The 360,718-nt window shown below is 40.9% G+C and carries 310 protein-coding genes, 9 tRNA genes, 1 pseudogene, 2 CRISPR repeat arrays and 3 other annotated features; of the genes and pseudogenes, 281 read left to right on the forward strand and 39 right to left on the reverse strand.

Annotated elements, in window-relative coordinates:
* The first annotated feature begins 149 nt into the window (after positions 1-149).
* From H8S37_RS12950 to H8S37_RS12990, 9 genes are all read left to right on the forward strand, one after another.
* Positions 150-223 (forward strand) — tRNA-Asp (locus H8S37_RS12950).
* 5 nt (positions 224-228) lie between these two features.
* Positions 229-301: transfer RNA gene (locus H8S37_RS12955), tRNA-Val, on the forward strand.
* A gap of 13 nt (positions 302-314) precedes the next feature.
* Positions 315-396, forward strand: a tRNA-Tyr gene (locus tag H8S37_RS12960).
* A 198-nt stretch (positions 397-594) separates the two neighbouring features.
* A tRNA-Thr gene (locus tag H8S37_RS12965) sits at positions 595-667 on the forward strand.
* Positions 668-697: 30 nt separating this feature from the next.
* Positions 698-771, forward strand: a tRNA-Met gene (locus H8S37_RS12970).
* Positions 772-815: 44 nt separating this feature from the next.
* Positions 816-888 (forward strand) — tRNA-Phe (locus tag H8S37_RS12975).
* Between the two features lie 30 nt (positions 889-918).
* A tRNA-Lys gene (locus H8S37_RS12980) sits at positions 919-991 on the forward strand.
* An 81-nt stretch (positions 992-1,072) separates the two neighbouring features.
* Positions 1,073-2,512 (forward strand): aminotransferase class I/II-fold pyridoxal phosphate-dependent enzyme, encoded by a 1,440-nt coding sequence (locus H8S37_RS12985; RefSeq protein ID WP_186876495.1) that lies wholly within the window; start codon positions 1,073-1,075, stop codon positions 2,510-2,512.
* Complete coding sequence (locus tag H8S37_RS12990) at positions 2,505-3,089, forward strand: nucleoside/nucleotide kinase family protein (protein ID WP_186876496.1); 585 nt, start codon at positions 2,505-2,507, stop codon at positions 3,087-3,089. Before H8S37_RS12985 ends, H8S37_RS12990 begins: the two co-directional genes overlap by 8 nt.
* 44 nt (positions 3,090-3,133) lie before the next feature.
* Here the strand turns inward: H8S37_RS12990 and H8S37_RS12995 are convergent, their stop codons facing one another.
* Together H8S37_RS12995 and H8S37_RS13000 are read right to left on the reverse strand one after the other, a co-directional pair.
* Positions 3,134-3,610, reverse strand: coding sequence for an ImmA/IrrE family metallo-endopeptidase (locus H8S37_RS12995; protein WP_186876497.1), 477 nt, complete (start codon positions 3,608-3,610; stop codon positions 3,134-3,136).
* A gap of 99 nt (positions 3,611-3,709) precedes the next feature.
* A complete protein-coding gene (locus tag H8S37_RS13000; RefSeq protein ID WP_186876498.1) occupies positions 3,710-4,024 on the reverse strand; it encodes a helix-turn-helix domain-containing protein in 315 nt (104 codons plus the stop codon).
* A gap of 239 nt (positions 4,025-4,263) precedes the next feature.
* On the opposite strand from H8S37_RS13000, the gene H8S37_RS13005 reads away from it, so the two are divergent.
* The 15 genes from H8S37_RS13005 (at position 4,264) to rsmI (ending at position 15,415) form a co-directional block, all read left to right on the forward strand.
* Positions 4,264-4,527: a hypothetical protein gene (locus H8S37_RS13005; protein WP_186876499.1), complete on the forward strand. Its 264-nt coding sequence runs from the start codon at positions 4,264-4,266 to the stop codon at positions 4,525-4,527.
* A gap of 40 nt (positions 4,528-4,567) precedes the next feature.
* Positions 4,568-4,993, forward strand: a complete 426-nt coding sequence (locus H8S37_RS13010) for a hypothetical protein (RefSeq protein WP_186876500.1) — start codon at positions 4,568-4,570, stop codon at positions 4,991-4,993.
* 17 nt (positions 4,994-5,010) lie between these two features.
* Complete coding sequence (locus H8S37_RS13015) at positions 5,011-5,514, forward strand: hypothetical protein (protein WP_186876501.1); 504 nt, start codon at positions 5,011-5,013, stop codon at positions 5,512-5,514.
* 20 nt (positions 5,515-5,534) lie between these two features.
* The gene (locus tag H8S37_RS13020; protein ID WP_186876502.1) at positions 5,535-5,930 is read left to right on the forward strand and encodes a DUF6673 family protein; all 396 of its coding nucleotides are present in this window, start codon (positions 5,535-5,537) and stop codon (positions 5,928-5,930) included.
* Positions 5,931-5,936: 6 nt separating this feature from the next.
* A complete protein-coding gene (locus H8S37_RS13025; protein ID WP_186876503.1) occupies positions 5,937-6,509 on the forward strand; it encodes a bacteriophage Gp15 family protein in 573 nt (190 codons plus the stop codon).
* Positions 6,506-6,673, forward strand: coding sequence for a hypothetical protein (locus tag H8S37_RS13030; RefSeq protein ID WP_186876504.1), 168 nt, complete (start codon positions 6,506-6,508; stop codon positions 6,671-6,673). Before H8S37_RS13025 ends, H8S37_RS13030 begins: the two co-directional genes overlap by 4 nt.
* Before the next feature lie 72 nt (positions 6,674-6,745).
* A complete protein-coding gene (locus H8S37_RS13035) occupies positions 6,746-8,176 on the forward strand; it encodes a phage tail protein (protein ID WP_186876505.1) in 1,431 nt (476 codons plus the stop codon).
* A complete protein-coding gene (locus H8S37_RS13040) occupies positions 8,176-8,985 on the forward strand; it encodes a hypothetical protein (protein WP_207723963.1) in 810 nt (269 codons plus the stop codon). The genes H8S37_RS13035 and H8S37_RS13040 overlap by 1 nt, the downstream gene beginning before the upstream one ends.
* Positions 8,976-9,965: a Gp37-like protein gene (locus H8S37_RS13045; RefSeq protein ID WP_186876506.1), complete on the forward strand. Its 990-nt coding sequence runs from the start codon at positions 8,976-8,978 to the stop codon at positions 9,963-9,965. The genes H8S37_RS13040 and H8S37_RS13045 overlap by 10 nt, the downstream gene beginning before the upstream one ends.
* Position 9,966: 1 nt before the next feature.
* Positions 9,967-10,827, forward strand: a complete 861-nt coding sequence (locus H8S37_RS13050; RefSeq protein WP_186876507.1) for a hypothetical protein — start codon at positions 9,967-9,969, stop codon at positions 10,825-10,827.
* 503 nt (positions 10,828-11,330) lie between these two features.
* Complete coding sequence (locus tag H8S37_RS13055) at positions 11,331-11,783, forward strand: phage holin family protein (protein WP_186876508.1); 453 nt, start codon at positions 11,331-11,333, stop codon at positions 11,781-11,783.
* Positions 11,784-11,965: 182 nt separating this feature from the next.
* Positions 11,966-12,961 (forward strand): DNA polymerase III subunit delta', encoded by a 996-nt coding sequence (gene holB, locus H8S37_RS13060; protein ID WP_186876509.1) that lies wholly within the window; start codon positions 11,966-11,968, stop codon positions 12,959-12,961.
* Between the two features lie 5 nt (positions 12,962-12,966).
* Complete coding sequence (locus H8S37_RS13065; protein WP_186876510.1) at positions 12,967-13,872, forward strand: PSP1 domain-containing protein; 906 nt, start codon at positions 12,967-12,969, stop codon at positions 13,870-13,872.
* Positions 13,862-14,554 carry a tRNA1(Val) (adenine(37)-N6)-methyltransferase gene (locus H8S37_RS13070; protein WP_186876511.1) on the forward strand — a complete coding sequence of 231 codons (693 nt, stop codon included), beginning with the start codon at positions 13,862-13,864 and terminating at the stop codon, positions 14,552-14,554. The genes H8S37_RS13065 and H8S37_RS13070 overlap by 11 nt, the downstream gene beginning before the upstream one ends.
* 24 nt (positions 14,555-14,578) lie before the next feature.
* Entirely contained in the window at positions 14,579-15,415 is an 837-nt protein-coding gene (gene rsmI / locus H8S37_RS13075) for a 16S rRNA (cytidine(1402)-2'-O)-methyltransferase (protein WP_186876512.1), read from the forward strand.
* Positions 15,416-15,484: 69 nt separating this feature from the next.
* Here rsmI and H8S37_RS13080 read toward each other — a convergent pair whose 3' ends face one another.
* Entirely contained in the window at positions 15,485-16,162 is a 678-nt protein-coding gene (locus H8S37_RS13080) for an ABC transporter ATP-binding protein (RefSeq protein ID WP_186876513.1), read from the reverse strand.
* Between the two features lie 84 nt (positions 16,163-16,246).
* Positions 16,247-16,774 carry a spore maturation protein gene (locus H8S37_RS13085; protein ID WP_186876514.1) on the reverse strand — a complete coding sequence of 176 codons (528 nt, stop codon included), beginning with the start codon at positions 16,772-16,774 and terminating at the stop codon, positions 16,247-16,249.
* A 130-nt stretch (positions 16,775-16,904) separates the two neighbouring features.
* Here H8S37_RS13085 and H8S37_RS13090 point away from each other — a divergent pair, with 130 nt between their 5' ends.
* The 12 genes from H8S37_RS13090 (at position 16,905) to H8S37_RS13145 (ending at position 30,687) form a co-directional block, all read left to right on the forward strand.
* Positions 16,905-18,692 carry a DUF885 domain-containing protein gene (locus tag H8S37_RS13090; protein WP_186876515.1) on the forward strand — a complete coding sequence of 596 codons (1,788 nt, stop codon included), beginning with the start codon at positions 16,905-16,907 and terminating at the stop codon, positions 18,690-18,692.
* A 3-nt stretch (positions 18,693-18,695) separates the two neighbouring features.
* The gene (locus tag H8S37_RS13095; protein ID WP_186876516.1) at positions 18,696-19,313 is read left to right on the forward strand and encodes a nucleoside recognition protein; all 618 of its coding nucleotides are present in this window, start codon (positions 18,696-18,698) and stop codon (positions 19,311-19,313) included.
* A gap of 72 nt (positions 19,314-19,385) precedes the next feature.
* A complete protein-coding gene (locus H8S37_RS13100; RefSeq protein WP_456299334.1) occupies positions 19,386-19,622 on the forward strand; it encodes a helix-turn-helix transcriptional regulator in 237 nt (78 codons plus the stop codon).
* Positions 19,619-20,239: a Uma2 family endonuclease gene (locus H8S37_RS13105; protein WP_186876517.1), complete on the forward strand. Its 621-nt coding sequence runs from the start codon at positions 19,619-19,621 to the stop codon at positions 20,237-20,239. The genes H8S37_RS13100 and H8S37_RS13105 overlap by 4 nt, the downstream gene beginning before the upstream one ends.
* 260 nt (positions 20,240-20,499) lie before the next feature.
* Positions 20,500-21,864, forward strand: a complete 1,365-nt coding sequence (locus tag H8S37_RS13110) for a Wadjet anti-phage system protein JetA family protein (protein ID WP_186876778.1) — start codon at positions 20,500-20,502, stop codon at positions 21,862-21,864.
* 10 nt (positions 21,865-21,874) lie between these two features.
* On the forward strand, positions 21,875-22,519 hold the full coding sequence (locus H8S37_RS13115; protein ID WP_186876518.1) for a DUF4194 domain-containing protein: 645 nt from the start codon (positions 21,875-21,877) through the stop codon (positions 22,517-22,519).
* A complete protein-coding gene (locus H8S37_RS13120) occupies positions 22,470-25,820 on the forward strand; it encodes an ATP-binding protein (protein WP_408631378.1) in 3,351 nt (1,116 codons plus the stop codon). Before H8S37_RS13115 ends, H8S37_RS13120 begins: the two co-directional genes overlap by 50 nt.
* A gap of 2 nt (positions 25,821-25,822) precedes the next feature.
* Positions 25,823-27,121: a Wadjet anti-phage system protein JetD domain-containing protein gene (locus H8S37_RS13125; RefSeq protein ID WP_186876520.1), complete on the forward strand. Its 1,299-nt coding sequence runs from the start codon at positions 25,823-25,825 to the stop codon at positions 27,119-27,121.
* Complete coding sequence (gene yfcE, locus H8S37_RS13130; protein WP_186876521.1) at positions 27,118-27,678, forward strand: phosphodiesterase; 561 nt, start codon at positions 27,118-27,120, stop codon at positions 27,676-27,678. Before H8S37_RS13125 ends, yfcE begins: the two co-directional genes overlap by 4 nt.
* Positions 27,654-28,625 (forward strand): NYN domain-containing protein, encoded by a 972-nt coding sequence (locus H8S37_RS13135; RefSeq protein WP_186876522.1) that lies wholly within the window; start codon positions 27,654-27,656, stop codon positions 28,623-28,625. The genes yfcE and H8S37_RS13135 overlap by 25 nt, the downstream gene beginning before the upstream one ends.
* Positions 28,626-28,771: 146 nt before the next feature.
* Positions 28,772-29,599: an HAD-IIB family hydrolase gene (locus H8S37_RS13140; RefSeq protein WP_186876523.1), complete on the forward strand. Its 828-nt coding sequence runs from the start codon at positions 28,772-28,774 to the stop codon at positions 29,597-29,599.
* Between the two features lie 179 nt (positions 29,600-29,778).
* A complete protein-coding gene (locus H8S37_RS13145; RefSeq protein ID WP_186876524.1) occupies positions 29,779-30,687 on the forward strand; it encodes an acetamidase/formamidase family protein in 909 nt (302 codons plus the stop codon).
* A 66-nt stretch (positions 30,688-30,753) separates the two neighbouring features.
* Here H8S37_RS13145 and H8S37_RS13150 read toward each other — a convergent pair whose 3' ends face one another.
* Both H8S37_RS13150 and H8S37_RS13155 read right to left on the reverse strand, forming a co-directional pair.
* Positions 30,754-31,434, reverse strand: a complete 681-nt coding sequence (locus H8S37_RS13150; protein WP_243207195.1) for a hypothetical protein — start codon at positions 31,432-31,434, stop codon at positions 30,754-30,756.
* A gap of 52 nt (positions 31,435-31,486) precedes the next feature.
* A complete protein-coding gene (locus H8S37_RS13155; protein WP_186876525.1) occupies positions 31,487-32,278 on the reverse strand; it encodes an HpcH/HpaI aldolase family protein in 792 nt (263 codons plus the stop codon).
* Positions 32,279-32,675: 397 nt separating this feature from the next.
* Here H8S37_RS13155 and H8S37_RS13160 point away from each other — a divergent pair, with 397 nt between their 5' ends.
* The 10 genes from H8S37_RS13160 to H8S37_RS13205 all read left to right on the forward strand — a co-directional run bounded on the left by H8S37_RS13160 (position 32,676) and on the right by H8S37_RS13205 (position 43,537).
* The gene (locus H8S37_RS13160) at positions 32,676-33,440 is read left to right on the forward strand and encodes an HD domain-containing protein (RefSeq protein ID WP_186876526.1); all 765 of its coding nucleotides are present in this window, start codon (positions 32,676-32,678) and stop codon (positions 33,438-33,440) included.
* Between the two features lie 30 nt (positions 33,441-33,470).
* Complete coding sequence (locus H8S37_RS13165; protein WP_186876527.1) at positions 33,471-34,454, forward strand: ABC transporter permease; 984 nt, start codon at positions 33,471-33,473, stop codon at positions 34,452-34,454.
* Positions 34,451-35,953: a sugar ABC transporter ATP-binding protein gene (locus H8S37_RS13170; RefSeq protein ID WP_186876528.1), complete on the forward strand. Its 1,503-nt coding sequence runs from the start codon at positions 34,451-34,453 to the stop codon at positions 35,951-35,953. Before H8S37_RS13165 ends, H8S37_RS13170 begins: the two co-directional genes overlap by 4 nt.
* Positions 35,954-35,964: 11 nt before the next feature.
* Positions 35,965-36,957: an ABC transporter permease gene (locus H8S37_RS13175; RefSeq protein ID WP_186876529.1), complete on the forward strand. Its 993-nt coding sequence runs from the start codon at positions 35,965-35,967 to the stop codon at positions 36,955-36,957.
* A 41-nt stretch (positions 36,958-36,998) separates the two neighbouring features.
* The gene (locus tag H8S37_RS13180) at positions 36,999-38,033 is read left to right on the forward strand and encodes a sugar ABC transporter substrate-binding protein (RefSeq protein WP_186876530.1); all 1,035 of its coding nucleotides are present in this window, start codon (positions 36,999-37,001) and stop codon (positions 38,031-38,033) included.
* Between the two features lie 200 nt (positions 38,034-38,233).
* Positions 38,234-39,199, forward strand: coding sequence for a D-2-hydroxyacid dehydrogenase (locus H8S37_RS13185; RefSeq protein WP_186876531.1), 966 nt, complete (start codon positions 38,234-38,236; stop codon positions 39,197-39,199).
* A gap of 10 nt (positions 39,200-39,209) precedes the next feature.
* Positions 39,210-40,727: a xylulokinase gene (locus tag H8S37_RS13190; RefSeq protein ID WP_186876532.1), complete on the forward strand. Its 1,518-nt coding sequence runs from the start codon at positions 39,210-39,212 to the stop codon at positions 40,725-40,727.
* Between the two features lie 33 nt (positions 40,728-40,760).
* On the forward strand, positions 40,761-41,096 hold the full coding sequence (locus H8S37_RS13195) for a cupin domain-containing protein (RefSeq protein ID WP_186876533.1): 336 nt from the start codon (positions 40,761-40,763) through the stop codon (positions 41,094-41,096).
* Between the two features lie 12 nt (positions 41,097-41,108).
* Positions 41,109-42,449, forward strand: a complete 1,341-nt coding sequence (locus H8S37_RS13200) for a hypothetical protein (protein WP_186876534.1) — start codon at positions 41,109-41,111, stop codon at positions 42,447-42,449.
* Between the two features lie 17 nt (positions 42,450-42,466).
* Entirely contained in the window at positions 42,467-43,537 is a 1,071-nt protein-coding gene (locus tag H8S37_RS13205) for an Ldh family oxidoreductase (protein ID WP_186876535.1), read from the forward strand.
* Between the two features lie 99 nt (positions 43,538-43,636).
* On the opposite strand, the gene H8S37_RS13210 is transcribed toward H8S37_RS13205, so the two are convergent.
* On the reverse strand, positions 43,637-44,503 hold the full coding sequence (locus H8S37_RS13210; RefSeq protein ID WP_186876536.1) for a helix-turn-helix domain-containing protein: 867 nt from the start codon (positions 44,501-44,503) through the stop codon (positions 43,637-43,639).
* Between the two features lie 168 nt (positions 44,504-44,671).
* Between H8S37_RS13210 and H8S37_RS13215 the strand changes: the two genes are divergently transcribed.
* Positions 44,672-45,280, forward strand: coding sequence for a sugar O-acetyltransferase (locus H8S37_RS13215; RefSeq protein ID WP_186876537.1), 609 nt, complete (start codon positions 44,672-44,674; stop codon positions 45,278-45,280).
* Positions 45,281-45,378: 98 nt separating this feature from the next.
* Here the strand turns inward: H8S37_RS13215 and H8S37_RS13220 are convergent, their stop codons facing one another.
* Positions 45,379-46,182, reverse strand: a complete 804-nt coding sequence (locus H8S37_RS13220; protein WP_186876538.1) for a DeoR/GlpR family DNA-binding transcription regulator — start codon at positions 46,180-46,182, stop codon at positions 45,379-45,381.
* A 317-nt stretch (positions 46,183-46,499) separates the two neighbouring features.
* Between H8S37_RS13220 and H8S37_RS13225 the strand changes: the two genes are divergently transcribed.
* From H8S37_RS13225 to H8S37_RS13265, 9 genes are all read left to right on the forward strand, one after another.
* Complete coding sequence (locus H8S37_RS13225; RefSeq protein WP_186876539.1) at positions 46,500-47,666, forward strand: trans-sulfuration enzyme family protein; 1,167 nt, start codon at positions 46,500-46,502, stop codon at positions 47,664-47,666.
* Between the two features lie 44 nt (positions 47,667-47,710).
* A complete protein-coding gene (nhaC, locus tag H8S37_RS13230; RefSeq protein ID WP_186876540.1) occupies positions 47,711-49,138 on the forward strand; it encodes a Na+/H+ antiporter NhaC in 1,428 nt (475 codons plus the stop codon).
* A gap of 29 nt (positions 49,139-49,167) precedes the next feature.
* The gene (locus tag H8S37_RS13235; RefSeq protein ID WP_186876541.1) at positions 49,168-50,157 is read left to right on the forward strand and encodes a D-isomer specific 2-hydroxyacid dehydrogenase family protein; all 990 of its coding nucleotides are present in this window, start codon (positions 49,168-49,170) and stop codon (positions 50,155-50,157) included.
* Between the two features lie 179 nt (positions 50,158-50,336).
* The gene (nadA, locus tag H8S37_RS13240) at positions 50,337-51,242 is read left to right on the forward strand and encodes a quinolinate synthase NadA (RefSeq protein WP_186876542.1); all 906 of its coding nucleotides are present in this window, start codon (positions 50,337-50,339) and stop codon (positions 51,240-51,242) included.
* A gap of 18 nt (positions 51,243-51,260) precedes the next feature.
* On the forward strand, positions 51,261-52,448 hold the full coding sequence (locus H8S37_RS13245; protein ID WP_186876543.1) for an L-aspartate oxidase: 1,188 nt from the start codon (positions 51,261-51,263) through the stop codon (positions 52,446-52,448).
* A 36-nt stretch (positions 52,449-52,484) separates the two neighbouring features.
* A complete protein-coding gene (gene nadC, locus H8S37_RS13250; RefSeq protein WP_186876544.1) occupies positions 52,485-53,336 on the forward strand; it encodes a carboxylating nicotinate-nucleotide diphosphorylase in 852 nt (283 codons plus the stop codon).
* Between the two features lie 38 nt (positions 53,337-53,374).
* Positions 53,375-53,899: a transcription repressor NadR gene (locus tag H8S37_RS13255; protein WP_186876545.1), complete on the forward strand. Its 525-nt coding sequence runs from the start codon at positions 53,375-53,377 to the stop codon at positions 53,897-53,899.
* 195 nt (positions 53,900-54,094) lie between these two features.
* Positions 54,095-55,264, forward strand: coding sequence for a class I SAM-dependent methyltransferase (locus tag H8S37_RS13260; protein WP_186876546.1), 1,170 nt, complete (start codon positions 54,095-54,097; stop codon positions 55,262-55,264).
* Positions 55,265-57,703: a C39 family peptidase gene (locus tag H8S37_RS13265; RefSeq protein ID WP_186876547.1), complete on the forward strand. Its 2,439-nt coding sequence runs from the start codon at positions 55,265-55,267 to the stop codon at positions 57,701-57,703.
* 143 nt (positions 57,704-57,846) lie between these two features.
* Here the strand turns inward: H8S37_RS13265 and H8S37_RS13270 are convergent, their stop codons facing one another.
* Positions 57,847-58,347, reverse strand: a complete 501-nt coding sequence (locus H8S37_RS13270) for a QueT transporter family protein (protein WP_186876548.1) — start codon at positions 58,345-58,347, stop codon at positions 57,847-57,849.
* A 225-nt stretch (positions 58,348-58,572) separates the two neighbouring features.
* On the opposite strand from H8S37_RS13270, the gene H8S37_RS13275 reads away from it, so the two are divergent.
* From H8S37_RS13275 to H8S37_RS13305, 7 genes are all read left to right on the forward strand, one after another.
* On the forward strand, positions 58,573-59,799 hold the full coding sequence (locus tag H8S37_RS13275) for a PucR family transcriptional regulator (RefSeq protein WP_186876549.1): 1,227 nt from the start codon (positions 58,573-58,575) through the stop codon (positions 59,797-59,799).
* 203 nt (positions 59,800-60,002) lie between these two features.
* The gene (locus tag H8S37_RS13280; RefSeq protein WP_243207196.1) at positions 60,003-61,685 is read left to right on the forward strand and encodes an OPT/YSL family transporter; all 1,683 of its coding nucleotides are present in this window, start codon (positions 60,003-60,005) and stop codon (positions 61,683-61,685) included.
* Positions 61,686-61,717: 32 nt separating this feature from the next.
* A complete protein-coding gene (locus H8S37_RS13285; RefSeq protein ID WP_186876550.1) occupies positions 61,718-62,797 on the forward strand; it encodes a DUF917 domain-containing protein in 1,080 nt (359 codons plus the stop codon).
* A gap of 47 nt (positions 62,798-62,844) precedes the next feature.
* Positions 62,845-63,783: a DUF1177 domain-containing protein gene (locus tag H8S37_RS13290; RefSeq protein ID WP_186876551.1), complete on the forward strand. Its 939-nt coding sequence runs from the start codon at positions 62,845-62,847 to the stop codon at positions 63,781-63,783.
* A 13-nt stretch (positions 63,784-63,796) separates the two neighbouring features.
* Positions 63,797-64,483: an AroM family protein gene (locus H8S37_RS13295; protein ID WP_186876552.1), complete on the forward strand. Its 687-nt coding sequence runs from the start codon at positions 63,797-63,799 to the stop codon at positions 64,481-64,483.
* 8 nt (positions 64,484-64,491) lie between these two features.
* Positions 64,492-65,436, forward strand: coding sequence for an aminopeptidase (locus tag H8S37_RS13300; RefSeq protein ID WP_186876553.1), 945 nt, complete (start codon positions 64,492-64,494; stop codon positions 65,434-65,436).
* 76 nt (positions 65,437-65,512) lie between these two features.
* Entirely contained in the window at positions 65,513-66,172 is a 660-nt protein-coding gene (locus H8S37_RS13305) for an aspartate/glutamate racemase family protein (protein WP_186876554.1), read from the forward strand.
* 50 nt (positions 66,173-66,222) lie between these two features.
* Here the strand turns inward: H8S37_RS13305 and H8S37_RS13310 are convergent, their stop codons facing one another.
* Positions 66,223-66,972, reverse strand: a complete 750-nt coding sequence (locus tag H8S37_RS13310) for a DUF554 domain-containing protein (RefSeq protein ID WP_186876555.1) — start codon at positions 66,970-66,972, stop codon at positions 66,223-66,225.
* 221 nt (positions 66,973-67,193) lie between these two features.
* Between H8S37_RS13310 and asnS the strand changes: the two genes are divergently transcribed.
* From asnS to H8S37_RS13445, 27 genes are all read left to right on the forward strand, one after another.
* Positions 67,194-68,585, forward strand: a complete 1,392-nt coding sequence (gene asnS, locus H8S37_RS13315) for an asparagine--tRNA ligase (protein WP_186876556.1) — start codon at positions 67,194-67,196, stop codon at positions 68,583-68,585.
* Positions 68,586-68,739: 154 nt separating this feature from the next.
* Positions 68,740-69,804: a metallophosphoesterase family protein gene (locus tag H8S37_RS13320; RefSeq protein ID WP_186876557.1), complete on the forward strand. Its 1,065-nt coding sequence runs from the start codon at positions 68,740-68,742 to the stop codon at positions 69,802-69,804.
* A 16-nt stretch (positions 69,805-69,820) separates the two neighbouring features.
* Positions 69,821-71,464, forward strand: a complete 1,644-nt coding sequence (locus H8S37_RS13325) for an ATP-binding protein (RefSeq protein ID WP_186876558.1) — start codon at positions 69,821-69,823, stop codon at positions 71,462-71,464.
* Entirely contained in the window at positions 71,465-72,799 is a 1,335-nt protein-coding gene (locus H8S37_RS13330; protein WP_186876559.1) for a CCA tRNA nucleotidyltransferase, read from the forward strand.
* Between the two features lie 65 nt (positions 72,800-72,864).
* Complete coding sequence (locus tag H8S37_RS13335; RefSeq protein ID WP_186876781.1) at positions 72,865-73,887, forward strand: CotS family spore coat protein; 1,023 nt, start codon at positions 72,865-72,867, stop codon at positions 73,885-73,887.
* Between the two features lie 36 nt (positions 73,888-73,923).
* Entirely contained in the window at positions 73,924-75,654 is a 1,731-nt protein-coding gene (locus H8S37_RS13340) for a phospho-sugar mutase (RefSeq protein ID WP_186876560.1), read from the forward strand.
* A gap of 192 nt (positions 75,655-75,846) precedes the next feature.
* A complete protein-coding gene (locus H8S37_RS13345; RefSeq protein WP_186876561.1) occupies positions 75,847-76,119 on the forward strand; it encodes an HU family DNA-binding protein in 273 nt (90 codons plus the stop codon).
* A 129-nt stretch (positions 76,120-76,248) separates the two neighbouring features.
* A complete protein-coding gene (locus tag H8S37_RS13350) occupies positions 76,249-76,488 on the forward strand; it encodes an RNA-binding S4 domain-containing protein (protein ID WP_186876562.1) in 240 nt (79 codons plus the stop codon).
* Between the two features lie 63 nt (positions 76,489-76,551).
* Positions 76,552-76,836 (forward strand): sporulation protein YabP, encoded by a 285-nt coding sequence (gene yabP, locus H8S37_RS13355; protein WP_186876563.1) that lies wholly within the window; start codon positions 76,552-76,554, stop codon positions 76,834-76,836.
* A 10-nt stretch (positions 76,837-76,846) separates the two neighbouring features.
* Positions 76,847-77,179 (forward strand): spore cortex biosynthesis protein YabQ, encoded by a 333-nt coding sequence (yabQ, locus tag H8S37_RS13360; RefSeq protein ID WP_186876564.1) that lies wholly within the window; start codon positions 76,847-76,849, stop codon positions 77,177-77,179.
* Between the two features lie 49 nt (positions 77,180-77,228).
* The gene (locus H8S37_RS13365) at positions 77,229-77,564 is read left to right on the forward strand and encodes an FtsB family cell division protein (protein WP_186876565.1); all 336 of its coding nucleotides are present in this window, start codon (positions 77,229-77,231) and stop codon (positions 77,562-77,564) included.
* Between the two features lie 133 nt (positions 77,565-77,697).
* Positions 77,698-79,095 (forward strand): SpoIIE family protein phosphatase, encoded by a 1,398-nt coding sequence (locus H8S37_RS13370; protein WP_186876566.1) that lies wholly within the window; start codon positions 77,698-77,700, stop codon positions 79,093-79,095.
* A gap of 46 nt (positions 79,096-79,141) precedes the next feature.
* Positions 79,142-80,584, forward strand: coding sequence for a tRNA lysidine(34) synthetase TilS (gene tilS / locus H8S37_RS13375; protein WP_186876567.1), 1,443 nt, complete (start codon positions 79,142-79,144; stop codon positions 80,582-80,584).
* Positions 80,553-81,080: a hypoxanthine phosphoribosyltransferase gene (gene hpt / locus H8S37_RS13380; protein ID WP_186876568.1), complete on the forward strand. Its 528-nt coding sequence runs from the start codon at positions 80,553-80,555 to the stop codon at positions 81,078-81,080. The genes tilS and hpt overlap by 32 nt, the downstream gene beginning before the upstream one ends.
* A gap of 63 nt (positions 81,081-81,143) precedes the next feature.
* On the forward strand, positions 81,144-82,964 hold the full coding sequence (gene ftsH / locus H8S37_RS13385) for an ATP-dependent zinc metalloprotease FtsH (RefSeq protein ID WP_456299335.1): 1,821 nt from the start codon (positions 81,144-81,146) through the stop codon (positions 82,962-82,964).
* 33 nt (positions 82,965-82,997) lie between these two features.
* The gene (locus H8S37_RS13390; protein ID WP_186876570.1) at positions 82,998-85,064 is read left to right on the forward strand and encodes a glycoside hydrolase family 13 protein; all 2,067 of its coding nucleotides are present in this window, start codon (positions 82,998-83,000) and stop codon (positions 85,062-85,064) included.
* A gap of 392 nt (positions 85,065-85,456) precedes the next feature.
* Entirely contained in the window at positions 85,457-85,864 is a 408-nt protein-coding gene (locus tag H8S37_RS13395) for a helix-turn-helix transcriptional regulator (protein WP_186876571.1), read from the forward strand.
* Positions 85,865-85,876: 12 nt separating this feature from the next.
* Positions 85,877-86,206, forward strand: coding sequence for a hypothetical protein (locus H8S37_RS13400; RefSeq protein ID WP_186876572.1), 330 nt, complete (start codon positions 85,877-85,879; stop codon positions 86,204-86,206).
* A 328-nt stretch (positions 86,207-86,534) separates the two neighbouring features.
* Positions 86,535-87,398, forward strand: a complete 864-nt coding sequence (locus tag H8S37_RS13405; RefSeq protein WP_186876573.1) for a pyridoxamine kinase — start codon at positions 86,535-86,537, stop codon at positions 87,396-87,398.
* Entirely contained in the window at positions 87,395-87,910 is a 516-nt protein-coding gene (locus H8S37_RS13410) for a TIGR04002 family protein (RefSeq protein WP_186876574.1), read from the forward strand. The genes H8S37_RS13405 and H8S37_RS13410 overlap by 4 nt, the downstream gene beginning before the upstream one ends.
* Positions 87,911-87,947: 37 nt before the next feature.
* On the forward strand, positions 87,948-88,544 hold the full coding sequence (locus H8S37_RS13415; RefSeq protein ID WP_186876575.1) for a TIGR04100 family radical SAM protein: 597 nt from the start codon (positions 87,948-87,950) through the stop codon (positions 88,542-88,544).
* Positions 88,545-88,780: 236 nt separating this feature from the next.
* Entirely contained in the window at positions 88,781-89,746 is a 966-nt protein-coding gene (locus H8S37_RS13420; protein WP_186876576.1) for a LacI family DNA-binding transcriptional regulator, read from the forward strand.
* 315 nt (positions 89,747-90,061) lie between these two features.
* Complete coding sequence (locus H8S37_RS13425; RefSeq protein ID WP_186876577.1) at positions 90,062-91,735, forward strand: GH32 C-terminal domain-containing protein; 1,674 nt, start codon at positions 90,062-90,064, stop codon at positions 91,733-91,735.
* A gap of 3 nt (positions 91,736-91,738) precedes the next feature.
* Complete coding sequence (locus H8S37_RS13430) at positions 91,739-93,022, forward strand: sugar ABC transporter substrate-binding protein (protein ID WP_186876578.1); 1,284 nt, start codon at positions 91,739-91,741, stop codon at positions 93,020-93,022.
* A gap of 11 nt (positions 93,023-93,033) precedes the next feature.
* Complete coding sequence (locus H8S37_RS13435; RefSeq protein WP_186876579.1) at positions 93,034-93,939, forward strand: carbohydrate ABC transporter permease; 906 nt, start codon at positions 93,034-93,036, stop codon at positions 93,937-93,939.
* Between the two features lie 12 nt (positions 93,940-93,951).
* Positions 93,952-94,794, forward strand: a complete 843-nt coding sequence (locus H8S37_RS13440) for a carbohydrate ABC transporter permease (protein WP_186876580.1) — start codon at positions 93,952-93,954, stop codon at positions 94,792-94,794.
* A 4-nt stretch (positions 94,795-94,798) separates the two neighbouring features.
* The gene (locus H8S37_RS13445; protein WP_186876581.1) at positions 94,799-95,404 is read left to right on the forward strand and encodes a YczE/YyaS/YitT family protein; all 606 of its coding nucleotides are present in this window, start codon (positions 94,799-94,801) and stop codon (positions 95,402-95,404) included.
* A gap of 235 nt (positions 95,405-95,639) precedes the next feature.
* Here the strand turns inward: H8S37_RS13445 and H8S37_RS13450 are convergent, their stop codons facing one another.
* On the reverse strand, positions 95,640-96,503 hold the full coding sequence (locus tag H8S37_RS13450) for a methionyl aminopeptidase (protein ID WP_186876582.1): 864 nt from the start codon (positions 96,501-96,503) through the stop codon (positions 95,640-95,642).
* 32 nt (positions 96,504-96,535) lie between these two features.
* A complete protein-coding gene (locus H8S37_RS13455) occupies positions 96,536-97,777 on the reverse strand; it encodes a DUF1015 domain-containing protein (RefSeq protein WP_186876583.1) in 1,242 nt (413 codons plus the stop codon).
* 502 nt (positions 97,778-98,279) lie between these two features.
* Between H8S37_RS13455 and H8S37_RS13460 the strand changes: the two genes are divergently transcribed.
* The 14 genes from H8S37_RS13460 to H8S37_RS13525 all read left to right on the forward strand — a co-directional run bounded on the left by H8S37_RS13460 (position 98,280) and on the right by H8S37_RS13525 (position 113,680).
* Positions 98,280-98,852, forward strand: a complete 573-nt coding sequence (locus H8S37_RS13460; protein WP_243207197.1) for an FHA domain-containing protein — start codon at positions 98,280-98,282, stop codon at positions 98,850-98,852.
* A 100-nt stretch (positions 98,853-98,952) separates the two neighbouring features.
* Positions 98,953-101,232: a hydratase gene (locus H8S37_RS13465; protein WP_186876584.1), complete on the forward strand. Its 2,280-nt coding sequence runs from the start codon at positions 98,953-98,955 to the stop codon at positions 101,230-101,232.
* A 176-nt stretch (positions 101,233-101,408) separates the two neighbouring features.
* Complete coding sequence (locus H8S37_RS13470; protein WP_186876585.1) at positions 101,409-101,957, forward strand: RNA polymerase sigma factor; 549 nt, start codon at positions 101,409-101,411, stop codon at positions 101,955-101,957.
* Between the two features lie 18 nt (positions 101,958-101,975).
* Positions 101,976-104,036 carry a beta-propeller domain-containing protein gene (locus H8S37_RS13475; RefSeq protein ID WP_330605007.1) on the forward strand — a complete coding sequence of 687 codons (2,061 nt, stop codon included), beginning with the start codon at positions 101,976-101,978 and terminating at the stop codon, positions 104,034-104,036.
* Between the two features lie 64 nt (positions 104,037-104,100).
* Entirely contained in the window at positions 104,101-104,862 is a 762-nt protein-coding gene (locus tag H8S37_RS13480) for a TatD family hydrolase (protein WP_186876586.1), read from the forward strand.
* Between the two features lie 25 nt (positions 104,863-104,887).
* A complete protein-coding gene (rsmA, locus tag H8S37_RS13485) occupies positions 104,888-105,754 on the forward strand; it encodes a 16S rRNA (adenine(1518)-N(6)/adenine(1519)-N(6))-dimethyltransferase RsmA (RefSeq protein ID WP_186876784.1) in 867 nt (288 codons plus the stop codon).
* A 144-nt stretch (positions 105,755-105,898) separates the two neighbouring features.
* The gene (locus H8S37_RS13490; RefSeq protein WP_186876587.1) at positions 105,899-107,269 is read left to right on the forward strand and encodes a citrate/2-methylcitrate synthase; all 1,371 of its coding nucleotides are present in this window, start codon (positions 105,899-105,901) and stop codon (positions 107,267-107,269) included.
* A 9-nt stretch (positions 107,270-107,278) separates the two neighbouring features.
* The gene (locus H8S37_RS13495) at positions 107,279-108,211 is read left to right on the forward strand and encodes an alpha/beta fold hydrolase (protein WP_186876588.1); all 933 of its coding nucleotides are present in this window, start codon (positions 107,279-107,281) and stop codon (positions 108,209-108,211) included.
* Positions 108,212-108,276: 65 nt separating this feature from the next.
* Positions 108,277-108,525 (forward strand): hypothetical protein, encoded by a 249-nt coding sequence (locus tag H8S37_RS13500; RefSeq protein ID WP_186876589.1) that lies wholly within the window; start codon positions 108,277-108,279, stop codon positions 108,523-108,525.
* A gap of 108 nt (positions 108,526-108,633) precedes the next feature.
* Positions 108,634-109,410, forward strand: coding sequence for a prolipoprotein diacylglyceryl transferase (locus H8S37_RS13505; RefSeq protein ID WP_186876590.1), 777 nt, complete (start codon positions 108,634-108,636; stop codon positions 109,408-109,410).
* A gap of 10 nt (positions 109,411-109,420) precedes the next feature.
* Entirely contained in the window at positions 109,421-110,146 is a 726-nt protein-coding gene (locus H8S37_RS13510; protein WP_186876591.1) for a DUF5058 family protein, read from the forward strand.
* Positions 110,147-110,150: 4 nt separating this feature from the next.
* Positions 110,151-110,816 (forward strand): hypothetical protein, encoded by a 666-nt coding sequence (locus tag H8S37_RS13515; protein ID WP_186876592.1) that lies wholly within the window; start codon positions 110,151-110,153, stop codon positions 110,814-110,816.
* 67 nt (positions 110,817-110,883) lie between these two features.
* On the forward strand, positions 110,884-112,320 hold the full coding sequence (locus tag H8S37_RS13520; RefSeq protein WP_186876593.1) for a M20 family peptidase: 1,437 nt from the start codon (positions 110,884-110,886) through the stop codon (positions 112,318-112,320).
* A 16-nt stretch (positions 112,321-112,336) separates the two neighbouring features.
* Positions 112,337-113,680 carry an MATE family efflux transporter gene (locus H8S37_RS13525; RefSeq protein ID WP_186876594.1) on the forward strand — a complete coding sequence of 448 codons (1,344 nt, stop codon included), beginning with the start codon at positions 112,337-112,339 and terminating at the stop codon, positions 113,678-113,680.
* Between the two features lie 48 nt (positions 113,681-113,728).
* Here the strand turns inward: H8S37_RS13525 and H8S37_RS13530 are convergent, their stop codons facing one another.
* Positions 113,729-114,751 carry a zinc-binding alcohol dehydrogenase family protein gene (locus H8S37_RS13530; RefSeq protein WP_186876595.1) on the reverse strand — a complete coding sequence of 341 codons (1,023 nt, stop codon included), beginning with the start codon at positions 114,749-114,751 and terminating at the stop codon, positions 113,729-113,731.
* Between the two features lie 215 nt (positions 114,752-114,966).
* Between H8S37_RS13530 and H8S37_RS13535 the strand changes: the two genes are divergently transcribed.
* The 12 genes from H8S37_RS13535 to H8S37_RS13590 all read left to right on the forward strand — a co-directional run bounded on the left by H8S37_RS13535 (position 114,967) and on the right by H8S37_RS13590 (position 128,629).
* A complete protein-coding gene (locus tag H8S37_RS13535) occupies positions 114,967-115,656 on the forward strand; it encodes a FadR/GntR family transcriptional regulator (protein ID WP_186876596.1) in 690 nt (229 codons plus the stop codon).
* 360 nt (positions 115,657-116,016) lie between these two features.
* A complete protein-coding gene (locus tag H8S37_RS13540; protein ID WP_186876597.1) occupies positions 116,017-117,030 on the forward strand; it encodes a sugar ABC transporter substrate-binding protein in 1,014 nt (337 codons plus the stop codon).
* A 65-nt stretch (positions 117,031-117,095) separates the two neighbouring features.
* On the forward strand, positions 117,096-118,109 hold the full coding sequence (locus tag H8S37_RS13545) for an ABC transporter permease (protein ID WP_186876598.1): 1,014 nt from the start codon (positions 117,096-117,098) through the stop codon (positions 118,107-118,109).
* Entirely contained in the window at positions 118,109-119,620 is a 1,512-nt protein-coding gene (locus H8S37_RS13550) for a sugar ABC transporter ATP-binding protein (RefSeq protein WP_186876599.1), read from the forward strand. The genes H8S37_RS13545 and H8S37_RS13550 overlap by 1 nt, the downstream gene beginning before the upstream one ends.
* Complete coding sequence (locus tag H8S37_RS13555) at positions 119,613-120,623, forward strand: ABC transporter permease (RefSeq protein ID WP_186876600.1); 1,011 nt, start codon at positions 119,613-119,615, stop codon at positions 120,621-120,623. Before H8S37_RS13550 ends, H8S37_RS13555 begins: the two co-directional genes overlap by 8 nt.
* A 16-nt stretch (positions 120,624-120,639) precedes the next feature.
* Complete coding sequence (locus tag H8S37_RS13560) at positions 120,640-121,554, forward strand: amidohydrolase family protein (protein WP_186876601.1); 915 nt, start codon at positions 120,640-120,642, stop codon at positions 121,552-121,554.
* Positions 121,551-122,705 (forward strand): MFS transporter, encoded by a 1,155-nt coding sequence (locus H8S37_RS13565; RefSeq protein WP_186876602.1) that lies wholly within the window; start codon positions 121,551-121,553, stop codon positions 122,703-122,705. Before H8S37_RS13560 ends, H8S37_RS13565 begins: the two co-directional genes overlap by 4 nt.
* On the forward strand, positions 122,706-123,500 hold the full coding sequence (locus tag H8S37_RS13570; RefSeq protein WP_186876603.1) for an MBL fold metallo-hydrolase: 795 nt from the start codon (positions 122,706-122,708) through the stop codon (positions 123,498-123,500).
* A gap of 75 nt (positions 123,501-123,575) precedes the next feature.
* On the forward strand, positions 123,576-124,244 hold the full coding sequence (locus H8S37_RS13575; RefSeq protein WP_186876604.1) for a GntR family transcriptional regulator: 669 nt from the start codon (positions 123,576-123,578) through the stop codon (positions 124,242-124,244).
* Positions 124,245-124,724: 480 nt separating this feature from the next.
* A complete protein-coding gene (locus H8S37_RS13580) occupies positions 124,725-126,008 on the forward strand; it encodes a nickel pincer cofactor-dependent isomerase, group 22 (RefSeq protein WP_186876605.1) in 1,284 nt (427 codons plus the stop codon).
* Positions 126,009-126,043: 35 nt separating this feature from the next.
* Positions 126,044-127,102, forward strand: coding sequence for a zinc-binding alcohol dehydrogenase family protein (locus H8S37_RS13585; RefSeq protein ID WP_186876606.1), 1,059 nt, complete (start codon positions 126,044-126,046; stop codon positions 127,100-127,102).
* A 39-nt stretch (positions 127,103-127,141) separates the two neighbouring features.
* A complete protein-coding gene (locus H8S37_RS13590; protein WP_186876607.1) occupies positions 127,142-128,629 on the forward strand; it encodes a tagaturonate reductase in 1,488 nt (495 codons plus the stop codon).
* Positions 128,630-128,910: 281 nt separating this feature from the next.
* Here the strand turns inward: H8S37_RS13590 and H8S37_RS13595 are convergent, their stop codons facing one another.
* From H8S37_RS13595 to H8S37_RS13605, 3 genes are all read right to left on the reverse strand, one after another.
* Positions 128,911-129,816, reverse strand: a complete 906-nt coding sequence (locus H8S37_RS13595) for a fumarylacetoacetate hydrolase family protein (RefSeq protein ID WP_186876608.1) — start codon at positions 129,814-129,816, stop codon at positions 128,911-128,913.
* Between the two features lie 417 nt (positions 129,817-130,233).
* Positions 130,234-131,373: a LysM peptidoglycan-binding domain-containing protein gene (locus H8S37_RS13600; protein WP_243207198.1), complete on the reverse strand. Its 1,140-nt coding sequence runs from the start codon at positions 131,371-131,373 to the stop codon at positions 130,234-130,236.
* 109 nt (positions 131,374-131,482) lie between these two features.
* Positions 131,483-131,641, reverse strand: a complete 159-nt coding sequence (locus tag H8S37_RS13605; protein ID WP_186876609.1) for a hypothetical protein — start codon at positions 131,639-131,641, stop codon at positions 131,483-131,485.
* A gap of 514 nt (positions 131,642-132,155) precedes the next feature.
* Between H8S37_RS13605 and H8S37_RS13610 the strand changes: the two genes are divergently transcribed.
* The 18 genes from H8S37_RS13610 (at position 132,156) to metG (ending at position 157,248) form a co-directional block, all read left to right on the forward strand.
* Positions 132,156-132,851, forward strand: a complete 696-nt coding sequence (locus tag H8S37_RS13610; RefSeq protein WP_186876610.1) for a response regulator transcription factor — start codon at positions 132,156-132,158, stop codon at positions 132,849-132,851.
* Between the two features lie 23 nt (positions 132,852-132,874).
* Positions 132,875-135,460 (forward strand): MFS domain-containing histidine kinase, encoded by a 2,586-nt coding sequence (locus H8S37_RS13615; RefSeq protein ID WP_186876611.1) that lies wholly within the window; start codon positions 132,875-132,877, stop codon positions 135,458-135,460.
* A gap of 188 nt (positions 135,461-135,648) precedes the next feature.
* On the forward strand, positions 135,649-136,470 hold the full coding sequence (locus H8S37_RS13620) for a transketolase (protein WP_186876612.1): 822 nt from the start codon (positions 135,649-135,651) through the stop codon (positions 136,468-136,470).
* On the forward strand, positions 136,470-137,411 hold the full coding sequence (locus H8S37_RS13625; RefSeq protein ID WP_186876613.1) for a transketolase family protein: 942 nt from the start codon (positions 136,470-136,472) through the stop codon (positions 137,409-137,411). The genes H8S37_RS13620 and H8S37_RS13625 overlap by 1 nt, the downstream gene beginning before the upstream one ends.
* Positions 137,412-137,453: 42 nt before the next feature.
* Entirely contained in the window at positions 137,454-138,317 is an 864-nt protein-coding gene (locus H8S37_RS13630; RefSeq protein WP_186876614.1) for a phosphogluconate dehydrogenase C-terminal domain-containing protein, read from the forward strand.
* Between the two features lie 27 nt (positions 138,318-138,344).
* Positions 138,345-139,313: a D-2-hydroxyacid dehydrogenase gene (locus H8S37_RS13635; RefSeq protein ID WP_186876615.1), complete on the forward strand. Its 969-nt coding sequence runs from the start codon at positions 138,345-138,347 to the stop codon at positions 139,311-139,313.
* Positions 139,310-141,967, forward strand: a complete 2,658-nt coding sequence (locus H8S37_RS13640; protein WP_186876616.1) for an alpha-L-rhamnosidase — start codon at positions 139,310-139,312, stop codon at positions 141,965-141,967. Before H8S37_RS13635 ends, H8S37_RS13640 begins: the two co-directional genes overlap by 4 nt.
* Positions 141,968-142,073: 106 nt before the next feature.
* Positions 142,074-143,378: an ABC transporter substrate-binding protein gene (locus tag H8S37_RS13645; RefSeq protein ID WP_186876617.1), complete on the forward strand. Its 1,305-nt coding sequence runs from the start codon at positions 142,074-142,076 to the stop codon at positions 143,376-143,378.
* A 27-nt stretch (positions 143,379-143,405) separates the two neighbouring features.
* The gene (locus H8S37_RS13650; RefSeq protein ID WP_186876618.1) at positions 143,406-144,263 is read left to right on the forward strand and encodes a carbohydrate ABC transporter permease; all 858 of its coding nucleotides are present in this window, start codon (positions 143,406-143,408) and stop codon (positions 144,261-144,263) included.
* Between the two features lie 2 nt (positions 144,264-144,265).
* On the forward strand, positions 144,266-145,096 hold the full coding sequence (locus tag H8S37_RS13655) for a carbohydrate ABC transporter permease (RefSeq protein ID WP_186876619.1): 831 nt from the start codon (positions 144,266-144,268) through the stop codon (positions 145,094-145,096).
* 125 nt (positions 145,097-145,221) lie between these two features.
* Positions 145,222-147,018 (forward strand): sensor histidine kinase, encoded by a 1,797-nt coding sequence (locus tag H8S37_RS13660; RefSeq protein WP_186876620.1) that lies wholly within the window; start codon positions 145,222-145,224, stop codon positions 147,016-147,018.
* Positions 146,993-148,480 carry a response regulator transcription factor gene (locus H8S37_RS13665; protein ID WP_186876621.1) on the forward strand — a complete coding sequence of 496 codons (1,488 nt, stop codon included), beginning with the start codon at positions 146,993-146,995 and terminating at the stop codon, positions 148,478-148,480. Before H8S37_RS13660 ends, H8S37_RS13665 begins: the two co-directional genes overlap by 26 nt.
* Before the next feature lie 511 nt (positions 148,481-148,991).
* Positions 148,992-150,443, forward strand: a complete 1,452-nt coding sequence (locus tag H8S37_RS13670) for an aminotransferase class I/II-fold pyridoxal phosphate-dependent enzyme (protein WP_186876622.1) — start codon at positions 148,992-148,994, stop codon at positions 150,441-150,443.
* 33 nt (positions 150,444-150,476) lie between these two features.
* The gene (gene speE, locus H8S37_RS13675) at positions 150,477-151,328 is read left to right on the forward strand and encodes a polyamine aminopropyltransferase (protein WP_186876623.1); all 852 of its coding nucleotides are present in this window, start codon (positions 150,477-150,479) and stop codon (positions 151,326-151,328) included.
* Positions 151,318-152,169 (forward strand): agmatinase, encoded by an 852-nt coding sequence (gene speB / locus H8S37_RS13680; protein ID WP_186876624.1) that lies wholly within the window; start codon positions 151,318-151,320, stop codon positions 152,167-152,169. Before speE ends, speB begins: the two co-directional genes overlap by 11 nt.
* Before the next feature lie 33 nt (positions 152,170-152,202).
* Positions 152,203-153,405, forward strand: a complete 1,203-nt coding sequence (locus tag H8S37_RS13685; RefSeq protein WP_186876625.1) for a saccharopine dehydrogenase family protein — start codon at positions 152,203-152,205, stop codon at positions 153,403-153,405.
* Positions 153,406-153,502: 97 nt separating this feature from the next.
* Positions 153,503-154,660, forward strand: coding sequence for a carboxynorspermidine decarboxylase (nspC, locus tag H8S37_RS13690; RefSeq protein WP_186876626.1), 1,158 nt, complete (start codon positions 153,503-153,505; stop codon positions 154,658-154,660).
* Positions 154,661-155,322: 662 nt separating this feature from the next.
* On the forward strand, positions 155,323-157,248 hold the full coding sequence (gene metG / locus H8S37_RS13695) for a methionine--tRNA ligase (protein WP_330605016.1): 1,926 nt from the start codon (positions 155,323-155,325) through the stop codon (positions 157,246-157,248).
* A 523-nt stretch (positions 157,249-157,771) separates the two neighbouring features.
* Here metG and treR read toward each other — a convergent pair.
* A complete protein-coding gene (gene treR / locus H8S37_RS13700) occupies positions 157,772-158,497 on the reverse strand; it encodes a trehalose operon repressor (RefSeq protein WP_186876628.1) in 726 nt (241 codons plus the stop codon).
* Between the two features lie 180 nt (positions 158,498-158,677).
* On the opposite strand from treR, the gene treP reads away from it, so the two are divergent.
* From treP to H8S37_RS13715, 3 genes are all read left to right on the forward strand, one after another.
* Positions 158,678-160,684: a PTS system trehalose-specific EIIBC component gene (gene treP, locus H8S37_RS13705; RefSeq protein ID WP_186876629.1), complete on the forward strand. Its 2,007-nt coding sequence runs from the start codon at positions 158,678-158,680 to the stop codon at positions 160,682-160,684.
* 48 nt (positions 160,685-160,732) lie between these two features.
* Positions 160,733-162,397 (forward strand): alpha,alpha-phosphotrehalase, encoded by a 1,665-nt coding sequence (gene treC, locus H8S37_RS13710; protein WP_186876630.1) that lies wholly within the window; start codon positions 160,733-160,735, stop codon positions 162,395-162,397.
* Between the two features lie 577 nt (positions 162,398-162,974).
* Positions 162,975-167,777 carry an SHIRT domain-containing protein gene (locus H8S37_RS13715; RefSeq protein WP_186876631.1) on the forward strand — a complete coding sequence of 1,601 codons (4,803 nt, stop codon included), beginning with the start codon at positions 162,975-162,977 and terminating at the stop codon, positions 167,775-167,777.
* A 218-nt stretch (positions 167,778-167,995) separates the two neighbouring features.
* Here the strand turns inward: H8S37_RS13715 and H8S37_RS13720 are convergent, their stop codons facing one another.
* From H8S37_RS13720 to H8S37_RS13730, 3 genes are read right to left on the reverse strand one after another with little or no spacing between them, the layout of a single operon-like run.
* Positions 167,996-168,916 (reverse strand): glycosyltransferase family 2 protein, encoded by a 921-nt coding sequence (locus H8S37_RS13720; RefSeq protein WP_186876632.1) that lies wholly within the window; start codon positions 168,914-168,916, stop codon positions 167,996-167,998.
* On the reverse strand, positions 168,909-169,301 hold the full coding sequence (locus H8S37_RS13725; protein ID WP_186876633.1) for a GtrA family protein: 393 nt from the start codon (positions 169,299-169,301) through the stop codon (positions 168,909-168,911). Before H8S37_RS13725 ends, H8S37_RS13720 begins: the two co-directional genes overlap by 8 nt.
* Positions 169,298-171,820: a YfhO family protein gene (locus H8S37_RS13730; protein WP_186876634.1), complete on the reverse strand. Its 2,523-nt coding sequence runs from the start codon at positions 171,818-171,820 to the stop codon at positions 169,298-169,300. The genes H8S37_RS13725 and H8S37_RS13730 overlap by 4 nt, the downstream gene beginning before the upstream one ends.
* 199 nt (positions 171,821-172,019) lie before the next feature.
* Between H8S37_RS13730 and H8S37_RS13735 the strand changes: the two genes are divergently transcribed.
* The 3 genes from H8S37_RS13735 to H8S37_RS13745 all read left to right on the forward strand — a co-directional run bounded on the left by H8S37_RS13735 (position 172,020) and on the right by H8S37_RS13745 (position 178,014).
* Positions 172,020-172,721: a response regulator transcription factor gene (locus H8S37_RS13735; RefSeq protein WP_186876785.1), complete on the forward strand. Its 702-nt coding sequence runs from the start codon at positions 172,020-172,022 to the stop codon at positions 172,719-172,721.
* The gene (locus H8S37_RS17320; protein WP_186876635.1) at positions 172,714-174,048 is read left to right on the forward strand and encodes a sensor histidine kinase; all 1,335 of its coding nucleotides are present in this window, start codon (positions 172,714-172,716) and stop codon (positions 174,046-174,048) included. The genes H8S37_RS13735 and H8S37_RS17320 overlap by 8 nt, the downstream gene beginning before the upstream one ends.
* 1,059 nt (positions 174,049-175,107) lie before the next feature.
* Entirely contained in the window at positions 175,108-178,014 is a 2,907-nt protein-coding gene (locus tag H8S37_RS13745; protein WP_207723970.1) for an AAA family ATPase, read from the forward strand.
* A 204-nt stretch (positions 178,015-178,218) separates the two neighbouring features.
* Here H8S37_RS13745 and H8S37_RS13750 read toward each other — a convergent pair whose 3' ends face one another.
* Entirely contained in the window at positions 178,219-178,854 is a 636-nt protein-coding gene (locus H8S37_RS13750; RefSeq protein ID WP_186876637.1) for a PepSY domain-containing protein, read from the reverse strand.
* Positions 178,855-179,176: 322 nt separating this feature from the next.
* Between H8S37_RS13750 and H8S37_RS13755 the strand changes: the two genes are divergently transcribed.
* The 8 genes from H8S37_RS13755 to dgoD all read left to right on the forward strand — a co-directional run bounded on the left by H8S37_RS13755 (position 179,177) and on the right by dgoD (position 189,843).
* Positions 179,177-180,697, forward strand: a complete 1,521-nt coding sequence (locus tag H8S37_RS13755; protein ID WP_186876638.1) for a flagellin N-terminal helical domain-containing protein — start codon at positions 179,177-179,179, stop codon at positions 180,695-180,697.
* A gap of 339 nt (positions 180,698-181,036) precedes the next feature.
* Positions 181,037-182,305 (forward strand): ABC transporter substrate-binding protein, encoded by a 1,269-nt coding sequence (locus H8S37_RS13760; RefSeq protein ID WP_186876639.1) that lies wholly within the window; start codon positions 181,037-181,039, stop codon positions 182,303-182,305.
* 87 nt (positions 182,306-182,392) lie between these two features.
* Complete coding sequence (locus H8S37_RS13765; protein WP_186876640.1) at positions 182,393-183,313, forward strand: carbohydrate ABC transporter permease; 921 nt, start codon at positions 182,393-182,395, stop codon at positions 183,311-183,313.
* Positions 183,303-184,172 (forward strand): carbohydrate ABC transporter permease, encoded by an 870-nt coding sequence (locus tag H8S37_RS13770; RefSeq protein ID WP_186876641.1) that lies wholly within the window; start codon positions 183,303-183,305, stop codon positions 184,170-184,172. The genes H8S37_RS13765 and H8S37_RS13770 overlap by 11 nt, the downstream gene beginning before the upstream one ends.
* A gap of 36 nt (positions 184,173-184,208) precedes the next feature.
* Positions 184,209-187,022, forward strand: a complete 2,814-nt coding sequence (locus tag H8S37_RS13775) for an alpha-L-rhamnosidase (RefSeq protein ID WP_186876642.1) — start codon at positions 184,209-184,211, stop codon at positions 187,020-187,022.
* Between the two features lie 37 nt (positions 187,023-187,059).
* A complete protein-coding gene (locus tag H8S37_RS13780) occupies positions 187,060-188,007 on the forward strand; it encodes a sugar kinase (RefSeq protein ID WP_186876643.1) in 948 nt (315 codons plus the stop codon).
* Between the two features lie 43 nt (positions 188,008-188,050).
* Positions 188,051-188,698 (forward strand): bifunctional 4-hydroxy-2-oxoglutarate aldolase/2-dehydro-3-deoxy-phosphogluconate aldolase, encoded by a 648-nt coding sequence (locus H8S37_RS13785; protein WP_186876644.1) that lies wholly within the window; start codon positions 188,051-188,053, stop codon positions 188,696-188,698.
* A complete protein-coding gene (dgoD, locus tag H8S37_RS13790) occupies positions 188,695-189,843 on the forward strand; it encodes a galactonate dehydratase (protein ID WP_186876645.1) in 1,149 nt (382 codons plus the stop codon). The genes H8S37_RS13785 and dgoD overlap by 4 nt, the downstream gene beginning before the upstream one ends.
* Positions 189,844-189,861: 18 nt before the next feature.
* Here dgoD and H8S37_RS13795 read toward each other — a convergent pair whose 3' ends face one another.
* Positions 189,862-191,430: a response regulator transcription factor gene (locus H8S37_RS13795; protein ID WP_186876646.1), complete on the reverse strand. Its 1,569-nt coding sequence runs from the start codon at positions 191,428-191,430 to the stop codon at positions 189,862-189,864.
* Positions 191,408-193,180 carry a sensor histidine kinase gene (locus H8S37_RS13800; RefSeq protein ID WP_186876647.1) on the reverse strand — a complete coding sequence of 591 codons (1,773 nt, stop codon included), beginning with the start codon at positions 193,178-193,180 and terminating at the stop codon, positions 191,408-191,410. Before H8S37_RS13800 ends, H8S37_RS13795 begins: the two co-directional genes overlap by 23 nt.
* 354 nt (positions 193,181-193,534) lie before the next feature.
* Between H8S37_RS13800 and glgB the strand changes: the two genes are divergently transcribed.
* Positions 193,535-195,460: a 1,4-alpha-glucan branching protein GlgB gene (gene glgB, locus H8S37_RS13805; RefSeq protein ID WP_186876648.1), complete on the forward strand. Its 1,926-nt coding sequence runs from the start codon at positions 193,535-193,537 to the stop codon at positions 195,458-195,460.
* Between the two features lie 300 nt (positions 195,461-195,760).
* Here the strand turns inward: glgB and rpoN are convergent, their stop codons facing one another.
* The gene (gene rpoN / locus H8S37_RS13810; RefSeq protein ID WP_186876649.1) at positions 195,761-197,086 is read right to left on the reverse strand and encodes an RNA polymerase factor sigma-54; all 1,326 of its coding nucleotides are present in this window, start codon (positions 197,084-197,086) and stop codon (positions 195,761-195,763) included.
* Positions 197,087-197,502: 416 nt separating this feature from the next.
* Between rpoN and H8S37_RS13815 the strand changes: the two genes are divergently transcribed.
* From H8S37_RS13815 to guaA, 9 genes are all read left to right on the forward strand, one after another.
* Entirely contained in the window at positions 197,503-199,602 is a 2,100-nt protein-coding gene (locus H8S37_RS13815; protein WP_186876650.1) for a sodium-translocating pyrophosphatase, read from the forward strand.
* A 245-nt stretch (positions 199,603-199,847) separates the two neighbouring features.
* On the forward strand, positions 199,848-200,396 hold the full coding sequence (locus H8S37_RS13820; protein ID WP_186876651.1) for an HdeD family acid-resistance protein: 549 nt from the start codon (positions 199,848-199,850) through the stop codon (positions 200,394-200,396).
* 30 nt (positions 200,397-200,426) lie between these two features.
* On the forward strand, positions 200,427-201,335 hold the full coding sequence (locus tag H8S37_RS13825) for a putative ABC transporter permease (RefSeq protein ID WP_186876652.1): 909 nt from the start codon (positions 200,427-200,429) through the stop codon (positions 201,333-201,335).
* Positions 201,336-201,497: 162 nt separating this feature from the next.
* Positions 201,498-201,761, forward strand: coding sequence for a sporulation transcriptional regulator SpoIIID (spoIIID, locus tag H8S37_RS13830; protein WP_186876653.1), 264 nt, complete (start codon positions 201,498-201,500; stop codon positions 201,759-201,761).
* Positions 201,762-202,010: 249 nt separating this feature from the next.
* Positions 202,011-203,711 (forward strand): sensor histidine kinase, encoded by a 1,701-nt coding sequence (locus H8S37_RS13835; RefSeq protein ID WP_186876654.1) that lies wholly within the window; start codon positions 202,011-202,013, stop codon positions 203,709-203,711.
* The gene (locus H8S37_RS13840) at positions 203,693-205,225 is read left to right on the forward strand and encodes a response regulator (protein ID WP_186876655.1); all 1,533 of its coding nucleotides are present in this window, start codon (positions 203,693-203,695) and stop codon (positions 205,223-205,225) included. The genes H8S37_RS13835 and H8S37_RS13840 overlap by 19 nt, the downstream gene beginning before the upstream one ends.
* Positions 205,226-205,352: 127 nt before the next feature.
* Positions 205,353-205,580: an HPr family phosphocarrier protein gene (locus H8S37_RS13845; RefSeq protein WP_186876656.1), complete on the forward strand. Its 228-nt coding sequence runs from the start codon at positions 205,353-205,355 to the stop codon at positions 205,578-205,580.
* 143 nt (positions 205,581-205,723) lie between these two features.
* On the forward strand, positions 205,724-207,082 hold the full coding sequence (locus H8S37_RS13850) for an MATE family efflux transporter (protein WP_186876657.1): 1,359 nt from the start codon (positions 205,724-205,726) through the stop codon (positions 207,080-207,082).
* A gap of 144 nt (positions 207,083-207,226) precedes the next feature.
* Entirely contained in the window at positions 207,227-208,774 is a 1,548-nt protein-coding gene (gene guaA, locus H8S37_RS13855; RefSeq protein WP_186876658.1) for a glutamine-hydrolyzing GMP synthase, read from the forward strand.
* A gap of 190 nt (positions 208,775-208,964) precedes the next feature.
* Here guaA and H8S37_RS13860 read toward each other — a convergent pair whose 3' ends face one another.
* Positions 208,965-209,492 carry a helix-turn-helix domain-containing protein gene (locus H8S37_RS13860; RefSeq protein WP_117578167.1) on the reverse strand — a complete coding sequence of 176 codons (528 nt, stop codon included), beginning with the start codon at positions 209,490-209,492 and terminating at the stop codon, positions 208,965-208,967.
* Between the two features lie 324 nt (positions 209,493-209,816).
* Here H8S37_RS13860 and H8S37_RS13865 point away from each other — a divergent pair, with 324 nt between their 5' ends.
* The 9 genes from H8S37_RS13865 to H8S37_RS13905 all read left to right on the forward strand — a co-directional run bounded on the left by H8S37_RS13865 (position 209,817) and on the right by H8S37_RS13905 (position 216,232).
* Positions 209,817-209,996 (forward strand): MerR family transcriptional regulator, encoded by a 180-nt coding sequence (locus tag H8S37_RS13865; RefSeq protein WP_117509452.1) that lies wholly within the window; start codon positions 209,817-209,819, stop codon positions 209,994-209,996.
* A gap of 20 nt (positions 209,997-210,016) precedes the next feature.
* A complete protein-coding gene (locus tag H8S37_RS13870; RefSeq protein WP_186876659.1) occupies positions 210,017-211,117 on the forward strand; it encodes a site-specific integrase in 1,101 nt (366 codons plus the stop codon).
* Positions 211,101-211,424 carry a plasmid mobilization protein gene (locus H8S37_RS13875; RefSeq protein WP_117509450.1) on the forward strand — a complete coding sequence of 108 codons (324 nt, stop codon included), beginning with the start codon at positions 211,101-211,103 and terminating at the stop codon, positions 211,422-211,424. The genes H8S37_RS13870 and H8S37_RS13875 overlap by 17 nt, the downstream gene beginning before the upstream one ends.
* Positions 211,421-212,551, forward strand: coding sequence for an AAA family ATPase (locus H8S37_RS13880; RefSeq protein ID WP_186876660.1), 1,131 nt, complete (start codon positions 211,421-211,423; stop codon positions 212,549-212,551). Before H8S37_RS13875 ends, H8S37_RS13880 begins: the two co-directional genes overlap by 4 nt.
* A gap of 100 nt (positions 212,552-212,651) precedes the next feature.
* The gene (locus H8S37_RS13885; protein ID WP_186876661.1) at positions 212,652-212,885 is read left to right on the forward strand and encodes a complexin-2; all 234 of its coding nucleotides are present in this window, start codon (positions 212,652-212,654) and stop codon (positions 212,883-212,885) included.
* A 73-nt stretch (positions 212,886-212,958) separates the two neighbouring features.
* Positions 212,959-213,195, forward strand: a complete 237-nt coding sequence (locus tag H8S37_RS13890) for a hypothetical protein (protein WP_186876662.1) — start codon at positions 212,959-212,961, stop codon at positions 213,193-213,195.
* A gap of 170 nt (positions 213,196-213,365) precedes the next feature.
* Positions 213,366-214,652: a plasmid recombination protein gene (locus H8S37_RS13895; protein WP_186876786.1), complete on the forward strand. Its 1,287-nt coding sequence runs from the start codon at positions 213,366-213,368 to the stop codon at positions 214,650-214,652.
* A 203-nt stretch (positions 214,653-214,855) separates the two neighbouring features.
* Complete coding sequence (locus tag H8S37_RS13900; protein WP_408631379.1) at positions 214,856-215,368, forward strand: DUF6323 family protein; 513 nt, start codon at positions 214,856-214,858, stop codon at positions 215,366-215,368.
* A gap of 9 nt (positions 215,369-215,377) precedes the next feature.
* Entirely contained in the window at positions 215,378-216,232 is an 855-nt protein-coding gene (locus tag H8S37_RS13905) for a DUF6179 domain-containing protein (protein WP_186876663.1), read from the forward strand.
* A gap of 304 nt (positions 216,233-216,536) precedes the next feature.
* Here H8S37_RS13905 and H8S37_RS13910 read toward each other — a convergent pair whose 3' ends face one another.
* Positions 216,537-216,986: a helix-turn-helix domain-containing protein gene (locus H8S37_RS13910; RefSeq protein WP_186876664.1), complete on the reverse strand. Its 450-nt coding sequence runs from the start codon at positions 216,984-216,986 to the stop codon at positions 216,537-216,539.
* A 167-nt stretch (positions 216,987-217,153) separates the two neighbouring features.
* Between H8S37_RS13910 and H8S37_RS13915 the strand changes: the two genes are divergently transcribed.
* The 6 genes from H8S37_RS13915 to H8S37_RS13940 all read left to right on the forward strand — a co-directional run bounded on the left by H8S37_RS13915 (position 217,154) and on the right by H8S37_RS13940 (position 222,022).
* Positions 217,154-217,336, forward strand: coding sequence for a DNA-binding protein (locus H8S37_RS13915; RefSeq protein ID WP_130433530.1), 183 nt, complete (start codon positions 217,154-217,156; stop codon positions 217,334-217,336).
* A gap of 11 nt (positions 217,337-217,347) precedes the next feature.
* Complete coding sequence (locus H8S37_RS13920; protein WP_186876665.1) at positions 217,348-218,448, forward strand: site-specific integrase; 1,101 nt, start codon at positions 217,348-217,350, stop codon at positions 218,446-218,448.
* Positions 218,426-218,776, forward strand: coding sequence for a plasmid mobilization protein (locus H8S37_RS13925; protein WP_186876666.1), 351 nt, complete (start codon positions 218,426-218,428; stop codon positions 218,774-218,776). Before H8S37_RS13920 ends, H8S37_RS13925 begins: the two co-directional genes overlap by 23 nt.
* A gap of 124 nt (positions 218,777-218,900) precedes the next feature.
* Positions 218,901-219,845 carry a DUF6017 domain-containing protein gene (locus tag H8S37_RS13930; protein WP_243207199.1) on the forward strand — a complete coding sequence of 315 codons (945 nt, stop codon included), beginning with the start codon at positions 218,901-218,903 and terminating at the stop codon, positions 219,843-219,845.
* Between the two features lie 286 nt (positions 219,846-220,131).
* On the forward strand, positions 220,132-221,634 hold the full coding sequence (locus tag H8S37_RS13935) for a MobA/MobL family protein (protein ID WP_207723965.1): 1,503 nt from the start codon (positions 220,132-220,134) through the stop codon (positions 221,632-221,634).
* A gap of 10 nt (positions 221,635-221,644) precedes the next feature.
* Positions 221,645-222,022: a TnpV protein gene (locus H8S37_RS13940; RefSeq protein ID WP_186876667.1), complete on the forward strand. Its 378-nt coding sequence runs from the start codon at positions 221,645-221,647 to the stop codon at positions 222,020-222,022.
* An 82-nt stretch (positions 222,023-222,104) separates the two neighbouring features.
* Here the strand turns inward: H8S37_RS13940 and H8S37_RS13945 are convergent, their stop codons facing one another.
* Entirely contained in the window at positions 222,105-222,359 is a 255-nt protein-coding gene (locus H8S37_RS13945) for a helix-turn-helix transcriptional regulator (protein ID WP_186876668.1), read from the reverse strand.
* A gap of 111 nt (positions 222,360-222,470) precedes the next feature.
* Between H8S37_RS13945 and H8S37_RS13950 the strand changes: the two genes are divergently transcribed.
* The 9 genes from H8S37_RS13950 (at position 222,471) to H8S37_RS13990 (ending at position 230,188) form a co-directional block, all read left to right on the forward strand.
* Positions 222,471-222,695, forward strand: coding sequence for a sporulation initiation factor Spo0A (locus tag H8S37_RS13950; protein WP_186876669.1), 225 nt, complete (start codon positions 222,471-222,473; stop codon positions 222,693-222,695).
* Between the two features lie 145 nt (positions 222,696-222,840).
* Positions 222,841-223,164 (forward strand): helix-turn-helix domain-containing protein, encoded by a 324-nt coding sequence (locus tag H8S37_RS13955; RefSeq protein ID WP_026255266.1) that lies wholly within the window; start codon positions 222,841-222,843, stop codon positions 223,162-223,164.
* A 46-nt stretch (positions 223,165-223,210) separates the two neighbouring features.
* Positions 223,211-223,588 (forward strand): hypothetical protein, encoded by a 378-nt coding sequence (locus H8S37_RS13960; RefSeq protein ID WP_243207200.1) that lies wholly within the window; start codon positions 223,211-223,213, stop codon positions 223,586-223,588.
* Between the two features lie 191 nt (positions 223,589-223,779).
* Positions 223,780-224,919 carry an SIR2 family protein gene (locus H8S37_RS13965; protein WP_186876670.1) on the forward strand — a complete coding sequence of 380 codons (1,140 nt, stop codon included), beginning with the start codon at positions 223,780-223,782 and terminating at the stop codon, positions 224,917-224,919.
* Complete coding sequence (locus tag H8S37_RS13970; protein ID WP_186876671.1) at positions 224,909-226,762, forward strand: ATP-binding protein; 1,854 nt, start codon at positions 224,909-224,911, stop codon at positions 226,760-226,762. Before H8S37_RS13965 ends, H8S37_RS13970 begins: the two co-directional genes overlap by 11 nt.
* Before the next feature lie 108 nt (positions 226,763-226,870).
* Complete coding sequence (locus H8S37_RS13975; RefSeq protein ID WP_186876672.1) at positions 226,871-227,452, forward strand: hypothetical protein; 582 nt, start codon at positions 226,871-226,873, stop codon at positions 227,450-227,452.
* A gap of 457 nt (positions 227,453-227,909) precedes the next feature.
* Positions 227,910-228,431, forward strand: a complete 522-nt coding sequence (locus H8S37_RS13980; RefSeq protein WP_186876673.1) for a GNAT family N-acetyltransferase — start codon at positions 227,910-227,912, stop codon at positions 228,429-228,431.
* 94 nt (positions 228,432-228,525) lie between these two features.
* A complete protein-coding gene (locus H8S37_RS13985) occupies positions 228,526-229,359 on the forward strand; it encodes a DNA adenine methylase (protein ID WP_186876674.1) in 834 nt (277 codons plus the stop codon).
* Positions 229,360-229,375: 16 nt separating this feature from the next.
* Positions 229,376-230,188 (forward strand): DNA-methyltransferase, encoded by an 813-nt coding sequence (locus H8S37_RS13990; protein ID WP_186876675.1) that lies wholly within the window; start codon positions 229,376-229,378, stop codon positions 230,186-230,188.
* An 82-nt stretch (positions 230,189-230,270) separates the two neighbouring features.
* On the opposite strand, the gene H8S37_RS13995 is transcribed toward H8S37_RS13990, so the two are convergent.
* Positions 230,271-231,122, reverse strand: coding sequence for a MerR family transcriptional regulator (locus H8S37_RS13995; RefSeq protein ID WP_186876676.1), 852 nt, complete (start codon positions 231,120-231,122; stop codon positions 230,271-230,273).
* Between the two features lie 202 nt (positions 231,123-231,324).
* Here H8S37_RS13995 and H8S37_RS14000 point away from each other — a divergent pair, with 202 nt between their 5' ends.
* From H8S37_RS14000 to asnB, 4 genes are all read left to right on the forward strand, one after another.
* Positions 231,325-232,431: a DUF5677 domain-containing protein gene (locus H8S37_RS14000; RefSeq protein WP_186876677.1), complete on the forward strand. Its 1,107-nt coding sequence runs from the start codon at positions 231,325-231,327 to the stop codon at positions 232,429-232,431.
* Between the two features lie 47 nt (positions 232,432-232,478).
* A complete protein-coding gene (locus H8S37_RS14005; protein WP_186876678.1) occupies positions 232,479-235,769 on the forward strand; it encodes an nSTAND3 domain-containing NTPase in 3,291 nt (1,096 codons plus the stop codon).
* Between the two features lie 2 nt (positions 235,770-235,771).
* Positions 235,772-236,296, forward strand: a complete 525-nt coding sequence (locus H8S37_RS14010) for a PD-(D/E)XK nuclease superfamily protein (RefSeq protein ID WP_186876679.1) — start codon at positions 235,772-235,774, stop codon at positions 236,294-236,296.
* 95 nt (positions 236,297-236,391) lie between these two features.
* Positions 236,392-237,930 (forward strand): asparagine synthase (glutamine-hydrolyzing), encoded by a 1,539-nt coding sequence (gene asnB / locus H8S37_RS14015; protein ID WP_186876680.1) that lies wholly within the window; start codon positions 236,392-236,394, stop codon positions 237,928-237,930.
* A gap of 170 nt (positions 237,931-238,100) precedes the next feature.
* Here the strand turns inward: asnB and H8S37_RS14020 are convergent, their stop codons facing one another.
* On the reverse strand, positions 238,101-239,189 hold the full coding sequence (locus H8S37_RS14020) for a pyridoxal phosphate-dependent aminotransferase (RefSeq protein ID WP_186876681.1): 1,089 nt from the start codon (positions 239,187-239,189) through the stop codon (positions 238,101-238,103).
* Positions 239,190-239,373: 184 nt separating this feature from the next.
* Here H8S37_RS14020 and H8S37_RS14025 point away from each other — a divergent pair, with 184 nt between their 5' ends.
* From H8S37_RS14025 to H8S37_RS14165, 29 genes and pseudogenes are all read left to right on the forward strand, one after another.
* Complete coding sequence (locus H8S37_RS14025; RefSeq protein ID WP_186876682.1) at positions 239,374-240,075, forward strand: metallophosphoesterase; 702 nt, start codon at positions 239,374-239,376, stop codon at positions 240,073-240,075.
* A 51-nt stretch (positions 240,076-240,126) separates the two neighbouring features.
* The gene (locus H8S37_RS14030; RefSeq protein ID WP_186876683.1) at positions 240,127-241,032 is read left to right on the forward strand and encodes a helix-turn-helix transcriptional regulator; all 906 of its coding nucleotides are present in this window, start codon (positions 240,127-240,129) and stop codon (positions 241,030-241,032) included.
* Between the two features lie 209 nt (positions 241,033-241,241).
* Entirely contained in the window at positions 241,242-241,598 is a 357-nt protein-coding gene (locus H8S37_RS14035; RefSeq protein WP_186876684.1) for a TfoX/Sxy family protein, read from the forward strand.
* Between the two features lie 57 nt (positions 241,599-241,655).
* The gene (locus H8S37_RS14040) at positions 241,656-242,297 is read left to right on the forward strand and encodes a GyrI-like domain-containing protein (protein WP_186876685.1); all 642 of its coding nucleotides are present in this window, start codon (positions 241,656-241,658) and stop codon (positions 242,295-242,297) included.
* Positions 242,298-242,453: 156 nt separating this feature from the next.
* The gene (locus H8S37_RS14045) at positions 242,454-243,302 is read left to right on the forward strand and encodes an AraC family transcriptional regulator (RefSeq protein ID WP_186876686.1); all 849 of its coding nucleotides are present in this window, start codon (positions 242,454-242,456) and stop codon (positions 243,300-243,302) included.
* Positions 243,303-243,533: 231 nt separating this feature from the next.
* The gene (locus H8S37_RS14050) at positions 243,534-244,862 is read left to right on the forward strand and encodes an ABC transporter substrate-binding protein (protein ID WP_186876687.1); all 1,329 of its coding nucleotides are present in this window, start codon (positions 243,534-243,536) and stop codon (positions 244,860-244,862) included.
* 64 nt (positions 244,863-244,926) lie between these two features.
* Positions 244,927-245,796 (forward strand): carbohydrate ABC transporter permease, encoded by an 870-nt coding sequence (locus H8S37_RS14055; RefSeq protein WP_186876688.1) that lies wholly within the window; start codon positions 244,927-244,929, stop codon positions 245,794-245,796.
* A gap of 4 nt (positions 245,797-245,800) precedes the next feature.
* Positions 245,801-246,625, forward strand: a complete 825-nt coding sequence (locus H8S37_RS14060; protein WP_186876689.1) for a carbohydrate ABC transporter permease — start codon at positions 245,801-245,803, stop codon at positions 246,623-246,625.
* A 20-nt stretch (positions 246,626-246,645) separates the two neighbouring features.
* A complete protein-coding gene (locus tag H8S37_RS14065; RefSeq protein ID WP_186876690.1) occupies positions 246,646-247,794 on the forward strand; it encodes an ROK family transcriptional regulator in 1,149 nt (382 codons plus the stop codon).
* A gap of 16 nt (positions 247,795-247,810) precedes the next feature.
* Positions 247,811-249,022: an AGE family epimerase/isomerase gene (locus tag H8S37_RS14070; protein ID WP_243207201.1), complete on the forward strand. Its 1,212-nt coding sequence runs from the start codon at positions 247,811-247,813 to the stop codon at positions 249,020-249,022.
* Positions 249,022-249,966 carry an N-acetylglucosamine kinase gene (locus H8S37_RS14075; protein ID WP_186876691.1) on the forward strand — a complete coding sequence of 315 codons (945 nt, stop codon included), beginning with the start codon at positions 249,022-249,024 and terminating at the stop codon, positions 249,964-249,966. Before H8S37_RS14070 ends, H8S37_RS14075 begins: the two co-directional genes overlap by 1 nt.
* A gap of 199 nt (positions 249,967-250,165) precedes the next feature.
* Positions 250,166-250,750 carry a TetR/AcrR family transcriptional regulator gene (locus tag H8S37_RS14080; protein WP_186876692.1) on the forward strand — a complete coding sequence of 195 codons (585 nt, stop codon included), beginning with the start codon at positions 250,166-250,168 and terminating at the stop codon, positions 250,748-250,750.
* A 116-nt stretch (positions 250,751-250,866) separates the two neighbouring features.
* Entirely contained in the window at positions 250,867-252,174 is a 1,308-nt protein-coding gene (locus H8S37_RS14085) for an MATE family efflux transporter (RefSeq protein WP_186876693.1), read from the forward strand.
* Between the two features lie 86 nt (positions 252,175-252,260).
* Positions 252,261-252,620, forward strand: coding sequence for an HIRAN domain-containing protein (locus H8S37_RS14090; RefSeq protein WP_186876694.1), 360 nt, complete (start codon positions 252,261-252,263; stop codon positions 252,618-252,620).
* Positions 252,621-252,678: 58 nt separating this feature from the next.
* Positions 252,679-253,677 (forward strand): helix-turn-helix transcriptional regulator, encoded by a 999-nt coding sequence (locus H8S37_RS14095; protein ID WP_186876695.1) that lies wholly within the window; start codon positions 252,679-252,681, stop codon positions 253,675-253,677.
* Positions 253,678-254,155: 478 nt separating this feature from the next.
* Complete coding sequence (gene cas6 / locus H8S37_RS14100) at positions 254,156-254,878, forward strand: CRISPR-associated endoribonuclease Cas6 (protein WP_186876696.1); 723 nt, start codon at positions 254,156-254,158, stop codon at positions 254,876-254,878.
* Positions 254,879-254,894: 16 nt separating this feature from the next.
* A complete protein-coding gene (locus tag H8S37_RS14105; protein WP_243207202.1) occupies positions 254,895-256,577 on the forward strand; it encodes a Cas8a1 family CRISPR/Cas system-associated protein in 1,683 nt (560 codons plus the stop codon).
* A complete protein-coding gene (cas7i, locus tag H8S37_RS14110; protein WP_330605013.1) occupies positions 256,577-257,458 on the forward strand; it encodes a type I-B CRISPR-associated protein Cas7/Cst2/DevR in 882 nt (293 codons plus the stop codon). Before H8S37_RS14105 ends, cas7i begins: the two co-directional genes overlap by 1 nt.
* Positions 257,442-258,167 (forward strand): CRISPR-associated protein Cas5, encoded by a 726-nt coding sequence (gene cas5, locus H8S37_RS14115; protein WP_186876697.1) that lies wholly within the window; start codon positions 257,442-257,444, stop codon positions 258,165-258,167. The genes cas7i and cas5 overlap by 17 nt, the downstream gene beginning before the upstream one ends.
* A gap of 212 nt (positions 258,168-258,379) precedes the next feature.
* Positions 258,380-259,264: direct repeats of the CRISPR family, unit length 30 nt; unit sequence GTAGAAATAGCGACAAAGTGGAATGTAAAG.
* 41 nt (positions 259,265-259,305) lie between these two features.
* Positions 259,306-261,705: a CRISPR-associated helicase Cas3' gene (cas3, locus tag H8S37_RS14120; RefSeq protein WP_186876698.1), complete on the forward strand. Its 2,400-nt coding sequence runs from the start codon at positions 259,306-259,308 to the stop codon at positions 261,703-261,705.
* 9 nt (positions 261,706-261,714) lie between these two features.
* Complete coding sequence (cas4, locus tag H8S37_RS14125) at positions 261,715-262,209, forward strand: CRISPR-associated protein Cas4 (RefSeq protein WP_186876699.1); 495 nt, start codon at positions 261,715-261,717, stop codon at positions 262,207-262,209.
* Between the two features lie 9 nt (positions 262,210-262,218).
* Positions 262,219-263,211 (forward strand): type I-B CRISPR-associated endonuclease Cas1b, encoded by a 993-nt coding sequence (cas1b, locus tag H8S37_RS14130; RefSeq protein ID WP_186876700.1) that lies wholly within the window; start codon positions 262,219-262,221, stop codon positions 263,209-263,211.
* 3 nt (positions 263,212-263,214) lie between these two features.
* Positions 263,215-263,493: a CRISPR-associated endonuclease Cas2 gene (gene cas2, locus H8S37_RS14135; RefSeq protein WP_186876701.1), complete on the forward strand. Its 279-nt coding sequence runs from the start codon at positions 263,215-263,217 to the stop codon at positions 263,491-263,493.
* Between the two features lie 192 nt (positions 263,494-263,685).
* A CRISPR array of direct repeats spans positions 263,686-264,175; the repeat unit is 30 nt; unit sequence GTTTAAGAGTCGCAAAAGTGGAATGTAAAT.
* Between the two features lie 415 nt (positions 264,176-264,590).
* Positions 264,591-265,052 (forward strand): YaiI/YqxD family protein, encoded by a 462-nt coding sequence (locus H8S37_RS14140; RefSeq protein WP_186876702.1) that lies wholly within the window; start codon positions 264,591-264,593, stop codon positions 265,050-265,052.
* Positions 265,049-265,981 carry a ketopantoate reductase family protein gene (locus H8S37_RS14145; protein ID WP_186876703.1) on the forward strand — a complete coding sequence of 311 codons (933 nt, stop codon included), beginning with the start codon at positions 265,049-265,051 and terminating at the stop codon, positions 265,979-265,981. The genes H8S37_RS14140 and H8S37_RS14145 overlap by 4 nt, the downstream gene beginning before the upstream one ends.
* Positions 265,966-266,454, forward strand: a pseudogene (locus tag H8S37_RS17660) (O-acetyl-ADP-ribose deacetylase); the annotation flags it as partial. The gene H8S37_RS14145 and the pseudogene H8S37_RS17660, both read left to right, overlap by 16 nt.
* A gap of 662 nt (positions 266,455-267,116) precedes the next feature.
* Complete coding sequence (locus H8S37_RS14155) at positions 267,117-267,752, forward strand: endonuclease III domain-containing protein (RefSeq protein ID WP_186876705.1); 636 nt, start codon at positions 267,117-267,119, stop codon at positions 267,750-267,752.
* Positions 267,753-267,832: 80 nt separating this feature from the next.
* Entirely contained in the window at positions 267,833-268,330 is a 498-nt protein-coding gene (locus tag H8S37_RS14160) for a TspO/MBR family protein (protein WP_186876706.1), read from the forward strand.
* A 140-nt stretch (positions 268,331-268,470) separates the two neighbouring features.
* Positions 268,471-268,902 (forward strand): DUF2383 domain-containing protein, encoded by a 432-nt coding sequence (locus tag H8S37_RS14165; RefSeq protein WP_186876707.1) that lies wholly within the window; start codon positions 268,471-268,473, stop codon positions 268,900-268,902.
* A 341-nt stretch (positions 268,903-269,243) separates the two neighbouring features.
* Here H8S37_RS14165 and H8S37_RS14170 read toward each other — a convergent pair whose 3' ends face one another.
* The gene (locus tag H8S37_RS14170; RefSeq protein WP_186876708.1) at positions 269,244-270,341 is read right to left on the reverse strand and encodes a glycerol dehydrogenase; all 1,098 of its coding nucleotides are present in this window, start codon (positions 270,339-270,341) and stop codon (positions 269,244-269,246) included.
* A 439-nt stretch (positions 270,342-270,780) separates the two neighbouring features.
* Between H8S37_RS14170 and H8S37_RS14175 the strand changes: the two genes are divergently transcribed.
* From H8S37_RS14175 to H8S37_RS14220, 10 genes are all read left to right on the forward strand, one after another.
* A complete protein-coding gene (locus tag H8S37_RS14175) occupies positions 270,781-273,963 on the forward strand; it encodes a UvrD-helicase domain-containing protein (protein WP_186876709.1) in 3,183 nt (1,060 codons plus the stop codon).
* 68 nt (positions 273,964-274,031) lie between these two features.
* Positions 274,032-274,724 (forward strand): YkgJ family cysteine cluster protein, encoded by a 693-nt coding sequence (locus H8S37_RS14180; RefSeq protein ID WP_186876710.1) that lies wholly within the window; start codon positions 274,032-274,034, stop codon positions 274,722-274,724.
* Between the two features lie 12 nt (positions 274,725-274,736).
* Positions 274,737-276,716, forward strand: coding sequence for a DNA helicase RecQ (gene recQ, locus H8S37_RS14185; protein ID WP_243207203.1), 1,980 nt, complete (start codon positions 274,737-274,739; stop codon positions 276,714-276,716).
* Positions 276,713-277,564, forward strand: a complete 852-nt coding sequence (locus H8S37_RS14190; RefSeq protein WP_186876711.1) for a YARHG domain-containing protein — start codon at positions 276,713-276,715, stop codon at positions 277,562-277,564. The genes recQ and H8S37_RS14190 overlap by 4 nt, the downstream gene beginning before the upstream one ends.
* Before the next feature lie 45 nt (positions 277,565-277,609).
* Positions 277,610-278,482, forward strand: coding sequence for an N-acetylmuramoyl-L-alanine amidase (locus H8S37_RS14195; protein WP_186876712.1), 873 nt, complete (start codon positions 277,610-277,612; stop codon positions 278,480-278,482).
* 66 nt (positions 278,483-278,548) lie between these two features.
* Positions 278,549-278,824 (forward strand): hypothetical protein, encoded by a 276-nt coding sequence (locus H8S37_RS14200; RefSeq protein ID WP_186876713.1) that lies wholly within the window; start codon positions 278,549-278,551, stop codon positions 278,822-278,824.
* A gap of 162 nt (positions 278,825-278,986) precedes the next feature.
* Positions 278,987-279,646 carry a hypothetical protein gene (locus H8S37_RS14205; RefSeq protein WP_186876714.1) on the forward strand — a complete coding sequence of 220 codons (660 nt, stop codon included), beginning with the start codon at positions 278,987-278,989 and terminating at the stop codon, positions 279,644-279,646.
* Between the two features lie 10 nt (positions 279,647-279,656).
* Entirely contained in the window at positions 279,657-280,724 is a 1,068-nt protein-coding gene (locus tag H8S37_RS14210; protein ID WP_186876715.1) for a bZIP transcription factor, read from the forward strand.
* A 274-nt stretch (positions 280,725-280,998) separates the two neighbouring features.
* Complete coding sequence (locus tag H8S37_RS14215) at positions 280,999-283,536, forward strand: FAD-dependent oxidoreductase (RefSeq protein ID WP_186876716.1); 2,538 nt, start codon at positions 280,999-281,001, stop codon at positions 283,534-283,536.
* A gap of 58 nt (positions 283,537-283,594) precedes the next feature.
* Positions 283,595-284,743, forward strand: coding sequence for an AI-2E family transporter (locus tag H8S37_RS14220; RefSeq protein ID WP_186876717.1), 1,149 nt, complete (start codon positions 283,595-283,597; stop codon positions 284,741-284,743).
* Between the two features lie 98 nt (positions 284,744-284,841).
* Here the strand turns inward: H8S37_RS14220 and H8S37_RS14225 are convergent, their stop codons facing one another.
* Entirely contained in the window at positions 284,842-285,453 is a 612-nt protein-coding gene (locus H8S37_RS14225; protein WP_186876718.1) for a TetR/AcrR family transcriptional regulator, read from the reverse strand.
* 421 nt (positions 285,454-285,874) lie between these two features.
* Here H8S37_RS14225 and H8S37_RS14230 point away from each other — a divergent pair, with 421 nt between their 5' ends.
* The 8 genes from H8S37_RS14230 (at position 285,875) to rplA (ending at position 295,922) form a co-directional block, all read left to right on the forward strand.
* The gene (locus tag H8S37_RS14230; RefSeq protein ID WP_243207212.1) at positions 285,875-288,022 is read left to right on the forward strand and encodes an efflux RND transporter permease subunit; all 2,148 of its coding nucleotides are present in this window, start codon (positions 285,875-285,877) and stop codon (positions 288,020-288,022) included.
* Entirely contained in the window at positions 288,012-290,234 is a 2,223-nt protein-coding gene (locus H8S37_RS14235; protein WP_186876719.1) for an autotransporter outer membrane beta-barrel domain-containing protein, read from the forward strand. Before H8S37_RS14230 ends, H8S37_RS14235 begins: the two co-directional genes overlap by 11 nt.
* 524 nt (positions 290,235-290,758) lie before the next feature.
* Positions 290,759-293,551, forward strand: coding sequence for a leucine-rich repeat protein (locus H8S37_RS14240; RefSeq protein ID WP_186876720.1), 2,793 nt, complete (start codon positions 290,759-290,761; stop codon positions 293,549-293,551).
* 182 nt (positions 293,552-293,733) lie between these two features.
* Positions 293,734-293,883: a 50S ribosomal protein L33 gene (rpmG, locus tag H8S37_RS14245; protein WP_186876721.1), complete on the forward strand. Its 150-nt coding sequence runs from the start codon at positions 293,734-293,736 to the stop codon at positions 293,881-293,883.
* A gap of 21 nt (positions 293,884-293,904) precedes the next feature.
* Entirely contained in the window at positions 293,905-294,102 is a 198-nt protein-coding gene (gene secE, locus H8S37_RS14250) for a preprotein translocase subunit SecE (protein WP_186876722.1), read from the forward strand.
* A gap of 27 nt (positions 294,103-294,129) precedes the next feature.
* Positions 294,130-294,648: a transcription termination/antitermination protein NusG gene (gene nusG / locus H8S37_RS14255; protein WP_186876723.1), complete on the forward strand. Its 519-nt coding sequence runs from the start codon at positions 294,130-294,132 to the stop codon at positions 294,646-294,648.
* 55 nt (positions 294,649-294,703) lie between these two features.
* Positions 294,704-295,129, forward strand: coding sequence for a 50S ribosomal protein L11 (gene rplK / locus H8S37_RS14260; protein ID WP_186876724.1), 426 nt, complete (start codon positions 294,704-294,706; stop codon positions 295,127-295,129).
* A 100-nt stretch (positions 295,130-295,229) separates the two neighbouring features.
* On the forward strand, positions 295,230-295,922 hold the full coding sequence (rplA, locus tag H8S37_RS14265) for a 50S ribosomal protein L1 (RefSeq protein ID WP_186876725.1): 693 nt from the start codon (positions 295,230-295,232) through the stop codon (positions 295,920-295,922).
* A 93-nt stretch (positions 295,923-296,015) separates the two neighbouring features.
* Positions 296,016-296,154 (forward strand) — a sequence feature (ribosomal protein L10 leader region).
* Positions 296,155-296,175: 21 nt separating this feature from the next.
* On the opposite strand, the gene rbsK is transcribed toward rplA, so the two are convergent.
* The 4 genes from rbsK to H8S37_RS14285 all read right to left on the reverse strand — a co-directional run bounded on the left by rbsK (position 296,176) and on the right by H8S37_RS14285 (position 300,975).
* Positions 296,176-297,063: a ribokinase gene (rbsK, locus tag H8S37_RS14270; RefSeq protein WP_186876726.1), complete on the reverse strand. Its 888-nt coding sequence runs from the start codon at positions 297,061-297,063 to the stop codon at positions 296,176-296,178.
* Positions 297,064-297,086: 23 nt separating this feature from the next.
* Positions 297,087-298,433 carry an APC family permease gene (locus H8S37_RS14275; protein WP_186876727.1) on the reverse strand — a complete coding sequence of 449 codons (1,347 nt, stop codon included), beginning with the start codon at positions 298,431-298,433 and terminating at the stop codon, positions 297,087-297,089.
* A 29-nt stretch (positions 298,434-298,462) separates the two neighbouring features.
* Positions 298,463-299,902, reverse strand: coding sequence for an ADP-ribosylglycohydrolase family protein (locus tag H8S37_RS14280; RefSeq protein ID WP_186876728.1), 1,440 nt, complete (start codon positions 299,900-299,902; stop codon positions 298,463-298,465).
* 77 nt (positions 299,903-299,979) lie between these two features.
* Complete coding sequence (locus H8S37_RS14285; RefSeq protein ID WP_186876729.1) at positions 299,980-300,975, reverse strand: LacI family DNA-binding transcriptional regulator; 996 nt, start codon at positions 300,973-300,975, stop codon at positions 299,980-299,982.
* A 357-nt stretch (positions 300,976-301,332) separates the two neighbouring features.
* Between H8S37_RS14285 and H8S37_RS14290 the strand changes: the two genes are divergently transcribed.
* From H8S37_RS14290 to H8S37_RS14370, 17 genes are all read left to right on the forward strand, one after another.
* On the forward strand, positions 301,333-302,010 hold the full coding sequence (locus H8S37_RS14290) for a FadR/GntR family transcriptional regulator (protein ID WP_186876730.1): 678 nt from the start codon (positions 301,333-301,335) through the stop codon (positions 302,008-302,010).
* 198 nt (positions 302,011-302,208) lie between these two features.
* A complete protein-coding gene (gene proC / locus H8S37_RS14295; RefSeq protein WP_186876731.1) occupies positions 302,209-303,012 on the forward strand; it encodes a pyrroline-5-carboxylate reductase in 804 nt (267 codons plus the stop codon).
* 30 nt (positions 303,013-303,042) lie between these two features.
* Positions 303,043-304,464, forward strand: a complete 1,422-nt coding sequence (nhaC, locus tag H8S37_RS14300) for a Na+/H+ antiporter NhaC (RefSeq protein WP_186876732.1) — start codon at positions 303,043-303,045, stop codon at positions 304,462-304,464.
* 11 nt (positions 304,465-304,475) lie between these two features.
* On the forward strand, positions 304,476-305,900 hold the full coding sequence (gene nhaC, locus H8S37_RS14305; RefSeq protein ID WP_186876733.1) for a Na+/H+ antiporter NhaC: 1,425 nt from the start codon (positions 304,476-304,478) through the stop codon (positions 305,898-305,900).
* On the forward strand, positions 305,869-307,149 hold the full coding sequence (locus H8S37_RS14310; protein ID WP_186876734.1) for a hypothetical protein: 1,281 nt from the start codon (positions 305,869-305,871) through the stop codon (positions 307,147-307,149). Before nhaC (H8S37_RS14305) ends, H8S37_RS14310 begins: the two co-directional genes overlap by 32 nt.
* Positions 307,150-307,181: 32 nt before the next feature.
* A complete protein-coding gene (locus tag H8S37_RS14315; RefSeq protein ID WP_186876735.1) occupies positions 307,182-307,928 on the forward strand; it encodes an SDR family NAD(P)-dependent oxidoreductase in 747 nt (248 codons plus the stop codon).
* 14 nt (positions 307,929-307,942) lie between these two features.
* Positions 307,943-308,848, forward strand: coding sequence for a glycyl-radical enzyme activating protein (locus H8S37_RS14320; RefSeq protein ID WP_186876736.1), 906 nt, complete (start codon positions 307,943-307,945; stop codon positions 308,846-308,848).
* 29 nt (positions 308,849-308,877) lie between these two features.
* Positions 308,878-311,232 carry a glycyl radical protein gene (locus tag H8S37_RS14325; RefSeq protein WP_186876737.1) on the forward strand — a complete coding sequence of 785 codons (2,355 nt, stop codon included), beginning with the start codon at positions 308,878-308,880 and terminating at the stop codon, positions 311,230-311,232.
* An 84-nt stretch (positions 311,233-311,316) separates the two neighbouring features.
* Positions 311,317-311,454 (forward strand) — a sequence feature (ribosomal protein L10 leader region).
* A 78-nt stretch (positions 311,455-311,532) separates the two neighbouring features.
* Positions 311,533-312,120: a 50S ribosomal protein L10 gene (gene rplJ, locus H8S37_RS14330; RefSeq protein WP_186876738.1), complete on the forward strand. Its 588-nt coding sequence runs from the start codon at positions 311,533-311,535 to the stop codon at positions 312,118-312,120.
* Positions 312,121-312,189: 69 nt separating this feature from the next.
* Entirely contained in the window at positions 312,190-312,564 is a 375-nt protein-coding gene (rplL, locus tag H8S37_RS14335) for a 50S ribosomal protein L7/L12 (protein ID WP_243207215.1), read from the forward strand.
* Between the two features lie 584 nt (positions 312,565-313,148).
* Positions 313,149-317,009, forward strand: coding sequence for a DNA-directed RNA polymerase subunit beta (rpoB, locus tag H8S37_RS14340; protein WP_186876739.1), 3,861 nt, complete (start codon positions 313,149-313,151; stop codon positions 317,007-317,009).
* Between the two features lie 14 nt (positions 317,010-317,023).
* Positions 317,024-320,653, forward strand: coding sequence for a DNA-directed RNA polymerase subunit beta' (gene rpoC / locus H8S37_RS14345; RefSeq protein ID WP_186876740.1), 3,630 nt, complete (start codon positions 317,024-317,026; stop codon positions 320,651-320,653).
* 340 nt (positions 320,654-320,993) lie between these two features.
* Positions 320,994-321,641: a GntR family transcriptional regulator gene (locus tag H8S37_RS14350; RefSeq protein ID WP_243207204.1), complete on the forward strand. Its 648-nt coding sequence runs from the start codon at positions 320,994-320,996 to the stop codon at positions 321,639-321,641.
* Positions 321,642-321,686: 45 nt separating this feature from the next.
* Positions 321,687-322,679 (forward strand): asparaginase, encoded by a 993-nt coding sequence (locus H8S37_RS14355; RefSeq protein ID WP_186876741.1) that lies wholly within the window; start codon positions 321,687-321,689, stop codon positions 322,677-322,679.
* 46 nt (positions 322,680-322,725) lie between these two features.
* Positions 322,726-324,144: a purine-cytosine permease family protein gene (locus H8S37_RS14360; protein WP_186876742.1), complete on the forward strand. Its 1,419-nt coding sequence runs from the start codon at positions 322,726-322,728 to the stop codon at positions 324,142-324,144.
* 61 nt (positions 324,145-324,205) lie between these two features.
* On the forward strand, positions 324,206-324,976 hold the full coding sequence (locus H8S37_RS14365; protein ID WP_186876743.1) for a creatininase family protein: 771 nt from the start codon (positions 324,206-324,208) through the stop codon (positions 324,974-324,976).
* A 328-nt stretch (positions 324,977-325,304) separates the two neighbouring features.
* Positions 325,305-325,982, forward strand: a complete 678-nt coding sequence (locus tag H8S37_RS14370; RefSeq protein ID WP_186876744.1) for an AroM family protein — start codon at positions 325,305-325,307, stop codon at positions 325,980-325,982.
* A gap of 101 nt (positions 325,983-326,083) precedes the next feature.
* Here the strand turns inward: H8S37_RS14370 and H8S37_RS14375 are convergent, their stop codons facing one another.
* The 3 genes from H8S37_RS14375 to H8S37_RS14385 all read right to left on the reverse strand — a co-directional run bounded on the left by H8S37_RS14375 (position 326,084) and on the right by H8S37_RS14385 (position 328,111).
* A complete protein-coding gene (locus H8S37_RS14375; protein ID WP_186876745.1) occupies positions 326,084-326,227 on the reverse strand; it encodes a hypothetical protein in 144 nt (47 codons plus the stop codon).
* Positions 326,228-326,337: 110 nt separating this feature from the next.
* Complete coding sequence (locus H8S37_RS14380) at positions 326,338-327,048, reverse strand: response regulator (protein WP_186876746.1); 711 nt, start codon at positions 327,046-327,048, stop codon at positions 326,338-326,340.
* Positions 327,038-328,111, reverse strand: a complete 1,074-nt coding sequence (locus H8S37_RS14385; protein ID WP_186876747.1) for a sensor histidine kinase — start codon at positions 328,109-328,111, stop codon at positions 327,038-327,040. Before H8S37_RS14385 ends, H8S37_RS14380 begins: the two co-directional genes overlap by 11 nt.
* 185 nt (positions 328,112-328,296) lie before the next feature.
* Here H8S37_RS14385 and H8S37_RS14390 point away from each other — a divergent pair, with 185 nt between their 5' ends.
* From H8S37_RS14390 to H8S37_RS14515, 26 genes are all read left to right on the forward strand, one after another.
* Positions 328,297-328,905, forward strand: coding sequence for a class I SAM-dependent methyltransferase (locus H8S37_RS14390; protein WP_186876748.1), 609 nt, complete (start codon positions 328,297-328,299; stop codon positions 328,903-328,905).
* A gap of 652 nt (positions 328,906-329,557) precedes the next feature.
* Positions 329,558-330,595 carry an ABC transporter substrate-binding protein gene (locus H8S37_RS14395; RefSeq protein ID WP_186876749.1) on the forward strand — a complete coding sequence of 346 codons (1,038 nt, stop codon included), beginning with the start codon at positions 329,558-329,560 and terminating at the stop codon, positions 330,593-330,595.
* A 77-nt stretch (positions 330,596-330,672) separates the two neighbouring features.
* Positions 330,673-331,617 (forward strand): L-lactate dehydrogenase, encoded by a 945-nt coding sequence (locus H8S37_RS14400; protein WP_186876750.1) that lies wholly within the window; start codon positions 330,673-330,675, stop codon positions 331,615-331,617.
* Between the two features lie 4 nt (positions 331,618-331,621).
* A complete protein-coding gene (locus tag H8S37_RS14405; protein ID WP_186876751.1) occupies positions 331,622-332,530 on the forward strand; it encodes an ABC transporter permease in 909 nt (302 codons plus the stop codon).
* Positions 332,524-333,318: an ABC transporter ATP-binding protein gene (locus H8S37_RS14410; RefSeq protein WP_186876752.1), complete on the forward strand. Its 795-nt coding sequence runs from the start codon at positions 332,524-332,526 to the stop codon at positions 333,316-333,318. The genes H8S37_RS14405 and H8S37_RS14410 overlap by 7 nt, the downstream gene beginning before the upstream one ends.
* A gap of 75 nt (positions 333,319-333,393) precedes the next feature.
* Positions 333,394-333,640, forward strand: a binding site (T-box leader).
* Between the two features lie 164 nt (positions 333,641-333,804).
* Positions 333,805-335,502, forward strand: coding sequence for a carbon starvation CstA family protein (locus H8S37_RS14415; RefSeq protein WP_186876753.1), 1,698 nt, complete (start codon positions 333,805-333,807; stop codon positions 335,500-335,502).
* A gap of 223 nt (positions 335,503-335,725) precedes the next feature.
* Positions 335,726-336,214, forward strand: a complete 489-nt coding sequence (locus H8S37_RS14420) for a CarD family transcriptional regulator (protein ID WP_186876754.1) — start codon at positions 335,726-335,728, stop codon at positions 336,212-336,214.
* Positions 336,215-336,287: 73 nt separating this feature from the next.
* Complete coding sequence (locus H8S37_RS14425) at positions 336,288-337,613, forward strand: hemolysin family protein (RefSeq protein WP_186876755.1); 1,326 nt, start codon at positions 336,288-336,290, stop codon at positions 337,611-337,613.
* A 78-nt stretch (positions 337,614-337,691) separates the two neighbouring features.
* Positions 337,692-338,417 carry an IMP cyclohydrolase gene (locus H8S37_RS14430; RefSeq protein ID WP_186876756.1) on the forward strand — a complete coding sequence of 242 codons (726 nt, stop codon included), beginning with the start codon at positions 337,692-337,694 and terminating at the stop codon, positions 338,415-338,417.
* 15 nt (positions 338,418-338,432) lie between these two features.
* Complete coding sequence (locus tag H8S37_RS14435) at positions 338,433-339,611, forward strand: phosphoribosylaminoimidazolecarboxamide formyltransferase (RefSeq protein WP_186876757.1); 1,179 nt, start codon at positions 338,433-338,435, stop codon at positions 339,609-339,611.
* A gap of 132 nt (positions 339,612-339,743) precedes the next feature.
* The gene (tsaE, locus tag H8S37_RS14440) at positions 339,744-340,172 is read left to right on the forward strand and encodes a tRNA (adenosine(37)-N6)-threonylcarbamoyltransferase complex ATPase subunit type 1 TsaE (protein WP_186876758.1); all 429 of its coding nucleotides are present in this window, start codon (positions 339,744-339,746) and stop codon (positions 340,170-340,172) included.
* Between the two features lie 72 nt (positions 340,173-340,244).
* Complete coding sequence (tsaB, locus tag H8S37_RS14445) at positions 340,245-341,432, forward strand: tRNA (adenosine(37)-N6)-threonylcarbamoyltransferase complex dimerization subunit type 1 TsaB (protein ID WP_186876759.1); 1,188 nt, start codon at positions 340,245-340,247, stop codon at positions 341,430-341,432.
* Between the two features lie 119 nt (positions 341,433-341,551).
* Complete coding sequence (locus H8S37_RS14450) at positions 341,552-341,785, forward strand: hypothetical protein (RefSeq protein WP_186876760.1); 234 nt, start codon at positions 341,552-341,554, stop codon at positions 341,783-341,785.
* Position 341,786: 1 nt separating this feature from the next.
* Positions 341,787-342,692: a ribonuclease Z gene (locus H8S37_RS14455; RefSeq protein WP_186876761.1), complete on the forward strand. Its 906-nt coding sequence runs from the start codon at positions 341,787-341,789 to the stop codon at positions 342,690-342,692.
* A 68-nt stretch (positions 342,693-342,760) separates the two neighbouring features.
* Positions 342,761-343,789 carry a tRNA (adenosine(37)-N6)-threonylcarbamoyltransferase complex transferase subunit TsaD gene (gene tsaD / locus H8S37_RS14460; RefSeq protein ID WP_186876762.1) on the forward strand — a complete coding sequence of 343 codons (1,029 nt, stop codon included), beginning with the start codon at positions 342,761-342,763 and terminating at the stop codon, positions 343,787-343,789.
* A 35-nt stretch (positions 343,790-343,824) separates the two neighbouring features.
* Positions 343,825-344,529: a 2-C-methyl-D-erythritol 4-phosphate cytidylyltransferase gene (gene ispD, locus H8S37_RS14465; protein ID WP_186876763.1), complete on the forward strand. Its 705-nt coding sequence runs from the start codon at positions 343,825-343,827 to the stop codon at positions 344,527-344,529.
* 50 nt (positions 344,530-344,579) lie between these two features.
* Positions 344,580-344,665, forward strand: a tRNA-Ser gene (locus tag H8S37_RS14470).
* Positions 344,666-345,030: 365 nt separating this feature from the next.
* Positions 345,031-345,705: an ABC transporter ATP-binding protein gene (locus H8S37_RS14475; RefSeq protein WP_186876764.1), complete on the forward strand. Its 675-nt coding sequence runs from the start codon at positions 345,031-345,033 to the stop codon at positions 345,703-345,705.
* A complete protein-coding gene (locus H8S37_RS14480) occupies positions 345,705-348,218 on the forward strand; it encodes an ABC transporter permease (protein WP_186876765.1) in 2,514 nt (837 codons plus the stop codon). The genes H8S37_RS14475 and H8S37_RS14480 overlap by 1 nt, the downstream gene beginning before the upstream one ends.
* 57 nt (positions 348,219-348,275) lie before the next feature.
* Positions 348,276-348,983, forward strand: a complete 708-nt coding sequence (locus H8S37_RS14485) for a response regulator transcription factor (protein ID WP_243207205.1) — start codon at positions 348,276-348,278, stop codon at positions 348,981-348,983.
* Entirely contained in the window at positions 348,967-349,995 is a 1,029-nt protein-coding gene (locus tag H8S37_RS14490; protein WP_186876766.1) for a sensor histidine kinase, read from the forward strand. Before H8S37_RS14485 ends, H8S37_RS14490 begins: the two co-directional genes overlap by 17 nt.
* Before the next feature lie 99 nt (positions 349,996-350,094).
* Complete coding sequence (locus H8S37_RS14495) at positions 350,095-351,741, forward strand: ABC transporter substrate-binding protein (protein ID WP_186876767.1); 1,647 nt, start codon at positions 350,095-350,097, stop codon at positions 351,739-351,741.
* 12 nt (positions 351,742-351,753) lie between these two features.
* Positions 351,754-352,743, forward strand: a complete 990-nt coding sequence (locus H8S37_RS14500) for an ABC transporter permease (protein WP_186876768.1) — start codon at positions 351,754-351,756, stop codon at positions 352,741-352,743.
* Positions 352,740-353,561 carry an ABC transporter permease gene (locus tag H8S37_RS14505; RefSeq protein WP_186876769.1) on the forward strand — a complete coding sequence of 274 codons (822 nt, stop codon included), beginning with the start codon at positions 352,740-352,742 and terminating at the stop codon, positions 353,559-353,561. The genes H8S37_RS14500 and H8S37_RS14505 overlap by 4 nt, the downstream gene beginning before the upstream one ends.
* Before the next feature lie 16 nt (positions 353,562-353,577).
* Complete coding sequence (locus tag H8S37_RS14510; RefSeq protein WP_243207206.1) at positions 353,578-354,504, forward strand: ABC transporter ATP-binding protein; 927 nt, start codon at positions 353,578-353,580, stop codon at positions 354,502-354,504.
* Positions 354,494-355,132, forward strand: coding sequence for an ABC transporter ATP-binding protein (locus H8S37_RS14515; RefSeq protein WP_186876771.1), 639 nt, complete (start codon positions 354,494-354,496; stop codon positions 355,130-355,132). The genes H8S37_RS14510 and H8S37_RS14515 overlap by 11 nt, the downstream gene beginning before the upstream one ends.
* A 14-nt stretch (positions 355,133-355,146) precedes the next feature.
* Here H8S37_RS14515 and galT read toward each other — a convergent pair whose 3' ends face one another.
* Positions 355,147-356,640, reverse strand: a complete 1,494-nt coding sequence (galT, locus tag H8S37_RS14520) for a UDP-glucose--hexose-1-phosphate uridylyltransferase (protein ID WP_186876772.1) — start codon at positions 356,638-356,640, stop codon at positions 355,147-355,149.
* A 264-nt stretch (positions 356,641-356,904) separates the two neighbouring features.
* Between galT and H8S37_RS14525 the strand changes: the two genes are divergently transcribed.
* The 5 genes from H8S37_RS14525 (at position 356,905) to H8S37_RS14545 (ending at position 360,024) form a co-directional block, all read left to right on the forward strand.
* Positions 356,905-357,774, forward strand: coding sequence for an AraC family transcriptional regulator (locus H8S37_RS14525; RefSeq protein ID WP_186876797.1), 870 nt, complete (start codon positions 356,905-356,907; stop codon positions 357,772-357,774).
* Between the two features lie 55 nt (positions 357,775-357,829).
* Positions 357,830-358,735 carry an AraC family transcriptional regulator gene (locus H8S37_RS14530; RefSeq protein WP_186876773.1) on the forward strand — a complete coding sequence of 302 codons (906 nt, stop codon included), beginning with the start codon at positions 357,830-357,832 and terminating at the stop codon, positions 358,733-358,735.
* 271 nt (positions 358,736-359,006) lie between these two features.
* A complete protein-coding gene (locus tag H8S37_RS14535) occupies positions 359,007-359,288 on the forward strand; it encodes a hypothetical protein (protein ID WP_186876774.1) in 282 nt (93 codons plus the stop codon).
* Between the two features lie 65 nt (positions 359,289-359,353).
* Positions 359,354-359,551, forward strand: a complete 198-nt coding sequence (locus H8S37_RS14540; RefSeq protein WP_186876775.1) for a hypothetical protein — start codon at positions 359,354-359,356, stop codon at positions 359,549-359,551.
* A gap of 383 nt (positions 359,552-359,934) precedes the next feature.
* Positions 359,935-360,024 (forward strand) — tRNA-Ser (locus tag H8S37_RS14545).
* Positions 360,025-360,718: the final 694 nt, after the last annotated feature.

A 360,718-nucleotide genomic window follows, 5' to 3' on the forward strand; every position in this document is an offset into this window, starting at 1 on the left:
GAGGTAGATAGGGCAGAGGTGGAAGTGTGGCAACACATGGAGCTGACTGTTACTAATAGGTCGAGGGCATAACCAAGCAGGTGATAGGTTGGATGATGATTTCTTTTATATGTAGTTTTCAGGGTATAACCTGATAAGTAAAATAGTGTGGCCCAGTGGCTCAGTTGGTTAGAGCGCCGCCCTGTCACGGCGGAGGTCGAGAGTTCGAGTCTCTTCTGGGTCGTATGTGGGGTCTTAGCTCAGCTGGGAGAGCATCTGCCTTACAAGCAGAGGGTCATAGGTTCGAGCCCTATAGGCCCCACTCAAAAAGAAATGGATGGATTCCCGAGTGGCCAAAGGGGGCAGACTGTAAATCTGTTGGCAACGCCTTCGAAGGTTCGAATCCTTCTCCATCCATTGATGTTGAATGGTTAGGATCTTTCTTCATCTGTTAGCCGATAAAGTTCTGGGAATCGGACAATGTCAACTATTAGTTTATGTTGTATGAAAGAAAATTAGAAATTGCCAATGTGGCGCAATTTAATGAGATTGATGGAAGTCAATCACAGGCAGAGCGCTGATTACAAATCAGTTGCTCGAAAGGAAACATGAATTGCCGATGTGGCTCAATTGGCAGAGCAGCTGATTTGTAATCAGCAGGTTATCGGTTCGAGTCCGATCATCGGCTTTATCTCGATAGAGATAGAAAATTTAATAACGCGGGGTGGAGCAGTCTGGAAGCTCGTCGGGCTCATAACCCGAAGGTCGCAGGTTCAAATCCTGCCCCCGCAACTCACACGAAGTTCTTGAAGTTGTATACGGACTTTAGTGTATATGCCCAGATAGCTCAGTTGGTAGAGCAGAGGACTGAAAATCCTCGTGTCGCTGGTTCGATTCCGGCTCTGGGCATTTTCTCTGTAAAGAGAATAAATTGAATATGGGAGTGTAGCTCAGGTGGTAGAGCACTTGACTTTTAATCAAGTTGTCCGGGGTTCGAATCCCCGCACTCTCATAAGAAGAAACAGCGTAATCCATTTGTGGCTTGCGCTTTTTTGCTATATTAATGAACTTTAAAGTATTTTGGAGAAAGAATATGAAATCGCTATATAAAAAATTAAAAGAGTACAGCGAGTCGGATTATTATGGCTTTCATATGCCGGGACATAAAAGGAATTTATGTTTTTCTCAGGTTGGATTGCCATATGAGATTGATATTACGGAAATAGAGGGATTTGACGATCTGCATCATCCGCAGGGTATATTAAAAGAATTACAAAAGCGTGCTTCTAGGATTTATCATGCACAGGAAACAGCAGTTCTGATCAACGGGAGTACAGCGGGCATACTTAGTGCCATTTTAGGAGTTACGGAAGAAGGAGATAAGATACTGATAGCGCGGAATTGCCATAAGTCAGTGTATCATGCAGTCGTTTTAAATAAATTGATTCCTATATATATATATCCGGAATTTTATCCAGATAAAGACTTAAATGGAGAGATAGATCCAGAGGCAGTTCAAAAAATGTTGCAGGAAATTCCCAATATAAGAGCAGTAGTTATTACATCCCCGACTTATGACGGAGTACTTTCAGATGTAGCTAAAATCAGCGCTGTTGTCCATCAATATAAGATTCCTTTGGTTGTGGACGAAGCACATGGGGCGCATTTTGGATTTCATCCATATTTTCCTGAAAATGCAAATCAAAAGGGGGCTGATATTGTTATACATAGCCTTCATAAAACATTGCCTTCTTTGACACAGACAGCGCTTCTGCATAAAAACGGCAGTATTGTTGATTGGCAGAGAGTATGTTATTATCTGGATATGTTACAGACAAGCAGTCCTTCCTATGTTCTGATGGCGTCTATTGATGTGTGCATTTCTAAAATAGAAGAAAAGGGAGCAGAATATTTTGAAGATTATGTAGAGTTACTAAAAGAAACAAGAAAGGAATTGCAAAAATTAAAAAAATTAAGTCTACAGCAGACAAGAGAGTATGATCTTTCTAAAATTGTTATTTCTGCAAGGGATACGGAATATACGGGAAAGGATATATATAATATTTTATTGAAGAAATATCATTTACAAATGGAAATGGCAGCAGGAAGTTATGTATTAGGAATGACCTCTGTAGCGGATACTCCAGAAGGGATGCAGCGGCTTCATAGTGCGCTTTTAGAGATAGACCCAAATATAGTGTTGAAGGAAAGCAAAAATAGCAGAAAGAAGATGACACAAAGTTATCTTCCTAAGCTTGACAGAAAATATACGAGTGCGGAATTAAGAAAAAAAATAGATATGTCAAAAAGAGATAGGAATACAGGAAATTTAAAAAGTATAGCATGGGAAATAAGTGAAGGATATGTTTCTGCGGAATATGCCTATATTTATCCTCCAGGTATCCCTTTGATTGTACCGGGTGAACAAATTTCAAAAGAAGTACAGCTTAGTTTATATAAATTTCGAGAATTAGGATTTCAGATACAAGGGCTTAAGAAAAATGGCAAAATAGAGGTGTGGATAGATGCATAAAATTTTTTATATTATGGGGAAAAGTTCTTCGGGAAAAGATTCTATATTTAAAGAGCTGCGGAAGAAATGCCCGCAATTAAAGACAATTATACTTTATACAACTCGTCCGATTCGTTCTGGAGAAAAGGATGGAGAGGATTATTATTTTGTTAATGAGGCTGTACTTGCCAGTATGAAGCAAAGAAATAAGATTATTGAACTAAGGTCATATCATACACAGTGCGGCATATGGAAGTACTTTACTGCGGATGACGGACAAATTGATTTAGGAGAAAGCAGTTATCTGGTCATTGGAACATTAGAATCTTTTAGAGACATGTGTGACTATTTTGGGGAGGAGAATTTGGTTCCGATTTATATCGAAGTAAGAGATGATCTGCGTCTTGAACGGGCATTAAAACGAGAGCGTCTGCAGAAATCTCCTAAATATGCAGAAATGTGCAGGAGATTTCTGGCAGATGAAAAAGACTTTTCTGATGAAAAGCTGAAAGAAATAGGAGTTGAGAATAGATTTCAAAATATAGAGTTTGAAAAATGCCTAAGTGAAATTGAAGCATTTATAATAAAAAGATTGTAGAGGCTTTTAAAAGACATTTTTAGGGTAAGACTGTCTTTCTCCATTTAATCTTTCTTTACTAATTTTCCAACTGCCAAGTTGGGAATAAATAAAATATAATAATTATTATGTATTACGGAAGCGCCAAACTTATTTCGGTAATAATCTATTGCTTCCTGTAGGAATATTTCTGTCACCTCCAGAAATTCTGCAGTTTCATAAGACGTATTACATCCATATTCAAAAGCATCGATTAAGCCTTGAAGCCCTATTTGTTTATCAAATGCCCATCCACGTGCTTGATGTTCTTGTTTTGCATTTTGAATATTAGACAAGTTTAGGATATTTCCGTAGGATGTATAATGATGTCCTAATTCCTCAGCGAGAATACAGGATTTCTCTGCCGTGGTATCTAATTGATCTGATAGGGCTATACTGCCGTTTATATAGAGCCCTTTTAGTTTTCCTCTAAAGGTATAATTTTCGTCTACAGAAATGCCTTCTGAAACGGCTTCATTCAAAAGTTTCTCATATTTATTCAATGTTATATCATCTCCTGTGTTTAGTATATAAAAGAACCTGTACTATAAACAGGACGGAAGAATATATTTAAAGATGAAGTTTTTATGGATTATTATATATTATAATTTTTCACGTTTGTTCCTGATAAATTCAATATAGGAAGCTACATCATCAAGTTCATCTTGCGTTAAATCGGAAGTATCAAGATGTGCAGCGATAGTTACAGGTTCTTCATCTTCCCATCCTAATAGATAAGCAGGGGAACACTGCAAGACGCGAGCAAGGGCTTCTATTTTATCAATTCCCATGTTTTGAATGTTGTTCGATTCATATCGTGAAACTGTAGATTCAGCAGTTCCTAAAGCAGCGGCAACATCCTTTAAAGTTAATCCTAGTTCCGTTCTTCTCTTTTTTATGAGTTTATTTACTTCCATAGAAACACCTCCTAAATATTATAATAACACAATATTGCGTAAAAGCAAATAAAATTGCGTAAACGAAAAAAATGTGTTGACAAGTTGGGAAATTATGGTATTATAAGATTAAGAATTGCGTAAACGCAAAAAAAGAAAGTATTTAATATTTTTTTATATAAAAACTTGCGTAAACGCAAAGTGTCGGCAGATAAGACGTAAAATAGTCGTATGATGTAAAATTTTTGAAAGGAGACGGTATGAAAAGAAAGGATTTAATGAATCTTGGTTTGGATAAAAAGACAGTTGGCCAGATTATGGCATGGAATGGCATGGATATAGAAAGAGAAAAAAGAAAACGACTAGAGTTAGAAAAGAAATTTCAGGAAACACAGAAATATGTCCAAGATATTGAAAAAGAAAATAAGACTATAAAAGAAGAAGCCATGTATAAAAAAATTCTCGAAGAAATTATCCATGCAGAGACAGGAGAAAAAAGAAAAATGTTGATAGCATTTATCTGACGATAGATTTTTATATCCGTACCCTATGAAAGGAGCTTAGATGTCAAACAAAACAATGCAAAAACCAGTGATTTCTAGTATATGTGAATATATAATGTCTTGTCCTTTTATGGAGAATGGAAAAGTAGATATTCCTTCTTTAGAAGAAGGAATGCCTTATTCCATTGATTTAGCAGATGAAGGAAAAATATATAAAAAGTATACTGATGGAACGTGTATTCGGCAGATAATTTTTAAGCTGTCATCCATTGCCTTGTATGATGCACAGCTTCGCCAAAAAATTGTAAAAGATGGATTTCCCCAGTATTTTGAGGAATGGCTGGAAGAACAGAGGGCTGAAGAGAAATATCCGACATTATCGGGATATACACCGATAGACATCCAGATTATAGAAGATGGATGGGCTTTTTCTGAAAAGGAGGAAACAGCTAGATTTCAACTAATAGGAAGATTTATTTATAAATAGGAAAGGAAGTATGAATTATGACAGAGACACAGAAATTAGTAGGAAGACATAAAAGACTAGCATTTTTAGGAATGGAAGACGATAAATATTCAAAAATGACAGCATTTACTGCTATGAGTGAAGCAAAAGAAGCAAAAGAATATAGTCGGCAGTATGTAGATGAGGCTACAGAACGGACAGATGTTGTTGGCTATGCCACGGGAATCGAGTATTCTTTTGACCGCTATTCTGACAATCCGGTACATACGAAAATTGCAGAAATTACAGATGACGAAGTTGTAGGGACAGGTGCTCTGGTAGAAATTGTTACAGCAGACATTTTTGAAGAGGATAGCCAAGGAAGATGCCCAGCGAGAAAAAGAACATACAGTGTAGTTCCTGATACAACAGGAGATGGAACAGATGCATTGATTTACAGTGGTACTTTTAAAGCTTCTTCTGAAATTGTAAAAGGATACTGTACAACGACAGATAAGTGGAATACCTGTACATTTACAGAAGGAGAAATTCCAAAAGAATAAGAGAAAGTGAGGGTGAGCCTATGAGCCTATGGAAATTTGAGGGTTTTGAGACAGAGATTGATTTTACGGATGCAGATTTTTTGGAAAAATTAGAAGCTGCACAAGGACAGCTAGATCAGGAAAGTAAGAATGTTCCTAAAGTGGGAAAAAGCAGTGATATAGTCCGTGGACAAATAGCATGTTTTGAACGTTTTTATGATAGGCTATTTGGGGAAGGAGCTGGCAGAAAGATATTAGAAGGAAAGAACAGTCTTGAACATGCCCTTCATTCTATTGAATCTCTTACTACATTTTATGAAGAAGAAGGGAAAAGAGTAGATGACCGTTTTAATAAGTATTATGTGAAAATAAAGGGAAATAAAAATTATGGTGGATACCAGAAAGGAAAGAAAGGAAGTCCCCAATATAGCAGGTGATAAAGAGTGAATGTTCTTTATGAAAGGTTTCCGCATCATGTTACAGTATGTGGCCGAAAATATCGAATTGTAACAGACTTCCGAGAATGGATAAAATTTATAGAGCTTATGGAAGATGATACAGTTATGAACCATGAAAAAATGCTGCTTCTTATGCAGTGGTATATAGATATTCCAGCAGAATATGAAGAAGCAGTACAGGCATTGGGGAAATTTCTCAGTGGAAATAGAAGTGACACATTTTTACAGAGTGACAGCAGAATAGGAAATGCAGGACAAGGACTGCAGGCATTTTCTTATACGGAAGATGCAGAATGTATCTATTGTGCATTTTTACAATGTTATGGAATTGAACTTGATACTGTAACTTATATGCATTGGTGGAAATTTAAGATATTGTTTGAAGGCCTACCGGAAAATACAGAAATAAAACAGAGAATACTGTATCGTACGATCAATCTCAATGAAGTAAAAGATAAAGAAGAAAGAAAAAGAATCCGGAAAATTAAAAAGCAGATTGCCCTGCACTCTACCGGCAGGATACCGGGAGATTATGAGATAGGAGATATGTTTTCATGAATAGGATAGTAAAAAAAAGCAGGCTTCCCGTTGAAAGAAAATGGTTTTGCTGTCCATATCCGGATTGTAGACAGAATTTAATGATTTATGATAATACCGCAAGATGCAGCGGAGTTTATATCCGCTGCAAAAAATGCGGACGAGAAGTAAAAGTAGAGATATAAGATAAAAGAATTTATAACTGTATATAAGCATATGTGAGCCATTGAGCCGTGCATATAAGAAAGGATGGTAATATGGCAAATGAAGATTTTACAGCAATTGGAATAGACACGGAAGCTTTTGAAACGGGCTTATCAATGATAGAAAATATGTTAAGCAGTACGGATATATCTTTGATGGAATTTGTAGGAACTATAAATGAGGTATCGGGAGTTTTATCGGGTGCTGCATCAGGATGGGTTGGTATGATATCAACGGTACATTCGGGATTTTCAGGTATGGTGTCCGGAGTAGATAGTTTGTTTTCCGGAATGGGGGCAAGCGCAGAGTCCGTTGTTTCGACAATGACTTCTACGGTAGGAAGTCTTTTTTCCTCCCTTGATAGTATAACAGATGGAGAAGTTGGGAAATTGACAGCAAAAATAGGAGAAGCAACAGGAGTAACGAGTGAAAAGTTTTCAGCAGTGCTGGATATAGTATCAATATTTGGACAAAATTTTCTAGGCGTATGTTCAACGATTGTTCAGGGATTTATAATGGCGCTGAATATGGGGGCAGTTTTAGGCATTGTAACAGCAGGTCTGGGATTATTATATCAGACATACGGAGAGCAGATAGACCAGATTTTACTCATGATGGTGGAGAAAGGCCCGGGAATTATAACAAATCTTTGCAATGGAATTACGGCAGCTCTTCCGTCATTGATTGAACAAGGTGCTTATTTGTTAAATCAGCTAATGGAAGTTATCACAGTAAATTTACCGTATATTATTAACGGAGGAATGCAGATTTTATATGGATTAGTAACGGGAATTGCAGCTCAGCTTCCAACATTAATACCAACCGCTTTACAGATGATTATGACGTTGGTTAGTTCGCTGGCGGGTAACCTTCCTACGATTATATCAGCAGGCATACAATTAATAGGAGGCCTAGTTATAGGGCTTATTAATGCAATTCCGAATATTTTGTCTGCAATTCCTCAAATTATTTCATCTATAAAGGATGGATTTACTTCAGTTGATTGGGGAGAAATAGGAAGTAATATTATACAAGGTATTAAGGACGGGCTTTCAAAGGCAGCTAAGTTTTTGATGGACGCAGTAAAAGATCTGGCAAGTAGTGCGGTTAACTGGGTAAAAGATAAATTAGGGATTGGTTCTCCATCAAAAGTTTTCCGAGATGAAGTAGGTAAAATGATGGCAGTCGGCCTTGGAATTGGTTTTGAGAGAAATGTACCTAGGAAACAATTAAAAAAAGGAATTGATAATATAATGGGGAATGTACAGCAGGATGTTATACAGGCATTATCTTATAACGGAAAAAATTTAGTTTCTGGAAATGGATATTCCAATGTATACTCTGCAGGAAAGCAGGTGTTTGATTTTGATGAATATGAACGTAGGCAGAGGAAATTAAACAGGGAACGGGATACCAGACCTGTATTTTTGAATGGCAGACAGGTAAACCGTGCTTTGAAGGAAGGAGGACTGGTGACATTATAATGAAAGTATATTATAAAAATCATTTTGGAGAAACCATAGATTTAAAACAGTATCCATATCATTTGTTGTCCGGCGATTTATTAGATTATGAGTGGGAAACAATTTCCTCAGGAGGACGTATCAGTGGCTTTGGGAAAGAAATCGTTGAAATAGCATTGAAATTTGAGATATTTGCTAAAAAAGAAGAGTATCATAGGGCGTTGGATCGGGTGACAGAAATATTTGAGAAGGATATTCTGACTGTGACACCGGGGAAATTATATATCAATGATCAATACATTCAATGTTATATTACAAGCTCTAAAAAGACAGAATGGGAATCAGATATTTTAGCTGTGACAGAGTTGACAGTTGTGACAGATTACCCTTATTGGATAAGAGAAGAGACTGTACATTTTGAACCAATTAGTGAAGAGGCGGACAATAATAAAGAATATCCATATAGATATCCTTATCGTTATACCAATGGGTTTTCAAATCGTACATTATACAATGACCATTATGTAGCTTCTGATTTTCGTATGATTATATTTGGGCCAGTATCTGCACCGGCAGTATTTATTAGTGAGCATTTATACCAGGTCAATATATTACTCGAGGCAGGAGAATATTTAACGATTGACAGTGCCAAAGGTACAATAACAGTTACTGAAAATGCAGGAAAGCAGAAAAACGTATTTAATAATCGTAATAAAATACAGGACATTTTTTGTAAAATACCGCAAGGGATGAATAAGGTAAAATGGAATGGAAAATTTGGTTTTGATATTATTTTACTAAAAGAAAGGAGTCAGCCTAAATGCGGATAACAGACATGATTATATCGGACGAAAGTGGGCGCGAAAAAGGCTTTTTGGATGCATCGGCCGAATTAGATTTGGAAATAGGAAATGAGAATGACTTTGAGTTGACACTTTCTTTAACGGACTATGAAAAGTTGGGATATAAGTTTTATGACAGAATTTATATACCTGAGACAGAATATGGCGGAATTATATTATATAGAAAAACGTCTACTTTAGAAGACACGGTATTTTTACAAGGTGATACATGGAGGGGATTACTTGCGGTAAAATATATTATACCGCCGGATACCAAAGACGCTTTAACTGTATCTGGAGAGGCAAATACCATAATAGCACAGATAATTAGTGGGAAATTTGGTGACTGTTTTATTGCATCTATTTCTGACAGTGGTATTAATATAAAGGAATATACATTTGAACCGTGTGTTTCTGTCTTGGATGGACTGACACGTATGCTGGAAACATATGGTGCAAAATTGGAGATTACTTATAAAAGCTATGATATATCTGGTAATGTTATATTAAGAGCTGTAAAGATTGTAGATTATTCGGAGGAGATTGAATATAGCAATGATAATAAAGTACATTTTACAACACAAGAAGATCACAAAGGGTATAATCATCTAATTGTTCTTGGAGATGAGGAAGCGGCAATAAGACCGATGGTTCATCTATATGCAGATGAAAATGGAAATATTGGACAGGTACAGAAGATGACAGGTATGAAAGAACGTACGTCAGTTTATGAAATGACAAATGAAACAGATAAAAATAAAATGATGGAGGAAGGAAAATCAAAATTAGAAGAAATGTTAGACAGTACAACATTAGAAATAACTGTACAAGATATAGAAGTAGGGGTTGGAGATATTGTAGGAGGTCGTGAGAGAATAACCGGTCTTTACATGAAACAGCCGATAAGTGAGAAAATTTTGAAACTAAGTAATAATGAATATTCAATAGAGTATAAGGTTGGTGAATAATATGAGTTTAAAAGGAATTACAATCGAGACTGCGCCAGAAAAAGAGGCGCATATTAATGCATCAGATGATAGAGCTATTTGGGAAGCTGTTATAGGGATGGATGGTGTGATTGATGTAGGGGAGAAGTTAAGAGGTGAATTGATTACGAACAATCAATTTAGAATTTATGATGGTGCTTTAGCAGTGGGAGGAGCGATAGGCCGTATTCCATTTGGTGAATATGAAGATGTCGTCATAGAGAATGGTACACAGAATCAATATAGAAATGATTTCGTAGTTGCACAAATAGAGGCGAATACGTCGGTAGAAGAAATGAAAATTGTATATATTAAGGGAGTGCCAGGAGAGACAGCAGAAGATCCAGAATATATCTCTGGAAATATATATAAGAATGAGACATGTAGACAGTATCCATTATATCGTATAAAACTGAATGGATTAAATGTAGAGAGTGTTGAGCCGTTATTTAATGTGATTGTAGGAATTAAAAAAATAAAAGAAGAGTTAGAGCAGTTAAATGCTAATTACATTGTCGAAGAAGGCGAAAATGACAACGGTCATTATCGAAAGTGGAATAACGGTACGCTGGAAATGTGGGGAGCTTATCTTGGTACATTTTCAATTCCGTCAGGAAACGTGGTAAATGGTATTTATTACTCTGCTGACAAAGCAATACCATTCCCTGTTGAATCAAAAACAACTGCACGTGTTGTAGCTACTGTTTTTTCAAATGGACTTCAATGGCTAAAAACCTCGACAGGCAGCACGAATAAAACAGGTTTTGCAGTGGTCGTAATTCAGCCTACAGGTGCAAATCCTACATTACGAATACACTGGTGCGCGACTGGAACATGGAAATAATTATTTCCATCTACCAATACATAACACATTACTGGCACTCCTGCTGGCGGGACTTTTCCATCTAAGTCCCTTGTATAGATGTGCATTTTCTACCACGGTCATAAACTTGCACGGAATGTGTAAAACCTGCTGTATAGCCGCTATTAAGAATATAGGCTGCGGTAACTTGCGTTCGTATATCCATTTTGCTTATATCAAAGCCGACAGGAAAGGAAATTTCTCTTGTAACTCCTGTGCTATCGGTTGTAGATGTGCTCTATACTTCTATGTATCCATTATTCCATTTGCAATAGTACCAATTGTTGTTTTTATCCCATTCATCAATCAAATTAGCATTTAATTGATGATATAACAGTAATTATACATTTATAAATACTAATAGGAATTGTTTTCACTTGCAAAAAATTCGTATATTTTCAGTAATATTTTATTGGCATATAACTCTGAAGCAAAATAGAGATTTTTTTGTGGAGCGACATAGATAAGCTAGAAAGGAGGAGTGTATGAAAGAAATAAAAATAATATTTATTTCTTTTTGGGGGATGTTATCGAGTGCACTAGGTATACTATTTGTTCCTACGGTACTACTTATATTTTGTAATATTCTTGATTATATTACAGGACTGATGGCAACGCCAAAAAGGAATGAAAAAATAAACTCTTATAAAAGCATAAAAGGGATTATTAGAAAAGTTACTATGTGGCTGTTAATTGCAGTTGGAGTTATAATAGACCAGGTAATTATATATTCAGCTTCAACATTAGGAATTTCATTTACTTTTCTAATTTCTTCCTTAGTGGCAGTATGGCTAGTCTGCAATGAATTAATCAGCATTTTAGAGAATATTGTAGATATTGGTATTCCACTTCCTGGATTCCTTGAAAAAGTGATATATTATATAAAAGGTCAGGTGGAAAATAAGCCACAGATAGATTCTCAGAAAAAGAAAGAGTAAAAGATAATAATTTGGGATTTAAAATACCTGCTGTCAGAGTTTAGGACTATATCTTCATATGAAAATATGGTATACTTATCAAGAAGTTTACATTTTTGTAAGAAAATTGTTGTAAAATAGAGTGTATAAAAGAAAAGCTATATACGAAATGATTTTATATGAAAGAAACAGCAGGTGATAAAATGAGTGGTTTTAAAGACGTAGTAGGTCACAAAAATATTATTAAATATATTGGAAATGCAGTAAAGGCAGATGCTGTTTCCCATGCATATATTTTAAATGGGGAAAGAGGAGCAGGTAAAAAAATGCTGGCAAACTTATTTGCTATGAGCTTACAGTGCCAGGAGCGTGATGAAGATGGAGATGCATGTGGGAAATGCCAGTCATGCAGACAAGCGCTTAGTGGAAATCAGCCGGATATTATTCGGGTAACGCATGAAAAGCCTAATACGATAAGTGTGGACGACATTCGGGAGCAGGTAAACAATGACATTGTGATTAAGCCATATAGCAGTAAATACAAAATTTATATTATTCCAGATGCGGACTTAATGAGTGTACAGGCACAGAATGCTCTTTTAAAGACAATTGAGGAACCGCCCCAGTATGCAGTAATTATGCTTCTTACAGAAAATGCAGAAATATTACTGCCGACAATCCGGTCCAGGTGTGTAATGATGAAGCTAAGAAACATCAAAGATCAGCTTGTCAAAAAGTACCTGATGGAACAGATGGAAATACCAGACTATAAAGCAGACGTATGTGTAGCATTTGCCCAGGGAAATATGGGAAAGGCGATCATGCTTGCTACATCAGAGTACTTTAATGAAATCAAAGAAGAAGCAGTGCATTTGCTGCGTGGTATAAATGAGATGAATGTCAGTGAACTGATGGAAGCTGTGAAGAAATGCATGACGTATAAATTAGAAATAAATGATTATCTGGATGTGATTGCAATCTGGTACAGAGATGTACTTATCTATAAGGCAACGAAGAATGTGGACAGGGTTGTGTTTTCAGATCAGCTTAAGTTCATCAAAGAACGTGCAAGCAAAAGTTCCTATGAGGGAATCGAAAACATTTTGGATGCATTGGAAAAAGCAAAAGCAAGAATGAAGGCGAATGTGAATTTTGAATTGACGATGGAGCTACTTTTATTGACGATAAAGGAGAACTAGGAAGAATGACAAAAGTAATTGGCGTAAGATTCAGGCCCGCTGGCAAAATTTATTTTTTTGCACCGGGGAAACTGACGATCCAACAGGGAGATCACGTGATTGTGGAGACAGCGCGAGGCGTAGAGTACGGCAGAGTGGTCAGCGGACCTAAGGAAGTAAAGGATGAAGAAGTAGTTCAGCCGCTGAAGCCTGTTATTCGGATTGCAACGGAACAGGATGAAAAGACAGTAAGCAAGAACAAAGAAAAAGAAAAAGAAGCATTCCAAATTTGCCTGGAAAAGATACGGAAGCATGGCCTCGAAATGAAGCTGATAGATGCAGAATATACGTTTGATAACAATAAAGTTTTGTTTTACTTTACGGCAGACGGGAGAATTGACTTTCGGGAACTGGTAAAGGATTTGGCGGCAGTTTTCAGAACGAGAATCGAATTGCGGCAGATTGGCGTGAGGGATGAAACGAAGATCCGTGGAGGGATTGGCATATGCGGACGTCCTCTGTGTTGCAGCACCTATTTGTCAGAGTTTGCCGCAGTCTCTATTAAAATGGCGAAAGAACAGAATCTGTCCTTGAATCCAACTAAAATATCTGGAGTGTGTGGCAGGCTGATGTGCTGTCTGACAAATGAAGAAGAAACTTATGAGGAACTCAACAGCCAGCTGCCATCTGTTGGAGACAATGTAACTACAATGGACGGACTGACAGGTACAGTACATTCTTTAAGTGTTTTACGCAAACAAGTTAAAGTAATTGTCAATTTAGAAAACGATGAGAAGGAAATTCGGGAATATAAGGCAGAGGAATTAAAATTTAAACCTAGAAGAAAAAAATCCAAGATTTCGAAAGAAGAGATGAAAAAACTCGCGGAATTGGAAAAGAATGAAGGAGCGTCTAAATTAGATGACAAATAATTTGCTGCCGGGAGAGAGGCTGGACGACTTGCAGTTAAACGGACTGGAGTTGATACAGAATCCGGAGAGGTTTTGTTTTGGGGTAGATGCAGTGCTTCTTTCAGACTTTGTAAAAGTAAAAGAGGATGAAACTGTATTAGATATGGGAACAGGAACGGGAATTATTCCGATTTTGCTGTCGGCAAAGACGAAGGGAAAGTGCTTTACCGGATTGGAAATACAAGAGGAGAGTGCACAGATGGCACGCCGCAGTGTGGAGCATAACCATCTGGAAAATAAAATTAAAATTGTGACAGGAGATATCAAAGAGGCAGCACAAATTTTTAAGCCTGCCTTTTTTGATGTGATTACAGTAAATCCACCTTATATGGTTTATCAGCATGGTTTACAAAATCCGAAGGATGCTATAGCAATTGCGCGGCATGAAGTATTGTGCACATTGGACGATATTTTGCGGGAGAGCATGAAGCTGATGCAGGATAAAGGCAGATTTTATATGATACACCGGCCGTTCAGACTGACAGAAATTATGGTGAAAATGAATCAGTACAAAATAGAGCCGAAAAGAATTCAATTTGTACATCCATATATTCATAAAGAACCTACAATGGTTTTGATAGAGGGAGTCAGAGGAGCAAAATCAAGAGTCAGGATAGAGCCCCCAATTGTGATGTATCAATAGGAAAAAACATACAGGAGTAGTTCTATGTCAGGGACATTATTTTTATGTGCAACGCCCATTGGAAATCTGGAGGACATTACATTTCGTGTAATCCGAACTTTGAAAGAAGCAGATTTGATTGCGGCGGAAGATACGCGAAACAGTATAAAATTATTAAATCATTTTGAAATACAGACACCAATGACCAGCTACCATGAGTATAATAAATATGAAAAGGGGCGGAAACTGGTTGAGAAGCTTCAAGAGGGAAAAAATATCGCACTGATTACAGATGCGGGCACTCCGGGTATCTCTGATCCGGGAGAAGAATTGGTACGTATGTGCTATGAAGCAGGAATTACAGTAACCTCACTGCCCGGTGCCGCGGCCTGTATTACAGCACTGACGGTTTCAGGACTTTCTACGCGCAGATTTGCGTTTGAGGCGTTTCTGCCGCCGGATAAGAAAGAGAGGGAACGCATACTGGAAGAGCTCTCAGAGGAAACAAGAACGATTATTTTGTACGAAGCGCCGCACAGACTGTGCAAGACATTGGCATTATTAAAGGAAACATTGGGAAACAGAAAAATTACTATATGTCGGGAGCTGACAAAAAAGTATGAAGCTGTATTGCGATCTACTTTAGAGGAGGCAGTTATATTTTATACAGAGCATGAACCAAAGGGAGAATGTGTTCTGGTGATAGAGGGAAAAAGTGCAGAGGAATTAAAGCAGGAAGCTCGCGAAAAATGGGAAGAGATGGGAATAGAGGAACATATGCAGATCTATTTGTCAATGGGGAAAGACAAAAAAGAGGCAATGAAATGTGTGGCAAAAGACAGAGGAGTATCAAAAAGAGAAATATATAAAGCTTTGCTATAAAAATAAAAACGTTCTTATTAGAAAAGACAGTGCTGTTTTCGCGCTGTCTTTTTTGTTAATACTGCTTATTTAAGAAGTCAAATTTTTACCTTTAGGCTGTATTTCTGTGATACAGCCATCCTTCATAAAAACGATTTTTTCTTTTAAGTCAACTGCTTCCTGGAAATCATTCGTTACATACAGGACTGTAATACCGAGCATTTCATTAATTTTTTTAATATCGGCAATCATTTCTGCACGCCGTCTTTCATTCTGACGTGCGAAATCTTCGTCAACAAGAAGAACTTTAGGGTGGCAGACAATTGCTCTGCTGAGCGCTACTTTCTGCTTGTCTGATTCAGAGACTGCCTTTAGTTTCTTATTCAGTATATGAGAAATGCCAAAAAAAGAAGCTGCGGTTTTTACACGGGAATCTACAACGCTGCGGGGAAAGTTCCGCAGTCTCAACCCTAAGGCTATATTATCGTATACGTTTAGATGGCGGTAAAGTACATAATTTTGAAATGCCATAGCCAATTTTCTGTCTCGGGGCAGAATATCGTTGAGAAAGTCTTTACCCAGATAAATTTCTCCTGAGGTAATATCTTCTAAACCACCAATCATCCGCAGAATAGTTGATTTTCCACATCCGCTGGGGCCATGAAATATAACAAATTCCCCATCGTCAATATGGAGAGATACATCTTTTACAGAGACAAATCCGTTGGGATATATTTTTTTTAAGTGTGCAAATGTTACACTAGCCATGAGTACACCCCCTTTATAGTATAAGCATTTCTTTACATAATTTTAGCACAACCTTTTTAACAATACAATCCTGAGGCGGGAGGGTCAGAGCATCTTGTCGGCCAGTATTACACTTGCGACTAAACCGGCAAATGTAGCAATCATGGCGCCTGTAAGAGTATAGCGGGACTTTTTTATGTGCGCGGTCATAAAGTAGACACTCATTGTATAAAAGATGGTTTCTGTACAGCACATAGAAATGGAAGCAATCAATCCTAATCTAGAATCAGTACCATATTCCTTGAAGCTGTCCAGGAGAAGTCCGGTAGCGGCGGAGGAAGAAAACATTTTAACAATTGTCAAAGGAACAAGCTCGCCGGGAAATCCGATATAAGAGGTAAATTGTCCCAATAAATGACCGAGAAAATCAAGAAATCCAGAGGCACGTAAGATTCCTACGGCCGCCATAAGTCCAATTAATGTCGGCATAAGACGGATAACTGTTAAAAATCCGCTTTTGGCTCCTTTTATAAAACAGTCGTAGACATGGACTTTAGAGAGCAGTCCATAGATAACGACTGCGAGAACGATAAATGGAACAATAAAGTCCGCGATATAAAGAAAAAGCTGCATACAAAATTCTCCTAATAGTTTGTGCGCTTTTTTCATTTATATGTCTTTTAGAAAGCTGCAATTCCAGTTATTTAAGAATATCAGTAAGAAAAATTTCATAAGATATTACAAATATATCAGGGGAGTTTCTATGGCACTTCTATTTTCCCGAAATATAAAATCCGAAAAAAAAAGAGTAATTTTTGACAAAAAAAGATTTGGGGGAGCGCTGGCCGCCTGTATTTTGGTATTTTCACTTACAATATCTGGCTGTCAGCACAATCAGTCCCAAGATGCAGACAGTGCGTTTCTTACATACACAAAAATGATATTTGCACAGGAAGTGGCATCAAATACAGTGAGTCTTCATTATACATTAAAAAATCCAGAGGATTATGGGATTGAAAATGTGCCGGTTACATTTGGAACATTTGTTGCGGACGAAGAAGCTGTTCATGTGTCCATAGAAAATATGCGAAAATCTCTCTCCGCATTTTCTTATGACGATCTTTCTGTACAAAATCAGTTGACATATGATGTTATAGAATATTATTTAGAAATGCTGGAGACAGATATTGAATATCTTTTATATGAGGAACCATTAGGGCTGGTAAGCGGGATTCAGACACAGCTTCCAGTATTATTGTCAGAATACCAGTTCTACAATGAAAATGATGTAAAAATCTATTTAGACCTAATGCAGACAACTCCGGAGTATTTTGATAGTCTGATTGCATTTGAGAAGAAAAAATCAGAAGAAGGATTATTCATGGCGGACTACGCGGTGGATACAGTAATAGAGCAGTGTAATGCTTTTTTAGACATGGGAGACAGCAATTATTTGATTTCTACATTTGTAGATAGAATAAATGGATTAGACGAGTTGACTGAGAAAGAAAAAAGTGACTATATACAAAAAAATGCATTCGCATTACAGAACTATATATACCCTTCATACAGCAAGCTTGTATCTGAAATTCAAAAATTAAAAGAAACAGGAAAGAATGAAAAGGGACTTTGTTATCTTCCGGAAGGCAAAAAGTATTATGAGCAGGTTGTAAAGGAGTCCACGGGTTCTGATAAAAGTATTCCTGAGTTGGAAGATATGACCAGAAGGCAGATTATAACCGACTTAGAAGCAATGGAATCTGTACTCGGAATTACTGCACAGGAGGCACAGGAAACATTTTCTATGACAGAGACGGAGCCGGAAGCAATTTTAAATAATTTGAAAATGGAAATCACTGATACATTTCCGGCGGAACCAGAAACAGAGCTGCAGGTCAAATACGTACCAGAAGCGCTGGAAGAGCACTTAAGTCCGGCATTCTATATGATTCCGGCAATAGACAATACAGAAGAGAATGTTATCTATGTCAACCAGGCACATATGAGCAACAGCCTGACACTGTTTACCACGCTGGCACATGAAGGATATCCGGGCCATTTATATCAGACTGTATATTACGCAGGAACAGATCCGGATCCGTTAAGGAATATTTTCAGCTTCGGCGGATATGTAGAAGGCTGGGCGACATATGCAGAGATGTGCAGCTATTATCTGGCTCCGATGACAAAAGAACAGGCTACACTGCTGCAGAAAAACAGCTCGATCATTCTGGGACTGTATGCACTTGCAGATATGGGAATCCATTATGAAGGATGGGATCGAATGGATACAGTGGCATTTTTTACGAATTATGGTATTAAAGATACAGAAACAATAGAAACAATTTATGAATTGATCATAGGTTCACCCGGCAACTACCTGAAATATTATATAGGATATGTTGAATTCTTAAATCTGAAAAAAGAGTGGGTAAAGGAAAAAGGAGAAGAATTTTCAAATAAGGAGTTTCACGAGGCAGTTCTTTCGGTAGGACCGGCGCCGTTTGAAGTTGTGGAAGAATATATGTGGAAGGATCTGAAGGGGGAATAAAGGATGCTCAACTACCTGTGGGCGGGAATGATTCTTGCCGGAATTATCTTTGGAGCTTTTAACGGTAAGATGCCAGATATTACAAATGCCGCGCTGGATTCTTCAAAAGAAGCTGTGACACTTTGCATTACTATGATAGGGGTGATGTCTTTCTGGACAGGAATTATGGAAATCGCATCAGAAGCAGGAATTATCACTCTGGCATCTAAAAAAATGCGTCCTCTGATCCATTTTCTATTTCCGAATATTCCACAGGAGCACAGGGCAAATGAACATATTACTACAAACTTTATCGCTAATTTTCTTGGGCTTGGCTGGGCGGCAACGCCTGCCGGACTAAGGGCAATGGAAGAACTGGAAAAGCTGGAGGAGGAAAGACGAAAAGGGAGGGCTCCGGGACAGATAAGAAAAAAAGGCGTCGCCAGCAATGAGATGTGTACGTTTTTGATTTTGAATATCTCTTCCCTACAGTTGATCTCTGTCAATGTAATCGCTTATCGCAGCCAGTACGGAAGTGTGAATCCGGCAGCAGTGGTGGGAGCTGGAATTATAGCGACGGCAGTCAGTACTGTGGCGGCGGCCGTGTTTTGTAAATGGATGGACAGGAAGAATAAGTATTGACTTAGAATAGGTAAGGTGATATATTTATCACATATAGAAATTAGAAAAGTAAAGCAGAAATGAGGAGAAAAAGTGTCTGCGTTTTATACACGAATGAAAGCGTACAGAGAAAAGCTGCATTTAAGCCAGCATGATTTGGCGGATAAAGTAGGAGTAAGGCGGGAAACGATTGTACGTCTGGAAAAGGGACAATATAATCCATCTTTAAAACTGGCGGTAGATATTGCCAGAGTATTTGATACGCCGGTGGAGGACGTTTTTGTGTTCCAGAAGGACAGTGGTGAAGAGCTGAAAGGAGAGCATTTATGACAACAAAAGAAAAAAATAGAGATATGATAAGAGAGGAAGCCTATGCGTATCATGCAGAGTCAGAAGAAAAAAAGCAGGGTATGTATACGGTGGAGGACTATTATGCATTGCCCGAGGATACAAGAGCAGAACTGATAGACGGGTGTTTTTATGATATGGCGTCCCCTACCTCTTTCCATCAGTTGATTGCAGGAGAAATATACCGGCAGATTGCCAACTACATTTTTGAACAAGGGGGTCCATGCACGCCGTTTATAGCACCAGCAGATGTACAGCTTGACAATGACGACAGGACTATGCTGGTGCCGGATGTGTTTATTGTCTGCAATCCAGAACAGATTGTAAGACGAAACATCAAAGGTGCTCCGGACTTTATACTGGAAGTAATATCTCCGGGAACGAGTAAAAGAGACTATATAATAAAGCTTCAGAAATATGAGAATGCAGGGGTCAGGGAATACTGGATTGTAGATCCTTATCAAAAGCGAGTACTGGTGTATTTCTTTGAGAATGAAATGAGCCCTGCTATTTACCCGATTGATGCTGACATTCCAGTAAATATTATAGAGGGCAAGCTGACCATAAAGATGGCATATGCCGCGAAGTGGCTGGATTAGGAAAGGAAAAGAGGAAAATAACAGAAGAGACAGAGAAAAGAAAACAGAGGAGTGTCTGACGAAGGACGCTCCTCTGTTTTCTTTTCTTTCTCATTGTATGGCAGATATGGTATAATATGAGCACCTAGCGAGGTTTTTTACAAGCTTAGTGCGAGTCATACCTGTTCCACTTGGCGAGGTATTCCACGAGCCTAGTGGACATGGTATAATAATAACGGCAGTGTGCAGACGCTATGTTTAGAGAAGTAGGAGCAGACAATATGCAGATACGGTTTGAAATACCAGCTTCATTTTGGGGCTTATTTCGTTCAGTAAATAGAGAAATTTACATAGAATCATTATTATATATTAATGAAGAGTATCAGTACAGTAATTATTTTCTTACGAAAGAAATTTGTGTACAGATATTGAGCGATATGAACGCAAAAAAACAGATTCAGCTTATGCGGGAAGAGGATGAGACAGAGACAGACTTGCTGGAGACAACTGCGTCCAGAATTTTAAAATGGCTGTTGAAAAGCGGATGGCTTAAGAAAATTGATGATTACAATACAATGACTACAAACATCGTTATACCAGATTATGCTGCGATATTTATTGAAGCATTTGAAAGACTTTCATCAGAAGAAATGGAAGAGACAGAGGTTTATATTCAAAATGTCTATGCAACATTGTTTTCTTTTCAAAATAATCCAAGGGTAAATCTGAATATGCTTCGTACGGCTCTTATAAATACGAGAAAATTAAATAAAGCCTTACAGGACATGCTTCATAATATGGACAAGTTTTTTGAAAGGCTTCTGAACAAAGAAACCTATGGTGAACTACTGCAGGAGCATCTGAACGGATATGTGGAGGAAATAGTAAAAAAGAAATATCATATACTAAAAACTTCAGATAATTTCTATATATACAAAATGGATATTAAAAAATGTCTGCGGGACATGAGAGAAGATGAACAGTGGATTGAGAGTATTCGAAAGAAAGCGCAGAATACAGGAGATACAAAGGAGGATGTACTGGAGCTTTTGGATTTGATAGAAAGGGGCTTTGATGATATAGAACATCGTATTTCAAATATGGATAAGGAACATTCCAAATATGTGAGAGCTACCGTTACAAGATTGAACTATCTTTTAAGCGGAGAGACTGACACGAAAGGACTAGTGGTGAAATTGTTAAATCAAATTGCGCAGAAGAAAGACAAAGAGGAGATTCTAAAGAGGGTATCTCAAAAGATGAATTTGTCATTTTTTGAGATTTTGTCAGGCAAGTCATTGTATAAGCGCAGGAAAAGCAGAGCAGATTTTATCAGTCAGATGGAAGTGGAGGAGGAAACTGCGGACTTGGCAAAGGAAGATGTATTGAAATTAAACCGGATACAGACCAGATATAGTGTGGCAGAAATTGAAAATTTTATCGAGGCGCATATGGAAGATGGGATAATGGATATACAGAATGTGGAGAATATGGACGAAGAGACATTCGAAAAGTTAATTCTTGCATACGATTACAGTACAAAGAAAAACAGCAAATATCGGGTTTTAGAAGAAGAGGAACTTGAAATGATAGAAAATGGAAGGTACCGTTATCCAGATTTGAAGTTTATACCGAGAAAAAGCTGAGGAGGTATTTATGATTGCGTATTATGAAGAACTGGATGATGAAGAACGGGATCGTCTGCGAAACGTAATACAGGTGTTATACCGGCAGACGTTTCTTCTGGAAAGAAAGTTCGATAAAAGAACTGGCAGAATGGCAGTGTCAGGAGAATACAGAACAGGCAGCAGGCACTTTGAATTTCTAAAGGAATATTTTGCAGTTGCAGGAATCACTCTGCAAGAAAATATGCATATGGGACTGATCTATATACAAGGCGAAACTTTATGGGGAGAAAAGCTGCCGCGTTTAGCAACGATATACCTGCTTGTGCTAAAGCTTCTTTATGACGAACAGATGGCGGCAGTTTCGTCCAGCAGCCATGTTGTAGTCACAATGGGAATGGTAAATGGAAAAGCAGGAGAGTTTCATGTTCTTTCTTCACTTCCGTCGCCGACAGAGATGAGAAAGACAATCGCATTGTTGAAAAAGTATCAGATCATTGAACCGATGGACGTATTAGAAGAGCTGGACGAAAATACAAGATTTATTATTTATCCAAGTATTCATGCAGTACTTTTGGGAGACGACATCAGGGAACTGCTGGGAACATTCAGTGAGGAGGAATATGGTGGAGAAGAAGCAATCATTCAAAGCACTCTCGAAGATATGCCTGAATAATTGGCATTATATAGATCGGAAAATACTTTCGTTTCATAAAGAAATTAATTTTTTTACAGGCCATTCAGGAAGTGGAAAGTCTACTGTGATCGATGCCTTGCAGATTGTGCTGTATGCGAATACAGATGGAAGAGGATTTTTTAATAAAGCGGCGGCAGATGATTCAGATCGCTCTTTGATTGAATATCTGCGAGGTATGGTGAATATTGGGGAGAATAATGAATCACAGTATCTTAGAAATAAAAATTTTTCCAGCACGATTGTCCTGGAATTTACGGAAACGGGGTCAGGGGAAAAACAGTGTGTCGGCGTTGTGTTTGATGTAGAAACAGCGACAAATGAAGTGGGAAGGTTGTTTTTCTGGCACGCGGGAGGGCTTTTGGAAAATCAGTACCGCGCGGATAAAAGATGCCTGACGACGGTGGAAATTCGGGAGTATTTACAGAGAAACTTTGCGCAGGAAGAGTTTTACTGCGGCCCCAGCAATGAGAGATTTAGAAGGCAGCTTTACAATATTTATCTGGGCGGTCTTGACATGGAGAAGTTCCCGCGGTTATTCCGGCGTGCGATTCCGTTTAAAATGAACATCAAGCTGGAAGACTTTGTGAAAGAATATATCTGCATGGAACAGGACATTCATATTGAAGATTTGCAGGAAAGTGTCATGCAGTATGGAAGAATGAGGGGTAAAATCGAAGAGACTATGGAGGAAGTCCGCTGGCTTAGAGAGATTGCGCAGGAATATGAGGCGTATGCCAAGGCCAGTGAAGAGGAAGCCTTTTGTTCGTACCAGATAGACAGACTGGAGATTTTGCAGATGAAGGCAAAATTACAGGAATTTGCGGATCGAAGTACAGAGATTGAAAAGGAACTGAAAGCACAGGAAGAGGAAGGTAAAAAGCTAGAAGAAGAACAAATAGAGCTGCAAAGAGAATATGAAAAAGTGATTTTTCATATTGCAGAGAGTGGGTATACTGCACTTGAGACAGAACTAAAAAATGTAAATGAGACATTGGAACGTCTGGAAAACAGCAGGGTAAAATGGCAGAGGACGACAGCAGGACTAAAAGCCTGGCGAGAAGTGGATGCGGTTCCAAATCAGACATTATGGGATATAGAGCGTTTTGCGAATCAGAGAATTACAGAAGGAGAATTAAAAAGACTGAAAGAAAGCCTTGCTAAAATACGGGAGGAGATGGAAGAGGAACGCCGAGATACGGATACTCGGTTAAGAGCAGTGAAAAAAGAGGAGAAGGCGGCACGGGAGGAATTAAAGGAACTAAAACAGGGAAAGAAAGCATATCCAAATGAAGTGGAAGAAGCCAGATATGAATTGCGAATCCGCCTGAGTAAGAAATATGGAAAAACAGTGCCGGTGCAGATTCTCGCGGATCTTTTGGATATACGAGATGAAAAATGGCACAATGCTGTAGAGGGGTACTTGGGAAATAATAAACTGCTGTTAGTTGTGGCTCCGGAGTATGCGAAAGCAGCGCTTGAGATTTACAGGGGAATGGATAAGAAAAGATTTTGCCGGGCGGCAGTTTTGGACACCGAGAAGCTGACAGAAGGGCAGTATACGGCAAAAGAAGGTTCACTTGCGCAGGAGGTTCTTGCCAAAGAGGACTATGTGCGCGCGTATATTCACTTTTTCTTGGGAAATGTTATGAAATGTGAGAATATGGATCAGCTTAGAGAATGTCGGATTGGAATTACGTCAGACTGTATGCTGTATCACAGTTTCCGTCTACAGCATATAAATCCTGAAAATTATACAAGGCGCGCCTATATCGGAGAGACAAGCATGCGTATGCGTATCAGACAGCTGGAAGAAAAATGTCAGGCATTGCAGGAAGAAAGAATCCCCTTACAGGAGACAATAGAAGGGATTAAGAGAGCGCTTGAGTTAGAGGCATTGGAGCGTTCTGTTGAGGAGTATATGGAATGGAAGTCTGATGCCGCGGCGATTGCAGAAAAGGAGAGAAGGAAAGAGGAACTCAAGACAAGAATCGCCATGCTCCAGGAGGAATCCATTGCGCTTTGGGAAGAACAAAAACAGAATTTAATGAAAGCCCAGGAGGAGAAGAAGGAGCAGATAAAAGAGCTGCAAAAAGCGGTATGGAGAAACCAGGCAACAGGAGAACAACTGAAGAAAAATTATTTTGAGACAAATGAAAAATTGACATGGAAAGAAAAAGATTTCTTAAGCAATGAACAATACGAAGAAAGATTTCTTGCATTTTTGAATAGACGCCGTTCCGGGAATTATGAATATCTGAAGAATGAACAATTAAAAGTGAAAGCTGAAATAGAACAAAAGAAAGAAAAAAATTATCAAGACTTAATCGAAATGAGAGGTCGTTATATTCAAAAATATCCGAACCGTTCTCTGTCTACTACCATTGAAAACAACCTCCCTTACGAAGAACTGCTTCAGTCTCTTTCTTGTGAAGATTTAGAGAAGTATAAAGAGGCGGCAAAAGAACAGGCAGCATTTGCAGTGGAACATTTTAAAGAGGATTTTATTTATAAGATACGCAGTGCAATACGGGAGGCATACCAGCAGAAGGATGAATTAAACCGGATCATCAGCAGGCTGGATTTCGGAAAAGATAAATACCAGTTTGTGATTTCGAAAAATAAAGGGCCGGACGGAAAGTACTACAGAATGTTTATGGATGAAGCACTTGATATTAAGCCATCTCAGTTAAGCGACCATTTTGAAAATCAGATGGATTTATTCACAATGGAGCATGAGGAAGAATATGGAGATATGATGAATGAGCTGATCCAAATATTTATTCCGCCAGATAACGCTACGAGGGAGGAATTAGAAGAGGCGAAAAGAAACATGGACAAATATGCGGATTACCGTACCTACCTGTCTTTTGACATGCAGCAGATCGTTCGTGGTGAAAAAGAGATGCGTATTGGATTGAGCCGCATGATAAAAAAGAATTCAGGAGGAGAGGGGCAGAATCCCTTATATATTGCCCTGCTTGCAAGCTTTGCGCAGATATATAAGATCAATCTGCCGGCAAAAATGAAGAGACCGTCTACTCTTCGTCTGGTTGTTCTTGATGAAGCGTTTTCCAAAATGGACGCAGAGAAAGTGGCAAGCTGTATTTCTCTGATTCGCGGGCTGGGCTTTCAGGCTATTATTAGTGCAACTAATGATAAAATACAGAACTACATAGAAAATGTGGATAAGACTTTTGTGTATGCGAATCCCAATAAACGGCATATTTCCATACAGGAGTTTGAAAGACAAGAGTTCGGGCAGCTTGCAGGAGAAGAATAGGTATGGCGGAGGATGAAAAAAGAAACTGTCTCCCTGACTGGAGTGGGGACAGAGAAGTACAGTATCTCATTGAGAAAATAATTGCACAGGCAGAAAACAGTAAAAACCAATGGAGAAAAGGAAGTACAGGCAGAAAGAGTCTGGATAATAAAAAGGGGCAGCTTTTTAGCAGGGAGCATCTACAGTCGGAGGTATCAAGGGCCGCTGAAATACTCGAGGAAGCAGGAATAATACAAATTAACTGGAGCAGAGGATACAGAGGGCTGGAATTTGATTCTCTCTCTTACCGGCTGGAGGATATGCCGTATTTTTATGAATTGTACCAAAAGACTGTCGATTCGGATTTTCAGCCGCGGTGGTACTGGACACAGAAGTATAGAGCTTTAGTGGAGGAGGAATTGGCACAGATAGAGAGGCCATGGATTCGTGCTTATTATGAAAATCTTCTTAGCCAGGCAGAGAGCCGTAATATACGGGAAAGATATGAAAAGACGGCAGCATACAAGGAGTGTTTCCGAGGATTGGATAAGCAAGAAGAGCCTATTTATAAGCGGTTGTTCAGTAAGAAATTTCTTAGGGATGCAAAGTGGTTTGAAAAGGAATGCCAGGGCTATGTGGTAAAGCAGGCACGAAAGTATTGTGGAAGAATAGACGCAGACCTGGAAGAAGCAGAGATGAGCGATACGGAGATTTTATCCCAGATTTTTATAGAGGAGTATGCACAGGAGCTTTCCGTAAAGGGCCCCTTGTGTCTGGAAATGAAGGTTCCTGATGGAACAGGTTGGAAATACATCCAGACAGGTGACTGGTTCTACGGGGCTACGCTCAACAGCGAGATGCTTAAAAATGCCCGTATATCCAAAGACCAGCCGGGACTAAAGAGAATCATTACTATAGAAAATAAGGCAAACTTTGTATCAGCGCCCTATCAGGAGGATACGCTCTATGTGTTCAGTCACGGGTATTTTACTCCGAAAGAAAAAGAATTTTTGCAAAAGCTGTATTGTGTGCTGAAAGGACAGAATATCTGTTATCTGCACAGTGGAGATTTAGACTATGGAGGGGTAAAGATTTTTCATTATATAAAAACAAAAATCTTTCCAGAACTTATGCCTCTATATATGGATGTAGAGACGTTTGAGGCTTACGCAGCATATGCGGAACCAATTGAAGAACAAAAGCTGGAGAAATTGAAAAAGCTCGAAGAGCTACTCTTACAGCCGGTAATTGACAAGATGACAGAGACGGGATTGGGAATTGAGCAGGAGAGCTTTTTGTTGAAAGGAGAAGGAAATTTATGAAACTTATGATTGCATCAGACATACACGGCTCTGCACAATACTGTGGTGAAATGCTGGAGGCATATAAAAGGGAGAAAGCGGATAGATTGCTGCTGCTGGGAGATATTCTTTATCATGGCCCGCGCAATGATCTTCCGGAGGGATATGCCCCCAAGGAAGTAATCGCAATGCTAAATCCTATGTGCCGAGAGATACTGTGTGTACGGGGAAACTGCGATACAGAGGTAGACCAGATGGTGTTGGGATTTCCGATTATGGCGGAGTATGCATTTTTAGAACTGGATGGTATCTGTCTGTTTGCTACGCATGGACATGTATTTAATCCAGAGAAGCTGCCTATGTTAAAGACTGGCGATATTTTACTAAATGGGCATACGCATGTTCCGGCATGTAAAGAGATAGACGGGACAGGGAACTGGTATATGAACCCGGGGTCGGTTTCGATTCCAAAGGCGGATTCTGCGCATAGCTACATGGTATATGAGAATGGAATATTTAGTTGGAAAAATTTAGAGGGAGAGGAATATAAAATATGGAAGATCGATACGCACTGTTGATTGACTCGGATAACGTGTCAGCAAAGTATATCAAACCAATATTGGATGAATTATCAAAATACGGCAATGTAACATACAAAAGAATCTATGGCGACTGGACAAAGACAAACAATGCTGGATGGAAGGGGGAGCTTTTGCAGAATTCTATCACGCCGATTCAGCAGTTTAGTTACACCTATGGGAAGAATGCGACGGATTCTGCTATGATTATTGATGCGATGGACATGCTGTACACGAGTGAATTGGAGGGCTTCTGTCTTGTGTCAAGCGACAGTGATTTTACAAAATTAGCAAGCCGGCTTAGAGAAAGCGGCAAAACAGTAATTGGAATGGGAGAAGTAAAAACACCCCAGCCTTTCCGAAAGGCATGTGATATTTTTACGGAGCTGGAGCTGCTTTTGGAGGACAATACATTAGAGAAGGAAGAACGTACCAGTGTTCACACAGTTTCAGGAAAAGATGTGGAGAAAGCAAGCGAGGAAACAGCAGTTTCTAAAAATCAAATTGAAGAAGCTGTTGTTAAAATCATTACAGAGAACCAGAATGACAATAAGGAGACGGGGCTGGGCGAAGTAGGAAGCAGATTGGTAAAGCTGTACCCAGACTTTGATGTAAGACGTTATGGGTACAGCCTGTTGTCTAAATTTTTAGAGACATTTCCGAAGCTAAAGCTCATACAGGACGGAACAAAGGTGTCTGTAACACTGTATGAGGATAAAAGCAAAAAAGAAATGCTGGAGGAGTATATTCTGCAACTGATTCAAGATGCCGGCAGGCAGGGGGTGCCATTGGGAACACTGGGGAATAAGATCCGGAACCGGTTCGGAGATTTTAAAGTGCGGGACTATGGATTCTCACAGTTTAAACAGTACATTGAAAGTTTCTCAGATGTGAGGGTAGAAGAAGACGGAGAGAAGAATACAGCGGTATATTGTGGAAAAAGATAGCAGAGGTTCTTCATTACGGTTGTAAATTTATATTCTGAGAAGGAGTAAGACAAGATAAGAAATATAGAGTGCAAGATTGTGTATCGACATGATTTCGATACCTGACTTATGATGGAAGTATCAGTGAGAATCCAGGAGGAAAAAGCATGAGCACATTATATATTTCAGATTTAGACGGCACATTATTTAATAAAGAGAAAAAGATTTCAGAGAAATCCACACAACTTTTGAATCAGTGTATTGCGTCGGGAATGAAATTTTCAGTTGCTACTGCAAGGATGCCCTATGGATGTGACTACCGATTAGAAGGGATTAAGCTGGAAATATCAGGAATTTTGACAAACGGAGTATTTCTGTACGATTTTCAAAACAAAAAATATATATCTGTAGAATCTATAAATCAAGAGAGCGCCGAAAAGGTCATTAGGTTAATGGAGGAAAAAGGACTGTCTTGCTTTGTGTATATGTATTGCAAGGATGGTATTCATATTTATTATGGCAGGCGGGAACTGGAAAAGCAGACACAGTATTATAGTGAACGGGCTTTGAAAGAATGTGCAGAGGTATCTTTTCAGAAGGATATGGAGGATGTATCGTATAGAGGAGAAGTATTTTATATTACGTATTCAGGACAAAAAGAAGTACTAGAGCCAATCTGTGATATGCTGGAAGGAATTGCTGGAATTAACTATTCCTTTTACTTAAATATTTATAATGGACTGTACTGCCTGGAAATTTACAGTAACAAGGCGAGCAAGCAGGCAGCACTGTTAAAGCTGAAAAAGTATGTAGAATGTGATGAAATAGTTGTATTTGGGGATAACTGGAATGATGTGCCGATGATTGAGATTGCGGACAGAAGTTACGCTCCGGAAAACGCACTGGAAGAAATTAAAGACATGGTAACAGGGGTGATACCTTCTTGTAATGAAGATGGAGTCGCCAGGTTTTTGAGTGAAGAATATAAAAGATAAAAATAGAAATAAGAAAGTGTAAGCTGTGGTTTTTAACTACAGTTTGCACTTTTTTTCGCGCAAAATAAGCAATATACAGTACAGAAAAAGAAATGGATTTTTCATAATGGTGATTTATACTTATATTTATTAATATATGTTTGATTAAATACAAATATATTGTAGTAGGAGGTAAGAAAATGGTAAGAGAGATGGATATAAAGTATAGAATCTATATTTATGACAAGAATAGGAAACCGGCGATGTATGCAGATTCGGGTGATATAATTATTTTTCATGCACAAGATTTTGTAGAAAACAGACTGACAGACGAAGGCATACTGAAAAGTAGTATTATTAAAGCCGGGTTTATATGCCAGCCGTGCAACGGAGATGTATATATTAATAATGCAGAACCTGGTGATACATTGAAGGTTACAATAGAAAAAATAGAAATTACAGCAGAAAAAGGAACGATTGCTCTTTTTCCGCCGGATTTTGAGGTATATGGAAAATATCTGGATAGGGAAGAAACAATAAAGGTTCCGATAAAAGATGGAAAAGCGATATTTTTTGGAGGCAGGCTAGAACTTCCGGTACAACCAATGATAGGGGCAATTGCAGTCTGTCCGGCAGATGAAATAGAAGATACAGTAACCCCGGGCACATACGGTGGAAATATGGACTGTAAATATATTACAGAGGGAACTTCTCTGTATCTTCCTGTTGCAGTTCCTGGTGCCTTGTTGAATATGGGAGATGCGCATGCAATGCAGGGAGACGGAGAAATATTTTCAGCTTTAGAGGTGCCCTCTTGTATTACAGCAAAAGTAGAATTGATAAAAAATAGGCAGGAAAAGTGGCCGATACTAGAAACGGAGGACAAATGGTATGTGATTGCCTCGGCAGAAAGCATGGATGAAGCGACCAAAGAAGCTATGGAAACTGCATATCATTTTCTTGTTAAACGGGGTGGAGGATATGGAAAAAAGGAATGGATTATATTGCTTGGCATGGTAGGCGACATAGAAGTGTGCAATGTAGTAGATCCGCGTGTTTCGATAAGATTGGGAATTCCAAAGAAGATTGCAGAAAAGATTATATTTTGAAAATGATGACTGAAAAGGAGAAGTCCCCGGAAAACGTTTGCTTTACGGGGACTTTTTCGGGTAGTATTATAATGTTTCTAGAAATTTAACTACATGGATTAGATTATCGCGGAAAGAACCGTTTTTAACAAAGTTTTTGGTAAAGAGTGCGCTACCCATTGTAAATGCCCAGGGATTCATTTCTTTTACCAGTTTGATCCTGTCTTCAGAACCAATACTGCCGGCAAGAATAACAGGATTTTTAGCATTTTTTATGTATTCAGCAGATAAGACATTAGGATCACCAGCCACATAACGATAACCGAGCAAGTCTGTCCCAAATACACCTTTCTCAGCAAACAGGGCTTCCTGTGCAAGCATTTCTTCCAGGGTCCCCTCCAGAATACTAGGACTTTGAGAAACTTTTCCTGCAAACGGGCAGTATTTTAAATTATGCTGTTGAATATATTTTGCTACTTTGTCGTAGTAGAGTGTTCCAAGAAGGTAATCAAATCCACATTCTACAGCAATTTCAGCTCCTCTCATACATTCTTCTTCTGTGTAGGATACAACTTCGAGGAAAGAAGTCTTTCCAGACGCTCTCATTTTCTCACATAGAGCTTTCATTTTGTTGCGTTCCATCCCCACATCTTTAAATCCCCAAAATTGGATAGGGAGATCTTTATTTTCTTCAAAAAATTCAATTGCATTTGGAACGGTCTTATCGTTATGTGTCAGCATAATAATTATTTTATCTAACATGCTCATTTTATTTACCTACCTTTTCTAAATTTATTGTTTATGTATAGGAATACAGTGGTCAAATCGCATCTGCCATTTTCTTTATATCCTTGCACGGACCATTCCAAGCGGCCATCAGAATATCCATCTGATCTAAGATACAGAAATGTCTGACTCCCATTGCTTTGTAATACTCGGCCTCTTCTAAGGAAGCAATTTCTACACGCGGCTGTACTCCGTAAGCAAGCGCTGTCTTAATCATTTTCTCGTGTGCGTCTTTTATATCTTCCTTGTGTTCTGCACAATTCCAGCCTCTGCTCATACAGTAGTCAGAAGGCCCGAACTGAACCATGTCTACACCCGGGATAGAGCAGATTGCCTCTATATTATCTACAGCTTCTTTTTTCTCGATCATGAATGCTTTAACAAGGCTTCTGTTCATAGCAGCATAGTCCATCTGTTTTAACTCTGGATGGTATTTAATCCACCGCGCATTTGGATAGCCAAATTTCCCCCCATCTTCTGGCGTTTTTGGCGACACCATCTGAATGGTTTCTTTTACCTGTTCCGGTGTTTCGTGGTCAGTAAATAAGATGGCTTGAAAACCAACTGCTGCTGCTTTTTGAGCAATATACCCTCTATTTTGAAAATCAACTTTAATCATAGAGCCTGTATTATATAATTCACAGGTTCTTACAAAATTTTCAAGGTCATGCAGGGAAAAAGGCGCATACTCTGCAAGGAATTCAAAATAATCAAAACTTCCCGTCGATGCGGCAGCTTCTACAATAGTAGGCCATGTGCTCCAGATTCGAGTGTTAACAGTGGTGCCATTGTTGTTTAAGATTTCTCTTATTTTGTTTAGCTTCATTTCATTGTCTCCTTTACATTTGATTTATCAGAAATATTTCTTGCTTTCATATTATTTATTTTTAAATATTTCGTCGATTATCAATCTTGCAATTACTATTTCTTATCTTGCTCTTTCAAGTTTTGATATAAAAATAGCTTTAGAACTGAGAGAAAATTATGGAAATATTATCAAATATTACCTGCAAAATTATATTGTTGTGTATAGAATGTAAGTGTAAAAATTAAAGAAGAGATAAAAAGAAAGAGGAGGATGAGAAATTTGACTATATAAATATGGCAAAATAGGAAATGTGTTGTGCAAGATATATAATCGGAATTGAAAAAAAGATGATATATTATAAAAACACAAAAAATTAGTCCGGATAAAAGTTTAAAAAGAAAAAGGAGGAGATAAAATGGCGAAATATGTAGTACAGCCATACACCAAGGCAAGTTATGATTTGAAGTATTTTAAGGAGTTTTCAACAGAGAGGATGAAAGCCATTGCGCTCATGGCAGAGGTAGGACTGCCGCTATATAAAATTCATCACTCCATTGTTATTGGGGATGTTGCGCTATTGATTGCGGATGGTGTGGAAAAAGAGCTGGGAATCAAAGTAGATAGATACGTGTGCGAAATGGGAGCTCTGCTACATGATGTAGGAATCAGCCAGATTCAGAAAGATGATATGCCGGAACATGCTTTTATTGGCTCACAAATAGCAAGAGATGCGGGGTATAGCGAGGAAGTTGCAAGATGTATAGAATTACATGATTTTGCAGGACTTACAAAAGAATATGTAGAAGGAGCGAATCTTCCGTGTGTGATAGACAAAGAAGATAAACTGCCAGAGACATGGGAAGAAAAAATAGTGGCGTATGCGGATATGATTGTTTCTCTTGAAGGCGAATGGTTTATGGATGTGTGGAATGATGATACTTGTGCATGTAGAGCATATTACGATCTGCTTTCTGTTGTATTTAAGACAAGAACAGGAAGAGTTTTAACGAAAGATCATCCGCAGTTTAAGCATGAAATAGAATTCAACAAAGAAATGCGTAAATTTATACCGCGGGAAGTTTATGAGACAATCAGACCGAGAATCAATAGAATGAGAGATACTATCAGGCTGAGTGGAGAGACACTGCCATTCCCGTCTTTGGATTCGTGGGAAGAATAAGATTAGATGACTAAATAGGAGGCAGGAACAATGAGTCTGAAAGAGAGTGTTCAAAAAAAAGAAATGAAGGTGGATAAAATATCCGCCGTAATTACAGCACTGCCGTTTGTAATATTGATTATAAGTATTATATATATTACTTCACAAAATCCATATTTTCTTACATTAAGTAATATATCCAGTATTTTGCTTCAGACCTCCTCACTTGCGATTATGTCTATTGGAATGACATTTGTTTTAATTGGAGGAGGAATTGACCTATCCATTCCCCCGGTAATGGCGACAGCAGCAATACTAGGAGTTATGTATATGGGGCAAGGTGGAAATTCTTTTGTAGCCCTCCTACTTATGATAGGGATAGGACTTTTTTGTGGATTAATCAATGGATTTGCAATTGCATATCTGAATATGATTCCTTTTGTAGTAACTTTTTCCATGCAAATGATGACATTTGGCTTTTGTATGTGGATTACAAATTCGTCTGGCGTTACAGGGATGCATGCATCTTTTCAACGAACCGTGTTGTTTGATATCGGAGGATTTCCACTTCCCATTTTCCTTATGATTCTTTTGATGATTATTGCCCAGATGTTCCTGAAAAAGTCTTATATGGGACGCTGGCTATATCTGTCAGGTACAAATATTAAAATGGCAGAGGTTTCAGGAATTCCGGCAAAAAGAACAATTTTTGCTACATATTTAATTTCTGGAACGATGGCAGGGCTTGCAGGGGTAATATTGAGTGCGAGAATGAATTCAGCATCAGCAACGTTCGGTGAGGACACTATTGTAATGGATATTGTAGGCGCAGCAGTTGTAGGAGGAGCTAGCACAAACGGCGGTGTAGGAACTGCTTATGGTGCTGTGTTCGGGGCAGTTTTTATTACAATTATTAGTAACTTTACTAATATGCTCCATCTTTCGTACAATACAAATTTAGTAATTAAAGGAGTTTTAATTATTATATTTGTAGCACTTGATATGGTAAAACAAGGCAGGAGGGAAGCAAAATGAATGAAGCAATTTTACAAATGCGTCAAATTACAAAAAGTTTCTCTGCAAATAAAGTACTAAGAGGAATCGACTTGGAGGCATACAAAGGAGAAGTACTCGCTTTAATAGGTGCAAATGGTGCCGGAAAAAGCACTATGATGAATATTTTATGTGGTATATACCAGGAAGATGGTGGAGAGATATTGATAGACGGCAAGCCTGTCAAATTTAAACATCCGACAGAAGCAATTGAACGGGGAATTGCTTTTGTACAACAGGAGATGGCACTAATGCCAACAATGTCTATCGTAGATAATCTGTATCTGAATAATTTTCAAACAAAAGGCGGCCTGATAGACTATAAAAAGAGTAAAAGGAAATGCGTAGAAGTGTTGAAAAAGCTGGGGTGCAACTATTCACCTGATACATTGGTAGGAAGCCTTGGTGCTGGAGATCGACAGTTGGTACAGATTTCGCGCGCTTTGCTGAGCAATCCTCAGATTATTATTTTTGATGAAGCAACCTCCTCTCTTACCTTGCCTGAGAAGGAAAGACTGTTTAAGGTGATTGAACAACTGCGCAGAGAAAACGTAGCGATCATTTATATTACACATATGATGGATGAAATTTTTACAATCTGCCAAAGGGTAATGGTACTGCGCGGTGGTATAACAGCAGGAAAAGATTTAGTGTCAAATGTTACGCATGCTGATTTGGTACAGATGATGATTGGAGATAAAGTTAAAGAACTTACAGAAAAGAACAGTAAGTCTGCTGCGGTTTCAAAAGAAGCGCCAGTTGTGATGAAGGTTGAGCATTTAACAAGAAAGGGGGTTGTCGATGACATTAGTTTTGAAATACATGAAGGTGAGGTAGTTGGGCTATGGGGACTGATGGGCGCTGGAAGAACAGAAACTGTAAGGTGCATTACTGGATTAGATCCGATAGATGAGGGGACGATATATATACCTGACAGGGATGCACAATTAAAACAAGTCTCACCTAAAAAAATGATTGGCAATGTGGCGATTGTTACGGAGGATAGACGCGTAGATGGACTAGCCTTAGAGATGTCTGTGAAAGATAACATGACATCTGCAAATTTAAAAAATCTTACTGGAAGAATTCCGGGATTTATAGACAAGAAAAAGGAATTGGATGTCTGTGAAACATATATTAGGCGTCTGGAGACAAAGGTAGCGAATCTGAATCAGCCGATTAGCACCCTAAGTGGAGGAAACCAGCAGAAAGTGATTTTAGGAAGATGGCTTCAGAAGAAACTGAAAATTTTTATTCTAGATGAGCCTACGCGGGGACTGGATATTGGAGCGAAGGCAGATGTAATGAAAGTAATTCGAGAACTTTCAGAGAAGGGAACGGCAGTTCTGGTTATTATGTCTGATATTGATGAATTAATGAGTGTAAGCCAGAGGTATCTGGTGATGCATAATGGAAGACTTGTTCAGGAACTTCCGGGAGGGGCGACACAAACAGAATTGATGGCAGCAGCACTGCAGTGAGGAGGGGAAATATGAAAAAAGAGAAGAGAAAATTCCACTTAAAAGAATTTTTGATGAAGTATAGTTTTGTAATTATTATCATTCTCGTATTTGTATATTTTTCTCTTGTGACAGATAATTTTTGTACAGCGGGAAATATCATTTCTATGTTACATACGGCAGCGCCTAACTTTATTTTTGCAGCGGGAGCAGCGATGATTATAGTGACAGGAAAAGTAGATCTGTCAATCGGTTCTGTTATGTACTTAGCGACAGCAGTTTTTACTGTACTGATCGAAAATATGAAAATAAATATAGTATCTGCATTGTTAGGAGCTTTAGTAGCAGGCTTAGCGGTCGGGATCGTAAATGGATTGTTGGTAGTCCTATTGAAAGTGACTCCAATGATAGCGACAATGGGAACAATGATAGCAGTAAGAGGTATTGCTCGGACTGTATCAGGAGGAATGCCCCTTTCACTGCCAGAAAATATCCGCGGATTGGGAACTTATAAAATCGGACCTATTTTTTTAGATATTATCATTGCTTTCATTGTTCTAATACTGATGTATATTCTTCACAGTCGTACAAAATTTGGTAGATTAATAACAGCAATTGGAAATGATGAGAAAATAGCTGTAAAATTAGGAATCAACGTACCCAAAATAATTGTGTTAGATTTTATGTTGTCTGCACTGTTGGCAACAATCAGTGGACTGTTACTTTCTTTTCAGGTAGGAGGCGTGACGTTGGCATTTGGACAGGGGAAGGAATTCACGGCGATTGCTATCTGTGTGATTGGTGGGTTTAGTATGTTTGGAGGTACTGGACATGTGCTTAAAGGTCTGCCGATAGGCGTAATGACGCTGACAATTATCGAAGCCGGATTGAATTTTATGGGGGTATCACCTTATGCCTATCAGCTGGTGCAAGGAGGGATTATCTTTATAGCGATGTATGCTCAGTCTTATCAATCGCTCGTACAGATAAAGAAAAAGAAGAATGAAGAGATAGCTGAAACATAGGAATAACAAGAATAGATTTAAGAAAAAGGAGGAGAAGAAGTATGAAAAAAAGATTAAAAAGTATTGTAGGTATTATGATGTGTATGCTGTTGTTATTAACGGTAACGGCATGTGGAAATAAGGAAAAAGAAAAGGAAGGCAGTAATGGAATCCCCATAGTAAGAGTTGGTGTATCATGGCATGAAAAACAGAGTACTAATGTGACTGTATGGAGTGATTATATGAAACAATTTGGCGAAGAAAAAGGTCCTGAATACGGGGTAGAGTTTGAATGGATCGAAGTAGTGGGGGATGGAACACCTGTACAAGAGACGTCCAATATTCAAGATTTGATTAATCAGCAGGTAGATGTCATGGTAATTTGGTGCAATAATGCGGAAACGATAGGAGAATCTATTAAAAAAGCACAAGATGCAGGTATTAAAGTGGTTACACTAGATCACCAGGATTCAGGGAAATTGGCAGATGCACATGTAGGACAGGAGACTCTTGAACAGTCTGTAATAGCAGCAGAAGCTTTGGCGGATATATTGGAGGAGGATGGCGTGAAAGATGCAAAAGCAATTGAATTATTTGGAAGTACCGGGGATCCCAACTCTGTAAACCGTTCAGGAGGATGGGCGCAAGTTGAGGAAGAACGAGGGATGTGGGAAACTGTGACGACAGTTCCGACAGAGTGGAAAACAGAGAATTTTAAAAGTGGATTGAGCAATGCACTGGCGGCAAATCCAGATGCAGAGGTACTTTTTCTCGCAAGTGATTTTGCATTCTCAGCAGTACAAGCTGCCTTGGAAGAAGCAGGGCGTTGGGAAAAACGTGGAGAAGCAGGGCATATGTATATCTGCACACAAGATATTAACCCAGAAGCATATCCGGCATTTGTGGATGGATATATTGATGCAGGGGTACCATTTGACAATATAGCACATGCTGAAAAGGTGGTTGAAGTAGTGGCAGATCTATATCTTGGAAATACAGTGGAGAAGGAAAACTGGATTGTTACTCCGGCAGTTACATCAGACAATATTGAGACAGAACCGTCTGTCTGGGCAAGAGATTATCTAAAAGCAGAGTAAACGCATAGAACATATAAGAAAACCAGAGGCGTCTTTTAAACCGGAAAACGGCTTAGGAGACGCTTTTTGTCTGAGACAGGGAGAAATGACAAGATAAGAAAAGGAGAGTGCAAGATTGATAATCGACGAAAACTATAGAAATTCATTATGATATAGCTAGGAAATATTTCCGAGAAAATTAGTATAAGGAGACAAGCGAGATGAAGATAGTTGTATTAGATGGATATACACTGAACCCGGGTGACCTAAGCTGGGATGCCCTTGAACGGTTTGGAGAGCTAATAGTATATGATCGAACTTCTCTGACAGATGTGGATGAGATCATCAGTAGAATTGGTAATGCGGAAATAGTATTTACCAACAAAACCCCAATGCCAGCAGAAGTATTCGAAAAATGTTTAGGGTTAAAATATGTCGGAGTGCTTGCTACCGGATATAATGTGGTTGATATACAGGCGGCAAAAGAAAAGGGGATAACAGTAACAAATATTCCTACTTATGGAACTGATGCAGTAGGTCAGTTTGCTATAGCATTGCTTTTAGAAATCTGCCATCATATCGGGCATCACGATAGGGCGGTACATACTGGACGCTGGGAAAAAAATCTGGACTGGTGCTTTTGGGATTATCCGTTGATTGAACTGGCAGGCAAGACAATAGGGATTATTGGATTTGGAAGGATAGGGCAGGCAACAGGCAGAATCGCGAAGGCATTGGGAATGACTGTAATTGTTAATGATGAACATCCTAATGACAGCGGAAAAAAAATTGGAGAATATGTAACACGAGAAGAAGTATTTCAGAGAGCAGATGTAATTTCCTTACATTGTCCTTTATTCCCTTCGACGGAAGGAATTATCTGTAAAGAAAATATTGAAAAGATGAAGGATGGGGTCATTATTATCAATAATTCAAGAGGACAACTTGTAGTGGAACAGGATTTAGCTGATGCTTTAAACACTGGAAAAGTATATGCGGCGGGCTTGGATGTAGTTTCAACAGAGCCTATTCGTGGCGATAACCCTCTGTTAAAAGCAAAAAACTGTTTTTTGACACCACATATTTCCTGGGCGCCGAAGGAATCTAGAAAGCGGCTTATGAATATAGCAGTAAATAATTTAGATGCATTTTTACATGATAATGCAGTAAATGTGGTCAATGAATAGGGGGATTACAATGAAAGTTTTAATGGGACTGGATTTAGGAACAACAGCGATGAAAGTCGCACTCTTTGATGAGAAGGGGAAGATTCTGGCGATTTCAACTCAGGAATATGACTTGTTGACTCCTGAGACAAACTATGTAGAGGAAGAGGCAGAAGTGTATTGGAATGCATTTAAGTCAGGTTTAAAGGAATTAAAGAAGCAGTATGAGCTGACAGCAGATACGCAGATTGCAATGGCTATGTCTGCTCAGGGAGAAACACTTTTTGTACTGGACAAAGAGGGGAATCCCTTAAGAAATGCAATTGTGTGGATGGATAATCGGGCAGTGGAGGAGGCAAGGGAGCTTCAGGAGGTCTTCGGAAATGAAACCTGCTATAAAAAGACTGGACAGATTAGTTTTGAGGCTTGTTGGCCTGCTTCAAAGATTCTTTGGATTAAAAAGCATGAGCCAGAAGTATTTAAGAAAGCAGATAAATTTCTTCTGATAGAAGATTATTTTATATATAAGCTGACAGGGAAATATGCAACAGAACCCTCATTAGTATGCTCTTCCACTTACTGGGATATTATTAACAGGACATATTGGGAAGAGATGCTTCACTATCTCGGAATCCGTGAAGAGCAGTTATCACCGGTCGTCGAATCGGGAACAGTGATTGGGGAAATTTTACCGGAAGTTGCAGAAGAACTAGGAGTAGGAACGGAGGTAATGGTTTGTACGGGTGCTTTGGATCAGGCATCAGGAGCGATTGGAGCAGGAAATATAAAGGAGGGAATGTTTTCGGAGACAATTGGAGCAGCACTGGCAGTATGTGTACCTGTAAATGCGCCAATATTCGATCCAGTAGGAAAGATGCCGTTGTTTTGTTTTCCACTCAAAGGGATGTATATGATACATACATTTACAAATGGAGGAATGACTCTTCGATGGTTCCGCGATAAGTTCTGTGACTTGGAAATGCTGATGGAAAAAAAGGGATGTGGGGACGCGTATGACATGATCAGTAAGCAGGTTGAAAAAATACCAGCAGGTAGTGATGGATTAATTATGCTTCCGCATCTGGCGGGTTCTCTTGCTCCAGACGTTAATGCAAAAGCAAAGGGAGTATGGTTTGGATTTACGCTTCAGCATACAAGAGCACATTTTATGAGAGCGATTATGGAATCTCTAGGGTATATATTGAAGAGAAATATAGATTCTCTGCGGGATATGGGGATAGAGGTAAGAGAAGTTAGAGCTTTGGGAGGTGGTTCAAAAAGCAGGATATGGTCTCAGATTAAAGCAGACATCAATCAGGTGACATTAGAGACAGTAAAATCAAAAGAAGCGGCATCGCTTGGGGCGGCAATTCTTGCGGGGGCGGCGACGGGAAGCTTTGAGAGTGTGGAAAGTGCTGTGGAAAATATGGTGGAAATAAAAGAAAGAATTATACCTTCAAAAGAAAATGTAAAAGAATATGAAGAAGGATATAAAATGTACAAAAAGTTGTTTGCAGAGTTGGCAAATTGTTTTGACAAAACAAAATAATATAATAAAAACCAGTGGAAAGTAGGTGGATTTATGAAAGTAATCAAAAAGAATGAAGCGATTATTTCTTTGGACGGACCGGAGGTATGCAGGGAATATTTAGCGACGGGAAAGGTTACATTTGGCTCTTCGACTCTTCTTCCAGGACAAACAGGGGGAATTGATCCGGGACATCCCCAGTCACATGAAGTTTTCTATGTAAGCAGAGGACATGTTATTATGCACAACACGGAAACTTCAAAGTTTTATGAACTGACAGAGGGAGATATTATTCTGGTAGAAGAAGGGGAACCGCATGAATTGACGAATATCGGAATGGAACCGGCGGTAATTACATGGAGTTGTGCTCCAAGTGATATTAAGGAATAGGAGGAAAAGGAGATGAATCAGCCTAAAATTGGATTAGTAGGTGTAACATGTGAATACGAAAGTGGAGGGCAGCGCGCAGAAGAATTGCTGAAAGACATCGGCAATGCACTTTGCAGAAAAAATGTGGAAGTTGTGCATGCAGATAAAGTTGCGTGGAATTCAGCAGATGCAGTGGAAATCTGTAGTCAGTTTAAAAAGGAAAATCTGGATGCACTAGTAATTGTAGAAGTGACATGGATTATGGATTCCATGCAGTATATATTTATCAATGAATTAAATCTTCCCACTGTTTTCTGGGCAGTACCGTATACAGAAACATTTTCTATCGGCTGTGTGCAGCATTTTGGCGCTATTTTAAAAGCGCAGGGAATAGAATATGAATATGTGTATGGGCTTCCAGATAACGTGGAAGCAGTTGAAAAGGTAAAAGTAGTTGCGGAGGCAGGGCAGATTATCAAAGCAGTAAAAGGTATGAGGCTGGCATTAGTGGGGCCAAGACAGACATGGAGAGTTGCGGGTCCACAGGATATGAGCAATGAGGAATGGGAATTTTCCAGGAAACTAGGGGTTACCTTAATTCATATAGAGATGACAGAAGTGCTGTCTCTAGCTGAAAAATTCAGTGATAAAGAGGCAGAGGCTGCATTGAAATGCCTATCAAAGCGAACTGGAATTATAAAGGCAGACGATACAGCTATGAAATATATGGCGAAGGTTTATATGGCAACAAAAGAGATTGCTGGAAAGTATTCGTTGGACGCTATGGCGGCAGAGTGCTATCCTATGTTCAGTGGAGTAATGAATCTTACATCTTCATGGCTTGCTGATGAGGGCTTTATTGTTGATACAGAAGGGGATATCGGGCATACGGTGGTTATGTACATGTTAAACAGGGCGGCAAAAGGCGGAGCTTGCGCTCTTGGAGAAGTGGGAAGTATAGATGATGAAAAGAACATCCTAGCATTGGCACATGAAGGAAGTACAGCACATTCTTTGGCAGAAAGTATCGATAAGGTGCAGATTTCCCAGAGTGGTGAAAAGGGAACATTCGTAGGAGTACCTGTAAAGCCTATGGATATAGTGACTATCTCCAGTATTGTAGGTTCTAAAGGATACTATAAGCTCTTAGTAGAAAATGCAGATGTTGTACAGGCAACTCGTGAGGAATGGGTAAAAGGCGGTGAAAAGTTGCTTATAAAACTGCATGTGGCGGATAAGGCAAGTACAGCTGTTGAAAAACTGATGGAAAAGGGGATGGATCATCATCTGATAGTAAAAGAGGGCGATTATGTACAGCTAATGATGACAATCTGTAAATTTTTAGGGATGGAAATTGTAAGGGTATTTTCATAAACAATGGAGGTGCGAAGATGAAAAATTATAAGGTAATGGAGAAACAGTTAAAGATATTTACACAGAAGGTTTTTTCGAAAGCAGGGCTTACAGAAAAACAGGCACAGTCCGTTGCAGAGCTTCTTGTACATGCGGATGTGAGAGGGGTAAGTAGTCATGGAGTACTGCGTACCAAATCGTATATTGACAAGATTAGAGGCGGCGGAGCATCGGTTAAAAGTGAATATCCGATTGTATCAGAGACAGCTAATACAGCGGTTATCGATGCGCAGGGTGGTTTAGGCGCTGTTGCTGGAGAAAAAGCAGTAAAGATTGCTCGTGAAAAAGCAAAGACAAATCTCATTTCCATTGTGTCTGTAAAAAACAGTAATCATTTTGGTATGGCAGGACACTGGGCAATGAAACTTGCTGGCGAAGAATACATCGGTTTTGCGTGTTCCAATACGGATCCTTCTATGGCGCCTCCGGGAGTGACTGTTCCATTTATAGGTAACAATCCGTTTTCTTTCGCATTTGCGGCAGGCGGGAAATATCCAGAAGTTTGTGTGGATATGGCTACAAGTGCAGCAGCATTTGGGAAAGCAAAAGCATACGCAATGGCAGGAAAGCAGATTCCGGAGGGCTGGCTTCTGGATAAAGAGGGAAAACCAACGACAGATCTTGAGAAATACGGTATGCTTGTTCCGATGGCAGAACATAAAGGTTTTGGTATTGCGTTTATTGTTGAGCTGTTTGCAACATTACTTTCCGGTGGTGTATTATCACCAGATGTAAATGACCAAGACTTGCCAGATACGCCAGAATTGTCCAGTCAGAGTTTTGGATGTGTCAATATCAGCGCTTTTCGTGATTTACAGAAATTCCATACAGATGCGGAAAAATATATTGACGCGCTCAAGGCACTTCCGGTAGGGGAAGAAATAGACAGCGCAAAATATCCTGGAGAAATTGAATATACAAATAAACAAAAGAATTTAAAAGAAGGAATCCTTCTACCAGAGACATTGACAGCACAGTTAAAAGAAACAGGAAAAGAACTTGGTTTGGCGGCAGAGGATATGGAATTTTTAGAATTGATAGAGGCTTAAGGAGAAGAAGATAAGGACAGAAGACAGGGCTTTTGTCCTTATTTCAGCATAATTTATATGTGGGTGTCACAGTTTGAATATTTTTGGAAATGGACAGAATTATTCAGAGACAGATTCATTGGAAGTTTGATAACGCTTTCGATATTCAAGAGGACTGATTCCCATATATTTAGAGAATGTTTTATAGAAGTAGCTGTAATTATTAAAGCCTACATTTTCAGCAATTTTATTGATAGAAAGGGTGCCCTTTAAGTAATGGGTTGCCTTTTCAATCCTTTTTTCTACAATATAATTGGTCAAAGTGTATTTGGTTACCTTTTTAAAAATACGGCAGATATAGTATGCACTGTAATTGACCTCATAAGCAAGTCTGTCCAGAGACAGATTTTCACTTAAATGGGTATTGATAAAATCTACCAGTTCCGCTATCATTGCGACGTGGCGGGAATCGGTATTATCAAAATGTATACCATCGTAACAATCGCTGAAAAGATAGGAAGCAAGCTGGTGAAGCAGAGCCTTTTCATAGATATCTTGACCATGCGCTGGTTTTTTTTGATCGAATTGTTGAAGAAGCGTAAGATACTTGTCAAAACATTTGCCGTTCACATGAAAGATGGGATAATGACTGTTTTCTTTAGTGAAAATATCAAGCAAGTTGGAATAAGGTGTATTAAAGGACAATAGCAGACTTGGGTCAATACTCATGCTAAAACGTTCGTAGTAGGCATTTTTGTTGTAGACAAGGGTATGTGGGTCAAACATATTGATAAGCGCAATATCTCCACGGCGAATGAGGTATTCTCTGTCATTGATTCTAAAAATACCTGCATTACCTAAGTACAAAACAATTTCATAGAAATCGTGATAATGAAGATGATAAGGAAGTTCATTTTGTGGGGTGCGTAGCAAACATTCATAGTCTCCTTTGTAGAGAAACGAGTGAGAAAGAAATTTAGCATCCATATACCATACGCCTCCTTTTGTTTATATGAGGTATTTTAATTTAGTTTATCTGCCCAAAGACACTCTGTCAATAAAATAGCAAGATAAGAAATATATATGGCAAGATAAGAAAAGAGAAGGTAAGAAGTAGAGATTAAGAGAACATAGGGAAAGGGGAGAGATATAATTATGAATCTACAAGAACAAAAGGAAAGAATTTTATCCGGAGAGATGTATAACGATCTTACGCCGGAACTGATCAATGCAAGAAAAGAAACCGTATTTTTGACGAATCAGTACAATCAGTCTTATGGGGAGGCGCCGGAGGTCAGGGAGGCGATTTTAAAAAAGCTGCTAGGCTCTGTAGGGAAAAATCCGTTTTTTGAGCCGAACTTCAGATGTGAATTTGGTTTTCATATTTATCTGGGGGATAATTTTTATGCAAATTTTGATTGTGTTATGCTAGATGGAGGAGGCATTTATATCGGAGATGATGTTTTGTTTGGACCACGGGTAGGAATTTATACTTGCCGACATGCCTACTGGCACGAAGAACGGGCAAAGGGGGCTTGTTTTGGGAAACCGGTTAAAATTGGAAACAGAGTATGGATTGGCGCAGGAGTACATATCGACCAGGGCGTAACGATCGGGGACAATACGATTATTGGAGCGGGAAGCGTGATTACAAGAGATATTCCAGCTAATGTGGTGGCGGCAGGAGTGCCATGTAAGGTCATACGTACTATAACAGAAGCGGAAAAAACAGACTACATGCAGATTTTAGAGAAAGAGTATTAAAAGAAATATAAAAAAATGATAGCCTTTCCCAAAAGAGAACCAGGGAAAGGCTGTTAAACAATATATAAAAGAACAATACTTTGCGCAATTTGCATATATTAAGAATCTGCAATCACAACTTCCACCCCTGCCTCTTTTATTTTCTCCAATTCTGTCATGTCACTGTCCGCATCTGTTATCAGACAGGAAACATCGGATAAATTCCCAAAAAAGAAGCTATGCTGGATTCCCACTTTTCTATGATCGGCTACAATAATGACAGGGCCGTCACAGTGTTGAATCATGGCCTGGTTTATGGCGGGGTCCTGGACTGCCATCGAAGTAAGCCCGCCTTTTGCGCTGATACCACTTACACCGAGAATACATTTTGTAGAAGAGATTTTTTGAATTGCCTCAACAGCAAGGTTGCCTGTTGTGTACATTTTCGCATTTCCCATTTTTGTATTTCCGATTACCTCACCTCCTATAAGTACAAGTTCAGTACTGGAATCTCTGTCTGTGAATAAACTTCTTCCATTATTGGTAATAATTGTAACAGCTTTATTTTTGATGTACGGGATAATTCTAAGTACAGTGGAACTGCTGTTGAAAAAGACGGTATCGCCGTCCTCAATCAGAGATGCAGCATACTGGGCAATTATGTCTTTTTCCTCGGAGCAGGCAGAGGCGCCTGTTTCGTTGTCAAATTTAGGATGGCTTCTGTTTATATCCAATATACAAACATTGTTTTTACAGCGGATGGCTTCTCCATAATTGGCAAGAAGATGAATATCCCTGCGGATTGTCGTATCAGAAACATGGAAAATCCCTGCGAGTTCTGATACTTTTATGTAGTTATTTTTGCGTAAATAATGAATGATTTTACTATGACGTGAAATGATTTCCTCTTTACTGGTTTTCATATTTTACCCCTTTTATATGCAAAAAGTATATTTGTTTATGAATATGCTAATATAAAACAGGTATTTTGTAAATAAAATATGCGTGATAAAAGTGGAGAAAATGAAAAAGTATCAGAATAAACAAATATAAAAATAAAAAATGTACAAAATAAACAAATTTTTCATAAAATGATATTTATATAAAATTATTTGGCGTTTATAACAAATTAAATGAAAAAATTATATTAAAAATGCGAATATTATTTTCATAAAAACAAATATATAATAACTTTAAATCAAAAAACCGCTGGTGAGTCTGGCAGAAACAGGAGGGTAATATGGGAACGAGTGAAGAATTAATGCCCAAGATTGATCGAACTGATATTTTTGAAAGGAACAAAGAATATGAAAAGATGAGCTTTTCAACCCGCGCGATAGATGTGGGAAACTATACGGACCGTTCGGCGGTACCTATCTATGCGTCGGTGACATCCGGTACAACGTATCAGAGAAATGGTGATCCCAGCAGAGATGCACTTTGTGCAAATATTGCCTCTTTGGAAGGGGCGGCATATACGCTGGCAACAGCAAGCGGTGTATCTTCAGTGACGTTGTCACTCCTGGCGTTGTTAAACCACGGAGCGCGTATTATCTGTCATAAAGATCTATATCTTTGGACGTATTTTTTTGTAAAGGAAGATTTGCCGCGGCTATTAAATGCGGACGTTGTCATGATAGACATGACAGATACGGACGCGTTGGAGAGAGAATTAAAGAAAGGTGATACAACGCTGATTCTGACAGAGACAATTACGAATCCGATGCTGGAGGTAATTGACCTGAAACGCTGCAGCGAGCTGGCTCATAAGTATGGAGCGAAACATATCAACGACAATACATTTGCTTCACCGTATCTTTGCAGGCCCTTGGAATTAGGATGCGACGTAGTCTGTGAGAGCGTTACGAAATACATAAACGGACATGGGGACGCTCTGGGAGGTGCGATCAGTACAAACGAACATGAGATTTATTATAAGGTGCAGAGAATGATGGGAGAGCTTGGCCCTTGTCTGAGTCCGTTTGGTTCCTTCCTGATTATGCGCGGAATACAGACCCTGTCAATGAGAATGGAGAGACACTGCGACAATGCAGAGAAGCTGGCGGCGTATCTTGGAACGAAGCCGTTTGTAAAAAATCTGATTTATCCGGGACTTAAGGAACATCCACAGCATGAGCTTGCCAAAAAGCAGTTGAAGCGCTTTGGGGGAATGCTTTGCTTCCAGTTAGATGTAGACCATGACACACTATACAACGAATTTCTTCCGGAGCTGAAACTGTTTAAGCACTGGGTGAGCTTAGGAGAGGCACATTCTTTGATCAGCCCAAAGGATGCAGATGCCGAGAAGGGAATTCCGGCAGATTTGATTCGTGTTTCGGTCGGACTGGAGGATGTAAATGACTTGATTGCCGATCTGGAAAAAGGATTTGAGAAAGCGATTCGGTAAAAGAGATACAAAAGAATATAGGAATGAATAGGAGTGAGGTAATTATGGAAAAAGAAAAAAACAGAAAAACCCCGTCATGGCAGTATTCAATTATAGTATTTGCGGTGATCGTACTGTTTATAGCTCTGGGCTATGCTCTGTTTAAGATTGATTTTGCAATCCTGCTGTTTGTGTCATGGCTGCTTGCAGGAGTTTTTGCAATGCCTTTAGGGTTTAAATTCAGAGAGATTGAAGACTTTGCATATGAATCCGCGAAAAAATGTATTCCTTCTTCAGCGATTATTTTAGCTGTAGGTATTATGATTGCCGCATTTATGGCAGCAGGAACGATTCCGTCCATTCTGGTGGGAGGAATGGAAATTATTACACCGAAGTTTTTCTTACCGTTTACCTTTTTATTCTGCTGTGTCATCTCTGTGGCTACCGGTACATCCTGGGGGACAGCAGGAACAGTAGGTGTGGCAATGATTGGTATAGGGACTGCGCTTGGCATTAATCCGGCTTTTACATCTGGCGCAATTATATCAGGCGCTTATTTTGGGGATAAAATGTCTCCGCTTTCCGACACAACAATTCTGGCTTCCACATTGACAGAGACAGACATTTTCGTACATATTAAAGCGATGCTTTGGACAACTATTCCGGCGGCGGTTCTCTGTGTGATTGTCTATGGCGTAATGGGGATTGTGACGGCGAATGACAATTATGACCGGGCGGCAGCGGATGCGTTTGTAGAATCTTTGCAGGGGTTGTATCATATTAATTTCCTGCCGGTGATTCCTCTGATTGTTGTTATCGTGATGATCCTGATGCGGAAATCAACGGTTGTGTCCCTGCTGGTAGGCGCTTTGCTCGCGGCTGCGATTGCTGTTGTATATCAGGGAGTGTCGATTTCTGAACTTGGAACTTTTCTAACTAGTGGTTATGTGGCAAACACAGAAGACACAATGGTTACTTCTATTTTAAACCGCGGTGGTCTGACAAGTATGTTAAAGCTCCTTTCTATCTTCATCAGTGCGTTAGGTTTAGGCGGTATTCTAACAGGTACAGGGATCTTGCAGCCTATTTTTGATATGCTTGTGAGAAGAATTAAAACAGGAAAAGGCGTTCTTCTTTCTGCATATGTTACAACCTGGCTTGGTATTACCTTAGTGCCGACCTATAATTTCCCGTTTGTAATGGATGCGACATTATTTAATCCTTTGCTGAAACGTTATAATTTGAAATCGGAAAATCTTTCGAGAATCATGGAGGATGTTGGTACCTTAGGCGGAACACTGATGCCGTGGAGCACAGGACCAGTATTTGTGGCAGGCGTTTTGGGAGTATCGGCCGGACCTATGTGTCAATACAATTTCCTTGCGATGTTTGTGCCGGTCATTTCTCTGATTTATATTCTGACCGGATTTGGACTGAAGAAGATCGATCCTTCGAGAGATTTCTCCGCAATCGAATGTAAGGCAGAAGAATAAAAGACAGAATATTGCAAAAGGAGCCAAACATGAAGATTTTTATATATGCAATGCGTGAGTTTGATGAACTGGATGTGGCAGAGAAGCTGAAAAAAGAGTATGGGATTGATTTTGAATGGAGCGCCCAATATCCGACTTTGGAAAATGCACATTTGGCGCAGGGGTGTGATGCGGTGAGCACCACGCCTTGTGAAATGGGCGCCGAGATTCTAGAAAGGTTTCATAGCCTGGGAGTAAAATACATCACGACCCGATCGATTGGATATGACCATATTGATCTGAAGAGGGCGGGGGAACTCGGAATACGTGTAAGCAATACGAAATATGACCCGGACGGAGTTTCCAATTATACAGTCATGCTGATTTTGATGTGCCTGCGGAACATGTTGTATATTTTAAAATGTGCGGAGGTACAGGATTATACCCTTAGAAAAAAAATAGGAAAAGATCTGGCTTCATGTACGGTGGGAGTGATAGGGACTGGGCAGATTGGTGCGAATGTAGTGCGGAATCTTTCGGGATTTGGATGTAAAATATTAGCATATGATATATATGAAAAAGAGTATTTGCCCTGTGAATACGTTCCTCTGGAGGAACTGTACGAAAAGTCTGACATTATTACTATACATACACCGGCAACACCGGAGAGCCATCATATGATAAACGCACAGACGATAGCCCATATGAAAAAAGGAGCTATGCTGGTGAATTGTGCGAGGGGAAGTATGATTGATACAGATGCTCTGATTGAAGGTCTGGAATCTGGTCAGATCGGAGGAGCAGCGCTGGACGTTTTGGAAAAAGAAGATGGTCTGTATTATTATAATCGCATGGGAGATGTGATTGAAAACCGGACAATGGCAATCCTTCGTTCCTTTCCTAATGTGATACTTTCTCCTCATACGGCATTTTATACGGATAAAGATGTAGAAAATATGATGCGGTACAATTTTGACAGCCTTTACCGTTTTGAAAATGGGCTGGAGAATCCTCTGGAAGTAAAGCTTCCTGCAAAATGACATATCTGAGAATTTGTCGTAAAACAAATGATAAAAATGGAAAGAATAAGACCTCCTCGGACATAAAACTTCGGGGAGGTTTTTATTGGGCTGAAGCTATATTGTAAAGTTATATGTCTTGTCACTTGTAAAAACATATGTTATAATGATGTGAATTCACGGGAAGGAAAAGGGACATTATGACAATTATAGATGAAATAAACCGGTTGAAGAAAGAAAAGGACGCAGTAATCCTTGCGCATTATTATGTAAACAGTGAAGTGCAGGAAATTGCGGATTATATCGGAGATTCTTTTTATTTAAGCAAAGTGGCCGTAACTTTAACGGAAAAGACAATTGTTTTTTGTGGGGTCTCTTTTATGGGAGAGAGCGCAAAGATTTTAAATCCTGAGAAAACAGTACTGATGCCGGATAGAGAAGCAGATTGCGCAATGGCACATATGGCAGACGAGAAAATGATCCAAAAAATCAGGGCAGAATATACAGATCTGGCGGTAGTCTGTTACATTAATTCTACGGCGGAGCTGAAGCAATACGCGGATGTCTGTGTGACTTCGGCAAATGCGGTAAAAATAGTAAAAGGACTTCCAAATAAACATATATTTTTTATACCAGATAGAAATCTGGCACACTATGTTGCTTCGCAGGTTCCAGATAAACATTTTATATATAATGACGGTTTCTGTCCGATCCATGAAAAAATGAGAAAAAAAGAGATTGAGAACTTAAAAGTACTTCATCCACAGGCTGAAATTCTTACTCATCCGGAGTGCCCGCAGGAGATTTTAGAATTGTCAGATTATATAGGAAGCACGTCTGGTATCATTGTCCATGCAGGGCGGAGCAGCTGTAAAGAGTTTATTGTCTGCACAGAGGAAGGAGTGCGGTATATGTTGGAAAAAGAAAACCCTGGAAAGACATTTTATTTTACAGAGACTGTGCCGGTTTGCCAGGACATGAAAGAAATTACCCTGGAGAAAATCAGGCGGGTACTTGAAACGGGAGAAAATGAAATACATATGTCAAAGGAGGCTGTAGCAGCATGTAAAAAGCCTCTCAAACGTATGCTGGAGCTGGCAAAATAGATAATGGGAGATAAGAAGATGAAATTAAACGCAGATGTGGTGATTGTGGGTACAGGGGTGGCAGGGCTGTTTGGTGCCTTGAATCTGCCTTCGGATAAACAGGTTATCATGCTGACAAAATCAGATATAGAAAGCAGCGATTCCTTCCTTGCCCAGGGCGGAATCTGTGTACTGCGTGATGAAAATGACTATGCCGCATATTTTGAGGATACAATGAAAGCAGGGCATTATGAAAACAGGAAAGAATCTGTCGATATTATGATAAGAAGTTCCAGGGAAATTATTGAAGATCTGGTTGCCAGCGGTGTTGAATTTGAAAAGAGGAATGGAAAATTCGTATACACAAGAGAGGGTGCACACTCCAGGCCGCGCATACTTTTCCATGAGGATATTACAGGAAAAGAGATTACGGGAAAGCTGCTTAAGAGAGTAAAAGAACTTGAAAATGTACAGATTTTCGAGTACACTACTATGACAGATATTATTGAAAAAAACAGAAGATGTGAGGGCGTATATGCTGTCAATGAGAAATGGGGAGAAATAGAGATCTATGCAGACTACACTATTCTGGCGAGTGGCGGGATTGGCGGTCTGTATAAACATTCTACGAATTTTCCACATCTGACGGGAGACGCGGTAGAGATTTCTAAAAAGCATGGAATACGTCTGGAAAATTTGGATTATGTACAGATTCATCCAACGACTTTATATTCGAAGAAACCAGGCAGAAGATTTTTGATTTCTGAGTCTGTCAGAGGAGAGGGAGCAGTACTGTATAATAAAGATAAGAAACGATTTGTAGATGAATTGCTTCCGCGGGATATAGTAACAAAGGCGATTCGTGAGCAGATGAAAAAAGACGGTACAGAGCATGTATGGCTCTCTATGGAAAAGATTGACAAAGAGACGATCTTGAAGCATTTCCCGAATATATATGAACACTGTCTGGAAGAAGGCTATGATGTGACAAAGGAATGTATACCGGTTGTTCCGGCACAGCATTATTTTATGGGCGGAATCTGGGTGGATGTAAATAGCCGGACATCGATGGAACAGCTGTTTGCCGTTGGAGAGACGAGCTGCAACGGCGTACACGGAGCAAATCGGTTAGCAAGCAATTCCCTGCTGGAGAGCCTCGTATTTGCGAAGCGCGCGGCACAAAAAATCACAGAGTGTTACAGACAGGAAGCAAAAGAGAGCGCGTAAGTTTCTTTAAGTATATAGAAGGAAAGGAAAGAAAAAATGAATAAGATTACAATGACGCTTCAGGCAGACCACTTGATATTAGAAGCATTAAAAGAAGATATTTCCAGTGAGGATGTAAGTACAAATGCAGTGATGAAGGAGGCTGTAACAGGAGAAGTAGAATTAATCTGCAAACAGGATGGTATTGCAGCGGGGCTGGATGTATTCAAAAGGGTATTCGAGCTTTTGGATGCAGAAACGAAAGTAGAATTTTATTGTAAAGACGGAGAGGAAGTGCGAAATGGGCAGCGAATGGGAAAGGTAGTCGGTGATATACGGGTACTTTTATCCGGAGAAAGAGTCGCATTGAATTTTCTTCAGAGAATGTGTGGGATTGCTACCTATACACACGCAGTAGCGGCTTTATTGAAAGGAAGCAGAACAAAGCTTCTGGATACGAGAAAGACGACCCCGAATATGCGGATTTTTGAAAAGTATGCAGTACGTGTGGGAGGCGGATACAATCATCGCTATAATTTGTCAGATGGAGTACTGCTAAAAGATAATCATATCGGGGCAGCAGGGAGTGTAACAAAAGCAGTAAAGATGGCAAGAGAATACGCACCGTTTGTAAGAAAAATAGAGGTAGAGGCAGAAAATCTGGATATGGTACGCGAGGCGGTTGAGGCAGGAGCAGACATCATTATGTTGGATAATATGTCGGCAGAGGATATGGCAGAGGCGATCAAAATTATAGACGGCAGAGCACAGACAGAGTGTTCTGGAAATGTGACAAAGGAGAACATCAGCAGAATTGTAAATCTGGGAGTGGACTTTATTTCCAGCGGGGCATTGACCCATTCAGCGCCTATTCTGGATGTTTCTTTGAAAAACCTGCATGCAGTATAGAAAAAAGTATTATATAAGTAAGGAAAGGAAAAGAACAGATGACTGGACAGGAAAGACGAAATGCAATTGTGGATCAAATTAAACAAAGTGGCGTTCCTGTGTCCGGAAAAAGACTGGCATCTGATTATCATGTGAGTCGTCAGGTAATTGTGCAGGACATCGCTCTGATACGTGCGGCAGGACATGATATTATTTCTACGAACAGGGGATACATTTTGAATGAGCCTTATCGTGTGAGCCGGACGTTTAAGGTTCAGCATACAGATGAGCATCTGGAAGAGGAACTGTTTTCAATTGTAGATCTCGGAGGCAGGATTCTAAATGTCATGGTAAATCATAAAGTTTATGGGCATTTAGAGGCAGAACTTAATATCACATCCCGCCGGACGGCGCTTCGGTTTTTAGATGATATTAAGAGTGGAAAATCCAGTCCTCTGAAGAATATTACCTCCAATTACCATTATCATACCGTTGAAGCAGACAGCGAGGAAACATTGGACGTGATAGAAGAAATGCTGGCACAAAAAGGGTTCCTGATTGAACAGGACTTAGTGGAAGTATAGCTCCTGTGGCGATTATAAGAAATAAAGAGCTCCGATTGAGGAACTCTTTTTTTTACTCATTAAAAAATAGGAGTAGTAAAATGCAGTAAAATATGACATGCCGGCAAATAAAAGGCGTCTGTTTTAAATGTTGCGGGATTTGACAGATTGCTTTACAATGTATAATTGTAGCAAAAGGTTTTAAGAGGTGTCATAATGGAATATTTGGGTAAGATATTAGAAGAAGCTTTAGATAGATATTTTATACGTGCTGTGATAAGTAATCCAAGAGAAAAAGAGGGAATACGAAAGGTAAAGGTACGTCCGGTTGAAAAGAAAGACACATTTTATTTCCAGTTTGAGGCATATACAAAGACACAAGTATTTCACGAAAATTTAAGCGCTGAAAAGGCGGTGGAAAAGATACTCTTTTATATGAAGGAATTTAAACAGATGCAGATGATAAGCAAAATGACGGAGTATACAGTACTTGTGAGCAAAAAAGGGAAAGTAACTGTACAGAAAAGAAAGGCAGCAGATAATTTGCAGCAGATGGATTTTTCTCATAATAGAAGTAAAAAATATATACTGGAGGAAGGAAAGGCAGTCCCGTTTCTGATAGATTTGGGAGTGATGACGAAGGAAGGGAAGATTGTACATGCAAAATTTGACAAATTCCGCCAGATTAACCGGTTTCTAGAATTTATCGCGGATATTCTTCCCCAGCTTGATAAGGATAGGGAAATAACGATTCTAGATTTTGGGTGCGGCAAGTCTTATCTGACGTTTGCAATTTATTATTATCTGCATGAATTAAAAGGATATGACATAAAAATTATAGGACTGGATCTGAAAACAGAAGTGATTGAACATTGCAGCTCTTTAGCACAGAAATATGGCTATAAGAAGCTGTCATTTTTGAAGGGGGATATTGCGGATTATGAGGGTGTGACTGCTATAGATATGGTTGTGACGCTTCATGCCTGTGATACGGCTACAGACTATGCCCTGGCAAAGGCGGTCGGATGGAATGCGAAGGTGATTCTTTCTGTACCATGCTGCCAGCATGAATTAAACAGACAGATAGACAATAAAGCACTTAGTCCGATTCTGGATTATGGACTTTTAAAAGAGCGTATGGCGGCGTTAGTCACAGATGGACTTAGGGCAAAATATCTGCAACGAGAAGGATATGAGACTCAGATATTGGAGTTTATTGACATGGAACATACACCGAAGAACATCTTGATACGTGCAGTGCAAAGGAAGCAAAGAAATGGAAACAGCAAAGAGATAAAAGCCGGAAATGAAATTAGAAGCTGCGAGGAATTGCTCTGTGTACATCCAGTTCTAGGCAAGTTGCTTAACAGTAAGAAGGAGAAATAAATGAAGAAAAGACTGATAAAGGCAGGAGTGCTGTCTGTTGTTTTTCTGTCGGCGCTTGTGATTAGCAGCCTGATTATAAATAGAGGTACAGACGATGCTACTGTGGATTTAGGGGATCCTACACTTCCGCGGATATATTTTACAGTAGAAGGATATACAGTCAATACACTGTCTGGCTATGTAGAAGAGATGGATATTACCGCAATGCGGGATACGATTACTCCTCTGGATGTAAATCAGTCCCTTACTATGGGGATTCAAACCGGAGAAATACCCGTAAAGCAGGTAAAGTATGAGGTTTATTCACTGGACGGAGAAGATGTGTATAAAACAGGCGAAGCAGAAGATATTCAAGAAAATGAGATGACGCTGGACTTAAGCGGCGCATTGGATGAAAATGTGCAGGAAGCAGTTTTGCGTATCATTTTAGTGACAGAAGAGGGGGAAAGCTATTATTATACACGGATAGAAAGGCAGGATGAGCTTTCAGTAAAGGAGTGCATACAATTTGCCCAGGATTTCCACAATAAGACGTTTGATGAAGCAAATGCAGGAGAGTTGAGCAGTTACCTTGAACCAGATGAGACGAGCGACAATACAACATACCAGACGGTAAATATCCACTCTGACATTACGCATATTTTATGGGGTGATTTAGCGCCGCGGATTTCCGGAGAGACGGAATGGAGTATCAAGGAAAGTAATACAGTATACACGTCGGTTCTCGCGAAATATCAGGTAACTTGTATCGGAGATACAGGCGCGGCAGAAACGTATAATATAAAAGAATTTTTCCGGGTACGGCTAAGCGAAGAAGAAATGTATCTGCTGGATTATAACCGCAGTATGAATCAAGTGTTTGACGGAACGCAGAATGTGTTGGATGAGAATGGGATTTTATTAGGAATCGCTTCAGGCGACATTCCTTATGAGACAAACAGTAATGGTACAATACTTGCATTTGTACAGGAGAGAGATTTGTGGATTTATAACAGAGAAAAAGACGAACTTTCTCAGGTGTTTAGTTTTGCGAATAAGGAAGGGTATGATGTGCGCAGCAGGAATGACCAGCATGCAGTGCGTATTATAAGTATGGAAGAAAATGGAAGTACGGTATTTGCGGTATATGGATATATGAACCGGGGCATGCACGAGGGAGAAGTCGGCGTCGCAGTGTATTATTATAATAGCGGGAAAAACGCGGTAGAAGAAAAGGCGTTTATCCCAAGTACGAAATCATTTGCAATAGCGGAAGATGAGTTTGGCAAAATGGTATACTACAACAATGAACAGGAATTGCTGTTTGTACTGGCAGGAGGAACTCTGTACCAGATAAATCTGGAAGACGACAAACAGACAATACTGGCAGAGGAATTGGAAGAAGGTCAATATACTGTATCGGAGGACGGGCATCTGCTTGCATACCAGACCAGCGGCTCTTTGAACAGTGCAGCAGAAATAAAAGTTCAAAATTTATCAACCGGAGACGAGTATACGATCGAAGCACCGGAAGGAGATGCGATTCGTCCACTGGGATTTGTCGCGAATGATTTTATATATGGTAAGCTTCATCCAGAGGACTCTGGAAAATCAGTGTCCGGAGAAGAGATAGCTCCAATGTATGAATTGGAAATTCGAGATGTTGAAAACAAAGCAGTAAAAAATTATTCCGCTGAAGGGACGTTTATTTCAGATATCCTTGTGGAAGAAAATCTGGTGACGATTAATCGGGTTGTAAAAAGTGGAGAGGTTTATCATGCATCAAGTCCGGATTATATTACAAATAATGAAGAAAGAAAGGACAGAAAGGTTACTCTTGAAACGGTCATAACGGATTTAAAAGAGACGCAGATAAGGTTTACATTTAATGAAGAGTTAAAAAGTGAGTCTCCGAAAATTCTTCGTGCAAACCAGATCTTGAAGGAGCGTCCAATTACAATTAGTCTAAGTGACAAGAGTAAGTCGGAGAAGTTCTATGTATACGGTGTAGGCGAATTAGCAGCCATATATGATAAAGCAGGATATGCGATTCAAAAGGCGGAGCAGGTCTCTGGAGTCGTAATCTCGTCCAATCAGACATATATATGGGAAAAAGGGAACAGAGATCTTGTCTACTATACAGAGGCAGGCGCATTTGAAAAAGGAGAAGGAGAGACTTCTTTAGAAGCTTGTGAAAGATATATGGGGGAGTATGCTCCGGAGGCGAAAAAGATAGATTTGACGGGCTGTACCTTGAATCAGGTATTATATGTGATCAATAAGGGATGCCCGGTTATCGCGCTGACAGATTCCAGCCATGCCATTCTCCTGACAGGGTATACTACAACAGACGTGACTTATGTGGATCCAGATACAGGAGAAGAAAATACAGTGAGCGTCAATGATATGGAAGCTATGGCAAATGGCAGCGGAAATACATTTATTGGTTATGTACATTGACAGCAGAGTAGGAATTTATTCCTGATATTTTTTCTAAAAGAAAGAGATATAAGCAAAGCTTTCGTTACAGAAAACAAAGGTTTTATAAAAAAGAGAAACCTTTGTTCCGTATACGAAAGCTTTATTTTTGTCTGGATTTATTTTTAAAACTTGCTTCTGAATAAAATATGTCTATATTTATTCAATGCTGTATAAAGTACGATTCCGAGAATACCGCAGGAAACAATTTCTCCGATTCCAACTGTCAGCATCATAAACGGAATGGGAAAAGGAAGCTGGTATCCATATTTCAGTACGAAGGGTACGATCAAAATATTGGAGACAATCGGAGGAAGAGGGGCGAGAAATTTGTTCAGACTGCGGATTTTCCATGTAAAAAACGCACCGATCAGAGTTGCCAGACTACCGAAAATAACATCTGGTATGATGCATCCGCCAAGAATATTACTGAGCAGACAGCCGATAAACAGTCCTGGAATTGCCGCAGGGGTAAATACTGGAAGAATGGTCAGTGCCTCTGAGATACGGACTTGGACTTCTCCATAGGAAAAAGATGCGCCAAGCAGTGTGAGTACGGTGTAGATAGCGGCAATCATAGCCGCCTGTGCCATAAAAAGCACTTTGGTTTGCTGTAGATTCTTCATTTTTGTTCTCCTTTAGTTTTGTTTTACGTGTGGAAGGTCTCGAACACACGATTCCTTTTCGCAGAAAGCCAAAAAACTTATTTTTAGGGCTTTACTACGGTTGGTAGTATAGCATGGGAGATGTAATAAATCAAGACAGCGTAGTTAAAAATTTCCTCTCAGCCATTGAAAATCAGGGGACAAAATGGTATCGTATAGAAATTAAGACAAGAAGGAAGTGATAGCGTGAAGCTGACGGTACATGATATAAAAAAATTATGGGAGCATGGACAGGCAGAGCTGGTGGCAGGAAAGGAGGGGCTTGATCATGCCGTTGCGTCCTATGATATGATGGAGCAGCCGGACATAAAACCGTGGATTCGGGGGGATACACTGCTGATTACTACCGGTTATGCCATCCGAAACAACAAGGAAAAGCTCCTATGCCTTATCCGGGATCTGCATGAGGCGGACGCCGCAGCGCTGGCTATCAAAACACGTTTCTTTGATCATTTCCCGGAGGAAGCATTAAAACTGGCGGATGAGCTGCATTTTCCCCTCTTTTTTCTGAACAATGCCTTGGGTTTTATTGAGACTGTGTATCCGGTTATGGTTGCCATTGTGGAGGCAAAGAACGGAGTGGAGATGCAGACACGCTACCAGATAGGACAGGTGGAAAAAAAAGAACTGGACCGGAAGTTTTATTTTGACCTTGTGCAAGGGAGATTTGAACGGGAGGAAGAAGCGCAGATCAGAGCGAATTCTCTCTATTGGCCAATGACACCAGTAAGGATGCTGGAGATTTGTCCGCGGCACCTGGGGAGAGAATGGTTTGGAGAGAAAAAAGAAAAAGCAGAACAGGTGACGGAAGCATTTTTTAGAAAACAAAATTATACCTATATAATGATTTCTTTCCCAGAGAAAACGGTGATACTGTTTTGTGAGCCAGAACGGATTCTGCCATTTAGGGAGGCTTTAAGAAATCATATAGAAAACCTGGAAAAAATAATCGAAACCGCTCTCTATATACCTGTCTCAGACAGAATAGATGGATATCTGGGGATGTCAGAAGCTGCCAGACAGATATCCAGGCTTTTACAGATAGCCGGAAAACTTTCTGTGAAGCAGAAGGTTCTGTGGCGGGAAGAACTGAAGTATGAAGAGCTGCTGCTGGAAATTTCCAGACTTCCGCAGGTAAGGAGTTATGTGGAAGAACGATTGTATGTCTTAGAAGAATATGACGGGCAGCACGGCACCAATCTTTTAGAGACGCTAGAAGTGTTGCTGCGAAATGGCGGTTCCAAAAAACAAACGGCGGAAACGTTGTATCTTCATAGAAACACGATGATGTATAGAGTGAAAAAAATGGAAGAGATACTAAAATGCGATATGGGAGATTTCCAAACTATACAGGAATTGGCATTTATCTGTCTGATGCGAGAGTATTTAACAGAAAATAAGGAGGAGAGGTAAAAATTATAATGGAAAATGTGCATTGAGCACAAAGCATTAGACGAAAAATTGGTTTTGGAGAATAAAGACTTTGTTTAGATAAAGTGTTAAAATAAAAAAGTGTTAAGCCAATGTGGGTGACCTCACATTGGCTTTCTTTGTACCTATATGTCTTTTTAACCTGAAAGGAGTAAAAAGCCGAGTGAGAGAAAAGGAGGAGGAAAATGGACGAAAAAAATGAAAAAATGTATGAACAGCTGCATATTACAGCGGCAGAACACCCTAAGGCATTAGCCCCACACATTCTTATATTGAATATCATTATGAGTGTACTTGGTGCTATCATAGGTCTGGAACTGATTGTACGTACAGGAGTGGCTCCTAATACGTCAATAGTTGGAGCACTGTTTGCGATTATACTTTCTAGAATACCTCTGGTATTTTTGCGGAAATACAGGAGTATTCACAGCCAGAATATGATCCAGACATCTATATCAGGAGCTACATTTTCAGCAGCCAATAGCTTGCTCCTTCCCATAGGTATTCCGGTTATCATGGGGAGGGAAGATTTGATGTTTCCGATGCTGATTGGCGTATTTATTGCGACGCTCATTGATGCAACGATTCTTTATAAGACGTTTGATTCGGAGATGTTTCCGGCAGAAGGGGCATGGCCTCCGGGAGTAGCTTCTGCGCAATCTATCTTAGCAGTTGTAGAAAAAGGGAAAAAAGCTATGCTGCTTTTGGCAGGAATGGTAATTGGTGTCGGTGGTAAGGTGATTGGCATTCCAACGGATCTTCTCGGTGTGTCCTGGTTTGGCGACTTTGTGGCTATGGCAGCTCTCGGGGCAGGAAGTGTTGTTATTGGTGTTCTCAATACAAATGGCTTCATTATTGATATTTTCGGTAAGAGCTTTCCGATTTTGACGAATATTTTTGGAGAAAATGCAGATCTCATGTCACAGACAATGTTTAAGTATATGCCGCATGGTATCATGATCGGCGCCGGTCTGATTGCCCTTCTCCAGGTTTGCAGAATGTTGTTTTCCAGAAAGGGAGAAGATGCAAGTGCAGCGGGAAAATTCAGCCGTAGTATGGGAAATATGAAGAGCGCACTTGGCTGGGGATATGTAGCATACTTTGTTGTAGCGATTGCTCTGGCAGTGATTACGGGTATCTGGTCGGATATGACCCCATTTAAACTGGTGATCTGGATTATTTACGCGGCATTTGCGGCGATTGCTTCCGAGCTGATCGTAGGTATTTCTGCAATGTATTCGGGATGGTTCCCAGGGTTTGCGACGGCACTTATTTTTCTTCTGGTCGGCATGCTGATTGGCTTCCCCAGCATGCCTCTGGCTGTACTTGTAGCCTATACAGCGGCGACAGGGCCGGCATTCTCTGATATGGCGTATGACTTAAAGTGTGGCTATATCCTCAGAGGCAATGGACAAGATCCCGAGTTAGAAAAAGTAGGAAGAAAACAGCAATTTATTTCAGAAATTGTTGGATTTACGGTTGCGTTTGTTATGGTAGCGCTTCTCGCACGTACATACTTTTCACAAGGGCTGTATGCACCGGTAGATGCTACTTTTGCGGCAACGATTGAAGCAGGCGCAGGAGGAGCAGTCGCAAAATGGCTTCTTATATGGGCGATTCCAGGGGCAATTATTCAACTGCTCGGCGGCTCTCGGCAGGTAGGAATTCTTTTTGCAACAGGTCTTCTCGTAGGAAGCACCATCAATGGTCTTACGATAATCGTTGCATTGATTATCCGCGCGGTTCTTGTTAAGAAAAATAAAGAAAACGAACATACACTCAATATTCTGGGTGCGGGCGCACTGGCAGGAGCAGCTCTATACAGCTTCTTTACGGCAACGCTTGCTCTTGGAAGCAAAAAAAAATAAATTATAATTAGGAGAAAGAAGGGGATTTTCAAATGGAGAGGAAAGAAGGACTAAAACTTACAGCGGAAGTACTAGATGATATTCTCACAGGCGGAACCATCCTCGGCGGAGGGGGAGGAGGAGATCCGGTCAAGGGAAGAAAATATGCGAAGATTGCAGTAGAATATACGGATCTTCGTCTCGTTCCGATTGACGCGATCGATGAAGACGCGGTACTCCTGACAGCGTCCCTGGTGGGGGCGCCGAATGCGAAAGACCAGTTTATGACAGCAAAGGATCTTGCGTATACTATCGAAATGATCCAAAAGAATACGGATTTGAAGCTGGGCGGCATCATTACGAATGAACAAGGAGGAGAGGCGTCGGTAAACGGCTGGATTCAAGCAGCTATTTCCGGTCTTCCTCTCGTAGACGCCCCGTGTAATGGACGCGCCCATCCTACCGGTGTTATGGGAAGTATGAACCTGCATAAGCAGAAAGAATATAAGACAGTACAGGCATGTGTGGGAGGCAATCCGGAGACCGGAAGCCATGTAGAGTGTTTCTTTGAGGGAAATATTGAGCATACATCAAAGCTTGTGCGGATGGCTTCCATTGAGGCAGGCGGATTGGTTGCGGTGGCAAGAAATCCGGTGACGGCTGCGTATGCAAAGGAAAACTGTGCCATTGGCGGCGTAAGCTTTGCCATTGAGACAGGAAAAGCTTTTCGCAGCGGCCTAAAGATTTCTGTAGAGGAAGCAGTTAAGAGCGTATGTGAATTTTTAAATGGTTCTGTTCTTGCAAGAGGAGAAGTATCAAAGTTTTCCATCGAGACAACAGGGGGATTTGACGTAGGATATGCAGAAGTAGACGGCTGTCAACTGACCTTCTGGAACGAATATGCTACAGCAGAAAGAGACGGAAAACGACTTGCCACTTTCCCGGATCTTATTATGACGATCAACGCAAAGACTGGTGAACCTGTGACGACAGCCATGATGGAGGAAGGACTAGACGTATATGTGATCGGGACAGATAAGAAAAATTTAAAGCTGTCCGCTACTATGTTCGACCCGGAACTTTTGAAGCAGACGGAAGAGGTAGTAGGAAAAGAAATGGTAAGGTATCTGTAAAAGGCAGATCAACATAATAAAAGAAAAGCGAAAAGGAGAACAAGACAATGTTGATGAGACAAATCATGGAAGCATATGACATTTTAGATGATGGAAATGTGACCGGAAAAAAAGTGGAAGAATATTTAAGAGGTATAAAACCGGATGCAGATATTGAGGTATATGAACTGCAGGGGCCAAAAGGCTCTACAGACATGCTCAAGGTGCGTATCCCTGGTTCTAAAGGAAAGACAAACGGGGGGAATGCGCCGACGATAGGACTTCTTGGAAGATTGGGAGGAATCGGAGCACGTCCGGAAAGAATCGGATTTGTATCAGACGGTGACGGAGCGCTGGCTGCCGTTGCCCTTGCTGCGAAACTTCTGGATATGCAGAATAAAGGAGATATTCTGGAGGGAGACGTACTGATTTCTACACACATCTGTCCGGACGCACCGACACAGCCGCATGATCCGGTTCCGTTTATGGGCTCTCCGGTAGAGATGGCACAGGTGAATAGAGAAGAAGTGTCAGACGATCTGGATGCAATTCTTTCTGTGGACACAACCAAGGGAAATCGTGTGATCAATACAAGAGGCTTTGCGATTTCTCCGACAGTAAAGGAAGGGTATATTTTGAGAACATCAGAAGACCTGTTAGATTTGATGCAGATTACTACAGGGAAGCTTCCCTATGTATTTCCACTGGCAACGCAGGACATTACTCCTTACGGAAATGATATACATCACATCAACAGCGTGCTTCAGCCATGTACGGCAACGAAAGCTCCGGTCGTAGGAGTTGCCATTACAACAGAGGTTATGGTGCCTGGATGTGCAACAGGGGCAACCCATGCAGCAGATGTAGAAGAGGCAGCAAGGTTTATGCTGGAAGTAGCCAAGGCGTTCGGAAGTGGAAAGTGTAAATTCTATGATGAAGAAGAATATGCACGTATTATTAAACTGTATGGAACTATGAACCATTTACAGACACTGGGGAAAGAATAAGAGGTGAATACAGATGAAGATTGGTGCAATTACAATTGGGCAGGCGCCAAGAACAGATGTAACGGCAGATATTATGGATATTTTTGAAGGACAGGCTGAGCTTGTGCAGGCAGGCGGCCTGGATGGACTGACGCGGGAAGAGATCGCGGCATTTCAGCCGGAAGAGGGGGATTATGTACTGGTTTCCCGTCTGACGGACGGTACTTCTGTAACCTTTGCAGAACGCTATATTCTGCCGCGTCTCAAAGAGGCGGTTGATGAGATGGAAGAGAAGGGCTGCAAGCTGATTATGTTCTTCTGCACAGGGAAATTTCCAGATACATTGACTTCCAAGAGAATTCCACTTATTTATCCCTGTGATATTTTAGAACGCCTTGTTCCCCTAATGACCAAGAAATCCCATATTATCTGCATGACCCCGTCTCCTTTACAGCTTGCACAGACAGAAGATAAATGGAGACAGTATGTGGACAAGGTGACTTCTATTGCGGCTTCTCCCTATGGCGCGTGGGAAGACCTGGAAAAGGCAGCAGAACAGGCGAAAGATACAGAGGCGGATCTGATCGTTTTGGACTGCATTGGATACACCCAGGAAATGAAGCGTATGTTTGAAGAAAAAACCGGAAAAATGGTTGTTCTTCCAAGGACGCTCCTTGCGAGAGTTGTAGCAGAACTGACAGATTTAAAGAAGAGAGGGTAAAAAGGACAATGGAAAATTTAGTAAAGATTGCAGAACAAGTCCTTGTTTCTTGCCTGGGAGTAAAGAAAAATGAAGCTGTTCTTGTAATCACAGATGACACAAGAAAAGAAATCGGAGAGGCAATCTATGAGGCATCCTGCCATCTGGGCTGTGAAGGTATGCTGTTTGTTATGAAAGAAAGAGAAGTCAGTGGGCAGGAGCCGCCAAAGGCAGTGGCGGAGGCTATGAAAGCGGCAGATGTTGTGATTGCACCGACTGCAAAATCCCTCACCCATACCAGAGCAAGAATCCAGGCGGCAGAGGCAGGAACCAGGGTTGCGACAATGCCGGGGATCACCAGGGAGATGTTCAGTAAAGGCGCTATGACAGCAGATTATGGAGCAGTAGAAAAGCTGACGGCAAAGATTACAGACATGCTGACAAAGGCAGACAGTGCAAGAATTGAAAAAGATACAGCAGTCTTACATATCAACCTAAAAGGCAGAAAGGGGGTTCCAAGCCCAGGCGTATATAAAGAATCTGGAAAATGTGGGAACCTGCCTTCTGGTGAGGCATATATAGCTCCATTAGAGGATGGCTCTGACGGTGAAATGATAATAGATGGTTCTATGGTAGGCATCGGAAAGCTGGAAAGCCCCCTGCATATGAAGATCAGCGGAGGGAAGCTTCGTCAGGTAACGGGTGAAGAAAGTGAGAAGCTGGATATTTTGCTGAAAAATGAAGTGAACGGGACTCTGTGCGAGCTGGGAATCGGGACGAATGAAGCCGCAGTGTTAAACGGGATTATCCTGGAGGATGAAAAAGTATATGGAACGGTACATATTGCATTTGGAACCAATATATCTTTTGGCGGAGTGAACAAAGCAGAGTGCCACATGGACGGTATTATCCTGAAGCCTACACTTTATCTTGATGATATACTTGTCATCAAGGAAGGCGTTTTTCAGGTATAGAAAACAGGCTCCGCAGTAAAAAACTGCGGGGTTTTTCATTGTATAGGAAACTTTGTCCTATAGAGGAGGAAAAGAAATGAGTAAACAAGGAAAAAAATTTAAAGTTGGTCTTATTCGTGTTCTGACCTGTGAGGATACAGAAGTGTTGTATTCCCATCAAAGACAGATTATGGAGAAATTCCCCACTCTTGATGTGGAGACAAGGTGTATTCCGGATCAGCCGGAAGGAATACACAGTCCGAAGCTTTGTGAGATGGCAATTCCTAAGATCGTAGATACGGCAAAAGCTTTTCGAGATGTGGATATGATTATTGTAAGCTGTGCGGATGACCCGGGTGTGCGGCAGATACGAGAGGCGCTGCCTGGTATTCCGGTAACTGGCGGTGGAGAGACAACCGTAGCCCTGGCTCTGCGGTATGGGTCAAAGATTGGTGTTTTAGGGATTACAGATTATGCGCCAGATGCTTACAAAAGACTTCTGGAGGGAAAAATGATTCTGGAAAAGCCGGAAGGGGTAGACAGTACATTGGATTTGATGATACCAGAGGGAAGAAAACAAGTGATTGCTTCCGGAAAAAAGCTGAAGGAAAAGGGCGCGGAAGTAATTGCCCTTGCATGTACAGGAATGGCGACTATAGGCGTGGCAAAAGAACTGGAAGAAGCTACAGGACTTCCTGTTATAGACCCCGTATTGGCAGAGGGACTTTTTGCTTATTATGAGAGTATCCGGCGGTAGAAGCAGAAGCAATCTGACGTATTCGGGAGGGTATTCTTTCTTTTTGGGATTTAAGAGAAGAAATTAGCTGCGGCAGGGAAAAAATGTCCCAGGAGAAAGGTAAAAATCGGGAAGAAAAGGGCGGGCAGCATATTCCCTACTTTAAAAATTTTACCAAAAGCTGTGTTAATACCGATACAGAAGATGAGCGCAGCTCCTACAAAGGAAAGCTGTGTAATGAGCGTGTCGCTTACGAAAGATCCTGCTGCGGCTGCAAGTACCGTAATACTTCCCTGATAGAAAAATATGGGAATAGCAGAACAGAGGACGCCTTTTCCATAGATGGATGCATTTACCAAAACAATGACAAAATCTAGGATTGCCTTTGCCGTGAGCGTTGAAATATCGTGGTGAACACCGTCCTCAATGGCTCCTACAATCGCCATAGCGCCGATGCAGATTATAAGAGAGGTATTTACGAAACCATCTATAAAGGAGGAGTCGCCGCGGGCACGAAAAAAATCTCGGAGCCACAGACCGAATCGTTCTATTTTTTCTTCAATATTAAGCAGTTCTCCGGTGAGAGAGCCAAATGTCATAGAAAAAATAAGAAGCATGGTCCCGCGTGTGCCGATAGTTCCGTTTTCAATGATCAACATATAGGAAAGTACACCGGAAATACCAATAAAAAGAATAGCGATACCGCTTGCTTTCATAAGAATATCCTGTACACTTTCCCGCAGTCCTTTTTTGAAGAAAAGACCGAAAATGCTTCCGATAATAACAGAGAGTGTATTGATAATAGTTCCAAGTCCAAACATGACAGTCCTCCTTTATATGACACGCAGTTTTCCGGTGGCTTCAGACGGCGGAAAAATACGCGGACTTTTACATTTTTTGACAAAGAATATTTTAACGAATCTGTTGATAAAAGTAAACTCAAATTCGTTTATTGTTGTATTTCATATAGTTTCAGTGTTATAATAATACCGTTACCCAAAACAGCCGTTGGGCAGCTTAAAAAGTAGAAGGAGTATTTGTTATGGAACTGGTAACGATTCGGGAGTTATTTAAAAACAGAGACGAGTATCTGGACCGGAAGGTGACTGTCGGAGGGTGGATACGCAGTATCCGCGACTCGAAAACCTTTGGTTTTATTGTAGTAAATGACGGTTCTTATTTTGAGCCTCTTCAGATTGTATACCATGATAAGATGGAGAATTTCAGCGAGATTTCAAAACAGAATGTAGGCGCCGCAATCATTGTGACAGGCACGCTTGTTGCGACGCCGCAGGCAAAGCAGCCTTTTGAAATCCAGGCAGACGAAGTGACAGTAGAGGGAGCTTCTGCGCCGGATTATCCGCTGCAAAAGAAACGTCATAGTTTTGAATATCTTAGAACAATTTCTCATCTTCGCCCGCGGACGAATACATTCCAGGCGGTATTCCGTGTAAGATCACTGGCAGCATATGCCATCCATAAGTTCTTCCAGGACAGAGGTTTTGTCTATGTGCATACCCCGCTGATTACAGGGAGCGACTGTGAGGGGGCGGGCGAGATGTTCCGCGTGACAACACTGGATATGGAAAATGTACCGAAGAATGAGGACGGTACGGTTGACTATACGAAAGACTTCTTTGGAAAAGAGACGAGCCTTACTGTAAGCGGACAGTTGAATGGAGAGACATATGCGCAGGCGTTCCGCAGTATTTATACATTTGGGCCGACTTTCCGCGCGGAGAATTCGAATACGACAAGACATGCGGCAGAATTTTGGATGATCGAACCGGAAATTGCATTTGCAGATTTAAAGGATAACATGGATCTGGCGGAGGCAATGCTGAAATACGTAATCTCCTATGTATTGGAGCAGGCGCCTGAAGAGATGAATTTCTTTAATTCTTTCGTAGATAAAGGACTTCTGGAGCGTCTGCACAATGTAGTAAATTCTGATTTTGCCAGAGTGACGTATACAGAGGCTGTTAAGATTCTGGAAAAGAACAATGATAAATTTGAATATAAGGTATCCTGGGGATGTGATTTGCAGACAGAGCATGAGCGCTACCTGACAGAACAGGTATATAAACGCCCGGTATTTGTGACGGATTATCCAAAAGAAATTAAGGCGTTTTATATGAAACTAAATGATGATGGAAAGACGGTTGCAGCAGTGGACTGCCTTGTTCCGGGAATTGGAGAAATTATCGGCGGCAGTCAGAGAGAGGACGACTATGAGAAATTAAGAGGCCGAATGAAAGAACTGCACTTAAAGGAAGAAGACTATAAATTTTATTTAGACCTCAGAAAATATGGCTCTACCAGACATGCCGGATATGGACTTGGGTTTGAACGGTGTGTGATGTATCTTACAGGTATGACGAATATACGTGACGTTCTTTCGTTCCCGAGAACGGTCAACAACTGCGAGCTGTAAAGCCTGTATATTTTAAAGGATACATGGCGGTGGAAGATATGGGAGGCGCGGCGGAATGCCGCGCTTTTGTGTTACGTTGACAAAAACAGTGGGAGACTGACAGTGCTTCCGAAACGGTTCAGGACAAGAGAAACGAAAAGAAAGAGGAGCAGACATGAAATTTATTCATATAGCGGATGTTCATCTGGGGGCAGCTCCGGATTCGGGAAAGGCGTACAGCGAAATACGTCCGAAAGAATTGTGGGATACATTGGAACAAGTGATAGATGTATGCGAGAGAGAAAAAACAGATTTATTGCTGATTGCAGGAGATTTATTTCACCGTCAGCCTCTGCTTCGGGAGCTAAAGGAAGTAAACTATATGTTTTCCAGGCTGACACATACAAAAGTCGTGCTAATTGCAGGAAATCACGATTATATCCGAAGAGATTCCTATTACCGTACCTTTCAGTGGAATCAAAATGTATATCCGTTGTTCGGAGAGGAGATGGAATATATTGAATTTCCGGAGCTTCAGACGGCTGTCTATGGCTTTAGCTATTATACAAAGGAAATAAGTAAGGCAAGGTATGACGAAGTATATGCCTGCCATATGCAGCCTTTTGAAATACTTTTGGCGCATGGGGGAGACGAAAAGCACATTCCCATCCACAGAGAGAAATTGGAGAGTACCGGCTTTGACTATATAGCGTTGGGGCATATCCATAAAACGGAAGAAATACCAGAAACAGTGAAAAAACAGCAGATTCTCTATGCAGGGGCGTTGGAGCCTGTGGATAAAAATGATACGGGAATACATGGTTATATTGAAGGGGAAATAAATGTGCAGGGAGTGAGAACCCGCAAAGTTGCATGTGCAAAGAGGGAATATGTTCCTCTCACTGTAACAGTAGATGAAATGCAGACATCAGGAAGTCTCAAGGCGGTTTTAAAAAAGATGGTGGAAGAGAAGGGAGTGGAGAATCTTTATAAAATTGTTCTGACGGGATACCGCGATGCAGATATAACGTTTGATACCTCGCACATGGACTCCTATGGGAATATGATAGAGATTTTGGATAAAACACGTCCACTCTATGATTTTGCACATCTTGCAGAAGAAAACGGACAGAATTTGCTTGGTGAATATATCCGCATGTTCCAAGGGTGTCCTGAAAACAGTACAGAATATAAAGCGCTTTGTGCAGGAGTAGAAGCCATTCTTACGAATATGCATTGAGAAAAGGGAAACAGGAATGATTATCAAAGAAGTATATATAAAGAATTTTGGAAAATTTTCAGAGCAACATTTTCAGTTTGATACAGGAGTCCATATTATTTACGGTGAAAATGAGTTTGGAAAAAGCACACTTGTCGCCTTTATACGTGCAATGCTGTTTGGAATGGAAAGAGGCAGGGGAAAAGCGGCTGCAAAAGATGACTTCAGCAGGTATGAACCATGGGACAACCCGAATTATTATGCGGGAAGCATGCGGTTTTCATGCGGAGGGAGAACGTTTCTTTTGGAGAGGAGCTTTGACAGATATACAAAACATGCTTCACTGGTCTGCGAGGACGACGGAGAAGAATTATCCGTCAAACAGGGAGATCTGGAGATGCTGTTAGGAGGAATAACCCCTCTTATGTTTGACAATACGGTTTTAGTCAGACAGATGTCAGCAAAACCAGGACAAGAGCTCTCGGACAGCCTGAAGAATTATGCGGCCAATTATTACGAAACAGGCGGCGGGGAAGTGGACTTGCAAGGGGCAATGAAATATCTGAAAGAGAAACAAAAAGACACAGAGAGACAACTTCGCCTCCTGGATGAAAAGCAAGAAAATAAAAGAGGAAAAATTCGGCAGGAATGCAGCTATATTACGCAGGATATGGAAAGATTGCGGCAGGAGTTTGAAGAGAACCAGCAGCAGTACAGTGAATCTGTCAGAGAAGAAGCGCGTTTGCGGGCGCAGTATGAAAAAGAAGAAAAAAGACAGGAAAAACCTAAGGACACAGAAGAAACGCCTGGTTTGTATGAGAAAAAATCCAGAACATTTTTATCAGCAGGCATTGTCGGAGTTCTGATCGGAATTGCCGGTATATTCTGGGGCAAGATTCTTGCCCGTCAGGACTGGTTCTCGGGAAGTGTGCCTTTGCAGCTGATTGGATACCTGATATTGGCAGCAGGGCTTATACTTTTGTGTGTCGGGATAGTAAAGAGGACGGCAGAGAGAAGAGCTTTTAGAACCTGGAAGAAGCAGACTGTGCGGAATATGAAGTATGAAAGTACAGATAATGAGGCCGAATGTCGGAGGCTGGCACAGGAAATACGGCAGGCAGAAGAAAACAAGAAGAAGCAGGTGTGGCAGAGAGAAAAGCTGCAGTCTGAGTGGAAAGAAAAGGAAGTCCGCCTGGAAAATCTGCATGAGGAAGAAAGGGAATCAGAGATTTCAGAGGAAAGACTGCTGATAGAGGAAGATTTAAAAGCTTTGAAAATGGCGGCGGAAACGATGGAAGCAGCTGCAAAAAGACTGGGACGCAGAACAGATGAACGTATAAATGACAAGGCGTCTGAGATATTGGGTGCGGTCACAGGAGGACGGTATTGCCGTTTACAAATGTCGGACAATATGGATATTTCTGTATGGGACGGACAGCGTAGAATTTCCCTGCACTGCTTAAGCAGAGGGACAATAGAGCAGATCTATTTTGCTATTCGTATGGCGTCGGCAGAGCTTTTAGGAGAAGAGGAGCTGCCGGTTATTTTGGATGACATGTTTGTATTCTATGATGAAAAAAGATTAAAATCTGCCTTAAAATGGTTGAGTGATACGAAAAAGCAGGCTATAATATTTACTTGCCAAAGGAGAGAAGCGGAAATAATGGAAGGAAGAATTTAAATGAAGATAGAACTGCCAAAAAAGGTACAAATGATTATTCAGAATCTTCAGCTTCATGGATATGAGGCATATGCGGTCGGCGGCTGCGTAAGAGATTCCATCCTGGCAAGAAGACCTGAAGACTGGGACATTACAACGTCCGCAAAGCCAGAAGAAATCAAAAAGCTGTTTCGCAGGACAGTAGATACGGGGATCGAACATGGTACAGTCACCGTCTTGATAGGCAAAGATAGCTTTGAAGTCACAACATACCGGATTGACGGGGTATATGAGGACAGCCGTCATCCGAAGGAAGTTATTTTTACCAATCAATTAGAGGAAGATTTAAGAAGGCGTGATTTTACGATCAACGCTATGGCATATAATGACGAAGTGCGGTTAGTTGATGTATTTGGGGGAATGAAAGACTTAAACCATCACTTGATACGTTGTGTGGGGAATGCGGAAGAACGTTTTTCGGAGGATGCGCTTCGGATTTTAAGAGCAGTCCGTTTTTCTGCACAATTGAATTTCCCTATAGAAGAACAGACGGCGGAGGCGGTAAAAAAATTGGCGCCGTCTCTTAAAAATATCAGCGCAGAAAGGATTCAAGTGGAGTTAGTCAAGCTTCTGACTTCGAATCATCCCGAAAAAATCCAAGATGCGTATAATCTGGGAATTACAAAGGTTATCCTGCCGGAATGGGATGCGATGGTTGGGGTAGAGCAGAAAACGCCGCACCATAAATATGATGTTGCGGAGCATACACTGCATGCGTTGAAAAATGTAAAAAAAGATAAAATATTAAGGCTGACGATGCTGTTTCATGATATGGGAAAGCCGTCTATGAAGACAACCGACGAAAAAGGAGTGGATCATTTTAAGGGACACGCCCTCGTGAGTGAGGAGATAGCAAGAAAAATACTGCGTCGTTTGAAATTCGACAATGATACAGTGAAAAAAGTGACCCGTCTTGTCTGCTACCACGATTATCGGATTGAGGCAACTCCCAAAAATGTACGTCGTGCCATGAACCGAATCGGGGTAGAGCTCTTCCCTTATTATCTGGCAGTACGCATGGCAGATGTAAAGGCACAGAGCCCCTACAGAAGAAGAGAGAAAATAGAAAATATTGTCGCCATGAGAGAGGTATACCAGGAGACGCTGTTAAATGGAGACTGTGTTACATTAAGGGATCTGGCAGTAGGAGGCCGAGATTTGATGGCGCTTGGCATGCAGCCGGGCAGGGAGCTTGGCAGTATGTTGTCGGAACTTTTAGAGTGGGTGATTGATGAGCCGGAATGTAATAAAAAAGAAATTTTGTGTGAATATGTAAAAGAAAAGCTTGGTTTATAGCATACTTAGGCTGTCCCTTTCATACATTAGAAAGAACTATGAATCGCATAATGCAGGGGGCAGCCATGAAGGAGTACGAATTAGAAGTATTAGAACAATATGACATGGAAGTGAAAAGCACCCGCAGAATCAGGGGTGCGTTTTTTTGCGATACGAATGAGGGGACGATGTTACTGAAGGAGACGAAGATTTCTGCGCGCCGTGCTCCCCTTCTGTATAAGTTATTAAGTCGTCTAGAAACGGAAGCGGGCTTCCAGGTTGATACACCCGTATTTACAAAGAATGGAGAATTTTTATGTGCGGGGAGGGACGGCACAAAATATATGCTGAAAAAATGGTATGCAGGCAGAGAATGTGAAGTGAAGCGGGAAGCTGATATTATAGAGGCTGTCCGTCAGCTTGCGCGTATCCACCGGAATTTAAGTTGGCAAAGAAATTTTGATGATATAGAAGAAAGTTTTTCGTTTGTTGGGCGGCTTCCAGAGGAAGAAGTAAAACGGCACAACAGAGAATTGAGAAAAGTGCGTGCTTTTATAAGAAACCGGGTTTCCAAAAGTGATTTTGAATATTTATTCCTTGAAAATTTTGAAAAAATGTATGCTCTGGCAGAAAAAGTGACAGCAAGATTAGAGGGTGAAGAATGTCGGAAACTGTTTTGGGAGTCTATTGAGAAAAGATTGTTAGTCCACGGAGACTATAATTATCATAATGTTCTGATGATGGCGGCAGGTATGCCGGCAGTGACAAATTTTGAACATTTCCGAATGGATATTCAGGCGCAGGATTTATATTATTTTTTAAGAAAAGTAATGGAAAAGCATCAGTGGGACGTTTGTCTTGGAAGGAAAATGTTAGAAGCATATCAGGCCGTACGCCCTCTTACTGTAAGTGAAAAAGAATATATTGCGTTAAATCTTGCTTATCCGGAGAAGTTCTGGAAGACGGCGAGCAGCTATTATCATTCCAATAAGGCATGGATACCAGAGAAAAGTGTGGAAAAACTTCGACTATCTGTTTTGCAGGCAGAAGAAAAACTGGACTTTTTAGAGAAGATATTTACTTTAAATTTACAGGTACCTGTTGTATAATAAGGTCAGATTTATTATATGTCAGGAGGTACCAGTATGGATTACAAGGAAAGGTATGAACAATGGCTTTCAGATTCTTATTTCGACGATGCGGTGAAAGCAGAATTAGAAGCGATCAAAGCAGACGATAAGGAGATTAAAGAACGATTTTATACGGAGCTGGAGTTTGGAACTGCTGGTCTGCGCGGAGTAATTGGCGCGGGAACGAACCGTATGAATATTTATACAGTGAGAAAGGCAACACAGGGGCTGTCAAATTACATTTTGAAAAATAAAGGAGAAAAAAAAGGAGTGGCTATTGCTTTTGATTCGCGCCGTATGTCACCGGAATTTGCACAGGAAGCAGCGCTTTGCCTTGCAGCGAACAATATCAAGGCGTATGTGTTCGAATCTCTGCGCCCTACACCAGAATTGTCTTACGCGGTAAGAAAGCTGGGCTGTATAGCCGGAATCAATATTACTGCAAGCCACAATCCTCCGGAATATAATGGATACAAAGTATACTGGGAGGACGGCGCTCAGATTACGCCGCCCCATGACAAAGGAATCATGGATGAAGTAAAGGCAGTGGAAAATTATACGGAAGTGAAAACGATGTCTCTTCAGGATGCGAAAGCCACAGGGCTCTATGAGACAATTGGGGCAGAAATAGACGACGCTTATATTGAGGAGTTGAAAAAGCAGGTGCTTCATCAGGACGCAATTGACGAGGTTGGCAAAGATATAAAAATTGTCTATACGCCGCTTCATGGAACAGGAAATATTCCGGCACGCCGGATTTTAAAAGAGCTGGGATTTGAAAATGTCTATGTAGTAAAAGAGCAGGAGCTGCCGGACGGAGAGTTTCCAACTGTATCCTATCCAAATCCGGAAGCAGAAGAAGCATTTGACCTGGGACTAAAGCTGGCGAAGGAGATAGATGCAGATATCGTGCTTGCCACAGATCCGGACGCGGATCGTCTGGGAGTGCGGGTAAAGGACAAAAATGGAGAATACCATACATTGACAGGGAATATGTCGGGCTGCCTGCTTGCCGATTATGAAATCGGGCAGAGACAAGCGTTGAAAGGGCTGCCGGAAGATGGTTTTTTGATAAAAACAATTGTGACAACCAATATGGCAGATGCCATTGCGGATTACTATCATGTGGGGCTGATTGAATGTCTGACAGGCTTTAAATATATTGGACAGCAGATTCTTGGATTTGAGACAAGCGGAAAAGGCGAATATGTATTTGGCTTTGAGGAGAGCTATGGCTGTCTGATCGGAACGCATGCGCGGGACAAAGATGCGATTGTAGCTACGATGGCACTGTGCGAGGCAGCAGCTTATTACAAGACAAAAGATATGACACTTTGGGATGCGATGATTTCTTTATATGAGCGTTACGGCTACTACAAAGATGATATCAAGTCCATTACTTTGAAAGGAATTGAGGGACTCGCAAAAATACAGGATATCCTTGAGAAACTGCGTAAGAATCCACCGGCAGAGATTGCCGGTCTGAAGGTTCTGAAAGCGCGCGACTATAAAGCAGATACAATCAAAGATATGCAGACAGGGGAAGTGACTAAGACAGGGCTTCCAAATTCCAATGTTCTTTACTACGATCTGGCAGACGGGGCATGGGTATGCGTGAGGCCTTCGGGTACAGAGCCGAAAGTAAAATTTTACTATGGAATCAAAGGAATTTCTCTGACGGATGCAGATGAGAAATCTGAGAAGATGGGAAATGAAATTCTGGCTATGATAGACGCAATTATGTAAAATTTCCATAAAATGGATATAATTGTGAAAAACAGCTTAAAAAGGCGGAAAAACAGTAAAACTTCTTGACAAAGGAGAGGGAAACCGTTATAACATACATAAGGGTGCTTCGTGTGGACGATCATACATGAAACCTTTATAAAAACGGTAGAATATTCGTATTCTAGTACAATTAGGAGGAGGACATTATCCATGAACAAAACAGAATTAGTAGCAGCAATTGCTGAGACAGCAGAAATTTCTAAAAAGGACTCTGAAAAAGCGTTAAAGGCTTTTATCGATGTAGTAACAGAACAGCTGAAAAAAGGCGATAAAGTACAGTTAGTAGGTTTCGGGACATTTGAAGTAAGCGAAAGAGCAGCAAGAGAGGGAAGAAATCCTCAGACAGGAAAAACAATGAAGATTGCTGCATGTAAAGCTCCAAAATTCAAAGCAGGAAAAGCTTTAAAAGACGCTTTGAACTAATAGAATGTATTACAGTATACCCTAAAAGGTGAAAAGAGCACTTATGATGTACCTGCATTATAAGTGCTCTTTATTGTACATCCTAAGGTACTGCTTAGAATTCACCACTTTATGAATGGAGGAAAAAAGATGCGTCTTGATAAATTTTTAAAAGTGTCTCGTCTGATTAAAAGAAGAACAGTTGCAAATGAGGCATGTGATGCAGGCAGGGTGCTGGTAAATGGGAAAACGGCAAAGGCATCTGTAAAGGTAAAGCCAGGCGATATTATAGAAATCCAGTTTGGAACAAAAACTGTGAAGGCAGAAGTACTTGCACTGCAGGATACAACAAAGAAAGAAGAAGCAAAAGAACTATTCCGGTATCTGTAATTCCAGACATAATTTTATACAACCCTTCATATATATAGAAAAGCACAGGAAGGGGGCAGATGTATGGAAGAACAGCGGATAATAAAAACACATAAACTAATTATAAATAATCGAAAAACCAGCATGGTAACGGGAGTGCTGGATGTTCTTTCATTTGATTTAAACGAGATATTACTGGAGACAGAGATGGGAATGCTGATGGTAAAGGGGACAGATTTGCATGTGAATCGTTTAAGCGTGGAAAAGGGTGAGGTCGATTTATCCGGAAACATAGACAGCATTGCGTATTCGAATGTAAATCAGGTGAACCGGCAGAACGAAAACTTCTTTACAAAGCTGTTTAAGTAGGTACGTGCATATGATGCTGGGAATAGGGACAGAGGCGCTGATTTTTCTTTACGCCGGCCTGTCAGGTATTACAGTGATGGCAGTGTATTATGCCCTTGTACTGTTTCGGAAATTGATTCGGCATAAGAACTGGGCAGTCAGTTTGGAAGATTTCTTTTTCTGGCTTCTTGTCAGTATTTATCTGTTTCATCAGATGTACAGGACGACATATGGCAGTATACGGTGGTTTTTTATATTAGGCGTGGTATGCGGAAGTATATTGCCGTATCTTTTTCGTATACTTCTAAAAAAAATATGGACAAAACATAAGAAAAATCTTGAAAAGTATAAAAAAAACAGATAGAATATTTTTTATAGTAAGGGAAAAAAATATACAAATAGGGTGAGTATAAATGACGAGAAAGAAACAGAGTGGAATGGACAGGCAGCGGTCTAAAAAGACGCCGCGGCTTAGACATCATAAGAGAAGTATAATAGGAATCAGTTTTATTTTGTTGCTTTTAACCGGAGTGTTGACGGTAAATTCGGTGATGCTTCAGGCAAAAAATAAGGAATACAAAGAACAAGAAGCTGAGTTGGAAGCACAGATTCAGGAAGAAAAGAATCGTTCTGAAGAAATTGAAGATTATGAGGAATATGTTAAGACAGATGAATATATAAAAGAGACTGCGGAAGAAAAATTAGGGCTTGTTGACCCTGATGAAGTAATTTTTAAACCGGCAGAATAAGCACAAGTACGAAAGAAAACTCCAGGAGAAATTCTCCTGGAGTTTTTGCGTACTGTCTGTACCTTCAAGGCAGAGGGACAAAGAGAAAGAAAATGGGTTTCTCCATTTTGTTTGAGGAAGGAGTATAAATACGATGAATGAAGGACAAGTATTACATAACAGCCCTTATGTTGCCCAGATAGAAAAATTTGCAGATTCACTGAAACAGCTTTCACGTACATTTTTGGAGCTAGAAGAGAAAAAGCAGGCATTTTCCAACGAAGAGATTGAGGACATGTTTCAAAGGGTGAGAGAGAAAGTATGCGGAAATTGCGAAAAATGCAGTTGGTGTTGGGGAGAAAATTTTGTACATACCTATCAGATGGGATATGAAATTTTATCAGCCGTAGACCGTTATGGAAACGAGATGAACATGGAAACAAAGAGAAAACTGCAGCAGAAATGTATTATGGCGCCCAGATTCTTACGTGAAATGCTGGAGGCATTTCACGATGCCAGACAGAATATGATCTGGATAAATCGGATGGCAAGGAGCAGAGAAGGGTGCGCGATCCAGATGGATACCTTTGCCGATATGATACGCAGTACGGCAAAAGAATTAGAAGATAGTATGTTTACAGATGAACGATTGGAGAAAAAAATCAGTGTCAGTTTAAAGAAGAAAGGTATTCGGGTATTGTACACGAATTTTTTTATGAACAGGGAAGGAAAATACGAAATTCACGTTACTGCAAGAGCTGTACAGAACCGCTGCGTTACACAGAGAGAATTAGTAAAGGGAGTTTCAGAAGTTCTGGGAAGGAGATTTATTCTGGAAGAAAACAGTGGACAGATACTGGGAAAGGAATATACAACTGTTATCTGTATAGAAGGCCCTGCATATTATACAATGCATGGTGTTGCGCGGATTGGAAAAGGCTGCTGTCAAGTGTCAGGGGATAATTTTATGATGATAGAACTGCCTGGAGGCAGACAGGCAGTGGCACTTTCTGATGGAATGGGTTCAGGTGAAAAGGCATGCAGAGAGAGCACTTTGGTGGTAGAACTGCTGGAAGAGCTTTTAGAAGCCGGATTTCCGGAAAAAACAGCAATCCAGATGATTAATACGACGTTAGTTATGGGAAGAGAAGAGATACACTATTCTACGATTGACATGAGCGTGTTTGATTTATATACAGGAGAATGTGAACTGATTAAAGCAGGGGCTTCCTCTACCTTTATAAAAAAAGGAGACGTTGTGGAGCACTTAAGCTCTACAAGTCTGCCGATAGGTGTCCTACATTCTATTGAGATTGATTCAGTAAAGAGAAAACTCAAATCAGGAGATTTTGTGATTATGGTGACGGATGGCGTTTTAGATGCTCTTCCAGTTGGAGAGCAGGATATTCTTCTGGAAACGATCATACAGGGGAGCGCGATTGCGAATCCAAAAGAAATGGCGCATCATGTGCTAGAGCAGGTTTTAAACTGGACCGGAAAGGAGCCGGCAGATGATATGACGGTGCTGGCAGTCGGGTTATGGGAATGTTAGGGCAGAGATTCTTGCAATTTTGTCATAGATTGAGTATAGTTTACATATGATGAAGAAAATTGAAGCTTTTATAAAAAAATATCATATGATACAGGAGAATGATATAGTAGTGACAGGCGTATCGGGCGGAGCCGATTCGATATGCCTGCTTTTTGCGCTTTTAGAGTTGAAAAAGGCATTGGATTTCCATATTGTCGTGTGTCATATAAATCATGGTATACGCGAAGTGAGCGCTGACAGGGACGAACAGTTTGTACGCAAAATCTGTGAGGAAAAAGGACTTACGTTTCGAGTTTTTCATAAAAACGTAGAATTAATTGCCATAAAAAGGAAACAATCTCTTGAGGAAGCAGGGCGCATGGTGCGCAGGGAAGCTTTTGAAAAAGTGCTTAAAGAAGTAAATGGGACAAAAATTGCGACAGCACATCATCAGAATGATAATGCGGAGACACTGCTTATGAATCTGGCAAGAGGCAGTGGACTGAGAGGTATGTGTGGGATCACTCCGGTAAACGGAATCTGGATCCGGCCTCTTTTGTGTGTGAAGCGCAGTCAGATTGAAGAGTGGATGGAAAGATATAAAATTCCATTTTGCCAGGATGAGACGAATGAAGAGGATCTGTATACGCGAAATCGTGTGCGTCACCGGATTATTCCAGAACTGGAAACACAAGTAAATCCCCAGACGGTGAAGCATCTGTATGAGGCATCTGTGCAGGTACAGGAAGTATGGGAATATATCGCGGCACAGACGAAGAAGGCATATGCGGACTGTGTACAGGAACAAAAACAGGAAGGGCTTCTTATTTACAAAGAAAAATTTGACGCTCTGCCAGATGTGTTAAAGAAATTTCTCATTAAAAGTACTTTGGAAAATATAGCCAAAGCGAGTAAAGATGTGACATCGGCTCATATTAGTGCGGTACTGGATTTATTAGAGGGACAGGTGGGAAGGCGGATAAATCTGCCCTATCATATAACGGCAAAGAGAGTATACGCCGGTGTGCTGGTGGAGAGTAAAAAAGGGAAAAAACAGCTAAATTTAGAAGAAAAATTAAGCCCCAGAGAGCTTCTGATATCGGGGGAGATCGTGATACCGGAACGGAATTTAAAAGTGTCTTGTAAGGTTTTTAAGAAAAAGGCGGATTTTTCTTTCTCGTTGATACCACAAAAAACCTACACGAAATGGTTTGATTATGATATAATAAAAAATAGCCTGCTTATCAGAACGCGGCAGCAGGGAGACAGGATTGTAATTGATAAAAAGGGCAGCACACAGAAGCTGAAAAACTATTTGATAAATGAGAAGGTTCCTGAAGAAAAGCGGGGGAGTCTCCTTCTGATAGCAGACGGACAGCAGATTATATGGATACCGGGGATGCGGCAGAGTCATGCTTACCAGGTAAAAGAAGAGACAAAGCGAATATTGGAAATTAGAATAACGGAGGAGAAAACAGATGTCAGAGACGATCCGGGTGTTAATATCTGAGGAAGAAATAGAAGAAAGAGTACAGGCATTAGGAAAGCAGATAAGTGAAGACTATGCAGGAAAACAAGTACATTTAATCTGCATTTTAAAAGGCGGTGCTTTCTTTATGTGCGAGCTGGCAAAGAGAATTACAGTGCCTGTTTCGATGGATTTTATGAGTGTCGGAAGCTATGGGGACGGAACAGCCTCCAGCGGTGTTGTACGTATTGCAAAAGACTTAGATGAGGCGATAGAGGGAAAGGATGTGCTCATTGTGGAGGACATCATTGACTCAGGACGTACCTTGTATTATCTGATTGATGTTCTGAAACACAGAAAACCGAACAGCGTGCGTCTGTGTACATTGCTGGATAAACCAGACCGCAGAGTAAAGGATGTAAAAGTAGACTATGTCGGATTCGCAATTCCAGACGAATTCGTGGTCGGGTATGGACTGGATTATGCCCAGAAATATAGAAATCTGCCATATATAGGAGTGGTAGAGGGCGTAGAATAAACAGGAAGGAGACATAACAGGTTGAACAATAAGAAATACAGAGGTGTAAGCGGAGTTACCGTTATGACGTTTGTTCTCATTGTGGTGCTTGCGTTCTGGTTGATGAACCGTATGCAGATGCACCAGCAGGAGATGACGTACACCCAGTTTGAACAGGAATTAAAAGATGAAAATGTGACAGATGCCGTAATCAGCCAGAATAAAGCTGTGCCTACGGGTTCTGTGACCGTAACATTAGAGGGGGAGGAAAGCGCCCGAACCGTTTATGTTTCGGATGTAAAGGAAGCGGAGAAACTTCTGGAAAAATATGGTATAGATTATAAAATGTCAAATGTGCAGCAGGATTCTGTTATGACGACAGTGATGCTTCCACTTTTGATTACATTTGCGGGAATAGCTCTTATATTCTTTTTGATGAACAGGCAGAGTGGAGGGGCGAATGCCAAAGCGATGAATTTCGGGAAGAGCCGTGCAAAGATGAGCAGCCAGAATGAAATCAAAGTAACGTTCGCAAATGTAGCAGGCTTAAAAGAGGAAAAAGAAGAGCTGGAGGAGATTGTAGATTTCTTAAAGGCTCCGAAGAAATATATTCAGGTAGGAGCGAGAATCCCCAAGGGCGTTCTTTTAGAGGGACCTCCGGGAACAGGAAAAACACTGCTTGCAAAAGCCGTTGCAGGTGAAGCTGGGGTGCCGTTTTTTAGTATTTCAGGTTCGGATTTCGTAGAGATGTTCGTAGGCGTAGGAGCGTCCCGCGTTCGTGATTTGTTCCAGGACGCGAAGAAAAATGCCCCTTGTATTATCTTCATTGACGAGATTGACGCTGTTGCGAGACGACGCGGAAGCGGTCTGGGCGGCGGACATGACGAGAGAGAACAGACATTGAACCAGCTTCTCGTAGAGATGGATGGCTTCGGGGTGAATGAAGGAATTATTGTCATGGCGGCAACCAACCGCAAAGATATATTAGATCCGGCGATTTTAAGACCGGGACGGTTCGACAGAAATGTTATCGTAGGGCGTCCGGACGTGGGAGGCAGAGAAGAAATACTGAAAGTTCACGCGAAAAATAAACCGCTGGGAGATGATGTAGATCTAAAACAAATTGCGCAGACGACAGCAGGTTTTACAGGTGCTGACCTGGAAAATCTTTTGAATGAGGCGGCGATTCTGGCAGCGAAAGAAAACAGGGTATATTTGCAGCAGTCAGATATTCGCCATGCCTTTGTGAAGGTTGGAATCGGCCCTGAGAAGAAAAGCCGGATTGTCTCTGAAAAAGAACGCCGGATTACAGCATACCACGAGGCAGGGCATGCGATTTTATTTCATGTGCTGCCAGATGTAGGGCCGGTATACAGTGTATCGATTGTGCCCACAGGAGGCGCGGGAGGCTATACAATGCCGCTTCCGGAAAGAGATGATATGTTCAATACAAAAGGACATATGCTTCAGGAAATTACAGTATCTTTGGGCGGACGTGTAGCAGAGGAAGAGATTTTTGATGATATTACAACAGGGGCTTCCCAGGATATTAAGCAGGCGACAGCCATTGCGAAATCTATGATTACAAAGTTCGGAATGTCAGAGAGGCTTGGGCTGATTAACTATGACAATGACAGCGACGAAGTATTTATCGGAAGAGATTTTGGCCATACGTCGCGAGGCTATGGCGAGAAGATTGCAGGTACGATTGACGAAGAAGTAAAACGAATTATTGACGAATGTTATATAAAAGCAAAAGCACTTTTACAAGAATATCATTCTGTATTGGAAGCATGTGCCCAGCTTCTGCTCGAAAAGGAAAAGATAACAAGGAGCGAATTTGAAGCACTCTTTGAAGAAAAAGAGACAGGAAACGAACCACAGCTTTCCGGCCAGGACTCATAGAGGAGGTTCCTGTGACGGGTAAGGAGGTTTTTTATGAATAAAGACGCACTGTTTAGTGACGGCACATCAGATTATGTCTCTCCTGCGCAGCCAGACTGGAATGAGAAGATTACACTGCGTTTCAGGACAGCCCAAAATGATGTGGATGAAGTGCGTATCCTGTTGGAAACCGGGAAATATGCTATGCGGAAAGTGTGCACAAAAGGCAGCTTTGACTATTATGCAATTGAATGTCAGCTGTCAGAAGAACCTTTCCGCTATTCTTTTGAGATTTTAAAAGACAGCGAAGTCTGTTATTATAACCGCTGCGGTGTGTCAAAGGACATAAAGCGCTTTTATGATTTTGTCATTGTTCCAGGCTTTTCGACGCCGGAATGGGCAAAAGGGGCAGTGATGTACCAGATTTTTGTAGACCGGTTTTACAATGGTGATACGTCAAATGATGTAGAGGAGCGAGAATATATTTATATTGGAGAACCATGCAGAAAGGTTACGGACTGGAACCAGCCTCCTGAGGCGGTAGATATCCGGCGCTTTTACGGAGGCGATCTGGCAGGAGTGCGGGAGAAGCTGGATTATCTTCAGGAATTGGGAGTGGAAGTGATTTATTTCAATCCGCTGTTTGTCTCCCCTTCCAATCACAAATATGATATACAAGATTATGATTATATTGACCCGCACTACGGGAAAATCGTAGAGGACGGAGGAGAAGTGCTTCCGTGGGGCAGCCGGGATAACACACAGGCGACAAAGTACCAGGTTCGGACAGGGAAAAGAGAGAATCTGGAGGCGAGCAATGCATTGTTTGCCACGCTTGTGAAAGAGATGCATCAGCGGGGGATGCGCGTGATTTTGGATGGAGTATTTAATCACTGCGGGTCGTTCAATAAATGGATGGACAGAGAGAGAATCTATGAACAACAGCCGGGATACCCCAAGGGCGCATATGTAGATGCAAACAGTCCATACCGTAGATTTTTCCGTTTTTTTGACGAGAGAGACAGCGCATGGCCGTATAATAAAAATTATGACGGCTGGTGGGGACATGATACATTGCCTAAACTGAATTATGAAGATTCGCCGGAGCTGGAGCAATATATTATCGATATAGGAAAAAAATGGATTTCACCGCCGTACAATATAGACGGCTGGCGTCTGGACGTGGCGGCTGATTTAGGATACAGCAATGAGTATAATCATATGTTTTGGAAACGGTTTCGAAAGGAAATAAAAAGTGTAAATCCGGATGTCTTGATTCTGGCAGAGCACTATGGAGATCCTGCGGAGTGGCTGCAGGGAGACGAGTGGGACAGCGTGATGAATTATGATGCTTTTATGGAACCGCTTACGTGGTTTCTGACAGGCATGGAGAAGCATAGTGATGAGAGAAGAATGGATTTGTGGGGAAATGCGGATAATTTTGTCAATACAATGAAACATTTTATGGCATGTATGATGACACCGTCTCTCCAGGTGGCAATGAACCAGCTTTCCAACCACGATCACTCCCGTTTTTTAACGCGGACAAATCATATTGTCGGCAGAGTAGAGCATTTAGGAACGAAAGCGGCAGAAGAAGGAGTAAATTATGCAGTGATGCGTGAGGCGGTTACAGTACAGATGACATGGCCGGGAGCACCTGCTGTTTACTATGGTGACGAAGCCGGTTTATGCGGCTTTACAGACCCGGATAACCGGCGTACCTATCCGTGGGGAAGAGAAAATAAGGAACTGATTGCCTTTCATAAAGAAATGATCCGGATACACAAAGAAGAAAAGCCGCTGCGCAAGGGCTCTTTGAAAATGCTGTATTGGGAGAGCAATATTCTTGCTTACGGGCGTTTTCAGGAGGAAGACCAAATTATTGTAGTGCTGAATAACAGTAAGGAGCTAAAAGAAGTAACGGTGCCGGTATGGCAGGCAGAAGTGCCGGAAAAAGGAAGAATGATGCGTCTGATGTATTCCTATGAGGATGGATATACAACCGAAAGGGATGAATATATTGTGGAGGACGGAGAAATAGTACTGAATATGGGACGACATTCTGCGATAGTGCTGAAACCCTTAAAGACGGAGAAAACATCTGACACGCTGTTGTAAGGATACAGCAGAGATAAAAAGCGCGGGGTATAATGAAAGAAAGCCTTTTTTGGACATGGAAACGATATACGCGATGCGTAAGTAATGTCTGAAAGGGGCTTTTTAGTATAATTAGGAAATTTTGATAAATTTCCTATTATACTAAAAGCCCTCCGGGCGGGATGCACACGCCGCAATAAGGAAATTTTACCGCTTTGCGGTATTGCGGCGGCGCGCAAAGTGGACAAGCCCCTCAGAGTGAGGGGCAGGGGAGTTGAAGCGGGCTTGCCCACTTTGTTCTGTCTACATAGTGTTGTAAAAGAATTTTTACACAGAAAAATAGGCTTGAAAAAGATATTTGATAGACTTTTAGGTTTCATTATAGGATGATGTTCGCGAAAGGAGGAAATAAAATGGAAATAGGGAAGCAGCTGAAGGATGCAAGAATACATTATGGGATGACGCAGGAGTTCGTAGCAGAAAAGCTGCATGTGTCCAGACAGACAATTTCTAATTGGGAAAATGAAAAGTCATATCCTGATATTATAAGTGTCATTGAATTAAGTAATCTCTATTCCGTAAGCTTGGATGATTTATTGAAAGGAGACAAAAAAATGATCGAACATCTAGAAGAAAGTACAAATCTGGTAAAAAGTAATCAAAAATTAATTGGGGCAATCATAGCGAATATCATATTCATCATTCTGTTGGTAATTTTAAGTGCATTTATCCCTGGAAATAAATACTTTCTCGTTGGAGTGTTCTGTCTGATGGTTGTGAGCTCATCAGCGTTATTCTATCAGATTATCAAAAAATTTTAAGGAGGTATTTTCATGGAGTGGAAAGAAAGCATTTATATGATATTTGGAGCTATATCATTGGTAGGAGCTGCTGCTACGGCGTATCAGATTTATAGACTGACATTGATGGACGCGAAGGCAAGGGGATTGAAGCATCCAAAATTCTGGGGGATATTTGCTATGAGTGGGAATAATTCGGGCGGTCTTTTGATGTATCTGATTGGCAGAAACAAATATCCAGTTATAAATTTGCCGGACAGTGAAAAACAAAAAATGGAGAAAAGAAAAAAATGTGCGGGTGTTGGATTGATTTTTTTTGTGGTGGGGACAATTGGATTAATAATTGGAAATGTATATCCTTAAAGGCATATCGTAATTTAGTCCCTATGGGACGGTGAGCATTGCCCGACAAAGTATACCCTAAAGGGTATACCGTAATTCATTCCTTGTAGGATGGCGGGCTTCGCCCGACAAGGTATATTTGCATTATAAAACTGGACTGTATAAAAATGATAGAACTGGTTATTTTGACATAACCAGTTCTATGCTATTATAGCAGAAAATGTATTCATTCGGATGCAATGTAATACGTATTATACCGGAGAATGGACTTTACTCAATAAGAGTTAAAGCGCTGATATAGAATGGATAAGGCTAATTGTATCAGTAATTTTGAAAGTGGGAGATGAATATGACAAAAAAGATAGCAGTGATCAATGATTTATCGGGATTCGGAAAATGCTCTCTTACAGCGGCAATCTCTGTGATTGCCGCAATGGGAGTGCAGCCATGTCCTTTGCCCACAGCTATTTTGAGTGCGCAGACAGGATATGCCAGTTATTTTCTGGATGATTATACAGACAAAATGGAATATTTCCGGAAAGAGTGGGAGAAAATGGGCGCCTCATTTGACGGGATATATACTGGCTTTATGGCAGGGGACAGACAGATTAAGCAGGTATTTGCCTTTCTGGATACATTTCATAAAAAAAATACGTTCTTACTGGTGGATCCGGTTATGGGAGATAATGGAAAAGAGTATGCGATATTTACGCCGGCACTGCTAAGTCTTATGAAAGAGTTAGTGCTGCGTGCGGATATTATTACTCCGAATTTGACAGAGCTTTGTCTTCTGACAGATACGGACTACCGGATGATTGAACATTTGACAGATGAAAAATATTTATTAACAGTCATCGCGCAGATGGGAAGAAATCTTATTCAAAAGGGACCTAAGACGGTAGTAGTAACAGGGATTCAATTTGTGGATGCGGCAGACGGTATTTCGAAAATGGGAAATTTGTCAGTTACAAAGAAAGAAGAGCATCTGTGTGCTTTTCCTTATATAGGAGGCAGTTACTCCGGTACAGGAGATATATTTGCCTCTGCTGTTGCGGCGGGGATGGCCAAAGAAGAAAAAATTGTATCTGTAATGAAAAGAGCAGGCACTATGATTGAATATGCGATGCGAGATGCCGTGAAAGACCAGATTCCAAGAAATGACGGTGTAGAATATGAAAAATATCTGTGGATGTTAAAAGGAGAGGAGCAATGAGACAAAATACTTTAAAAATAGTAACTGCCGGACTGTTTGCGGCAATGATTACAATAATGACAGCATATATCTGTCATATTCCATATGGGGCAAACGGCGGATATATCCATTTTGGTGATACACTCATTTATCTGGCGGCCGTACTTCTGCCAAGGCCATATGCCCTTGCTGCTGCTGCGATTGGAGGAGGAATGGCGGATATGCTGACAGCACCAATGTGGGCTCCGGCGACAATTGTGATTAAGATGTTGATAACACTGCCTTTTACAAGCAGACAAGAGAAGATACTGACAGTAAAAAATATGGCAGCTCCTTTTATTGCACTTCCAATCTCTGCGGCAGGATATTATCTGGCAGAAGGTATATTATTCGGTTCCTTTATTGCTCCAATGGCTTCATTGGCAGGCAGTCTGATTCAGTCAGTCGGAAGTGCAGTCTTTTTCTTTGTGCTTGCATCGGCGCTGGATAAAGCACATATCAAAGGAAAAACCAGACAGATACTGCATTTGTAGAATTAAAGATAGTGTATATTAAGTAAGGAGGCAGAGTATGGCAGATATATTATATACGTATAAGGAGAATGTTTATGTAAATTTAACGAACAAGTGTGACTGTAGCTGTAAGTTCTGTATCCGCAGTCACCAGAACAAGGTGGGAGATGCAGATACGCTGTGGCATAAAGCGGATCCGTCATTGGAAGATGTAATTACCGCGATAGATGCATTTCATTTTGACGGATATAAAGGACTGGTATACTGTGGGTATGGTGAGCCAACCTGTGCACTAGAAAATCTTTTGAAATCGGCACAGTATGCAAAGAAAAAATATGGGCTGAAAATACGGGTAAATACAAATGGACTTGCCAATCTTTATTACGGCAGGAATATAGTACCTGAGCTCGCAAAGACAGTGGACTGTGTATCTATCAGCCTGAATGCACCGGACAAAGAAAAATATATGGAAGTCACAAGACCAAAGTTTGAGAATGCATTCGAAGGTATGCTGGAATTTGCAGAAGAATGTAAAAAATATGTGCCAGAAGTCAAATTCACAGTGGTAGATGTGCTTTCTGAAGAAGAAATCCAAAAAAGCAAAGAATTAGCAGAGAACATAGGAATCGACCTGCGTATTAGAAGATTTGTTTAAGCAGAAGTTAAGGGGGATATGTAAAGGTATATGTGAATAGGAGTAAAAAATTAGAGATAAAAGCAAAATACTTTTAAATTATGATAAAAAAGTTGAAAAATTAATGTGAATATGTAACCATAATTAGGATAGAAGTATTCATTCAATGTGAACAATAGAGTGGAGATTCCAATATTTAACAAATACTCAGTGCACTGTGGATAGTATAAAATATTTGTCTAAACGGAGGAAAGAAAATGGCAACGATTGCAGATATTGCCAAAAAAGCAAAAGTAGCAAAAAGTACAGTTTCTTTAGTGATTAATAATACAGGATATGTATCAGAGGAAACGAGGAAAAAGGTAAATGAGGCGATAGCTGAATTGAATTATGTTCCGAATATCCTTGCCAGAAATTTGTCTCTCAGAAAAAGCAATTTGGTAGGTATTATGGTTCCAGATATAGCAAATCCATTTTTTTCTGAATTTATAAAAGCTGCTGAAAATGAACTATATTTAAAAGGTTATAAGACTTTGATATGTAATACCTTACGAAGTGTGGAAAGAGAGAAAGACTATCTAGATATGCTCCAGAGAAAGTTTATGGATGGATTAATCATCGGACAATATGAACTTCCTGCCACATGTTATACTCAGGTACAGTGCCCGATGGTAAGCTTGGATAGAAAGGTTGGGGGAGAAATTCCGATTATCAGAAGTAACCATGAAATGAGTAGTGAGATAATTGTAAAAGAGATTTTAAGGAATAAATGTCGCAGGGTTGTTATTTTTGCAGGAAATGCCACAGAGAATAATCCATCCATAAAACGTCACAATTTGATTGAAAAATATCTTGAAAAATATGGTGTAGAAGTGCATACAGTTGTAACAGATACACCATATCATTTGGAGAAAATAATTAAAGACCTATTTGACATGCAAACATTTGACGGAGTTATAGGGGCAGACTTATACGTAATGGAGTGCCTGCAGGAAGCGTATAGAAGAAATATAAAAATACCTACACAGTTTTGTGCGATAGCATATGATGGAACTTATATTACAGAGGTAAATATGCTTCCAATTACGACGATTATTCAGCCAGTAAATGAAATGGCAAAAGAAGCTGTAAATATTTTAATCAAGTTAATGAGGGAAGAAAAAGTAGAAAAAGAAGAGTATATTATAGATGTAAAACTAGATATTAGAGAGACGACACGATAGCAAGATGCTTAAAATTAGCAATGGTTCAGCCCGCGCCATTCGTAAAACCGCACTGCGTGCTTATCGTGGCTGCCGCCACCGTTTTACTCATTGATGGGCTCTTAAGCTCATACAGATGTACGCTCGCAAAAACATGCAGGCATGTTTTATGCTTCCCGCACACTGTATGGCTGAACTGTTACTAAAATTATTGGTAAATTAGATAATAAACTTGACATATTTTGAATAATATTATAGTATATATACATCGAACCGGTTTTATAAAGCCGGTTAAAAAACGGCTGAAATCGAACCGGTTTTATAAAGGAGCAGTAAATGGAATTATTTACAGGAAAATATAAAAAATTTGAATTTTGCGCAAAAAAAATAGAAAGCAAAACAGTGTGCAAAGGAAAGATTATTTTGATAAAGGATAAAGAAAATAGTATAGAAATAATCTTAACAAAAGAAATATATCATTTTTATTCTGTTCCTTTAGAACAGAATAAGAGTTATTCTGTCATATGTGAAAATACTCTTTTGGAATACACTTATTTATGTGGAAATGAGGATATAGTTGAAAATGGAGTAGGCTTTCTGAAACCTAATATAGAAGAGGAAAAATATGAATTAGTAGATATAAATACATGGCATAATTCTCCGATAAAAGAGCAATTCCACTTTATTCCTTTTCAAAACTGGCTCAATGATCCAAATGGACTTTGTTATTATAGGAATAATTATCATATGTTTTATCAAGCTAATCCTACGGAGCAAAAGGCTGATTTTTGTTATTGGGGACATGCTGTAAGCAAAGACTTGGTGCACTGGAAATATATGCCTTTAGCAGTGTTTCCACAGGAAGAATTATTGGAAAACAGTATAAATAGGGGTGGGGCATTTTCAGGTTCTGCGATTGTTATAAATGACGAGTTAAATATTTTTTTTACTAGGCACGTGGGAAGAAAAGACAATTTAAAGGATTTTTGTGAATACCAGGTAAAGGCTGTCAGTAAAGATGGGATTACATTTCAAGGGGAAGAAATTCTTATTGCTAATAGGCCGGAAGACGGGATGGGATACGATTTTAGAGATCCTAAAGTGACTAACATTGGTGGGAAACCAATGTTAGTATTAGCAGGAGAACATAATAAACAGGCTGCAATTTTTGTATATATTTCTGATGATTATGAAAATTGGAAATATAATGCGATACTATTAAAAGAAAAAAAAGCAGTATGTTTCGAGTGTCCTGATTTATTTGAATTAGATGGAAAAATTGTTGCTGTAGGTGCTCTTATGGATTATACAGATGAGAATGGCAGATTCAGACCAACAAAGTATTATATTGGTTCTTTAGAATATGCGAATAAATTTCAGATAGAAAATGAAGGAATTCTCGATTTTGGACTAAATTTCTATGCTGCACAGAGTTTTTACGCGCATAACCGCAGAATCATGATAGGATGGGTGGCAGACTTTAATGAAGAACATATTTTTCAAGAAGATGGATGTTATGGAAGTATGTCTATACCGCGGGAATTATCTATACAGGAACAGAAATTATTTATGAGACCGGTTCAGGAAATTTATAAATTATTAGGAGAGGAGGTACATATAGTAAAGAAAAACAATATACTATCAGCGGAAATACCGGGGAATTCATACTATCTGCACTTAGAAATAGACGGAAATGCAGTTTCAGTACAGATTGCAGAAAATCAACAGGAAAAATTAGAATTTGAATGGAGAAACGGAGTGGCAGAAATTTTTTCATCAAAAGACCGGCAAGAAGGCAAACGGTATTCTGTAAAGATAGACCGGCTATTTAAGATAGAAGTGTTTTTCGACAGAAGAATGGTGGAAGTATTCCTGAACAATGGTGAATATGTTGGCACAAGGTTATTTTATACGTTGGAGAAAATAGGGAAATGCAGGATAGAGACAGGAGAACTGAATAATATTAAAAGATTAGAGTTGCGTAAAATGAAATCAATATGGAGGAAATAAGATATGAAAATGAGATGGATATCAGTACTGATGGTTGGATGTTTAACGACAATGGCAGTAATGGGCTGCGGAGCGTCCAAGGAAAATACAAAGACAGGAGGAGAAAAGACGCTTACCTTTTGGAAGGCTTCTGACGCGACAGATGATTGGTACAAACAGAAAATAGAAGAATATAATAAGGAAAACAGCGGGAAGTATAAAGTAGAAATGGAAATTGTGGCGAGTTCAGGAACTTTTTCCTATGATGATAAAGTGAGCGCGGCAGTTACCTCTAATTCACTTCCAGATATTATGATGGTAGACGGACCCTATGTGTCAACCTATGCAGAGAATGGTTTGATAATTCCCTTGGACGATTATATTTCACAGGAAGATAAGGAAGATTTGATTCCGGGTTCTGCACAGCAAAATATGTACGATGGAAAATTATATGCATATTCTATTACCGAGTCATCTGTTGCGCTGTATTACAACAAGGATATGATGGATGCCGCAGGGGTCGAAATGCGGATGCCGGAAAGCCCGGAAGATGCGTTGACATGGGCAGAATACGAAGATATGGCAAAAGCATTGACGCATGATGGAGTAGTTGGGACAAACATTATTATGGATAAAGGAGAAGGAATGATCTATGGGTTGCTTCCTTTCTATGTATCAGCTGGAACGGGCCTTATCAGTGAAGATGGAACAGAAGCACAGGGCTATTATAACAATGACGCAGCGTATGATGCGGCAGAATTTTTGAATGAATTGATTCAGAATGGATATGCCAATGTAGATCCAATCGACAATGAATTTGCAAATCAGAAGGCAGCAACAATGCTCAGTGGTTCTTACCAACTGGCAAATGCAAAAGATTGGGAATTCAACTGGGGAGTAACTTATTATCCTATCAAAGAGAAAGGGGCGAAAGCAGCTTCTCCGAATGGGGATTGGGTATTTACTGTTACATCTAATAGTAAAGAACCGGAAGCGGCCGCCGATTTTATTAACTATGTGTGCAGCAAGGAAAATAGTGCGGAAAATGCAAAAGTGAATGCGAAGATACCTGCCAGGGTATCTGTTATGGAAGCAGCAGAGGAATGGTCATCTTATCCGAATTCTATTTTTAAGGAGCAGTTGTTGGAAACAAGCTATGCACGTCCGAGGACACCTGTTTATGCTACGCTAACATCTGAATTTTCTGATGGATTGTTTGATATTTTCAGCGGAGCTGATATCCAAGAAACACTGGACACGGGAGCAGATGCGATTGATAAAGAATTTAAAGAGGTATATGGAAATTAGGTGGAATAACGATGAAGGGATGGAAAGAAAAAGGAACGATAGGGAGAGTAAAAAGACGCGAGGGAATGACAGCATATTTATTTTCAACTCCGGCTATTATCCTTCTCATTATGTTTATTGCTGTACCAGTAGTTATAGCCATATGTTACTCGCTCATGGATTATAATACTTTAAGACCAGAAGCACAGTCTTTTATAGGAATTTCAAATTATATAAATCTTATGAATGACAGTGAATTTTGGAATGCCTTTAAAAATACCGTATATTTTACCGTGATTGTAGTTCCTCTACAATGCGGACTGGCGCTGGCGCTTGCATTGCTGGTATCAAAAAAGACACGAGGTGTTTCTATATTCAGAATTGCATTTTTTGCACCGACAGTAACTTCTATGGTGGTTATAGCTATACTATGGCAAATCATACTGAATTCCAGTTCTGCACAGGGATGGTTTAATGCGATATTGACGAACCTGGGGTTTGAGGCTATCCCGTTTTTAACCAGTAAAGCTACGGCTATGAATTCTATTATTATGATGTCTGCATGGCAGGGAGCGGGGTATCAGATGATGATTTTTCTTGCAGGAATACAAGGGATTTCTAATGATTTATATGAAGCTGCGGATATGGATGGAGCGAATGTTATACAAAAGTTTCGATATATTACTATGCCAGGATTAAAAAATGTTTCTAAATATGTTGTGCTGATTACTTCTATCCAGGCAATGCGGCTTTTTACACAGCCATATATCATGACTCAGGGCGGACCACAGGATTCTACGAAAACGTTAGTTTACTATATTTATAATGAGGCATTTAGAAGCAGGAAATTTGGTTATGCATGTGCGGCGGCGGTTATATATTTTGTTATTATTGTGATTTTATCCCTAGCATTAAAAAAATTGTTAAAATCAGATTAGAGGTGGAATGAAATGTCAAAAAAAATGAAACGCAGAGTAAAAAACGTAGTTTATTATATTGTTGGAACATTGGTAGCGTTAATTTTTGTTGCACCTATGATTTGGATGTTAGTATCTTCTTTAAAGAATGAGCCGGATATTTTCAAGAATCTAAGTTCTTTGTCGACGTTTATTCCTAAAAGTATTACATTGGAAAATTTTCAATCTGTATTTGAAAGAACACCGATGTTAAGATTTATTTTCAACAGTTTATTTTACTGTTTGGCAATTGTTATATTAGATTTGTTGGTTAATTCTATGTTTGGATATGCACTTGCAAAATTTCAGTTTAAAGGCAGAGAAATTTTAACGAATTGTGTAGTGGCGCTCATGGTATTTCCCTTTGAGGCGATTATATTGGCGTTATATGTAGAGATCAATAGTTTTGGATGGCTAAATTCATGGTTAGCGTTGATCGTACCGTTTATAGGGAAATGTTTTACAATTTATCTTTTCAGACAGTTTTTCGTAGATTTTCCAGATGAATTGTTAGAGGCGGCACGAATTGATGGTTGTGGTCCATTCCGTATCTTTATAAAGATTGTAATACCTAATTCCGGTCCGGTCTTTGCTACAGCATTTATCCTCGATTTTTCAGCGCACTGGAATGATTATTTATGGCCACTATTAGTATCAACAAACGAAGAAATGCGAACAATACAATTAGGTATTGCCACCTTTTTCAATACAGAGCCTATAGAGTATGGTCCAATTATGGCGGCTCTTGTAATTTGTACGATCCCAATGCTTATTTTATTTTTGATTTTACAAAAATACTATGTACAGGGTATTACTTCATCTGGAATCAAGGGTTGAAAAAATGAAATACAAAAGGATGAGTGCTTCTTTAGTAGGAATTATACTGTGCGGGGTCAGCATTGCTATGGCTCGAATAGCAGATTTGGGTACAGATCCCTTTACAATACTGTGCACAGGTATAGGAAAGTGGACGGGACTACCTTTTGGTGTTAGTTTTCTTTGTATGTCATCGCTAGGATTACTTTTTGCATTGTTTCTAAAAAGAGGATTATTAGGAATTGCGACAATCGTAAATTTATGTGGGACAGGATTTGTAGCAGATTTTGCAGGAAATATCATAGAGCGGATTAAAGCGATGCCAAATATGTTAGGAGAGAAAATGCTACTGGCAGGATGTGCTTTTCTGCTATTATGTTTTGCGGCAGCAGTGTATATGAGTGCAGACATGGGAGTATCAGGATATGACGCAATAGCGATGAGCATAGCGGTAAGAACAGGAAAAACGTTTAGAGTATGCCGTATTTTTTCAGATGTTTTATGTGTTTTGGCAGGATATACGCTTGGAGGGAAAATAGGGATATATACAGTTTTAACGGCAGGATTTATGGGACCCTTTATACAGTTTTTTAGAGAGAGAATAGTAGATATATGGATGTGGGGAGAATAGTAAAAAATTTCTACACAAGAAAATGTATTATTTTTGAAGACACAGCTATCAAGGCTCTACTATATTAAATATAATTGGGGATTTATCACAGTACAGTCTTAATTTTACTATCGGCGGTCGCTGAATGAAAAGAAACAGGAAGCCTCTGTGTCATGCTTACATGTAAGCATGACACAGAGGCTTCCCATTCTTTTCGCACTGCTTGTTGCTTCGTTAATTTTATATTTTGTCACATTTACTTTGTCAGTACTTCTACTCCATTTTCTTTAATCAGCACCATGTATTCTATCTGTGCAGACAGCCCGTCGTCAATGGTATATACGGTCCAATCGTTTTCTTCATCTACATAGAAGTCGGGGCTTCCTTCATTGATCATGGGTTCAATCGTAAACATCATACCAGGCACAAGCAGCATTTCACTGCCTTTTGGGGTTACATAGCTTACGAAAGGATCTTCGTGAAATTGTAAACCAACGCCATGCCCGCCGATTTCCTCTACGACAGAGTAGCCGTTTGCCTGTGCGTGACTGTTGATAGCATATGCAATATCTCCTAAATGTCCCCAAGGCTTTGCTGCTTCTAATCCGAGCTTTACACATTCCTCTGTAACCTTAATAAGGCGTTCGGCACGCTCGGAAACATGTCCCATCTTAAACATACGGGAAGCATCGGAGAAATATCCGTTTAGTATAGTAGAGACATCCACATTGATAATATCGCCTTCTTTAAGAATAATATTTTTATCTGGTATTCCGTGACAGATTTCATTGTTGATGGAGGTGCACACACTTTTGGGAAATCCCTGGTAATTAAGAGGGGCGGGAATACCACCGTGTTCCTTTGTAAAAGTATATACAATATCATCAATCTCTGCCGTATTCATTCCGATATGGATATATTTGGCAACCTCATCTAAGACAGCAGTATTAAGCGCTGCGCTTTCCTTAATTTTTTCGATCTGAAACGGTGTCTTTAGCATTTTACGAGTAGGAACAATCTCCCCTTTTTCTGCATGCAGCATCATTTTCTCTTCAATCGGCATATGGCATTTTTTATATTTTTTACCGCTGCCGCACCAACACAGGTCATTTCTTTCCATGAATATTTCTCTCCTTTTTGTTTCATTGATTCTTAACGCTCTATCTGATGAATGAACAGTCCGCTTCGCAGTTTAGGTTCAAACCAGGTGGATTTCGGGGGCATCAGTAATCCCGCGTCAGCGACCGCAAGTAGTTCATCCATAGAAGTGGGATACATGGAGAATGCGACGCCGCCGGTTTTGTCTGCCTCTTGTCTTAGTGCTTCAAGACCTCGAATACCTCCGATAAATCGGATACGGGAATCCGTTTTTGGATTTTGGATATTTAACAGGGGACAGAGTATAAAATTTTGAAGCACAGAGACATCTAATGTCTCTACCGGATTGTCTGAATATAGACAAGGCTTTGCTTCCAGACGATACCAAGTACCGCTTCCATATAAACCAAATTCTCCTTTTTTCTGTGGATGGTAAGCTTCGTTTCCGATTTCAGTGACATCAAATCTGTCCTTTATCATATCAAGAAGTTGCTCAAATGTATAGCCGTTTAAATCTGTAACAACTCGATTATAATCAAAAATCCGCAGTTCATCTGACGGGAATAAGACAGAGAGAAAGTAGTTAAATTCTTCTGTACCGGTATAGTCGGAATGTGCATTTCTGCGCATTAGACCGACCTTTACGGCAGATGCAGCGCGGTGATGCCCATCAGCGATATAAACCTGTTTAATGGAGGAGAAAATTTGAGAAATTTTCTCAAGGAGTGTTTTTTCTTCAATCCTCCAGATTTGATGGCGGATAGAATCATCACTGACAAAATCGTAGAGAGCAGGAAGAATACATACTTCTTTTAATATAGATTTTATATTTAGATTGGGACGATAAGTAAGAAAAATTGGGCCTGTCTGGGCACTTAAGGTGTCCACATGGCGGATGCGGTCCTGCTCTTTGTCTGCACGCGTATTTTCATGCTTTCGGATCACATTGTTTACATAATCGTCGATAGAAGCACAACCGACAATACCAGTCTGCGTATGCTGCTGCATAGTAAGTGCATAGATATAATAGCAAGGGACTTCATCTTGTATAAATAAGCCGTCACTTATCATAGAGTCCAAAATCTGAGCAGCTTTATCATATACAGGCTGGGAATACATATCAATATCTACTGGAAACTGTGTTTCAGGACGATCAATTTTTAGAAATGAATCAGGATTCTTCTTTGTGATTTCACGTGCCTCTTCGCGGCTGTACACATCATAAGGAAGCGCTGCGATGGAAGCAGCACGTTCTTTAGACGGGCGGATTCCTTTAAATGGGCGGATGTCGGTCATTATGGTTTCTCCTTTTCCTATAGGCTGATGTCAGTATACGCAGGCAGTATGCTTGAATTGGTTGTGTATACCGACGCTGAACACATTTTAACACAAAAAAAGAAAACATACCATACCTTGTCGGACGAAGCCCGTCCTCCAGGAGAGAATGAGATGCGGGGTACCCTTTGGGGTATACCTTGCCGTGGGGAGAAACCCGCCAGCCTGAACAGGAATAATTATTAAATTAAAGTATAAGAAGATTGTAACAGTTCATACGCGCCATTCGTAAAACCGCACTGCGTGCTTATCGTGGCTGCCACTGTTTTATTCATTGGTGGGCGCTTAAGCTCATACAGATGTACGCTCGCAAAAACATGCAGGCATGTTTTATGCTTCCCGCACACTGTATGGCTGAACTGTTACAGAAGATTCGACAGAAGGTTGCAAAAATATACATGAATTGCTTGCCGAGAGTAAAAAAGTATAGTAGTATAAAAACTTGAAGGAGTGATTTGATACTATGTCAGATTTGATATACTGGATTGCGATGGTTCTGATAGTTGGTGCGAGTATTGCATTATTGACGGGAACTTTCTTAAGTATAAGGAAAAATAAAAGAGAGAAGAACAAGAAAACAGGACGTGTAGCTGCTTACGCTGACGATTATGAGGAGGACGAGGAAGATGAAAGGGAGCTTCCGAGGCGCAGGGGAACAGCACAGGGAGGCAGGCGTCCGCAGAGCCAGCCGGAACGGAAGAACGAGAAGAAGCAGTGGAAAATTATTTTGGAGAATTTGGATACTTGGGAAAAACACAGCTTTATTTTCTACGATACAATTGCGATTGGACGAGGGAGTGATGTTCGTACATATGAAAAATATCTTTCCGTTTCTGAAGATCCTCGGGTATCTAAGCTGCACTGTGCGATTGTGAAAAGAGGAGAGAAGCTCTATCTGAAGGATCTAGAGTCCAGAAATGGCACATATTTGAATGGGAAAAGAATTGAACGTCCTATTATACTGCAAAGAGATGATGTGATAGGAATTGGAGAATCCAGGTTTGAGGTCCTGAAAGTATTGAGAGAACGAGATTAAGAGATAAAATGCAGAGACAGGGTGCTTGCCAGGTTTGACATGCTTTGTTTCAAGATGTTAAAATGAGGGACAGAAGCGAAACGAGAAGGAGGAGGTTATTATGATAAAGTTGTATGACAATGGTGTCTATTTAATACATGGTACCGAGATAGTAGAAGATGTAGAAAATGCTGGAATTTTTGTGTCAAAGGAAGAAGCAGCTAAAAATACAATTGCTTATGGAATTTTGAAGGAGCACAATACAGCCCCTGACATGAAGAGTCTGCGGATTAAATTTGATAAATTGACATCCCACGATATTACATTTGTGGGAATTATTCAGACAGCAAGAGCATCAGGATTGGAGAAATTCCCGGTGCCGTATGTTCTGACAAACTGTCATAACAGTCTTTGTGCAGTGGGTGGAACAATCAATGAAGATGACCACATGTTTGGGCTGACCTGTGCAAAGAAATATGGCGGCGTATATGTACCTCCTCACCAGGCAGTTATCCACCAGTTTGCACGTGAAGTACTCGCCGGAGGCGGAAAGATGATTCTGGGCTCTGACAGCCATACACGTTATGGGGCTCTTGGTACTATGGCAATGGGAGAAGGAGGACCCGAACTTGTAAAACAGCTTTTAAACAAAACCTATGATATCAATATGCCCGGAGTTGTCGGAATCTATCTGGACGGAGAACCGGCGAAAGGAGTAGGGCCGCAGGATGTGGCGCTTGCAATTATTGGAGCGACCTTTAAAAATGGCTATGTGAATAATAAAGTAATGGAATTTGTAGGCCCGGGTGTCGGAAAGCTAAGTGCAGATTTCCGAATTGGAATCGATGTTATGACAACGGAGACAACCTGTCTGTCCTCTATCTGGCGTACCGATGAAAAGATTGAAGAATTTTATGAGATTCATGGCAGAAGGGAAGATTACAAGGAATTAAATCCAGGAGAGACAGCTTATTATGACGGAATGGTTTATGTAGATTTAAGTGAAATTAAACCGATGATTGCGATGCCGTTCCATCCGAGCAATGTCTATACAATTGATGAATTGAATGAAAACCTTTCAGATATTCTGCATGATGTGGAGAAGAAGGCGCTGATTAGTCTGGATGGAGCTGTGGAATATTCTCTTCAGGATAAAATTGTAGATGGAAAGTTCTATGTAGAGCAGGGAATTATTGCAGGATGTGCCGGAGGCGGATTTGAAAATATCTGTGCAGCAGCAGACATTATCAAAGGAAAAAATATTGGCGCGGATGCATTTACATTTAGTGTGTATCCGGCGAGCACGCCGATTTATATGGAACTAGTTAAAAATGGTGTAGTTGCCGACTTATTAGAGGCTGGAACAGTTGTGAAAACAGCATTTTGCGGGCCTTGCTTTGGCGCGGGCGATACTCCGGCGAACAATGCGTTCTCTATCCGGCATACAACGAGGAATTTCCCGAACCGGGAGGGCTCTAAGCTGCAAAGCGGACAGATTTCATCTGTGGCCTTGATGGACGCACGCTCTATTGCGGCGACTGCGGCAAATAAAGGGTTCTTAACTCCGGCGACATCAATGGATGTAGAATATAAAGGGCAGAAATATTATTTCGATAAAAATATTTATAAAAACCGCGTTTTTGACAGCAAAGGGGTAGCAGATCCAAGTGTGGAAATTCAGTTCGGTCCGAATATCAAAGATTGGCCGGCAATGTCTGCCTTGCCGGAAAATCTTGTGCTCAAGGTAGTTTCTGAGATTCACGATCCGGTTACAACAACAGACGAGCTCATTCCGTCCGGCGAGACATCTTCTTATCGGTCTAATCCTTTGGGACTGGCAGAATTTGCGCTGTCCAGAAAAGATCCCGCATATGTAGGAAGGGCTAAGGAGGTACAGGCTGCGCAAAAAGCTATTGAAGCAGGAAAATGTCCGCTTGAGGTACTGGAAGAATTAAAGCCGGTAGTAGCAAAAGTAAAAGAGACCTATCCAAATGTAGGAGAGGGAAATATCGGTGTGGGAAGTACGATTTTTGCAGTTAAGCCGGGAGACGGCTCTGCGCGCGAGCAGGCAGCATCCTGCCAGAAGGTTCTGGGAGGATGGGCAAATATAGCAAATGAATATGCGACAAAAAGGTACCGTTCTAATTTGATTAACTGGGGGATGCTTCCCTTCCTGACGGATGCGGACGACAAGGAGCTGCCATTTAAGAACGGAGATTATATCTTTGTACCGGATGTCCGCAGGGCAGTAGAAGAAAAAGCAGACGTCGTCAAGGCTTATGTTGTAAAAGACAGCCTGGAGGAAATGGATTTGCGTTTAGGCGAGCTGACAGATGCGGAAAGAGAAATTATCCTGCAGGGATGTCTGATTAACTATTACAGAGCGACAGCAGGTAAATAAGAGCAGTATTTTTGTTTCATAAAGTATAAAAGGGTATTGGACTGGTCAGAAAGACATGCCGATACCCTTAAGATTAAAGGGCGGGGGAGCTGAAGTGGGCTCGCCCGTTTTGTTATGCAACAAAACCATCTGTTTTTTACTCTAATATATAAATGAAGAAGAGAGGGGGGCGGCACATGGACCAGTTAGAAAACCGATTGGACAGTCAGACTGGGGGCAGAGGCAAACATAAAGAAGAACTAAGATTGGTCCGAAAGGCAAAAGCAGGTGATACAAAATCGTTTTCAGCATTGTATGCACAGATTTATATAGAACTGTATAAGTTTGCGCTGTATACACTGCGGCATCCGCAGGATGCAGAAGATGCAGTGAGTGAAGCGGTTACAGCGGCATATGAAAATATAACGAAGTTAAAGTCTGAAACATCGTTTCGCAATTGGATGTTTACGATACTTGCAAATCAATGTAGAAAAAGGTTTATAAAAAGAGAAAAAGATGAGGAGCTTACGGAAGATATTGCTCAACCGGAGATAGATTACGGACAGAAAGCGGACGTAAGGGCTGCATTGGAGACACTCAGTGAAGAGGAACGGCTGATCGTGTCGTTTTCTGTTTTCGGTGGATATAAGAGTGCGGAAATTGGCGGTATGTTAGGGATTGAGGCGGCAACCGTGCGTTCAAAAAAGAACCGCGCACTTGGAAAAATGAGAAAAATATTAGAGTAGAAAGGGGTATGGCATAGAGTGGATAGAGAAGTAGATGAGAGAAAGGATAAGCAAACAGAGCAGCAAGAAGGGAGCGTAATTGAGAGGATAGCTGAAAATGCAGAGAACATAGAGGTTCCAGAGTCTTTGCGGCCGGAGGCAGTTGAGAGAAGACTTGAAAAGAGCAGAAGAGAAAGACTGCATAGAAGGCGAAAAAAATGGAGGACTGTATGCTCCGCCGCTGCAGCATGTGTCTGTGTGCTTATAGGAATTGCCTCTGCTCAAAATGGATGGTTTACAGGGAAGAACAGAGGAAAATTATCTATAGGTATTGATACAGAGTATGCTGCTGCACAAAGCAGCCCGGGTAAAATCGTTTCAGCAAAAGATTATGACGAGGTGTATGCCTATATTAAGGAAGAAAGAAAGGCACAGGAAGAACAATTAAATGAAAGAGCTGAAAGTGTGTCAAAAAGTACCAATGAAAGTGCTGTGGAAAGTGCGTCTGATTTGGCAGGGCAGCCTTATGCCGGTCAAGGAGAGCAACCCGCAGCAAACAGCGGGTATTCAGATACGAATGTACGGGAAGCAGCAGTAGGAGAGGGGGATATTGTAAAGACAGACGGAAAGAACCTCTATATATTGGAAGGGCAAAATGTGCAGATTGTAAGCATTGAGGGAGAAAAAATGGTGCAGACCGCCTCTATTCGAATGGACAAGGAGAAGACGGCATACGAACTGTATGTAGAGGGAAATTCTCTATTGATTGCATATTCCGTATCAGGATATGCAGACGGCGCGGTTTTATCTGATGAAGCGTATGTAAACAGTGATACTTACAATACGGAATACCGGGAGTATACAGCAATTGATATTTATGATGTCAGTATACCGTCGGCGCCAAAGCTTTTGGACACTTTTTCACAGAGTGGCAGCTTCTATACAATGCGGGTATCAGACGGCTATGTATATTTATTGAGCAATTTTTACGCAGATATAGCGGCAGGAAGGGAAGAAATAGAGGCTTATATTCCTAAAATCCGGGGAGAGAACATTGAGAGCAGTAAAATTTTGCTTCCACAGTATAAAAGAGGAACACAGTATACGGTACTTTCTGCCTTCGCTATTGCAGAACCATCAGGAAAAACAGATAGCATAGCAGTGTTTGGAAGTGTGGGAACCTGTTATGTGAGCAGGGAAAATATATACATTTGCGAAGGATATTACAATGCACAGGAAGAAACTGTGACACAGACCTGTATCCGCAAGATTGGGTATCAAGATGGCGTACTTGAAGCAAAAGGACAGACGAAAATAGACGGGACACTAAATGATTCTTTTAGTATTGATGAATATGAGGGGAATTTAAGGCTGGTGACAACAGTAAGTCCGGTCGGAAATAGTGTGGCGCCATTGGCAAGAAGCGGGGAAACGGCAGCGGCAGAAAGCGGTTTTAAAGAATCAAATTCTCTATATGTACTGGACGAGAATCTTGAAATAATAGGAGAGATTCATGATCTTGCCCGGGAGGAGCAGATCTATTCTGCGAGATTTATAGGGAAAACAGGGTATTTTGTGACATACCGTCAGACGGATCCACTTTTTTCAGTAGATTTGTCTGATCCATCGAAGCCCCAAATTATCGGAGAACTGAAAATTCCTGGTTTTTCAGAATACCTGCATCCATTTGGAGAGGGAAAACTACTCGGTATAGGTATGGATGTGGACGAGACAGGGACGGTAACAAATGGGGTAAAGCTTTCTATGTTTGATATTTCAGATGCCGCAGATGTAAAAGAAGTACAGAAATACGTTCTGGAAGATATGTACTCTACAGATGTTGCTTATAACTATAAGGCGGCGCTTATAAGTGAAGAACTAAATCTCATTGGGTTTACTGCATACGGACAGCGGCAGACGTTTTATATGTTTTCTTATGATAACGAGAAGGGATTTACAATGCGCTTTTCAAGAGAACTGTTAGGATACGGAGAAGCAAGAGGAATTTATTCGGATTCCCGTTTTTATCTGGTAGCGGGAAATACAGTGGAAGTGTATACGCTGGATACATTTGATAAGATAGATGATATTGTGTTATAATCGTGACAACGATTCGGGGCAGGTTCTCTGGATGAGAGCCTGCTGTTTTAGTGGAGGAACAGTAATGATATTTGATACACATGCTCATTATGATGACGCACAGTTCGACGACGACAGAGAGCAGCTTTTACAGGCTATGAGGGAGAATGGAATTGGGAGAATTGTCAATGTAAGCTCTGATACGGACTCCTGGGAAAAAGTAGTTGCTCTGGCAGATACATATTCTTTTATTTATGGAGCAATTGGCGTGCATCCGGACGAGGTGGGACAGTTAAATGAAGAAAAGTTCTGCCAGATGGAAGCGCTTTTAAAACGGGACAAAATGATTGCTGTGGGAGAAATAGGACTGGATTATTATTGGGACAAGGAAAACCGTGATTTACAAAAAACCTGGTTTATCCGTCAGCTTGAGCTTGCCGGAAAGCTTAAAAAGCCGGTGATTATACACAGCAGAGAAGCGGCGGCGGATACAATGGAGATAATGAAAGTCTATGCTTCTAAGCTCTGTGCGGTTATACACTGCTATTCTTATTCAGCGGAAATGGCGAAAGAATATGTAAAGATGGGATATTATATTGGTGTGGGAGGCGTTGTGACTTTTAAAAACGCAAAAAAATTAAAACAGACAGTACAGGAAATTCCCCTTTCCTCTATTGTACTTGAGACAGATTGTCCTTATCTGGCTCCGGCGCCGTACCGCGGAAAACGAAATTCTTCTTTATATCTCCCTTATATTGCGGAAGAAATTGCGCGGCAAAAAGGAATAACAGTGCAAGAAGTGATTTGGCAGACAGAAAAAAATGCAGAAAGACTGTACCAGCTTTAAGATACAGATAGAAAGGAACGTAGAAATGAAAGAGCCGACATTAGGAAATCCGCAGAATACAATTGCTGTTCTTAAGAAATATGGATTTGTATTTCAGAAGAAATACGGGCAGAATTTTTTGATAGATCCCCATGTGCTGGATAAAATCATTCGCGCCGCAAAGATTACAAAGGATGATTTTGTACTGGAAATTGGTCCGGGAATCGGGACGATGACACAGTACCTTGCCTGTGCGGCGAGGAAGGTAGCGGCGATTGAAATTGACAAAGCATTGATACCAATTTTAAAGGATACATTAAATGGTTATGACAATATAAAAATTATAAACGGCGATGTACTGAAAACAGATATTGCAGAGCTTGCCAAAAAAGAGAATGCAGGAGAACCAATCAAGGTGGTTGCCAATCTTCCATATTATATTACCACACCGATCATTATGGGATTATTTGAAAACCATGTACCGTTAAAGAGTCTTACAGTTATGGTACAAAAGGAGGTGGCGCAGAGGATGCAGGCAGGACCTGGAACGAAGGATTACGGAGCATTATCTCTGGCAGTACAGTATTATGCAAAACCGTATCTGGCAGCGAATGTCCCGCCGAATTGCTTTATGCCGCGTCCGAAGGTTGGCTCGGCAGTGATACGTTTGGAACGGTATACAGAACCTCCTGTAAAGGTTAAAAATGAAAAACTACTGTTTCAGATTATACGCGCGTCTTTTAACCAGAGAAGAAAAACTTTAGTCAACGGTTTGAAAAACTGTACAGAATTGACCATTTTACGTGAGGAAGCAGAGCAGGCGCTTTTGGAGCTGGGGATAGACAGCAATGTGCGGGGAGAAGCTTTGACACTGGAGCAATTTGCGGCGCTTGCGGACAGATTGGGGGAATAGTTCATGTAACTTTATGCTTCTCGCACACTGTATGGCTGTTACGAGTTCATAAATATTTAATAGTCATGTGATTGTATAAAACTTCAATTTTTAGTATAATAAAAAGAACATATTAAAATAAGAATGAGTAAGGAGGCAGGGCATATGGCAAAAGACATTGACAGTATTTTTTTCGATATTACCCCGAAGATTGAAGAACTCGCCCTCAAATGTGAGCAGAACAACGCGATTGATAAGGAACTGTACACAAAGTATGAAGTAAAACGCGGGCTGCGCGACCTGAATGGAAAAGGTGTGCTTGCAGGTCTGACAAACATTTCTGATGTGTGCGCGTTTAAGATGGTGGACGGGAAACAGGTGCCCTGCAAAGGAAATCTATATTATAGAGGTTACAATATAAAAGACTTGGTGAAGGGCTTTCTTGCCGCGCATCACCCTGGATTTGAGGAAACAGCGTATCTTCTTCTGTTTGGGGAACTGCCGGATAAAGTGCAGTTAAAAGAATTCCAGGAAATGATCGCAGAGCGCAGAATGTTGCCGCCAAATTTTGTAAGAGATGTTATTATGAAAGCGCCGAGTCGCGACATGATGAACAGCATTACAAGGAGTATCTTACAGTTATATTCTTATGACGATAAGGCTGACGATACAAGTATTCCCAATGTTTTAAGACAGTGTCTGAATCTCATCAGCCAATTCCCTATGCTTATGGTTTACGGCTATCATGCCTATAATTATAAGCGTGGCGAGGATTTGTATATTTATGCACCGCAGCCAGAGCTGTCCACAGCGGAGAATATTCTGATGATGCTAAGAGAGAACAGAAAATATACAAAGCTGGAGGCTAAAATTCTGGATATGGCGCTTGTTCTGCACATGGATCACGGCGGCGGTAACAACTCAACATTTACAACGCACGTTGTGACTTCATCGGGAACAGACACGTATTCTACAATCGCCGCGGCAATGGCGTCTTTAAAAGGGCCAAAGCATGGAGGGGCGAATGTAAAAGTCACACAGATGTTCGAAGACATGAAGGCAGCTTTAACAGACTGGTCAGACAAAGATCAGATACGGCAGTATCTCATAGATCTTTTAGATAAAAAGGTATTTGACCGCAAAGGGCTTATTTATGGAATGGGACATGCCGTTTATTCTATATCGGATCCAAGAGCGGATATATTTAAGCGCTTTGTGAAGCAGTTGGCGAAGGAAAAAGGACATGAAGCAGAGTATGCGCTGTATGAGACAGTAGAGCACATGGCGCCGGAAGTTATCGGTGAAAAGCGAAAGATGTACAAAGGAGTCAATGCGAATGTAGACTTCTACAGCGGATTGGTATACAGTATGCTGGATTTGCCGCCGGCTCTCTATACACCGATATTTGCAACAGCTCGTATTGTTGGCTGGAGTGCGCATAGACTGGAAGAACTGAAAAACGTAGACAAGATTATCCGTCCGGCTTACAAGCCGCTTGCACCGTATCGTGATTACATAAATTTAGATGACAGGTAGTGAGTGAACATGAAAGATGAGTTTTACTTCCCATCAAAGGATGGAAATACAGAGATTCACACAATAGAATGGAAACCAGAAGGCAGGGTAAAAGCAGTTTTGCAGCTAAGCCACGGAATGGTGGAATATATCAACAGATATGATGAATTCGCACAGTTTTTATGTGAACAGGGATTTTATGTAGTGGGAAATGACCATCTTGGACATGGAAAATCTATACAGAGCAAGTCAGAATATGGCTTTTTCAATGAGAAATATGGAAATGCATGTGTCTTAGGAGATATGCATACACTCCGTCAGCGTACCAGCAGAAAGTATCCAGATGTGCCGTACTTTATGCTGGGGCACAGCATGGGTTCCAGCCTTCTCAGGCAGTATATTCAGATGTATGGCAACGGGTTAAGCGGCGCTGTACTGATGGGAGTTGTAGCAGACAAAAACAGGAGGCTCCTTAAGCTTGGCAAACGGCTTTGTCGTGTATTAGCGGTATGCAGAGGCTGGCACTACAGGAGCTGCCTGATAAATCGAATGGCGCTTGGGGCTTATAACAAACGGTTTAAGCCTGCAAAAACCAGAGCAGACTGGATTACAAGCGATGAGGGAAAGCTGGAAGCATATATTTCAGATCCTCTGTGTTCGTTTGTATTTACAGTGAACGCGTATTACCATATGTTCAGCGGAATGCTTAGTATGCAGAAAAGAGAGAGCGTCTTTATGATTCCTAAATCACTTCCAATTATCCTTCTGGCAGGAACGGAAGATCCAGTCGGAAATTATGGAAAAGGAGTGCGGAAAATATATGAGAAATATAAGGCGGCAGGCATACAGGACATCACGCTCCGGCTATATGCCGGAGACCGCCATGAGCTTCTCAACGAGACAGACCGCAGACAAGTGTATGAAGATATATGGAAATGGCTGGAGAAAGAATGTATGGATTGACAATGGATAATAAAACATATATAATATTTTTGTGAAAAAAATATAAATTTTTACGGAGGATAAAAATGGCAGTAGCATCATTAGTTTTAGGTATTATCTCTATCGTAATCGGTGTTTTCTTTGGCAACTTTGGATTGATCGGCGGTGTAATTGGTATCGTTGGAATTATCTTGGGCGTACAGGGAAAGAAAGATCCTGCAAAAAAAGGAATGGCGACAGCTGGTTTTGTTTGCTCTATCATCGGTACGGTACTTTGCCTTATTATGTATGTGGCTTGCATCGCATGCGTTGGCGGAATTGCAGCATTAGCGTAATATTAACGTAAAGGGAATGAGTGAGAAGAGGAGTGCATATGCATTCCTCTTTTTCATGCTGGATATTAGGAAAAGAATAGGAAAGCGGGAGGAGTTTGCAGCGAAAATATGGGATTTCAAGTAGGTAGTTTTACAATACCGTATTATGGATTTTTTATCATGCTTGGTGTGGCGGCAGCGGCTGTTGTTGGATGGATACTAATACATTTCTTTCACAAAGAATATGACGACTTTATTACACTCGCAGGCTGTGTTGCTTTGGGAGGACTTATAGGAGCAAAAATACTTTATCTGGCTGTCTCATGGAAGAAGATTGATTTTTCCAGAATAACAGATACAGAGTATCTTTCAGCGTGGCTGTCAGGAGGCTTTGTCTTTTATGGAGGACTGATTGGAGGGCTGGCAGGAGTATTCCTCTGTTGGAAAATATTTCACATTCAGGTGATGGAATATGCATCTGTAGGTATTCCTTGTATTCCGATTGTGCATGCGTTTGGAAGAATGGGATGCAGTGCGGCCGGCTGCTGTTATGGAATTCCCTATACGGGAGCAGGAGCTATTACTTATACGGAGTCCTTGATTGCTCCAAACGGCACGCCTTTGTTTCCTGTTCAGATGACAGAGGCAGTCTGCAATCTGATAATAGCGGCAGTCTTGATTATCTATATATACAGAAACCGGAACAAGGTGAGAAACAGTCTGTTGCTTTATTTAATGCTGTACGCACCAGTGCGTTTTGTACTGGAGCATTTTCGGTATGATGACAAGGAAAGAGGAATTATTTTAGAGCTTTCGACTTCACAGTGGATCAGTATTCTTGTCTTTGCAGGGGCATTTCTGTATTATATAATTAGAAAAAGGAAAAAAATTACAAAGAGTTTATAAGGAGGGTTTTATGTTTAATCCGAGCAGTACATTTCTATTTGTGCTGGCAGGGCTGGTTATCGTCTTTGTCATAGCACAGTCTGTATTCTTCCTTGTGCGGGCGTACCGCAGAGGAAAGGCACTCAATATGGATATGAAGCAGATACGTAAAATGATAATTTCTACGGCGGTGTTCACTTTTGCTCCGGCAGTGTCGATTCTTCTGGGCGTGATCACGTTGTCAAAATTTTTGGGACTGCCGCTTCCATGGCTTCGTTTAAGTGTAATCGGGGCGATTACATACGAGCTTCCTGCGGCTACAACGACGGCAAATGCATTGGGTATCGGTTCTCTTTCGACAACGATTACAGATCCGGAGGTGTATACGGCAATAGCATGGGTAATGACACTGGGGATTTTCCCGGGGCTTATCTGGGTACCGCTGTTTATTAAGAAAATCCAGGGCGGTTTAGTAAAGTTAAAAAACAAGGACAGCAAATGGGGAGACATCGTAATGACTGCGCTGTTCCTGGGGATGATTTCTGCGTTTCTGGGAATGGTATTTGCGGACATACGGGATGGTTTAAAAGGCTGGATTCCGATTTTTGTTCTTCTGTTCTCCGCATTTTTGATGGGAATCTGCGGAATTCTTGTAAAGAAGTGCAATATGAAGTGGCTGGAAAATTACGCGCTGCCGATCAGTATGTTAGGAGCGATGGTTTTTGCTGTGTTTATCACACCGCTGATAGGAGGCTGATAGTATGGGAAAGAATGGAAGAACATATGAGGATATGACACATATTTACGGGAGGATTTGGATTCTGCTTGCTCTGGGAATGATTTTTGCATATCCTACAGTGACATGTATTTACTATGATGCATGGCCGGGTATTATGCCGGTATTAAAAGGATTGTTGGGAGTTGCACCCATTTTCTGGACAGTAGGACTGATTGAAGTGCTTACGTTTGTGCCTATGTTAGGAACAGCAGGCTCTTACCTTGCATTTGTGACAGGGAATCTTACGAACCTGAAGGTGCCGGCAGCCTTGACTGCAATGGAAAACGCGAAGGTAAAGCCGGGCACAGAAGAAGGGGAAGTGATTTCCACAATTGCGGTGGCGACTTCTTCCATAGTGACAACAGTGATTATTGCGGCAGGAGTAGCCTTACTTGTACCTTTGACACCGATTTTAAATTCACCGGCGTTAAAACCGGCGTTTGACAATATTCTTCCGGCATTGTTTGGAGGTCTTGCTGTAGTTTATGTAAGCAAGAACTGGAAAATTTCCATTGCGCCGCTTGTATTTATGGTAGTTCTCTTCCTCCTGGTGCCGTCACTTTCCAGTTCAGTAGGGGTATTGGTTCCGGTTGGAGCATTGATTGCAATCGGTGCGGCAAGAATCTTATATAAGAAAGGGAAGCTGTAAAGGATTACATAAAAAGAGCAGGGTTCCAATGCTCCTGCTCTGCTTTGGTGAAAGGAGTGGTTGGTAAATGATACTATTGTGGATTTTGCTGGCGGCAGTTATTTTGTTTCTTGCTGTATTGCTGGTGCGCGCGGCGATGTTTGTGCCGAAAGAAGAAATAAAGGCGTCCGGCAGTCCGGTTGAACTGGATGAAAAGAAAATTGTAAATGATATGGTAGAAATGATCCGCTGTAAGACAATTTCTTATAATGATGAAAGTCTGATAGATAAAAAAGAGTTCCAAAAGTTTCAGGAGCTGCTTCCTAAGCTGTATCCAAAGGTACATGCTGCCTGCTCCAGAGAATTCGTAGGAGTAAATGGCATGCTGTATCATTGGAAGGGAAAAACAGAAAAAGAACCGGTTGTTTTGATGTCTCACTATGATGTAGTGCCGGTGGAGGAGTCGCAGTGGGAAGAACCAGCTTTTGAAGGGGTTGTGAAGGACGGCGTTATATGGGGGCGAGGAACTCTGGACACGAAAGGTACTTTCTGCGGTATTATGGAAGCGGCAGAAAAGCTGATTGCAGAAGGATTTGTTCCAGAGCATGACATATATTTTGCCTTTTCGGGACAGGAGGAGATCAATGGCCCGTCCTGTCCGGCTATTGTGGACTTGCTGCAAGAAAGAGGGATTAAACCGGCGTTGGTTGTGGATGAAGGCGGCGCAGTTGTAGAGAATGTATTTCCAGGCGTGAACAGGGAATGTGCACTGATTGGAATTGCGGAAAAGGGTCTTACGAATATTGAATTTAAGGCAAAAAGCAGCGGCGGACATGCTTCTATGCCGCCCGTACATACAATCGTCGGGGAACTTGCCCAGGCAGTAGTAGATGTGGAGAAGCATCCGTTTCCGAGACAGCTTACAAAACCAGTGCGAGAGATGCTGGATACACTGGGAAGACACTCTAGCTTCGGGTATAAGATTTTGTTCGCGAATCTGTGGTGCCTGGAAGGATTATTTGACAAGGTGTGTAGGGCTTCCGGCGGAGAGCTGAACGCAATGATGAGAACGACATGTGCAATGACAAAAATGCAGGGAGGAAAAGCATTTAACGTAATTCCTCCGGCCGCTTCTGTTGGGATGAACTTACGTCTTTTGGGAAAAGATACGGTAGAATCCGCAAGAGAATATCTGGAAAAAACGATTCAGAATCCGCATATAGAGGTATCTGTGTATGAAGGAAGGAATCCGTCTGCGGAGTCAGATACGGCCTGTGCGGAATATAAGCGGCTCTGTCAGGCGGTTGCGGATACGTGGACAGAGGCGATTGTTGCGCCATATTTGATGATGGCATGCAGTGATTCCTGGCATTACTGCCGAATTACAGACCGGGTGTACAAATTTTCGGCTATGAAACTGTCAAAGGAAGAACGGGGAATGATTCACGGGAATAACGAGCGGGTTCCAGTTAAGACGCTGGTCAAGACAGTAGAGTTTTTCGTAAGGTTAATGAAGATGTGTTAAGAAAGTATGGGTGTACATGACAGTAAATTTAACAGAAGGTTCTGTTGCAAAAAAGATGATGCTGTTTTCCCTGCCTTTAATGGCAGGAAATCTTTTGCAGCAGTGTTATAATATAGCGGACACTTTGATTGTAGGGCGCTTTATCGGTGCCAATGCGCTGGCTGCGGTAGGTTCTGCTTATACATTGATGACATTTCTCACCTCGATTATATTAGGGCTTTGTATGGGAAGCGGCGCGCTTTTTTCTATCCGGTATGGAGAGCAAGATACGGAGACGCTGAAAAAGAGTATGGCGGCTTCTTTTCTGCTGATAGGAAGTATTACGGTTGTACTGAATATTTTCGTTTTTCTTGGAATTGACGGGATTCTCTTTTTTTTAAGGGTGCCGGAAGCAGTATACGGAATGATGAGAGAGTATCTGCTTATTATTTTTGCAGGAATCAGCGCGACATTTCTTTATAACTATTTTGCATCCTTTTTGCGGGCAATAGGGGAATCTTTGGTTCCGCTTCTCTTTCTTGCGGTCTGTGCTGTATTGAATGTGATTTTGGATTTCTGGTTTGTACTGGGATTTCATGCGGGAGTAGGCGGAGCTGCCCTGGCGACAGTTCTTTCGCAGTTTATATCGGGAATCGGAATTGCTTTGTATACCTGGTTTCGGAGAAAGGAATTCCGTATACAAAAACGGCATTTACAAATAAAGAAAAAAATAATAATAGAAATATTTCAGTTTTCTTTTTTGACATCTGTGCAGCAATCGGTTATGAATTTAGGGATTTTGATGGTACAGGGATTAGTAAACAGCTTTGGTGCGGGAGTGATGGCGGCGTTTGCGGCGGCGGTGAAGATTGATTCATTTGCCTATATGCCGGTCCAGGATTTTGGAAATGCATTTTCTACGTTCGTAGCGCAGAATTATGGGGCAGGTAAACCAAAACGGATTCAGGAAGGGTGCAGGAAAGCGGCATATCTTGTCTTCGGATTCTGTATAGTAATTTCTGCGGCAGTCTGGCTGTTAGCGAAGCCATTGTTATCGTTGTTTATAGAAGCACAGGAGACAGAAATTCTCTCTGTAGGAGTACAGTATCTTCATATTGAAGGAACGTTTTATATTGGAATTGGAATTTTGTTTTTATTCTATGGATACTACAGGGCAGTAAGAAAGCCTGGAATGTCCGTTGTTCTGACAGTTATATCACTGGGTACCAGAGTGGTGCTTGCCTACCTTTTGTCTGCGACAGCGCTTGGCGTAACCGGAATATGGTGGTCAGTGCCGATTGGCTGGGCTCTGGCAGATATTGCGGGCTGGCTGTACTATGTAAAAATAAAAATAGTAAAAGAAAATGCCCAGAAGTCATAAAGAGGACTTCGGGCATTTTACTTTGGAAATAAAATTGTAAGAAGAAATCTAATCTTCAAACTTAAGCACGATTTTTAATACATCTTGTGGATGTTCCTTGATCATATCTAAAGCGTCCATAATCTCTTTATAATTATAAGCTTTTGTCATCAGCTCTTCTGGATGCAGGCTTCCGTCCTCAAATCCTTCAATTACTTCATCAAAACAGTGGTTGTTCAGGCGGGAACCTACAATGGTAAGTTCTTTCTTTGTAATTTCGGCCATGCAGATGCTGGACGGCTTATCTTTCAGACCGAGGCATACGACACGTCCTGCCGGACACGCAAGGTTGACTGCCTGTTCAAAAGAGGAGGGAACACATACAGTATCTACGACAACAGGAATCCCTTCTCCGTCAGTAAATCGATCCAGACGTTCTTCTAAGTTTTCTTCAGAGACAAGAACTGTTTCATCCGCGCCCATTGATTTTGCTTTCTCTAAGCGTTCCTTTACAAGATCCGTCATAATGACCTGTGCACCGTTGCGTTTTGCAACCTGCATTGCACAGATGCCGATAGGGCCGGATCCCATAACCAATACTTTATCGCCTTTTCCGATTTGTGCGCGGTTATTAATTTCCACACCGATTGTAAAGGGTTCTACTAATCCAAGTAAAGATTCATCAAATTTTTTGTGGAATAGGTGTATATTTTCAGCAGGCGCTTTTACATATTCTGCAAATCCCCCGTCCCGGTGTACTCCCATTACTTCCAAGTCACGGCATACATTATGTCTGCCAATCCGGCATGCATAGCATTGCCCGCAGCTGATAACAGGATCTACGGCTACCTGATCTCCTGGTCTTATACCTTTTACGGCAGAACCTACAGATTCTACAATTCCTCCAAATTCGTGTCCAATCAATCTGGGATAGGTAGCAAGGGAATTCGTCCCATTCCATATACCAATATCAGATCCGCAGATTCCGCCAGAAGTGACACGGACAATAACATCATTTGGTTTTTCGATCTTCGGTTTTGGTACGTCTACAATCTCTACTTTGAATGGTTCAATGACTTTAATGGCTTTCATATTGGTTCCTCCTGATTTATGTATGAAACAGATTTTATATTCCCTGCTCTTTGATATATACGGGCAAGATGTTTCTGACCTCAATATAACATATGACGTCATACGTGTCAATTGTCAAATGTAGAATTCTATGATAGAATAACGTCATCAACGTATAGATGATGTACGGGTGGGAAAGTAATGAACAGAAAGTGAAATGCATCAGGAGGAACAGGATGGGGCTGGAAACAATACAGAGCAATGATAAATCACTGCCGGAGCTGGTAGCTGGACAGATTACCGGTCTGATAGCGGACAATGAATATAAAAAAGGGGAGAAACTACCGAATGAGTTTCAACTTGCTCAGTCTTTAAATGTAGGCAGAGGAACAATACGAGAAGCGATTAAAATTCTAGTGTCAAAAAATATAGTAGAAATCCGCCGCGGGCTTGGCACATTTGTGGCAGAGAAACCAGGTCTTGTGGATGATCCGTTAGGGCTGGGATTTATAAAGAACAAACGAAAGCTTACAAAAGATTTGCTGGAAGTTCGCAGCATGATAGAGCCAGAGATTGCAGCACTTGCGGCAGAGAGAGCAACGGACAGTGATATTGAGAAAATTCTGGAGGCATGCCAGGCGGTGGAGGACAAGATTCATAAAGGAGAGACTTTTGAGGAAGATGATGTTGCTTTCCATAAGCTGATTGCAAAGAGCAGTAAAAACCAGGTTGTATTAAATGTGCTGCCTGTCATTCACTCTGCGATAAAGGAACTGGTAGAGGTGACAAATGCAGGGCTGACAGAGCAGACTATGCGCACGCACAGAGCAGTGGCAGATGCGATAGCTGCGAGAGAACCTGAAAAAGCAAAAGAAGCAATGCTGGCGCATATGCTCTATAATAAAGAATATCTGGGAAAACATTGAAGCAGTGTGAGTCAGGAAAAGGAAGACAAAGTAAAATATAAAAACCCGCAGGATTTTCGTAGGTTATAAAAAGGGAAATCCTGCGGGTTTTTATTTAAGAAAAATTATAGAGAGATTAGAATTCGTTTATAAAAGATGGAAAATTGTGAATAAAATATCATATATAGTGCGAATTGAATAGAATTTTATGGGAAAAATTATATTGTGAAAAAAGAGGTTGGGAAAAGTTATAAAAAAGCAAAAAAACAATTGATGATTATTGACAAAATATACAAAGAGTGCTATTGTATACAATAAGTAATACATAAACGCATGCAAAGATGTATTATACAATGTCAGTAATAAGAAAAGGAGAACGTTATGAAAAAGAAAATAGTATCTTTATTTTTAGTTGGAGCTATGGTTGCAGCAACAGCTGTAGGATGTGGCAATGTAAAGACAGATAATGAAGCTGGCGGTTCAGATTCAGGTGAAAAAGCTGCTGGAAAAGATGCTTATACAGAGGATGTCAAAATTGCATTTCTGCCAAATGTAATTGGAGATTCTTGTGCTGCTGCATGGGCAGAAGGAATGCAATCGTATCTTAATAATTTCTCAAACGTTACATTTGATGTATATGATGGAGAAGCATCTGTAGATACAGAAGTACAAATTATGGATGAATTGATTAACCAGAAATATGACGCAATTATTCTTCAGGCAACGGATGCAGCAGGGCTCGCATCTTCTGTTGACAAGGCAGAAGCGGCTGGTATTCCAGTTATTACATGTAACCTGGATGCTGACACGACACATGCAGGCCTGGTAGCGGCTGTTGATGTAGAGGCTGGAGAAAAGATTGCTGAAGCTATAGGAGAGAGCTTGGGAGGACAGGGAAAAGTTGTAATTATTTCTGCTACACCAGGGGCAACTAAAGGAGAAAACATTGACAAAGGCTTTAAGGCGGTAATGGAAGAGACATATCCGGATATTGAAATTCTGGATGAACAGTCAGGAGAATGGCTGACAGAAAATGCAAACACAGTTATGACAGACTTCCTTACAAAATATTCTGAGATCGATGCAGTTCTCTGCCATAATGATGCAATGGCTGAAGGTGCGGCTGAAGCAGTGAAAGCAGCAGGTAGAGAGATGCAGATTTGGGGTGTTGACGGTGAGTCAAAGATGTTAGACTATATCGAGCAGGGACTGTGTACAGGAACTGTTTATACAGATGCTAAGAGCCAGGGAGTTGCATGTGCTCAGTTTGCTATGTATGCTATTGAATCAGGAATTACTGCAAGCAGTTTAAGTGAGACACCGATTGTTAAGATGGCACCAATTATTGTAACAGCAGATACTTTGTCTGAAATTACAGAGGATATGCGCTGGTAATTGAGAAGATAGCAGCAGTATAACAGCAGATTAGCAGTCGGCTGTAAGGTAGGAGGAATATTCTTATGAGACAGGAAAATATGCGGCGATTGATATCAGTCGCATCGCTGGTAATAATAATGCTAGTATTTGGACTGACCAGCAATTCGTTTTTTACTGCAGGTAATATATTGAGCATTTTAAGAGAATGTGCGGTTACCGGTATCATTGCTATCGGCGTTACATTTGTCATCATTACGGCGGGAATTGATTTATCAACCGGTGCAGCCGTTGGATTTGCAGGTATGCTTTGTGCTAATCTGCTGTATAACTATCAGTTATCTGCAGGATTGATTATGATAATATCCATATTAACAGGACTTGCATGCGGAACATTGAATGGATTTATCGTAACAAAATTAAGAGTGCCGGAGTTTATCGCGACACTGTCTACACAGTACTTATTTCGTTCTATGGTATTTGTGTTTGCGATCCGCGAGGCTGGAGTTATCAGCAACAAGAAAATTGAGAATCAGGGTGTTCTGATTATGGGCGGAAGCATCAATGGAATTTATCTGGTTACGATTGCGTTTGTGCTTCTGGCAGTAATCGGACAGATTGTTTTAAAGAAAACAAAATTTGGTACATATGTTTATGCAACAGGTGCGAACAGAAAATCCGCAGAATTATCTGGTATAAATACAGATAAGATCCGCTGGCTTGTATTTATCATTACAGGTCTTCTGTGCGGTATAGCAGCAATCTTTCAGATTGGACGTGTAGGAAGTGTTACAACAGACCTTGGAACAGGGATGGAATTTGACATTATCGCAGCGGTTGTAATTGGAGGATGTGCGTTTGCAGGAGGGCGTGGAGATGTGTTTGGTTCTGCCGTAGGTGCTATTTTTATGGCGGTATTGCAGAACGGTATATTGAAATATAATCTTCCTACAGCAGCACAGCTGGTTGTAAAAGGAATTGTAATTGTTGTTATGATTATTTTTGACGCAGTTTACAATGACATCATGCAGAAACGTATCCAGAGGAAGGCCAGGGAAGATGATACAGAATCGGTGGAAACGGCAGGAGGTGAAGCATAATGTCTACGTTATTGGAAATGAAAGATATTGAGAAAAGCTTCAATGGTTCTCCTGTATTGAAAAAGGTTAATTTTTCTGTGGAACCAGGAGAAGTCCACGCGTTGATGGGAGAAAACGGAGCGGGCAAATCTACGCTTATAAAAATCCTGACTGGAATTTATCCAAAGGATGGGGGCCAGATTTACTGGAACGGGCAGCCTGTGGAAATCAATAACAGAAATGACGCCGCAAAATTAGGCATTGGCGTTATTTATCAGGAATTGAGTTTAATTCCTACCCTGACAGTTATGCAGAACGTTATGCTTGGAAAAGAGGAGAGCAGAGCAGGTTTTGTAAGTACAAGAAAAATGCGAAAGAGAGTGTCCGAGTTAATTAACAAGTACGGGTTTGGTATTAAGCCGGATGCGATTGTGGAGACACTTACAATTGCCCAGAGACAGACGATTGAAATTTTAAAAGCACTGAGTGAAGAATCAAAACTGATTATTATGGATGAGCCTACAGCATCTTTGAGCACAAAGGAATCAGACGCGCTGTTTGGGATCATTGAACAACTTAGAAAGGACGGAGTAAGTGTTATCTATATTTCACATCGTCTAGAAGAAGTATATCGCCTCTCCGATAGACTTACTGTTCTGCGAGACGGTGCGAGAGTGGCAACACTTACAAAAGAGCAGATTATTCCTGCGGAAGTAGTACGCCTTATGATAGGAAAGGAATTAAGTGAAGCAACTGCTTCAAATAATTTAGCTACTTCAGATAAACCAGTAAGGTTAAGGGTAAAGGATCTTAACAAAAAAGGAATTTTTAAAAATATCAGTTTTGAAATACATGAAGGTGAGATTGTTGGGTTTGCTGGGTTGGTCGGTGCAGGGAGAACAGAGGTTATGCGTTGTATTTACGGAGCAGACCCCTGTGACAGCGGTACCGTGGAATTCGAAGGACAGCCTTTGACGAAAAAGATTACCGACAGCATTAAAAAAGGATTTGGCTTTGTTCCAGAAGACCGAAGAAACCAGGGATTTACACCGCTTCTGTCCATTGAACGCAATGTTGCGTTGACAAATTATGATACACTTGCAGGAGGCGGCTTTGTAAATAAAGGGAAAGAAAAGAAACTGGGAAAAGAGATGGTGGAAAGGCTAAATATTAAGCCGAATAATCCGCAGATTCCAGTAGGAAATCTTTCTGGAGGAAATCAGCAGAAAGCAGTACTTGCAAAATGGTTAAGCCGAGATCTGAAACTATTGATTATTGATGAACCAACGGCCGGAATCGATATTGGCGCAAAGGACGAGATCTATAAAATCCTGGAAGAGCTGGCAGCAAATGGAACGTCAGTTATTATGGTTTCATCAGATTTGCAAGAATTGCTCCGCGTATCGCAGAGAATCATTGTTATGAGAAAGGGCGAGATTTTTACAGAATTTTCAAGCGGCAAGATTACGCAGGAGGATATTCTGATGGCAGAGTCAGGAATTCTTACGAAGGAGGCAGAAGAACATGAGTAAAGACAGAGTGAAGAAGATTTTTGGAAAATCCCAGAAGCTGTGGATTCTCGTGGCTGTCATGCTGGTTCTGACAATCCTTCAGCCGGGAGTTTTCCTGACAGGCGCAAACATGAAAAGTATTCTGCTTTCCATTTCTATCTATGGAATTATGGTCTGTGGAACAATTTTTCCAATCCTTCTAGGAGGGATTGACTTGTCCGTAGGAGCAGTTGCGGCAGCGGCAGGAGCATTGGCAGTCACACAGATCGTAGATCACAATTATTCTACAACAGGTGTTATAATCGGTGTTGCCGGGGGCTTGCTGCTGGGATGTGCTGTGGGCCTAGTGCATGGACTGATTGTTACCCAGTTTGGAGTGCCGGCATTTTTGATAACGCTTGCCTCCCAGAATATTGTATATGGAATTGCACAACTTCTGACGGGGAATAATGTAATTCCCTGTATGAAGCCAGCCTCTTTCGCTTTCCTCGGGGGCGGAAGGCTGTTGGGAGTACCGTTTTCCATCTATATTATGGCAATTATGGCGGTTCTTTCTTATATTATATTGAATAAAACTGTATTTGGAAGAAATGTATATGCAGTAGGTGGTAATCCGGAGGCATGTCGTTTGTCGGGTGTTAGAAGTCGTCTGGTAACAATTGTTGCTTATGTAGCATCTGGATTTACAGCAGCGCTTGCCGGAATTGTATTGGCAAGTATGAATCGGCAGGCAATTGCAAAAGCGGCACAGGGATATGACAATTTCGTGTTGACAGCGCTGGTTGTAGGTGGGGCTTCTCTGATGGGAGGAGAAGGTTCTGTTCTTGCGGCAATCTGGGGTGCATTCCTTGTAGGAGTTGTGCAGAATGGCCTGCGTTTGATGGGAGTTGCTTCTGATTATCATGGTATCTTTAAATGTATCGTTATCGTTGCGGCGGTTGCGTTGGATGCACATGTAAGATATAAGAAGAGTGGTCTGCAAAAAGGCGGTCTCTTTAAGAAGAAAGCAAAAGCAGCAGAATAAGAAGCGAGGTAGGCATATGAAGATCATAGACGCACATGTACATGTATTTCAGAATTTACAAGGCTTCCGGGGAGAAGGAGAGCTTTACCCGATTGGAAATGGAAAAGGAAGATGGGCAAACGGAGATATTATAGAAATGATTCCCGAAGGACTTGGGGATAAAGGTTTTACCTATGAGACCTGCCATAGAGTCCTTAAGGAAAATGGCGTGGAAAAGGCAGTACTTTTGCAGGGAAGCTTCTATGGATTTGCAAATGAATATGTGGCGGAGGCGGTACGTGCGTATCCGGAAATGTTTGTCGGAGCCGGAACATTTGACCCAATGGCGAGATATGCGGATATGATTTATGACAGACTGACAAGAGAATTAGGTTTTCGGATTATGAAGTTTGAAACGAGTTCAGGGGGAGGGTTTATGTCCTACCATCATCCCTTTGATCTTGCGGAAGTATTTATTCCGATTGCAGAGAAATGTGAGAAGAATTCGCAGGTACTTGTGTTGGATATTGGCAGTCCGGGTATGAGTAGTTTTCAGCCTGAAGCGGTGAGAAAAATTGCCTTGAAATGCCCTGGACTAAAGATAGTAGTCTGCCATCTTCTGGCACCTACACTGGCGGATAAAGATACAGAGTATTTCAAAGAAAGCATGGAAAAACTAGCACTTCCAAATGTATATTTTGATTTGGCAGCGGTTCCGTTCAATGTACAGCCGGAGACATACCCATTCCCGACCGGGTGTGAATTTATAAAATCTGCAAAAGATATTGTAGGAGTAGATAAGCTGATGTGGGGGACGGATATTCCGTCAGTGCTGATACAAAATTCTTATAAGAAATTGACAGAGTATCTTTCAGAAGGAAATATCTTTACAAAAGAGGAATTAGAAAAAGTATACTATAAAAATGCATTAGAGGTGTATCCCTTTCTATGAAAGATAAGAAAAAACAGATGCGACTGCTTCTGATACTTGTATGTATATTCTGGTTTGGACAATATGTATATATTCCTTATCAGACAACGTATCTGACAGAGATTGGAGTTCCTGCTGATATTGTCGGTATCATTATCGGAGCATATGGTCTTGTACAAATATTTTTCCGCATACCTGTCGGAATACTTGCTGATACAGGAGGCGGACATAAAAAAATTATTACATTGGGAATATGTTGTGTAGGAATAGCATCCTTAATAAGGGTGCTATTTCCAAATGCGGCAGGCTTTTTTGCAGCAAATTTATTCTCTGGACTTGGTGCGTCTACATGGATCTCTTATATGGTTTTCTATATGGGATTCTATGGCGAGGGGAACTTACAGGCGGCGACTGGAAAGGTGATTGCGGCAAATAATACAGGTGTACTTATCGGATTTGTTGCCAGTTCTATATTGTATGTACATCTGGGTATGAGATGGATTTGTGCATTTAGCATGATAGCAGGGATAGCCGGTACACTTATGTGCGCAGGAATTCATAGGAGAAAGGTAGAGGGGGATAGGGCAGAAAAGAAAGAACTGGTGAAGCTCTTTCTACATAAGAGACTTCTGTTTTTTTCTATGCTGGCTCTGCTACAGCAGGGAGTGCAGATGGCAACGTGTATGTCGTTTACGATACAGACAGCAAAAAATCTGGGAGCCAGACAGTGGCAAGTGGGAGCGACTTCTATCATATATATTGTATTTGCCGTTTTATTTTCTTATTTGTCAAGTAGAAGCTTTTTTACGAGGATTGGACATACCAAAATTGTGCCGGCAGGATTATTTGTTCAGGTATTATACTGCATGCTCGTTCCAAACATGAACAGTATTTATGGAATTTATGTTTGTCAGATTTTAGCAGCGTTTGCTATGGGCTTTTTGTTTACCTCTTTGACCAGCGAAAGTATGCGGGGGATTCCCAGGAAATACTATTCCACAGCGATGGGAATTTTCCAGGCCGTCTATGCAGTGGGGATGACAGCATTTCCAGTGATTGTCGGCAGTATAGAAAGTAATTTGACAGAACAGGCTGCATTTTATTTTATGGCTGCCTGCCTGGTGACAGGGCTTGTTGCGGCAGTTATTTTTTATAGAAGGGAGAGAAACTGAATGTATTTTGCAGAGAAGGTAAGAACGTGTAATCCGAAAGAGGGGGAAGTGGGGATTTTCTGGCTGGGACAGGCAGGATTTTTGCTAAAAAACAGTAAAAATGAAATACTTGCTGTGGACCCATATTTATCAGACGCTGTAGAGCGAATCTGTGGTTTGAAACGATTGATGATGCCGGTACTGGAACCAGAAGAATTAAATCCAAATGTGCTTGTAATCAGTCACCATGACGAGGATCATCTGGATATGGACATTATACCTGAAATGATGAAAAGAAATCCAAAAACAAAGCTGCTGGCTCCAAAAACAGCATATAATATGTGCCTGGATGCGAAAATAGATAAAAAGCAGTTGTTACAATTTGATGAAGGGGCTAAAATTACATGTGGAGGATACGAAATAGAAGCGGTGTTCGCAGATCATGGAGATCACGCTCCGGATGCAGTCGGTATACTGATTCGTACAGATGGGCGGGTATTTTATTTTTCTGGAGATACTTCTTATCAGTGCGAACGGATGAAATATGCTGCATCTCAGGATGTAGATGTATTAATTGTCCCAATCAACGGAGAGTATGGCAATATGAACGCATTGGAGGCAGTAGAACTTGTAAATCTCGTAAAACCGAAATTAACAATTCCAAGCCATTTCTGGACTTTTATCAGGCATGGAAGCGAACCTTATATGTTTGACAGAGAGATGCGATTGGAGGCAAATGACTGTCCATTTTATTTTATGTGCCAGGGAGAAGGGATCGTCTGGGATGGAACAGTGTTAAGAATGGTGAATTCTTGAAAAAGTGGGACTGTATCGCCGGACAATAGTATGATATAATAAACGTTGAAATAACGGGTATAGGTGGTTTGAGAAATGAAAAAAGAGTCCTTGAAACAACAGGCATATAATATTATTAAAAATAAAATTATTACTTGTGAATATCCTCCTAATTTTCTTCTGAATGAAGAAAAATTAAAGGAAGAGATCGGTGCAAGCAGGACACCTATCAGAGATGCGCTTAGCAGACTGGAGCAGGAAAATCTTGTACATATCCTGCCTAAAAAGGGAATTATGGTGGCGTCTCTATCGATACGTGAAATCAATTCTATATACGAAGCGCGTATGCTGGTAGAGCCATATGTGATTGAACATTATGCAGGGAATATTGATAGAAAACGGTTTCTGTATTATGAAAAAGTATTTAAGAAAAAAGAAAAAGACATCCACGAGGGAGTGGATATTTATGATGATGTGTACGATATTGATGATAAATTGCATATAGAATTTATTAATGCAACAGAAAATGAGTATTTTAAAGCATTGTATGAGAGGATTTATTATCAGAACCGGCGTTTGAGAATACTGTCTGGAGTAAAAAGCAAGGATAGAATTGCAGCGACCCAGAGGGAGCACCTCAAGATTATAGAGGCATGTCTGGAAGAAAAATGGTCAGATGCGGCGGAGGCAATGAAAGAACATCTAGTTTGTTCAAAAAGGGCATCCTTTGAGGCTATGATTGAAGGCGGAGACATGTTATTATAAATTAAGAACTGATGGAACGGTAAGAAACCGGCTTTGTGCTGTTATGATATTCCAATTGGAAGAAGAGACAGGCTTTTGATTGGAATGTTAAAGGAGCGTGAGGCCGGTTTATTTTGAGTAAATTTATCCAATTTAATAGAGGATGTCTTTATATAGCAGGACTATATTTATGTGAAATTGATAAAAAATATATATGTTAATTAGAAAAAATCGTAACAGTTCAGCCCGTGCCATTCGTAAAACCGCACTGCGTGCTTATTGTGGCTGCCGCCACCGTTTTACTCATTGACGGGCGCTTAAGTTCATACAGATGTACGCACGCAAAAACATGCAAGCATGTTTTATGCTTTTCGCACAACTGTATGGCTGAACTACTACAAAAAATTAAATATTTTCTATAAAGTAATTGCAAAATTTATTGTAAGGTACTATAATGTATACAACACATAGTACAATAAAGAGTACAATAGGAGAAGAAAGATGAGAGAACGACAATTTGTAGCGGACCTGGTCAGTGACCAGAAGCTGCCGAGAATGTTCAGAGCGAAGCAGAAATTTCTGCGAAATAGCATTGAAGTCGAAAAGATCCCGAATATCATTGAACATCTTCTTTCCGATGAAAAATTTTCGTCCCAGATAAAGCCAGGAATGAGGATTGCGATTACTGCAGGAAGCAGAGGAATTGCCAATGTAGCTCTTACTACAAAATGTATTGCTGATTTTGTGAAAAAGAAAGGCGCCAAGCCGTTTATTGTTCCTGCAATGGGAAGTCATGGAGGAGCTACGGCAGAAGGACAGAGAGAAATTTTGGAAGGATACGGCATTACAGAAGCGTATACCGGATGTCCGATTGTTTCTTCTATGGAAGTCAAGAAAATAGGATTGACAGAGGACGGCAGAGAAGTATTTATCGATAAACATGCCGCGGAAGCAGACGGAATTATATTGGGATGCCGTATCAAGCCCCACACTGCATTTCGCGGACCGTATGAAAGCGGTATGATGAAAATGATGGCGATTGGGCTTGGAAAACAGCATGGAGCAGAGGTGTGCCATGAGGCAGGATTTAAGAATATGGCAAAAAATGTTCCTATGTTTGGAAAGGCAATTATAGAAAATGCGCCAATCTTGTTTGCGGTTCCGACAATTGAAAATGCATATGATGAAACATGGAAAATCACAGCCGTAAACGCGGATGAGATTGAAGAAAAGGAACCGGAGCTGTTAAAGGAGGCAGCGGCAAATATGCCTCGTATTTTGGTGGATAGCTGTGATGTACTTGTAGTAGATCAGATAGGTAAGAATTTCAGTGGAGACGGGATGGATCCCAATATTACAGGGACGTTTTGTACGCCTTATGCAACAGGAGGTATACAGTCGCAGAAGGTATGTGTTTTAGATTTAAGTCCTGAAACACATGGAAATGGGATTGGTCTTGGGTATTCTAGTGCGACGACAAAAAGAGTCTTTGACAAGCTGGATTTAGCGTCTATGTACCCGAATGCAATTACCTGTACTGTTTTAGGAGGAGTCCGGATTCCGATTATTATGGAAAGCGATAAAGAAGCGATTCAGGTATGCGTAAAAACGTGTAACGAGATTGATAAATCAAACGCGCGTATTGTTCGGATTCCGAACAGCTTGCATATCGAACATATTATGCTGTCAGAAGCTTACTATGACGAGGTAAGAAAGAATCCAGATATGGAGATAGAGTCAGAGCCAGAAGACTGGGGATTTGATGAAAATGGAAATTTGTGGTAATACAAGTGCTTAAAAAGGATAGGAGGAAGATGAAAATGAAAGCAATTCGAATTAATGCACCAGGAGAAGTTGAAATCTGTGAAGTGGAAAAACCGGTTAGAAAACAGGGAGAAGCTCTTTTGAAGCTGTTATATGGAGGAATCTGTGGAAGCGATTTGGGCTCTTATAGAGGCACATTTGCGTATTTTGATTATCCGCGTATTCCGGGACATGAGTTCAGCGCTGAAATCATAGAAATAGATGAGAATGACAAAGGGCTGAAACCAGGAATGATCGTTACATGCAATCCCTATTTTAATTGTACAAAATGCTATAGCTGTGAACATGGTATTGTCAATGCATGCATGAACAATGAGACAATGGGCTGCCAGAGGGACGGAGCATTCTGTGAATATATTACAATGCCGATAGAGAGAATTTATGATGGGAAAGGGCTTCCGCCGAAAGTGCTTGCTGCTATTGAACCTTTCTGTATCAGCTATCATGGTGTACAGCGCGCAGGAATTAATAAAGGAGACAAAGTGCTGGTTGTCGGTTCTGGAACTATAGGTGTATTGGCGGCGGTAGCTGCAAAAGCGCTGGGCGGAGAGGTATATATCAGTGATGTGCAGGCCCCGAAGCTGGAGTATGTACAGAAGCAGTTTGGGTTTGCAGGAACAATTTTGAACGATTCGCCGGAACACTTTACAGAGGCTGTCTCTGAAATCACAGGTACATATGAAGTAAACGGAACGGTTCAGCCAAACGGGTTTGATGTGTGTATTGAAGCGGTGGGACTTCCGTCTACTTTCCAGAATACGATCGATGCGGCGGCATTCGGCGGGAAAGTTGTTTTGATTGGTGTTGGAAAGAAAAACCTGGACTTTAATTTTACACTGCTCCAGAAGAAAGAGCTGAATGTGTTCGGCAGCAGAAACGCTCTGAAGAAAGATTTTATCGAATTGATCGATTTGGTGAAAGATGGAAAAGCAGATCTGGAAAAGGTTATTACAAATGTATATCCGTTTGAGGAGGCTGCAAAAGCATTTGCAGATTTTGACAAGAGTAGCGGAGATATGCTGAAAGTAGTGATTGATTTTACAAATATAAAATAAGAAAATATATTTATATTTTAAATAGAGAGGATATTTGAAATGGAAAAATTAAATTATCAGGTATTGGAAAAATCAGGGTATCAGGGATATATTAAGAAAAGCGCGCCGGAGAAGGTATTACAGTTTGGAGAGGGGAATTTCCTGCGGGCATTCGTAGATTATTTCTTTGACTGTGCGAACGAAAAGACAGACTGGGAAGGAAAAGGGGTACTTGTTCAACCGATCCCTCAGGGGCTGACGGAATTAATTAACGGTCAGGAAGGACTGTATACCTTATATCTGCGTGGAAGTGAGAAAGGGCAGAAGGTAGATCAGAAAAGAGTGATTTCTTTTGTAAGCAGGTGTATCAATCCATATAAAGATTTTGACGCTGTTGTTAAGGCTGCATGCAGCGAGGAGCTAGAATATATTGTATCAAACACGACAGAGGCAGGAATTGTCTACGATCCAGAGAGTAAATTTGAACAGTGCCCTCCGAACAGTTTTCCGGCAAAGCTGACGAAAATTCTGTATGAAAGATTTAAGGCAGGCAGAAAAGGCGTTGTCATTTTAAGCTGTGAGCTGATTGACAATAACGGAAAAGAGCTGGAGAAATGTGTGCTTCAGCATATAGATGACTGGAAACTAGGCGAAGATTTCAAGGAATGGATTACAGCGGAAAATATCTTTTGCTCCACATTGGTAGACCGGATTGTGCCGGGAAGAATTAAGGATGCGGAGGAAGTAGAGAAGCTGGAAGCAGACAATGGATATAAAGATGATTTAATGGACGTCGGAGAGTGCTTTGGAGTATGGATCATCGAAGGCCCAGCAGAATTGGAGGAGCGTCTTCCGTTTAAAAAAGCCGGATTAAATGTACAGGTTGTACCAGATGTAACTCCATATAAAAAGAGAAAGGTGCGCATCTTAAACGGGGCACATACAGGATTTGTCCTGGGCGCTTATCTGTCAGGACAAAATATTGTAAGAGACTGTATGCATAATGAGACGATCAAAGGCTTTATGAATAAGATGCTTTATAATGAGATCATTCCAACACTTCCATTGGACAAAGAGGATTTAATGGATTTCGCTTCGGCAGTGGAGGATCGTTTTAACAATCCATTTGTAGACCATGAATTGATGAGTATTTCTTTAAATTCTACCTCCAAGTGGCGGGCAAGAAATCTTCCGTCATTTGAAGAATATGTGAAAGAAAAGAAGGAGCTTCCAGTATGCCTTACAATGAGCCTCGCCGCATATATTGCATTTTATAGCAGCGATATACAGGAAAGGACAGAGGATGGACTGATTTGCAGGCGTCCGAAGGGGAATACCTACAAAGTCCAGGATGACGCATGGGTATTGGATTTCTACTATGAGCATAGAGAGGACAGCGCAGAGGAGCTGGTACATGCAGTACTTACAAACGAAAAAATGTGGGGCGAAGATTTGAGTCAGATCGAAGGTCTGGAGAAAAAGGTTACAGAAAACCTGCTTAATATTCGTGAAAACGGGGCAGAGAAAGCATATGCTTCCTGTCTGTAAGAGAAAGTGGAATAAATTTGCGTTTCGGAAATCAGAATAATCAGCGAAAACCCGTTAACCATCTGGCTAACGGGTTTTCGTTGGTTTTATAGTTATCTAAAGGAATGAGAGTAAAGTGCGGCACCTTATATGGTGCCTTTACTTTATGAGGGGGGGGGAAGATAGTTGTTTATCAACTATCTGAGTCTTAGTATAAGGCAAAATTATGTCAAAAGTATGAGTAAAATATAAAAGAAAACGAAAAAATCTTAAATCGCTCTTAAGAATCAATGAATAAATTTTTATTCTACCAGATTACGTAGTTTTCCAATCCCCTCTATTTCACAGATCACTTCATCCCCGCTTTTTAAAAATTTGGGAGGGGTATATCCCATACCGGCACCTGCGGGAGTACCTGTCGCAATAATCGTTCCAGCAGTCAGAGTAATTCCAGAGGAAAGCTCAGAGATAATTTCGTCAATCGGGTGAATTAAGTAATTTGTACAACTTTGCTGACGTAGTTCACCATTGATTCGAGAAGAGATAGGAAGCACCGGAGGAAAAGTAATCTCGTCTGCTGTTACAATACATGGTCCCATAGGGGCAAATCCGTCTAATGACTTGCCGAAGTACCATTGCTTGTGTTCAACCTGTAAATCCCTGGCAGAGACATCATTAAGGATTGTATAGCCATATATATACTGTCTGGCAGTATCCGGAGTGATATCCTCTCGTTTAATGTTTTGGCAGTCCTTTCCGAGGATGACCGCAAGCTCTGCTTCATAGTCCAGACTGCTGGTTAAATTTTCGTGAAGCGGAATTGTCTCATCAGGGCCGCTTGCCTTATGAACGCGTTTACTGAAATAGACAGCTTTTTCTTGATTTACAAGAAAGGAGTCCTTGTGAAAACGGGCGGACTCAACCGCGTGTTCGGCATAATTTATTCCGAGGCAGAGAATATCCTGCCTGGGATAAGGGATAGGCGCCATAAGATGAAGTGTATCAATCGGCAATGCATTTTTGGGGTTTACCTTATGGCAGTCGGCTTTAAGAATCAATTTTTCTAATGGGACATGGCGGATAAGGTCATTCATATCGGTATAGGATAGATGAAAAACTTCCAAAGGCCAGAGCAGACCAGGATGCTCTTTGAATCCAATACCTATCTGGGGAGTCTGGTTGTTTACTTGATATGTATAAAGTCTCATTAAAAATTCCTCCTATGTAATAAGTAAGATAAAGCAGAATATATATACTTTGTCAGGCAAAGACTGCCATCCCGAAGGGATTGCAATTGTATTTAGGATATATCTGCTAATAATATATTATAACATATATGAGATTTTTTAAATACATAAACAGCGAAACCCCGTCAACCTTCCGGCTGACGGGGTTCGTTGTTTTTATAGTTATCTAAAGGAATGAGAGTAAAGTGCGACACCTTGGGGAATCTCCCAAGATGTCTTTACTTTATGAGGGGGGGAGATAGTTGTTTATCAACTATCTGTCTCTTAGTATATAGTGAAATTGTGTCCAAAGTATGTTGAAACAATAAAAGAAATAGAAATTTTATAATAGAATTCTAAAATTAAACTGATACATTCTAAAAAACGCAAAGCAGGGCTTTATGGTATTTGGAGTGTCTGTCCGGCATAGATTAAATCCGGATCAGAAATTCCGTTTAGAGAAGCGATTGCACTGACAGTTGTTCCAAAACGTTGTGCAATGCCGCTTAAGGTATCGCCGTATTGGACTGTATAAGTCTGTGGAGAGGAAGAAGCGCTGCCTGGTATTTGAAGGATTTGTCCGGTATAGATTAAATCTGGATCAGAAATTCCGTTCAGGGAAGCGATTGCATTGACAGTTGTTCCAAAACGTTGTGCGATACCGCTTAAGGTGTCACCGTATTGAACGGTGTAGGTCTGAGAGGAGGTATTGTTTTCGGGAATTTTAATTGTTTGTCCAGCGTAGATTAAATTTGGATTAGAGAGTCCGTTTAAAGAGGCGATTGCCTGGTAAGTGGTACCAAATCTTTGTGCAATGCCGCTTAAAGTGTCACCGGATTGAATGACATACGTGACATAATCGGGAGATGGTGAAGGAGAGGGGGAGGGATCTGGAGAAGGCGCATTGCCGTCAAGATGATTGAGTCCTGCCTCCTTTATTACGGACGCATAGTCGATAAAGCCGTCGTCTAAATCTACATTGCCGCTGATACCCGGAATGTTACCCTGGTTAGTATACTGCCAGATTCCGCAATCCGTACCGTCAAATTGGCTGGTGTAATAGGCGTACCATAAGGCATATTTCTGCGAGAGATCCGCAGGAAGATAAGTGCTCAGAAAATTTTTGTTGCTGTAATACATAGCATAATAGCCATTTGTTTCTATACGGTTACAAAAAGTTTTTACAATTTCCGTTGCGAGAGAAGGGGTAATACTTACACCTTGACCTGCGGCATAGTCAACAGAAGCCTGTTCAATATCGTAGCAGATGGGATAATCGAGACGATGAGAAGAAATTGTATTTAAGAATCCGTCCGCTTCTGAAGCGGCGGTTTCTGGGCTGACTGCATAACAGAACCAGTAGGCGCCGATTGGTAAGCCGATGCGATTACACTCAGATGCGTTTCGATGAAATTGCGCGTCGACTGTATTAAAGCCATATCCTGCACGCAGCATGGCAAATTGATAGCCAGCAGCTTTTACCTGTTCCCAGTCAATAATTCCTTGAAATTCACTTACGTCAAGTCCTTTTATGCTCATAAAAAACTCCTTTATAAATAATAAAACCTGTTATATCAGTATATGGAAAAGACGGCTGAAATGTGAAAAGGAGTTATGGAAAGTAAAAAGGAGTAGAGAAGTTTCTTCTCTACTCACCGCCAGGGCCGTCATGTCTTGGAACTTCATCCGGTATAATATCTTCCGCATCTGTTGGATTTAAGGCGTCTTCATCTTCATAGGATTCTTCCCATTCATTTTTTGAAGAATAAGGGTTAAACTTTGGATAATTGTTTTTTAAATCTTTCAAACTACTGCCTCCTTATAGTTCTTTTAGAAAATAGTATGTATATGTAAATGAAAAATTATACCTTATCAGGCGAAGCCCGACATCCCGGAGGAATTGTTTTACAATGTGCCCTTCAGGGTATATCTTTCAGGCATCCTATAATTCCTACTAAGAGGGCCGGAAGACTTATCCCAATAAAATACATAGATAATTTCAAATAAAAGGAGGGGGCCGGAGAATTTCCTCCGGTACTAAAAAAGTATACCCTAAAGAGTATACCGCAGTACAATCCCTTCGGGATGGCGGGCTTGGCACGATAAGGTATGAAAAAGAATTTATGTAAAAAGGCTATTTCCTTTTAAAAGTTTCTATTATAACAAGAAAAATGAGATGGAGTTTTGATTAAGTATTTAAGAAAGTATGTAGGAACATTGAAAATCTTATTAATAAGAATATTAAGAAATTTATAATATTTTTGAACGGCAGACCTTAAAAAATATTTCATATCATGTATACTGTAAGGGAGGTGATGAAAATGTATAATATTTTAGTATGTGATGATGATAAAGAAATCGTAGAAGCGATTGAGATATATTTAACCCAGGAAGGGTATCACATCTTGAAAGCGTATGATGGAATAGAAGCACTTGCTATATTGGAGAAAGAAGAGGTAAACCTTCTTATTCTGGATGTGATGATGCCAAGACTTGACGGAATCAGGGCGACTTTGAAGATAAGGGAGAACAACAGTATTCCGATTATCATTCTATCTGCTAAATCGGAAGATGCAGATAAAATACTGGGGCTGAATATCGGGGCGGATGATTATGTGACGAAGCCGTTTAATCCTTTAGAACTGATGGCAAGAGTGAAGTCTCAGCTTCGCCGTTATAATCAGCTCGGAGGAAACAGTAAAAAGGATGACGATAAAGTTTATGAAGCAGGCGGTTTAAAGATCAATGACGATCTAAAGGAAGTCACTGTAGACGGAGAAGCGGTGAAGCTGACTCCGATAGAATACAATATTTTACTGTTATTAATGAAAAATCAGGGCAGAGTTTTTTCTATTAATCAGATTTACGAATCTATCTGGAATGAGGATGCGATTGGAGCAGATAATACAGTTGCTGTGCATATACGGCATATAAGAGAAAAAATTGAAATCAATCCAAAAGAACCTAGATATCTGAAGGTGGTCTGGGGAGTTGGTTATAAGATAGAAAAGCTGTAAGTAAGCCCCTGGAAAGGAGTATTATGAATAAATGGTATAGAAAACCAGTTACAAAAGCGATATTGGTTGTACTGGCAATTTTGTCGGCTGCTTCTACGGTGATGAATGTACTTGTAATAAGTGCATTTTCAGGGAATATATTTCAACACAATTTTTGGGAGTCCACGAAGCTGCCTTACGAAGAGTCTGCTGATTTTCATGCAGCGGTAGAAAATGCAATGTATACGGTGCTTGAACAGCAGCATTGGAGGAAAACTCTGGAAACAGACGGAAAATATGATGAAAATAAGCTGGTAGATATTATAGAGTACGGGGAAAAAGGCACTGTTTCAGGAGAAAATACCTCCGGACTTGTGTATCGGCTTGGCGATCTAGACCATTGGGGAGAAATCTTTGATTCGGGCGAAGATTTATATACAAATACAGGAGTTATCGTATGTGAAAACCTGGATGGAACCTACCATTATTACTATCAGGAAGCATTTTTTAACATGCTTGAGGAAGGAACTCTTTCAATAGAGATAGATGAAAAAAATAGGAATGATTTCCTGGACGCACTGAAAAATGGATATTATACATCTTCTGGTTACAATAACTATGGCGTGAAGGTGGAAAATAAAGAAGGGGAAACAGTATACACAGACTGTTGGAATTTCGGCGCTTCTTTAAAAGAGGAATATGCGCCGGAAGGAGCAGAAAATCTTCTTGAGGTAGTGAATAGCGTTCCAGAGTTGAACGGGAAATTGTTTGATATTTATCAATATTTGGATATGGCAATCTATAGTCTGCACAATGCTGCACTCCTATATCAGGACGGCGCAGAGACTTATGGAGAGGGGAATACAAATTTTACTTATATTTATACAGACCTGGATTCAAAACAGATATATACAAATAAAGCAGAATACCAGGATTTTGACAAAGCAGAAGAAAATATCAATCAGATGATTGCAGATAAAAATGACAAATATATCATTGTATTTCCAAAACTTGCAGATTTTAAAACAAATATGGATATTGCTGCGGGTACCTACAAGGATATGGTAAACAATTATATAGGCGGGGCGAGTGAAAATATTGTCTTTGCAGCTTGTGTAGATACAGATTTTCCTGTTCAGGATATATTTTATACGTCAAAAGAAACCTACGATACAAATCTTCCTTATCTGCGAAACAGCGCACTTGCGGGAATAGCATCCACATTTTTGTGTTTCATTTTGATTATCTGGCTGACTTTGGTTACTGGGAGAAGGGCGGAAGATGAGGAGATTCATCTGAATGGATTTGACAGATGGAAAACAGAGATTGCGGCAGCTCTTATTATTGGAATCTGGCTTGGATTTACTGCATTTTTAAGCATGAATTGGACAGGTGTTACTACGGGATATAATGCAACATACCTTTATGATGCAATGCAGTATGTATATTTTGGCGGGCTTTCTACAACGTATATAAGCGTAATGGATATGATTGTTCTGTGTATTTACGGTCTTTTTACGGGTGTTTGTTTTTTTGCAGGATACTTAAGCCTAGTCAAGAGAATAAAGGCGGGAACCCTTTGGAAAAACAGCCTGCTCTGTGCAGTCGGAAGTTTTGCCGGGGTGACCTGGAGAAACCGGACTGTTGTATTTCAAGGAATTGTCGCGTTAATCGGGCTCTTTGTTATTCATTGGATGTGTCTGGTAACAGGATGGCATATAATATGTGTGATACCGGCAATTCTTGCGGACATAGGAGTTGTTTATGCCGTGATAAGCAATGCGATTGCTAAAAATAGAATAAAAAAAGGGATTGAACAGATTGCTTCCGGGGATTTGAATTATCAGATAGAATTGAAGGGATTAAAAGGGACAAATCTGGAAATTGCAGAAAAGGTGAATAATATTGGAAATGGATTAAATCGCGCAGTAGAAGAAAACATGAAGAGTGAACGACTAAAGACGGATTTAATTACAAATGTTTCCCATGATATTAAAACCCCGCTTACTTCTATTATCAATTATGTGGATCTTTTAAAGAGAGAAAATCTGCAGGATGAAAAAATCCAGGGATACCTTGCAATACTTGAAGCAAAGGCGCAGCGATTAAAGACACTGACAGAGGACGTTGTGGAGGCATCAAAGGTCAGCAGCGGGAATATTAAGCTGGAATTGATGAATGTAAATCTCGTGGAGATGATTCAGCAGACAGAAGGTGAGTTTGAGGAGAAATTTTCTGCCCGGGATTTATCGGTTATTACCAGCCTGCCTAAGCAGGCGGCAATCATATATGTTGACGGCAGAAGACTGTGGAGAGTATTAGAGAATATATATGGAAATGCAGCGAAATATGCAATGCCGGGGACAAGAGTGTATGCAGACTTGAAGGTAGAAGATGAAACAGTGCGTTTTTCGTTGAAAAATATTTCTGAACAGCAGTTGAATATATCGGCGGATGAACTGACGGAACGGTTCATACGGGGAGATATATCGCGAAGTACAGAAGGCAGTGGATTGGGACTGTCGATTGCCCAAAGCCTGATGAAGATGCAAGGAGGAGAGATGAAGCTATACCTGGATGGAGATTTGTTCAAGGTAGAGCTAGAATTCCCAAGAGTGAAAGAGAAGTAGAAAAAATGGTAAGTGAAACAGAATCCCGCCGGTGCTTGGAGATAAGTACCGGCGGGATTCTGTTTTGTTGGATAATCCATAAGATTGACTTGATCGTCTATCCATCTCAAAAAATAAATATGGTATCGTAAAATCAACAATAGATATAAAAAACGTGTGATAAATACAAAATCCAAAGGAGGGGTATTGTGAATACAGAAGAATTAAAAAAAGTGGCAGAAAAACTAAGACTGGCTGCGGTAGAGATGGTCTACAAAGGAGGCGACGGACACCCGGGACCAGCCTTATCTATTGCGGATATTGTTACGGTATTGTATTTTGATGAGATGAATATCCGACCGGAAGAACCGGATTGGGAGGATAGAGATCGGTTTATTCTTTCAAAAGGACATGCGTGTCCTATTTATTATGCGGCGCTTTCAGAGAGAGGGTATTTTGGAGAACAAATCGAAGACTTCCATTTGCGTGCGTTGGGAAGTAAATTCCAGGGGCACCCGGTTATGAATAAAACAAAAGGTGTAGACATGACCTCTGGTTCTCTGGGAAATGGAATCGCGATCGGAGTTGGTATGGCGATTGCAGGAAAGCATGAAGGAAAAAACTACAATGTATTTGTTATTACCGGAGATGGAGAACTGCAGGAAGGGATCTGCTGGGAGGGGATCAATGCGGCGGCAGCACACCATTTAGACAACCTGATTGTTTTTGCCGATCGCAATGGCTGGCAGAGCGGCGGCAGTATAGAAGACACAATCGGTTCCAACAATATCAAGGAACGATTTGAAAGCTTTGGATGGTATGCACAAGAAATTGACGGACATGATATAGATGCAATCAAAGGTGCTATATCTGCGGCGAAGGAAGAAAAAGGACGTCCAAGTGTGATTGTATGTGACTGTGTTAAAGGAAAGGGCGTACCCTATATGGAAAATGATAATACATGGCATAAAGGGGTTCCGACAAAAGAACAGATGGAAATAGCGGAAAAGGTATTAGGGGGTGCAAAATAATGGCAGAGTTTAAAGGAACAAGAGAAGCGTTTGCGCAGGCAATAATGGATCTTGCAAAGAAAGATAAGAAAGTCATGTTTGTTTCACCGGATTCTTTGAAAGCGATGCGTGCAACGAAATTTGCAGAAGTATATCCAGAGAATTATGTAGAAGTAGGAATTGCTGAACAAGCGGCAGTAGATACCGCGGCAGGATTGGCAGCGGCAGGCATGGTTCCTTTTGTAGCGACATATGCGGGATTTTTGACAATGAGGGCGTGTGAACAGATGCGTACATTTGTAGCATACCCGAACTTAAATGTAAAATTTGTCGGAATCAATGCAGGATTATTAGGAGGAGAACGGGAAGGTGTTACACATCAGTTTTATGAGGATGTAGGGATCTTGTCAACCATTCCCAATTATACGATTTTCACTCCGGCGGACGGAAACCAGGCATACCATGCGGTAAAAGCTGCTTATGAGACGGAAGGGCCGGTTTATGTCAGGGCAGGAAGCGGAAGAGAGGCAGATGTATATGAGAAGGACACACCATTTTCTAAAGAGGGAATCACAATTTGGAGAGACTATGGAAATGATGTCCTTCTGCTTTCCAGTGGTTTTGTTCTGGAGCGTGTTTTAAAAGCGGCAGATATATTAAAAACAGCAGGTATCTGTGCGACAGCAGCAGACATTAATATTTTATATGGAAAGAATAATGCAAAAATTATAGAGGCGGTTCAAAAAGCAAAGACGATTGTAACAGTAGAGGATCACAATATCAACGGCGGGCTGGGTTCCTATATTAATGGTCTTGTTACGGAATATGCGCCTAAATATGTAAATAGGATTGGTCTAACTACATTTGGCGAATCAGGACCCGCGAAAGAACTCGCAGATTACTATGGACTGAGTCCGGAAAAAATTGCAGATAGAGCGAGAGAGGCTGTAAATAGAAAATAGATCTGGAAAAATCAGATAATTGTAAAAAGGAGAGAAAATAATATGAGTAAAATTGTAGTAAGCGTCATAGGCGCAGGCGGCAAAATGGGGACAAGGACAAGTAATAATCTGGCAAAGAAGCCGGAAGACTTTGAACTTTTATTGGTGGAAGCATCGGAAGCCGGAATCAAAAGCATTAAAGACAGAGGATTTGAACCGGCACCGGTAGAAGAAGCGCTGGCAAAATCAGACGTAGTTGTATTTGCGGTGCCGGACACTTTGATAGGAAAACTTTCGGCTGTATATGTGCCGCAGTTAAAACCAGGCACAGGATTTATTATTCTGGATCCGGCAGCGGCAGTGGCGAAAGAACTGACGCTTAGGGATGACTGTACATTCGCCGTAGCACATCCATGCCATCCATCGTATTTCCTGGATCAGGATACTTACGAGGCTCGTCAGGACAGATTCGGCGGATGCGGCGGAAAACAAGATATTGTTATGTCTAAAATCCAGGGAGAAGATGCTCGATTTACACAATGCGTGGAAGTGGCAAAGCAGATGTACGCGCCAGTAGAGCATGCATATGTAATGTCCTCTGAACAAATTGCATTTCTGGAACCAACTCTTGTGGAATTGCTGGGGGCTACTTGCCTGTATGCGATGGCGGAGACGGTGGATGAGGCAGAGAGACGAGGAATTGAAAGAGAGGCGGCGGTATCTTTCTTGACAGGGCATATTTACAACTTGTCTGCAAATTTCTTGGGATATATTCCAGGAAAACCTCCGGTATCGGATGCATGTAAGGTGGCGATCAATTTAGGAAATCGCCTTGTGATGCGAGAGGACTGGAAGAAAATATGGGATGATGAGGTGTTAAATAAAGTGATTGCAACAATGCTTCATCCGGATAAGCCACAGATTTAATTTGTATAACAGGAGGCAGACAGGAAAATGAAAATCGTAGTTTTAGATGGTTATACTTTAAATCCGGGAGATATTACCTGGGAAAGAATAAAACAGTTGGGGGAGTGTACGGTGTATGACCGTACATCCCTTACAGATCTGCAGGAAGTAATAGACAGAATCGGGGAAGCGGAAATCGTATTTACAAACAAAACACCGCTGCCGGCGAAGGTACTGGAACGATGTCCGCAGATAAAATATATTGGAGTTTTGGCGACAGGCTATAATGTAGTTGATGTAAAAAGAGCAAACGAGCAGGGAATTGTGGTTACCAATATTCCATCCTATGGAACTGCTGCGGTTGGGCAATTTGCCATAGCACTGCTTTTAGAAATCTGCCATCATATTGGATACCATGACAAAGCAGTGCATGCCGGAAAATGGGAAGAAAATCCGGATTGGTGTTTTTGGGATTATCCGTTAATCGAACTTGCCGGAAAGACAATGGGAATTATAGGATATGGGCGAATTGGACAGGCGACAGGACGTATTGCGCAGGCATTGGGAATGACAGTACTTGCTTATGACGCATACCCCAATAAAGAGTTAGAGAGTGAGATGTGCAGGTATGCTGATTTGGATGTGGTATTGTCTAAGTCAGATGTGGTAGCATTGCATTGCCCGCTGTTTCCTGAAACAGATGGGATGATTAACAAGGAAACGATTCAGAAAATGAAAGACGGCGTGATTATCCTAAATAATTCCAGAGGGCCGCTTATTAAAGAGCAGGATCTGGCGGATGCGTTAAATAGTGGAAAGGTAGCGGCAGCAGGGCTGGATGTAGTTTCTACAGAACCCATAAAAGGAGACAATCCACTTTTGAAGGCTAAAAATTGTATTATTACACCGCATATTTCTTGGGCTCCAAAAGAGTCCAGACAGAGATTGATGGATATTGCAGCAGAAAATTTGGAAGCGTTTTTAGGCGGAAAACCGATAAATGAGGTGAAGGGATGATCGAAGTAAAAGAATTACGGGTCAATAACCAGGTAAATCCTGTTGGGATAGGAAAAATAGAAGTGGTTGGATGGAAGCTTGTTTCCAGTGCTAGAAATGTCAGACAAAAGATGTATGAAATTCAGATAGCGGAGGATAGAAAATTCTCCTGTGTTATATATGATAGCGGAGAAGTAGAAAGCAGACAATCTGTACATATTCAGATTGAGGAAAGCGGGCTTTTCCTGCGGTCGGCAGAAATGTACTTTATACGAGTGCGCGTATCAACAGAGCAAGGAGAAAAAAGTAAGTGGAAGGAAGGCTGTTTTACAACAGCCTTTTTACATAACCAGGAATGGAAAGCTGTATTTATATCTCCGGAAAATGAAAGAGACTGGAACAAAAGTAAGGGATATTATTTAAGAAAAGAAATACAGATGGGTAAGAAAGTAAAACGCGCTTTTGCTTTTACCACGGCTTTAGGTCTGTATCATTTTTATATAAATGGGCACAGAATTGGAGAAGATGAATTTACTCCGGGGTGGACCTCTTATCATCACCATCTTCTATACCAAAGCTATGATGTCACCAGATATATAAAAGAGGGGGCGAATATGCTTGGCGCGCATATAGGTGCCGGATGGTACAAAGGCGATATGGGATCGGCAAGGACAAGAAACCATTATGGAAAACAAAGCGCCTTTTTGTGCCAGATAGAAGTTTTGTATGAAGATGGAGAGAGGGTTTCCTTTTGTACAGATACTTCGTGGGAGAGTACAGAAAGCCCGATTTTATATTCGGAGATCTATGACGGAGAGATTTATGACGCGCGTAAGGAGATAGATGGATGGAATGAAGCAGGAAACAAAAATGGAGAATGGGAACCAGTAGAAAAAGTAGTGTTTCCAATAGAAGCGTTGAGAGCGCAAAGTGGATGCAAGGTAAAAAAAATGAAAAAGGTACCGGCAAAGCGAATCTTTCAGACTCCACAGGGAGACTGGGTGGTAGATTTTGGGCAGAACCTGGCAGGCTGGATCGAATTTCAGGCAGAAGGAAGCTGTGGAGATAAGGTAGAATTAAATTGCTTTGAGGTATTAGATAAAGATGGAAATGTGTATCTGGACAATCTGCGTACGGCTAAAGCGACAGTGACCTATATTTGCAAAGGAGGCAAAACTGTCTTCCAACCAAATTTTTCTTTCCAGGGATTTCAGTATGCGAAAATAGCTTCTTATCCAGGTATCCCGCAGATTAGTAATTTTACAGCATATGTACTGTATTCAGATATGCAGAGGACAGGAGAATTTTGTTGTTCAAATAAAGATTTGAACCAGCTTCACCATAATATTCTATGGGGAATGAGGAGTAATTTTCTGGATGTTCCAACAGATTGCCCACAGAGAGACGAACGTCTGGGATGGACGGGAGACGCGCAGATATTTTGCAGGGCGGCTTCTTATCTCATGGATACAGATACATTTTTCAGAAAATGGCTTATAGATGTGGCAGCGGAACAGACGCAAGAGGGAGGAATACCACATGTAGTACCGGATGTATGGTCCGGGAAAAATGTAAAGGGGAAAATTTTTGAGCGAGGGACACATTCCGCTGCGGCCTGGGCAGATGCAGTGGTAATTATACCGTGGACATTGTATTTGATGTATGGAGACAAGAGAGTCATTGAACAACAGTACAGCAGTATGAAATCGTGGATTGACTTTATGGGCGCGCATGCAAAGGACTGTATGTGGGAATACCGGATGCAGTTTGGCGACTGGGTCGCTCTGGATGCAAAGGAAGGCAGCTATTACGGGGCAACACCTCTAGAGCTTACCAATATGGCATATTATGCGTATTCTACAGAATTATTTTCCAGGATGGCACATGTGACAGGAAATGAAGAAGATGCGCAGGAATACGGAGAACTGCATAAGAAAATCAAGGATGCCTATAGGAGACATTTTTTTACATCTGAAGGGAGACTTAACGTTCAGACACAGACGGCACAGATAGTTTCACTGTTTTTTCATCTTGTGCCAGAAGAATTCAAACAGAATGTAGTGGATGATTTGCTCCATTTACTGAAGGAGAGAGATGGCCATCTGGTTACAGGGTTTGTGGGTACACCTTATTTTTGCCAGGTCTTAAGTGACAATGGACATGCAAAAGAGGCATATGAACTTCTCTTAAAGGAAGATTTCCCAAGCTGGCTGTATCAGGTAAAGCAGGGGGCAACGACGGTATGGGAACATTGGGATGGTAAAAAGCCTGACGGCAGTATGTGGAGTCCTGCCATGAATTCTTTCAACCACTATGCATACGGCGCGGTCGGAGAATGGCTGTATAGAGGGATTTTAGGGATTGAATGTTCAGAACAAGAACCAGGATTCCAACGTATTTTGCTAAAACCGCATATTGGAGGCGGATTAGAATATGCAGAAGGGTCCTATGAAAGTATATATGGAAGGATTGTATCCCGATGGGAGCGAAAGAAAGAAAGGGTAAAATTCTACATGGAAATTCCAGATAATACAACGGCAGAAATATGGCTATATAATGCTGTTTCGATAGAATATACCGGAGGGATAAACTTTGAAAAGATAAAGGTCGGCATTGAAAAAGGATATAGGGCGGAAACAGGTTCTGGAAGCTATGAGATACAGTTTTCTCTTTGATTGGATATTCAATATGAAATGTCGGATTGTCCATGTGCATGAAAAGATAGGAATGGTAACATGAATATAACAAATAAATCTGAAACGGATGATAAGGAGGAGTAGTATGAAAAAAAGAGTGATGGCTGCATTTTTAAGTGTCCTTATGATAACTGGACTCATAGCCGGCTGCGGTAGCAAAGAAAACGGAAAAACTGAAGGAAAGGGGGAAGAAAGTAAAGAATTGTCCCTTTTGGTAGATACTACCAATGCCGCAAATGAAGGCTTTATGGCAATCGTGGATTTGGCAGAAAAAGAATTGGGAATGAAAATTAATGTGGAAACCAGACCAACAAGTACGGAAGGAGATAATGTTGTAAAGACAAGATTAGCATCAGGAGATATGGCGGATTTATGTGTCTATAATTCAGGAGCACTTTTAAATTCATTAAATCCATCAGAATATTTTATTGATCTTTCTGAACAAGGGTTTATGGAAAGGGTAGATGATTCTTACAAACAGGCTGTATCTGTAGACAACGCGGTATATGGAATTCCATTTGCGACATCTAGGGGAGAGGCAGTTCTGTATAATAAAGAAATGTACGAAAAATATAATCTTGAAATTCCCAAAACATGGGAAGAATTTCTTTCTAACTGTGAGGTTTTAAAAGAAGCAGGAGAAACAGCGGTTCTTGGCAGTTTTGCAGATTCTTGGACAGCGCAGATTGTATTTTTGGGAGATGCCTATAATTTAATGACTGCAGTATCGGATTTTCCAGAAAAATTTGATGCAGGAGAAATGAAATGGGCTACAACGCCAGAAGGACTCAGGAGTTTTGAAAAACTAGAAGATACAACTCCATATTATAATGAGGATTATCTTTCAATGACATATGATGAAGGCTGCGATGTGATGGTGAATGGCGGAGCAGGACACTGGTTTATTATGTCTAATGCGCTTTCGGCCATGTATAGTCTTTATGAAGATATGGATATGGTAAATAATCTTGGAATGTTCGCTATTCCGGGGGATGATGCATCAGTAAATGGAATTACGATGTGGTACCCGGTTGCGATTTATGGAAACAAAAACAGTGAAAACCAAGATGCAATATTAGAATTTATGGAATTTTATATTTCTGAAGCAGCATTGGACGCATATTGTGAGGCAACATTGCCAGATGGACCGTTTTGTGTAAAAGACTATGAGATTCCTGTGGAATCTTATGCGGCAGTTGCAGATATTCAGTCTTATATAGATGCAGGAAACTATGAACCGGCTTTAGAATATATCAGCCAGGTAAAAGGAGCTGACTGCCCGGCAATCTGCCAGGAACTTGCTTCAGGACAGACAACAGCAGCAGAAGCAGCACAAAAATATGATGAAGATTGTGCAAAAGCGGCGACACAGTTAGGATTAGAGTGGTAATACACAAAAGGAATGGAGGCAGCAGGTATGAATCGCAGGAGGATATACTCAAATTGGTTTATGGTGCCGGCTATGGCGATTTTTACAGTATTTTTTCTGATACCGACGGTAATTTCTCTGTTTTTCAGTTTAACGGTATGGAATTTTGACAGCTTTACTTTTTGCGGACTAGACAATTTTAAGACATTCTTTTCAGATGAATCTTTGTATAGTTCTATAATAAATACAATGATTTATGCGATTCTTACCTGCGTACTGAAATTAGTGCTTGCATTTTTCCTTGCTGTTTTCCTGACGAGCAAGATCAAGACAAAAAATTTTTTAAGATCCGTTGTATTTTTTCCGAATTTAATTAGTACTGTAGCGGTTGGTATCACATTTTCGGCTTTAATGCATCCAACAAAAGGACTTATCAACCAAGTCATTACAACCTTTGGCGGAACATCTGTAGACTGGCTGGGAAATACAGATATAGCACTATACTCCGTAATTCTGACGGATGTCTGGAAAGGAGTTGGTGTTGCTACGGTTATCTTTATTGCAGGAATGCAGTCTATTGACAAAACTTTTTATGAGGCGGCAGCTATAGACGGGGCTTCGGCATGGCAGAGGTTAAAAGCCATTACCGTACCGCTTAGCAGGCCTGCAATGAATTCGGTTATCATACTTTCCTTTATAGGAGGACTACGTACCTTTGACTTAATCTGGGCAATGACCGGAGGCGGTCCGGGATATGCGACAGAAGTTATGGCTTCGACAGTCTATAAGCAATATGCAGCAGGATATTATGGATTGTCAACAGCGGGCAATGTCATTATGTTCGCATTAATTGCTCTTATGGCATTTCCACTTCAAAAATTTCTGCTCAGTAAGGAGGTGGATTAGCCATGAAAAAGAGACGGTTTTGGTATTTATTCGGAGATATTATTGGACTGTTTATAGCGTTTATTATTTTTATTGTTCCGTTTATATTCATGCTTGTAAATTCATTGAAGGAACGAAAAGACGCAAATCTTCTAAGTATAAGCTGGCCTGACGCATTGCGGTGGGAAAACTTTATAGAGGTATTTCAGGCAAATGACTATCAGATAGTGACAGCATTTAAAAACAGCTTTATATTGGTAATTGGCTCTGTAATTCTTCTTATTATTACTGGCTCTATGTGTGGGTATATTATACAGAGAAGAAGCGATAAGGTAACAGGAGTTGTCAATGCTTTAATAATGACAGGGCTGATGGTTCCGGCAGCAATACTTCCGACGATTTGGGTTTTACAGAGAATTTATCTGTATAAGACGATAACAGGAATGATTCTGATTGAAGTTGCATTGAACCTTCCATTTACAATTATGCTATATAGAGGATTTATGAATTCTATTCCGTTAGAATTAGAAGAAGCGGGGTACATAGATGGGTGTTCCAGATGGAAATTATATTCTAAAATTATTTTTCCTCTGCTGAAACCTGTAACTTCCACCGTGATTGTAATAAAAGCAGTAACGGTATTTAATGATTTTACAAATCCACTGTATTTTCTGCCGGGCTCTGAAAATGCGACCGTACAGTTGACCCTATATAACTTTATGGGACAATTCGAAAGTTCTTATAATTTATTATTTGCTGATGTAATTTTGATTACGATACCTATGTTAATCCTATTTATTTTCTTTAACAAGAGAATTGTAGACGGTATGGTAGCAGGGGCAGTGAAAGGATAGAGAAAAAAATAAGGATGCTTCAAATTTATCTGGTATAATTTGGAGCATCCGTTTTATGCATTATTATTCAGGATTATGATATAATACGTAAATTAGATTAGTGTGTGGTGAGGTACTTAGAAATTATGAAATTCCAAAAGAAAATAATTATAGTCTATATGATATTTTCTATTATAGTTACAGGAATTTTTGGAATTATTTATTATATTATGAATGTAAAGCAGTACAGGGCAAGAGAATATGACAGTATTCGTACGGTTTCTAATGTAAAGATGGAAAAGATGGAGGATACATTGGAGGGAATGTCTTCTGTCATTACATATTTCCTATCTGATGTAACTATATTGGATGCTTTACAGGAGTTTGCTACCTTAGATACAGAAAGTTATGAGGAGTTATACTATAACGAGGCAGTGAGTACAATCAGGATAAAACTTTCTACTTATTATTTGATAGATGAATATTATCGGGTCGTTGTATTTAATAAAAAAGGCAACGTAATATCCAACACAAATTATGCCGGTACAGCATTGGACGAAACGGTGTCATATAGTGATTATCCATGGAAAAATAAAGTGAATTATCGCGGAGGAAACAATGTAATTCTGGGACTTCACGAAGATGACTGGGGACAAAAGGAAGGAATTGAGGTTCTGTCAGTAGTGAAAGAAATTCAGGGGATGGATATGGGATATGTAGAAGTCCAGCAGGATAAAGAAACATTGGATAAGATGTTTGAGGATGAGGAAGAAAATATAAAATATTTATTTATGACACAAAACGGAGAGCTTTTATATACAAACGATGATTCTTTGGATGCAAAGTATTTTTATACACAGATGCGAAATGTAGAAGGAGATATTAAAGAGATAGAAAGCGAACAGGGAGAAAATATGTTGTGTCTGAGAAAGGAATCTGATACACAGGATATGCTCCTTTTAACACTTACAGATACAAACGTAAATAGCAGGGCTATGAAAGAAGCCCTCCCTGTCAGCCTGGTCATCCTGATAGGAGCCCTTACTATTTCATTGGGGTATGTCTATCTGACTTCCCGTCAGCTTACCCGTCCTATCCGTCAGCTTCAGCATTTTATGGAGACAACGCGTCTGGACAATATGAATGCAGAGATACCGGAGAAGATTTCTAACGATGAAATTGAAGCTTTGTATGTTTCTTACCGAGACGTGCTGGAACGTCTGAACCAGTCTATGCTTAATGAAAAGAGAATGTCCCTTTTACAGCTCCAGGCACAGTTTGACTTACTCCAGGCACAGGTGAACCCGCATTTTATTTACAATGTATTAAATGTTATATCTAATCGCGGCATGCTTTCAGACGATGAGGTTATCTGTGACATTTGCGGCGAGCTGGCAGGTATGCTGCGGTATGCTACGAACACGAAAGAAAAATATGCGTCTGTCAGAGAAGAAATCCAGTATATGGAGCAGTATTTGCATTTATTAAAATACCGGTATGACTATAAACTTCAGTATTCTATTCATATTGCCCAAGATCTCTATGAGGAGATGCTGCCCAAAATCGTATTGCAGCAAATCGTCGAAAATGCAGTTGTACATGGTTACGAAAAAATGCAGGATCGAATGGAGATCGAGGTGACAGGCGGTAGAAATGATACAGGATGGTATTTGAAGATACATGATTCCGGATGTGGAATTACTTCTGATAAGAAAAAAGAATTGGATGCAGCTATCGCTTCTGTACGGAAAAAACTTACAAAGGACAGAAGCAATGTAGAACTGGAAATTGGAGGTATGGGACTGATAAATATATATGCGCGGCTGTATCTTTTGTATAATGAAAATCTGATATTTTCTATTTCATCACAGGGTGAGGGAACCGATGTTATGATCGGTATGAAGAAGGAGGAAAAAGATGTTCAAGATACTGGTAGCAGATGATGAACCGACGGGCTTAAACCATGTATGTACGATATTAGAAAAGAAGTGTCCTCAGTATGAAATTATGGCTGTGGCGGAAAATGGCAAACAGGCTCTTGAAATGATCAGAAAGGAACGACCGGATATACTGATCACTGACATTAAAATGCCGGTGATGGATGGGATTGAGCTGATTTCCCGCGTAAAGAAAGAATTTCCGGAGGTACTTTCTGTAATTGTGAGTGGTTATTCAGAGTTTGAATATGCAAAAGAAGCAATACAGTCAGGTGTATGCGATTATCTTTTGAAACCATTGGTTCCATCAGACATGCAAAAGCTGATGGAACAACTGGAAATCAGGATAAAGACATTTTATTATACACAAAGAAATAAGATTTTACGGGCCCTCTGTAATGGAAAGCACTTGGAAGAAAAACAAAAGGTCAGCAGATATTTTCCGGCAGGGCAGTATTATGCGGCGGTATTTAGACAAAATGGGCTGCCCAGGAGATTTTCGAAAAAGAACGGAGTAGAGATTTTTTCAATGGAGGAAGAAAAAATATACATTTATGGAAGAGATGAAATGGAGTCTCTTTATTTAATTCCTCAAAAATTATTGTTTCAGGAGACATTTTTGCAGATTACAGAACGGATATTTGAAAAGGAGCAGAGACTAAAGAAAGGAGCCTATGTAACAGGAATAGCGTATGGAAAGGAATTTACGTTAGAGAACCTTCCGGAAGTGGCCGAAAGGTTATATAGAAAATTGGACGAATCTATTGTGATCGGAAAAAACAGACTGATTTGGGATACAGAGAAAAAACAGGAATCCAAGGAAGATGAACAGGAGAAGAAAGAGATAGAATATATTGAGTATTTAATCCGATATAAAGAAAGTGCAAAATTGTTAAATGAAATAAAAAAATTATTTTATTTATGGGATAAGTGTGAGTGCAGTCAGTTACATGTAGAGTCGAATATCAAATATTTGTTTCGCATGTTTCAAAATGTCTATTCTACAGAGCAGAGCTTTTCAGAAATAGAATTTTGGATTGACGACGTGTTTTATTATGCGTCTGATATGACAGAGCTGGAGGAAAATGTAACAGATTTGTTAAAACAATGTATTCCCGATTCAGGCAAAGAGAATATGGACAATAAAGAAGCACTTTTTTCCTCTATCCTTTCTTACTTAAATGCACATATCAGGGAATCTCTTTCTTTAGGCGACATTTGTAGGGAATTTGGCGTATCACAGACTTCATTAAGCCGAATGTTCAGAACGTATCAGGAGACTTCTTTTAGCAATTATCTGACAGAGATAAGGATTAATAAGGCAAAAGAGATAATGGAAAAAGCGCCGGAAAGCTATGTGAAAGATATTGCAGAGCGTTGTGGATATAGCGACCAGTTCTATTTCAGCCGGATTTTCCGTTCTGTGACTGGAATGTGCCCGAAAGAATATATGGAACAACAATTGTAAAAACTCCTTGAATTCCTTGATTTTATGTGCTACTATACAGAATGTATGGAAAGCAGGTTATTGGAAAGTTCTCCATGCAAATATTTTACGCGGCGAAAGCTGCATTATTGATTGGGTTAGGAGCCCAGATTTTATAAGTTGGTTACTTTATAACCGGTATCGCCGGTGCTGCCGGCGCTATATTCGTGGCATACGAAACTTGTGAAACGGTCAATAAGAGTAGTAAAAGTAAAAATATTTGCTATATAGACTCTACGTCCAATATCTGTTAAATCCGGCGAAATTTTAAAACGAAGAAGAGACAGGATATAAACACAGGTGAGCAGCGCGAAGCTTATTGCCTGTGTTTTTTATTGTATAGGAAACGCCGTTTCCTATACAATAAAACCCTCCGGGGGATGCACACTGCGCGCAAGTGGAAAACGGATGCTGACACAGCCACGCTTCGGCGCGGGAATGTGCAAAGCCCATTCTTTTTTAATTTTTATAGAAGATCTTGGGAGGAAAGAAGATGGCAAATTTACCTCAGACAAGTGCTCCGATTTACGAGGCATTGGAAAGATTCAGAAGGAACAGGGTCGTACCCTTTGATGTTCCGGGACATAAACATGGAAGAGGAAATCCGGAGCTAGTTGAGCTGCTTGGAGACAGATGCGTCAGTATTGACGTAAATTCTATGAAACCGTTAGATAACCTGTGTCACCCTGTTTCTGTTATAAAAGAAGCAGAGGAACTGGCAGCGGAAGCTTTTGGCGCAGAGCATGCTTTTTTGATGGTAGGAGGAACTACATCCTCCGTACAATCCATGATTTTGTCTTGCTGTAAGAAAGATGATAAAATCATTCTTCCGCGGAATGTACACAGAAGTGTAATCAATGCGATTGTTCTGTGCGGTGCAAAACCGGTGTATGTCAATCCGGAGGTAGATCAGAAGCTGGGGATTTCTCTGGGAATGAAGCTGGAGGCGGTAGAACGGGCGATTCGAGAAAACCCAGACGCGGTAGCTGTATTTGTCAACAATCCGACATATTACGGAATTTGTTCTAATTTAAAGGAAATTGTGAAAAAGGCGCATGAAAAGGAAATGAAAGTTTTGGTAGATGAGGCGCATGGAACCCACTTCTATTTTGGAAAGGCGCTGCCGGTATCGGCGATGGAAGCAGGAGCAGACATGACGTCTGTCAGCATGCATAAATCAGGCGGCAGTCTGACACAGAGCTCATTTCTCTTGACAGGAAAAGGGATGAATGCGGGATATGTCCGTCAGATTATCAACTTAACGCAGACAACAAGCGGCTCCTACTTACTTTTGTCCAGTCTGGATATATCCAGAAGAAATCTGGCTTTGCGGGGAGAAGAGGCTTTTGAGAGAGTGATCAATCTGGCCGAATATGCCAGAACAGAGATCAATCAGATTGATAATTATTATGCATTTGGAAGGGAGCTGGTAAACGGTGACAGTATTTACGACTTTGATCCTACAAAGCTTTCGATTCACACATTAGATATTGGACTTGCGGGTATAGAAGTGTATGATATTTTAAGAGATGAATATGACATTCAGATTGAGTTTGGAGATTTAGGAAATGTTCTTGCCTATCTGTCTATCGGAGACAGGAAACAGGAGGTGGAACGTCTGGTAAGTGCATTGGCAGATTTGAAACGCAGGTATCAGAAGGATAAAACAGGTATGCTTTCTCAAGAATATATTTCACCAAAGGTAGTGATGACGCCGCAGGAGTCTTTCTATGCGGAGAAGGAGTCTTTGCCGATTCGGGAGACAAAGGGACGTATATGTAATGAGTTTGTCATGTGTTATCCTCCGGGAATACCGATTCTTGCTCCGGGAGAGGAAGTGACAGACGCGATTATCGACTACATTCTCTATGCAAAAGAAAAGGGCTGTTCACTTACAGGGCCAGAAGATGAGCATATTGAACGGTTAAATGTATTGAAACGATAGAATATTGGAAATGTATAAAAGAGGATTAGAAAGATGGAAATGTGGTTTTCAGACAGGCATACGGATGGAGTAAAGCTTTCTATCCGTATCGAGGAACAGTTGTTTAGTGCACAGAGCGAATTTCAGAGGATTGATGTGCTGGACTCTAAAGAATATGGGAAAATTTTGGTAGTTGACGGGGATTTAACGCTTACGGAAAAAGATGAGTTTATTTACCACGAGATGATCACGCATGTTCCCTTTGCCGTAAATCCAGAAATAAAGGATGTGCTGGTTATGGGAGGAGGAGACGGCGGTGTTGTCAGGGAGTTGATTAAATATGAATCTGTCAGAACGATTGATGTAGTGGAAGTAGATCCATTGCTTGTAGAGGTCTGCCGAAAATATATGCCGGAGATTGCCAATAGTCTGACTGACGAGCGTGTAACGATATTCCATGAGGACGGGGTGAAATATATTCGCTCTAAAGCAGATACATATGATTTGATTATTATTGATTCACCGAACCCGTTCGGTGCAGGGGAAGGGCTTTTTACAAAGGAATTCTATGGGAATTGCTATAATGCGCTGCATGAGGACGGCATTATGATTAATCAGAATGAAAGCCCGTTTTATGAGGAAGAAGCATACCAGTGCCAGCGTATGCATAAACGAATTTTAAGTACCTTTCCGATATGTAAAGTATACCAGGCACATCTGCCATCCTATCCGTCAGGGCACTGGCTGTTTGGGTTTGCCTCAAAGGTATATCATCCTTTGAACGATTTGAAAAAGGTAGAGTGGAAGCTGCTTGGAGTGAAAACAAAATACTACGAGCCAAGACTCCATGCAGGTGTTTTTGCGCTTCCGGTTTATGTGGAGGAGTTATTAAGAGATGTGGAATAAGAATGTTGTGGATTTTATGGGATGTGACGCGGCATATGAAGAGGCAGACATTGTATTATTTGGAGCGCCGTTTGATTCGACAACTTCGTTTCGGCCCGGAACTCGGTTTGCCGGTCAGGCTATTCGGAATGATTCTTATGGACTGGAGACATACAGCCCTTATCAGGATAGGGACCTAACGGAGAAAAGAATATTTGACTGCGGAGATCTGGAGCTTTCTATTGGAAATGCACAGATGGTTCTGGAACAGATTGAGGCATGTGCAAAACAGATTTTAACAGACGGAAAACTTCCCTTTATGATAGGCGGGGAACATCTGGTTACATTGGGAAGCGTAAGAGCTGTGTCGAGAAAATATCCGGATATGCATATCATACATTTTGACGCTCATACAGACTTGCGTCAAGATTATCTCGGAGTAGAATTGTCACATGCCTGTGTGTTGAGAAGATGCTGGGAAATTCTGGGAGACGGCAGGATCCATCAGTTTGGAATCCGTTCCGGCGAAAAGGAAGAGTTCGAGTGGGCAAAGCAGGGACATACGGACTTACACCCATTTAATTTGGAAGGACTGGAACAGACAATCGAAAAGCTAAAAGGGAAACCAGTTTATTTTACAGTAGACCTGGATGTCTTGGATCCGTCTTTCTTCCCTGGAACAGGAACACCCGAGCCGGGCGGTATTGCGTTTATGAGCCTTATGCATGCAGTGACAAAGGTTTGCGGTCAGACAAATCTGGTAGGGTGTGATGTGAATGAACTTTGTCCGGGATATGATCAGAGTGGAGGTTCTACTGCTGTAGCGTGTAAAATCATACGGGAGATGTTGATTGCTTTATAGAAAATATAGAAAAAATGGAGAGGAGAAAAGAAAATGGGAAAAGTTATGGTAATTGGCTGTGGCGGTGTGGCAAGTGTTGCGATACATAAAATCTGCCAGAACAGCGAGGTATTTACAGAGCTCTGTATTGCAAGCAGAACGGTATCGAAATGTGATGCGTTGAAAGAGAAACTACAGAAAACGACAAAGACGAATATAACAACGGCACAGGTGGACGCAGATAATGTGCAGGAGCTGACAGAACTAATAAAGAAAGAAAAGCCGGAAGTTGTTTTAAATCTTGCTTTGCCATATCAGGACTTGACGATTATGGACGCATGTCTGGAGGCAGGAGTGCACTATATCGATACGGCGAATTATGAGCCGGAGGACACGGCAAAGTTTGAATATAAATGGCAGTGGGCCTATCGGGAGCGGTTTGAGCAGGCGGGGCTTACAGCATTGCTTGGAAGTGGCTTTGATCCCGGAGTGACAAGCGTTTTTTCAGCATATGCGCTGAAACATTATTTTGACGAAATTAACTATATTGATATTTTAGACTGTAATGCCGGAGATCATGGCTATCCTTTTGCGACAAATTTTAATCCAGAAATCAATATCCGTGAAGTATCTGCAAACGGTTCCTATTGGGAGAACGGCGGATGGGTAGAGACAAAACCAATGGAAATAAAAAGAGTATATAATTTTCCGGAAATAGGTGAGAAGGACATGTATCTGCTCCACCATGAGGAAATAGAATCGTTGGCATTAAATATTCCGGGAATTAAAAGAATCCGTTTCTTTATGACATTTGGCGAAAGCTACTTAAACCATCTGCGTTGTCTGGAAGATGTCGGAATGACTTCGATTGAACCGATTATGTACAATGGACAGGAGATCGTGCCGCTTCAGTTCCTGAAGGCAGTACTTCCAGATCCTTCTTCTTTAGGGCCGCGCACAAAAGGAAAGACGAACATAGGCTGCATTTTTATCGGAAAAAAAGATGGGAAAGAAAAAACGTTATATATTTATAATACATGTGACCATCAGGAGTGTTATAAAGAGGTAGGGTCCCAGGCAGTGGCATACACAACAGGAGTTCCGGCAATGATCGGCGCTATGATGGTGATGACAGGGCAGTGGAAGAAGCCGGGTGTCTACAATATGGAAGAATTTGATCCGGATCCGTTCATGGACGCGCTGAACAAATGGGGACTTCCATGGAAAATTAGTGAAAATCCAGAATTAGTAGAGTAAGATTGGAATTTAAATGGGGGGGTTATATATTAAGATAGTATCCATGTATTTCAGTTAAGAATATACATGGCTGCACAAGATACTGGAGAAAAGACATATGAAAAAGGAAGAATTAAAAAAGGAACAGCTTCGTACTCCCTGCTATATTATCCAAGAGAAAAAAATCAAAGATAATTTAGAGCAGTTAAGAGAGATACGAGAGGAGACAGGCTGTAAGATCTTATTGGCGCAGAAGGCATTTTCCATGTATTCGCTGTACCCTCTTATCGGAAGATATATCGACGGAACGACGGCAAGTGGATTATATGAGGCAAAATTAGGCTTTGAAGAGATGGGGAAGGAAAACCATATCTTTTCACCTGCATACAGGGAAGATGAGATGAAAGAGATCTTAGGATACTGCGACCATCTTGTGTTTAATTCGCCGGGACAGCTTAAAAAATTTAAACAACAAGCGATCGATGCAGGAAAAAGTATAGGCTTAAGGATCAATCCGCAGCGTTCCACGCAGGAGGGACATGCGATTTATGACCCTTGCGCGCCAGGCTCTCGGCTTGGAACTTTAATAGAACAGATAACGCCGGAAATTTTAGAGGGTGTGGAGGGGCTGCATTTCCATACATTGTGTGAACAGAATTCAGATGCTCTGAAAACAACTTTGGATGCGGTGGAAGAAAAATTTGCACCCTATTTGCAGCAAATGAAATGGATCAACTTTGGTGGCGGGCATCATATCACAAGGGAAGACTATGACAAAGAACTGCTGAAAGACTGCATCCGGCACGTACAGAACAAATATCAGGTGAAAGTATATCTGGAGCCAGGAGAGGCAATAGCGCTCAATGCAGGGATTCTGCTGACAGAAGTGTTGGAGATTGTAGAAAACAAAATATCTATAGCTATTTTAGATACATCGGCGGCATGTCATATGCCAGACGTACTGGAAATGCCCTACCGTCCTCCGCTAAAAGGTTCTGGAGATCCCAAGATAGACAAAGAGAGAAAAAGCAAACCTTATATATACCGGCTGGCAGGGCCTACCTGTCTTGCTGGTGATATCATAGGAGAGTATTGTTTTGTACAGCCTTTAAAATGTAAAGACAGGCTGGAATTTCAGGATATGGCGATTTATACGATGGTGAAAAATAATACATTTAATGGAATGAAATTGCCAGATATTATTCTAGAGAGAGAAGATGGCAGATTCGAGATGATACGCTCCTTTGGATATACGGATTTTAAAGAAAGGTTATAAATAGCAACAGCGGGGTCTTCCGGCTAACTGCCGCTATAATTGTAACAGTTCAGCCCGCGCCATTCGTAAAACCGCACTGCGTGCTTATCGTGGCTGCCGCCACCGTTTTACTCATTGATTGGCGCTTAAGCTCATACGGATGTACGCTCGCAAAAACATGCAGGCATGTTTTATGCTTCCCGCACACTGTATGGCTGAACTGTTACCTATAATTTATATAATCCAAGTGGCAGGGCTTGACAAAGGAAAGTCCAGTGTGTTAAATTTTTGTTAATATAAAAGAAAAGGCAATGATAAAGAGAGTACATTTTTTGGAATTTTACAGAGAGTCCTGGCTGGTGAGAAGGGATGAAGGAAGAAAGATGGAAGATGGCTTTTGAGCAGCGCATATGAGCCAGGGATAGGGAAAGCGTAAGAGCGCGAAAAGGAAAACAGTGTCCTGTGTGAGTGTGCGATGGGCCCGCCCATTACAGCGGCAAGTGTTCTGCACTTATAGAGGTTTTCTGCTGCGAGGCAGGAGCAAACGAGAAGTGGTACTACGGCAGCAGCCCGTCTTCTTTTTAAGAGAAGGCGGTTTTTTATATCATAGGAAAGTCCTTCGGGGGACGCACGTGCAAAGGAGAGCAATCTCTATGAGCTTATGCAGTACTTTGTAGGCACAGATTTATGAAAAGAGAAAAGGAGAGAGAAAAATGTGTGAAAAACCGAAATATTATATTACTACGGCAATTGCGTATACATCCGGAAAACCCCATATTGGGAACACGTATGAGATCGTACTTGCAGATGCGATTGCGCGTTATAAGAGAAGCCAGGGGTATGACGTGTTCTTCCAGACGGGAACAGATGAGCATGGACAGAAGATTGAAATGAAAGCGGAAGAGGCGAATGTCACACCGAAGGAATTTGTCGATGACGTTTCAGCAGAAATTAAGAGAATATGGGATCTGATGGATACCTCTTATGATAAATTTATACGTACAACCGATAAAGACCACGAGAAACAGGTGCAGAAAATATTCAGAAAGCTGTACGAGCAAGGAGATATTTATAAAGGACATTATGAGGGAATGTACTGTACTCCCTGTGAATCTTTTTTTACTGAGTCTCAGCTGGCAGACGGAAAATGTCCGGACTGCGGAAGAGAAGTGCAGCCTGCAAAAGAAGAGGCATACTTCTTTAAGATGAGTAAATATGCAGACAAGCTGATTGAGCATATCCATACACATCCAGAGTTTATACAGCCTGTATCCAGGAAAAATGAAATGATGAATAACTTTCTTCTGCCGGGACTCCAAGATCTATGTGTGTCCAGGACTTCCTTTAAATGGGGGATTCCGGTTGATTTTGATGCGAAGCATGTAGTGTATGTCTGGCTGGATGCTCTGACAAACTATATCACAGGGATTGGATATGAATGTGATGGGGAAAGTACAGAGCAGTTCCAGAAATTGTGGCCGGCTGATTTACATCTGATCGGAAAAGACATTATTCGTTTCCATACGATTTATTGGCCGATTTTTTTGATGGCACTGGGTCTGCCGCTTCCTAAACAGGTATTTGGACATCCGTGGCTTTTGCAGGGAGACGGAAAGATGAGTAAATCCAAGGGAAATGTACTGTATGCAGATGAACTGGTAGATTTCTTCGGCGTGGATGCAGTGCGTTATTTTGTGCTCCATGAGATGCCGTTTGAAAATGACGGGATTATTTCCTGGGAACTGATGGTGGAACGCATGAACTCGGATTTGGCGAATACACTGGGGAACCTGGTAAACCGTACCGTATCTATGACAAATAAATATTTCAATGGCACCGTACAGGATAAAGGGGTTTCGGAAGAAGTAGACGTGGATTTAAAACACGTGGCAGAAGATGCGCCAAAGCTGGTGGCAGCAAAAATGGATGAATTGAGAGTCGCAGATGCGATTACAGAAATATTTAATCTGTTTAAACGCTGCAATAAATATATAGATGAGACGATGCCCTGGGTTTTGGCAAAGGACGAGGCAAAAAAAGAACGTTTGGAAACAGTGCTGTGGAATCTGATTCAAAGTATTTCAGAAGGCGCAAAGCTTCTTGAACCATATATGCCGTCTACTAGCAAGAAGATTTTAGAACAGCTTGGAAATGGGAAGGTAACACAGAAACCAGAAATTCTTTTCCAGAGACTGGACATAGAGGAGGTTCTGAAAAAAGTAGAAGAATTACATCCTCCTGTAGAAGAGAAAGAAGAAAAAGCTATTGATATAGAGGCGAAACCAGAAATTACATTTGAACAGTTTGGAGCAATGCAATTCCAGGTGGGAGAGATTATCGCCTGTGAAGCAGTAAAGAAATCCAAAAAGCTGCTCTGCTCCCAGGTGAAGATCGGCAGCCAGGTAAAACAAATTGTTTCAGGAATCAAAGCATACTATACTCCAGAAGAGATGGTTGGAAAGAAAGTGATGGTTCTTGTAAACTTAAAGCCTGCAAAACTGGCGGGAGTACTGTCAGAGGGAATGCTTTTGTGCGCAGAGGATGAAAACGGCAACCTTGCCCTAATGACACCAGAAAAAGAAATGCCCGCAGGAGCAGAAATTAGCTAAATATAAATTTAACGAAGCAACAAGCAGTGCGAAAAGAACAGAAGGGCCCTGTGTCATGCTTGCATGTAAGCAGGGGGCTTTCTGCTTCTTTTCATTCGGCGACTGCCGATAGCGAAATGAAGCGAACGCCAAATTGAGCTGGCACTGCGGAAGCTGGTAAAGAATGGTACGCAAAAGGAGAAGGCAGTGCAACGCAGGTCAAGGCTTTGCTGTGGTAAATCCGATTGAATGTTTGTAACAGTGTAGAAACATATCGTCCATTGGAACTCCATGCTTCTCACTTAACAAACAGAACAATCTGTATCTACCACGCTTCGCTTAAAATTTCCTGCTTATGCACTGCCTTCTCTTTCTGCTTACGTTCTTCCCCAATTAAATTCACAATTTCAGACAGAACAGAACCGGCTTCACGTTGTTATAGACCTCCAGTTAGAAGTATCTATACTACTTCTGATTGGAAATGCAAAGCATCTCTTTCACACGTCCCTTTTGTCGCTTAAATTTTATATTTCGTCAATTAACTTTATAATTTTTTCCTTGTTGCTATATCCTGAAAACGGAAGTAATCGGGGCGATGGCGGGATTGAGTATATTCAAACTGGATTCCGTTATCGTCGAATGTCTGATTTGATATAACCGCCATGCAATTATAATCTTTTAACTTTAAATAAGTCTCATCAATCTGTGTTACTTTCTCAACTGTCAGAGTTCTCTTACTTGTGGAGATAGTAAGATTCTTAGTGTTTTCCAGGAAATCATAAATAGAACATGTTGCGATTTCTTCCGTCAGCCCATCTGTCATTTCTTTTAGAAAATAATTATGATCCAGAATAAGCGGCTCGCCGTTTAAATATCGTAGACGCTGGATATAATATAAAACAGCTCCCTGTGGAAATCCGGTTTTTTTTGCAATTTTATAGTCTGCTGTCACCTCTGAAAACTGTAAGACCTTTGTGGAAGGCATCTGGCCGTTACGCTCTGCTGATTCCTGAAATGACTCAATTCCTCCGACTGTAAAAGCAGTCTGTTCAACTGGTCGGAAAATATTGCGAACTCCTTTCCCATGCATTGGCTGCACATATCCATCTGAGGTTAATTCCAAAAGGGCTCTCCTCACAGTATTTCTTGAACAATCGTACGCTTTTACTAAAGTGTTTTCTGAAGGGAGGAGTTCTTGATAAAGATATACTTCTGTTTCAATTTTTTCCTTTAAATCTTTGTAAATATAATCATATTTTGCTTTGGGCATATTCATTACCTCATCTTGTTTAAACATCTTAAAAATATTATATAAACTTCCATCTCAATTTGCAAGTAAAATACATAACATTGTGTTGACATGTTTAAACAAGTGTGATATATTAAAGTTGTTCAAACAAGTTAAAGTGAAAGGATATTATGAGGAGAAGGAGAAAGGAAGGCAAATACGATGGGAAAGTATGAGAACGATGTAAGACATTTATTAACACTTGTCGGAGGTAAAGAGAATATCCAGGCAGTTTCCCACTGCATGACAAGAATGCGTTTTGTTTTGGCAGATCCCCAAAAAGCGGATGAAAAAGCGATTGAAGAACTACCCAGCGTAAAAGGAACATTTACACAGGCAGGACAATATCAGGTAATTATCGGGAATGATGTATCTACATTTTATAATGAATTTACCGCTTACGCCGGCATAGAAGGGGTTAGTAAAGAAGCAGCAAAGCAAGCGGCAAAAGGAAATCAGAATGTGATCCAGAAAATGATGAGTAACCTGGGTGAAATATTTGCACCGATTATTCCTGCATTAATTTGTGGTGGTCTTGTTCTTGGATTTAGAAATATTATTGATGGAATTTATTTCTTTGATAACGGAACGAAGACATTGATCGATATTTCTCAGTTTTGGGCAGGCGTGGATTCCTTTCTCTGGCTTATTGGTGAAGCTGTATTCTGGCTGCTTCCTGTAGGAATTGTATGGTCGATTACAAAGAAAATGGGGACAACACAGATTCTTGGTATTATACTTGGACTGACGCTGATATCGTCTCAGCTTTTAAATGGATTCGATGTGGCATCTACTCCTGCAAAAGACATTCCTGTTTGGGATTTCGGGTTTGCTAAGGTACAGATGATTGGGTATCAGGGACAGGTCATCGCTGCTATGCTTGCGGGATTTGTACTTGTTTATCTGGAGAAATTCTTCCGAAAAATCTGCCCTGCGGTTATCAGTATGATTGTTGTTCCATTCTGCTCACTGGTTCCTGCGGTATTTATTGCACATATGGTAGTCGGGCCAATTGGCTGGACAATTGGAAACGCAATCGGAGACGTTGTGTATGCAGGTCTGACATCTGACTTCCGTTTTGTATTTGCTGGAATTTTTGGATTACTATATGCACCGGTTGTTATGACAGGACTTCATCATATGACAAATGCCATTGATTCCCAGCTTCTTGCTTCTCCGGCTAAAAGTACCATTTTGTGGCCTATGATTGCCCTCTCCAATATTGCACAGGGATCCAGTGTATTAGCGATGAGCTTTATACAGAAAAAAAATGAGCGTGCACAGCAGGTCAACGTTCCAGCGTGTATTTCCTGCTATCTGGGTGTAACAGAGCCGGCATTGTTTGGTGTCAACTTAAAATACGGATTTCCGCTTGTATGCGGTATGATTGGTTCAGCAGCTGCGGCAATGATTTCAGTGGGATTCGGAGTAGAGGCGTTGAGTATTGGTGTAGGAGGCCTGCCGGGAATTCTTTCTATCAAGCCGGAATATTATCTAATCTTCCTTCTGGCAATGGCAGTGGCGATTGTAATTCCTTTTATTTTGACATTCATTGTGGGAAAAATTAAACTGTCAGATGCAGATAAATATGGAAATGCAGCAGCTTCCAATAATGTAGAAAAAATAGTGGAAGAGACAGAAACAAAAGAAATCTCTCCGGCAGATCGTATACACGATAGCAGTGCAGCAGAAAATGAGGGAAATATGACCTCCAATGGAGAATTAAAAGCGATATTAAGCGGTAAAGTAATACCGATTGAAGAAGTGCCGGATGATGTTTTCTCACAGAAAATTATGGGCGACGGAATCGCATTTGAACCAGAGAATACGGTCGTAACGGCTCCAGCAGATGCAGAAGTCAGTGTAGTTATGGCGGAAACAGGACATGCGTGCGGACTGACACTGACCAATGGAATGGAACTGCTGATACATGTAGGTGTAGATACAGTGGATATGAATGGAGAAGGCTTTAAACTTCTTGTAAAAGAGGGCGACCATGTAAAAGAGGGTGACGCTCTTATAGAATTTGAACCAGAAAAGATCAAGGAAGCAGGGCATCCCTGCACGACGATGTTAATTGTAACTGCCCAGGGAAAGACTTCAGAGGTAAATATGCATACCGGTATAGAAGCGACAGCAGGGAAAACAACAGTAATTTCTTATAAATAGGAAAAGGATGTTCTGTAATCCATAGAGAGAAAGGAAATGACAATATCTATGAAAACAGATTTTAGAAAAAGTACGGTTTATCAGATTTACCCAAAATCTTTTTGCGATAGTAACCAGGATGGATTAGGGGACTTAAGAGGTGTTATATCAAAATTGGAGTATATAAAGGAATTAGGCGTGGACTATATATGGATGACTCCGTTTTTTGTATCGCCTCAAAATGATAATGGATATGATGTGGAAGATTATTATCAGATTGATCCTAGATATGGAACGATGCAAGATGTGGAGGAGCTGATAAAAGAGGCAGACAAACACGGTATCAAGCTTATGTTTGACATGGTTTTTAACCATGTGTCAACCAGACATGAATGGTTTCAGAAGGCGCTGGAAGGAGATCCATACTATAAAGATTTCTTCTTTTTTCGGAAAGGAAAGGAAAACGGAGAGCCGCCCACGAACTGGGAAAGTAAATTTGGCGGCAGTGCATGGAAATATGTGGAAAAATTTGATGAATATTATTTACACCTGTATGACGTAACACAGGCAGATTTAAATTGGGACAACGAAAATGTACGCAGAGAATTACAAAACATTGTAAAATTCTGGATGGATAAAGGGGTAAAAGGCTTTCGTTTTGACGTAGTTAATCTAATTAGCAAGGGGACATTTGAAGATGATACAGAAGGGGATGGGAGAAAATATTATACAGACGGCCCGAATATTCATAAATATCTCAAAGAGCTGCATGATATGACCTTTGGCACAGACACAGAGATTGTGACCGTCGGCGAGATGTCCAGTACTTCTATTGAAAACTGTTATGACTATGCGGGAGAAAAGACTGGCGAATTATCTATGGTATTTAGTTTTCATCATTTGAAGGTAGATTTCATGGGAAACGAAAAATGGGTACTGGTACCGGCAGATTTTAGAAAACTAAAGAATATTCTTTTTGAATGGCAGACAAAAATGGAGGCATACCATGCTTGGAATGCGCTATTTTGGTGTAATCATGATCAGCCCAGGGTCGTTTCACGTTTTGGAGATGAAGGGAAATACTGGAAGGAATCTGCAAAAATGCTTGCAACAATGATACATCTTATGCGTGGTACGCCGTATATTTATCAAGGGGAAGAAATAGGAATGACAAATGCGGGGTTTACAGATATTTCCCAGTATCGGGATGTGGAAAGTCTGAATCATTTTCGTATTTTACAGGAGAAAGGATTGACAGAATCAGATGCTTACCGCATATTGCAGATACATTCCCGTGACAACAGCCGCACGCCTATGCAATGGGATACATCTGCACATGCAGGTTTTACCGGAAGTGAGAAAACACAGCCATGGATATCTGTAAATCCGAATTATACACATATCAACGCCGCACAGCAGATGGAAGAGGAAGATTCTGTTTTCTGTTACTACAAAAGGTTAGTTGCTCTAAGAAAAGAATTAGATATTATTGCTTATGGCTCTATAGAACCATTGGACATCAACCATCCTTGTATATTTGCATATAAGAGGACTTATGAAGGGCAGGAGATGCTCATTGTGGCTAACTTTTACGGAAGAGACTGCGAGTGGAAATATAAGACAGAATTAAAAGACTTTCAGTGTATTTTAAGTAACTATAAAAACATAAGAAAACCAGAAAATAACATATGGAAATTACAGCCATATGAAACACAAGTATGGTATAAAATATAAAGTTAACGAAGCAATAAGCACTGCGGAAGCTGACAAAAATGCCTTTCTTGTCTGGAAGAAAAGCTTTGACAGAAGGTACGCAAAAAACACTATATCAGAACACAGGGCAGGACCCGCTTTACCTCATCCGTTCGAGTGGTTCTAAGCACAAAATATCTCTTTCACACGCCTCTTTTGTCGGTTTCCGCAGTGCTTGTTGCTATATAGATATTTATGACTATGAAAAAGGGGAAAACTATTAGAAGTAAGTAAAAATAAACATTTACTTTATTCTTTTAATCCTATATAATACTCATGGAATCTTAATGAATGGAAATATGAAAAAAGGGGTTGACAGTCATGTATAGAAGCTGGCACGCTGGTGACAGACAGACAGACAGACAGACAGACAGACAGACAGACAGACAGACAGACAGACAGACAGACAGACAGTAAGGTAACGTCTGCCCTTTTTTGCGTACAATTAAAGAAAACTACGAAAAAGAAGCATAGTTATTTCATGTATACACACATGAAATAACTATGCTTTTTTGTGTCTTAAGATTTCATTTATAACCATAAGGGAAAGGAGTAAAAAATGAGTAAGATCAAGAGGAGCCTGGCGATGCTGCTGGCATTTTTCATGGTTGCGGTAAGTATTGCCGGTGTAACTCCTGTTTATGCACAGGAGACAGAAACGAGTGGGTATCAGATAAAGAGCACTTATGATGAAGAACAGAATAAAGTATTCATTAGCGGCGACGCGACAAATGTAAGTGAAGATATTACGATCAAAAGGATTCAGACATCTGATGGTACAGAGATAGATCTCGATGCACCAGAATTTATAGCGGACAGTAATGGAAACTATGAATTTACGATAGAATATCAGAAGTTCGTACCGACGGAAAATGGAGAGATTCTGACGGAAGACTATGTGGAAACGCAGACTATAGAGGTTACAGAAATTCAGAACTGCACAGAGGAACAGATTTCAGACAAAAGTGTCGCGGACGAAAATACTCTGTTCAGTGCGGAACCAAACGCCATAGCCGACAACAGCGGCGAACATGTTGTGAAAAGTTCCGCGGAACTTAGTAAGGTTTTGAAAGAGATTGCCGCAAGTGAAAATACAGAAGCAACCATTATTTTTTCTGACGAGGTAACGTCGTATATTGTCATTTCTGGAGTTGAAGGCAAACATATTACCTATAAATCCGAGGAAGGACATACGGCAAAAGTAAAAATATCAGATTTCAGTGAGCTGAAAGGCGATATTACACTTGATAACGTACAGATGTGTGGGGATAGACCTACATTATTTTGCGGCGGACATCTTTTCGAAACAACGGAGCGTACAACCTCACAGGCACAGTGGCCATCTACGGGATGGATCATCTATGGCGGCGCTGAAAATAAAGCTGTAGAAGGCGATACTAATCTCATTCTCCGGAGCGGAATATTCAAAAGTGTCTATGGCGGCGGTAAGAATGGAGATGTAACCGGAAACGTAAATATTACTGTTGGAAGTAAAGAGCAGGCACAAAAGGATATTGTACAATTGCAGAATCTATATGGCGGCGGCCATTACGGAGATATAAATGGAGATGTAAACGTTACTGTCTATTCCGGCACGATATCCGGGGGCTATGTTTACGGCGGAGGATATGGAAAATCAAATACAGAGCCTGCTGAAGTCGCAGGAACTGTCAATATTCAGATTGGCTATGAAAATATGGGAACAGATCTGATTTCATGCCCCACTGTCTATGGCGCTGGTTATCAGGCCAAAGCCGGTAATGTAACTATATCTGCTTATGATAACGGATCTTCCACTATTTACGGCGGAGGAGATTCGTGTAATATCGCAGAAAATATTTTATTAAACATATACGGCGAAGGCGACAGGGGACATAACATTTATGCCGCAGGATACGGGAAGATAACGGTCGGAGGAAAAATAAGTATAAACTATCAGTTTAAAAATACCTCTGATTCAGAGAACAATTTTCCAGATGTAATAACTGCAAATGGGAATACCCATATAGGAGGAGATGTAGAGATTACAATTCCGTCTTCCGATGATACATATCAATTTGGCAAGCTGGGACTGGCAAACAATTCGGGAGATCTTGAAATAGAAGGAACAAGTGTCTTAAATATCGGTTCGGATGTAAACGCGGCTTTTATCACAGGGAACAGGACAGAAACCGATTCGCAGAAAGTAAACGCAAAGAATACGATAAATATCAACGGAATTAATATCAAGACAGGCGTTTTTCAAGACTGTGGTAATATTGTTATAAAGGAAGGCTCTTATGTAAAAGTAGACAGTATTTATTTTAAAACTTCCTTCCCGGGCAGCAGTGAGACAAAGGGCAATAACCCATTTGATAATTCCTATAATCTTTCCGCAGAAGATAATGTAATTCTGGATACAAGGAATGTTTCTTCGACAATAAAGGGCAATGTACAGCTTGGAAAGGCACAATGGCACAAAAGAGGAGCTGTGGTAATTGAGGGAGATTATAACGGTGACAGCGCTGAGTTATATGTACCTGTCGTTTTAGAAGGCGCGAACTACGGTACAGACAATAATAAAATAACTATGAGGATAAACGGAAATACCACGGGAACGACAACGGTTTATATCATGGACAAACAATGGAAAGAAACAGCTTCTGTTGTAGGAGATAATTATATAGTAGCCAAAAAGGGTACGGATGAAAAACCAGAAGAAAGTGTATTTGTATTACATAATTCAGACAGCACCAGTAATAAATATCTCAAACGAACAGACGATGTAAAAGCTTCTGACAAGAATTATATGTGGCAGATAGCCGAAAAGGGAGCTTACAGCGTTTTGTATGAATTTAAATGTGGAACAAAAGGCGCCAGTCTGCCGAAGGTGGTAACCGCCCAGCTTCCGCTTGACGAAAGCATGTATGCCATGGGAGATACGGTATCAGCCATTATGCCGGAAGATACGGAAATTATAGGACCAAAAAGCGACGCGCCTGACGCGGCTATGGGTGTATGGGAATTCGTCGGGTATGACGAGGATTCAAAGATTGTAAGCGAGGACACGTTAGAAGAAGGAAAAGATGATTCGAAGAAATATATTATCTTTACAGGGAAATGGAAATTTACTGTAAATAAATATGATGTGATCTATGAGTTCGTAGCATCGGACAGCAGCAAACAGCTGCCAGAAGGCGTAACCAAACAGAAACCGGATACACAAACAGATGAGGTGACGCATGGAAAGACCGCAAAGCCTTCTGTGAGCAGCTTTACAGAAGTAGAAGACGGTGACGGAAAATGGGTATTTAAAGGCTGGGAGCCGCAGGAAGTTAAGAAGGTAACCTCGGATGTTACATTTACGGGGACATGGGAATATATAGCAAATACACATAAAGTAATCTATGTATTCGATACAGAAGAAAACAGAGACCTTCCAGATTCTGTTACAAGCCTGCTCCCTCCGGAAGAAACTCATGTCAAAGGCGATATAGTTACAGTGCCGGTGTTAGAACAAGAGGAGATTTCCGAGGTAGACGGTGTATGGACTTTTGACGGATGGGATTATGACGAAATAGAAGTTGGGACAGAGGATATTACTGTCACAGGTACATGGAGCTTTGAGCCTTACCAATATATCGTTAGCTATGAATTCAAATCAGCTTCAGATAAAGGATTGCCTAAGGAAATCACAGCTCTGCTGCCAGAGGCCGAACGAAAAAATCATGGAGAAAAGGTAACTCCGCCAGAGCCGGAGAAGACCCGGATTGAGACAGAGGATCAGACAGGAATCTGGCTCTTTAAAGGCTGGTCGCCAGAAGAGGTTGACAGTATCACAGCCGAACAAAAGTTTATCGGTACGTGGAAGTTTTATGAATATCAGGAGGTTATCGCGAAAGATCTGACGGCTTATGAAGGGGGACTGGGAAGCAACAACAGCACAACAACAGGAGACGCCCTTCCGGAACCTGCGTGGACAACACAGATGAGCGGACATACAGTAACCGTTGATGGAAACGAATGGGACGTTAGTAAAAAGGGACTTCCATTTGCATGGAACTATGTGGATAAAGACGGGAAAAAAGTAGAAAATTCAGCGACCGTTGGTGTATATACACTGCATGTCTATCCATTAGCGGAGCTGAAAGGAAAAGATGTTATTATAGATGATAAATATGTGCTTTGGCTTTCCGAAGATGGTGTACAGGCAGGAACTGTCAATGTAAGAGACGTTACAGATAACGAAAATGCAGACACGCTTTCTACAGATACATTTAAGAATGTATATAACCATGAATCTCCTCAGGATATACAAGCTTCTTCTTTCCGCAGTATGACGGGGCAGGCTGCTTTGTCCGAAGGAAGCGCTCTTGACGGTGTATTTGACGCTGTGACCGGCACACATACAGATGCATGCGATCCCGAAGAACCGCATGCCCATGTAAAAGAGGGAACAACTTTCTTAAAAAATGGAGATCCGGATATGCCGGTGGGAGAAAATGCGAAGATTGGTCTGCTGTGGGATAACCTTCTGGAAAATGTATTGGGCCAGCCGGCGCGTGTAGAAAAGCTGCATGAAAAGAGCCTGGACGCCATTGATAAAGATACATTTGACTTAGGCGGTACGCTCCACAAGGATTTTAAGTATATTGACCTTGTGGATATGACAGACGGAAATATATGGGTAGGAACCAGACAAAATGATGTAACGGTCTACTATCCATATCCAGAGGGAGTTGATAAAGAGGCTACAATTACTGTCACATGGTATGAAGGGTTGACGCGGGATTACACGATCGATATGACAGACAGTGATCTGGATGATGAAATTGATAAGACGAAAGCGCATACTGTCAATAATTTAAGAAAGACAGAGACAGGTATCCTGTTTGACGTACCTTCTAAACAGTTTGGTCCTATTGAAGTAATGTGGCAGAAGTCCTATGCACCTGCTTATGAATTCATCAGTGGAACAGAGGGAAAAGAACTGCCGCAGAGTATTAAGGATTCGGCGCCGAAAGCCGACCAAGAATATACAGAAGGTGTTGCGATTACAGCGCCGGAGGTTACTTCAAAAGAAGTGAAAACGGAAGATGGTGTATGGACATTCCAGAAATGGGACGCGGACAGCAAAGTTTCAGCGGAAGGCGTAAAATTTACAGGAATATGGACATATGAAAAAAATACAAGTATTACGGATGACATTCCGAATAAAGGAGATACTAACCCATCTCAACCGTCTGCGCCTGGTAAAGCTCAAGGAACAGACGGCCCAACAACAGGAGACAATGCGAATCTTACGTTGTGGAGTTCAATTCTCGTGGTGTCGGTATTGATTTTGGCTGTACTACTTGAAATAAGAAGGAAAAAGAAAGAGTAAGATTTCCTAAAGTAGTTGACAGAATAAGAAAAATTTACATTATAAATAAATGAGAGGATAATTTACAGCGGTCTGATTTTCAGGCCGCTGTTCATTTGTTAGAGTATTAGTTCCTAAGGGCCTCCCGTTCCGTGATGGCATACAGCAATGTGGACTCAGCGGATTTGCCCCATCTATTAAAGATAAATAAAAGAACCACAAATTTGTCTAAAGTATGCCTAAAACCCTTCCGTCTTTTTTATTATGTATATAGGTCTTTTTTTACTTTCCATATAATCTTTGGAGATATACTGTCCCAGTATGGACAGGAACAACAGTTGGACTGCATTTAGAAACAGGATAAGACAGACAATTAATCCTGTACCGTTTAATCCATGTCCGGTAAGGAGAAGAAGCAGGGCAGTCAAAAAAGTAAAAAGGAGCAGTAAGCCGCCTGCGGTTCCGGCAAGAGTGGCTGGAGCAGAAGAAAAGGAAAGAATCCCGTTTACGGCATATTGAAAAAGGCTGCCAAAATTCCATTTTGTCTCACCTGCTGCGCGCTCCACGTTACGGAATGGAATCCATTTTGTATCAAATCCTACAAAGGAGAAGATGCCTTTCATATATCGGTTGTATTCCTTGAACTCCAGTATAGAGTCGGCGACCATACGGTTCATCATGCGGTAATCTCCGGCTCCGTCTGCCATATTCAAGTCACAGAGTTTATTTATGATTTTATAAAAGCAGCGGGACAAAGCATTGCGCAGACGGCCTTCTCCTGCCCGATCTTCTCTAAAGCCTGCACAGCAGTCATACCCTTCTGTTTTTAACACGCGGTACATTTCTGCTAAAAGCGCAGGGGGATGCTGAAGATCTGCATCCATAAAGACGCAGTAGTTTCCAGACGCATTTTTTAATCCGGCGTACATAGCGGCTTCTTTTCCGAAATTACGTGAGAAAGAGATAAATTTACATCGGTTGTCCTTATAGACGAGAGTTTGGAGAATCTCCTGTGTATGATCGCTGCTGCCGTCATTTACGAAGATAAACTCAAAGGCGGCGCCGGAAATAGGTTCTATTGCTTTGGCGGTTTCCCGATAAAAAGCGGGAAGTACTTTTTCTTCATTAAAACAAGGAACAATTACACTTATTTTATCCATGACAAATTTCCTCCTTTTTAAAAATGCCATATTTGCATAAAAAATAATTTGCCAGTACAGTGATTACACTGACACAGATCTTTGCCGGCAAAGGCGGCAGAAAAATATGCTGGACAGAAAACCACAGAAGTGCATTTTCTACAAGCAATGTAAGAAAGCGCAGAGCGACAAAGGACAAAAACTGGCGTCTCGGGTTATTTCTGGAATGAAAGACCCATTTCCGGTTTAGCAAATATGCGGTAAGGACAGCGCCAATCCACGAGAGGCTGTTTGCTATAAGATAAGCAGGTGTGAATACCAGTAGGAGGAGGTACAAAGTATAATTGACCGCGGTTGTCAAACTTCCGCTTAACAGATAGGTGATAAATTCTTTTCTATGCTTCATAATGTTTTCCTTTCTTGCATGTTCCATCTTATAAATAAAAACAGATAAAAAATAAGGGCGGTGATACTGAGCAGGCAGCCGGCCGTCCTGCCAGGCGGATAAAACAGAACCTGAACGGTATGGGCTCCTTTCGAAAGCTCTGTGCCTGCAAAGGCTTCATTGACGGTTAGAAGAGGTACGCTCTGCCCGTCTACAAGTATCTTAAGACCGTTTTGCAGAGGAATAGAGGTAGCAAAGTACCCGTCTGTATCTGTCTCAATCGTTCCGGATAGGAGTGTATCAGCTTCAAACAGACGATTGGTATCTGTCTGGAGCTCTTTGCCGTATAGTTTAAGAGGAATAAACGTTTTCTGCGAAAAAATTGTCTTGGGAAGCGTACTCCACTGTATACTTTTTAAAAGATAAGTACCTTTCGAAAAGGTGATTTCTAATGTATCTGCTTTATTCGGTGAAAGCTGATAATGAAACATATCGTTGCCGTTGGGATACGGCGCTGAGGCTTTCGAAAGTTTATTCCGTATCTGATTGATGTCAATGACAACGGCATGGCTTCCCTTATTTACCACTTGAAATTCAAGTAAAAGAATTTGGTCGGGCGCCGGATTGAGAAGAGAAAGCGATAGAGTACTTTCAGAAGAAGCCCGTACAAGGATATCATTTTCCGTTTTTTTCAACCGCAGAGAATCAGGCAGGGTAAGGCTGTCCCATAAAGGAGTAAAAGCTCTTCGCTGGAAGGTGACGTCCTGTTTCTGGATAGTTTCTTTTTCGGGAGGAGTGTCTATTACAGTAAATTTTGTTATGGCTTCTAATTGTTCTGCTTCACTGAAAGCTTGAAATTGTTCCTGGCTGATGAAGTTATCTGTAAAATAACCAATCGGAAGGACTTCTTCATTTTCTGCGATTACATGTTCTCCAGATGTTCGTAGTATTTTATAGCCTGCCGGTACAGTGTCTTTCGCAGCTTCTATATAACGTATGCCGAGCAGATGCAGAAGAAAAGGATTGTCTGTGCTTAAAAGGGCAGTTTTATTATTAATCTGAACAGGAGTCTGCAAAACATCATAGTACACATGCAGATATTTCTGATTTGTAACAGAAGAATACATTGTACTCTTAGGCTGGCGGACATTGGGAAGCTGGTTACAATTTGTAAGCGGCTCAGTAAGCGTGTCAAACCGGTATAAGGGAGAAAACTTAAGTTCATTTGTCTTTTGGACAGAAAAGGCTTCGTCTGTTTGTCCCTTTTTAACAAAATTATCCGTACGCGCGGTCTGTATGAATAAGAGGCAGGGCACTACAAGAAGAAGCAGCAGGCTGTATTTTGCCAGCTTTTGGCGGGCAAAGACCACTGTAAAAAGAAAAACAAACAAAAAACCTATATCCAAAAGAACGAAAGAAAAGCGTTCCTTTTGCCAGGAAAAACAGGCAATTATAATGAGAAGCGGAAAAGGAAACAAAAATGTAAGCCGCGAAGCGTCTATTTTCTTTTGTTCTGTTATAAGATGTTGTAAAATTTGTACTGTGTGCAAAAGAATCAGAGGGACAAAAGGAATGAGTATTTTCGTTCGCGGGTATAGTGTCAGATTTAGTAAATAGGGGATAAAATACCAACAGGAAACAGCCAGATAGAGAACACTGTTTTTAAAAAATATCTTTTTAGTAAGCCCTATCAAAAGCGCATAAAGGGAAAGTATCGTCAGTCCCATTCCATAAGGACTGTATAAAAGTCCACTCATAGTAAAATCCGGAGCAAGGACGTCCAGAAGCGGCGCAGTGCTAAGAGAACGTCTGTGTTCCAGAAGAACGAGCGCAGTAGGAAGCAGAAGGGCAGCAGCCATAGCGCTGGCTAATATGATAGAGCCTGATAAGGACTTAAAAAATAAGGAACGGAAAAATCTGTTTTTTCGGATTTCATATATTTCTTTCTGATACCAGTACCATGCGATAACAACCATACAGGAAACAGAAAAATAAAAGCTGTGCAGATAAATCATAAACAGGCAGAGAGGGAGAAAACGAATTTTTTTCTTTTGTATGCACAAAAGAGCAAGCAGAAGGAAAGGCAGGTAGTTTATGAACATAATCTGTCTGTGAGCATGGAAAAAACAGGCGGCAGTCAGGAAAAGCACAGAGGCACACCATGATAAGAAACGGTCTTTCATTTCTCCTTGTATCCACCAGAAAAACAGCAGCACTGCGAAAAGGCAGGAAAATAAAATATAACCGATAAGAAGAAAACGCATGGGAATATCCTGAAACAGGCAGCCAATTAGTATATCAGGTCTTAGAAAGCCATAATAAGAGAAAAGATAAGCATTACTTCCTCCGCCCAGATTTAGTGATACTGGGAGTAATGTTTTTTGTTCCACACAGGCATTGCGGATTGTCTCGGCCAGAGAGACATGCTGGCTTAACCAGTCAGTATTGGAACCAAATATACAGCCGCCAGGCAGGCATAAAAATGTGACGGCGGCAAAAATAAAACATAAGGATGTAAGATAAATCAGATTCTTTTTCAAAATGAAATCTCCTTTTCAGTATTTACAGGCAATATCTTAAAGGCAGCTTCTTAAAATATGCCGAAAGTAAATCTAAAGAATTCTTAAGATAAAATACAGTTCTCTTAAAAAAGTGTATAATTGAGAAGATGATTTCGATACAGGACGTAAAAGGCATATGTCCGAATCTATATAAAAGAGGAGTAATATAGATATGCAGATGAGAGATACGAAAATTCTGATTGTAGATGACAATCCTGAAATACGGGAAATTATTCAGATACTGCTGGGAGGAGAAGGATATGCAGTAGAGGGGGCGAAGGATGGACATACAGCGCTTGAGCTTCTTTCGGAGGAAAATTACGATTTAATTATTTTGGATATTATGATGCCGGAAATGAATGGATATAAGACGTGTGTAGAAATAAGAAAAATAAGTAACACTCCTATTTTATTTTTAAGTGCCAAAACGCAGGAGGGAGATAAAACACTGGGATTTTCAAGCGGAGGGGACGATTATCTGGCGAAGCCCTTTTCTTACAACGAGCTGATAAGCAGAGCGAAGGCTTTGATACGGCGCTATCAGGTATACAGAGGAAAAGAGGAGGGGGAAAAAGAAACAGAAGCTATCCGTTACTACGACATAGAAATTCATACCGAATCCCGTAGCGTGTACAAAAACGGCGTTAGAATAGAACTGACAGATACAGAATATGAAATGCTGGTTTTGCTGGTAAAAAGACAAGGTATAGTTTTTTCGGCGCAAAGCCTGTACGAAAGTGTCTGGAATGAACCGTATTATTATGGGGCAAATAATACCGTTATGGTCCATATCAGAAATTTGCGCAGAAAACTAGAAGAGGATCCTAAAAATCCACAGCTTATCCGCACAATATGGGGAAGGGGGTACCGGTGTGGTTAAAATAAAAATCCGGCTGAAGCTAATCGGTATTGTTTTATTAATGGCTGCATTTAGCTTACTCTTATATCTATACCTGTGGAAAAATCAGGACAGAGTGTGCGAATTTATGGAACAATACGGAATCATACAGAAATGGGATGAAAAGGCATTTCTGGACAAAGTGGCACAGGAGGCGTTAAAGTATACTGTACCGGAAACGGAAGTAGATATAACAGAAGAGGCGTATAAAGAAATGCAGCCATTTTTTGATTCGGTATGTGATACATATACTTCTGTGTCCATTTATGGAGAGGACGACGGATTGTTTCGGATTGGCAGGGCGGCTCCTGTGTTGAATAAACTGCTCTATCGTTCGATTTTAGCAAATGGAACAGATATACTGGGAGAAATCCATGCGTATACTCCGGTGGAATTTCAAAATGGTACCTATGAGGTGGCATATGCATGTTATTACAGGACACAGTATGTCTATCCTTATGTTGTTGTAAGTATTTGCCTATGTGTACTTATATTTACCACAGGCATATTTATTTTTGCAAACCGGTTAATAAAACGTATCCTTACAATAAAAAGAGAGGTTTTGCTTATGGCGTCGGGAGATTTGTCTCACCCCGTGCCTAAATGCGGTAATGATGAAATTGGTGTCTTGGCGGAGGAGTTAAATGGCCTTCGTACAGCATTGGACGACAATATACAAAAAGAGGCGGCGAGCAGAAAGGCAAATCAAGATTTGATTACGGCGATGTCCCATGACTTGAGAACACCACTTACAATCCTTCAAGGCTATCTGGAAGTATTGAAGTTAAAAAGATATGGTCCGGATATGGCAGAAGAATATATAAACCGGTGCCTGCAAAAGACAAAGGATATAAAGGAAATGACCGATCGGATGTTTGAATATGCCTTGGTATTTGAAGAGACAGAGAGCCCGGAGCTGAAATCTATTCCATATAATGTGATTTACAATGTATTGAACGAAAATTGTGATTTTATAACACTGGCAGGTTTCAAGGTAGAAAGAAAAATCATAAGAACAGAAGGCGCTTTATTGGGAGACGAAATGATGCTGAAACGTATTTTCAGCAATCTGTTTTCTAATATACTGAAATATGGAGAAAAGAAAAATCCTGTTATTGTCCGATGTCAGATAAAAAGCGGAAAAATGGAAGTGTTTTTAATCAATACAGTGAAAGCAGAGCATGCGGAAATAGAAAGCAACAGAATCGGGCTGAAAAGCACAGAGAAGATGGTACAGCTTCACAGGGGGCAGCTATACCAGTCTGAAGAAAATAATATATATACAGTACAGATTCAATTAGAAGTATAAATATATTTTTTCAGAATTGTCAGAATGAATTTTAGGAAGCACCTAAATATAGCTGATAAAAAGGAAGATAAATACAATAAATTGATTAAATAATCTGAAAATTTTATATAAATAATACAATTATAAATTTATTTTAACAAAAAATAAAAAATGAATTGACAAATAAAAGACCCTGTGCTATTATGTAATCAATCCAAAAGAGATACAAGATTATTTAAGGAAACATCTCAAAAGGATATTTATCTAAAAGAACAAAGGATGTTCGATTAGGTTAAAAATACAGAGCAAGGAGGCAAGGGTCCAATGGACAGTATATCGTCATTTACAAATCAATATATCAGTGGTATGGCAAATGAAGGTTCCTGTGAAGAAAGAGACCTTTACCATAATAAATAAAACATCCAGAAAAATAGAATGAAAAAATGAATCGGAGAAGTAAGAATCTGGATAAAGTTTAGATTTTACATTTGCAGATATATTGGAAAATAATACCACATATAACAGAATTTCTGAAGATGTGTAAAGAAACATCAGACAGAATATTATTTCATAAATAAGAATGAATAGTTATAGAAGTAATAATTTAATAGCCGGCTGGAATATTTAGATAGTGGTACTGCAGCAGGTGAACAATTATAGGAAGAATAACTTAACGGACTCTTTAAAATATGTGATAGTACCAATGCTGACGAGACAGGAAAGCAAAGGATTTTAGTTATAAAAAGATAGTATTGAAGGAGGGTAGGTTTAGTAAGCTGGTCTTAATAAATCGACCAATTAATCAATAACAAATGGTAAAGGTCTTACAGGAACAATGAAAATTACGATGGTTCCTCCGATATATTATAGAAAGATAATGAAAAAATTAAATAAATATTAAAATGCATCTTCAATGTCAATTGAGGATGCATTTTTTTGACATTACGGAAGTCGTATGTTAAACTAGTGAGAGAATTATCGCTTAGTGGAATTAGACAGATACGGCAGAGAGAAAGAATATAAATATTTAATGAGGTGAGCGCAGTGGACAAGTATGAATATAAGTTAAAGACAGAACAAATGCTTGAACTTATGGAAGACGGTGCATATAATAAAGCGGCTGAAATCGCGGATACGATTGACTGGAAGAGAGTGCGGAATGTGACTATGCTGACAAATGTCAGTGACATATATGAGAAAAACAGAGAGTATCAAAAAAGTTATGATGTACTGAATATTGCCTATCACCGTGCTGAGGGGAGCAGAAAGGTGATTTACCGTCTGTGTACGCTTGCGTTGAAAACGGGAAATGTAGATGAGGCAATCGACTACTATGATGATTTTATGCAGGTAGCACCGAAAGATCCAAATCAGCATATTCTCAGATACCAGATTCTGCGCGCACAGAGAGCGCCTATTGAACAGCAGATCGAATCTTTGGAAGAGTTTAAGAAAGCAGAGTATATAGAAGAGTGGGCATATGAGCTGGCAAAGCTGTACCAGGAAGCCGGAATGACAGCAGAATGTCTGGAAGAGTGTGACGATTTAATTTTGTGGTTCAGCGAAGGTCAGTATGTGTATAAAGCAATGGAACTGAAAATGCAATATAAGCCGCTGACCCCATCACAGCAGGAAAAGTATGATCACAGATATGAAAAGCTGTCCTCGGAGACGGAGGAAATGCCTGATATTATCGAATACAGTGAGAAGAAAAAACAAAAAGAAGAACTGGATACAGAGCAGGCAGAAGAGGACAAAGCGGCAGAAGAGAGCGAAGAAGATAATACTGTCTCTAAAGCGGCGGAGGAAACCAAAGCAGAGGAAGCAGTCAAAAAAAATAAGATAGGAAGTACGATGCGCCTGGACGAGGCGCTGCAAAAGCTGCTTCATCCGTCAGAGGCGGAAAAGGATAAAGCGCAGGAAGAGGAAAATGAGATGGCAGGATTGGAAGATGCCATTGATGAGATAGAATCTGTAGTAGATTTGAATATTGTAAATGAGATTGCAGAAGAAAAAGAGGCAGTACAGGAGAAAAAGGAAAAGGTAAGATCTGTCTCTGTTTCAGGTGCAGTTACAGAGCTTACCGTTGATGATTCAGAACAATTGGAAGACGACGAGCTAATAGAGGACGAGGCAGAAGAGCGTATGGATGACAATGTAGTAATTGCTGATGCGGGAAATAAGAAAGAGGAAACTGTGGAAGAACAGGCAGAAGAGGTTGATGAGCAGGTAGAGGGGCAGATGAGCTTTGAAGATATTTTTGCGGACTGGGAAAGTCAGACCAAAGGTGCGTCTGTACAGGAAAAGCCGGCTAAAACGGAAAAAGAAGCTGACTTAGCCGCAGAGAAGTCAAAGAAGCCGGCAGAGCCGATTCTTCCGCCGGATATTCAACGTATGATTGATGAGATAGAGGGGGTTATTCCGCCAGAGGAACCAAAGCCGGCACCTGTCATACAGGAAGAAGAGGATCTTCCGCATGAGAATATGGGCAGATTGGCAGAGGAACTTCGGGTTGATGATGAGACAGAAGAATTTGAAGACTTCGATGATGTACTCGATGAGGAAGAGTATGAAGAAGAGGAGTCTGTTGAAGAGAATATGCCAAAGATTTCAGAGGAAGCAGAATTGATAAAAAATGATTCCGAAGAATGGCTGGAAGAGGATGACTCAGAAGAATTTCTGGATGAAGAGGAAGAAGAGATACTTTATGATGATTTAGAAGAAGACATTGAAGAAGAATTTTTGGACGATGCTGAGGAAGAAGATGCAGATACTGAATTTGCGGGCAACAGTGCAGATGATATTCTGGACGAAGATGATGAGATTATAGAAGACGCCGAAGACTTTCTTGAAGATGAGGGAGAGGAAGTCTGGGAAGAGGATGCGGAAGAACTATCAGAAGACGAGGCTTTGGAGGAAGATGGATTCGAAGAAGTAACAGAGGAAAGAGAGAAAATCGATTTGGAAGAAGAATTCCGCCCGAATCCGAAACACAGTATGGAGCCGGACGACAGGGAAATTCCAGATGATGACGATGATGGAATGGATATTCTGTCTGCGACAACGCCGTTGAGCAGAAAAGAAACGGCAAAGATGATTGCGACAGGAAAGACAGCTCCGCTTCCACTGGATGAAATATCGGATGCTTTGTCAATGTCAGATACAGGGTTTGTCGTACATGGACGTTATGATTTGAAAACACAGAGTGGAATTGGTACACGTGCAGGTTTGACAGAAGAACAGAAGAAGCTATTCTCTTATTTCGTGCCGGTACGCGGTATGAGTGAACAGCTTGTGGATGTTCTTGAACAGGACAGAAACTGTACAAACCGAGAAGGAACTTCCAGAACAGGTAATCTGTTAATTATCGGAAACAAAGGAAATGGAAAGACTGTTCTGGCAGTAGATGTCGTGAAAGCAATTCAAAAGCAGAGAAATATCCGTCAAGGAAAGGTTGCGATTGTAACAGGCGATTCTCTGAATAAAAAGAAGATTAGTGATATTTTTAATAAACTGTATGGCGGAGCGCTTATTATCGAAAAAGCTGGCAAAATGAATGAGAAAACAGTTGCAAGATTGAACAAGGCTATGGAACGTGACACAGGAGAACTGCTTATTGTATTGGAAGAACAGCGCAAACCACTAGACAGACTACTCTCTTCTAACAGAGAATTCAGACGGAAATTTACCAGCCGTCTGGAAGTACCGATTTTTATCAATGATGAGCTCGTTACATTTGGCCAGACATATGCACAGGAGAATGGCTACCGGATTGATGAGATGGGAATTTTAGCGCTTTACAGCAGAATTGATTCTTTACAGAGAGAGGATCATGCTGTTACAGTTGCGGAAGTGAAGGAAGTTATGGATGAGGCGATCCAACATTCCCAGAAAGCTTCTGCCAAGAAACTTGTAAAAAGAGTATTTGGAAGAAATACGGATGATGCGGACAGGATTCTGCTGTCAGAGAAGGACTTTAATATTTAGAGGCACAGCTTTGCAAGTTGGCGGCAAACAATGTAAGTCACAAAAATGAAAAGAGCCTGTTCAGGTGTTTTATAGTGAACATCCTGAACAGGCTCTTTTTTGCTTTCAGTATAATAGTATTTCCGGCTCTCAAGAGTATTGGAATATTTGCCGGTAAACTAAGTGCTCTGTCCGGTATGAGCAATCAGAGAAGACGGAGTATTTCTAATATTGAAGTGTTTCTTGTTCCCACCCATAAATTGTTCCTGTTTCTGCGTCCATGTCAAAATCATATGCCATACCGTTATAGATAATTTCTCCTTCATAACTGTATCTGCCATCATCAAAATCCAGCTTCATACGAAGATTTTTTTCTGTAGCGCCAGATACTTTTTGCAGGACGGTGTTTTGCGCCTGTTCAGGTGTAATACTTGTTTGGGACTGGATATTAGCCACTTTATCTGTGTATTTCATGTCCTGCTTTAAGATAGTGCCGTCTGCCGTATTGATCTCATAATCATAATCTATATCCGGTGTGTAAATATCTACATCATAGAGGGAAAAACCATCGTCGAAATCTTGAAGGACTGTTACGGCAAGAGCATCGGTTTCAGATACTCCGGCCTGATTCAGCGCGATTGTTTTAGCTTCATCTGCAGAAATACCATTTTGTGTACGAGCGGAAGAACGATTGACGGAATTGCTATTTTGCGGCGACTGGCTGTTGCCGGCGGAAGAGTTGGAGGCAGTGGTGCTTTTGTCTTGTGCCGGCGCTTCGGCTAAATCAGCATTTTGGCATCCTGCCAGAGCAGATACAGTAAGTGCGGTTCCCAATAATAAAGTAACGATTTTTTTATTCATAGTATTTTCTCCTTTTGTTTATGAATTTACTTTTTATGTGTTTATTATGAAAGACAAAAATTAAAATAAGATTAAAAAATATCATTAAATACTTAAGTTTTTTAGGGGGGGGGGCGATATATAAAATAGGCGGCGTGATGAAGCGGCGCTAAAAAGGAGAGGTAGACGTGCCCCTTCTGGGACAGGAATAACATATGAGACAGAAAAGGAAAGCTTTTTCCTCAGACGGCGGTTTCACCGCGCGGTGTATCGGCCGACACCGCGTAATGAGATAAATGCAGGGGTAAAGGATAACCCCGTTTCATAACAAGGAGGTAAACTTATGAGAATCCAACACAACATAGCGGCATTAAATTCCTACCGCAATTTGACAAACAACAACAGCGCGGTATCTAAAAACTTAGAGAAGCTTTCATCCGGTTACAAGATCAACCGTGCAGGAGACGACGCGGCAGGGCTGGCGATCTCCGAAAAGATGAGAGCACAGATCACAGGTCTTGAGACAGCGCAGAAAAACGCGAACGACGGTATCTCCCTCGTACAGACAGCAGAGGGCGCTCTGACAGAGGTACACTCTATGTTAAACCGTATGGTAGAGCTGGCAGACCAGTCCGCAAACGGAACCTATCAGGATGAGGTAGACCGTGAAAACCTGCAAAAAGAGATGCAGTCCTTAAAAGACGAGATCAACCGTATCTCTGAATCCACAAACTTCAACGGAATCAATCTGCTGGATGGCTCCCTGGCTGCGAAAGACGGAGCGGCGACAGTAAACACAACATTTGGAAACACAGCGGCAACTGTAACTGCATCAGGTGGAGCTACATTCTCACAGGAGCTCACATTACAGGCAGCAGCTAAGGCTAATAATGAGCAAACGCTCAACTTTAAATATCTGGATAAGGACGGAAACGTACAGAGTGCGACAGTTACATTTACAGGTTCTACGACAGCGGCAGATAATGCTACTGCAGCAGCTAAGGCGTTGCAGGAAGTATTCGGCGACGGCTATAATGTGACCGCAAGCAATGGGAAGATTACAATAGCGGCAAAAGAAAAGGGAGCAGACCAGACACAAATTATATCCGTTGAACAGCTAGACGCCGGGAAAGCAACAACAACGGCTCCTACGATAGGCACGTTGACAGCAGGAAAAGCAGACGTTTTTGAAGTAGACTTGACAAATACTGCCATTACTGCTACAGATGGAAAGTATCAGGATAATGTGATTGAGATAGATGGACAGAAATTCCAGATTGTGGTGAGAGGAAGCAATCCGGATCTGGAGACAGGCGTGAAGGCGATCTATGTAGACCAGTCTTCGAACAACTTTGATGCGGATTCTGTAAAGAACATTGCAGAACAGTTGAAGGAATACGGCATTGACGCGTCAGCAGACGGAACGAAGCTGAAGATCAGCAAGTCTACAGACGGTTCAGCAAAAGGCGGGCTGACATTGCAGATTGGCGACACATCAGATGATTTCAACCAGCTTACAGTATCCGTCGGAGCGATGGACACGAATTCTCTCGGAATCGCGAACCTGGACATCAGCACACAGGCGGGAGCAAAGGCTGCCGTAGATGTCATTAAAAACGCGATCAACATGGTATCCTCTACACGCGGTGATTTGGGCGCGATCCAGAACCGTCTGGAACACACCATCAATAACTTAAGTGTGACAACAGAGAACATGACAGCAGCAGAAAGCCGTATCCGTGATGTAGACATGGCCGAGGAGATGATGGCTTACACGAAGAATAACATTCTGGTACAGTCCTCCCAGGCAATGCTTGCGCAGGCAAACCAGATTCCGCAGGGCGTTCTCCAGTTATTACAGTAATGCAGTATAAAAACGGGCAGACGTAGTTGTGCAGAGAGAAATATCAGATAAAAGGGGGCGTTTTCGCCCCCTTTGATAAGAAAAATCAGGAGAAATCCATAAATAAGAAGGATTTCTCCTGATTTTTTATGTGCTTTTACTCATAAAAGGAGCTTATATTTATGCAGAGTATGCAATTGGCTTTTTATAACAATCCTTTTTACTCTTTTACTTAAATGAAAAATATAGAAAAGTTATATATTATTATAGAATATTGTATTAAAAAACAATAAAAATGTCTAATATAATATATTCATAATCAAGAGCGCTCTGAAGAAGATATAAAAATGAGGAGGAAATATGATGAAAAAGAGACTATTTGCCGCATTGTTGGCAGGTATGATGGTTGTTTCTATGGCAGGATGCGGATCATCAGACAAGGAAAGTAAAAAGGATTCAAATGGGAAACAGGATTTGGTTATTATGATTACAAATCCAGGTGAAGTAAATGAAGCTGTAGAAAAAAAGCTGATTGATCAATTGGGCGATAAGTATAATATTGTTACGAAAACATGGAATTCAGCAAATGTGGAACAGACAGTAAAAACAGCTGCTGCGGCGAATGAACAGATTGACTTGGTTCAATATTGGCCGAATCAGATGAACAGCTTTACCTCCGTAGACCTGGCGACAGATCTGACGGAATATATGGATGACGAGTGGGCAGCTACATTTAACGAAGGAATGTTGGACATAGGAACATATGACGGAAAACTATATAATGTACCATATAAGACAGTGTATCCGGCAATGATCGTAGACTATGAAGTGACGCGTGCGGCAGGAATTGACGACAGTGAGATTAAAGAGCAGATGACATGGGACGAGTTCCTTGACTTATGCAGAAGGATTGAGGAAAATACCGATGCTTCCGGAGCAGGAGTGCAGGCTGAATATGCATGCTGGCTCGTAAGAAATGCGGAAATGCAAATTTGGGATACGGATGAGGAACTGGATGCATGGAATGCAGGAGAGGTTTCTTTCAAAGATCCAAAGATTATCGAAGCGATGGACATGGTAAAAGCGGTGTTTGACGAAGGACTTTTCTATCCGGGAGAAGGCGCTCTTGCTGTTACGCCAGACCAACTATATGGAGCAATGTCTTCCCATAAAGTAGGATTTTCTTTCTTCCCGACAACATCTATTAAAGTAGCGCTGGACAATTCCGGTATTACAGACTATACAATTTGTGATTATCCGGCAATGGGAGACAATCCGACCAATCCGCTGCTTGGCGGCTGCGACGGATACTTTATTCCGACTTGCGCGAAGAATGTAGACGGTGCTGTAGAAGCAATGAAATTCCTTACCAGTGAGGAGATCAATACATTTCGTGCAGAGGGAGGACAGGTCCCGACAGCTAAGATAGCAGAGGGAGCAGAGATTGATGAAGAACTGATGACTGCGATCTCTAGATGCACAGACCAGATTTATCCGACTGAGATCATTAATGTCAGTGCAGAATTGTCCGATTACTTACAAAATCAGATGCCGGCAAATTATATTTATAATGGAGAAGCTGCTTTGGATGAACTAGAAGCACTCAGAGAGGCGGCAGTAAGTAATTAATAGTAAACAGGAACTTGATTTGTTACTGCCTCGAAACACATGTTTTGAGGCAGTAACTATGTTAAGCGATAAAAAGGAGGAGTTAAATTGACAGGCAGAAAAGTGGAAGCAGGACGGGCGGGAATATCGACTACACGAAAACTACAGCTTATTGGCGGGCTGTTTAGTCTGCCCGCTCTGGCAATGGTTATGTTTGCTACAATTATTCCGGTGGTGTGGAATATTGTATTGAGTTTTAATGAATGGAACGGCGTGACAGACATGCAGTTTACCGGGTTTTCCAATTATAAGGCACTGTTTGCGGACGACGCCAGTATGAAAGCGATAGGGTATTCCTTGGTAATTGCTTTAATAGCGACGGTTGTTTCTATGGCATTTGGAATTATTACCTCCCTTCTGATTTATAAAGTAACTAGAGTGGAAGGGGCGATCTATCGTTTCGTATTTTATAGTCCGGTTATGCTTCCTCTTTCAGTTGTAGGGTTGTTGTTTACTCTTGTACTTGCAACAGACGAAGGATTACTGAACAATATGCTGGCGGCGATCGGACTAGGAAATCTGCAGCAGGCATGGCTGGCACAGAAGGGCCTGGTGTTGGTTGTGATTGGTATTGTCCAGGGCTGGAGAAGCAGCGGTACTGTTATGATGCTGGTATACACAGGGTTGATTGGACTGCCTACAGACCTGTTTGAATCTTCTAAGCTGGATGGCGCTACATATAAGCAGGAAATACGTTATATTATCCTGCCCCTGCTTAGACCGACTATTCAGCTTGCACTGTCTATGTGTGTGATGAGCGCATTTAAGACGTATGATATTGTATTCGCGATGACAGGAGGAGGACCTGGGGATATTTCCAAGACGGCGCCTTTAAAGATTATCGAGCAGGCGTTTATGTTTAATAAATATGGACTTGCATCGGCTAACAGTGTATTTTATGCGTTGATCGTTGTTATAATCCTATTTATTTTAAGAAAAGGAATAGGAGGCGAAAAATATGAATACTAAGACCGCAGTTATGAAGCAGACGCATCAGAAGAAGATTTCTGTATTTGCAATTGTATGCAGGGTTGTCTTGATTGCCATGGTCGTAGTCTGGATATTCCCTATCTTGTTCTCACTGATGACATCTTTTAAAACACTGGACGAATTTTTCGCGAATATATGGGCACTGCCTAAACAGATAGGAATTGATAATTTTGTAAAAGCATTTTCACAGGGGCATATTGGAGAATATTTTATGAATAGTATTATCATTGCGGCGTGTTCTTTGATTTCGATTGAAATCATTTCCACGATGGCCGCGTATTCTCTTGCACGGTTACGTATTCCCTGCTCGGGAGCAATCATTATGGCATGCTTTGCAATCCAGCTTCTTCCGACAGAGACAATTATTATACCACTGTACAAAATGATGTCCAGTATGGGTATACTGGGAGTAAAATATTTACCGATTATTCTGGCGTATGTAGGATGGTCTATTCCGGGAACAACAGTTATCTTAAAGAATTTTTTTGATACGATTCCGAAGGAATTATTGGAAGCGGCGCGTATTGACGGTTCCGGTGAAATAAGAAACCTGTTTAAGATTGTACTGCCGTTGATGAAGGGAGCCCTGGCTACCTGTATTGTCATGAATTTTACGTTCGTGTGGGGAGAACTGATGTGGGCAAACACAGCGACGCTTACCACGACAGAAGGGCTGCCTCTGACTGTAGGACTTATGAATTTCAAGGGTGAATTTGGAACAGACTGGCCTCTGCTGTGCGCGGCGATCTGTATGATTATTATTCCTCTATATGTTGTGTTCCTTTTCTTACAGAAATATTTTGTCTCTTCACTTACTGCGGGGAGCGTAAAGGGCTAATATATAAAACAGACAGAAAAAAGGAGGGATACATCTATGAAAATTTATAATTTGCGAATCAATCATATTATAAATCCTCTGGGATACTGGTATAAGACGCTGACTGCCTCTTATTTAACAGAGAATGAGGAAGGACAGTGCCAGGACAGCGCCCGGATTCAAGTGTCAAAAGATCCGGAATTTACGAATATTGTTTTTGATACCGGAAGAAGCAGGGAGGTATCTGGTACAGGGACCCGCCTGGACGTAAAGTTAAGTCCCTGTACGCGGTATTACTGGAAAGTGCAGGTGTGGGATGAGAAGGGAAATACAGAAGAAAGTGATGCGGCATGGTTTGAAACCGGGCTGATGGATGTTCCTTTCCGGGGAATCAGTATCTCTCCTTGTTTTGACGAGGGCGTGCAGCCGGTTTATCAGAAAAGCTTCTATTTAGAGAAACGCCCCGAGATTTCCAGACTGTATATCGCCTGTCTGGGAGTATATGAGATTTTTTTGAACGGAGAGCGCGTAGGGGATGAAATGCTTGCGCCGGGTTTCACTGTGTATGAGAAGTATGTACAATATCAGACCTATGATATTTCCTCATATTTAAAAGCCGGTGAAAACAGTATAGAAATCAGCGCGGGAGACGGTTGGTATAAAGGAATGTACGGATACCGCCAGAATGATACATACAGATTTGGAAAACAGTTTGAACTGGTAACAGACTTATATGCGGACGGAGTATGCATTTTATCTTCTGATACGACATGGACAGTAAAAAAGAGTCAGATACTGGAGACAGATATGTATGACGGGGAAGTCTATGACGCTACATTTGAAAATACACAGGAGTATCCGGTGAAAAAAGGGCTGCTGGACAAAGCGGTATTAAAGGAGCGTCTCGGTGTTCCTGTAAAGGTTATGGAAATAGTAAAACCAAAAGCGATTCTGCATACGCCGGCAGGCGAGACTGTGATCGATATGGGACAGAATATGACCGGATATGTCAGTTTCGTGTGCAGGGAGCCGCGGGGAACAAAGGTGTTGCTTGAACATGGGGAAGTATTGCAGAACCAGTGCTTTTACAACCAGAATTACCGTACCGCAAAGGCACGTTATGTATATATTTCAGATGGTACACAAAGGCGTGTTCATGCAAGGTTATGCTTCTTCGGCTTTCAGTATATCAGAGTGAGCGGAATAAAAGACGTGTGTCTGGAAGATTTTGAAGGGCATGTACTTTACAGTGATTTGTCAATGACAGGAAGTTTAGAAACGGGACACAAACTTTTGAACCAGTTGATGAAAAATATTTTATGGAGTCAAAAGGGAAATTTCCTGGATATTCCGACTGACTGTCCGCAAAGAGACGAGAAAATGGGCTGGACAGGGGATGCGCAGATTTTTGCGGAAACAGCGTGCCTGAATATGGAATGTTATCCGTTCTTCAGAAAATATCTGCATGATATTGCGCTGGAACAGGAGGAGACAAAAGGACTGGTCCCGCAGATTGTTCCCTCTGTCGGAAGGAATGAGAGAACATCCGCAGCGTGGGGAGATGCGGCAGTCATTATTCCCTGGAAGCTGTATGAAATATATGGCGATACGTCTATTCTGGAAGAACAGTATGAAAGTATGAAAGAATGGATTAGCTATATTGACAGTGAAAACAGAAGAAACGGCACAAATCCTAATCTCTGGGAAAATGGTTTCCATTATGGGGACTGGCTTGCTATGGACGGCGGCTGTTATCATATGCCTACCGGAGGAACGGATGTATTTTATGTGTCTTCTGCTTATTTTTATTATTCTACAAGCTTACTGGCAAAGGCGGCAGAGGTACTGGGAAAATCAGAAGATGCGCGGTATTATCAGGATAAAGCAGAGGGAATACGGCAGGAAATTTTAAAGGAATATTTTACGGGAAACGGACGCCTTGCGATTGATACACAGACGGCGTATATCGTAGCGCTTGTATTTGAAATTGTAAAGGAGAAAGCGCAGAAGGAACTGATAAAGGGACAGTTCATACGCAGGATGAAAAAGGATGGAGGCAGTCTCAAAACAGGCTTTGTGGGAACCCCTTTCTTGCTGGAGGCTCTTTCTCTGTGTGACAGAAATGATATGGCATATCAGATTCTTCTGGACGAAGGGTTCCCGAGCTGGTTGTATCCGGTAAAAATGGGCGCTACGACGATGTGGGAAAGATGGGACGCTTTAAATCCGGACGGAAGTATGAGCAGTTCAGGAATGAACTCTCTGAATCACTATGCAAACGGCTCAGTAGAGGCATGGATCTATCACCATATAGCAGGGCTGCGTCCGGCCAAAGATGGAGCAGGATATAAGAGAGTCAAGATAGCGCCGATACCTGCGGCAAAGATAGGACATATAAAATATCAGTTTGAAAGTGCAAGCGGTACGTATCTGATTCAATGGAAGATAGAAAAACAGGACGATAGAGACAAATTCCAGCTTGAAATAAAAATCCCATTTGGAGCAGAGGCAGAAATTATACTTCCATTTGTAGGAGGAGAAGTAAAAGAAAATGGCAGTGTTATACAGTATGAAGGAACCATTATAAGAAAAGCGGGAAATTATTGTTATTCATATGTCTTGCAGAAAACGTTTAAAGCACACTATTCACTGGAAGACAGTGTAAAAGAGATGATAAAAAATCCGGCACTCAAAGAGTATCTTTATCAAAAAGTGCCTATGCTGGAAAAGGTGGATGGTGCGGAGATTCAGAAGATGACGTTAAAAGAAATGAGCAAGCTGCCGTTTTTCCTTGGAATTGGAACAAGGCTGGGACTTGGTGACGAGGTATTAAAGGAAATCGAGGAATATATTTCCGGAATTGAGAAATAAACATGCACGATGGGAAATGAAGGAGGAATTAAGAAGTATGCCTGAGATACTGACAGCAGGGGAAACAATGGCTGTTCTGGTGCCGGAGGGGACAGGTCCGCTGCATTATCACGACAGATACCAGTTAAAAGCAGCCGGAGCAGAAAGTAATGTGGCGATCGGAGTATGTAAGCTGGGGCACACTGCTTCTTTCCTTTCCCGTATCGGAGAGGATGAAATGGGGATTTTCATTTTACATACGCTTCGTGCGGAAGGAGTAGAGGTAAACAGAGTAAAAACAGATTCCGGCTATCATACGGGACTAATGTTAAAGGAGATAGACGAGAGAGGAACGAAGGTTTTTTATTACCGGGAAAATTCGGCTGCCAGTCATATGCAGACAGAGGACGTACAGGAAGAATTTCTGCAGGGAGTAAAGATTGTACATCTTACGGGAGTGACGCCTGTATTAAGTAAAAGCTGCAAGGAAGCTGTGGACAAATTATTTGCACTTGCACATCAGAAAAATATTCAGGTGTCTTTTGACCCAAACATACGCAAAAAGCTATGGGGAGATAAAGACTATAGCGAACTGATTAGAAATTATACGATGCAGGCGCAGATTGTATTGATAGGGTTAGATGAGGCCGAAATTTTACTGGAAACACGTGATAAAGACAAGATTTTTCATAGGTTATTTGTCAAAGGAAACGCAAGAATCGCAGCTATAAAGGATGGCGCAAACGGCGCTTTTGTATCAGATGGAAAGAGTATCGAAGAAATCCCGCCTTATCCCTGCCATCCGAAGGAAACAATAGGAGCAGGGGATGGATTTAATGCTGGATTCTTATGTGGAGTTTTAGAGGAAAAGCCTCTTGACATATGCGGAAAAATGGGCGCAGTGTGCGGAGCGCTAGCCACAGAGGTTACGGGAGACTTTGAGGGGTACCCGACACAAATACAGATGAAGCAGATTTTAAATGGAGAGCAGGAAATATTTAGATAAAAGCAGCCGCATTTAAAGGCAATTGGGAAATAGAGGAAACAATATGTTAGAAAGAGCAGATTTTAGAGAAATTTTAAAAGTAAATCCACTTCTTGCTATCTTGCGCAATGTAGAAGATGGAAAGCTGGAGCAGTATGTACAGACGGTAATGGACGGCGGCGTTTCTTTTTTTGAGGTCGCTTTAAATTCAAAAAACGCATTGGGGCAGATACGGAAACTAAAAGAAAGGTTTCAGAATGATATTTTGGTGGGTGCCGGAACGGTCATTACAGAAGAACTGGCGAAAAATGCGATGGAAGCCGGAGCGGACTTTTTGCTGTCACCCTCTACAGACATACAGGTATTGAAGTACTGCGATGAAAACCAGATTGCATTCTTGCCTGGGGCAATGACTCCTTCAGAGGTTACTACGTGTATGAGCTATGGCTATAGGGACATTAAATTATTTCCGGCGGGAGAGATGCCGATGTCTTATGTGAAAAGTCTGAAAGGTCCTTTGGACGGTACAGAATATGTGGCGATCGGAGGAGTAAATGAAGAGAATATCCAGGAATTTTTTAAGAACGGATATATCGGAGTTGGATTGGGAAGCAATATGATGCCGAAGGATATTGTGGAAAGAGAAGAATGGAATGTCGGCACAGAATATGTAAGGGAACTGGTGAGAAAAATAGGAGGTGTCAGATCATGAAGATAACAGAAGTAAATACATATTTCGTCCGCCCCAGGTGGGGATTTGTTGAGATTCTGACAGACGATGGATATACAGGCTGGGGAGAAGCGGTGTTGGAAGGACATACTGCAACAGTGCTTCAATGTGTACAGGAAATGAAAGAATACCTGCTGGGGCAGCAGGCAGGAGACATTGAGAGAATCTGGACGACTCTTTACCGCGCTGGCTTCTACCGCGGCGGCGGCGTACTGATGAGCGCTATCGCAGGAATCGATCAGGCGCTGTGGGATATTAAGGGCAAATATTTTTCAGCTCCGGTCTATGAATTGCTGGGAGGGGCGCAGAGAGACAAGATGCGGGTGTATTCTTGGATCGGAGGAGATCGCCCGTCTGATGTGGGACAGGCTGCGCTGGAAAAGAAGAACGCAGGGTTTACGGCGGTGAAAATGAACGCCACAGAGGAGCTGCAATATATTGACACCTATGAGAAGATAGACGCTGTGCTGAACCGTGTGGGAGCTATCCGGGATACATGCGGAAAATATTTTGGCATAGCGGTGGACTTTCACGGACGTGTACATAAGCCAATGGCAAAAATTCTCGCCAAGAAGTTAGAAGAGTTTGATCTGATGTTTATAGAAGAGCCGGTACTTTGTGAAAATATGGAAGATTTCAAAGAAATCGCGGCTTCCTGCGACATCCCTATCGCGACAGGAGAGAGATTGTACACAAGATGGGATTTTAAACGCCTGTTTTGCGCAGGAGGGGTAGATATTATTCAGCCGGATCTTTCCCATGCAGGAGGAATTACAGAAGTTAAAAAAATAGGCGCAATGGCAGAAGCCTATGATGTAGCGCTGGCGCCTCACTGTCCGTTAGGGCCGATTGCGCTTGCTTCCTGCTTAAATGTAGACGCGGTCTGCCATAATGCGGTGATACAGGAACAGAGTATGGGGATTCACTACAATGTAGGCAAGAGCGTGCTTGATTATGTGAAAAATAAAGAAGACTTCCAGTTTAAGGATGGCTTTGTGGAACTGCCCAAGCTTCCGGGATTGGGGGTAGAGGTTGATAAGGCTCTCGTGCTGGAGGAAAATAAGAATCCCCATAGCTGGAAAAATCCGGTCTGGCATCATGCGGATGGTTCGATTGCGGAATGGTAAATGAAAACCCATTATGTATCATGTGTGTGGGGGGGGGGCAGAGGGCTTTCGGAAAGAACCGGCATTTTTGCCGGTGTATTTCCGGAATGTTTTTGAAAAATAGGTATAGCTGTTAAAGCCTACTTCACTGGCAATCTCGCTGATAGATTTATTTGTGTATGTAAGCAAGGCGGTAGCTTTTTGTATTCTCAATTCAACTAAGTAGTCGGTGAAACTTTTTCCGACTTCTTTTTTAAATTTTGCCGAAATATAATTAGGCGTCCGGTTAAATTTTTCTGCAACGGACTCTACCGTCAGAGGCTCCTTGAAATGATCGCCTAAATAGACGCAGATGTTTTGTATGATATTCGAATAGGAATCTGCTGATAGTAAAGCATTATTTTGTAAAGACCGCAGGACAAATTTAACGAATGTATGAAAGAGAGTATCAAAATGTGTATGAGAGGCCAGGAGGCTTTGCTCGAACTCGAGGCTGGCTTCTAATTTCGTATGCCGGATGACATAAAAATACAGACGCTTAAAAAAGGCGGCAATATCAGACGGTTTATATTGTTTCTGACGACATTCTTTTTCAAAGGCTTCAAAGACATGGGATAATTCTTCCTGGTTTACGGAGAGTATACAGGAAGTGATCTGTTCTATATAGTCTTTTTGAACTGTTTCCTGAAATTCTGGCATAGTGACAGTCTGATAGTCCTGATAAAACAGCACAGAGCCGGGGAGTTCATAATATGCCATATCAAGGGCTGAGACCGCCTGCGAATAGGCGCAGTGGATTTCTGAAATACTGACAGTATCTGAAATGCCTGCGGTAATCTTAATATTTTTATCTGTGAAGCTTGTGTTTAGCTGTTTTATTTTATTTCTTAATTCCGTAAAGATGGTATGAGCAACCAGCTTTGAATAATCCCCTTTTCCAAGCAGCAAAAAAGAGTGTCCATCCAAAGGAAGGGGGAGCAGGCATTTTGTCTGATCCAAAAGTCCGGCTAAAGCGGAGTGGGGGAGTTCTGGAACAGGTACTTTTATATCAGAAGAATCTGCCCGTTCTACTTTTAAAACAGCGGCAAAGAGGAGATTGCTTTCTAATATAAGGTTGTATTTATATTCTAAAAATTTTTTAAAGCGGTTTGTACTGTCGATTCTTTTCCCGGCAAGAAGAGTGTTTATAAAAATTTTTTCGTATACATTGTAGTAATCGCGGCTTTCCTGTCTTACATCCAGCAGAACCCGGACATTTTTCATAACGAGTTCAATCAGCTTCCGGGGTTTGACAGGCTTTAGAATATAGTCGTCAGCTCCCAGGCGAATGGCTTTCTGCGCATATTCAAATTCGGAATAGGCACTTAGAAGTATATAGCGGCAAGATTTGTCCAGAGTTCGCACTTTTTCCAGAAGTTCGATTCCGTCCATATTGGGCATGCATATATCCGCTATGATAATATCCGGAGAGAAACCATTTATTTTCTGCCAGGCTTCTAATCCGTCTGCACATGCGCAGACATCATCTATTCCATATTCCTGCCAGTTAATTCCGTACGCGATGCCTTCACGGACTTGCAGGTTGTCATCCACAATCATTAGCTTCATTGCTTTCCTCCTCAATTTTTATCTTTATTTTTACCATGCATCCCCAGTTTTTCTTGCTATATATTGTGAGCCCATAACCATCGCCGTAAGTAAGGCGTATCCGTTCACTGATATTTCGAAGGGCGAATGCAGTATGTCCTGTACTGTTTTGGATGAGTTCCATAAGCTTTTTAGAATCACAGCCAATACCATTATCCAAAATTACAATTTCTAAATCTTTTGCTTTCCGGCGCATCCGGATTTTTACCTTTCCTCCCTGGCGGACATCTTTTAGTCCATGATTTACAGAATTTTCAATGGGAGGTTGAAGCAGAAGCTTTGGAATTCTACAGGTATAGAGTGATTCAGGTATATCTAAGACAAAATCAATCCGGTCTCCCATCTGACACTCCAGAAGAAAGAGATAATTTTCAATAAATGCCACCTCCTGCCTGACAGAGATAATATTTTTGTCAAACTGGAGAATATGACGGTATATATCGGCAAGGGCTTCCAGCTGTTCGCTGACTTCGTAATCCTTATTCTGATAAGCAAGCCAATGGATAGAATCAAGGGCATTGTATAGAAAATGAGGATTCATTTTGGCGAGCAGCATTTCACGTTCTGCGTCCTTAGTTTTTATTGTCTGTAAATATACCTGATTGATCAAATCATTGATATGGGAGACCATATCTTCAAATCCACGTTCGACATTTCCAATTTCATCATAGGCTGTTTCGTAAGATTCTTTTTCGAGCACACCGCTTTTTACAATATTAATCCGGTGAGAAAGCCGCTGCAAAGGATTTAAAATTGTCTTATTCTGTATCATTCCATAAACAACGCCAAATACAATACAAAAGAACAAGACACCCAAAATATAAAGGAGCTGTGTATCATAGATATTCAGTTTGTCCATTGTCTGGACGAGATACCATCCTCCAGTTTCGCATCTTGCGTACAAAACCATTTGCCTGCTTGTCGCTGAGACAGAAAAATAGCCTGAACTATAGAGTCTGTCCTGGCTTTCCAAAAGATGAATAAATTGTTCCCCGTCTCTTGATTCTGTTTCTTTTTCAAAAAGTATCTTGCCATCTGGTGTACAGACAAGAACATTTTGAATGGCAGTTTCTCCTTCTGATCCGGTTGGGGCTATGGCTTCCAGGATTTGTGAAACATCCAGATATATGCGGACTGTACCTTGCTTGTTGTAGGTCATATCCTGCAAAATTGTAGTTTCATATATGATTTCATCTAATAGAAATGAATGAATACCTCTCTCAAAAAAGACATTTGATGAACTTTCCCATTTGGAGAGAGGCTGCGTTTGCTCTTGACCAGATGATGAAACTTCAGAAAGATATTGTTCGCCGCGTTGAAACAATATTTTTCCATCGCGGATAACAGCAATACAACTGCAATAGTCAATTTTATCACTGGCTGCCGTCATACGTTCTGAAGCAGTACGGTAATCCATGACAGAGGCACTCCCCTCTGCGATTGCCTGCACAGAGCTGTCATAGGCAAGAGACTGTGCCTCCTGCTCTGCCATGGTGCATAAATTTTCTAATTCTTTGGCAGATTTAGTAAGCTGACTGATTTGTGCCTCATACTGATTTTGCGCACTTAAATCAATAACACGAAGGGCAGTGTATAAACCGAGCAAAACCATGGGAATGATAATGCATGTGATCAGAGCAATTAACATTTTTTGACGTATGGACAGGCGGCTGATAACATTTTTAAAATAGTGTCTTATTTTATATAACATGACATATCCTCTTTTTAATAAGCTGTATTTTAATAAAAACAGTATGTAAGTACTGTTTATATTTTATCATAAACAATCTTTCGTATCAAAGAAAAGTGTAACAGTTCAGCCCACGCCATTCGTAAAACTGCACTGCGTGCTTATCGTGGCTGCCGCCACCGTTTTACTCATTGATGGGCGTTTAAGCTCATACAGATGTACACTCGCAAAAACATGCAGGCATGTTTTATGCTTCCCGCACACTGTAAGGCTGAAATGTTACAGAAAAGTAAAGAAAGGCGCTGCTTTTCCTTTTATTTTTTGGGTATATAAAGTATAATGAGACTATATAAAAACGAGCTGTGAGGTGGGCTTATGGGAAAGAAGAAAAGCAAACAAAAGAAAGTTCTTCCTTATGAAATCGGAGAACTTGACCAGTATCTTTTTGGTCAGGGGACACATTATGAGATCTACCAGAAGATGGGCGCCCATAAGGCGGTCAGAAATGGAAAAAGTGGCGTGTATTTTGCTGTGTGGGCGCCTCATGCAAGAAGGGTTGCGGTCGTGGGTGAGTTTAATGACTGGGATTTTGAGGCAGATTATATGGAGAGACAGGAGCCGGTAGGAATATATACCTGCTTTGTTCCTGAGGCGAAAGAAGGAGATTTGTATAAATATTGTATTGAGACAAAACAGGGAAAACGGATTTTTAAAGCAGATCCGTTTGCTAATTATGCAGAACTCCGTCCCGGAACAGCTTCAAGAATTACAGACATCCATAATTTAAAATGGACAGATCAGCTATGGATGGAAGGACGTAAAACGTGGGACAATAAGAAAAGTCCCATGTCTATTTATGAGGTGCACCCAGGTTCCTGGATGAGACATCCGGGAAGAGAGGATGAGGGCTTCTACACATATCGGGAATTTGCTAAGGCAATTACGAAATATGTAAAGGAAATGGGATATACACATGTAGAGCTGATGGGAATAGCAGAGCATCCATTTGACGGCTCGTGGGGATACCAGGTAACAGGATATTATGCGCCTACATCACGGTATGGAACACCGGAAGATTTTGCATATATGATTAATTACCTGCACCGAAATAAAATCGGCGTGATTTTGGATTGGGTTCCGGCACATTTCCCAAGGGATGTACATGGGCTGGCCGATTTTGACGGCACTCCGACGTTTGAATATGCAGATCCTAAAAAAGGAGAACATCCGGACTGGGGAACGAAGATTTTCGATTATGGGAAGCCGGAAGTGCAGAATTTCTTAATTGCAAATGCATTGTTCTGGATTGAACATTACCATGTGGACGGTCTGCGGGTAGATGCGGTGGCTTCCATGCTGTATCTGGATTATGGCAAGCAGGACGGACAATGGACAGCAAACAAATACGGCGGAAACGAAAATTTGGAAGCAATTGCGTTCTTTAAGCATTTAAACTCGGTAGTACTCGGCAGAAATCATGGCTGTGTTATGATTGCAGAGGAGTCTACGGCATGGCCGAAAGTGACGGGGACTCCGGAGGAAGATGGACTGGGATTTAGCCTGAAATGGAATATGGGATGGATGCATGATTTTACAGAATATATGAAGCTAGACCCGCTGTTCCGTAAAAATGCACATCATATGATGACATTTGCCATGTCTTATGCATACAGTGAGAATTATATTCTGGTACTTTCACATGATGAAGTAGTGCATTTAAAATGCTCCATGATCAACAAAATGCCAGGAGAAGGTTTTGATAAATTTGCGAATCTGAAAGCGGGATATGCTTTTATGATGGGGCATCCGGGGAAGAAGCTTTTGTTTATGGGACAAGAATTTGGTCAGCTGCGTGAATGGAGCGAGGAAAGAGAACTGGATTGGTTCCTTCTGTCAGAACTGCCGCATCAGCAGTTACAGGCATGGTATCGTGATTTGCTGCATCTTTATAAGAAAAACAGGGCAATGTATGAGCTGGATACAGATCCTGAAGGGTTTGAATGGATCAACGCAAATGATGGTTTCCGCAGTATTTTTAGTTTTGTGAGACACTCTAAGGACGGAAAGAAAAACCTTCTGTTTGTCTGTAACTTCACGCCGGTAGAAAGACCGGACTATTGCGTGGGTGTTCCGCGCAGAAAACAATATAAATTAATTCTAAACAGTGATGATATAAAATATGGCGGTAAGGGAGAAGTAAGACCGGAAATTTATAAAGCTGTAAAAAAAGAATGTGACGGCAGAAAATACTCCTTCGCATATCCACTGCCGGCATATGGAGTAGCGGTATTTGAATTTTGAATATAAAGTTAACTGACAAAAATGATCCGCGCAAGAGGGAGTGTATTGCAACGTTCGTCAGGGCTTCGCCGAAATTCCTCGCTTTTGCAACATACTCCCTCCCTCGCTTACACTTTCGCCAGCTTAAGTTTATATTTCCAAACGGAAGAAATCGGCTTCACACTGCTATGTATTTCCGAGCGGAAGTAAACAAATTTTTCTGGTTGGGAACTCGTGGCAGTGTGAAGTCGCTCTCTTATTTATAAAATTTAACTAGCAAAGTTGCCTTCCAAACGAGGAAGGTATTTTTGCCAGTTAACTTTATATTACTCTTCTGTCGAAGCTTCCTTTTATTCCTAGTTCTTCCCGGTATTTGGCGATAGATCTTCTTGAGACATGGACATTTTGCTCTGCGAGTAATTTTACAAGAGTCTGATCACTGTAGGGCTTCTTTTTATTTTCTGATTCGATAAATTCTTTAATAAACTGTTTTACCACCATAGGTGTAATGTCTGCGTTATCGTGAGAGGAGACAGATGAAGCGAACAGGTTCTTTAAAAAGAGACTTCCACCTGTATACTGCAGATATTTACCTTTTACTGCGCGGCTTACAGTGGAGGTATGGATACCCGCGCGGTTGGCGACGTCAGACATGGTCATAGGAATGAGAGCCGCGTTGTTCTCAAAGAAATCGCGTTGTATATCCAGAATGATTTCTGCAATAGAAAGGATGGTTTGTCGTCGTTGCTCGATACTGTTCAAAATAAATTGAACGCGGCGCAGCTTTTCTTTGAAATAGGAAATGAGTTCTGTATCAGAAGAGGAACTCATCATTTTGAGGTAATAATCGTTTAATGAGTAATTTCCGACCCAGGAATCATTGAGACGTATCGTCCAGTTATCAGCTTCTTTTTCAAAGATGATGTCGGGTATAATATAGCTGTTTGTGCCAGAACTAAACCCAGAGAGGGGGCGGGGATTCAAACGTGTAATAATTTCTATGTTTTTCCGCACCTCTGTTGTGGGAATATGCAAGGAACGGGAAATATTACTGATTTTACCTTCTGCCATATCATTTAAGTGATAGAGTATCATCTGTGTTAAGACTTCACTGTTTATATCTAGCGCATCTAGCTGATGAAGCAGACTTTCCTGGAGCCCGGGTGAAAAAATGCCATAAGGCTCCAGCTGCTGTAGTGTATAAAGACACTGTTTTACAAAATCAACAGAGACGCTATTTTTTTCGGCGACCTCTTTAACCGGCATAGTAAAAAAACCACTGTCATCCAGGCAGCCAATCAGATAAATAAAAAGCTTCCATTCCTGGTGAGAATATAGTTTCATGTCAAGCTGAGATAACAGATACTCCTCAAGAGTATTTTCTTTTGGGGCTGAAAAATCTCGGCTGCGCCGATCCTCCTCATCTGTAGAGATGTAAGCGCTGCCAGATGGCTCATAATAAGAGGTTAAAGGTTCAGAATAGCTGTTTTCAGAAGTGTCTCCATTATGTTCCATCATTGGATTCTCAAGATATTCATTTTTTAGGAGCTGATTCAGTTCAATGCTGTCCATTGCGAGGATTTCCAGAGACTGTATTTGTGACTGGGACAGCTGCTGACGCTGCTGTAAGGTTAAATCTAGGCTCATAGTAAAACACCACTTTCGTATTTTTATTGTTTTTCTGTGTTGAAATACTTTCATTTAAATTGCTATACCCTAACGGGTATAAATTATCATATCATTTTTGGAATATTTTTAAAAGGTTCAGATTTTGGAATCTGTATGGAATTAGTAACAGCCCACGCCATTCATAAAACCGCACTTCGTGCCTATTGTGGTTACCGCCACTGTTTTATTCATTGACGGGCGCTTGGTACATCTATATATCAGTCGTCGGATTTTTATGCAAGCGTAAATTCGTCTCCTGCCAGCAGATGGCTGAACTGAAATTAAAATTGTGCTAAGAATAAAAAAATATTTTAAAAATCTACACATTATTGTGCTAAAGTGATACAATAGACGACAAAGGTTTTTAATAAAGAGAGGAATGGAGGAGAAATTAAATGGACAATCAATTAGCACTACTGACACTATGCGGTTCCATCATTGCGCTCCTGTTCGCAGGAACCAGAGCACAAAAGGTTCTGCGTTTTCCTGAGGGAAATGATGTAATGAAGAAAATTTCAGCGTCTATTCATAAAGGGGCGATGGCATATCTGAAACGACAGTATCGTATTTTGATAGCGTTCTTTGCAGGAATGTTCGTAATTCTTACAGTGATGGCAGCTCTTGGGCTTTTGACATGGTTTGTTCCGTTTGCGTTTATTACAGGGGGATTCTTTTCCGGACTATCTGGCTTCGTTGGAATGCAGATTGCAACAAGGGCAAACGCAAGGACAGCTGCGGCGTGTCAGAAAGGTTTGAACAAAGGATTAAGAGTGGCTTTTTCAGCAGGTTCAGTTATGGGATTTACAGTGGTAGGACTGGGACTTCTGGATATATCCATCTGGTATCTTCTGCTCCGCCTTGTATTTGATCTTCCAATCGAAGATATTACAAGTACGATGCTGACATTTGGAATGGGCGCTTCCTCAATGGCACTGTTCGCCCGTGTAGGAGGGGGGATTTACACGAAGGCGGCAGATGTTGGAGCTGACCTGGTAGGGAAAGTAGAAGCTGGAATCCCAGAGGACGATCCGAGAAATCCGGCAGTTATTGCCGACAATGTAGGCGATAATGTAGGGGATGTTGCAGGAATGGGCGCAGATTTGTATGAATCTTATGTAGGCTCTATTTTGTCTGCATGTGCTCTGGGAGTAATTGCATTTAATAAAATAGAATCTGTAGACCGGGTTAATGCAGTAGTTATTCCAATGATTCTGGCAGCAGTCGGAGTGCTTGCGTCTATTTTAGGCTCTATGCTGGTTAAAACAGGAGAGAGCACAGATCAGAGTACACTTTTGAAGGCGCTTAGAAGAGGAACGAATACGAGTGCTGTTATTATAGCAGTTGTGGCGTTCCCGCTTGTATGGTTTATTTTGGGCAAAGATTTTATTGGATTTTACTTTGCAATTCTTGGGGGACTTCTGGCAGGAGTTCTGATTGGATTTTTTACAGAGTATTTTACATCAGACACATATAAACCAACAAAGAACCTGGCGTCTAAATCAGAGACAGGCTCCGCGACAATTATCATAGGCGGGTTAAGTCTCGGAATGTTGTCCACAGCGATTCCGATTTTGATTATTGCAATCTGTGTTATGGCGGCATATACGCTTTCGGGCGGTTTCATAGAGTCTACAAGAGGGCTTTATGGAATCGCACTTGCGGCGGTTGGTATGCTGTCTACATTAGGAATTACACTTGCCACAGACGCTTATGGACCGATTGCAGACAATGCAGGCGGTATCGCGGAGATGGCAGGGTTAGATCCAGAAGTAAGAAAACGTACAGATGCATTGGATTCTCTTGGAAATACAACAGCAGCAACAGGAAAGGGATTTGCAATCGGATCGGCAGCATTGACAGCACTGGCACTGATTGCATCATATGTCGAGAAAGTGCAGGAAGTAGGCGGTGCAGGTGTAGAGCTGGATATGAGTGTAATGAATCCTGCTGTTTTGGTTGGTATCTTTATCGGTGCATGCCTTCCATTTGTATTTGCGGCTCTTACGATGTCTTCTGTGGGACGTGCGGCACAGAGTATTGTTGTAGAGGTAAGACGTCAGTTCCATGAAATTACAGGACTGATGGAAGGAAAGGCAGATGCAGATTATGAGACTTGCGTTGACATTTGTACAAAATCCAGTTTAAAAGAAATGATTCTTCCGACAATTCTGGCGATTGTCACCCCTGTAGTAACAGGTTTGATTCTTGGATATAATGGTGTGATCGGAATGTTGGCAGGTTCTACATCTACTGGATTTTTAATGGCAGTGTTTATGTCAAATGCCGGCGGCGCCTGGGACAATGCAAAAAAATACATTGAAGGCGGAGCGCATGGCGGCAAAGGCAGTGAGTGTCATAAAGCGGCTGTTGTGGGAGATACGGTTGGAGATCCGTTCAAGGATACGTCAGGACCATCTATCAATATCCTGATTAAGCTGTTGTCAATGGTTTCCATTGTATTTGCAGCATTGGTGGTCAACTATCATATCTTTTAGTATTAAAATGTGAAAAAGCTTCGTTTTGAAACAGAAATAATAAAAGAGAAAGAGTGGTATTTTGTAAAGATCACTCTTTCTTTTTGCATATTTTAGGTTTTTATATACCTTGTCAAATGAAGCTCATTATCCTGGAGGGAATGTATTGCAGTGTACCATTTAGGGGATAGTATTTTCAGTAATTAATAAAATTATAGGGAATCTCGGAAATATCTGTTATAATTAAAAGAACGGAGGCAGGTTAAATGAGACAGTATCTTAAAATAAGGAGATCTGCGTTGTGGACGTCTATTGCTTTTATTATACTTGGAATGATACTGGCAATATATCCAGAGATGAGTGGAATGTTATTTACCAGGGGACTGGCAGTAGTTTCCCTGGTTTATGCAGCAGTACGGTTTTACAGATGGAGAAAGAAAAGATTGGAAGGGTATCTGGCGATAGGAGACTTTGCCGTAGGTGTTGTGTTTGCTGTGATTGGGTTGATAGGAATATTCAGCCCTGCGGTAATTCTATCTTTTCTGCCGTTTGTTACAGGTGCAGCTTTGATTCTAGATGGAATTGTAAAAGCACCTGCTGCGATTGAAATGGTGAAAGTGGGAAATGCTTACCACATTCCAGTTGTAGCAGCAGCTGTTCTGCCGCTTCTGTTCGGTGTATTTTTGACAGCTTTTCCATTTCAGGCCGCTACGGCGCTGATTATGGTATTTGGAATTTTTTTGGTGATTGATGGAGTCTGTGATATTATCAGCGTTGCCTATTTCCGGAAATATGAAAAAGAAAATGAAGAGTAAGAGTGCGGGAAAATAGAGGAGAATTTAGAAATGTATACTTTGTGGCAATGGCTTTTGTTTTTTTATATATACAGCTTTATAGGTTGGATTTGGGAGTCTTGTTATGTTTCTGTGCAAAAGCGCAGATGGGTAAACAGAGGCTTCTTAAACGGGCCTTTTCTTCCTATTTATGGATGTGGCGCTCTTGCTGTGCTGATTAGTACAATAACAGTCAGAGAGAATGTGTTTCTCATTTTTCTGTTCGGGATGACAGGCGCGACTATTTTGGAGTATTTTACTGGTTGGGGGATGGAAAAGCTTTTTAAAGTAAAGTATTGGGATTACAGCAGGCAGCCGTTTAATTTGAACGGCCATATTTGTCTTTTGGCATCTCTTGGTTGGGGGCTGTTTGCTGTGATAATGGTGAGAGGAATCCATATTCCAGTTGAATGGGCTGTGCAGGCACTTCCCGGGACAATTGGCGAGAGCGTGGCATTTGGATTTACGATATACATGAGTGTTGACTTTACGCTTTCTTTCAGAGAAGCTATGGATATGAGAGAAATGCTGGAGAAATTACAGGAGAGCAAGGATTATATACGTAGAATGCAGAAACGTCTCGAGGTGATTTCAGCAGTTGCGTCAGATGAATATCAACAATATCTATTAAGCAGAGAGCAAAAGAAAGCAAACAGGAGAGAACGGTTTGCAGACAATCTTTCGGCTATGAGAACAGCGAGAAAGAAACTTTTAGAGGAGTTGTGGAATAAAGCAGAAGCTTTGAAAAGCGGAAATGAAAATGTTATAGAACTAAAAGACGGAATCCGTAGGGAGCTTCTCAAAATGAGTGAAAGAAGGACAAAAGAGTACAAGAAGATCGTGGGACATTTGAGAAGAAATCCAAAGGTGATTTCTAAGAAATACCAGGAAGTATTGGATGATATTAAAAAATTGCTGTGAGAAGCATAAAGAACAAATCCGAAAGTGGACTATGCCGTATGTATAAGAAAAAGAGCCGCCGGACGTATGAAAGGTAAAAATAAAGCTGTATAAAAATAGGAGGAAAGCATAATCAAAAATTTCCCAGCATAGATTGTAAAAAACGAGTATGGGAGATTATCCTTGAAAGAATACATAGAAGAACGGGCAATAGAAATAGCGAATTATATTATTGAAGAAAAGGCGACTGTGAGGCAGACTGCTAAGAAATTTGGAATCTCTAAATCTACGGTTCACAAGGATGTCACGGAGAGGCTTCTTTTGATTAATCCGTCACTGGCGCGCGAGGCGCGAAAGGTTCTGGATATGAACAAATCAGAACGTCATATCCGCGGAGGGCTTGCAACAAAAGAAAAGTATCTTCACCAACATGAAATTATGATATAATGAATTTGGCAGGGATAATGCATAGCAGAAAAAACATAAGCTGGCTCCGGGCATGGCAAAAGCGATGCCGGGGCTGGTTTTGCTATACCTTATCGGGCGAAGCCCGCCATCCCGAAGGGAATGAATTACGGTGTGCCCTTTAGGGTATACCTTATCGGGCGAAGCCCGCCATCCCGGAGGGAATGGATTACGGTGTGCCCTTTAGGGTATCATATAAAAGTACGAGGAAAAAGTGATAAGGGACAGTTTATGAAGAAAGAAAAGACTTTAAGGCAACGACTGATACGTGGATTTATTCTGGCAACTTTGATCCCAGTATTGATTTTTGCACTCTTTTCCCAGATAAATTTCTGGAGGGGAATGAAAGAAAATATGGAGAGGCAGATACAGAGTAATCTGCGGAGTTCAGAACAGTGTCTGAATATGATATTGGACAAGTATGATACCCTTCTCCATGATTTGTGTACAGAGAGTGAGACGGTTCGTACAATGGAGCAGATGAATGAAGTAGTTGGAGAGACGGATACAGAAAGAGAACTCATACAGGAAAAGCTTTGTCATATCTGTACCAGCAATACGGGATTGGCAGGAATCGTTATTCAGACAGAGTATGGAGAACGTGTTTTTTATGATCGGTTAAATGATTCTTACGACAACAATACATGGATAAAGAAAATAGAGATACCTGAGTTGAAAAGGGGAGAGACCTTTTATGGGACAGGTCTTTCTATTGGTGTGGAAAAGGAAGCGGTATATTTATTCTGGACTGCTGAAAATATTATGTCCAGTGATGGAAAAGTATTGGGGACAGCCATTTTTTGTATCTATGAAGAAGTAGTGCGTAATGCGTTGACGGCAGGAATCGATACGGAGAGTTATCTTTTGGACGGAGAAAAAATTGTAAGCGCTTCAGATACTTCTATGATAGGAAAAAGACTGGAGGATATTAAGTCAAAGACATTCCGGTATACAAAAACGAAGAATGAAATGAGTGGTTTTACAATTTGTAATGTGCAGCCTCTTTCTGTTTATCATCATATGGGGGAAAAACAGGTATTGCTTTTGATATTTGTTGCTGTAATAGGGATTGCGGTTATGATTCTTTTGATTTACCGCATGACGCGCCCGTACTTGAAAGCGGTTGACGAGTGGCTTCTGGTGATGAACCGCGTAGAAAAAGGGGATTTCTCGGTAAAAATCCAAAACGATAAGAAAATGCCGAAAGAAATCCGCAAAATCGAAAATGGATTCAATGAAATGCTTTCTCATGTAGAAAGCTTAATGGAACAGGTAAAGCAGGCGGTGGTAGAGCAGAAGAACGCGGAGCTGTATGCTCTGGAAGCGCAGATAGATCCTCATTTTCTTTATAATACACTGGATACAATTAACTGGAAAGCGATAGAAAATGAGCAATACGAGATTAGTGAAATGGTAGGAGCGCTCGCAGATATATTAAGGTATACTGTTTATAATATGGGAGAGACAACAACAATCCGGCAGGAATTAGGATGGTTGAATGAATACATATTGCTCCAGGATGCTAAAAATGGAAAGAAGATAGATGTCAAAATCCAAGTACCTGAAAAATATATGGGATACAAGATTCATAAACTAATTTTGCAGCCATTAGTGGAAAATGCAATCCGACATGGATTTACAGGTGGGGAGGAAAAGGATATTCTGCTGATTCAAATCAGAGAATCAGAAGAACAGCTTCACATTATGATAGGTAATAATGGCAAACGAATCCCTCCTGATATATTGGAAAATCTAAATAATGAAAATATAGAGCTGGACGGACATATGGGAATCGGAAATGTAAGAAAAAGGCTGAAATTATACTATGGAGAAAAAGCGGTGCTCTATTTTGAAAGCGAGGAATACAGCTATACAAAAGTACATTTGTTTATACCCGGAAAGGAGGAAAAGAGATGCGAATCGCAGTCGTAGAAGATGAAGCATTGATTCGTGAAGGCATGGCAAAGATTTTGGCGCGGATAAATCCGGAGTATGAATTAATAGGAACGGCCAAGGACGGGCAGGAGGGATATGAGCTAATTTTGGAAAAAATGCCAGATTTGGTTATTCTGGATATACAGATGCCGAAAATGAACGGTCTGGAGATGTTGAAAAAAATAAGAGAAAAAAATATAGAATGTAGATTTCTGGTTCTTACAGCTTATTCGGATTTTAATTATGCAAAGCAGGCGATTGAGCTTGGAATTGAAAATTACCTTCTAAAACCTATTAAAATTGCAGAATTAAAAAAGGCGCTTTATCAGATTGAGGAGAAACTGTCGCGGGAGCAGAGCAAGGAATCCGCCTTTTCTTTAGATAATATATTTATGGGGTGTATGAACGGTCAACTGCATCCAGATGATGGCTTCCATGAGATGACAAAGGAGAAATATGGGTTTACTGTGAAAGACAAGGCGGTATTGTTTATCGTCTGGCTGGGGGAACAGTATAGGAATCTCAAAGAAGAGGCGAGGACACAATTAGAATGGGTGGGAGAACATGCACTTGATTTTTCTTCGCATATTATTGAGGCGGATGCATGGGAATCATTGATTATGATTCTGTACAGGATGACTGGCGTGGAGTCAAAATATGAATATTTTCAGAAATCTGTTGTCCCAATGCTGTGCACCTCTTTAAAGGGGCCTGTAATCTGTATATGGAGAGAAATGGAACATATGACGGACATAGCAGAGGAATTGAAGAAAATGCAGGAGGAAAAGGAATGGAATCTTCTCTTTGACCGCGGTGCATTGATACGAAGGGAGGATATCAAGAACATGCATCCGGTACCGATGAAATATCCGGTTGACCTGGAGGAGCAAGGAAAGCAGGCCGTTTTGAACGGAGATCCGGAAAAGGTGAAAAGCTGTTATTATAAATTATATGACTATTTCCGAAAGGAAATATATGAACCAAAAGAAATGAAAGAAGTACTTATTCGGTATAATTTGTTCATTGTGAATACATATAAAGCCATAGGAGAACTGGAATCAGAAATGCAGATACAGGAGATTATGCAGAGCATAGCGGCAGCAATCAGTTGGGGACAGATACGCAGCGCTATGGAGAAATTTTTTGGCCTGATTCTGTTTGAGACGCCGAAAGATTCAGAGGAGGGGCAGATCAGTACACTTGTAAAAAAGGCGAAAAAGATAATGAAGCGGTATTACGATCAGGGTATTACGCTGGAGGAAGTGGCAGACCGCCTATTTGTATCTGAGGAATATTTAAGCAGACAGTTTAAAAAAGAAACGGGTGTAAGCTTTAGTGAGACCATGAGGAAATACCGTATTGAAAAGGTGAAGGAATTATTATTGAATACACATTTGAAGCTGAACCAGATTGCAGAGCTTGCCGGATATTCAGATCCAAAGTATATGAGCAAGGTTTTTAAAGAAGAAGTAGGCGTACTTCCCAACGAATTTCGGAAGTCAGTTCATTAAATTATTCCCCCTTTTTTAGAAATTTCTCCCTTTTTATTTCCAGAATTTATGATATGATACGAATAACTTCCAGAGAAAGGCTTGAATATATACTATAAGGAGAAGTTAAAAAGAGGAGAGATCAATCATGAGTGAAATGAAAATTACATTTAAAAATCCGGAGGAAATTCTTGATTTTGTAAACACAGTTTCCAAATATGATTTCGATATGGACTTGAAAAAAGGCAGAATTGTAGTAGATGCGAAATCCCTGTTAGGCATCATGCATCTTGGAATCAACAATATAATCGAGCTGCAGGTATACGGAGACGACTGTGAAGAATTAAAGCAGGAAATTTCCAAGTATGCTGCATAGTATAACTTGTTATAGAAAACTTCCCGGCGTATAATACGCATTGGGAAGTTTTTCATTCTGTCGGGAAATAGTTTTACCTATGCGGAGAAACGTGTGAGGGAAGAAAAAACAGTAAATGAAATAAAAAGGAAAGAGACGGGAAAATGGGAAAATATAAAATAGAGAAGGAGCGGCTTTTATTTGATAACAAGGCACTGGCGACTTTGATTATTCCGCTGATTATAGAGCAGCTTCTGGCAGTTTTTGTGGGAATGGCGGATTCGATTATGGTTGCAAGTGTAGGGGAAGCGGCTGTATCAGGAGTTTCTCTGGTAGATAATATTATGATTTTGTTTATCAATGCATTTGCGGCGCTTGCTACAGGAGGAGCAGTCATTGCAGGACAGTATTTGGGACAGAAAAATGAGAAAGAGTCCTGTAAAGCGGCAACACAGATGATATGGTTTATAACAATCTTGTCACTTGTAATTATGGCGGGTATTTATCTGGCAAAGTGGTTCATTTTGCATGTGGTATTCGGACAGATCGACGCAGATGTAATGGCACATGCCAATACTTATCTTCTGATTGTGACGGCGTCCATTCCCTTTATAGCGTTGTATAACGGTGGTGCAGCGATATTCAGAGTTATGGGAAATTCCAAAGTTTCCATGCAGGTATCCATTATTATGAACGCAATTAATGTCAGTGGAAATGCTCTCTTAATTTTTGGATTCCACAGAGGAACAGAGGGCGTCGCGATTCCCACATTGATTTCCAGAATTACAGCAGCAGTTCTGATTATTATATTGCTGGCACAACAAAAAAGAATCATTCATATACAAAAATCACTTCATTACAGACCGGACTGGAGAATGATAAAAAGAGTCTTGGGAATCGGGATTCCCAACGGCCTAGAAAACAGTATGTTCCAGTTGGGAAAAATTATCGTATTAAGTCTGGTTTCTACGTTTGGTACCTATGCAATCGCAGCAAATGCGGTCAGCAATGCAGTCGCTAATTTTCAGATTCTGCCAGGTATGGCAATCAATCTTGCTATTACCGCTGTAATTGCGCGTTGTGTAGGCGCAGGAGATTATGTACAGGCGCAGTATTATACAAAGAAGCTGATTAAATTGGCGTATGTATGTATATGGGCAGTTAACCTTTTGATTTTCTTACTGCTTCCGGTAATTTTATGGGCATATAATCTATCAGATGTTACGGCAGAAATGACCCGAAAAATTTTATATTTCCACAGTATTAGCTGTATGATTATATGGCCGATATCTTTTTCCCTGCCCTCTACACTGCGGGCAGCGGGAGATGCAGCGGTTACGATGGTTATAGCACTGGTATCTATGTGGATTTTTAGAATTGTATTTAGCTATGTGCTGGGCGGATATTTGAAAATGGGTGTATTCGGTGTATGGGTGGCTATGGTGATTGACTGGTGTTTCAGGTCAATTTGTATGAGCTTGCGGTATAAGAGTGGAAAATGGAAACTGATTCGGAGTATTTGACATTTTAAATGCTTGTAAAAGCGGAATGTCTCACTTATAATAAGAAAGAAGTTACCACTGTCGGCAGAAGAAGAGAATATGTTTACACACAAAAAAGTGCCGGCGGAAAACGAAAGAGAATAGAAGAATAACAGGAGGAAGACCTTGAAGAATGAATTAGTGATTGTCCTTGATTTCGGCGGGCAGTATAATCAGTTGGTTGCAAGACGTGTCAGGGAATGTAATGTGTATTGTGAAATATACTCTTACAAGACAGATATTCAGAAAATCAAAGAAATGAATCCGAAAGGAATTATCCTGACAGGAGGGCCGAATAGCTGTTATGAGGCGGATTCGCCGACATATTCAGAGGAACTGTTTAAATTGGGAATACCTGTGCTTGGACTGTGCTACGGCGCCCAGCTTATGATGCATGTGTTAGGCGGGGAAGTAAAGAAAGCAGATGTCCGAGAATATGGAAAAACAGAGGTAGTGGTTGATAAGACTTTATCCAAAGTATTTCAGGGCGTGTCAGAGAAGACGATTTGCTGGATGAGCCATTTCGATTATATTGCACAGACTGCTCCAGGGTTTGAGATTACAGCACATACGGCAGACTGTCCGGTGGCGGCGTCAGAAAATGAAGTGGAGAAGCTATATGCGATTCAGTTTCATCCAGAAGTGCTTCATACGGTAGAAGGCACAAAGATGATTAACAATTTCGTAAAAAGAGTCTGCAAATGCTCCGGAGATTGGAAGATGGATGCTTTCGTTGAAAATTCGATTAAAGAAATCCGGCAGAAAGTCGGCAGCGGCAAGGTACTGTGTGCTCTGTCCGGCGGTGTAGACTCATCTGTGGCAGCAGTTATGCTGTCAAAAGCGATTGGAAATCAGCTTACTTGTGTATTTGTAGATCACGGTCTGTTGAGAAAGAACGAAGGCGATGAAGTAGAAGCAGTATTTGGGCCGGATGGGCCGTATGATTTAAATTTTATCCGCGTAAATGCGCAGGAGCGCTTCTATGATAAGTTAAAAGGCGTAGAAGAACCGGAGAGAAAACGGAAAATTATAGGAGAAGAATTTATTCGAGTATTTGAAGAAGAGGCGAAAAAGATTGGAGCCGTAGATTTCCTTGTCCAGGGTACCATTTATCCTGACGTGGTGGAGAGTGGCTTGGGCGGCGAGTCAGCAGTGATTAAGTCTCATCACAATGTCGGGGGGCTGCCGGACTATGTGGATTTTAAAGAGATTATTGAGCCTTTGCGTGATTTATTTAAAGATGAGGTGAGGAAAGCAGGGCTGGAGATGGGAATTCCTGAACATCTGGTATTTCGTCAGCCATTCCCGGGCCCAGGACTTGGCATCCGCATTATTGGAGAAGTAACTGCTGAGAAAGTGAGAATGGTGCAGGATGCGGATGCAATTTATCGTGAGGAGATTGCAAATGCAGGATTGGACAGAAGTATAGGACAGTACTTTGCCGGACTTACGAATATGAGAAGTGTCGGTGTTATGGGAGATGAGAGAACCTACGACTATGCGGTGGCATTAAGAGCTGTGAATACGGTAGATTTTATGACTGCCGAAGCGGCAGAGATACCGTTTGAAGTGCTTAATAAAGTAATGAGCAGGATAATAAACGAAGTGCGGGGAGTTAACCGGGTTATGTATGATCTGACCAGTAAACCACCGGGGACGATAGAGTTTGAGTGATGAAATGGACTTGGAAAAACCTTTATTTATGAGGGTTGCAAGCAAAATTGTTTAAGTGCTGGCAACGATTTGGCAACATTTAGAGTATCACTCACTGAATAATAGAATACTTCAATAACAGAAAACCTTACTGATTTTCAGAAATAAAGCTGAAAGTCGGTAAGGTTTTTGTGCGTTTCGAGGTTGAAAATTAGTCGGATTCGGGTTTCAAGTCCTGTAAGATAAGGTCGCTGAGTTCTTGTGAGGGAATGACCTTTCTCCATTGTTTTGAGGTGTCTAATTCGGGATATTTGTACCGCCACTGGTCGTATTCTTCTTCGGTTATCTCGCCTTGTTCCAGACGGGCAGCCTGTTCCTGCCATGCATGGAACATATCAAACATAGTGGTGTAGGTTGTTCCGGCAGATTTATCTAACCGCAGACACACTTCTCCGTCAATCTCGCCGATTTTTAAGCCATACATATCTTCCAACGCAAAAAGCGTGTGCATAAGTCCGATATAACTGTCTATTTCCGGCACAGTGATTGCACGAGGACTTACATCGAGGAGATGTGCCATTTCTTTTACAAGGTCTTGTTTCGGTGTTCTGGATTCTGATTCGTATTGTGCCATACGGACATCAGAGGTCTTTCCCAGAAAACCGAGGAGTTCGCCTAACTGTTTCTGTGTCATGCCTTTCCGGTTGCGGAAAAAGCGGATTCTTTTGCCGATTGCCATAATAAAACCTCCGATACTAAACATTTCTGTTGAAGTTAGTATAACATGATGAAATAGGAATAGCAAGCGGAACTTAAATAAAAAAAGTTAATATTTTTCTGCAAACCACTTGACTTAACGGAATTTATTTAGTATCATAAAAACATGACTTAAACAAAAAGAGTTAAAAATTAAATGACCGTCCAAACCGAACAAACGCCATGACCTTAAAAAAAAGAAGCGAGCGTCCCTTATGTAGAGGGACTGGCACAGCGCCGAAAAGGGTTGCCTGTCAGAACGGGAAGGAGAGAACGGCAGGAATTTTAGGGAAAGGAGAGGATATAGATGGCAGAAAAATCATTTATGACGGTGGAAGAAGTGGCAACAGAATTAAGGGTATCAAAGTCCAAAGCTTATCAGGTTGTAAGGGAATTGAACACAGAATTGCAGAAACAAGGGTATATGACAGTAGCGGGGCGTGTAAATACTACTTTCTTTCATAAGAAGGTCTGTTACAGCGATTAAGTTGGAAGGAGATGATGGAAATGGCTGTATATAAAGACAATGCTACGGGAACATGGAGGGTAATTTATCGTTTCACGAATTGGAAAGGGGAACGGAAACAGACACAGAAACGTGGGTTTGCAACAAAAAGAGAAGCGCAAGCCTGGGAACATGAGGTTATGCTGAAACAGAACTCCAAACTGGATATGACATTTGCCAGCTTTTTTGAACTTTATGAAGCAGATAAAAAGCAGCGTGTCAAGGAAAGTACATGGGAATCTAAAAGCCATGTAATACGTACAAAGATTTTGCCTTATTTTGGGAATCGGAAGATTGCAGAGATTGAAGCAAAAGACATTATTGCATGGCAGAATGAACTCATGGCGTATCGGGATGAGAAAAGTAAGCCCTATTCAGCAGATTATCTGAAGACAATACACGCACAGCTTACAGCAATTTTTAACCATGCTGTAAATTTTTATAATCTGCCTTACAATCCGGCAAGGCGGGCTGGCACAATGGGAAATGAAATTCCAAAGGAGATGGACTTCTGGACAAAAGAGGAATATCTGAAATTTTCAGAAGCCATGATGGATAAGCCACGTTCCTTTTATGCTTTTGAAATGCTTTACTGGTGCGGTATCCGTTCCGGTGAGCTGTTGGCTCTTACTGCTGCTGATTTTGATTTCCAGAAGCAGACGGTCACGATCAGCAAGACGTACCACCGTTCCAAAGGGCGTGATATTATTACAAGCCCTAAAACAGCGAAAAGCAACCGTACCGTAAAAATGCCCCCGTTTCTCTGCGAAGAAATGCAGGAGTATATCAAAATGTTCTATGACATCAAGCCAGATGAACGGCTGTTTACGGTTACAAAATCTTATCTCAGCCATGAGATGGAGCGAGGTGCAAAACAGGCGGGAGTGAAAAAGATTCGGGTGCATGATATTCGGCATAGCCATGTATCGCTGCTGATAAATATGGGATTTTCAGTGCTTGCGATTGGGGAACGGGTAGGACACGAAGCAGAAAAAATCACTTACAGGTATGCACATTTATTTCCAACTGTTCAGACAGAAATGGCAGAAAAGCTGGAAATGGAGAGAATGGAAAAGGAGAACAGCAATGGAAAGAAGTCTTGATTATAAAGGGCGTTGGAGAAATCATACCGTAGCATTTCGGGTATCGGATGAAGAAGCGAAGCTGCTTAATGATTTGGTAGCATTGTCTGGTTTGACAAAGCAGGAATATATCATAAGACGACTGACGTGCAGGGATGTGGTTGTACAGGGAAATCCGAGAGTCTATAAGGCATTAAAAAATCAGATGGCAGCTATTCATGAGGAGTTAAAGCGGCTGGAAACAGTAAGTCCGGATAATGATGAACTGCTCTATACGTTGCAGGTAATTGCAATTACGTTAGAGGGATTGAAAGGAGAAGATGAATGATGGAAAAAATGAAAACGACTGCTCCCGTATCATCTGTTGGCGCAGATGGGGTGCAGCCGAATGTAAAAAATCACAATGAAATTATAGCAAATTCACAGGAACAAATCAATCAGCAAGCCACCAAAAAACCAGAGAAATCAGGGAATGGCGGACTGCATACCATGTCCATGCCGGAATTGTATGATACTGTTTTTGTGCCGAGAGTACCGATTGTAGACGGTTTTCTCTATGGCGGCACATATCTCTTTGTAGGTGCGCCAAAGGTAGGAAAATCATTTTTCATGGCACAACTTGCCTATCATGTGGCAATGGGGATTCCGTTGTGGGATTATCCGGTGCGGAAAGGAACGGTGCTGTATCTGGCATTGGAAGATGATTATGCAAGACTTCAACGCCGACTGTCTGGTATGTTTGGTGTAGAGTGTGCCGATAATCTGTATTTTGCAACACAGGCAAAGACCTTGAATGAGGGATTAGACAGGCAATTAGAAGGATTTTTGAAAGAGCATAAGGACGCAAGGCTGATTATTATTGATACGCTCCAGAAAGTGCGTGAAGTCGGCGGGGATAGATACAGCTATTCCAGCGATTATGAGATTGTGACAAAGCTGAAATCATTCAGCGATAAATATGGTATCTGCCTGCTGGTGGTTCATCATACACGCAAGCTGGAATCGGAGGACAGCTTCGATATGATTTCCGGCACAAACGGACTGTTGGGTGCGGCAGATGGGGCGTTTATCATGCACAAAAAGAAACGGACAGATAATGAAGCGGTGATGGACATTGTGGGGCGTGACCAGCCGGATCAGGAACTGACTATAGAATTTGACAGGGAGCGTTGTGTATGGAAATTCAAGAAAGCAGAAACAGAGTTGTGGAAACAACCACCGAATCCGCTTTTAGAGGCAATCAATGCGTTTCTGACAGAGGACAGACAGGAGTGGGAGGGAACAGCGACAGAACTTGTAAAGCAACTGCCGGATATACAGCTACAGGCGAATGTGCTTTCACGAAGATTGAATACCGTCAACAGCCAGTTACTTAATGACTATGGGATTTTCTATGATAATAAGCGGGGGCATGAAAGAAAAATCATTCTGAAACGTCTTGAAGCAAAGGAATAAAAGCGACGATATGCGTCGGTTGCGACGGTATTTTTGATAGCAGGTAGGTATAGAAAATATCGACGCTATCGACGCAAACCGACGCAGAAAGGGAGAGAAGATGAAAAATGTACAGATTCCTTATGAATTGTTTATGATGCTGCTCCGTTATCATCTGGTGGAAGATGATACCTGTTTGGAGGAAATTCGGCAGGGATTGGAGAAGAAACTGGATTCTTTGGTGCAGCATGAACTATATGGGAAATTTAAGACTGCTCCAACGCAGGAGGAACGGGAAAAAGCCAGACAGGAATATCTGGACAGACGTGGAGTGTCGGACAGTTTCCGCTGGTAGTTTTCCTTGATGAGAATAGACAGGGGCGTGCCACGCTCCTGTGGATAACAGACAAAGAGAAAGGTGTGATTGGATGATAATTCAGCCGGAGTGGGGAACTCGGAATGTAAATAAATATTTTTACGAAAGTGAAGCCCGGAGGGTTGCTGACCTCAATGAAATCTTCGGAGAGGTAGAACTGACAGTTGATGAAGAAAGGACATTGATATGGCTTGCCGGATGGGATGAATATACGATAGAAAATGTGCTATCGGCTATCCGAAAAGCTATGGCGGCAGAAGCAAAGCGGCTGGAAGCCGTCCGTCCGTAGGACGGAAAAGCTCCCAGCAGGGCGCAATGGCAGCTTTTGATGGACGGAACGGCTGTCAAAAGTGCTTTTGCGTTACTTTCGACGAAAGTAACAAAGCTATGTGCCGTATCCGGCACTGATTACCCCTAAACAGGGAGAAGGGATAAAGATTGAAGCGAACAATTAGTTTTATGACAGGAAAAGGTTCTGTTAATCATAACAGCAGAAAGTTCCATGCAAAAAATATAGATTCGGAAAGAAGTTATCTGAATGTAGAATACTGTAACGAAGATGTCAAAGACGTGTATCACGAATTGTTTGATGAAGCTCTTGTTCGATATAATGAGAAGCAGACCAGAAGTGACCGTAAGATTGATGATTATTATGATAAAATTTGTTTCGGCAAACAGGAGAAACCGTTTCATGAAATCATTCTGCAAATCGGAGATAAAGACAATATGGGAGCGACAACAGAAAACGGACAGCTTGCTGCAAAGGTGCTTGATGAATATATGCGTGATTTTCAAAGACGGAATCCTACGCTACGGGTATTTTCTGCGTACTTGCACATGGATGAAGCGACACCGCATCTGCATATTGATTTTGTACCATATACGACAGGAAGCAAAAGAGGACTTGATACAAGAGTTTCTTTGAAACAGGCGTTATCGGCTCTTGGGTTTAAAGGAGGCACCAGAAGCGAAACAGAATTAAATCAATGGGTACAGCATGAGAAAAAACAGCTTGCGGAAATTATGTTGGAACGTGGGATTGAATGGGAACAGAAAGGCACACATGAAAAGCATTTATCAGTTTTGGACTTTAAGAAAAAGGAACGGGCAAAGGAAGTTGCGGAGTTGGAAGCGAAAAAAGAAAGTCTGGAAGAACATAATGCTGCCATACTGGAAACCAGTGAAAAGTGGTTGGGAGAATTGGAAAATCTTGAACAGGAGATTCACTCCGCACAGGAAATTCGTGAGGAAGCAGATAAAAAAGCAGAAGTGGCTAAGAAAGAAGCAGCACGATATGAGAAAAAACTGGCGGAGATTGCTCCTATGGTAAAGGATATGGAACGATTTGCAGTTAAGTATTCGTATGATCCAGAGGAAGTGCTGCCGGAAGCTGGAACATTGGAAAGCGGAAAGTCTTATAGAGAGAAAAAGGCAAAGCCACTGATTGAAAAAATCATAACGGTTCTGCGGTCTGTGTATCGGGCGTACTTGGATATTTCCAGAAATTATAACGATTTGCAAAGGTCATGTGAACGAGCATGGAACAAGGTTAATGCGCTTTCTCAATATGTAGAAAAACTTAGGGACGAAAATATTGAAATGAAAGAAAAACTAAAGGATGTTCAATATTTATATCGAGTTATGGGAAAAGAAAAGGTAAATAAAATTATTCAGCAAGGGAAAGAAGCGGAAACAATAGAGAAGATGAAAAGGCAGGCACAAAGAAGAACTCAATGGGAAAGATAAAAGCCTTTACGGAATCGTAGAATGTGTTTATAATTAAGAAAAGATTTTGTATAAGCAGAGAGAGGATACTGTCCTCTCTTTACTTATATTATACCATAAAAATCAAGAATTTTAAAGACTGGAAATGCCATTTAGCTGGTGCTATACTGCTATCACTAATAAAGCGATAGGGGGGATTAACATTGGAAAAAGAGTGGATTCTTATGGTACAGCAGCAGAATCAATTAGGGAACTTGTTGAAAACTAATCAGAAAACAGAAAAATTCGGACTTTCTATAAGCGAACAAGATGCGGAAATGATTTTGCAGGAGAGAAAGAATGCTCTGCAAGAACAGAAAAGAATTGAATTCGGGGAGGGAATTGTTCAAAAAATTATCTATGAGTTCTGTGATTCAGACTACATTGACCAAAACAACTATGTCAATACGATTATCCGCCTTCAAGAAATTTTTTATCTTTATAAAAATGAAATGAATGATGAAATTACTGACGATGAGCTATTGCATTTTATGAAAGAGCAATTTGATAATGTGTGCTTTGGTGATTTGGAATATTTGGAAGGAACATGTCTTTCCATATTTGCACAGGCAATTCGAGCTGGTTATAGAGGATTTCAAAAAACAGAGGGACGACAAGAGTATGAGCAATTTGATGAGGTGCAGCGTTGGGATTACGAGTTGTATCTTGAAGCTCTGAAAAATTTGTGTTGGGAGTAAAGGTTGACTATGGATTACGGGATGAGTGAATTAGTAGCGATTGTGGGAAAGCTGGCGGAAAAATATACAGGACATGAGCATACTTCAATAAGCTACGAGAAGGCAGAACAGTTAATGGAGGCGGTTTTATACTGTATTTGTGAGACAGAAAAGGAAAATACGGAATTCGCTGTTCGAGGAGAAAAATTGGATGCTGAAAGAGTATATTTACTCGGAAAACATCTTGTAGAGGAAAAAGTTAAAAAAAGTCTGGAGTTATACAATCACATTTCTGCGGAGTTTTGTGATTATGGTAATTTCTGTTTGCAAAATATTTTTTTAAAAGATTTACCGTATTTTTTTGAACATTATAATTATCAGTTCGCTCCTCAAGATACAATGATTATTATAAATTATTCAACATGGAACGATGTTTCCAGTGATAAGGGGGTTGATAAAATCTGGAACTTTTTGCAATCTGTTTTGTTGGAACAAAAGTTTTTACAGGCTTTCCCGAAACAAGAGATATATCGTGTTTTGATAAAGTACGATATTGCAAATGAAGGGGAAGCAGAGAATTTGTGCGAGATTATTCTACGAACTATAATGATGAATATTTTCTTGGGAAAATATCCTTTAGATTCTGAGTTCACAAAAGAGGATTGTATTAGGCTGCAGGAATTGTTCAAAGGCATGAGAGAAGATGAGATAGAAAAACAATTTCAAAAAATAGTACAGAAACTGGTAGAGAATTATTATGGTGGCGATGAGAAACTGCAAGATTATTTGTGTATTGGTTTGAGAGATATGGCAGTTAGGACAAAGAATGCTGTTCAAAACGAAACGCTTATAGGCTATTTAAAAATAGATTGCACACTCTTGTAAAATGTTCAAAAAGAGCATTGTTAATTCTGAAAACTTTGGTATAATAAAAGCGTGGCAACATTTTGGCAACAGAAAATCAGTAAGCCAGAATAAATGATGTAATTGAAGTAAAAAACGGTGTGTATTTGCATAAAACTTAAATAAATATAGTTAATAACAATAAAGGACACGCCGAGTTTGAATAGAGGGTTAAAACCCCGCAAGCCAGTAATTACAAGGCTTGCGGGGTTTTCTTCTACCTAAAAAGTAAGATTTTAGTAAGACTTTCTGTAATGTCCATATGCGCAATGTATTTTATGATAGCTTATTTCCGTCTGTTTATTGCTATGCTTTCCGGGAAAGTATTTTTCCAGTGGGCATATTCTTCTTTGGTCATTTCTCCAGCTTGATACTTCTTATTTACTTCTCCCCATTCAATAACAAGATCTGATATACTGGCTTGTCCTCTCTTTTTGGGAGCAGCCTGTAAGTAATAGATTCCGTTTTCTTCCACCACTTTCAGATTGTAGTTTTCTTCGATTTCAAACAAAGCGTGCATAACACCGAGTTCACTGTTTAAATTCGGTTCAGAAATAGCGAAAACACTCACCCCAAGAGCAGAAGCAATAACCTCAAGGTGTTTCGGGCTGGGGGTGCGGTTGCCTAATTCATAGTTTCTTATGGCGGATTCGCTCATGCGGCACTTTTGTGCCAAATCCTTTTGTAGTAGATTCTGTTCCGTTCTGAATTTTCTGATTTTTTCACCAACAGTCATCGCTATCATCCTTTCAAGATATGTATATTTCCTAAGTATAACCAGTATACCACAGACATTTCAAAATTGAAATGAAAACTATTGACATTTCAGAAATGAAATATTATAATGCAGATATACATTTCAATAATGAAATGTTAGCAAATAAAATGAAAGGTGGATAATGTATGGAGAAAAACTTATTTATTAATGCAAGCGAAGTGGTAGATATGTTGGATGTGTCAAAACCCTATGCTTATAAGCTAATACAGCAATTTAACAAAGAACTTGCCGAAAAAGGCTATCAGATTATTCCCGGCAGAGTCAGCAGGAAATATTTCAAGGAAAGGATGTACGGATTGAATGAGTAGGGGGTGTGGAAATGTCGGTTCATAAAAATAAAGTGACGGGTAAGTGGGATGCATATAGCTATTACTACGATTACACCGGGAAACGAAAACAGAAGCACAAAAGCGGTTTTGAGAAGAAGAGAGATGCACAGGAATGGGAACGGCAGTTTGCTCTAAAGAAAGACCGTAATTTGGATATGAGTTTTGGCGTGTTCGTAGAAATGTATATGGCAAATGAAGAAAAAAGAGTGAAGAAAAGTACGTTTCTGACAAAGCAGCATATTGTCGAGAAAAAGATTCTCCCTTACTTCAAAGATAGAAAACTGAAAGAGATTACAGCGGCAGACGTCATAGAATGGCAGAATGAAATGATTTCTTTCAAGAATGGAAAGGGAAAAGGTCATTCACAGGATTATCTTCGCACCATTCATGCACAGTTAAGCGCAATCTTTAATCATGCGGTAAACCTTTATGGGCTTTCCGCTAATCCAGCCAGACAGGCGGGGACGATGGGAAAACAGTTTGACAAAGAGATGAAATTCTGGACAAAGGAAGAGTTTCAGCGATTTATTGAAGCTGTAGCAAATAAACCGAGGTCATACTATGCGTTTGAAATGCTTTACTGGTGCGGAATGAGAGAGGGGGAACTGCTGGCTCTTACAAGAGAAGACTTCGATTTCGCAAAACAGACAGTTCGCATTAACAAGACGTTCCAAAAGTTAGAGGGAAAAGACCACATAGGAACACCCAAAACGCAGAAAAGTAACCGAACAATTATCATGCCGGATTTTCTGGCAGAAGAAATGGAGATGTATATTGACAGTTTATATGGGTATCGCCCCACAGACAGGATATTCCAGATTAGCAAGAGTTTTCTCCACCATGAGATGGACAGGGGAGCAAAAGCGGCAGGAGTGCCGGAAATCCGCATACACGACTTGCGGCATTCCCATGTTTCGCTGCTGATTAATATGGGATATTCCGCATTGGCAATCGGAGAGAGGTTAGGGCATGAGAGCATAAAAGTCACATACCGTTATGCACACCTTTTCCTAACGGTTCAGACAGATATGGCAAAAAAATTAGGAGCAGAAAGAGAGGAAATATTAGATGTCCCAAAAGAAGAAAGATGATAAAAACAGGTGGCGCAATCTTACCGTTGCGTTCCGGGTTTCGCCCGAAGAAAACGAAGAATTAAATATGAGAGTGAAGCTATCCGGCGCAGAGACTAAACGGGAATATATTATTCAAAGCGTTCTCCATCAACAGGTAATTGCAAAAGGGAATCCACTGATGCTTGTGACGTTCCGAAGAGAACTGCAGCATATTGAAAAAGAACTGGAACGGCTGACATCTATTGACGAGATGGATTCTGAACTTTTGACACCGATCAGGAGTATGTTAGAAATATTAGAGGGTTTTCATAAAAATAGTACAGGGGAAAAGAACAATGAGCGTTAAAAAGCCCTTGCATCCGTAAATACAAGAGCCTTAGAAATGCACAATGCATCTCTGGACAAGAGTATTGTAGCACGAAGAAAAGGCAGATACAATCGAAAATTCAAAACAGAAAGGGGGCGGTGACTTGGCAATCTGTTCATCTCAGAATACTATCGTAGATCAAATGGCTGGCATTGTAATTACAGGAAATGTGATTCCTCAGAATTGGTACAGGGCAATCGTCAAGCCAACTGGGAAACCATATGTAGAAGCGATTATGATATTAGCAGATATTGTATACTGGTATCGCCCCACAGAGGTCAGAGATGAAATGACCGGGCAGACAACAAGGTTACAGAAGAAGTTTCATGGAGATTTACTGCAAAGAAGCTATCAGCAAATATCAGACCAGTTTGGAATCTCAAAGAGACAAGCAGCAAGAGCAATCGTTGCATTGGAAGAATTGGGAGTTATACGAAGAGAATTTCGTGATCTAAAAATCAACGGTCGAAGTGTGAATAATGTAATGTATCTGGAATTGATACCGGGGAGATTGCAGGAGTTAACAAATCCACTGCAAGATGATAATAAATCCATATCACCAATTTTGGAGACAACTTATACCAAAAATTTGGATAGAACCATAGAGAAAATGGAGATAGGTTATGCCGGGGAATGTGATACAAATACAAAGATTTCTCCAGAGATTAACAACAAAGAGTATTCCATCCTATCGTATCAGGAAGAACTGGAACAATTTAAAAACCAGATTGATTACGATGCGATACGATTGGATATGCCATATCAGGCAGAGCAGTTAGATGAAATTGTCTCTCTGGCAGTAGAGATTTTGACAACAACAAAGGAAACCATACGGGTAAACAAAGAGGAACGGCAGACTTATCTGGTTCAAACACAGTTTCGGAAACTGAATATGGGGCGTATACGCTATGTATTGGATTGTCTGGCTCATAATACAACCGAGGTAAGGAATATTAAAGCAATGCTGATAACAAGCCTATATAACGCTGTATCGACTATGGGCAGCTATTATATGGCAAGGGTACAGCATGATTTGTATGGTGATTAAATTCTGCCCGGTTACGGGCATATAAAGCGGCGGACACGCCGAAAAAGAAATAAGTCGTGGCATCTCTCAGCAATAAGAAACTACTTTCTTTAAGCCCTCGGCGTTTGAGAGCGAAATACACCCTACGCACAAAACTTCGTTTTGTACTCCGGGTATTTCGCCCTGCTGGGAGCATAAGCATAAGCCCGGTAACGGGCATTGAAGTTCGTAAACGGACACCTGAAAGTGTCCACTCACAAAATAAAGGGAGGAGGGAACGCTTATTGCAAGACACTCATTTATCCAGATGTCGAAACTGACAAATCTGAAAGGAAGAATCAATTATATATCCAGCCATGCCAGACAGGAAAATTTGTATGCAGTATATGACACCACAGAACGAAAGTTTTGGAGTGAGTTGGCGAAGTGTAACCAAGAAGAATTTGAGAAAAGTGGAACAGGCGGTAAATGTATTGAAGCAAGAGAACTGATTATTGCACTGCCAGAGAGTTTTGTGGACTATGAGCCGGATATGCTGCTGAAATTATTTGTGGAGCATTTTAAGCGGAATTATGAGGTAGAGTGTGTTGGGGCATTGCATCACAATAAGCGAAAGACAAATTATCATATCCATCTTATTTTTTCGGAGCGCAGATTGTTGAAAGAACCCATTGAAAAAGTTGCACCCAGAAATATGTTCTACGATGAGAATGGAAAGCGTTTACGCACTAAGAAAGAGATCATGGATGAAGCAGGACAAGTAAGAAAAGGATGTAAGATTGTTCCTAAAGGTGCTGTATATGAACGGAGAATCTTCACTACAAAGGATTCAAAGTTTAAGAATGAAACATTTCTGAATGAGGTGAAATGCTCTTTTACAGAACTGATGAATATCTATGTGAAAGATAAAAAAGAAAAACTGCAGGTGTTTGATAAGAGCAGTCCGTATTTGGCGATGAAAAAAATCGGCAAAAATAATCCGAAAGCAGAACAGATAGAATCAGATAATGAGGTGCGGAAAAGATGGAATCAGACAGTGGATAGGGCACTGGTAGGCGGGATTGCGGAAGAAAAAATTCAGGGTATTAAGCAAACGGAAATTGTGGATAAGGCAAAAAGTTCTATTCATAAGCAGGGCAGACAGCCACAGCTTTTTATGGCAATCGTCCAGTTAGCGATTGTTGCTCTACAGATTTTGATTTCGCAAATATTAAAGCAGATTTATCAGGAGCGTGATGATACAAAGAGAACATTGCCACCTATTATTTCAAGTGGGAAAACCGGAGATATTCAGATGGTAGACGATAAAAAAGTCAGGGAAATGGAACAGCCGTTGCCAGTCCCGCCAGTAAAGCCAACATTAGCTGAACAATATCCGAACTTAAGTGCTATTTACCGCAAACTGGATAATCAAAATCATGCAATCTATCTAAAAGAACAAAAACTTGCTGAGGTAAAAAAGGAGTTGGAGAATACAAAAGGTTTATTCAAGGGAAAGCGGCGTAAGGAATTGCAGCATGACATTAATGAATTAGTTCCTTTGGTTGACACTATGAAACAGCAGTTATCAGGAATTGTACAGGATTATGGGTATAAGAATGTAAAAGAGTTTCTGGAAAAATATGTGGCGGCTCAGGCAGCATATGGGGAGTATCAGAGTGCAGTTAAGGCATGGAAAAACAGTATTGAGCGTAGGAAAAACCCTGTCAGTGTATTAGCTAAATTGGAAAGGAACAAACAAAAAATCAAAGAGCGTGATAAAAAATCAAAACGCACACATTCCCGTTCCAGAGATCGGGATGCGAGATAAGGAGAAACGCATGAAAAAACATATCTATGATAAGGAAAATGGATTATCTTATACTTTAACAGGAGATTATTATTTGCCAGATTTACTTCCATCACAAGGAGAGACACCAAACTATGGGAAATATGGTTCTCTAAGGCTTAGATATTTGAAAGAGTACAAAAAGGGGATGTATCTTTCCCTACTGACACAAGGGAAATTGGTGAAGCATTTGAATACTGTGGACAAGGAATCAAGCGAGAGAATGGAGTATTTGATTCAGTCTATGAAACAGCAGTATGGGATTACCGAACAGCTAAAGGCGGAGGATCAAATGAAATGGGTGGGCTTAATGAATAATATCAAGAGTGCCGCTGAGGAAATCGTATTAAAAGAATTAGTGTATATATAAACGGACGGTACGATACTGATTTGGCATAATCCAAAGATGCATACAAAAATGACCCTAGACTGCAGAAATCCTGTAATCAGGGTCATTTTTTATAGGTCAGACCGTCAAATATCGTGTTGTAGTCTGTGTGGAAAATTTCAGCCAATGCAATTAATTCACTTATGCGAATGTTGTATGTACCGGATTCTATTTGAGAGTAGGCACTTCTGGAAATAGAGAAGTTGCGAAGCTGTAATTGTGCAATAACCTGTTCTTGCGTTAAGTTTGCACCGTTTCTTAGTTTTCTAAGATTATTTCCCAGAGAAATATCCTGTGTTTGTTTTAGTTTTTGCGGCATAATTGACTACCAGCCTTTCGCTCGACATATCTTATGTTTATATTGATTCTAGTATAAAATGTCTGTATAATTGCAATTAATAGATTGCAAAAGGAGGCGAAATATAAAGCTATGAGAAAAAGAAAATTTAATAAGGTAATGAATACAATCGGAAAAGGGGAGGGGATCAGTTCAAAAGAAGTAGAAAAGGAAATACAAATTGCAATAGATTCGGGATTTGACAATCCTGATCCAGCGGTTAGAGCAGAGTGGGAAAAAGTACCTTTTAAGGGGGAACGCCCGACACCGCAGGAAGTGATTGAGTATCTTTGTAAGGAAATGAAGAAGAAACAATAAAATAGTATTAGGCAATACGCTTATTTTTTTTAACTTCATACTACTCAATTATAAAGTAATATACTTCTTATATTAAAAGCTAATAATAGTAGATAATAGCGGGTAAAATGAAAGCAGCATATATCGGAAGTGAGGTGTAGGTTGCTTGTTAGATGAGAAGTATATTGCGAATCGAATAAAAGAACTCTGTGATAAAAGGAAGATAAGCATGTATGCGCTATCTAAAAAGACGGGCATTAGCCAGTCCTCTTTATCGAACCTAAAGAAAAGGGGAAGCACACCTACTTTTTATACATTGGACAGGATTTGTGACGGATTGGGCATTACACTGCCACAATTTTTCTCTGATGATATAGGAAAGCTGGAATTATCTTCAGAACAAAAGAAAGTACTTGAAGTATGGGAATCCTTGACGGATAAAGAGAAAGAAGCGGTTGAAATCTATGTGAGGGGTATGAAATTGAAGTAAAGCAGTCTGGTTTGGGCTGCTTTTTGCGTATTTGCCGGAAAGGCAAATGATGAGGAAGATAATATTTTTAGTTATGGTGTTGATGCTTACAGGATGTGCCCCAACAGAAGAAAAGGAAGAGGGACATTCATCTATGATTGTTACATCGGATGGTGAGGTTGTATCAGCGTATCGTGATGGAGAAGATGTGACGGATGAGAGGAAAGCGTTGGAAGAGCAGACAGAAGAAGCGATTAGCCGGTTTTTGAATCGAGACAGGAATGTGCTGGAGTTTAATATGTTCTGTATGCTGGAAGAGGATGGTATGACGGTAGAGGTTATGGTGGATGAGGTGTCGTATACGTTTACTTGCAGTATGCAGGGGGATATAATTGGTGTGGGGAGAACGGATGGGAATCGGTTTGATTTGAGGGGAGATAACTGATAGATAAATGATTTAAATACTGGATGGTGCCTAAGTGGGATTGGTATGAGATGAAGCTACTACTTTTGGAGGCAATATGATATAATTTATTAAGTATATGGTAAAAGATGGATATATTATAAATATAATAATTTTGTTTAGTTAATTGTCACACACGACATTATTACTACAATGAAAAGAGGTTAAAAGTTATGGAGGATAAGAATATATCTTTTTATAAAGGTAAAAGAGAGACTAAAGTTGATGAGCAGTTTTTGAAAAATGAAATGGCGCAGTATCTCCAAATGGATAATCTTAATTTTCTGATTGGGGCAGGTTGCTCTAGCCATATGCCGGATGGTACCGAGTTAGGGATACCCGGAATGGTAAGTTTATATAAAGACTTTTTTACAAAATATCCAGATTTTGAGGTTATGGGAGAGGCTGTTAAAGATAAATTTGATAATAATTTAGAGAAAATGTTGGAATGTATGGGGGCAATTGCAGTATCAAATACCATTAAAACAATGGATACAGATATTGAAGATAAAATAAAAAAAGTTCAGCAATTTATAAGAAATAAAATAATTGAAGGTATCTCAGGAAAAGAAGTGCAAGATATATATCATGAGTTTTATATGAAAACTGTTAGTAAGGGCAGAAAAATGCCGATTAGTATTTTTACAACCAACTATGATTTATATAACGAACAGGCATTAGATATGTTGGCTTTTCCTTATAATAATGGATTTGTAGGCACCTATAGTAGAATATTTAATCCGGCAAGTTATAAATACGCATATGTGGAAGATATGCAATTGTCAAAAGATATATGGGAACGAGTACCTAATTTCTATAATTTATATAAATTACACGGCTCAATTACTTGGGTAAAGGAACAGGAACAGATATATGAAGTGGATTATAATCATATTAACCAAGATGATACAGTAATGATTTACCCAACACCACTAAAAGATAGGACTACTTTAATGACACCCTATTCAGATTTATTTAGGGCAATGGAAACAGCATTACTTAAGAGAAATAGTATTTTGATTACAATGGGTTATAGTTTTTCCGATGATCATATCAATAGACTAATATTAAATTCTCTTGCAATACCAACATTTAGACTTGTTATTTTTGGAAAAAGTGCAGCTATAGACAAATTGATTAATATGAATGACAGTAGAATAATAGTAATAAATTCTGAAGATAAGATTCATTACTTTAATAATATTGTTCAAAGGGCAATGCCGGATATACAAGAAGATATAAAAGAGGAAATAGATATTCCTACAGTTGCAAAAATCATAAAAGCATTTGAGGGTGAAAAAGTTGAACAGTAGAACAATAGGAAAAATTATATCTATAGGCATACGGGGCGTTATCGGTGAGGTATATGATAGCTTAGGCAATTATGTTAATACAAAAGATGGGGTGCGTTTTGTTGGAGAAGTGGGGTCTTATGTTACAATTTATGAAATCGGTAGAATTATTGTAGCCGAGGTTATTGGAGTAGATGAGAAAACGTCCTTAACGAGCAATAATATGGCTAAACCTAATAGTAGTAGACAAATTTATCTAAATTTACTAGGAGAAATTGTAGACGATAAATTTTGTTTTGGTGTATCCAAAATGCCACTGATTTTTTCGGAAATACATGTTATTTCCGAAAAGGATTTAATGACTATGTTAGAAGTAGGAGATGAGGAGCAATTTATCACAGACGGCTCTAAGAATACAAGGGCAATATTGTTACCAATTGGACAGTCCGTAATTTTCCCTGATTATGCGGTCAAGGTAAATATAGACAAATTTTTTGGCTTTCATTTTGCAGTATTTGGAAATACAGGTTCAGGAAAATCTAATACAATAGCAAAGACGTTACAAAATATTTTCAAAAAGAAAAATTATTCAGCTAAAGGAGCAAAGTTCGTTATAATTGATTCTAATGGAGAATATAATAAGGCGTTTTCGGGAATAAACGTGGTAAATAATGAAATTAAACAATCACTATTTATTGCAGATGAGGAGATAAGTACAAATAAATTAGAAATACCAGTTTGGGCTATGTCAGCAGATGACTGGGCTATATTATTACATGCATCTGAAAAAACACAGATTCCAGTACTAAAACGTGCAATAGACATTGCAAAGTTATTTTATGATCCGAGCAATCCCAATAATGATGTAAAAAATCATATTCTTGCAAGCACGCTATTAGGAATCATTAATAGTTCAGATTCGTCACCCTCAAAAAGTGATAAGTTAAAGGCGATAATTACCAATTTTGGCACATCTGAAATAAACGCTCAGGTTAAATGTGAAAATAATATTACGTTACGAGAAGCAATACAGATAAACTTTGGTGAAATGAAAAATCAGGATATAGCTATGAAATATTTAAGCGGTTTTGTAAATGCGGAATTAATTGGAGATTCTTTTTCTAGCAAGTCTGTTCCATATGATTTATCACAGTTTGTGGAAGCTGTAGATTTTGCAACATTATATGAAGGAAGTATTAGTTCCCAAAGAATACAGGAGTATACGGCAACATTGTCGACCCGGTTACAAACGATTAAAGATGGTGTTCAAGGAAAAATATTATCCAAAACCAATTTTAAGACTGTTGATGAATATATAGAAAATTTATTGGGCACAAATCAAATAGTAGATATTGATATTAGTTCATTAGACGATGCCTCAGCAGAGGTAGTCACGAAAGTATTAGCAAAACTAATTTTAGATTATTTAAAACAAAGGAAGAATAAAGCAGATATGCCAATTAATTTTATTATTGAAGAAGCACATCGCTTTGTAAAGAATGAAAAAAATTACGGTGCTGTTGGATATAACATTTTTGAAAGAATCGCAAAAGAGGGTAGAAAGTTTGGCTTGTTACTTGGTATTTCTTCCCAAAGACCAAGTGAACTTTCAAAAACGGTAGTTTCACAATGCAGTAATTTTATTATTCATAGGGTACAAAATCCTGATGATTTACAGTATATTTCCAAAATGGTTCCATATGTAAACCAAAATATTATTGAACGACTTACATATCTTCAAATGGGAAACGCATTGGTTTTTGGAACAGCAATTAACCTACCTACTTTAACTAAATTTGAACAAGCCAACCCTAAGACAGATAGCGATAATGCGAAGATATCTGAAAAATGGTATGTGAACTAATTGCTTATATTATTTTGGGATTATCAAAGAAAAGATGAAGTGGTAGACGCTTTTGAATGGAATTAATCATAGGAGATTTATATTTTAATTTAACAAAGGAAAAACCATATGCACAGAAGAGACTTACATAAGTATAGTAAAATTGGCATGGTTGCCATATTAATCATATTGATTTTAGATGCCTTTAATATTTCTAGTATATTATCTATACCATTTAACAATCTTAATTTGGATTTGTGGAATATTTTGGTGGTTATAATTTTATATGTTTTAACATACGAGATAATACAGAAAAGAGATAATTGTAGAAAAAAGAATCAAGAGGAATTTGCAAGGATTCTATTGGAGAATACATATCGGGAATGTTACTCATATAAAAATATAATAGCTGATGAGGCTTTCAAGAAAATATGCCCTAAGCGGTTTCCGGGAGATCAAACAATGGAGAATAATGCAGCATATCATAATATGAGAAGTGCACCTTTCGACCATGATTCAGTTATTTTTTCTTTAGGGGAAGCAGGTGTTATTTCGGCATCTAATATATCAAATTATTTAATGGTAAAAAACAAGTACAGTATATATTTTTCAAATGTTACAATTTTTCCTGATATGGATGAAATAACAAATCCTTTGAAAAGGGACTTGGAACATGTTTTAGATAAAGCAATTGGTGAACTGAAGAAATAGAAAAATATATTAATAGACAAAACCAGAGGTAGCAAATGTTGATGTAGCCATTAAGTAAGGTAAGATTTTAGTAATACAAAGTTTCAGAAATATATATACTACATATAAAACCGTTCGATATTGAAATGAAATCACACGGAAAATCAATAAAAATACTAAACAACAAGTTGAAAATTAGGAGTTTGAATAGTAAACAACAAGCCGGAAATCGCAGTAATCTGCGGCGTTTCCGGCTTTTAATATACCATTTCAAATATTGACGAATCAGTATTTCAGAGGCATACTGTATATTAAATAGTTTCTCTTTCTGGTGTACAGCACATGCAGTATTCAAATTATTATGAATACGATACGTTTAGTGAGACGATAAGGAAGGGTAAGAATTTACAATAGAAGCTTATAGAGTATCAATATAGAAATAACCATACAAAAATACAGATAGATAAGGAGCAGCAATATGTGTAAGAAAAAACTATACGGACAGTTTGAATTCAGAAATATCCTTCCGGAAGAGGCAGAGCAGGCAGCAGAAATTGAAAAAATATGTTTTCCTCCGAATGAAGCGTGCTCTAAACCTATTATGAAAGAGAGAATTATACAGGCTCCAGAATTTTTTTTGGTCGCAGCAGACAAAGAAACGGGAAAGCTTGCAGGCTTTTTAAATGGTCTTGCTACAGACGAAGAGGTTTTCAGGGATGCATTTTTTGAGGATGTTGGATTACATAATCCAACAGGCAGGAACGTTATGCTGCTTGGATTGGATGTACTTCCGAAATACCGTGGAAAGGGACTGGCGAGAGAGCTGGTGTCTCAATATTTTTTCAGAGAAAGGAATCGAGGAAGAAAAAGAATTATTTTGACATGCTTAGAGCCCAAAGTTAAAATGTATGAGAAAATGGGTTTTTGCAATTACGGGATAGCCGCGTCTTCCTGGGGTGACGAGCAGTGGTACGAAATGGGATGTGTACTAAATACATAGAGAAAACGTTGCGGTTGTTATTTTTACATTTCCAAACTATAATAATAGTTATGTAAAAAGGGTAAAATTATATTGCAGAAGAGAGGACTTGTAAATGAGTGATGCAAGCTTGTCTCCCTTTGTAAAATGGGCAGGGGGAAAACGTCAGCTTTTAAATGAAATCAAGGAAAGAATGCCTGAAGGTTTTTATCGATATTATGAGCCATTTGTCGGAGGCGGTGCGGTAGTATTTGATATACTTCCAGAAAACGCGGTAATAAATGACATTAATAGAGCATTGATTAATGCATACAGGCAAATATGTAAAGAGCCAAAGGCTTTTTTAAATATTATCAATAGCTTAGATAGTAAAATGTGGGAGGACGGAAAGGCTTACTATTATTCATTACGGGAGCGATATAATGATAAGCTGATGAAGAAGGAATATGATACGGAGCTGGCGGCATTGTTTGTATTTATCAATAAACACTGCTTTAATGGACTATATAGAGTCAATGGGAGAGGACTATTCAATGTACCTTACAACAACAGCAGAAGGAAGTCGGTGGACAAAGAGTCTATATATGCGGTTTCGGAGTACCTGGAGAATGTAACTATTTTAGAAGGAGATTTTCAAAATGCGTGCGTCACTGCCAGGAAGGGTGATTTTATCTTTATTGACAGTCCGTATGCACCGCTGAATCCTACTTCCTTTGAGTCTTACACAAAAGAAGGGTTTGACATAGAAAGCCATAGAAGGCTGGCGGAATTATTTGATGAACTGACACAGAGGGGATGTAAGTGTATGCTGACAAACCACAACACCGATTTGATACAGGAATTATATGGAAATAAGGGATACAGAATGGATGTTGTACGTGTGAAGCGTATGATAAATTCAGACGCCTCGAATCGTGTCGGCGAGGAGATTATTATATGCAATTATTAAAGGTGGATTTCATTATATGGAAAGAGTGATTGCAGGGACTGTACAGAAATACTTTGAAGCAGAAGACGTGCAGCTTATTTGTGGGGATGCGTTTCAGATATTAAGGAAAATAAAGCCAGAATGTGTAGATATGATATTTGCGGATCCTCCATATTTTTTAAGCAATGACGGAATAACCTGCCAGGGAGGAAAAATGGTTTCTGTCAATAAAGGTGACTGGGATAAGCTGGGGAAAGAGAAAATAGCAGATGTCGGGGAAAAGCATAAATTTAACAGGAAATGGATTCGTTTATGTAAAAGAGTATTGAAGGCGGATGGGAGCATCTGGATTTCTGGTACACTGCATAATATATATTCCATTGGAATGGCGCTGGAGCAGGAAGGGTTTAAAATTATAAATAATATTACATGGCAGAAGACAAATCCACCGCCCAATCTGGCATGCAGATGTTTTACCCATTCAACAGAAACAATTTTGTGGGCGCAGAAAAATGAAAAGAGAGCAAAGCATTTTTTTGCGTATGAATTGATGAAAGAGATAAATAACGGAAAACAGATGAAGGATGTATGGACGGGAAGCCTGACAAAGCCATCTGAAAAAAAAGAGGGGAAGCATCCAACGCAAAAGCCGGAATATCTTTTAGAAAGAATTGTTCTGGCTTCTACCAAAGCTGGTCAGACGGTTTTAGATCCCTTTTGTGGTTCTGGTACTACGGGAGTAGCAGCGAGAAGATTTGAAAGACAGTTTATCGGAATTGATAATTGTGAAGAGTATTTAGAGATTACAAAAAGAAGGCTGGAAAAAGTCCTTGAAGAAAGAAGAAATTAAAACGACTTGCCCAGAAAGCGCCTGTATCTTGGGCTTTCTGGGCAGATGTATGATGAAAAGGAAGGAGACAGACAAGAGAGAGTTAGGCTTTTTGGTAAAAGGCTTCTATTGCTCTTCCCAAAAATTCTGTTGTGCCTGATCCATAGACAGAATCCTGTATTTTTTGGATTTCCTCATTTGTCTGATATAATTTTGCCGTTTCTAAGAGGAGAGAGGAAACGTCGTTCATCTGATATAGCTGTTTGAAGACGAAATCATATTCTCCAATGAGTTCTTTTACTTCGAAGGAATGGACATCACAGTTTTTCTTTACGGCAAGTTTATTAAGGATAGCTTCTAGACGGCGCTGATAAGCAGGAAGAAGCTGTGAAGTGTCGGGAGGCGCTGCTGCTTTCAATGCATGTTCTTTGTCTCCGTACCATTCTGTTATTTTCTGAAAGTTTTTCTGTGTAGCTTCACTGGAAGCAGTTTCTATAAAATGTTTATGAAAAGCCTCCATACTTCCATATTTTTCAATAAAGATTTCTTTTTGGGCCTGATTCATATTTACAATCATAGAATGATACATATCTTCTAATTCTGTTTTATTAAATATTGCGAAATTCATAGCATTTTCTCCTTTCAAAATTGCATCTATATTTGTAAGTAATTGTTCTATATGTGCTTTTTTTGACAACAGCATTTCTCGTTGCATATGTAGAATCTGATTTTTATCTAGAACAGGGTCGTTTATGACGGCTTTGATTTTTTTAAGAGGAATGTCAAATTCCCGAAAAAATAGTATTTGCTGCAGGGTTTCGAGGGCTTTGTCATCGTAAAGCCGATACCCGGTCGGACTTTTGGACGTGGGCTTAAGAAGCCCTATCTCATCATAATAGTGAAGCGTGCGCACGCTGATGCCGGTCAGCTTTGATATTTCTTTTACTGTCATCATTTGGATATCCTCCCTGTTCTTGATAGGATTACTTTACTCTATTACGCACCGTGAGAGTCAACCCTTTTTCACAAAATTATAGAAATATTTTTTCAATATCGAATCTTAATAATTTGTAAAATACATAGTGAAATGGAAAATTGCGTGATAAGATAAAAGCAGAGATAAAGTTCAGACAAATGAGAAAAAGAGGAGAGACCTTATGAAAGAAAAGAGAGAAAAAGCAGTTGCTATTTACCATCGGATTATGAGACGGGAGAATTTTGAGACTGCGGCGAAAGACATATTTCATCTGCTTGTTGAGACACAGAAAGAGGAACCTGGCAGGCCGCGGAGCTTATATTTGGATATCGATGGGCACCGAAATGAAGCAGGCGGCTTTGATAAGGATATGCTGGAATTACAGAAAGAATTTCTTCTGGGCTTTTTAGCGCCTTATTTTACAGAATTGCATCTTCCTCTTGGAACAGTCATCAATAAAAAAGGACAGAATAATGATATAATGGATGAATTGGAAATTTTCAGTGCAGAGGATAAAAAAGAGGACAGCTTGCATGAATTATATATGGAAAACTATGAGAATACGGAATTTATGTCAGAAAAGGATGTTTATGCCTTTCTGAAAAAGGCCTCAAAAGTTTTAAAGAAATTTGGCGACATGGATATACAGGCGGAGGACGGCTATGATCCACACGGCTGGATGTCAGGCTGGGGGAAATATATACAGAATTTGATAACGGAATTGTTTAATTCGTTTATTCATGGAAATCTACTGTCTGTCTCGGCAATGACAAGAGCATTGATTGAAAGTTATGTATATCTGCGTATTTTAAAGGAAGAAAGAAGTGAAGAGCTTCTACATGACTGGTGCATATGCAGTCTGATGTCGGGCATGAAAAGGATGGATGAGAAAGGAAAAAAACAAATATCCGATATAATAGAGAATTACTGTAGAAAAGCAGGGGCAGAGGGGGAAGACTATTTTCTGCGATTTGGCAAAGGAAATCAAAATAGCTGGTTGACGAATGTAATACAGAAAAAGCAGGTTACTTTTAGGGATGCCTGCGAATATCTGAAAGAGCCTGAAATATACCAGGATTTTCAATCCGCCAGTGCATTTGTACATGGACAGGACATTATATCAAAAATTGTTCCGTTTACGTTTTATCATTCTATATATCAGAAGCTCTATCTTATGATGCTGTATAGTTTTAAGACAATGCGTTTGTATGCAGAATCTGAGAGGTTAGAGGGAGAGATGATAGAATTGGAAAAGGAATTGAATGGATTAGCAGAAAACTATGCGTAAAGCAATAGGCTCTATATAAATTGGTTTTAAAGACAAAGGAGAAGTGTATGCCAAATTACAATTTTAGTAACGCTTTTTCGATGGCACCTTTGAAATTTCAGCAATTTGCCTGTGCTATGGTCAGTGCGCGGGAAGGTGTTCGGTTTCAGCGCTTTGGGGAAGGACAAGACGGGGGAATAGACGGGCTGTATATCACTGAAAAGAGGAGGACGATTCTTCAGGCGAAGAAAATGGAAGTAAAGGGGAAAGCTCTGCTGCGTATTTTGACACAGGAGAGAAAAAAAATTCCTCTGGGAGCATGCGACAGATATATATTGGTTCTATCTGTAGACTCAATCAGAGAAACGTTAAAGGAAGAAATCAGAGGGATTTTCCCAGAGATTATTGACAGTAATGATATTATTACTGGTGTCGATTTGAATGGCTGGCTGGAAGAACCGCAGTATGCACATATAGAAAGAAACTATCCGGAACTATGGTTTCACAGTGGAAATTACTTGGAAGAGCTTCTTGCAAGGTCTATGTCTGCGGCGGTTTTAAACCGTTCTCGCGTAAAACTGAAATTGATAGAAAAGGAAACGCAGACCTTTATAGAGACGCAGGTATTTGCGGAGGCACAGAATATTCTAGAGAAGCATCATGGAGTGATTATTTCCGGTGAATCGGGAGCAGGAAAGACAACACATGCACTCTGCCTGGCTGACTTGTATATACGACAAAAAGGATATGAGAAGTTATATTTTGCAGAATCTTTGAGAGAAATCGAACAGATTCTGGGAGATGAACCAGGCAGGTGTATGATTATTTTTGATGACTTTTGGGGGCACAGCTCGTTTTCGGAGAGCCGCCTGGAATTAAACGAAGAGAGAAAACTGGCAGATTTGTTCCGCATCCTTCCGTGTTATCCGGAAGTCCGCCTGGTATTTACTACAAGAGAATTTGTACTTCAGCAGGGATTCTGTCATTTTCCGGAGTTAGAAAAAATCTGTGAATTAAAAAAGGTGACATTACAGTTAAGCGCGTATTCACTGGCACAAAAAGCAGAAATTTTGTTTCGGCATTTGTATGTTTCCAATCTTGGGTATCTCCATACAAGAGCAATTTTTGAAAAACAAGAGGACATTATTTACCGCGAAGCGTATAGTCCGCGTTCAGTTGCATATTATCTGGAGAATGTTTCCGCGCATGGCAAGGAACCAGAGGAATACGCAGAAGAACTGCTTCGATATGTAGAGGCGCCAGAGCAATATTTTGAAAGCATATTTTCAAAGCTTTCTTACGGAGCGCGCCTGATCTGTATGCTGCTCCTTGTTTCCGAAGAGGAAATCCGTATTGTGCCGGAATTAAGAAGAGAATTTATGGTTTTGGCAGATGTCTGCAAAGAGAAAGTTGAAAAAGATCAGTTTGAGAAGTATCTGCGGGAACTGGAGGGATGTTTTACAGAAGTGAAGGAATCGATGGAGGAAGAAGTGATTGTATTAGATTTTCTGAATCATTCCATTCGTGATTTTCTGAAGAAATATTTAGATAAACATATCGAAACATTCGAGATGATATTGGCGGAAAACTGTATCTATTTTAACCAATTAATTTATCTTTCTTCTGAGACGGAAATTTCTCAAAAGTGCAGGACTATTTTATTTCAGCGTCTGGTAAATGAAATACAAGATATGAAATATTCGTTTGTCTTTAATATGGACATAAACTGGTACTATTCCGCGGATGCATTTCCGTGGGAATATGAAGAGTATAAGATATTGCAATTATGTGTGCAGTACCAAAAGTATGGAGATGGTACTTTGTATCAATTTCTTAAGGGATATTGTGACAAACTGCTGAAAGATCTGGAGGAAGGCAGAGTGGATCGGGAACAGATGGAAAGTATTGCCGACATCCTGCCGCGGATGATGAAAAGTGGCTATCCAATGGAAGGCAGACAATTATTAGATATGTATTATAAGAATATACAATGGACATCTGAACTTAAGTTTATAGAAGCATTGCGTCCATGCTGTCCAGAGTATTTTGATGAATTTATGGAGAAGCATTTTGGAGAAATCCGCAGACGGCTTCCAGGACTTATTTTACAGAATATTGAATCGCTGCTGGACGAGAGAGCTGGCGAGGAAAAAATTGACGATTTGATGATAGAAGCACCGGAGTTGTTTCAAAAATATAATATTGCATATACAGAAGAATTTGTACAGAGTATGTATACTACAGCAGAACGGCCTTTCCCTAAAAAACAGAGGAAAAGTAAAAATAGAACTGCAGATAGAGAAGAAGCTGTCTCTAGGTATAAAGTAGAACAGCTGGATTATAAAAAGATAGTGCAGCGCGCAGAGAAATGGATTCTGCCCAAGGTGCGGTATCTCACAGCGAAAGAAATTAAAAAGATGGAACGGGATGCAGGTAAGGACTATCGCAGAGGGTATTTGACACAGGGAGTATTTACCAGAGAGGTGTTTATTCTGGTACTGGAGTATTTAGAGCAGATTCCTAAAATTCCTCGCCAGGAAGATGTGTTCTATGAGGGATTGGCCGATTTCCTGCTGGAAGACTGGACAAATGAAGAAAAGGAGACATTGTATATACTGGCAAGAAAAACAGTAGAATATGGGTGTGAGTATTTGGCGGAAAGTGACTTAAAAGAGTACTGTGGTGGCAGTACAAAGACAGTGGAAAGATTTGTAGAAAGTGGAATCATCCTTCAAAATGGAAAGTGGTATCACTTTTGGAATTTTGCATTTCGGATAAGCTTGGCATTGAGAAGCATAGAAAGCATGCCTTCAGAAGAAAAGCGTGAGTACTATCAAAAGAAGCTGTGGAGCTATTGGGACAATGAGGATGGAGATATATGGGTTTCGAAGTTTTGCTGTACCAGGTGGGAAGAATTTAAGGAGCTATTTGTAATTCCTGTGTATTCTGAATTTTTGCAGACCGCAAGAAAAGAGGGAAAAGGGCAGCCGGCGAAATGGTTGATGGAGCAGATGTGCTGGGAAGGGAAAATTTTAAAAGAGGGAACGGATATAAAAGTGATAACAACCGTTTCTCCTCCTGACGCAATCCGAGTATTCGACCTGACGGACAGTGAAATACTGGATGAGGCCTATCAGAGCTTTGAAGATATGTTCTATAAGCAGGCAGAAAATTTGGAAGAATTTAAAGAGGATATAAAATTGGATGGCTCAACTAAAGTTTATGCCGCTGCGTTGCTTCGTACAGAAAGGGGAAGAAGGCTTTTAGAGGAGAATAGATGTCTTGAATCAATGAGAAAAATACTTGAGAGGATGGAAAGCTATCTTAAAAATAGCAAGGTAAATATAAGAAGGAGGTAAGCATGACAAGACAACCAAATAGATTTGGCGGCGGGGCTAAGACGAATGCAAATGGACTGCATTTTGAACAGATGACACGTTTAGCGGATGCTTTGACAGATGCAGGATATGGCGTTCTAGGGCATAAGGTATTTAAAGATGGACAGGAAATCGGGATGTGCCTGCCGCAGAAAAGCTTATATACATATTTTTTAGTACCACATGGGATAGATTACAAGGAATTTAATTCAAAAGAGTGGCATCCAGATGAAGTGTTTGTGAATTATGAGAGAAAGACAGCGTATATCATTGAAAAGAAATTTCAGAATTGTGCCGGCTCTGTAGATGAGAAGCTGCCGGGCTGTCATTTCAAAAAGTGGGAATATGAGAAATTATTTGCCCCTTTAGGGTACCAGGTTGAATTTATTTATATTTTTAATGACTGGTTTAAAAATCCAAAATATGAGGACATTCTTCAATATATTTCGGATATGGGATGTTATTATTTTTATAATGAAATACCCTTGTTTGCCCTTGGGCTGTCTTAGTCAGCGGTTCTTGTGGTTTTATCTATATCATGGTAAACTATATGGATAAAAAGTAGTTTTAGTAAGAAATTTATAAGCAGAGAAAGGATATACCAATGATAAAAGTGAAAGAATACAGCGGACATATCCGCAACTGGAAAGTATTGTGTGAAGAATTGAAAATTGCTCCAAACTTGTCCAGAGAGGTACGCGAAGAGTTAATTCTGCTAAAAGCATATGAAACCTGGGGTTGTGATATGGGGAATCATTTGTATGGAATGTTTGCGTTTGCTCTATGGGATGAAGAAGAAAAGAAGTTATTCTGTATGCGGGATCACTTTGGCACAAAACCATTCTATTATTATGAGACAGCAGACGGGCAGTTGCTGTGCAGCACGAGTATTCGAAAAATTATGGAACAGCCTGGATTTGTAAAAGAATTGAATGAGGAAATGCTGCAGATTTATATGAGTCTGACTTATGTCGCAGGAGAAAATACGTTTTTCCGCGGATTAAAGAAACTGCTGCCGGGACGGTATTTGGTCTGGCAGAACCGGAAATTGAAAATAGAGCGTTACTGGACGCCGCAGTTTTGTCCGGACGAGAGCAAGACTTTGGAGGAATGGGCAGATGAAATTCACACTACAATCGGACGGATTATGCCGGAGGTAAAGGATGAGAACGAAACGGCGGAATCCTTCCTTTCCGGAGGAGTAGATTCTTCTTATGTGCTTGCTATGTCGGATGTAGAACTGACAGACTCCTGCGGGTATGAAGAAGAACGATTTGATGAATCAGGACTTGCAAAGCAGACAGCGGATATATTGGGAAGGAAAAATGCAAGGTGTCTGATTACACCGGAAGCATATTTTGGAATTGTGCCTTATGTGATGTACAACATGGAACAGCCACTGGGAGATGCTTCTGCGATTGCCTTTGCGCTTGCGTGCCGGGCGACAACGGAACACACAAAATTGTGTTATTCAGGGGAAGGCGCAGATGAATTTTTCGGTGGATATAATATGTACCGGAATGCAGAGCGTTATGGAGAGAATTTAAAAACATTTTATGTCGGCAATACAAATATTATGAAGGAAGATGAGAAGCGTAAGATTCTTAAAAAATACGATCCAGATGTGCTACCGATTGAACTGGTACAGGGAATCTATGAGGAGACAGAAGGCTTAGATCCGCTTACTAAGATGTCAGATGTGGACATTCAAATCTGGCTGGAAGGGGATATTTATCTGAATGTAGATAAGATGAGTACAGCGGCAGGCTTGGAAATCCGTATGCCTCTCACCGACAGAAGAATTTTCGATATTGCCTCCCGTATGCCGTCCAGATATAAGGTGGACAGCGAGCAGAATAAAGTGGCATTGCGTACTGCCGCGGCAAAGGTGTTGCCAGAAGAGATAGCATTTCGCAAAAAGCTGGGCTTTATCGTACCGATTCGGATTTGGATGGCGGACGAGCGTTATAACCAGGATGTGCGGAAAAAGTTTAACAGTGATATGGCAGAGAAATTTTTCCACGTAGATGAAATCAATGCGATATTCGATGATTATGTAGGCGGAAACTCAGATAATTGGAGAAAGGTGTGGACGATCTATACATTCTTGGTATGGTATGAGGAATACTTTGTAAAGAGATAGAGGTTTTATTCTGTGGAGCGTATGAGGAGGTATCTGGCAGATGTTCTCCTGTTTACGCTCCATATGAGTATATACGGCGATATAAATAGCTTTGGCAAGCAAATACCCTCTCTTTATCGACCATATGTATCCTTGTAAAGAGAGGGTAAGTATTAAATAGACGTTAAGAATCAGATTGTCTTCAAAACATGCAGAAGACGTGTATTAGCCTCCGGATCCATGATACAAAAGCGTACAAATTCTCCCTCTAAGCACTGGAAGGAGGAACAGTCGCGTATCATCAGTTCATTTTTTATGCAAGTCTCAAACACATCAAAGGACGTGACGTGTTCTTTTTGGATTTTAAGAAGCAAAAAATTTGCAAAAGGCAGATAGGTTTTAAAAGCGGGGAGTTTTTTAATTTCCAGATACAGTCTGTCGCGTTCGGATAAAATAAGCTCTCTTGTGCGGAGAATATATTCTGTATCCTGAAGCATCTTCTCACCGGCAAATGCGCCTATACTGTTCAAAGACCAGGGAATCTGTTTTTCTTTCATTTTCTTTAAAAAGTCTATATTTCCTGTGATACCATAACCAAGCCTAAGTCCTGGGGCAGCAAAAAATTTAGAAACACCGCGCAGTACCATGAGATTTGAAAATTCCCGCGTCAGTGGGATGGCGGTTATGGAATTTATGTCTGGGGCAAATTCAACGTAGGTTTCGTCAATCATAACGAAAATATTTCTGGCTATACAGAAGGTAAGAATTTTCTTGAGCTCCTCTTGCGAAATAGCGGAGGAGGTTGGGTTGTTAGGATTACAGAGGATCAGAAAATCATAGCCTTCTTCGAGGGTATGGCATAAATCATCCACATCCAATTTAAAATCCTTCTCTTCCTGTAAATGATAGTATTCTTGCGTACTGCCGGAGAAAGAAAGCTCACGGGAGTATTCGGAGTAAGTAGGACCTAAAATCAAAGTTTTAGATGGATGTTTCTGTTCAATCAGAAGAGAAATCAGTTCACTAGAACCATTTCCAGGCAGGATAAAGTCAACAGGAATATGACAGTATTCAGAGATGGTCTGTCTAAGAGAAGTATAGTCTCTGTCAGGATATGTGGAGAGTATATCCAGATGGCTGGACACTGCTTCTTTAACGCGGGAGGAAAGTCCAAGTGGATTGACATTTGCTCCGAAATTAACAATATTTTCTCTTTTTAAACCATAATGAGAACAAATTTTTTCTATATCACTTCCATGAAAAACCATTTTTGTATTCATTTAGCTTCTATGCTCCTTTTATCATTCCCTAAAGGTATATTTTTTCATTCTGTGCTCAATTATAGCATAATTTCAGGGATGTGGTAAACGATTATAAAACAGGAGTATGGGAATCACTTTTTGCTGCTGTAAACAAAAAATGATACAATCATAGAAGGATAAAGAGGAAAGGCAGGCGTAACGAATGGCATTGTTTGCGATGGGGGATCTCCATCTTTCCTTTACGGTTCATAAACCAATGGATGTATTTGGACAGGAATGGAGAAATCATGTAAAGAAGGTTGAGAAATATTGGAAAAGAAAAGTTCGAAGAGAAGATACGGTAGTTCTCACAGGGGATTATTCCTGGGGACGTAATCTGGAGGAGTGCAGAGCAGATTTAGAGTTTATTGCTTCGCTTCCTGGAAGAAAAATTCTGCTTAGAGGCAACCACGACATGTTCTGGGATGCAAAGAAAACAGAAAAACTCAATGAGCTATACGGTGATCGTCTTTTCTTCCTACAGAATAATTTTTATACATATAAGGATTACGCACTGGTAGGAACAAAAGGATACTGTTATGAAGGAAAGGACAGCTTCTCGCATTTTGAAAAAATAAGAGAAAGAGAAATGGCGAGACTGCGTGTATCTTTTGAGGCTGCAAGGGCAGCCGGATATATGAAATATATTATGTTTCTGCATTATCCGCCTACCAGCATAGGAGAAATGAAAAGCTGCTTTACAGAGACAGCTGAAAAATATGGCGCTGAAAAGGTCATTTATTCACACTGCCACGGAAGGGCGCGATACCATGACAGCTTTTTAGGAGAAGTAAATGGGATAGAATATCGCCTGGTATCTTCAGATTATTTGCGTTTTAAACCGGACATGATTTTGAAGGAATAAGAGTAGATGTAAGTGATACGTGCAGAAAGGAACAAATGAGGGGGAAAAGATATGAAAATGGAACGACTGATTGGTATATTGGTTACTCTGTTATCGCAGGAGAAAGTCACAGCGCCGCAGCTGGCAGAAAAGTTTGAAGTCTCCAGAAGAACTATCAGCAGAGATATTGAACATCTCTGCCAGGCGGGGATTCCGGTGATGACTGTACAGGGGAAAAATGGGGGCATTTCCATTATAGATGGGTATAAAATAGATAAAACACTGCTGACCTCTGCGGATATGCAGGCGATCCTTACAGGCTTGCAGGGTCTGGAGAGCGTATGCAGGAATAAAAAGTACCAGCAGATAATGGAGAAGCTTTCAGTGGGAAATCCTAATATTCTAACATCTAACCAGCATATTTTGATCGACCTGTCCTCCTGGTATAAGGCATCTTTGGCACCGAAGATCGAGTTGATTCAGACAGCAATTACGAGTCGGAGAAAAATACAATTTTACTATTATTCGCCGCATGGAGAAGGGATGCGCATAATAGAGCCGCACAAACTTATTTTTAAGTGGTCCTCTTGGTATGTGTGGGGATACTGTGTAAGGAAAAAAGATTTCCGCCTGTTCAAACTCAACAGACTGGCAGAACTTAAAATGACGGGGCAGGAATATGAAATACGAGAGCTTCCTGCTTTAGACATGAGCAGTGAAAAACTGTTTGCTGGTAGTTTTACTGTAGAGGTGCGTTTCGAGGCGAGCGCAAAATGGCGTGTTATCGAGGAATTTGGAGCAGACAGCTTCAGAGAACAAAAAGACGGCACGCTTTTATTTTCCTTTGCGTTTACAGATGAAGAGAATCTATTTGAATGGCTGTTGAGCTATGGAAATCGGGCAGAACTTTTGAAACCAGAAGAAATGAGAAAGAGGTTGAAAGAAAGAATAAAAGAGATGGAACAGAGGTATGAATGAAAAAGATTAAAAACATGACATACAGATGACATGTTTTATATGTTATGCTAGCGTCGATGTACAAGGAGAAATACGGTCGATGAAGGACAAATTTAAGCCGCTTTGCCGTTACTTTCGCTTCGCGTACGTCTCTGTACGCGTCGTTCAAGCGCCTAAAAGAGGCTTAAATTTGTCTTTCATTTTGTGCTCTGAGGAAAGGAGGAAAGAGAATGGCGTGCAGTCCTGAGTTTATTCAATATATAACGGAACAGCTGAAAAATGCAGGCAGGATTACCTGCCGTAAAATGTTTGGGGAATATGGGATGTTTTTAGATGGAAAGATAGTGGCAATTATCTGTGAAGATCAGCTTTTTTTGAAAGTGACAGAAGCAGGGCTGAAAATGTATCCAGAATTAAAAGACAATCCTTACTACGAAGGGGCATCTGCTTCCTATCGTTTGGTAGAGGAGATAGACGACTCAAAATGGTTGTCTGAATTGGTACAGCGTACATGGGAAGAACTTCCCTTTCCACGTCAGAAAAAGGCAGGGCAAAACCATAGAAGAAAGTCTGCGAAGAAAAGGTAAAAGGGAACGCAGAACTGGAAAAGAAGCAGAAGGTGACAGAAATAAGGAGGAAAAGAGATGGAAAAAATAGATTATAAAAAAGTATATAAAGAGCTGTACCAGCCAAAAAAAATTCCGTCGTTAATTAAAGTGCCGGAAATGGTATTTATACAGGTGGAGGGCAGCGGCGATCCAAATAGCAGTGTGGAATATAAGAAATCAATTGAGATTCTTTACGGGCTTTCATACGGGATAAAGATGAGCAAAATGGGCGGTACCTGCCTGAAAGGATATTTTGACTATGTTGTGCCTCCTTTGGAGGGATTGTGGTGGTGCCAACAGGAGGCATTTAATGGGAAGAATATCAAAGACAAGGAGAAGCTGAACTGGATTTCTATGATACGTCAGCCAGAATTCGTGGATGAACAGATTTTCGAGTGGGCAAAAGGAGAATTAAAGAAAAAGAAACCGGAGATAGATTTTTCAAAGACGAAACTTGTGACCTGGGCAGAAGGACTCTGCTGCCAGATAATGCATGTCGGCCCATATGACGCAGAGGCGGCAAGTATTGGAAGGATGGAGGCATATATGCAGGAACAAGGATATGAAACAGATATAAATACAGATAGAAAACACCATGAGATATACCTGGGGGATCCGCGCAAAACAAGACCGGACAGACTGCGGACAATATTGCGTCATCCCGTTCGCAAAAAATAAGAAGAAATTATACCTTGTCAGGCGAAGCCTGCCGTCCCGAAGGGAATGTATTACGGTATGCCCTTCAGGGCATAGTTTATCTCGCAGTTTTGGGCAGAAAAAGAGAGGAAAATAGGAAGTCTTGGAAGTATGCTTTGTATAGGAAGGGAGAGGAAAATGGACTGGATTGAAAGCTGGAATCAGGCGGTACAGTATATAGAAGAGCATCTGACAGAGGAGATAGATTATCGTGAGGCAGCGCATATTTGCTGCTGTTCTGTGTATCATTTTCAGAGGATGTTTGCTTATATGGCAGGGATATCACTGTCAGAGTATATACGCCGACGAAAAATGTCGCTCGCGGCAATTGATTTACAGGATAAAAGCACAAAGATTATAGATGTGGCATTTAAATACGGATATAGCTCCCCGACGGCATTTAACAGGGCATTTCAAAGTGTACACAGTATTGCTCCGTCCGCTATGAGGAAAGAGGGGGTATCGATCCGGTTTTATTCCCCTATTACCTTCAAAATTACAATAAAAGGAGTAGAAGAAATGAATTACAGAATGGAAAAGAAAGAAGCATTTTGCATTACAGGAGTCGTAAAACCTCTGCGCCGAAAACTGGAAGAGAATATGAAAATAGTTCCTCAAATGTGGGATAGTGTAGTAAAGGATGGTACGATTGCGAAACTCTGTTCTAACATGGAGCCTGAAAAGAAAGGAATACTGGGAGTAAGTATCTGCAATGACCAGGAGGAATGGAGGTATATGATTGCGATTGCTGGGGAGAAGACATTGTCTGGGATGGAAGCCTATGAAGTACCGGCGCATACCTGGGCTGTGTTCACAGGAAAAGGAGTATGCCCGCAGGCAATCCAGGAGCTGGAGAAGCAAATATATACAGAATGGCTGCCTTCCAGTGGATATGAGTATGATTTTGGTCCGGATGTAGAGTGGTATTTAAACCCAGATCCGAAAAAGGCAGAATTTGAGGTTTGGGTGCCAGTGAAAAAGAAGTAGGAAAATATAGAGTTTGTAATAGACTCCTAGTATCTATCGATTGTTTTTGTGAAAGAAAACAAGATAGATGCTGGGAGCTTTTGTTGTAAAAATATCTATTTGTTGGATAAAAATTTAAAAATAATTTATGTATAGTGGGAATAGTTTGATAATTTGATTGACATAGATATAATTTATGATATTATTTAATTATATTAATAAATATAGTTAAATAAAAGAGAGGAGAAAATTATGAAAAAGATTTCTGTGATGTTGGCAATGATTTTACTTGTGTCTCTGATTGCAGGCTGTGGTAAAAGCGGCGATTCAGAAAAATCAGACGAAACGACTTTGAGTATCTGGTATTGGGGTGAACAGGAAGTGCCGGGCTACAAAGCGTATATGGAGGAAATGGTAAAACGTTATGAAGAAAAAAATCCAGATATCAAAGTGGAAGCAGTGCTTCAGGAGAGTGACAATCTTTATACAGCATTCAGAACTGCTGAAGCCGCATCAGAGGGACCTGATATTCAGTATATGTGGGGCGGAACACAGGCAATGGAAGATGTATGGAAAGGAAATGTTGCACCTTTGAGTGATTATATATCTGAAGAGGAATTATCTGTTATTCCTCAGTCATCTCTTGCACAGACAAATTGGGACGGGAAGCAGTGGGGAATTCCTGCATATGGATTTACATATGGAATTGCGTATGATAAAGATGCAATGCGGACTGCAGGAGTAGACCCTGAAAATCCGTTTACTACATGGGAAGAATTTATGGATTGTTGTGAAAAGCTGAAAAATGCAGGTATCACGCCACTTGGAATGGGGCTAAAGGATGGATATTTACCGGCATGGATTGGGATATTTCTTGGACAACAAAACTTAGACAGTGTAAATGATATGATTTCTCTTATGAGTGGGAAAGAGAGCTTTACGGATGAGAAATATGCAGAATGGTTGGAAAAGATAGTAGAGTTAAAAACGGCTGGTTATATAAATGATGATATTTTATCATTAGATTTGTATCAAGGACAGCAACTGATTGAGAATGGCAAGGCGGCCATGACTCTTCATACGCAAGCTTATGCAGTTTCGTTAGAGAAATCTATGGGAGCTGACAAAATAGGTTTTGCTAAGGCGCCTGTATTTGGAACAGGAAAACTGGCAGATTCTGTAGCTACACCGAGCCAGGTATATGTAATTCCTAACAGTGCGAAACATAAAGAAGAAGCTGCAGATTTCTTATTGTTTTTACAAGAGGAAGAGAATATTAAATGTCTATATGAAATGGCAAATGCGATCATGCCTAATAACAATTTTAAAGAAGAATGGGTTACCAGTGAAATTGATAAGAAAGTTCTAAGTTGGCAGAAAGAATACAATAATTTTTGTTACCAGTTGTATTTTGCGCCAATGTTTGAATCAGATGGTTTGATTCCAGTTGTTCAGAAAATGTTTTCGGAAGATTTACCAGCGGATGAAGCGGGGAAAGAATTGGATGCAGCTTTAACTAAATGCATTGAACAGAATCCGGAAGTACATGAAGCATTTTTAGAGTGGAGCATAGAAGAGTAATTGAAGAAGGGGGTCGCACGAATAATTTAGTGCGACAGCCCCTTTCAAAAAGAAAGGGACAGATATGAAATCGAAAAATAAAATGAAAAAATTTACCCCGTATTTCTATATACTGCCTACATTTATTATTCTAATTATAGTCATTGTCATTCCGATTATTTATGTGATCATACAGAGTTTTTATTCTACCTTTGCAAATGAAAATATTTTTGTTGGTTTTAGAAACTATCAAATAGCCTTTGAAGATGAATTACTGTTTATTGCTTTGAAAAATAATATAAAGTTGTTTTTATGTGTCCCTATACTGACAGTATTATCCTTGGCGATAGCCTCTGTTTTATATAATAAAATAAAGGGCTGGAGATTTTACCGAAGTGTTATTTTTATTCCTTATATACTTGCTATTCCTGTAGTAGGTATTGTGTTTTCCTATCTGTTGCAGTATAACGGAGTGATAAATTCAATTTTACGCGGAATCGGGTTTAGCGATTTGGCAATGGACTGGCTTGGAAGTCCGGATTTGGCATTTCCAAGTGTAGCCGTAGTGATCATGTGGAAACAAATAGGCTTTGGTGTTGTCCTGTTTTTAGCGAGGATGATGTCTATCGATCGTTCTTTATATGAATCGGCAGACGTAGACGGAGCAACATGGTTTCAAAAATTTTTGCATATTACTATACCGCAAACAAAATCTATTATTGAATTTTATATCATTATTACTTTAATAGAGATGTTAAGCTGGGTTTTCAATTTTATATATGTTATGACAGCAGGAGGGCCTGGAAATAAAACCCTTGTGTTGGAATATCTGATATATAAAAAAGCGTTTGGCGGCGGAGACTTTAATATAGCGATGGCAATCAGTGTGATACTGCTGCTCATAGCCAGTGTTCTGATTATCATACATCAGATTGTTATGAGAAAAGAGGAGTGATAGAATGAAGCGAAAAAGAAGAGGCATGATTCCACAGCTTCTAATGATCCTACTAGTAATTGTCATTATATTTCCATTATACTTCATGACAATAAATTCGTTTAAAACACATGAAGAATATGTGAGTAATATGATCGGAATCCCACATACTTTTACAGTACAAAATTATATAGAGGCATTTCAAGGGAAACCGTTTGGACAATGGTTTATGAACAGTATGATTCTTACAGTAGCAGCGGTACTTATTACTGGAATAATAGCGCTGCTTGCAGGATATGCCTTTGCGAAAATGAAGTTCAGGGGAAGCAGGGCGCTGTTCAATATGATAGTGCCCCTGATGTCTGTTCCTCCTGTAGTTATGATCATACCACAGTTCCGGATAATCAAAATATTTGGTCTGGTAAATACACGTGTATCTGTTATATTAATATATGTAGGGATCATGTTGCCAATGACGATATATTTGATGAGAAATTTTATGAAAACAGTTCCGGATTCTTTGTTGGATGCTGCCAAAATAGATGGCTGTAGTAAAAGAAAAGCATTGACTTCAATTATGGTTCCATTAACCGTTCCGGCGTTGATAACCTCATCACTTGTAAATGTTGTATGGGTATGGAATGAACTATTAATTTCACTTGTATTTTTACAAAATGAAGATTTGAGAACCCTTATGGTAGGAATCACTTTATTTAAAGGACGATTTACATTAAATATACCTGTCATCATGGCAGGGCTGGTGATTGCGACAGTGCCTATTATAATCATATACATATTTGCACAGAAATATCTTGTGGAAGGTATGCTTGCAGGCTCTGTAAAAGAATAGCGTGCAAAGGAGGATATGCTTTGAAAATCTATAATCCAACAGATATAGGGGACAGAAACAAACTTTCTATTTTACGGCTGATAAAAAATCACGATGGAATCTCCAGACAAGAGATTTCCAAGAGATTACACTTAAGTGCTCCGGCTGTAAGCAACAATGTATCGGCTTTGATTGAAAATGGGATTGTATATGAAAATGGACGTGATGATACAACCCTGGGAAGAAAGCCGCGGCAGCTTAGCTACAGAGGGGATCTGTACTATGTAATTTCTGTAGAGTTGATGCCGAAAAAAGTTCGTGCGGGTATAGCGGATTTATATGGAAATATTAAGTTCTGGGAAGAAAGAGAAGTTTCAATAGAAAATGGCGTGAATGAGGTGTTGGCACAATTAGATACGGTGATAGATGCATTGATTGAGAAAAAGAAAAACGATATAGAAATAATAGCTATTGCTATAGGTGTACCAGCGCTGACGGGTCAAAATGACTTAAATGATTTATTTTCTACATATTTGTCCGACTGGAAAAATGTAGATTTGAAAGAACATATTTTCCAAAAATACAGAATAGAAGCAATTATTGTAAATGATGTAGAACTAGCTTTGATTGGAGAAAGAGAAAAAGGAGTAGGGAAAAAGCAGACGAATATTATCTATATTAAATATGGGGAAGGATTTGCTGCCAGAGCTGTCGTTGATGGATATTTGTTAAAAGGAAATAATATGGCAGCCGGAGAACTAGGATATTATTTAGAATCTCTGGAACAACTTACAGAAGGCTTTGTGTGTCCAGGAAGATTTGAACAGGAAATATGTAAGGATATTTTTTCAAAATATGGGGAGACGGACAGTCCCGCGGGACTTTTGGCGCATATCCAGCGTAAAGACAAAAATGCAGAGGAAATTGTTAAAAAAATTATACAGAAAATTGCGGTTGTCATTGCCAATACTGTATTGATGCTGAATTCAGAAATGGTAATATTAGGCGGGGTATCTCAGATCTTTACAGAGAAAAATCTGGCAGAAATTAAAGAGATACTAGAAAAGATCTGCCCTTTTGTTCCAGAGGTCGTTCCTTCTAAGCTAGGGATAGACGCTCCAATTATCGGAGGTGTAAAAGTGGCGCTAGATTATGCAGAGGAACAGATTGTTATGCTTTGGAAATCATAGAGAGATGGAGGCTTATATGAATCAGGTGCAAAAAGAGGAGTTGACGGCTTATTATAGAAAGCATGTTTTAGAAGATATAATGCCGTTTTGGGACGAGAGATGTATCGATAAAGTATATGGAGGTTATCTTACTTGTTTTGACAGGAAAGGAACATTGACAGATGACAGGAAATATATATGGTTCCAGGGACGGCAGCTATACATATATTCTTTATTATATAATAAAATGGCAAAAAATCCGCAGTGGCTTCAGAATGCAAAACAGGGGTTTGAATTTTTGGTAAGATATGGATATGCAGGTAATGGAAGGTGGAACTATATTTTAGACAGAAAAGGAAATGTGCTGGAAGGAACGATTTCTATCTTTTCAGACTTTCATGTTCTTCAGGGAATTGCAGAGTATCTGAAGATAGAGGAGACGCGTTCTTCTTTAAATCTGGATTTATTAGAAAAGTGCTATGATGTAATGGAGCAGAATATGTTTGATCCAGACTTCAAGGAGATCTATGAAAATACGTGGAGTCCTGTTTTTATCTGGCATGACATGTATCTTACGTGTCTGGCGACGACAGAGACCTGTTCAGAAGTGCTTGGCATAGAAAAGACAGAACGCCTGCTCCGAGAATGTGTGAACAAAATCGAAAATTGGTTTGCACGTGATAAGTATCAGGTGGTATTGGAGGCTGTAACAAAAAAGAATAAAGTATGCCTGAGCACTGGAAAAGGGAGATTTGTCAATCCGGGACACATGCATGAATCAGCGTGGTTCTGTATGAAGGCAGGCGACATATTACAGGACAGCACGATTATCAGACGAGGAGTGGAGTTGGCTAAGTGGGCGAATCGTATTGGGAAGGACAAAAAGTACGGTGGGATCATATCTTATGCAGATGCGCTGGGGGAAACACCAGAGCCAATAGACTGGTTTAAAGAGACCAATTCTCTTTGGAATGAGAAAGTCTGGTGGCCTAATGCAGAAGCTCTTGCGGCGTATGCGCTTGCTTATTATTATTCAAAAGAAACATATTACCTGAAAGAATTTTTAGAACAACATATCTATTGTAAAGAGAGGTTTTATGATAAAGAATATAAAGAGTGGTACGAGCGTCTGGAATATAATGGAAAGGTGAAAAACAGTGATAAAGGGACTCCTTGGAAATGTGCATTTCATCTTGTGCGCGCACTGATAGTTGTGTGGGACACATTCTCAGGAATGGAGGCGGTATAGTGCATTTTTTAGGAATTGACGGAGGCGGGACAAAAACAGATTTTCTCTTGCTCAACGAAGAAGGGAATACTGTACGGCAAAGACGTATCGGTACAATCTCATATAAGCAAATAGGGATGGATAATACGGTCTGGGTCTTAAGGGAGAATATAAAAGAAATTTTAGGAGGAATACAGGAGAAAGTATATATTTGCATTGCTTTTCCGAATTGGGGAGAGTCTGCCGGGAATGACATTCTGTTTTCTCAACGTTTACATGAAATCACTTCTTTTCCTGTGAAGGTGGTAAATGACAGTATGGCAGGCTGGGCGGGGTCTCTGGGATTACAGGAAGGGATTAATCTAGTTGCAGGCACTGGATCTATAGCATACGGAAGGAATAAAAACGGCGAAGAAGCGAGAGCCGGAGGTTGGTGCGAATTATTTTCAGATGAAGGCTCTTGTTATTGGCTGGGTATAAAAGCTTTAGAATTATTTACGAAAGAAAGTGATGGAAGAGCTGAGAAGGGAACGCTTTTGGAAATTTTTCGTGCGTATTTCTGCTTAAAAGAGGATTTCGATATAATAGATATATTTGAAAAAGAATATAAAAATGATCGTACGAAAATAGCAAGTATTCAGAAACAACTGTATCAGGCTGCCGTAAGTGGTGACGTAGAAGCGCAGAAGCTATATATAAGTGCAGCTCAGGAATTAGCCGTACTAATAAAAACTGTTTACCGGAAATTAAAATTTCAAATGGAGATAGCTGTATCTTATTCAGGCGGGCTTTTTCATGCCAGGGAATTGATACTGAATCCTTTGCAGGAACAGCTGGCGGCATCCGGTTTATATTTATGTATGCCTAAGTATATGCCAGTGCAGGGAGCAGCGCTCTTAGCAGCCTGGGAATACAGAAAAGAAGAAGCATTTATAGAAAGGCTTTTAAAAGGATTAAAAGCATAGTCAATTATGAGATGAAATGTGATATAACAAATATGAATGAATATTATTCATTGACAAAAAAAGAGAAGATGATATAATAAAAACGAGCTCATATTAAACAGTATAGAAATACAGTTATCAAGGTAGGCTAGCTGATATACACTTGGAGGGCGGCGTGTAGACTTTCAGGTGTGTTTTAAAAACAGGGGGGATGAAAGACATGCCGCGGATTACGAAAGAACCGGAGGAACGCCGGCAAGAAATTCTGGATACGTCTATGAGGTTATTTTATGAGAAGGGGTATGAAAAGACTTCCATTACAGATATTGCAAAGGCAATGCATGTTGCACAAGGGCTGTGTTATCGTTATTTTGCCTCAAAAGAAGAGATATTTGATACGGCTTTGGAGCAATATGCGGAAAGTCTTGCTGCACAGATGACAAAGGGAATGAAGGATAAGGAGGTACCTCTGGCACAGCTGATCCGCGAAATGCCAACATTTCTGGAGACGGAAAGGGATGATAATTTCTATTATAAAGTTTGCCATGGACAAGAAAACTGGAAAATACATCAGCAGATGTCCATGAAAGTCTGCGAGAAAATGTTGCCCGCGGTAAAAGAGGTTTTGGACAGGGCAGTGAAGAAGGGAGAAATTGTATGTAAGGATACGCAGACAGCCGCTTCGTTCTGTGTATATGGACAATTGGGAATACTGTTAGATCGCAATACAGAACCTGAACAGCGTGTACAGAAAATAAAAACATTTTTGATAGAAATGCTGGGAGTGTCAGATAATAAAAAATAGACGGCAAATTATGTATATGTATCATAGATATAGAGGGCAGGAATGCCTTCTATATATTTTGAGTTTAAATGAATAATATTCATTCATTAATATGATAAGAAAAAGGAGATTTCAAAATGGAAAAGAAAATAGATTTTGTAGGGGGAAATACGGGAAAGTGTTTCTGGATTATGTTTTTGCCTGTCATGGCAGCCATGTTTTTGAATATGGCATATAACGTGGTAGACAGTCTTTGGATTGGTAATCTGCTGGGGGAAAGGGCGTATGCAGCATTAACGAGCGCTACGCCGATAATTTTGATTTTAAATTCTATGGCAATGGGAGCGACAAATGGAGTTGCGATTTTAGTTTCACAGGCATTGGGGGCAAAGGATGAAAAACGAACAAACAGTGTTATTGCAACGTCCTTTTTACTTGCTGTTTTTTTTACTGTTACAGTGACTATATTTTTGGAATTATGTCTGCCCCATATACTGCATATATTAAATACACCCGAAGAGACATGGCAGATGGCTGAAGAATATCTTTCTATTTATATTCTTGGCTATATTACAGTATATCTTTACTGCTATTTGACAGCTGTTTTGCGAAGCTTTGGAAATGCAGTGTTCCAGATGGCTGCAATGCTTGTATGTACAGTGCTCAATGCAGGACTGGATCCATTGTTTATCAGTAAAATGGGGCTGAAAGGGGCGGCTGTGGCAACGGTTTTATCTCAGGTAATCTGTCTGCTTTTTATGGCAGTGTACCTGAAAGGGAAACATATCTTTTCCCTTCGCCTGGGAAGCTTTGATATAAGAATAGCTGGAGAGACGGTGAAAAAGGCAATTCCGTCTGTATTTCAGCAAAGCATTCCGGCAGTCAGTACGGGGGCTCTGACTTCTCTTGTCAGCCAGGTAAGTGTTACTGCGATAGCTGCCTATGGAGTCATAGGAAAAATGGAAATACTTTTATTTTATCCGGCTATGGCACTGAATATGGTTCTGACGAATATTATCGGACAATGTCACGGAGCGAAAAGGCGTGACAGAGGGATGACATATCTGAAATATGCTTTGAAAGCAGGAGCTGTAATGTTATTTGCCTTGTCCCTTTTTGTTGTAGGATTTGCAAAGCAGATATCCGGTCTGTTTCTGAAAGACGGAGCAGTTGGAAAAATTGTCGCCGGATATTTTCTGATTGTGAGTATCGGGTATGTATTAAATACAGTGACGAATTGCTTCTTGGGAATGTTGAATGGAATTGGTCAGCCTGCAAAGAGTATGGTTCTTATGATATTCTATTATCTTATTGTCAGGATACCACTGGCATGGCTGTTTTATCAGTTAGGACTGAGGATGAATGGAATATGGACGGCAGTGCTCATCAGCCATATCACAGCAAGTGTGGCGGCTGTCTGGACAGGGACTAAAGAAAGAAAATGATTCGTCCCGTATTTTCGGACTCATCCTGTGTTATCTATAGATTCAAGATAACACAGGATGAGTTTTGGAAAGAGGATGAAAGAATTATGAAGGAAATTGCTGTAACAATAACGGGAATGAATTATTATTACGGAAAAAGAATCTTTTGTATTAACGATATTTTAAGATGTAAAAAGGAACCAGATAATGCATATGATGCGGAGGCGATACAAGTGTCACTGCCTTTATATGGCTGCATTGGCTATATTGCTAATAGTACTTATACAGTGGCAAGAGGGACGATAAGTGCAGGAAGACTGTATGATCAGGTAAAGAAAAAATTTTACATTCGAGTAAAGTATATATGCAGCAATCAGATAATTTGTACAATAGAAGAAGGCAGTAAGGAAAAATTAGAAGAACTGATCCAAAAACAAATGAAAAGTAAGATGAATGACGGGTTTTAACAAGGCAGTTATGATATAGTAGAGACAGAGAATTTATATACGTTTAGGGGGAAAATCGATGTCCGGTACATATAGTCAGAAAACAAGAATTTTATATGTTATGAAAATTTTATTGAAATATTCGGACGAACAGCACCCGTTATCCAGGGAGGAAATTTCCAGACATTTACAGGAATATGGAATAGAGGCAGAACGAAAGAGTATTTATGACGATATAAAAATATTAAAGGAATTCGGAATTGACATAGAAAATAAAAGAACGAGGCCGGCAGGATTTTATATCGCGAACAGAGAGTTTGAATTGCCGGAGCTGAAGCTGCTGGTAGATGCAGTACAGTCCTCTAAATTTATTACGAGAAAAAAATCGAATGAATTGATCCGAAAAATCGAGACTCTCACCAGCGTCCATGAAGCAAAATATTTACAGAGACAAGTATTTGTCAGCAATCGTATTAAGACAATGAATGAAAGTATATATTATAACGTAGATAAAATTCACATGGCAATTTCGCAGAATTATAGAATTGAATTTTATTATTATGAGTGGACGCCGATAAAAACCATGCAGCCACGAAAAAATGGAATGTTGTATAAAATAAGCCCGTGGGCGCTCTCCTGGGATAATGAGAATTATTATATGATCGGGTATGATAAAAAAGCAGGGATGATCAAGCATTATAGGGTGGATAAAATGATGGATATTACCCTGACTAACTTGGAAAGGGAAGGAAAAAATGAGTTTGCCAAGTTTGATATGGCATGTTATGCAAAGAAAGTATTCGGCATGTTTGGCGGTGAGGAACAGAAGGTTACCATTTTGTGTGAAAATATTCTGGCAGGAGCAATGATAGATCGGTTTGGAAAAGAGGTAATTATGCACCCGGTGGACGAAGCTCATTTTACAGTAAGCGCCGATGTGAGTGTCAGCCAGCAGTTTTATGGATGGATTATGGCATTAGGAGCTGGTGCAGTCATTGTGTCACCGCAGACGGTGGCAGATGGTTTTAAGCAACATGTCGAGAATGTGATGAAAAAGTATGAAGAAAATAAAAAATAAAAGACAATCCAAAATGGGGCTATTAAAATAAATTATTACTATTAATTCTACCTTTACATTCCAAAATGAGACTATAATCCATATTATAAATATATAGAGAAGATATGTAAACAAAAATTATATTTTTATGTATATAGTAAATGTAACCATACGAAAATTTTTATCCAGTAGAATTAATTGTAATTATTATATTGACATACGTGTTATCCTATGATATTTTATGAATAAAGGATCCGATAGTTTAATTGCAGCTTTCTAAACCAAATTTTCACACATATAGGAGAAGGAAAATGAATGATAAAAATATTTTTGATTTTAAGGATGTCATAAATTTTACTGGATTAATTTTAACTTTGTTAAATACCGTTCTGATAATGATAGAAATGAGTAGTTAGTCTTTAAAAAAGAAAATAAAAGGAGGGACGAAAATAAATACATTTAAAAAAGGCGGCTATTTACGATATAAGGAGGAAACAAAATGGTTCAGGTCAGGTTAGATTTTAAAACTGAAAAGCCGGAACTGCCTAGGGACTTAGACAAGCTGATTGTAAGTTTTTTAAAAGCATCTTTGCAGAATTTTTCTACAGAATTGTATGAACAATTATATGGAGAAAGAAAAGCTGTACTTAAGACGTTTACTTATAGCTTGTACCTTCCAGGCGCGAAATTTTTGGCTGACAAAATTGTGTTAAAAGGGAATAATTTTTCACTCTATTTTTCTGACAGTGATATCGGGCAGTTGATACAGTTTATCAATGCGTTTAAGTTGATGAGGTTTAAAAAGTATTCGATGAATCGAAATTCTATGGAATTACAGAAGGTTTATGCGGAGAAAAAAGAAGAAATTACAGACTCGGAGATTATTGTGAAGATACAGAGTTCTCTGGTGGTGAGAAAACATGAGGCGCAGGACAATTCGGACGTGTATTACATCTATAATCATCCGGATTTCTGTAAAACGCTGAAGAAAAATGTAGAGATATTTCTTGAAAAATTAGAGATTCCTCTGTCAACAGAAGGATTTTCCATAGTTCCCATAAAAGGAAAAAAGATCGTTACGGATATTTTCGGGAGAAAGACGGATGCAAATATCGGTATATATAAACTTACGGGGAGCCCGCAGCTTTTGAATCTGCTTTATCAGTCAGGTATGGGATCCAGACGGTCGGAAGGGCATGGGAAATTTGAGGTAATCTGGTAGAAAGGAGGGAAGGTATTTGGGGAAAATTGAGATAACGACCGGAGATTTTTTAAAAAATGCAGGGATTGTCGGCATGAAGTATATGTTAGATCTATCTGAAGCAGAAGAAAATAAAGATTATGGAATATCAGAGGATGAACAGAATCTGTGGCTGGATAGACAGTTCGCGGAACATGCAGACTGGACGGATCTGGCTTTCCGGGCATTCGTAAAAAATTTTGGGTCATCCTCGACATTTCAGAGAGTATTAGATACGATAGATAGTATTTTAGAAAAAATCGAAACGGGGAATTGGAAAACCGGAAAAGAAGAAAAAGAAGCTTTGAAATATATAAATGACAAATTACTTTCAAACAGCTATCAGGCGGGCTTTTCCAATATAGAAATGGACGTGGAAACTCCGGAGGTATACAGGGATTTAAAGAAAAAGAAACTCAGTGATAAAGAAACGAAAGAGCAGTTAAAAGAACGTCTGGAAGCCTTGAAGTACTTTCTGGAACAGCCGTTGTGCAGAGAAACGTTTATTATGAAAAGCGCCATATATACATATATAAACCGGTTTTGGGACGGGAAATGTTTCTTGCTGCGTTCAAATGCAAAAAAGGATATGAGAGAATTGTTTGAAAAAGAATTTTCCAATCCTTTAAGAAACTATATTATGTCGGAACATTTGAAGGCGAAAGAACTATGCATTGACTGCGGCATGCTGATGGACGCGAAAGAAAAAGTTTCGATTGCGTTTATGAAAGACATGGCAGACGATTTGACAAGGAAACGCTCTGCATTCTGGAATTGTAAAGTAGACGCATGGCTGTGTCCGCTTTGTGCATTCGTATATGCCTTATCTCCGCTTGGTTTTCAGTTATTTGCCAATAAATTTGTTTTTATCAATATAAATGATAGTGTTTCGTCTTTAATAAAAGCTAACAGTAAAAAGAGAAAAGCAAATATACAGGCGGAAAAAGAGGAAGGAGAAAGATATACCGTCTGGTTTGCGAGGATATTAAATACAGTGTTGTTTGAAAAGACAGGAGAACTGTTTAACATACAGATCATTCTGCGTGGAGTAAGGGCAGAAGATAAATATATGTTCAGCATTATACAGATGGAAACGCTGAAGATATTAAAAAATAATACGGTACAGAAAGGTTTGGCATGTCTGGGAAAATATCCCTATATAAAAATAGGAAATGATTTTTTAAATGTACATGAAACAGTTGTTTTAAATATTCTTCAGTATAGAAATCAATATGCACTGCTGAATAAATTGATGCGGGCACTATTAGATACGGAGAATGGATTGGCAACGGCTTACTGTGTTTATATGATTCAGATATGGACAAACAGGGTGAAGCAGGGCAAAGAAACGGAGGAGATTACTTATATGGGAAACAGTATCAGTATGAGAAATAATGGCTATAATTTGCGCACAGATATTATGAGCGCAAAGGGGACGGATAAGGACAACTGCCTGCGGGGAACGATATATCAGTTATTAAATGCGCTTTCCGTAAGAGATGAAAAAAGGTTTATAGATATCGTGATAAGAATGTATAATTCCAGCCATAGGCTGATGCCGGATGGTTTTGTATATATGCTGGGGACGCGGGAACAGGATAAAGAAAAATTTTTGGAATATGGCTATGCATTTGTATTGGGATTACAGGGAAGCCACCCGGATAATAAGGAGGAAAAATAATGATGGAAAGAAACGGAATGACAGTGACAATGGTGTTTTTAGCAGAGAGCGCAAATTATGGGGAAGGTGTCGGAAATATTTCAACATTGAAGAAAATGACAAGAGGGAATTATGAGCAATATTCTTATATTTCCAGACAGGCATTACGTTACAATATGATACAGCAGTTAAACTGGGATAAGACCCCTGTGGACGGAAAAAGCGGGGTAGTACAATTTGCGCCTTCAGCGACGATTGAGGAATATCCAGAAATAGACTTATTTGGCTATATGAAGACAACGGCGAAAGATAATGATAATAAAGGCGGAGCAGCTACAAGGAGCGCAGTTGCCCGGCTGAGCAATGCAATCGCTTTAGAGCCTTATAAAAGTGATTTGGAGTTTTTGACCAACATGGGGCTTGCAAAAAGACAGGATTTAGAGAATGGAATCGCACAAAGCGAAATTCATCGTTCCTATTATACTTATACAATTTCTATTGATTTAGAAAGAGTGGGGATTGACAACACGATAGAAATTTCAAGAGAAGAAAAAGCAGAAAGAGTAAAACAGTTGCTGGAGGTTCTTCATTATTTATATAGAGACATTAGAGGTAGACGTGAAAATTTAAGTCCATTGTTTATTATTGGGGGACGATATAACAGAAAAAATCCATTTTTTGAAAATAGAATTAAAATAGATAAAAATGCGATTAATGTAGATATACTAGCAGAGTTAATAAACGAAAATAAAGAAATTGGAGACTATACTTATACAGGTGTTACTACCGGTATTTTTGAGAATGATACGGAAATAAAAAATAAGCTAAACGCGGAGACAGTAGGAGCAGTATTTAATCATTTAAAAGAGGAAGTGGATACATATTATGGAGAAGGCAATTAGAATACAGTGTTTTCAAAATCTTGCGAATTACCGGAAGCCAAGTAGTTTCATTATTAAAGAAACCTTTCCCCTTCCTCCATATTCAACAGTATTAGGGATGATACATGCGGCATGTGGATATACGACATTTCATCCCATGAAATTAAGTATCCAGGGGATAAATAAAGGAACGATTTCTGAACTCTATACCAGATATTCTTTTTCTGCGGGTGTAAAGTATGAAGAAGGGCGACACCAGATATGCATAGAAGATGAAGAAAAATACGGGATTTTTAAAGGAATCGCAAATGTAGAATTAGTTTGCGAAAATCAGATGATTATTCATGTTGTCCCAGAGGAGGCAGACTTTGAGACAGTAGCTCAATCTCTGAAATATCCTAAGAAATATCTTTCGCTAGGCAGATATGAAGATATTTTGGACATTGAAAAAGTGGATATTGTCAATGTCCATATGGAAGAGGGAACAATAGCCAGAAGAAACATGTATATTCCTGTGGACATGAAAACTTCCTGGGGTGAAAATTTGATCGGAGAAAGACATACTACGGTTTATAATTTGACAAAGGAATTTGAGATTACAAAAGAAGGCTTGAGAAGATGGAAAAAAGAAAATGGGAGAGTACGTGCTTATTATTATCCTATGGGAAACGTATTGAATGAATCTTATGTAGATGATATAGAAGAAGATGCCGCAATAATATTTGCATAGAGGAAAATATGTAAAGTGATGTTATTGTACACCGAAGAAAATGTTCTGTCGATGTGTAGTAATGTAAAAAGGTGGGGAGGTCGACAATACTGCAAAGACAAAGGAGATAAGCAAAATTAAAAGAAATTAGGAATAGGAACTTTGTAGTAAGTAAAGAGGTTGACAAAAAGAGGTATAAAAAAGGCAGAAGAAAGAGGCGGATTTGGGGACGGGTAGAAATAGCGACAAAGTGGAATGTAAAGTTTTTCTTTCGCCTAACCTGTTTAAAACACCAAAAGTAGAAATAGCGACAAAGTGGAATGTAAAGGAAAAATACTTCCTATCGAGGGAGCAGATGGAGAAAGTAGAAATAGCGACAAAGTGGAATGTAAAGACGAAAACACCGGCCTCACCCCGTCGGAGCTCATGGGTAGAAATAGCGACAAAGTGGAATGTAAAGGCTTTCAACGCGGAAGCTGGCTACCTGCAAAAGAAAGTAGAAATAGCGACAAAGTGGAATGTAAAGAAACGTTAATTTTTCAGAATCTGCCGGACTTTTTGAGTAGAAATAGCGACAAAGTGGAATGTAAAGAGAGCTTCTGCCATTTTATAGAAACTATCATATCTCGTAGAAATAGCGACAAAGTGGAATGTAAAGTTCTGTAACGGATTGAGGAAGATGATAATCTTCACATGTAGAAATAGCGACAAAGTGGAATGTAAAGTAACTTGATACATCTTTTAACGAGTTCTTCTGCAAGTAGAAATAGCGACAAAGTGGAATGTAAAGTAGGATTATGCTCGGCGTTACTTTCAGGGAGGACAGTAGAAATAGCGACAAAGTGGAATGTAAAGGACGAACGGAAGCCTCCGGAATCTACTCCGGCTATCGTAGAAATAGCGACAAAGTGGAATGTAAAGTCGTACCGTTCGCAGAGAGAGTTCTTTGAAAATGAGGTAGAAATAGCGACAAAGTGGAATGTAAAGTAGACAAACAGTAACATAAAAGTTGATATAAATCAAGTAGAAATAGCGACAAAGTGGAATGTAAATTTGCATACATAGTAGGCAACTATGCTAGCCATGACGTAGAAATAGCGACAAAGTGGACTGAACTAAACGTATTAAAAGAAAATTTATCTGATTAAGGAGAAGAGGTATGGAAGTTTATGCGAAATCTAAAAATAAGATGTTGATAGGTAAAGAGAAGAAACAGTTAGAACAAGATATATCTAACATTTTAGAAGAATTGGATATGAACTTGGACACTAAGGAAAAAGAGGCAATAGAGAAAGAGATGACTGAAATTTTGGAAGGAAAACCAGAGTATCAAAAAACACTAGTTGAACATGAGAATGATATAGTTAAATGTGCAGAAACGTTTTTTAAACAATTTGATATATATTTTACGGAGAAAGAAAAAAGATTAGTAATTGAAGCCTGCAGAATACATGATAGAGGGAAAGTTAATTTATTATTTCAAGCACTAGTAAATCCAGAAATAATAGAGAAAGGGATGATAGAGAAAGGCAGAAAAAGCAGGCAGATCCCACATGGATTTTTAAGCGCAGTTTCTATTTCAAAGGGGGAGTTTTTGAGCCTTTCGGAGTTGTTTGAATTAAACGATTTTGGAGCGTTTATTACGGCAATAAATTACCATCATGACAGAATGGATGAATATGATGATTTGACAATCTATAATTATTGTAAGGAGTTCTATACAGAACAAGCAAAAGAGTATCTTGGAGTAGACAACTGGAAAATACATTGTGAAAATAGGAATCAATTATTATTTAGAAACAATGTGTACACATTTAATAGAGTAAAAGATTTAGAAAAATGGAATCAGTACCTATTAATTAAAGGACTATTAAATAAATTCGATTATACAGTCAGCGCAGGATATGAAGATGCAGAGCTTTATCCAGATTTAGAAGAAAAACAGTTAAAGAAGAATATTGAAATAAAATTAGAAAATAAAGGACTGCGTCCTGCCCAAAAGTATATGAAAGAACATAAGCAGAATAATCTTGTAATTATTGCGCCGACAGGGTCAGGAAAAACAGAGGCAGCATTATTATGGTTAGATGGTGAAAAAGGATTTTATACGCTTCCGCTTAAAGTATCCTCAAATGCAATTTACAGCAGGATTAAAGAGACATATTCATATGAACCAGTATCATTACTTCATTCAGACAGTATGATGAAATATATACAAGAATATACACACACAGAAGCCGGACCATATGAAAGATACGAAAGAGCGAAATTGTTATCGGCGCCTCTTACAATTTGTACAGTAGATCAGTTATTCAAATTTGTGTACAAAGCGCTTGGGACGGAAATATTTCCAGCAACATTGAAATATTCCAAAATTGTACTTGATGAAATACAGTCATATGAGCCAAGAGTAATTGCGACAATTATTTATGGATTAAAAACAATTTGCGAACTTGGAGGGCACTTTGCTATTATAACAGCGACATTTCCACCTGTTTTACAATATTTTATGGAACGTTATGGGTTACATAATGAGATTGAATATAAATATCAGAATTTTGCCCAGGAGTCTCAAGACATTCGACATAAAGTACAAATCAGAGAATCGGATATAGATATTGATGAACTAATAAAATACGGGGAAAAACAGAAGGTTTTGGTGATTTGTAATACTGTAATAAAAGCCCAGGAAATTTATAATGAAATATCTGAAAAAGTAGAGAATGTTCATTTACTTCATTCTAGATATATTCGTTGTCATCGTGACAAATTGGAAAAGATGATAATGGAATTCTCACAAGATGAGCATAAGACTGGCATTTGGATTACGACGCAGATAGTAGAAGCGAGTTTAGACATTGATTTTGATATATTATATACAGAAATGAGCACTGCGGACAGTCTTCTTCAGAGAATGGGGCGGTGTAATAGAAAAGGAAGATACTATCCGAAAAATCCTAATATTATCGTATTGGCAAATAAAAATGGAGTAGGAGATAAATCAGTTTATAATTCATTCATATATGATCGTTCTTTGCAAATATTGAAAAAATATGAAAATATAGATTTTTCAGAAATATTAAAAATAGAGTATATTAATAAAGTTTATTGTACGGAAGAAATTAAAGACAGCAAGTATTATCAAGAAATTGAAAGATACTTAGAACATTTTGATGAAATTCCACCTGTGGAGTATAGTAAAAGAGAAGTTGATAAAGCGTTCAGAAATATACGCAGTATTACGATTGTGCCAGATTCTATTTATTATAAAAATCAAGATATATTTGAAAAAGGGTTAGAATTGTTACAAAAACCACATGTTGGAAAAACAATAAAAGCTGTATTTACTTCTAAGTTAAATTCTTTAACATTAAATTTAAATTATTATAGCAATAACAGGCTTCCAGAAGGTGTAGATATTGTTACACTAGGTCAAAATGGGAGGAAAAAAGGAAGTGACATTCACCGGGCGAGAATGATTTATGAATTCAATGAGGAAAACAATATAGGGCGTGGATTATTATTAAATCAACTGGAAAATGATGATTTCATAGTATAAGGAGTAAGGATGGGAATAAGAGTTACAGGCGTAATGATTTATTATTATTTTGTATGTAAAAGAAAGCTTTGGTATTTTTGCCATGATATAAATATGGAATCAGACAATGAAAATGTTTTGCTCGGAAAGATATTAGATGAAGGGAGTTATGCACGTGAAGACAAGCATATTAATATTGATAATGTTATAAATATTGATTTTATAAAAGAACAGAGAGAACTGCACGAGGTTAAAAAAAGCAGAGCGATAGAAGAAGCGTCAGTATGGCAGGTGAAATATTATTTATATTATTTAAAACAGAGAGGTGTGGGAGAAATAAAAGGTAAAATTGATTATCCTTTATTAAAAAAATCAATTTTCGTGGAATTATCAGATGAGGACGTAGAAAAAATAGAAGGAATTATTGATGAAATTACACAGATAATCCAGAAAGAGGAAGTACCGGTATTTTCTGAATTAAAAATTTGTAACAATTGTGCATATCATGATTTGTGTTTTATTTAGGAGTTGATTATGAAACAAAGTTTTTATATTTATAATAATGGGGATTTAAAGCGAAAAGATAATACACTGCGATTTATTTCCTATGATGGTGAAAAGAGAGATATACCTATTGAAAGAATATCTGATATATATGTAATGTCAGAAATGTCTTTTAACACTACTTTTTTATCATATATTTCTCAATATCAAATTCCTATCCATTTTTTTAACTATTATAATTTTTATACGGGAAGTTTTTATCCAAGGGAATGTTTTCAGGCAGGTCAATTATTGATTAGACAAGTAGAATATTATACAGAATATAAAAAAAGAATAGAAATCGCGAAGAAATTTATTGAAGCTGCTACAGATAATATTTACAGAAATCTACGATATTACAATGGTAGAGGTAAAGAGGTGAAAGAATATTTACAGGAAATTGAAACATTAAAAAAAGACATTCTAAAAGCAGAAAGTATAGAGTCTTTAATGGGCATTGAAGGAAATATTCGAAAGAAGTATTATGCAGCATGGAACATAATTGTAGATCAAGAAATACATTTTGAGAAACGTGTTATGCATCCACCGGATAATATGATTAATTCTTTAATATCTTTTGTAAATTCATTGATTTATGCAAAGGTTTTGAGCGAAATTTATCATACACAGCTGAATCCAACTATTAGCTATTTACATGAGCCAGGCTATAGAAGATATTCATTGAGCCTAGATATTTCCGAAGTTTTTAAACCGTTAATAGGAGATAGGCTGATTTTCTCATTGTTGAATAGAAAACAGATAACAGAAAATAGTTTTACAAAAGAATTAAATTTTTTACATCTAAAAAAAGAGGCGTCAAAATTAATTGTTTCAGAATTTGAAAATCGTTTAAAGAAAACAATTATGCATAAAGAGCTTGGACGGCAAGTTTCTTATCAATATTTAATAAGGCTGGAATGTTATAAGTTAATCAAACATTTGCTTGGAGAAAAGAGTTATGATGGATTCAAAATATGGTGGTAGAATATGTATGTAGTATTAGTATATGATATAAGTCAAGAAGAAAAAGGACAGAAGCGTTGGTCACGTGTATTTAAGATTTGTAAAAAATATTTGTCTCATATACAAAATTCAGTGTTTGAGGGAGAAATTTCAAAAGCACAGTTAGTAAAACTTCAGCAGGAACTAAGACAATTCATAGATAAAAATCTTGATTCAGTTATTATATTTAAAAGTCGAAATGAAAAATGGCTGGATAAAGAATTTTGGGGAAAAGTTGAGGACAAAACGGGGTTCTTTTTATAAGAGCTTTGTAATTACTAAAATTAGAATTGTCGATGTCTGATAGTGTCAAATTTGCAGTAGGTCGACAATGCGATAAAATAAAGCAAAATACTAAAAAAGGTTAGCTTGGGAAAATCAAAAAGTAGTTATTGAGTAGAGGTCGACAAAAAGGATATAATAAACGTGAATAAAATGTAGATATTTTTTGTACGGGTTTAAGAGTCGCAAAAGTGGAATGTAAATTTCTAAGCATTAAATCTAACATACCCTTTAACTGCGTTTAAGAGTCGCAAAAGTGGAATGTAAATGTTGTTCAGCGATCCAAGTCTTTTTAATTCCTTTGGTTTAAGAGTCGCAAAAGTGGAATGTAAATGCGGTAACAAGTCTTTTATTCAAATTTTCATATCAGTTTAAGAGTCGCAAAAGTGGAATGTAAATACTTTCAAACGTTTAGAGAAATTTTGTTGACTCATCCGTTTAAGAGTCGCAAAAGTGGAATGTAAATCTTATTCCTTCAAAGTCCCTTTCATATCCGATTACAGTTTAAGAGTCGCAAAAGTGGAATGTAAAGGAAACTTATAGCGAAGAACGGGTATCAAAGGATATAGTTTAAGAGTCGCAAAAGTGGAATGTAAAGATTTTCTTCTAAATAGCTGACCGACATTGTATTAAAATTTAAGAGCCCCAAAAGTGGTTTGTAAAGTACAAATTTCAGTAAGGTTCTCCGTTTTTATTTTTTATATTAATAGTCCTAATAGTGCACAAGGTGAATTTTTAAGGCACAACAACATCACAGAAATATGGTATTTCTGCATTTATGTAATTTAAACTCCACTTTTACAGTGAATAGTTCGGAAAAATGTTCTTATTGATGAAGGCATTTTTCTAATTTCTTTCTGTTATAAATTGTATCCCCAGGTTATTTATGCTACAGTAATAAGCAGACTATTATCGTACAGTTTATTTTAGCAGAAATTATACCTTGTCAGGCGAAGCCTGCCCTCCCAAAGAGAATGTATTACGGTATGCCCTTTAGGGTATGCCTTGTCAGATAGAGTCTGCCATTCTGAAGGGGATAAATAAGGTGGCTTTTAGAGTATAAAATTTAGGAGAGGACAATGGAGATTTTTGTAGATGCGGATGCATGTCCGGTAATCAAAATTGTAGAAAAGGTAGCGAAGGAATACAATCTTCCAGTCACGCTGCTGTGTGATACGAACCATATTTTACGTTCTGAATACAGTACCGTAAAATGTATTGGCGCCGGTACAGATGCAGTTGATTTTGCGTTGATTAACCTGTGCAAAAGGGGAGATATTGTAGTAACGCAGGACTACGGTGTGGCAGCAATGGCACTGGGGAAAGGTGCATATGCAATCCATCAGTCCGGTAGATGGTATACAGAAGAAAATATAGACCATCTGCTACTAGAACGGCATTTGTCAAAAAAAGCGAGACGCTCCAGCAGTAAATATCATTTAAAGGGGCAGTCCAGGCGGACAGAAGAGGACGATAAAAGATTTGAAAGAGCTTTTCGGGAACTAATCGAAAAGTGCTTGCGGGAAAGGAAAGAGATATGATACAGAAGACGGCAATTATAGGCATGGGCGCTCTTGGTATGCTTTATGCAAGTCAGATTATAGAGGGCCTGGGCAGAGAAGCGGTTGAGTTTGTGATGGACAAAGCGCGTGTAGAGAAATATAAAAATGAGACATTTACAGTAAATGGAATAGAACAGGACTATACGCTGATACCTGTGGAAGAGGCGAAGCCAGTAGATTTGGTCATTCTTGCTGTGAAATATCCGGCGCTTAAAGCGGCATTGGACTGTATGAAGAATTCTGTAGGAGAACATACGACCATTTTATCTGTTATGAACGGAGTTACAAGCGAGAAAATCATTGCCAAGCGATATGGCGATGAAAGGGTGCTGTATACAGTTGCACAAGGGATGGATGCGATGAAATTCGGCAGTAAACTTCGGTATACACAGAAAGGGGAGCTTGTACTTGGCATTAAGAATCAAGAGGATGAGCAGAAAAAGCGGCTTAAGAGGGTGGAAGAATATTTCAGCAGGGCGGGCGTTCCTTACGCGGAAGATGAACATATTCTGAAACGGATGTGGGGAAAGTTCATGCTGAATGTAGGTGTGAATCAGGTCTGCATGGTATATCAGGCAAGCTACGCGCAGGCATTAGAACCTGGCGAGGCAAACAGGATGATGATTGCGGCTATGCGCGAGGTAAGGGCAGTTGCAGAGTTAGAAGGCGTGGAAGTGACGGAGGAAGATCTGAATTTTTATGTAAATTTGTTAAAGACACTGGATCCGGACGGCATGCCGTCTATGGCGCAGGATCGCATTAATAAGAAGTTAAGTGAGGTAGATATGTTCGCAGGAAACGTGATAGAGCTGGCGGATAGGCATAAGATTCAAGTGCCGGCGAACAGATATTTGTACGAGAGAGTAAAGGAAATTGAAAAGGAGTATTCGACATGCCATTTCGAGTAGTGATGGGGGACATTACGAAAATAAAAACAACTGCGATCGTCAATGCAGCGAACTGTTCACTTTTGGGAGGCGGAGGTGTGGACGGTGCTATTCATCGGGCAGCAGGGCCGCAGCTATTAGAAGAATGTCAGAAATTACATGGATGTCGTACTGGAGAAGCGAAGCTGACAAAGGGATACCGGCTCCCGGCTAAGTATATCATTCACACACCAGGACCTATATGGAGAGGCGGAAATGACGGAGAAGCAGCACTGCTTCGCTCCTGTTATGAGAATTGTCTCAAGACAGCGATGAAGAACGGGATAAGAGATATAGCTTTTCCATCTATCAGTACAGGAATTTATGCGTATCCGCTTGAAGAGGCGGCAAAAATAGCAGTAAATACAATTTATAAATTTCCAGAATTGGAAGTGCAGATGGTTTGTTTTGATGAACGGACAAAGGCGGTATATGAGGGGGCGGACGCGGTTTACCGGAAAAAATATGACTGCAAGGAGAAGAATGAAATTGTTTATATAGAGTATCAGGATCTTCCTATGAAAAGAGCGTTTGAGAATGAAGAACTGCGGCTGGGTATGATGCGGATTGCAAAGGAAACAGAACAGGAGCACGAACGCATTTTGCATCTTTTACAGGCAGAGACAACCTTCCGCCAGTACGTACATTTAAAAGGCAGAGAAGGGCTGTCTGACAGAATTTGTGAAAAGATTTATGCAGAGATGGAAAAGGAGAATGAAAGAAATCCAGTTCCAATGGCGGAGGCATATCCATTTGTAAAGAATGACTGCTGGAGCCTGAAGGCAAAAGACATCAGCTATATGAAGGTGACAGCCTGTGCGGGAGAAGACGGACAGTTTGATATAAAAGAAATACGAAAGAAAATGGTGGGAAACAGAAGGGAGCTTCTATTTTATATTGAAGGAGCTTTGCCGAATGAGGAAGGGCACACAAAGAAAGGAAATGGACAGGAAAGGACTGGAAGGAAGGGGTATAGAATAATTCCCAGTCATGTAGTAATGGAGCAGAAAATTTTGAAGTGCCTGCTTTTGGACGGAAATGTAGACTTGAAACGGTTTGATATAAAAGGCAGCTTTGTCGCAGATGTATAGAACAAAAGAAGAAAGGCGGAATACAAATGACAAAGAAAAAATTAGCGTTGGAAGTAATCGAACGTCTGAAGAAAGAATATCCGGATGCCGGATGTACGCTGGATTATAATGATGCATGGAAACTTCTTGTGAGCGTACGTCTGGCGGCACAGTGTACGGATGCAAGGGTCAATGTTGTTGTGCAGGATTTATACGCAAAGTACCCGACGGTAGAAGCACTTGCAGCAGCGGAGGCAGAAGACATAGAGCGGATTGTACGTCCCTGCGGGCTTGGAAAGAGTAAGGCGCGGGACATCAGTGCATGTATGAAAATACTAAAGGAAAAATATGACGGAAAGGTTCCGCGGGATTTTGATGCCCTTTTAAAATTGCCGGGTGTGGGTAGAAAAAGCGCTAACTTGATTATGGGAGATGTGTTTGGCGAACCGGCGATTGTCACAGATACACATTGCATCCGACTTGTAAACCGGATAGGGCTGGTAGATGGAATCAAGGAACCTAAAAAAGTAGAGATGGAGCTTTGGAAGATTATACCGCCTAAAGAGGGCAGTGATTTTTGCCATCGGCTTGTCTATCATGGCAGAGAAGTCTGCACAGCGCGGACGAAACCGTATTGCAGTAAATGCTGTCTGGCAGATATTTGTGCCAAAGAAAGAATATAATCGCAGGTATGTCTGTTTTGTTCTATTTAGAGAAATAGGAAAATAGAATAAATAAAACAGATAAGGGACGGATTGAAAAAATGAAATGGAAGGCTTTGCTTTTGAGCCTGTTTCTTACCCTGGGAACTGGAGGACTGGCAGGTTTTTTGACATCGGGCAGTATGCAGAAATACGAGGAAATGTATCATCCGCCATTGTCTCCGCCGGGTTGGGTTTTCCCAGTTGTATGGAGTATTTTATATGTTTTGATGGCAGTGGCCGCATATCTGGTTTACACTGCTGTGCCAAACGAAGAACAAAAGAAAGAAGAAAGAGAACCGGCAGATAAGAGGAGCGTTTTAAAACTGTACTTAGTGCAGTTAGCAGTAAATGCAGTCTGGCCGGTTTTATTTTTTAACCTGAATCTGTATTTGGCGGCAGCAGTATGGATACTGCTGCTGTGGTATCTGGTATTTTTAACAGCAGAAAATTTTTATAAAATCAGGCATATAGCAGGTAAACTACTGGTTCCATATTTTATATGGGTTACATTCGCTGTGTATCTAAATCTTTCCATTGCTGTGTATACTTACTTTTGAATGTAAACATCTGCATGTCTTTAGAATATATATTCAAGATTTCGGGCTTTATCTGACAAGGTATAAAAGCTATGAAAAGTGTACATAGTAAGAGAAAAACGGGGTATTTTTCATACAACGTGGAAAGAAGAGGTATTTGTATGCAGGAAAATACAAAAAAGCTGCTGGAAGAATGTAATTCGGGATGTAAAATGGCGATTGAAAGTATGGATCAGGTCGGACAGTACGTTACAGACGACAAGCTTAAGGGTGTGATTCAGGATTATAATACCAGACACAAGAAATTGGAGTCAGAATCTTCCAGGCTTTTAGCGCAGGAAGGGCAGGAGGAAAAAGAACCAGGTGTATTTGCTTCGACATTTTCCTGGCTGACAACAGAGATGAAGATGATGGCAAAGGATGACAATAAGCAAGCAGCAAAAATTATGATGAATGGATGCAATATGGGAATCCAGTCGATTACAGAGACTATGCACCAGTGCAAGGACGCTTCCAATGAGAGTATGTCTTTGGCAAAGAAGCTGGTACGTACAGAAGAGGAGTTCATGGGAGAAATGAAAAAATTTTTATAAGTATAGGAGCATTATATCAGGAAGCTGCCGTACACAGACTTATGTACGGTTACAAAGTCAAATATCGCATTGTTTTCATCCCCTCGGAAGCTGCCGTACACAGACTTATGTACGGCGGCTTCCTGATATTTTATGGTAACAGTTCAGCCATACAGTGTGCGAGAAGCATAAAACATGCTTGCATGTTTTTGCGAGTGTACATCTGTATGAGCTTAAGCGCCTGTCAATGAGTAAAACAGTGGCGGCAGCCACGATAAGCACGTAGTGCAGTTTTACGAATGGCGCGGGCTGAACTGTTACATTTTATGACCTAACGTATTTCTTTCGGTATAAAGAAAAGACTACTCACCTAAAAAATATCTTCCGTAGGCATCGGCAGCTTTGATTGCCGCAAATACAGTTTCTGGCGTTACAGTAAACGGCATATTATGCAGAGTGTCGGTTGGTGCACAGGCTGCTTCTGCTACTTTTCTAAGCTTTTCATCAGATATTTCTGTGATTCCCAGTTCTTTTAATGTGACAGGAAGTCCTAGTTCAATACACCAGTCAATAATGTCTTCCAATTCTTCAGCGGGGATATTTTCAAGTACAAGCTGTGTGATTGTACCGAATGCAACTTTTTCTCCATGATACATATGATGACATTCTTCCAGTACAGTAAAGCCGTTGTGGATGGCATGCGCTCCGGCTAAGCCGCCGCTTTCAAAACCGATACCGCTTAACAGTGTGTTTGCCTCAATTACTTTTTCAACTGCCGGTGTCAAAGCGCCTGCTTCCAGGGCAAGCTTTGCTTTCACACCTTCTTCCATCAGCGTATCAAAACACAGTTTGGCCAATGCGATAGCGGCGGAGGTAACATTGCCGCCTGCACATGTGGTTGCGCCGCTTGCTTTGCAGGCTCTTGCTTCAAAATAAGTCGCCAGTGCGTCTCCCATACCGGATACCGTTAAGCGGACAGGGGATTTTGCAATGATGTCTGTGTCCATGAGCACCATATTAGGGTTAGCGGGAAGGAAAAGATATTCCTCAAACACGCCCTCGTCTGTATAAATAACAGAAAGAGCGCTGCATGGAGCATCTGTGGACGCGATGGTTGGACAGATAAGAACGGGAACGGATTTATAATATGCTACCGCTTTGGCAGTGTCGAGTATCTTCCCTCCGCCAATGCCGATTACCATATCGTAGCCTTCTTTTTCTACAATGGCTGTCAGACGGTTGATTTCATTTTTGCTGCATTCGCCGTTAAAGTAGTCAAATACAATTTGTGCCTGACTATTCTTAAATCCAGCTTCTACTATACTGCCGCATCGCTTATATCCGGAAGCGGTAATCAGAATCAGCGCTTTTTTTCCATACTTTTCGGCATATTCCCCTAACTTTTTTAATTCTCCTGCACCCTGCACATATTTGCTTGGGCTGATTAAAATATTTGCCATAAAAAGACCTCCTTAATTGACAAAATAAGAATTTTGATGATTTTACCTACATTGCTTATATTGTCATTTTTCTAACAATATTCTCATTTTAATCCTCCTTTTTCCTACTGTCAAGCAATGTGGAGAAGAGAAAACAAAAAAGAAACAGTTCAGCCCGCGCCATTCGTAAAACCGCACTGCGTGCTTATCGTGGCTGCCGCCACCGTTTTACTCATTGACGGGCGCTCAATTCATACAGATAGATGTACGCTCGCAAAAACATGCAAGCATGTTTTATGCTTCCCGCACACTGTATGGCTGAACTGATACAAAAAATAGACAAAGAAAGGCTTATTGTATGTCTGCGTATGTGTTTGCGATGGTTTTTGCTGTACAGAAAGAAGAAAAATAGTTTATAATAAGAGAAGCATTTTATCAGTACAAGAGAGAAGGGAATAAGATGTATATTGCTGATTTACATATCCACTCCCGGTACTCACGCGCTACCAGCAAGGACTGTACGCCGGAGCATCTGGATTTGTGGGCGAGAAAAAAAGGAATTCATATTGTAGGAAGCGGGGATTTTACCCATCCGGCATGGCGGGAGGAACTAAAAGAGAAGCTTAAACCGGCGGAGGGTGGACTGTATGTATTAAAAGAAGAATATCGGATTTTGGATGATACAGCAGCAGACACCTTTGCACCGCGGTTCGTAGTCACCGGAGAAATCAGTTCGATTTATAAAAAGAATGGGAGGGTACGTAAGGTACACAGTCTGATTCTGCTTCCCAGCCTGGAGGCGGCGGAAAAGATCTCAGAAAAACTAGAGGAAATCGGGAACATTCATTCAGACGGCAGACCGATTCTAGGAGTAGATTGCAGGGATTTGCTGGAAATTATTCTAGAGCTCTGTCCGGATGCCATGTATGTACCGGCACATATTTGGACTCCGCATTTTTCTTTGTTCGGGGCGTTTTCAGGATTTGACACAGTGGAGGAATGTTTTGAAGATCTTTCCGATCATATTCATGCGATGGAGACAGGACTGTCTTCGGATCCTCCTATGAATTGGAGAGTTTCTGCATTGGATCGTTATCAGCTTATTTCAAATTCTGACGCACATTCTCCGGCGAAGCTGGGAAGAGAGGCGAACCTTTTGGATATAGAACTGTCCTATGAAGGCTTATATGAAGGGATTCAAAATGGAAAAGGACTGTACGGGACAATTGAATTCTTTCCAGAGGAAGGAAAATATCATATGGATGGACACAGAAAATGCAATCTGTGCCTTACTCCTTTAGAGACAGAGAAATACAGTGGAATCTGTCCGGTATGCGGCAGGAAGATTACGATAGGAGTTTCCCATAGAGTAGAACAGCTTGCAGATCGCATGGAGGGCTACATAAGGGACAATGCAAAGCTGTTTGAGAGTTTAGTACCGCTTCCGGAAGTAATAGCAGCGTCAGTGGGACATTCTGCGTCCAGTACAAAGGTGCAGAGGGAATATCAGAATATGCTGCGGCGTCTCGGGCCAGAATTTGAAATTCTCCGGACAATACCGGCGGAAGATATAAGAAGTGTCTCCGGCAGGCTGATCTCGGAGGGGATTATAAGGCTGCGGAAAGGAGAAGTAGAGAGGATTCCAGGCTTTGACGGAGAGTACGGAACGATCCAGTTATTTGATGCGCGGGAGCTTGAAGAAACGGACGGACAGATGAGCTTCTTTGACATGCTGGAGATGGAAACAGAGAAAGTACAGAAGCCGGATACAAAAGCAGTAAAAAAGGCTGGGGAAGCTTCTGGCTTAAAGTCTGCTGCGGCTTTTGAATCGGAAAGAGTAAAAAGGTCTGGCCTAAACGACGTGCTGGATTTAAATCCAAAGCAAAAGGAGGCAGCAGAGGCGGCAGGGGATGTTGCTGTGATTGCGGGGCCAGGTACAGGAAAGACAAAAACACTGGTTTCCAGGATTGTGTATCTTTTAAGAAACCGGAAAGTGAAACCATCGGAAATTACGGCTGTGACATTTACAAATCTGGCAGCAGACCAGTTATATGAACGGGTGCAAGCCCAACTGGGGAAGGGAAAGAAAACCTCAAATTTACAGGTTGGAACCTTCCATGCGGTATGCATGACCTTTTTAAAAGAACAGGGAGAGGAATTTACGCTGATTGACAGGGAGGAAGCAAAAACGATTGCCAGAGAAATTCTGGAGGAACATACATATAAAATGTCTGTCAAAGAATTTCTGGAGTCTGTTTCCAGAGAAAAATCAGGCGTCGTACAAAGTGTGGCCAAAGAAGAGGCATGGCGGGAAGTATACGGAGAGTATCAAAGGAGGCTGAAAGCGCAAAAGCTCTTGGATTTTGACGATTTGCTTGTAAAGACAGCAGATAAAATAAAAAAGAAAGAGACACTGCCAGGATGGGAGAAACGATTTTCTTATCTGTTGATTGATGAATTTCAAGACTTGAATCCGCGGCAGATGGAATTGATGCAGTTGTGGAGAGAAGCAGGCAGGGAACTGTTTGTAATCGGAGACGCAGATCAATCTATTTACGGCTTCCGCGGTGCAGATTCAGACTGCTTTCGGAGGCTGGCCAAAGAAACGGCACACCTGTACGTGGCAGAGCTGGAAGAAAATTATCGTTCGTCACCGGAGATCCTGTCTGCGGCTCTAGAAGTGGTTTCCCAAAATTCGGGTGGAAAAAGGAAGCTGCATGCGAACTGTAAGTCAAATGTTCCTGTAAGGCAGATACATGCACAGTCGGATATGGCGGAGGCAATTTTTGTGGCGAAGGAGATAGGCCGCCTGACAGGAGGACTCGGCATGCTGGAGGCGCAGACCCATTCCGAACAAATGCAGGACAGAAAGATAAGAGGGTTTGACGAGATTGCGGTTCTTTACCGGACACACAGGCAGGCGGACATTCTGGAGACTTGCCTGAAAAAGGAAGGGATTCCCTATATCGTGGCAGGAAGAGAGAGTTTTCTGGAGGAGGAAAGTGTACAGGGGAGCATCCAGTTTTTTAAATACTTAAGGGACAGTGAAAATGAATCTGCGAGGCGGCAGAGCCTTGCGCGTCTGTGGAAGCTGGAAGATACAGAGGTATCAGAGGAAATTCTGCGGGCTACCTCGCAGAAATTTGCGCCGTTTTATATAGAGAAAAAACCGAAAGAATTTGTACAACTGTGGATGGAAGAAATGGGACTTACAGAGAATAAGTCTATGAGGAAGCTTGCAAAGACAGCAGTATTTTATGAGACAATGGATGCATTTTTGCAGGCATTAGATTTTGGAGTGGAAAGCGATTTAAGGAGATGCGGGGACAGGGAATACAGCGCCGGCGCTGTAACGCTTATGACTCTGCATGGCGCGAAGGGGTTAGAATTTCCGGCTGTTTTTATCTGTGGCGCCGCAAAGGGGAGAATCCCGCTGGAAAACGAGAAGTATCCCGCAGATATAGAAGAGGAACGCCGGCTCTTTTATGTAGGCATGACGCGGGCGAAGGAAGAACTGATTCTGACTTATGCGGGCGAAGAATCAGAATTTTTAAGCGGACTCGCAGAAGGGCTTCTTGAAAAAGAGGAGGCAGATAAGCGTAAAAGAGAAGGCGGCTATGAACAGCTAAGCTTGTTTTCATAAACGGGCTGAAAGTATCTTTGGCGTCCGAAATTGCTTTGAGAAATAAAGAGGAAAAGTGAGGAGCACGTATGAAAAGACGGGTAGATCTGTCGGAAATATCAGATGGAAGGTTATACAGCGCAAATGATATGGTAAAGGCGGACTGCCATGGCTGTGAGGGCTGCTTTGCCTGCTGCTGCGGGATGGGGACTTCCGTAGTATTGGATCCGCTGGATATTCACAGAATGACGCAGGGGTTACATATCGGGTTTGAAGAGTTGCTTAAAACAGGGATAGAGTTGAATGTGGTGGACGGGCTGGTTTTGCCAAATCTGAAAATGACAGGGGAGAAGGAACAGTGTGCCTATTTAAATGAGCAGGGAAGGTGTACGATTCATAGATTCAGACCGGGTATATGCAGACTGTTTCCACTGGGGCGTTATTATGAGGAGAACGGCTTTCATTATTTTCTCCAAATCCATGAGTGCAGGAAAGAGACGCGGGGAAAAATAAAAGTAAAAAAGTGGATGGAAATAGAGAATTTAAGAGCGTATGAGGCATATATTTTTCGCTGGCACCGTTTCTGTCTGGCTTGTGAGAAAGCTGTGGAAACACTGGAAGAAGAAAATATAAGAATTTTGACACTGTATATTCTAAAGACGTTTTATCAAACGCCTTACGAACAGACAGGGGAGGAAAGCAGTTCAAAAGAGGAGCGCTTTTACCGGGAATTTTATAAAAGACTGGAAGAAACGGGACGAAAGCTGGGACTGCGCGTATAGAGTGAGGAAAGCATGATTGAAGAAATGGAAGACAGAAGTACAGACGTGTTGCAGATATTGAAAACATATTTTGGATATACTGCGTTCAGGGAAGGGCAGGAAGAAATTATCCGCGAAATTCTAAACGGGAGGGATATACTGGCAGTAATGCCTACAGGGGCCGGAAAGTCGATTTGCTATCAGATTCCGGCGTTAAAAATGAGGGGAATTACTCTTGTGATTTCCCCTTTGATTTCTCTTATGACAGATCAGGTAAAAGCGTTGAACGAAGCGGGAATCCATGCTGCCTATATCAACAGCTCCCTTACGGAGGGGCAGATTACAAAGGCGCTTTTATATGCGGCGCAGGGAAAATATAAAATTATATATGTAGCTCCAGAACGACTTGAGACAGCACGATTTTTAGATTTTGCATGCCATACGGAAATTTCTATGGTAACGGTGGACGAGGCGCACTGTATTTCCCAGTGGGGACAGGATTTCAGACCTAGCTATTTAAAGATACTTTCCTTTATCAGACAGCTTCCGGCGCGTCCGGTAGTCAGTGCTTTTACAGCGACGGCGACCCAGCGGGTTAAGGAAGACATTCTGGATATTTTAGAGCTTTCTCATCCATATGTAATTTCGACAGGATTTGACAGAAAGAATTTATATTTTGCAGTATATGCAGCAAAAAACAAAAAGGACAAGATACAAAGTTATTTAAAAGAGCATGACGGGGAAAGTGGTATTATCTACTGTGCTACGCGCAAGAATGTGGATGAACTTTACCTGCTGCTTTCAGGAAAAGGATTTTCAGCGGGAAGGTATCATGCGGGTATGAGTCCGGGAGCGCGACAAGAGAATCAGGAGGATTTTATCTATGACAGAAAGAAGATCATGATTGCTACGAACGCTTTTGGAATGGGGATTGACAAGTCAAATGTCCGTTTTGTCCTGCATTATAATATGCCTCAAAGTATGGAGAATTATTATCAGGAAGCAGGAAGGGCGGGACGTGACGGAGAGAGTGCAGAATGTATTCTCTATTATTCTCCACAGGATGTCAGGGTAAATCAGTTCTTGCTGGATACAAAAGAGAATATGGGAGATTTCACAGAGGAGGAGTTGCAGAATATCCGGATACAGGACAGGCAGCGGCTGCGGAAAATGACCCAGTATTGTACGACCAAAAAATGCCTTAGAAAATATATTCTGAATTATTTTGGAGAGCGGACGGCGGAGAAATGCAAAGCCTGCTCTAATTGTTCAGAAGAATATGAGGATACAGACGTATATCCGATTGCGGCGGATATTTTGGGATGTGTAAAAGAAGCGGGGCAGAGATACGGAATCAATATGATTGTGGGAATACTTGCAGGGGCAGACACTGTGAAGCTGCGTGCAAACAGGCAAAAAGAGAACAAATACTATGCATGCCAGAGTACACAGACGCAGGAGCTGTTAAAAGAAGTAATTTATGCGCTTGTCGAGGAAGAGGTTCTGTCATTGACAGAGGACAGGTATGCAGTTTTGAAATGGACTGCTTTAGCGGAGAAGTTTTTGACAGAGCGTCAGACATTTTTTATTGCCCGTAAAAAGAAGACACAGAAGGAGAACACTCCTGCGGCGCTCAGACGAAAGGCTGGGGACAGCGCTCTTGCACCGGCAGAAAAGGAAATGTTTGAACAGCTTAGAAGGCTTCGGATGCGTCTGGCAAAAGAACGTTCGATTCCTCCGTATATGGTGGCTTCTGATAAGACGCTGCGCGAAATGTGCTTAAGGCTTCCGCGTACAAAAGAAGAAATGCTGGAAATAGGAGGGATTGGAGAGCGTAAGTATGAGCAGTATGGGGCTGATTTTATAGAATGTATCCAGAAGGCTTGGGAAATGAAAAAAGATTTTAGCAATACATCTGAGTATGGTATGATAATAGAAGATACGGCAGGTCCTTTTCCGACACCGGAGGAGCTGCGTGAAGAAGAAAGGGAGACGGGAGGAACGGAAAGATGAAGTGTCCAAATTGTGGAAATAAGATAGTGGAAGGCTCGTTATTCTGCGAAAATTGTGGTACGAAGATTCCAGAACCAGACCAGAAGAAAGAGAAAAAAGGAAGCTTCTGCCCCTTCTGCGGAGCATGGAATGAAGGAGATGACAGGTTTTGCGCAGAGTGCGGCCGAGATCTTGCAGAGATAGAGGATGAAATGGAGGATATGCTCGAAGAGAGAGGGCAGGACAGAGGGAAACAGAAGAAATCAAGAGGCCCTCTGATCGCTGTTATCTGTATTATCGTAGTTCTGGTTGTTGCCGCAGGTGTAAGCGGAGGCGTCTACTATGTACATATGAAGCAGGAGAAGGCGGCGGAAGAAGAACGAAAGGAAAAAGAGGAAAGAGAAGCGGAAGAAAAGAAAGAGCAGGAGAAGAAAGAGGAAGAAGAAAAAGCTGCTAAAGAAGAGAAAGAGAAGGAAGAGGAGCAAAAGAAGGAAGAAGAGAAAAAAGAGAAAGAAAAGGAAGACAAAGACGACAACAAAGATAAAGATACGCAGGAGCGTCTGGAAGCAGACTATATTCTGCCGGACAGCTCTACGAAGCTTTTGACGCAGTCAGATATTTCCGATCTCACACTTCAGGAATTAAACTATGCGAAAAATGAGATTTTCGCCCGTTATGGAAGGAAATTCAGTTCTCCAGAATTACAAGAATATTTTAACAGTAAGAGCTGGTATCACGGGACGATCAGTCCAGAAGACTTTGATGCGAATTATGCGAATTCGTTAAGCGAAATTGAGAAGAAAAATGTAGAACTTCTGAAAAGTGAAGAGTATTCCAGATCTGCAAATGGCTATCAGTTGGATCAGTAGTACAATAGTTTCAGAAGAAAGGAAAAGGGGAGGAAGTAGTAAAAGATGAATTTAACGCGGCGGTGGAAGAAATGGTGTACAGTTTTGTGTGCTGTTTTGTGCTTTTCTTTTCTGCTTGCAGGCTGCCATAAGGCAGGACGGGAGGAAAAGTCAGAAGAGCAGCAGAAGGAAGAACAGAAAGAGAAAGAGGCGCAGGAGGAAGCGCGCAGAAAGGCAGAGCAGGAGGAAAAAGAGAAAGAAGAGCAGGCAAGGCGTGAGGCCAAAGAAGCAGAGACAGCAAAAAATAAAGGGGTTACGATTGTCATTGATCCCGGGCATTCCAGTGTTGTAGAGGATAAGCAGGAGCCAGTCGGCCCCGGCGCACAGGAATACAAATCCGGAGACACCTATGGAACCAGCGGGAACAGTACAGGAACGCCGGAATATGAGCTGACGCTTACCTTATCGCAGCAGTTAAAGACAGAGCTGGAAAACAGAGGATATACAATCGTGATGACTCGTGAAAATAATGAAGAACCCAGAAGCTGTGTAGAGAGGGCAGAGATAATGAACAATGCAGGCGCTGCGGCATGTGTGCGTATACATGCCAATGGTTCGGAGGATACATCCGTACAGGGGGCCATGACTATCTGCACAACACCGGAGAATCCATATGTACCGGAGTTATACCAGTCCTCCCGTTATTTGTCAGACTGTGTGTTAAACAGCATGGTGAATACGACAGGGTGCATCAGCCAGGGGGTGTGGGAGACAGATACAATGAGTGGAAACAACTGGAGCCAAATACCGGTTACGATTGTGGAAGTAGGCTATATGACAAATCCTGATGAAGATGTGAGGCTGTCACAACCAGAGTATCAAGGACAGGTTATTCGAGGAATTGCAGATGGAGTTGATGAATTTGTGAATAATATCTGAAAATATTGACTTTGATAATTAAAAGTTCTACAATTATAGTATAGATAAATGAAAGGAGTGACGATTATGTCGGATATGTATATGGGTGTCATTTTGTTGGCGGTGACGGCGCTTCTGCTCTGCTGGGTGGTAGCAGAATTTCAGATATATTCGGCAGACCACTCTATGGAAGAAGCGATAAGAAAACCCCGCGCAGCAGCAAAGAGAGCGTTATGGAAGTGGAACTTTTTCAGAGCCCTCAAAGATGCAGGACATTTGCCGCAGGAAAGATTAAAAGAAAAAAATAAGGCGGTATATATAACAGAACCGGAAGACAAGAAAAAGAGCTATAAAAACAAATAGTATCGGTACTTTTACAAAGAAGCGTTCTGAGATGTCAGAGCGTTTCTTTTTTATGACACAATGAAAATATACGTTGATGAAAGTCAGGAGACTGTCTGTGAATTTACAGGCAAAGCACATGGAAAATCAGACAGGAAAATTTTGAATGGAGGTATAAGCGGTATGGGATTAATGGACGGGAAAATGGGATTTCGCAGTACAGGCTTCTACCCTGTAGGGAGAAAGAATGAGGGCCCGGGGCTTATAGAGACTCTGGATATGCTGTTTACGGATGTCGAAACCGAAGGGAGGAAGAACGGGTATACACGGGCGGCGGAAGAATATGAAAAAGCGTTTTGTTCTGTTAAAGAGGAGTATAAACAAGTAAAAGAATTAATCGAATTCCAGAAAGATACACATGATATTCAGTTAGAGGCGTTAATGGAAAAGCTGGAGCTGCTGGAAGAGGAAGTACGCAGACTTGAAAATCAAGTAGAGGAGAATACAAAAGCAGTAGCACATAAATATGATATTCCTGTTTCGCAGGTACGGGGATTCGTTTCTTCCGGCACTTTAATAACGGGTTCCATGATAGGTGCTGCATGTATATTGGCGTTGATTTATGAACAAAAGAAGCGTAAGCTCCAGAAGGCAGAACAACAGGGTTATCTAGAAGCAAGAGAGGTGTTTGAAACAAAAATAAATAAGGAAAAGAGGAAGCTGGAGAAACTAAAGGAAAAGGGAGAAAAGGAAATTAGAGAATTGGTGAATATGGTGGGCGAAGTCCTAGACGATATTGCAGAAGAGCAGATGAAGATTGCAGAGTTAAAAATTTTGCTGTAAAGGAAGAAATATGAGCAGTAAAGATTATAGAGAAAGAAAAAAGAAGATAATAGATGATTTGGATAATACGATCGGAGAACTGGAAAAGGAGCATATGGAAGCCGAGCGTGTCTGCAATATTGTCGAAAACACAGAGCAGATACTTGACGATCTTGATGAACGCTTTTGCAGACAGACAGGACTGACAAGGACAGATATGGTATTCCTGTTTTTGGCAGCGGGGCTGCAAATGGCCAGACAATATCTGCTTTCCAATGAAAAATGCCGTATCAGCGCGGCGCAAGGAGATGCTATGGTTGACAGAGCGCTTTCGCCGGCGCCCCCGGCATGGCAGGAAGTTCTTACGCAGAGCGTTCCATATGATGCAATCCGGACAGGAGTTCACGTGTCTGATACAGGGCTTTCTGGCATGACGCACCGGTACCGCACGCTTGGGCATGATCCGATTTTGGGCTGGGTATTCGGCACGGCGAATATTATGACGAATTCCCTTACAAAAATGGATTTCGAAACCTATCAGGTAAAGGATATGAGGATAATCCGTCATTACCCTATGGGCGCGGTGGGGATGCTGGAGCGTGCGGTCTCTTATTCTATAAAGGAGCCTAAATTGCTGGCGGTATCTGTGGCAAGACAGGCTATCCATTTCGGCAGTGATTATTTCACGGAGCTGGGACTTCCTGTTCCGTTTATCACAATGGCAGATAACGAACTTGCCAAAAAAATGCTGTCCGTATGGCATATTGATATGTGGAGCATTACAAGGGGAATGGCTCTTGCATCATTTATTAATCAGCTGATTGCGGTAATTCATAAATTGTTTTATACAGGAAGTACAGAAATGGAACAAAAACTCTATGAAGTAAGAACAAGAAAGATTCTTAGCTATTCCAACTTGATCGCGGCTTCAAGTAATATAGCAGTGGCAGCGATAAAGCGTGATATGCAAAAACTTGATATTGGGGGAATGGCTGTAACAATTTACCGGCTGATTACGGATGCAAAGTTTATCCGCCAAGTTAAGGAAGAATTTATTTTTGGTAGCTACTGCGAAATGATTATGGGAGATACCTTCTAAATTTCTTTGGAACAAATAGATACATATGGATTATACTGTCAAAAGTCTGTCACCCCGGGCATTTTCTGTCCGGGGTGTTTTGTGTTATAAAATAATCACAAAGCGGTTTATAAATATATGGATATTGACAGATAGGCAGAGCTGTTTTAATAAAAATAACAGTTGATGGGTATTGTAAGCTGATTTGTGGTATAATTAAGTTATATATGTTGGAAAATAGTTCCTTATATATGTCAGAACGATAAAATTTTCATAACCTAAAAGGAGGTTTTTTATGAAAGCGGTAAAATTAAGAGATGATTTTTATTGGACAGGTATTATAGACGAACAGCTTCGGGTGTTTGACATTATCATGTATACAGAATTTGGAACGACGTATAATTCCTATGTGATGAAAGCAGGAGAAAAGGTTGTACTATTCGAGACGGCAAAGGCAAAATTTTTCGATGAATATCTGGAAAAACTAAAAGAAGTTATTGATGTGACAAAGATTGATTATCTGGTAGTCAGCCATACAGAGCCGGATCATGCAGGCAGCGTGGAGAGGCTTCTGGACTACAGTCCGCAAATGAAGATATTGGCGACCGGATGTGCAATCGGATTTTTAAAAGAAATTGTGAACAGAGACTTTGTCAGCATTGCAGTAAAGGACGAGCAGAAAATGACAATAGGCAACAAAACGCTGCGTTTTATGTTTGTGCCTAATTTGCACTGGCCCGATACAATGTACACATTTATTGAAGAAGAGCAGATACTTGTGACCTGCGATTCTTTTGGTTCCCACTATTGTCTGCCAGAAGTTCTTTCTACGGAAATTAAAGAAGAAGCCGACTACCAGAAGGCGCTGAAATATTATTACGACTGTATTATCGGGCCGTTTAAGCCATTTATGTTAAAGGCGCTTGACAGAGTGGAGCATATGGACATAACAATGGTCTGTACGGGACATGGTCCGGTGCTTGTAGGTGAACGGATTAAAGCGGTGATGAAGCAGTATAGAGAATGGTCTTCTGTAGAAAATCCAAATTCTAAAAAAACAGTCATTATTCCTTATGTAAGCGCTTACGGTTACACGAAAACACTTGCAGAGAAAATAGCAGAAGGAATCAAAGACAGTGGAGATATAGAGGTACGTTCCTATGATATGGTAGAGGCAGATACAGAGAAGGTAAACGAAGAGCTGCTCTATGCAGACGGAATTCTTCTTGGTACGCCGACGATAGTAGGGGAGGCGCTTCGTCCGATCTGGGAGCTGACTTTGAATATGTTTGCAGGTACGCATGGCGGGAAATATGCGGCGGCATTTGGAAGCTATGGCTGGAGCGGAGAGGGAGTTCCCCATATTACGCAGAGACTAAAGCAGCTCCGCATGAAAGTGTCAGAAGGTTTCCGGGTTCGCTTTAAACCGTCAGAGGCAGATTTGGTAAGCGCCTATGAGTATGGTTATCAGTTTGGCTGTCTTGTGCAGGAGAAGGAACCAGTGCGTCCACAGAAGAAAGGGACGAGGACGCTTGTGAAATGTCTGGTCTGCGGAGAAATTTTTGATTCTTCTCTGGAAATCTGTCCGGTATGTGGTGTAGGAAAAGAAAATTTTGTTCCGGTCACAGTAGAGGAGAGTGGATTTGTCAACAATACAGAGGAGTATTATGTCATCCTTGGGAATGGAGCCGCGGGCTTTCAGGCGGCAAAGGCGATTCGGGAACGGGATAAAACAGGGACAGTTATTATGATTTCTAATGAGAAATATCCGTCCTACAACCGTCCTATGCTGACAAAATCTATTGTGGCAGGGCTTACAGCGGAACAGATTGCAATAGAAGGGCCAGACTGGTATGAGGAAAACAATATATATCAGATGCTCGGCAGACAGGTGGAAACAGTAGATATGAAGAATAAAGAAGTCTGTCTGGACGACGGCAGCAGAATACATTTTACAAAACTAATCTATGCTCTTGGAAGCGAATGCTTTGTACCACCGATGGAAGGCAGCACTTTGCCGGAGGTGATTGCAATTCGACGCTTGTCCGATGTAGAGAAGGTTGAAAGACAAATGCAGAATTCTAAAAATGCTGTTGTAATCGGAGGCGGTGTACTTGGACTGGAAGCAGCTTGGGAACTGAAAAAGGGAGGCTTGCATGTGGAAGTGCTGGAAGTAGCTCCGGTACTCATGGGGCGTCAGCTCGATACAGGTTCAGCAGAGCTGCTGAAGAAAATCGCAGAGAAAAATGGTGTAAATATCCATACGGGTGTATCCGTAGAGGCGATCGAAGGGAAAGAACACGTTACTGGGGTTCGGACGGCAGACGGGCATGTGTATCCGGCGGAATTAGTAATTGTATCAGCAGGTGTGCGTGCAAATACCGCACTGGCGAAAGAAGCAGGCATAGAGACAGAACGGGCAGTGGTTGTCAACAGCCGGATGGAAACAAATGTGCCGGGAGTGTATGCATGCGGTGACTGTGCACAGTACCAGGGATTGAATTATGCGATCTGGCCGGAGGCATCAGAGGAAGGACGCGTTGCCGGTGCGAACGCGGCGGGAGAAGGTGCAGAATATACACCGGTATCTGCGGCGCTTACATTCCATGGAATGAATACTGCATTATTTGCTGCGGGGGATAATGGGAAAAATCCAAACTTACTGTACAAGACAGTAGAATTTCAGGATATGGGAAAAGGACAGTATCATAAATACTATTTTCTGAATAACCGGCTGTGTGGAGTGATCTTAATCGGTGATTTATCTAAGATGGCAAAACTAACGTCAGATTTGGAAAAGGGGGCCTCCTACAAAGAGGTTATGGAAGAATAAGGGATACGCATTGAAGGCAGACAAGAATTTAAGGTAGACAGGATGTAAGGAGACAAGAATGAATCTGGATAAAGAAACAATAAAAAAATTAAGAGGCTTGATTGTATTTACGATTGTAATCCTGATTGCTCTCTGGAAGTATGAAGTAGTATTTGAGGGGATTTCTTATCTTTTTGGAATCATGTTCCCATTTCTTCTGGGCGGGGCGATTGCCTTTGTGCTGAATGTTCCTATGAGTTTTTTAGAAGACAAGATTTTCAGCCATAAACGGTGGGCTCAGAATAAATATATGAAAAAGCTGGCGCGTCCGGTCAGTATGATAATTACGATTTTGCTGGTATTGGGAATTGTGGTACTTGTGATGTTTGTCGTTGTTCCAGAGCTTGGCAAGACGTTTCTCTCTCTTGGGGCAAGTATCGGAGATTTTGTGCCGAGGGCGCAGAGGTGGCTGGAAGACCTCTTTGTAGACAATAAAGAAGTGTTGGCGTGGCTGGAAGAAGTGAATATGGACTGGGATAAAATTATAAACGGTATAGTTGAATTTTTCCGCAGCAGTGCAGGAAATGTAGTAAATTCTACAGTGTCTGCTGCAACAGGGATTATAAGCGGAGTAGCGACATTTCTGATTGCTTTTGTATTTGCGTGCTATATTCTGTTACAGAAAGAAAAATTAACCGTCCAGATTCAAAAGGTAATGCTTGCATATCTGCCGAAAAAATGGGTGGAATGGCTGCTGGATGTATTCTCTTTAACATACAGGATTTTTTCCAGTTTTCTTGCAGGACAATGTCTGGAGGCATTGATTTTGGGCGTGATGTTCTTTATCGCTATGACAGTGTTCCAGATGCCGTATGCGCTTCTGGTAGGAATTTTGATTGCATTTACAGCTTTGATACCGATTTTTGGCGCATTTATCGGTTGCTTTGTAGGGGCGTTTTTAATTTTGATGGTGAATCCGGTGAAAGCGCTGATATTTATCGTTATGTTTTTGGTACTCCAGCAGATTGAAGGCAATCTGATTTATCCTAAGGTGGTAGGCAACTCTGTAGGACTGCCGTCTATCTGGGTACTGGCTGCGGTGAGCATCGGAGGCAGCCTGATGGGGGTAGTCGGAATGTTAATTTTCATTCCGATTGTATCGGTTATCTATAGCCTGTTTCGAGAAAGTGTATATAAAAGGCTCAAAGGAAAAGGAGTGAAAATTTAAAGACAGCGCCGGTGGGTGGGAAAATACAGTAAAGTGCATCCCATACACCGGCGCTCGTTTTATATCATAGGGGAGTTGAAGGGGACTTGTCCACTTTGTTATACCTGTTCTCGTTTGGTAAATGAACGGAAAATCTGTAGAATAGACTGGTGCAGATAAGGCAGATATTTGTCCATAGAGACGGGCTGCTCTAAAATAATACAGTTGTAGCAGGTGGAACCGATTAGTTCAATAATAGTAAACAGCAGCAGTTCTGGTTCCGCACAGATAATATGGCTTTTTTTCATGGATTCCAGGTAATATTCATAGAAGGGGACAGATTCCTGTGGAACTGTATTGGAAAAGGTGTCTCGGAAAATTCCCCAGGAAAGGTTCTTGGAAATGAATTTCATCAGATTATGTTGTGCCTGTAAGCGCTCAATAATATAATCTGTCACAAAAAGAAGCTGCTTTTCAAAATCCATGTCTGGATACTTCTTTAAAGCATTGTGTGCATCTGTAAAAAGCTGTCCGGCTTTATAGACTACCAGCTTGTCCCGCAGATCGTATTTGTCCTTAAAATAAAGATAGAAAGTTCCCTTCGCCAGTCCGGAGCGTTCTACAATATCTGAGATGGTAGTCTTTGCAAAGCCCTTGTCTATAAACAAATCAAATGCGTTTTGAAATAACGCGTTTTTCTTTTCTTTCTTTTTTATTTCTACCTTCCCCATTCTCATAACCTCCTCTGAAACAAAAAAGTATACCTTGTCGGGCAAAGCCCGCCATCCCGAAGGGAATGAATTACGGTATGCCCTTTAGGGTATACCTTGTCGGGCAAAGCCCGCCATCCCGAAGGGAATGAATTACGGTGTGCCCTTTAGGGTATACTCCGAAAGGCACATTGTGATACCTTCTTTTACGTTGGCGTGGATATAAATTATTCCATTGCAATGTCAAATCCTATTTATATTATGTATGGAAAATAAGAAAATGTCAATAAAATGACCAAAATTCATTTTTTATATTGACTATTAGTCAGTTTTGCGTATAATGAGACTGTAAAGAAAAATTATATGCGCATGGTGTAGATTTTGCCGATTAACAATCAGGCAGATATGACTGATGAATCTGCTGTACGCGCAAAGTCAGGAGATGATTGGATTGATAAAAACTGGGAAATGGATAGCCAGGCATCGGGTATTCATTCTGATTATGGGAGTTTTGCTGTTGATTCCTTCTATAATTGGAATCGCTAAGACCAGAATTAATTATGATTTATTAAGTTATCTGCCGGAAAATCTGGAAACAGTAAAAGGGCAGGATATACTGGTTGACGAGTATGGAATGGGTGCATTTTCTATGGTGGTTGTAGAAGGCATGGAGTTAAAAGACGTTCAGAAGCTGGAGGAGAAGTTCAGCGAAGTGCCTCATGTCAAAGATGTACTCTGGTATGATGATGTGGCAGACCTTTCTCTGCCGGCAGAAATGCTGCCGAAGGATATAAGAGAGGTGTTTTATAATGGAGACGCCACAATGATGCTGGCATTGTTTGACAATACGACGTCATCGGATGAAGCGATGGATGCATTAACAGAAATGAGACAGATTGCAGACAAACAGTGCTTTATCAGTGGAATGACAGGAATTGTCACAGATATTAAAAATCTTTGTTTGAAAGAACTGCCGATCTATGTTGTGATTGCCGCGGCACTGGCGTTTTTAATATTAGAGCTGACAGGAACCTCCTTCCTGGTACCTGTATTTTTCCTTCTAAGTATTGGAGTGGCGATCGTCTACAATATGGGAAGCAACCTTTTCTTAGGACAGATTTCCTATATTACGCAAGCGCTGACAGCAGTGCTGCAGCTTGGAGTTACAATGGATTACTCTATTTTTCTGTTGAACAGCTATGAGGAAAACAAGCTGCGTTTTCCAGGGGAGAAAGACAGGGCAATGGGGCATGCCATTGCAAATACGTTTAAGTCTGTGGTCGGCAGTTCTGTAACTACAGTAGCAGGATTCGCAGCGCTGTGCTTTATGACATTTGCGTTGGGGAAGGATTTGGGAATTGTCATGGCAAAAGGCGTTATTATCGGTGTGCTCTGCTGTGTGACGCTATTGCCGGCTTTGATTCTAATTTTTGACAAACCGATTGAAAAAACGAGGCACAGACCTCTTATTAAAAATCTCGACAAACCGTCTGCATTTATCACGAAACATTATAAGGTATGGATCGCTTTGTTCGTTCTGCTGCTGTTTCCGGCAATCTATGGGAATAATCATACGGAAATCTATTACAACATTGCACAGTCTCTGCCGGATTCACTGGAGTCCAATGTGGCAAATGAGGAATTAAAAAAAGAGTTTGACATGGAAAATGTACATATGATTCTTATGGATAAGAACTTAAGCGCAAAGGAAAAAAGCGGCATGCTGGAAGAGATTGAAAAGGTAGAAGGCGTGCGGTGGACGATTGGATTAAATTCGCTTGTAGGTCCGGCCGTTCCGGATACCATGTTGCCGGACGACATAAAAAGTATGATGCAAAGTGATAAATATGAGTTGGCGTTTGTAAGCTCCGAGTATGCTTCGGCGACACCAGAAGTGAATACACAGGTTGCATCCATAGACAAGATTGTAAAATCTTATGATGACAAGGCACTTGTGATCGGGGAAGCGCCTATGATGAAAGATTTGCAGGATGTGACAGACATAGATTTGAAAGTCGTCAATGCGATTTCGATTATCGCAATTTTCCTGATTATCATGCTGGTATTCAAGTCTCTTTTGCTTCCGGTGATTCTCGTATCGGTGATTGAGTTTGCCATTTTTGTAAACATGGCGGTTCCTTATTATCAGGGAGTGAGCCTTCCATTTGTAGCAAGCATTGTGATAGGAACGATTCAGTTGGGAGCGACGGTAGACTATGCGATCTTGATGACAAGCCGCTATCAGAAAGAAAGGCAGAGAGGCAGAGGCAAAAAAGAAGCAATTTCCATTGCGCACAAAACAAGTATGCTTTCTATTATCAGCAGTGGTTTGAGCTTTTTCGCGGCGACCTTCGGCGTGGCGTGCTATTCGCAGGTAGACATGATCGGTTCTATCTGTACGCTGCTTGCAAGAGGCGCCATTATCAGTATGTGTGTTGTAATATTGGTGCTTCCGGCCATGTTTATGATTTTCGATAAACCGATCTGCCGGCTGTCTGTTGGATTTCTGGGCAAGAAGGGCAAAGTGGAGCAGGGAAGCTTCAAACAGGTTTCTAAAATAGAGAATGGAGGTAGACAACATGAAAAATAGAGAATATAGGATGTTAATTGCGGGGGCTCTTTTATTGGCATTGACTGTGGGGAGTTTTACATCACAGCCCTTATATGCAAAGGAAAGCTCTGGCAGCATAGAGACGGAGGAAGTTTCAAAACCGGCTGACAACACAGAAGCAACATCCAAAGCAGGAGGTACAACAGAGGTACGGCCGGTCAAAGACGAGACAGTATATGCGAAAGTAAATGGGCAGGGAGCTGTGGAATCGGTTATTGTCTCCGATCAGCTTCGCAATGTGACAAATAAGACAGATATTCAGGATACGTCACAGCTGCAGAATATAAAAAATGTCAAAGGAGACGAAACTTTCTCAAACGATGATGAGAAGCTTGTATGGAACGGACAGGGAAAGGATATTGTCTACCAGGGGACAACAGAGGAAAAGCTACCCGTCGGCATCGAGATTACGTATGAATTAGACGGAAAACAGATCAATGCAGAAGAACTGGAGGGGAAAAGCGGGCATCTGGTGATGCGCTATACCTATAAAAATATATCCAGGGAAAATACAGGCGGATATGTTCCTTTTCTGATGGCCACAGGAGTTGTTTTTGACGGGGATGTATTCTCCAATGTTGCTGTGACAAATGGAAAGCTGCTCTCTGACGGAAGCAGGGACATGGCGGTGGGAATCGGTATGCCGCAAATGCAGGAGGAGCTGGGAACGGATCTTCTGGACATTCCGGAATATTTTGAAATAGAGGCAGATGTGAAGGAATATCAGGCGCCGGAAGCGATAACGATTGCTGCGAATGATGTGTTTAATGAAATAGATACAGAGCAATTTAACAGTATTTCGGACTTGAAGAGTTCTATGGCAGAGTTACAGAGTGCGGCAAATCAGCTTGTGAGTGGTTCGGGTGAGTTAAAGACAGGCCTGGACACACTGCTGTCCTCCTCCGGTACACTGACAGATGGAATACAGGATTTAGTAAACGGAGGAGCAGAACTTAAGGAGGGAACGCTTACCCTGGCGGACGGCGCGCAACAGGTGACAGACGGGTTGGGAACAGCCTCCAGTCAGGTTTCCTCTGTTCTGGCGCCTGGCGCTGCAAGCCTGGATGCAGGAGCCACGCAGATGCAACAGCAGTTAGAAGTACAGCTTCCCACCTTGTCTGGTTCCATAGCTGATTTGAATACAGGGATCGGAGAAGTCGCGGCGGGAGCAAAAGCATTAAATGAAAATATGGAAACCGTCGCTTCCGGCGCACAGTCTGTCAGTTCAGGGATAGACGGACTCGCAGGAAGTACAGGTACCCTATATGCGGGGGCAGAAAGTGTATATACTTATTTAAACACAATGTCGTCGGAGATGGGGGCCATAGATACAACCTCCAGCCAAGAGGAAATTGCCGCGCTGCAAAACCTAGTTGACAGCGGCGCTGTCACAGGTGAGACGGCAGCGGCGTTAGAGGATGTAATTGCCTCTCTTTCGACAGAGCAGCAGACAAGAGATTCTGTAAATGTGCAGCGGCAGGCGCAAGGTACGGCAGCGCCGGCAGAAGTATTGGCAGCAGCAGAAGCAGTGAAGAATGGACTGTATACCGCAGATCAGGCATTAAATGGAGAGCAGGGACTGGCGGCAGGCGCGCAGACCTTAAGTACGGCGTTGAGTACACAGGGAGCAGTAGGAAGCGGGATCGCACAGCTTGACGCAGCGCTGAATCAAGGAAATCCTGCCACAGGAACCCCTGGTATTGCGGCAGGTATGCAGTCTCTGGAAACAGCAGTAAGCGGGGAGGAAGGACTTGTCGCCCAGGTTTCAGAGGGAATGACACAACTGAAAGGGGGAACTTCCAGCCTGCTTGCCGGAGTAGAAGGGGAAGATGGGCTGGCAGCCGGACTATCCGCACTTTATACAGGAGCAAATGGGCTTTCCGAAGGAGCAGAGGCACTCAACAGCGGAGCGAATACACTGACGGCCGGACTGGGCACGCTGCAGAGTGGTTCTGGCGCACTGATAGATGGGGTTGTACAGTTAGATGAAGGTGCTGCTGCCTTAAATGACGGAATGTTGCAGTTCAATGAAGAAGGGATCGAAAAATTGACGGATGTATTTGAAGGAGACGTGGGAAGCCTTCTGGCTAAAATGAATGAAATGCTGGATGCCTCCAGAAAGTATAATAATTTCAGTGGTATATCGGATGAAATGGAGGGGCATGTGAAATTTATTTTTGTAACGGAATAAAAGAAATTTATTAACTGTTATAATACATTTTGCAAAAGCCTGAAAAATTTAGAAAAGAGTAAAAAGGCGGATTTTGTGCATTTAATTCAAAACAGGAAAAGACCTGACTTCTACTTTGTGCTATCTCCGCCGATAACAGTTAGAAAGTGACAAAATGGCTACAAAGCTTGAAAATATAAGAACACCGAAAAACTCCCATTTTTCTTAGTGGGAGTTTTCTTTTCGCTATAAATGCAGTTAAATATATTTGAGAATACATAGCAAACTTAAAGCAATGGTTTGTGCAAACGTAATAAAGGGTACGAACATTCTTTGCAGGTGGAGATGCAATAACAGGTTGACAAAAATATACCGGGGGGGGGTAAAATAATAAAGACTACATGTGTAGAAATATATACCCTGAAGGGCACACCGTAATACATTCCCTCCGGGAGGGCTAGCTTCGAACGATAAGGTATAGATAAATGCAGAGAATATATTTCTATATATAGGCAATGGGATAGAAAAAAGAAAGGAAGACGTATATGAAAAAGAGAGGGGCAATAAGCCTGTTGTTATGCCTGCTCGTAGGGATAATTTCTACGACGGTATCTGCAACGGATGATCAGCCAGATAGTGGAAAGAGTAGTATGAATGCAAATATTCAATCGGGTAATTGCGGAGAGGAGGGGAATGAAAGCAGTGTTACATGGACGCTGACTACGAACAGTGATGGAAGTACTTATACACTTTCTATTTCTGGCAGCGGGGCAATGGCAGATTATACAAGTAATGGACAACCCTGGTTTTCAGAGAGAAGCGCGATTACTGCCATTGAAATAGAAGAAGGTGTAACCAGGATTGGAGCAAATGCATTTCGCAGCAGCGCTATTACAGAAATGACAATTCCTGCTTCTGTAAATAGTATAGGTGAGTATGCATTCCTGGCCTGTGTTAATTTAGAGTCTTTTAGCCTGGCGGAAGGAGAAAATAGTTCCAGAGAATTTTATATAGAGGACGGAATTATTTACAAAAATAATGGAGAAGGAATTGAGCTATGTTTTTACCCGAGCGCGAAAACAACGGAAGCATTTGCAATTCCGGACGGAGTTACGAAGGTGGAAGGGCACTCTATGCAATATGCCCAATTTAAAGAACTTCAGATTCCCGGAACAGTATTGGAGCTTGGAGAATATTGTTTTGCTAATTCTAGTCTGGTATCGCTGGAGATACCTGCTACGGTACAGACGGTTGGGACGTATATTTGTTCTAACAGTACAGCCTTAAAATCGCTGTTGTTTCATGCATCTGTGGAAGAGACCCCGCTGATGCTGGCAAGTGGATGCAGTGCTCTTGAGTATGTTCGCTTATCCAATACAATTAAGATACTTTCAAATACAACATTTAAAAATGATCCTAGCTTGAAGACGATTGAATTTGATGAAAATAGCATTTTGGAAGAAATTAAAAGTTCTGCATTTGTCAATTGTGGGCTGGAAAAGCTGGAAATCAGGACAACCAGTGAACTCAACTGGATGCAGCAGCCATATACAGGGTGTGCTTCATTGAAAAAACTGGTTTTCTATAGTCCCAAGGTTACTTTTAACGGAGTTGCTTTTTCAAAAGCAGACAGTACTCCTTCAGAACAAAAAGGCGACTTAGTTGTATTAGATCTATTGAATGTTGAGAGTATTGGAATAGCAAATGAAAATAATACTAGGCTCAAACCAATGGTTGATAACAGCGTAATTTTGGTAGACTCAAAAGAAAGAGCAGACGAAATAGGAATCTGTTATGACAGAACAGCTACGGCAATTTTAGTGACGAACGGCGGTTCTTTTCCAGAAGAAACAGAGTTTGCATCCAATACGCTTGCAATCCCAATTAGAGAAGGATATGTATTTGATGGATGGTATAGTAACGAAGAATGTACGGGTACCGCTTCTACAACTGCCGAAGCAGGTCAAACATACTATGCCAGATGGGTTGCAGTCAATATAGATCCTGTTTCTCTTGAATATGGTTCTACCCAGCCACTCCCCTTTATTAAGGGTGTTACCATTTCAGATTGGAAAACTACAGATCCTTCCATTGTCACTGTCTCTGACGGACAGATAACAGCTCAGAAACGGGGAAAAACTACTATTACTGCTACAGCTGTTACGGACAATGGCGGTCGAGCTGTCCTGAGTGTCGACATAGAGGTTACTGCTATGCCGCTTATTTTTGGAACTGGCAAAAATGAGAACCCACAGGGGACTATTACATATTCGTATACGGGAATGGCGCCTGAATTCTCTCGATTTGCAAAATTTTATCAGGCTGTAAAAGAAGGGGATAAATACAAAGTTGGAACAAAGGAAATCACTCTGTCTGAGGGAGTTGACATCGTTTTTGTATATAATGCGGGCGGTGGTTCTAATGAATACCACTATCTGCCTATAAATGTTACAGACAATCAGACGGAGGGAATCGAGGTCATAGTTAAACTACTTAACGACAACTATTGTTTCGTTACAGAGGATAAAGAAAATCTGTCTCAGACCATACAGGAAAATGTTATCGTCCGGTCAGAAGATATGACGGAAGTTTCCTTTGCCGGACTGCCCTCTACCGGAGAAAAACGGTTTTATGAATATACAGGAGAGGGAATTGTTCCTGCTGGAAATCTGGATCAGGTGAAGGCTGGAAGTATTGATAGATTTACTGTTCATTTTCATCCTTGGGGTGAGACCGGGTTTGACGAAGCACATTTAGAGGAACAGCCTGCAAGCAAATTGACACAGGAGGAAATTCAGAAAATTGCCCCTGTGGAATTGGGGACTTATTTGATGATAGTGTCGGGTAAAAGCGACGACGAGTATGCTTATCAGTCCTGGATTTTTATTGTTGAAAAGGGCACCCCTAAGGGTACTCCTGTTTTTGATCCAGTCCAAAGCAGCGTCTCTTTGTCATCTGTTGCGTTGTCAGGTTCTTTGAAAAACGCAGTAGGAATTGAAGTAAAAGGAAAATTTGAGTGGGATGATAGCAGTGCAACAGTGACATGTGGTACCGCCTATGCCTGGACATTTTACCCCGAAGATACGGAACATTACAATGTGACTACCGGCAGGACTGTAGTGTGGCCTAATGATTCCGAACATTCTGATAACATTACTACAGAAAATCCTAAGAATACTTGTAGTTCCGAAATAACAATCGCTGAAACGGCAGAGGGTGTAAACAAAAAAGCTGTAAAAACAGGAGATGACACAGAGGGATATAGATGGGGCATTTTAGGAAGTGGAGCAGTACTTGTATATATGTTACTGAAAAAGATGAGTAAAAGAAAAATATAGATAAGTAGGAATAGAAGTATGTAAAAACAAAAACAAACAAAAGGAAAAGGCTTGACTTCCATTCTGCGCTATGATACAATTTTCTAGCGAATGGAAGTAGGTCTTTTTTTTATGCCTAAAAATGGATGGCTTCGCAACCATCAATAACACGTAGTGAATATGTTAAAAGCGAGGTGGAAGTTGTGCGCACAAGAATCACATTGGAATGTACGGAATGTAAGAATCGTAATTACAACATGATGAAGGATAAGAAAGCTCATCCGGAACGCATGGAAACGAAAAAGTACTGTAAGTTCTGTAAATCACACACACTGCACAAAGAGACGAAGTAGTCGCTGAAGGGAAGTGGACGTATGAGTGAGAAGGCAAAGACTCAGAAGAAAAGCTGGTTCAAAGGGCTTCAGGCAGAGTTTCGTAAAGTCATTTGGCCAGACAAGATAACACTTGCAAGAAAGACGGCGGCAGTAGTTGCAACTTCCGTATTTGTAGGAGTTTTGATTGCAGTAATTGATGCAATTTTAAAATACGGAATAGACTTATTGGTGAAATAGCCGGACTTAAAGCAGAAAGGTGATTTTATGTCAGAGGCAAAATGGTATGTGGTTCATACTTATTCGGGGTATGAAAACAAAGTAAAAGCGAACATTGATAAGACCATTGAAAACCGCCATCTGGAAGACCAGATTTTGGAAGTGCGGGTTCCTATGCAGGAAGTCGTAGAGTTGAAAAATGGTGTCCAGAAAGCAAGCCAGAAGAAAATGTTTCCTGGTTATGTGATGATTCATATGATTATGAATGACGACACATGGTACGTTGTGAGAAATACAAGAGGCGTGACAGGGTTCGTTGGTCCAGGTTCTAAGCCGGTACCTCTGGAAGAAGGAGAGATGGCGCGGCTTGGGATCAAGCAGGAAAACATGGTTGTGGACTTTACGGTTGGAGATACTGTGTCCGTATTAAGCGGAGCATGGGAAGGCACTGTGGGCGTGATTCAGAGTATGAATGAACAAAAACAGAGCTTGTCGATCAATGTAGAGTTGTTTGGCCGTGAAACTCCGGTTGAACTTAGTTTTTCAGAAGTAAGAAAGATGGATTGAAAATGAGTGGGAGGGATGAAAAAATCCCGCCAATACCACAAGGAGGTAATGAACAATGGCAAAAAAAGTAGAAGGTTATATCAAATTACAGATTCCTGCTGGAAAGGCAACACCAGCACCACCGGTTGGTCCTGCACTTGGACAGCACGGTGTGAATATCGTTGAATTTACAAAGCAGTTCAATGCCAGAACTGCAGATCAGGGCGATTTGATTATTCCTGTAGTTATCACAGTATACAATGACAGAAGCTTCAGCTTTATCACAAAGACACCGCCGGCGGCAGTTCTGATTAAGAAAGCGTGCAAGATTAAATCAGGTTCCGGCGTGCCGAACAAGACAAAGGTTGCTACAATTACTAAAGCACAGTTACAGGAAATTGCTGAGACAAAGATGCCGGATTTAAATGCTGCAACAGTAGAAGCTGCTATGAGCATGATCGCAGGAACATGCCGTTCTATGGGTGTAACAGTAGAAGAGTAGGCATTGTGAACTGCAAGGACTGATTCGTGAATAAAAAATTTGTGAATTCAAAAAGTGGGAGGGGTTCGTTCCCGCCAATACCACAAGGAGGTTATATAGAATGAAACGAGGAAAGAAATATATCGAAGCTGCAAAATTGATCGAAAGAGGAAATCTCTACGATAGAGATGAAGCAGTAGCATTGGTAAAAAAAGCAGCAGTAGCAAAATTTGACGAGACAATCGAAGCTCATATCAGAACAGGATGTGACGGACGTCACGCTGACCAGCAGATCCGTGGTGCAGTTGTACTTCCTCACGGAACAGGAAAAAAAGTACGGATTCTTGTATTTGCAAAGGATGCAAAAGCGGAAGAAGCAAAGGCAGCCGGAGCAGACTTCGTAGGTGGAGATGACCTGATTCCGAAGATTCAGAACGAAGGATGGCTGGAGTTTGATGTGGTTGTTGCTACACCAGATATGATGGGTGTTGTTGGACGTCTCGGACGTGTACTTGGTCCGAAAGGTTTAATGCCGAACCCGAAAGCCGGAACTGTTACAATGGATGTGACAAAAGCAATCAATGATATCAAAGCTGGTAAGATTGAGTACAGACTCGACAAGACAAATATTATCCATGTGCCAATCGGTAAAGCATCCTTTACCGAAGAACAATTAGCGGACAACTTCCAGACGCTTATCGACGCAATCAATAAAGCAAAACCAGCAGCAGTAAAAGGACAGTATTTAAAGAGTGTTACACTGACATCAACAATGGGTCCTGGAGTAAAAATCAACCCACTGAAGCTGGCGTAATTTTATAAAGATGTGTAGAGAACCGTTGCAGCATACATGTTCATTTATGCTGCGGCGGTTTGTTTTTTTGCACGATCAAGGCCAAACCATGCTGTTTTATATTAGTAACTGCCAAAGATAGCAGGTACCGTAAGGTATAAGAAGAAAACACCTGCCGAGGAAGTCGAAAATTCTTGTATTGAATGTGTATGGAGCTGTCGCATCAATGTGCGACAGCTTCAAGTGTTTAATCTTCGTTGGAAGAAAGATTGCGTCATTCCATTTCCCGGCGAACTTCTTTATCTGTAGGCATGCCTTCCTGTGCTCCTATTTTTTCTGTGGAAAGACCTGCCGCAATATTTGCATACACCAAAGCCTTCTCTGTAGAATAATCTTTTATAATTGCTGCGGCAAAGGCTCCGTTTAATGTGTCGCCTGCTCCGGTAGTATCTGCTGCTTTTGATTTTCTTGCCGGAACATGAAAAATTTTACCATTTTTTAAGCAAGTACTTACGCCCTTGGAACCTTGTGTAATAATTAGTTTTTCCGGATATTTTCTCATTGTCCTCTCCAGCTCATACACTTTTTCGAACATGATCACAGCTTCATGCTCATTTGGCGTAAGATAAGTTACTTCTTCCAGAATCTCTTTTCTGACAGGTCTTGCAGGGGCAGGATTCAAAATAACATCAATACCGTTTTCATTACATAGGCGAATGACATATTCATTGGTTTCCTGAGGAATCTCATGTTGTAGCATTATGAGGTCACATTCCAGAATATGTTTTTTTACCGAATCAATGTAGGCGATATCAACATAATCGTTTGCGCCTGCAACTACAATAATCGTATTATCGTTTTCTCCCACAGTAACTATAGCCAGTCCGCTGGATATTTTCGGAACTACTTTAATATATTCAGTACCCACTGATTGCATCTGCAGATTTTTTAGTAGCCTTTCTCCAAAAGCATCCTCTCCTACACAACCAAAAAATTCAACCTGCGCCCCTAATCTGGCAGCAGCTACCGCTTGATTTGCTCCTTTTCCGCCAGGAATATACTGTAGATTTTCGCCTTTCAGTGTCTCTCCTCTTTTGGGGATTCTTTCAGTAGTCACCGCCATATCCATATTAATACTGCCGATTACACCTATTTTTTTCATGGTACTTTCCTTTCTTCATATATTTATAATGAAGAATCCATCGGAGACTCTATTTTTGAACCCCGCTTCTTCTTACTAATAATTCTGAAAATCATGTATGCCGGTATAGAAGTCAGCATTAAAAAGCTTCCGCTTAAAATCTGCTCGGGAGATACGCAACACACAAGCACAAATGTGATAAGCGTAGCTAAAATTGCAGTAATAGGATACCCCCACATTTTGAAAGGGCGTTCCATATTAGGCTGCTTTTTACGTAAGATAAATAAGGAAAGACATACTGCGACTTCACTTAAGCAGCCGACAAATGTGCTCATCATCAACAATGTCATAAAACTGCCGGTCCAGACAAAGAAAATAGCAATAACCCCATAAATAATAATCGTGATATACGGTGTTTTATATTTAGGATGTAGTTTTGCAAACACAGGAAACATCATATCATTATCAGCCATAGCATAAGCAACACGGGGCATACTGAGCATAGAGCCATTGGCTGCGCCGAAAATGGAAATAGTTGCGCCTAATGTAATCAGTGTAGCACCTACTTTTCCAAATGCGACTTCTGCCGCCGCACTCACAGGAGTTGCGGAACCGGCTAAGTTTGCGAAGCCGACAGAACCAACACATGCGATAGTAAGGAGCATATTGATGATGATAACAACCCCCATACCTATAATAGTTGCCAAAGGAAGATTTTTCTTAGGATTCTTGATTTCTCCACTCATATAAGAAAGTACATAATATCCGCCAAACGCGTTCAACGCAGGAACTGCTGCGGCGAAAGAACTTTCCCACTGTACTGTTTCCGTTACTGTAGTTGTAAAATTTTCCGGTCTTAACGCGAGAATACCACCAACGATAACGGAAACCAGTACGGAAATCTTTGCAATCGTAAAAATGTTTTGTACCATAGCACCATTTTTAACTCCTCTGATATTAACCAAGGAAAGAATTATGATCAGCGCCGTTGAAACCATTCTTTGTCCCGTTACTGATAGATTAAGCCCAGAGAACAAAACTGCAAAGTTGCTTGCGAACGCTGTAGCCATCATCGCGATAACTGCAAGAAAGTTACCTAAAATGCTAGACCAGCCATAAACGAAAGAAGCGCCATGTCCAAAAGCTTCATCTATATAAACATAAGAACCTCCGGCTTTAGGCATTGCAGGAGAAAGCTCTGCATAAACTAAAGCGCAAAGTATGGCGCTGGTTCCCGCTATGACCCATGCCAGCATATTAGGACCAAAAGAACCGGCAGTAGCCGCAATCTGTCCAGGAGTTGTGAAAATTCCGGAGCCAATAACAGTTCCTACTAAGACACATACTGCAGAGAAAAGTCCCATTTCCCTTTTCAGACCATCTTTAGACATAAATTTTTTCTCCTCTCTTGAACTTACAATTACTCGATGTCAAAACTTTCATTATAGTCATATCTGCGTTTTAACCGGGTATCCGGTGTGATTTCGCGTTTGGCAATCTTGAAAGTTCTTTCTGTAAGGTCGGCTATTTCATTCATAGGCTCATCTAATACTGTACTTGCGAGACGACCGCCAAGTGGAGCGATCCACTTGGATTCGATTTTTTCAACACCATACAACGTTCCCATGACGGCGCCGACAACCGCTGCATTAGAATCCGTATCAAAAGCACACTCTACGCAGTTTCCAATCGCACGTGTAAAGTCTCCTTCAGAATATAAAAGAGAAAGGACAACAATTTTTTCATTCGGAATGATATGACACCATTCGAAAATATTATCTTCATTATGAAGGAGGTGTATTTTGTCCATAGCTTCCTTTAGAGGCATTCCGCTTTCATAATCTGCAATTACAGAACGAACTGCTTCTGCAATTCTCGAATTTTCAGGAATTTCTCTAAGACCGGCCTGAATCACTTCTTTTATATCTGTTGTGTGCATTGCTGCGGCAACCATTGCTGCAGTAAACATTTCGCCGTAAATACCGTTTCTTGTATGTGATATACAGGCATCACGAAATGCTGCCTCGGCTGCTGCCTCGGGATTGCCTGGGTTTACCCACCCGAAGATTTCAGCTCTAATCTGTGCCCCTACCCATTCTCTGTAGGGATTCCCCAGTCTGGCTGTGTCAGGAGCAGAAAATCCTTCTACTGCATTTTTATAGGCAACTCTTTCTGCTGTACAGCACACTCCCGCAGGAAGCCAGTTTAACCAGGCATATAAAACATCGCCGGGATCAAACTCGTAACCGAAAACTTCCATTACTTTCATATTAAGCACCGTATAGTTAGTGTCATCATCAATGGGTGCGTACCCTTCCAATTCATCGATCCAAGGCTGATTGTTTAAAGGCGTGCCAGTTACAATGTGATATTTTTCAATCATCTCCGGCGTGAAATCCTCTGTAGAAACATACCGGTTTACGGGATAATTGTTTGTTTCTGTCAACATTCCTTTTAAATCTTTGTATTTCCAAAATTCCAGAGGTTTGCCTAACAGACATCCTGCAATCCTCCCCGTCCATCCGCCTAGTATACGACGTTTCATTTCTTCATCTGAAACAGTAGCGACTTTTTTTGTGTGTTTTGGTCTTGCCTCCAAAATTCCTGCATAGTCGGAGGGTTCGTCATATGGATAGTTTTTTAATATGGGCGCCTCTCTCATCTGCTTCTCAAGAGCACATGCTAATTCATAGTCCCCTAAAGTAACGGCACGATCATCAGCATAGAATCTTTTTTGAATTGCCTGGCACGTTTCTTTCAGATGTGCTACGTCCCGTCCCTCATCTTTTGCCTGCTGCCAATCGTAATAAACTCTTGCAGTATACAGACCAAATGTGTCATTTTCCATAAAATGTTTCATAATATTAGATTCCTTTCTTGCATGTTTATATTTTTTATAGCTAAATTTCTTTCGGCCGATAAGAAATTATCTATCATTTATACAGATTCACGTTTTACAATTTCGCATTCAATTAATTTCTTTGATAACGCAACGTTATCGCGGAGCCTTGCAATGAGCATCTGAGCGCATTCTACCCCCACTTGATAGCCATGAAGATCTATGGTAGTAAGCGGTGGGATTAGATATTGGGAAAGAGCTATATTGTCAATACCGGTTACTTTTACGTCTTTCGGAACGCAGATCCCTTTTCGATTCAACGCGAGTAATGCACCAGAAGCAATCAAATCGTTGGCACAGACAACAGCGTCTATCTTTTGTCCGTTGAAAATATTCTGTACTCCTTTTATACCGGTTTCCGGTGTAAAGAAGCCTTCTTGATAAATCAGGCTTTCATTCAGCGCCCTTCTGTTGTCCTGCAAAGCATTTTTATAGCCCTGGATTCTGTTACTGGAGCGCTTATCTGGAAATGGTCCAATGTAGGCAATTTTTTCACAGCCTTCCTTAATTAATAATTCTGTGACTTTATAAACAGCCGCAACAGAATTGGAATCAATGATACCTATATCGTGAATGTCCATAGACCATTCGCGATCCACAACAATAATGGGGATTTTTAAGTTAGAAACCCACTCTTCATTCTTTGCAGATAAACAACGAAGAAAAATAATGCCGTCTACCATTTTGGAAGTCAGGAATTGGATATCTTCTAATTCTGATTCTTTTTCCGGATTGGTATTACAGATTAAAACACTTATATCATTTGCTTTGCTAACAGATTCAACCCCAACAATAATCTGCGATACATAAGGGTCTGCAATATCATAAGTAACAATGCCGATTGTATTACTGTTTTTACTTCTCAGTCCCTTGGCAATCTGATTGGGGACATAGTTATATGCCTTTACGAGTTCCATGACTCTTTCTTTTGTGGCCTCACTAATATGCATATCTACATTGTTTAAAATTTTTGAAACAGTGGTGATGGATACACCCGCTTCCCGAGCAATATCTTTCATAGTTACTTTTTTCATGTGCACTTCCTCCATATAATGTGTTTGCAATTAGTTTGGGAAAATTTTAGGTAAACGTTGTAGGTAAACGTTTATCTAACTTTTATGGTTATATAATAGCATTTAATTTTTATATGTCTATTGACTTTATACACAAAAATTAAATATTATTTTTGTGTATTGTATCTATTCGATTAGCAAACAAAACAGATAAAATGTATACAGATACATAAGGGGGATTTAGTTTTGCAATTGAGGACTCATGCATTTATCGTGAAAGGTAAAAAAGAAAGAAGCTAAATAAATAATTTACATAATTTACAAAAAATGATAATATTTATATTATAAAGTGCAAATTTTTAGGGGGGGGGGTATAAAATGGAAAAACGACTTTCGGAGAGAATTGCTACGGAAATTCTGGAAATGATTACTTTAAAACATCAATTTTCTCCCGGAGATAAGCTTCCGAATGAAAATGATTTCTGTATGGCTCTGGGGGTAAGTAGAACAACATTGCGTGCAGCGATACAGTCTCTTGTAGACCAGAATATTTTGGAAGTAAAGAGGGGATTGGGGACTTTTGTTTCGGAACAGATGGGGAATAGAACGTTGAATTTGCTGACTGGAATCAGCTATTCGGAGATGAGGATAAAAGATTTATACGAGGTACGCCTAATCATAGAACCATACTCCGCCTACTATGCTGTGCAGCGTGCTTCAAATGAAGAAATACAGAAAATTAAAGAATATGAGAGGATCATTGAAGAAAAATTGGAACTTGGGGAAGACTGTGTGGAAGTAAACCGTCTTTTCCATAATGCGATTGCGGCGGCTACACATAATGCACTTATTTCCAATCTTATTTCAACTATTAGTGGAGAAATTGTAGGAAAATTCCAAGATTTTGGGGTAGAACAGAAAGTGCATAAACATACAGTCAGTGACCATAGAATGTTGATGGAATATTTTCAGGATGGAGATGCCGACGGCGCCAGGATGGCGATGCAGCTTCATATTCTACATTCTATTAATGACTATGGGAAAATAGATGAATAAATGGTTATACAGGTGACTCCTGCCAGATTGAATAATCGGGCAGGAGTTTTTTGTGCAAATTTTATAAAAAAATGAAAAGCAGAAAAAGTTATTGTAAAATATGTTGAGATAGATTGACAATTAACAAACAAAGGTGTAATATTTACATGATAATACATCATACAAATATAAAGACATCATACAACTAAGGAGGAAGAAATGAAACAGAAGATAGCTTTTATAGGCGGAGGTAATATGGCGGAAGGAATTATCCGCGGAATGTTAAAAGAGGCTTCCTTTTTGCCGGAGGAAATATATGTATATGACATTATTTCTTCTAGAGTGGAGTTTTTGAAACAGGAATACAAAATACAAGGATGTGTTTCTATCGGGGAAGCCACAAAAGAAGCAGATATTTTAGTGTTTGCCGTAAGGCCGCAGGATGCTGAAAATGTAAGTGTACAAGTGAAATCTTTTCTGGAGGAAAAAAGCATATTTGTTTCTATCTGCGCTGGTGTGAGGATAAAAAGCTTTGAACAATGGATCGGCTCCGATAAAAAGATAATCAGAGTAATGCCTAATACATTGACTGAGACGCAGCGCGGTTATACATCATTGTGTATGAACGGTAATGTAGACAGAGAGATGGCAGAACCAGTATTCAGGATGATGGAGGCGATTGGACGTGTGATGGAGATAACGGAAGATATGTTTGATAACTTTACGGCATACAGCTGCACAGGCCCGGCCTATCTCTTATATTTGATGAATGCATTAATAGATGCGGGCGTCAGAACTGGTTTTTCAAGAAAAGATGCCAGAGCGATTACAATCGAGAATATGATTGGAACGGCAATGAAGGTAGAACAGATAAAGAAGCATCCATTTGAGATTCTGGACACAATGACTTCGCCTGGTGGAGTTGGTATTGAAGGGATATATACTATGAATGAAGAAGGAATATACGGAAAAATCATGCACAGTGTAGAAGAAGCAACGCGCCGTTCAAAGGAACTGGCATAAACGAGGAAGAGGAAAAGAGAGGGCAGATATATGGAAGAAAGGAATAAGAAAAAGCGGGAAGAAAGACAGGCGACATTTGGCATATCTATTGCAATCATGTTGATAGTGATATTGATTCTGGTGGGGAGTATTCTTGTTTTAAAACTAGATCCACATATTCCGTTGATTATGTGTACATTTGTGCTGGTATTCTTCGGACTTTATTTACATATTACATGGAGTGACATGATGAGTGCCGCAGTAAAGTCTATATCAGAATGTATAGAAGCGATCATTATTATGATGTCTATAGGGATGGTCGTGGGCGCATGGGTATCATGTGGAACAGTTCCCTTCATCATTTATTGGGGACTGAAGGTGTTTTCGCCGGCGTTTTTGCTTCCGTTTGCGGTATTTCTGTGTGCTTTGATGAGTACTCTGACAGGGTCATCTTGGACTACAGTAGGAACGATTGGTGTTGCATTCATGGGAATTGGTATGGCAATGGGAATCAATCCGGCTATTGTCGCGGGGGCGATTGTATGTGGTTCCTTTTTCGGCGATACACAATCTCCTATGTCTGACGGTTGCAATTTTGCTACGGCGATTTCGGGAGCAGGGCTTTACAACGGTGTAAAAGGAATGTTTATTTCTAATATTCCGGCTTTGCTGATCGGAATGATCATTTATGTGTTTATTGGTCTTCGATATTCCGGAGGAGATTTAGGTGGTGCAGAAGAAAGTATACAAGAAACACTTGGAGGGCTGGCGGCTGGCTTTAATCTGACACCGGCAGTATTAATACCTCCGGTTTTGTTGATTGTTTTGATTGTTATCAAATTTCCAGCAGTTCCGACTATGATAGCAGCAGCATTTTCAGGATGTATATGTTCTGTTTTATTCCAGGGCAATTCACTAGCTGAATCTCTAGGGTTTATGATGAAAGGATACGTAGGTGATACAGGAGTAGAAGCTGTGGATAGTATCGTGACCCGTGGAGGACTTTCTGCCATGATGAATACGGTTGCAATTGTAATTTTGTCTATGTGGATGGCGGGAGTACTGCAGAGAACAGGTATCATGCACGCAATCCTGGCAAAAATAGCTAGACTGGTTAAAAAGCCTGGACCGCTGGTTGCTACGTCGACGGCCACGACATTTATTTTCAGTTATATTGCAGCGGATCCGTATCTTGCAATGATGCTTCCAGCAAAGGTTTATGGAGAAGCGTATGATGAATTGGGCTATGACAGAAGTGTTCTCTGCCGTTCTATCTCTGGAGCTGTATTCTTTGCTCCTATGGTTCCATGGGGATCGGGAGGTCTTTATACGGCAGCGGCTTTGGGGGTAGCGGTTACTGCGTATTTGCCATATTATTTTGTAGGATTTTTAGCACCAATATTAACGATCTTGTTCGCATTTCTGGGAATTGGAATGTATAAAGCGAAAAAGAGCGTGACGGAAACTGTATAGAGGAAAAGAAAATGAAGCGAAGGACAGAAAAAGAGGGGAATTTTACTTCTTCTATTATAATAATGATACTGGCAATAGCGGTTCTGCTTATCGGTGTGGTGATCCTGAAACGGGATCCCCATATCCCGTTGCTCTGCAGCACGGCGCTGATATTGCTTTACGCTGTATATCTAGGTGTGCCATGGGCAGATATGAGAGCGTCTATTGTAAAAAGTATTTCAGAGTCAATCGAGGCGATTTTGATCATCTGTCTGATCGGTATGACGGTAGGAAGCTGGATATCTAGTGGAATCGTTCCGATGGTGATTTATTATGGGCTGGAAATTTTTTCTCCGAAATGGTTTCTGGTATCTGTTTTATTTCTGTGTAGTATTATGTCGTTGGTTACCGGCTCATCCTGGACGACGATCGGAACCATCGGAGTTGCGTTTATGGGGGTGGGATATGGTCTTGGCATTCCGTCAGGTATTACGGCGGGCGCTATTGTGTGTGGTGCATTTTTTGGAGATAAGCAGTCGCCTATGTCGGATTCCACCAATTTTGCGGCAGCAGTGGCGAAAACAGATTTGTATAAGCACGTGAAATCTATGGTATTTACAAATGAACCTGCCTTGCTAGTGTCGTTGGTTGTATTTTTCGTTATAGGTTTAAGATATGGGAATACCAATGTAGATTATACCCAGGTAAATCTTATTATGGAAGGATTAGAAGGGGCGTTCCATTTTAATATTTTACTCTTACTGCCGCTTGTTCTGCTCATTATACTCATTGCAAAGAAATTTCCGGCAATACCTACTATGCTTATTGCAGCGTTTTCAGGAACGGTTTTCACAGTTCTGATCCAGGGACGCTCCTTGAGTGATGCGCTTGGCTTTATGCATCAAGGCTATACGGGGAATACGGGTATAGAAGCGGTAGACACGTTACTGACCAGGGGCGGACTTAATTCTATGACGGGAACAATTACTTTGATGATGATGTCTCTAATGCTTGCAGGAGCGTTAGAACGTACGGGTGTCATGCGTCATTTGATTGCCAAGACAGCAAGATTTACAGATAAAAGATTCGGTCTTATTTCTACTACGTTAGTATCCACGCTTTGTCTTGGGTACTTTGCGGCGGATCCGTATCTTGCCATGTTGTTGCCGGCAAATGCACTGGGGCAGAAATACGATGAGCAGGGAATTGACAGATGTGTTCTTTCTAGGACGCTGGAAGATGGCGGAACAACAATTTGTCCGGTAGTTCCGTGGGGAACAAATGGAATTTATTGTGCGGCGACGCTGGGGGTTCCGGTAATGCAGTATATGCCTTACTATATTATGGGAATCGCGACGCCGATCATTGCGCTGCTTTGTGCGGCTACAGGAATTGGGATTAAATATGTAAATAAGGAGAAAAAAGGTGGAAAACATATTAAAGAAAGTACAGTGTGATGTGGAAGAAACCGATTTAAGCTTTCTGGACGAAGCGAAAAAGCGCGCAGGCAGTATTGCGGTCAGAAAAACGGCTTTTGTGCAGGAAAAGGGTGTTCGTTCTGAATTAAGCTATAAGAAAATAAAGGCAAAAAGCGGAGAACTGATGTATCATTATCACCTGTGTTGTAGAAATCTTGCGGAATTTCAGGATCAGGCAGAAGAACTGGAAATATTGCTGAAAGAAGAAAAATTACATTTAGATCGTATCGGTGTCAGTATTGATTACGCAATGGCGTTGCCGGAGACGATAAGAGAACAAAATAGACGTAGAGATGCATTATATTTTGCAGAGCAGGAGGATTGGAACATTCTCGGCATTTATCCGGAAATGCAGCCACATTTAGGAGATAATATGATTGGGAGTCCGGCATCCTATTCGCTCGTACAAAAGGCACTAAGTGCAGGAGTGACTACGATCGGAAATGTATCTCAGTTTTTTGGCTGGGATTATCCAGAATATACAGACGTAAAACAGAGAACAAAGAGTACGCTACAGGCGATAGCCTTGATGGCAGAAAAAAAGAAAGACGGAGCGCTGATCCATTCTAATTTAGACGACGGATACGGAGATAAGGCGGGAGATCTGGGTCTTCTGATAGGATGTGCACTTTTAGAAAAATATATAATCGAAACACTCATGGGGGCAAAAATCGCACATTCTTTTGGCGATATGTTTTATTCTCCAATGAAAAGGTTGGTATTTCTTTCTGCCTTAAAACAAATACACGGGCAAGAAATGGTCGGTTCCATGATTTTTGCAAATAAACTAGGGCGCAATAAAAAGAAGATAGAATTAAATACAGCACACATGTCAGAACATTTACTTTTCGATATGGCGGGGCAGTATATATACCAAACAGGGCACGCTGTGACGACTATGGCGAATCAGGGATTGACGTCACAGGTATCTTCGCGAGAAATCATACAGACATTGGAATATGCACGGGAGCTGGAAGGCTATCTTCCACATGTAGTCGATACGATTGATTTTGAAAAAATTGATAACACTGCGAAGAAAGTGGTATACAGAGGGAAGCTGTTCTTTGAAGCTGTATTAGAATATCTAGGAGGTTTCATAGATGTCGAAAACCCCTATGCAATGTTATTGGCAGTCAAAGAGATCGGTATAAAATATCTGACAGAGAGATTTGAAAGAAAACAGGATACGGAAATTATTATAGCAGACTATAATTTATATGAGCATTAAGACGCATGCAGACATGGAGAGGAGGAATACATATGGCAAACATGTTGGCAGGTAAAGTTGCTTTGGTGACAGGAGCAGCTAGAGGAATCGGAAAATGCATTGCATTAAAGTTGGCAGAATACGGGGCAGATGTCATTGTAAATGATTTGAAGGTGGACGAGAATTCTGAGGTAATGAAAGAGATACAGAACTTTGGAGTCAAGGGCTTCCCTCTGCAGGGGGATATTACGGACTGTCAGGCGGTTTCTGCAATGGTAGAAAAAGCAGTAAAAGAAATGGGGAGGATAGACATCCTGGTGAATAATGCTGGAGTCTATCCGGCGGTTCCAGTATTGGAGGTAGATGAGAAACATTTTGAATTTGTTGTGGACGTTAATATGAAAGGATTGTTTTTTATGTCACAGCAGGTGGTAAAACAGTCCATGCTTCCCAATAATTATGGAAAAATTGTAAATATCAGCTCGTGCGACGGAAAGAATCCAGGAAAGGGAGTAGCTGTATATTCGGCGACAAAGGCTGCTGTTATCAGTTTTACAAAATCTTATGCACTGGAACTAGCGGATTATGATATTAATTCCAACGCTGTTGCAGCAGGGTGGGTGGAATCGGAACAGGTTTTGGCGAATGATAGATGGAAAGACGCACTTGCTATGATCCCTTCGCGTAGACTGGGAAAACTATCAGAAATTGCCGAAGCGGTTGCGTTTCTCTGTAATGATAAAGTTTCTTATATAAATGGAGAAATACTGGATGTAAATGGCGGTATTATTATGGACTAAAAAAGGAGGCTCCCATGATCTTCAATATTCAAAAGTGTTCTGTTCACGACGGGGATGGTCTGCGGACACTGGTATTTTTCAAAGGCTGTCCACTTGGGTGTAAATGGTGCGCCAATCCGGAATCACAGTCTTTTCAACAGGAAATCATGGAATCTTCCGCTAAATGCATAGGCTGTATGCGGTGTGTGAAAGAGTGCCCTGAAAAAGCGGTTGTACTGACTGAAGCGGGACCGACTATTGACAGAAAAAGCTGTGTGAAGTGTTTTCACTGTACGGAGATCTGTTATGCTGGTGCAAAATATGTGACAGGAAAAGCGTACACGGTGGAGGAACTTTTTGAAGAGATTGAGAAGGACAGAATGTTCTATTCTATGTCGTCAGGAGGTGTTACTTTTTCCGGCGGGGAGCCTCTTGTACAGGCGGAATTTTTGACGCGAATTGCAGAAAAATGCCACGAAGAGGGTATCCATGTTATGTTAGAGAGCTGTGGATATGCAGAGTATGAAAAGTTTAAAACAGTGCTTCCTTTTATCGACGCTATGTTCATGGATCTGAAACATATTGATACAGAGATTCACCGAAGGTTGACAGGTAGAGGGAATCAGCTGATATTAGACAATATTCGGAAAATTTCTGAATTTGGTGTCCCGATTACTATACGGACGCCTATAATCCCGGGATATAATGATGAAAAATTGAATATTACAGGGATAGCAGAATTTATTAAGACAATTCCAAATGTACGGGAGTATGAATTGTTGGCATATCATAATTTGGGCGAATCGAAATACAAGGCACTGGGACGAGGGTATGCGTTGCATGATGTAAGGCCGCCTTCAGAGGAAGAAATGGACTCACTTGTAACTGCGGCTGAAGAAGTCTTAAAAGGCAGTGGGAAACATTGTTTTTATATCAAATAATTTATTGATCAAGGTAAGGAGGTAAGAGAATGGTATTTGAGAGGATCCAAAAGTTACGTGAAAGAGAATTTGAAACAGAACCGAGCATCTGCCTAGAACGGGCGAGGATGGTGACGGAGTTTTACAGTCAGGCGTCTATGGAACCATTTATGCTTCGCAGAGCAAAGTTCTTTCGGTATTTTCTGGAGAATAAAACGATCTATATTGATGATGAAGCGGTTCTGGCAGGAAACCAGGGTTCCAGGTTCCGTTCGTGTCCAGTGTTCCCAGAAGTAACAGCCTGGCTCTATGATGATGTGGATACGATAGATACAAGGACGGCTGACAGTTATCAGTTTATGCCTGGGGAAAAGGAAGAATTGAAAAAGATCGTGGCTCAATGGAAGGGAAAAACGTTTGGTGACTATACGAGACAACAAATCGCACCAGAAGTTGCAGAAATGGTGGATATTGGTATTTTTACAACTGGAAGTACGAACGTTTCTACAGGTTCTCATGCACCGGCATATTATGATTTAGTAAAATATGGATACCGGCATTATATCGATCTGTGTAAACAAAAGCTGGAAGCAATGGAGGATATGGATATTACTTCCCTTGAGCAGAAGATGACATGGGAAAGTATGATCATTGTTATGGAGGCTATCATTGCTTATGCACATCGTTATGCGGACTTAGCGGAAAAAATGGCAGAAGAATGTCGCGATCCCGAACGAAAGGAACAGCTTCTGACGATTGCGGAAAACTGTCGTGTTGTTCCGGAAAATAAGCCGCAGAATTTCCATCAGGCAATACAACTGGTGTGGTTTACACATCTGGCTCTTATGCTGGAAGTAAACGGACAGAATCACTGCTTTGGCAGGTTTGATCAATATATGTATCCGCTCTATGCACAGGATATTAAAAATGGAGTCAGTGAAGATTTTATTATGAATCTGGTTCACGAACTGAAGCTAAAGTGTTCCGATCTGTGGGTACTTAGAAATCAGACGGAATCTCTTGCCTATGCAGGGTGTCCACTTTGGATGCACATGCTGATGGGCGGAATGTTGCCTAATGGGAAAGACGGCTGTAATGAACTGACCGATCTGATTCTTAAATCGATCACAGAGATGCCAACTAAGGCGCCAGTTATGTCCTTCCGATACCATGATAATATAAACAGAAAGACATTTCGTCTAGCATTGGAAGCAATACGTTCAGGGGCAAGCCAGCCGGCTATTTTTAACGACAATGTATGTATTCCTACATTGCTTTCCCTTGGGTTTACACTTAAGGAAGCTCGAAATTATGCTTTCTGTGGGTGTGTAGAATCAATTGTTCCGGGAAAAACAGATTTTAACGCAAATGTAGGATACTTTAATCCTGTTAAGGTGCTTGAGATTACGCTGAACGATGGTATGGATCCATTGACGAAAAAACAGGTAGGGCCACATACAGGTGATGTAAGGACATTTACTTCAGTGGAGCAGATCATGGAAGCATATAAGATACAGGAACAGTATTTTGTAAAATATTTCCTTACTACATTTGATAAAATTGTTTCTTGCCATGCCTATATGCTGCCGACGATCGCGGCTTCCTGTTTTGTTGATGGATGTATTGACAGTGGAAAAGTACTGCAGCAGGGAGGCGCGGAACATAAATATTCGGCTGCAGCGATCACAAGTATTGCCAATGTGGCTGACTCTCTTGCGGCGATCCAGGTGTGTGTATTTGACAAAAAGTATCTGACGATGGCAGAATTAATGGAATTGTTAGAGAAAGACTTTGAAGGCCGCGAAGATATGCGCCAGCTTCTCCTTAATAAAGCACCTAAGTACGGCAATGATATTGAACTGGTGGATGACTATGCAAGATGGATTGTGGATCAGTGTAACGAGGATATTGTCCATTTCATGGATGGGCGTGGTGGAAGATTTACTACAGTATATGCGACACAATCTTATAATGTAGTTGTTGGAAGACTTATTGGAGCTACACCAGATGGAAGGCATTCGTTTGCCGACCTGGCGGATAATGCATCGCCCATGAATGGACTGGACTGCTGTGGACCTACGTCGGTAGTGAAGTCGGTTTCTCATCTAGATCATTTTATACCTCAGAATGGGATCTTGTTAAATCAGAGATTCGATCCAGCGGTGATAAAAGGGGATAAAGGGTTGGATATTTTGGAAAGTGTAGTAAGATCCTTCTGTAATATGAAGGGAGAGCATATCCAAATTACGGTAGTAGATACGGATACACTAAAAGCAGCGCAAAAAGATCCGAAATCCTACCAGAATATTTTGGTTCGCGTAGCGGGTTACTCGGCTTATTTTATCGAGCTGGATAAGCAGGTACAGGATAATATCATTACTCGTACTCTTCAGCAGGGGCTGTAGAAAGGAAATATCCTCAGAAAAAAATATGGCAGTGAGAATATGAGAAAATGTGGATTGTTCTTGACATAATCCATAAACCATGCTATTTTATATTAGTAACTGCCAAAGACAGCAGGTGCCGTAAGGCATAAGGAGAAAACGCCTGCCGAGGAAGAGTGAAATTCTTGTATTGAATTTGTGATCCTCTGTGTCTTTGTGCACAGAGGATTTTTATTTGCAGAGGAAGCTTTCTTCCTTTTGCAGTAAAACCCTCCGGGTATCGGCAGTATACGCAAATAAAATAAGGAGGTGTACCAGAAAGTGGCAAAAGTTGAATTAAAACAACCAATCGTAAATGCAATTGCAGAAGAGATCAAAGATGCTGAGTCAGTTGTTCTCGTAAACTATCGTGGTCTTACTGTGGCACAGGACACAGAATTACGTAAACAGCTCAGAGAAGCAGGCGTGATTTACAAAGTTTATAAGAACACGATGATGAAAAGAGCTTTCGAAGGAACAGTATGTGAAGGTCTGGAAGAACATCTGGAAGGGCCGAGCGCAATCGCAATTTCCAAAGATGACGCTACAGCACCGGCAAGAATTCTCTGTAATTTTGCTAAGACAGCAAATGCTCTGGAATTAAAAGGTGGTGTTGTAGAAGGAGCGATCTACGACACAGCGGGATTGACAGAACTGTCTAAGATTCCATCCAGAGAAGAATTGCTTTCCAAACTGCTTGGAAGCATTCAGTCACCAATTACAAACTTCGCCCGTGTTATCAATCAGATTGCAGAAAAAGGCGGGGCAGAGAATTGCGAAGCTGCTTCTGCTAACGAAGCAGAGGAAGCGCCGGCGGCAGAGCCAGCAGAAGCTCCTGCTGAGGAGACGGCAGCTCCGGCAGAAGAATAAGAGCCTGATAAATTTAAGACAGGCAGTCGTATGAAAAATAAAAAAAGAAATGATATGGAGGAAATGAAAATGGCTAAATTGACAACAGCTGAAATGATTGAAGCAATCAAAGAGTTATCAGTATTAGAATTAAATGAATTAGTAAAAGCTTGTGAAGAAGAATTTGGTGTATCTGCAGCAGCAGGTGTTGTAGTTGCAGCAGCAGGCGGAGAAGCAGCAGCGGCTGAAGAGAAAGATGAGTTTGATGTAGAACTTGTATCTGCTGGTTCTTCTAAGGTTAAAGTAATCAAAGTTGTTCGTGAGATCACAGGACTTGGACTGAAAGAAGCAAAAGAGTTGGTTGACGGAGCTCCGAAGGTAGTAAAAGAAGCTGTTTCTAAGGCAGAAGCTGAAGAAATCAAAGCAAAACTGGAAGGCGAAGGCGCAGAAGTAAACCTGAAATAATTACTTTTGATAAAGGAATTTCAAGACCGCAGAAGATAAAACGCTTCTGCGGTTTTTGTTTTATATAATAGGAAATTTCGATAAATTTCCTATTATACAAAAAGCCCTCCGGGCGGGGTGCTGCGTGCCAGTGGCACGCGTTTAGCACCGACCGAAGCGGCAGCGGAGACTGCACACGCCGCAATAAGAAAATTTTACCGCTTTGCGGTATTGCGGCGGCGCGCAAAGTGGACAAGTCCCTCAAGATTGAGAGGCAGGGGAGTTGAATAGGCGAAGCCTATTTTTTAATAGAGAGATGGGAGGGATTCCTATCACATTTGTGATAAAATGTCAAGAGAAAAATAGAAAAACATTGGAAAAACGTTGACAATAAAAAGCGTTTTGTGTTATAGTAAAAAATGCGCTATTATGGAAAGGTATGCCATATAGTGGCAGAAATACCATTACAAGGCTCTTTTCTTGTAAGTTAGTAGGCTTAAACTGCTGGAGGAAACTCTGCGGTTTGTAAATGCTGTTGTCTGGCAGAATTGTGTAAGAGTTCAATCAGACAATGGCGCAAATAATATATGAGGAGTGAAACGTCAATGGAGAAAAACAGAATTCGTCCCATCACAAATGGAAAAAGTTTTCGTATGAGCTATTCCAGACAAAAAGAAGTATTAGAGATGCCGAATTTGATCGAAGTCCAGAAAGATTCCTACCAGTGGTTTCTGGATGAAGGATTAAAAGAGGTATTTGATGATATTTCCCCGATTGCCGACTATAGCGGACATTTAAGTCTGGAATTTGTGGATTTTACGCTCTGCGAAGATGACGTAAAGTACACGATTGAAGAATGCAAAGAACGTGACGCAACCTATGCGGCGCCTTTGAAGGTAAGAGTGCGGCTTTACAACAAGGAAAATGATGAGATAAATGAGCACGAAATCTTTATGGGAGATTTACCGTTGATGACAAAGACTGGTACATTTGTGATTAACGGTGCAGAACGTGTTATCGTAAGCCAGCTTGTACGTTCCCCGGGAATTTATTATGGAATTGCACATGATAAGCTCGGAAAAGAGCTATATTCAGCTACGGTAATTCCGAACCGCGGCGCATGGCTTGAATATGAGACAGACTCCAATGACGTTTTTTATGTACGTGTAGATAGAACAAGAAAGGTTCCGATCACAGTATTGATTCGTGCTCTTGGAATCGGTACGAATGCAGAGATCCTGGATTTATTTGGAGAAGAACCGAAAATCCTTGCAAGCTTTGGCAAAGATACAGCTGAAAACTACCAGGAAGGCTTATTAGAGTTATACAAAAAAATCCGTCCAGGTGAACCGCTTGCAGTGGACAGTGCAGAAAGTCTGATCACAAGTATGTTTTTTGACCCGAGAAGGTATGATCTGGCGAAGGTTGGACGCTATAAATTTAATAAAAAGCTGATGCTGAAAAATCGTGTGAGAGGCAGAATTCTGGCCGAGGACGTTGTCAGCCAGATTACAGGGGAAGTGATCGCTGAAAAAGGAACGAAGATCACCAGAGAGATCGCGGATGCGATTCAGAATTGTGCAGTGCCTTACCTCTGGGTGGAGGGAGAAGATGAAAGCCGCAATATTAAGATTCTGTCTAATATGATGGTAGATCTGCAGGCTGTTGTTGATATAGATCCGAAAGAAGTCGGCGTGACAGAGCAGGTATATTATCCTGTGCTCGCAGGTATCTTAGAGGAGTCCGCAGGGGATATTGAGGAATTGAAAAGCCTGATCCGCCGCGACATCCATGATCTGATACCAAAGCATATTACAAAAGATGATATTCTGGCATCGATTAACTACAACATTCATTTGGAATATGGAATGGGAAATGACGATGACATTGACCATTTAGGAAACCGCCGTATCCGTGCGGTTGGAGAGCTGCTTCAGAACCAATACAGGATTGGTCTGTCCAGACTAGAAAGAGTGGTTCGCGAGAGAATGACGACACAGGATCAGGACGGCATTTCGCCTCAGTCTCTGATCAACATCAAACCGGTTACTGCAGCAGTGAAAGAATTCTTTGGTTCTTCCCAGTTGTCCCAGTTTATGGATCAGAACAATCCCCTCGGTGAGCTGACGCATAAGAGACGTCTCTCGGCATTGGGGCCAGGCGGTTTGTCCAGGGATCGTGCCGGATTCGAGGTGCGTGACGTTCACTATTCCCATTATGGAAGAATGTGCCCTATCGAGACTCCGGAAGGTCCGAACATTGGTCTTATCAACTCTCTTGCAACCTATGCGAGAATCAATGAATATGGTTTTGTGGAGGCTCCGTACCGTAAGATTGATAAATCCGATCCGGAGAACCCAGTTGTCACAGAAGAAGTAGTATATATGACGGCAGACGAGGAAGATAACTACCATGTTGCACAGGCAAATACACCTCTGGATGCGGAAGGACATTTTATCAATAAAAATGTATCCGGTCGTTACCGCGAGGAGACGCAGGAATATGAGAGAAGTAAATTTGACTATATGGATGTGTCCCCGAAGATGGTGTTCTCTGTAGCGACTGCACTGATTCCGTTCTTGGAAAACGACGACGCAAACCGCGCGTTAATGGGTTCCAACATGCAGCGTCAGGCAGTACCGCTTCTGACAACAGAGGCTCCGGTAGTAGGAACAGGTATGGAAGTAAAGGCAGCGGTGGACTCTGGCGTATGTATTGTTGCGGAACAGGGAGGGACGGTAGAGCGTTCTACTTCTACAGAAATTATAATCCGGCATGATGACGGAACAAAGAAAACGTATAAACTGACAAAATTTTTGAGAAGTAACCAGAGCAACTGCTACAACCAGAGACCGATCGTAGAAAAGGGCGAACGTGTAGAAGAGGGACAGGTTATTGCAGATGGTCCGTCTACTTCCAACGGGGAGATGGCGCTTGGCAAGAATCCTCTGATTGGATTTATGACATGGGAAGGTTATAACTATGAGGATGCAGTCCTTTTAAGTGAAAGATTGGTGCAGGACGACGTCTATACATCTGTGCATATTGAAGAATATGAGGCAGAAGCAAGAGATACAAAGCTGGGGCCGGAAGAAATCACCAGAGACATTCCGGGCGTAGGCGATGATGCTCTCAAAGATTTGGACGAGAGAGGTATTATCCGGATTGGTGCAGAGGTACGTGCCGGAGACATTCTGGTCGGCAAAGTGACACCAAAGGGAGAGACAGAGCTGACAGCAGAGGAAAGACTGCTGCGTGCAATTTTCGGCGAAAAGGCGCGTGAAGTAAGGGATACTTCTTTGAAAGTGCCGCATGGTGAATATGGAATTGTTGTGGATGCAAAAGTGTTTACAAGAGAAAACGGAGATGAACTGTCTCCTGGCGTAAACCAGGCAGTCCGCATTTACATTGCACAGAAAAGAAAGATTTCCGTAGGAGATAAAATGGCGGGACGTCATGGAAATAAAGGTGTTGTATCCCGCGTTCTTCCGGTAGAGGATATGCCGTTTCTGCCAAATGGACGTCCGCTTGACATTGTACTGAATCCTCTTGGTGTGCCGTCCCGTATGAATATCGGACAGGTATTGGAGATCCATTTGAGCCTGGCAGCGAAAGCACTTGGCTTTAATATCTCTACGCCAGTATTCGACGGCGCTAACGAGGTGGACATTATGGATACTCTGGATTTGGCAAATGATTATGTCAATCTGGAATGGGAAGAATTTGAGAAGAAGCATGGAGAAGAGCTTCTCCCGGAGGTTCTCAAGTATCTTTCAGAAAACAGGGAACACAGAAAACTGTGGAAGGGCGTTCCACTTTCCAGAGATGGAAAAGTGCGCCTGCGTGACGGACGTACCGGAGAATTTTTCGACAGTCCGGTTACAATCGGACACATGCATTATCTGAAGCTCCACCATCTGGTAGATGATAAGATCCATGCGCGTTCTACAGGCCCTTACTCACTGGTAACACAGCAGCCACTCGGAGGAAAGGCACAGTTCGGAGGACAGCGCTTTGGAGAGATGGAAGTATGGGCATTGGAGGCATATGGCGCGTCGTATACACTACAGGAGATTTTAACAGTGAAGTCCGATGATGTAGTAGGGCGTGTCAAGACTTATGAGGCGATTATCAAGGGAGAAAATATCCCAGAGCCAGGCGTGCCGGAATCTTTCAAGGTACTGTTAAAGGAATTGCAGTCACTGGCGTTAGACGTACGTGTGCTGCGTGATGATAATACAGAAGTAGAAATTATGGAAACTGTAGACTATGGTGAGACCGATTTGCGCCATATCATCGAGGGGGATAAAAAATACCGCGATGAAAATGAATCATTCGGCGCACATGGATTCACAGAACAGGAATTTGTTGGAGAAGAGCTTGAAGATATAGAGCCGGAGGAAGAGGAACCGGATGACGATGAGATGGAATTAGAATTTGACGAATACCTGGATGAAGAAGAATAGGAGGAGCCAATTTTATGCCAAACAGTAATGAACAACAATATCAACCGTTAACCTTTGATGCAATTAAAATCGGGCTGGCTTCACCGGAAAAAATCATGGAATGGTCAAGAGGTGAGGTGACAAAACCGGAGACCATCAATTACAGGACATTAAAACCAGAGAAGGACGGGCTTTTCTGTGAACGAATTTTCGGACCGAGCAAAGACTGGGAATGTCATTGTGGAAAATATAAGAAAATCCGTTATAAAGGAGTTGTGTGTGACCGTTGTGGCGTTGAGGTTACAAAGGCAAGTGTGCGCCGGGAACGTATGGGACATATTGCCCTTGCTGCTCCGGTTTCCCATATCTGGTATTTCAAAGGAATCCCAAGCCGTATGGGATTAATACTGGATATTTCCCCTAGAACATTGGAGAGAGTACTGTATTTTGCGTCTTATATTGTGTTGGATAAGGGAGAGACAGATTTACAGTATAAACAGATTCTTTCAGAGGCAGAATACCAGGAGCAGAAAGAAAAATGGGGTTATGGTTCTTTCCGTGTCGGAATGGGCGCAGAGGCTATAAAAGAACTTCTGGAAGCGATTGATCTGGAGAAAGAATATAAAGAACTACAGGCAGGCTTAGAAAACGCAACAGGACAGAAGCGCGCAAGAATCGTGAAACGCCTTGAAGTAGTAGAGGCGTTTCGGGAATCCGGCAACAAGCCAGAGTGGATGATTCTTACGGCAATTCCGGTTATTCCGCCGGATTTGCGTCCTATGGTACAGTTAGACGGAGGACGCTTTGCGACATCTGACTTAAACGATCTTTACAGAAGAATCATCAACCGTAATAATCGTTTGAAGAGACTGCTGGAGCTGGGAGCGCCGGATATTATTGTAAGAAATGAAAAACGTATGCTTCAGGAGGCAGTCGACGCATTGATTGACAATGGACGCCGCGGACGTCCGGTGACGGGGCCTGGAAACAGGGCGCTGAAGTCATTGTCTGATATGCTCAAAGGAAAATCCGGACGTTTCCGTCAGAATCTGCTCGGAAAACGTGTAGACTACTCCGGACGTTCGGTTATTGTCGTTGGGCCGGAGCTGAAAATCTATCAGTGCGGTCTGCCGAAAGAAATGGCGATCGAGCTGTTTAAGCCGTTTGTTATGAAAGAGCTTGTAGCGAATGGTACGGCGCACAATATCAAAAATGCTAAGAAGATGGTAGAAAGGCTTCAGCCGGAAGTATGGGATGTGCTCGAGGAAGTCATCAAAGAGCATCCGGTTATGCTAAACCGCGCCCCCACATTGCACAGACTGGGAATTCAGGCATTTGAGCCGATCCTTGTAGAAGGAAAGGCAATCAAGCTTCATCCTCTTGTATGTACCGCGTATAACGCCGATTTTGATGGAGACCAGATGGCAGTTCATGTACCGCTATCCGTAGAAGCACAGGCAGAATGCCGTTTCCTGCTCCTGTCTCCTAACAACCTTTTGAAACCATCTGACGGCGGACCAGTGGCGGTTCCTTCTCAGGATATGGTACTTGGTATCTACTACTTGACACAGGAAAGACCAGGAGTAAAAGGGGAAGGCATGTTCTTTAAAAATGTAAGTGAGGCGATTCTTGCTTATGAGAATGGTTACATTACACTGCACTCTAAGATCAAAGTGCGTGTTTCTAAAGAAATGCCAGATGGGACAGTAAAAAGTGGTACGATTGACGCTACATTGGGAAGATTGTTATTCAATGAGATCATTCCGCAGGATTTAGGATTTGTGGACAGAGAAGTGGAAGGCAATGAATTGTTGCTGGAAGTTGATTTCCATGTAGGGAAGAAACAGTTGAAACAAATCTTAGAAAAGGTTATCAACACACATGGTGCTACACAGACAGCAGAAGTGTTGGATGATGTTAAGGCGATTGGATATAAATTTTCCACAAGAGCGGCTATGACTGTATCTATTTCTGATATGACAGTACCGCCTCAGAAACCACAGATGATTGAAGAAGCACAGAATACAGTAGACAGAATTACGAAAAACTATAAACGTGGTTTAATTACTGAGGAAGAACGTTATAAAGAAGTTGTAGAGACATGGAAGGCGACAGATGATAAACTGACAGAGGCGCTGCTTTCCGGTCTGGATGAATATAATAATATCTTTATGATGGCGGATTCCGGAGCCCGCGGTTCTGACAAGCAGATCAAACAGCTTGCAGGTATGCGTGGTCTGATGGCAGATACAACAGGACGTACGATTGAGCTGCCGATTAAGTCCAATTTCCGTGAAGGATTGGACGTACTGGAATATTTCATGTCCGCCCACGGCGCGCGTAAAGGATTGTCAGATACTGCGCTTCGTACAGCCGATTCAGGATATCTGACAAGACGTCTGGTCGACGTTTCGCAGGAACTAATCATCCATGACAGCGACTGTGTGGAAGCAGGAAAAGAAATCCCAGGCATGTACGTGAAGGCGTTCATGGATGGAAATGAAGAGATTGAAAGCCTCCAGGAACGTATTACGGGACGTTTCTCCTGTGAGGATATCAAGGATAAAGACGGCAATGTACTTGTTAAAGCAAACCATATGATTACGCCGAGACGTGCTGAGAAAGTAATGAAAAAAGGTGTAGATGAAAAAGGCGAGCCGCTTAAGAGAGTAAAAATCCGTACGATTCTTACCTGTAAATGTAAAGATGGTGTATGCTCGAAGTGCTACGGAGCAAATATGGCGACCGGTGAGGCAGTACAGGTCGGCGAGGCAGTCGGTATTATCGCGGCACAGTCTATCGGTGAACCGGGTACACAGCTTACTATGCGTACCTTCCATACGGGGGGTGTTGCCGGTGACGATATCACACAGGGTCTTCCACGTGTCGAGGAGCTTTTCGAGGCGAGAAAGCCGAAAGGTCTTGCAATCATCACAGAATTTGCAGGTAAAGCAACGCTTAGCGATACGAAGAAACGGCGTGAGATTATCGTTACGAATGATGAGACAGGTGAATCAAAGGCATATCTGATTCCTTATGGTTCCCGAATCAAGATTCAAGATGGCGCAGAGTTAGAGGCTGGAGATGAATTGACAGAAGGCAGCGTAAATCCGCACGATATTCTGAAGATCAAAGGCTTGCGTGCAGTACAGGATTATATGATTCAGGAAGTACAGCGTGTATATCGTTTGCAGGGTGTTGAGATCAATGATAAGCATATTGAGGTGATTGTGCGTCAGATGCTTAAGAAAGTACGCATAGAGGAAAAAGGCGACAGCGACTTCCTGCCGGGAATGATGGAGGATGTCCTGGAATTCAACGAAGTAAATGAACGTCTTGAGGCAGAGGGGAAAGAGCCTGCAACAGGAGAGCAGATCATGCTTGGTATTACGAAGGCTTCTCTTGCCACGGATTCCTTCTTGTCGGCGGCTTCCTTCCAGGAGACAACCAAAGTACTGACAGAGGCGGCTATCAAAGGAAAAGTAGACCATCTGGTAGGACTGAAAGAGAACGTCATTATCGGTAAGCATATTCCTGCCGGTACCGGCATGAAAAAATACCGCGACGTAAAACTCAGTACAGAATTGGAAGCAGAGGAAGAAATGAACTTCGATGAAGAGCTGGAATTAGAAGAAGAACTGTCAGCCGTAGAGGATATAGAGTAAAAATATCTGATAAAATAGGAAAAATATAATAAAAACCGTTGTCAGAAGAGACGTATTATAGATAGCAGTTTCTTCTGACAATGGTTTTTTTACTTTAAGCGTATTTTCTGGACTTATCCCTAATAAGAAATTTATGGATAGGAGTTACACATTATAATGGGGTGCTCTAAAGCTCAGAGGTATTTTGTCGACAGGCTGAATGGAGAAAGAATTTGTGAATAATATACAAGTTATATTGACAAAAATGGAAAAAATAGGTAATATGGAATAAAAGTACATCAGTGATATATCACTGATGTACCAAAGGGATTCTGCAAATATATTATAAAGGAGGGAGGCAATGGCGAAAAGACAGTCTATGACTGAACGGGTTCTCCAGGAACTGAGAAATGACATTATTAACTGGAATTATGAAGAGAATGACATGATTACAGAGGCGGAAGTTTCGCAGAAATTCGGTGTCAGCAAGACACCTTCCAGAGAGGCGCTCAATTATCTGTGTATGGAAGGATTTCTTGAGAAGATTCCCAATAAAGGGTATTTGGTAAAAGGAATCTCTGTCACAGAGCTTCAAAGTCTTTTTCAGTTTAGGGGAATATTAGAAAAAGCGTCCGCAGAAATGGCAATTCAATATGCGACGGATGAAGAACTTAAATTTTTGAAAGACTATACAGAAGAACAGATTGCAAAAATTGAAGGGAGCACATATCAGGAGTACAGTGAGATGAATATGCAGTTTCATATGTCAGTGGCATATTTATCGAGAAATCCCTATCTGATGTCCTCTCTAGAAAGTATATTGAATAAGTTAAGACGTGTACTTGTGAAGGATTGGAAGAGCTCAGAGGCAAAAAGTCTTATGGAAGAGCATGTAGAGCTGGTCAGTGCTTTGTGTACGCGAGATGTAGATCGGGCGAAGCAATATGTGGAAAAAGAATTAGGAGGTGTAGAGTACAGACTGTATTTCCGAGAAGGGAAAAATTTTTGAAATTTTCGCTGCATGTTCAAAATGAGAAGAAAGGAGGGAAAGAGGATGAAGAAAGTGCTGCTGCTTACAACAGGAGGAACAATTGCAGCGCGAACAGGAGAGCAGGGACTGGCCCCCGACATTAAATGTCAGGATATTCTGCAGATGCTGCCGGAGTTAGAAGGATTCTTCGAAATAGAGAGCAGAGACATTCTGAATCTGGACAGCTCGAATATTCAGCCGGAAGAATGGCAGTATATAGCAGAGATTGTGACGGAAATGCTGCCTAAGTATGATGGAATTATTATTACCCATGGAACAGATACAATGGCATATACGGCTTCTGCACTTAGCTATATGCTTCAGAATCTCTGTAAGCCTGTCGTTTTGACTGGTGCTCAGATCCCAATTGAACGGATGTTTACGGATGCAAAGAGAAATCTGCAGACTGCCTTTGCTGCAGTAAATGCAGGTGTAGAAGGGGTTACGATCGCATTCGATGACAAAATCATCAATGGGTGCAGGGCGGTGAAAGTAAGGACGCTGGGATTTAATGCTTTTGAAAGTATTTCAGCACCTTATCTGGGAGAAGTTTATGCAGATGGAATTCATGTATATGCACACAATATGGACAGAAAAAGAGACACATTTTGTCTGAAAAAGGAACTTTGTACAGATGTATTTCTTCTAAAGCTGATACCAGGTACGAACCCAGAGATATTTGACCGGCTGTTGGATATGAAGTACCGCGGAATTGTGATAGAAGCTTTTGGGGCTGGCGGTACACATTTTGAACGAAGGAATCTTATACCGAAACTAAAAAAGCTTGTGGAAAATGGAATCAGTATTGTAGCATGTAGTCAATGTCTGTATGAAAAAAGCGATTTTTCTATGTATGAAGTAGGACGAAAGCTTTTAGAGTGTGGTGTGATACCCGGGCGCGATATGACAACAGAAGCGATTGTAACGAAGCTGATGTGGGCTTTAGGACAGACAGAAGATCCAAAGGAAGTCAGGGCGATATTCAATACGGATTATGCCGGAGAGGTTACGTTGTAAATGGAAGAAATGACAAAAGAGAGAAAGGACTAGAAGGAGGGAATTTATGCAAGAACAAGAAAAGAAAGTGGATGTGGAAGAAACAGTAGATACAGAGTATATGCTGGAACCAGTTCCCATGAATAAGAGAAGATCCACATACAGCCAGATTATGGTATGGGTTGGGTTTGGATATTGTGCAACAGGGCTGTTTGTCGGAGGTACACTTGCCGGATATGGCGGGGCGCCGGGCTTAAATCTTGTAGATGCACTGCTGGCAATAATATTAGGAGAAGGGTCACTGCTCATTATGACGGCTCTTCTTGGAATTGCAGCACATAAAACAGGTTTGAACTTATCTTTAATATCCAGGTATTCATATGGAAGCAAGGGATTCATTATCCCGATGGCAGTGATGGCGCTTCTGACATTGGGCTGGTTTTCTAGTATTGTCGGAATGATTGCTGATATATGGGGAGGTTTTATAGATAATCCAAGCGGAATTACAGTATTTAGTCCGGCAAGCTGGGGATATGAAGGGGTTCCGGATATTACACTGGAGGTTTTAATTGCTGTTATATTCTGGGGGATTGTTTTTACTATCAGTGCAATTCGCGGAATCAGCGCTATAGAAAAAGTGGCGAAGGTAGTATGCCCGCTTATTCTGCTTGTTGCGATTATCGCCGGTATCGGTATGATAAATGAAGGCGGCGGAGTCGGCAGCTTTATAAACAAGGCAAATGAGTTAGACGGACTGGGACTTGGAACAGGTATTACAGCCGTAGTAGGAAGCTGGGTTGCCGGAGCCGTAATGGGCGTGGATATGTTCCGGTTTAATAAAAGTGTAAAAGCAGTGTGGTGGTGCGCAGCAGCCTGCTTTGTCTTTACGAACCCGCTTTTGAATATTGTCGGATATATCGGAAGTGTCAGTGCCGGACAGTACAACTATGTGGCGTGGATGATGGGATTTAGTGTGATTCTTGCTCTTGTTGCTGTATTTACATGGACGACGTCTCTTTGGACGACCGACAATAGTGAATTATATTGTAACTCACTGTATACAGGGCCGATACTGGATGCGGTAGGTGTGAAAGTAAACCGGAAGGTTTTAGTTGCCATTTGCGGTATCCTGGGAACTATTCTTGGAGCGATTGGTTTCTATCAGATTTTCTTTGCAAACTTTATCAATACATTGGGAGCAATGGCGCCTCCTCTGTGTGCACCAATTCTTGCAGATTATTATCTGGTAGGGAGAAAGAAATACGATGCGAAGTTGTTACATAAACAGCCAAAATGGCGCTGGGCAGGAGTGATTTCCTTTATAATCGGCGCGGGACTTGGATATTATTTCCAGTATGTAACGCCTCTTCCGTATAACCTGCCTTCCGGTTTGTTCGCAATGATTGTTTCTGTGATTATCTACTATATCATTTACAAATTCATGCCTGACAAAAAGGCTGACAAAGAGCTGATGGAAGAATTATAATAAGAGCTATCCCGAAGGGAATGAGTGACGAGGAAATAAAATGAAAAAGGAGATGGAAGATATGAAAAAAGTATTTTTAAACGAGATGAGCGCACGTGAAGTAAAGGCAATGCTGGAGCATGCGGACGAGGTGACGGCGATCACCTGTTTTGGTTCCTGTGAAAGCCACGGCTGGCACTGCTGTCTGGGGCCGGATTTCTTTGTTCCCACAGAAGTTGCAAAGCGGGTTGCCGAAAAATTAGACAATGTAGTGGTTGTTCCGGCAGTGCCATTTGGAACGTCCATTCACTATAATCAATATCCAATGTCCGTTACACTTCGATATGATACAGAGATTGCGATCGCAGAAGATATTTTTGAAAGCCTGATTAACAATGGAATCAAACATATCTATATATTAAACGGACATGACGGAAATATACCGGCGCTGGAAATTGCGGCTCATAATGTAAAAGACCGCCATAAAGATGCAAAGTTTTTGTATATGCCTGCATGGTGGAACAAAGTAGGCCCGATTATGGGAGATCGCTTCGAAGTATGGAACGGACTTGGACATGGCGGCGAGGGAGAGACATCGATTATGATGGCAGTACGTCCTGAACTGGTAAATCTGGAATATGCGGAGAGCCAGGTTCCTGAAAAGGTAATCGACGTGAATAAAACAACAGATATTATCTGGGACATCAAGGAGATCACAAAGACGGGCGCGACCGGAGATCCGACGAAAGCCTCTATTGAAAAAGGCAATCAGATGCTGGATATTCTGGTAGGGCTGGTAGCAGATGCCATTGAAGAAATGAACCGTACAGATTGGACTTACGGGACAAAATAAAGCAGGAAAAGGAATAACTTTATCCTGTATGAAAAATACCTGGAGACTAGAATGAGAAAAGTTCTGGTTTCCAGGTATTTTCTTTTTCAATTTTATCTTTCTGTATCCTTTGGGCAGTAGAGATATAAAATAGAATATATTTTATTTAGCTTATCAATTTAAAGAATTAATAAAAATGTATAGTTTGTACAAAAATACAAGAAAAATAATTTAAAAATATACAAATTAAACAATAAATGTGATAGAATGAAAACAAAGACAGAATGTCTGTAAGTATAATTTTTAATTGCTTATATGGCAGATTAAGAAGAGCAAAGGAGAAAGAGTTATGAAAAAAATAGGAGGAGTTACTATCGGTCAGTCTCCGCGGATAGATGTCACTCCTGATATTCTGCCAATATTCGGAAACGAAGTAGAGCTGATAGAGGCAGGAGCGCTGGACGGACTAACAAAAGAAGAAATCGCGCAGATGAAACCGAAAGAGGAAGATTATGTGCTTGTATCTAGGCTAAATGACGGTACCTATGCGAAATTTGGAGAAAGCTTTATATTGGAACGTCTGCAGGGCTGTATTGAAAGACTGGAGGCAGAAGGTGCTGAGTTGATCATGTTTTTTTGCGCAGGTACATTTCCAGATGTGTTTAAGGCACACGTACCACTGATCTATCCGGCGAGGCTGCTGAATGGAGTGGCGAAAGGATTAAGTCCGCGTTCCAATATCATCTTGATTACACCGGATAAGGATCAGATACAACAGGCGTATGAACAATGGGGAGATGTGGTAAAAAACCTGCATCCTGTAGCGGCAAATCCATATGGGGATATACAGGAGGTAATAGACGCTGCCAACGCAGTAAAGAATATTGACGCAGACTTAATTGTAATGGACTGTATCGGCTACTCTGAGCAGTCGAAAAAGTTGGTGAGAGAAATTACGGGAAAACCGGTTATTATGTGCAGAACACTTCTTGCAAGAGTAGTGTGTGAAATGTTAGATGTTATTTGAATTTGCATGACAACAGAAATAAATAGGAACAAAACGGCGCGGGTCAGAAGGAAGGGACCCGCGCTGTTGTATTGAAGGATAAAATTATTATTGTGAAATTATTAATCCGTCAGGGCATAACCATAGCGAATTTTACGGTAGATTTTTTGAATGATTGTAATCGGGAGACTGACGAGAATAAACAGGGATGAAAATACCCCCACAGAACCTCCGATAATCATAAGTAATATTAAACCGATATTCATATGATGTACACTCCTTTGACGTTTAAAATTTCTAATCGTTATTATAAAGGGTGCAGGGACATATGAAAAGAAAAAGGGAGAGTTCTTAGCAGTATTTTAACAGGTTTAAACTATTCCTCCTCATCCTCTGCCATTCGGTATCCGACGCCTACTTCTGTATAAATATATTCTGGCTGTGCAGGATCGGATTCAATTTTTCGTCGTATATTTGCCATATTAACACGGAGGATTTTATTGTCATCATCTGCAAAAGGTCCCCAGACATTCGATAAAATAGAAGCATATGTGATGACCTTTCCGGAATTTTGTGCCAGATAAGAGACGATCTTATATTCGATTGGCGTCAAATGCACGATAGACTCATTGACGGTAAGAAGCCTGCGTGTAAAATCCAGAACCATCCCCTTATGGCGGTAAGGGCGTATATAAAGTGGATTGTCTGTATTCATCCGGTTGCTGTGGCGGAGGGAAGCACGTATACGCGCCAGAAGCTCGGAAGTACCGAAGGGCTTGGTGATATAATCATCTGCCCCTTGATCGAGGGCGGTTACTTTCTCACGTTCTGCATTGCGGGCGGAAATGACAATGATAGGAGTACTAGTCCAGGTACGTACTTCTTGGATAATCTCATTTCCACTTATATCAGGGAGTCCCAGATCGAGGAGAATAATATCGGGACACTGTGAACGAATAAGCTCTAGTCCGTCCCGCCCGTTGTCTGCACAGAAAACACGATAGTCGTGGCGTTTTAATATTTTCCCCATAAAAGTCTGTATATTTTTTTCGTCTTCAATAATCAAAACTGAAAATTTATGCGGCATAGTTTTCCTCCTTATCTTTAGGCAGTGTAAATGAGAATTCTGCGCCATGACTGTGATTCGCGGCAGTGATGGTTCCATCGTGTGCCTGTACGATTGTTTTGCAGATGGAAAGACCGATTCCGATTCCTTTGTGACCGTCGGAAGAATCAGAAGAATATTGTCCTTCAAATATAAACGGCAGTTGCTTTTCATCCAGTCCAATTCCATAGTCTCGGATAATAAATGTGACAGAATCCGAGTTTTCTGTGATAATTAAATCGGAGGGTTCCCTACTTCCGGAATGAATAAAAGAGTTTTCTAGAAGGTTGATTAAAACCTGTTCGATTAAAGTAGCATCCAAAGGTAGCATAAGGAAGTCATTGGGCATAGTTACTTTGACTTTCATATCTGGATGCCGTTTCTGGAGGCGCAAGATTGCTTCAGAGACAACTTCTTCTACAACTTCCAGCGATTTTTTGACTTTTCCAGTATTGCCGGAAATACGTGTAACTGTCAGCAGATTTTCCACCATATTTAACAGCCATTCGGAATCTTCTTTGATATTGGAAACCAGCTCTGTCCGTTCCGATTCAGACAAGTCGCTGTAATTCTCAAGATAAGAAGAGGAAGAACCGATAATGCTGGTAAGCGGAGTGCGCAGATCATGGGACACTGCGCGGAGGAGGTTTGCGCGCAGCTTTTCCTTATCGGCGTCCATCAGTTTTCGTTCCCGTTCCGCAATCAGATGTTTCTGTCGTTTCATGGAGGAAGTAATGGCACTGGTTATCAGAGAAATTGCCAACATGCCGATAAAGGTGACTGGATAACCATCTAACGTAAAATTAAGTTTGAAATAAGGATATGAGAAAAGATAATTAACGGCTATAACCCCGAATAAAGCTGCCACAATCCCATATATATAACCATCTGTGTAAAGAGAAATTAAAATCAGCGCCAGTATATAAAACAAGGCAATATTGGCGGAATTTTTATGGCCAAAGTGGAAAAACAGAAAGGCAAGCACAGTTGCCAGGCTAAGTAAAACAAAAGTAGCTGCCAGATCTCTTAAAAGCGTTTTTTTCATGGGAATTTTACTCCTGATTTGTTCTTTAGTTCCCATTATAGGAAAAAGTACATGGATTTACAACACTTATTGAGATGCCTTTTTGTATTTTCGAATATAGGATCCCAAATTCTATTGTACTAATATTATGATAATGATAAAATGAGTTAGAAAAAACTAACCAAATAGATATAAGGAGGTACAACATGTCTTTTTTTCAGAATACTTGTAAACCAAAAGGATTTGGTGGAAACGTTATGGTTAATATGATGAATGTAGGTCACTCTTCTTTGGCAAACTGGGGATTTACGCATATAAGTATTCAAGATAATGCCACATCATTAGATGTTGGATGCGGTGGCGGCTCAAATATAAGAAAAATGTTAAAAAAAAGTCCAAAAGGTAAAGTTATCGGAATTGATTATTCAGAGATTAGTGTAAAAAAGTCGATAAAAATTAATAAATCGGCAATAGAAAGAAATCATTGTAAAATTTTTCAAGGTAATGTATTAGAACTCCCTTTTAAGAATGAGACCTTTAACTTAGCAACTGCTTTTGAAACAATATATTTTTGGGCTGATATTGATCAAAGTTTTAGACAGATATACAGAGTTCTAAAAAAAGATGGTATTTTTATGATTTGTAATGAGTCCAGTGGTGAAAATGACAAAGATAAAAAATGGACAGAGATTATAAAAGGAATGAAAATTTATACTTCTGAACAGATAAAATATGCTTTGAAAAAAGCAGGGTTTGTACAAATAAAAACGGACAAAAATGATAAAGGGTGGATTTGCGTGGTTGCTCAAAAGTAAGAGAGAAACTAATTGCCGAGAATAAATCTATTAAAAATTAAAATGTTCTTTAATTTCATTGTAAATTGCTTTTTTCTGTTATCTGTTTTGTTGATAGCCCTAGTATTTATGCGGGTATTCGTAGTTTTTACTTGTTTTTATAGATAGAAAGTATTGACAAATGGAAATCATGCTCCTATAATATGACCTATATTAAAATGAAAACCGCAGATGCAGAGAAGGTATAGGAAAAAACCCGTACAGAGAGCCGGGATGGTGGAAACCGGCAGGCAGTGTTCTTATACATGGGCTGCAGAGGGCGAGGGGAAAGGGAAAAACCAAGTATCCAAGACGTAATGTCTGCGTTAAAGACAGGTGATGTGATTGCATTGCTGAAGAGTGGATCCCTCATGGGATTAATTAAGGTGGTACCGCAGGTATATTTTGATGACTTGTCCTTATTTTCGTTATTGGCGAAAATAAGGACTTTTTTATATCATAGGAAAGTCCTTCGGACTGACCTATGATATAAAAGCCCTTCGGGCAGTATGCTCACGCCGCAATAAGGAAATTTTACCGCTTTGCGGTATTGCGGCGGCGCGCAAAGTCTTGCCGGTCAGAGTGTCTCTTCACATGCAGAAAAAAAGACAGAAAAAAAGAGGAGGACAACAACATGAAAACAACAAACAACACAAACACAGGATACAAAGTAGGCAGAGGTATTATAAAGAGGGCAGTAAACTGCGGTACCGCGGCGGCGCTTGCCCTGACAATGCTTGCGGGATGCCAGAAAGCATCAGAGTCAAAGGCGGATGGAAATACGGAGGTGTATAAAGTAGGGATTATTCAGCACATGGATCATCCTTCTTTAAATCAGATTAATGAAAAGATACAAGAAACACTAGAGCCTCTGGTGGAGGAAGGAAAAGTGGAAATCGTAGAAAAAAATGCTTCCGGCGATCAGACGATGCTCCCTACAATTATAAAAGGGTTGCTCCAGGATGGCTGTGATATGCTTGTGCCGATTGCTACACCTACAGCACAGGCGGCGGCAGCGGCAACGAGCGATATACCGATTGTATTTTCTGCGGTAAGCACCCCAGTGGAGGCAGGTCTGGTAGAAGATTTTAATAAAACAGACAAAAATATCACAGGAGTCTCCAATGCGATTGCCATTGAGGATATATTCGAACTGGCACAGGAACTGACTCCAGATGCCAAGACTTTTGGATTTGTATACAATACGAGTGAGATCAATTCTGTGACTGGAATTGAACGGGCGAGAGAGTATTGCGATGAACATGGTTTGGAATATAAAGAGGCGACTGTAACCGGAACAGCGGACGTGGCGCAGGCGGCTTCCTCTCTGGCGGGAGAGGTGGATGCGCTCTTTACGCCAAATGACAATACAGTGGCGTCTGCAATGGCGGCATATGTAGAAGTGGCAGATAAGGCGGGAATTCCGGTATACTGCGGCGCGGATTCTATGGTAAATGACGGCGGATTTGCTACGGTAGGCATAGACTATGATGTGTTGGGAGTACAGACGGGTGAGATGATTGAACGGATCATAAATGGAGCAGAAATTGCGGATACACCTGTGGAGCAAGTAGCCGAATACGCAAAGATGCTGAATGTCAGTGAAGCGAAGAAATTAGGGATTGAGATTCCGGCGGAAAAAGAGACAGAATTTCAACTGATTGGCGAATAGAAGGAACAGGTACGGGAACAAAAGGCAGCCGAAAAGAAATTTGTAAATAGATTCTAGGTTGGGACGGGGTGTAAAAGATGAGCAAAATTGTAATACTTGGAGCAGGGCATGTGGGTTCTCTATGTGCGTTGAATCTGGCGGCTCTTGGAATTTGTCGGGAAATTGTACTGATTGATAAAATAGAAGGAAAGGCAGACGCGCAGGCGAAGGATGTATCTGACGCGACAGTATTTATGAACAGCATGACGGTTGTCAGGGAAGGAAGATATACGGATTGTGATGACGCGCAGATTCTTGTCAATGCGATCGGTGTGCCTCGTAAACCAGGGCAGACGCGGCTGGACATGATGGAGGATAGTATTGCACGCATGGAAGAAGTGACAGAAAAGCTAAAAGAGACTTCTTTTTCGGGGATTTTCGTGTCTATTACGAATCCCTGTGACGTCGTTGTGGACTATGCAAGAAAAAAGCTTGGAATTCCTAAGAATCGTATTTTGGGTACAGGAACGGCGCTGGATACGGCGCGGCTTCGCCTGACGCTTCATAAAATGACAAAGGTAGCGCCGTCCTCCATCCAATGTGTTGCAATGGGGGAGCATGGGGACTCTTCCATGATCCCTTTTTCTGGCATTACATTGATGGGAAAACCGCTTTCAAAATGGCTCGAAGAAAATCCAAAAAGATATGAAGAAGTGACGGAAAAGACCCTGCTCGAACGGACGCATCAGCTTGGTATGGAGATTGTAATAGGAAAAGGTTCTACAGAATTTGGCATTGGGGCGGCGCTGGCAGAAATATGCAAAGCAGTGCTCTTTGACGAGAAAAAGATTCTTCCGGTTTCTGCTTATTTGGAGGGAGAATATGGACAGTGCGGAATCATGGCGGGGGTACCCGCTGTAATCGGTAAGAATGGTGTGGAGGAGATTGTGGAATTATACCTTACCAGGCAGGAACAGGAAGCATTTGCACATTCCTGTGAGGTAATCCGTTCTTATGTGAAAAAGGCAGACAAGGAGGGGTGACAACATGTCATTGTTATTTATCAGTTCTTTACAGGAAGGGTTTGGATATGGGCTGCTTGCGCTGGGTATATACATCACCTTTCGTATTCTAAATACGCCGGATCTGACAACAGACGGGAGCTTTGGACTTGGTATGGCGGTCTCTATTGTGCTGACGGCGGCGGGACATCCGGTTTTGTCTTTGGCAGCAGCTTTGGCAGCAGGAGCCCTGGCGGGCTGTGTGACCGGATTTTTACAGACAAAAGTAAAGATACATCCGATTTTAGCGGGAATTTTGACAATGAATGGTCTGTATACAGTAAATCTGATGATTACAGGAGGAAAATCCAATGTTTCTTCTGCGGCTGCAATTTCCGTGTTTCGCATTTTCGAGGAAAAAACAGGAATCATGCCAGAATATGTAAAAGCGATTGTCCCATTTATGTTCTGTGCTGTTGGGATTGCAGCGCTTGCTGTATTTTTTAAGACTAGAAAAGGGGTGGCAATTCGTGCGACAGGAGACAATGAGGATATGGTACGGGCTTCCTCTGTCAATGCAGATGCCTGCAAGCTGACGGGGCTTGCTCTGGGAAATGCCTGTGTTGCTCTATCCGGTGGAATCATTGGTCAGTCTATGTCTTTCTTTGACGTGGGCTATGGAACAGGAATGGTAGTTGTAGGTCTTGCCTCCGTTATCATTGGGGAGACAATTTTCGGCAGACGCGGTGTGACGGCGGGATTTATCTCTGCTGTGGCAGGTTCTGTAATCTACCGTATATTTATTGCACTTGCCTTGAAGGTGGAACTATTTCCGTCTTATGGGCTGAAGCTGATTTCTGCAGTGATAGTCGTGATTGCTCTTTCGCTCCCCGCAGTAAAATCATGGGTACAGCTTCGGCAGACACAAAAAAGAGAAAGGAGCAGGCGATGCTAGAATTAAGAGAAGTCAGGAAAACATTTTATCCGGGAACACCAAATGAAAAGAAGGCATTAAACGGTATTGAGCTTCATCTGGATGCGGGGGAATTTGTGACGGTTATCGGTTCAAACGGGGCAGGGAAGTCTACATTATTTAATGCGATCGGAGGAGCATTTCTTATAGACAGCGGTGTGATTCAATTAGACGGCAGAAATATTACTTCCATGAAAGAATATAAGCGTGCCTTTGATATAGGGAGACTCTTTCAGGATACCATGAAAGGGACTGCTCCCAACATGACGATAGAGGAAAACCTGGCGCTCGCCTATACGCGGAAAGCCGGAAGGAGCTTCTTCGCGGTAAATAAAAGGGATAAGGAATATTTCAGAGATTTAGTAAAAAAACTGGGGCTGGGACTGGAAGACAGAATGAGAACAAAAGTAGGACAATTATCTGGAGGACAGAGGCAGGCGGTCTCTCTTTTGATGGCAGCTATTGCACAGCCGAAGCTTCTTCTTTTAGATGAACATACGGCAGCTCTAGATCCTGCTACGGCGGAGAAGGTCTTAAGGATTACAGAGGATATGATTCAAAAGGATAAAATTACGACGATGATGATTACCCACGATATACAGGCGGCGCTGCGGCTTGGAAATCGTACGGTAATGATGGATGAGGGACGGATCATCTTTGATATTTCCGGGAAAGAAAGAGAAGAAATGACAGTGGAAAAGCTGATGGAATGTTACGAAAAAAACAGCAGGAAGAAACTGGAAAATGATAGGATGCTGCTCCATAGATAATAAATATTTTATTAATTTTGTATTAAAATTTTATTGACTTTTTTGATGTAAAGTGATAAAACATAATAGAACACGCAAAATGCAGTGAATGGGACACGCAGCATAGACGTTTTCAGCACAGAGAGCCGTTGGCGGGTGGAAAGCGGCGTGAGAAGTTTATGAGGCATCCCCCAGGAGCATCCCTCTGAACGTAATTGCAGTAAGAAGGGACGGTTTCTCACCGTTAAAAGAGATGCTGTTTTTAGAACGACAGCAGGTGAGTGGCTATAGAAGTAATTATGGCAGACAGAGTGGTACCGCGGAATTGGATTTCGCCTCTGTAATTCCTTAAGGGAGTTGCAGAGGCTTTTATATTATTTAGGAAGCTTCATTCCCTATAATATAAGTCCTGCCGGTAGGAGACAGACTTGCCTGTTTTGACATAGGATTTAAGCGGCAGAAATGCATTGGCTGTGTGGAATAAACGAAAGAAAGAAGGATGAAGAAATGAGTGGAATACTTATGATGGTGATCGCCCTTGTTGTGCTTATCGGAGCATATCTGATATACGGGCGGTATCTCCAGAACAAATGGGGCATTGACCCAAATGCCAAGACACCGGCATATGAGATGGAAGACGGTGTTGACTATGTTCCGGCAGATACAAATGTTGTATTTGGTCATCAGTTTGCCTCTATCGCAGGCGCAGGCCCAATCAATGGGCCGATTCAGGCGGCGATTTTTGGGTGGCTTCCTGTACTTCTCTGGATCTTAATCGGAGGCGTATTCTTTGGAGCGGTGCAGGATTTCGCGGCGATGTACGCCTCTGTAAAGAATAAGGGACGTACAATCGGTTATATTATCGAAGAATATATTGGAAAGACAGGAAAGAAGCTGTTCCTGTTATTCTGCTGGTTATTCTGTATTCTGGTTGTAGCCGCATTCGCAGACGTTGTGGCAGGTACGTTCAATGGATTTTCTGTGGATACAGAGACCGGAAAAGTGCTTGGAACTATTACGGCAAATGGAGCAGTTGCGACTACTTCTATGATTTTTATCGTAGAAGCAGTAGCGCTTGGTATGCTGTTGAAATATGGAAAGCTGAATAAATGGGTAAATACAGCGATCGCGATCATTCTGCTTGTAGCGGCAGTAGCGCTTGGCTTAAAATTCCCAATCTATGTAAGTCAGGGTACATGGCATATTATCATATTCATTTATATATTAATTGCTTCTGTCGTGCCGGTATGGGCACTGCTTCAGCCACGTGACTATCTGAACAGTTATTTGTTGATTTTTATGATTGTAGCGGCGATTGTAGGTGTATTTGTATCTAACCCGAAATGTAATCTGGAGGCGTTTACTAGTTTTAACGTAGACGGACAATATCTGTTCCCGATTCTGTTTGTAACCATTGCCTGCGGGGCAGTATCGGGCTTCCATTCATTGGTGTCTTCCGGGACTGCGTCCAAGCAGATTAAGAATGAAAAGAACATGCTTCCAGTATCCTTTGGAGCAATGCTGATGGAGAGTATGCTTGCTGTTATTGCGCTGATCGCAGTTGCTTCCTTTGCTGCCGGCGAAGCAGCCGAGCAGGGGCTGACAACACAGCCGCAGATTTTTGCAGGAGCGATCGCTAACTTCCTGACAGCAGTCGGATTGCCGTACAGCCTTGTATTTACATTGATTAATCTGGCGGTATCAGCGTTTGCCCTTACGTCTTTAGACTCTGTTGCACGAGTTGGAAGACTTTCTTTCCAGGAATTTTGGCTGGATGATGATGTAGATGAGAAGAACATGAGCCCATTTTTGAAACTTATGACGAACAAATACTTTGCAACTGTCATTACACTGATCTTGGCATACCTGCTGGCAAAAGTCGGATACCAGAAGATATGGCCGCTGTTTGGTTCTGCAAACCAGTTGTTGTCTGTACTCGCCCTGGTAGCGTGTGCTGTATTCTTAAAGAAAACAAAACGTCAGGGTGTTATGCTCTGGCTTCCTATGGTATTTATGATGGCAGTAACGTTTACCGCACTTGGAATGACAATCTACAGTCTGGGCGGACAGTTTATTGCAGGTAAGCTGGATCTGGGCAATACATTGCAGTTGATCTTTGCGATTCTGCTTCTGATTCTCGGAGTGATTGTCGCACTTCAAGGAATTAAGAAGCTGTCAGAAAAAACAGATAAGGCGGCAGCCTAAGAACATTGATACCGTGTTTTGTGCATACTGTGCAAAACACGGTATATATTTATTGGCAAGAAATGACGAAATTAGGCAGAATATAAGGAAACAACTTACTTCCTGTCAGAAAAGATGGTAAAATAAATAACAGAGGCATTAAAGAAAGACCGTTACAGCATTTGTACCGGTCTTTCTTTGGCTATACTAAAAATAATAGTAAAACATAGAAAGGAGGACTCATATGCTTAAATCTGGAGACGCAGTTGTGTATAAATGCAGAGGAGTCTATAAAGTAGCGGATATTGGGACGTTGAACTTTTCGTTTGCAGACAGAAAGAAAAGATATTATACCTTACAGTCTATAGAAAATTCGCGGGATAAGGCGTATATACCTACGGACGACGAGCGAAATATCCGCAAGCCGGTCAGCAGAGAAGAGGCGCTGGAGTTGATTGGAAAACTAGATGACATAGAGACACTTGGGATTAAGGATGAAAAGTTAAGGGAGCAGGAATATAAGAACTGTATTTCCGGATATCAGCCGGAGAACTGGGTGAGGGTACTCAAGACATTATACAAAAGGACTAAGAGCCGCGGCAGTATAACAAGTATGGATAAAAAATACCAAGTGCTTTTAGAGCACGCGCTTTACAGTGAGTTTGCGTTTTCACTTGGAATTCCCAAAAATGAAATACCAGAATTTATCAGAGGACAGAGAAAAGAAAAATGAAATCTATTTCTTGCGAAAAATGCAGGTACATGGTATACTCCTTCTAAAAACATTTTAGGAGGAGTTATTTTTTATGGATGCAGACCCTGCGGGAAATTCATGTGTTTCTACTTTATTGTTACTGGTGTTTTTTACATTGATGAATGCGTATTTTGCCGGTGCAGAGATGGCAGTCGTATCGGTAAATAAGAACCGGATACGGGCGCTTGCCTCGGAAGGAAATAAGAAGGCAAAAGTCATTGAAAGCCTGTTTGATGATTCGACGAAGTTTTTGTCAACGATTCAGGTTGCGATTACATTTGCTGGATTTTATTCCAGCGCTTCTGCGGCGGCGGGACTTGCCCCGTATGTTGCCGGATGGCTTGAAAATTATCAAATTCCGTACAGCGCCGGGATTGCGCGCAATGGACTGACATTGATTCTGATGTTCTTTAATCTGGTTTTGGGAGAGCTGGTACCCAAAAGAATTGCTTTGCAGAGAGCAGAAGGCTTCTGTATGCTGACAGTTATGCCGATACATTATATATCGATTGTATTGTCCCCGTTTATTAAGCTGCTGTCTGTATCGACAAAGTTTGTTCTCAGAATGTTACGGATGAAAACAGAAGATCAGGAAGAGGCGGTGACCGAGGAAGAAATCAAGGCGCTTCTGAAAATGGGAAGTGAAACAGGAACGTTTGATGATGAAGAACGTGAGATGATAGATTCTGTTTTTGCATTTGATGACAGGACGGCAAGGGAGATTATGGTTCCCAGGAGGGATGTATATACATTAGATATAGAAGAACCGTTTGACAGTATGCTGGATGAAATTCTGGAGTCGAGACATTCCAGAATACCAGTGTATGAAGAAAATATTGACAATATCATCGGAATCCTGCATGTGAAGGACGTTATGATTGAGATGCGCAGAAGCGGAATGGAAAAGATGGATATTCGCAGCATGCTGCATAAGCCGTTCTTTGTTCCGGAGACAAAGGAAGCAGCGGAATTATTTAGACAGATGCAGGAATCAAGGCGCCACATGGCGGTACTGGTAGATGAGTATGGAGGGTTCTCCGGAATTGTGACGGTGGAAGACCTGGTGGAAGAAATTATGGGTGATATCAATGAAGAATACGAAGAGGTAGAACCAGAGATTGAACGTCTGACAGAGAATACCTATCGTTTGGACGGAAGTGTGCTGATAGAAGACGTAAACGAAGAATTAGAACTGAAACTGGAAACAGAAAATTATGATACCCTGTCGGGTTATCTGATCGAACGCCTGGGATATATTCCGGGAAAGGAGGATAAAGCAGTGGTAGAAGAAGGGAATTTACTGTTTACAGTCGAACAGGTCAAAGACAACCGAATCAGCAAGGTACTTCTTTCTATCCAAGAAGCGCAAAAGAAATAGAATTCATATTGAACTTGCGGGCCTGCAAAGGTATAATATTCAGGTAGACTGTTAGAGAATCAAAGGAGAATCATAAGTATGGAAATGTTATCAATCGAGCAGGAGCTTCGAAACAATTCTTACCCTGGAAGGGGAATCATCATCGGCAGAACCACAGATGGCGAAAGAGCCGTTGCCGCTTATTTTATCATGGGACGCAGCGTAAACAGCAGGAACCGTATTTTTGTAGAAGAAGGAGAGGGAATCCGTACGCAGGCGTATGATGAATCGAAGCTGACGGATCCAAGCTTGATTATCTATGCTCCTGTGCGGGTTTTAGGAAATAAAACCATTGTGACGAATGGAGATCAGACAGATACGATCTACGAAGGCATGGACAGGCAGCTCACCTTTGAACAGACATTGCGTACCCGCGAATTTGAACCGGATGCTCCGAACTATACACCGCGTATATCTGGGATCCTGCATATTGAGAATGGAAAATACAATTATGCAATGTCTATCTTAAAAAGTAATAACGGAGATCCAAAAAGCTGTAACAGATATACCTTTGCTTATGAAAATCCGGCGGCAGGAGAAGGACACTTTATTCACACATATAAATGTGACGGGGATCCCCTGCCAAGCTTTGAGGGGGAACCGAAGCTGGTGGCTGTATCAGACGACATAGATGCATTTACACAGCTTTTGTGGAACAGCTTGAACGAAGAAAACAAGGTGTCTTTGTTTGTACGATATATTGAGATTGAGACCGGAAAATATGAGACAAGGATCGTAAATAAAAACGTAAATAAAAATCAATAAGGAGCGCTTGAGAGCATGAAAGAATTAGAATTGAAATACGGATGCAACCCGAACCAGAAACCGTCCAGAATCTACATGCAGGATGGAAGTGACCTGCCGATTCAGGTGCTTGGCGGACGTCCCGGCTATATTAATTTTCTGGATGCGTTCAACGGATGGCAGCTTGTCAGTGAATTAAAGAAAGCAACGGGGCTTCCTGCGGCGACCTCTTTTAAACATGTGTCTCCGGCGGGAGCTGCGGTGGGGCTGCCGTTGACAGATACACTTGCGAAGATTTACTGGGTGGATGACTTAGGAGAGCTCTCTCCTCTTGCCTGTGCTTATGCAAGGGCGCGGGGAGCTGACAGAATGTCGTCCTTTGGAGATTTTATTGCCCTGTCCGATATTTGCGATACAGATACGGCAAGATTGATAAAAAGAGAAGTGTCTGATGGTGTGATTGCGCCGGGGTATGAACCGGAGGCGCTTGCACTGCTTAAACAGAAGAAAAAAGGAAACTACAATATCATTCAGATAGATGCAGATTATGTGCCGGCGGCCTTGGAACATAAGGAAGTATTCGGTATTACCTTTGAACAGGGAAGAAACGAGCTGCATATTGATAAGGATTTCTTTTCTGATGTGGTGACGGAGAAAAAAGAAATTCCGGACGCGGCAAAGATAGACCTTGCGATTGCAATGATTACTTTAAAATATACCCAGTCAAATTCCGTATGTTATGTAAAAGGAGGACAGGCAATCGGAATCGGAGCCGGACAGCAGTCAAGAATCCACTGTACGCGTCTTGCCGGACAGAAGGCGGACAACTGGTGGCTCAGGCAAAGCCCGCAGGTACTTGGACTGAAATTCAAGGAAGGAATCGGACGTGCTGACAGAGATAATGCGATTGATTTGTATATCGGAGAGGAATACATGGACGTCCTTGCAGACGGCGTATGGGAAAAGACATTTGAAGAAAAGCCGGAAATATTTACAAGAGAAGAAAAGAGAGCATGGCTTGATAAAATGACGGAGGTTGCACTTGGATCGGACGCATTTTTCCCATTTGGCGACAATATTGAACGGGCACACAAAAGCGGCGTAAAATATATCGCACAGCCCGGCGGCTCTGTCAGAGATGATCATGTGATCGCTGCGTGCAACAAGTATCAGATGGTAATGGCATTTACGGGAATCCGTCTGTTCCATCATTAAAGGTATACCTTATCGGGCAAAGCCCGCCCTCCCGAAGGGAATGAATTACGGTATGCCCTTTAGGGTATATATTTGCCCCTTTTGGCGTGGACAATAGCTCCGGAACAAGAGATAGACAAAGGGAGAGAAAAGATGATCATAGAGACAAGAAGCCCTGAAGAAACATTTTCGGTTGGCCGGCGTCTGGGAGAAAAGGCGCGGGCTGGACAGGTCTTTACCCTGACCGGAGATCTGGGGGTGGGGAAAACAGTCTTAACACAAGGATTTGCAAGAGGGCTTGGAATTAAAGAGCCGGTGAACAGTCCTACCTTTACGATTGTACAGGTTTATGAAGATGGCAGGCTTCCATTTTATCATTGTGACGTCTACCGTATCGGGGATATAGAAGAGATGGACGAGGTTGGATTCGAGGAGTACATCCTGGGAGACGGCGTGTCTTTCATTGAATGGGCAAACCTGATAGAGGAAATACTGCCTGTGCCCCGTACAGAGATTGTAATTGAAAAGGATCTGGAGCAGGGATTTGAATACAGAAGAATCACAATCGAAGAGGTACAGTAAAGGCAGAGAGATGAAGGGGTCAGGCAGATACTGACCCCGTTTTACCTTGTAAAACGAAAAGGAGAGGAATCCATGAAAGTATTGGCGATTGACAGCTCCGGTCTGACAGCGGCGGTCGCTATTGTAGACGAGACGCAGACGATTGCGGAGTATACAGTCAATTATAAGAAAACACATTCGCAGACATTGCTGCCAATGATAAGTGAAATCGTAAAAATGGTAGAGCTTAACCTAAAGGAGATTGACGCGGTAGCAGTAGCAGGAGGGCCAGGCTCTTTTACCGGACTTCGGATTGGCTCCGCGACGGCGAAAGGGTTAGGACTGGCCTTAGAAAAACCAGTGATTTCTGTGCCGACTGTAGATGCGCTTGCCTACAATGTATATGGATGCAGCGACATCATCTGTCCGATTATGGATGCCAGAAGAAACCAGGTTTATACAGGCATGTATACATTTTCCAAAAAGGCGGGGGAAACGGAAGGAGAAAACTTAATAAAGCCTGTTTTTCAGGTTATGAAAATGCAGATGGCAGTTTCTGTAGAGGAACTGATAACGCGGCTGAACAGATACGGACGCCCTGTGGTATTTTTAGGAGACGGCGTGCCGGTCTATAGCGCCTGCTTGAAAGAGTCGCTGAAGGTGCCGTATTCCTTTGCTCCCTCTTATATGAACAGACAGCGGGCGGCGGCGCTTGGCGCCCTGGGGATTGTGTACTACAAAGCCGGAAGATATGAGTCTGCGGCGGAACATAAACCGGAGTATCTGCGGGTATCCCAGGCGGAGAGAGAACGGGCTTTAAGGGAAAAGAATGCGAAATTAGTGATAAGAGAATTACAAGAAGAGGACGCCGCAGCGGTATCCGAAATGGAACGGCAGTTATTTTCGGACGGCTGGAGTGAAAAAGGAATACTGGAGACAGTGAAAAATCCAAATACCATCTGTCTTGCCGCCGAGAAGGCAGAAAAGCTGATCGGTTACTTGTTTGTATATTTTGTGGCAGGCGAAGGAGAGATTGCCAAGATTGCTGTAGCGCGGGAAAACCAAAGACAGGGAATAGCTCGCCAGATGATGAAAGAGCTGGAGCGCATCTGTAAGTCGCGGAGAATAGGAAAGTTGATGCTCGATGTAAGACAGAGCAATCAGACAGCGCGGGCGTTTTATACGTCACAGGGGTTTGCCCTGGATGGGGAACGGAAATGCTTTTATGAAAAACCATCTGAGGATGCTGTGCTGATGAGCAAAGAGATTATGTATTGGTAAAAAAGACCTGGAAATAACGGGTAGTGTAAGGAAGCACTTCCCAGTTGGAAATCGGACAAAGTACCGTTATAATGTAGGCGTAGCAAGTAGAAAAACTGTTTTGCACAGGAGGAGATTGTATGCGCCAGTATCAATTGAAAGAAACAAAAGAAGTGAAAAAAATCATTTGTAATAAATGTGGGAAGGAGATTCCGGTAGTAAACGGGAGAACGGAGGAAGGCGTATTCTGTGTAGACTATACATGGGGATATTTTTCCGAGAAAGATGGAGAGAGACACACATTTGATCTATGTGAGGACTGTTACGACGAGATGATCCGTGACTTTCGAATACCGGTGGAAACAAAAGGATAGTATGTTAGATGTATGTTTGCTTGGAAGCGGTGGAATGATGCCGCTTCCCTACCGCTGGTTGACAGCGCTGATGACGAGATACAATGGGAGCAGTCTTTTGATTGACTGTGGAGAGGGGACGCAGATTGCGATCAAAGAAAAGGGCTGGAGCTTCAAGCCGATCGACGTGATCTGTTTTACGCATTTTCATGGCGATCATATCAGCGGACTTCCGGGACTGCTTCTTACAATGGGGAATGCAGACCGCAGGGAACCCCTGACGCTGATCGGCCCTAAAGGTCTTGAACGGGTAGTGAAGGCATTGCGTGTGATAGCGCCGGAGCTGCCGTTTCCTATTCTTTTCAGGGAAATTGAAGGAGCAGAGCAGACATTTGAAATAAATGGATACAGATTAAAGGCATTTCGTGTGAATCATAATGTAGTCTGCTATGGATATACATTGGAAATTGACCGTGCAGGAAAATTTGATCTGGAACGGGCAAAGGAACAAAAGATTCCACAGAAATACTGGAGTATTTTGCAGAAGGGAGAGACCGTTGAGACAGAAAACGGCCGTTTGACGCCGGATATGGTGCTTGGCCCGCCGCGGCGGGGAATTAAATTGACCTATACGACAGACACACGTCCGACGAACTCTATCTGTGAAAATGCAAAAGGGGCGGATTTGTTTATCTGTGAGGGTATGTACGCGGAGAAGGACAAGGCAGCGAAAGCGGTAGAATATAAACATATGACGTTCTATGAGGCGGCGCAGATCGCAAAGGAGGCTGACGTGGGAGAAATGTGGCTGACACACTACAGCCCGTCTTTGACCCGTCCTGAAGAATATATGGAAGAAGTAAAGAAAATTTTTCCAAGAGCCAGAGCCGGCAGAGACAGAATGTCGGTGGAATTGCAATTTTCTTGACGAAGGCAGCAAGAGAATAAAATTTACAAACGTACTTAAAACTTGGCAGAGAAGGAAAAGAGGCTTTTATGAAAGAAATTAAAGATATTAATGTGCTGGCAGTGGAAAGCTCTTGTGATGAGACAGCGGCAGCCGTTGTACACAATGGAAGGGAAGTGCTTTCCAATGTCATTTCATCACAGATAGACCTGCATAAATTATATGGCGGGGTTGTGCCGGAAATCGCCTCAAGAAAACATATTGAAAAAATTAACCAGGTGATTGAAGAGGCGTTAAAAGAAGCGCACGTAACGCTGGATGATATTGACGTAATAGGCGTGACCTATGGCCCGGGGCTTGTAGGTGCGCTCTTAGTAGGCGTAGCAGAGGCGAAGGCGATCGCCTATGCGAGAAATCTGCCATTGGTTGGAGTGCACCATATAGAAGGACACATTTCTGCAAATTATATTGAGCATCCAGAGTTGGAACCGCCGTTCTTCTGCCTGGTAGTATCTGGCGGGCATACGCACCTTGTCCGCGTAAAGGACTATGGTGTATATGAGATATTGGGAAGAACCAGAGATGACGCGGCGGGAGAAGCATATGACAAGGTGGCGCGCGCGATCGGGCTGGGATACCCGGGAGGGCCAAAGATTGACCGCCTGGCGAAAGAAGGAAATCCAGAGGCAGTCCGGTTTCCAAAAGCACATATGGAGGATGCCCCTTACGATTTCAGCTTTAGTGGTTTGAAATCCGCTGTGTTAAATTATATCAATGGATGTAAGATGAAGGGAGAAACCTATGATCCGGCAGATATTGCCGCATCGTTCCAAAAAGCAGTGGTAGACGTGCTCGTAGAGAAAGCGATGTGTGCGGCGGAAGAATTCGGAATCTATAAATTTGCGATTGCAGGCGGAGTGGCATCTAATAGCGCGCTTCGCGTAGGTATGGAAGCGGCATGCAAAGAAAGGGGAATACAGTTCTACTATCCCTCTCCTGTTTTGTGTACGGACAATGCCGCGATGATTGGAGCAGCGGCATACTATGAGTATCTTGCCGGGACAAGACATGGCTGGGACTTAAACGCAGTTCCAAATCTAAAATTGGGAGAACGTTAACGACACGCGTAAAAAGGAAAAGAGGAAAACGTTTTATGGAAAAGAAGTATTGTACTGCGATTGTGCTTGCAGCAGGCCAGGGCAGGCGGATGGGAACGGAAGTACATAAACAGTATCTGCTGCTTGGCGGGCGGCCGGTTCTATATTATTCCCTGCATACATTTGAAGCTTCTCCTTTGATAGATGAGATAATTCTCGTTACAGGAGAGGGAGAAGAACAGTATTGTAAAGAAGAGATCGTAGAGAAATATGGAATAAGTAAAGTGAAAGCGATTCTGGCAGGAGGAGCAGAACGGTATCATTCTGTGTGGAATGGACTTTGCAGGATGCAAAAAGACGGGTATGTATTCGTGCATGACGGGGCGCGTCCTTTTGTAGATAAGGACATGATAGCACGTGCGTATGAAGCGGTGTGTGCCGGTAAGGCGTGTGTAGTGGGTATGCCTGTGAAAGATACGATTAAGATTGCAGATGAAAATGGATTTGTGAAAGAGACACCGAAACGAGAGGAGTTATGGATGGTACAGACACCCCAGGTATTTGATTCAGAGTTGTTAAGGGGAGCCTATGCCATGTTGATGCGCCAGGCACATATTGAAGTGACAGATGATGCAATGGTGGTAGAACAGATGCTGAACCATCCGATTCAGTTCGTTTACGGTTCCTATGAAAACATTAAGATTACGACACCGGAAGATTTAGAGGTGGCGGAAGTTTTTGCGCAAAAATATTTTTCCTGACATCCCTTGACACGTGGATGATGATTATGGTAGAATAATTGACGTCGCATGGAGAGGTATCGAAGTGGTCATAACGAGGCGGTCTTGAAAACCGTTTGTCCGCAAGGGCGCGTGGGTTCGAATCCCACCCTCTCCGTTTGAGAGAAAGAGTGATAAGCCTATATAAGAGGTTTATCACTTTTTTTATATCATAGGAAAGTCCTTCGGACTGACCTATGATATAAAAAATCTTTGGGCAGTATGCGCACTCTGCAATAAGGAAATTTACCGCTTTGCGGTATTGCGGCGGCGCGCAAAGTGGACAAGTCCCTCAAGAGTGAGGGGCAGGGGAGTTGAAGTGGGCTTGTCCACTTTGTTCTTAGTTTTTTGTAAAGAGTATGACAACGAGTGTGCAGCATATTTGTATTAGAAAAAATAAAATTTGTAAGAAGTTTGTAAGAACTGTCTGCTTTAATAGAATCATCAAGGCTGACTTGAAAAACAAGGTAAGGAGAGGATCAGATGAAAATATTAGAGGCAAAAGATCTTGTGAAATTTTACGGAAAGGGAGAGAGTCTTGTAAAAGCGGTGGATCACATCAGCTTTTCTGTGGAAGCAGGCGAGTTTGTTGCGATTGTTGGAACAAGCGGTTCTGGAAAAACTACCATATTGAACCTGATCGGGGGACTGGATATACCAGATAAAGGGAAAATTATTATAGACGGACAGGATATTTCTGGGATGAAACCAGATGAGCTGACGATATTTAGACGCCGCAAAATAGGCTTTATTTTTCAAAATTATAATTTAGTGACAGTTTTAAATACGTACAAAAATATCGTGATGCCGGTGAAGCTGGATGGAAATAAGGTGGATGAGAAGTATATCCGGAGAATTACATCTATGCTTGGTATTGAAAAGAAATTGAAATCTTATCCTAATCAACTTTCAGGCGGGCAGCAGCAGCGAGTGGCGATTGCGCGGGCACTTTCTGCAAAGCCGGCGATTATACTTGCGGACGAGCCGACCGGAAATCTGGACTCCAAAACAAGTCAGGAAGTTATGGGACTTTTGAAAATGACAAGCAGGGAGTTCCACCAGACAATTATAATGATCACACATAATGAGGAGATCGCACAGCTTGCGGATCGGATCATTCACATAGAAGACGGCAGAATTGTTGGAGGTGAGCAGTAATGTATGAAAACTCCAACAAAGAGATGGTAAGAGAAATTGCACGTGGGACGATGAAAGTGCACCGTCTGCGGAACATTATGGCATGCCTGGCGATTGCCCTCACAGCGATTCTGATTACAGTCGTATGCGGAGCAGGTGTCAGTACGGTAAAAGCTCTGATGACAGAGGCACAGATGAATCCGGCTCCGGGAACCAATGGCGCGGGTATTTATGGAAACAGGGAAGTGCTTGAGAAAATAGAAAAACAACCGGAAGTAGAATGGGCGGACATTGCAAGGCTGTGTATGAAAGGGACTCCTAAAAATAAAGAATTTGCGGGAAATACAGTGAAGTTTCTTGCGGTTAGCGATGGATATTATCAGCATCATTATGTGGAACTGATAAATGGAACGTATCCTAAAAATGAGCATGAAATTCTGATGTCAGATACACTGGCAAAAAAGATAGGAAAAGACATGACGCCGGGGCAGAAGATGACGCTGAACCTGATTGTACAGGAGGGAGGAGAGCGCGTACAAAAGCCTGTCGAAGTGACAATCAGTGGATTTTATGATAATCCGTTGGAAGCGATTGAAGACTATGAAGAACTTTACACAGTAGAAGAATTTCCGGATATTTATAATCCGGAATTAGGGGATGAGGGTACCATATATACGAAATTAGAAGGCGTGACAGCGCAGACCCCGTCTTCGGAAGTGAGTGAGAAGCTGGATGGTTTAAACGAAGCGGTGGGTGGAAATGGAACGTGCCTTGTTACGACACAAGATTATACGATGTTGTTTTTGGGTGGAGCAGCGCTTATCCTGCTTTTGATTGCATATGGATATATTTTGATTTACAATATTTTCTATATCTCGGTTGTAAATGATATTCGTTTTATGGGAAGTATGAAAACGATAGGAATGACAGGAAAACAGATTCATACAATGTTAGGCTGGCAGGTAAGAAGGCTGGGAGTTTTGGGAATCTGTGCCGGTATTCTGGCAGGTACAGGACTAAACCTTTTAGTAATTCGTCTTTTGAAAGGAGCTGACTACAGTTTTTCCAGATACTACGAAGCGGGGCTTTCTCTGGTGTATGCAGTGTTGGTTTCAGCTCTGTTTTCTATGGTTACAGTATGGTTAAGCAGCCGGAAAGCGTTAGCATTAGGGGCGAGGGTAACTCCGGTTGAAGCGGCGAGATTTCGTACAACGGGAAAGAAAAAAACGGTTTTTGCAGTCCTTTCATTTACGTTAAGCGGTATTCTATTCTGCGCTCTTTATACGGCGCTTGTAGGATATGACACAGAATGGATGGCAGAACGGATGAATGAGGCAGATTTTACAGTATATCAGTATCATGCAGGACAGCTTATGGACGATCCGTATGAGCCAGTGGATATGGAAATGGTGAAAAAGATCGAGAATCTAGATTTTGTGGAAGAGAGTTATACTTTTTATCGGGCTGTTGATTTGGAACAGAAACCATTGTATGGGTTCTATGAAGAATCTATGGGGGCAATTAAGTATGACGGAGACTTTAAAAAAGTGGCAGAGAGAGAATTTCATTCAACCGGTCTGCCAGGGGGAGAGGAGCAAAAGGAGGAGATAAAAGAGACAGGCAATTATCAGACGGGAATTCTGGGGATGGAAGCTTCCGCGTTAGAAATGGAAGGAAAGCACTTACAGGTATATGACGGTGAACTGGATACAGAAAAATTCGCGGAAGGAAATTATTTGATTTATCAGCCCTATTATGCGAATTTTGCGGGAGATGATTTTGCGTTTGACGCACTAAAGGCGGGAGAAGAGATTACGCTTTCTTTCTATGACTATGAGAAAAATACTTATATAGACAAGACATTTACTGTACTGGCGATTGTAGGAACAAAGCCGGATGACTATGCAGGAGAGATAAGAGCCGGAGTCCAGATTATTCTGCCGGATACGAGCTTTCTGGATATTTATGGTGAACAGGCCGAAAAAATGGTGAGCAGTGTGCTGATAAATACATCAGGCAAGGAGGAAAGTAAATATCAAGAGGCACTGGAAGATATAACGGCGCAAAGCCTGAATTCTCAAATTAGAGTCAGCTCGAAATATGAAACACGCTTAAGTGAAGAGGTACAGAAGAATCAGAAGGTGTGTATCGGGATATTTGTGGGGATTGTTATTGGATTTATAGGTATGGCAAATATTGTAAATACGCTGGTTACAAACGTATTGTCGCGGAAGCTTGAATTTGCGGCCCTTCAGTCTATTGGTATGACAAAATACCAGATGATTACGAATATTTTCCTGGAGGGAATCAAAATGATATTAATAAGTATGATTTTGATCGTGCCGGCGGGCTTGATTGTGACGAAGGCAGTATCTCAGTATCCTTTGTCTACAGGATTTGTTCCGGAACTGTATACCGCGGCGCTATGTATGGTGGCGGCAGCAGGAGTCATATTGAGTATTGCGGTAGCATGTATATTGACAAGAGTATTAAATAAGAAGACTGTGGTGGAACGACTGCGAGAGGCGGAATAGGCGCCTGTAAAAGACGGCGATGCTTACAGAAACGAAGAATTGTGGAAAATCTGGAATATGGGGAGGGTTAAGGGAATGTACCGGATTCTTATTGTAGAGGATGACGCTGCTTTGCGGCAGGGACTTAAATACGCTCTAAAAAAGGAAGGGTATATGACAGAGGCAGCGGGCAGCCTGGAGGAATTAAAGTCAATGTACAGAATAAAGGCAGATGCGATTCTTTTGGACGTGACACTTCCGGATGGAGACAGTAGAGAGTACCTGGAGGTACTAAGGAAAACAACAGAAATCCCAGTGATATTTTTGACTGCGCGTAATACAGAAAAAGATATGATAAAAGGATTTGATGCCGGCGCGGATGATTATGTGACAAAACCGTTTTCTATTCCTCTTTTGACCAGGAGACTAAAAGCGCTGCTGAAAAGAAGCTCTGTAAGAAGCGATGGCAGATATAGTGCGGGAGATCTGCTCTATGATTTTGAGAAAAAGATTTTGTTTAAAAAGGATAAGGAAGTCTCGCTTAGCCGGACAGAATCAAAAATTCTAGAAACTTTGATACAGAATCGCAATCAAGTTTTGACATGGGAGACATTGCTGGAAAAGATATGGGATATTGACGGGAATTTTGTGGATAAAAATACTTTGAGCGTGAATATTTCCAGGCTTCGTGATAAAATTGAGGACGATAAAAGAAATCCGGAATGGATATTGACTGTTTTCGGAATCGGGTATAAATGGAGTGACAAAAATGCAGAGCAGCAGTAAAGAAATAAGACTTATAATAAGTATTACAGCGGGGATATGGTGCATATCCCTGCTTGTATTTTTATTCATTGGATTTAAAACAGGGGCATCTTTGTTTTTGACAGCGGTATACGGAGTGTGGAATTTGGTTATTTTTGCCGGCGCTTATTGGAGAATCTCCAGGAATATAAATCAAGTTTTGGGAAAAGTCGACAACTGTATCCAAAGTATGATAGACGGAACACCTGTAAAGGAATTTTCGGCAACAGAGGAATCCCTCCTTGGAAAGTTCCAGACACAAATTGAAAAACTGTATTATATTTTAAACAGCGCGAAGGATAGGGAGAAAACAGCGCATGAAGAGATAAGCGAATTGGTGGCAGATCTTGTCCATCAGGTAAATACTCCGCTTACAAATATTCAAATGTATTGCAGCTTTCTTACTCAGGATACTCTTTCTGATAAAGAAAAGACCCAGATATGCGGGGTGATTGATTCGCAGGTAGAAAAGCTGGGGTGGTTTGCAGAAGGGTTTACAAAGACGGTCAGGCTGGAATCAGATATCAGAAAGCTGGAACCAAAGAAGCAGCCAATCCTTAATATGGTGCTTTCGGCTGTCGACCAAATATCTTTGAAGGCAAAAATGCAGGGAAATGAAATCTGCTTATCCGGAGCACAGGATATAGAGGCGGTATATGACAGAAGATGGACGGAAGAAGCACTTTTTAATATTTTGGATAATGCGGTGAAGTACGGACAGAAAAATATGCCCGTTCAGATTTATATGGAAGCATATGATTTATTCGCCAGAATTGATGTGACAAACTACGGAACAGTCATACCAAAAGAGGATTATACGAAAATATTCCAGCGATTCTACCGCGGAAAAAACGCGGCGCTTATAAAAGATGGAGTGGGACTTGGGCTGTATCTGGCGCGTGAAATTATTACAGGGCAGGGAGGCTATCTGAAAGTAGAGAGTAAAAAGGAAACAGGGAACATATTCAGTCTCTTTTTGAGAATGGAGAAGTAAGGGCGAAAGATTATCCCCCTGGCGGGCTTACAGGTAATCATTTTATCCGGTATACTTATTGTGAAAATGAAAACAAGCGTGTCTTATCAGGAGGATAGTATGAAAAACAGAAGGAAAGCAGCACTTGTTTTGCTTTGCGCGGCGGCGCTTACGATTACTGGATGCAGTGGTTCCAGTGATTCCGGCACTTCTTTGGCACAGAAGGAAGAGGCAGGAAAAAGCGCAGGAAGCGAGGCGGCCTCAGAAGTGACGATTGGATTTACCAGTGAGGGAGACTCTTTTGATCCTTGTACGGGCTTCGGCTATACAGGTTCACCTCTGTATTCAAATTTGGTGAAGGTAAATGGAGAGAATCAACTGGAAAATGACTTGGCTGTCTCGTATACAGTAAGCGAGGATGGGCTTGTCTGGACTTTTAAAATTCGTGATGATGTAAAATTTACAAACGGGGAGCCGTTAAAGGCGTCGGATGTTGCGTTTACTTTTCATACGACAAAGGAAAAGGCAACGTATATGGATTTAACGATGCTGGAAAGCTGTACGGCGGTGGATGATACTACAGTGGAATTTAAACTTTCTAAGCCTTGTGTAACCTTTATCTATACAATCGCTCAATTAGGAATTGTGCCGGAAAGCGTATACAGCGACCAGTTTGGTCTGGAGGCAGATCAGGTGGTTGGCTCCGGCCCTTATAAACTGGTGCAGTGGGATAAAGGCCAGCAGTTTATTTTGGAAGCAAACGAGGAGTATTATGGAGAACAACCACAAATAGAACGGGCGATCGTTCTGATCCAGGAGGAAGAGGATGTAAGGCTTGTGGCGGCACAGGCCGGAGAGGTTGACATTGCTCTGACTTCTGCGACTCTTGCAGCAACAGAGATCGAAGGCATGCATGTAGAGGAGGCAGAGTCTGTAGACAACCGGGGGATTACGCTTCCCACCGTACCAGATACAGGAAAAGTAACAGAGGATGGGTATAAAATAGGAAATAATATTACCTGTGATGTAAATGTAAGAAAGGCCCTAAGTTATGGGATTGATCGTGAGAAGATTATTACAGAAGCGTTGAATGGATATGCAGCTCCGGCTTATTCGGAATGTGACGGTATGCCTTGGTGGAATGAAGCGTGTGTGATTGAGACAGATATTGACTATGCCGTCGCACTCCTGGAAGAATCCGGCTGGATAGATACAGATGGAGACGGGATTCGTGAAAAGAATGGTGAGGAGCTTGCATTTCATCTGATGTATTTCGCAGGAGATTCTATGCGGCAGGCAGTTGCTATGTCTGTGGCAAATCAGGCCAAAGAGAATATGGGATTTGCTATTACTGTAGAGGGTGTGAGTGCGGATGATACTGTGAAAAGAATGTTTTCCGAACCTATGATTATGGGATGGGGTTCTGACAGTCCCATGACTTCTTATATGCTGTATCACAGCAGCAATGCAGGAAAGACGGATTTTTATAATCCAGAATTTTATACGAGTGAAAAGACCGACGCATATCTGGATGCAGCAATGAATTCCATTTCCATTGAGGATTCTTATGAATGGTGGCAGAAAGCACAGTGGGACGGAGAGACAGGGACATCTATGAAAGGTGAAGCTCCCTGGGCATTCTATGTAAATATGACACATTTGTATTTTGTCAAAGACGGTTTGGATATTGGAAAACAGAGAATCCATGCACATGGGCAGGCGTGGCCACTGATTGCAAACCTTGCGGAGTGGACTTGGGAGGCATAGAGAGAAACTTTTATGAAGAAGAAATATTATCTGAAATGCACAGGAAAATATTTGTTCCGTATGATAACTTTGCTGATCGCAGTCAGTGTGATTAGCTTTGTACTCGTCAGCCTGTCGCCGGTAGATCCGGTACAGCAATATGTAGGGGCCGTGCCGAATGTCAGTGTGGAGCAGAGGGCAAAGATTGCAGAATACTGGGGGTTAAACGATCCGCCTGTGGAACGTTTTTTTGCCTGGGCAGGTTCCGTACTGCATGGAGACTTTGGGGTGTCTCTTTTATACAGACGTCCGGTACTGGATATTATTGTGGAAAAATTTGGAGCATCATTAGCGCTTATGATGACAGCATGGATATTTTCTGGTGTATTAGGGTTTGCCATAGGTTGTGTTATGGGTCTGTTTAACGGAAGATGGCTGGACAAAATTTTAAAGAAGGTATGTTTCGTGATGTGTTCTATCCCCACGTTTTGGATTGGGATAGTGTTCCTTATGGTATTTTCCGTCATGCTGGGGTGGTTTCCATTTGGGATGAGTGTACCAAAAGGAGTTCCGGCAGACGAGGTAACTATTTTACAGAGAATACATCATCTCGTGTTGCCAGCTTTAACATTGAGTTTTCTATCCTTTGCGAATGTGGCGCTCCATACGAGAGAAAAGCTGGTGGATGTGTTAGAGAGCGACTATGTATTGTTCGCGAAAGCAAGAGGAGAGTCGAAGTGGAGTGTGTTAAAACGACATGGACTGCGCAATATTCTGCTTCCCGCAGTAACGATGCAGTTTGGCTCCTTTAGTGAATTGTTTGGCGGGTCAGTGTTAGCAGAAAATATATTTTCATATCCAGGATTAGGAGCAGCGGTTTCAGCGGCAGGAATGTATTCGGATGTGCCTTTGCTTTTAGGAATTACGCTATTTAGTACGTTGTTTGTCTTTGTAGGAAATATGCTTGCAAATATAATTTATGGCATTGTAGATCCGCAGATAAGGGAGGGCTGCATAAAATGAATCTCAACCGGAGAACGAAAATGATTGTGTTTGTCGGGGTGATTTTTGCTGTATTAGCGGCGGTGTATCTCGCGGGACTTTTTATCAGTGATGATTTCATTGCGGCAGATTTTTCGCAAAAAGGCTTGAAACCCTCCTGGGAACACCCCTTTGGGACGGATATGTTAGGGAGAGATATGTTGGCGCGAACGATGAAGGGGCTTTCCGTAAGTATTATCGTTGGAACAGTAGCTTCTACAGTCAGCGCTGTAATTGCCCTTATTGTAGGGGTTGCAGCGGCGTCAGGAGTGTCCTGGCTGGACCATTTTGTGAATTGGATGATTGATTTGGTTATGGGGATTCCACATACTGTGCTGTTGATTTTAATTTCCTTTGCCTGCGGAAAAGGATTAAAGGGGGTACTAATCGGTGTTGCCATTACACATTGGACAGGACTTGCGCGTATTATCCGGAGTGAGGTGCTGCAAATCCGATCCCAACAGTATATTGAGGTATCCAGAAAGCTGGGACATTCCAGCAGGTGGATTACAGTGCATCATATTTTACCGCATATGGTTCCACAGTTCTTGATCGGATTGATTCTTATGTTTCCCCATGCGATTATGCATGAATCAAGTTTAACGTTCTTGGGATTTGGACTTCCGCCGGAACAGCCGGCCATTGGAATTATTTTGTCTGAATCTATGCAGTATCTGTCTGCAGGAATGTGGTGGCTTGCCTTTTTCCCCGGACTTATGCTGGTAATCATTGTACTGCTGTTTGACAGGCTGGGAGAAAATCTAAAGAAGATTATGGATCCATACAGTGCACATGAGTAAAAGGAGGATACGGAAGATGAAAGAAGCTATTTTATTAGTAAAAGATTTGTCAGTATCTTTCCATATGTATGATGGTGGGCTGGAGCAATATGATTTGAAAGTCATTTCTAACTTGACGCTGGATGTGCGGCCAGGGGAAATCGTTGCCATTGCAGGATCCAGTGGAAGTGGGAAAAGTCTGTTTGCTCACGCGGTTATGGGACTATTGCCGGAAAATGCGGTTATGACGGGGAAGGTTTTCTATAAAGGAAAAGTGTTGTCCCAGAAAGACAAAGAAGCGCTGCGTGGGACAGAGATGGCGTTGGTTCCCCAGTCGGTGTCCTATTTAGATCCACTGATGACGATAGGAGCACAGGTGCGGGGAACAAAACCGAACCGGCAGATAATAAAAGCACAGAAGGAAATTTTTAAAAGGCTTCATTTAAAGGAAGAAACAGAGAAACTATATCCTTTTCAGCTTTCCGGAGGAATGGCAAGGAGGGTTCTGGTTGCAACCGCGGTGTTAAGCGGGGCGCAGTTGATTATTGCGGATGAGCCTACCCCTGGGCTGGATTTAGAAATGGCATTGGAAGCATTGCAGGTTTTCAGGGAATTAGCAGACGCAGGGAAAGCGGTAGTTCTAATTACCCATGACATTGATTTGGCATTTCACATTGCAGACAGGATTTCTGTATTTTATGCCGGAACAACAGTGGAAACAGCGAAAGCAGCAGATTTTTTAAAAGGAAAAGAAACTCTTAGGCACCCATATTCTAAGGCGCTTTGGGAGGCTTTGCCACAAAATGGTTTTAAGCCTATTCCTGGCTTTCAGCCCTATGCAAAATATTTACCTAAGGGCTGTCTATTTTCTCCTAGGTGTCCTCTTAAGACAAAAGAATGTGAGAACGAAATACCTATGACAGAGGTGCGGGGAGGATATGTGAGGTGTATTCATGCAGATTGAAGGAAAAAATATAAGCTTTCGCTACCATGAAAGAATGCCTTGGATTCTAAAAGATGTAAGTATATCCATAGAGGAGGGAGAGCGAGTAGGCTTAGTGGGCCCCAGTGGTTATGGGAAAAGTACGTTGATGCGGATTTTGTCAGGATATTTAGAGCCACAGGAGGGAAGCGTGCGATTGGATGGGAAGCCTCTGCCGAAAAAGGGGATTTCTCCGGTACAGCTTATTTATCAGCATCCAGAGAAGGCGATTAATCCCAGATGGAAGATGAAAAAAGTATTGGAGGAATCCGGTATGTTTCGGGAAGAGGTAATGGAGGCACTGGGAATCGAAAGGGATTGGCTGAACCGATACCCGCGGGAACTTTCCGGAGGAGAATTACAGAGGTTTTGCGTGGCGCGTTCTCTGTTCCAGGGAACACATTTCCTTTTTGCAGATGAAATGAGCACGATGCTGGATGTAATTACGCAAGCGCAGATTTGGAATCTGATGTTAAAAGAGGTAAAAGAGCGTCGGCTGGGACTTTTGATGGTAACGCATAATGCAGAGTTGGCAAAGAAGGTATGCACCAGGATTATCAATCTCAAAGAGATAAATCATATAGGGGAAAATGGAAACGGTGCGGGGTAATCCTGCACCGTAGATCAGCGGAGGGCATCTATAAAACGGAGAAATGCCTTTTTTCCCTGCGGAGTGTGTTTGTATACACCGGCATCTTCCAGCGCGCGGCAGAAGACCTTTCCGATTTCTTGCTGTAAAATATATGTAATATTTGAATCTGTAATATTCTGATATAAAGGAAGAAACTGCCAGGCCCAAGCAGCATGCTTGGCGATAACCGGATTATTGTATATATTACTTTGGTTCAGAATTGCTTCCTTTAGCAAGTCCATCTCTGTCTTTAGGCGGCCTGGAAGGACGGCAAGCCCCATAACTTCAATCAGGCCGATATTTTCCTTCTTAATATGGTGGAGATCTGTGTGAGGGTGGAATACACCGTACGGATATTTTTCCGTCGTGATATTATTTCGCAGTACAAGATCGAGTTCATATAAATTTCCATTTTTTCGTGCAATAGGAGTAATAGTATTGTGTAGGATACCGTCTGTTACGGCGAAAATGCCTGCTTTTTCATCTGAATAACAGCGCCATTTTTCCAGAATATGTGTGGCAAGGGCAATAAGCTTTTTTGTTTTCGTACTACAAAGGCGAATAACGGAAAGTGGCCACTTTACAATGCCTGCTTGCACTTCTTCATATCCAGGTACTGTAAAAGAGAAGGTAATAGGTGCTTTTGCCATTGCAAATGTATAGTTTCCGCCCTGGAAATGTTCATGGCTTAAGATAGAGCCTCCTACAATGGGCAGTTCTGCATTTGAACCAAGAAAATAATGAGGAAACATGCGGACAAAAGCAAATAATTTTTCAAAAGTAGATGTGTCTATTTTCATAGGAAGATGTTTTTGACTGAATACAATACAATGCTCATTGTAATAAACATAAGGAGAGTACTGAAATGCCCATTCCTCTTGATTAAGTGTAAGGGGGATAATACGGAGATTGTCACGTGCAGGATAATAACTCCTGCCGGCATACCCTTCATTTTCTGGACAAAGCAGACATTTGGGATAGGAGGAGGGGAGCTTTTTCCCAGCGGCGGCAATGGCTTTAGGATCCTTTTCCGGTTTAGAAAGATTGATGGTTATATCCAGAGACCCGTATTGGGTTTCTACACTCCATTTTTGATCTAGCTTGATCCGAGAACGCTGGATATAGTTGCTGTTCTGGCTTAAATTATAATAATACTTTGTCGCGGCTGCGGGAGAATGCTGATATATATGCCAGAACTTCTGCTGAATCTGCGCAGGGCGGGGCAGCAGACAGTCCATGAGCTTAGAGGCAAACGAATCACGGCAAGCGAATGTATCTTCGATCAGCCTTCTTTGAACAGCTTCGTCAAGTAGTTGCTTAAGTATATCTTCTAGAGAAATGTTACTTAGAGTGTAAGGAGTATCCTCGTAGTTTTCTTCTTTGAAAAGGAAGAGAATCCGATTGGTTGTATAAATTCTTTCCGTACGGGGTGTCAAACCCGTGTCAATTCCATACTGAACTAATTTTTTTACTGCGTCATAAAACATGGCAATGTACCTCCTTTTGTATGTTCTAAAAACTATACTCTAAAGAGCGCACCGCAATACATTCCCTTCGAGAAGAGAGGTTTTGCCCGATAAGGGATAGAATGTATATGTGTGGGAGGGGCGTAAGTCTTCTGCAGGTGGAGCTCTTTTTTTAATGATAATGCGGGAACCGACAGATGCATATAAAAAATACGTGCAATATTATGTAAAAATGTTGTTTATAGATTCTCGAAACGCTATAATAGAGGGCAGGGAGGCGGCATGATGACAGGTACATATAAACATTCATACAAAATGGGAGAACCCAGGCTGAATGCGCTTTCAGTTTATAATGTCGGATATCAGAAATGCGAACCAGAATATCAGTGGGGGCCTGGGATAAGAGATCATTATTGTATTCATCATATTTTGTCAGGGAACGGTTATTATTTTGCGAGAGGAACGGCCTGGCATCTACAAAAAGGGGATACGTTCATTCTGTATCCAGGAGAAGAGGTGCGTTATTATGCAGATAAAACAGAACCATGGGAATATGCATGGGTGGGGTTCATGGGGACAGAAGCGGGAGAGATAATCCGTAATACAGAGTTTGCCAGAGAGAAGCCTTATATTTTGAACGGGCAAATGCCAAACGAGGAGCTTCAAAAATGCCTTGAAAGAATTTATGATATAAAAGGAAATACGTATGAAGCATCTGTCGCGATGACGGGAGCGCTGTATAGTTTGTTGTCTGTATTTATAAGATATTATGATGATAAAGAGAGAACAAAGGATGTACAAATGTTGTATGTGGAGCAAGCCCAGAAGTATATTGAAAAGAACTATTCCTATTCAATAACTGTAGAGGATGTAGCGGCATATGTTGGAATAAGCCGAAGCCATCTGTTCCGTTCTTTCAAGTTGTATACAGGAAAGGCACCGAAAGAGTATTTGTCTGAATATAGGATAGAAAAAGCATGTGATCTTTTGACGGAAACGGAACTGTCCATTTCTGCAATTTCTTATTCGGTAGGCTTTGACAACAATCTTTACTTTTCGAAAGCTTTTAAAAAATATAGAAAGATAAGTCCGTCTGTTTATAGAAGACTTAAGAAAGGAACCAATAAATCATTTGGGGTACAGGAACGAAGATAGTGGCGCATAGAACAGCAGTGTTTGTGAGGCAGCAGAAGAAAAAGGAGGTGTTTGTATGCTGATAGCTTCAAATTTCCAGGCAGGCAGTGACAGCAGGGAGATACTGCCTATGGATAAATCTGCCCTTCCGTATGTCTGTATGTACAGAGAAATGAGCAAGTATGGAGACGGGACATTTCCCTGGCACTGGCATTCTGCTTTTGAAATAAACTATATTGCAAATGGAGAACTAGAATTTCGTACTGCGGATGCAGAGTTTACGTTGCAAAAAGGGGATGCGGTATTTATTAATTCTGGTGTAATGCATGCATATCGGACAAGGGTGGAAGTCAATTGCGAAATATTTGCACATTTATTTGAACCACATTTCCTGTCAGGAATGTATCATAATGCAATAGAAGAAAAATATATACTGCCGATCATGAACAACCAAGCGCTTCAGACGTTCCCGATACATCCGGATAGTTATGAGAATATCTGTATGACTGAAAAAATTTTGAAGATGATAGAGCTATCTAGAGAAGAGCCGTTTGGTTATGAATTAGAGCTTAGGACAGAGATGGGAAGATTTTGGTGTATGCTTCTAAAAGCAACGGAAGAGATACGCTCCTTAAGTATTCCAAAGAATAATACGGATGTGGAACGGGTAAAAGTTATGATGCAGTATATTCATACGCATTACGGAGAGAAAATCACGTTGGAGGATATAGCAGCTTCTGCCAGTATCAGTGCAAGAGAATGTACCAGATGTTTTCAGTATTGCATTGACAACTCCCCAGTAAACTATTTAAATTCTTATAGGATATATATGGCGGCGCAGATGCTTTTACAGACAGGGGACAATATTATTACTATCAGTGAAAACTGTGGTTTTAGTTCAAACAGTTATTTTGGAAAAGTGTTCCATGAGAGTATGGGATGTACGCCTATGGAATACCGAAGAGGAAAGAAGAATGCTTGATTTTATAATGCATTGTCTGTATTTTGCTATAATTTTGAAAAAGAGGATAGTGCCAGAATGGTAAAATAGAGCTAAGTTTACTAATTATACTGTCGGTATATGGAGATTGGCACACAAAAAGAAAACCGGAAGAAAGACTGTATTTTGCTATAATTTGTCTTTATTCCGGTTTCTTTTATCTCTGTTTCTTCCTATAATACAAGTAAGATAAAAAGTGATTTACCGGTAAATATAAAAGGAATAACCAATTATATTTAAGGAGGAAATAAGTATGTTAAATTATGTTGTGCATTTAAAAACTGTAAATGATTTTAGAAATTTTGCAAATCTCACAGTAAAATTTCATATCCGTGGTTATGTAAAGACAGAGGACTATTATGCAGATATGTACTGCCTATTGGATATCATGTCACATTGTCCTGTCGATAAGATGAATCTGGTTCTTACAAAATATAATGAAGAAGAAGTAACGGCGATAGAGACATATTTATACCAGACAGGACTGTTGGAAGGGAGAGGGTGCCAAAGAAGAGACTATGGAAAGATCGCATAAAGTAAATATTAAGAAGGATAATAATGCCCGGATGAAATGGCTATATTACGTCCGGGTATTTTTTTGTGTCATACATCCGACAAACGGTGCTGCGTGCCGGTGGCATGCATGTAATACGAACCGCAGTAGAGCAAAGACCTGCCATGCTTGCACGAGCAGATATTTACAGGGCAAGGGACAGCGAACAGCAATGCTGTAAGCTGACGGTGGTATCAAAGCGGATAGGGAAGGGAATCTTCCTCTATCCGATTGTTTACTTATAGGATCAGGGCGTTAAAAGGTAACTTTTGAAAATGCTTCCGGTAATTTTCACAAAAAGATAACTTGCCAGACGACTTTATGCGCGATGGAGATGAAACTCAAAAATCACGGAAGCCTTTGCTGACGTGATTTTCGTATTAAGAAGTTCATCGGAATGTTCCGCGCACCGGAGTCTGAAAAGTTACTTTTTGTGAAAAGTGACAAGAGAATTTAAATAAGTTACCTTTTGACACCCGAATCCTTATAGTAAAGAAAAGATACAATATATAGTACATGAAAATAAAAGAAAATACTGTATATTTGAGCGCGAAAAAACGTTTGAAAAAAAGTAAAAAAGTACTAGACAAGACGTGGGATTTCGTGTATATTAAATAGCGGACGTTTTGGAGAAGTACCCAAGCTGGCCGAAGGGGCTCCCCTGGAAAGGGAGTAGGTCGTTAGTAGCGGCGCGAGGGTTCAAATCCCTCCTTCTCCGTTTGTTCTGTTTTTTTGAAAATATATAAAAAATAGGACAGTGTATTAGGAATGTTAAGAGTAAATGAAAATATTAGTAACAGTTCAGCCATAAAGTGTGCGAGAGGCATAAAACATGCTTGCATGTTTTTGCGAATGTACATCTGTATGAGCTGAACGCCCGTCAATGAGCAAAACGGTGGCGACAGCCATAATAAGCACGCAGTGCGGTTTTACGAATGGAGCAGTTAAACTGTTACAAATATTGTAAAAAAGTTTGCGGAATATCTTGACAAGACAATACAAAAAATGCTAATATATTTGAGCTGACCCATGAGGGACAGCGAAAAGCAATAGCAAAAAAGAAGAAAAAAGTTCTTGACAAGTGATAACGGCTTTGATAATATAAAGAAGTTGTCGCTGGGAAGCGGGAACGAGAAGCACCTTGAGAACTGAACAATAGACAACAATCCTTGAAAATTCTAAGAGAGAAATTTTCGAACGGTCTGTATGGAATACAGACGAACCAAGAACAGTAAAAGGATAAGAATTAGCTAGAGGTTAATTCTGGTCCGGGCAAACAAAAAGAAGCTCCGACAGTTCTAAACATGTGGGAAACCGCGTTAAGAACATGGGGAGCGCAAACGAACAAGAGGCTTTTAAAGACGAAGCCAAAGTTCTACATGCGAGAGTTTGATCCTGGCTCAGGATGAACG

The sequence above is a fragment of the Mediterraneibacter hominis genome (assembly GCF_014287475.1).
Classification (GTDB): Bacteria; Bacillota; Clostridia; order Lachnospirales; family Lachnospiraceae; genus Mediterraneibacter; species Mediterraneibacter hominis.

Bases quoted from the DNA above. Each gene is read 5' to 3' on its own strand.
- H8S37_RS13555 (WP_186876600.1), top strand. From the start codon at position 119,613: ATGAGTAAAGACAGAGTGAAGAAGATTTTTGGAAAATCCCAGAAGCTG.
- H8S37_RS13950 (WP_186876669.1), top strand. From the start codon at position 222,471: ATGAGAAAAAGAAAATTTAATAAGGTAATGAATACAATCGGAAAAGGG.
- H8S37_RS13560 (WP_186876601.1), top strand. From the start codon at position 120,640: ATGAAGATCATAGACGCACATGTACATGTATTTCAGAATTTACAAGGC.
- H8S37_RS13235 (WP_186876541.1), top strand. From the start codon at position 49,168: ATGAAGATTTTTATATATGCAATGCGTGAGTTTGATGAACTGGATGTG.
- rplK (WP_186876724.1), top strand. From the start codon at position 294,704: ATGGCAAAAAAAGTAGAAGGTTATATCAAATTACAGATTCCTGCTGGA.
- tsaB (WP_186876759.1), top strand. From the start codon at position 340,245: ATGAAAGTATTGGCGATTGACAGCTCCGGTCTGACAGCGGCGGTCGCT.
- H8S37_RS13795 (WP_186876646.1), bottom strand. From the start codon at position 191,430: ATGAAGCTAATGATTGTGGATGACAACCTGCAAGTCCGTGAAGGCATC.
- H8S37_RS14525 (WP_186876797.1), top strand. From the start codon at position 356,905: ATGACAGGTACATATAAACATTCATACAAAATGGGAGAACCCAGGCTG.
- H8S37_RS13295 (WP_186876552.1), top strand. From the start codon at position 63,797: ATGAAGATTGGTGCAATTACAATTGGGCAGGCGCCAAGAACAGATGTA.
- H8S37_RS13625 (WP_186876613.1), top strand. From the start codon at position 136,470: ATGGCAGAGTTTAAAGGAACAAGAGAAGCGTTTGCGCAGGCAATAATG.
- H8S37_RS14380 (WP_186876746.1), bottom strand. From the start codon at position 327,048: ATGCCGCATAAATTTTCAGTTTTGATTATTGAAGACGAAAAAAATATA.
- H8S37_RS14030 (WP_186876683.1), top strand. From the start codon at position 240,127: ATGAAAATGGAACGACTGATTGGTATATTGGTTACTCTGTTATCGCAG.
- asnB (WP_186876680.1), top strand. From the start codon at position 236,392: ATGATAAAAGTGAAAGAATACAGCGGACATATCCGCAACTGGAAAGTA.
- H8S37_RS14280 (WP_186876728.1), bottom strand. From the start codon at position 299,902: ATGAAACATTTTATGGAAAATGACACATTTGGTCTGTATACTGCAAGA.
- ftsH (WP_456299335.1), top strand. From the start codon at position 81,144: ATGACGTTTGTTCTCATTGTGGTGCTTGCGTTCTGGTTGATGAACCGT.
- H8S37_RS13775 (WP_186876642.1), top strand. From the start codon at position 184,209: ATGAAAATTTATAATTTGCGAATCAATCATATTATAAATCCTCTGGGA.
- H8S37_RS14025 (WP_186876682.1), top strand. From the start codon at position 239,374: ATGGCATTGTTTGCGATGGGGGATCTCCATCTTTCCTTTACGGTTCAT.
- H8S37_RS13200 (WP_186876534.1), top strand. From the start codon at position 41,109: ATGAATCAGCCTAAAATTGGATTAGTAGGTGTAACATGTGAATACGAA.
- H8S37_RS14375 (WP_186876745.1), bottom strand. From the start codon at position 326,227: ATGAATATCGGTTTAATATTACTTATGATTATCGGAGGTTCTGTGGGG.
- H8S37_RS13760 (WP_186876639.1), top strand. From the start codon at position 181,037: ATGATGAAAAAGAGACTATTTGCCGCATTGTTGGCAGGTATGATGGTT.
- nusG (WP_186876723.1), top strand. From the start codon at position 294,130: ATGTCAGAGGCAAAATGGTATGTGGTTCATACTTATTCGGGGTATGAA.
- yabP (WP_186876563.1), top strand. From the start codon at position 76,552: ATGGAAGAACAGCGGATAATAAAAACACATAAACTAATTATAAATAAT.
- H8S37_RS13615 (WP_186876611.1), top strand. From the start codon at position 132,875: ATGAATAAATGGTATAGAAAACCAGTTACAAAAGCGATATTGGTTGTA.
- H8S37_RS13505 (WP_186876590.1), top strand. From the start codon at position 108,634: ATGGGATTTCAAGTAGGTAGTTTTACAATACCGTATTATGGATTTTTT.
- H8S37_RS14420 (WP_186876754.1), top strand. From the start codon at position 335,726: ATGCTTAAATCTGGAGACGCAGTTGTGTATAAATGCAGAGGAGTCTAT.
- H8S37_RS14490 (WP_186876766.1), top strand. From the start codon at position 348,967: ATGCAGAGCAGCAGTAAAGAAATAAGACTTATAATAAGTATTACAGCG.
- H8S37_RS14355 (WP_186876741.1), top strand. From the start codon at position 321,687: ATGAAGAAAGTGCTGCTGCTTACAACAGGAGGAACAATTGCAGCGCGA.
- rpoN (WP_186876649.1), bottom strand. From the start codon at position 197,086: ATGAGCCTAGATTTAACCTTACAGCAGCGTCAGCAGCTGTCCCAGTCA.
- H8S37_RS13440 (WP_186876580.1), top strand. From the start codon at position 93,952: ATGTCAAAAAAAATGAAACGCAGAGTAAAAAACGTAGTTTATTATATT.
- H8S37_RS13170 (WP_186876528.1), top strand. From the start codon at position 34,451: ATGAATGAAGCAATTTTACAAATGCGTCAAATTACAAAAAGTTTCTCT.
- cas6 (WP_186876696.1), top strand. From the start codon at position 254,156: ATGGTTCAGGTCAGGTTAGATTTTAAAACTGAAAAGCCGGAACTGCCT.
- H8S37_RS13960 (WP_243207200.1), top strand. From the start codon at position 223,211: ATGATGAGGAAGATAATATTTTTAGTTATGGTGTTGATGCTTACAGGA.
- H8S37_RS13735 (WP_186876785.1), top strand. From the start codon at position 172,020: ATGAGAGATACGAAAATTCTGATTGTAGATGACAATCCTGAAATACGG.
- H8S37_RS14160 (WP_186876706.1), top strand. From the start codon at position 267,833: ATGAAATGGAAGGCTTTGCTTTTGAGCCTGTTTCTTACCCTGGGAACT.
- H8S37_RS14190 (WP_186876711.1), top strand. From the start codon at position 276,713: ATGAAGTGTCCAAATTGTGGAAATAAGATAGTGGAAGGCTCGTTATTC.
- H8S37_RS13035 (WP_186876505.1), top strand. From the start codon at position 6,746: ATGGCAAATGAAGATTTTACAGCAATTGGAATAGACACGGAAGCTTTT.
- H8S37_RS13390 (WP_186876570.1), top strand. From the start codon at position 82,998: ATGAATAAAGACGCACTGTTTAGTGACGGCACATCAGATTATGTCTCT.
- H8S37_RS13070 (WP_186876511.1), top strand. From the start codon at position 13,862: ATGACAAATAATTTGCTGCCGGGAGAGAGGCTGGACGACTTGCAGTTA.
- H8S37_RS13300 (WP_186876553.1), top strand. From the start codon at position 64,492: ATGGAAAATTTAGTAAAGATTGCAGAACAAGTCCTTGTTTCTTGCCTG.
- H8S37_RS13105 (WP_186876517.1), top strand. From the start codon at position 19,619: ATGACAACAAAAGAAAAAAATAGAGATATGATAAGAGAGGAAGCCTAT.
- H8S37_RS14515 (WP_186876771.1), top strand. From the start codon at position 354,494: ATGCAGATTGAAGGAAAAAATATAAGCTTTCGCTACCATGAAAGAATG.
- H8S37_RS13350 (WP_186876562.1), top strand. From the start codon at position 76,249: ATGCGTCTTGATAAATTTTTAAAAGTGTCTCGTCTGATTAAAAGAAGA.
- H8S37_RS13865 (WP_117509452.1), top strand. From the start codon at position 209,817: ATGGCAGAAAAATCATTTATGACGGTGGAAGAAGTGGCAACAGAATTA.
- H8S37_RS13370 (WP_186876566.1), top strand. From the start codon at position 77,698: ATGAATGAAGGACAAGTATTACATAACAGCCCTTATGTTGCCCAGATA.
- H8S37_RS13715 (WP_186876631.1), top strand. From the start codon at position 162,975: ATGAGTAAGATCAAGAGGAGCCTGGCGATGCTGCTGGCATTTTTCATG.
- H8S37_RS14205 (WP_186876714.1), top strand. From the start codon at position 278,987: ATGGGATTAATGGACGGGAAAATGGGATTTCGCAGTACAGGCTTCTAC.
- H8S37_RS13770 (WP_186876641.1), top strand. From the start codon at position 183,303: ATGAATACTAAGACCGCAGTTATGAAGCAGACGCATCAGAAGAAGATT.
- H8S37_RS13400 (WP_186876572.1), top strand. From the start codon at position 85,877: ATGGAGTGGAAAGAAAGCATTTATATGATATTTGGAGCTATATCATTG.
- H8S37_RS14510 (WP_243207206.1), top strand. From the start codon at position 353,578: ATGAAAGAAGCTATTTTATTAGTAAAAGATTTGTCAGTATCTTTCCAT.
- H8S37_RS13550 (WP_186876599.1), top strand. From the start codon at position 118,109: ATGTCTACGTTATTGGAAATGAAAGATATTGAGAAAAGCTTCAATGGT.
- H8S37_RS14430 (WP_186876756.1), top strand. From the start codon at position 337,692: ATGGAAATGTTATCAATCGAGCAGGAGCTTCGAAACAATTCTTACCCT.
- H8S37_RS13260 (WP_186876546.1), top strand. From the start codon at position 54,095: ATGGAATATTTGGGTAAGATATTAGAAGAAGCTTTAGATAGATATTTT.
- H8S37_RS14500 (WP_186876768.1), top strand. From the start codon at position 351,754: ATGAAGAAGAAATATTATCTGAAATGCACAGGAAAATATTTGTTCCGT.
- H8S37_RS14390 (WP_186876748.1), top strand. From the start codon at position 328,297: ATGTCTTTTTTTCAGAATACTTGTAAACCAAAAGGATTTGGTGGAAAC.
- ispD (WP_186876763.1), top strand. From the start codon at position 343,825: ATGGAAAAGAAGTATTGTACTGCGATTGTGCTTGCAGCAGGCCAGGGC.
- H8S37_RS14320 (WP_186876736.1), top strand. From the start codon at position 307,943: ATGATCTTCAATATTCAAAAGTGTTCTGTTCACGACGGGGATGGTCTG.
- dgoD (WP_186876645.1), top strand. From the start codon at position 188,695: ATGAAGATAACAGAAGTAAATACATATTTCGTCCGCCCCAGGTGGGGA.
- H8S37_RS14495 (WP_186876767.1), top strand. From the start codon at position 350,095: ATGAAAAACAGAAGGAAAGCAGCACTTGTTTTGCTTTGCGCGGCGGCG.
- cas4 (WP_186876699.1), top strand. From the start codon at position 261,715: ATGGGAATAAGAGTTACAGGCGTAATGATTTATTATTATTTTGTATGT.
- yfcE (WP_186876521.1), top strand. From the start codon at position 27,118: ATGAAACTTATGATTGCATCAGACATACACGGCTCTGCACAATACTGT.
- H8S37_RS13090 (WP_186876515.1), top strand. From the start codon at position 16,905: ATGGCACTTCTATTTTCCCGAAATATAAAATCCGAAAAAAAAAGAGTA.
- H8S37_RS14275 (WP_186876727.1), bottom strand. From the start codon at position 298,433: ATGTCTAAAGATGGTCTGAAAAGGGAAATGGGACTTTTCTCTGCAGTA.
- H8S37_RS13215 (WP_186876537.1), top strand. From the start codon at position 44,672: ATGAATCTACAAGAACAAAAGGAAAGAATTTTATCCGGAGAGATGTAT.
- H8S37_RS12990 (WP_186876496.1), top strand. From the start codon at position 2,505: ATGCATAAAATTTTTTATATTATGGGGAAAAGTTCTTCGGGAAAAGAT.
- nadA (WP_186876542.1), top strand. From the start codon at position 50,337: ATGACAATTATAGATGAAATAAACCGGTTGAAGAAAGAAAAGGACGCA.
- cas5 (WP_186876697.1), top strand. From the start codon at position 257,442: ATGGAGAAGGCAATTAGAATACAGTGTTTTCAAAATCTTGCGAATTAC.
- H8S37_RS13870 (WP_186876659.1), top strand. From the start codon at position 210,017: ATGGCTGTATATAAAGACAATGCTACGGGAACATGGAGGGTAATTTAT.
- H8S37_RS14235 (WP_186876719.1), top strand. From the start codon at position 288,012: ATGAAAAATAGAGAATATAGGATGTTAATTGCGGGGGCTCTTTTATTG.
- H8S37_RS13580 (WP_186876605.1), top strand. From the start codon at position 124,725: ATGAGAGAACGACAATTTGTAGCGGACCTGGTCAGTGACCAGAAGCTG.
- H8S37_RS13890 (WP_186876662.1), top strand. From the start codon at position 212,959: ATGATAATTCAGCCGGAGTGGGGAACTCGGAATGTAAATAAATATTTT.
- H8S37_RS13630 (WP_186876614.1), top strand. From the start codon at position 137,454: ATGAGTAAAATTGTAGTAAGCGTCATAGGCGCAGGCGGCAAAATGGGG.
- H8S37_RS13575 (WP_186876604.1), top strand. From the start codon at position 123,576: ATGAAAAAAGAGTCCTTGAAACAACAGGCATATAATATTATTAAAAAT.
- H8S37_RS13085 (WP_186876514.1), bottom strand. From the start codon at position 16,774: ATGCAGCTTTTTCTTTATATCGCGGACTTTATTGTTCCATTTATCGTT.
- H8S37_RS13145 (WP_186876524.1), top strand. From the start codon at position 29,779: ATGGTAAGAGAGATGGATATAAAGTATAGAATCTATATTTATGACAAG.
- nhaC (WP_186876540.1), top strand. From the start codon at position 47,711: ATGGAAAAAGAAAAAAACAGAAAAACCCCGTCATGGCAGTATTCAATT.
- H8S37_RS14060 (WP_186876689.1), top strand. From the start codon at position 245,801: ATGAAGCGAAAAAGAAGAGGCATGATTCCACAGCTTCTAATGATCCTA.
- H8S37_RS13465 (WP_186876584.1), top strand. From the start codon at position 98,953: ATGATAAAGTTGTATGACAATGGTGTCTATTTAATACATGGTACCGAG.
- H8S37_RS13405 (WP_186876573.1), top strand. From the start codon at position 86,535: ATGACAAAAAAGATAGCAGTGATCAATGATTTATCGGGATTCGGAAAA.
- H8S37_RS14325 (WP_186876737.1), top strand. From the start codon at position 308,878: ATGGTATTTGAGAGGATCCAAAAGTTACGTGAAAGAGAATTTGAAACA.
- H8S37_RS14400 (WP_186876750.1), top strand. From the start codon at position 330,673: ATGAGCAAAATTGTAATACTTGGAGCAGGGCATGTGGGTTCTCTATGT.
- H8S37_RS13220 (WP_186876538.1), bottom strand. From the start codon at position 46,182: ATGAAAACCAGTAAAGAGGAAATCATTTCACGTCATAGTAAAATCATT.
- H8S37_RS14035 (WP_186876684.1), top strand. From the start codon at position 241,242: ATGGCGTGCAGTCCTGAGTTTATTCAATATATAACGGAACAGCTGAAA.
- galT (WP_186876772.1), bottom strand. From the start codon at position 356,640: ATGTTTTATGACGCAGTAAAAAAATTAGTTCAGTATGGAATTGACACG.
- H8S37_RS13510 (WP_186876591.1), top strand. From the start codon at position 109,421: ATGTTTAATCCGAGCAGTACATTTCTATTTGTGCTGGCAGGGCTGGTT.
- speE (WP_186876623.1), top strand. From the start codon at position 150,477: ATGGAAATGTGGTTTTCAGACAGGCATACGGATGGAGTAAAGCTTTCT.
- H8S37_RS13000 (WP_186876498.1), bottom strand. From the start codon at position 4,024: ATGGAAGTAAATAAACTCATAAAAAAGAGAAGAACGGAACTAGGATTA.
- H8S37_RS13860 (WP_117578167.1), bottom strand. From the start codon at position 209,492: ATGGCAATCGGCAAAAGAATCCGCTTTTTCCGCAACCGGAAAGGCATG.
- H8S37_RS14365 (WP_186876743.1), top strand. From the start codon at position 324,206: ATGAAAAAAGTATTTTTAAACGAGATGAGCGCACGTGAAGTAAAGGCA.
- H8S37_RS14480 (WP_186876765.1), top strand. From the start codon at position 345,705: ATGTATGAAAACTCCAACAAAGAGATGGTAAGAGAAATTGCACGTGGG.
- H8S37_RS13500 (WP_186876589.1), top strand. From the start codon at position 108,277: ATGGCAGTAGCATCATTAGTTTTAGGTATTATCTCTATCGTAATCGGT.
- H8S37_RS14530 (WP_186876773.1), top strand. From the start codon at position 357,830: ATGCTGATAGCTTCAAATTTCCAGGCAGGCAGTGACAGCAGGGAGATA.
- nhaC (WP_186876732.1), top strand. From the start codon at position 303,043: ATGGAAGAAAGGAATAAGAAAAAGCGGGAAGAAAGACAGGCGACATTT.
- rsmI (WP_186876512.1), top strand. From the start codon at position 14,579: ATGTCAGGGACATTATTTTTATGTGCAACGCCCATTGGAAATCTGGAG.
- H8S37_RS13125 (WP_186876520.1), top strand. From the start codon at position 25,823: ATGGCGGAGGATGAAAAAAGAAACTGTCTCCCTGACTGGAGTGGGGAC.
- H8S37_RS14180 (WP_186876710.1), top strand. From the start codon at position 274,032: ATGAAAAGACGGGTAGATCTGTCGGAAATATCAGATGGAAGGTTATAC.
- H8S37_RS13050 (WP_186876507.1), top strand. From the start codon at position 9,967: ATGAGTTTAAAAGGAATTACAATCGAGACTGCGCCAGAAAAAGAGGCG.
- H8S37_RS13720 (WP_186876632.1), bottom strand. From the start codon at position 168,916: ATGGATAAAATAAGTGTAATTGTTCCTTGTTTTAATGAAGAAAAAGTA.
- H8S37_RS13925 (WP_186876666.1), top strand. From the start codon at position 218,426: ATGTCCCAAAAGAAGAAAGATGATAAAAACAGGTGGCGCAATCTTACC.
- H8S37_RS14290 (WP_186876730.1), top strand. From the start codon at position 301,333: ATGGAAAAACGACTTTCGGAGAGAATTGCTACGGAAATTCTGGAAATG.
- H8S37_RS14240 (WP_186876720.1), top strand. From the start codon at position 290,759: ATGAAAAAGAGAGGGGCAATAAGCCTGTTGTTATGCCTGCTCGTAGGG.
- H8S37_RS13920 (WP_186876665.1), top strand. From the start codon at position 217,348: ATGTCGGTTCATAAAAATAAAGTGACGGGTAAGTGGGATGCATATAGC.
- H8S37_RS13305 (WP_186876554.1), top strand. From the start codon at position 65,513: ATGAGTAAACAAGGAAAAAAATTTAAAGTTGGTCTTATTCGTGTTCTG.
- H8S37_RS14455 (WP_186876761.1), top strand. From the start codon at position 341,787: ATGTTAGATGTATGTTTGCTTGGAAGCGGTGGAATGATGCCGCTTCCC.
- rsmA (WP_186876784.1), top strand. From the start codon at position 104,888: ATGAAAGAGCCGACATTAGGAAATCCGCAGAATACAATTGCTGTTCTT.
- H8S37_RS14370 (WP_186876744.1), top strand. From the start codon at position 325,305: ATGAAAAAAATAGGAGGAGTTACTATCGGTCAGTCTCCGCGGATAGAT.
- H8S37_RS13460 (WP_243207197.1), top strand. From the start codon at position 98,280: ATGTCAGATTTGATATACTGGATTGCGATGGTTCTGATAGTTGGTGCG.
- H8S37_RS13055 (WP_186876508.1), top strand. From the start codon at position 11,331: ATGAAAGAAATAAAAATAATATTTATTTCTTTTTGGGGGATGTTATCG.
- H8S37_RS13915 (WP_130433530.1), top strand. From the start codon at position 217,154: ATGGAGAAAAACTTATTTATTAATGCAAGCGAAGTGGTAGATATGTTG.
- H8S37_RS13665 (WP_186876621.1), top strand. From the start codon at position 146,993: ATGTTCAAGATACTGGTAGCAGATGATGAACCGACGGGCTTAAACCAT.
- H8S37_RS13115 (WP_186876518.1), top strand. From the start codon at position 21,875: ATGATTGCGTATTATGAAGAACTGGATGATGAAGAACGGGATCGTCTG.
- H8S37_RS13565 (WP_186876602.1), top strand. From the start codon at position 121,551: ATGAAAGATAAGAAAAAACAGATGCGACTGCTTCTGATACTTGTATGT.
- rplL (WP_243207215.1), top strand. From the start codon at position 312,190: ATGGCTAAATTGACAACAGCTGAAATGATTGAAGCAATCAAAGAGTTA.
- H8S37_RS14090 (WP_186876694.1), top strand. From the start codon at position 252,261: ATGAAGGAAATTGCTGTAACAATAACGGGAATGAATTATTATTACGGA.
- H8S37_RS13520 (WP_186876593.1), top strand. From the start codon at position 110,884: ATGATACTATTGTGGATTTTGCTGGCGGCAGTTATTTTGTTTCTTGCT.
- H8S37_RS14175 (WP_186876709.1), top strand. From the start codon at position 270,781: ATGTATATTGCTGATTTACATATCCACTCCCGGTACTCACGCGCTACC.
- H8S37_RS13595 (WP_186876608.1), bottom strand. From the start codon at position 129,816: ATGAGACTTTATACATATCAAGTAAACAACCAGACTCCCCAGATAGGT.
- H8S37_RS13995 (WP_186876676.1), bottom strand. From the start codon at position 231,122: ATGATGACAGTAAAAGAAATATCAAAGCTGACCGGCATCAGCGTGCGC.
- H8S37_RS14405 (WP_186876751.1), top strand. From the start codon at position 331,622: ATGTCATTGTTATTTATCAGTTCTTTACAGGAAGGGTTTGGATATGGG.
- holB (WP_186876509.1), top strand. From the start codon at position 11,966: ATGAGTGGTTTTAAAGACGTAGTAGGTCACAAAAATATTATTAAATAT.
- H8S37_RS14200 (WP_186876713.1), top strand. From the start codon at position 278,549: ATGTCGGATATGTATATGGGTGTCATTTTGTTGGCGGTGACGGCGCTT.
- H8S37_RS13045 (WP_186876506.1), top strand. From the start codon at position 8,976: ATGCGGATAACAGACATGATTATATCGGACGAAAGTGGGCGCGAAAAA.
- H8S37_RS13290 (WP_186876551.1), top strand. From the start codon at position 62,845: ATGTTGATGAGACAAATCATGGAAGCATATGACATTTTAGATGATGGA.
- H8S37_RS13445 (WP_186876581.1), top strand. From the start codon at position 94,799: ATGAAATACAAAAGGATGAGTGCTTCTTTAGTAGGAATTATACTGTGC.
- H8S37_RS14195 (WP_186876712.1), top strand. From the start codon at position 277,610: ATGAATTTAACGCGGCGGTGGAAGAAATGGTGTACAGTTTTGTGTGCT.
- H8S37_RS13310 (WP_186876555.1), bottom strand. From the start codon at position 66,972: ATGTTTGGACTTGGAACTATTATCAATACACTCTCTGTTATTATCGGA.
- H8S37_RS13415 (WP_186876575.1), top strand. From the start codon at position 87,948: ATGGCAGATATATTATATACGTATAAGGAGAATGTTTATGTAAATTTA.
- nhaC (WP_186876733.1), top strand. From the start codon at position 304,476: ATGAAGCGAAGGACAGAAAAAGAGGGGAATTTTACTTCTTCTATTATA.
- H8S37_RS13395 (WP_186876571.1), top strand. From the start codon at position 85,457: ATGGAAATAGGGAAGCAGCTGAAGGATGCAAGAATACATTATGGGATG.
- H8S37_RS13725 (WP_186876633.1), bottom strand. From the start codon at position 169,301: ATGAAGCATAGAAAAGAATTTATCACCTATCTGTTAAGCGGAAGTTTG.
- H8S37_RS13820 (WP_186876651.1), top strand. From the start codon at position 199,848: ATGAGACAGTATCTTAAAATAAGGAGATCTGCGTTGTGGACGTCTATT.
- H8S37_RS13975 (WP_186876672.1), top strand. From the start codon at position 226,871: ATGCACAGAAGAGACTTACATAAGTATAGTAAAATTGGCATGGTTGCC.
- rplA (WP_186876725.1), top strand. From the start codon at position 295,230: ATGAAACGAGGAAAGAAATATATCGAAGCTGCAAAATTGATCGAAAGA.
- secE (WP_186876722.1), top strand. From the start codon at position 293,905: ATGAGTGAGAAGGCAAAGACTCAGAAGAAAAGCTGGTTCAAAGGGCTT.
- H8S37_RS13470 (WP_186876585.1), top strand. From the start codon at position 101,409: ATGGACCAGTTAGAAAACCGATTGGACAGTCAGACTGGGGGCAGAGGC.
- H8S37_RS13540 (WP_186876597.1), top strand. From the start codon at position 116,017: ATGAAAAAGAAAATAGTATCTTTATTTTTAGTTGGAGCTATGGTTGCA.
- treR (WP_186876628.1), bottom strand. From the start codon at position 158,497: ATGCCCAAAGCAAAATATGATTATATTTACAAAGATTTAAAGGAAAAA.
- H8S37_RS14010 (WP_186876679.1), top strand. From the start codon at position 235,772: ATGACAAGACAACCAAATAGATTTGGCGGCGGGGCTAAGACGAATGCA.
- H8S37_RS13110 (WP_186876778.1), top strand. From the start codon at position 20,500: ATGCAGATACGGTTTGAAATACCAGCTTCATTTTGGGGCTTATTTCGT.
- H8S37_RS14415 (WP_186876753.1), top strand. From the start codon at position 333,805: ATGAGTGGAATACTTATGATGGTGATCGCCCTTGTTGTGCTTATCGGA.
- H8S37_RS13175 (WP_186876529.1), top strand. From the start codon at position 35,965: ATGAAAAAAGAGAAGAGAAAATTCCACTTAAAAGAATTTTTGATGAAG.
- H8S37_RS13015 (WP_186876501.1), top strand. From the start codon at position 5,011: ATGACAGAGACACAGAAATTAGTAGGAAGACATAAAAGACTAGCATTT.
- H8S37_RS13745 (WP_207723970.1), top strand. From the start codon at position 175,108: ATGCTTGAACTTATGGAAGACGGTGCATATAATAAAGCGGCTGAAATC.
- hpt (WP_186876568.1), top strand. From the start codon at position 80,553: ATGTCAGAGACGATCCGGGTGTTAATATCTGAGGAAGAAATAGAAGAA.
- H8S37_RS13450 (WP_186876582.1), bottom strand. From the start codon at position 96,503: ATGGAAAGAAATGACCTGTGTTGGTGCGGCAGCGGTAAAAAATATAAA.
- H8S37_RS13040 (WP_207723963.1), top strand. From the start codon at position 8,176: ATGAAAGTATATTATAAAAATCATTTTGGAGAAACCATAGATTTAAAA.
- H8S37_RS13160 (WP_186876526.1), top strand. From the start codon at position 32,676: ATGGCGAAATATGTAGTACAGCCATACACCAAGGCAAGTTATGATTTG.
- H8S37_RS13590 (WP_186876607.1), top strand. From the start codon at position 127,142: ATGGAAAAATTAAATTATCAGGTATTGGAAAAATCAGGGTATCAGGGA.
- H8S37_RS13420 (WP_186876576.1), top strand. From the start codon at position 88,781: ATGGCAACGATTGCAGATATTGCCAAAAAAGCAAAAGTAGCAAAAAGT.
- H8S37_RS14425 (WP_186876755.1), top strand. From the start codon at position 336,288: ATGGATGCAGACCCTGCGGGAAATTCATGTGTTTCTACTTTATTGTTA.
- H8S37_RS14050 (WP_186876687.1), top strand. From the start codon at position 243,534: ATGAAAAAGATTTCTGTGATGTTGGCAATGATTTTACTTGTGTCTCTG.
- H8S37_RS13205 (WP_186876535.1), top strand. From the start codon at position 42,467: ATGAAAAATTATAAGGTAATGGAGAAACAGTTAAAGATATTTACACAG.
- H8S37_RS13435 (WP_186876579.1), top strand. From the start codon at position 93,034: ATGAAGGGATGGAAAGAAAAAGGAACGATAGGGAGAGTAAAAAGACGC.
- H8S37_RS13835 (WP_186876654.1), top strand. From the start codon at position 202,011: ATGAAGAAAGAAAAGACTTTAAGGCAACGACTGATACGTGGATTTATT.
- H8S37_RS13150 (WP_243207195.1), bottom strand. From the start codon at position 31,434: ATGAGCATGTTAGATAAAATAATTATTATGCTGACACATAACGATAAG.
- H8S37_RS13365 (WP_186876565.1), top strand. From the start codon at position 77,229: ATGACGAGAAAGAAACAGAGTGGAATGGACAGGCAGCGGTCTAAAAAG.
- H8S37_RS13265 (WP_186876547.1), top strand. From the start codon at position 55,265: ATGAAGAAAAGACTGATAAAGGCAGGAGTGCTGTCTGTTGTTTTTCTG.
- H8S37_RS13030 (WP_186876504.1), top strand. From the start codon at position 6,506: ATGAATAGGATAGTAAAAAAAAGCAGGCTTCCCGTTGAAAGAAAATGG.
- H8S37_RS13965 (WP_186876670.1), top strand. From the start codon at position 223,780: ATGGAGGATAAGAATATATCTTTTTATAAAGGTAAAAGAGAGACTAAA.
- H8S37_RS13780 (WP_186876643.1), top strand. From the start codon at position 187,060: ATGCCTGAGATACTGACAGCAGGGGAAACAATGGCTGTTCTGGTGCCG.
- H8S37_RS13345 (WP_186876561.1), top strand. From the start codon at position 75,847: ATGAACAAAACAGAATTAGTAGCAGCAATTGCTGAGACAGCAGAAATT.
- H8S37_RS13425 (WP_186876577.1), top strand. From the start codon at position 90,062: ATGGAATTATTTACAGGAAAATATAAAAAATTTGAATTTTGCGCAAAA.
- H8S37_RS14000 (WP_186876677.1), top strand. From the start codon at position 231,325: ATGAAAGAAAAGAGAGAAAAAGCAGTTGCTATTTACCATCGGATTATG.
- H8S37_RS14505 (WP_186876769.1), top strand. From the start codon at position 352,740: ATGAATCTCAACCGGAGAACGAAAATGATTGTGTTTGTCGGGGTGATT.
- H8S37_RS14165 (WP_186876707.1), top strand. From the start codon at position 268,471: ATGCAGGAAAATACAAAAAAGCTGCTGGAAGAATGTAATTCGGGATGT.
- recQ (WP_243207203.1), top strand. From the start codon at position 274,737: ATGATTGAAGAAATGGAAGACAGAAGTACAGACGTGTTGCAGATATTG.
- H8S37_RS13340 (WP_186876560.1), top strand. From the start codon at position 73,924: ATGGATTACAAGGAAAGGTATGAACAATGGCTTTCAGATTCTTATTTC.
- H8S37_RS14285 (WP_186876729.1), bottom strand. From the start codon at position 300,975: ATGAAAAAAGTAACTATGAAAGATATTGCTCGGGAAGCGGGTGTATCC.
- H8S37_RS13980 (WP_186876673.1), top strand. From the start codon at position 227,910: ATGTGTAAGAAAAAACTATACGGACAGTTTGAATTCAGAAATATCCTT.
- H8S37_RS13195 (WP_186876533.1), top strand. From the start codon at position 40,761: ATGAAAGTAATCAAAAAGAATGAAGCGATTATTTCTTTGGACGGACCG.
- H8S37_RS13190 (WP_186876532.1), top strand. From the start codon at position 39,210: ATGAAAGTTTTAATGGGACTGGATTTAGGAACAACAGCGATGAAAGTC.
- H8S37_RS13645 (WP_186876617.1), top strand. From the start codon at position 142,074: ATGAAAAAAAGAGTGATGGCTGCATTTTTAAGTGTCCTTATGATAACT.
- H8S37_RS14485 (WP_243207205.1), top strand. From the start codon at position 348,276: ATGGGGAGGGTTAAGGGAATGTACCGGATTCTTATTGTAGAGGATGAC.
- H8S37_RS13515 (WP_186876592.1), top strand. From the start codon at position 110,151: ATGGGAAAGAATGGAAGAACATATGAGGATATGACACATATTTACGGG.
- rpoB (WP_186876739.1), top strand. From the start codon at position 313,149: ATGGAGAAAAACAGAATTCGTCCCATCACAAATGGAAAAAGTTTTCGT.
- H8S37_RS14080 (WP_186876692.1), top strand. From the start codon at position 250,166: ATGCCGCGGATTACGAAAGAACCGGAGGAACGCCGGCAAGAAATTCTG.
- H8S37_RS13840 (WP_186876655.1), top strand. From the start codon at position 203,693: ATGCGAATCGCAGTCGTAGAAGATGAAGCATTGATTCGTGAAGGCATG.
- H8S37_RS13910 (WP_186876664.1), bottom strand. From the start codon at position 216,986: ATGACTGTTGGTGAAAAAATCAGAAAATTCAGAACGGAACAGAATCTA.
- tilS (WP_186876567.1), top strand. From the start codon at position 79,142: ATGATGAAGAAAATTGAAGCTTTTATAAAAAAATATCATATGATACAG.
- treP (WP_186876629.1), top strand. From the start codon at position 158,678: ATGGGAAAGTATGAGAACGATGTAAGACATTTATTAACACTTGTCGGA.
- H8S37_RS13165 (WP_186876527.1), top strand. From the start codon at position 33,471: ATGAGTCTGAAAGAGAGTGTTCAAAAAAAAGAAATGAAGGTGGATAAA.
- glgB (WP_186876648.1), top strand. From the start codon at position 193,535: ATGGGAAAGAAGAAAAGCAAACAAAAGAAAGTTCTTCCTTATGAAATC.
- H8S37_RS13270 (WP_186876548.1), bottom strand. From the start codon at position 58,347: ATGAAGAATCTACAGCAAACCAAAGTGCTTTTTATGGCACAGGCGGCT.
- cas2 (WP_186876701.1), top strand. From the start codon at position 263,215: ATGTATGTAGTATTAGTATATGATATAAGTCAAGAAGAAAAAGGACAG.
- H8S37_RS14145 (WP_186876703.1), top strand. From the start codon at position 265,049: ATGATACAGAAGACGGCAATTATAGGCATGGGCGCTCTTGGTATGCTT.
- H8S37_RS14005 (WP_186876678.1), top strand. From the start codon at position 232,479: ATGCCAAATTACAATTTTAGTAACGCTTTTTCGATGGCACCTTTGAAA.
- H8S37_RS13210 (WP_186876536.1), bottom strand. From the start codon at position 44,503: ATGGATGCTAAATTTCTTTCTCACTCGTTTCTCTACAAAGGAGACTAT.
- H8S37_RS14450 (WP_186876760.1), top strand. From the start codon at position 341,552: ATGCGCCAGTATCAATTGAAAGAAACAAAAGAAGTGAAAAAAATCATT.
- H8S37_RS14040 (WP_186876685.1), top strand. From the start codon at position 241,656: ATGGAAAAAATAGATTATAAAAAAGTATATAAAGAGCTGTACCAGCCA.
- proC (WP_186876731.1), top strand. From the start codon at position 302,209: ATGAAACAGAAGATAGCTTTTATAGGCGGAGGTAATATGGCGGAAGGA.
- H8S37_RS13495 (WP_186876588.1), top strand. From the start codon at position 107,279: ATGAAAGATGAGTTTTACTTCCCATCAAAGGATGGAAATACAGAGATT.
- speB (WP_186876624.1), top strand. From the start codon at position 151,318: ATGTGGAATAAGAATGTTGTGGATTTTATGGGATGTGACGCGGCATAT.
- H8S37_RS13065 (WP_186876510.1), top strand. From the start codon at position 12,967: ATGACAAAAGTAATTGGCGTAAGATTCAGGCCCGCTGGCAAAATTTAT.
- H8S37_RS14055 (WP_186876688.1), top strand. From the start codon at position 244,927: ATGAAATCGAAAAATAAAATGAAAAAATTTACCCCGTATTTCTATATA.
- H8S37_RS13585 (WP_186876606.1), top strand. From the start codon at position 126,044: ATGAAAGCAATTCGAATTAATGCACCAGGAGAAGTTGAAATCTGTGAA.
- H8S37_RS14350 (WP_243207204.1), top strand. From the start codon at position 320,994: ATGGCGAAAAGACAGTCTATGACTGAACGGGTTCTCCAGGAACTGAGA.
- H8S37_RS13530 (WP_186876595.1), bottom strand. From the start codon at position 114,751: ATGAAAGCCATTAAAGTCATTGAACCATTCAAAGTAGAGATTGTAGAC.
- tsaD (WP_186876762.1), top strand. From the start codon at position 342,761: ATGAAAGAAATTAAAGATATTAATGTGCTGGCAGTGGAAAGCTCTTGT.
- H8S37_RS13640 (WP_186876616.1), top strand. From the start codon at position 139,310: ATGATCGAAGTAAAAGAATTACGGGTCAATAACCAGGTAAATCCTGTT.
- H8S37_RS14210 (WP_186876715.1), top strand. From the start codon at position 279,657: ATGAGCAGTAAAGATTATAGAGAAAGAAAAAAGAAGATAATAGATGAT.
- cas7i (WP_330605013.1), top strand. From the start codon at position 256,577: ATGATGGAAAGAAACGGAATGACAGTGACAATGGTGTTTTTAGCAGAG.
- rbsK (WP_186876726.1), bottom strand. From the start codon at position 297,063: ATGAAAAAAATAGGTGTAATCGGCAGTATTAATATGGATATGGCGGTG.
- H8S37_RS14170 (WP_186876708.1), bottom strand. From the start codon at position 270,341: ATGGCAAATATTTTAATCAGCCCAAGCAAATATGTGCAGGGTGCAGGA.
- H8S37_RS13330 (WP_186876559.1), top strand. From the start codon at position 71,465: ATGAAGATAGAACTGCCAAAAAAGGTACAAATGATTATTCAGAATCTT.
- H8S37_RS13455 (WP_186876583.1), bottom strand. From the start codon at position 97,777: ATGACCGACATCCGCCCATTTAAAGGAATCCGCCCGTCTAAAGAACGT.
- H8S37_RS13095 (WP_186876516.1), top strand. From the start codon at position 18,696: ATGCTCAACTACCTGTGGGCGGGAATGATTCTTGCCGGAATTATCTTT.
- H8S37_RS13155 (WP_186876525.1), bottom strand. From the start codon at position 32,278: ATGAAGCTAAACAAAATAAGAGAAATCTTAAACAACAATGGCACCACT.
- H8S37_RS13325 (WP_186876558.1), top strand. From the start codon at position 69,821: ATGATTATCAAAGAAGTATATATAAAGAATTTTGGAAAATTTTCAGAG.
- H8S37_RS14070 (WP_243207201.1), top strand. From the start codon at position 247,811: ATGAATCAGGTGCAAAAAGAGGAGTTGACGGCTTATTATAGAAAGCAT.
- H8S37_RS13650 (WP_186876618.1), top strand. From the start codon at position 143,406: ATGAATCGCAGGAGGATATACTCAAATTGGTTTATGGTGCCGGCTATG.
- H8S37_RS13785 (WP_186876644.1), top strand. From the start codon at position 188,051: ATGTTAGAAAGAGCAGATTTTAGAGAAATTTTAAAAGTAAATCCACTT.
- H8S37_RS14140 (WP_186876702.1), top strand. From the start codon at position 264,591: ATGGAGATTTTTGTAGATGCGGATGCATGTCCGGTAATCAAAATTGTA.
- H8S37_RS12985 (WP_186876495.1), top strand. From the start codon at position 1,073: ATGAAATCGCTATATAAAAAATTAAAAGAGTACAGCGAGTCGGATTAT.
- H8S37_RS13800 (WP_186876647.1), bottom strand. From the start codon at position 193,180: ATGTTATATAAAATAAGACACTATTTTAAAAATGTTATCAGCCGCCTG.
- H8S37_RS14020 (WP_186876681.1), bottom strand. From the start codon at position 239,189: ATGAATACAAAAATGGTTTTTCATGGAAGTGATATAGAAAAAATTTGT.
- H8S37_RS13525 (WP_186876594.1), top strand. From the start codon at position 112,337: ATGACAGTAAATTTAACAGAAGGTTCTGTTGCAAAAAAGATGATGCTG.
- H8S37_RS13880 (WP_186876660.1), top strand. From the start codon at position 211,421: ATGATGGAAAAAATGAAAACGACTGCTCCCGTATCATCTGTTGGCGCA.
- H8S37_RS13660 (WP_186876620.1), top strand. From the start codon at position 145,222: ATGAAATTCCAAAAGAAAATAATTATAGTCTATATGATATTTTCTATT.
- H8S37_RS13610 (WP_186876610.1), top strand. From the start codon at position 132,156: ATGTATAATATTTTAGTATGTGATGATGATAAAGAAATCGTAGAAGCG.
- H8S37_RS13600 (WP_243207198.1), bottom strand. From the start codon at position 131,373: ATGAGCATAAAAGGACTTGACGTAAGTGAATTTCAAGGAATTATTGAC.
- H8S37_RS13985 (WP_186876674.1), top strand. From the start codon at position 228,526: ATGAGTGATGCAAGCTTGTCTCCCTTTGTAAAATGGGCAGGGGGAAAA.
- H8S37_RS13255 (WP_186876545.1), top strand. From the start codon at position 53,375: ATGACTGGACAGGAAAGACGAAATGCAATTGTGGATCAAATTAAACAA.
- nspC (WP_186876626.1), top strand. From the start codon at position 153,503: ATGAAAAAGGAAGAATTAAAAAAGGAACAGCTTCGTACTCCCTGCTAT.
- H8S37_RS14230 (WP_243207212.1), top strand. From the start codon at position 285,875: ATGATTGGATTGATAAAAACTGGGAAATGGATAGCCAGGCATCGGGTA.
- H8S37_RS13080 (WP_186876513.1), bottom strand. From the start codon at position 16,162: ATGGCTAGTGTAACATTTGCACACTTAAAAAAAATATATCCCAACGGA.
- H8S37_RS13875 (WP_117509450.1), top strand. From the start codon at position 211,101: ATGGAAAGAAGTCTTGATTATAAAGGGCGTTGGAGAAATCATACCGTA.
- H8S37_RS13845 (WP_186876656.1), top strand. From the start codon at position 205,353: ATGAGTGAAATGAAAATTACATTTAAAAATCCGGAGGAAATTCTTGAT.
- H8S37_RS13990 (WP_186876675.1), top strand. From the start codon at position 229,376: ATGGAAAGAGTGATTGCAGGGACTGTACAGAAATACTTTGAAGCAGAA.
- H8S37_RS13885 (WP_186876661.1), top strand. From the start codon at position 212,652: ATGAAAAATGTACAGATTCCTTATGAATTGTTTATGATGCTGCTCCGT.
- H8S37_RS14085 (WP_186876693.1), top strand. From the start codon at position 250,867: ATGGAAAAGAAAATAGATTTTGTAGGGGGAAATACGGGAAAGTGTTTC.
- H8S37_RS14315 (WP_186876735.1), top strand. From the start codon at position 307,182: ATGGCAAACATGTTGGCAGGTAAAGTTGCTTTGGTGACAGGAGCAGCT.
- cas1b (WP_186876700.1), top strand. From the start codon at position 262,219: ATGAAACAAAGTTTTTATATTTATAATAATGGGGATTTAAAGCGAAAA.
- H8S37_RS13185 (WP_186876531.1), top strand. From the start codon at position 38,234: ATGAAGATAGTTGTATTAGATGGATATACACTGAACCCGGGTGACCTA.
- H8S37_RS13285 (WP_186876550.1), top strand. From the start codon at position 61,718: ATGGAGAGGAAAGAAGGACTAAAACTTACAGCGGAAGTACTAGATGAT.
- H8S37_RS13945 (WP_186876668.1), bottom strand. From the start codon at position 222,359: ATGCCGCAAAAACTAAAACAAACACAGGATATTTCTCTGGGAAATAAT.
- H8S37_RS14095 (WP_186876695.1), top strand. From the start codon at position 252,679: ATGTCCGGTACATATAGTCAGAAAACAAGAATTTTATATGTTATGAAA.
- H8S37_RS13905 (WP_186876663.1), top strand. From the start codon at position 215,378: ATGGATTACGGGATGAGTGAATTAGTAGCGATTGTGGGAAAGCTGGCG.
- H8S37_RS14215 (WP_186876716.1), top strand. From the start codon at position 280,999: ATGAAAGCGGTAAAATTAAGAGATGATTTTTATTGGACAGGTATTATA.
- H8S37_RS13570 (WP_186876603.1), top strand. From the start codon at position 122,706: ATGTATTTTGCAGAGAAGGTAAGAACGTGTAATCCGAAAGAGGGGGAA.
- asnS (WP_186876556.1), top strand. From the start codon at position 67,194: ATGGAACTGGTAACGATTCGGGAGTTATTTAAAAACAGAGACGAGTAT.
- H8S37_RS14395 (WP_186876749.1), top strand. From the start codon at position 329,558: ATGAAAACAACAAACAACACAAACACAGGATACAAAGTAGGCAGAGGT.
- H8S37_RS13005 (WP_186876499.1), top strand. From the start codon at position 4,264: ATGAAAAGAAAGGATTTAATGAATCTTGGTTTGGATAAAAAGACAGTT.
- tsaE (WP_186876758.1), top strand. From the start codon at position 339,744: ATGATCATAGAGACAAGAAGCCCTGAAGAAACATTTTCGGTTGGCCGG.
- H8S37_RS13815 (WP_186876650.1), top strand. From the start codon at position 197,503: ATGGACAATCAATTAGCACTACTGACACTATGCGGTTCCATCATTGCG.
- H8S37_RS13755 (WP_186876638.1), top strand. From the start codon at position 179,177: ATGAGAATCCAACACAACATAGCGGCATTAAATTCCTACCGCAATTTG.
- H8S37_RS13410 (WP_186876574.1), top strand. From the start codon at position 87,395: ATGAGACAAAATACTTTAAAAATAGTAACTGCCGGACTGTTTGCGGCA.
- H8S37_RS14220 (WP_186876717.1), top strand. From the start codon at position 283,595: ATGAATCTGGATAAAGAAACAATAAAAAAATTAAGAGGCTTGATTGTA.
- H8S37_RS14410 (WP_186876752.1), top strand. From the start codon at position 332,524: ATGCTAGAATTAAGAGAAGTCAGGAAAACATTTTATCCGGGAACACCA.
- H8S37_RS13135 (WP_186876522.1), top strand. From the start codon at position 27,654: ATGGAAGATCGATACGCACTGTTGATTGACTCGGATAACGTGTCAGCA.
- H8S37_RS13895 (WP_186876786.1), top strand. From the start codon at position 213,366: ATGACAGGAAAAGGTTCTGTTAATCATAACAGCAGAAAGTTCCATGCA.
- H8S37_RS14045 (WP_186876686.1), top strand. From the start codon at position 242,454: ATGGACTGGATTGAAAGCTGGAATCAGGCGGTACAGTATATAGAAGAG.
- H8S37_RS13225 (WP_186876539.1), top strand. From the start codon at position 46,500: ATGGGAACGAGTGAAGAATTAATGCCCAAGATTGATCGAACTGATATT.
- H8S37_RS13430 (WP_186876578.1), top strand. From the start codon at position 91,739: ATGAAAATGAGATGGATATCAGTACTGATGGTTGGATGTTTAACGACA.
- H8S37_RS13635 (WP_186876615.1), top strand. From the start codon at position 138,345: ATGAAAATCGTAGTTTTAGATGGTTATACTTTAAATCCGGGAGATATT.
- H8S37_RS13535 (WP_186876596.1), top strand. From the start codon at position 114,967: ATGGGGCTGGAAACAATACAGAGCAATGATAAATCACTGCCGGAGCTG.
- H8S37_RS13180 (WP_186876530.1), top strand. From the start codon at position 36,999: ATGAAAAAAAGATTAAAAAGTATTGTAGGTATTATGATGTGTATGCTG.
- H8S37_RS13750 (WP_186876637.1), bottom strand. From the start codon at position 178,854: ATGAATAAAAAAATCGTTACTTTATTATTGGGAACCGCACTTACTGTA.
- rpoC (WP_186876740.1), top strand. From the start codon at position 317,024: ATGCCAAACAGTAATGAACAACAATATCAACCGTTAACCTTTGATGCA.
- H8S37_RS14225 (WP_186876718.1), bottom strand. From the start codon at position 285,453: ATGGGGAAGGTAGAAATAAAAAAGAAAGAAAAGAAAAACGCGTTATTT.
- H8S37_RS13655 (WP_186876619.1), top strand. From the start codon at position 144,266: ATGAAAAAGAGACGGTTTTGGTATTTATTCGGAGATATTATTGGACTG.
- H8S37_RS14360 (WP_186876742.1), top strand. From the start codon at position 322,726: ATGCAAGAACAAGAAAAGAAAGTGGATGTGGAAGAAACAGTAGATACA.
- H8S37_RS14535 (WP_186876774.1), top strand. From the start codon at position 359,007: ATGTTAAATTATGTTGTGCATTTAAAAACTGTAAATGATTTTAGAAAT.
- H8S37_RS13940 (WP_186876667.1), top strand. From the start codon at position 221,645: ATGAAAAAACATATCTATGATAAGGAAAATGGATTATCTTATACTTTA.
- H8S37_RS14435 (WP_186876757.1), top strand. From the start codon at position 338,433: ATGAAAGAATTAGAATTGAAATACGGATGCAACCCGAACCAGAAACCG.
- nadC (WP_186876544.1), top strand. From the start codon at position 52,485: ATGAATAAGATTACAATGACGCTTCAGGCAGACCACTTGATATTAGAA.
- H8S37_RS13545 (WP_186876598.1), top strand. From the start codon at position 117,096: ATGAGACAGGAAAATATGCGGCGATTGATATCAGTCGCATCGCTGGTA.
- H8S37_RS13900 (WP_408631379.1), top strand. From the start codon at position 214,856: ATGGTACAGCAGCAGAATCAATTAGGGAACTTGTTGAAAACTAATCAG.
- H8S37_RS13490 (WP_186876587.1), top strand. From the start codon at position 105,899: ATGGCAAAAGACATTGACAGTATTTTTTTCGATATTACCCCGAAGATT.
- H8S37_RS13020 (WP_186876502.1), top strand. From the start codon at position 5,535: ATGAGCCTATGGAAATTTGAGGGTTTTGAGACAGAGATTGATTTTACG.
- H8S37_RS13280 (WP_243207196.1), top strand. From the start codon at position 60,003: ATGGACGAAAAAAATGAAAAAATGTATGAACAGCTGCATATTACAGCG.
- H8S37_RS13245 (WP_186876543.1), top strand. From the start codon at position 51,261: ATGAAATTAAACGCAGATGTGGTGATTGTGGGTACAGGGGTGGCAGGG.
- H8S37_RS13825 (WP_186876652.1), top strand. From the start codon at position 200,427: ATGTATACTTTGTGGCAATGGCTTTTGTTTTTTTATATATACAGCTTT.
- H8S37_RS13685 (WP_186876625.1), top strand. From the start codon at position 152,203: ATGGGAAAAGTTATGGTAATTGGCTGTGGCGGTGTGGCAAGTGTTGCG.
- H8S37_RS13935 (WP_207723965.1), top strand. From the start codon at position 220,132: ATGTCGAAACTGACAAATCTGAAAGGAAGAATCAATTATATATCCAGC.
- H8S37_RS13670 (WP_186876622.1), top strand. From the start codon at position 148,992: ATGGCAAATTTACCTCAGACAAGTGCTCCGATTTACGAGGCATTGGAA.
- yabQ (WP_186876564.1), top strand. From the start codon at position 76,847: ATGATGCTGGGAATAGGGACAGAGGCGCTGATTTTTCTTTACGCCGGC.
- H8S37_RS13320 (WP_186876557.1), top strand. From the start codon at position 68,740: ATGAAATTTATTCATATAGCGGATGTTCATCTGGGGGCAGCTCCGGAT.
- treC (WP_186876630.1), top strand. From the start codon at position 160,733: ATGAAAACAGATTTTAGAAAAAGTACGGTTTATCAGATTTACCCAAAA.
- H8S37_RS14475 (WP_186876764.1), top strand. From the start codon at position 345,031: ATGAAAATATTAGAGGCAAAAGATCTTGTGAAATTTTACGGAAAGGGA.
- H8S37_RS14385 (WP_186876747.1), bottom strand. From the start codon at position 328,111: ATGAAAAAAACGCTTTTAAGAGATCTGGCAGCTACTTTTGTTTTACTT.
- H8S37_RS14155 (WP_186876705.1), top strand. From the start codon at position 267,117: ATGACAAAGAAAAAATTAGCGTTGGAAGTAATCGAACGTCTGAAGAAA.
- H8S37_RS13140 (WP_186876523.1), top strand. From the start codon at position 28,772: ATGAGCACATTATATATTTCAGATTTAGACGGCACATTATTTAATAAA.
- cas3 (WP_186876698.1), top strand. From the start codon at position 259,306: ATGGAAGTTTATGCGAAATCTAAAAATAAGATGTTGATAGGTAAAGAG.
- H8S37_RS13010 (WP_186876500.1), top strand. From the start codon at position 4,568: ATGTCAAACAAAACAATGCAAAAACCAGTGATTTCTAGTATATGTGAA.
- H8S37_RS13335 (WP_186876781.1), top strand. From the start codon at position 72,865: ATGAAGGAGTACGAATTAGAAGTATTAGAACAATATGACATGGAAGTG.
- H8S37_RS13850 (WP_186876657.1), top strand. From the start codon at position 205,724: ATGGGAAAATATAAAATAGAGAAGGAGCGGCTTTTATTTGATAACAAG.
- H8S37_RS13480 (WP_186876586.1), top strand. From the start codon at position 104,101: ATGATATTTGATACACATGCTCATTATGATGACGCACAGTTCGACGAC.